Source organism: Arthrobacter sp. KBS0702 (assembly GCF_005937985.2).
Classification (GTDB): Bacteria; Actinomycetota; Actinomycetes; order Actinomycetales; family Micrococcaceae; genus Arthrobacter.
In genome coordinates this window covers 56,137-509,137 of record NZ_CP042172.1, presented here as the reverse complement: position 1 = coordinate 509,137, position 453,001 = coordinate 56,137, and the positions used below count along the sequence as shown (strand labels likewise).

At 68.3% G+C, this 453,001-nt stretch carries 419 protein-coding genes, 5 tRNA genes, 1 other RNA gene and 2 pseudogenes (2 of these 427 running past the window's edge); 190 read left to right on the top strand and 237 right to left on the bottom strand.

Translation table 11 applies throughout. From position 1 onward, the window contains the following. Both FFF93_RS02410 and FFF93_RS02405 read left to right on the top strand, forming a co-directional pair. Positions 1–3,842: the 3' portion of a DEAD/DEAH box helicase gene (locus FFF93_RS02410; protein WP_138767485.1), read on the top strand. 1,216 nt of this gene lie to the left of the window's left edge; 3,842 of the gene's 5,058 nt are visible here — the last part of the coding sequence; its start codon lies off the left edge, out of view; the stop codon is at positions 3,840–3,842. Then, a complete protein-coding gene (locus FFF93_RS02405; protein WP_138767486.1) occupies positions 3,835–4,680 on the top strand; it encodes a DNA-formamidopyrimidine glycosylase family protein in 846 nt (281 codons plus the stop codon). Before FFF93_RS02410 ends, FFF93_RS02405 begins: the two co-directional genes overlap by 8 nt. Positions 4,681–4,726: 46 nt before the next feature. Here FFF93_RS02405 and FFF93_RS02400 read toward each other — a convergent pair whose 3' ends face one another. Next, positions 4,727–5,380 carry a YitT family protein gene (locus tag FFF93_RS02400; RefSeq protein WP_138767487.1) on the bottom strand — a complete coding sequence of 218 codons (654 nt, stop codon included), beginning with the start codon at positions 5,378–5,380 and terminating at the stop codon, positions 4,727–4,729. Between the two features lie 61 nt (positions 5,381–5,441). Between FFF93_RS02400 and FFF93_RS02395 the strand changes: the two genes are divergently transcribed. After that, positions 5,442–6,971 (top strand): PLP-dependent aminotransferase family protein, encoded by a 1,530-nt coding sequence (locus FFF93_RS02395; protein ID WP_138767488.1) that lies wholly within the window; start codon positions 5,442–5,444, stop codon positions 6,969–6,971. 154 nt (positions 6,972–7,125) lie between these two features. Here FFF93_RS02395 and FFF93_RS02390 read toward each other — a convergent pair whose 3' ends face one another. After that, complete coding sequence (locus FFF93_RS02390) at positions 7,126–7,818, bottom strand: SRPBCC domain-containing protein (RefSeq protein WP_138767489.1); 693 nt, start codon at positions 7,816–7,818, stop codon at positions 7,126–7,128. Next, positions 7,811–8,470 (bottom strand): helix-turn-helix domain-containing protein, encoded by a 660-nt coding sequence (locus tag FFF93_RS02385; RefSeq protein ID WP_138767490.1) that lies wholly within the window; start codon positions 8,468–8,470, stop codon positions 7,811–7,813. The genes FFF93_RS02390 and FFF93_RS02385 overlap by 8 nt, the downstream gene beginning before the upstream one ends. Positions 8,471–8,628: 158 nt before the next feature. Between FFF93_RS02385 and FFF93_RS02380 the strand changes: the two genes are divergently transcribed. Both FFF93_RS02380 and FFF93_RS02375 read left to right on the top strand, forming a co-directional pair. Next, a complete protein-coding gene (locus FFF93_RS02380; RefSeq protein ID WP_138770250.1) occupies positions 8,629–9,603 on the top strand; it encodes an RluA family pseudouridine synthase in 975 nt (324 codons plus the stop codon). A gap of 72 nt (positions 9,604–9,675) precedes the next feature. Further along, positions 9,676–10,320: a DedA family protein gene (locus FFF93_RS02375; RefSeq protein ID WP_138767491.1), complete on the top strand. Its 645-nt coding sequence runs from the start codon at positions 9,676–9,678 to the stop codon at positions 10,318–10,320. Here the strand turns inward: FFF93_RS02375 and FFF93_RS02370 are convergent. From FFF93_RS02370 to FFF93_RS02360, 3 genes are all read right to left on the bottom strand, one after another. Next, positions 10,317–10,622, bottom strand: coding sequence for a hypothetical protein (locus FFF93_RS02370; protein ID WP_138767492.1), 306 nt, complete (start codon positions 10,620–10,622; stop codon positions 10,317–10,319). The two genes, FFF93_RS02375 and FFF93_RS02370, sit on opposite strands and share 4 nt — an antisense overlap. A gap of 50 nt (positions 10,623–10,672) precedes the next feature. Beyond that, a complete protein-coding gene (gene ppc / locus FFF93_RS02365) occupies positions 10,673–13,492 on the bottom strand; it encodes a phosphoenolpyruvate carboxylase (RefSeq protein ID WP_138767493.1) in 2,820 nt (939 codons plus the stop codon). A gap of 242 nt (positions 13,493–13,734) precedes the next feature. Next, positions 13,735–14,415 carry an NADPH-dependent F420 reductase gene (locus FFF93_RS02360; RefSeq protein WP_138767494.1) on the bottom strand — a complete coding sequence of 227 codons (681 nt, stop codon included), beginning with the start codon at positions 14,413–14,415 and terminating at the stop codon, positions 13,735–13,737. A 191-nt stretch (positions 14,416–14,606) separates the two neighbouring features. On the opposite strand from FFF93_RS02360, the gene FFF93_RS02355 reads away from it, so the two are divergent. Beyond that, complete coding sequence (locus FFF93_RS02355) at positions 14,607–15,239, top strand: TetR/AcrR family transcriptional regulator (RefSeq protein WP_138767495.1); 633 nt, start codon at positions 14,607–14,609, stop codon at positions 15,237–15,239. 16 nt (positions 15,240–15,255) lie between these two features. Next, positions 15,256–16,095, top strand: a complete 840-nt coding sequence (locus tag FFF93_RS02350; protein ID WP_138767496.1) for a DUF1684 domain-containing protein — start codon at positions 15,256–15,258, stop codon at positions 16,093–16,095. Between the two features lie 136 nt (positions 16,096–16,231). On the opposite strand, the gene FFF93_RS02345 is transcribed toward FFF93_RS02350, so the two are convergent. Both FFF93_RS02345 and FFF93_RS02340 read right to left on the bottom strand, forming a co-directional pair. Then, positions 16,232–17,449 carry an acyl-CoA dehydrogenase family protein gene (locus tag FFF93_RS02345; protein WP_138767497.1) on the bottom strand — a complete coding sequence of 406 codons (1,218 nt, stop codon included), beginning with the start codon at positions 17,447–17,449 and terminating at the stop codon, positions 16,232–16,234. After that, entirely contained in the window at positions 17,446–18,255 is an 810-nt protein-coding gene (locus tag FFF93_RS02340; RefSeq protein WP_138767498.1) for an SDR family NAD(P)-dependent oxidoreductase, read from the bottom strand. Before FFF93_RS02340 ends, FFF93_RS02345 begins: the two co-directional genes overlap by 4 nt. Before the next feature lie 160 nt (positions 18,256–18,415). Between FFF93_RS02340 and FFF93_RS02335 the strand changes: the two genes are divergently transcribed. The 5 genes from FFF93_RS02335 to FFF93_RS02315 all read left to right on the top strand — a co-directional run bounded on the left by FFF93_RS02335 (position 18,416) and on the right by FFF93_RS02315 (position 25,712). Further along, positions 18,416–19,732 (top strand): glycoside hydrolase family 76 protein, encoded by a 1,317-nt coding sequence (locus tag FFF93_RS02335; protein ID WP_138767499.1) that lies wholly within the window; start codon positions 18,416–18,418, stop codon positions 19,730–19,732. 164 nt (positions 19,733–19,896) lie between these two features. Further along, positions 19,897–20,949, top strand: coding sequence for an iron ABC transporter substrate-binding protein (locus FFF93_RS02330; protein WP_138767500.1), 1,053 nt, complete (start codon positions 19,897–19,899; stop codon positions 20,947–20,949). Between the two features lie 3 nt (positions 20,950–20,952). Then, a complete protein-coding gene (locus tag FFF93_RS02325; protein ID WP_186372212.1) occupies positions 20,953–22,545 on the top strand; it encodes an iron ABC transporter permease in 1,593 nt (530 codons plus the stop codon). After that, a complete protein-coding gene (locus FFF93_RS02320; RefSeq protein WP_186372211.1) occupies positions 22,542–23,717 on the top strand; it encodes an ABC transporter ATP-binding protein in 1,176 nt (391 codons plus the stop codon). The genes FFF93_RS02325 and FFF93_RS02320 overlap by 4 nt, the downstream gene beginning before the upstream one ends. 54 nt (positions 23,718–23,771) lie before the next feature. Then, complete coding sequence (locus FFF93_RS02315) at positions 23,772–25,712, top strand: glycogen debranching N-terminal domain-containing protein (RefSeq protein WP_138767501.1); 1,941 nt, start codon at positions 23,772–23,774, stop codon at positions 25,710–25,712. On the opposite strand, the gene FFF93_RS02310 is transcribed toward FFF93_RS02315, so the two are convergent. Then, positions 25,709–26,428, bottom strand: a complete 720-nt coding sequence (locus FFF93_RS02310; RefSeq protein WP_138767502.1) for a phosphatase PAP2 family protein — start codon at positions 26,426–26,428, stop codon at positions 25,709–25,711. The genes FFF93_RS02315 and FFF93_RS02310 overlap by 4 nt on opposite strands. Before the next feature lie 41 nt (positions 26,429–26,469). Beyond that, positions 26,470–27,087: a YdeI family protein gene (locus tag FFF93_RS02305; RefSeq protein WP_138767503.1), complete on the bottom strand. Its 618-nt coding sequence runs from the start codon at positions 27,085–27,087 to the stop codon at positions 26,470–26,472. Between the two features lie 43 nt (positions 27,088–27,130). Here FFF93_RS02305 and FFF93_RS02300 point away from each other — a divergent pair, with 43 nt between their 5' ends. Next, positions 27,131–27,895, top strand: a complete 765-nt coding sequence (locus FFF93_RS02300; protein WP_138767504.1) for a VOC family protein — start codon at positions 27,131–27,133, stop codon at positions 27,893–27,895. Here FFF93_RS02300 and FFF93_RS02295 read toward each other — a convergent pair. From FFF93_RS02295 to FFF93_RS02275, 5 genes are all read right to left on the bottom strand, one after another. Next, positions 27,892–29,148, bottom strand: a complete 1,257-nt coding sequence (locus tag FFF93_RS02295; RefSeq protein WP_222424664.1) for a M20 family metallo-hydrolase — start codon at positions 29,146–29,148, stop codon at positions 27,892–27,894. The genes FFF93_RS02300 and FFF93_RS02295 overlap by 4 nt on opposite strands. 109 nt (positions 29,149–29,257) lie before the next feature. Then, positions 29,258–30,991: an amidohydrolase gene (locus FFF93_RS02290; RefSeq protein WP_138767506.1), complete on the bottom strand. Its 1,734-nt coding sequence runs from the start codon at positions 30,989–30,991 to the stop codon at positions 29,258–29,260. Between the two features lie 15 nt (positions 30,992–31,006). Beyond that, positions 31,007–32,419 carry a gamma-aminobutyraldehyde dehydrogenase gene (locus tag FFF93_RS02285; RefSeq protein WP_138767507.1) on the bottom strand — a complete coding sequence of 471 codons (1,413 nt, stop codon included), beginning with the start codon at positions 32,417–32,419 and terminating at the stop codon, positions 31,007–31,009. Then, entirely contained in the window at positions 32,304–34,064 is a 1,761-nt protein-coding gene (locus FFF93_RS02280) for a thiamine pyrophosphate-dependent enzyme (protein ID WP_138767508.1), read from the bottom strand. Before FFF93_RS02280 ends, FFF93_RS02285 begins: the two co-directional genes overlap by 116 nt. Continuing rightward, entirely contained in the window at positions 34,061–35,389 is a 1,329-nt protein-coding gene (locus FFF93_RS02275) for an MFS transporter (protein ID WP_138767509.1), read from the bottom strand. The genes FFF93_RS02280 and FFF93_RS02275 overlap by 4 nt, the downstream gene beginning before the upstream one ends. 161 nt (positions 35,390–35,550) lie before the next feature. Here FFF93_RS02275 and FFF93_RS02270 point away from each other — a divergent pair, with 161 nt between their 5' ends. From FFF93_RS02270 to FFF93_RS02240, 7 genes are all read left to right on the top strand, one after another. Beyond that, complete coding sequence (locus FFF93_RS02270) at positions 35,551–36,753, top strand: CdaR family transcriptional regulator (RefSeq protein WP_138767510.1); 1,203 nt, start codon at positions 35,551–35,553, stop codon at positions 36,751–36,753. 63 nt (positions 36,754–36,816) lie between these two features. Continuing rightward, positions 36,817–37,356 (top strand): NUDIX hydrolase family protein, encoded by a 540-nt coding sequence (locus FFF93_RS02265; protein WP_138767511.1) that lies wholly within the window; start codon positions 36,817–36,819, stop codon positions 37,354–37,356. Positions 37,357–37,465: 109 nt separating this feature from the next. Continuing rightward, the gene (locus FFF93_RS02260) at positions 37,466–38,512 is read left to right on the top strand and encodes a DUF6707 family protein (protein ID WP_138767512.1); all 1,047 of its coding nucleotides are present in this window, start codon (positions 37,466–37,468) and stop codon (positions 38,510–38,512) included. Between the two features lie 100 nt (positions 38,513–38,612). After that, on the top strand, positions 38,613–39,338 hold the full coding sequence (locus FFF93_RS02255) for an SRPBCC domain-containing protein (protein ID WP_138767513.1): 726 nt from the start codon (positions 38,613–38,615) through the stop codon (positions 39,336–39,338). Positions 39,339–39,371: 33 nt separating this feature from the next. Then, positions 39,372–40,670, top strand: coding sequence for a tRNA guanosine(34) transglycosylase Tgt (gene tgt / locus FFF93_RS02250; protein WP_138767514.1), 1,299 nt, complete (start codon positions 39,372–39,374; stop codon positions 40,668–40,670). 154 nt (positions 40,671–40,824) lie between these two features. After that, positions 40,825–41,574, top strand: a complete 750-nt coding sequence (locus FFF93_RS02245) for a dienelactone hydrolase family protein (RefSeq protein ID WP_138767515.1) — start codon at positions 40,825–40,827, stop codon at positions 41,572–41,574. A gap of 147 nt (positions 41,575–41,721) precedes the next feature. Continuing rightward, positions 41,722–42,684, top strand: a complete 963-nt coding sequence (locus tag FFF93_RS02240) for a type IV toxin-antitoxin system AbiEi family antitoxin domain-containing protein (RefSeq protein ID WP_138767516.1) — start codon at positions 41,722–41,724, stop codon at positions 42,682–42,684. Between the two features lie 85 nt (positions 42,685–42,769). Here the strand turns inward: FFF93_RS02240 and FFF93_RS02235 are convergent, their stop codons facing one another. Together FFF93_RS02235 and FFF93_RS02230 are read right to left on the bottom strand one after the other, a co-directional pair. Further along, on the bottom strand, positions 42,770–43,465 hold the full coding sequence (locus tag FFF93_RS02235; protein ID WP_138767517.1) for a queuosine precursor transporter: 696 nt from the start codon (positions 43,463–43,465) through the stop codon (positions 42,770–42,772). A gap of 171 nt (positions 43,466–43,636) precedes the next feature. After that, entirely contained in the window at positions 43,637–45,052 is a 1,416-nt protein-coding gene (locus FFF93_RS02230) for an MFS transporter (RefSeq protein ID WP_138767518.1), read from the bottom strand. Between the two features lie 143 nt (positions 45,053–45,195). On the opposite strand from FFF93_RS02230, the gene FFF93_RS02225 reads away from it, so the two are divergent. Further along, the gene (locus tag FFF93_RS02225) at positions 45,196–46,059 is read left to right on the top strand and encodes a hydroxymethylpyrimidine/phosphomethylpyrimidine kinase (protein WP_138767519.1); all 864 of its coding nucleotides are present in this window, start codon (positions 45,196–45,198) and stop codon (positions 46,057–46,059) included. Positions 46,060–46,186: 127 nt separating this feature from the next. Here FFF93_RS02225 and FFF93_RS02220 read toward each other — a convergent pair whose 3' ends face one another. From FFF93_RS02220 to FFF93_RS02210, 3 genes are all read right to left on the bottom strand, one after another. Beyond that, positions 46,187–47,464 (bottom strand): serpin family protein, encoded by a 1,278-nt coding sequence (locus FFF93_RS02220; protein WP_261375261.1) that lies wholly within the window; start codon positions 47,462–47,464, stop codon positions 46,187–46,189. Between the two features lie 193 nt (positions 47,465–47,657). Next, the gene (locus FFF93_RS02215; RefSeq protein WP_138767521.1) at positions 47,658–49,406 is read right to left on the bottom strand and encodes a pyruvate dehydrogenase; all 1,749 of its coding nucleotides are present in this window, start codon (positions 49,404–49,406) and stop codon (positions 47,658–47,660) included. A gap of 89 nt (positions 49,407–49,495) precedes the next feature. After that, positions 49,496–51,007, bottom strand: a complete 1,512-nt coding sequence (locus FFF93_RS02210) for a helix-turn-helix transcriptional regulator (RefSeq protein WP_138767522.1) — start codon at positions 51,005–51,007, stop codon at positions 49,496–49,498. Positions 51,008–51,148: 141 nt separating this feature from the next. Between FFF93_RS02210 and aceA the strand changes: the two genes are divergently transcribed. Together aceA and aceB are read left to right on the top strand one after the other, a co-directional pair. After that, positions 51,149–52,465 carry an isocitrate lyase gene (aceA, locus tag FFF93_RS02205; protein ID WP_138767523.1) on the top strand — a complete coding sequence of 439 codons (1,317 nt, stop codon included), beginning with the start codon at positions 51,149–51,151 and terminating at the stop codon, positions 52,463–52,465. A 105-nt stretch (positions 52,466–52,570) separates the two neighbouring features. Further along, a complete protein-coding gene (gene aceB, locus FFF93_RS02200; RefSeq protein ID WP_138767524.1) occupies positions 52,571–54,235 on the top strand; it encodes a malate synthase A in 1,665 nt (554 codons plus the stop codon). 241 nt (positions 54,236–54,476) lie between these two features. On the opposite strand, the gene FFF93_RS02195 is transcribed toward aceB, so the two are convergent. Next, positions 54,477–54,779 carry a helix-turn-helix domain-containing protein gene (locus FFF93_RS02195; protein WP_138767525.1) on the bottom strand — a complete coding sequence of 101 codons (303 nt, stop codon included), beginning with the start codon at positions 54,777–54,779 and terminating at the stop codon, positions 54,477–54,479. A gap of 65 nt (positions 54,780–54,844) precedes the next feature. On the opposite strand from FFF93_RS02195, the gene map reads away from it, so the two are divergent. After that, positions 54,845–55,627, top strand: a complete 783-nt coding sequence (map, locus tag FFF93_RS02190) for a type I methionyl aminopeptidase (RefSeq protein WP_138767526.1) — start codon at positions 54,845–54,847, stop codon at positions 55,625–55,627. A gap of 42 nt (positions 55,628–55,669) precedes the next feature. On the opposite strand, the gene FFF93_RS02185 is transcribed toward map, so the two are convergent. Then, the gene (locus tag FFF93_RS02185) at positions 55,670–56,857 is read right to left on the bottom strand and encodes a CynX/NimT family MFS transporter (RefSeq protein ID WP_138767527.1); all 1,188 of its coding nucleotides are present in this window, start codon (positions 56,855–56,857) and stop codon (positions 55,670–55,672) included. A 153-nt stretch (positions 56,858–57,010) separates the two neighbouring features. On the opposite strand from FFF93_RS02185, the gene FFF93_RS02180 reads away from it, so the two are divergent. Both FFF93_RS02180 and FFF93_RS02175 read left to right on the top strand, forming a co-directional pair. Next, on the top strand, positions 57,011–57,547 hold the full coding sequence (locus FFF93_RS02180) for a GNAT family N-acetyltransferase (RefSeq protein WP_138767528.1): 537 nt from the start codon (positions 57,011–57,013) through the stop codon (positions 57,545–57,547). A gap of 144 nt (positions 57,548–57,691) precedes the next feature. Further along, positions 57,692–58,393: a DsbA family oxidoreductase gene (locus tag FFF93_RS02175; RefSeq protein WP_138767529.1), complete on the top strand. Its 702-nt coding sequence runs from the start codon at positions 57,692–57,694 to the stop codon at positions 58,391–58,393. Positions 58,394–58,485: 92 nt separating this feature from the next. Here FFF93_RS02175 and FFF93_RS02170 read toward each other — a convergent pair whose 3' ends face one another. After that, positions 58,486–58,743 (bottom strand): hypothetical protein, encoded by a 258-nt coding sequence (locus tag FFF93_RS02170; RefSeq protein WP_261375260.1) that lies wholly within the window; start codon positions 58,741–58,743, stop codon positions 58,486–58,488. A gap of 306 nt (positions 58,744–59,049) precedes the next feature. Between FFF93_RS02170 and FFF93_RS02165 the strand changes: the two genes are divergently transcribed. Further along, a complete protein-coding gene (locus FFF93_RS02165) occupies positions 59,050–59,688 on the top strand; it encodes a TetR/AcrR family transcriptional regulator (protein ID WP_138767530.1) in 639 nt (212 codons plus the stop codon). A gap of 39 nt (positions 59,689–59,727) precedes the next feature. On the opposite strand, the gene FFF93_RS02160 is transcribed toward FFF93_RS02165, so the two are convergent. Together FFF93_RS02160 and FFF93_RS02155 are read right to left on the bottom strand one after the other, a co-directional pair. Beyond that, complete coding sequence (locus tag FFF93_RS02160; protein ID WP_138767531.1) at positions 59,728–60,408, bottom strand: LytR C-terminal domain-containing protein; 681 nt, start codon at positions 60,406–60,408, stop codon at positions 59,728–59,730. Further along, positions 60,401–60,700: a type II toxin-antitoxin system VapB family antitoxin gene (locus FFF93_RS02155; RefSeq protein ID WP_175322235.1), complete on the bottom strand. Its 300-nt coding sequence runs from the start codon at positions 60,698–60,700 to the stop codon at positions 60,401–60,403. The genes FFF93_RS02160 and FFF93_RS02155 overlap by 8 nt, the downstream gene beginning before the upstream one ends. Before the next feature lie 191 nt (positions 60,701–60,891). On the opposite strand from FFF93_RS02155, the gene FFF93_RS02150 reads away from it, so the two are divergent. Beyond that, a complete protein-coding gene (locus tag FFF93_RS02150) occupies positions 60,892–61,803 on the top strand; it encodes a hypothetical protein (protein WP_138767533.1) in 912 nt (303 codons plus the stop codon). Between the two features lie 52 nt (positions 61,804–61,855). Beyond that, positions 61,856–63,496: a stealth family protein gene (locus FFF93_RS02145; protein WP_138767534.1), complete on the top strand. Its 1,641-nt coding sequence runs from the start codon at positions 61,856–61,858 to the stop codon at positions 63,494–63,496. Positions 63,497–63,532: 36 nt separating this feature from the next. Here FFF93_RS02145 and FFF93_RS02140 read toward each other — a convergent pair whose 3' ends face one another. The 4 genes from FFF93_RS02140 to FFF93_RS02125 all read right to left on the bottom strand — a co-directional run bounded on the left by FFF93_RS02140 (position 63,533) and on the right by FFF93_RS02125 (position 68,142). Further along, a complete protein-coding gene (locus tag FFF93_RS02140; RefSeq protein WP_138767535.1) occupies positions 63,533–64,477 on the bottom strand; it encodes a phosphodiesterase in 945 nt (314 codons plus the stop codon). Positions 64,478–64,684: 207 nt separating this feature from the next. Next, on the bottom strand, positions 64,685–65,896 hold the full coding sequence (gene fdhA / locus FFF93_RS02135; protein WP_138767536.1) for a formaldehyde dehydrogenase, glutathione-independent: 1,212 nt from the start codon (positions 65,894–65,896) through the stop codon (positions 64,685–64,687). A 263-nt stretch (positions 65,897–66,159) separates the two neighbouring features. Further along, a complete protein-coding gene (locus FFF93_RS02130) occupies positions 66,160–66,645 on the bottom strand; it encodes a glutathione peroxidase (protein WP_138767537.1) in 486 nt (161 codons plus the stop codon). A 114-nt stretch (positions 66,646–66,759) separates the two neighbouring features. Beyond that, positions 66,760–68,142, bottom strand: a complete 1,383-nt coding sequence (locus FFF93_RS02125; RefSeq protein WP_261375259.1) for a M23 family metallopeptidase — start codon at positions 68,140–68,142, stop codon at positions 66,760–66,762. 217 nt (positions 68,143–68,359) lie between these two features. On the opposite strand from FFF93_RS02125, the gene FFF93_RS02120 reads away from it, so the two are divergent. Continuing rightward, the gene (locus tag FFF93_RS02120) at positions 68,360–69,271 is read left to right on the top strand and encodes an oxygenase MpaB family protein (protein WP_138767538.1); all 912 of its coding nucleotides are present in this window, start codon (positions 68,360–68,362) and stop codon (positions 69,269–69,271) included. Positions 69,272–69,382: 111 nt separating this feature from the next. On the opposite strand, the gene FFF93_RS02115 is transcribed toward FFF93_RS02120, so the two are convergent. Then, positions 69,383–69,467: transfer RNA gene (locus FFF93_RS02115), tRNA-Ser, on the bottom strand. Between the two features lie 147 nt (positions 69,468–69,614). Between FFF93_RS02115 and ffs the strand changes: the two genes are divergently transcribed. From ffs to FFF93_RS02090, 5 genes are all read left to right on the top strand, one after another. Beyond that, positions 69,615–69,711: signal recognition particle sRNA small type (ffs, locus tag FFF93_RS02110), an RNA gene on the top strand. 27 nt (positions 69,712–69,738) lie between these two features. Then, entirely contained in the window at positions 69,739–72,780 is a 3,042-nt protein-coding gene (locus tag FFF93_RS02105) for a DNA polymerase III subunit gamma and tau (protein ID WP_138767539.1), read from the top strand. 51 nt (positions 72,781–72,831) lie between these two features. Next, a complete protein-coding gene (gene recR / locus FFF93_RS02100; protein WP_138767540.1) occupies positions 72,832–73,431 on the top strand; it encodes a recombination mediator RecR in 600 nt (199 codons plus the stop codon). An 8-nt stretch (positions 73,432–73,439) separates the two neighbouring features. Next, positions 73,440–74,021, top strand: coding sequence for a GNAT family N-acetyltransferase (locus FFF93_RS02095; protein WP_186372209.1), 582 nt, complete (start codon positions 73,440–73,442; stop codon positions 74,019–74,021). A 398-nt stretch (positions 74,022–74,419) separates the two neighbouring features. Next, positions 74,420–75,778, top strand: a complete 1,359-nt coding sequence (locus FFF93_RS02090) for an aspartate kinase (RefSeq protein WP_138767542.1) — start codon at positions 74,420–74,422, stop codon at positions 75,776–75,778. Between the two features lie 75 nt (positions 75,779–75,853). Here FFF93_RS02090 and FFF93_RS02085 read toward each other — a convergent pair whose 3' ends face one another. Continuing rightward, positions 75,854–76,087: a hypothetical protein gene (locus tag FFF93_RS02085; RefSeq protein WP_138767543.1), complete on the bottom strand. Its 234-nt coding sequence runs from the start codon at positions 76,085–76,087 to the stop codon at positions 75,854–75,856. A 196-nt stretch (positions 76,088–76,283) separates the two neighbouring features. Continuing rightward, the gene (locus FFF93_RS02080) at positions 76,284–76,508 is read right to left on the bottom strand and encodes a hypothetical protein (protein ID WP_138767544.1); all 225 of its coding nucleotides are present in this window, start codon (positions 76,506–76,508) and stop codon (positions 76,284–76,286) included. Positions 76,509–76,583: 75 nt separating this feature from the next. On the opposite strand from FFF93_RS02080, the gene FFF93_RS02075 reads away from it, so the two are divergent. The 4 genes from FFF93_RS02075 to FFF93_RS02060 all read left to right on the top strand — a co-directional run bounded on the left by FFF93_RS02075 (position 76,584) and on the right by FFF93_RS02060 (position 79,081). Then, positions 76,584–77,084: a MarR family winged helix-turn-helix transcriptional regulator gene (locus FFF93_RS02075; RefSeq protein WP_138767545.1), complete on the top strand. Its 501-nt coding sequence runs from the start codon at positions 76,584–76,586 to the stop codon at positions 77,082–77,084. A gap of 92 nt (positions 77,085–77,176) precedes the next feature. Beyond that, complete coding sequence (locus tag FFF93_RS02070; RefSeq protein WP_138767546.1) at positions 77,177–77,749, top strand: SSI family serine proteinase inhibitor; 573 nt, start codon at positions 77,177–77,179, stop codon at positions 77,747–77,749. Continuing rightward, positions 77,736–78,704 (top strand): 3-methyladenine DNA glycosylase, encoded by a 969-nt coding sequence (locus FFF93_RS02065; RefSeq protein ID WP_138767547.1) that lies wholly within the window; start codon positions 77,736–77,738, stop codon positions 78,702–78,704. Before FFF93_RS02070 ends, FFF93_RS02065 begins: the two co-directional genes overlap by 14 nt. Next, complete coding sequence (locus FFF93_RS02060) at positions 78,701–79,081, top strand: serine protease inhibitor (RefSeq protein WP_138767548.1); 381 nt, start codon at positions 78,701–78,703, stop codon at positions 79,079–79,081. The genes FFF93_RS02065 and FFF93_RS02060 overlap by 4 nt, the downstream gene beginning before the upstream one ends. A gap of 66 nt (positions 79,082–79,147) precedes the next feature. On the opposite strand, the gene FFF93_RS02055 is transcribed toward FFF93_RS02060, so the two are convergent. After that, a complete protein-coding gene (locus tag FFF93_RS02055; protein ID WP_138770254.1) occupies positions 79,148–82,321 on the bottom strand; it encodes a S8 family serine peptidase in 3,174 nt (1,057 codons plus the stop codon). Positions 82,322–82,679: 358 nt separating this feature from the next. Continuing rightward, positions 82,680–82,865 (bottom strand): hypothetical protein, encoded by a 186-nt coding sequence (locus FFF93_RS02050; RefSeq protein WP_138767549.1) that lies wholly within the window; start codon positions 82,863–82,865, stop codon positions 82,680–82,682. A gap of 225 nt (positions 82,866–83,090) precedes the next feature. On the opposite strand from FFF93_RS02050, the gene purS reads away from it, so the two are divergent. The 3 genes from purS to purL are packed head-to-tail and all read left to right on the top strand — an operon-like array spanning position 83,091 to position 86,432. Next, positions 83,091–83,342 (top strand): phosphoribosylformylglycinamidine synthase subunit PurS, encoded by a 252-nt coding sequence (gene purS, locus FFF93_RS02045; protein WP_011690410.1) that lies wholly within the window; start codon positions 83,091–83,093, stop codon positions 83,340–83,342. Between the two features lies 1 nt (position 83,343). Then, a complete protein-coding gene (purQ, locus tag FFF93_RS02040; protein WP_138767550.1) occupies positions 83,344–84,102 on the top strand; it encodes a phosphoribosylformylglycinamidine synthase subunit PurQ in 759 nt (252 codons plus the stop codon). After that, positions 84,099–86,432, top strand: a complete 2,334-nt coding sequence (gene purL, locus FFF93_RS02035) for a phosphoribosylformylglycinamidine synthase subunit PurL (RefSeq protein ID WP_138767551.1) — start codon at positions 84,099–84,101, stop codon at positions 86,430–86,432. Before purQ ends, purL begins: the two co-directional genes overlap by 4 nt. A gap of 197 nt (positions 86,433–86,629) precedes the next feature. Here purL and FFF93_RS02030 read toward each other — a convergent pair whose 3' ends face one another. From FFF93_RS02030 to FFF93_RS02000, 7 genes are all read right to left on the bottom strand, one after another. Further along, the gene (locus FFF93_RS02030) at positions 86,630–86,923 is read right to left on the bottom strand and encodes a DUF503 domain-containing protein (RefSeq protein WP_138767552.1); all 294 of its coding nucleotides are present in this window, start codon (positions 86,921–86,923) and stop codon (positions 86,630–86,632) included. Between the two features lie 23 nt (positions 86,924–86,946). Next, the gene (locus FFF93_RS02025; protein WP_138767553.1) at positions 86,947–87,267 is read right to left on the bottom strand and encodes a putative quinol monooxygenase; all 321 of its coding nucleotides are present in this window, start codon (positions 87,265–87,267) and stop codon (positions 86,947–86,949) included. A gap of 50 nt (positions 87,268–87,317) precedes the next feature. Further along, on the bottom strand, positions 87,318–87,920 hold the full coding sequence (locus FFF93_RS02020; RefSeq protein WP_138767554.1) for a hypothetical protein: 603 nt from the start codon (positions 87,918–87,920) through the stop codon (positions 87,318–87,320). Positions 87,921–87,934: 14 nt separating this feature from the next. Further along, positions 87,935–88,483 (bottom strand): DUF1990 family protein, encoded by a 549-nt coding sequence (locus FFF93_RS02015; protein ID WP_138767555.1) that lies wholly within the window; start codon positions 88,481–88,483, stop codon positions 87,935–87,937. Next, positions 88,480–88,893, bottom strand: a complete 414-nt coding sequence (locus tag FFF93_RS02010; RefSeq protein ID WP_138767556.1) for an MmcQ/YjbR family DNA-binding protein — start codon at positions 88,891–88,893, stop codon at positions 88,480–88,482. The genes FFF93_RS02015 and FFF93_RS02010 overlap by 4 nt, the downstream gene beginning before the upstream one ends. A 50-nt stretch (positions 88,894–88,943) precedes the next feature. Next, the gene (locus FFF93_RS02005) at positions 88,944–89,819 is read right to left on the bottom strand and encodes a polysaccharide deacetylase family protein (RefSeq protein WP_261375257.1); all 876 of its coding nucleotides are present in this window, start codon (positions 89,817–89,819) and stop codon (positions 88,944–88,946) included. A gap of 87 nt (positions 89,820–89,906) precedes the next feature. Further along, complete coding sequence (locus FFF93_RS02000; RefSeq protein WP_138767557.1) at positions 89,907–90,332, bottom strand: CoA-binding protein; 426 nt, start codon at positions 90,330–90,332, stop codon at positions 89,907–89,909. A gap of 339 nt (positions 90,333–90,671) precedes the next feature. Here FFF93_RS02000 and FFF93_RS01995 point away from each other — a divergent pair, with 339 nt between their 5' ends. The 8 genes from FFF93_RS01995 to FFF93_RS01960 all read left to right on the top strand — a co-directional run bounded on the left by FFF93_RS01995 (position 90,672) and on the right by FFF93_RS01960 (position 99,104). Next, the gene (locus tag FFF93_RS01995) at positions 90,672–91,523 is read left to right on the top strand and encodes an ABC transporter ATP-binding protein (RefSeq protein WP_138767558.1); all 852 of its coding nucleotides are present in this window, start codon (positions 90,672–90,674) and stop codon (positions 91,521–91,523) included. A gap of 107 nt (positions 91,524–91,630) precedes the next feature. Further along, entirely contained in the window at positions 91,631–92,683 is a 1,053-nt protein-coding gene (locus FFF93_RS01990; RefSeq protein WP_138767559.1) for an aliphatic sulfonate ABC transporter substrate-binding protein, read from the top strand. Beyond that, a complete protein-coding gene (locus tag FFF93_RS01985; protein WP_138767560.1) occupies positions 92,683–93,528 on the top strand; it encodes an ABC transporter permease in 846 nt (281 codons plus the stop codon). Before FFF93_RS01990 ends, FFF93_RS01985 begins: the two co-directional genes overlap by 1 nt. After that, complete coding sequence (locus FFF93_RS01980) at positions 93,519–95,627, top strand: acetate--CoA ligase (RefSeq protein ID WP_138770256.1); 2,109 nt, start codon at positions 93,519–93,521, stop codon at positions 95,625–95,627. The genes FFF93_RS01985 and FFF93_RS01980 overlap by 10 nt, the downstream gene beginning before the upstream one ends. Then, the gene (gene sfnG / locus FFF93_RS01975) at positions 95,620–96,819 is read left to right on the top strand and encodes a dimethylsulfone monooxygenase SfnG (RefSeq protein WP_138767561.1); all 1,200 of its coding nucleotides are present in this window, start codon (positions 95,620–95,622) and stop codon (positions 96,817–96,819) included. The genes FFF93_RS01980 and sfnG overlap by 8 nt, the downstream gene beginning before the upstream one ends. Beyond that, positions 96,819–98,159 (top strand): O-acetylhomoserine aminocarboxypropyltransferase/cysteine synthase family protein, encoded by a 1,341-nt coding sequence (locus FFF93_RS01970; protein WP_138767562.1) that lies wholly within the window; start codon positions 96,819–96,821, stop codon positions 98,157–98,159. The genes sfnG and FFF93_RS01970 overlap by 1 nt, the downstream gene beginning before the upstream one ends. Then, the gene (locus tag FFF93_RS01965) at positions 98,156–98,653 is read left to right on the top strand and encodes a CoA-binding protein (RefSeq protein ID WP_138767563.1); all 498 of its coding nucleotides are present in this window, start codon (positions 98,156–98,158) and stop codon (positions 98,651–98,653) included. The genes FFF93_RS01970 and FFF93_RS01965 overlap by 4 nt, the downstream gene beginning before the upstream one ends. Positions 98,654–98,696: 43 nt before the next feature. Further along, positions 98,697–99,104, top strand: a complete 408-nt coding sequence (locus FFF93_RS01960) for an NUDIX domain-containing protein (protein ID WP_138767564.1) — start codon at positions 98,697–98,699, stop codon at positions 99,102–99,104. Between the two features lie 8 nt (positions 99,105–99,112). Here the strand turns inward: FFF93_RS01960 and FFF93_RS01955 are convergent, their stop codons facing one another. From FFF93_RS01955 to FFF93_RS01935, 4 genes are all read right to left on the bottom strand, one after another. Then, positions 99,113–99,835, bottom strand: coding sequence for a hypothetical protein (locus FFF93_RS01955; RefSeq protein ID WP_138767565.1), 723 nt, complete (start codon positions 99,833–99,835; stop codon positions 99,113–99,115). Then, positions 99,832–100,380 carry an RNA polymerase sigma factor gene (locus FFF93_RS01950; protein ID WP_138767566.1) on the bottom strand — a complete coding sequence of 183 codons (549 nt, stop codon included), beginning with the start codon at positions 100,378–100,380 and terminating at the stop codon, positions 99,832–99,834. Before FFF93_RS01950 ends, FFF93_RS01955 begins: the two co-directional genes overlap by 4 nt. Before the next feature lie 89 nt (positions 100,381–100,469). Next, complete coding sequence (locus FFF93_RS16875; RefSeq protein ID WP_186372208.1) at positions 100,470–100,937, bottom strand: hypothetical protein; 468 nt, start codon at positions 100,935–100,937, stop codon at positions 100,470–100,472. A gap of 368 nt (positions 100,938–101,305) precedes the next feature. Then, entirely contained in the window at positions 101,306–102,595 is a 1,290-nt protein-coding gene (locus FFF93_RS01935; RefSeq protein ID WP_138767569.1) for an adenylosuccinate synthase, read from the bottom strand. A gap of 414 nt (positions 102,596–103,009) precedes the next feature. Here FFF93_RS01935 and FFF93_RS01930 point away from each other — a divergent pair, with 414 nt between their 5' ends. Together FFF93_RS01930 and FFF93_RS01925 are read left to right on the top strand one after the other, a co-directional pair. Next, positions 103,010–104,233, top strand: coding sequence for a cobalamin-independent methionine synthase II family protein (locus FFF93_RS01930; protein WP_138767570.1), 1,224 nt, complete (start codon positions 103,010–103,012; stop codon positions 104,231–104,233). A gap of 196 nt (positions 104,234–104,429) precedes the next feature. After that, positions 104,430–105,062 carry a uracil-DNA glycosylase gene (locus FFF93_RS01925; RefSeq protein ID WP_138767571.1) on the top strand — a complete coding sequence of 211 codons (633 nt, stop codon included), beginning with the start codon at positions 104,430–104,432 and terminating at the stop codon, positions 105,060–105,062. A gap of 81 nt (positions 105,063–105,143) precedes the next feature. On the opposite strand, the gene FFF93_RS01920 is transcribed toward FFF93_RS01925, so the two are convergent. The 4 genes from FFF93_RS01920 to FFF93_RS01905 form a co-directional block, all read right to left on the bottom strand. Then, complete coding sequence (locus FFF93_RS01920) at positions 105,144–105,569, bottom strand: DUF3151 domain-containing protein (protein WP_138767572.1); 426 nt, start codon at positions 105,567–105,569, stop codon at positions 105,144–105,146. 2 nt (positions 105,570–105,571) lie between these two features. Beyond that, a complete protein-coding gene (gene fbaA / locus FFF93_RS01915) occupies positions 105,572–106,591 on the bottom strand; it encodes a class II fructose-bisphosphate aldolase (RefSeq protein ID WP_138767573.1) in 1,020 nt (339 codons plus the stop codon). A gap of 168 nt (positions 106,592–106,759) precedes the next feature. Beyond that, complete coding sequence (locus tag FFF93_RS01910) at positions 106,760–108,736, bottom strand: protease pro-enzyme activation domain-containing protein (protein ID WP_138767574.1); 1,977 nt, start codon at positions 108,734–108,736, stop codon at positions 106,760–106,762. An 84-nt stretch (positions 108,737–108,820) separates the two neighbouring features. Then, positions 108,821–109,507, bottom strand: coding sequence for a TrmH family RNA methyltransferase (locus FFF93_RS01905; protein WP_138767575.1), 687 nt, complete (start codon positions 109,505–109,507; stop codon positions 108,821–108,823). Between the two features lie 52 nt (positions 109,508–109,559). On the opposite strand from FFF93_RS01905, the gene FFF93_RS01900 reads away from it, so the two are divergent. Then, the gene (locus tag FFF93_RS01900) at positions 109,560–110,426 is read left to right on the top strand and encodes an HAD-IIA family hydrolase (RefSeq protein WP_138767576.1); all 867 of its coding nucleotides are present in this window, start codon (positions 109,560–109,562) and stop codon (positions 110,424–110,426) included. 18 nt (positions 110,427–110,444) lie between these two features. Here the strand turns inward: FFF93_RS01900 and FFF93_RS01895 are convergent, their stop codons facing one another. The 4 genes from FFF93_RS01895 to pyrE all read right to left on the bottom strand — a co-directional run bounded on the left by FFF93_RS01895 (position 110,445) and on the right by pyrE (position 113,648). Next, the gene (locus FFF93_RS01895) at positions 110,445–111,485 is read right to left on the bottom strand and encodes a thioesterase domain-containing protein (RefSeq protein WP_186372207.1); all 1,041 of its coding nucleotides are present in this window, start codon (positions 111,483–111,485) and stop codon (positions 110,445–110,447) included. A 69-nt stretch (positions 111,486–111,554) separates the two neighbouring features. Continuing rightward, on the bottom strand, positions 111,555–112,106 hold the full coding sequence (locus FFF93_RS01890) for a hypothetical protein (RefSeq protein WP_138767578.1): 552 nt from the start codon (positions 112,104–112,106) through the stop codon (positions 111,555–111,557). An 83-nt stretch (positions 112,107–112,189) separates the two neighbouring features. Then, positions 112,190–112,957, bottom strand: a complete 768-nt coding sequence (locus FFF93_RS01885) for a GAF and ANTAR domain-containing protein (protein WP_138767579.1) — start codon at positions 112,955–112,957, stop codon at positions 112,190–112,192. A 106-nt stretch (positions 112,958–113,063) separates the two neighbouring features. Further along, complete coding sequence (gene pyrE / locus FFF93_RS01880) at positions 113,064–113,648, bottom strand: orotate phosphoribosyltransferase (RefSeq protein WP_138767580.1); 585 nt, start codon at positions 113,646–113,648, stop codon at positions 113,064–113,066. A 137-nt stretch (positions 113,649–113,785) separates the two neighbouring features. Between pyrE and acsA the strand changes: the two genes are divergently transcribed. From acsA to FFF93_RS01855, 5 genes are read left to right on the top strand one after another with little or no spacing between them, the layout of a single operon-like run. After that, positions 113,786–115,618, top strand: a complete 1,833-nt coding sequence (gene acsA, locus FFF93_RS01875; RefSeq protein WP_138767581.1) for an acetate--CoA ligase — start codon at positions 113,786–113,788, stop codon at positions 115,616–115,618. Next, positions 115,615–116,634 carry a pyruvate dehydrogenase (acetyl-transferring) E1 component subunit alpha gene (gene pdhA, locus FFF93_RS01870; RefSeq protein WP_138767582.1) on the top strand — a complete coding sequence of 340 codons (1,020 nt, stop codon included), beginning with the start codon at positions 115,615–115,617 and terminating at the stop codon, positions 116,632–116,634. The genes acsA and pdhA overlap by 4 nt, the downstream gene beginning before the upstream one ends. Continuing rightward, positions 116,631–117,611, top strand: coding sequence for an alpha-ketoacid dehydrogenase subunit beta (locus FFF93_RS01865; protein ID WP_138767583.1), 981 nt, complete (start codon positions 116,631–116,633; stop codon positions 117,609–117,611). The genes pdhA and FFF93_RS01865 overlap by 4 nt, the downstream gene beginning before the upstream one ends. Beyond that, on the top strand, positions 117,604–119,025 hold the full coding sequence (locus FFF93_RS01860; protein ID WP_138767584.1) for a 2-oxo acid dehydrogenase subunit E2: 1,422 nt from the start codon (positions 117,604–117,606) through the stop codon (positions 119,023–119,025). The genes FFF93_RS01865 and FFF93_RS01860 overlap by 8 nt, the downstream gene beginning before the upstream one ends. Before the next feature lie 27 nt (positions 119,026–119,052). Further along, on the top strand, positions 119,053–119,295 hold the full coding sequence (locus FFF93_RS01855) for a phosphopantetheine-binding protein (RefSeq protein WP_138767585.1): 243 nt from the start codon (positions 119,053–119,055) through the stop codon (positions 119,293–119,295). Between the two features lie 76 nt (positions 119,296–119,371). Here FFF93_RS01855 and FFF93_RS01850 read toward each other — a convergent pair whose 3' ends face one another. Beyond that, positions 119,372–120,625 (bottom strand): FAD-dependent oxidoreductase, encoded by a 1,254-nt coding sequence (locus FFF93_RS01850; protein ID WP_138767586.1) that lies wholly within the window; start codon positions 120,623–120,625, stop codon positions 119,372–119,374. A 127-nt stretch (positions 120,626–120,752) separates the two neighbouring features. Here FFF93_RS01850 and nadE point away from each other — a divergent pair, with 127 nt between their 5' ends. After that, positions 120,753–121,577 carry an ammonia-dependent NAD(+) synthetase gene (gene nadE / locus FFF93_RS01845; protein WP_138767587.1) on the top strand — a complete coding sequence of 275 codons (825 nt, stop codon included), beginning with the start codon at positions 120,753–120,755 and terminating at the stop codon, positions 121,575–121,577. A gap of 55 nt (positions 121,578–121,632) precedes the next feature. Here the strand turns inward: nadE and FFF93_RS01840 are convergent, their stop codons facing one another. Together FFF93_RS01840 and FFF93_RS01835 are read right to left on the bottom strand one after the other, a co-directional pair. Continuing rightward, positions 121,633–122,562: a plastocyanin/azurin family copper-binding protein gene (locus FFF93_RS01840; RefSeq protein WP_261375254.1), complete on the bottom strand. Its 930-nt coding sequence runs from the start codon at positions 122,560–122,562 to the stop codon at positions 121,633–121,635. Between the two features lie 318 nt (positions 122,563–122,880). After that, positions 122,881–123,654, bottom strand: a complete 774-nt coding sequence (locus FFF93_RS01835) for an IclR family transcriptional regulator (RefSeq protein ID WP_138767589.1) — start codon at positions 123,652–123,654, stop codon at positions 122,881–122,883. A gap of 240 nt (positions 123,655–123,894) precedes the next feature. Between FFF93_RS01835 and FFF93_RS01830 the strand changes: the two genes are divergently transcribed. The 8 genes from FFF93_RS01830 to FFF93_RS01795 all read left to right on the top strand — a co-directional run bounded on the left by FFF93_RS01830 (position 123,895) and on the right by FFF93_RS01795 (position 132,932). Further along, complete coding sequence (locus tag FFF93_RS01830) at positions 123,895–124,626, top strand: CoA transferase subunit A (RefSeq protein WP_138767590.1); 732 nt, start codon at positions 123,895–123,897, stop codon at positions 124,624–124,626. A 43-nt stretch (positions 124,627–124,669) separates the two neighbouring features. Next, positions 124,670–125,368, top strand: coding sequence for a CoA transferase subunit B (locus FFF93_RS01825; protein ID WP_138767591.1), 699 nt, complete (start codon positions 124,670–124,672; stop codon positions 125,366–125,368). Continuing rightward, a complete protein-coding gene (locus FFF93_RS01820; RefSeq protein ID WP_138767592.1) occupies positions 125,365–126,561 on the top strand; it encodes an acetyl-CoA acetyltransferase in 1,197 nt (398 codons plus the stop codon). Before FFF93_RS01825 ends, FFF93_RS01820 begins: the two co-directional genes overlap by 4 nt. Before the next feature lie 84 nt (positions 126,562–126,645). Next, entirely contained in the window at positions 126,646–127,701 is a 1,056-nt protein-coding gene (locus tag FFF93_RS01815) for a zinc-dependent alcohol dehydrogenase family protein (RefSeq protein ID WP_138767593.1), read from the top strand. A 75-nt stretch (positions 127,702–127,776) separates the two neighbouring features. Further along, complete coding sequence (locus FFF93_RS01810; protein WP_138767594.1) at positions 127,777–128,091, top strand: hypothetical protein; 315 nt, start codon at positions 127,777–127,779, stop codon at positions 128,089–128,091. A gap of 10 nt (positions 128,092–128,101) precedes the next feature. Further along, positions 128,102–130,804: a PEP/pyruvate-binding domain-containing protein gene (locus tag FFF93_RS01805; RefSeq protein ID WP_138767595.1), complete on the top strand. Its 2,703-nt coding sequence runs from the start codon at positions 128,102–128,104 to the stop codon at positions 130,802–130,804. Positions 130,805–130,895: 91 nt separating this feature from the next. Further along, positions 130,896–131,921 (top strand): alpha/beta hydrolase, encoded by a 1,026-nt coding sequence (locus FFF93_RS01800; protein WP_261375253.1) that lies wholly within the window; start codon positions 130,896–130,898, stop codon positions 131,919–131,921. A gap of 63 nt (positions 131,922–131,984) precedes the next feature. Continuing rightward, on the top strand, positions 131,985–132,932 hold the full coding sequence (locus FFF93_RS01795; protein WP_138767596.1) for an alpha/beta fold hydrolase: 948 nt from the start codon (positions 131,985–131,987) through the stop codon (positions 132,930–132,932). A gap of 18 nt (positions 132,933–132,950) precedes the next feature. Here the strand turns inward: FFF93_RS01795 and FFF93_RS01790 are convergent, their stop codons facing one another. Beyond that, positions 132,951–133,694, bottom strand: a complete 744-nt coding sequence (locus FFF93_RS01790; protein ID WP_138767597.1) for a glycosyltransferase family A protein — start codon at positions 133,692–133,694, stop codon at positions 132,951–132,953. 160 nt (positions 133,695–133,854) lie between these two features. Here FFF93_RS01790 and FFF93_RS01785 point away from each other — a divergent pair, with 160 nt between their 5' ends. Together FFF93_RS01785 and FFF93_RS01780 are read left to right on the top strand one after the other, a co-directional pair. Then, positions 133,855–134,058 (top strand): cold-shock protein, encoded by a 204-nt coding sequence (locus FFF93_RS01785; protein ID WP_013599688.1) that lies wholly within the window; start codon positions 133,855–133,857, stop codon positions 134,056–134,058. Between the two features lie 203 nt (positions 134,059–134,261). Beyond that, on the top strand, positions 134,262–134,897 hold the full coding sequence (locus FFF93_RS01780) for a LysE family translocator (RefSeq protein WP_138767598.1): 636 nt from the start codon (positions 134,262–134,264) through the stop codon (positions 134,895–134,897). 27 nt (positions 134,898–134,924) lie between these two features. On the opposite strand, the gene FFF93_RS01775 is transcribed toward FFF93_RS01780, so the two are convergent. Continuing rightward, complete coding sequence (locus FFF93_RS01775; RefSeq protein ID WP_138767599.1) at positions 134,925–136,901, bottom strand: amino acid transporter; 1,977 nt, start codon at positions 136,899–136,901, stop codon at positions 134,925–134,927. Positions 136,902–137,070: 169 nt separating this feature from the next. Here FFF93_RS01775 and FFF93_RS01770 point away from each other — a divergent pair, with 169 nt between their 5' ends. Both FFF93_RS01770 and FFF93_RS01765 read left to right on the top strand, forming a co-directional pair. Continuing rightward, positions 137,071–139,791 (top strand): DUF4118 domain-containing protein, encoded by a 2,721-nt coding sequence (locus FFF93_RS01770; protein ID WP_138767600.1) that lies wholly within the window; start codon positions 137,071–137,073, stop codon positions 139,789–139,791. Further along, on the top strand, positions 139,788–140,462 hold the full coding sequence (locus FFF93_RS01765) for a response regulator (protein ID WP_138767601.1): 675 nt from the start codon (positions 139,788–139,790) through the stop codon (positions 140,460–140,462). The genes FFF93_RS01770 and FFF93_RS01765 overlap by 4 nt, the downstream gene beginning before the upstream one ends. 30 nt (positions 140,463–140,492) lie before the next feature. Here the strand turns inward: FFF93_RS01765 and FFF93_RS01760 are convergent, their stop codons facing one another. The 7 genes from FFF93_RS01760 to FFF93_RS01730 all read right to left on the bottom strand — a co-directional run bounded on the left by FFF93_RS01760 (position 140,493) and on the right by FFF93_RS01730 (position 147,336). After that, positions 140,493–141,869: an MFS transporter gene (locus FFF93_RS01760; RefSeq protein WP_138767602.1), complete on the bottom strand. Its 1,377-nt coding sequence runs from the start codon at positions 141,867–141,869 to the stop codon at positions 140,493–140,495. A gap of 110 nt (positions 141,870–141,979) precedes the next feature. Then, a complete protein-coding gene (locus FFF93_RS01755; RefSeq protein ID WP_315851469.1) occupies positions 141,980–142,375 on the bottom strand; it encodes a MaoC family dehydratase in 396 nt (131 codons plus the stop codon). Positions 142,376–142,434: 59 nt separating this feature from the next. Beyond that, positions 142,435–143,628, bottom strand: coding sequence for an acetyl-CoA C-acyltransferase (locus FFF93_RS01750; protein WP_138767603.1), 1,194 nt, complete (start codon positions 143,626–143,628; stop codon positions 142,435–142,437). Next, on the bottom strand, positions 143,628–144,404 hold the full coding sequence (gene fabG / locus FFF93_RS01745; RefSeq protein WP_138767604.1) for a 3-oxoacyl-ACP reductase FabG: 777 nt from the start codon (positions 144,402–144,404) through the stop codon (positions 143,628–143,630). Before fabG ends, FFF93_RS01750 begins: the two co-directional genes overlap by 1 nt. Positions 144,405–144,436: 32 nt before the next feature. After that, entirely contained in the window at positions 144,437–145,633 is a 1,197-nt protein-coding gene (locus FFF93_RS01740; RefSeq protein ID WP_138767605.1) for an acyl-CoA dehydrogenase family protein, read from the bottom strand. A gap of 46 nt (positions 145,634–145,679) precedes the next feature. Then, positions 145,680–146,093, bottom strand: coding sequence for a thioesterase family protein (locus FFF93_RS01735; protein WP_138767606.1), 414 nt, complete (start codon positions 146,091–146,093; stop codon positions 145,680–145,682). Further along, positions 146,086–147,336: a CoA transferase gene (locus tag FFF93_RS01730; RefSeq protein ID WP_315851468.1), complete on the bottom strand. Its 1,251-nt coding sequence runs from the start codon at positions 147,334–147,336 to the stop codon at positions 146,086–146,088. The genes FFF93_RS01735 and FFF93_RS01730 overlap by 8 nt, the downstream gene beginning before the upstream one ends. Positions 147,337–147,508: 172 nt before the next feature. On the opposite strand from FFF93_RS01730, the gene FFF93_RS01725 reads away from it, so the two are divergent. The 4 genes from FFF93_RS01725 (at position 147,509) to FFF93_RS01710 (ending at position 152,154) form a co-directional block, all read left to right on the top strand. Next, positions 147,509–148,417: a LysR substrate-binding domain-containing protein gene (locus FFF93_RS01725; protein ID WP_138767607.1), complete on the top strand. Its 909-nt coding sequence runs from the start codon at positions 147,509–147,511 to the stop codon at positions 148,415–148,417. Between the two features lie 135 nt (positions 148,418–148,552). Beyond that, positions 148,553–149,734: an acyl-CoA dehydrogenase family protein gene (locus FFF93_RS01720; RefSeq protein ID WP_261375249.1), complete on the top strand. Its 1,182-nt coding sequence runs from the start codon at positions 148,553–148,555 to the stop codon at positions 149,732–149,734. A gap of 48 nt (positions 149,735–149,782) precedes the next feature. After that, positions 149,783–150,385 carry a DinB family protein gene (locus FFF93_RS01715; RefSeq protein WP_138767608.1) on the top strand — a complete coding sequence of 201 codons (603 nt, stop codon included), beginning with the start codon at positions 149,783–149,785 and terminating at the stop codon, positions 150,383–150,385. A gap of 11 nt (positions 150,386–150,396) precedes the next feature. Continuing rightward, a complete protein-coding gene (locus FFF93_RS01710) occupies positions 150,397–152,154 on the top strand; it encodes a diguanylate cyclase (RefSeq protein WP_186372206.1) in 1,758 nt (585 codons plus the stop codon). Between the two features lie 3 nt (positions 152,155–152,157). Here the strand turns inward: FFF93_RS01710 and FFF93_RS01705 are convergent, their stop codons facing one another. Beyond that, positions 152,158–153,381 carry an acyl-CoA dehydrogenase family protein gene (locus tag FFF93_RS01705; RefSeq protein WP_395858441.1) on the bottom strand — a complete coding sequence of 408 codons (1,224 nt, stop codon included), beginning with the start codon at positions 153,379–153,381 and terminating at the stop codon, positions 152,158–152,160. Positions 153,382–153,598: 217 nt separating this feature from the next. Here FFF93_RS01705 and FFF93_RS01700 point away from each other — a divergent pair, with 217 nt between their 5' ends. From FFF93_RS01700 to FFF93_RS01685, 4 genes are read left to right on the top strand one after another with little or no spacing between them, the layout of a single operon-like run. Then, positions 153,599–155,335 (top strand): AMP-binding protein, encoded by a 1,737-nt coding sequence (locus FFF93_RS01700; protein ID WP_138767610.1) that lies wholly within the window; start codon positions 153,599–153,601, stop codon positions 155,333–155,335. Positions 155,336–155,337: 2 nt separating this feature from the next. Next, positions 155,338–155,844 (top strand): MarR family winged helix-turn-helix transcriptional regulator, encoded by a 507-nt coding sequence (locus FFF93_RS01695; protein WP_138767611.1) that lies wholly within the window; start codon positions 155,338–155,340, stop codon positions 155,842–155,844. 58 nt (positions 155,845–155,902) lie between these two features. Continuing rightward, positions 155,903–156,331, top strand: coding sequence for a DUF1761 domain-containing protein (locus FFF93_RS01690; protein ID WP_138767612.1), 429 nt, complete (start codon positions 155,903–155,905; stop codon positions 156,329–156,331). 22 nt (positions 156,332–156,353) lie between these two features. Further along, complete coding sequence (locus FFF93_RS01685; protein WP_138767613.1) at positions 156,354–156,986, top strand: bifunctional 2-polyprenyl-6-hydroxyphenol methylase/3-demethylubiquinol 3-O-methyltransferase UbiG; 633 nt, start codon at positions 156,354–156,356, stop codon at positions 156,984–156,986. Positions 156,987–157,022: 36 nt separating this feature from the next. Here FFF93_RS01685 and FFF93_RS01680 read toward each other — a convergent pair whose 3' ends face one another. The 5 genes from FFF93_RS01680 to FFF93_RS01660 are packed head-to-tail and all read right to left on the bottom strand — an operon-like array spanning position 157,023 to position 161,954. Then, positions 157,023–157,598 carry a hypothetical protein gene (locus FFF93_RS01680; protein ID WP_138767614.1) on the bottom strand — a complete coding sequence of 192 codons (576 nt, stop codon included), beginning with the start codon at positions 157,596–157,598 and terminating at the stop codon, positions 157,023–157,025. Between the two features lie 22 nt (positions 157,599–157,620). Then, positions 157,621–158,397 (bottom strand): enoyl-CoA hydratase, encoded by a 777-nt coding sequence (locus FFF93_RS01675; protein ID WP_138767615.1) that lies wholly within the window; start codon positions 158,395–158,397, stop codon positions 157,621–157,623. Further along, positions 158,394–159,395 (bottom strand): 3-hydroxyisobutyrate dehydrogenase, encoded by a 1,002-nt coding sequence (gene mmsB / locus FFF93_RS01670; protein ID WP_138767616.1) that lies wholly within the window; start codon positions 159,393–159,395, stop codon positions 158,394–158,396. The genes FFF93_RS01675 and mmsB overlap by 4 nt, the downstream gene beginning before the upstream one ends. Further along, on the bottom strand, positions 159,388–160,455 hold the full coding sequence (locus tag FFF93_RS01665; protein WP_138767617.1) for an enoyl-CoA hydratase/isomerase family protein: 1,068 nt from the start codon (positions 160,453–160,455) through the stop codon (positions 159,388–159,390). Before FFF93_RS01665 ends, mmsB begins: the two co-directional genes overlap by 8 nt. Next, positions 160,455–161,954 carry a CoA-acylating methylmalonate-semialdehyde dehydrogenase gene (locus tag FFF93_RS01660; protein ID WP_138767618.1) on the bottom strand — a complete coding sequence of 500 codons (1,500 nt, stop codon included), beginning with the start codon at positions 161,952–161,954 and terminating at the stop codon, positions 160,455–160,457. Before FFF93_RS01660 ends, FFF93_RS01665 begins: the two co-directional genes overlap by 1 nt. Before the next feature lie 155 nt (positions 161,955–162,109). On the opposite strand from FFF93_RS01660, the gene FFF93_RS01655 reads away from it, so the two are divergent. Then, entirely contained in the window at positions 162,110–162,916 is an 807-nt protein-coding gene (locus FFF93_RS01655; RefSeq protein WP_138767619.1) for an exodeoxyribonuclease III, read from the top strand. Between the two features lie 31 nt (positions 162,917–162,947). Further along, positions 162,948–163,874, top strand: a complete 927-nt coding sequence (locus FFF93_RS01650) for a hypothetical protein (RefSeq protein ID WP_138767620.1) — start codon at positions 162,948–162,950, stop codon at positions 163,872–163,874. A 29-nt stretch (positions 163,875–163,903) separates the two neighbouring features. Here the strand turns inward: FFF93_RS01650 and FFF93_RS01645 are convergent, their stop codons facing one another. The 11 genes from FFF93_RS01645 to FFF93_RS01595 all read right to left on the bottom strand — a co-directional run bounded on the left by FFF93_RS01645 (position 163,904) and on the right by FFF93_RS01595 (position 171,787). Beyond that, positions 163,904–165,001 (bottom strand): LacI family DNA-binding transcriptional regulator, encoded by a 1,098-nt coding sequence (locus FFF93_RS01645; RefSeq protein WP_138767621.1) that lies wholly within the window; start codon positions 164,999–165,001, stop codon positions 163,904–163,906. Between the two features lie 107 nt (positions 165,002–165,108). After that, positions 165,109–165,363 carry a hypothetical protein gene (locus FFF93_RS01640; protein WP_138767622.1) on the bottom strand — a complete coding sequence of 85 codons (255 nt, stop codon included), beginning with the start codon at positions 165,361–165,363 and terminating at the stop codon, positions 165,109–165,111. A gap of 24 nt (positions 165,364–165,387) precedes the next feature. Then, positions 165,388–166,278, bottom strand: a complete 891-nt coding sequence (locus FFF93_RS01635; protein WP_138767623.1) for a carbohydrate ABC transporter permease — start codon at positions 166,276–166,278, stop codon at positions 165,388–165,390. After that, positions 166,275–167,312: a carbohydrate ABC transporter permease gene (locus tag FFF93_RS01630; RefSeq protein ID WP_138767624.1), complete on the bottom strand. Its 1,038-nt coding sequence runs from the start codon at positions 167,310–167,312 to the stop codon at positions 166,275–166,277. The genes FFF93_RS01635 and FFF93_RS01630 overlap by 4 nt, the downstream gene beginning before the upstream one ends. Before the next feature lie 6 nt (positions 167,313–167,318). After that, entirely contained in the window at positions 167,319–168,611 is a 1,293-nt protein-coding gene (locus FFF93_RS01625; protein ID WP_138767625.1) for an ABC transporter substrate-binding protein, read from the bottom strand. Between the two features lie 253 nt (positions 168,612–168,864). Beyond that, entirely contained in the window at positions 168,865–169,476 is a 612-nt protein-coding gene (locus FFF93_RS01620) for a hypothetical protein (protein WP_138767626.1), read from the bottom strand. After that, positions 169,473–170,084, bottom strand: a complete 612-nt coding sequence (locus tag FFF93_RS01615) for a DUF6286 domain-containing protein (RefSeq protein ID WP_138770262.1) — start codon at positions 170,082–170,084, stop codon at positions 169,473–169,475. Before FFF93_RS01615 ends, FFF93_RS01620 begins: the two co-directional genes overlap by 4 nt. Before the next feature lie 134 nt (positions 170,085–170,218). After that, the gene (locus tag FFF93_RS01610; RefSeq protein ID WP_138767627.1) at positions 170,219–170,587 is read right to left on the bottom strand and encodes a hypothetical protein; all 369 of its coding nucleotides are present in this window, start codon (positions 170,585–170,587) and stop codon (positions 170,219–170,221) included. Next, positions 170,584–170,775, bottom strand: coding sequence for a hypothetical protein (locus tag FFF93_RS01605; protein WP_138767628.1), 192 nt, complete (start codon positions 170,773–170,775; stop codon positions 170,584–170,586). Before FFF93_RS01605 ends, FFF93_RS01610 begins: the two co-directional genes overlap by 4 nt. After that, positions 170,772–171,233, bottom strand: a complete 462-nt coding sequence (locus tag FFF93_RS01600; RefSeq protein WP_138767629.1) for an Asp23/Gls24 family envelope stress response protein — start codon at positions 171,231–171,233, stop codon at positions 170,772–170,774. Before FFF93_RS01600 ends, FFF93_RS01605 begins: the two co-directional genes overlap by 4 nt. Positions 171,234–171,331: 98 nt before the next feature. Further along, on the bottom strand, positions 171,332–171,787 hold the full coding sequence (locus tag FFF93_RS01595; protein ID WP_261375246.1) for a hypothetical protein: 456 nt from the start codon (positions 171,785–171,787) through the stop codon (positions 171,332–171,334). 350 nt (positions 171,788–172,137) lie between these two features. On the opposite strand from FFF93_RS01595, the gene mraY reads away from it, so the two are divergent. The 5 genes from mraY (at position 172,138) to FFF93_RS01570 (ending at position 177,465) form a co-directional block, all read left to right on the top strand. Continuing rightward, on the top strand, positions 172,138–173,241 hold the full coding sequence (mraY, locus tag FFF93_RS01590) for a phospho-N-acetylmuramoyl-pentapeptide-transferase (protein WP_138767631.1): 1,104 nt from the start codon (positions 172,138–172,140) through the stop codon (positions 173,239–173,241). Positions 173,242–174,666: 1,425 nt separating this feature from the next. After that, entirely contained in the window at positions 174,667–175,077 is a 411-nt protein-coding gene (locus FFF93_RS01585; protein ID WP_138767632.1) for a DUF6804 family protein, read from the top strand. Between the two features lie 279 nt (positions 175,078–175,356). Beyond that, positions 175,357–175,731, top strand: coding sequence for a DUF732 domain-containing protein (locus tag FFF93_RS01580; RefSeq protein ID WP_138767633.1), 375 nt, complete (start codon positions 175,357–175,359; stop codon positions 175,729–175,731). A gap of 168 nt (positions 175,732–175,899) precedes the next feature. Continuing rightward, positions 175,900–176,796 carry a DNA/RNA non-specific endonuclease gene (locus tag FFF93_RS01575; RefSeq protein WP_138767634.1) on the top strand — a complete coding sequence of 299 codons (897 nt, stop codon included), beginning with the start codon at positions 175,900–175,902 and terminating at the stop codon, positions 176,794–176,796. Between the two features lie 333 nt (positions 176,797–177,129). Then, entirely contained in the window at positions 177,130–177,465 is a 336-nt protein-coding gene (locus tag FFF93_RS01570; protein WP_138767635.1) for a hypothetical protein, read from the top strand. Between the two features lie 571 nt (positions 177,466–178,036). Here FFF93_RS01570 and FFF93_RS01565 read toward each other — a convergent pair. Both FFF93_RS01565 and FFF93_RS01560 read right to left on the bottom strand, forming a co-directional pair. Further along, a complete protein-coding gene (locus FFF93_RS01565; RefSeq protein WP_138767636.1) occupies positions 178,037–178,654 on the bottom strand; it encodes a hypothetical protein in 618 nt (205 codons plus the stop codon). A 345-nt stretch (positions 178,655–178,999) separates the two neighbouring features. Next, complete coding sequence (locus FFF93_RS01560; protein WP_138767637.1) at positions 179,000–179,929, bottom strand: hypothetical protein; 930 nt, start codon at positions 179,927–179,929, stop codon at positions 179,000–179,002. 955 nt (positions 179,930–180,884) lie between these two features. Here FFF93_RS01560 and FFF93_RS01555 point away from each other — a divergent pair. Both FFF93_RS01555 and FFF93_RS01550 read left to right on the top strand, forming a co-directional pair. Continuing rightward, a complete protein-coding gene (locus FFF93_RS01555; RefSeq protein ID WP_138767638.1) occupies positions 180,885–181,619 on the top strand; it encodes a hypothetical protein in 735 nt (244 codons plus the stop codon). 149 nt (positions 181,620–181,768) lie between these two features. Then, positions 181,769–182,737, top strand: coding sequence for a hypothetical protein (locus tag FFF93_RS01550; protein ID WP_138767639.1), 969 nt, complete (start codon positions 181,769–181,771; stop codon positions 182,735–182,737). A gap of 1,043 nt (positions 182,738–183,780) precedes the next feature. On the opposite strand, the gene FFF93_RS01545 is transcribed toward FFF93_RS01550, so the two are convergent. The 8 genes from FFF93_RS01545 to FFF93_RS01510 all read right to left on the bottom strand — a co-directional run bounded on the left by FFF93_RS01545 (position 183,781) and on the right by FFF93_RS01510 (position 196,070). Beyond that, positions 183,781–184,143 (bottom strand): hypothetical protein, encoded by a 363-nt coding sequence (locus tag FFF93_RS01545; protein WP_138767640.1) that lies wholly within the window; start codon positions 184,141–184,143, stop codon positions 183,781–183,783. Positions 184,144–184,565: 422 nt separating this feature from the next. Next, positions 184,566–187,655 carry a type III restriction-modification system endonuclease gene (locus FFF93_RS01540; protein WP_138767641.1) on the bottom strand — a complete coding sequence of 1,030 codons (3,090 nt, stop codon included), beginning with the start codon at positions 187,653–187,655 and terminating at the stop codon, positions 184,566–184,568. A gap of 5 nt (positions 187,656–187,660) precedes the next feature. After that, positions 187,661–189,634, bottom strand: a complete 1,974-nt coding sequence (locus FFF93_RS01535) for a site-specific DNA-methyltransferase (RefSeq protein ID WP_138767642.1) — start codon at positions 189,632–189,634, stop codon at positions 187,661–187,663. After that, positions 189,619–190,320: a DUF4391 domain-containing protein gene (locus FFF93_RS01530; protein ID WP_138767643.1), complete on the bottom strand. Its 702-nt coding sequence runs from the start codon at positions 190,318–190,320 to the stop codon at positions 189,619–189,621. The genes FFF93_RS01535 and FFF93_RS01530 overlap by 16 nt, the downstream gene beginning before the upstream one ends. Then, positions 190,317–193,580 (bottom strand): helicase-related protein, encoded by a 3,264-nt coding sequence (locus tag FFF93_RS01525; RefSeq protein ID WP_138767644.1) that lies wholly within the window; start codon positions 193,578–193,580, stop codon positions 190,317–190,319. The genes FFF93_RS01530 and FFF93_RS01525 overlap by 4 nt, the downstream gene beginning before the upstream one ends. A 6-nt stretch (positions 193,581–193,586) precedes the next feature. Beyond that, on the bottom strand, positions 193,587–193,796 hold the full coding sequence (locus FFF93_RS01520) for a helix-turn-helix domain-containing protein (RefSeq protein ID WP_395858406.1): 210 nt from the start codon (positions 193,794–193,796) through the stop codon (positions 193,587–193,589). 929 nt (positions 193,797–194,725) lie between these two features. After that, positions 194,726–195,502: a DUF5677 domain-containing protein gene (locus tag FFF93_RS01515; RefSeq protein ID WP_138767645.1), complete on the bottom strand. Its 777-nt coding sequence runs from the start codon at positions 195,500–195,502 to the stop codon at positions 194,726–194,728. A gap of 124 nt (positions 195,503–195,626) precedes the next feature. Further along, positions 195,627–196,070, bottom strand: coding sequence for a DUF5655 domain-containing protein (locus tag FFF93_RS01510; protein WP_138767646.1), 444 nt, complete (start codon positions 196,068–196,070; stop codon positions 195,627–195,629). Positions 196,071–196,322: 252 nt separating this feature from the next. On the opposite strand from FFF93_RS01510, the gene FFF93_RS01505 reads away from it, so the two are divergent. Beyond that, positions 196,323–196,538 (top strand): hypothetical protein, encoded by a 216-nt coding sequence (locus tag FFF93_RS01505; protein ID WP_138767647.1) that lies wholly within the window; start codon positions 196,323–196,325, stop codon positions 196,536–196,538. 77 nt (positions 196,539–196,615) lie between these two features. Here the strand turns inward: FFF93_RS01505 and FFF93_RS01500 are convergent, their stop codons facing one another. Further along, positions 196,616–197,581: a DUF559 domain-containing protein gene (locus FFF93_RS01500; protein WP_186372205.1), complete on the bottom strand. Its 966-nt coding sequence runs from the start codon at positions 197,579–197,581 to the stop codon at positions 196,616–196,618. 686 nt (positions 197,582–198,267) lie between these two features. On the opposite strand from FFF93_RS01500, the gene FFF93_RS01495 reads away from it, so the two are divergent. Then, a complete protein-coding gene (locus FFF93_RS01495) occupies positions 198,268–198,876 on the top strand; it encodes a hypothetical protein (RefSeq protein WP_261375244.1) in 609 nt (202 codons plus the stop codon). A gap of 401 nt (positions 198,877–199,277) precedes the next feature. Here the strand turns inward: FFF93_RS01495 and FFF93_RS01490 are convergent, their stop codons facing one another. The 4 genes from FFF93_RS01490 to FFF93_RS01475 form a co-directional block, all read right to left on the bottom strand. Continuing rightward, complete coding sequence (locus FFF93_RS01490; RefSeq protein ID WP_138767649.1) at positions 199,278–200,174, bottom strand: hypothetical protein; 897 nt, start codon at positions 200,172–200,174, stop codon at positions 199,278–199,280. Beyond that, positions 200,171–200,926: a hypothetical protein gene (locus FFF93_RS01485; protein ID WP_138767650.1), complete on the bottom strand. Its 756-nt coding sequence runs from the start codon at positions 200,924–200,926 to the stop codon at positions 200,171–200,173. Before FFF93_RS01485 ends, FFF93_RS01490 begins: the two co-directional genes overlap by 4 nt. Continuing rightward, positions 200,926–201,624, bottom strand: coding sequence for a TIGR04255 family protein (locus tag FFF93_RS01480; protein WP_261375243.1), 699 nt, complete (start codon positions 201,622–201,624; stop codon positions 200,926–200,928). Before FFF93_RS01480 ends, FFF93_RS01485 begins: the two co-directional genes overlap by 1 nt. Positions 201,625–201,892: 268 nt before the next feature. Continuing rightward, a complete protein-coding gene (locus FFF93_RS01475; RefSeq protein WP_138767652.1) occupies positions 201,893–202,081 on the bottom strand; it encodes a hypothetical protein in 189 nt (62 codons plus the stop codon). 177 nt (positions 202,082–202,258) lie between these two features. Between FFF93_RS01475 and FFF93_RS01470 the strand changes: the two genes are divergently transcribed. After that, complete coding sequence (locus FFF93_RS01470) at positions 202,259–202,981, top strand: DUF4238 domain-containing protein (protein ID WP_186372204.1); 723 nt, start codon at positions 202,259–202,261, stop codon at positions 202,979–202,981. 179 nt (positions 202,982–203,160) lie between these two features. Continuing rightward, positions 203,161–203,400 carry a type II toxin-antitoxin system Phd/YefM family antitoxin gene (locus tag FFF93_RS01465; RefSeq protein ID WP_138767654.1) on the top strand — a complete coding sequence of 80 codons (240 nt, stop codon included), beginning with the start codon at positions 203,161–203,163 and terminating at the stop codon, positions 203,398–203,400. 1,492 nt (positions 203,401–204,892) lie between these two features. Here the strand turns inward: FFF93_RS01465 and FFF93_RS01455 are convergent. The 5 genes from FFF93_RS01455 to FFF93_RS01435 form a co-directional block, all read right to left on the bottom strand. After that, complete coding sequence (locus FFF93_RS01455) at positions 204,893–205,396, bottom strand: hypothetical protein (RefSeq protein WP_144766390.1); 504 nt, start codon at positions 205,394–205,396, stop codon at positions 204,893–204,895. 4 nt (positions 205,397–205,400) lie between these two features. Beyond that, complete coding sequence (locus FFF93_RS01450) at positions 205,401–206,702, bottom strand: relaxase/mobilization nuclease domain-containing protein (RefSeq protein ID WP_138767655.1); 1,302 nt, start codon at positions 206,700–206,702, stop codon at positions 205,401–205,403. Next, positions 206,699–207,106, bottom strand: coding sequence for a hypothetical protein (locus FFF93_RS01445; RefSeq protein ID WP_138767656.1), 408 nt, complete (start codon positions 207,104–207,106; stop codon positions 206,699–206,701). The genes FFF93_RS01450 and FFF93_RS01445 overlap by 4 nt, the downstream gene beginning before the upstream one ends. 217 nt (positions 207,107–207,323) lie before the next feature. Continuing rightward, the gene (locus FFF93_RS01440) at positions 207,324–207,629 is read right to left on the bottom strand and encodes a hypothetical protein (protein WP_138767657.1); all 306 of its coding nucleotides are present in this window, start codon (positions 207,627–207,629) and stop codon (positions 207,324–207,326) included. Positions 207,630–207,791: 162 nt separating this feature from the next. Then, positions 207,792–207,992 (bottom strand): AlpA family transcriptional regulator, encoded by a 201-nt coding sequence (locus FFF93_RS01435; protein ID WP_261375466.1) that lies wholly within the window; start codon positions 207,990–207,992, stop codon positions 207,792–207,794. An 84-nt stretch (positions 207,993–208,076) separates the two neighbouring features. Between FFF93_RS01435 and FFF93_RS01430 the strand changes: the two genes are divergently transcribed. After that, positions 208,077–208,805 carry a helix-turn-helix domain-containing protein gene (locus tag FFF93_RS01430; RefSeq protein ID WP_138767659.1) on the top strand — a complete coding sequence of 243 codons (729 nt, stop codon included), beginning with the start codon at positions 208,077–208,079 and terminating at the stop codon, positions 208,803–208,805. A 23-nt stretch (positions 208,806–208,828) separates the two neighbouring features. Further along, positions 208,829–209,962 (top strand): site-specific integrase, encoded by a 1,134-nt coding sequence (locus FFF93_RS01425; RefSeq protein WP_186372202.1) that lies wholly within the window; start codon positions 208,829–208,831, stop codon positions 209,960–209,962. A 68-nt stretch (positions 209,963–210,030) separates the two neighbouring features. Here FFF93_RS01425 and FFF93_RS01420 read toward each other — a convergent pair. From FFF93_RS01420 to FFF93_RS01410, 3 genes are all read right to left on the bottom strand, one after another. Then, a tRNA-Phe gene (locus tag FFF93_RS01420) sits at positions 210,031–210,103 on the bottom strand. A gap of 48 nt (positions 210,104–210,151) precedes the next feature. Beyond that, a tRNA-Asp gene (locus tag FFF93_RS01415) sits at positions 210,152–210,225 on the bottom strand. Between the two features lie 103 nt (positions 210,226–210,328). Further along, a tRNA-Glu gene (locus FFF93_RS01410) sits at positions 210,329–210,401 on the bottom strand. Between the two features lie 219 nt (positions 210,402–210,620). Here FFF93_RS01410 and FFF93_RS01405 point away from each other — a divergent pair. Next, positions 210,621–211,640, top strand: a complete 1,020-nt coding sequence (locus tag FFF93_RS01405) for a PHP domain-containing protein (protein WP_138767661.1) — start codon at positions 210,621–210,623, stop codon at positions 211,638–211,640. A gap of 24 nt (positions 211,641–211,664) precedes the next feature. On the opposite strand, the gene FFF93_RS01400 is transcribed toward FFF93_RS01405, so the two are convergent. Continuing rightward, positions 211,665–212,270, bottom strand: coding sequence for a LysE/ArgO family amino acid transporter (locus FFF93_RS01400; protein WP_138767662.1), 606 nt, complete (start codon positions 212,268–212,270; stop codon positions 211,665–211,667). A gap of 65 nt (positions 212,271–212,335) precedes the next feature. Here FFF93_RS01400 and FFF93_RS01395 point away from each other — a divergent pair, with 65 nt between their 5' ends. The 5 genes from FFF93_RS01395 to FFF93_RS01375 all read left to right on the top strand — a co-directional run bounded on the left by FFF93_RS01395 (position 212,336) and on the right by FFF93_RS01375 (position 217,373). Then, complete coding sequence (locus tag FFF93_RS01395; RefSeq protein ID WP_138767663.1) at positions 212,336–213,217, top strand: ArgP/LysG family DNA-binding transcriptional regulator; 882 nt, start codon at positions 212,336–212,338, stop codon at positions 213,215–213,217. A gap of 98 nt (positions 213,218–213,315) precedes the next feature. After that, complete coding sequence (locus tag FFF93_RS01390; protein ID WP_138767664.1) at positions 213,316–214,371, top strand: DMT family transporter; 1,056 nt, start codon at positions 213,316–213,318, stop codon at positions 214,369–214,371. Positions 214,372–214,381: 10 nt separating this feature from the next. Further along, complete coding sequence (locus FFF93_RS01385; protein ID WP_138767665.1) at positions 214,382–214,828, top strand: metallopeptidase family protein; 447 nt, start codon at positions 214,382–214,384, stop codon at positions 214,826–214,828. A gap of 29 nt (positions 214,829–214,857) precedes the next feature. Continuing rightward, positions 214,858–215,778 carry a cation diffusion facilitator family transporter gene (locus tag FFF93_RS01380; protein ID WP_138767666.1) on the top strand — a complete coding sequence of 307 codons (921 nt, stop codon included), beginning with the start codon at positions 214,858–214,860 and terminating at the stop codon, positions 215,776–215,778. Positions 215,779–215,984: 206 nt separating this feature from the next. Further along, entirely contained in the window at positions 215,985–217,373 is a 1,389-nt protein-coding gene (locus FFF93_RS01375; protein ID WP_138767667.1) for a C40 family peptidase, read from the top strand. 26 nt (positions 217,374–217,399) lie between these two features. Here FFF93_RS01375 and FFF93_RS01370 read toward each other — a convergent pair whose 3' ends face one another. The 5 genes from FFF93_RS01370 to FFF93_RS01350 are packed head-to-tail and all read right to left on the bottom strand — an operon-like array spanning position 217,400 to position 224,241. Then, positions 217,400–218,260, bottom strand: a complete 861-nt coding sequence (locus FFF93_RS01370) for an ABC transporter permease (protein ID WP_261375465.1) — start codon at positions 218,258–218,260, stop codon at positions 217,400–217,402. Further along, positions 218,250–219,230, bottom strand: a complete 981-nt coding sequence (locus FFF93_RS01365; protein ID WP_138767668.1) for an ABC transporter ATP-binding protein — start codon at positions 219,228–219,230, stop codon at positions 218,250–218,252. Before FFF93_RS01365 ends, FFF93_RS01370 begins: the two co-directional genes overlap by 11 nt. Further along, positions 219,227–220,342 (bottom strand): outer membrane lipoprotein carrier protein LolA, encoded by a 1,116-nt coding sequence (locus FFF93_RS01360; RefSeq protein WP_138767669.1) that lies wholly within the window; start codon positions 220,340–220,342, stop codon positions 219,227–219,229. Before FFF93_RS01360 ends, FFF93_RS01365 begins: the two co-directional genes overlap by 4 nt. A 38-nt stretch (positions 220,343–220,380) precedes the next feature. Beyond that, positions 220,381–223,182, bottom strand: a complete 2,802-nt coding sequence (locus FFF93_RS01355) for a PEP/pyruvate-binding domain-containing protein (protein ID WP_261375242.1) — start codon at positions 223,180–223,182, stop codon at positions 220,381–220,383. A gap of 27 nt (positions 223,183–223,209) precedes the next feature. After that, positions 223,210–224,241, bottom strand: coding sequence for a universal stress protein (locus tag FFF93_RS01350; protein ID WP_138767670.1), 1,032 nt, complete (start codon positions 224,239–224,241; stop codon positions 223,210–223,212). Positions 224,242–224,621: 380 nt separating this feature from the next. Between FFF93_RS01350 and FFF93_RS01345 the strand changes: the two genes are divergently transcribed. Then, positions 224,622–225,287, top strand: coding sequence for an FAD-binding protein (locus FFF93_RS01345; protein WP_138770268.1), 666 nt, complete (start codon positions 224,622–224,624; stop codon positions 225,285–225,287). Here the strand turns inward: FFF93_RS01345 and FFF93_RS01340 are convergent. Then, on the bottom strand, positions 225,284–225,973 hold the full coding sequence (locus tag FFF93_RS01340; RefSeq protein ID WP_138767671.1) for a copper resistance CopC family protein: 690 nt from the start codon (positions 225,971–225,973) through the stop codon (positions 225,284–225,286). The two genes, FFF93_RS01345 and FFF93_RS01340, sit on opposite strands and share 4 nt — an antisense overlap. 113 nt (positions 225,974–226,086) lie before the next feature. On the opposite strand from FFF93_RS01340, the gene FFF93_RS01335 reads away from it, so the two are divergent. Together FFF93_RS01335 and hutG are read left to right on the top strand one after the other, a co-directional pair. Then, the gene (locus FFF93_RS01335; protein ID WP_138767672.1) at positions 226,087–227,529 is read left to right on the top strand and encodes an NCS2 family permease; all 1,443 of its coding nucleotides are present in this window, start codon (positions 226,087–226,089) and stop codon (positions 227,527–227,529) included. 186 nt (positions 227,530–227,715) lie between these two features. Next, positions 227,716–228,687: a formimidoylglutamase gene (gene hutG, locus FFF93_RS01330; protein WP_138767673.1), complete on the top strand. Its 972-nt coding sequence runs from the start codon at positions 227,716–227,718 to the stop codon at positions 228,685–228,687. Positions 228,688–228,717: 30 nt separating this feature from the next. On the opposite strand, the gene FFF93_RS01325 is transcribed toward hutG, so the two are convergent. After that, entirely contained in the window at positions 228,718–230,022 is a 1,305-nt protein-coding gene (locus tag FFF93_RS01325; protein ID WP_138767674.1) for a sodium:proton antiporter, read from the bottom strand. Positions 230,023–230,213: 191 nt separating this feature from the next. On the opposite strand from FFF93_RS01325, the gene FFF93_RS01320 reads away from it, so the two are divergent. Next, positions 230,214–230,450 carry a hypothetical protein gene (locus FFF93_RS01320; protein WP_186372201.1) on the top strand — a complete coding sequence of 79 codons (237 nt, stop codon included), beginning with the start codon at positions 230,214–230,216 and terminating at the stop codon, positions 230,448–230,450. Between the two features lie 86 nt (positions 230,451–230,536). On the opposite strand, the gene FFF93_RS01315 is transcribed toward FFF93_RS01320, so the two are convergent. The 4 genes from FFF93_RS01315 to FFF93_RS01300 all read right to left on the bottom strand — a co-directional run bounded on the left by FFF93_RS01315 (position 230,537) and on the right by FFF93_RS01300 (position 235,370). Continuing rightward, the gene (locus tag FFF93_RS01315; protein ID WP_138767675.1) at positions 230,537–230,773 is read right to left on the bottom strand and encodes a hypothetical protein; all 237 of its coding nucleotides are present in this window, start codon (positions 230,771–230,773) and stop codon (positions 230,537–230,539) included. A 165-nt stretch (positions 230,774–230,938) separates the two neighbouring features. Then, positions 230,939–232,528 carry a histidine ammonia-lyase gene (hutH, locus tag FFF93_RS01310; protein ID WP_138767676.1) on the bottom strand — a complete coding sequence of 530 codons (1,590 nt, stop codon included), beginning with the start codon at positions 232,526–232,528 and terminating at the stop codon, positions 230,939–230,941. 126 nt (positions 232,529–232,654) lie between these two features. Further along, on the bottom strand, positions 232,655–234,352 hold the full coding sequence (locus FFF93_RS01305) for a urocanate hydratase (protein WP_138767677.1): 1,698 nt from the start codon (positions 234,350–234,352) through the stop codon (positions 232,655–232,657). 160 nt (positions 234,353–234,512) lie between these two features. Continuing rightward, positions 234,513–235,370 carry an IclR family transcriptional regulator gene (locus tag FFF93_RS01300; protein ID WP_261375240.1) on the bottom strand — a complete coding sequence of 286 codons (858 nt, stop codon included), beginning with the start codon at positions 235,368–235,370 and terminating at the stop codon, positions 234,513–234,515. 203 nt (positions 235,371–235,573) lie between these two features. Here FFF93_RS01300 and FFF93_RS01295 point away from each other — a divergent pair, with 203 nt between their 5' ends. Continuing rightward, a complete protein-coding gene (locus FFF93_RS01295) occupies positions 235,574–235,912 on the top strand; it encodes a hypothetical protein (protein WP_138767678.1) in 339 nt (112 codons plus the stop codon). A 5-nt stretch (positions 235,913–235,917) separates the two neighbouring features. Next, on the top strand, positions 235,918–236,340 hold the full coding sequence (locus tag FFF93_RS01290) for a hypothetical protein (protein ID WP_261375239.1): 423 nt from the start codon (positions 235,918–235,920) through the stop codon (positions 236,338–236,340). A gap of 13 nt (positions 236,341–236,353) precedes the next feature. On the opposite strand, the gene FFF93_RS01285 is transcribed toward FFF93_RS01290, so the two are convergent. From FFF93_RS01285 to FFF93_RS01270, 4 genes are all read right to left on the bottom strand, one after another. Further along, a complete protein-coding gene (locus FFF93_RS01285; RefSeq protein WP_186372200.1) occupies positions 236,354–236,749 on the bottom strand; it encodes an iron-sulfur cluster assembly accessory protein in 396 nt (131 codons plus the stop codon). Between the two features lie 103 nt (positions 236,750–236,852). Beyond that, on the bottom strand, positions 236,853–237,770 hold the full coding sequence (locus FFF93_RS01280) for a hydroxymethylglutaryl-CoA lyase (protein ID WP_138767679.1): 918 nt from the start codon (positions 237,768–237,770) through the stop codon (positions 236,853–236,855). Beyond that, on the bottom strand, positions 237,770–239,041 hold the full coding sequence (locus FFF93_RS01275) for a CaiB/BaiF CoA-transferase family protein (protein WP_138767680.1): 1,272 nt from the start codon (positions 239,039–239,041) through the stop codon (positions 237,770–237,772). Before FFF93_RS01275 ends, FFF93_RS01280 begins: the two co-directional genes overlap by 1 nt. A gap of 115 nt (positions 239,042–239,156) precedes the next feature. After that, positions 239,157–239,954, bottom strand: a complete 798-nt coding sequence (locus FFF93_RS01270) for an IclR family transcriptional regulator (RefSeq protein ID WP_138767681.1) — start codon at positions 239,952–239,954, stop codon at positions 239,157–239,159. 258 nt (positions 239,955–240,212) lie between these two features. On the opposite strand from FFF93_RS01270, the gene FFF93_RS01265 reads away from it, so the two are divergent. The 3 genes from FFF93_RS01265 to FFF93_RS01255 all read left to right on the top strand — a co-directional run bounded on the left by FFF93_RS01265 (position 240,213) and on the right by FFF93_RS01255 (position 243,086). Beyond that, positions 240,213–241,052 (top strand): ABC transporter ATP-binding protein, encoded by an 840-nt coding sequence (locus FFF93_RS01265; RefSeq protein WP_222424639.1) that lies wholly within the window; start codon positions 240,213–240,215, stop codon positions 241,050–241,052. Then, on the top strand, positions 241,049–241,894 hold the full coding sequence (locus FFF93_RS01260; RefSeq protein WP_222424638.1) for an ABC transporter permease: 846 nt from the start codon (positions 241,049–241,051) through the stop codon (positions 241,892–241,894). The genes FFF93_RS01265 and FFF93_RS01260 overlap by 4 nt, the downstream gene beginning before the upstream one ends. A gap of 112 nt (positions 241,895–242,006) precedes the next feature. After that, positions 242,007–243,086, top strand: coding sequence for an ABC transporter substrate-binding protein (locus FFF93_RS01255; protein WP_138767682.1), 1,080 nt, complete (start codon positions 242,007–242,009; stop codon positions 243,084–243,086). 414 nt (positions 243,087–243,500) lie between these two features. On the opposite strand, the gene FFF93_RS01250 is transcribed toward FFF93_RS01255, so the two are convergent. Both FFF93_RS01250 and FFF93_RS01245 read right to left on the bottom strand, forming a co-directional pair. Beyond that, complete coding sequence (locus FFF93_RS01250) at positions 243,501–244,250, bottom strand: 3-hydroxybutyrate dehydrogenase (protein WP_138767683.1); 750 nt, start codon at positions 244,248–244,250, stop codon at positions 243,501–243,503. Positions 244,251–244,306: 56 nt separating this feature from the next. Then, entirely contained in the window at positions 244,307–245,683 is a 1,377-nt protein-coding gene (locus tag FFF93_RS01245; RefSeq protein WP_138767684.1) for an MFS transporter, read from the bottom strand. 163 nt (positions 245,684–245,846) lie between these two features. Here FFF93_RS01245 and FFF93_RS01240 point away from each other — a divergent pair, with 163 nt between their 5' ends. Beyond that, on the top strand, positions 245,847–246,764 hold the full coding sequence (locus FFF93_RS01240; RefSeq protein ID WP_138767685.1) for a LysR family transcriptional regulator: 918 nt from the start codon (positions 245,847–245,849) through the stop codon (positions 246,762–246,764). A 26-nt stretch (positions 246,765–246,790) separates the two neighbouring features. On the opposite strand, the gene FFF93_RS01235 is transcribed toward FFF93_RS01240, so the two are convergent. Then, positions 246,791–247,744 carry a spermidine synthase gene (locus tag FFF93_RS01235; protein ID WP_138770274.1) on the bottom strand — a complete coding sequence of 318 codons (954 nt, stop codon included), beginning with the start codon at positions 247,742–247,744 and terminating at the stop codon, positions 246,791–246,793. 182 nt (positions 247,745–247,926) lie between these two features. Between FFF93_RS01235 and FFF93_RS01230 the strand changes: the two genes are divergently transcribed. The 6 genes from FFF93_RS01230 (at position 247,927) to FFF93_RS01205 (ending at position 253,061) form a co-directional block, all read left to right on the top strand. After that, positions 247,927–248,820, top strand: coding sequence for a hypothetical protein (locus FFF93_RS01230; RefSeq protein ID WP_138767686.1), 894 nt, complete (start codon positions 247,927–247,929; stop codon positions 248,818–248,820). Between the two features lie 26 nt (positions 248,821–248,846). Continuing rightward, positions 248,847–249,248: a phage holin family protein gene (locus FFF93_RS01225; RefSeq protein ID WP_138770275.1), complete on the top strand. Its 402-nt coding sequence runs from the start codon at positions 248,847–248,849 to the stop codon at positions 249,246–249,248. 15 nt (positions 249,249–249,263) lie between these two features. After that, positions 249,264–249,860, top strand: a complete 597-nt coding sequence (locus FFF93_RS01220; RefSeq protein WP_138767687.1) for a DUF3618 domain-containing protein — start codon at positions 249,264–249,266, stop codon at positions 249,858–249,860. An 80-nt stretch (positions 249,861–249,940) separates the two neighbouring features. Next, positions 249,941–251,065 (top strand): YihY/virulence factor BrkB family protein, encoded by a 1,125-nt coding sequence (locus FFF93_RS01215; protein WP_138767688.1) that lies wholly within the window; start codon positions 249,941–249,943, stop codon positions 251,063–251,065. Between the two features lie 76 nt (positions 251,066–251,141). Further along, entirely contained in the window at positions 251,142–251,987 is an 846-nt protein-coding gene (locus FFF93_RS01210) for a universal stress protein (protein ID WP_138767689.1), read from the top strand. Positions 251,988–252,107: 120 nt separating this feature from the next. Beyond that, positions 252,108–253,061, top strand: a complete 954-nt coding sequence (locus tag FFF93_RS01205) for a zinc-dependent alcohol dehydrogenase family protein (protein WP_395858405.1) — start codon at positions 252,108–252,110, stop codon at positions 253,059–253,061. On the opposite strand, the gene FFF93_RS01200 is transcribed toward FFF93_RS01205, so the two are convergent. Together FFF93_RS01200 and FFF93_RS01195 are read right to left on the bottom strand one after the other, a co-directional pair. Continuing rightward, on the bottom strand, positions 253,058–256,252 hold the full coding sequence (locus FFF93_RS01200) for an HAD family hydrolase (protein ID WP_138767691.1): 3,195 nt from the start codon (positions 256,250–256,252) through the stop codon (positions 253,058–253,060). The genes FFF93_RS01205 and FFF93_RS01200 overlap by 4 nt on opposite strands. Positions 256,253–256,336: 84 nt before the next feature. After that, positions 256,337–257,308: a polysaccharide deacetylase family protein gene (locus FFF93_RS01195; protein WP_261375237.1), complete on the bottom strand. Its 972-nt coding sequence runs from the start codon at positions 257,306–257,308 to the stop codon at positions 256,337–256,339. Between the two features lie 285 nt (positions 257,309–257,593). On the opposite strand from FFF93_RS01195, the gene FFF93_RS01190 reads away from it, so the two are divergent. Then, positions 257,594–259,621, top strand: coding sequence for a heavy metal translocating P-type ATPase (locus FFF93_RS01190; RefSeq protein WP_138767693.1), 2,028 nt, complete (start codon positions 257,594–257,596; stop codon positions 259,619–259,621). Here the strand turns inward: FFF93_RS01190 and ppsA are convergent. From ppsA to FFF93_RS01155, 7 genes are all read right to left on the bottom strand, one after another. After that, positions 259,569–261,992, bottom strand: coding sequence for a phosphoenolpyruvate synthase (gene ppsA, locus FFF93_RS01185; RefSeq protein ID WP_138767694.1), 2,424 nt, complete (start codon positions 261,990–261,992; stop codon positions 259,569–259,571). The genes FFF93_RS01190 and ppsA overlap by 53 nt on opposite strands. A 126-nt stretch (positions 261,993–262,118) precedes the next feature. Next, positions 262,119–264,734: a cation-transporting P-type ATPase gene (locus tag FFF93_RS01180; protein ID WP_138767695.1), complete on the bottom strand. Its 2,616-nt coding sequence runs from the start codon at positions 264,732–264,734 to the stop codon at positions 262,119–262,121. 155 nt (positions 264,735–264,889) lie between these two features. Then, positions 264,890–265,693, bottom strand: coding sequence for a glycosyltransferase (locus FFF93_RS01175; protein ID WP_315851467.1), 804 nt, complete (start codon positions 265,691–265,693; stop codon positions 264,890–264,892). Next, on the bottom strand, positions 265,690–267,069 hold the full coding sequence (locus tag FFF93_RS01170) for a bifunctional PIG-L family deacetylase/class I SAM-dependent methyltransferase (RefSeq protein WP_138767696.1): 1,380 nt from the start codon (positions 267,067–267,069) through the stop codon (positions 265,690–265,692). Before FFF93_RS01170 ends, FFF93_RS01175 begins: the two co-directional genes overlap by 4 nt. Then, positions 267,063–268,139, bottom strand: coding sequence for an acyl-CoA dehydrogenase family protein (locus tag FFF93_RS01165; RefSeq protein ID WP_138767697.1), 1,077 nt, complete (start codon positions 268,137–268,139; stop codon positions 267,063–267,065). Before FFF93_RS01165 ends, FFF93_RS01170 begins: the two co-directional genes overlap by 7 nt. 169 nt (positions 268,140–268,308) lie before the next feature. Then, positions 268,309–269,001 (bottom strand): O-methyltransferase, encoded by a 693-nt coding sequence (locus FFF93_RS01160; protein ID WP_138767698.1) that lies wholly within the window; start codon positions 268,999–269,001, stop codon positions 268,309–268,311. Positions 269,002–269,098: 97 nt separating this feature from the next. Beyond that, a complete protein-coding gene (locus tag FFF93_RS01155) occupies positions 269,099–269,425 on the bottom strand; it encodes a thiamine-binding protein (protein ID WP_138767699.1) in 327 nt (108 codons plus the stop codon). A 121-nt stretch (positions 269,426–269,546) separates the two neighbouring features. On the opposite strand from FFF93_RS01155, the gene FFF93_RS01150 reads away from it, so the two are divergent. From FFF93_RS01150 to FFF93_RS01140, 3 genes and pseudogenes are all read left to right on the top strand, one after another. Further along, positions 269,547–270,197: a TetR/AcrR family transcriptional regulator gene (locus FFF93_RS01150; RefSeq protein WP_138767700.1), complete on the top strand. Its 651-nt coding sequence runs from the start codon at positions 269,547–269,549 to the stop codon at positions 270,195–270,197. Between the two features lie 251 nt (positions 270,198–270,448). Beyond that, a pseudogene (locus FFF93_RS17215) lies at positions 270,449–270,530 on the top strand (YkvA family protein); the annotation flags it as partial. Positions 270,531–270,706: 176 nt separating this feature from the next. Continuing rightward, positions 270,707–271,633, top strand: a complete 927-nt coding sequence (locus FFF93_RS01140; RefSeq protein WP_138767702.1) for an NADP-dependent oxidoreductase — start codon at positions 270,707–270,709, stop codon at positions 271,631–271,633. A 155-nt stretch (positions 271,634–271,788) separates the two neighbouring features. Here the strand turns inward: FFF93_RS01140 and FFF93_RS01135 are convergent, their stop codons facing one another. From FFF93_RS01135 to FFF93_RS01120, 4 genes are all read right to left on the bottom strand, one after another. Then, positions 271,789–272,121 (bottom strand): hypothetical protein, encoded by a 333-nt coding sequence (locus FFF93_RS01135; RefSeq protein ID WP_138767703.1) that lies wholly within the window; start codon positions 272,119–272,121, stop codon positions 271,789–271,791. 63 nt (positions 272,122–272,184) lie between these two features. Further along, positions 272,185–272,496, bottom strand: a complete 312-nt coding sequence (locus tag FFF93_RS01130) for an AzlD domain-containing protein (RefSeq protein WP_138767704.1) — start codon at positions 272,494–272,496, stop codon at positions 272,185–272,187. Continuing rightward, entirely contained in the window at positions 272,493–273,245 is a 753-nt protein-coding gene (locus FFF93_RS01125; protein WP_138770277.1) for an AzlC family ABC transporter permease, read from the bottom strand. Before FFF93_RS01125 ends, FFF93_RS01130 begins: the two co-directional genes overlap by 4 nt. Then, the gene (locus FFF93_RS01120; RefSeq protein ID WP_138767705.1) at positions 273,242–273,694 is read right to left on the bottom strand and encodes a hypothetical protein; all 453 of its coding nucleotides are present in this window, start codon (positions 273,692–273,694) and stop codon (positions 273,242–273,244) included. Before FFF93_RS01120 ends, FFF93_RS01125 begins: the two co-directional genes overlap by 4 nt. A 136-nt stretch (positions 273,695–273,830) precedes the next feature. Between FFF93_RS01120 and FFF93_RS01115 the strand changes: the two genes are divergently transcribed. Both FFF93_RS01115 and FFF93_RS01110 read left to right on the top strand, forming a co-directional pair. Continuing rightward, positions 273,831–274,829: an ABC transporter ATP-binding protein gene (locus FFF93_RS01115; protein WP_261375236.1), complete on the top strand. Its 999-nt coding sequence runs from the start codon at positions 273,831–273,833 to the stop codon at positions 274,827–274,829. Continuing rightward, positions 274,822–276,414: an ABC transporter permease gene (locus FFF93_RS01110; protein ID WP_138767706.1), complete on the top strand. Its 1,593-nt coding sequence runs from the start codon at positions 274,822–274,824 to the stop codon at positions 276,412–276,414. Before FFF93_RS01115 ends, FFF93_RS01110 begins: the two co-directional genes overlap by 8 nt. 88 nt (positions 276,415–276,502) lie before the next feature. Here FFF93_RS01110 and FFF93_RS01105 read toward each other — a convergent pair. The 3 genes and pseudogenes from FFF93_RS01105 to FFF93_RS01095 form a co-directional block, all read right to left on the bottom strand. Next, a pseudogene (locus FFF93_RS01105) lies at positions 276,503–276,905 on the bottom strand (cupin domain-containing protein). An 8-nt stretch (positions 276,906–276,913) separates the two neighbouring features. Continuing rightward, the gene (locus FFF93_RS01100) at positions 276,914–277,246 is read right to left on the bottom strand and encodes a carboxymuconolactone decarboxylase family protein (RefSeq protein WP_138767707.1); all 333 of its coding nucleotides are present in this window, start codon (positions 277,244–277,246) and stop codon (positions 276,914–276,916) included. A gap of 55 nt (positions 277,247–277,301) precedes the next feature. Next, a complete protein-coding gene (locus tag FFF93_RS01095) occupies positions 277,302–278,504 on the bottom strand; it encodes an MFS transporter (protein ID WP_138767708.1) in 1,203 nt (400 codons plus the stop codon). Between the two features lie 147 nt (positions 278,505–278,651). Here FFF93_RS01095 and FFF93_RS01090 point away from each other — a divergent pair, with 147 nt between their 5' ends. Next, complete coding sequence (locus tag FFF93_RS01090) at positions 278,652–279,527, top strand: helix-turn-helix transcriptional regulator (protein ID WP_138767709.1); 876 nt, start codon at positions 278,652–278,654, stop codon at positions 279,525–279,527. A gap of 17 nt (positions 279,528–279,544) precedes the next feature. On the opposite strand, the gene FFF93_RS01085 is transcribed toward FFF93_RS01090, so the two are convergent. Beyond that, positions 279,545–280,432: a glycerophosphodiester phosphodiesterase family protein gene (locus FFF93_RS01085; protein WP_138767710.1), complete on the bottom strand. Its 888-nt coding sequence runs from the start codon at positions 280,430–280,432 to the stop codon at positions 279,545–279,547. Between the two features lie 50 nt (positions 280,433–280,482). On the opposite strand from FFF93_RS01085, the gene FFF93_RS01080 reads away from it, so the two are divergent. After that, a complete protein-coding gene (locus FFF93_RS01080; protein ID WP_138767711.1) occupies positions 280,483–281,793 on the top strand; it encodes a DUF445 domain-containing protein in 1,311 nt (436 codons plus the stop codon). A 93-nt stretch (positions 281,794–281,886) separates the two neighbouring features. On the opposite strand, the gene FFF93_RS01075 is transcribed toward FFF93_RS01080, so the two are convergent. The 14 genes from FFF93_RS01075 to FFF93_RS01010 all read right to left on the bottom strand — a co-directional run bounded on the left by FFF93_RS01075 (position 281,887) and on the right by FFF93_RS01010 (position 300,434). Next, positions 281,887–283,107: an MFS transporter gene (locus tag FFF93_RS01075; protein WP_138767712.1), complete on the bottom strand. Its 1,221-nt coding sequence runs from the start codon at positions 283,105–283,107 to the stop codon at positions 281,887–281,889. A 51-nt stretch (positions 283,108–283,158) separates the two neighbouring features. Continuing rightward, the gene (narI, locus tag FFF93_RS01070) at positions 283,159–283,989 is read right to left on the bottom strand and encodes a respiratory nitrate reductase subunit gamma (RefSeq protein ID WP_138767713.1); all 831 of its coding nucleotides are present in this window, start codon (positions 283,987–283,989) and stop codon (positions 283,159–283,161) included. Between the two features lie 2 nt (positions 283,990–283,991). Continuing rightward, on the bottom strand, positions 283,992–284,612 hold the full coding sequence (gene narJ / locus FFF93_RS01065; protein ID WP_138767714.1) for a nitrate reductase molybdenum cofactor assembly chaperone: 621 nt from the start codon (positions 284,610–284,612) through the stop codon (positions 283,992–283,994). Continuing rightward, positions 284,609–286,318 (bottom strand): nitrate reductase subunit beta, encoded by a 1,710-nt coding sequence (narH, locus tag FFF93_RS01060; RefSeq protein ID WP_138767715.1) that lies wholly within the window; start codon positions 286,316–286,318, stop codon positions 284,609–284,611. Before narH ends, narJ begins: the two co-directional genes overlap by 4 nt. Beyond that, positions 286,318–290,028 carry a nitrate reductase subunit alpha gene (locus tag FFF93_RS01055; RefSeq protein WP_138767716.1) on the bottom strand — a complete coding sequence of 1,237 codons (3,711 nt, stop codon included), beginning with the start codon at positions 290,026–290,028 and terminating at the stop codon, positions 286,318–286,320. The genes narH and FFF93_RS01055 overlap by 1 nt, the downstream gene beginning before the upstream one ends. A gap of 98 nt (positions 290,029–290,126) precedes the next feature. After that, positions 290,127–291,197, bottom strand: a complete 1,071-nt coding sequence (locus FFF93_RS01050) for a hypothetical protein (RefSeq protein WP_261375235.1) — start codon at positions 291,195–291,197, stop codon at positions 290,127–290,129. A gap of 230 nt (positions 291,198–291,427) precedes the next feature. Beyond that, complete coding sequence (locus FFF93_RS01045; protein WP_138767717.1) at positions 291,428–292,177, bottom strand: LamB/YcsF family protein; 750 nt, start codon at positions 292,175–292,177, stop codon at positions 291,428–291,430. Positions 292,178–292,180: 3 nt separating this feature from the next. Next, positions 292,181–292,957 carry a hypothetical protein gene (locus tag FFF93_RS01040; protein WP_138770279.1) on the bottom strand — a complete coding sequence of 259 codons (777 nt, stop codon included), beginning with the start codon at positions 292,955–292,957 and terminating at the stop codon, positions 292,181–292,183. A 103-nt stretch (positions 292,958–293,060) separates the two neighbouring features. Continuing rightward, positions 293,061–293,651 (bottom strand): hypothetical protein, encoded by a 591-nt coding sequence (locus FFF93_RS01035; protein WP_138767718.1) that lies wholly within the window; start codon positions 293,649–293,651, stop codon positions 293,061–293,063. 116 nt (positions 293,652–293,767) lie between these two features. After that, positions 293,768–295,141 carry an NAD-dependent succinate-semialdehyde dehydrogenase gene (locus tag FFF93_RS01030; RefSeq protein WP_138767719.1) on the bottom strand — a complete coding sequence of 458 codons (1,374 nt, stop codon included), beginning with the start codon at positions 295,139–295,141 and terminating at the stop codon, positions 293,768–293,770. A gap of 213 nt (positions 295,142–295,354) precedes the next feature. Beyond that, on the bottom strand, positions 295,355–297,685 hold the full coding sequence (locus FFF93_RS01025) for a glycoside hydrolase family 65 protein (RefSeq protein ID WP_138767720.1): 2,331 nt from the start codon (positions 297,683–297,685) through the stop codon (positions 295,355–295,357). Between the two features lie 50 nt (positions 297,686–297,735). Then, a complete protein-coding gene (locus FFF93_RS01020; RefSeq protein WP_138767721.1) occupies positions 297,736–298,515 on the bottom strand; it encodes an HAD family phosphatase in 780 nt (259 codons plus the stop codon). Between the two features lie 101 nt (positions 298,516–298,616). Next, positions 298,617–299,627 carry a LacI family DNA-binding transcriptional regulator gene (locus tag FFF93_RS01015; RefSeq protein ID WP_261375234.1) on the bottom strand — a complete coding sequence of 337 codons (1,011 nt, stop codon included), beginning with the start codon at positions 299,625–299,627 and terminating at the stop codon, positions 298,617–298,619. A 189-nt stretch (positions 299,628–299,816) separates the two neighbouring features. Then, a complete protein-coding gene (locus tag FFF93_RS01010; protein WP_138767723.1) occupies positions 299,817–300,434 on the bottom strand; it encodes an alpha/beta hydrolase in 618 nt (205 codons plus the stop codon). 286 nt (positions 300,435–300,720) lie between these two features. Here FFF93_RS01010 and FFF93_RS01005 point away from each other — a divergent pair, with 286 nt between their 5' ends. From FFF93_RS01005 to FFF93_RS00975, 7 genes are all read left to right on the top strand, one after another. Continuing rightward, the gene (locus FFF93_RS01005) at positions 300,721–300,984 is read left to right on the top strand and encodes a DUF6458 family protein (RefSeq protein WP_138767724.1); all 264 of its coding nucleotides are present in this window, start codon (positions 300,721–300,723) and stop codon (positions 300,982–300,984) included. Between the two features lie 574 nt (positions 300,985–301,558). Next, on the top strand, positions 301,559–302,413 hold the full coding sequence (locus tag FFF93_RS01000) for a DeoR/GlpR family DNA-binding transcription regulator (protein WP_138767725.1): 855 nt from the start codon (positions 301,559–301,561) through the stop codon (positions 302,411–302,413). Next, positions 302,410–303,396 carry a 1-phosphofructokinase family hexose kinase gene (locus FFF93_RS00995; RefSeq protein WP_138767726.1) on the top strand — a complete coding sequence of 329 codons (987 nt, stop codon included), beginning with the start codon at positions 302,410–302,412 and terminating at the stop codon, positions 303,394–303,396. The genes FFF93_RS01000 and FFF93_RS00995 overlap by 4 nt, the downstream gene beginning before the upstream one ends. Positions 303,397–303,398: 2 nt before the next feature. Continuing rightward, positions 303,399–305,462, top strand: a complete 2,064-nt coding sequence (locus FFF93_RS00990) for a fructose-specific PTS transporter subunit EIIC (protein ID WP_138767727.1) — start codon at positions 303,399–303,401, stop codon at positions 305,460–305,462. Between the two features lie 72 nt (positions 305,463–305,534). Continuing rightward, on the top strand, positions 305,535–305,813 hold the full coding sequence (locus tag FFF93_RS00985; protein ID WP_138767728.1) for an HPr family phosphocarrier protein: 279 nt from the start codon (positions 305,535–305,537) through the stop codon (positions 305,811–305,813). A gap of 383 nt (positions 305,814–306,196) precedes the next feature. Continuing rightward, positions 306,197–306,700 (top strand): SRPBCC family protein, encoded by a 504-nt coding sequence (locus tag FFF93_RS00980; RefSeq protein ID WP_138767729.1) that lies wholly within the window; start codon positions 306,197–306,199, stop codon positions 306,698–306,700. Positions 306,701–306,702: 2 nt separating this feature from the next. After that, positions 306,703–306,987 carry a Rho termination factor N-terminal domain-containing protein gene (locus tag FFF93_RS00975; RefSeq protein WP_138767730.1) on the top strand — a complete coding sequence of 95 codons (285 nt, stop codon included), beginning with the start codon at positions 306,703–306,705 and terminating at the stop codon, positions 306,985–306,987. Between the two features lie 40 nt (positions 306,988–307,027). On the opposite strand, the gene FFF93_RS00970 is transcribed toward FFF93_RS00975, so the two are convergent. Further along, positions 307,028–308,110, bottom strand: a complete 1,083-nt coding sequence (locus tag FFF93_RS00970) for a Ku protein (protein ID WP_138767731.1) — start codon at positions 308,108–308,110, stop codon at positions 307,028–307,030. 40 nt (positions 308,111–308,150) lie between these two features. Here FFF93_RS00970 and FFF93_RS00965 point away from each other — a divergent pair, with 40 nt between their 5' ends. Further along, positions 308,151–310,667 (top strand): ATP-dependent DNA ligase, encoded by a 2,517-nt coding sequence (locus FFF93_RS00965; protein WP_138767732.1) that lies wholly within the window; start codon positions 308,151–308,153, stop codon positions 310,665–310,667. Positions 310,668–310,696: 29 nt separating this feature from the next. On the opposite strand, the gene FFF93_RS00960 is transcribed toward FFF93_RS00965, so the two are convergent. Together FFF93_RS00960 and FFF93_RS00955 are read right to left on the bottom strand one after the other, a co-directional pair. Continuing rightward, on the bottom strand, positions 310,697–310,954 hold the full coding sequence (locus tag FFF93_RS00960) for a hypothetical protein (protein ID WP_138767733.1): 258 nt from the start codon (positions 310,952–310,954) through the stop codon (positions 310,697–310,699). Positions 310,955–311,026: 72 nt separating this feature from the next. Continuing rightward, positions 311,027–311,254 (bottom strand): hypothetical protein, encoded by a 228-nt coding sequence (locus FFF93_RS00955; RefSeq protein WP_138767734.1) that lies wholly within the window; start codon positions 311,252–311,254, stop codon positions 311,027–311,029. A gap of 131 nt (positions 311,255–311,385) precedes the next feature. On the opposite strand from FFF93_RS00955, the gene FFF93_RS00950 reads away from it, so the two are divergent. From FFF93_RS00950 to FFF93_RS00940, 3 genes are all read left to right on the top strand, one after another. Continuing rightward, positions 311,386–311,904, top strand: coding sequence for a GNAT family N-acetyltransferase (locus FFF93_RS00950; protein WP_138767735.1), 519 nt, complete (start codon positions 311,386–311,388; stop codon positions 311,902–311,904). 254 nt (positions 311,905–312,158) lie between these two features. Beyond that, entirely contained in the window at positions 312,159–313,748 is a 1,590-nt protein-coding gene (locus FFF93_RS00945; protein ID WP_138767736.1) for an MFS transporter, read from the top strand. Between the two features lie 208 nt (positions 313,749–313,956). Next, complete coding sequence (locus FFF93_RS00940; RefSeq protein ID WP_138767737.1) at positions 313,957–315,024, top strand: FUSC family protein; 1,068 nt, start codon at positions 313,957–313,959, stop codon at positions 315,022–315,024. Positions 315,025–315,037: 13 nt separating this feature from the next. On the opposite strand, the gene FFF93_RS00935 is transcribed toward FFF93_RS00940, so the two are convergent. The 8 genes from FFF93_RS00935 to FFF93_RS00900 form a co-directional block, all read right to left on the bottom strand. After that, complete coding sequence (locus FFF93_RS00935; protein ID WP_138767738.1) at positions 315,038–315,826, bottom strand: SDR family oxidoreductase; 789 nt, start codon at positions 315,824–315,826, stop codon at positions 315,038–315,040. Between the two features lie 32 nt (positions 315,827–315,858). Further along, positions 315,859–316,650, bottom strand: a complete 792-nt coding sequence (locus FFF93_RS00930) for a hypothetical protein (RefSeq protein ID WP_138767739.1) — start codon at positions 316,648–316,650, stop codon at positions 315,859–315,861. A gap of 82 nt (positions 316,651–316,732) precedes the next feature. Beyond that, the gene (locus tag FFF93_RS00925; protein WP_138767740.1) at positions 316,733–317,077 is read right to left on the bottom strand and encodes a GNAT family N-acetyltransferase; all 345 of its coding nucleotides are present in this window, start codon (positions 317,075–317,077) and stop codon (positions 316,733–316,735) included. Further along, positions 317,074–318,438: an acyltransferase gene (locus FFF93_RS00920; RefSeq protein WP_138767741.1), complete on the bottom strand. Its 1,365-nt coding sequence runs from the start codon at positions 318,436–318,438 to the stop codon at positions 317,074–317,076. The genes FFF93_RS00925 and FFF93_RS00920 overlap by 4 nt, the downstream gene beginning before the upstream one ends. A 90-nt stretch (positions 318,439–318,528) precedes the next feature. Beyond that, positions 318,529–319,407, bottom strand: a complete 879-nt coding sequence (locus FFF93_RS00915; protein ID WP_138767742.1) for a class II fructose-bisphosphate aldolase — start codon at positions 319,405–319,407, stop codon at positions 318,529–318,531. Further along, on the bottom strand, positions 319,407–320,873 hold the full coding sequence (locus FFF93_RS00910) for a GntP family transporter (protein ID WP_138767743.1): 1,467 nt from the start codon (positions 320,871–320,873) through the stop codon (positions 319,407–319,409). The genes FFF93_RS00915 and FFF93_RS00910 overlap by 1 nt, the downstream gene beginning before the upstream one ends. 117 nt (positions 320,874–320,990) lie before the next feature. Next, positions 320,991–321,884 (bottom strand): NAD(P)-dependent oxidoreductase, encoded by an 894-nt coding sequence (locus tag FFF93_RS00905; protein ID WP_138767744.1) that lies wholly within the window; start codon positions 321,882–321,884, stop codon positions 320,991–320,993. A 29-nt stretch (positions 321,885–321,913) separates the two neighbouring features. Then, a complete protein-coding gene (locus FFF93_RS00900) occupies positions 321,914–323,497 on the bottom strand; it encodes a four-carbon acid sugar kinase family protein (RefSeq protein ID WP_261375230.1) in 1,584 nt (527 codons plus the stop codon). A gap of 147 nt (positions 323,498–323,644) precedes the next feature. Here FFF93_RS00900 and FFF93_RS00895 point away from each other — a divergent pair, with 147 nt between their 5' ends. Beyond that, entirely contained in the window at positions 323,645–324,355 is a 711-nt protein-coding gene (locus FFF93_RS00895; RefSeq protein WP_138767746.1) for a FadR/GntR family transcriptional regulator, read from the top strand. A 25-nt stretch (positions 324,356–324,380) separates the two neighbouring features. On the opposite strand, the gene FFF93_RS00890 is transcribed toward FFF93_RS00895, so the two are convergent. Beyond that, entirely contained in the window at positions 324,381–324,638 is a 258-nt protein-coding gene (locus tag FFF93_RS00890) for a metal-sensitive transcriptional regulator (RefSeq protein WP_138767747.1), read from the bottom strand. Positions 324,639–324,801: 163 nt separating this feature from the next. Between FFF93_RS00890 and FFF93_RS00885 the strand changes: the two genes are divergently transcribed. The 5 genes from FFF93_RS00885 (at position 324,802) to FFF93_RS00865 (ending at position 327,935) form a co-directional block, all read left to right on the top strand. Further along, entirely contained in the window at positions 324,802–325,653 is an 852-nt protein-coding gene (locus tag FFF93_RS00885; RefSeq protein ID WP_395858403.1) for an SGNH/GDSL hydrolase family protein, read from the top strand. A gap of 81 nt (positions 325,654–325,734) precedes the next feature. Beyond that, positions 325,735–325,944, top strand: a complete 210-nt coding sequence (locus FFF93_RS00880) for a dodecin (RefSeq protein WP_138767748.1) — start codon at positions 325,735–325,737, stop codon at positions 325,942–325,944. 18 nt (positions 325,945–325,962) lie between these two features. Next, entirely contained in the window at positions 325,963–326,934 is a 972-nt protein-coding gene (locus FFF93_RS00875; protein ID WP_138767749.1) for an aldo/keto reductase, read from the top strand. A 206-nt stretch (positions 326,935–327,140) separates the two neighbouring features. Beyond that, the gene (locus FFF93_RS00870) at positions 327,141–327,404 is read left to right on the top strand and encodes a GlsB/YeaQ/YmgE family stress response membrane protein (RefSeq protein ID WP_138767750.1); all 264 of its coding nucleotides are present in this window, start codon (positions 327,141–327,143) and stop codon (positions 327,402–327,404) included. A gap of 108 nt (positions 327,405–327,512) precedes the next feature. Next, positions 327,513–327,935 carry a hypothetical protein gene (locus tag FFF93_RS00865; protein WP_138767751.1) on the top strand — a complete coding sequence of 141 codons (423 nt, stop codon included), beginning with the start codon at positions 327,513–327,515 and terminating at the stop codon, positions 327,933–327,935. Between the two features lie 21 nt (positions 327,936–327,956). On the opposite strand, the gene FFF93_RS00860 is transcribed toward FFF93_RS00865, so the two are convergent. The 4 genes from FFF93_RS00860 to FFF93_RS00845 form a co-directional block, all read right to left on the bottom strand. Beyond that, positions 327,957–328,781: a putative protein N(5)-glutamine methyltransferase gene (locus FFF93_RS00860; RefSeq protein WP_138767752.1), complete on the bottom strand. Its 825-nt coding sequence runs from the start codon at positions 328,779–328,781 to the stop codon at positions 327,957–327,959. Positions 328,782–328,993: 212 nt separating this feature from the next. Then, a complete protein-coding gene (locus FFF93_RS00855) occupies positions 328,994–329,893 on the bottom strand; it encodes a serine/threonine-protein kinase (protein ID WP_261375229.1) in 900 nt (299 codons plus the stop codon). A 20-nt stretch (positions 329,894–329,913) separates the two neighbouring features. After that, positions 329,914–330,216 (bottom strand): hypothetical protein, encoded by a 303-nt coding sequence (locus tag FFF93_RS00850; protein ID WP_138767753.1) that lies wholly within the window; start codon positions 330,214–330,216, stop codon positions 329,914–329,916. A 110-nt stretch (positions 330,217–330,326) separates the two neighbouring features. Next, positions 330,327–330,830 carry a MarR family winged helix-turn-helix transcriptional regulator gene (locus FFF93_RS00845; protein ID WP_138767754.1) on the bottom strand — a complete coding sequence of 168 codons (504 nt, stop codon included), beginning with the start codon at positions 330,828–330,830 and terminating at the stop codon, positions 330,327–330,329. A 259-nt stretch (positions 330,831–331,089) separates the two neighbouring features. Here FFF93_RS00845 and FFF93_RS00840 point away from each other — a divergent pair, with 259 nt between their 5' ends. The 4 genes from FFF93_RS00840 (at position 331,090) to FFF93_RS00825 (ending at position 338,735) form a co-directional block, all read left to right on the top strand. After that, on the top strand, positions 331,090–334,251 hold the full coding sequence (locus tag FFF93_RS00840) for an efflux RND transporter permease subunit (RefSeq protein WP_261375227.1): 3,162 nt from the start codon (positions 331,090–331,092) through the stop codon (positions 334,249–334,251). Next, a complete protein-coding gene (locus FFF93_RS00835) occupies positions 334,248–334,703 on the top strand; it encodes a hypothetical protein (RefSeq protein WP_138767755.1) in 456 nt (151 codons plus the stop codon). Before FFF93_RS00840 ends, FFF93_RS00835 begins: the two co-directional genes overlap by 4 nt. Position 334,704: 1 nt before the next feature. Further along, complete coding sequence (locus FFF93_RS00830) at positions 334,705–337,836, top strand: efflux RND transporter permease subunit (RefSeq protein ID WP_138767756.1); 3,132 nt, start codon at positions 334,705–334,707, stop codon at positions 337,834–337,836. Between the two features lie 92 nt (positions 337,837–337,928). After that, on the top strand, positions 337,929–338,735 hold the full coding sequence (locus tag FFF93_RS00825) for a hypothetical protein (protein ID WP_261375225.1): 807 nt from the start codon (positions 337,929–337,931) through the stop codon (positions 338,733–338,735). An 88-nt stretch (positions 338,736–338,823) separates the two neighbouring features. On the opposite strand, the gene FFF93_RS00820 is transcribed toward FFF93_RS00825, so the two are convergent. After that, positions 338,824–338,896, bottom strand: a tRNA-Lys gene (locus tag FFF93_RS00820). A 203-nt stretch (positions 338,897–339,099) separates the two neighbouring features. On the opposite strand from FFF93_RS00820, the gene FFF93_RS00815 reads away from it, so the two are divergent. The 3 genes from FFF93_RS00815 to FFF93_RS00805 all read left to right on the top strand — a co-directional run bounded on the left by FFF93_RS00815 (position 339,100) and on the right by FFF93_RS00805 (position 341,758). Next, positions 339,100–339,756: a hypothetical protein gene (locus FFF93_RS00815; RefSeq protein ID WP_138767757.1), complete on the top strand. Its 657-nt coding sequence runs from the start codon at positions 339,100–339,102 to the stop codon at positions 339,754–339,756. Positions 339,757–340,122: 366 nt separating this feature from the next. Then, entirely contained in the window at positions 340,123–340,740 is a 618-nt protein-coding gene (locus FFF93_RS00810) for a DUF47 domain-containing protein (protein WP_138767758.1), read from the top strand. Position 340,741: 1 nt separating this feature from the next. Continuing rightward, positions 340,742–341,758 (top strand): inorganic phosphate transporter, encoded by a 1,017-nt coding sequence (locus FFF93_RS00805; protein WP_138767759.1) that lies wholly within the window; start codon positions 340,742–340,744, stop codon positions 341,756–341,758. 17 nt (positions 341,759–341,775) lie between these two features. On the opposite strand, the gene pstB is transcribed toward FFF93_RS00805, so the two are convergent. The 4 genes from pstB to pstS all read right to left on the bottom strand — a co-directional run bounded on the left by pstB (position 341,776) and on the right by pstS (position 345,953). Then, a complete protein-coding gene (gene pstB / locus FFF93_RS00800) occupies positions 341,776–342,555 on the bottom strand; it encodes a phosphate ABC transporter ATP-binding protein PstB (protein WP_138767760.1) in 780 nt (259 codons plus the stop codon). 46 nt (positions 342,556–342,601) lie between these two features. Next, on the bottom strand, positions 342,602–343,711 hold the full coding sequence (gene pstA / locus FFF93_RS00795) for a phosphate ABC transporter permease PstA (RefSeq protein ID WP_138767761.1): 1,110 nt from the start codon (positions 343,709–343,711) through the stop codon (positions 342,602–342,604). Then, positions 343,712–344,644: a phosphate ABC transporter permease subunit PstC gene (pstC, locus tag FFF93_RS00790; protein WP_138767762.1), complete on the bottom strand. Its 933-nt coding sequence runs from the start codon at positions 344,642–344,644 to the stop codon at positions 343,712–343,714. A gap of 190 nt (positions 344,645–344,834) precedes the next feature. Beyond that, complete coding sequence (pstS, locus tag FFF93_RS00785; protein WP_138767763.1) at positions 344,835–345,953, bottom strand: phosphate ABC transporter substrate-binding protein PstS; 1,119 nt, start codon at positions 345,951–345,953, stop codon at positions 344,835–344,837. Between the two features lie 259 nt (positions 345,954–346,212). Here pstS and FFF93_RS00780 point away from each other — a divergent pair, with 259 nt between their 5' ends. Beyond that, positions 346,213–347,340 carry an aromatic acid exporter family protein gene (locus FFF93_RS00780; RefSeq protein WP_138767764.1) on the top strand — a complete coding sequence of 376 codons (1,128 nt, stop codon included), beginning with the start codon at positions 346,213–346,215 and terminating at the stop codon, positions 347,338–347,340. Between the two features lie 58 nt (positions 347,341–347,398). Here FFF93_RS00780 and FFF93_RS00775 read toward each other — a convergent pair whose 3' ends face one another. Further along, positions 347,399–348,208 (bottom strand): hypothetical protein, encoded by an 810-nt coding sequence (locus tag FFF93_RS00775; RefSeq protein ID WP_138767765.1) that lies wholly within the window; start codon positions 348,206–348,208, stop codon positions 347,399–347,401. A gap of 148 nt (positions 348,209–348,356) precedes the next feature. Here FFF93_RS00775 and radA point away from each other — a divergent pair, with 148 nt between their 5' ends. From radA to FFF93_RS00750, 6 genes are all read left to right on the top strand, one after another. Next, positions 348,357–349,730, top strand: coding sequence for a DNA repair protein RadA (radA, locus tag FFF93_RS00770; protein WP_138767766.1), 1,374 nt, complete (start codon positions 348,357–348,359; stop codon positions 349,728–349,730). A gap of 102 nt (positions 349,731–349,832) precedes the next feature. Beyond that, entirely contained in the window at positions 349,833–350,126 is a 294-nt protein-coding gene (locus tag FFF93_RS00765; protein ID WP_138767767.1) for an SHOCT domain-containing protein, read from the top strand. After that, entirely contained in the window at positions 350,126–350,428 is a 303-nt protein-coding gene (locus FFF93_RS17185) for a hypothetical protein (RefSeq protein ID WP_315851466.1), read from the top strand. Before FFF93_RS00765 ends, FFF93_RS17185 begins: the two co-directional genes overlap by 1 nt. Further along, the gene (locus tag FFF93_RS00760) at positions 350,386–351,600 is read left to right on the top strand and encodes a multicopper oxidase family protein (RefSeq protein ID WP_315851479.1); all 1,215 of its coding nucleotides are present in this window, start codon (positions 350,386–350,388) and stop codon (positions 351,598–351,600) included. Before FFF93_RS17185 ends, FFF93_RS00760 begins: the two co-directional genes overlap by 43 nt. Before the next feature lie 125 nt (positions 351,601–351,725). After that, complete coding sequence (locus FFF93_RS00755) at positions 351,726–353,840, top strand: heavy metal translocating P-type ATPase (RefSeq protein WP_138767768.1); 2,115 nt, start codon at positions 351,726–351,728, stop codon at positions 353,838–353,840. An 11-nt stretch (positions 353,841–353,851) separates the two neighbouring features. After that, a complete protein-coding gene (locus tag FFF93_RS00750; protein ID WP_138767769.1) occupies positions 353,852–354,484 on the top strand; it encodes a class I SAM-dependent methyltransferase in 633 nt (210 codons plus the stop codon). Positions 354,485–354,615: 131 nt separating this feature from the next. On the opposite strand, the gene FFF93_RS00745 is transcribed toward FFF93_RS00750, so the two are convergent. Further along, complete coding sequence (locus FFF93_RS00745; protein ID WP_138767770.1) at positions 354,616–355,827, bottom strand: acyl-CoA desaturase; 1,212 nt, start codon at positions 355,825–355,827, stop codon at positions 354,616–354,618. A gap of 13 nt (positions 355,828–355,840) precedes the next feature. Then, the gene (locus FFF93_RS00740; RefSeq protein ID WP_138767771.1) at positions 355,841–356,911 is read right to left on the bottom strand and encodes a ferredoxin reductase; all 1,071 of its coding nucleotides are present in this window, start codon (positions 356,909–356,911) and stop codon (positions 355,841–355,843) included. A gap of 99 nt (positions 356,912–357,010) precedes the next feature. Between FFF93_RS00740 and FFF93_RS00735 the strand changes: the two genes are divergently transcribed. Continuing rightward, positions 357,011–358,213, top strand: a complete 1,203-nt coding sequence (locus FFF93_RS00735) for a CdaR family transcriptional regulator (protein ID WP_138767772.1) — start codon at positions 357,011–357,013, stop codon at positions 358,211–358,213. A 12-nt stretch (positions 358,214–358,225) separates the two neighbouring features. Here the strand turns inward: FFF93_RS00735 and FFF93_RS00730 are convergent, their stop codons facing one another. Next, a complete protein-coding gene (locus tag FFF93_RS00730) occupies positions 358,226–359,581 on the bottom strand; it encodes a GAF domain-containing serine/threonine-protein kinase (RefSeq protein WP_138767773.1) in 1,356 nt (451 codons plus the stop codon). A 212-nt stretch (positions 359,582–359,793) separates the two neighbouring features. Then, complete coding sequence (locus tag FFF93_RS00725; RefSeq protein ID WP_138767774.1) at positions 359,794–361,407, bottom strand: peptide chain release factor 3; 1,614 nt, start codon at positions 361,405–361,407, stop codon at positions 359,794–359,796. 330 nt (positions 361,408–361,737) lie between these two features. Here FFF93_RS00725 and disA point away from each other — a divergent pair, with 330 nt between their 5' ends. Continuing rightward, positions 361,738–362,814 carry a DNA integrity scanning diadenylate cyclase DisA gene (disA, locus tag FFF93_RS00720; protein ID WP_138767775.1) on the top strand — a complete coding sequence of 359 codons (1,077 nt, stop codon included), beginning with the start codon at positions 361,738–361,740 and terminating at the stop codon, positions 362,812–362,814. A 77-nt stretch (positions 362,815–362,891) separates the two neighbouring features. On the opposite strand, the gene FFF93_RS00715 is transcribed toward disA, so the two are convergent. Continuing rightward, the gene (locus FFF93_RS00715; RefSeq protein ID WP_138767776.1) at positions 362,892–363,581 is read right to left on the bottom strand and encodes a hypothetical protein; all 690 of its coding nucleotides are present in this window, start codon (positions 363,579–363,581) and stop codon (positions 362,892–362,894) included. A gap of 228 nt (positions 363,582–363,809) precedes the next feature. Here FFF93_RS00715 and FFF93_RS00710 point away from each other — a divergent pair, with 228 nt between their 5' ends. Beyond that, complete coding sequence (locus FFF93_RS00710) at positions 363,810–364,646, top strand: A/G-specific adenine glycosylase (RefSeq protein WP_261375463.1); 837 nt, start codon at positions 363,810–363,812, stop codon at positions 364,644–364,646. Between the two features lie 15 nt (positions 364,647–364,661). On the opposite strand, the gene dhaM is transcribed toward FFF93_RS00710, so the two are convergent. The 6 genes from dhaM to FFF93_RS00685 all read right to left on the bottom strand — a co-directional run bounded on the left by dhaM (position 364,662) and on the right by FFF93_RS00685 (position 370,052). Further along, positions 364,662–365,336, bottom strand: coding sequence for a dihydroxyacetone kinase phosphoryl donor subunit DhaM (gene dhaM, locus FFF93_RS00705; protein WP_138767778.1), 675 nt, complete (start codon positions 365,334–365,336; stop codon positions 364,662–364,664). Beyond that, entirely contained in the window at positions 365,333–365,959 is a 627-nt protein-coding gene (dhaL, locus tag FFF93_RS00700; protein ID WP_138767779.1) for a dihydroxyacetone kinase subunit DhaL, read from the bottom strand. Before dhaL ends, dhaM begins: the two co-directional genes overlap by 4 nt. 2 nt (positions 365,960–365,961) lie before the next feature. Beyond that, complete coding sequence (dhaK, locus tag FFF93_RS00695; protein WP_138767780.1) at positions 365,962–366,963, bottom strand: dihydroxyacetone kinase subunit DhaK; 1,002 nt, start codon at positions 366,961–366,963, stop codon at positions 365,962–365,964. Positions 366,964–367,059: 96 nt separating this feature from the next. Then, positions 367,060–367,236 (bottom strand): hypothetical protein, encoded by a 177-nt coding sequence (locus FFF93_RS16870; RefSeq protein ID WP_186372199.1) that lies wholly within the window; start codon positions 367,234–367,236, stop codon positions 367,060–367,062. Between the two features lie 144 nt (positions 367,237–367,380). Continuing rightward, entirely contained in the window at positions 367,381–367,890 is a 510-nt protein-coding gene (locus FFF93_RS00690) for an amino-acid N-acetyltransferase (protein ID WP_138767781.1), read from the bottom strand. A gap of 32 nt (positions 367,891–367,922) precedes the next feature. After that, entirely contained in the window at positions 367,923–370,052 is a 2,130-nt protein-coding gene (locus tag FFF93_RS00685; protein WP_138767782.1) for a prolyl oligopeptidase family serine peptidase, read from the bottom strand. A 125-nt stretch (positions 370,053–370,177) separates the two neighbouring features. Between FFF93_RS00685 and FFF93_RS00680 the strand changes: the two genes are divergently transcribed. Beyond that, positions 370,178–370,624, top strand: a complete 447-nt coding sequence (locus tag FFF93_RS00680) for a ubiquinol-cytochrome c reductase iron-sulfur subunit (protein WP_138767783.1) — start codon at positions 370,178–370,180, stop codon at positions 370,622–370,624. Positions 370,625–370,718: 94 nt separating this feature from the next. Here the strand turns inward: FFF93_RS00680 and FFF93_RS00675 are convergent, their stop codons facing one another. From FFF93_RS00675 to lysS, 4 genes are all read right to left on the bottom strand, one after another. Next, positions 370,719–373,211 (bottom strand): ATP-dependent Clp protease ATP-binding subunit, encoded by a 2,493-nt coding sequence (locus FFF93_RS00675; RefSeq protein ID WP_138767784.1) that lies wholly within the window; start codon positions 373,209–373,211, stop codon positions 370,719–370,721. A gap of 377 nt (positions 373,212–373,588) precedes the next feature. Then, complete coding sequence (locus tag FFF93_RS00670) at positions 373,589–373,915, bottom strand: Lsr2 family protein (protein WP_138767785.1); 327 nt, start codon at positions 373,913–373,915, stop codon at positions 373,589–373,591. Between the two features lie 134 nt (positions 373,916–374,049). Further along, positions 374,050–374,238, bottom strand: a complete 189-nt coding sequence (locus FFF93_RS00665; RefSeq protein WP_138767786.1) for a hypothetical protein — start codon at positions 374,236–374,238, stop codon at positions 374,050–374,052. Positions 374,239–374,240: 2 nt separating this feature from the next. Further along, positions 374,241–375,764 carry a lysine--tRNA ligase gene (gene lysS, locus FFF93_RS00660; RefSeq protein ID WP_138767787.1) on the bottom strand — a complete coding sequence of 508 codons (1,524 nt, stop codon included), beginning with the start codon at positions 375,762–375,764 and terminating at the stop codon, positions 374,241–374,243. A 77-nt stretch (positions 375,765–375,841) separates the two neighbouring features. On the opposite strand from lysS, the gene FFF93_RS00655 reads away from it, so the two are divergent. From FFF93_RS00655 to FFF93_RS00645, 3 genes are read left to right on the top strand one after another with little or no spacing between them, the layout of a single operon-like run. After that, positions 375,842–376,804, top strand: coding sequence for an alpha/beta fold hydrolase (locus FFF93_RS00655; RefSeq protein ID WP_138767788.1), 963 nt, complete (start codon positions 375,842–375,844; stop codon positions 376,802–376,804). Positions 376,805–376,849: 45 nt separating this feature from the next. Beyond that, a complete protein-coding gene (locus FFF93_RS00650; protein WP_138767789.1) occupies positions 376,850–377,473 on the top strand; it encodes a thymidine kinase in 624 nt (207 codons plus the stop codon). Between the two features lie 51 nt (positions 377,474–377,524). Further along, positions 377,525–378,358, top strand: coding sequence for an alpha/beta fold hydrolase (locus tag FFF93_RS00645; RefSeq protein ID WP_138767790.1), 834 nt, complete (start codon positions 377,525–377,527; stop codon positions 378,356–378,358). A gap of 116 nt (positions 378,359–378,474) precedes the next feature. Here the strand turns inward: FFF93_RS00645 and FFF93_RS00640 are convergent, their stop codons facing one another. The 15 genes from FFF93_RS00640 to dacB form a co-directional block, all read right to left on the bottom strand. Then, on the bottom strand, positions 378,475–379,974 hold the full coding sequence (locus FFF93_RS00640) for an MDR family MFS transporter (RefSeq protein ID WP_138767791.1): 1,500 nt from the start codon (positions 379,972–379,974) through the stop codon (positions 378,475–378,477). A gap of 166 nt (positions 379,975–380,140) precedes the next feature. Further along, on the bottom strand, positions 380,141–381,028 hold the full coding sequence (panC, locus tag FFF93_RS00635; protein ID WP_138767792.1) for a pantoate--beta-alanine ligase: 888 nt from the start codon (positions 381,026–381,028) through the stop codon (positions 380,141–380,143). Position 381,029: 1 nt separating this feature from the next. Beyond that, on the bottom strand, positions 381,030–381,947 hold the full coding sequence (locus FFF93_RS00630; RefSeq protein ID WP_138767793.1) for a Rossmann-like and DUF2520 domain-containing protein: 918 nt from the start codon (positions 381,945–381,947) through the stop codon (positions 381,030–381,032). Then, a complete protein-coding gene (locus FFF93_RS00625) occupies positions 381,940–383,481 on the bottom strand; it encodes a PH domain-containing protein (protein ID WP_138767794.1) in 1,542 nt (513 codons plus the stop codon). Before FFF93_RS00625 ends, FFF93_RS00630 begins: the two co-directional genes overlap by 8 nt. Then, a complete protein-coding gene (locus tag FFF93_RS00620) occupies positions 383,478–383,990 on the bottom strand; it encodes a PH domain-containing protein (RefSeq protein ID WP_138767795.1) in 513 nt (170 codons plus the stop codon). The genes FFF93_RS00625 and FFF93_RS00620 overlap by 4 nt, the downstream gene beginning before the upstream one ends. Next, positions 383,971–384,495, bottom strand: coding sequence for a DUF3180 domain-containing protein (locus FFF93_RS00615; protein ID WP_138767796.1), 525 nt, complete (start codon positions 384,493–384,495; stop codon positions 383,971–383,973). The genes FFF93_RS00620 and FFF93_RS00615 overlap by 20 nt, the downstream gene beginning before the upstream one ends. Then, positions 384,492–385,046 (bottom strand): 2-amino-4-hydroxy-6-hydroxymethyldihydropteridine diphosphokinase, encoded by a 555-nt coding sequence (gene folK, locus FFF93_RS00610; protein ID WP_138767797.1) that lies wholly within the window; start codon positions 385,044–385,046, stop codon positions 384,492–384,494. Before folK ends, FFF93_RS00615 begins: the two co-directional genes overlap by 4 nt. Beyond that, positions 385,043–385,402: a dihydroneopterin aldolase gene (gene folB, locus FFF93_RS00605; protein ID WP_138767798.1), complete on the bottom strand. Its 360-nt coding sequence runs from the start codon at positions 385,400–385,402 to the stop codon at positions 385,043–385,045. The genes folK and folB overlap by 4 nt, the downstream gene beginning before the upstream one ends. 9 nt (positions 385,403–385,411) lie before the next feature. Then, complete coding sequence (gene folP / locus FFF93_RS00600) at positions 385,412–386,359, bottom strand: dihydropteroate synthase (protein ID WP_138767799.1); 948 nt, start codon at positions 386,357–386,359, stop codon at positions 385,412–385,414. A 10-nt stretch (positions 386,360–386,369) separates the two neighbouring features. Continuing rightward, complete coding sequence (gene folE, locus FFF93_RS00595) at positions 386,370–387,023, bottom strand: GTP cyclohydrolase I FolE (protein WP_138767800.1); 654 nt, start codon at positions 387,021–387,023, stop codon at positions 386,370–386,372. Positions 387,024–387,032: 9 nt separating this feature from the next. Beyond that, positions 387,033–389,099, bottom strand: coding sequence for an ATP-dependent zinc metalloprotease FtsH (ftsH, locus tag FFF93_RS00590; protein ID WP_138767801.1), 2,067 nt, complete (start codon positions 389,097–389,099; stop codon positions 387,033–387,035). A gap of 210 nt (positions 389,100–389,309) precedes the next feature. Further along, a complete protein-coding gene (gene hpt / locus FFF93_RS00585; RefSeq protein WP_138767802.1) occupies positions 389,310–389,861 on the bottom strand; it encodes a hypoxanthine phosphoribosyltransferase in 552 nt (183 codons plus the stop codon). 29 nt (positions 389,862–389,890) lie between these two features. After that, complete coding sequence (tilS, locus tag FFF93_RS00580) at positions 389,891–390,928, bottom strand: tRNA lysidine(34) synthetase TilS (protein WP_186372198.1); 1,038 nt, start codon at positions 390,926–390,928, stop codon at positions 389,891–389,893. 98 nt (positions 390,929–391,026) lie between these two features. Further along, positions 391,027–392,160: a zinc-dependent metalloprotease gene (locus FFF93_RS00575; protein WP_138767803.1), complete on the bottom strand. Its 1,134-nt coding sequence runs from the start codon at positions 392,158–392,160 to the stop codon at positions 391,027–391,029. 150 nt (positions 392,161–392,310) lie between these two features. Next, complete coding sequence (dacB, locus tag FFF93_RS00570; RefSeq protein ID WP_138767804.1) at positions 392,311–393,822, bottom strand: D-alanyl-D-alanine carboxypeptidase/D-alanyl-D-alanine-endopeptidase; 1,512 nt, start codon at positions 393,820–393,822, stop codon at positions 392,311–392,313. Between the two features lie 152 nt (positions 393,823–393,974). On the opposite strand from dacB, the gene FFF93_RS00565 reads away from it, so the two are divergent. From FFF93_RS00565 to FFF93_RS00555, 3 genes are all read left to right on the top strand, one after another. Further along, complete coding sequence (locus FFF93_RS00565; protein WP_138767805.1) at positions 393,975–394,466, top strand: inorganic diphosphatase; 492 nt, start codon at positions 393,975–393,977, stop codon at positions 394,464–394,466. Positions 394,467–394,585: 119 nt separating this feature from the next. Continuing rightward, complete coding sequence (locus FFF93_RS00560; RefSeq protein ID WP_138767806.1) at positions 394,586–395,911, top strand: carboxylesterase family protein; 1,326 nt, start codon at positions 394,586–394,588, stop codon at positions 395,909–395,911. A 38-nt stretch (positions 395,912–395,949) separates the two neighbouring features. Then, positions 395,950–396,711 (top strand): DUF429 domain-containing protein, encoded by a 762-nt coding sequence (locus FFF93_RS00555; RefSeq protein ID WP_138767807.1) that lies wholly within the window; start codon positions 395,950–395,952, stop codon positions 396,709–396,711. A gap of 55 nt (positions 396,712–396,766) precedes the next feature. Here the strand turns inward: FFF93_RS00555 and FFF93_RS00550 are convergent, their stop codons facing one another. Then, entirely contained in the window at positions 396,767–399,184 is a 2,418-nt protein-coding gene (locus tag FFF93_RS00550; protein ID WP_261375221.1) for a phosphoketolase, read from the bottom strand. Positions 399,185–399,370: 186 nt separating this feature from the next. Between FFF93_RS00550 and FFF93_RS00545 the strand changes: the two genes are divergently transcribed. Then, complete coding sequence (locus FFF93_RS00545) at positions 399,371–399,970, top strand: MarR family transcriptional regulator (RefSeq protein ID WP_138767809.1); 600 nt, start codon at positions 399,371–399,373, stop codon at positions 399,968–399,970. A gap of 9 nt (positions 399,971–399,979) precedes the next feature. On the opposite strand, the gene FFF93_RS00540 is transcribed toward FFF93_RS00545, so the two are convergent. Further along, positions 399,980–400,828, bottom strand: coding sequence for an HAD family hydrolase (locus FFF93_RS00540; protein ID WP_138767810.1), 849 nt, complete (start codon positions 400,826–400,828; stop codon positions 399,980–399,982). A gap of 134 nt (positions 400,829–400,962) precedes the next feature. Continuing rightward, positions 400,963–402,243 (bottom strand): serine--tRNA ligase, encoded by a 1,281-nt coding sequence (serS, locus tag FFF93_RS00535; RefSeq protein ID WP_138767811.1) that lies wholly within the window; start codon positions 402,241–402,243, stop codon positions 400,963–400,965. Positions 402,244–402,321: 78 nt separating this feature from the next. On the opposite strand from serS, the gene FFF93_RS00530 reads away from it, so the two are divergent. After that, positions 402,322–403,395 (top strand): diacylglycerol kinase family protein, encoded by a 1,074-nt coding sequence (locus FFF93_RS00530; protein WP_138767812.1) that lies wholly within the window; start codon positions 402,322–402,324, stop codon positions 403,393–403,395. Positions 403,396–403,397: 2 nt separating this feature from the next. On the opposite strand, the gene FFF93_RS00525 is transcribed toward FFF93_RS00530, so the two are convergent. The 3 genes from FFF93_RS00525 to FFF93_RS00515 form a co-directional block, all read right to left on the bottom strand. Further along, entirely contained in the window at positions 403,398–403,640 is a 243-nt protein-coding gene (locus tag FFF93_RS00525; protein WP_138767813.1) for a hypothetical protein, read from the bottom strand. Between the two features lie 91 nt (positions 403,641–403,731). Continuing rightward, positions 403,732–404,712 (bottom strand): prephenate dehydratase, encoded by a 981-nt coding sequence (pheA, locus tag FFF93_RS00520; RefSeq protein ID WP_138767814.1) that lies wholly within the window; start codon positions 404,710–404,712, stop codon positions 403,732–403,734. 16 nt (positions 404,713–404,728) lie between these two features. Next, on the bottom strand, positions 404,729–405,055 hold the full coding sequence (locus tag FFF93_RS00515) for a rhodanese-like domain-containing protein (RefSeq protein ID WP_138767815.1): 327 nt from the start codon (positions 405,053–405,055) through the stop codon (positions 404,729–404,731). Positions 405,056–405,163: 108 nt separating this feature from the next. Between FFF93_RS00515 and FFF93_RS00510 the strand changes: the two genes are divergently transcribed. The 4 genes from FFF93_RS00510 to FFF93_RS00495 all read left to right on the top strand — a co-directional run bounded on the left by FFF93_RS00510 (position 405,164) and on the right by FFF93_RS00495 (position 410,254). Beyond that, positions 405,164–406,633 carry an amidase gene (locus tag FFF93_RS00510; protein WP_138767816.1) on the top strand — a complete coding sequence of 490 codons (1,470 nt, stop codon included), beginning with the start codon at positions 405,164–405,166 and terminating at the stop codon, positions 406,631–406,633. An 83-nt stretch (positions 406,634–406,716) separates the two neighbouring features. Continuing rightward, positions 406,717–407,829 (top strand): alcohol dehydrogenase catalytic domain-containing protein, encoded by a 1,113-nt coding sequence (locus tag FFF93_RS00505; RefSeq protein WP_138767817.1) that lies wholly within the window; start codon positions 406,717–406,719, stop codon positions 407,827–407,829. 92 nt (positions 407,830–407,921) lie between these two features. Beyond that, positions 407,922–409,391: a peptide MFS transporter gene (locus FFF93_RS00500; protein WP_138767818.1), complete on the top strand. Its 1,470-nt coding sequence runs from the start codon at positions 407,922–407,924 to the stop codon at positions 409,389–409,391. Positions 409,392–409,396: 5 nt separating this feature from the next. Further along, a complete protein-coding gene (locus FFF93_RS00495; RefSeq protein ID WP_186372197.1) occupies positions 409,397–410,254 on the top strand; it encodes a phosphotransferase in 858 nt (285 codons plus the stop codon). 22 nt (positions 410,255–410,276) lie between these two features. Here the strand turns inward: FFF93_RS00495 and FFF93_RS00490 are convergent, their stop codons facing one another. From FFF93_RS00490 to uxaC, 5 genes are read right to left on the bottom strand one after another with little or no spacing between them, the layout of a single operon-like run. Beyond that, complete coding sequence (locus tag FFF93_RS00490) at positions 410,277–411,233, bottom strand: sugar kinase (RefSeq protein WP_138767819.1); 957 nt, start codon at positions 411,231–411,233, stop codon at positions 410,277–410,279. After that, on the bottom strand, positions 411,230–411,928 hold the full coding sequence (locus FFF93_RS00485; protein WP_138767820.1) for a bifunctional 4-hydroxy-2-oxoglutarate aldolase/2-dehydro-3-deoxy-phosphogluconate aldolase: 699 nt from the start codon (positions 411,926–411,928) through the stop codon (positions 411,230–411,232). Before FFF93_RS00485 ends, FFF93_RS00490 begins: the two co-directional genes overlap by 4 nt. Further along, entirely contained in the window at positions 411,904–413,487 is a 1,584-nt protein-coding gene (locus tag FFF93_RS00480) for a UxaA family hydrolase (protein WP_138767821.1), read from the bottom strand. Before FFF93_RS00480 ends, FFF93_RS00485 begins: the two co-directional genes overlap by 25 nt. Next, positions 413,484–414,710 carry a D-mannonate dehydratase ManD gene (gene manD, locus FFF93_RS00475; RefSeq protein ID WP_138767822.1) on the bottom strand — a complete coding sequence of 409 codons (1,227 nt, stop codon included), beginning with the start codon at positions 414,708–414,710 and terminating at the stop codon, positions 413,484–413,486. The genes FFF93_RS00480 and manD overlap by 4 nt, the downstream gene beginning before the upstream one ends. Positions 414,711–414,726: 16 nt before the next feature. Beyond that, positions 414,727–416,157 carry a glucuronate isomerase gene (gene uxaC / locus FFF93_RS00470; RefSeq protein ID WP_138767823.1) on the bottom strand — a complete coding sequence of 477 codons (1,431 nt, stop codon included), beginning with the start codon at positions 416,155–416,157 and terminating at the stop codon, positions 414,727–414,729. Positions 416,158–416,395: 238 nt separating this feature from the next. Here uxaC and FFF93_RS00465 point away from each other — a divergent pair, with 238 nt between their 5' ends. Genes FFF93_RS00465 through FFF93_RS00440 form a run of 6 tightly spaced genes read left to right on the top strand, consistent with a single transcriptional unit; the run spans position 416,396 to position 423,147 of the window. Beyond that, complete coding sequence (locus tag FFF93_RS00465) at positions 416,396–417,454, top strand: LacI family DNA-binding transcriptional regulator (RefSeq protein ID WP_138767824.1); 1,059 nt, start codon at positions 416,396–416,398, stop codon at positions 417,452–417,454. After that, positions 417,441–418,667, top strand: coding sequence for an extracellular solute-binding protein (locus tag FFF93_RS00460; RefSeq protein WP_138767825.1), 1,227 nt, complete (start codon positions 417,441–417,443; stop codon positions 418,665–418,667). Before FFF93_RS00465 ends, FFF93_RS00460 begins: the two co-directional genes overlap by 14 nt. Then, on the top strand, positions 418,664–419,797 hold the full coding sequence (locus FFF93_RS00455) for an ABC transporter ATP-binding protein (protein WP_138767826.1): 1,134 nt from the start codon (positions 418,664–418,666) through the stop codon (positions 419,795–419,797). The genes FFF93_RS00460 and FFF93_RS00455 overlap by 4 nt, the downstream gene beginning before the upstream one ends. Then, a complete protein-coding gene (locus FFF93_RS00450; RefSeq protein WP_138767827.1) occupies positions 419,794–420,720 on the top strand; it encodes an ABC transporter permease in 927 nt (308 codons plus the stop codon). Before FFF93_RS00455 ends, FFF93_RS00450 begins: the two co-directional genes overlap by 4 nt. Continuing rightward, positions 420,720–421,598 (top strand): ABC transporter permease, encoded by an 879-nt coding sequence (locus FFF93_RS00445; RefSeq protein ID WP_138767828.1) that lies wholly within the window; start codon positions 420,720–420,722, stop codon positions 421,596–421,598. Before FFF93_RS00450 ends, FFF93_RS00445 begins: the two co-directional genes overlap by 1 nt. 49 nt (positions 421,599–421,647) lie before the next feature. Then, on the top strand, positions 421,648–423,147 hold the full coding sequence (locus tag FFF93_RS00440) for a mannitol dehydrogenase family protein (RefSeq protein WP_138767829.1): 1,500 nt from the start codon (positions 421,648–421,650) through the stop codon (positions 423,145–423,147). A 38-nt stretch (positions 423,148–423,185) separates the two neighbouring features. On the opposite strand, the gene FFF93_RS00435 is transcribed toward FFF93_RS00440, so the two are convergent. Next, positions 423,186–423,638 carry a DUF4190 domain-containing protein gene (locus tag FFF93_RS00435; RefSeq protein ID WP_138767830.1) on the bottom strand — a complete coding sequence of 151 codons (453 nt, stop codon included), beginning with the start codon at positions 423,636–423,638 and terminating at the stop codon, positions 423,186–423,188. A 132-nt stretch (positions 423,639–423,770) separates the two neighbouring features. On the opposite strand from FFF93_RS00435, the gene pgm reads away from it, so the two are divergent. After that, complete coding sequence (gene pgm / locus FFF93_RS00430) at positions 423,771–425,432, top strand: phosphoglucomutase (alpha-D-glucose-1,6-bisphosphate-dependent) (protein WP_138767831.1); 1,662 nt, start codon at positions 423,771–423,773, stop codon at positions 425,430–425,432. Between the two features lie 43 nt (positions 425,433–425,475). Here pgm and FFF93_RS00425 read toward each other — a convergent pair whose 3' ends face one another. The 4 genes from FFF93_RS00425 to FFF93_RS00410 form a co-directional block, all read right to left on the bottom strand. Continuing rightward, on the bottom strand, positions 425,476–426,642 hold the full coding sequence (locus tag FFF93_RS00425) for a GGDEF domain-containing protein (RefSeq protein WP_138767832.1): 1,167 nt from the start codon (positions 426,640–426,642) through the stop codon (positions 425,476–425,478). Between the two features lie 106 nt (positions 426,643–426,748). Beyond that, complete coding sequence (locus FFF93_RS00420; protein ID WP_138767833.1) at positions 426,749–427,294, bottom strand: 2'-5' RNA ligase family protein; 546 nt, start codon at positions 427,292–427,294, stop codon at positions 426,749–426,751. Between the two features lie 46 nt (positions 427,295–427,340). Beyond that, positions 427,341–427,946, bottom strand: a complete 606-nt coding sequence (locus FFF93_RS00415) for a malonic semialdehyde reductase (RefSeq protein ID WP_138767834.1) — start codon at positions 427,944–427,946, stop codon at positions 427,341–427,343. Between the two features lie 171 nt (positions 427,947–428,117). Further along, complete coding sequence (locus FFF93_RS00410; RefSeq protein ID WP_186372196.1) at positions 428,118–429,374, bottom strand: MFS transporter; 1,257 nt, start codon at positions 429,372–429,374, stop codon at positions 428,118–428,120. Between the two features lie 147 nt (positions 429,375–429,521). On the opposite strand from FFF93_RS00410, the gene FFF93_RS00405 reads away from it, so the two are divergent. Further along, positions 429,522–429,890: a ClpX C4-type zinc finger protein gene (locus FFF93_RS00405; RefSeq protein ID WP_138767836.1), complete on the top strand. Its 369-nt coding sequence runs from the start codon at positions 429,522–429,524 to the stop codon at positions 429,888–429,890. Between the two features lie 132 nt (positions 429,891–430,022). On the opposite strand, the gene FFF93_RS00400 is transcribed toward FFF93_RS00405, so the two are convergent. Continuing rightward, a complete protein-coding gene (locus tag FFF93_RS00400; RefSeq protein ID WP_138767837.1) occupies positions 430,023–430,601 on the bottom strand; it encodes a flavodoxin domain-containing protein in 579 nt (192 codons plus the stop codon). Positions 430,602–430,980: 379 nt separating this feature from the next. Here FFF93_RS00400 and FFF93_RS00395 point away from each other — a divergent pair, with 379 nt between their 5' ends. Together FFF93_RS00395 and FFF93_RS00390 are read left to right on the top strand one after the other, a co-directional pair. Further along, on the top strand, positions 430,981–432,558 hold the full coding sequence (locus tag FFF93_RS00395; RefSeq protein ID WP_138767838.1) for an HNH endonuclease signature motif containing protein: 1,578 nt from the start codon (positions 430,981–430,983) through the stop codon (positions 432,556–432,558). Between the two features lie 237 nt (positions 432,559–432,795). Next, complete coding sequence (locus FFF93_RS00390; protein WP_261375220.1) at positions 432,796–433,002, top strand: hypothetical protein; 207 nt, start codon at positions 432,796–432,798, stop codon at positions 433,000–433,002. Here the strand turns inward: FFF93_RS00390 and FFF93_RS00385 are convergent. Then, on the bottom strand, positions 432,999–433,784 hold the full coding sequence (locus tag FFF93_RS00385; RefSeq protein WP_138767839.1) for a GNAT family N-acetyltransferase: 786 nt from the start codon (positions 433,782–433,784) through the stop codon (positions 432,999–433,001). The genes FFF93_RS00390 and FFF93_RS00385 overlap by 4 nt on opposite strands. A gap of 116 nt (positions 433,785–433,900) precedes the next feature. Here FFF93_RS00385 and FFF93_RS00380 point away from each other — a divergent pair, with 116 nt between their 5' ends. Continuing rightward, positions 433,901–434,515 carry a hypothetical protein gene (locus FFF93_RS00380; RefSeq protein ID WP_138767840.1) on the top strand — a complete coding sequence of 205 codons (615 nt, stop codon included), beginning with the start codon at positions 433,901–433,903 and terminating at the stop codon, positions 434,513–434,515. Further along, positions 434,508–435,185 carry a class I SAM-dependent methyltransferase gene (locus tag FFF93_RS00375; protein WP_222424637.1) on the top strand — a complete coding sequence of 226 codons (678 nt, stop codon included), beginning with the start codon at positions 434,508–434,510 and terminating at the stop codon, positions 435,183–435,185. Before FFF93_RS00380 ends, FFF93_RS00375 begins: the two co-directional genes overlap by 8 nt. Here the strand turns inward: FFF93_RS00375 and FFF93_RS00370 are convergent. After that, positions 435,182–435,694: a GNAT family N-acetyltransferase gene (locus tag FFF93_RS00370; RefSeq protein ID WP_138767841.1), complete on the bottom strand. Its 513-nt coding sequence runs from the start codon at positions 435,692–435,694 to the stop codon at positions 435,182–435,184. The two genes, FFF93_RS00375 and FFF93_RS00370, sit on opposite strands and share 4 nt — an antisense overlap. Before the next feature lie 114 nt (positions 435,695–435,808). Here FFF93_RS00370 and FFF93_RS00365 point away from each other — a divergent pair, with 114 nt between their 5' ends. Further along, positions 435,809–437,164: a uracil-xanthine permease family protein gene (locus tag FFF93_RS00365; RefSeq protein WP_138767842.1), complete on the top strand. Its 1,356-nt coding sequence runs from the start codon at positions 435,809–435,811 to the stop codon at positions 437,162–437,164. 85 nt (positions 437,165–437,249) lie between these two features. Here FFF93_RS00365 and FFF93_RS00360 read toward each other — a convergent pair whose 3' ends face one another. Next, on the bottom strand, positions 437,250–437,783 hold the full coding sequence (locus FFF93_RS00360) for a hypothetical protein (protein WP_138767843.1): 534 nt from the start codon (positions 437,781–437,783) through the stop codon (positions 437,250–437,252). A 67-nt stretch (positions 437,784–437,850) separates the two neighbouring features. Further along, a complete protein-coding gene (locus FFF93_RS00355) occupies positions 437,851–438,747 on the bottom strand; it encodes an SDR family oxidoreductase (protein WP_138767844.1) in 897 nt (298 codons plus the stop codon). Between the two features lie 101 nt (positions 438,748–438,848). On the opposite strand from FFF93_RS00355, the gene FFF93_RS00350 reads away from it, so the two are divergent. Continuing rightward, positions 438,849–439,340, top strand: coding sequence for a DUF6328 family protein (locus FFF93_RS00350; RefSeq protein WP_138767845.1), 492 nt, complete (start codon positions 438,849–438,851; stop codon positions 439,338–439,340). 55 nt (positions 439,341–439,395) lie between these two features. Next, complete coding sequence (locus FFF93_RS00345; RefSeq protein WP_138767846.1) at positions 439,396–440,058, top strand: DUF6766 family protein; 663 nt, start codon at positions 439,396–439,398, stop codon at positions 440,056–440,058. 11 nt (positions 440,059–440,069) lie between these two features. Here FFF93_RS00345 and FFF93_RS00340 read toward each other — a convergent pair whose 3' ends face one another. Together FFF93_RS00340 and FFF93_RS00335 are read right to left on the bottom strand one after the other, a co-directional pair. Continuing rightward, the gene (locus tag FFF93_RS00340; protein WP_138767847.1) at positions 440,070–441,608 is read right to left on the bottom strand and encodes an MFS transporter; all 1,539 of its coding nucleotides are present in this window, start codon (positions 441,606–441,608) and stop codon (positions 440,070–440,072) included. A gap of 130 nt (positions 441,609–441,738) precedes the next feature. Further along, positions 441,739–442,863: a glycerate kinase gene (locus FFF93_RS00335; protein WP_138767848.1), complete on the bottom strand. Its 1,125-nt coding sequence runs from the start codon at positions 442,861–442,863 to the stop codon at positions 441,739–441,741. A 154-nt stretch (positions 442,864–443,017) separates the two neighbouring features. Between FFF93_RS00335 and FFF93_RS00330 the strand changes: the two genes are divergently transcribed. Together FFF93_RS00330 and FFF93_RS00325 are read left to right on the top strand one after the other, a co-directional pair. Beyond that, on the top strand, positions 443,018–443,788 hold the full coding sequence (locus FFF93_RS00330) for a histidine phosphatase family protein (RefSeq protein WP_138767849.1): 771 nt from the start codon (positions 443,018–443,020) through the stop codon (positions 443,786–443,788). Then, positions 443,772–444,659, top strand: a complete 888-nt coding sequence (locus tag FFF93_RS00325; RefSeq protein ID WP_186372195.1) for an NAD(P)H-hydrate dehydratase — start codon at positions 443,772–443,774, stop codon at positions 444,657–444,659. Before FFF93_RS00330 ends, FFF93_RS00325 begins: the two co-directional genes overlap by 17 nt. A 29-nt stretch (positions 444,660–444,688) precedes the next feature. Here FFF93_RS00325 and FFF93_RS00320 read toward each other — a convergent pair whose 3' ends face one another. From FFF93_RS00320 to FFF93_RS00300, 5 genes are all read right to left on the bottom strand, one after another. Continuing rightward, positions 444,689–445,489, bottom strand: a complete 801-nt coding sequence (locus FFF93_RS00320; protein ID WP_315851465.1) for a glycerophosphodiester phosphodiesterase — start codon at positions 445,487–445,489, stop codon at positions 444,689–444,691. A gap of 26 nt (positions 445,490–445,515) precedes the next feature. After that, positions 445,516–445,761: a hypothetical protein gene (locus FFF93_RS00315; protein WP_138767850.1), complete on the bottom strand. Its 246-nt coding sequence runs from the start codon at positions 445,759–445,761 to the stop codon at positions 445,516–445,518. Positions 445,762–445,900: 139 nt separating this feature from the next. After that, complete coding sequence (locus FFF93_RS00310) at positions 445,901–446,719, bottom strand: HAD family hydrolase (RefSeq protein WP_138767851.1); 819 nt, start codon at positions 446,717–446,719, stop codon at positions 445,901–445,903. Positions 446,720–446,832: 113 nt separating this feature from the next. Continuing rightward, positions 446,833–447,330: a YbhB/YbcL family Raf kinase inhibitor-like protein gene (locus FFF93_RS00305; protein WP_138767852.1), complete on the bottom strand. Its 498-nt coding sequence runs from the start codon at positions 447,328–447,330 to the stop codon at positions 446,833–446,835. A 9-nt stretch (positions 447,331–447,339) separates the two neighbouring features. After that, the gene (locus FFF93_RS00300) at positions 447,340–448,305 is read right to left on the bottom strand and encodes a carbohydrate kinase (RefSeq protein ID WP_138767853.1); all 966 of its coding nucleotides are present in this window, start codon (positions 448,303–448,305) and stop codon (positions 447,340–447,342) included. 92 nt (positions 448,306–448,397) lie between these two features. Between FFF93_RS00300 and FFF93_RS00295 the strand changes: the two genes are divergently transcribed. After that, positions 448,398–449,663: an MFS transporter gene (locus FFF93_RS00295; RefSeq protein ID WP_261375219.1), complete on the top strand. Its 1,266-nt coding sequence runs from the start codon at positions 448,398–448,400 to the stop codon at positions 449,661–449,663. Between the two features lie 28 nt (positions 449,664–449,691). On the opposite strand, the gene nhaA is transcribed toward FFF93_RS00295, so the two are convergent. Both nhaA and FFF93_RS00285 read right to left on the bottom strand, forming a co-directional pair. Beyond that, positions 449,692–451,053 carry a Na+/H+ antiporter NhaA gene (gene nhaA, locus FFF93_RS00290; RefSeq protein ID WP_138767854.1) on the bottom strand — a complete coding sequence of 454 codons (1,362 nt, stop codon included), beginning with the start codon at positions 451,051–451,053 and terminating at the stop codon, positions 449,692–449,694. Positions 451,054–451,152: 99 nt separating this feature from the next. Next, a complete protein-coding gene (locus tag FFF93_RS00285) occupies positions 451,153–451,947 on the bottom strand; it encodes an alpha/beta hydrolase (protein WP_138767855.1) in 795 nt (264 codons plus the stop codon). 207 nt (positions 451,948–452,154) lie between these two features. Here FFF93_RS00285 and FFF93_RS00280 point away from each other — a divergent pair, with 207 nt between their 5' ends. Continuing rightward, positions 452,155–453,001, top strand: the 5' portion of a protein-coding gene (locus tag FFF93_RS00280; protein WP_138767856.1) for a GTP pyrophosphokinase family protein. The gene runs 260 nt beyond the window's last position; 847 of the gene's 1,107 nt are visible here — the first part of the coding sequence; its start codon is at positions 452,155–452,157; its stop codon lies beyond the right edge, outside the window.

The window sequence follows — 453,001 nt, the reverse complement described above, 5'->3', positions numbered from 1 at the left end:
TGAAATCCGGCCGGCTGCGCTGCGTCGTGGCCACCTCCTCCCTGGAACTCGGCATCGACATGGGCGCCGTGGACCTCGTGGTGCAGGTCGAGTCGCCGCCCTCGGTGGCGAGCGGCCTGCAGCGGGTGGGCCGCGCCGGCCACCAGGTCGGCGAGGTCTCCCAGGGCGTGCTCTTCCCCAAGCACCGGGCGGATCTTGTCCATACGGCCATCACCGTCGAACGCATGCTGGACGGCAAGATCGAGCGGCTCTACGTCCCGGCCAACCCACTGGACATCCTCGCCCAGCAGACCGTCGCCGCGACCGCACTCGGCGCGATCGACGTCGAGGAATGGTTTTCCACCGTCCGCCGCTCCGCGCCTTTCGCCTCGCTCCCGCGGTCCGCGTTCGAGGCCACCCTGGACCTGCTGGCGGGACGCTACCCCTCGGACGAGTTCGCCGAACTGCGGCCCAGGATCGTCTGGGACCGCAATGCCGGCACCATCGAGGGACGCCCCGGCTCGCAGCGGCTGGCCGTGACCTCCGGCGGCACCATCCCGGACCGCGGCATGTTCGGGGTGTACATCATCGGCACCGAGGTGGAGGGCACCGGCAGCGACGGCTCCGGCGACGGCAAGGCCGCAGGCCAGGCGTCCACGGCCAAGGGCGGCCGCCGGGTGGGCGAGCTCGACGAGGAGATGGTCTACGAATCCCGGGTCGGGGACATCTTCGCCCTCGGCGCCACCAGCTGGAAGATCGAGGACATCACGCACGACCGCGTCCTCGTCTCCCCCGCCTTCGGCCAGCCGGGCAAGCTGCCGTTCTGGCGGGGCGACTCGCTCGGGCGGCCAGTGGACCTGGGCCGGGCCCTAGGCGCGTTCATGCGCGAACTCTCCGCGTCCGACGTCGGCCCGGCCACCGAACGCTGCAAGGCCACCGGCCTGGACGACTTCGCCGCCAACAACCTGATCCAGTACCTCGCCGAGCAGAAGCTCGCCACCGAGGTCGTCCCCAGCGACACGACCCTTGTGGTGGAGCGGTTCCACGATGAGCTCGGCGACTGGCGGGTGGTGCTGCACAGCCCCTTCGGCATGCCGGTGCATGCGCCCTGGGCCCTCGCCGTCGGCCAGCGGCTGCAGCAGCGCTACGGCATGGACGGCTCCGCGATGGCCGCCGACGACGGCATCGTGCTGCGCGTGCCGATGATGGAGGACGAACCGCCCGGCGCGGAACTGTTCCTCTTCGAGCCCGAGGAACTCGAACAGATTGTCACCGCGGAGGTCGGCGGCAGCGCACTGTTTGCCTCCCGTTTCCGGGAGTGCGCCGCCCGGGCCCTGCTGCTGCCCCGGCAGACCCCCGGAAAGCGCCAGCCGCTGTGGCAGCAGCGCCAGCGCTCGGCCCAGCTGCTGGACGTCGCCCGGAAATACCCGACCTTCCCGATCGTGCTCGAGACCGTGCGCGAGTGCCTGCAGGACGTCTACGACCTTCCGGCCCTGAAGGACATCGCCGCCTCGATCGAACGGCGTGAACTGCGGATCCTGCAGACCACCACACAACAGCCCTCGCCGTTCGCCAAGTCCCTGCTCTTTGGGTACGTGGCGCAGTTCCTCTACGAAGGCGATTCGCCGCTGGCCGAGCGCCGCGCCGCCGCGCTGGCGCTGGACTCGACGCTGCTCAACGAACTGCTGGGCCGGGTGGAGCTGCGCGAACTGCTCGACGCGAAGGTCATCGAGGCCACCGAACTGGAACTGCAGCGACTCGCTCCGGACCGGAGGATGCGCGGGCTGGAGGGCGTGGCCGATCTGCTCCGGCTGCTGGGCCCGCTCACCCCCGACGAAGTCGCCGCCCGGCTCGAGTCGCAGGCGCCAGCGGAGGCGGAGGCGGAAGTAGAGGCAGGGGCGGAAGTAGAGGCAGGGGCCGTGCCCGGCGAAGCCGGGGCCAAACCGGAGCCCGGGGCGGTTGAAACCGCCGCGGCCGAGGCCCCGGGCGCCGCCGCGGCCGACGCGGCCGCCCATTTGGCGGCTTTGCAGCGGGCCAACCGTGCGATCAAGGTCAACATCGGCGGCGTGGAACGGTTCGCCGCGGTAGAGGATGCCGCCAGGCTGCGCGATGCCCTCGGTGTCCCCTTGCCGATGGGCGTGCCGCTAGCGTTCATCGAACCCGTTGCGGACCCGTTGGGCGACCTCGTCTCACGCTACGCCCGCACGCACGGGCCCTTCACCGCCGCCGAAGCCGCCGCCCGGCTGGGCCTCGGCGTCGCCGTCGTCGGCACGGCACTCAAGAGGCTGGCCGCGGACGGGCGCGTCGTCGAAGGCGAATTCCGGCCGCACCCCGCAGCGCCGGACGAGGCGCAGGCCGGGGATTCGGCAGCACCGGCTGCCGCCCCGGCGGCGGCGTTGCCGACTGTCCTGCCGGCAACCGTCAGTGAGTGGTGCGACGCCGAGGTGCTCCGCAAGTTGCGGCGTCGGTCGCTCGCGGCGCTGCGGGCCGAGGTCGAGCCCGTGGACAACGCCGCGTACGGGCGGTTCCTGCCCGCGTGGCAGCACGTGCGGACACCCGGCGGCCGGGGCCAGTCGGCTTTGCGCGGGCTGGACGGCATCATCACCGCCGTCGACCAGCTCTCCGGCGTGCCGATTCCGGCCTCCGCCTGGGAACCGCTGGTCCTGGCCAGCCGCGTCTCCAACTACCAGCCGGCCATGCTCGACGAACTCATGGCCGCCGGCGAGGTCCTCTGGTCCGGGGCCGGCTCGCTGCCCGGCAACGACGGCTGGGTGAGCCTGCACCTCGCCGATTCCGCCGAACTGACGCTGAACCCGGCACCGGACTTCGTACCCGGCGACGCACAGCAGCGGTTGCTGGACCACCTGCGGAACAACGGCGGCGGCTACTTCTTCCGGCAGCTGACCGACATCGCCGGCGGGATGGACACGGTCCTCAGCGACCAGGACGTCGTGTCCGCGCTCTGGGACCTGGCCTGGGCCGGCCGGATCACCGGCGACACCTTCGCCCCGGTCCGGGCCCTCATCGCCGGCGGCCACACCGCGCACCGGCAGGTCGGGCGCGCGCCCCGTGCCCGGGCGCCCAGGCTCAGCCGGCTGGGCCGCGCCCACGGGACCGGGCTGCTCGGATCGCCCGGCCTCACCGGCGGCCGCTACGGCTCCGTCACCGGCGCCCCCGCCACGCCCCCGCTCGCCGCCGGACGCTGGTCCGCGCTCCCGGCCCCCGAGCTCGACGCCACCATCCATGCCCGGGCCACCGCGGAACTCCTGCTGGACCGGTACGGCGTAGTCACCCGGGGATCGGTGATGGCGGAGAACATCCTGGGCGGCTTCGGCCTGATGTACAAGGTGCTGGCCCGGCTCGAGGAAGCCGGGCGGTGCCGCCGCGGCTACTTCATCGAACACCTCGGCGCCGCCCAGTTCGCGGTGCCGGCCACGGTGGACCGGCTGCGCTCCTACGTCGAGGACGCCCAGGTGCACAAGGCCGAGCCCGTCGCCCTGGCCCTCGCGGCAACCGACCCGGCCAACCCCTACGGCGCCGCGCTGCCGTGGCCGGCCCTGGACGTGGAGGCGGGCACCGGCCACCGCCCCGGCCGGAAGGCGGGCGCCCTGGTGGTGTTGGTGGACGGCGCGCTGGTCCTGTACGTGGAACGCGGCGGCAAGACTTTGCTCGCGTTCAGCTCCGACCCCGACGTCCTGGCCGCCGCCGGGTCCGCCCTCGTCGGCGTCGTGACGCGCGGCGCCATCGACAAGCTGATCATGGAAAAAGTCAACGGCCACGGCATCTTGGACACGCCGGTCGCCGCCGCGCTGGCCCAGGCCGGCGCCTACTCCACCCCGAAGGGACTGAGGATCCGTGCCTGAGGGCGACTCCGTCTTCCGTGCCGCCGCGCAGCTGCACGCCGCGCTGGCGGGCAAGGAGTTGCTCGCCTCCGACTTCCGGGTGCCGCGCTTCGCCACCCTGAAGCTGGGCGGCTGGACCGTGCAGGAGGTCGTTCCGCGCGGCAAGCACTTGCTGATGCGCGTGGCCGGCCCGACGCCGAAGGACCGGCTCACCATCCACTCGCACCTGAAGATGGAAGGAACCTGGCAGATCTATCCTTCCGGGGGCCGCTGGCGCAAGCCCGGCTTCACCGCCCGCTGCGTCCTGCGCACGGCGACGGCGGACGCGGTCGGGTTCTCGCTCGGGCTGCTGGAAGTCATTCCGACGGCGGAGGAAGCCGGCGTCGTGGGCCACCTCGGTCCGGACCTGCTGGGCCCGGACTGGGACATGGCGGAGGCCGAGCGGCGCCTGCTCGCGGCTCCCGAGGTCCCGATCGGCGTCGCCCTCCTGGACCAGCGCAACCTGGCCGGCATCGGCAACATCTACCGCTGCGAGGCCTGCTTCCTGTCCGGCGTGCACCCGGCGACGCCGGTCTCCGCGGTGCCGGATCTGGCCGCCATGATCACCGACGCGAAGGTCCTGCTGACGGCCAACCTGGGCCCGGGCCGCCGCGTCACGGTACTGAACGCGCGCGGCGTGCCGGTGGGTCGAACGGCCGGCCGGCCCGGGTACTGGGTGTACCGGCGCGAACACCAGCCCTGCCTCAAATGCGGCACGCCCATCCGGCGCGGGGTCCTCGCCAAGGACACCGGGGCCGAGGAGCGGGACATCTACTACTGCCCCCGTTGCCAGCCGCTGCCGGGGGCTTCGCAGGCCTGATGTCGGGGCGGTCAGGTTCGCTGTGACGGAACTCGGGGCGCGGAAGCTACGACGCCGGAGTGGAGGCCCCGGCCACGGCTGCTTCCGCCTCTGCCCGGGCTTCGCCTTCGCCTGCGGACCTGGGTTCCGGCACGGTGAACCGCGGCAGCAGCAGTTGCACCAGCGGGCCGATCGCCAGGGCGTAGAGCACGGTCCCCACGCCCACGGATCCACCCAGCAGCCAGCCGGCGCCCAGCACCACTACCTCGATGCCGGTCCGCGCGCCGCGTACCGGCCACCCGGTGCGCCGTGCCAGCCCGGTCATCAGGCCATCCCGTGCGCCGGGTCCGAGGCGCGCACCAATGTACATGGCCGAGGCCACCCCGTTGAGCAGCACTGCCCCGACCAGGAGCGCGGCCTGGCCGCCCAGGTGCGAAAACCTCGGGATCAGTGCCAGCCCGACGTCGGCAAAGACGCCCACCAGCACGGCATTGCAGACGGTACCGACCCCGGGCCACTGCCGGAGCGGAATCCACAGCAGCAGCACCAGGAAGCTGACGATGATCACCACCGTGCCAAGGCTCAGCCCGGTCCTGCCCGCCAGCCCCTGGTGGAAGACATCCCACGGCGCCGTCCCCAGGCTGGCGCGGATGACCATGGCCAGCGAAACGCCGTACAGGGCAAGGCCGATCAGGAGCTGGAGGAGTCTGCGGGTCATCATGACCACCATCCTCCCCGAAAACTGGCCTTGTAATCCATAGCCAGTTTGAAATACTGGCTTTATGTCCGGTTCCTTGAATCCGAGTTCGCTGATCCGTCTGCTGGGCGGGTGGAACGTCGGCGCCTCCCCCGCGTACCGCGAACTGGCCGACGTCGTGCGCCTGCTCATCCTGGACGGCCGCATCGCGCTCGACGTCGCCCTGCCGAGCGAGCGGTCGCTGGCCGCGGCCCTCGGCATCAGCCGCACCACCGTGACCGCCGCCTACGCGCTGCTGCGCGACGAAGGTTTCCTCAGCGGCGGCCCGGGCAGCAGGAGCCGCAGCCGCATTCCCAGCCACAGGCCCGGCCATGCCGCGAACGACGGCGGCCCGCGGCTCAGCGGCGCGCCCGGACTGGCGGTTCCGGACGGAGTCCTCGACCTGGCCTACGCCTCGCTGCCGGCAAGCGGCGAGGTGGTGCACCGGGCGTTTGCCGCCGCGCTGACGGAGCTGCCGGCGCTGCTGCCCGGCTTCGGCTACGACGCCCTTGGGGTGGGTCCGCTCCGCGAGGCGATCGCGGCCCGCTATACGGCGGCCGGAGTGCCCACCACCGCCGGGCAGATCCTGGTCACCTCCGGCGCGCAGCATGCCCTGAACATCGTCCTCCGCACCCTTGGGGGCCGGTCCGGGAAGGTGCTCGTGGAGCATCCCAGCTACCCCAATGCCCTCGATGCGATCCGCGCCGCCGGCTGCCGGACGGTGACCGTGGCCATGCCCGCGCCGAGCCGCACCGAAGCCCCCTCGGGTTCCGCCGTGCCCGCGGGCCCGGGGGCCCGGGACGCCGGCTGGGATGTGGAGGCGATGGAAGCGGCGCTGCTGCAGCAGCGGCCGGCGATGGCGTACCTGGTGCCGGACTTCCACAACCCCACAGGCCGGCTGATGCCCGACTCCCAGCGCCGCCGCCTCGTCGCGGCGGCCGCGGCGTCGGGCACCGTGCTGGTGGCCGACGAGACGCTGCGGGAGCTGAACCTCGACGGCCTCAGTTCCACGCCCATGGCCGCGTTCAGCCCGGCGGTGGTCTCGCTTGGTTCCCTGAGCAAGTCGCACTGGGCGGGGCTGCGCACCGGCTGGATCCGGGCCGGCGAGCCCCTGATCCAACGCTTCGCCGCCGCCCGCACCACCATGGATCTGGGCGGCCCGGTGGTCGAGCAGCTTGCCGCGGCGCACCTGGTCAACGACCTGGCCGAGCCGCTCCCGGCCCGGCTCGCCGCGCTGCGGGAGAACCGGGAGACCCTGCTGGACCTCATCCGCGGACACCTGCCGGACTGGGAGCCGGAACGGCCCGACGGCGGCCTGTCGGTCTGGTGCCGGCTGCCGGCACCGGTCAGCACCGCCCTTGCGGTGCTCGCCCCGGACTTCGGGATCCGGCTCGCCGCGGGACCCAGGTTCGGCGTCGGCGGCGCCTTCGAGCACTACCTGCGCCTACCCTTCACCCTGCCGCCGGAGAAGCTGGAGTCCGCGGTGCTGGCACTGCGCGCGGCCCAGGACCGGCTGGAGCGTTCCCCCCAACTGCGGCGCAACCTCCCCGCCCCGCCCGCCGCAGCCATCGCCTGACGCCCGCGCGGGCTCCCGCCTCCCCCCCGGGCCTCCCCCGGGCCCGTTTCGACGGTTCCGTGCCCACTCGACGCGCGGACACATCGAACGGGCACGGAACCGTCGAAACGGCGGAGCGTCGAAAAGGCGGAGCGTCGAAAAGGCGGAGCGGGGCCTAGGCGTAGACCTTCTCGAGGAACCCGGCCCAGGCTTTCGCCGTCGCCCCCGTATCCCCGCGGCCGCTGAAGTCGTGGACGGTCATGCCGACCGGCGCGCCGAAGGCGTTGCGCCCGAAGAAGCGGTACAGCGTGTCCGCGGTCCGCAGCCCGAGGAAGTTCTCGTTGGAGAAATCCACCTCGGCGGACAGCTGCCCGACGCCGTCGACGTCCAGTTCCACCGTGTCCCCCTGCGCCGAGCCGGCGACTCCGAGGGCCTGCTTGAGCCGCTCGAATCCCTCCGCGACCTGCGACGCGGCCGGTGCCTGTATGTCGGTGAAGACCACGGGCTTGCCGTCGAAGTGCTTGAGGTACTGGCCCAGGGTGTGCAGGTAGAACGCCGTGTGCTTCCTGGCGCCGTCGTACTGCCCGTCCCAGTCGTCCGTGAAGATGCCGCTGTGGACGTAGTGCAGCCGCGCCCGGCCGCCGTCGAGCGGTTCGAGGACATGCTCGAGCTGGTTGAACCAGCCGTCCGGGCCTTCCATCCGGGAGACCAGGTGGGAAGGGCGCTCCTCCACAGTCTTCACAGCCGGCCACTGGTCCGTGGGAAACATCCAGGCCGGGGTGCCGCGGGTCACCGCCTCCCAGACGCGCTCGGGGGTGCCGGGCAGTTCCGTGTCGTAAACAATCTCGAATTCGCGCTTGTCAGTCATGGTTCTGCTCCTTGGAATGTGGGGTCTTGGGTTGGGTCTTCAGCGTCGGGTGGAGTGCGACGACGAGCCGGTGCTTGCGCCCCGGAGCCCGGGTGTGCCCGCCGGCCGAGCCGCCCGGCGGGACCGTACCGCCGTCGTCGTGGTACTTGTCCGCGAGCCGGGCCACGGTGGCCCCGAGTTCCTCGGCGAAGGCGGCCCGGTCGGCCGCCGAACGGAAGGTGATCTCCCCGTCGATCGCGAAGGTGGCGAGTTTCTGCCGGGCCGCGCCGGCTCCGGCAATCAGCTGGCCAAGTTCCTGGACCATGCGGGCCGCCAGCGCCAGCAGCCAGAAGGCGGAGAAGCGGTCCGAAAACCGGTGCGGGTCCGGGGCCACGGAGGCCAGCGCCGACGGGGAAATCAGGTACGACGCCGCCGTCGCGCGCAGGATGCGCTCGGTGACGTTGCCGCGACGCCGCTCCTCGACGAGCTCGACCAGGCCGTGCCGCTCCAGGGCCTTCAGGTGGTAGTTCACCTTCTGCCGCGGCAGGCCCACTTTCGCGGCGAGCTGCGTGGCGGAGCCGGGCTCGGCCAGCTCCCGCAGGATGCGGGTCCGGATCGGGTCCAGCGAGGCCTCCGCCGCGGCCGGGTCCTCAATGACTTCGATATCCAACATGCTTCCAGTGTGGCCACCGACAGTTTTTATTGTCAAGAACTTTTTTCTCGTCGGTGCCCGTTTCGACGGTTCCCTGCCGGTTCGACGCTTCGAAGCGTCGAGTGGGCAGGGAACCGTCGAAACGGCGGGTGGGGGCGGCGACGTAGAATGGGTCGGTGATGCAATCCCCCCTGCCCGTGCGCGACGGCGTGAACGCGACCCGCCTGCGGCTGCCGGACGAGGGGCCTTGGGACACCGCGATGGACTACATGATGCACCGCTGGGGGCACATCGACCCGCAGGGCATCGAGGACCGGTTCGACGCCGGCGAGATCGTGGGCGAGGCCGGCGTCCCGCTGGACCGGACCACCCCGCTGCGGCACCACACCTTCATTTGGTACTACCGCTCGCTGCCGCCGGAGCCCCGCATCCCGGTGGAGCTGAACATCCTGCACCAGAACGAGCACCTCCTGGTGGTGGATAAACCGCACTTCCTGCCCACCACCCCGGGCGGCACCTACATCCAGGAGTCGGCCCTGGTGCGCCTGCGGAACCAGCTGGGACTGCCGGACCTGGTCCCGATGCACCGGCTGGACCGCATGACGGCCGGCATCCTGCTGCTCTCCACGAACCCCGAGACCCGCGGGAAGTACCAGGTGCTCTTCGAGAAGCGCCAGGTCCAGAAGGAATATGAGTGCGTGGCCGCGGCGGAGCCCGCGCCGGGGCACCCCGCCGTCGACTTCCCCGTCGTGGTGCGGAACCGGATGACGAAGTCCCGCAGCTATCTACTGGCCGAGGTCATTGAGGGCGAGCCCAACGCCGAGACCCGGATTGAACGGCTCCACACTTTCGCCGGGCCGGCCGAAAACGGTCCCGAAAGCGGTCCCGACGGCATGCCCGACGCCGCCGCACCGCGCCGTGCGTTGTACCGGCTGGAGCCGCACTCAGGAAAGACCCACCAGCTCCGGGTCCACATGGCCTCGCTCGGACTCGGGATTGTGAACGACGCGTTTTATCCCGAGCTGCTGGACAAGGCGCCGGACGACTACACCAGGCCGCTCCAGCTCCTGGCCCGCGGCATCCGGTTCGTGGACCCCATCACCGGCAGCCCGGTGGAGTACCGCAGCCGGCTTGAACTCTCCGAAGCCCGCTAGGCCGCGGGGCACCACCCGGAACCCAACCCCAAGCACCCGGGCGTCCGGCCGGATATGGGGTAACTTGTGCCCATGGACCTGGCCAATGCGGACACCTGGGGATCCGCGATCTACTTCTGGATCATCCCCGTTGTCCTCGGCGACGCCATCTTCCCGCCGGTACCCTCCGAGATGGTGGTGATCACAGCCGGAGCACTGTCGGCCGACGGCCGCGCCAACGCGTTCCTCGTGGGGGTCCTCGCGGCGCTGGCCTCCTGGCTCGGCGACCTGATGGTCTTCCAGCTGTTTAAGCGCCGCCTCAGCCATGTGCTGGACCGTTGGAGCTGGGGCCGGAAGTTCCACGGCGCGGTGCACCTGGCCATCGCCAAGGCCGGCCGCTCGTCCACCTACGGGGCCATCATCGGGATCCGCTTCATCCCCGGCGGCCGGCTCGCCACCACCGCCGCGGCGGGGATCGCGAACGTGTCCACGCGCGGCTTCAGCTTCTGCGCGGCCGTGGGCGGCGTGCTGTGGGCTGCCTGGTCGGTGGGGCTGGGCTACGTCACGGGCTCGGCAACGCGGCTGCCGTTCTGGGCGAGCTCGCTGATCGGGGTGGGCCTCGGCCTCGCGATCGGCGCCGCCGTCGGGCTGGTCGTCACGCGCCGCCGAGGGAACCGGTCCCCCGTCGTCGAGTCGGGGTCGGCCGCCGCGGACCCCGACGAGGAACTGGACTTCTAGACCGGCGCCCAGCGGCCGCGGTTGCGCCGCAGCACGGTCAGGTTTCCGGTCACCGCCACGCGTTCGACGGCGTCGCGCATCATGGCGGCCGACTCCAGCGCCTGGCTGTTCTCGGCGGCGTAGGCCGTGGCGTCCACCAGGAAGCGCAGGTTCAGCTGCGGGACCCCGCCGGCGAGCTCCAGCTGGTTGGACTCCACATGGTGCCGTGTCCCGAGCGCCTCGACGGCAGCCTGCATGACGGCCTCCGGCGGGTTGCCCGGTTTTAGTCCGGTGATCTTGAGTCTGGTCTGGAACGACGGCATGGAACAACCCTATCCGGCCCCTCCGACGGGCCGCCCGGCCGCTTCGCGGACTACCCGGTGTTGCGCAGTCCGGCCGCGACGCCGTTGACCGTGATCAGCATGGCGCGCTGGAGGCGTTCGTCGATCTCGGCGTTGGGCATGCCCTCCCCGGCGGCGGCCTCGGCGCGGACCCGGCGCAGCAGCTCCACCTGCAGGTAGCTGATCGGGTCCAGGTACTGGTCGCGGATCTCGAGCGAGCGCTTGAGCGTCGGCTGCGCGTCGAGCAGCAGGTCCTCCCCCGTGAGGTTCTGGATCTCGGCGACGGTCAGCTCGTACTCGGCGCGGATGGCACGGAAGAGGTGGTGCAGTTCTTCCGGGACCAGGGTGGAGACGTAGTAGCCGGCAATGTCCATATCCGTCTTGGCCAGCGTCATTTCCACGTTCGAGAGCACCGAGCGGAAGAAGTGCCAACCGTCCATCATCTCCACCAGCTGGGCGGAGTGGCCGGCCTCGCGCGCCGCCTTGAGGCCCGAGCCCACGCCGAACCAGCCCGGCACGATCTGCCGCGACTGGGTCCAGCCGAACACCCACGGGATGGCACGCAGGCCCTCGAGGCCTGCGCCCGAGTCGGGGCGCTTGGACGGCCGCGACCCGATGTTCAGCGAGCCCAGCTGTTCCACCGGCGTGGACGCCATGAAGTAGGCCGGCAGGTCCGGGTCGTCAATGAGGCTCCGGTAGCGGGCGAACGCGGCGTCGGAGATGGTCTCCATGACGTGGCCGTAGCGCTCGCGCTGGTCCTCCGAGGTGCGCGGGGCGCGGTGCAGCGCCGAGCCCTGCAGCACCGCGGCCAGGGAAAGCTCCAGGTTCTCTCGGGCGAGCTCGGGCAGCGAGTACTTGTCGGAGATGACCTCGCCTTGTTCGGTGAACTTGATTTCGCCTTCGAGCACGCCGTTGGGCTGGGCCATGATCGCGTCGTAGGTCGGACCGCCGCCGCGGCCCACGGATCCGCCGCGGCCGTGGAAGAGCCGCACCCGCACACCGTGCTTGGCCGCGACGTCGCGCAGCTTCCGCTGCGTCTTGTGGATTTCCCACTGGCTCGTCATCACGCCGGATTCCTTGTTGGAGTCCGAGTAGCCGAGCATGATCTCCTGCACGTCGCCGCGCAGCCGGACCAGCTCGCGGTAGGACGAATCTGAGAGCAGCGCGTCCACAATCTCGGCCGAGGCGCGCAGCTCCTCGACGGTCTCCAGCAACGGGGCGAAGCCGATTTTGGCGTAGGGAGCCTCGCCGAAGAGGCTCACCAGCCCGGCCTCCCGGGCCAGCACCGCCGCCGCCAACACGTCGTCCGCGCCGCGGGTCATCGAGACGATGTAAGTCTCGATCACGTCGGGGCCGTAGGTGCGCAGGGCCCGGCGGATCTCGCGGAACACGTCGTACGTGCCGTCGGCGACGCCGTCGAGCTTGATCGGGTGGCCGGACAGCGGCCGGCGGGAGGCCAGCTCGGAGCCCAGCACCTCGAGCCGCTCGGCGCGGCTCAGTTCGGCGTACCGCACACCGGGTCCGCCGAGCCGGTCCATCAGCTGCCCGACGGCGTCGTGGTGGTGGTCGGCGTGTTCGCGGATGTCAAGGGTGGCCAGGTGCAGGCCGAAGGAGGCGATGGCGCGGCGGACCCGCGCCAGGGCGCCGTCGGCGGCGAGACCGGCCTGGTGGTTCCGCAGCGATGGCTCCAGCAGGCCCAGTTCGGCGAGCAGCTCCGCGGTGGCGGCGTAGTCCCGGCCGGGCTCGTGGGGTCCGCCGGCGGCAACCCGGCGGCCGGTGTTGAGCAGTTTGGCCTTGATGCAGGTGAGTTTGAGCCGGTAGGGCTCCTGCGCGTTGAGCTCCAGGACGCGGCGGTCCAGCCCGGGCAGGTGCCCCAGGTCGACGTCGATCGAGTCCAGCAGCGCCTGGTCCGCCCCGGCCAGCGCGGTCGAGTTGGACAGGATGGAGATCAGCCCGTCGATCAGGCCAATGCTGATCCGGATGGCGTGCTGGTTCTGGATCTGCAGGATTTCGCGCGTAACGCCGGCCGTGACGTTGGGGTTGCCGTCCCGGTCGCCGCCGATCCACGAACCGAAGCGGATGGGCGCCTTGGTGACCGGCAGGGTCACGCCGTGGTCGGCGAGCAGCTCGGAGAGGTCCGAGAGCATCTCCGGCATGGCGTCGCCGAGGATTCCGGTGAGGTAGTAGATGGCGTTGCGGGCTTCATCCACCGGGGTGGGCCGGACCTGGCGGAGTTCATCCGTCTGCCACATCTGGTCGATCACCTCGGACAGCTGGCGGTCCTGGCGGCGGCGGGCCGAGGTGCCCTCGAGGGTGGGTTCGGCCAGCACGTCGGAGAGCCGGCGGACCTTGTCCAGCACCGAGCGGCGGGAAGCCTCGGTGGGATGGGCTGTGAAGATGGGCCGGACGTCGAGTCCGTCGACGACGTCCTGCAGCACGGCGGATCCGGCCTGTTCCGCGATCTCTTCGACGGCCTTGGCCAGCCAGCCGTCCTTCTCCGGCCGGCTCCGGAGTCCGCGGACCCGGTGGACCTGCTCGGCGGCATTGGCCAGGTGGAAATAGAACGCGAAGGCCCGGACGAGGTCGGTGGCCTGCTCGAGCGGCAGGGAGCCGAGCAGTTCGCGGACCTGGGCGACGACGTCGTACGAGCTCCACGGCCCGGTGGCATCGGCGCCGCCCCGGGCGGCCTCCTTGGACTCCTTGGTCAGCAGGCGCACCTGCTCCACAAGGTCCAGGAGCTCGGGACCGTGCTGGCGGACCAGGGATTCGCCGAGGAGGGTGGACACCCGGCGGACGTCGGCGCGCAGTTCTGAGGCCAGATCCGTGCCGGAAGTGAATGCAGTGTCAGCCATGGAAACTATCTTTCGAGGGTTCGACGTGGCTCGTACACTGCGCTGGATACTGTGAGCCGGGTTACTTGTACCCATGGGATGTTACCCGGCTCACGGGCTGCCCCGGGAATCCGTCTCAGATACTGTCCGGGGCCTTGACGGGGGCGCGTCGGCCCAAGTAGTCCGCAGTTGTTGTCGTTTTGAGCGCTCCAAACGACAACAACTGCGAGCCAGTTGGGCGGGTCTTCGCGGGCCTGGCGGGCCTAGCGGGCGATCTTGAAGTTGAAGTCCGCGTTCCCGAAGGCGCCCCACAGCCGTAGCCAGATCGGAAGGAGCATCTCCGTGCCGCGGGCGGTGGTGATGTCGCCCAGGTCGATGATGTCGCGGTGGCCGAGGTCCGCCAGCAACCCGGCCACCACCGATTTGGCGTCCGCGTCGTTGCCAGAGACAAACACGGAGTGGTCTCCGCCGGCCACGCTGGCCGGGTCCACCATGACAGTGGCGTTCATCGTGTTGAGCGTTTTGACCACGCGCGCCTCCGGGAAAGCCCGCTGGAGCTGCTCGCCGAGGCTGTCCGTGTTGACCGGGTTCAGCGACGGCGGGAAACCCTGGGAGAAGTCGAGCGGGTTCGCAATGTCCATGACGACCTTGCCGGCCATGTTGGCCGTTCCGGCTGCGGTGAGCGCGTCCAGGGAGCCGGTGCCGTTGGTGGCATTGACAACGAGGTCGCTGCCGGCCGCCGCCTCGGCGAAGGTGGCCACCGGGATGTCGCCGTGCTCCGCGTGCCACTGGGCGAACGGCACGCCGCCCATCGGCCCGGCCTCGGTCCGCGCCAGCGTTGCCTGCGGATCGCGGGTTCCGATGACGACGTCGTGGCCAAGCTTTGCCAGGGCGTCCGCCACCGTGGGGCCGACCATACCGGTGCCAAAGACTGCAATTTTCATGGGGACCTCATTCAGGAAGGGTTCTCGAGTTTCGGAGAGTAGACAAGTTCGTCTACCGCTGGGCGAGACGCTACCAGACAGAACTGTCTACAGCAAGGAGTGTGGGCCGCAGGGCATTCGCGGACGTCGGAGCTGACAGATGGCCGCGACATCCGCAAGACCGGACAGACTGGTCTGTGTACCATGAAGCTATGACGCCGACAGCAGCAGCCGCCGCACCAACCGCCGGGCCGCGGGCGGTCCGGACGCCGGCAGGTCAGGCCAAGGACAAGATCCTGGCGACGGCCTTCCGGTTGTTTTACGCCCACGGCCTCCGGGCCGCCGGCATCGACACGATCATCGCCGAATCCGGGGTCGCCAAGGCCACCTTCTACAAGTATTTCCCGGCCAAGGATGACCTGATCCTGGCCTACCTGGAACAGGTGGACGGGGTCTGGACCGGGCAGTTGCATGCCGCCGCCGAGGCCGCCGGGCCGGACCCGGCAGCCCAGCTGGTTGGCCTCTTCGACGCCCTGTCAACCGCCTGCCGCCGCGACGGCTACCGCGGCTGCGCCTTCATCAACGCCGCCGCCGAATCGGCGTCGGGCACCCGCGTGCACGAACGGACGGTTGCCCACAAGCAGGACATCCTGGCCTGGATCCGGGACCTTTCCGACAGCGCAGGCGCGCCAGATCCGGACGGGCTGGCCCGCAGCCTGACCCTCGTCCTCGACGGCGGCCTGGCCAGCGGGGTGCTCGACGCCGACCCTGCCGCTGCCGCGGCCGCCCGGGCCACCGCTGCGCAACTGGTCGCCGCCGCCCTGGCACCTTCGCCCGTCTCCTGATCCCTGGAGGGTTCCCATGACCACCGACGCGCCCCCTGCCGACCCGCAGCTTGCCCGCTGGCAGCGCTTCCGGAAGAACCGCAACGAGGCCCTGGCCAGCGACTACGGCTGGCTGACCCTGACGTCCTTCCAATGGCTGGGAGACTCGCCGTCCGCCGTTGAGCTCGCCCCCGGGCTGTGGTCCACGGATGGCACGACGGCGTTCCTGACCGCCGCCGCTGCCGACGGGCTGACGCTGGTCGGGACGGGTGAGCCCGTCGACGGGTCGGTCAGCGCGAAGCTGGCCGATGAGGAATCGCTAATGTGGGTCCAGTTCGGCGGCGACGACGGCAGGCGGGTCAGAGTGGAGCTCGCGATGCGGGCCAACAAGTATGCGATCCGCACCCGGGATTCGGCGTCGCCGGTGTTCACCGGGTTCGACGGCGTGCCGACCTTCGATTACCGGCCTGATCTGGTCATCGAGGCGCGCTTCCTGCCCTACCCTGAACCGGTGGATGTGCCCATCGGGACCGCCAACCCGCTGGTGGACGGTGTGCACCGCTCCGTCGGCGAGCTCGTCTTCCGGCTTCCGGGCCAGGAGCACGAGTGCCGCCTTCAGGCCGAGGAGGAGAAGCTTGGCGCCCTCACGGTGACGTTCCACGACGAGACCAACGGGCTGAGCACCGATGAGTGGCGCAAAGTCTCGACCGCCCGGCCCCGCGTCGATTCCATGGGAAACAGGACGGTGATCCTGGACTTCAACCGGGCCATCAACTACCCCAGTGCGTTCACCCCGTACGGCACCTGCCCCATGCCGGTGAAGAACAACAGCCTGGACTACCGGATCGAAGCCGGCGAAAAGCAGCCCTTCGCCTAGCCCCGCCCTTGCGCGAACGGACACTTCGGGCCCCACCCCACGGCGCGAACGGACACTTGAGGCCCCAAAACCCGCAGATTCAGGGCCTCAAGTGTACGTTCGCGCTGGATGGCGGCGGGGGTGTCGGGGGCGGGGGCTAGACGATCGCGGAGACCCCGGTCACGGCGCGGCCCACGATCAGGGTGTTGATCTCGTACGAGCCCTCGTAGGTGTAGATCGCCTCGGCGTCAGCGAAGATCTTGGCCATCGCGTAGTCGGTCACAATCCCGTTGCCGCCCAGCAGGGACCGGCCCATCGCAACGGTTTCGCGCATCCGGGCGCTCACGTAGGACTTCGCCAGCGCCACCTGGGGCATGTCTGCGGCGCCCGCATCCTGCAGCTGGGCAATCCGGACCATCATCCCCATGCTCGCCACGGCGTTGCCGAGCATCGTTACCAGCTGCTGCTGCACCAGCTGGAACTTCGCCAGCGGCCGCCCGAACTGCCGGCGCTCGACGGTGTACCGCCGGGCGACATCGAACGCCGCCAGTTGCTGGCCCACACCCTGCCAGGCGACCATGATGCGCGAGCCGCGGAGCAGCTCGTTGGTGTCCTCGAAGCTGTTGATCCCGGCGAAGCGGTCCGACTCGGCCACCCGGACGTCGTCGAACACGATGTCGGCATTCTGCACCGTGCGCAGCGCGATCTTGTTTTCGATCCGGCTCCGGCTCACGCCGGGCAGCGTCGCGTCGACGATAAAGCCGCGGATGCCGCCGTCGGCCTCGTCCCGGGCCCAGACCAGCATGTAGTCGCAGAACGTCCCGTTGCCGATCCAGCGCTTGGCGCCGTTGAGCACCCAGTAGTCGCCCGCTTCCCCGCCGGCCACGCGGCGAGCGGTGGTTTCCATGCCACCGGCGACGTCGGAGCCATGGTCCGGCTCGGTCAGCGCGAAGGCCCCGGTGGTCCGCAGGTTTGCTGCGTCCTGCAGCAGACGGGCCTTCTGCTCTTCGGAGCCGAAGCCGTAAAGCGACTCCACGAACAGGTCGTGGTGGACCAGGAAAAACGTCGCGAGCGAGGTGTCCACCCGGGTCATTTCGGCGATGACAAGGCCGGCAAACAGGTTGCTGTAGCCGCGCTGGGCCGGGGCGCTGAGCTCCAGCGCGGCCAGCTTGGGCAGGATGTGCGCGGGGAACTCGGCGTCGTTCCACCACTGGGTGGCGAACGGTGCCACCTCGCGGGCCAGAAACTCCCGGAGTTCGGCCAGTTTCGCCTGCTCTGCGGCGCTGAGCAGGGATTCGAAAGCAAAGAAATCGGCCGCCGGCAGCCCGGCGAGTGCCGGGTCGACCGGGGCAGGGCTGTCTACGTCGTGCGTCACTTCGGTCCCATCCGGATGGCGCCGTCCAGCCGGATGGTCTCGCCGTTGAGCATGGCATTGTCCACGATGTGCGCGGCCAGGTTCGCGTACTCGGCAGGGCGGCCCAGCCGGGACGGGTGCGGCACCTGCGCACCCAGCGACTCCTGTGCCTCCTGCGGCAGTCCGGCCATCATGGGGGTCTCGAAGATGCCGGGCGCGATCGTGACCACGCGGATCAGCGAACGAGCCAGTTCGCGGGCGATCGGCAGCGTCATGGCGGCCACGGCACCCTTGGAGGCGGAGTAGGCAGGCTGCCCGATCTGGCCGTCGAAGGCTGCGACGGAGGCGGTGTTGATGATGACCCCGCGCTCCGGGCCGCCCAGTTCCGTGACGGCCGGCTCGGTGGCGGCCATCGCGGCGGCGGCCAGGCGGATCACGTTGAAGGTGCCCACGAGGTTAATCTGGATGACCCGGCTGAACGTCTCCAGCGGGAGCACGCCGTCGCGGCCCAGCACCTTGCCCGGGGTGGCGATGCCGGCGCAGTTCACCACGATCCGCAGCGGGCCGAGGGCGACGGCGGCGTCAACCGCGGCCTGCACCTGCTCTTCGCTGGTGACGTCCGCGGCGACAAAGACGGCGCGGTTGGCCTGCTCAGGCGCACCGCCGCCAGCAGGCGCGTTGAGTTCGGCGGCGAAGGCCTCCCCGGCCGAGCCCGGCAGGTCCACCAGCACCACGGACGCGCCGGCGGCGAACAGCCGGCGGGCCGTCGCGGCCCCCAACCCGGAAGCGCCGCCGGTAATCAGCGCGACAGTACCCAAGACGTCCATGCATCCTCCTTGATGTGGAACCGCAACCCGGCCGTGAAGCTGTAAGCAGCCCACCGGCACCAGGGAACATTAGTTAGTTCAGGTTAACTGGAATACAAACATTGCGCACCTCGGCCCCGCCATTCCGTGCCGGAGTGGCCCGCGCCACTACGCTGGGACCATGACCGCAGCCGCCGCCCACTCCCCTGCCCCGAACTGGTCCTTCCGCGCCGATGAAGCCGCGCGTTCGGTGACCCGGCTGTTCGGGCAGCGCCTCTTTTTCCTGCCCGGCACCCACATCGCCGCCACCAGCCGCCCGTCCGGCCGGCTGAAGAACCTGGCCCGGCCGTGGCACTACTGGTGGCAGGCGCACTACGTGGACTGCCTCATAGACACCGGCCGCCGGGAGCTCGGCGGCGAGGGCCACACTCCGGCCAAGTTCGACGGCGACAACCTGCCCAGCGCCGGCAAGTTGGCCTCCCGGCTGGTCACCGGCATCCGGCTGCGGAACTTCCTGACCGTGGTCAACAGCTATTACGACGACATGGCCTGGCTGGCCCTGGCCACCCTGCGGCTGGAGAAGCTCGCCGAGGACACCCGCAAGACCACCGGCCGGCGCCGCAACGCCAAGGTGCTCAAGAGCCTCACCCTCCAGTTCGACTCGGCCTCGACCGACGACCTGGGCGGCGGCACGTTCTGGAGCAAAAAGCGGGACTTCAAAAACACCCCGGCCACGGCCCCGGTGGCGCTGTACTACGCCCGGACCGGGCAGGCGGCGAAGGCCCAGGCCCTGCTGGACTGGCTGGATGCCAAGCTCTACGACCCGGAACAGGGAATGTACCGGGACGGTCTGCGGATCGCCCCCGGCGGCGAACTGGTGCTGGAGAGCGCCATCTACACGTACAACCAGGGCCCGGTCCTCGGCGCCCTGCTGGAAATGGGCGGCGACGCGAACCTTGAGCGGGCGGCGGCGCTGGTGGCGGCGGTGGAGCGCAATCTCACCGTGCAGGCCCCGCTGATGGGGCGCAAAGCCGCGGTGCTCCGTTCCGAGGGAACCGGCGACGGCGGCCTCTTCACCGGGGTCCTCGTCCGCTACCTGGCCCTCGCCGCCGTCGACGAACGGCTCCCCGCCGAGACCCGGGCCACGGCTGCCCTGCTCGTGACGGACACGGCGGAGTCCTTCTGGGAGGGACGCCGCCTGGTGGGGGCGCAGGAGCCGCTGGCACGCCGGGGCGCCCGGCTGGTCTTCTCGGCCCGCCCGGAACTGCCGGCCCGCCGGAGCTACCCGGCCGGGTCCGCCGTCGAACTGTCCACGCAGCTGCAGGCGTGGATGGTGCTGGAGGCCGCGGCCTCGATCGCCGGGAAGCTGCCCGCCGTCGGGAAGCCCACCACCGAAACCGCCGCGGAATCGGCCCCGGAAACCCCGGCGCCCAGCGCCTCCGAAGACGTCTCCGAAGCCGCCCCCGATACCGCGGCGGAAACCTCTTCCGGGAATTAAGTCACGCAATAGTTTCGTAATTCGTGTGATCCTCATCACTTATGGCACTCTCGGCTTGGTTGCTTAGGTTTGGCTAACCTACAGTTTTTCGTAGTGAGCATGCCCTAACTTCCCGCTCACGGAGGTTAGGCACCTACGACCTTTTCCTTGCAGAAAGTAGCCTCATGAAGATCCGCAACAATGCGCTGGCAGGCATCGCCCTCGCCGCCACCGCCGCGCTCAGCCTCGCAGCCTGCGGCTCCGGCGCCTCGACCTCCGGCAGCACCACCGGAGCCGACGGCAAGCCGGCCGGGGAGATTACGGTCTACAACGCCCAGCACGAATCCCTGACGAAGGAATGGGTTGACGCCTTCACCGCGGAAACCGGCATCAAGGTCACCCTGCGCCAGGGCGACGACACCGAAATGTCCAACCAGATCGTCCAGGAAGGCGCGGCCTCCCGCGCCGATGTGTTCCTCACCGAGAACTCCCCCGCCATGGCCCAGGTGGAAAACGCCGGGCTGTTCGCGGACGTGGACAAGGCCACCGTCGACCAGGTTCCGGCCGAATTCCGGCCCTCCACGAACAAGTGGACCGGCATCGCCGCCCGCTCCACCGTCCTGGTCTACGACAAGGCCAAGCTGAGCCAGGACAAGCTGCCCAAGTCCATGCTGGACCTGGCCAAGCCCGAGTGGAAGGGCAAGTGGGCGGCATCGCCGTCCGGCGCCGACTTCCAGGCGATCGTCTCCGCCCTGCTGGAACTCAAAGGCGAGGCCGCCACGGAGGAATGGCTCAAGGGCATGAAGGAGAACTACAAGGCGTACAAGGGCAACAGCACGGCCATGAAGGCCGTCAACGCCGGCGAGGTGGACGCCGCCCTGATCTACCACTACTACTACTACGGCGACCAGGCCAAGACCGGCGAGAACTCCAAGAACGTCACGCCGTTCTACTTCAAGAACCAGGACCCCGGCGCGTTCGTGTCCGTCTCCGGCGGCGGCGTGCTCAAGTCCTCGAAGAACGCCGCGGCCGCCCAGGCCTTCCTGAAGTTCATCACCGGCAAGAAGGGCCAGGAAGTGCTGCAGAAGGGCACGTCCTTCGAGTACGCGGTCGGCTCCGGCGTACCGGCCAACGACAAGCTGGTGCCGCTCCCGGAACTCCAGGCCCCCAAGGTCGATCCGGCCAAGCTCAACTCCGCCAAGGTCACCGATTTGATGACCAGGGCAGGACTGCTCTAACCAGTGACCAGAACACTGGCGGCTCCCGGAACCACCGGAGGCACGACGACGGCGGGCAGGGGCAAGCGCCCCCGCCCGCCTTTCGGCGTCTCCGTGGTGGCCATCCTGGCGGTCCTGATCGCCCTTTTCTCGTTGATCCCGCTCGGCTACGTGGCAGTCATGACGGTGGCCACCGGTTGGGACACCGCCGTCGGCCTGATCTTCCGCGCCCGGGTGGGCGAGCTCCTGCTCAACACCGTGCTGCTCACGGTGATCACCGTGCCGCTCTGCCTGGTCCTGGGCGTGGGCGGCGCCTGGCTGGTGGAACGCACCAACCTCAAGGGCCACAAGGGCTGGGCCGTCCTGCTCGCCGCGCCGCTGGCCGTTCCGGCGTTCGTCAACAGCTATGCCTGGGTCTCCGCCGTTCCCTCGATGGGCGGGCTGTGGTCCGGGGTGCTGATCGCGACGCTGTCCTACTTCCCGTTGGTCTACATCCCCGCTGCCGCGACGCTCAGCCGGCTCGACCCGGCGATCGAGCAGTCCGCCGCGTCCCTGGGACTCGGGGCCTGGCGCGCCTTCTTCCGTGTGGTGCTGCCCCAGCTCCGGATCGCAATGACCGGCGGCGCGCTGCTGGTCTCGCTCCACCTGCTGGCCGAGTACGGCGCCTTCGCGATGATCCGCTTCGACACCTTCACCACCGCGATCATGGTCCAGTACCAGTCCACCTTCAACGGGACGGCCGGGAACATGCTGGCCAGCGTGCTGGTGTTCTTCTGCCTGATCCTGCTGCTGGTCGAGGTGCGCAGCCGCGGCACCGCCCGGTACGCGCGGGTGGGTTCCGGCGCCCAGGCCCGTGCCCTGCGCCTGCCGCTGCACGCCTACCAGCTGCCCGCGCAGCTGTCCCTGCTGGCCCTGACCGGGCTGGCGTTCGGGCTTCCGCTGACCTTTGTGCTGCGCTGGATCTACGCCGGCGGGTCCGACGTCTGGGCGGCCGAGGCGTTCCTGCCCGCGCTGCTGCAGACCCTCGGCTACGGCCTGGCCGGCGCCCTTGCCACCACGGTGGTCGCGTTCCCGATGGCGTACCTCGCCGTGCGGCATCCGGGCTGGTTCAGCAAGGCCCTGGAGCTCTCCAACTACATCACCAGCTCGATGCCCGGGATCGTCGTCGGCCTGGCTTTCGTGACCGTGAGCATCCGGATGGCGCCCGCCCTCTACCAGACCACCGCGCTGCTGGTCGCCGCCTACGTGCTGCTGTTCCTGCCGCGGGCACTGGTGAACATCCGCTCCGGGCTCGCGCAGGCGCCCAAGGAGCTCGATGAGGCCGCGCAGGCCCTCGGCAAGCCGCCGTTGCTTGCGTTCCTCCGGGTCACCCTGCGCCTCACCGCCCCGGCTGCGGCAGGCGGCGCCGCCCTGGTGTTCCTCGGGATCGTCAACGAGCTGACGGCCACGCTGCTGCTCTCCCCCAACGGGACCCGCACCCTGGCTACCGAGTTCTGGAGCAAGAGCAGCGAAATCGACTACGCCGGCGCCGCACCGTACGCCCTGCTGATGATCCTGATCTCGGCGCCGATGACCTACCTCCTCTTCCAGCAGTCCAAGAAAGCAGCGGGACAGTGACCGAACAAAACCCCTCCCGGCTTCCGGAACCCCGGATCGCCCCCTCCGTGGCGCCCAGCACCAACAGCCACCTCGAGGTCGAGGCCGTGACCAAGAACTTCGGCTCCCAGGCTGTCCTCAAGGGTGTCAACCTCCCCGTCGCTAAGGGCGGGACGACGGCGATCGTGGGCCCCTCCGGCTCGGGCAAGACCACCTTGCTGAGGTTGATCGCCGGCTTCGAACACCCCGACACGGGCAGCATCTCGCTCAACGGCACCAAGGTGGCCGGCGACGGCGCCTGGGTTCCCGCGCACAAACGGCATGTCGGCTATGTGGCCCAGGACGGCGCCCTCTTCCCGCACCTGACCGTGGGCCAGAACATCTCCTTCGGTCTGGACGCCGGCAAGCTCCCCGGCGGCCACCGCGGCATCAAGTCCCGGGTTGCCGAGCTGCTCGAGATGGTCGCGCTGGACCCGGCCATGGCCAAGCGGCGGCCCCACCAGCTCTCCGGCGGCCAGCAGCAGCGCATCGCGCTGGCCCGCGCCCTTGCCCGCGAACCGGAACTCATGCTGCTGGACGAACCCTTCTCCGCGCTCGACGCCGGGCTGCGCGTCGCCACCCGGCGCACCGTCGGCAAGGTACTCCACGACGCCGGGGTGACCACCATCCTGGTCACCCACGACCAGGCCGAGGCGCTCTCCTTCGCCGACCAGGTGGCGGTGATGCGGGGCGGAAAGCTCGCCCAGATCGGCAACCCGTTCGTGGTCTACACCCGCCCCGCGGACCGGGCCACCGCGGAGTTCCTGGGCGACGCGGTGATCCTGGACGCCTGGATGGAAGGCTCGCTCGCGACCTGCTCGCTGGGCGGCATTCCGGTCCGCCGGCCGCCGGCGCAGGGCCGCGTGCAGCTGATGCTCCGGCCCGAGCAGATCCGGATCGCGGAGGACGGGCCCATCCGCGGCACCGTCGTGGACACGGACTACTTCGGCCCGGAGACCACGGTCCGGCTCAAGCTCGCCGTCCCGCCGGTCCTCGCCGAGGGCGCCGTGGCGGACCACCGCTACCCCGGCGGCGGCGAGATCATCACCATCCGGCACTGGAACGCCTCGATCGCCCGCCCCGGCACCGAACTTTGCCTGCGGGTGGTGGGTGAGGCCGTGGCCTTCCCGATGGAGGACGACGCGCAGGACTGAGCGCCCGCGGCCGGGCCTAGGTCGGGCCCGGGCCTCCGGCATAGGCTGGGGCGCATGACTGTTCAACCAGCCCTTCACCGCCAGCACTGCTCCGTGGCCGCCCCCACCCAGGTATGGCTCGACGCCGACGGCCGGCTGGCCGGCGGCGCACCCGGCACCGACACCGGTACAGGTACCGGCACCGGCGGGTGGTTCACCGGGCTGCTGCACGGGGACACCCGGATGCTGTGCCGGGCCGAGGTGACGGTCAACGGGTTCGCGCCCGAACCGGCCACGGTGGAGGCCTCCCCGGGCGGCGTGCTCCGCGTCCGCGGCCTGGTACGCGGCATCGAGGGGCCCACCGAGGACCCCGCCGTCGAACTCCTCCAGACCTGGACCGTAACGCCCGGCGCCGTCCGCGTCTCGCTGCGGGTGAGCACCTCGCAGGAGGCGGTAGACGCAGAGATAGAGGTGCGGCTGGCCGCGGATTTCACCGACATGGCCGCCATCCGGCTCGGCCGCTTCCGCGACCCGTTGCAGCCCGCCGCGGCGGACGCGTCCTCGCTGCGCTGGAGCGAGGGCGGCAAGACCCTGACGGTCTCCGCGCCGGGAGGGGTTGGCCCCGGGGAGCGGCTCAGCTGGCGCGGCACCGCGGGCCGCGGCAGGCCGCTGGAAGCGGAATGGCAGGCCGTGTTGAGCGACAGTGAGGACGCCGTGGTGGCCGCACCGCTGCCGGCTCCCCGCCGCATCCGGGCTGTGCCGGAGGGGCCGCTGGGCCTGCTCCTGGACAACTCCCTCGACGAACTCGACGGACTCCGGCTGGCCAGCCGCCAGGCCCCGGACGCACCCTTCCTGGCCGCCGGGGCACCCTGGTACTTCACCCTCTTCGGCCGCGATTCGCTCTGGGCGGCGCGGCTGCTGCTCCCACTCGACGCCCCCTTGGCCGCCGGAACCCTGCGCGCCCTCGCCGCCTACCAGGGCACCAAAACCGACCCTGCGGCGGCCGAGGAGCCCGGCAAGATCCTGCATGAACTGCGGGCCAAGGAACTGGTCCTGGAAAGCCAGGCGTTGCGGTTGCCGCCGGTGTACTTCGGCGCGGTGGACTCCACCCCGCTCTGGCTGTGCCTGCTGGGCGAGTTGGGCCGTGCCGGCACCGACGACGGCGCAGTCCGTTCCCTGCTGCCCAGCGCCGCCCGCGCCGCTCAGTGGCTGCTGGCTGCGGGCTCGGCCAGCAGCGGAGCTGCGGGGACTGCCGCCGCCGGCACTACCGCCAACGCCGGTTTCCTCAGCTACCAGGACACTTCCGGGCACGGCCTGAGCAACCAAGGCTGGAAAGACTCCCGGGACGCCATGCAGTTCAGCGACGGCCGGCACGCGGACGGCCCGATCGCCCTTTCCGAGGTCCAGGGCTACGCCTACCAGGCGGCCGTGCAGACGGCGGACCTGTTTGACGCCTATGGCGAGCCGGGAGCCCAGGAGTTGCGCGACTTCGCGGCGGCGCTGAAGCACAACTTCCGCGAGCGGTTCTGGGTGCAGGACGGCGCCGGTAGCTTCCCGGCCATGGCGCTCGACGGCCACGGCGAGCCGCTGGACATCCCGGGGTCCAACATGGGGCATCTGCTGGGCACCGGGATCCTGGAGGCCGGTGAGGCGCGGCTTGTGGCGGACCGACTGCTCGGCCCGGAGCTGTTCTCCGGCTACGGCCTGCACACCCTGTCCCGGCGGGCGGCGGGCTTCTGGCCTTTCAGCTACCACTGCGGCTCGGTCTGGAGCCACGACACCGCCATCGCGATCCGGGGCCTGCTCGCCGAAGGATTCACTGCCGAGGCCCGCGTGCTCGCCGAGGGCCTGCTGGCGGCCTCCGGCGCGTTCGGCCACCGGCTCCCGGAGCTCTTCTCCGGTGTCACCGCTGCCGAGTCCGGGCGGGCGGTGCCGTATCCGGCCTCCTGCCACCCGCAAGCCTGGTCCTCGGCCTCGGCGGTGGTCCTCGCCCAGGCCCTCGGCGTCGCCTTCTAGGCTGCCGGGACTGCCTTCCGCGCGTCCCGCAGGCCGTCCACCAGGACCACGATTCCCGTCACCGCGACCGCCAGCCCCATCGAGGCCACCACGTCCGTCAGCCAGTGGTAGCCGAGGTAGAGCCGGCTGAACGCGACCAGCAACGTTCCGGCTGCCGCCGCCGAGAACGCCAGCACCGCCGTCGAACGCCGCACCGTCCGGGCCCCGCCGTGCCCCAGCAGCAGGTACACCAGCACCAGCAGGAAGACGCCGGTCCCGAACGTGTGCCCAGAGGGGAAGGACAAGGCATCGTCCGGGCCCATCAGGAAATCGGCGGCCGAGGGCCGGGCGCGTGCGATCTGGTGCTTGATGAGGGTGGAAGCCCCGAAGGTGGCCGCCATGGCTCCGAGGAGCAGGGCCGGCCGCCAGACTTCGCGTTTCCAGAGGGCCCAGCCAAGCGCCAGCAACCCCCCGATGACCGTCATCCAGGTCGGGGAGGTGACGGTGCTGACTGCGGCCAGGATCGCGGTGGCGACGGGCGAACGGCCGGCGACCAGGGCGTCGTGGACACCGCCGTCGAGCAGCGCGAGGCCGGATTTCGTCTGGACCGCGGCCAGCATAAGCCAGAAAACAGTCTCGCCAGCCACCAGCAGTCCGGCGGCAGCAAAGAACGCCGCGCGCTGCGAGCGCACGGCGGGCTCGGCACCCCTGGGCTGCACGAGTTGGGTATTAGGCATTGGGCTACTATGCCAGTTCTGGCTGTCGGTATCCCGAACCGTTACTGGGAAGGCGCTGAAAGCCCCGGGTCCGGCCGCCGTTTTTGCGGGTAGGGCGTCTCGTGGCGGGCGAGCATTTCCACGAACCCCGCGATCTTGCGTTCCCGCGTGGCAGGCTGCTTGACCGCGTTGGTCCGGTAGATCAGCGCGTACCGGTTCACCGAGGTCAGGACGTCGAACATGGCCTGGGCCCGCGGTTCCGCCGCAATGGCCGCGGCGAGATCCTCCGGCACCTCCGCCGAGGCCTGGCCCGAGTAGGCCGCCTCCCAGCGGCCATCCGCCTTGGCGCTTTCGACGGCGGCCCGCCCCGCCGGGGCCATCCGTCCCGCCGCTTCGAGGCGCCCGATGCGTTCCACGTTCCGGGCCGACCAGACGCTTTTCGGTCCGCGGTGGGTCATCCGCTGGAAGGACGTCTCCGCGTCCCGGCGCCGTCCCTGGCCGTCGATCCAGCCAAAGCAAAGCGCCTCCTGCAGGGCGGCCTCGTAATCCAGCTCCGTCACCGAACCACCCTTCTTGTGCAGCACCAGCCACACTCCGGGGCTGTCCGCGTGGTGCCTCTCCAACCAGGCGCGCCAGGCGGCGGCATCTTTCACCAGCAGTTCCTCTAGCTCATCGGCCATGGCACCATTGTGCTCCCGGCCCCAACCCATCAGGGAGACTCCCATGCTGCGTGTCCGCCCCATCCATTTCACCTCCCGGCTGGATCAGTGGGAGCGCCTGCTGGCCGACCTGGGCATGGTCAAGACCGTCGACGAGGCCACCTGGCGGGAGTTCGACGCCGGCGCCGGGCGCCTCGCGCTGCATTTCGCCGAGGCGGGCTCCGCGGAGGACGGCACCACCGCTTTCGGCGTCAAGGTCGGCGACTTGGCGGAGTTTGCCCGCCGGACCAACGAAGCCGGTGCGGGCAGTGCCGGCACCACCGCCGAGCTCATCGAGGCGGACCACGGACCCTCGTGCCGGGTCACGGCCGATGGCGGCTTCAGCTTCCTGGCCGACCCCGCCACGCGGGCGTCCGACGGCACCTGGTCCACGTCCGCGGAGGCGGATCCGGGCCTCGCCGTCGTCGGCGTCTGGTTTGCGGAGGATCCGACGGCGGCGGCCCGGACACTGCGCGACATCGGGGCCCGCCCCCGCCCGGCGCCCGACGCGGACGCCACCGAAACCGAGGCGTTCACGGCGAAAAACGGCGGGGTGCTGATGGTCGACGCGGCCGCCGGGACTGCTCGGGGAGCCGGGGGCGCCGGGCTGGGCTTCGAATACGGGGGCGACCTTGAGCTGCTGCGGGAGCGCCTCGCCGGGGCGGGGCACGACGTTGCGATGCGGGAGGAAGCCGCCGTGCCGCTCCTGCACGTCGGCAACCCGGACGCCGACGGCGGCTCCGCCCACCCGCACGCCCTCTGGATCTCCTCGGCGCCGGAAGGGGCCTAGACCCGGTCCGTGCCGGTGGTGTCTGCCTCGGCGGTGTCTGCGTCGGCGAGCGCCCCGTGACACAGCCGGCTGAGTACCTCCGTGAGCATGGCGACGCCCGCCACGGTGTCCTCGTCCGTGGTGAATTCGTGCTCGTTGTGCGAGATGCCGTCCACGCTGGGGACGAACAGCATGACGGTCGGGACCAGGTCCTTCATGTTGGTGGAGTCATGCCCCGCCAGGGTCATCACCTGCCGGCTGGACAGGCCCAGGTCCGCGGCGACCTTGGCCGCGAGTTCCACACCCTCGGGCTGGTAGGGGGTCACGGGCCACGAGTGCCCCTGGTGGCGCTGGACGGTGACGTTGGCCAGCCGCTCGATGCCGGTGATCCGCTGGTGCAACAGCGCGTCGGCCTCGGCGAGGACTTCCTCATCGGCACTGCGCAGGTCCAGCAGCAGGTTGACCCGTGACGGCACCACGACCGGTGAGTTGGGGTAGACCGTCAACTGGCCCACCGACGTGTGCAGCACGCCGGAGAATTGGTCGGCGAGCTCGCGGGCTGCCACCACCATCATGGACGCTCCCAGCAGGGCATCCTTGCGGTCGGCGATCACGGTGGACCCGGTGTGCGCCTGTTCGCCGTGGACCACGAACTCGTACTTGTTGGCTGCCCAGTTCGAATGCACCAGCCCGATCGTGATGCCGCCCCGCTCCATGCTGCGGCCCTGCTCGATGTGGATTTCGGCGCAGTATGCCGCCTCCGGACCGTCGTAGTCCCCGCGGCCCCCGATGGCGTCCAGGGCTTCTCGCACCGAGGTCCCGGCGGCGTCCGTGGTCTCCAGCGCCGTCTCCAGGGCGAGCTTGCCGGTGTAGACCGAGGAACCCATCATGGACGGCTTGAACCGTGAGCCTTCCTCGTTGAACCAGTTGACGACGGCGATGTTGAACTTGGGCGCACCGGTCCCGGGGTTGCCCGGGGACCCTGCGGCCCACGCCTCCGTAAGCCGGAACGCGGCATGGGCCGCGGCCAGGACGCCGTAGGCGCCGTCGTAACGGCCCGCCGTCGGCTGTGAGTCCATGTGCGAGCCGACCACCACGAAAGGCGCCCCGGGGACTGCCTCGTAGAGGCCCCACTGGTTGCCGGCGCGGTCGAACCTGACGCTAAAACCGCGTGCCTCGAGCAGACCCGTGAGCCAGCGCCGTTGCTCGCCGTCGGCCGCGGTGGCCGCCTGGCGGTCCACCCCTCCGTTGGGTGTGGCGCCGAAGCGGCTCATGGTGGCGAAGTCGCGGAGGAACGCGTCGTCGGCGGGACTGAATTTGCTGGTGGTCACTGATTCCCCTGGGGCTGGTGGCGGGCTGGTGGGTTGGGTGTTGGCGCTGCGCTTATTGGTGCCGCACGGCCGCGGCGCCGCCGGACAGGGGTCCGGATAGCGGTCCCGACAACGGTCCGGGGAGCGCCTTGTGGGTGAAACGGCCGCCGACGGCGGTGGCGAGGACTTCCAGGCCGTCGATCCGCTCCGCGGTCAGGGGCGAGCCGGACAGCACGGTGAAGTCGGCCAGCTTGCCGGGTTCCAGGGAGCCCTTGAGCTGCGCCGCCCCGGTGGCCGCCGCAGCCCCCGTGGTGTAGGCCGCCAGTGCCTGCCGGGGGGTCAGGCATTCCGACGGGTTGCCGAAGAGCGCTCCGGAGGAGGTGCGCCGGTCGACGAAGGCCTGCATGCCGCGCAGGACGTTGCCGTCTGCCACGGGCCGGTCCGAGCTTCCGGCCAGGGTGACCCCGGCCTCGAGGAACGACGACGCCCGGTACGCCCAGCCGATGCGTTCAGGGCCGAGGGACGCGGTCATGCCGTCCCCGCCCTCGTGGAAGAAGCTTGCTTGCGGCGTCACCGCGATCCCGGCGGCGGCCAGCTGCTCCAGCTGGTCCGGGCGGGTCATCGACGCGTGTTCGATGCGGTTGGGAACGGCCCGCCGCCCGAACCGGCGTTCGCAGCCGGCGATGATGTCGATGGCCAAATCCACCGCCCGGTCTCCGATGGCGTGCGCGGCAATGGACCAGCCGGCGGCGTAGGCGGCTTCGATCTCGGCGCGGAGCTGCAGCGGATCGGCCTGGAAGTAACCGACGTTCCCGGCGTTGTCCTTGTGGCTGTGGCTGCAGAACTCCTGGCTTACCGCCGCCGTCTCGCCGAGCAAGGACCCGTCCAGGAAGACCTTCGCCGGGCCCAGCGAGAGGAACTCGCCGCCGAATCCCGTGGCGATGCCCAGGTCCAGCCCGGCCGGCGCAACCCCCGGGGAATCCTGGTCATGGCCGGCGAGCGGACGCAATACCTCGAGCACCGGCATCAGCTGAGCGCGCGCATGCAGCCGGCCGTTTTCCGCCGCCCGCTGGTAGGCGGCGAGTTCCACCGGGCTGTGGCCGATCCAGCCGCCGCCGATCCCGGCCTCAGTGAAGCTCGTGATGCCCTCGGAGGCGTAGCGCCGGGTGGCCCGTTCGAGCGCCGTCTCCAGGTCCGCGATCGGGTAGGGCAGGATGAGTTGCTGGACCAGCTGCTGCGCGGTTTCCTCCACCAGCCCGGTCGGCCGCCCGGCGCCGTCACGGACAATCACGCCGCCGTCGGGGTCGGGGAAGGAGGCGTCGTCGGCGCCGGCAAGGCGGAGGGCCGCGGTGTTCACCACCGCCATGTGGCCGGAGTTGTGGCGCATCAGCAGGGGGCGTTCGCCGGTAATCCGGTCCAGCACGGCGATGTCCGGGAACTCCCCGCCGTGGTGTTGCTGGTTGAATCCGGTGGCCAGCAGCCAGGAGGTCGAGGCGGTCCCGGCAGGCCCGGGCTGGGCGGCGATTTCGGCTTCCAGCAGCGCGTAGAGCTGGGCCAGGCCGCGCGCCCCGGCCACGTCCAGCTCGCCGAGGCCGAGTCCGAACCAGGCGCTGTGGCAGTGGGCGTCGATGAAGCCGGGCGTCACCGTCGCGCCGTCAAGATCCAGCACCTCGGCGGCGTCCAGCCCCGCCACGTCTTCATCCAGGCCGACGATGCGGCCCTGCCAGATGCCCAGGCTGGTGGCCGAGGGCCGCAGCGGGTCCATCGTGATGATGTCTGCGTTTCTCAGCAGCAAATCGAGTTTCATATTCTGGTGCGGCTTTCAGCGGTGGGAGGTGGTGACCGATTTGATCCGGGTGTAGTTCTCCAGCCCGAACACGGAGAGGTCCTTGCCCGTGCCCGAGTGTTTGAAGCCTCCGTGCGGAGCCTCGGCGGGGATCACCTGGTGGCAGTTGATCCAGACCGAGCCGAAGTCGAGGTCATTCGACACCCGGGTGACCACGCCGTGGTTGTTGGACCAGACGCTAGAGGCCAGCGCGTATTTGGTGCCGTTCGCGAGTTCCAGTGCCTCCGCCTCGGTGGCGAACGGCTGCACGGTGACCACGGGCCCGAAGATCTCCTCCGCGACCACTTCGTCGGACTGGACCACACCGTCGATCACGGTGGGGGCAAAGTAGAAACCGGTGCCGCCCCGCTTGCCGCCGGTCAGGACCCGGGCGTTGGCCGGCAGCCGGTCCATGAACCCCTCCACCCGGTCCAGCTGGGCGGCACTGTTGAGCGGACCGAGGTCGGCGTCGTCGCCTCCCACCTTCAGCTCCGACGCCGCCGCGGCGAGCGCCTGGGCAAATTCGGCGTGAATCGCCTCTGCCACGAGGACCCGGGTCACGGCCGTGCAGTCCTGCCCGGCGTTAAAGAACGCGCCCAGCGCGATCTCCCGGGCGGTCTGCGGGATGTCGACGTCGGCGAACACAATGGCGGGAGCCTTTCCGCCGAGCTCCAGGTGAACATCCTTGAGCGTGGCGGACGCGGCGGACATCACCTGGGCGCCGGCGCGGGTGGAGCCGGTGATGGAGACGAGTTCGGGAACGTCGTGTTCCACCATCGCGGCGCCCGTTTCCCGTCCGCCGCAAATCACATTCACGACGCCGGCCGGATAGATCCGTTGGGCAAGCTCAGCCAGGATGACCGTGGACCACGGCGTGGTGTCGGCGGGCTTGAGCACGAGGGTGTTGCCGGCCGCCAGGGCGGGCCCGATCTTCCAGATGGCCATCATCAGGGGGTAGTTCCAGGGTGTGATCTGGGCGATCACGCCCAGCGGCTCGCGGCGCACGGTCGAGGAGAACCCGGCGACATACTCCGTCTGCGCCGTGCCCGACACCACGCGGCAGGCCCCGGCAAAGAAGCGCAGTTGGTCCGCGCCGCGCAGGATCTCGATGCTGCGGGTCACGGCCGCCGGCTTGCCGGTGCAGGCCACCTCGGCCTCCAGCAGCCGGTCCGCGTTGGCTTCGATCAGGTCCGCGAGCGCCAGCATCATGGCCTGGCGCTCGGCGGGGGTGGTCCGCTTGTAGCTCTCGAACGCGGCCCGCGCCGCGGCGAAGGCGCGGTCGACCGTGGCGGCGTCACTGTCCGGGGCGGTTCCGAGCTGCTCGCCGGTGCGGGGATCGAAGAACGGCAGGGTCGCAGCGGCGCCGCCGTCGTCGTCCGCCCCGTTGATGATGTTCTTGAGCGTAATCACGTGGGCTCCAGTTAGTTGCTTGCAGTCTGGGTGATCGGACCGCCGGGTCCTGTGGGAGATGCAGGACGGCGGGCAGGCCGGACGCTACGGCACGCCGGAAGGCCGGGGCGAAGTCCTCGGGCGAGTCCACGCGTTCGCCGTAGCCGCCGTAGGACCGTGCCAGCGCGGCGAAGTCCGGGTTGGTCATCTGGGTGCCGGAGGGACGCCCGGGGTAGTGGTTCTCCTGGTGCTCACGGATCGTGGCGAAGATGCCGTTGTCCACCACCAACGCGATGAAGCGTGCACCATGGCCCATGGCGGTCGCGATTTCCTGGACGTTCATGAGAAAGCAGCCGTCGCCGGCCACGGAAATGACCTGCCGCCCGGGGTACGCCAACGATGCGGCCACCGCGGCAGGGATTCCCATGCCCATGGCCCCGTTGCGGGGCGCTGCGAGCGAGTTCGCCGCGTTGTGCTTCAGGTAGCGCGCCGCCCACAACGAGTGGTTGCCCGCGCCGTAGGTGATGACCGCGTCCTCGTCCATCTCCTGGTTCAGGATTTCCATCACGACGTCCAGGTCGACGTACTCCGATTCTTCGGCACTGCCCGCGTCCGGCTGTGCGGTGGAGAACTTTTCGTAGTCGGCGCGGGCCTCCGCCAGCCAGCCCGCGGCCGGCCGCACAGCAGACGAGGTGCCGGCGAGCGCCTCGGCGAAGGCGGCGACGTGGACCGGCAGGTGCTGGTCCACCCGGCCGAAGTGTCCCTTGAGGTCGGCATCGGGGTTGACCACAACGGTGACCGCGTCGAGGCCGCGCGTGTAGCCGTCGGAGAGCACGTCGGAACGGACACACCCCACGAAGACCAGCAGGTCGGCGTCGTCCAGGCGCCGGGCGTTGGCGTCGCTGCGCGCATAACCGAGGTAGCCGGCGTAGCTGCCGCTGCCGTGCGGAACGGCGTCGTAGGCGCGGAAGTCGGCGAGCACCGGGATGCCGTGGCGTTCCGCCCAGCCGGCAAGGGCGTCCGAGGAGTGCTGGTCCCAGCCCTCGCCGCCCACCACCACAAGGGGCTTCGCGGAGGCCGCAAGGCGCTCCTCCAGCTCCGCCAGCCCGGCAGCCGCGGGCTCCGTCCTGGCCACCCGGCGAGGTTCAACGGTGGCGGCGTCCACGGCCTGTACCAGCACGTCCTCCGGCAATCCGATCACCACCGGCCCGGGCCGGCCGCTGAGAGCCGTGAAGACCGCGTCGTCCACCACGCGGGCCGCGGAGGCGGCGTCGTCGAGCGTCACGACCTTCTTGGCCGTGCTGCCGAACCAGGCGTTGATGTCGAATTCCTGGAAGGACTCCCGGCCACGGTCGGCCACCGGGATGAGGCCCACAAAGAGCAGCATCGCGGTGGCGTCCTGATGGGCGGTGTGGACGGCGATGAAGGCGTTCGCCGCCCCGGGCCCCCGGGTGACCATGGCGACTCCCGGGAGGTCGGTCAGCCGCCCCTCGGCCACCGCCATGAATCCGGCGCCGCCCTCGTGGCGGGTGACGACGGCTTCGATGGCGGAGTCGTGCAGCCCGTCCAGGACATCCAGGAAACTCTCACCCGGAACTCCGTAGACCCGCCGGATCCCGGCCCGTTCCAGCTGCGCGACGATCAGGTGGCCGGCGGTGGTGCTCAATGCTTCATTCCCTCTTCCTCGATGCTCAGGGCGGGCAGCAGGAGGCCGGAAATCGCGGTCAGCGCGGAGACCACCAGCAGGATGATGGCGCCGGGCCAGAACGAGTTGCCGGCCGCGGCGACGAGGGCCGTCGCAAACAGCGGGATGAAGCCGGAGATGACGCCGGCGCTGTTGGAGGTGATGGCGACGCCGGTGTAGCGGACCTTGGTCGCGAACAGGGCGGTCAGGGCGGTCCCGGAGACGGCGTAGGGGATGGACAGGGTGGCGACGCCGACGATCATGGCGAGGATCACCAGGACCGGATTGGCGGTGTTGATCGCGAGGAAGACCGGGATCGCGACGACGGCCGATGCCACGCCGCCCCACAGGATGACCTTGCTGGCGCCGTACTTTTCACCCATGCGGCCGGCCCAGATCAGGAAGAAGATTTCGACCACGGCGGCGAGCAGGGACCCGGCCAGCAGGACCTCGGAGGGCATCTTCAGGACCTTGGTGCCGTAGAAGACGACGAAGCTGGTGATCAGGTAGAAACCGCCAATGCCAAGCAGCGCCGACCACATGCCCACGAGGATCTGGCGCCAGCTCTTGGTCAGGACGCCGCGGATGGGGGCGTGCTCGGTTTCGCCGGCCTCCATCAGGGCTTCGAACTCCGGGGATTCGCTGAGCTTGCTGCGGATCCAGAGTGAAATGGCCAGCAGCGGGAGGGCCGCCACGAACGGGATGCGCCAGCCCCAGGCGTCGAAGTTGCTCTGGCCGACCAGGGCCAGCATGCCGAAGAAGCCGCCGGAGGACAGGATGGTGCCGATCGGGGAGCCGATCTGCGGAAGCGCCGCGTACCGTGCGCGCTTGGTCACCGGGGCGTTCTCGACGGCGATAATCACCGCGCCGCTCCATTCGCCGCCGACCGCGAGCCCCTGCAGGATCCGCAGCGCCACCAGGATCGCCGGGGCGGCCGCACCGATGGTCATGTAGTTCGGCAGCACGCCGATCAGGCCGGTGACCACGCCGATCCCGACGATGGTGACCATCAGGATCTTTTTCCGCCCGATCTTGTCGCCCAGGGCGCCGAAGATGAAGCCGCCGATCGGCCGGGCGACGAAACCGACCGCCAGGGTCGCGAAGGAGCTCATGGCGGCGACGAACGGGTCCTGCGACACGAAGTACTGGGTGTTGAAGACCAGGGCGGCCGCGGTGGTGAACAGGAAGAAGTCGTACCACTCCAGTGCGGTGCCCACCAGGGCCGCGAGCGCGACCTTCTTGGTCACGCTCTCGTCGACAATGCGGGGCGGCTGCGGATTCAGCTGCGCGGTGGCGTTGCTTGCCATGGTTTCTCCCATAGTGCGGAAGGGATGGAATCGGCCGTCCGGCCGGAGTGGTGGCGGCTGAGTGTGACTGCGCTCACCCGGCTGCTCTCCCTCATTCTGCCAGCACAATTCACCCAAATAACTAGCAGTGCATCACGCAAATCCGTGTCTAGAATGTGAAAATGCACAATTTTCGTTCGCCGGGCGACGCCCTGCGCTGGGCCGAACTGGTGGAACTGCTCCATGGGCGGATTGAGGCCCTGGCCGAAGTCTTCGCCGCGAGGGTCCTGGAAATACCCGAATACGCGGAGAAGCAGGTCGGTTCCGGTGACCTTGAAGTCACCGCCCGGGAAACCTTCCGGCGGCTGGTCGACGGCCTGCGCGGCCACAAACAGCGCGAAGGGTCCGGGCAGGAGGCCGGTGCGGAACCCGAGACGGAGTCCCTCCTTGGCTTCGCCGGGGACCTCGGGGCCAAGCGGGCCCGCGCCGGCATCCCGCCCGAGGCGCTGATCTCGGCCGTGCGGCTGGATTTCAGCATCATCTGGGAATGCCTCCTGGAGATTGCCGACGTCGAGGACGCGGCCCTGCTGGCTTCCCGGGTCGACAGGGTGTGGCGGGTGGTGGACGAGTTCGCCACCCGCACGCACACCAGCTACCTGACTGAGCGGGTACGGATGGCGCAGGAAGAGTCCAGCATCCGCCGCGAGTTCATTGCCCGGCTCTTCAACCAGTCCAGCCCCTCCGCGGAAACGGTCAACCAGGTCGCCGCCGCTCTCGGCGTGGACCCCGCGGCGCACTTCGGGCTGGTTGCCGCCAGCGGCGGCGCGGCCGTGAACCTCCGCAAGACCGCGACGGGTCTCGGTTCCGGGCAGTACCGAACCCGGTTTTTTGTCCACGAGTTCGGCGGGAACACCTACGCCTTCTGGCCCCTCCCGCCGCACCGGGAAGCTACCCGTCCGGCCGTTCCCCCCGCACTCGGCGGAATCCTTTGCGGTTACATCCCGGATGTCGCCGGGCTGCGCGCCCTGCCGGCGGCGGCCCGCACCGCCGAAATCCTGGCCTCGCTGCTGCAGCCCTCGGACGCGGGGCCGCTCTCCGCCGAGGCCGCCTGGGCGCGGCTGGCCAAACAACAACTCGACGATGCCGGGTTGGACCTGCTCACGGACCTCGACGCGGCCCTCTCGGTGTGCCGGGGCGGCGAACGGGACCGCCTGGAAGAGACGGTACGGAGCTTCCTCGCCACCGGGAGCATCACCGTCACGGCGCAGCGATTGTTCTGCCACCGCAACACCATCCTCAACCGGATCAGCAGGTTCCAGGAACTGACCGGAGTGGACCTGGCCGTCCCCGCGCAGGCGGCCCGCGTGGTCGTTGCCTGGGCCTGAATCCGGCCGCAGGCTGAACCGTGTGACCACGCCCGGGGACCCCGGATGCGGTAGAACTTAACCATGAACGTTCGCACCCCCGACCCCAATCCCGGCTGGCTCTCCGACGACGATCTCTTCGAGGCCCGCGGCCGGCTTCCCATGGTCTACGTCGAGGCCGTACCGGTCCGGCTGGACCCGCTCGGGTTTGTGAACGAGGTCGGCACGCTGCTGCAGGCCGACGAGGACGGCACCATGATCCGCTCCCTGGTGTCCGGCCGGGTGCTGTACCGCGAGACCATCCGGGCTGCCCTGCTCCGCCACATGGAAAAGGACCTCGGCCCGCTGGCCTTCCCGCAGCTGCCGATCAGCCCGGTCCCCTTCACGGTGGCCGAATACTTCCCTTCCCCGTCCCACACCGGGTTCACCGACGACCGGCAGCACGCCGTCGCGCTGGCCTACATCATCCCCGTCACCGGCGAATGCTCGCCCCGCCAGGACGCCCTCGAACTGACCTGGATGACTCCGGAGGAAGTGCTGAGCTCGGACGTGCAGCTGGAGTTCAGCGGGGGCCGCGGGGCGCTGATCCGCCAGGCACTCGCCTTCGCGGGCGTCGGTCACTAGGGGTCTCCGCACCGAGCCGCTGGACCGCCGGGGTCCCCGGCGTCCCCGACTTCTGGCGCCGGCCTTTGTAGACTGGTGAGCGGACCGAAAGAGAATTTAAGGACTCCAGATGACCCACCCCACAGCCTCACTGAACTACAGCGAACGGCAGGCGGGATCTCTGCGGACCGGGGATCTGCTGCTCCTGCCCGATGCCACGCGCACCGCCGAAATCCAGTCAGTGGACGTCGACAACGACGATTTCGGTTCGCCGGCCATCGTGCGGGCCACCCTCACCGGCGGCGGCGTGCTGCGGATCGCCGCCGGCTCCGTGGTCCTGGTCCGGGACAGCGAGCCGGACTCTCCGGAGGCCACCCCCGCGGACTCCATCCCTGAGGCCTCCGCGGACCGGGCCGCCGCTGTGTCCGCGGACGACGGCGGCCCGGAACTGCAGCTGGTCCAGCACCTCCCCGCCGAAGACGCCAGCCCTGCGGCGGCCCCCGCCGTCGTCGTCCCTCCCCCGCCCGTGGCCCCGCCGGCTGCCAGCGGTCCCAGCGAAGCGGACCTGGCCCTGATCCCGGCCCCGGAGGGAACCCCCGAGTCGGTGGTCGAGGCCGCGGCCGAAGCGCATCCCGACGCGCTGGGTGTGCTGCTGCTCAGCGACCGCCTCACCAAGGGCATCAACACCAAGTCCGGCAGCTGCCTCAAGGACCTCAGCGACCTGGCCCATGAACTGTTTGTGGTGCTCAAAGACGCCGAGAATGCCCTCGCCGTCGCGGACCTGCTCAACGTTCTCCCCTTCGACGGGAACCCCGGCCGCTGGGCCTCGGTCGAGGCGTCCCTCGCGCTGGCCAGCTACATCTGCCGCCAGCGCGGGGAAGAAGAACGCGCCGAAGTGTACGAGAAGTTCCTCCGGGCGCCGGACTCGATGGAGACGGACCCCTTCAAGGCCCGGATCAACGCCAAGGTGCGCCAGCGCTCCCTCAACGAACCCAACCTGTACGACAAGGAAATCTTCCGGGCCATCGATAATTCCAACCCTGACGCCGAACGCGAATGGCGCCTGCTGCGGCTCGAGGCACTGCTCTTCCTGCGCGCGCACGGCGGCTCGCAGACCATCGGCGGCCCTGAACTGGAGCGGCGGATCGGCAACGAACTCGAGTCCGTCCGCGGCTGAGCGCACCGGGACGAAGTCGGGTTCCGCGGCCCGGCCGGGGCGCCTGCCTGGTGGACGTTTGGCCCTACCCGGCGGCCGCCGTGCGTTGTAGATTCACCCCATGACGAACAATCTCAGCGTGGTGATCAACTCCGACGCGCCGCAGGTCTGGACGATGCTGCGCGAACCCGCGAAGGTGGCCCAGTGGCACGGCTGGGAGGCCGACGACCAGGCCGCCGAGATCAATGCGATCTACTTCGGCCCCAACGTGGTCGAGAGCGCGGACCACACCTCCATCGTCGTCGACGGCGGCGATATCTTCACCCTCAAACCGGTCCCCACCGGCACGGAAGTCAGCGTCACGCGTGCGGCGATCGACCACAACTCGGAGTGGGCGGCCTGGGATGAGGACATCACCCAGGGCTGGCTGACCTTCCTGCACCAGCTGCGCTTCGCCCTGGAGCACCACCCGCACGGCAAGCGGCGGACGTTCTTCTTCTCCGTGCCCGGGACCGGGGGCTCCGCGATCGACAAACTGGGCCTGTCCGAGGTGCCCAAACCCGGCGAACCGTATTCGCTCACCCTGGCCACCGGTGAGGAGATTTCCGGGAAAGTCTGGTTCCGGAGCAACCACCAGGTGGGCCTGACGGTCCACAGCTACGCCGAGCACGGCGACGGGCTGCTGATTGTCGCCGACCAGCCCGCCATCCCCGACGTCCGGCCCGACGGCGGCTCGCTGGGGATCATCTCCACCTACGATCTCGGCGCGCACCGGCTCGAAGCCATCCGCAACCACTGGGACACCTGGCGGGCTGAGAACTACCCCACATCGGACCCGCTGCACTAAGGGATCCGCGGTGTTAGCTGGCACACTTGAACGGTGCCAGCGAATCCTGACTTTGCGCCCCTGCCCGCCGCCCCTGCCCGGCAAGGGGAGTTTTCCTTCCGAGTGGGCAAGCGCCTGAGCGAAACGTGCGCGCCGTCGGGCTCTCAGGTTGCTGAAAACGGCGGCGAGTTCCTGGGCCGCACCGGCACCATCACTACCCCGCACGGCGAGATCCAGACCCCGGCGTTCATCGCCGTCGGCACCAAGGCCACGGTCAAATCCGTGCTGCCGGAAGCCGTTGCCGAACTCGGCGCGCAGGCCGTCCTGGCCAACGCCTACCACCTGTACCTGCAGCCCGGCGCGGACGTCCTGGATGAGGCCGGCGGCCTCGGCGCCTTCATGAACTGGCGCGGCCCGACGTTCACGGACTCCGGCGGCTTCCAGGTGATGAGCCTCGGTTCGGGGTTCAAGAAGGTCATCGACATGAAGTCGGTGGACACGTCCGGGCCCGACGACGCCGTCGCCCCCGGCAAGGAGCGCCTCGCCCACGTGGACGAGGAGGGCGTGTGGTTCAAGAGCCACCTCAACGGCGACCGGCACCGGTTCAGCCCCGAGATCTCGATGAACGTCCAGCACCAGATCGGCGCGGACATCATGTTCGCCTTCGACGAGCTGACCACGCTGCAGAACTCCCGCGGCTACCAGGAGGAGTCCCTGGAACGCACCCGCCGGTGGGCCGAACGATGCATCACCGAACACTTCCGGCTCACGGAGGAGCGGGTCGGGAAGCCGTACCAGGCGCTGTTCGGCGTGATCCAGGGGGCCCAGTACGAGGACCTGCGCCGCAAGGCCTGCCGGGATCTCGGTGCCATGAACTTCGACGGCTTCGGCATCGGCGGGGCGCTGGAGAAGGAGAACCTGGGCACGATCGTGCGCTGGTGCAACGAGGAGCTGCCGGAGAACAAGCCCCGGCACCTGTTGGGCATCTCCGAACCGGACGACATTTTCACCGCGATCGAGAACGGCGCGGACACCTTCGACTGCGTCTCCCCCACCCGGGTGGCCCGCAACTCGGCGTTCTACCACCCCACGGGCCGGTACAACCTCTCCGGGGCGATGTACAAGCGCGACTTTGGCCCGCTGCAGGAAGGCTGCGACTGCTACGCCTGCCTGAACTACTCCCGGGCGTACATCCACCACCTGTTCAAGGCCAAGGAGATGGTCTCGGCCACCCTGATCTCGATCCACAACGAGCGTTTCGTGGTGAAGATGGTCGACGATGCCCGCCGCGCCATCGAGGACGGCACCTTCTTCGAGTTCAAGGCCGAGACCCTGGGCCGGTACTACTCCTAGGCGCGACCCGCCCCTCGCCCCGTCCCTCGCCCCGCCGCGCCGTCCCTCCCTCGCCCGCCCCGCCGCGCCGTTTCGACGGTTCCGTGCGCACTCGACGCCGCTAAACGTCGAACGGGCACGGAACCGTCTGAGTGGCGTCGGATAGGCTGGCCGGATGTTTATCGAGATTCCCGCCGCAGACGGTACAGCCGAGGCCCTGGTGGCCCGCCCCTCCACCGGTGAGGGCCCGTTCCCGGGCGTCATCCTCTACATGGACGCCTTCGGCCTGCGCCCCCGCATCCAGGAAATGGGCCAGCGCATCGCGGACTGGGGCTACGTCGTCCTGGCCCCGAACGTCTTCTACCGCGAAGGGACGGCCGCCCAGCTGGCCCCGGACACAGACATGACCACCCAGGAGGGGCGCGAAGCCGCCGGCGCAGCCGCGTTCCCGCGCGTCGGCCGCCTCACCACGGACAAAGCACTGCCCGACATCGACAGCTGGGTGGATGCTCTTGGCAAGCTCGACGGCGTCGCCCCGGGCAGCATCGGCGTCGTCGGCTACTGCATGGGTGCCCGGCTCGCGGTGCGCACCGCCACCGCCCACCCGGAAACTGTCGCCGCGTGCGGCGGCTTCCACGGCGGCGGCCTCGCGACCGAGGAACCCGACAGCCCGCATCTGGCGCTCGGCAACGCCCGTGCCCGGTTTGTCTTCGGCCACGCCGACCACGACCGCAGCATGGACTCCGACGCCGTCGCGCGGCTGGGCGGCGCCCTGGACGCAGCCGGCCTGAAGTCGAGCAACGAAGTCTACGCGGGGGCACCCCACGGCTATTCCATGGCCGATACCTCCGCGTTCCATCCGGAGGCCACCGAACGGCACTTCCGCGAGCTCCGCAGCCTCCTCGACGGGACACTCAAAGCCTGACGGGGCCGCCCCTTCGCCGTTTCGACGGTTCCCCGCGTACTCGATGCCAGCCGGCGTCGGTCCCGCACGGAACCGTCGAAACGGCGTTGTCCACATATCCGGGTCCCTGTCTGGGCAGTCGCTGGGCGGGCGGCTGAAGCTGGTCCCATGCACCTTGAGCTCCCAGCAGCCCCCAATCTCTGGCGCACGGACGAGCTGCTGGCGTCCGGACACAATTCCCGGGCCATCGCCCGCCTGGTCCAGCGGGCTGACCTCGTCCGGCTGCGCCGCGGTTGCTACGCCCGCGGCGACTGGTGGCGTGGTTTGGACGCCGCCTCCCGACGCCGGCAGCTGATCGCGGCGCATGCCCTCGGAACGCTGACGACGTCGGTGGGAGCGTTCGTTTACAGCCATGTCTCGGGTGCCAGCCTTCAGGGACTGCAGCTCTGGAAGGTCGATGACCGCGTGCACCTCACCCAGAGTGGTTGCCCCTCCCCGATTTCACACGGGCGCGATGTCGTGGCGCACACGCGGTCCCTGGCCAGTCGCGAGATCTGCTTTGTCGACGGGCTGCCCTGCACGTCGCTGGAGCGCACGGTTGTGGATTGCTGCCTGATGTTCACCGTGCGGCAGGCCGTGATCTTGGTCGATCATGCGGCGCGGATGGGTGCGGACCTCGGCACGATCCGCGCCCAGTGTGCCGCTCTGGCCGGACGAAACGGAGTCGTGGCACTGCGCCGCGCCCTCGAGTTGGCCGATCCTCGCTCCGAATCAGCCGGGGAGAGCCTTACGAGGGAGCTGCTGGACCGGATCGGGATCACTCCACCCCAGCTGCAGTATGTCGTCCGCACCCCGCTCGGGGAGCACCGGCTGGATCTGGCGTGGCCGGAGCGCAAGGTGGCCCTGGAGTTCGACGGCAGGACCAAGTACTTCGACTACCGGCCCACGAGCGACGTCGTTTTCGCCGAGCGGCGCCGCGAGAAGGCGCTGATGGAACAGGGCTGGACGTTCATCCGCGTCGAGTGGAAGGACCTGTTTAATGAGGTCGCGTTCAAGTACCGGGTCCTCCGGGCGTTGAACCGCGGCGCCGGGGCCAGTTCCGTGCCGTTTCGACGGTCCGCTGCCGGCTAGACGCTTCCTAGCGTCGAGTGGGCACGGAAGCGTCGAAACGGTGTGCGGTGCAGCCCCACGGGCGGACGCGAACCGCGCGTCGGGCTTACGCCCCGTAGCTGGGCTCGCGCTTCTTGACCCACCCGATGGCGAGCGTGGTCAGCGGCATGAAGGCGAACTCCACGAGGGTCTTGTAGAGAAAGCCGACGAGGACATAGTTGACGAACATCGCGGCGTCGGTAATGCCGATGACGGAGGCGGCGATGCTGCAGAAGATCAGGGTGTCCACAAATTCACCCACGCCGGAGGACCCCATCAGCCGGGCCCACAGTGAATTTTCACCGGTCCGGGCCTTCATCTTGACGAGGATCCAGGAGTTGATCGTCTGGCCCGCCAGGAAGGCCAGCATCGAGGCGAGCACGATCTGCGGGACCGGGCCCAGGGCGCCTTCCAGCGCGGACTGCTTGGCGGCGCCGTACTCGTCGTCGAAGCCGGGAAGAACGATGATGATCCAGTAGCAGAGGGACGCGAAGACGGACAGCGCGAAGCTGGTCACAATGGCCTTGCGCGCGACCTTGAAGCCGTAGACCTCGCTGATGACGTCGCCCAGGATGTAGGCCAGCGGGAAGAGGAAGAACCCGCCGTCGGTGACGATCGGGCCGATTTCCACGCCCTTGGACGCGCCGATGTTGGACAGGATCAGCACCACGGCCATGACAGCCAGCATGATGCCGAAGTACGGCGACCCGATGGAGGCGAACTTCGGCGGGGCGGCAGCCTCGAAGGTCTTGGCGGTAGTCATGGGTGTTCCATTCGTAGTGGTTCGCGCGGCAGCCGGGTTCGCGCGAAAGACCGGGGACGGCCGGTACCCGCGTTAGGTGCGCCACTTCGACGGTTCCCTGCGTGCAAGACGCTGCGTAGCGTCGAATGGGCAGGGAACCGTCGAAACGGCGCCAGGAGGGCCCCCGGAACCCTACCGGCGCGAGGCGTCGATGAGATTCTTGTCGTCTTCCTCGCGGCCAGGGGCGCCCGCGGCGAGGCCGGCGTCGGCGGGCTCCCAGGCGTGGCCCTGTTCGTGATCCAGGTGCGTGGCCTTCTTGTTCTTCAGCGCGAAGATGTAGATCACCAGGGAGATCGCAATGGCCACCGTGACGTACGTGAAGAACAGCTCCTCCTGGCCGGCCTTCTGCAGCGCCGCGCCGATCAGGGGGACGGTGCCGCCGAAGAGCGAGTTGGCGATCGCGTAGCCCAGGCCGACGCCGAGGGCGCGGATGGACGCGGGGAACAGCTCGGCCTTCACGAGGGCGTTGATCGAGGTGTAGCCGCCGACAATCAGCAGCCCGCCCATCATCAGCAGGAACGCCGTGAGCGGATCCTTGGTGCCGGCCAGGGCGGAGAGCAGCGGCCAGGTGAACAGGACGCCGGTGATGCCGAACCAGAGCAGCAGCGGCTTGCGGCCCACCTTGTCGGAGATGATGCCGTAGACCGGCTGCAGCAGCATGAAGATGAACAGAGCCCAGAAGTTGATCACCGAGGTGTCGGTCTTGGCGATGCCCGAGGTGTCATTCATGAACTTCAGGATGAAGTTGGTGTACGTGTAGAACGCCACCGTGCCGCCGAGCGTGATGCCGATGCAAATCAGCAGCGGCTTCCAGTAGCTGGTGAACAGCAGCTTCATGGTTCCCGGCTGAGCTTCGCCGGCCACTGCCGGGGCCTTGGCTGCCTCGATCTGTTCGGCCGAAACGGTCTCCTCCATGGAGCGCCGCAGCCACAGGACCACGAGGGCCGCGACGCCGCCGATCGCGAACGGGATCCGCCATCCCCATTCGCCCAGGTCGCCCTTGGGCATCACGTTCTGCAGGACCACCAGGACCAGCAGGGCCAGCATCTGGCCGCCGATCAGCGTGACGTACTGGAAGCTGGAGAAGAAGCCGCGGCGCTTGGTGGTGGCGGCCTCGGACATGTAGGTGGCGCTGGTGCCGTATTCGCCGCCCACCGAGAAGCCCTGGATCACGCGGATGATCACCAGCAGGATCATCGCCCACAGGCCGATTTGCTGCTGCGTGGGCAGGATGGCGATCGCAAAGGAACCAGCGGACATCATGGTCACGCTCAGGGTCAGGGCGGCCTTGCGACCCTTGCGATCGGCGTAGCGGCCGAAGAACCAGGCGCCGATGGGGCGCATCAGGAACGACGTCGAGAAGACCGCCATCGCTTCGAGCCCGGCCTGCAGATCGTCCTTGGAGTTGAAGAAGTGCGACTGGAAATACGCCGCAAAGACTGTGTAGACGTAGAGGTCGTACCACTCGACGAGGTTGCCGGCCGAGCCTTTGAGGATGTTGCCGACGGCTTTCCGGGTCTGGGCCGCTTCGGACAGTTGGGTGCTCATCAATGAACCTTCCTGGATCCGGCATCGCAAGGGAGCAACACCGTCCGCCACCTTAGTCCCCGTGATCCGGAACACTTGGGTTTTGGTCATATTGGTCATAAGCACAATGCGGCCGGTTTTCCTCGAATGGCAGGATGGGGTCCATGACTTCTTACGCCGTGGAAAACGTGACCTCCGACGCCAGCGCTTACCCCGCCGTCGCCCTGACCATCGCCGGATCCGAGGCCACCGGCGGGGCCGGCGCGCAGGCTGACCTGAAGACCTTCCAGGAACTGGGAGTCTTCGGCATCGCGAACCTGACGTGCATCGTGTCCTTCGATCCGAAGGACAGCTGGAACCACCGCTTCGTCCCCGTGGACCAACAGGTCATCGCCGACCAGTTGGAGGCGACGACGGCGGCGTACGGCGCCGCGTCCGGCGCGCCGTCCGTGCTGGACACCGTGAAGATCGGCATGCTGGGCAGCCCGGCGACGATCTCCACGGTGGCGTCGGCGCTGGCCGACTCCGCGTTCAGGAACGTGGTGCTGGACCCGGTGCTGATCTGCAAGGGCCAGGAGCCGGGCCATGCCCTGGACACCGACCAGGCGCTCAAGGCGCTGATCCTGCCGCTGGCCACGTTCGTCACGCCGAACCATTTCGAGGCCGAATCGCTTTCCGGGCTGGAAATCACCGACGTCGAATCGCTCAAGGCCGCGGCCGTCCGTATCCACGAGCTCAGCGGTGCCGCCGTGCTGGCCAAGGGCGGTGTGCGCCTGGCCGGGCCGGACGCCGTCGATGTCTACTACGACGGCGAGACGCTGGAAGTCCTGTCGGCCCCGAAGGTGGGCGACGTGGCCGTCTCCGGCGCGGGCTGCTCGCTGGCCGCCGCGGTGACGGCGGAGCTGGCCAAGGGCGCGACGCCGCTGGAGGCCGCCCGCACGGCGAAGGACTTTGTCACCGCGGGGATCCGGAACCGGGTGGCTTCGGGCGCCCCGTTCGACGCGCTCTGGCAGGGCGGCCCGCGCTAGCAGTTCCGGGGCCAGGCCCTCCGTTTCGACGGTTCCCTGCGCACTCGATGGCGCGTGGCATCGAACCGGCACGGAACCATCGAAACGGCCGGGCGCGCCGCGGCCAGGACTGCGGATTCGGGGGCTACTACCTCGACGGCGGGGGGCCTGCCTGGCTGGGGTCCGAGACCCTGCCCATGAACACCGGCAGGCCGGTCTCGACGTGCACGATCTCGTATTGGAACGGCCGGTCGAACCGGATCGACTTCGTCCGCACCGCGCCGCTCACGGCCTGGCCATTGATCTGGGTCGCGGCGGCCGCAATCGTGCCCTTTTCTGCCACGGTGATGTTGACGAACTGGCTGGCCTGCGTGATCTGGAGGCCGGGCTGGATCCAGTCGAAGTCCGTCTCGGTTTGCAGCATTTCCTGCAGCCCCAGGCGTGCGAAGACCTTCCGCAGCTCGAAGCCCGTCTTGTGGTCCCACCTCGGCAGGAAGACCTGGGTCGGGGCCGGAGCCGCCGCCGCCAGAGCGCTTGCGGCGTCTGCCATGGTCTGCGGGCCGGGCATGGCGGCACCCTCGTCGGGCAGCACCAGCCGCATCACGAAACCCTCGGCGTAGGGTAGGTCCACAGCCTGCCAGCTGCTCCCGCGGACTGATGCGAGGTCCTGGGTGCTGGACATGGTGGGGACGGAGACCTGCCCGCCGGCCGCCGTCGTGAAGGGGCGATCGGCTGTGTCCTTCGGGTCGAAGGGGACCTTCCACGCCGAGGCGAAGTACACCGAGTTGAGCAGGCTGAAGGTGTTGTCTCTGCTGTACTCCGCCGGCGCTTTCTTGACCCTGCCACCGGTGTTCTTGTTCACCCATGCGTCGATCGCCGGTTTGGTGGCGCCCTCATCCTGGAAGTCCACCGGGTACACGCCCGTCCCGTAGTACAGTGCCAGCGACCGCAGGTATGCCTCCCCGGTGGGCACGCCCTTGTCCACGAACAGGCCGTTCGCGGTGTGCAGGAGCGGGCGGGCCGGAAGGTTCTTTTCGTCCACCGAGCCAGGGTCGCCGTCGAATGCCTCCAAGGACGCGAGCGCTGCGTTCATGGCATCATCCCGGTGTTGCGCGGGGAGGCCCAGGGCGCCGTCGATCTCTGCAGCCGTGTCCCCCGACGCGCCGGCCCGCAGCATGGCCAAGGCGACCAGCAGGCTGCCCGGGGACGAAACCACGTTCCCGTTGCCCGCATCCCCGCCGTCTGCGAGGAGAGCGGCGCCCAGTTTCCGCGCTGATGCCCGGAGCTGGTCCAGCTCGGCCGGGTAGGCGGCCCGGTCGGCCGCCACTCGATCGAACCCGTCGGCCTTCCGCAGCGCCGGAGGCGAAGCCGAGCACGCGGTCAATGACAGCGCCACGGCGGCGACGGCCGCTACGATCCTTGCCAACCCATTGTGCTTCATCGCGCCCCCAAGGTCCGGACGACAGCGTCAGATGGCGGAGATCCCGCCCAGGGCCAGTCAACCAGCGGGTGCTCGTCCGCGCCACCCCCTTTGGCCGTTTCGACGGTTCCCTGCCCGATCGATGCGTCCCGACGTCGAACCCGCACGGAACCGTCGAAACGGCGGCACGGCGGCAGGGTCAGCGCCGCGGGATGTTGCGCAGGTTGCTGCGGGCCATGCTCACGGCCTCACCGGCGCCCCGGTTGAGCACCACCTTGGACATTGCCGTGGCGAAGCCCAGGATCTGCGCACCCTTGATCTTCGGCGGGATCGAGAGCGCCTTGGGGTCCGTGATGAGCTCCACCAGGGAGGGCCCCGGGTGCGCGAACGCCTCCCGGTAGGCGGCCTCGATCTTCGCCGGGTCGGTCACGCGGACGGCATGGAAACCGAGGGCCCGGGCAACCTCCGCGTAGTTGGCATCCGGCACGTCCACACCGAAATCCGGGAGCCCGTCCACCAGCATCTCCAGCTTGACCATGCCCAGCGTGGAGTTATTGAAAACCACCACGTTGACCGGAAGCCGGTGCGCGGCGACCGTGATCAGCTCCCCCAGCAGCATCGACAGGCCGCCGTCGCCGGAAACCGAGACCACCTGGCGTCCCGGGTAGGCCAGCTGGGCGCCGATCGCGTGCGGCAGCGCGTTGGCCATGGAGCCGTGCAGGTAGGAGCCGATCAGCCGGCGGGTGCCCAGCGGGTTGATGTACCGGGCCGTCCACACGTTGCACATACCCGTGTCCGCCGTGAAGACCGCATCCTCAGCGGCAATCTGGTCGAGTAGCGAGGCCGCGTACTCGGGGTGGATCGGCTGGGTCTTTTCGACCTTGCGGGTGTACGCACCGACGGCCTTGTTCATCAGCCGGTCGTGCTTCTTGAGCATCGCGTCGAGGAAACGGCGGCTCTTCTTCGGCTTCAGCAACGGCATCAGCGCGGCCAGCGTCGGCAGCACGTCGCCATGGACGGCGACGTCGACGTCGGTCCGCCGGCCCAGGTTCTGCGCCGCCCGGTCCACCTGGGCCGTCCGCGTCCCAGGGAGGAACTGCTCATAGGGGAAGTCGGTGCCGAGCAGGATCAGCAGGTCCGCATCCTCGATCCCCTCGGCGGCGGCACCGTAACCGAGCAGCCCGGTCATGCCGATGTCGTAGGGGTTGTCGTACTGCATGAAGTCCTTGCCGCGCAGCGAGTGTCCGATCGGCGCGGCGAGGAGTTCGGCGAGCGCGATCACCTCGTCATGCGCGCCGTCGACGCCGGCCCCGGCGAAGATGGCGACCTTGCCGGCGTCGTTGATGGCATCCGCAAGTTCCCGCACGCTGGCCGGGTCAGGCACCAGCGCGGCCGGCCGGAAGGCTGCCGGCGCCGGGGTTTCGGCGGTCGCCTCCAGCCCCGCGATGTCGCCGGGCAGCGTCACGACGGCCACGCCGCGAAGTGCGACGGCGTGCTGGATGGCGCTGTGCATCACCCGCGGCGCCTGCTCGGCCGTGCTGATGAGTTCGGAGTAGACCGAGCACTCGTTGAAGAGCCGGTCCGGGTGGGTTTCCTGGAAGAAGCTGCTGCCGATCTGCTTGCTGGGGATATGCGAGGCGATGGCGAGCACCGGGGCGCCGGAGCGGTTGGCGTCGTACAGGCCGTTGATCAGGTGCAGGTTCCCGGGCCCGCAGGACCCGGCGCAGACCGCGAGCCTGCCGGTCAGCTGGGCTTCGGCCGCGGCGGCGAACGCGGCCGCCTCCTCATGCCGGACGTGGATCCAGTCGAGCCCGCCCTTCGCAGCGCCGCCGGTCTTGCGGACGGCGTCGACGATCGGATTCAGGCTGTCGCCGACGATCCCGTAAATCCGCTGCACGCCGGCAGCCTGGAGTTGTTCGACAAGCTGGGTGGCAAGTTCCTTGGCCATGGGTGCACGCTCCCGCGAGGTGGATCGATGTGCTGACACTGGCCAATATAGTCCGCTGAGCTCCGGGCCCGTCCAGGAAACCGGACCGGTCAGCTCCCCGAGTGGGCCTGCAGGAAGGAGTAGACCTCGGTCTCGTCCACGCCGGGGAAGGCTCCGGGTGGCATGGCGGCCAGCAGGTGCGAGTGGGCGCGGGCCGAGGGCCACGCGTTGCCGGCCCACTCCGAGGCCAGGGCGGCCGGCGGGCGCTTGCAGCAGCTCTCGTCCGGGCAGGTCGACTTGGACCGCTCCGTGGTGTCGCGGCCTCGGAACCACTTGACCTGCGCGTACGGCACGCCCACGGAGAGCGAGAACTCGCCGTTCGCGGAGCGTTCGGTCCGGGCCGTGCACCAGTAGGTCCCGGCGGGCGTGTCCGTGTACTGGTTGTAGGCGCTGAATTTGTCCGGCACGTCGAACACCACGCGGGACGTCCAGTTTTTGCACGAGGGCTGGCCCTCGATGGCGCCGGTGTGGTCCTGCGGGAACGTCACGCCGTCGTTCTCATAGGCCTTGTAGATGATGCCGCTCTTGTGCGTCTTCTGGAAGTGCGTGCGCAGGTCCAGGTGCTGGGTGGCGAGGTTCGTGAAGCGGTGCGCCGCGGTCTCGTAGGACACGGCGAACGCGTCCCGGATGTCCTCCACCGCGATCTCCTTGGCCGCCTTGGCCTTTTGGAGGAACTCCACGGTGGCCTGCTCCGGCAGGAGCAGCGCGGCGGCAAAGTAGTTCGTGGCGACGCGCTGCATCAGGAAGTCGCCGTAGTTGGTGGGTGTCTGGTGGCCCAGGACGTAGTGGCCGAGGGCCTGCAGCAGCACCGAACGGGGGTCGTGGTCGCTCCGGGCGTTCTGCGTGAGATAAATTCGGCGGTTCTTCAGGTCCGTCACCGAGCGGGTGGAGTGCGGCAGGTCGCCGACGTGGTGCAGGCTGAACCCGAGGTGCCCGGCGATATCCGCGATCACGTGGTGGGACAGCGGACCGGAGGTGTGGCCCACCGACGCCAGGACCTTCTGGGCCTCCGCCTCGTACTCCGGGAAGTAGTTGTTGCGCTCGCGCATCATGGCCCGCAGTTCACCGTTCGCGCGGCGCGCCTCCTCCGGCGTGGCGACCTGCTCATTGAGCCGGCGCTCCAGCTCATGCTGCAGCCCCACCATGGACTCCAGCACGTCCATGGGAAGCCGCGAACTGATACGGATCTTGGGCAGATTCAGCGACTCGTAGAGGGGACTGCGCTGGTAGCGTTCCAGCTCGATTTCCAGGGCCGCGCGGCGGTTCGGCGGTTCCGCGCCCAGCAGTTCGTCGATGCTGACACCGAGCGCGCCGGCCAGTTGCTGCAGCAGGCCGAGTTTCGGCTCGCGCTTGCCGTTCTCGATCAGGCTCAGCTGGCTCGGGGCGGTTCCGACGGCGGCGCTGAGGTCATCGAGCGTGAGCCCTGCCGCCTTGCGCAGGTGCCGGACCCTCCGGCCCATGCTGATGACGTCCACCTCAGGTTCGGCGGGGACGGCGGGGGATATTGCCTGGCGGTTCCAGCTGCTCGGATGCATTTCTTGAGAATACGGGAAGAAGTGCATTTCTTTCCAGACATTCCCCCTAGAAAGCCCCTTGAAACTGAAGAAAAGTAGATCTCACAGAAAGATTCACAACCCCGGACCAGCCGGCGCAACCCGCAGGGAAGCGGAGCCGCCGGCCCCGGACCCACCAAGGAGACAAAGATGACTGCAGCATTTGAGCCCACCCAGCAGACGCCCGAAGAGCAGGCCGCCGCCCTGGAGCTCGAGTGGGCCGCCAACCCCCGCTGGGAAGGTGTCACTCGGGACTACTCGGCGTCCGACGTCGTCCGTCTCCGCGGCCGGGTCTCCGAGGAACACACCCTGGCCCGCCGCGGCTCGGAGAAGCTGTGGAAGCAGCTCACCGAGGAGCACAAGGAGGGCAAGTACACCAATGCCCTCGGCGCCCTGACCGGCAACCAGGCCGTGCAGCAGGTCAAGGCCGGGCTGCGCGCCATCTACCTCTCCGGCTGGCAGGTTGCCGCCGACGCCAACAACTCCGGCCACACCTACCCGGACCAGTCGCTGTACCCGGCCAACTCGGTCCCCACGGTGGTCCGCCGCATCAACAACGCGCTGCTCCGCGCGGACCAGATCGAGTTCTCCGAGGGCATCCAGACCGTCGAGGACTGGATGGTCCCGATCGTCGCCGACGCCGAGGCCGGCTTCGGCGGTCCGCTGAACGCCTACGAGCTGATGAAGTCCATGATCCAGGCCGGCGCCTCGGGCGTGCACTGGGAAGACCAGCTCGCCTCGGAGAAGAAGTGCGGCCACCTCGGCGGCAAGGTCCTGATCCCCACCCAGCAGCACGTCCGCACGCTGAACGCCGCCCGCCTCGCGGCCGACGTCGCCGGCACGCCGTCGGTGATCATCGCCCGCACCGATGCCGAGGCGGCCACCCTGATCACCTCCGACGTCGACGAGCGCGACCAGGAATTCATCACGGGCGAGCGGACCCCCGAGGGCTTCTACAAGGTCCGCAACGGGATCGAACCCTGCATCGCCCGCGCCAAGGCCTACGCACCGTACTCCGACCTGATCTGGATGGAGACCGGCACCCCGGACCTGGAACTGGCCCGCAAGTTCGCCGAATCGGTCAAGGCCGAGTTCCCGGACCAGATGCTCTCCTACAACTGCTCGCCGTCGTTCAACTGGCGCAAGCACCTCGACGACGCCACGATCGCGAAGTTCCAGCGCGAACTCGGCGCCATGGGCTTCACCTTCCAGTTCATCACCCTGGCCGGCTTCCACGCCCTGAACTACTCGATGTTCGACCTCGCCCACGGCTACGCCCGGGAGGGCATGAGCGCCTACGTCGAGCTGCAGGAGAAGGAATTCGCCTCCGAAGCACGCGGCTACACCGCCACCAAGCACCAGCGCGAAGTCGGCACCGGCTACTTCGACGACATCGCCACCGCGCTCAACCCGAACGCATCCACTTTGGCTCTTGTGGGATCCACAGAAGAGGGCCAGTTCCACTAATCCCCCGGCTTTACCCGCCCGTTGCCCTATCACTTAACGCCGCTAAGGACCCCTCAGAGGGACCGGAAGTGATAGGGCAACGGCGGACTTTCCAAGGAGCACCCCATGAACAGCTTCACTGACAACTTCACGATCAACGGGATTACGTTGACGGCCCAGCCGATTTGCCGACAGAGCGAGGTTCTGACGCCGGACGCACTGGCGTTTGTGGCCAAGTTGCACACGGCGACGGCGGGACGACGGCTGGAGCTGCTGCAGGCGCGCCGCGAACGCCGGCAGCAGATCACCAGGGGCCAGGACCCGCACTTCCTCCCCGAGACCGAATCCATCCGCAACGACCCCGAGTGGCGCGTCGCTCCCCCGGCGCCGGGCCTGACTGACCGCCGCGTCGAGATCACCGGCCCGGTGGACAAGAAGATGGCCGTCAACGCGCTGAACTCCGGCGCCAAGGTCTGGCTCGCGGACATGGAAGACGCCTCCACCCCGTCGTGGCGCAACGTCATCCAGGGCCAGCTGAACCTCACCGACGTCCTGGAGCGCCGGATCGACTTCACTTCTCCCGAGGGCAAGGAGTACAAGCTGCGTCCCGCCGAGGAGCTGCCCACCATCGTGGTCCGCCCCCGCGGCTGGCACCTGCCGGAGAAGCACATGCTGATCGACGGCGTGCCGGTGGCCGGCGGCATTGTGGACTTCGGGCTGTACTTCTACCATAACGCCCGCCGCCTGATCGCCCAGGGCAAGGGCCCCTACTTCTACCTGCCGAAGATCGAGAACCACCTCGAGGCCCGCCTCTGGAACGACATCTTCATCCTGGCCCAGGACCTGCTGGGCATCCCGCAGGGCACCATCCGCGCCACGGTGCTGATCGAGACCATCACCGCCGCGTTCGAGATGGAGGAGATCCTCTACGAACTGCGCGAGCACGCCGCAGGGCTGAACGCCGGCCGCTGGGACTACATCTTCTCCCTGATCAAGAACTTCCGGACCCGCGGCCCGCGGTTCGTCCTGCCGGACCGTGACCAAGTCACCATGACCCAGCCGTTCATGCGGGCCTACACCGAACAGCTGGTGCGCGCCTGCCACAAGCGCGGCGCCATGGCGATCGGCGGGATGGCCGCGGCCGTTCCCAACCGCAAGGACGAGGCGGCCAACGCCATCGCGCTGGAGAAGGTCCGTGCCGACAAGACCCGCGATGCCGCCGACGGCTTCGACGGCTCCTGGGTGGCGCACCCGGACCTGGTGCCGGTCTGCCGCGAGGTGTTCGACGGCGTCCTGGGCGACCGCCCGCACCAGTTGGACCGGCTCCGCGAGGACGTCACCCCCGATGACCGCGCCCTGATCGACATCGCCTCCACCACCGGCACCATCACCGAGCGGGGCGTGCGGATCAACATCGAGGTGGGCATCCGCTACATCGAGTCCTGGCTCCGCGGCAACGGCGCGGTCGCCATCCACAACCTGATGGAGGACGCCGCCACCGCGGAGATCTCCCGCTCGCAGCTGTGGCAGTGGATCTTCGCCCGGGCCATCACCGACGCGGGCGATGTGATCACGCACGAATGGGTCGAAGACATGCTGGACGAGGAGTTCGCGAAGCTGGAACGCTTCGAGGGCGACCGCTTCGCCGACGCCCGGGACATCTTCGAGGAAGTCACGCTCAGCAACGAGTTCCCTGCCTTCCTGACCCTGCCGGCCTACGACCGCTACCTGCACGAAGCCCGCGGCGGCGCCGACAACGCCATCAACGCCGCCGACCTCGTGGCGGCCTAGCCGCCCCGCCCGGGACCGGGCGCCGCTCCGGCACCCGGTCCCGGCCCTCCAGAATTCCGTCCGCCGGGCTTCCATGCCCTTCGCAACAGGCTCCCCGAGATCCGGGGCGGGAGCCCGGCAACGGAACACTCGTCACCCGACACCGGTCACACGTCACCCGTCACCGGCGCGCGAACGGACACTTGAGGCCCATGTTTTCTCCCAAACATGGGCCTCAAGTGTCCGTTCGCGCTTTTGGGGTCTACGAGGCCAACCGTTGTGGTCCGGCGTGGTCAGGGCCGGGCCGTTCAACGCCACGATCGGGCCGGCTGATCTCGCCCCACACCTCGTCGAGGGACAGGCCCAGGACGTCGGCGATGGCAGCAATGGTGGGGAATGCCGGCGTCGCGACCCGGCCCGTCTCGATTTTCCGAAGGGTCTCGGGTGAAACTCGCGCCGCCAGGGCGGTCTCGAGCATGGAGCGCTCTCCCCGCGCGCGGCGCAACAGGGCGCCGAGCCGCTGTCCGCGCTCGACCTCTTCGAATGTAAGGGGCAACCTGACCATGGCTCCGATTATAGTACCGGGATAATATGGCCGGTATAGTTATTGGAAACCAGTGGAAGGCCCGCATGATTGAGATCCTGACCCCGGCCGAACTGGCCCGGGCAAAAGAAACCGGCGCCCTCGTCGCCGACATCCTGCAGTCCCTCAAGTCACGGAGTACCGTCGGCACGAATCTCCTTGACGTCGACCGGTGGGCGGCGACCATGATTGCCGAGGCCGGCGCGCAGTCCTGCTACGTCGATTACGAGCCTGCCTTCGGACGCGGGCCGTTCGGACACTACATCTGCACGGCCGTCAACGACGCCGTGCTCCACGGACTGCCGCGCGACTACACCCTGGCCGACGGCGACCTGCTGACCCTCGACCTCGCCGTCGGCAAGAACGGCGTCGCGGCAGACTCTGCCATCAGCTTCATCGTGGGCGCATCAAAGCCCCGCGAAAGCGTCGCCATGATCGACGCGACCGAGCGCGCCTTGAGCGCAGGGATAGCGGCTGCCGTGCCCGGGGCCCGAATCGGCGATATCTCCCATGCCATTGGGTCGGTCCTCAGTGCGGCGGGGTACCCGATCAATACCGAGTTCGGGGGACACGGCATCGGATCAACGATGCACCAGGACCCACACGTTCCCAACACCGGACGGCCCGGCCGCGGCTACACGCTACGTCCCGGACTGCTGCTCGCCCTGGAGCCATGGGTCATGGCCAACACCGCGGAACTCATCACCGACGACGACGGGTGGACACTCCGCAGTGCCACCGGCTGCCGGACCGCACACAGCGAGCACACGATCGCCATCACCGACGACGGAGCCGAAATCCTCACCCTGCCTACGCGGCCGCACCCGTGACACGGGAGCCCTGGACCGGCGCGGAACCGCTCCTTGGTGCGGCTAGTGCGGCTTCGGGATGTGGCGCAGGGACAGCGCACAGCCGAGGATAAACAGCGCCACGGAGCCGAGGATCATCAGCAGCGGCCCGGTCCACGAGTCCGAGATACCGTGCACGTAGCCCAGCAGCGTGGGGGCCACGGCGCCGAAACTGTAGCCCGCGCCCTGGACGACGGCGGACATCCGGCCCGCCGAGGCCTGGTCGCGGGCCAGCCGGATGATCGCAATGAAAATCAAGGTGATGCCGCCGCCCTGCGCCACCCCGCCGAAAGATGACCACAGCCACCACAGCTGGGGGGCCAGCAGCAGACCCACGGGCACCGTCAGCCACAGCGCCCCCAGGGTGAGGCCGACCGCCGTCGTGCTGGCGAAGCGCGCCGCGAGCGGCACGCCCAGGCCGCCAGCGATCGCCAGGATCTGGAACAGCGAGGATCCGGCCCCGGCCGCCGACGGCGCCAGGCCCAGTTCGTCGCCGAGCAGGCTGGGAAGCCACGCGGTCACGCCGTAGTAGGAGAAGGCCTGGCCGGCGAAACCCGCGGTCAGCGCCACGGTAATCCAGCGCGACGCCGGCCGTGCCGCCGCCCGGGTGGGATCGGTCCCCGGGATCGCCTCGGGCCGAAAGGAGCGGGCCCCGACAGCCAGCACCCACACAGCGGCGGCCGCGACGGCGAAGAGCGCGCACGCCGCGATCGCCGGACGCCAGCCAAGCAGCTCTGCCAACGGCGCCGTCATCATCGACGTGGCAAAGGACCCGATGTTCAGCGCCGCGGTGTAGGTGCCCATGGCGGCTCCCTGCTGTGACGGGCTGAAGTCACGCCGGATGATCAGCGGGACCACGATGTTGCCGATCGTGATCGCGACACCCAGAATCACGGTGCCGAGCATCACGAGCGCCCCGCCGCCCGCGGAACGGACCACAACGCCGAGGAGTACGCCCAGCAGGGTGAGGGTGATGGCGAACTCCGGGCCCAGCTTGCGGCCGGTCAGCGACGCCAGCGGCGCGGCGAGCGCAAAGCAGAGCACCGGGATGCCGGTCAGGAAGCCGATTTCCACCGGCGAGAAGCCCAGGTCGCGCCGCATGTCGCCCACCACGGGCGCGACCGCGACGAACGGGCCGCGCATGTTGAGGGCGATCAGTCCGATCGCAATCATCAGCAGCCAGCCGCGCGGACTTTTCGCCAGGGCGCTCATCCGGCGTTCCGCGGCCCGGTGGCCGGGCAGAAATATGTTTTCATCAGTCCCATTGCTATCACGCGACGCCGCGGCCCGGGCGGCACCTTTGGAACATGACGGACCGCGCTTCACGAAGGCCTGCCCCCGCGGGCGGCGGACTAGGGTTTTGGCATGACGCACCTCATCCGGAAGGCCACCGCCGACGACGCCGGCCAACTGGCCGAACTCGCCGCTGTCACCTTCCCGCTCGCCTGCCCGCCGGAGTCCCGGCCCGAGGACATCGCCGCCCATCTGGCGAACACGCTCAGCGAAGCCAACTTCCGCGACTACCTCGCGGATCCGGACGTCACAGTGCTGGTGATCGACGCGGGCGGGAAGCTCCGCGGCTACAGCCTGCTCGTGGACCGCCGCACGCAGGATCCCGAGGTGGCCGCGGCCCTCGGTCCCGGACCGAGCACGGAACTGAGCAAGTGCTACGTGCATCCCGACCACCACGGTCTCGGCGCGGCGGTCGAACTGATGCACGCCAGCATCGCAGCGGCGGCGGACACGGGCGCCCCGGGGCTCTGGCTCGGGGTGAACAGCCAAAACGCCCGCGCCATCAGGTTCTATGAGAAGTCCGGCTTCCGGAAAGTCGGCACGAAATCATTCAAGCTGGGCGCAACCGTGGAACACGACTTCGTCATGGAGCGCCCGGTCGCGCCCTGACCTCGCCCAGGGCACGCACCACCCACGCGCGAACGGACACTTGGGGCCCCCTATTCGCGCGGTTGAAGGGCCCCAAGTGTCCGTTCGCGCCTATGAAGCCGGGGCTGCGGGAATGGCCCGGACCCGGGCGGGGTTGTCGCCAGCATGAAGATTGAGATCTGGTCCGATGTGGCCTGCCCCTGGTGCTACATCGGCAAGCGCCGCTTTGAAACCGCCCTCGCGGCCTTCCCGCACCGCGACGCCGTCGAGGTGCAGTGGCGCAGCTTCCAGCTCGACCCCGGCCTGCCGGAGCATTACGACGGCACCGAGCTGGACTACCTGAGCACCCGCAAGGGCATGGCCCCGGACCAGGTCGCCGGCATGTTCGAGCACGTGGCGTCCCTCGCCAGCGCCGAGGGCCTGAACTACCGCTTCGACGCCGTCGTGGTTGCCAACAGCTTCACCGCCCACCGCCTGATCCACCTCGCCGCGGCGCACGGAAAGCAGGATGCGGCGAAGGAACGGCTGCTCAGCGACCACTTCGAGCACGGACGCGACATCGGCAGCCGCGAATACCTCACCGCGCTTGGCCTCGACCTCGGGATCGGCGCCGCCGAACTGGAGGAACTGTTCAGCTCGGACAAATACGCCGACGACGTCCGGCAGGACTTCGCGGAGGCCCGCGCCCTGGGCATCAGCGGCGTGCCGTTCTTCGTGATCGACCGCAAATTCGGACTCTCGGGCGCCCAGCCCGCTGAAACCTTCAGCGCGGCGCTAGACCAGGCCTGGCAGGAAAGCCACCCGCTCGTGATGGCCGACGCCGGGGCGGATGCCGGGGCATGCGGCCCGGACGGCTGCCCCATCTAGCTCCCCGGGCTGAGCCCACCCGCACCTGCGCGAACGTACACTTGCGGCCCCGATAGGCGGCCGGCGCGGGGCCTCAAGTGTACGTTCGCGCTTCAGGCGGGCTGAGCCAGACCGGCGGCGACACCGGCCCCGAACCCCGACGTCGGCCCACACCGGACAATGTCCAGCGCTTCGACGTCGAGCAGCTTCCGGGCGCCCGTCCGGGCATCCAGGATCCAGAACAGTTCCATCAGCGGGATGGTCTGCGTGACCCGCCCGCGGTGGAACAGCTTGCCGTTGTGCCACGCCTCGATGTGATCCCCGGTGGCCAGTTCCCCGCACGTCCGGATCGTCGTGCCATTCGCATCCATTGCCAACTCCTCCCCCTTCGGCGCCCCGCCGTCGGGGAGCCTTTGCCACCAGCATGCACGGGCGATGTTTCACCGGAGTTTCCGGGGTGTGAGTTTCTCGCGTCGCGGACCCGGCGGCAGGGGGTTTGCCAGCGCCCGTGGCCCGGGCCAACGGGACCATCCAGATGGAGATCGGTGTCAGCGCGTCGTTGTAGGAGGAGCGCATCGGTGCACGTGAACGGTGTCCGACGGCGGGATGCGGAGGCTGCGGCGAGGCGCCCGCCGGAGTTTCGCCTCTTTACTGACAGATGGGGCTAAAGTGTCCGTATGCCCAGGATTTCGGCCGCCAGCAACGCCGCCCAACGTGCCGAGACGCAGCGCCGCATCCTGACCGCCTTCGGCGAACTGCTCTTCACGCACGGGCTGCCGGGCCTCACCATGACCGACGTCGCCCGGCATGCCCGGATCGGCCGTACCGCCGTCTACAACTACTACGCGGACATTGAAGAGCTCCTGATCGCCTACGCCCTGGACGAGACCGAGCGCTTCCTGGTCGAGCTGCGCGATTCCCTGGCGTCGCTGGAGAACCCCGTCGAGCGCCTGGCCCTCTATGTCCGCGCCCAGGTGGCCGACCTGAGCCGGCGCCACCTGCCGCCCGGTCCGGCCATGGGCGCCGTCCTCTCCCCCGCTTCCTTCGCTAAGCTGGCGGACCACGTGGGCGAACTCAGCCTCCTGCTCCAGGACATCCTGCGCGACGGCATGGCCCAGGGCTACCTCCCGAAGACGGACATCACCCACCTCGCCCAGCTCATCCACGGCACCCTCTCCTCAAGCGCCGCCCGGGGCGACGGCGCCGGCGCGGAGCCGGAGGCGGAAGCCCGGATCGCACGGACCGTGCGGTTCATCCAGCTCGGCGCCGGGGCCAGATTCGACGACGCCGGCCGCGCCCTCCGCGGCGCCGCGTAAGCACGCAGCCACGCAGCCACGTCCCCGCGGCGCGGCGTCTCAGGGGTTCGGGCTGGGCGGCACGAGCGTCGGCACGACCGGCCACTTGGGATCGTCCGCTGCGCGGCGGGTTTCCCGCGGGCAGCTGAGCTTGCCGGGCGTCTGGTCCACGAGTTCCGGCTTGGCCAGTTCCTTGAAGTCCCCGGTCAGGATGACGTCCACGCTCGCGTCGCTGCGGCCGTCCTGGACGTAGTCCGAGCCGGGAAGGTTGCGCTGGACGCTGAACGCTGAGGACTGGCCGGCGGCCCCGGACACCACCAGCGCCACCCCCCGGTAGCCGGACTGGGTGTTGCCCACCGCACCCACCACGAACTTGCGGGCCAGGAATTGGTCGGCCACCTGCCGGGCCAGACCGGGGCGGCTGGTGGAGTTGTACACGTTCAGGTTGATCGCGTTGTGCGGCGCGTAGTCGTAGGTAGCATCCGGGCACAGCGACGCGGCAGCCTGGCTGCGCTCCGCCGTCGGGATCTTGATTTGGCCGTTCATGATGGCCAGGGCCACCACAATGGCGGCAGTGACCAGCCCCACCAGGAGCACCAGGACCACCCCGTGCAGGATCCGGCGTCGCATCCGCACGGGGTTTTCCAGCTCATCCTGCTCCACGAACGTGGCCCGCAGATCGGAGCCGGTGATGACATGGTGCCCGTGCAGGACGGTGGGGTCCTGCGGCGTCCTAGCCATTTATCACCAGCACGCGGGCGTGGATCGCGGTGCGCTGGTGCAGGGCGGTGCGGACGGCGCGGTGCAGACCGTCCTCGAGGTACAGCACGCCGCGGAACTCCACCACGTGCGGGAACAGGTCGCCGAAGAAGGTCGAGTCTTCGGCCAGCAAGGCCTCGAGGTCAAGGGTGCGCTTGGTGGTGACGAGTTCGTCCAGCCGGACCGGGCGCGGCGGCAGCGCCGCCCAGTCCTTGGGCGTGTTGAAACCATGGTCGGGGTACGGGCGTCCCTCGCCCACAGCTTTAAAGATCACCATGCAAGCCTAAGGAAGAACCCCGGCCAGGGGAATCATAGAGGCCACGGCGCCGGAGGTTGTGGCCAAACAGTGACCATTTATCGCTCCAGGCCCGCCACGGCCGCGCCTGAAGCCGTCACCAGCGTTGCCCCGGCGGACGAAGCGTAACGGCAGGGCCGAACCGGCGGCCCGGCTGAGAGAATAGAGGCATGACTGCACCCGAGACCTCCGCCCTGCCGCCATCGGCGCCGCCGCTGGCACTACTGCTCGACGTCGACGGTCCCGTGGCGAGCCCGCTCACCCGCACCGTCCAGCCCGGCATCATCGCGGATCTCCTTGCCCTGGCGTCCGCCGGGATTCCGGTCATCTTCAACACCGGCCGTTCGGACGCCTTCATCCGCGAGCAGGTCATGGAGCCGATGATCGCCGCCGGCATGCCGCCGGGGCTCCTCATCCACGCCATCTGCGAAAAAGGAGCCGTGTGGTTCAGCTACACCGCTGCGGGGCCGGGCCCGGTCCACGTGGACCGGGAACTCGCCATCCCGCAGGCATTTGGGGATGACGTGCGCCGGCTCGTGGCGGAGGACTATGCCACCCACATGTTCTATGACGAGACGAAGCTGGCCATGGTCTCCGTGGAGCAGCACGTCGCCGTCGCCAATTCCGAATACCGCGAGGAACAGGCACTGTTCGACGCCGACGCGATGGATTTGATGCGCCGCCACGGCCTGGGGGTGGTGCGGCTGGACCACCACGCCCCGGACAGCGACGACCAGATCGACTACCGTGTGGACCCCACCATCATTTCCACCGATATCGAATCCGTCCGGCTGGGCAAGGATCTGGGCGCCAGCCGGGCCGTCGAGCTCCTGGCCGCCCGGGGCATCACCCCGCAGGCGTGGCGGACGGTGGGCGACTCGCGCACCGACTACGCCATGGCCGACTGGCTGCACCACAACGACCACCCGGTAAAACACGTGGACGTCCGGCCCGCCGACGGCATTCCGGTCAAGCCTTACGTGGTCCTGACCGCGGCCGACCTGGGGCTGGGTGCGGACATCATTCACGACGACGCCGGCGCCGCGTTCCTGCGCCACTGGCGTACCGCTTTGGCGGGTTGATGTCTCGGGCTGAGAGCCCGGTTTGACGGGTGTTTTTGCGTCCCGCGATATTATGCAGTTAGAGATCCACGCACCTTCTACAGCTCGGAGAAACGACATTACAGACGCATTGATCCAGGACGAGATTTACTACGGCAGCCAGGCCAGCGAGGACGACCACGCCCACGCGGAGGTCACCTCGGCCGCCGCCGTCGCCAGGCTCCGCACGCGCCCCGACATCGTACGAAGGCACGGCCGGTATGCGCTGATCAATGACAACCGCACGCCATACCAGGCGATGGTGGAGGATCTGCTGTTCGTCCGTTCCGTGCTGGCCGGCGCCAACCTGGACTATCTGCTGGTCCGCGGCAACAACGACCGTCCGGTCATTGCGGTGGACTGGAAGAACCGCCGGGAACTGCGTACCGCCCTGGTTGAGGCCTGCCGGGACGAGCCGTTCTACTCGATGACCGTGGACGCCAAGAAGAAGTCCTCGGTACTGGTGGCCGACGGGGAGCTGTCGCCGAACCGCCAGGGCCGGATCTTCCGGCTGTACCGGCCCCGGGTGGAACCGGAAGGCGGCCTCGAATTCGGCGCCTCGGCCGGTGTCCAGCTGGAGCTGTGGAGCTTCGAGGGTGACCAGCTGATCCTGCCGATCGAAAACTCGCTGACCCGGCGGACCCTGCTCGCCCAGGATGCGGTTCGCGGCACAGTGGAACGCTATGGCCACACCTGGCCCACCATCGAGAACATGTTCGCCGACCATGCCAGCGACATCAGCTTCGACATCGATCTGGTGTTCTCCTGGGTGGACGGTAGCTCGCCCGAGTACATCGCCGCCCGCCGGGCCCGGATGGCCGGCGTCGTGGTGGGTGAGGGCGATGACCACGAGGCCCGCTTCCGCCAGATCAACGAGCTGAAGTACGCGCTGCGCTCGGTCTACATGTTCGCGCCGTGGATCCGGCGGATCTTCATCGCCACGGACTCCCCTGCCCCGTCCTGGCTCGCGGACCACCCGAGCGTGACGATTGTGCGCAGCGAGGAGTTCTTCGCCGACCCATCGGTACTGCCGACGCACAATTCCCAGGCGGTCGAGAGCCAGCTGCACCACATCGAAGGGCTCTCGGAACACTTCCTGTATTCAAATGACGACATGTTCTTCGGCCGGGCTGTGCGGCCGGACATGTTCTTCACACCGGGCGGGATCACCAAGTTCATCGAAGCGGAGACGCGCATCGGTCTCGGGGACAACGACGCAGAGCGCAGCGGCTTCGAAAACGCTGCTCGGGTGAACCGCAAGCTGCTCTGGGACCGTTTCGGGCGGATTACTACCCGGCATCTGGAACACACGGCCGCGCCGCTCCGGCGCAGCGTGGTGGCACAGATGGAGCAGGAGTTCCCGGCCGAGTTCGCCAAGACGGCGGCCAGCAGGTTCCGGGGCGCGGACAACATCTCGGTGACGAATTCGTTCTACCACTACTACGCGTTACTCACCGGCCGGGCCGTGACCCAGACCGCGGCGAAGGTCAGGTATGTGGACACGACGGCCCGCGCCGGCCTGAACTACCTGCCCAAGCTCCTTTCCAAACGGAACATGGATTTCTTCTGCCTCAATGACGGAAGTTTCCCGGAGGTGCCGGCCGAGGAGCGTGCGGAACTGGTGACGGATTTCCTGGAGAAGTATTTCCCGATCAAGGCGCCCTGGGAAAAGTAGGGCAGAAAGCGGTGCGCCGGCGGGAGCAGACGGCGGCTAGTTGAGAGTGGTCATCCGGCGGTCTTGGGATGTCTTCGCCGGAACCTCCAGCTTGGCCTGGTGCGGAATGCGGATGCCGGCGGCGGCGATCCGCCGCTGGGTTTCCTCCGCCGTGACGAACTCGCCCACCGCCGGCAGGGTGTCCCCCACCTGCACCACGGAGTGCACGATGGTGTGCTCGTAGACGTGAACCAGGTTGAAGGACTGCCCGGCGTCCCGGCCGCGGCTTCCTCCCACGGGCACGTTCAGGTCCTGGGTGTAGCAGGTCGCCGAAGCTACCGAGACCGGGATGCCGGCAAACGTAGCCGACGTCGAATAGTGCAGATGGCCGCCCAGGATGGTGCGCACGTCGGAGTTGCGAAGCACCCCGGCGAGCGCTGACTGGCCGCGGAGTTCAACCAGCACCGCAAGGTCCAGCACGGACGGAACCGGCGGGTGGTGCAGGGCCAGGATGGTGCCGTCCGGCGCGGGGGTGGCGAGTTCCGCGGCGAGCCACTCCAGCTGCGCCGGGCTGAGTTCACCATGGTGGAAGCCGGGCACCGAGGTGTCCAGGGTGATGATGCGCAGGCCGTTGATGAAGTAGCTGTGGTCCACGGGGGCGTCGTTGCCCGGCTGGTTCAGGAGCACGCTGCGGAAGTTGGCCCGGTCGTCGTGGTTGCCCATCGCCCAGATGACCCTGGCGCCCATTGCCTTGCAGGCCGGGTCCACGATGGTGCGGAGCTTCGCGTATGCCTCCGCTTCGCCGCGGTCGGCCAGGTCGCCGGTGAAAATCACGGCTTCGGGGCGCGCGCCGGAGGCGCGGACCTGATCGAAAAGTTGTCTGAGCCGGGAGTCACTGTCCACCATGCCGTGCAGAGGATCCGTGCCTCCCAGCAAATGCGGATCGCTCAAGTGGAGTAGGAAATGCCGTGGCCGGGGGTGCTCGGCCTCGATGAGCTCCATTGCAACCTTCCTGGTTGGGTGGAGGCAATTGTCTCCAGCGTCCCTCTCAGTAACATCTATCCAACCAGACATTCGGCCAGCAATGTGCAAACTCGAGTAGGCATGTTTGAAAAAAGGCAATAACCGAGTAATCCGGCGGACACATACCTGCGCAGGAATATGCGTGTATGTGTCCGCCGGGAAGTGGATCACTCAGTTAATTGGCGGCTAGCTTAGGTAGCCGTTCGGGTTAAGCACGTACTTCGTGGCGGCGCCGGCGTCGAACTCGGCATAGCCCTTGGGTGCGTCCTCGAGGGTGATCGACTTGGCGTTGACGTTCTTGGCGATGTGGACCCTGTCGTGCAGGATCGCCATCATCAACCCGCGGTTGTACTTCATCACCGGGCACTGGCCGGTGGTGAAGCTCAGCGACTTGGCCCAGCCCGTGCCCAGGCTCAGGGAGAGCGCGCCCTTCTTGGCCGCCTCGTCCACCCCGCCCGGGTCACCGGTGACGTAGAGCCCCGGAATGCCGAGCGCGCCGCCTGCCGCGGTGAGTTCCATCAGGGAGTTCAGCACCGTCGCCGGCGCTTCCTTAGCGTCGTGGCCGTGCCCCTTTGCCTCGAAGCCGACGGCATCCACCCCGCAGTCGACCTCGGGCACGCCGAGAATTTGCTCGATCTGTTCCGCCGGTCCGCCCTTGGACAGGTCGACGGTCTCACAGCCGAAGCTGCGCGCCTGCTTCAACCGGTCCTCGTTCATGTCACCGACGATCACGACGGCGGCACCCAGCAGTTGGGCGCTGGTGGCGGCTGCAAGGCCGACCGGTCCGGCACCCGCGACATACACCGTCGACCCGACGCCCACGCCGGCCGAGACGGCGCCGTGGAAACCGGTGGGGAAGATGTCCGAGAGCATGGCCAGATCCAGGATCTTCTCCATCGCCTGGTCCTTGTCCGGGAACTTCAGCAGATTCCAGTCCGCGTACGGGACCAGCACGTAGTTGGCCTGGCCACCGACCCAGCCGCCCATGTCCACGTAGCCGTAGGCGCTGCCCGGACGGTCAGGGTTGACGTTCAGGCAGATGCCGGTCTTGCGTTCCTTGCAGTTCCGGCAGCGGCCGCAGGCGATGTTGAAGGGGACGGAACACAGGTCCCCGACCTTGATGAACTCAACGTCGGGACCGACTTCCACCACCTCACCGGTGATTTCGTGACCCAGCACCAAGTCGGACGGGGCGGTGGTGCGGCCGCGGACCATGTGCTGGTCCGATCCGCAGATGTTCGTCGCGACGGTCTTGAGAATAACGCCGTGGCGCACCTGCCGGCCCACGTTGGCCGGGTTGACGCCTGGTCCGTCCTTTAGTTCGAAGGTGGGGTAGTCGATGTCAATCAGTTCGACTTTTCCTGGCCCCTTGTAGGCAACGGCTTTGTTTCCTGTCATCACTTTCCTCCTGGTTTCACGGACCCCAATGCTGAGTGCCCAGTTGTGATTCACGAAGCTTGCTGATGCGCCCTCTCCGGGCCTGCGTCGGCTGCGATGCCAACGGGGGACGCGTTTGCGCCGCGGGTGAGGCCGGAATGTTGGAGGGTCTCGTCAGTCTAGGCCGGAAGCATGCTTACAAATAGGGTCCGTAGCCCCCTTGCGCTTCCTGTTCTCGTGCCGATGCCTGCCCGACGGCTTGCCCGCGATGGGCAGGCGGAGGCTCAGGCGAGCGCCTGGCGGACAGCCTCAATGACCTCCGGTGAGTCGGGCTCGACGGTGGGGGCGAAGCGGGCGACGATCTCGCCGTCGCGGTTGACCAGGAACTTCTCAAAATTCCACTTCACGAGCCCCGGCAACAGACCCTTCTTGAACCGGGTCAGCCGGGCGTACAACGGATGTTGGTGCCGGCCACGGACATCGGCCTTGGTGGTGAGCGGAAACGTCACGCCGAAGTTGCGCTGGCAGAACTCGGCAATTTCGGCGTCGGCTCCGGGCTCCTGTCCGGCGAACTGGTTGCAGGGAACGCCGAGTACCGTGAAGCCTTCCTCGCGGAACTTGTTGTGGAGTGCCTCCAGCCCGGCGTACTGCGGCGTAAAGCCGCACTGGGAAGCCACGTTTACAACCAGCACTACCTGGCCCCTGAATCGGCCAAAGTCCGTTTCGGTGCCGTCGTTGAGGGTCAGCGGGATGGAATACAGGGATGTCATTGGGGGTTTCCTCGCGGGTTTGGGTGCAAAGGCGGTTCACCTTGTGGTTCGGCACCGCGGCGCGAGGGTATGGGTCCGCGGGCTGCCGCGGACTTTGGTACGGCTATGACGTTCCTAGGGTTTGGGCGACGCCGTGGGTTCCAAGGAGGCTGTCGGCTTCGTGGCGGCCGTCTCCTGCGGGGCTGCCGTCACCGTGGGCGCAGTCACGGCGGGCGGGGTCGCGGTCACGGCAGGCGCGGTAGCTGCCGGCGTCACATCGTCGGCAGGGGCCGACGGCGTTTCGGTCGCCGCAGGGCTGGGAGGCGGCGTCGGCGTAACACTCGGCGTCGGCGTTGGGGTGACGGTGGGGGTCAGCGTAACCGTCGGGGGCGGGGTGACCTCCGCAACCGTCGGCGTAGGGGTTGGGGTGACGGTCGGGGTCGGCGTAACCGTCGGGGTCGGCGTTACCTCCGCAACCGTCGGGGTGGGCGTAGGGGTTGGCGTAACCGTCGGCGTTGGCGTAACCGTCGGCGTTGGGGTGACGGTGGGGCTGGGAGTGGTTTCCGCGAGCGCACTCGTCGGCGGCGGCGACGCGGCGGGCGAGGCCGCGACGGCGGCACGTGTTGCCTCCTGAACCCCGCCGGTGACCGCACCGGCCTGGTTTTCGGTCACGGGGACGGCCCAGTCCGTGCTGGCGCTGGACGGGCTGTAGCTGACCATCTGGATGTCGTCGAGCTGGTCCACCTGGCGGGTCGGAAGGAATTTCCAGTCAAGGGGGTTGGTGTGCGAGCCGTTGAGGATCGTCTCAAAGTGGAGGTGGCAGCCGGTGGAGGAGCCCGTCGTTCCCACCTTGGCAATGACCTCATCCACGCCCACCGATTCCCCTTTCTTCACGGCGATGCCTTCGAGGTGGTTGTACGTGGTGATCAGGCCGTTCCCGTGGTCGATTTCGACCCGGTTGCCGCCGCCCCAGGGATGCCATCCGACGGCACGCACCACACCGGCGTCGGCCGAATATACCCGGGTGCCGCACGGGGCGGCAAAGTCCTGGCCCCAGTGGAATTCCCCGGCGGTTCCGGTCAAGGGGCTGGTGCGCAGGCCAAACGGGGACGATGCCACCAGCACCTCGAGCGGGGCCATCAGGAAGCCTTTCGGCGGACGCGACAGGCCGGCCGAGGCCAGACGGAGTTCGACTTTGCCCTCCTTGGACGCCGTCCGGACCGTGGTCCGGGCGAACGAAACGAGGGCGCGGCCGTCAGCGGTCAGCGCATCAGGAACGGTCGGGGCGGACTTTCCGCCCCCATCCGGCGCGTTGCCCTCCGGCTCCAGGAATCCCGGTCCCACGGAACCCGTGGCCAGCGGCGGTTGAGGCGCCTCGCGGGCCGATGTTCCGACGGGCACGGTGGGCCCGAAGACCAGCACCGCAAGGGCGAGGCCCGTTGCTGCCGCCAGAGCGCGCGCAACTACTCCTGAAGTTTTGGACAGCTCACTCGTTGAGTTTCCCCAGTGTTTTCCCACGACGTGACTCCTGCATTCTGTCCGCCAGACCCCAATCTCAACGGACTCACCCTCCTATGGGACCACAATCGACTGGGTCTGTGAACCTCCGAAATCCGCGGTTTCCGGCGCTTCCGCGGCATCTTCACGCCACCGTTCGGCGACTTGGGTGGCGTCCCAGTAGCGCTGCCCGCGCAAGCGCGTAGGACCTCCGGCCGGGCCGGGTAAGAATAGGAGTATGCGCAATGTCCTCAGGGAGTGGCAGGCCGAGCTCAAGCAGACGTTCACCGGGACCCGGGATGCGGTTCCGGAGTGGGTGGGCCGCCTCGCGGAAGGCTCCGACGCCGGCTATCACCTTCCCGGGTCCGCCGTCTGGGCCGTCCATGGGGATATGCCGACGATTGTCGCCGGCATCCGCGCCCTGCTGATGCAGGCGCTGCACCCTGGCGCCCTGGCCGGGGTCCACGACCATTCCCGCTTCCGCGAAGACCCCCTGGGCCGGCTCGCCGGCACCATCCGCTGGATCTTCACGGTCACCTACGGGTCCACGGACGCCGCGCGTGCCGCCTCGAACTGGGTGCTCCGCCTGCACGAGTCGGTGCGCGGCGACTATGTCGACGGCCACGGCGTGGTCCGGCCCTATGCGGCCAACGATCCTGAGCTGCTGAGCTGGGTTCACATCGCCTTCACCGATGCCTTCCTGTCCGCGCACAAGCTCTGGGGCCGGCCGATTCCGGGCGGCCCGGACGCGTACGTGCGCGAATGGGCGCAGGCGGGGACCCTCATGGGGGTCGAGTCGCCGCCGCTGAGCGAAGCTGACATGCGCCGGCAGCTCGATCGCTGGTACGACGACGGCGTGCTCAGTTCCGGCGACAGAGTCGCCGAGACCGTGGCCTTCATCCGGGATCCCCCGCTCCACCCGGCTCTCCGGCCCGGCTACCGGGTGCTGTTCGCGGCGGCGGTGGCCAGCCTTGAGCCCAAATACCGGGAGATGCTGGGGCTGCGGACCGCACGGCTGGGACCACTTCCTCTGCCGGTGAAGCTTGCCACGAAGGCCACGCTGGGAGTCGTCCATCTTGCCCTGGGCCGGGTTGGACCGAGCGAGCAGGCTGCACGCCAGCGGCTGCGCCGCCTGGGGTATCCGGGTTAGCTGCGGGCCGGGCAGCTGCGGGCCGGAACGCAGCAGACTGCGGGCCGGGGAGCGCTAGCCGCGAGTTCCGGGACGCAAAAAGGCCCCGGTCCGAGGGACCGGGGCCAAACGCGGAGAATGGGGGATTTGAACCCCCGAGGGCGTTAACCCAACACGCGTTCCAGGCGTGCGCCATAGGCCGCTAGGCGAATTCTCCAGTAGCTTCTGAATCAAAAGCAGATACTAGACTACCTGACATTCCCGGCTTCGACCAATTGAGCCCTCCGGTCCGACCGAAAATTGGGCATGTCCCCCGGCGACAAGGGCGGATTCGAGGCAGGCCCGATCGTCGGGTAAAGTAGTCGACGGCCCCTCATGTGGCGTCATCCTGTTGAACTCCCCCAGGACCGGAAGGTAGCAAGGGTAAATGGGCTCTGGCGGGTGCATGGGGGGTCTTTTATGTCTGTGCCGATTGGTAGGGTTTAGCTGTGACTGTTACTACCGCTCTTTACCGCAGGTACCGCCCCGATTCGTTCGCGGACGTTATCGGGCAGGAGCACGTCACCGACCCGCTGATGACGGCCCTGCGGAAGAACCGCGTCAACCATGCCTACCTCTTTTCCGGCCCCCGCGGCTGCGGCAAAACGACGTCCGCCCGCATCTTGGCGCGCTGCCTGAACTGCGCCGAAGGCCCCACGGACACCCCTTGCGGCGCCTGCCCCAGCTGCGTTGAACTGGCACGCGGCGGTGCGGGCTCGCTCGACGTGATCGAGATCGACGCCGCCAGCCACGGTGGCGTGGACGACGCCCGCGACCTGCGCGAACGCGCCACCTACGCCCCGGTCCGCGACCGCTACAAAATCTTCATCATCGACGAAGCCCACATGGTCACGTCGGCCGGCTTCAACGCGCTGCTCAAAATCGTCGAAGAGCCGCCGGAACACATCAAGTTCATCTTTGCCACAACGGAGCCGGACAAGGTGATCGGCACCATCCGGTCCCGCACCCACCACTACCCGTTCCGGCTGGTACCGCCGGAGCCCTTAATGGCGTACCTTGAACTGCTCTGCAAGCAGGAGAACGTCCCGGTGGCTCCCGGCGTGCTCTCGCTTGTCATCCGAGCCGGCGGCGGCTCCGTGCGCGACTCGCTCTCCGTGCTGGACCAGCTCATGGCCGGCGCCGGCCCGAACGGGCTGGACTACGAACTGGCCGTGGCCCTGCTGGGTTACACACACGCCTCCCTCTTGGACGACGTCGTCGAGGCCGTTGCCGCCTCCGACGCCGCCACCGTGTTCCGCGCCGTGGATCGCGTCATCCAGACCGGCCACGACCCGCGCCGCTTCGTCGAGGACCTGCTCGAGCGTTTCCGCGACCTGATCATCGTGCAGGCCATGCCGGAGAGCGCGCAGTCGATCCTCCGCGGCATGCCGGCGGACCAGATCGCCCGGATGCAGAACCAGGCCCACAACCTCGGCGCCTCCGAGCTTTCCCGGGCTGCCGATGTCACCAACACCGCGCTCACCGAGATGACCGGCGCGACGTCGCCGCGCCTGCACCTGGAACTGCTTTGTGCCCGCATCCTATTGCCGAGCTCGGAACAGACCGAACGCGGGATCGCCGCCCGGATTGACCGCGTGGAGCGGCGCCTGAATTACGCCGGGAACGACGTCGGAACTCCCGCCGCCGGGACGGCCTCCGCGGCGCCGGCCCGATCCGCCCCGATGGCGGCACCCGCGCCGGCAGCGGCCCCACCGGTTTCTGCACCCGCTGCCCCCGCGGCGCAGGCACCGGCGCCGGCACCGGGCGCGCAGGAAATGCAGCAGCAAAGGCCGCCGCTTACGGCGCCTCGGGTCAGCACCAACGACTGGCCGGTGGAGGAACCCACGGCCGCGAAAGGCGCCACGCGCCCCGTTCCCGCACCGGCGCCGGAGCGCGCCCGGGCAGAACAGCCTGCCCCGGCGTTGCAGCCCGCACAGGCAAGCCGTCCGGAGCAGGCACCGCTGGCCTCCGTGCCCGAAGAAACCGCCAACGCGGCGCCGGCCCACTCGGCACCGGCCGAACGCCCGGCTGCCGACGTCCCGGCAGCGGCCGCGTCCACGGTGCCGTCCGCCCCGGCCGCACCTGCTGCGGGCTCCGGACCCGACGTCGAGGTCCTTCGCCGGGCCTGGCCTGAGATCCTGCAGACTCTGACGAAGATCAAGCGCAGCACGTGGGCGCTCGTCGAACCCAACGCCCAGGTCGGCCACTTCGAGGGCCAGCAACTGACGCTGTCCTTCACCACCTCCGGGCTCGCCGGCGCCTTTGGACGCGCGGACCACGCGGAGAACCTGCGCCAGGCAATCCACAAAACGATCGGCATCGACTGCCAGATCACGGCCGTAGCCGGCGGCTCCAGCAGCGCAGCGAGCTCTGAGCCAAACCCAAAAGTTCCCGCTAGCCGGGAGCAGGCCCCGGCAACCTCTGCGGACGTTGCCTGGGGTCTGGCCCCCGCAGCGGCCGGGGGTGTACCCGCATCGGATGGGGCACCCGAAGCCGCGGCGGCGGCCGGAAACGGGGAGAGCCTGGCACCTGCAACCGCTGCAACGACGGCTGCCCAGGCGCCGCAGCATGCCCAGCAGCCAGAGCCTCAGCCCGCCAGACCCGCCGCGGAGGACACTCAGCAGGCCGGGCCGCCCGCCGGGTCGTCCGGTGGGGCGAATCCTGATGCGGTCGGTTCGTACTCCTACCCGGATGACGATTGGGGGCCGCCGCGGGATGAAGACGCTCCGCCTCTGGACGAAGAGCCGCCGATGGACTGGGATCCTTCGGCCCCGCCCGCCGTCCGGGCCGCTCCCCCAGCGGCATCCGCACCAGCGCGGACCGCACCACGCCCACGGGCCGCCGCAGGCGCACCCGCCGCAGGGTCCGCCGCAGCGCCGGCGGCCGGCCCGGCCGGCACCCCTGCCGCGGCTGCCCCGGACACCGCCGCCGACCCGTGGGCACGCGCCGTCGAGCAATCCCCCGGGGTCTGGAGCGTTGGCACCGAGTTGAACGTCGGGCGGCACCCTTCCCCGGAGACCACCCAGGAGGCGGCGCGGCAGAGCCCGGAACCAGAGCCGCCGCACTATGAGCCTGCGGCTGCGCAGATTCCGGAGCCGGTCGGCGCTTTCCCGGGCGGCTCCGGACACGCCGGCTCGGCGGAACGCACGCCTGCGCCGCAGCTCGTCTCCGCTGCCGCCGGACCCGCGGTCATTACGGTGGCGGCGTCCTCGGTTGTGGCCACGGCCCCGGTGGGCGCGCCTCCGGCCTCCGGACGGCAGAGCCTCTACCAGCGGCTGTCCAACAGCCCCGAAGCAGAGGCCGGCCGTGCCAAGGCGCCGGCGCGCGCGGCAGTTGCCGCCACGAACTACGAACAGGACATCCCCAGCGCCGACGACGAAACGATCGAGGAATCGGGCGTGTTCGGCCGCGCCGCCGTCGAGCGTATTCTGGGCGGGAAGCTGATCGAAGAGCGCTCCTTGGACGGAAGCCCGCTGGCGCCGCGCTTCTAGCCCTCCCGGCGGCCGACCAGGCCTCCCCTCCCCCAAACGAACGAGGAAATTGTGTACGAAGGTGCAGTTCAGGAGCTGATCGATGAGCTCGGCCGCCTCCCCGGCGTCGGGCCCAAGTCGGCCCAGCGGCTCGCCTTCCACATCCTCGAAGCTGATCCGCAGGACATGAAGCGCCTGGTCGAGGCCATTACGACGGTCAAGGAGCGGGTGAAGTTCTGCACCGTCTGCGGCAACGTCACCGAGCAGGAACTCTGCAACATCTGCCGGGATCCGCGCCGCGACCCCTCCATCATCTGCGTCGTGGAGGAGTCCAAGGACGTCCTGGCGGTGGAACGCACCCGGTCCTTCCGCGGCCGGTACCACGTGCTGGGCGGCGCCATCAATCCGATCGCCGGCATCGGTCCGGAACAACTGCGGATCCGCGAGCTGCTGACCCGGCTCAACGACGGCGCCATCCAGGAAATCATCATCGCGACCGACCCCAACCTCGAGGGAGAAGCCACGGCCACCTACCTCGCCCGGATGCTCAAGTCGATCGGCATCGCCGTCACCCGGCTCGCGTCGGGCCTTCCCGTTGGCGGAGACCTCGAGTACGCCGACGAAGTCACCCTGGGCCGCGCCTTCGAAGGCCGCCGCAACGCCCTGAGCTGACAGGGGCCGTGACAGCCCTCCCCGGCGCGCCCGGCCCGCTGCGCACCGAACGCCTGACCCTGCGTCCGCTGACGGCCGACGACGGCCCCGCCCTCCTGCGGTTCCGCGGCGACCCGGACGCCACGCGCTATCTGTCACATGCGGCACTCAGCCCCGCGGAGAACACGGCCCGGCTGAGGACGGCGCTGGCCGCGGCCGAGGCCTCCACCGCCGAGTGGTTCAACATCGGCTGGGCCATCGAACTGCGGGCCAGCGGGGAGGTCATCGGGGACGGCCGGACCTGGAACACGGCAGACCCCCGGCTCCCGGCCCCCGGCCGGATCCCAGCAGATGCGGCCAGCCTGGGCTACATCCTGCACCCGGAACACCATGGACTCGGACTCGGCCGGGAAGCCGCCGCCGCCCTCGTTGGGTGGCTGTTCGCCGGCGGAAGCCGGACGGTCTTTGCCGGCGTCTACGAACCCAATCTGCCTTCGCGGCGTCTGCTGGAAGGACTGGGCTTCGAGCCCGACCGCTATTTCACGGCAGCAGAGGACACCGCTGGCAAGGAGCTTCCGTCCTGGCGATATCGGCTCGACCGTTCCTGGTAGCCCGCCCGGCCCACCCCGCCTCGCGACCCTGGTGACCCGTGTGGCCTCTGAGGCCCCTGCTCCGCGTCCCTCGCCGGGCATGCCCATCCGGTCGGCCCACGGATGGACATGCGCAACGTCCCTCTCCGGGCATGCCCATCCGGTCCGCCCAGGAATGGACATAGTGGCATTATGTCCATTCCTGGGCGCGAACACTGAGCATGTCCATCCGTGGTCCGGCCGCGGGGCCCGATCCGTGGTCCGGCAGCCCCTCCCCGCCCCGCGCCGGAGGCAGCCCAGTCCGGCATTTCGGTCACAATTCATTTCCGGGCCCCGGCGGCGATAAACTCAAGGGAGAGTCCGCCGTCGCCGTTTGGCTGGCTGGCCCAGAACCCCGATGATCCAGTGAGGGTGCGCGCATGAGTTTGTCCACTACCGAAGTCCATCCCGGAACGCAGCCGCTGCAGCTGCCCGTGAAGCCTGGCGCCACCAAACACCTGGTGGTGAAGAAGTTCGGCGGCTCCTCCGTCGCGGACGCGGAAGGGATCAAGCGGGTCGCCCGGCGCGTCGTGGACGCCCACAACTCCGGCGACGAAGTCGTCGTCGTCGTGTCCGCCATGGGCGACACCACCGATGAACTCCTCGACCTGGCTGCCCAGGTGACCGATTCCGCCCCGGCCAGGGAAATGGACATGCTCCTTTCCGCCGGCGAGCGCATCTCCATGGCCCTGCTCGCGATGGCCATCAACAAGTACGGCGCCTCGGCCCAGTCTTTCACCGGTTCCCAGGCCGGCATGATCACCGACGGCATCCACGGCAAGGCCCGGATCATCGACGTCGACCCGCACCGGATCCGCACGGCCCTGGACAAGGGACACATCGCCATCGTCGCGGGCTTCCAAGGGATGAGCCGCACCACGAACGAGATCACCACGCTGGGCCGCGGCGGCTCGGACACCACCGCCGTGGCGCTGGCCGCCGCCCTCGACGCCGACGTCTGCGAGATTTTCACCGACGTTGACGGGATCTATACCGCGGATCCGCGGGTTGTTCCGGCCGCCCGGAAGATCGACCGCATCTCCAGTGAGGAAATGCTCGAGCTCGCGGCCTCGGGGGCCAAGATCCTGCACCTGCGCTGCGTGGAATACGCCCGCCGCTTCGGAGTGCCGTTGCACGTCCGTTCCTCATTCAGCCAGAACGAAGGTACCTGGGTGCTGCCCAGCGCCGATGACAAGATCACGATTCAAGAGGGAGTTGCCTTGGAGCAGCCAATCATCTCCGGCGTTGCCCACGACCGTTCCGAAGCCAAAGTCACGGTGGTCCGCGTTCCGGACATCCCCGGCAAGGCGGCGGCGATCTTCCAGGTCATCGCGGACGCGCACTCGAACATTGACATGATCGTCCAGAACGTCTCCACGCACGGCACCGGCCGGACCGACATTTCCTTCACGCTGCCGATCGTCGAAGGCGCCGACGCGCTGGCGGCCCTGCGCGCCGCCCAGGCCGAGATCGGCTTCGAAAACATCGAGTACAACGAGAAAATTGGCAAGCTGTCCCTGATCGGTGCCGGCATGCGCTCGCACCCGGGCGTCTCCGCACGGTTCTTCGCCGCACTCTCCGAGGCCGGCATCAACATCAACATGATCTCCACCTCGGAAATCCGCATCTCGGTGGTGACCCACGCCGACCAGCTTGACGACGCCGTCCGCGCCATCCACAAAGCGTTCGACCTGGACAGCGAAGACGAGGCAACGGTCTACGGCGGCACCGGCCGCTAGGACGTCGCCAGAGCACCGCACACGAAAGGGAGCAGCCACTCAGCTGCTCCCTTTGCCGTCCAGCCACCGGGCGGGTTAGACCTGCTCCTTCGGGAGGTCCTCCCGACGGACCGCATAGTGGTGTCCCTGCGAATCGGTCTCGACTTCGAAGCCGGCGAGATCACTCTCCGAGGCCTGCTCGAAGTCATCGTGCCGGTGCACGACCGGCGCGGCATAATCCCCGCGCGAAGCAGGGCCAAAAAGGAACCGGACCCAAGACGACGGGTGCAGGTGCCGACGCAACGCAGCCGCCCTCAGTGCACGTGCCATAATTCCCACCCCCTTTCCTGCTGACAGGCCAAGCGAAAGGTGGCGCGGGCGGCGCCAGTGCCATCATTTTACGCCCGGCGGCGGCGAAAAGGGCAGGGCGGACGACGGCGGGGAAGGTCCCGCGCAGCGGGCCCACGGGGTGGATCCGGCCCACGGGGTCGACCAGGCCCCGGCGTTGATCCGGGCCGCGGGTGGGCTAGCGCAGGGACTTGTCCTGGGGGTTGCGGGGCACCACATAGGTGCTGCCGTCCGGCCGGTGGAGGGTTTCCCACTGCTGGGTTTCGGCCTGCCGCTGGGCCAGCAGCTGGCGGTTCTGCTCCGTCATCTCATGGCCAATCGAGGTCCGGCTGGCGGGGCCGAAAATTGCCCTCAGCTTTCCGGTCGCACGCATGAACCGCTGGGCGGTGTTTTCCTTGGCCATTACCCACTCCTTCGAAACGGACGTAGCACCAGTGTACGCTAATCATTAGCGCACTAACTATTTGAAGGAGGCCTGATGGCCATCGCCGACACCGGCTCCGCAACCACCCCGGGCGCGTCCACCCCCGTGGACGAGGACCTGCTCCTGGAACACCAGCTCTGTTTCGCCCTGACCGTTGCCTCGCGCAGCGTCGTGGGCGCCTACAAGCCGGTGCTCGACAAGCTGGGCCTCACCCACCCGCAGTATCTGGTGATGCTGTGCCTGTGGGAATCGAGCCCCCGCACCGTCCGCGACATCAGTGATGCCCTCGCCCAGGAACCCGCCACGATTTCGCCGCTGCTGCGGAGGCTGGAAGCGGCAGGCTACATCACCCGGCAACGGGCCGAAGGCAACGAACGTAGCCTCGCGGTGCGGCTGACCCCCCGCGGGGCGGCGCTCCGGCAACAGGCGACAGCGGTGCCCGGCACCATGATGGCCCGGCTGGGCCTGGACCGCGAGCAGGTCGGCGAACTGCATGCCTCGATGATGCGCCTCATCGCGGCCACCCGGGCCGCGGACGCGGGCCACGGCGGCTAGCCCGCCGCGGACACGCCCCCACCCCCCTCTCCCCCGGCGGCGGCGCGGCGTCGGGGCGGCGCTAGAATGAGTGAAACCGAGGAGAGCCGACCATGCGTAAGACCCTGATCCCCACCCTGCTCGCCGTGATCACGGCCGCCGGACTGGCCGCCTGCGCATCCGGCGGCGGGCCTGCGCCGAGCGCCTCGCCCACCGGCACCACCTCCGCCTCGGCTTCGCCTTCCGCCAGCAGCCCGGGCTCGGGCACCCCGTCCGCCGACACGGAAACCACCGCCACGGCGCCGTCGCCGTCGGCCGCTGCCCCCACAGCCGGACCGGGGCAGGGCAACGCCGAACTCGCCATCATGGTCACGTCCGCCGAAGGTGGGAAGGCCACGAATTACACGCTGGTGTGCCAGAACGGTGTCCCGGCAGCGGAAAGCCAGCACCCGACCGCCGCCGCGGGATGCGCCGCCTTGAAGGCGAACGCGGCCCTGCTCAGCCCCGCCCCGCGGCCCACGGACAAGGTCTGCACCCAGCAGTACGGCGGGCCGGAGGAGGCGACCGTCACGGGTTCCGTGGACGGCAAGGCTGTCGAAGCCAAGTTCAGCCTGCGGGACGGCTGCGAGATCGCCCAGTGGAAGGCCGCCAAGGACATCCTGGGATCCACCGGTGGGGCTGTCTAAACTGCACCATCTCCCGCGGGACGAGTGGCTCCAGCGCGAAGCCGCCCACGTCCAGCGCGTCCGAACCTACGCGGATCCCTACCTCGCCCGGAGGTCGGCGGGCCAAAAACACCCGGTGGAGGACTTCCTCTTCACCTATTACACCCAGAAGCCCGGCCAACTGCTGCGCTGGCATCCCGGCGCCGGCGTCGTCCTCTCCGGAGCGGCGGCAGCGGCGCGCTCCGGCTGGAAGTACTACCGCATTCCCGACGCCGGGGAACTCGATGCTGCGGGCCTGGCGCCGGGCACGGATGCGGTGACGGTCGACGTCGAACGGTTCCTCAGCGAACGGCGCGAGGCCGTGCAGTTTGCCGGCATCATCCTGGCGGGTACGGCCGCACGGCCTGCGCAGTTCGGCTGCTTCGGGCTGCACGAGTGGGCCATGGTCTACCGGCAGGACAAGTTCGAACTGCGGCACGAGTACCTGAAACTGCGGCTGGGTTCCGAGCGGACGGACCGCGTGGTCGAGGACAACCGGATCCGTTGCTCGCATTTCGATGCCTTCCGGTTCTACACCCCCGACGCCGTGCCGCTGAACACCCTGGAGCCGAGCCGCGAGAACCAGCGGAGCATGGAACAGCCCGGCTGCCTGCACGCGAACATGGACCTCTACAAGTGGGCGTACAAGCTGGCGCCCGCGCTGCCCAGCGAGCTGGTCATGGACTGCTTCGAGCTCTCTTGGCGGATCCGCGCCATGGACATGCGCGCCTCCCCCTACGAGCTGAGCGAGTGGGGCTACCCGCCCATCCGGATCGAAACGCCTGAGGGCAAGGCCGAATACGTGGAGCAGCAGCGGGCGTTCGCCGCCGCCTCGCAGGACCTGCGCCGCCGGCTGCTGCTCGAACTCGCGCCGCTGCTGACGGCTGCCGGCGCCGCGGCTCCCCCGCTCCCCGCAGCCCAGGAAGGACTCCTATGACCGACCCTGCCGGAGTGGCCGCCCCGCACGACGTCGACCTCACGATCCGTCTGACGGAGGCACCGGGCACCCCGGAGCACACCTTCCGGCTGGTCGCCGACGGCGGCGCCCCCACCGCCGTCTCCTCCCTGCCCGACTCCGTTGCCGCGCTTGAGGCGCTCCGGCAGCATGGCGAGGACATCTTTTTCCCCGTGCCCGGACCGCCGAAGCTGTGCACCCAGCAGTACGGCGGCCCGCAGGTGGCTGTGGTCACCGGGCGCTATCTGGGCCGGGAAGTCCACTGCGAATTCAGCCGCACGGATGGCTGCGAAATCGCCCGCTGGCGTGCCCTCGCGCCGCTTTTGGGCGGCACCGCGGGATCCACCGGCGCCAGCTGAGGCCCGTGGTTTAAACGGCAATGGCCGGCGGTACCGACCGCCGGCCATTGCTGTTTCCAGGTGTTGCTAGATGGCGTTGTTCGGGGCTTCCGTCAGGTCCTGGTGCACAACCTTGGACTGCTCCTTCTTCACCTTGGCGCCCTTCTCCAGCTGGGCTGCGTTGCCGGTGCCGGCCTCGTCACCCGGGCCCACGTTGCTGGCCTGGTCCTCGGAGGTGGGGGCCACCATCGTGGTGCCGGCCGGCGACACGATGACATTGACGAAGGTCGGCTCGCTGGCGCCGGCGAAGGTCACCCGGCCGATGTAGGAGCCAACCGCGAGTCCGGTCCAGTTCAGCGAGAGCTTGCCGGCCTTGCCGTTGGCCAGCTTCAGCGGGTTCGGCGAGAGCGTGGCGTTGCCCACGTTGGCGCCGAGCACCGCAGCGTCAACGGACGCCTTACGCGCCTTGCCGTCCGGGCTGGAGTACAGGTTCGCGTAGATCGTGTACTTGCCGCCCGCCGGGTTGGCGATGGAGAGGGTCTCGCTGGAGGAGGAGGTGGCCACCTGCTCGACACCCCTCGGGGTCACGACCCACATGTCGAAGTCCGCGTTCGGGTCCGAGGAGATGACCGAGAACTTCGCCAGCGGCACTCCGGCCGGAACCTGGACGGTCTTGACGAACGTGGAGGCATCCGCACGGCCCGTGAAGGCACCCGGAACCAGTTCCACGGCCGAGGAATCCGCCTTGGAGAGACCGTCCAGGGTCATGCTGGTCTCGCCGTTCGTGCCGGAAACCACGGTGATGTCACCGGAGCCGGTAGCCGACTCGGTGGTGAAAGTGACATCCTTCGGAGCCACAACCGACTGCGGGCGGACCGAGATCGGCGAGGTGACGGTCCTGCCGGCACCTTCCCAGCTCAGCGAGCCCATGGCGAACTTGCCCAGCGCCGCACCCTGGTTTTCGAAAGTGACCTTGAACGTGCGCTGCTCGCCTGCTGCGGTGAAGTTCAGTGCGGCCGGAGCCACGCTGACCTTGATGCCCGGGACGTTGGCCGTGGCCTTGTAGACGCCCGGGGTCAGGGCGGTCACCGTGCGGGTTACCTCGATCTTGCCGGTGAGATTGCCCAGCGCGAACGACGGAACGTTCATGTCCCGCGGCTTGGTGCTGGACGGCAGGCCGAGGTCAACGCCGGTGCCCTGGATGAACTTCAGGTAGTCCTCGAAGTTGGCGTCATACACCAGGCCAGGATCCACCATGCGTGCCGGATCGACCTCGCCCGCGCCGGTGGCGTGGACGTCAGTGTTCTTGGATCCGTCGGCGTTAACCACGTTGCCCGCGGTCGTCATCATGGCGGACTTCACCATGGCGGGCGACCAGGACGGGTTCTTGCCCAGGAGCAGCGCGCCGAAACCGGCAACGTGCGGGGCGGCCATCGAGGTGCCCGACATGAAACCGAAGTTCGCCCCGCCTGAACCGATCGGCGAGACGCCGGCCAGGACAGCAACGCCGGGAGCGGAAACATCCGGCTTCAGCAGATCCGAGTTGGTCGCCAGCAGCGGCCCGCGGGAGGAGAAGCCGGCAATCTGCGGCTGGGCCTCGAGCGGGAGCCCGGTTGTGTCCTTGTTCACCAGGGAAACCTTGATGCCCGGGTTGGCCGTGACCTTGTCCTTGATGGCCTGGGTGGCCGGCGGGTTCACGTGGACGGTCGGGACCGAGTGCTGGTCCGTGTCCAGGGAGGAGTTGCTGAGGTTCACCAGGATCATGCCGACGCCGCCGCCGCGGGCGACCTCGGCGCTCTTGGCGACGCGGTCAACGACGCCGCGGTCGCAGACGACAACCTTGCCGGCGACCTTCGCCGGATCCAGCGTGCCAGGGCCGCAGAGCGCGGGGGACGACGGCGGGTTTGCGGCTGCCGCATTGGCAGCCAGCACGACGCCGGCGTCCTTCACTTCCCGGTTCATGATGCTGGCGCCGCGGAACTTGGTGCCATCGGCGAATTCCACCGTGCCCTGAAGCTCCTGGGAGAAGCTGCTGGCGGCGACCGTGGTGACCCAGGGGGCGCCGTGGTTGACGGTGCTGGCCGTGGGGCCGGAGTTGCCGGCGGAGGCGGCCACGAAGATGCCGGTGGACGCGGCGTTCAGGAAGGCAACGGAGACCGGGTCGATGACCGAGGTCGCGGAGCCGGAGATCGAGTAGTTCAGGACGTCCACGCCGTCAGCCATGGCCTGTTCCACCGCAGCGACCGAGGAGGAGCTGTAGCAGCCGCCGGTGTTGGGGTCGGTGTCTTCCCAGCAGACCTTGTAAACGGAGAGCTTCGCGGCGGGTGCGATGCCGCTGGTCAGGCCGAAGCTGCGGCCGTCAACGAACGTCTCGACGTCCTTGTTGCCGGCGGAGGTGCTTGCCGTGTGGGTGCCGTGGCTGGCCACGTCGACCGGGGAGAGCTGCTCCTCCGGGGCGCGGTTGCCGGCGGGAACGTAGCGCAGGAAGTCCTCGGCGAAGTAGTGCGCGCTCAGGACCTTGGAGTTGCAGGCAGAGCCGTCGAAGGCTGCTCCGGTTCCGGTGCCCTTCTGGCACTCGCCAACAAACGTCTCACCGTCGGCCTTGAGCATGGCGATCTTGCCGTCCGCCGTGCGGTAGGGAACGCCGACGACGGGGTCGCCGACGAGCGGCTTGACCTCTTCACCGGCGAAGAATGCGCTGCCCGGGGTGTACCCGGTGTCGATGACGCCGACGACGACGCCCTTGCCCGCTGCGTCCTGGCCGCCGAACTTGGTGTTCCAGGTTCCGTTCGCGCCGCTGAGCTTGAGGAAATCGGTGCTGGAGTAATCCGGGGCGTTTTCCGTATCAGGGGCGACCACCAGGACGCTCGGGTCCTTGGCGAGTTTGATGGCCTGGTCCGTGGTGAGCGTGGCGCTGAAGCCGTTGACCGCAGCCGAGAACTGGCGCTGGATCTTGACGTCCTGCTTGCCGGCGACCTCCGCCTGCTTCTTCTCCAGGTGGGCCCGGTAGTTCTTCACCTCGGCCTTGTTGGTGTCGAGTTTCTTGCCCTTGGCAGGCTTCGTGGCCGGCAGCCCGTCCGTGGTGCCGTCGTAGGTGGCCGCCGGCTTTTCAGCGAGCAGGACGATGTAGCGGCCGTCCGGGTAGCTGGCGGGGTCCAGATTCTTCTGCGCGATCCCTGCGACGGTGGAGCCCTGGCCCGGCGCAGCAGTGGCGGGCGAGATGGCAACTGTGGAGAGGAGAACGGGCAAGCCCAGGGTCAGCGCCACTGCCCTCCGGAGTCCCCCGCTTCGAAGGAAGCTCTTTCCTGGTGATTTCACGAGTGATTTGAACCTTTCAGAAGGAACGGTCCCGGCGCCATTGCCGGGGACGACGGACTGGTTACGGGGAGGAGAACAGGAGTTGACTCTCGCCCACCGGCGGATACCAGCCGATTCATACAGTACAGACTGAGAGGCAGATATGACATAGAACACAAGGACAATTCTGGATTGGTCATATTGGTCAACAAAGCGCGTCGTTCCGGAGGCATGGCAAAGCCGGGACAGCTGCGCCATCCCGGCGGGTGCCGCCTGGCGGCGGGGCAATATGGGGGTTGTTAAACGCTAATGACTGGCGGGGCTACTGGCGCGGCGTCCGGACAACCTCGCTGATCCACGCTTTGGTTTTCTCATCCAGCGGGCCGGCCACGTTGCTAGCCCGGTACGCACGGTCGGCCTTGATCTTCTGCAGCACCATCCGGCCGAGGCCCGCAAAGACGGCGGCAGCGAGCACGGGAAGCAGGACGGATCTCGGTTTCTCAGCCATGCCCACATCCTACTGAGCGCCATCGTCGCAGACCATAGCCGCGGCCCCCGCCTTGTCACGAATACGGCGGGGCCCGCGGGGCCCGGTAGAATGAGGGTGCAAGCTCGCGGAGCGCCCGTTCCATGTTGTCCTTAAACACTGCTGTCCTCACCACACAGCGGATCGGCGTGAGACGGCACTACTCCGCTGCGCCCTTACCCAATGCTCACGCACAGGAGTTACCGGATGCCCCGGATCGTTGTCGACGTCATGCCCAAGCCCGAGATTCTCGACCCGCAGGGGAAGGCCATCGTGGGTGCACTGCCCCGCCTGGGCTTCACTGCGTTCAGCTCTGTCCGCCAGGGCAAGCGCTTCGAACTGACCGTCGACGGCGAGGTGACCGAGGAGATCCTGGCCCAGGCCAGGAACGCGGCGGAAACCTTGCTCTCCAACCCGGTCATCGAAGACGTCGTCAACGTCGAGGTCGTCGAGGCCTGAGATGACTGAACTCCCCCTGATCGGCGAGGCTGTTGCCGTCGCCGCGCACCCCCGGCTCGCCGGTGCGCGGATCGGCGTCGTCACCTTCCCCGGCACCCTCGATGACCGCGACGCCGCGCGTGCAGTGCGTCTGGCCGGCGCAACCCCGGTGCCGCTCTGGCACGCTGACACCACCCTGGGCGACGTCGACGCCGTCGTGATCCCCGGCGGTTTCTCCTACGGCGACTACCTACGCGCCGGCGCCATCGCCCGGTTCGCGCCGCTGATGGCCAAGATTATCGACGCCGCCAACTCGGACGCCCGGCTGCCCGTCCTCGGCATCTGCAACGGCTTCCAGATCCTGACGGAGTCGCACCTGCTGCCCGGTTCGATGATCAAAAACGACCACCTGAAGTTCCTCTGCCGCGACCAGATCCTGCGGGTGGAAAACAACGCCACCGACTGGACGCGCGACTACGCCGTCGGCCAGGAGATCACGGTGCCGCTGAAGAACCAGGACGGCCAGTACATCGCCGACGAGAAGACCCTCGACGCCCTGGAGGCGGAGGGTCGCGTGGTGTTCCGCTACGTCGGCTGGAACCCGAACGGCTCACGGCGCGACATCGCCGGCATCTCCAACGCTGCCGGCAACGTCGTGGGCCTCATGCCGCACCCCGAGCACGCCGTCGAGACCGGCTTCGGCCCGGAGACGGGCGCCGGGACCGAGGGCCTCGGCTTCTTCACCTCTGTCCTGAACACGATCGTGGGAGACAACAAATGACGGAGACCCCCGCAGTGGCGGCGCCCGAGCAGACCGCCAGGAAGTTCAACATCGACACCGTGGAGAACGCGGCGAAGACCCCTGACGTCGAGCTTCCCTGGGCCGAGCTGGGCCTGAAGGAAAACGAATTCGACGAGGTCGTCAAGGTTCTGGGCCGCCGCCCGACCGGCGCCGAGCTCGCCATGTACTCGGTGATGTGGAGCGAGCACTGCTCCTACAAGTCCTCCAAGAACCACCTGCGCCAGTTCGGCGAAAAGGTGACCGAGGAGATGAAGAAGGACATGCTCGTGGGCATCGGCGAGAACGCCGGTGTCACGAACCTGGGCGACGGCTGGGCCGTGACGTTTAAGATCGAGTCGCACAACTCGCCGTCGTTCGTGGAGCCCTATCAGGGCGCCGCGACCGGCATCGGCGGCATTGTCCGCGACATCATCTCGATGGGTGCCCGCCCGGTGGCCGTGATGGATCCGCTGCGCTTCGGCGCCATCGACCACCCGGACACCGCCCGCGTCATGCACGGCGCGGTGGCCGGCATCGGCGGCTACGGCAACTCCCTGGGCCTGCCGAACATCGGCGGCGAGATGGTCTTCGACTCCGTCTACCAGGGCAACCCGCTGGTCAACGCCCTCGCGGTCGGGGTCATGCGGCACGAGGACATCCGCCTCGCCAACGCCTCCGGCAAGGGCAACAAGGTGGTGCTCTTCGGTGCCCGGACCGGCGGCGACGGGATCGGCGGAGCCTCCGTGCTGGCCTCCGAATCCTTCGACGACACCAAGCCGTCCAAGCGCCCCGCCGTCCAGGTGGGCGACCCCTTCGCCGAGAAGGTCCTGATCGAGTGCTGCCTGGAGCTGTTCAAGGGCTCCCTCGTTGAAGGCATCCAGGACCTCGGCGCCGCGGGCATTTCCTGCGCCACGTCCGAGCTCGCCTCCAACGGCGACGGCGGCATGGAAGTCGAGCTGACCTCCGTCCTGCTCCGCGACCCCACCCTGACGCCGGGCGAGATCCTGATGTCAGAGTCGCAGGAACGCATGATGGCCGTGGTCACGCCGGAGAACATCGCCGCGTTTGAAGCGGTGATGGACAAGTGGGCCGTGGAGTACTCCTGGCTGGGCGAGGTGACGGACACCGGCCGCCTGATCATCACTTGGGAGGGCGAGGTGATTGTCGACGTCGACCCGCGCACCGTCGCCCACGACGGCCCGGTCTACGACCGCCCGTACGCCCGCCCGGAATGGCAGGACGCCGTCCAGACCGACTCTTTCACCGGCTCCGTGCAGGACACCGGCCGCCCGGCCGCCCCCGCTGAGCTGGCCGCCGCGGTCACCGAACTCGTCGCGTCGCCCAACATGTGCAGCAAGTCCTGGATCACCAACCAGTACGACCGCTACGTCGGCGGCAACACCGCCATGGCGTTCCCGGACGACGCCGGCGTGGTCCGCGTGGACGAGGAAACCGGCCTGGGCGTGGCCCTGGCCACCGACGCCAACGGCCGCTACACCTACCTCGACCCGTACCACGGCGCGCAGCTGGCGCTGGCCGAGGCATACCGCAACGTCGCCACCTCCGGCGCCGTGCCGATGGCCGTCAGCGACTGCCTGAACTTCGGCTCCCCGGAAGATCCCGACGTCATGTGGCAGCTGGCCGAAGCCATCCGTGGCCTGTCCGACGCCTGCATGGTCCTCGGCATCCCGGTCACCGGCGGCAACGTCTCGCTGTACAACCAGACCGGGACCACCCCCATCCACCCGTCCCCCGTGGTCGCCGTGCTGGGAAAGCTGGACGACGTCGCCCGCCGCACCTCTTCGGGTTGGAAGGAAGACGGCCAGGCCATCTACCTGCTGGGCACGACGGCGGCGGAACTGGACGGATCGGAATGGTCCAACCTGCGCGGACACCTCGGTGGCCTGCCGCCGGCGGTCGATCTGGCCGCCGAACGCGAACTCGGTGAAATCCTGATCAACGCCTCGCGCGACGGCATGGTGGACGCCGCGCACGACCTCTCCGAAGGCGGCCTCGCGGCGGCCCTCGTGGAGTCCTCGCTGCGCTACGGCGTCGGAGCCCGCATTTCGCTCCAGGACATGCTGGACCGCGACGGCGTGGACCTGTTCACCGCGCTGTTCTCCGAGTCCCAGGCCCGGGCCATCGTGGCGGTGCCCCGGTCCGAGGAGATCCGCTTCAAGGACATGTGCACGGCCCGCGGCTTCGCACACGTCCGGATCGGCGTCGTGGACGCCGAGAGCGGCAAGCTGGAGATCAACGGCGTCGACACCCTGGACCTCGACGCGCTCCGCGAAGCCCACGAGGGGACGCTGCCGAAGTACTTCGGCTAGTCCCCGCCACCTCCCTCGCCTCGCAAGCTCGGCCAGGGAACCCTGGCGGCGTGGGCCCACCCACCACCGGTTCCCTCGCCTCGCAAGCTCGGCCAGGGAACCCTGGCGGCGTGGGCCCACCCACCACCGGCTTAAGCGCGAACGGACACTTGGAGCCCTTTCCGAAGGGCCCCAAGTGTCCGTTCGCGCTTATGAGGTCAGTCGTCGCTGCGGAGTTCCCGCTGCCGGGCGCTGAGCAGCTCGAGTTCCGGCCGCGCGGCCACGAAGCGTTCGACGGCGGCCAGCACGTCCACGAGGTGGGCCCGGTCCGCCGCCACGAGCCCTGCGCCGATCACGGTGCGCCGGTACTGGTCGTGGTACTCGGCCTCGGTCACCGAAACGTCGAAGCGGCGCTTGAGCTCTGCCAGCACAGGCCGCACCACGGAGCGTTTCTCCTTCAGGCTGTGCACGTCGCCCAAGAGGACATCAAGTTCAATCCAGCCGATCCACATGGCACGTTCCTTCCCCGGCGGTCCTAGGCGATGGTGAGCTCGCCCATCCGGTCCCAGCCGTCGCCGTCGAGCTGGCGGCTGATGATCCGGGGGGTTTCGGCCAGCGCCTGCGGCATGTCGGCCATGGCCTGCTTGAAGTGGCTGCTGTTGACGTGGTCGCCGGCGGCGTCGTCCTTGAAGGCCTCGACCAGGACGAACTCATTGGGGTCGTCCACGCTGCGGGACCAGTCGAACCACAGGTTGCCGGGCTCCTGGCGGGTGGCCTGGGTGAAATCGTCCACGAGGCCGAGCCAGCGCTCGGCCCAGTCGGGCTTGACCTTGAATTTAACGACGATGAAGATCACGAGCTGTTGCCTTTCATTCGGAATTCCGGAGGTTCAATTCTGGCAGAGCCTCAGCAGGCGTCGATGGCCGCCCGGGCCCGTTCCTGCTGCTGCGGGGTGCCCACCCGTTCCGCCCACTGCTCGGCAAGCTGAAACTCCACCATCGCCTCGGTGCAGCGTCCGGCGTCGTGCAGGGTCCAGCCGAGGTTGTTGTGCAGCGCCACCATCCACCGCTTGGTCCTGGCGTCATGCACCGTGGACGCGTACTCCAGGGCGCTGCGGGTCCAGGCCTCGGCGTGGGCGGTGTCCGCGATCGCCAGCATGTGCAGGGCGTCGACGGCCAGGAATTCTTCGCCCAGGTGATCGGCGAGTTCGGCGGCCTGTTCGAACAGCGGAACCGCCATTTCGGCGTGGCCCCCGGAATTCAGCACCCGGCCGCGTTCCAGCAACACCCGCACGGCCACCGTGGGCTCGTCGCCGTCGATCGAGTCCAGCAAAGCGTCGGCTTCCTCGTACCGCCCCTGCAGCCCGATGGCCCGGCCCAGCTGGGTGGCGAACTCGGCCCGTTCGTCGTCGTCGTACGCCGGATCCGCGATCGCCGCGCGGAAGCGGGACTCCGAAAGGCCCGGGTCGTCAAAGTTCCACAATCGGTCAAGGGTCTGTTGGTTCAGCATCCACCTGCTCCTGCTCAGTTCACACCTGCGGCCAGTTCCTGTGCACTCCTAAGGTAGCGGGAAGTGACCAGCCGGCGCGCCCGGGCGGTGACGGCGCCGCCGGCCGCGTAGAACCAGTTCGAGGGCCCACCGAAGGCGGTGATCTTGATCAGGACCAGGCCCTTGTCGTCGAGTGAGATTTCGAACGACTCCTCGCCCCGGACCGGATGCCCGGGCAGCGTCCCGTAGCCGAACCCGGCGGACTGCGGGCCGCCGCCGGGGACCGGCCGGCGCACCCAGACCACCTCGCAGGGCGCGTCAATCCGGAACGGGCCGACGCCGAAGCCGCTCACCACGCGCGTCCCGGGAAGCACGACGTCGGACTCGGCCCGGACGCGCAGCCCGGCCCGCTTCTGCAGTTGCCAGGTCAGCATTCCCTGCACGGCGCGGCGGTAGGCGGCTTCGCCGTCGCCCACATAGGCCTGGATGACGACGCCGGCGCTGCCTTCGGGCAGCACACCGCTCTCGGTGGCCCCGATCCCGTCATAGTTCAGTTCCCCGCCGGCGATCCGCCGGCCGCTCACGTCCGGTCCTCCCCGCCGGCGAGGCGGGCCCAGCCAAGCTGCTCCTGCTGGCGGCGGCTCAGGGTGGCGACCACAAGGTCATAGGAGTCTTCCACCATGTCCCGGACCATCGAGTCGGGCAGGGCGCCGTCCAGCCGCACCCCGTTCCAGTGACGCTTGTTCAGGTGCCAGGCACCCGTGATCTCCGGGTGGGCGGACCGCAGCTGCTCGGCGAGGGCCGGTTCGCATTTCAGGCTCACAGCGAAGTCGTCCGGGTCCATCGCGGACAGGGCGAACATCTTGGCCTCGTGGCGGCTCCCGCCGGCCACCGCTGCACGGACCTTGAAGACCGACGTTTCAGGGCCGAAGGGGAAGTCTTCAAAAGCGCCGGGGAAGCCCAGGCAGATCCGGCGGAGCGCGGCGACATTCATGGATTAAGCCTACTTTCGTCCACCGACATTCTCCGGCCAGCGCGGGCGGTTCAGTCGACGCCGAGGAAGTCTTCGAGCAACACGACCTCAAGCCCGGCGGCCTGCTGCGCGGCCCGGAACGCGGCCAGGTCGGCGGCGAACTCCGGCCGGAAGTGCATCAACACGATGTCCCCCGGGCGCAGGGCATTGCCGTACTGGTAGTCCATCCGACCGGCGTTCGCCTTGGCCTCCCAGGTGACGATCGCCTTAATGCCCGCAGCCGCGGCTGCCTGCCGCATGACCGTGGAGTAGGCGCCCCCGGGCGGACGGAACAGTGTGGGGCGGCGCCCGAACTGCTGCTGGACGTAGTCCTGCATCCCGTTGATTTCCGCCAGCTGTTGCGGGTAGCCCAGCTGAGTGACCATGTTGATGTTGTGACTCACCGTGTGGTTCTCCACCAGGCTCCCCTGGGCGGCGAACTGTTTGAAGAACCCAGGATCCGCCTGCACAAAGTTTCGGGTGAGGAAGATGGTGGCGGGATAGTCGTAGTCGGTCATGAGGTCCACCATTTCCGGGGTCCGCGTGACGCCGTCGTCGATGGTCAGGAACACGACGGGATGCTTCGTGTCAATCTTGGTGAGGACGGGCGCGAGGCCGTGCTCCACCGGGGGCAGCTTGAAATCGGGAATGAAGCTGCGCCGGATGCGCTTGTTGCCCGGGCGCCGCAGGGTCTGCGGGGCCGCCAACGCCGCGGTTTTTGAACGTTCAGGAGTCAGCGCCGGCGGCAGCGCAGGACCCGGGGCGGACGGGGCCGCTTCGGCACCCACCGTGGTGGGTTCGGGAGTAGAGCATGCCGCCAAAGCCGCCGCCAGGGAGACCCCGAGGAACCCCAACGCGGCCCGGCGCCCGGGACGGGCTTGCAACGCGGGCTGGTGCACTTCGCACATGGGGAGATCCTGGGCTCGACGGAGGGGTGTCGGCAGAAGAGTAGCAGAGCAAAGTGTCCGGCCCGGGCAGCGAACCGCAGGCTTCGTCTAGAGGCCGAAACGCGGGGCTTCCTGGGCCGGGCAGGCATTCATAACAACGTCCAGGCCCGCTGCCGTGGCCCGGGCCGCGGCAGCCTCATCGATCACTCCCAGCTGCAGCCAGACGGCCTTGGCTCCGGCGGCGATCGCCTGGTCCACCACGTCGCCCACCTTCCGAGAATTCACGAAGCAGTCCACGACGTCGAGGGGATGCTTGGCCGCCGGAATGTCGGCCAGCCTGGCGTAGCCGGTCTCGCCGTGCACAGGGTCGGCCGGAAGGTTGACCGGGATGATCTCCATGCCAAGCCGGTCCCGGATGTACAGGGAGGTGTCATAGGCGGCACGCCATTCGTTGGTGGTCAGGCCCACGATCGCCCACCTTCCCTTGGTGCGCAAAAGCCGTTCGATGACTGCGGGGTCGTTTACGTGGGTCATCCGCACAGCCTACGTCTCCCTCCGGCGGCCGGGCCGCAGCGGACCGCCCGCCCGGCAGGGTGTCCCGAACAATCGGCAGATGAACCGTCCGGGACGGCGGAGTGTCCGAATATTACGCGGCGGATTTGGGGTAAACCAGCGTTTCCGTTTTAGTGGGTAGTGACCATCCCGAGCGGCCGAGAGACCTGGATCGATGAAGCCGCAGCAACCCTGGTCGTCGGAGTTCCTCCCCGGAATCCGCCGACAGCAAGGCAACGAGCCACGGGAGCGGCCGGACCGACGATCCGGCCGGAGGCTCGTTCCGTAGGGTGCTACTGCCAGGACCGATGGAGTAACCCTATGACTGCTGTCCTGTCCCCCTCCCCGACCGAGGCGTCAGCCGACGCCCCCGGGGCGCCCCACCCTACCCCTGCCCTGCCGGTGTCCTTCCGCGGGTTGCGCCGGGCCTTCGGCCCAGGCGCCGAGGCGCGCACCGTGCTGCGGGACGTGGACTTCGACGTCCGCGCCGGAGAAGTCCTCGCCATCCTCGGCACGTCCGGCTGCGGGAAATCCACCCTGCTGCGCGCCACCGCGGGCCTCGACGCCCCCAGTTCCGGGAGCGTGGAGATCGACGGCGCCCCGGTCCGGGGTGTGGATTCCCGCTGCGCCTTCGCCTTCCAGGAGCCGCGCCTGCTGCCGTGGCACACCCTGCAGGCCAACATCGCTATCGGCCTGCCCACCGGCGTCAGCGCCCGCGACGGCAAGGCCAAGGTTGCCCGGCTCCTCGGACTGGTGGGCCTGCAGGACTTCGCCAAGCACCGGCCGCGCGAGGTCTCCGGCGGCATGGCCCAGCGCGCCTCGCTGGCCCGGGCCCTGGCCCGCAACCCCGGCGTGCTGCTGCTTGACGAACCCTTCGGCGCCCTCGACGCCCTGACCCGGATCAAGATGCAGGACCTGCTGCTGGAGGTCCACCGGGCCGAGCCGACCACCGTGCTGCTCGTGACCCACGACGTCGACGAGGCCCTCCAGCTCGCCGACCGCATCATCGTCCTCGGCCGGGAAAGCAGCGCAGGACCGGCCGCCGCGGCGCCGGGCGCCACGATCATCCGGACCGTCGACGTGCCCGGGGACCGCCCGCGCGACCGGGCCTCGGCTGAGCTGGCCAGGCTGCGGGCCTCGCTTCTGGCGAGCCTCGGCGTCGACGGCCACTAACCGCACCGCTTCCCGCACCGGCCGGACGCGCCGCGGGAAGCGCCTGCCGCTCCCGCCTCCACTCTTTCCCCATCCGCACCGTTCGCACCGTTCTCAAAGGAACCTCCATGTCTGTCGCCCGCAATACCACCCGCCGCGCCTCCCGCCGCACGCTCCTCACCGCCGCGGCCGTCTCCGCAGCCCTGGCCCTCACGGGCTGCGTGGCCGGCGAAGGCTCCGGCCAGCCGACCGCCGGTTCCAACGCCGCGGGTGGCACCCTCAACATTGACTTCGCCACGTACAACCCGCTGAGCCTCGTGATCAAGAAGAAGGGCTGGCTTGAGACGGCCCTCAAGGACCAGGGTGTGACCGTCAAGTGGGTCCAGTCGGCGGGCTCCAACAAGGCCAACGAGGCCCTTCGGTCCGGAGCGATCGACGTCGGTTCCACCGCCGGCTCCGCCGCGCTCCTGGCCAAGGCCAACGGTTCGCCGATCAAGGCCATCGACATCTTCTCCCAGCCCGAGTGGGCGGCCCTGGTGACCAAGCAGGGATCCGGCATCAGGAAGGTGGCGGATCTGAAGGGCAAGTCGGTAGCCGCCACGAAGGGCACGGATCCGTACTTCTTCCTGCTCCAGTCGCTGTCCGAGGCCGGGCTCTCAGCCAAGGACGTCACGGTGCAGAACCTGCAGCACGCGGACGGCCGCGCCGCCCTGGACAACGGCTCTGTCGACGCCTGGTCCGGTTTGGACCCGATCATGGCGGGCGCGGAGCAGAAGGGCGCCACGCTGTTCTACCGGAACCTCTCCTTCAACACCTACGGCTTCCTGAACGCCACGGAATCCTTCCTGAAGGACAAGCCGAAGCAGGCTCAGGCCGTCGTCAACGCCTACGAGAAGGCCCGGGCCTGGGCCGCGGCCAACCCGGACGAAACCGCACAGATCCTCGCCGACGCGGCCGGCCTGGACCTCGCCGTCGCGAAGACCGTGGTGCTGCAGCGCAGCAACCTCAACGTCAACCCGGCCCCGGGCGAGGCGCAGCGCAAGGTTCTCGCCAAGATCGGGCCGACGTTCGTCGAGACCGGGGACGTCGCGAGCCAGAAGCAGATCGACGACGCCGTCGCCTCCCTGCTCGATGACTCGCTGGTGAAGAAGGCGGATGCGTCCGCCATCAAGGATTCGTAATGAGCCGCCTCGAAGCCCCCGCCCTCACCGGCGACAGCAGCCGGCGAGCTGCAGCCCTCCCCGCACCTTCCGCGTCCCGGGCGGGGATCCTCGCCAACGGCTGGGCGCGGCTGCTCCTTGGACTGCTCATCCCCGTTGCGGTGCTGGCCGCCTGGCAGCTGTCGACGGCTGCCGGGGTGTTCAGCGTGGTCCAGCTCCCGCCGCCGGCCATGGTGCTGGAGGCCGGCCTGGATCTGCTGCAGCGCGGGCAGCTCGGCCAGCACATCGCGATCTCGACCCAGCGGGTGCTGATCGGCTTCGCGGCCGGGGCGGCGCTGGGGCTGGTTTTCGGATCGCTCGTGGGCCTGTCCCGGTTCGCCGACGCCCTCCTCGCGCCGACCATCGGGGCTCTCCGGGCCGTCCCCTCGCTGGCCTGGGTGCCGCTGCTCATCCTCTGGATGAAGATCGGCGAGGACTCCAAGATCACCCTGATCCTGATCGGCGCGTTCTTCCCGGTCTTCACCACGGTCTCGCTGGCGCTGCGCCACGTGGACCGGAACCTGGTGGAAGCGGCGCGGGCGTTCGGGCTCAACGGCGTGAAGCTGCTGACCACCGTCCAACTGCCGGCCGTGGTTCCTGCCGTGTTCTCCGGCCTCCGGCTGGCCCTGGCCCAGGCCTGGCTGTTTCTGGTGGCGGCCGAACTCATCGCTTCCTCGATGGGACTCGGTTTCCTGCTCACGGACTCCCAGAACAACGGCCGCACGGACCGGCTCCTGCTGGCGATCGTGCTGCTGGCCGTGATCGGCAAGATCACCGACGCGCTGCTGGGCCTGGCCGAAAAATGGGCGGTGAAACGATGGGCGTGACCCTGACGGCCCCGGCCCTGCACGCACCGCAAACGGAGGCCGAGCGCATCGCCTTCTGGGAAGCCGCCGCGCTGCGCCTCGACTGGGCGGACGCCCCGGCCGGATCCCCGGACCGCTCCGGCAAGCCCTGGCACACCGCCCACCGCCGGGTCCCGGCCGACGTCGACGCCGGCACCGGTCCGGAGATCAGCTGGTTCGACGGCGGCCGGCTCAACGTCGCCACCAACTGCGTCGACCGCCATGTAGCGGCGGGACGCGGGGACAAGGTGGCACTGCACTTCGAGGGCGAGCCCGGCGACCGCCGCACCGTCACTTATGCCCAACTGCAGCGCGAGGTCTCCAAGGCGGCCAACGCCCTGCTGGAGCTCGGCATCGGCAAGGGCGACCGGGTGGTCATCTACCTCCCGGTGATCCCGGAAACGGTGATCATCACCCTGGCGGTGGCCCGGATCGGCGCCATCCATTCGCTCGTCTTCGGCGGTTTTTCCGCCGAGGCGCTCAAGTTCCGGGTGGAGGACACCGGGGCCAGGTTGCTGGTCACCACGGACGGGCAGTTCCGCCGCGGCGCAGCCGTGCCGGTCAAGGGAAACGCAGACGCTGCGGTTGCCGGGGAGAATGCGGTCGAGCACGTCCTGGTGGTCAACCGCACCACTGCACCGGAGTTCCTGCACACGGTCCCGATGACCGCGGGACGCGACGTGTGGTGGCACGACGTCGTCGGGCGCGCTTCCGAGGTCCACGAAGCGGAGGCGTTCGACGCCGAAACACCTCTGTTCATCATGTACACCTCCGGGACCACCGGCAAACCCAAGGGCCTGGTCCACACCTCGGGCGGTTACCTCACGCAGGCGTCGTGGAGTTTCGAGCACCTCTTCAGCAACCCGGACCCCGCCCTGCGGGACCGGGACGTCCACTGGTGCACCGCGGACCTCGCCTGGGTCACCGCCCACACTTACGAGCTCTACGGCCCGCTCTCCAACGGCGCCACCCAGGTTATCTTCGAAGGCACTCCGAACACCCCGCACCCGGGCCGGCACTTTGAGATCATCGAGCGCTACGGCGTCACGCAGTACTACACCGCCCCCACCCTGGTCCGTTCGCTGATGGGCTGGTTCCCGGACGGTGTCCCGGCCAGGTACGACCTGTCCTCCATCCGGCTGCTCGGCACCGTCGGCGAAGCCGTCAACCCCGAGGCGTGGCGCTGGTTCCGGGAGAACGTCGGAGCCGGCACGGCCCCCGTGGTCGACACGTGGTGGCAGTCCGAAACCGGCGCCACCATCCTCTCCCCCGCCCCCACGGACACCGACTTCAAACCCGGCTGCGCCGCCCGGCCGCTGCCCGGCGTCGCTACCCGGATCGTGGACGACGCCGGCAACACCGTCCCGCCGGGCGTCCAGGGCTTCATCGTGGTGGACGCCCCCGGCCCCGCCATCGCCCGGACCGTGTGGGGCAACCCGCGGCGCTACTTCGATTCCTACTGGCGCCAGTACGCCGAACAGGGCTGGTTCCTCGCCGGCGACGGCGCCAGGTACGACGACGACGGCGACATCTGGATACTCGGGCGGGTGGACGACACCCTGAACGTCTCCGGACACCTGCTCTCCACCATCGAGATCGAATCGGCTCTCGTCTCGCACCCGGACGTGGTGGAGGCCGGCGTGTGCCCCGTCGCGGACCCGAAGACCGGACACGCGATCGTCGCGTTCGTGGTGCTGAAGGATTCGGACGCGGTGTCCTCGCGCCGCTTAGCGTTCACGGACTCCCCCGAGCTCGCAAGCTCGCCCTGGGACCCCGGTCCGATCACTACACTCGCTCGTTCCTCGCTCGCGCGATGCGCGGCTACCGAGGACATCGCGTCCGAATTGAAAGCTCACGTCGCGAAGGCGATCGGGCCGATCGCGAAGCCGCGCGACGTCGTCGTCGTTCCGGATGTGCCGAAGACCCGCAGCGGCAAGATCATGCGCCGGCTGCTCACCCAGCTGTTCGAGGGCAGCGCGCTCGGTGACACGACCTCGCTCCAGAACGAACCATCCATCGCGGACATCCAGGATGTCCTGCGGACTCGAAATACCCCAGAAGTAAGGAACACCCATGACTGACATCAGCAGCGTTGCCCGTCTTTCCGAACCGCTCAAGTTCGCCTACTGGGTCCCAAACGTCTCCGGCGGCCTGGTGGTCTCCACCATCGAGCAGCGCACCGGCTGGGACTTCGAGTACAACAAAAAGCTTGCCCGGATCGCGGAAAACTCCGGCTTCGAATATGCCCTGACCCAGACCCGGTACGCCGCCTCCTACGGCGCGGACAAGCAGCACGAGGCCACCTCCTTCAGCCTCGCCCTGCTGGCCGCGACCGAGCGGCTCAGGGTGATCTCCGCCGTCCACCCGGGCATGTGGCACCCCGGCGTGCTGGCGAAATACATCATCACCGCGGACCACATCTCCAACGGCCGCGCCGCCGTGAACATCGTCTCCGGCTGGCTCAAGGACGAGTTCACCAACTTCGGCCTCGAATGGCTGGAGCACGACGAACGCTACGTCCGCACCGAGGAGTTCATCCGGGTGCTCCGTGGGCTCTGGACCGAGCGGGAGTACAGCCAGTCCGGCAAGTACTACAACATCACCGACTTCACCCTCCAGCCGGCCCCCGTGGCCGTGCCCGGACGCGCGCACCCGGAGATCTTCTTCGGCGGCAACTCCACCGCGGCACAGGCCACGGCCGGCCGGGTCGCCGATTGGTACTTCTCCAACGGCAAGGACCTCGAAGGGTTCAAGGAGAACATTGCCGGCGTCGTGGCCTCCGCAGTTGAGGCCCAGCGGGGCACCGGGGGCGCGCTGGGTTCCCCGCGGTTCGGCCTCAACGGCTTCGTCATCGCCCGGGATTCCGAGAAGGAAGCCCGGGACACCCTGCGCGAGATCGTCGAGAAGGCGCACAGGCCCGCCGTCGAGGGGTTCCGGGCCGCGGTCCAGGAGGCCGGCGCGTCCACCAAGGACGGCAAAGGCATGTGGGCCGATTCCAGCTTCGAGGACCTGGTCCAGTACAACGACGGCTTCAAGACGCAGCTGATCGGCACCCCGGAGCAGATCGCCGAGCGGATCGTGGAGTACAAGAAAATCGGTGTGAACCTGTTCCTCACCGGGTACCTGCACTTCCAGGAGGAGGTGGCAGCGTTCGGTACGGACATCCTGCCGATCGTCCGTGAACTTGAGGCCGATCTCGCCCGCAAGAACGGCACGGAACTTGTCCCAACCCCGGCCGCGACCGGCGCTACCGGCAAGCTGGTGAACGCATAATGGCTGACCGCAAGTTCGGGTTCCGCACCCGTGCCCTGCACGCCGGGGGCACCCCCGACGCCGAGCACGGCGCCCGTGCGGTGCCGATCTACCAGACCACGTCCTTCGTGTTCAAGGACACCCAGGACGCCGCAAACCTCTTCGCGCTACAGAAGTACGGCAACATCTACTCCCGAATCGGCAACCCCACGGTTGCAGCCTTCGAGGAGCGGATCGCCTCCCTCGAGGGCGGCATCGGCGCCGTGGCCACGTCCTCGGGCATGGCCGCCGAGTTCATCACCTTTGCCGCGCTGACCCAGTCCGGGGACCACATCGTCGCGGCCTCCCAGCTCTACGGCGGCACGGTCACCCAGCTGGACGTCACGCTGCGCCGTTTCGGCGTGGACACCACGTTCGTCGCAGGCACCGACCCGGCGGACTACGCCGCGGCCGTCCGCGACAACACCAAGGCGATCTTCGTGGAGGTGGTAGCCAACCCCTCCTCCGAGGTCCAGGACCTGGCGGGGCTGGCGAAGGTGGCGCACGACGCCGGCATCCCGCTCGTCGTCGACGCCACCCTGAGCACCCCGTACCTGGTCCGGCCGATCGAGCACGGGGCGGACATCGTCATCCACTCCGCCACCAAGTTCCTCGGCGGCCACGGCACCACCCTCGGCGGCGTGGTCGTTGAGAGCGGCCGCTTCGACTGGGGCAACGGGAAGTTCCCGACCATGACCGAACCGGTGGCGTCCTACGGCAACGTCTCGTGGTGGGGCAATTTCGGCGAGTACGGTTTCCTCACCAAGCTGCGCTGCGAGCAGCTGCGTGACATCGGCCCCGCCCTGTCCCCGCAGTCGGCCTTCCAGCTGCTGCAGGGCGTCGAAACCCTCCCGCAGCGCCTGGATGAACACCTGAAAAACGCCCAGGCCGTGGCCGAATGGCTGGAGGCGGACGAGCGCGTGGCCTACGTGAACTACTCCGGCCTGCCCTCGCACCCGCACTTCGAGCGGGCGCAAAAGTACCTGCCGCTGGGACCCGGATCGGTGTTCTCGTTCGGCGTGAAGGGCGGACGTGCGGCGGGCCAGAAATTCATTGAGTCCCTGCAGCTGGCCTCGCACCTGGCCAACGTCGGAGACTCGCGGACCCTCGTGATCCATCCCGGTTCCACCACGCACCAGCAACTCAGCCCGGAACAGCTCGAATCCGCCGGCATCCCCGAGGACCTGGTCCGCATCTCGATCGGACTCGAGGACATCGAGGACATCCTCTGGGACCTCGACCAGGCCCTGGACGCCGCGTCGGAGACAGCAGCTCCGGATGCATCGTCGGCCGACACCTGCACGATCGGAGCAAGCGCATGAGCACGGAACAAACCAGGACCTGGACGGGGCCCTCGGCCCCGGAACGGCTTGCCCTGCTGCGGCAGGCGAAGTCCATCGCCATTGTGGGCGCCTCGGACAAGCCCTCCCGCGCGAGCTACTTCGTGGCAACCTACCTGCAGTCCTCCACCCGCTACAAGGTGTACTTTGTGAACCCGGTCGTAAAGGAAATCCTGGGCCAACCGACGTACGCCTCGCTCGCGGACCTGCCGGAAAGCCCGGACATTGTGGACGTCTTCCGCAAACACGACGACCTGCCCGGTGTGCTGGATGAGGCCATCGCAGCCGGCGCCAAGACGCTGTGGCTGCAGCTCGGCTCGTGGCACGAGGACGTCGCGAAGGAAGCCGAAGCTGCCGGACTCGACGTCGTGATGGACCGCTGCGTGAAGATCGAACATGCCCGGTTCCACGGTGGCCTGCACCTGGCCGGCTTCGACACCGGGGTCATCTCGGCCAGGCGGCAAGTCCTCGCCTAGCGGCACCCACTCGAACCGCCCTCGGATGTGATCGAATGGGCGGATGACACATCGCGTGGTGGTGGCCGCCCTGCTCGGCCCTGCGGGAATCCTGCTGTGCCGCAGGAGCCCGGCGTCCCTGGCCTATCCGGGCAGCTGGGACTTTCCCGGAGGTCACATCGAGGACGGCGAGTCCGCCGGGGACGCGTTGGTCCGGGAACTCCGCGAGGAGCTCGGCATCACCATCGAGCGGCCCCGGGGCGCGCCGTCGTTCCGCCTCAGCCGGGGCGACGGCGGGACCGCTTCACTGCAGCTGCAGGGCTGGGCCATCACGGGCTGGGACGGCGTGCCGTCGAACTGCGCGCCAGGGGAGCACACGGAGATCGGTTGGTTCGGGATTCCGCAGGCGCTCGGCCTGGACCTCGCCCACCACGAGTACCGCGAAGCGATCCCGCAGCTGCGCGGCGCTTAGTAGTTCCGCTAGGGCAGGTCGGACGACGTCGGCGGCAGTTCGGGAACCGACGGGACGGTCGGCAGCGGGCTGCTGGGAATGTTGCGGCCGTTCTGGCCGGGGAAGCCGGGCGCCACGGGACGCTGTCCCGGCGTCGGCAGCACACCCCCGCGTCCCACCGCGGGAGGCGTGGGAACGGGGCCGGGGTGCTTCGCCGCCGGCACGGTTGCCCCCGGGGAGGGCTCCGCCGGAGTCGTACCGGCCGGGGAGGTGGTTGCCGGAACCGGCACCGGAGCCGCCGGGAGATCCGTGGGCGCGGGCGCGGCGGGCGAAGGGACGTGGGCAGGGGCCGTGGGCTGGAAGATGACGGTGAAGGCGTGGCCGACGTTCTCGCGGAAGTCCTGGCTCGAGGCGGCCACGGCGCCGGCGCCGAGGCTCATGGCACCCACCACGGCCCCGCCGACGAGTGCCATCCGGCGCTTGCGGCCGCGGCGGCGGTCGGCGAGGCTGCTCACGCCCGCCGGCAGCGAGTCGGCCGGAAGGGCGTCCGCGGTGGCGGGCGCGTCGGCTTGGGCGGTCGAGCCGGCGGCGAGGAGCGCCGCGAGGTCGGCGCGGGGTGGCGGTGCCTGCTCGGGAACCAGGGCCTGCATCCGCTCGAGGGTGCTGCGGAGTTCGGTGGCAGCTTCGAGGCCGGAGTCACGGAGCATCGCCTGGATGCTGCCATCCTGTTGGGGGTTGCGCGTGCCGGTCATGATGCTGCGTGGTCCTTTTCGGTTACAAGTTCGCGCAGGGCACTGAGCCCGCGCCGCTGAAGCTGTTTGATGGCACCCGGGGTCTTGCCCATGATGCCGGCCACCTGATCGATGGAGAGGTCCGCGACGATCCGCAGGACCAAGACCTCCCGTTGCTCCTCGTTGAGCTGGGAAAGTGTGTGGGACAGGCCGCCCAGCGACCCGAGTGCCTCGTCCTCGGCCGAGGCGGAATGCCTGGCGTCGTTCAGAGGGTCGTATTCGGCCAGGTGTGGCGTTCGCTCGGAACGCCGGTGGTGGTCAACCAGCCTGGCGTGGGCGACGGAGAAAACGAAGGTCCGCAAGCCTTTGTGGCCGCCGGTGACATTTTCCAGTTTCGGCAGGACGTCGACGAACACGTCCTGGGTCAGGGCCTCGGCGTCGTCAACGCCCTTGGCCCGGAAGTAGCCCATCACCGCGGGTGACATCACGGTGTAGACGGCGCTGAATCCTGACGGGTCGCCAGCTAAGGCTGCTGACAGTTCGTCATCGCTCAGCTGGTCTGCCAAGAGGCTTTCCTTCCGTTACTGCTGGGGGTGCGGCCCCCGATAGTCTAGCGGCCGCACCCCGTCACCTCCGAAGGGGAGGCGTTTGGTGCTTACTTGTCGAGCTTCGGCTGCTCAACCGACGGGGCGGCCGGTACGGCCGGGACAGCCGGGGCGTCCTTGGCAGCGGGGACGGCCGGGGTCGCGACGGTTACGCCGGCGTGGGCCTTGGCCTCGGCAGCGCCCTTGACGTTGGCGGCACCGTCAACGGAGGCGCCGTCCTTGTCAGCGGAAACCGAACCTTCGGCGGAACCCTTGGAGTCCTCAACCGCGGCGTCGCCCTTGGCGGAGCCGTCAACGTTCGGGGTTGCGGGCACAGCCGGAACGGCCGGCGTGGCGGGCAGCTTCGGGGTTGCCGGAACGGCCGGAACGGCAGGAGTGGCGGGCGTAGCGTGGTTCACTTCAGCCTGCTGGGTGCTGGACATCTGGGCCGCGTTGGCCAGGCCGATTCCGGAGAAGCCTCCGACCGCGAGAATAGCGGCGCCGACAGCAATCTTGGTGGTCTTGCTAACACTCTTCATGAAAAACGTACATCCTTTGGTTGGTTGAAGGCTGGCCGGCGCCTGATGGGGGCAGGCGCCAGCCGGCACTTACAGTCGAAGTCCTGTCGGCACCTGATGGGGGCAGGTGCCCGTCGGAACTTTCTCTCGAAGTCCGTGGCGCCTGATGGGGGCAGGCACCGCTCGGAGCTTTCTCTGACAAGGCCGGCCGTTCCTGGTGGGGGGACCAGGTTCCGGGCGACGCTTACAAAGGAGTAATCGCTGCGGCAGGCGAAAAGGTTACGCAGGGATCGAAATTTCTTTTTTCTTTCTTTAACGGCGACGGCGGCGGGCCACCTTTCCAGGTGACCCGCCGCCGTCGCCGTATGCAGCCGAACCGTTAGCCGGTGCTAATCAAGGATCAGGTCGTTGACCACGATCGTCTGGTCGCGGTCCGGGCCGACGCCGATCGCGGAGAATCGGGTGCCGGAGAGCTTCTCGAGGGCCAGCACGTAGTTCCGGGCGTTCTCCGGCAGGTCCTCCAGCGTGCGGGCGCCGGTGATGTCCTCGGTCCAGCCTTCGAAGTACTCGAAGATGGGCTTAGCGTGGTGGAACTCGGTCTGGGTCATCGGCATCTCGTCGTGCCGGACGCCGTCGACGTCGTAGGCCACGCAGACCGGGATCTGCTCGATGCCGGTGAGCACGTCCAGCTTGGTGACGAAGTAGTCGGTGAAGCCGTTCACGCGGGAGGCGTGGCGGGCCAGGACGGCGTCGTACCAGCCGCAGCGGCGCGGCCGGCCGGTGTTGACGCCGAACTCGCCGCCGGTCTTCTGCAGGTACAGCCCCATTTCATCGAACAGTTCGGTGGGGAACGGTCCCGCGCCGACGCGCGTGGTGTAGGCCTTGATGATGCCGATGGAGCGCGAGATCCGGGTGGGGCCGATGCCCGAGCCCACGGAGGCGCCGCCGGCGGTCGGGTTGGAGGAGGTCACGAACGGGTAGGTGCCGTGGTCGACGTCCAGGAAGGTGGCCTGGCCGCCCTCCATCAGGACCACCTTGCCCTCGTCCAGCGCCTTGTTCAGCACGAAGGTGCTGTCGATGACCAGCGGACGCAGGCGTTCGGCGAAGGACAGGAAGTAGTCCACGATCTCGTCCACCTCGATGTCGCGGCGGTTGTAGACCTTGACCAGCAGTTCGTTCTTCTGCCGCAGCGAGCCCTCGACCTTCTGGCGGAGGATGGACGCGTCGAAGACGTCCTGCACACGGATGCCCAGGCGTGCCACCTTGTCCATGTAGGCCGGACCGATGCCGCGGCCGGTGGTGCCGATCGCCCGGCTGCCCAGGAACCGTTCGGTGACCTTGTCCAGGACCTGGTGGTAGGGCGCCACGAGGTGGGCGTTGGCGGAGACGCGCAGCTTGGAGGTGTCCGCGCCGCGCGCTTCGAGGCCGTCGATCTCCTGGAACAGGGCCTCGAGGTTCACCACGCAGCCGTTGCCGATCACCGGGACCGCGTTGGGGCTCAGGATGCCGGCCGGAAGGAGCTTCAGCTCATACTTCTCACCGCCCACGACGACGGTGTGGCCGGCGTTGTTGCCGCCGTTGGGCTTGACGACATAGTCGACTCGGCCGCCGAGCAGGTCAGTGGCCTTACCTTTGCCTTCGTCGCCCCACTGGGCTCCGACGATCACGATTGCTGGCATGGGATCCTCCCCCATTCGTTCGGGCCGAAATCCGCGTGATTCACCAAGGTGGTCACCGGAATTCAGCGCCGTTCATGAGAATGCCCCGAATCTACCGCTGTGCTCAGTACCACTACGATCTGTACCTCTACGATCTGTACCGTCAACGCCAGAGTCCGGGGCTCTTACCACCCAAGTTTAGCCGAAAACGGTCGCCGGCACCGTTTAGGCACCGGTTGCGGGACGCGGCGCCACATAGCGGGCATGACTTGCGGGACGGTGCCCGGGTGGAATTTAGTGGGAGGGACCATCCCGAGCGGCCGAGGGACCTGGCCCGTTGACGCCGCAGCAACCCCGCCGGACACGGCCCGCCTGCCGCGGCCGCCGTGACCGGCCACGGTGCTACTGCCAGGACCGATGGAAGGAAGCCCCGCCATGTCCCTGAGCACGCCGTCCCAGAACACCGACCACATCCGGGTCACGCATGCCGGCTCGTTGCCCCGCACCCCGGAACTGATCGCCGCGAACGAGGCCAGGGAAGCCGACGGGATCACCCCCGAGTTCCTGGACCTGCTGGAGACTTCCGTGGTCGACGTCGTGCAGCGCCAGAAGGATCTGGGTATCGACATCCCCAACGACGGCGAATACGGGCACACCATGTCCAGCTCGGTCGACTACGGCGCCTGGTGGAACTACTCCTTCTCGCGGCTCGGCGGGCTCGAACCGACGGAGGTGGACCGCTGGGCCGACGCCCAGGTGCACCGCTCCACGCCGGGACATATTGTCTTGACCTCCTTCCCGGACCGCCGCGACCGGCAGCAGTTCAACGACGCGTACAACGACCCCTCTTCCGGGATCCTGGCCCACCGCAAATCCGTCACGCAGCCCAAGATCGCGGGGCCGCTGACGTACACCGGGCAGGCACTCGTGGCCTCGGACATCGCCAACCTCAAGACCGGGCTCGCCGCGGCAGGCCTCACCGAGGGGTTCGTTGCCTCCCTCTCCCCCGGGTCCTGCGCCCGGGTGGCCAACGAGTACTACCGGAGCGACGAGGAGCTCCTCTACGCCTGCGCCGACGCGATGCGCGAGGAATACAAGGCCATCATCGACGCCGGCCTGACCGTCCAACTCGACGACCCGTCGCTGGCCGAGAGCTGGGACCAGATCAACCCGGAGCCGAGCCTCGAGGACTACCTGAAGTTCATCCAACTCCGGGTCGAAGCGACGAACTGGGCCCTCCGAGACCTGCCGCAGGAGCAGATCCGGCTGCACGTCTGCTGGGGCTCCTGGCACGGCCCGCACACCACGGACATCCCCTTCGCGGACATCATCGGCTCCGTCCTGCAGGTCAATGCCGGCGCATACTCCTTCGAGGCGGCCAACGTGCGGCACGAACACGAGTGGCGGGTCTGGCAGGACACCAAGCTGCCGGAGGGCAAGTCGATCATCCCCGGCGTCGTCTCGCACGCCACCAACGTGGTGGAGCACCCGGACCTGGTCGCGGACCGGATCGTGCGCTTCGCCGAACTCGTGGGCCGGGAAAATGTGATTGCGTCCACCGACTGCGGCCTCGGCGGCCGGGTCCATCCGCAGATCGCCTTCGCCAAGCTTGAGGCCCTCGGGGAGGGCGCCCGGCGCGCCAGCAAGCGGCTCTGGTAGCCGGCCCGGCCGGGCCGGGCGGGGCGCCCGGCCCGACTCGCCGGGCATTTCGCGGGGCTTGATAGACTGGTAATGACCGAACAGGAATCGGTCCACACCACATTTTCACACCACACCGGCCGCTGCGCGCCCTCACTTTGGCGTGCCCGCAACCGGTCTGGTTGCTTTACCAATCCCGCAGGAGACCCAGCAAGACATGACAGCCCTGGCCACTGAAAATTTCCGCGAACAGCTCCTGAGCCGCCGTTACGAAGCTAACGTCGCGCCCGTCAACGAATTGTGCGACGCACTGCAGACCGCCAAAGCTGGCACCACCGTCCCCTATGTGGATCCCGCGCACGACATCGACGAGTGCCGCATCGTCAGCCTGTACTCCAACATTGGCACCGCGGATCCGTCCGGCTTCATCACCGCCGGCGACGAGGAAGCCGCCACCCGTATGCTCGGCATCCAGTGGAAGCTGGGCCTGCGCCCCGAATTCGTTATGCCCTGGAACGTCCACCCGTGGCACGTCGACGGCGAACCCAACGGCAAGTTCACCCCGGACCAGATCTCGGCCGGTCTCAAGCCGCTGCTGAAGTTCCTTGCCCTCGTCCCCCGCGCCTCCGTGATCGTGGCCCACGGCACCGAGGCCAACCGCCTCGCCAACCTGCTGCTCAAGACGGAGGTGCCGATGATCTGGCGCCGCGGCCTGAAGACCTACAAGGTCCGTTCGCTCAGCGGCCGCGCTTTCGCCGGCACCCCTGCCCGCCAGGAGCAGTACCTCGACGAAATGCGCGTCGCCTACGCCGACGCCATGGCACGCACCGGCCTGGCCAAGGCCAGCTAGTTCCAACACAACGACGGCGGGCTCCCACCTTGAGGTGGGAGCCCGCCGTAGTTGTTTAACCCGTTTTTTGGCTGGGCCCCGTCAGGCCTGCGCCTCGATGGCCGCCTTGGCCGTGGGATCGGACTCCGTGAGGAACTTCTCGATCCGCTCCGGTTCCTCGGCCTCGCCGATCGCCGCGGAGGCCCGGCCCAGCGAGTACAGGGCGCGGAGGAAGCCGCGGTTCGGTTCGTGTTCCCACGGGATCGGACCGGCACCGCGCCAGCCGTTGCGGCGCAGCGAGTCCAGGCCGCGATGGTAGCCGACCCGGGCGTAGGCGTACGAATCGATGGTCCGGCCTTCCTTCCACGCTTCCTCTGCCAGTACGGCCCAGAGCAGCGAGGACGTAGGGTGCTTCTCCACCAGGTCCAGCGCTTCGTGGCCCGCGTCCAGCCCGGCGTTGACCTCGGTCTCGGCCGGCAGGAGCGTGGGCTCGGGGCCCATCAGGTTCTTGCGGAACTCGTCGGACACGGTTAGAAGGTCTTTCCGGTGGAGCCGAGCTGCTGGGCTGCCTCGACCACGCGGGCGGCCAGGCCGGCTTCGGCGGCGGCGCCCCAGACGCGGGGGTCGTACTGCTTCTTGTTGCCGACCTCGCCGTCGACCTTCAGGACGCCGTCGTAATTGCGGAACATGTGGTCCGCGACCGGGCGGGTGTAGGCGTACTGGGTGTCCGTGTCGATGTTCATCTTGATCACGCCGTAGGAGACGGCGTCCGCGATTTCCTGCTCGGAGGAGCCGGAACCGCCGTGGAAGACGAGGTCGAACGGGCTGGTCTTGCCGATCTTGGCGCCGACCTGCTCCTGGATGTCCTTGAGGATCTCCGGGCGCAGTTTCACGCCGCCCGGCTTGTACACGCCGTGCACGTTGCCGAAGGTCAGGGCCGTGATGTAGCGGCCGTTCTCGCCGGAACCGAGGGCGTCGATGGTGGCGAGGGCGTCCTCGACCGTGGTGTAGAGCTTGTCGTTGATGGCGTTCTCGACGCCGTCCTCCTCGCCGCCGACGGTGCCGATCTCGACCTCGAGGATCATCTTGGCGGCGGCGGTGCGCTCGAGCAGTTCACGTGCGATCCGCAGGTTTTCCTGCAGGGTCTCGGCGGATCCGTCCCACATGTGCGAGTTGAAGAGCGGGTTGCGGCCGGCCTTGACCTCGGCTTCGGAGGCGGCGAGCAGCGGCAGGACGAAGCCGTCCAGCTTGTCCTTGGGGCAGTGGTCGGTGTGCAGGGCGATGTTGACGCCGTAGTTCTTGGCGACCTCGCGGGCGAAGGCGGCGAAGCCCAGCGAGCCGGCCACCATGTCCTTGGTGGAGGCGCCGGACCAGTAGGCGGCGCCTCCCGTGGAGACCTGGACGATGCCGTCGGACTCGGCCTCGGCGAAGCCGCGCAGGGCCGCGTTCAGGGTCTGGGAGGAGGTGACGTTGACGGCCGGGAATGCGAAGCCGCCCGTCTTTGCGCGGTCGATCATCTCGGAGTAGATCTCTGGGGTTGCGATGGGCATGCTGACTCCTCGTCGAAAGCAGTGGTTGCTACATGGCTATCTACATCCTAGCCACGAGTGCCCCGGAGCCGAATACGTGAAGCCGGGCCCGGGAAATGTTCCCGGACCCGGCACCAAAGGCATCCGTACCGTGCACTGGCGCCCCCGCCGGGGTGCGCCGCGGCGCGGCTACCCTCCGGCGATGCTCATCGCGAAGCGGACGTTCATGCTGCCCACGCCGGTCACGTCGTCATAGCCCTGCGCGGTCTCCAGCGACGTGTCGTGGTCCGTGCCGATCAGGTAGCTGTTGCCACTGATCGGGCTGGAAAAGACCATGGCCCGGGGCGTTGACTGGGGCACCACGTCCCGAACTCCGGAGCTGCCGGTCTTCGCCGCCGCGTAGATGGCCGGGTTGGCGAAGCCGACGGTCCTGCCGGTGGCGGCCTGCGCGATCGCCATCTGCGCCGCCGTCAGCGGGCAGGCCAGCGACGTTCCGCCGTATCCCGTCGTTTCGTAGGCGCCGGTCTTGAGGACGTGGTCGTTGGTGATGGGGCTGATGCCCACTTGGTAGCCGGTATAGGGATCGGCCAGCGAGGCGACGTCCGGTGAGACCCGGTAGCCGTTGGCCAGGCCGGCCGGGACGGTGCCCTGCTGGTAGCCGGGCTGGGCGAACTGCGCACTGGTTCCCCCGCCGGCGCCGAAACGGAAGACCCCCGGCAAGCCGCCGGCGTAGCTGAGGCTGCCGTCGGCGTTCGGGACGATCCTGTTGCGGGTGGTTCCCCAGCCCGTTTCGAACAGGTAGCCGTTGTCCTTGTCGACCGCCAGGGACGCTCCGCCGACCGCCGTGACGAACGGGGAGCTGGCCGGGAAGTCAGGTGACGCGTAGCCCAGGCTCGCCTTCTCGTCGCCGTTGTCACCGCTGGAGAAGTAGAGCCCGATTCCCTCTCCTGCTGCCTGGAGGTGGATGTTCTGCATGCCGAGCAGCGCGTTTTGCGAGACCGCCTCTCCGACGTAGCCGTAGCTGTTGCTGACGATGGTGCTGAGCTTCTGGTCCAGGATGGTGGACATCGCCACGTCGATTCCGGCGCCGCAGTTGTTCCCGCCGACGTAGAGGATGTTGGCGGCCGGGGCGAGCCCGTGGACGGCCTCGACGTCGAGGGTCTGCTCGCCCTGCCAGCCGCTGGGCTGTCCGCACAGGGCCTGGTCCATGAACAAGCGGGAGTCAGGCACGATTTGCTGGTACTGCCCGGCCTTGAACGTCGGAAGGCCGTTCTTCTGCGAGTAGGTGTTCGCGTCCGATTCGATGCTTGGCGAAGCGTAGGCGTCGATGATCGCCACCGTCTGGCCCGCGCCGGCCTCCGACGGGGACGTCACCCCGTAGGCGCCCTGCAGCTGGGCCGGGGTGTAGCCGCAGATGGCGGTGCCGAAGCTCGTGGAGCCGTACGCGGACGGAACCGTGGCCTTGTTCTGCTCCCAGTAGTTCGAGCACGGCGCGTCAACCGGCGGGGCGCCGACCGGCTTGCCGGACGCCTGGGCCTGGTCCGACGCCCCTGGCGTTGCCAGCGAGGGGCGGGTCAGCAGCCGCCCCTGGTCGATGGAGATCCCCAGGACCTTGGCGGAGAGCGCCGCGGGCAGGGCGGGCGCGGTGGACGGGCCGATCAGGCTCTGGCCCTGGAAGGTGTAGGTCTGTTCGGTGGTGCTGAAGGCGGCGTTGATCTGGGCAACGGTGCCACGGAAGACCACGTAGAGACCACTCGCGGGGACTGAAGTGACCACCATGCCCTGGCCCTTCAGGTAGTCAACGAGAGCGGCGACGTCGGCCTTGGCGGGCGCGTATTTGGCGATCCAGTCCGGGGCCGAAAGGTACTGCTGGTACTGCGGGTCCCCCGGCGTGGACACGGCCGTCGCGAACGCCTTGGCCGCTCCGGCGTCGGGCAGGTTTAAGTAGATCTCGCCCTCGACCGTGGTATTGCTCAGCGGGGTGCCGGTCTTGGTGCGGGAGCCGGCCCAGGGCGGCACTGACCCCGGGTAGTTGTTCGACGGCGGGGGCGTCGGCGGGGCGGCGACCGCCGCGGTGGCGGTCAGGCCGATGGCAAAGGCAAGCGATGTACCAAGCGCCAGGAACCGGGTGGCGCGCCGGGATTGCGAAGTTGAGACCTTCTTCATGAGATGTCTTCCCCTAGGCGGGCGCCCTTTGCGCCCACACACGCCAGAGCCTAAACGGCAAAAACCGATCTGACTATAGGTGCCTCAGGAAACTATCTGGCCGAACACGTGCCGGCGGATCCAGGCGTGCATCGCGATGGCGGCGGCGGAGGCCGCGTTGATCGAGCGCGTGGACCCGAACTGTTCGATCGAGAGCGTCGCGACGGCGGCGGCATGGACTTCCGGCGTGAGGCCCGGGCCCTCCTGGCCGAAGACCAGCACGCAGTCCCGGGGCAGCTCGTAGGTTTCCAGCGGGACGGAATCGGGGAAGATATCGATGCCGATCACGGCCAGCCCCTCGTCCTGGGCCCAGGCGACGAAGTCTTCGACGGTGGGGTGGTGGCGGATGTGCTGGTAGCGGTCGGTGACCATGGCGCCACGGCGGTTCCACCGGCGTCGTCCGATGATGTGGACTTCCTTGGCCAGGAACGCGTTCGCGGTGCGGACGACCGTGCCGATGTTCAGGTCGTGCTGCCAGTTTTCGATCGCTACGTGAAAGTTGTGGCGCCGCGAATCCAGTTCGGCCACGATCGCCTCGTGCTTCCAGTAGCGGTACTTGTCCAGCACGTTGCGGCGGTCGCCGTCGGCCAGCAGGTCCGGGTCCCAGTGCTCGCCCTGCGGCCACGGTCCCTGCCAGGGGCCGACGCCGACCTCCGCCTTGGGCTCCGCCTCGCCGTCCGGAGCGGCCGGGGTACCGGCAGGAGGTTCGCTGGGAGTCTCGGGTTCAGTCACGCCTCAACACTAGACTGGGAGCTGTTGCGGCACACTATCGACGGAGGGCACCATGGCGGATCAGTACGAAGACCACGGGACAGACCAGCGTTCAGACTCCGACGACGTGCGGTCCACCTCCTCGGTGTACCGCAGCGGCCAGGAGATCGAGTGCTGGCTGACAGACATGGACGGCGTGCTGGTCCACGAAAACCAGCCGATCCCCGGCGCCTCGGAACTCATCCAGCGCTGGGTGGATACGTCCAAGCGGTTCCTGGTCCTCACCAACAACTCCATCTTCACGCCCCGGGACCTCGCCGCGAGGCTGAAGAGTTCCGGCCTGGAAATCCCGGAAGAGAATATCTGGACCTCGGCCTTGGCCACGGCGCAGTTCCTGAAGGACCAGGTGCGCGGCTCGGAATCGGGCAACCGCGCCTACACCATCGGCGAGGCCGGGCTGACGACGGCGCTGCACGAGGCCGGCTTTATCCTCACCGACCAGGACCCCGACTTCGTGGTGCTCGGCGAAACCCGGACCTACTCCTTCGAGGCCATCACCATGGCCATCCGCCTGATCCTCGGCGGCGCGCGCTTCATCGCCACCAACCCGGACGCCACGGGCCCCTCCAAGGACGGGCCGATGCCCGCCACCGGCGCGATCGCCGCGCTCATCACCAAGGCGACCGGCCGGGAACCCTACATTGTGGGCAAACCGAACCCGATGATGTTCCGCTCGGCGATGAACCAGATCGACGCGCATTCGGAGACCACCGCCATGATCGGGGACCGGATGGACACCGACATCATTGCCGGCATGGAAGCCGGGCTGCACACGGTGCTGGTGCTCAGCGGCATCACGCACAAGGACGACATCGCGGCCTACCCGTTCCGGCCCAACCAGGTCCTGAACTCGGTCGCGGACCTGAAGAACCAGATCTAGGGCTAGCTCCGCGGGCAGCTAGAAGGCGGTCTTCTTGCCCCCGCCGGTGGGCAGCGGGAAAAACTCGTCCAGGAGCTGCTCGATGAGCGGCCGGTAGACCCCGGGGTTCCACTGCGGGCTGGCGTGCTCCGGCCGCGCCCCGTCCGTCCGCAGCGAATCCGAGACCATGTTCGGCTTGAACCTCAACATCCAGGTGTCCCGAGCCGTTTCGTAGCTCACGGTCTGATCCCTGGGGTTGCCGATAAAGGCCATCTTCGCGTCGCCCAGCTTGCCGACGAAGCGGTTCAGGTCGAAGTGGTAGATGTAGGCCGATTCTGTCTGGATCAGCACGCTGGACGGCGCGATCGGCGAGAGCTGTTCCAGGGTCTGGTCCAGAATCTGGCCCCAGCTCCGCTCGTGCTTGTTGAGTACCCGCTCACCGAGTTCGTAGCCGCCGCGAAGCACCGTGGGGAACCGGAAGCCGCTCTCGTAGAGGAACACCACACCCTCGAACCAGCTCTGGTCCAGGACGTCGTACCTGCTCGACGGACTTGAGTCGAGCAGGATGAAGGCCACTTTGACCCCGTGCAGTTCCAGCAGCCGGGCAGCGACCTGCACCGCGACCATGCCGCCGAAACTGTGGCCGTAGAAGTAGAGCGTGTCGATCCGGTGGGCGCGGACGTGCTCAATGACGGCGATCACGATCTTGTCGATTTCCAGCCCGACGTTGGAATATCCGACGGCGGCCAGTTGGCCGCGCTTGTTCAGGGAGCCGCGCAGCGAGTTGAGGATCCACTGCGCCTCCTCCCAGCTGGTCTTATAACCGGGGAAAAGGAACCAGCTGGCGCGGGGGAAGTAGCGTTCGGCGACGTCGTCGGGAACCGTGAGGATCTTGTTGACCCGGCGTTCGGCCTGCACGCGCCGTGTGAAGAGCATGTCCGCGGCCAGGATGGAGGCGGCACCGGCGCCTACGAGGAAGTTCCGCCGCGAGAACCGTTCCAGTTCCGCGGCGTGCCGGAGCACGCGGGCCTCGGCGCTGCCGGGTCCGCGTCCGTCGTTCGCTTCCGTCTCACGCGGCACACCTCTACCGTAGCCACAGAGGCAGGTGCAGCAGAAACGCGGTGGCGAAGCACCCGGCAGGTGGGACGTTTAGGCCGGTTCAGACTCGCGGCCGACTTCGCGCCGGGACAGCTCCAGGGTGATGTCGTCGTACCGGGCCAGGAGTTCGGAGGGCGCTCCGCTGGCCGGGTCATCGAGCTTGCCGAAGACGCAGTCGCTGGCGGCCAGCAGTTCGTCGTCGGAGTAGCGCGCCAGCGGCCGGGTTCCGGAAGGGTCGATGGAGGCCACGAAATCTCCGGAGACGTCCAGCGGCTGGAACACCTTTCCGAAGTCGCTGCCGAACATCTGCAGTTCCAGCGAAATCCCGGCGGCGACGGTCATGGCGCCGGCCACTTCGTGCTGGCCGGACCCGCTGTCAATGGCGTTGAGGTCATTGCGCAGGCCGGCAAGGGCGGCTGATTCGACGAACTCGGCGTTGGCGAGGTCAACGCGAATGTGTGAACTGATGCCCATGCGGCGGATGCGCTGGATGAGCTGCATCAGGGCCGGGCGGGAGGTTTGGCTGAGCCGGCCCCGGACATCAATCCGGATGACATCCAGGGCGACATCGAGTTTGACCTGGGCGTTGAGCGAGGGGTCCATAGGTACTCCAAAGAAAGTGTCTATGGCCGACGGCTCAACCTCATTCAGCGTAGCGGCAGGATGAATAGGGCACAAGTCCCCTATTAGCCGGCTGCCTGCCGTCCGGGTTCCTGGAAATGCGTCCGGGTCGCCGAGCCGCCGACGGACTCCACGAGCGAGGTGGCGATGTCGCGCAGCTTCGTGTTGCCGTGGCTCGACGCGTCCGTGAGGATCTGGACGGCCGTTTCCTGGCTGCAGCGGTTTTGCGCCATCACGATGCCGATGGCCATGTCGATGACCGTGCGGGACTCCAGCGTGGCCCGGAGGTTGGTGGCGCTGTCCGTGTGCAGGGAAAAGCGCACCGCCATGCGCAGCGCCTGGGAGATCTGCCGGGTGTAGTCGCGCGCCCGGTCCGCAACGTCGCCGTCGAACTTGTGGGGCGCATCGGAATACAGGTTCAGCGCCGCCTGGGCCTCACCCTGCAGGTGAAAAGGCACGGAGAGGACCGAGCGCAGTCCGTGTGAGGCCACGGCGGTGGCGTAGTCAGGGCCCCAGCGGTCTTCCTCGAACAGGTCCGGGACGTAGACTTCGCGCTCTTCCTGCGCCGCCGTCAGGCACGGCCCTTGGGCCAGCCGGTACTGGATTTCGTCCACTTCCCTGGCCGAGTCGCTGCTCCAGCCGATGGTCGCGGCCTTCCGGTCCCGGAGCAGCGTGATCCCGCAAAGGGCGTCATCGCCCTCGCCGGCGACTTGGTGCGCGGAAAAACGCGCGAGTTCGTTAAGGAACTCTTCGAAGTCGGTGCTGTCGAGGATGAGGTTCTGGACCTGGTCAACGGTGCTGACGGGGGCAGGGTATTCCTGGGGCGGGAGCATAGCGCGTTCTCCAACTATGGGTACCGGAAGTACCGATGGGGGTATCTAAGAAATGATAAGTCACCCCCATAGCCCGGTCCATACGTGTCCGCCCCGGGTGAAATGCCTAGCCCAGGCCCAGTTCATCCTTGCCGAAGGCGAACAGGTAGGGGACGCCGGCTTCGGTTTCGATTTTTTCCTTGGCGCCGGTGTCGCGGTCCACAATCACGGCCACGGCCACGACGTTGCCGCCCGCCTTGCGGACTCCCTCGACGGCGGTCAGCGCGGAGCCGCCCGTGGTGGAGGTGTCCTCCAGGACCAGGACCTTGCGGCCCTCTACCGAGGGGCCTTCGACCTGGCGGCCCATGCCGTAGGACTTCTGGGCCTTGCGGACGACGAAGGCGTCGACCGGGCGGCCGGCGTCGACGGCGGCGTGCATCACGGCGGTGCCCACCGGGTCGGCGCCCATCGTGAGTCCGCCGGCACACTCGAAGTCGATGCCGGCGTCGTCCATCAGGGACAGCATGACCTGGCCGACGAGCTTGGAGGCCTCGTGGTGCAGCGTGATGCGCCGCAGGTCGATGTAGTAGTCGGCCTCGGCGCCGCTGGAGAGAATGACCTTGCCGCGGACGACGGCCAACTCCTTGATCAGTTCCAGGAGGCGGGCACGGGCGGCAGCGGCGTCGGCTGCAAAGTCACGGGTGGCAGTCATGGCACTTAGTTTAGTGGCAGGCGGAGGACCGGATCCCAGTCCGGACGCCGGATGTCGGAGCCTTTGTCCTGGCCGGGACGCACGGCACGGGACTTCCGGCACTGGCAGCCGGCCCGGGGCGGGCGTCCGATGTAAGCATGACGGCAGGAACCGAACCTTCCACCCGCTGGCCGGCGATCCCCAAGGACCCCGGAAGCTTCCGGGTCCGGCCCAACCTGATGGATTATGAGGCGAGCCGTGCCGCGTTCTCGTGGCCGGAGGCCCGCCGGGAGCTCTCCGGGCTGCCCGACGGCCGGGGACTGAACATCGCCTACGAGGCTGCGGACCGGCATGCCGCCGCCGGCCACGGCGGACGGGAGGCGCTGCGCTTCATCCGGGCCGACGGGAGCAGCCACTCGCTGAGTTACGCGCAGCTGGCGGAGCAAAGCAGCCGGTTTGCCGCGGTGCTGCACAGCCTCGGCGTCGAGCGCGGCGACCGCGTCTTCTCCCTCGCGGGCCGCAGCCCCTCGCTCTACATCGCGATGCTCGGCACCTTCAAAAACGCGAGCGTGTTCTGTCCCCTGTTCTCGGCCTTCGGGCCGGAACCCGTGCGTCAGCGGTTGCGGCTCGGCTCCGGCCGGGCGCTCGTCACCACCCGCGCCCTGTACCGGCGGAAGGTGGCGCAGCTGCGCGACTCGCTCCCGGAGCTGCTTCACGTGCTGCTCACCGACGCCGACGGCGACCCGGAGCCCGGCACCCTGGACCTGGCCGCGCTCCTCCAGGCGGCCCCGGCGGACCGGGAGATTGCGGCGACCCAGCCGGAGGACATGGCCCTGCTGCACTTCACGTCCGGCACCACCGGGACGCCGAAGGGCGCCATCCACGTGCACGACGCCGTCACCGCCCACCACGCGACCGGCACCTTCGCCCTGGACCTGCATCCGGACGACATCTACTGGTGCACCGCGGACCCAGGCTGGGTGACCGGGACGTCCTACGGCGTGATCGCCCCCCTCAGCCACGGCGTGACGAGCATTGTGGACGAGGAGGAAATGGACGCGGACCGCTGGTACCGGATCCTCTCCGAACAGCACGTCAGCGTCTGGTACACCGCCCCCACGGCCCTGCGGATGCTGATGAAGGCCGGCGCGGAACACGCAAGCGGGCACGACCTGTCCGCCCTGCGCTTCGTGGCCAGCGTCGGGGAACCGCTCAACCCGGAGGTGGTGGTGTGGGGCCGGGAAGCTTTCGGCCAGCCGGTCCACGACAACTGGTGGCAGACCGAAACCGGCGGCATCATGATTTCCAATTTTGCGGCCACCGAGATCCGTCCGGGGTCCATGGGGCGCCCGCTGCCGGGCATCGACGCCGCCCTGGTGGCGCGCGACGACCAGGACAAGCCCGTGGTCCGGGACGGCCAGGCGGTGCTGGTCACCGAGCCGGACACGATGGGCGAGCTGGCACTGCGGCCCGGCTGGCCCTCGATGTTCCGCGGCTACCTGCACGAGGATGAGCGCTACCGGCGGTGTTTCGTGGGCGGCTGGTACCTCACCGGCGACCTCGCCAAACGCGATGCCGACGGTTATTACTGGTTCGTGGGCCGGGGCGACGACGTCATCAAGTCCTCCGGCCACCTGATCGGCCCGTTCGAGGTGGAAAGTTCGCTGATGGAGCACGACGCCGTCGCCGAGGCGGGGGTGATCGGAGTCCCCGATCCGGTGGCCGGCGAGGTGGTCAAGGCCTTCGTGGAGCTGCGTCCCGGCCGGGAACCGTCCGAGGAACTGCGGCTGGACATCATCGGTTTCGCCCGCAAGCGGCTGGGCCCCGCCGTGGCGCCCCGGCTGCTGGATTTCACCACGGCACTGCCCAAGACCCGCAGCGGGAAGATCCTCCGCAGGCTGCTGAAGGCCCGCGAACTGGGGCTGCCGGAGGGCGACACGTCCACCATCGAGGGCCCGGCGCCGGAGCGTCAGCCGGGGGGCCCGGAATGAGCTGGCCGCTGGCGGCGCGCGCCGTTCCCCTGGACCCTGTGCACGGCCGTCACCTGCTGCTGCAGATGCTGCGGGTCCGCAGGCTCGAGGAGAAATGCGTCGAGTTGTACAGCGCCGCCAAGATCCGGGGCTTCCTGCACGTCTACATCGGCGAAGAGGCGGTGGCGGCCGGGGTGGTGGAAACACTGGCCGCGGAGGACGCCGTCGTCGCCACCTACCGGGAGCACGGGCACGCCCTGTTGCGGGGTGTGTCCGCCGGCGCGATCCTCGCCGAAATGTACGGCCACGTCGAGGGCTGCTGCCGCGGACGCGGCGGCTCCATGCACCTGTTCGACGCCGCGACCCGGTTTTACGGCGGCAATGCGATCGTCGCCGGCGGCCTGCCGCTCGCCGTCGGCCTGGCGCTGGCCGACAAACTCTCCGGGCGTTCCCGCGTGACCGTGTGCTTCTTCGGCGAGGGGGCCGTCGCGGAGGGCGAGTTCCACGAAAGCCTCAACCTGGCGGCCCTCTGGCAGCTTCCGGTGCTGTTCTGCTGCGAAAACAACCTCTACGCGATGGGCACGGCGCTGGGCCGGTCCGAATCGCAGACCGACATCGCCCTGAAGGCCGCCGGGTACGAGATCGCGGCCTGGGCGGTGGACGGGATGGACGTCCTCGCCGTCGAGGAGACCGCCCGTCGCGCCGTGGACGCGGTGCGGGCCGGCGGCGGACCGCACTTCCTCGAACTGCGCACCTACCGCTTCCGCGCGCACTCGATGTTCGACCCGGAACGGTACCGGGACAAGGCCGAGGTCGCGCGCTGGGTCGAACGCGACCCGATCACGCTGCTGCGCACATCGCTGACGGACGCCGGCCAGCTCACGGACGCGGACTGGCAGCAGCTGCAGGCCGATGCCGAGGCCGAGGTCGCCGCCGGCGTCGAGTTCGCGGAGGCCGGCACGCCCGAACCGCTCGAGGACCTCACCCGCTTCGTGTACAGCGAACCCGGCGCGCGGGAGGAGGTGCGGGGGTCATGAAGTCCAGCTACCGGGAGGCGCTCCGGGCCGGAATCCGCGACGCACTGCAACGCGACGACCGGGTCTTCCTGATGGGCGAGGACGTGGGCGCCTACGGCGGTTCCTTCGCCGTGAGCCTGGGCCTGCTGGAGGAGTTCGGGCCGGAGCGGATCCGCGACACCCCGCTATCCGAATCCGGGTTCGTCGGTGCCGGCATCGGCGCCGCGCTCGGCGGAATGCGCCCGATCGTGGAGGTGATGACCGTGAACTTCAGCCTCCTGGCCCTGGACCAGATCGTGAACAACGCCGCGTCCCTGCTGCACATGTCCGGCGGCCAGTTCAACGTGCCGCTGGTGATCCGGATGACCACCGGAGCCGGCCGCCAGCTCGGGGCCCAGCACTCACACAGCCTGGAGGGCTGGTACGCGCACATCCCCGGGCTGCGGATCCTCACCCCCGCAACCCTCGAGGACGCGCGCGGGATGCTGTGGACCGCGCTGCAGGACCCGGACCCGGTGTTGATCTTCGAACACGGCTCGCTCTACAACGTCCCGGGTGAACTCGCCGACGACGCCGGCGCGGTGGACATCACCAGCGCCGCCATCCGGCGCACCGGGGCCGACGTCACCCTGATCACCTACGGCGGGACCCTCCCCCTCACCCTTGCGGCGGCCGAGCAGCTCGCCGCTGAGGGCATCGACGCCGAGGTGCTGGATCTGCGCACGCTCCGGCCGCTCGACGACGACGCCATCCTCGCCTCGGTGGCCCGGACGCACCGCGCGGTGGTGGTGGATGAGGGCTGGCGCAGTGGCAGCATCTCCGCCGAAATCAGTGCCCGGATCAGCGAACACGCCTTCTTCGAGATGGACGCGCCCGTCGGCCGGGTCTGCAGCGCCGAGGTGCCGATCCCCTACTCCAAGCACCTCGAACTGGCCGCCCTGCCTTCCGCGGAGCGGGTCGTCGCGGCGGCACGGGAGGCGGTCGGGGCGCGTGGCTGATTTCCTGATGCCCTCGCTCGGGGCCGACATGGAGCACGGCAAAATCGTCGAGTGGCTGGTCAAACCGGGCGACTTCGTCCGCCGCGGGGACCTTGTGGCCGTGGTGGACACCGACAAAACCGTGATGGACGTCGAATCCTTCCAGGAAGGAGTGGTCGCCGACCTGCTCGTGGAGATTGGCGAGACCGTGCCGGTGGGGACTCCGCTGGCCCGGATCACGCAGACCCCGGCCGAGGTCGGGCCTCCCAGCCCCGAGCCGCCGCCCCGCCCGCCGGCCGCCCAGGCTCCCCCGGCCGCGCAGGCCATCACGGACCAGCAGGCTCCCCCGGCCGCGCAGGCTCCCCCGATCGCGCCGCCGGTCCGGCACCTGGCGCACCGGCTCGGCGTCGACACCGGACGGATCCACGGCACCGGCAAGGGTGGCGCCATCACCCGCGCCGACGTGGAACACGCAGTGGCCGCCCGGCCCCCGGGAGCCGGGCGGGTGCGCTCCTCGCCGCGCGCCCGGCGGCTAGCCGCCGAACTCGGCGTCGAGCTCTCTTCCGTTTCCGGCACCGGCCCGGAGGGTGCCGTGACCGTGGAGGATGTGCAGCGCGCCGCTGCGGGCCGGGCGGGGGAAAGCGTCCCTGCGGGCGCTCAGGCCGAGCCGGCGCCGGAAGCCGCAGTCCCCGCGGAAACCGCCGCATCCCGTGCCGAGCCGCCGGCCGAGCCCGCACCGGCGGAGGCGCAGCCGTCAGCGGCCCGCGAGCGCGTGGCGACGCTGCGCCGGGCCATCGGGGCGCTGATGTCCCGTTCCAAACAGACCATCCCGCACTATTACCTCAGCACCACCCTGGACCTGCGCGCCGCCGTCGGCTGGATGCAGTCCGTCAACGCCCAGCGCCCGGTGGCCGCCAGGCTCGTCCCGTCCGCCCTGCTGCTCAAGGCGGCGGCGCTCGCGGCCAAGGACGTCCCTGAGGTCAACGGCTTTTACCTGGACGGCGCGTACCGGCCCAGCGCCGCGGTGCATCTGGGCGTCGCGGTGGCCCTGCGTCAGGGCGGGCTGGTGGCACCGGCAATCCACGACGCCGACACCCTGCCCCTCGATGTGCTGATGGAACAACTGCGGGACCTGGTCAGCCGCGCGCGGGCCGGGCGGCTGCAGCGCGCGGAGATGGCGGACCCGACCATCACGGTAACCAACCTCGGGGACCTCGGTGTGGACAGCGTTTACGGCGTGATCTATCCGCCGCAGGTGGCCATGGTGGGCTTCGGCCGGGTCCTGGAACAGCCCTGGGCGGAGCACGGAATGCTGGGCGTCCGGGCCGCCGCAATCGCCACCCTGTCCGCCGACCACCGGGTCAGCGACGGGTTGCGCGGCGGCCGCTTCCTGGCCCGCATCGACGAGCTGCTGCAAAAACCCGACGAACTGTGAAAGACGAACTGTGAAAACGGAGACACCATGAACGAACAGGATGCCCGGGCCGCGGTGCGTGCCGCGCTCGGGAAGGTCGCGCCCGACGTGGAGCTGGACGACGTCGGCGGCGATTCCCGGCTCCGCCAGGACCTTGACCTCGACTCGCTGGACTTCCTGCGGCTGGTGGAAACCATCGACACGGCCACCGGCGTCGACATCCCGGAGCGGGACTACCCCGCCGTCGCCACCGTCGACGGCCTGATCAGCTACCTCGCCGCGCACGGCTGAGGCGCATCCGCTGCTCCAAGACTGCCGTTTCGGGGGTCGAAAAGGGCCGTTTCGGAGCAAACGAGGGGCCGGGGAGCTACGGCTGGGGCTGCGGCGCGGACCCGACGCGCCGCGCGAACGCCGGAGCGTGTTCGGGCCGCGGCCCGAAGCCGATGAGCCGCGGAATGATTCTGCGGACCGCGGGAACGCGCCGGGCCACAAAGAGGGCCGCGGCCGGAAACTTTGTCCGTTTACCGGCCATGATGGGGCCGAAGACGGCCCGGTGCATGAGCCGCTGCGCGGTCTGCACAACGACGGTGGGTGGCCGCCGCCGTCGTTCGACGCGTCGTAGGTCTGCGGCGCTGACCCGGCCCCGGAGCAGGGCGGGCGCCAGCAGCTCGGCCGCCGCAACGGCATCCTGGACGGCGAGGTTGATCCCGACGCCGCCGGCCGGGGACATCGCGTGCGCGGCGTCTCCGATGCAGAGCAGGCCGTTGATGTGCCAGGACTGCAACCGGTCCAGGCGCACGTCGAGCCAGTGCAGGTCATCCAGGGAACGGATGGCGTCAACGCGGTCGGCGAGGTCGGGGCGGAGCGCCGCGATCCGGCGTCGGAAGCCCTCGACGCCCTCCGCGCGGATCCGGGCGTCGGTGCCCTTCGGCGCAAGGTAGCCCATCTGGTAGTAGTCGGTGCGGGTCAGGCCCACGAGTGCCTCCCCGGGGCCGAACGCGGGAACCAGCCCGGCCACCTCGCCGGCTTCGTTGGGATGCCGGGGCAGCCGGAACCACCAGGTGTCGAAGGGCACCGGGAACTCCTTCGGCGCCAGCCCGGCGGCGGCACGCAGCACGGAATGGCGTCCGTCCGTGGCGACCACCAGGTCCGCCTGCAGATCGGCCTGCGCCCCGTCCGGCGTGCGCAGGCGGACGCCGCGGACCCGGCCTCCGTCCCGCATCAGGGCGGTGGCCGAGTGGCTCATGAGCAAGGTAAATCCCGGTTCCTCGGCAGCGGCGCGGGCCAGGAAGTTCAGAAAGTCCCATTGCGGCATCATGGCGATGTAGTTGTACGGCGAGGGCAGCGCGTCAAAGTCGCCCATGGTCACCGGGGGTCCGTCCGGAACCGGGAACACGACACTTTTCAGCCGGCTCTGCGGCAGCTGGCGGAACTCCTGGCCGAGGCCGAGTTCGTCGATCAGACGGACCGTGGAGGGGTGCACGGTGTCGCCGCGGAAATCGCGCAGGAAGTCTGCATGTTTCTCCAGGACCGTCACCTGCACGCCGGCCCGGGCCAGCAGCAGGCCGAGCATCATGCCGGCCGGGCCGCCGCCCACCACCGCGCATCCCGTCTTCTCCATGGCCATACGCTACGCCTCGAATGGGCTGGAACGGGAGGGTATTTTGCACCGCACCGACCGCAATCCGCGACGCCGGAACGGCGGATGCGGTTGAGCCTGATTGACACTGCTGGCTAGGCTGAGAGGCATGCGTGAACTCCAGGCGAAGATCATTGAAGAAATGGGCGTGCAGCCCCGGATCGACCCGGCCGGGGAGGTGCGCAAACGCGTCACGTTCCTCAAGGAATACCTCAAGGCCAGCCACACCAGGGGTTTCGTCCTCGGCATCTCCGGTGGCCTGGATTCCTCCCTCGCCGGCCGGCTGGCCCAGCTGGCGGTCGAGGAGCTCGACGCCGAGGGGGTGGAGGCCAACTTCGTGGCCGTGCGCCTTCCCTACGGCGTGCAGCACGACGAGGACGACGCCCAGGCGGCCCTGGACTTCGTGCGGGCCAAGACGGAATGGACCTTCAATATCTCCGCGGCGGTGGACGGCTTCGAGGATGAGTTCGAGAAGACCGTGGGAAACGGGATTTCCGACTTCCACAAGGGCAACACGAAGGCCCGCACCCGCATGATCGCCCAGTACGCGCTGGCCGGCGAGCACAACTATCTTGTGATCGGCACCGACCACGGCGCCGAGTCCGTGACCGGCTTCTTCACCAAGTACGGCGACGGCGGGGCGGACATCCTCCCACTGTTCGGCCTGAACAAGCGCCAGAACCGGGCCCTGCTCGCGGAACTCGGCGCCCCGGCCCGGGTCTGGGAAAAGGTGCCGACGGCGGACCTGCTGGACCACAAGCCCGGCCGCACCGACGAGGACGAACTCGGTCTGAGCTACGACACGATCGACGATTACCTCGAAGGGCGCGACGTCCCCGACGCCGCGGCCGAGCTGATCGAGCAGAAATACCTGCGGACCCGGCACAAGCGCACCGTCCCGGTCACCATCTTCGACACCTGGTGGAAGCAGTAACCGGGCGGTAACGGCACCGTCACGGGGCGGTGCGCCCAGCCGGTGCGCCGGCTGGTCACTTCCGGACTTCCACCGTTCCCTTCATGCCCATGAAGTCGTGCAGGGCGCAGATGTAGTCGAACTCGCCAGCCTTGGTGAAGGTCACGGTGAACTTCGTCCCCGGCGGCATGATCCCCGAGTTCAGGTCCCCTCCGCTGAATTGGGTCGGATCGCCGAGCGGGGCGAAGAAATTTGCCGGTTCCTTGCCAAAAGTGACGGTGTGCGGGGCACCCATGCCGTTGTTGACGAACGTCACCGTCTCGCCCACGCGGACTTCGATCTTCTGGTGGATAAAGCGCATCACCATCGAGGTGCCGTTATCGGTTCCGGCGATCACGGTGTGCTTGTCCGTCTGGTCGCGGGCGGCGTCCCACTGCCGGTGTCCGTCGCGCAGGATGGCCCGTTCCTGCTTCTCTGCCTGGTGGTCGTACTGCGACTGGCGGTACGGGTAGTCCGTTCCCGCCGCCCGCACATGGACCGTGCCTTTCATGGCCATGCCGTGGACCAGGCAGTAGTAGGTGAAGTCGCCCTCGTTCGGGAACGCCAGGGTGTACTTCTTGACCTGGTTGAACCCGCTGTTGGACACGTTGGTCATCACGCCGGAGTTGTAATACGAGTGTCCGTCATAGTCCTTGCCGCCCATCTGGTTGACGTCCTCCGGAACCGCGGGGTCGAAGGGCTGCGTGGATTCCAGGGACTGGCCCTCGGCGAGGAACGTCACGGTGTGGATTTCAGCGGAGTTGGCCCGCCAGGTGACCTTGTCGCCCGCGTTCACGTAGATGTTTTCGGGCAGGAACGCCATGCCTTGGATGGCTTGGTCCGAGGATTCGGACCCGACCTGGACCGTCCATGTTCGGGTTGATTTTCCGCCGTCGGCGGTGGCGGCGCCGCTGACGGCGGCCGGCAGCACCAGGGCGGCGGCGAAGGCAATGAGGAGGCGCAGCAAACGCGGCGCATGGTGTATTTGAGTTTGGCGAGTCATGAGACTCATTCCTTCTTGGCTGGAGGCAAGCAGCCGGGGAACCGGCTAGTTAGGTGCGCCGTCGTCGCCGCTGGCGACGCCGGTTGGCTCCGGCCTGGACTGCGTCCGCCGCGCTCTTCTCCTGCTCCCAGTCCCCCAGCATCAAGGCGGGGAAGTAGTTTTTGGGCCAGACGCGCCACCCGGACTAAGGAGTAGGCGCTGTGTCTGCGCATGCAGCCGCGGCTGCATTTCCCATCGTGGCCCGCGGGAGCCGGTTTGTCGAGACGTCCCGGCAGGTCCGGCTTAGCTGCCCTGCAGCTGCAGGGAGATCCGGTGCGCTTCGTCCATCAGCAGCCGCCCCAGGTAGTCGCGGCGGTCCTCGCGGAAGCGGGGTTCGATTCCGGTGAGGGACAGCGCCCAGGCGGGCCGGCCGCGTTGGTCGAAGACGGCGGCGCCCATCCCCCAGCTGCCTTCCAGGACCAGGCCGGGGTTGACCGAGTAGCCGGCCTGCCGCGTGGCCTCCAGGTTCGCCCGGACCAGGTCCTCCGTGTGCGCGGCGGCGAAACTGCCCGCGTGGGCGGCCCAGCCGGCCAGCAGCTCCTCCTGCTCCGCCGCGGGCAGGAAGGCCATGATGGCGGTCCCCGCGGACGCGACGCCCAGCGGGAATCGGACGCCTTCGTGCAGCACGAACGAGCGCACCGGGAAGCTGCCTTCCTCCCGGAGCAGGCATACGGTCTCGGCGCCGCGGCGGATGGAAAAGAAGGCGCTCTCGCCGGTCTCCTCGGCCAGCCGGCGCAGGCTGGGGCGGGCGATGTCCTCCAAGGGGAAGCGCGCCGACGCCACCGAACCCATCAGCAGGATCTCCGGGCCGAGCACCCAGTTGCCGCTGTGTGGGTCCTGGTCCAGCAGGCCTTCGGCGGCCAGGGAGGTCAGCAGCCGGTGCGCGGTGGGGCGCGTGAGCCCTGATTCGCGGACCAGCTCCACGAGCGGGGAGCCTTCCGGTTTCCGGCCCACGATCCTCAACAGGGCCGCGACGCGGCTCACAACCTGGGCGCCCTGCACGGGGACAGTCATCATTTTCCTCGCAATTACGGATCAACCTACCCGGACATCCACTTCATCATCCACAATGTGGACAGTGTCCAGCCTAGCGTCCACACTGTAAAAATGCACTGGATTTCGGAGAATTTTGGCGTTGACAGTGCTCCACACCACACCATAGGCTCCTTCATCAGGCAAACAGTCCACAACGTGGATCGTGGAAGCAGGCCCCGGACACCGGCCTCCGGGGACCATCAGCTCAATGAGGAGATGCAAATGTCAAAGGTGAAATCCAGCGCGGCCGCCGCGCTGCAGGACGTGCTTCGGGACGGCATGACGCTCGCCGTCGGAGGCTTCGGCCTCAGCGGCATTCCGGCCGACCTGATCGAGGCGGTACGCGATTCCGGCGTCAAGGATCTCACCGTGGTCTCCAACAACATGGGCGTCGACGGCAAGGGCCTCGGCGTGCTGATCGAGGCCGGCCAGGTCCGCAAGGTCATCGCCTCCTACGTCGGCGAAAACAAGCTCTTCGCCGAGCAGTACCTAGCCGGCAAGCTGGAAGTCGAGTTCACCCCGCAGGGAACCCTCGCCGAGCGCCTCCGCGCCGGCGGTGCCGGCATCCCGGCCTTCTACACCAAGACCGGCGTCGGCACCCTCGTCGCCGAAGGCAAGCCGCTCGCGGAGTTCGACGGCGAAACCTACCTCCAGGAGCGCGCCATCAAAGCCGACGTCGCCCTGGTGCACGCGCACACCGCCGACACCGACGGAAACCTCATCTACCGCTACACCGCGCAGAACTTCAACCCGGTGGTCGCCACCGCCGGCGCCGTCACTGTGGCCGAAGCCGAGGTGATCGTCGAACCCGGCCAGCTGGACCCGAACCACATCGTCACGCCGGGCGTGTTCGTCCAGCGCCTGGTCCGGGCCAGCAACCGCATCAAGGACATCGAACAGCGGACGGTCCGCCCCCGCACCGAGGCGTCCGAAGCGGCCGCCGTCACCGTCTAATCCGGCCTGAGCGCCGCCACCCACACTTTTCAGGAGAAACATCATGGCTTGGACCCGGAATGAAATGGCCGCCATCGCGGCCGAAGAACTCAACGACGGCGATTACGTCAACCTCGGCATTGGCATCCCCACGCTCGTCGCCAACAACCTGCGCGAGGGTGTCCGCGTCGTGCTGCAGAGCGAGAACGGCCTGCTCGGCATGGGCCCGTTCCCCTACGAGGGCGAAGAGGACGCGGATCTGATCAACGCCGGCAAGCAGACCGTCACGGTCCTGCCCGGCGGCAGCATCTTCGACTCCGCCACCTCCTTCGGCATGATCCGCGGCGGCCACGTCAAGGTCGCCATCCTGGGTGCCATGCAGGTCTCCGGCGCCGGCGACCTCGCGAACTGGACCATCCCCGGCAAGATGGTCAAGGGCATGGGCGGCGCGATGGACCTCGTCGCCGGCACCCCGCGCGTTGTGGTCCTCACCGAGCACAACGCCAAGGATGGCACCGCCAAGATCGTCAAGGAATGCACCCTGCCGCTCACCGGGCTCAGCTGCGTGGACCGGATCATCAGCGACCTCGCGGTCTTTGACCTCGCGAAGAACGTCGAAGACGCAGGCGGCGCCCGCCGGCTCACGCTGACCCGCCTCGCCCCCGGCGTCACGGTGGAGGAGATCCGCGAGAAGACCGAGGCGGAGTTCGACGTCGAACTGGAAAACGACGCAGCCGCCGCCCTCGAAGAAGCCACGGCATGAGCCTCACGGACCAGTTTGGCAAAGATGTCCTGCTCACCGGCTGGGGCCACAGCCGCTTCGGCAAGCTCACCGACGAGACGCTCGAATCCCTGATCGTCCAGGTCGCCACCGAGGCGATCGGCAACGCAGGGATCGAACCGGGCCAGATCGACGAAATCTATCTCGGCCAGTTCAACTCCGGCATGATGCCGCTGGCGTTCCCGTCCTCCCTCGCGCTGCAGGTCTCGGAGCAGCTGTCCAACGTCCCGTCCACCCGGGTCGAGAACGCCTGCGCCTCCGGCTCGGCCGCCTTCCAGCAGGGCACCAAGTCGCTGCTGGCCGGCACCGCGAAGACCGTCCTGGTGATCGGCGCGGAGAAGATGACCCACGCCGGCGCCGACGTCGTGGGCGCCGCCCTGCTCGGCGCGGACTACGACATGGCCGGCAAGCCCTCCACCACCGGATTCACGGGGCTCTTCGCCGAAGTAGCCAAGCACTACGAGAAGCGCTACGGCGCTGGCGCAGGGAACCTGTCCGACGTCTTGGGCTCGATCGCGGCGAAGAACCACCGCAACGGCGTGGACAACCCGTACGCCCAGCTCCGCAAGGACCTCGGCGAGGAGTTCTGCCAGACGGTCTCGGACAAGAACCCGATGGTCGCCGATCCGCTGCGCCGCACCGACTGCTCGCCCGTCTCCGACGGCGCCGCCGCCGTCGTCCTCAGCGTGGCCCCCACCGGCGGCGCGACCGCCCCGGTCCGGCTGGCCGGATTCGGCCAGGCGAACGATTTCTTTCCCGCCGACCGCCGCGACCCCACCGCCTTTGCCGCCACCCGCGCCTCCTGGCAGCGGGCCCTGGGCATGGCCGGCGTCGGGCTGGAGGACCTGGACTTCGCCGAGGTGCACGACTGCTTCACCATCGCCGAACTGCTGATGTACGAGGTCATGGGCCTGACCGAACCGGGCCAGGGCGCCCGCGCGGTCAAGGAAGGCTGGGTCTTCAAGGACGGCAAGCTGCCGGTCAACGTCTCGGGTGGGCTCAAGGCCAAGGGCCACCCGGTCGGGGCCACCGGCGTCTCGCAGCATGTCATCGCGGCGATGCAGCTCACCGGCACCGCCGGGGACATGCAGCTGGCCGCCCCGCGCCGTGCCGCGGTGCAGAACATGGGCGGCGTGGGCATTGCGAACTACGTCAGCGTGCTTGAAGCCGTCTGAGGCAAGCAACGCGGGGGGACATGGCGAGCGGCGTTCAGGACTAGAATCGGCCTAACCCCATTCACCCCCAGGCGAGGAGACCCCATGCGCGCCACCATCATCCACGGACCCGGCGACATCCGCGTCGAAGACCGCGAGTACCCCACCGTCCAGCAGCCCACCGACGCCGTCGTCAAGGTCACCGCTGCCTGCGTCTGCGGCTCAGACCTGTGGCCGTACCGCGGGGTCAAACCCACCCACAAGCCTTCCGCGATCGGGCACGAATTCATCGGCCTGGTGGAAAGCGTGGGCGACGCGGTGACTGAGCTGGCCGTGGGCGACCTGGTCATCGCGCCGTTTGTGGTCAGCTGCGGCAAGTGCCCGCAGTGCGTCAACGGCGTTACCGTGGCCTGCGACCACCTGGCCGGCTGGGGCGGCAAGGACGACGCCGGGCACGCGATCGACGGCGGCCAGGGCCAGGCCGTCCGGGTCCCGCTCGCCGACGCCACCCTCGTCAAGGTCCCGGGCGTCACCGATCCCGACGACGCCCTCCGCGCCAGCCTGCTGACCCTCTCCGACGTCATGGCCACCGGCCACCACGCCGCCCTCGCGGCCAAGGCCGGTCCCGGCCGGACCGTGGTCGTGGTGGGCGACGGCGCCGTCGGCCTCTGCGGCGTGCTGGCTGCCAAACGGCTCGGCGCGGAACGGATCATCGCCATGTCCCGGCACGCCGACCGGCAGGCCATCGCCCGCGAGTTCGGCGCCACGGACATCGTGGCCGAGCGCGGGGAGGACGGCGTCGCCAAGGTCCGCGAACTCCTCGGCGGGGTCCTGGCCGATTCCGTCCTGGAATGCGTCGGCACCAAGGAATCCATGGACCAAGCACTGCACAGTGTCCGCCCGGGCGGTGCCCTGGGCTTTGTGGGCGTGCCCACGGGCGGCGCCGAGATTCCGCTGCGCTACCTCTTCGACACCAACATCTCGATCGGCGGCGGCATGGCCCCGGCCCGGACCTACATCCCGGAACTGCTGGCCGACGTGCTCGACGGCAGCATCAACCCGGGCCGGGTGTTCGACGTCGTGATGCCCCTGGAGGAGGCTCCCGAGGCCTACCGGGCGATGGACGAACGGCGCGCCATCAAGGTCCTGCTCACCCCGTAGCCGAGGGTCTTGCACTGCCGGGACGGCAGGTCTAGCGTGATGCGCATCAGCACCCGCAGCCGTCAAGGAGCCGTCATGGCCAGGTTTGTGCAGATCATCGAATTCCAGTCTTCCCGCATCGACGAGATTGAGGCGCTCGGCCGGCCCTCGCGGACCGACGGGGACACCGCCCCGACCTTCCGCCGGATCCTGAACACCGCGGACCGCGACCGCCCCGGCACCTACCTCACCATCGTCGAATTCGACTCGTACGAATCGGCCATGGAGAACTCCGCGCGGCCGGAGACCTCGGACTTCGCGGCGCGGATGGCTGCCCTGTGCGATTCCCCGCCGGTTTTCCGCAACCTGGATGTCCAGTGGGAGGACGCCGGCGACGCGGCGACCGCTTAGGCGGTGTGCCATGAGCTCCGAACGGGTTGACCAGGTGCCGAGTGGCCGGGTGCTGGACGGCTTTGTCCTGGATCTGGGCCGGGCGGGTTCCGCTCCCCTGCGGCTGGTCGGCGGCAAGGCACTGAATCTCGGAAAGCTTGCCGCCGCCGGCTTTCCCGTCCCGCGCGGTTTCTGCCTGACCACGGATGCGTACCGGCTGGCGGCCCCCGCCGGCCTGGACGCTCTGGCGGCCCGCCTCGACTCCGCCGCTGACGGCGGCGCCGGTGCTCTCGGCGAGCCGGAAATGGACCAGATGGCTGCCAGCGCCCGCGGGCTGATCGGCGGCGCGGCGGTTCCTGCCGACGTCGAAGCGGCGGTGCGGACGGCGTACGCCGCCCTGGGCGCGGATCCCGCCGTCGCGGTGCGGTCCTCCGCCACCGCCGAGGACCTGCCTTTCGCCAGCTTTGCCGGCCAACAGGACTCGTACACCGGCGTCGTCGGCCCGGACGCGGTGATCGAGGCGGTCCACCGCTGCTGGGCGTCGCTGTGGAGCGACCGGGCGGTGGCATACCGGTCTGCCACCGGGATCAGCCACCGCGAGGTAGGCCTCGCCGTCGTCGTCCAGGTCATGGTCGACGCCGCCACCGCGGGCGTGATGTTCACCGCCAACCCGGTGACCGGTACGCGGACCGAGACGGTGATCAATGCCAGCCCCGGGGCGGGCCAGGCCGTGGTGTCCGGGGCGGTGAACCCGGACCAGTTCACTGTGGACACCGCGACGGCGTCAGTCCTGGCCCGTGTGCCGGGCGACGACGATCCCGCCCGCGGGTGGAGCCTGGCGGACGCCGAACTCACCGAACTCACCCGGCTCGGCGATGCCGTCCAGCGTCTGTTCGGCACGCCGCAGGATGTGGAGTGGGTCTTCGATGCCGTGGGCAAGGCCTGGCTGACACAGTCCCGGCCGATCACCACGCTGTATCCGCTGGAGGATCCGTTCTCCAACACCCCGACCCCGATCGACCCCGACCCCGCTGCCGGGACGCGGGTCTACCTCTGCGGCACCCTGTTCCAGGGGCTCACCCGCCCGATTACGCCGATCGGACTCGCGGCCCTTGGCCTGGTGCGCAACCGCAAGGGGCCCTGGCGTTACGTCAACCCCGGGCTGAGAATGTACGTGGACCTGACCGCGGTCGTGCACAACAAGTGGGGCCGCCGCTACCTGACGCGGGTGCTCCCGCTGGCGGACGGCAGATCGGCGGCGATCTTCCCCGAACTGTTGGCCGATCCGCGCTTCGCAGTCAGGCCACGGAGCCGGAAGCGCGCTCCCCGGCCCGGCCGACCGGCCGGTGGACCTCAGGCCCAAGGCAGCGAGGCGAGCACCACCCTGGGCATGCTCCTCGGCCTGATCCCGGCGATGGTTGGTGCCGCGCTCCGGCCCGAGACTGAACTTCGCCGGGCCGAGGCCTACGGGAAGCGCCTCGAAGCGGAGCTGGTGCTGGCCGAGCCGGCGAGCGCCGTGCAGCGGCTGGACTACACCGAGCAGATCACGAACCGGACCATTGACGGGCTGATCCGCGCCACCCTGCCCGGACCTTCCGTGGGCTACATCATGCTGGCCGTGGCGCGGCGGCTGCTGCGCGGCATTGCCCCGCCGCGTGAGCTGGAGGCGGTGCTGCGCGGGCTGCCGCACAATGTGACCACCGAGATGGACCTGGAACTCTGGCGGCTGGCGGAGGGCATCGGCGCCGACCCCCTCTCGCGGGACATCTTCCTGGCGCAGGACCCGGGCCGGCTTGCGGCCGCGTACCGGGCCGGGTCCCTTCCCGGGCCTGCGCAGTCCGGGATCCGGGACTTCCTGGCCCGGTATGGCCACCGCGCGGTGGCCGAGATCGATCTCGGCATGCCGCGCTGGTCCGAGGAGCCGGACCACATCCTCGGCATGATCTCCAATTACCTGCGCGTCGAGGACCCGGAACAAGCCCCGGACCGGCAATTCAACCGCGCCGCCGAGCATGCGGAGGAGAGGATCCGCAGCCTCGTGGAGCGCGCCGGCGCCCATGGCAGGTGGCGCGCCCGGCTGCTCGAGCTGTCCCTGCGCCGGGTCCGGGAACTGTCCGGCCTGCGCGAACTGCCGAAGTTCCACATCATCAAGATCCTCGGCGAGATGCACCGCCAATTGTTGCTGATCGGCGCCGAGCTGGTGCGCGCAGGGGTTATCGCGGCGCCCGATGATGTGTTCTTCCTGGACTTCGCCGAACTCCGGGTGGGCCTGCGGGGCGCCGGGATGCACGCCCTTGTCGCGGGCCGCCGCCGCCTGTACGACGTCGAACTGCGCCGCCGCCACATCCCGCGGCTGCTGCTCTCGGACGGGACCGATGTGGAGGCCGCGGTGATGGCAAAGGCACCGCCCTCCGGCGCCCTCGCCGGAACCCCCGCTTCGGCCGGCACCGCCACCGGGACGGTCAGGGTGATTTTGGATCCGGTGGGCGCCCGCCTTGAGCCCGGCGAAATTCTGGTGGCTCCTTCGACCGACCCCGGCTGGACCCCGTTGTTCATGACGGCCGGCGCACTGGTCATGGAGATGGGCGGAGTCATCTCGCACGGGGCCGTGGTCGCCCGCGAGTACGGCATCCCCGCGGTGGTGGGCGTGCCGGATGCGACCGCCCGGCTGCATACCGGCCAGCGCGTCACCGTCGACGGGGCGGCGGGCACGGTCCGGGAGCTGCCCGACTAGGCGAAGCTGCACGGCTGCCGGGGCAAGCTGGAACGGTCAGGGCAGGCTGCCGTGACCGTCGTAGCACAACCGTGCCAGCTAGAATGGGACCATGACCCCGGCGCCCCGGCCTTCCCGCCAGCCCTCCGGCGGCGCCTTCGGTATGGCACGCCGCGCGCGCGGCGGGCTGCGCCGGGTCCCGGTCTGGGCCTGGCGGGCCTTGATGCATTCGCTGGGCCCCGCCGAACGGACCCGCTTCAACGCCGAGCCGGTCACCGGCGTCGACTACTTCCACGACATTGACTTCGTCGGGGACGGCATCCGGGCACACCGCCTGGACGTGATCACCCCGCGCGGTGCTCGCACCGCAACGGTCAAAGACGCCGGGCCGCTGCCGGTGTACGTCTATTTCCACGGCGGGGGCTGGACTTCGGGAGACAAGGCCGCGCTGACCAAGTACTGCGCGAGCCAGGCCGCGGCCGGCATGGTGGCGGTCAACGTGAACTACCGCCGGGCCCCGCGCTTCCACATGGCCCACGTCCTCCAGGACGCCAATGCGGCGCTGGGCTGGGTCCGCGAGCACATCGCGGACTACGGCGGCGACCCTGCCAGGATCGTCCTCGGCGGCGACTCCGCCGGCGGCCAGATCGCCGCCCTCCTGACCGCCGCCAGCTTCCGACCGGAATTGGCCGGCCACTACGCCCTGACGCCGGCAACCCCGGGCTCCAGCCTGCGGGGGCTGGTGCAGCACTGCAGCGTGGTGGACTTCTCCGTGTTCTTCGAAAAGGGCTTCGTCCTCAGCCTGAACTTCGTCCGGATGCTCCTGCCCCGGGCAGCAGGGGGCCGCAGCCGCTTTGCGGAACTGCGCGCCGCGGCCGGGGTCCTGTCCCCGATCGAATGGCTCGACGCCCGGTTCCCGCCGGTCTTCGTGACCACCTCGGAACGCGACTTCTTCTACACCGCCAACCTCAACTTCATCGCCCGGCTGCGGGAGCACGAGGTGCCCGTGGACACGCTGATTTACGGCTGGGACGCCCCGAACACCGAGCACACCTGGCAGCAGAACTTCCGCTACCCCGAGTCGCAGGAGGTTTACCGCCGCCTTCACGCCTTCGTGCACCGGGTGGCCGGCACCTGAGAGCCCACCAGCCGGGAACCCCGGCGGGGCACCGCCGCCGGGGCCGGGGGCTATGTTTAGTCCATGGCGTCAACAGGCCGCAATCTTCCGGGCACACCGGAACCGGACCCCGGGGTCTTCGGCTCGGGGCTCATCGACGAGGCTGCCCGGCTGGACGCCGCCCTGCCCGACGTCGACTGGTTCGCCCCGCCGGCCGGAGCCGTCCGCGGCCACTTCCGGGCCCCCAGCGGCGCATTGGCCACCCTGTCGATGGGCGACCCGGCCAATCCGCGGGTCCTGATGATCCCTGGTGCCACCGGGTCGAAGGAGGATTTCTCGCTGATGCTGCCCCGGCTCTCCGCCGCGGGCTACTTTGTGCTCAGCTGCGACATCGCCGGCCAGTACGAGTCCGCCGGCGCCGGGCCGGAAAACCTCAAGCCGCCGCGGAAGCACTACGATTACCGGCTTTTCGCCGACGACTTGATCGCCCTGCTCGAGTCCGGCGAAGGTGCCGCGCACGTCGTCGGGTACTCCTTCGCGGCGCTCGTCGCCCAGGTGGCGTTCGCGCAGCGTCCCGAGCTGTTCCGCAGCCTGACCCTGCTCAGCTGTCCGCCCGAACCCGGCAACAGCTTCCGGGGGGTCCAGCGGATCGGGCGGTTCAGCGGCTGGGCCAGCGGCAGGGTCGGCGCCGCTCTCATGATCTGGGGCATCCGCAGCAACATCGTCCGGGTGGCGCCGAACCGGATACGTTTTGTGCGCTACCGGTTCGGCTTCACCCGCCGGAAATCCGTGAGCGACATCTTCGTGTTGATGCAGCATGCCCCGGACCTGCGGCCCGTGCTGGCCGCCGCGACGCTGCCGAAGTTTGTCGCCGTCGGCGAACACGACCTCTGGCCGTTGGCGCTGCATCGCCGCTTCGCGCAGGCGATCGGCGCGAAGATCGCCGTCTACCGGGGCGGCCACAGCCCCAGCGAGACCTCCCCGCACCAGATGAGCCGGGACCTGATCGCGCTCTACGCCGGCACCGAGTGACCCCGGTCCCGGCCGCTCCTACCGGGGGTGGGCGCGTTCCCACGCCTTGCGGCGACGGCGCCGCCGCAGCGGCGGCTCGGACCTGAACTCGACGCCGAACGTCGTCCACGCCATCGACAGCCGGCGGCCGACGGCGTGCCGGCTCTCGAACGGCCGCGCCGAGACACCCACCCGCAGCGTCGGATCGCAGATCACCGCCACCTCGGGCGGAATCTGGTACGAGATGTCGAGATCGTCGTGGACCGGCGGCAGGCCCCGGTGGACGGCGCCGCGGATCCGCTCCCAGACCTCGGCCCGAACGGCGAAGTTGGAGCCAAACAGCGGCGGGTGCCCCAGCAGGTGGCCGACAGCCCAGAAATAGCCCGCGATGTAGATACTGCGGCCCACCCAGCGCGCGAAGCGGCTCCCGCCGTAAAAATCTCCGGGACCGGTGACAGCGGACAGCGGGCCGGCGCGCTCAAGGATGGCCGCCACGCGTTCCAGCCAGTCCGGCGGCGGCACGGAATCCGTGTCCAGCCGGGCGATCACGGCGGAGCGGGCCTCGTCGAAGCCGCGGGCGGTTGCCGCCGCGATCCCGGGCACGTCAACGGCGATCCGCCGCACGCCGGCGGCCGCGCAAACCTCCGCCGTAGTGTCCGTGCTGCCGTTGTCCACCACGATGACCTCGTCGGCGCGGCGGCTCTGCCGGGCGAGGGCCTCAAGGCACACAGCCAGGAGCTGTGCGTCGTTCCGGGTGGGGATGACCACCGAGATTGTTGACATGGTGAGCCGACTATAGCTCCCGCCCGGGATTAACTCCCGCACTCAGACTCTTGCACCGCGGCCCTGCGCCCCGTACGTTGGGGACAGCGGACGAATGTCTCCGCAGCCGTTGGCCTTGCGTGGCCGCCGGAGATCAGCAGCGTTTCAGAAGGATAAAGGCATGGCTACAGGCACAGTTAAATGGTTCAACGCCGAAAAGGGTTTTGGCTTCATTGCCCCGGATGACGGGTCGGCCGACGTTTTCGCCCACTACTCGGCAATCGCTTCCAGCGGCTACCGCTCGCTGGACGAGAACCAGAAGGTCGAGTTCGACGTCACCCAGGGTCCGAAGGGCCCCCAGGCTGAGAACATCCGCCCGCTCTAAGCTTTCAGGAAGGCCCGGCCTGCCGGAACACTTCTCCTAGAAGACCGCACAGCCCCTCCGGAGTATCACTCCGGAGGGGCTGCTGTGTTTCCGGGCCGCGCAGCTTCCGGGCCGTGCCGCCCCGGCAGCCGCGGATACACTTTAAGGGCGCCGCGTGAAGGTTGGCCCGAGCCGATGATCCACTCCTCCGGAAGCAGTACTTGATGGTCGAACAACTCCTGGCCTTTGCGCTGACCTGCCTCGTTGTGGTGGTCGTCCCCGGCCCCGATTTCGCCCTCGTGCTGAAGAACGCGCATCGCGCCCCCGGCTCTGCGGCATCGACTGCGGGCGGGATCATGGTCGGCAACACGATCCTTGCCCTTCTTGCCGTGCTTGGTGTTACGGCCCTCCTGGGGGCGTCGGAAATCCTTGGCACGGCGGTCAGGATCGCCGGTGCTGCCTACCTGATCTTCCTGGGGGTCAGCGCCCTGCGGGAGGCTTTCGGGCGCGCCCGCAGCCAGCCGAAGGTGTCCGAGCCGGGGCCGCGGTTCAGCGGCGGCTCGCCCTTCCTGCAGGGCGTGGTGAGCAATTTACTCAACCCCAAGGTCGCCGTGTTCTACCTGTCCCTCTTCCCTCAATTCGACCTCGGCCCGCTTCCCCCGCTGGAACAGCATGCGCTGATGGCCGGCATCTTCCTGCTCACCGCGCTTGCGTGGTACGTCCTTCTGGTGCAGGCGCTCAAGAGGGTCTCCGCGGTATTGGCCCGTCCCCGCGTGCACCGGATCGTCACCGGTGGCTCGGGCGCCGTCCTGGCCGGTGTCGGCGGGACCATCCTGTCGAAATCCCTGGTGTCCGCGTAGCCTTCCCCGGACCGCCCTGGGGCCCTACTAGCCGACGTGCACCCACGGCCGCCGGGTCACGTCGGGTTCGGCTTCGCGGAGCACCTCGCGGGTGACCGGCGCGATTTCCCCCTCGCCGAAGGCAAGGAAGCGCAGCAGGTTGGTGACCGGGTTTCCTTCGGTCCAGCGGAAATAGATGTGCGGCATCAGCCCGGTCACGTCGCGGATGTGCAGCAGTACCGAGGCGATCGTGTTGGGGACGACGGGGCCGTGTACCTCCAGGATCCGGTAGCCGTGCCGGGTGATGCCGCGGACCTCCAGTTCGGTTTCAAAATCCGAGGAATCGTCCACGATGACCTCGAGGAAGAGTGCCTGGTAATCCAGCGGCAAGTGGCTGACCTCGATCGCGGACTCCAGCTTCTGCCGGTAGGCCTCCGCGCTCAGCCGCAGCGGCTCGTGGGCCACGATGCGCAGCGGACCGTCGAGTTCATCGGACATGAACTCCAGCGCCTGCCGGTCCATGTGTACGTGGGTGGCGTGCAGTTCGAAGGAGCGCCGCGCCCGCGACAGCAGGGAAATGACGATGATGCCCAGGATGAAGATCGAGGCGATGCGGATGCCTTCGGGGCGTTCGACGACGTTCGCCACGGTGGTGTAAACGAAGACGACGGCGATCACGCCGAAGCCGACGGTGCGTTTGCGTTGCCGCTTCCGACGGGCCGAAAGGGTCACCGCAATGGCCGCGGAGGTCATCAGCACCAGGACGCCGGTGGCGTACGCGCCGCCCTGGGCGTCGACGTCGGCGTCGAAAATCCACGTGATCAGGAAGCCGACCAGGGTGAAGACCAGCACCAGCGGCCGGACCGCCCGGGCCCAGCCGGGCGCCATGCCGTAGCGCGGCAGGTAGCGCGGGACAAGGTTAAGCAGCCCGGCCATGGCGGACGCTCCGGCGAACCAGAGGATGGCGATGGTGGAAACGTCATAGACGGTGCCGAAGCCCACCCCGAGCTGTTCGTGGGCCAGGAACGCCAAGGCGCGGCCGTTGGCCTGGCCGCCCGGCTGGAACTCGTTCTCCGGGATCAGCACCACGGTGGTGAAGCTGCTGATGATCAGGAATGTGCTCATGATCAGCGCGGCCGTCGTCAGCAGCTTGCGGGCGCCGTCGATCCTGCCCTCCGGGTTCTCCTCGGTGTCCTCCGGGTGGCCCTTGATCTGCGGCATCACCGCGACGCCGGTCTCGAACCCGGACAGGCCCAGGGCCAGTTTGGGGAAGACCAGCAGCGCGAACCCCACGGCCAGCAATGGATTCCCGTGGGAGGAGGAGATCGCTTCCCACCAGTTGCCGACCGCCAGCGGATGGGTCAGTACCTCCCACAGCGATACCGCAACCACCACGACGTTCAGAGCCAGGTACACGCCCACAATCCCGACCGCGACGCCGATCGCCTCCTTGAAGCCGCGAAGGAACACCGCGGCGAGCAGGGCCAGCAGGACCAGCGTGATGGCCACGTTCTGGCCGTGCAGCCAGTCCGGGCTGATCGGGTTCTCGACCAAGTGGGCTGTCGCGTCCGCTGCGGAGAGCGTCATGGTGATCATGAAGTCCGTCGCGGCGAAGCCCAGCAGCACCAGCACGAAGAGCTTCCCGCCCCAGCGCGGCATCAGCCGCTCCAGCATGGCGATTGAGCCTTCGCCGCGGTGGCTCTCGCCGGCGACCCTCCGGTAGACCGGCAGCGCACCCAGCAGGGTGATCGCCACCAGGACCAGCGTGGCCAGCGGCGAGATCACGCCGGCGGCGAGCGCGGCGATGGCGGGCTGGTAGCCCAGGGTGGAGAAGTAGTCGACGCCGGTCAGGCACATCACCTGCCACCAGGAGTGCTTCTTCTCCTGGGCCGTGGGCACGCCGCCGGGGCCCTGGTGCGCGCCCTTGCTGTCCTGCAGCCCCACCAGCAGCCACTTCCGGAGCGCGGTCTTGCGGCCGGGCCTCGGCGCCGATGGGTCGGCCGGGGGCCTGCTCAGGGTGGTCATGGTGTGCCTTTCTCCCGGCGCCTCTCTGACGGGCGGGCGCCGCGTTCTGCCCCTCAGTTGCGAAACTAGCAGCGGCCGGGTGGCCGGACCCCACCGCGGCGCGGATCTTGATGAATCCTTGACGCCGCCCTCCCCCGCCGGACGCTGGCCGGAATGGAAGAATGACTGCATGGCACGTGGAACGCTGCGCATCTTCCTGGGGTCCGCGCCGGGGGTCGGTAAGACCTACGCCATGCTCCGGGAAGGGCACCGGCTCCGGAGTTCCGGCGAGGACGTGGTGGTCGCCTTCGCCCGCGACCGCGGCCGGAGGGACACCCGGGAACTGCTAGCCGGCCTTGAAACGATCAAGCCCAGGCGCGTGCCCCTTGGCCAGGTCGACGTCGAGGAACTGGACCTGGAAGCGGCCCTGCGCCGGGCTCCCTCCACCGCGATTGTGGACGAGTATGCACACACCAACGTTCCCGGCAGCCGGAACCGACACCGCTGGCAGGACATCGACGACCTGCTGGCAGCGGGGATCAACGTGCTGTCCACCCTGGACATCCAGCAGCTGGACTCCCTGGCGGACGTCGTCAGCGCCATCACGCACGTACGCCCCACGGAGACCGTTCCCGACGGCATCGTCCGGCGGGCCGAAGAGCTGCAGCTGGTGGACCTCTCTCCCGAGCTGCTCCGGGAGCGCCTCGCCGCCGGGAAGATCGTGCCGGCCGACCGCATTGACGCGGCGCTGTCCAACTATTTCCGCCCCGGAAACCTGGCGGCACTGCGTGAACTCGCACTTTTGTGGCTGGCAGACAGGGTCGACGAGGGCCTGGCCAGCTACCGGGAGGGGAGCCGGATCGACGCCAACTGGCCGGCCCGCGAGCGCGTCGTGGTCGGGCTGGCGGGCGGGGCCGAGGGCGAGACGCTGATCCGCCGCGGCGCCCGGCTGCTCAACCGCGTCAGCGGCAACGACCTGCTGGCAGTCCATGTCCGGGCTTCGGACGGCGCGGGAGCTGAGTCGCTGCAGGCCCTTGAGGCGCAGCGGCAGCTGGTCCAGAGCCTCGGCGGCAGTTACCACGTGGTCACCGGCGACGAAACGTCCGAGGCGCTCCTGGACTTCGCCCGCAGCGTCAACGCCTCCCAGCTGGTGCTCGGCGTCTCCCGCCGGGGCACGGCGGCGCGGCTGATGACCGGGCTGCGGGGCGGAGGCACCGCGGCCAAGGTACTCCGCGACTCGTCCGGCCTCGATGTCCACCTGGTGCCCCAGCAGAGCGGGCCAAGCGGCGTCCGGCGGAGCAGGCGGGGGGACCTGGGCCGGACCCGGGTCACCGTCGGCTTTGGCCTGGCAGTAGTTGTTCCTGCGGCGCTCCAGCTGCTGCTGGAAATGAATCCGGACAAGAACCTGGCCACCTCGATGCTGGTCCAGCTCACGGGCTCCGTCGCGGTGGCCCTGGTAGGCGGGCTCTGGCCGGCAGTCCTCGCGGCCCTGTGGAGCAGCCTGCTGGTGAACTATTTCTCCACCCCGCCGGTGGGCAACCTGACCATCAGCGACGCCCAGAATGTCCTGGCCCTGCTGGTGTTCGTCGGCGTGTCCGCCGCCGTCGCCGCCGTCGTCGACCGCTCCGCCCGGCGCTCCAAGGAGGCCGCGCGGGCCCGGGCCGAAGCGACGACCCTGGCCGAGCTCTCGCGCGGGGCCGCCGGGTCCGAGGACACCGTGACGGGCCTGCTGGAACAGGCACTGGATGTCTTCCAGGTCCGCGGCGCGGCGCTGTTCGGCCTCGCCGGCGGGGACGCCGACGCCGGTCCGGCAACCGCGGTGCCCGACGGAAGGCCGTCGGACGGAGGCCCGTCGGACGGAAACAGGCAGTGGCGGCTGCTGGCCGGCGTCGGCGACTTCGCCTCGGCGACGGCCCAGGACGTCGGGGAGGCCGGCCCCACCGGCGACAACGTCGAAGAGATCAACGCCGGCACCCGGCTGGTCCTCTCCGGTCGGGTGCTGCCGGCCAGCGACCGACGCCTGCTCGGCGCCTTCGGCGTGCACCTGCTGGCCCAGCTGGAGAACCAGCAGCTGCTGGCGAGCCGGAGCCAGCTACGGCGTCTCGCCGAGAGCAACACCATGCGCACCTCGCTGCTGCGCGCCGTCTCGCATGACCTCCGCACGCCCCTGGCAGGCATCAAGCTCGCGGTCGGCGGACTGCGCCAAGAAGGTGTCCGCTACACCCGGGAAGAGGAGCAGGAGCTGCTGGAGACCATCGAAGAGTGCTCCGACCGGCTCGAGGCCCTGGTGGCGAACCTGTTGGACATGTCCCGGATCACGTCCGATTCCGTCCACCCCCGGCTCCGGCCCGTGCGCTGGTACGAGGTGGTCAGCGGCGGCCTGCACGGAATTCCGGCGGAACGGGTCCGGGTGGAGCTGCCGGCGAACATGCCGGAGGTCGATGCCGATCCCGGCATGCTCGAGCGCGTGATTGCGAACATTGTCGAAAACGCGGTCAAATACGCCCCGGATTCGGACATTGTGCTGACCGGCAGCGCGGGCGGCCTCGGCGCGGCCACCGCGGGCGGCCGGCCCGCAGGGGAACTGCGGATCATCGACCACGGCACAGGCGTCCCGGCGGAGGAGGTGGTGGAGATGTTCCGCCCCTTCCAGCGTCTGGACGACGCGAGCCGGGCCGCCGGCGTCGGCCTCGGCCTGGCCGTAGCCAAGGGATTCACCGAGGCGATGGGTGGCCGGTTGAGCGCGGAAGCCACCCCGGGCGGCGGACTGACCATGGTAGTCAGCCTGCCGCTGTCCGAGGGGACGCCCGTCCAGAAGCGGCCGGGTCAGGCGCCGCTGGAGCCCCAGTCGGCCATGGTCGGCCGACACCACGCACCGCCGATCCTTTCGTCCCCGACGGACGTGCCATGACCGCGGTGCTGGTGGTGGACGACGACCCCTACCTGCTGCGCGCCTTGCGCATCACGCTGCGGGCCCACGGCTACCAAGTCATCGCGGCCGAGGACGGACAGTCCGCACTCCTCGCCGCGGCCCGCACCCCTCCGGCGCTGGTCATCCTGGATCTTGGCCTGCCGGACATGGACGGCACCGCCGTCCTGGCGAAACTCCGCAGCTGGAGCCAGGTTCCCGTGCTGGTGCTCTCGGCCCGCCACGGCTCCGAGGACAAGGTCCAGGCCCTGGACGCGGGCGCGGACGACTACATCACGAAGCCGTTCGGGCTGGACGAACTGCTGGCCCGGCTGCGGGCGCTCCTGCGCCGCAGCGCCGACGGCGCCGAGCCGCCGATCGTCGCGACCGATGCCTTCACTGTGGACCTCGGCAAGCGCCGGGTCACCCGTGACGGCGAGGACGTCCGGCTCACCCCGACGGAATGGAAAATGCTTGAGGTGCTGGTGCGGAACCCCGAGAAACTCGTCACGCAGCAGCAGCTGCTGTCCGAGGTCTGGGGCCCGGCCTACGCCAAGGAGACCAACTACCTCCGCGTTTACATGGCTCAGCTCCGCCGCAAGCTGGAACCGGATGCCGCCGCGCCGCGGCACCTGCTCACCGAGGCGGGGATCGGCTACCGGTTCCTGCCCTAGTTACGTCCGGGCGTCAGTTACGTCCGGGGGTCAGCAGGCGTCCGCCTCGGCGTTCAGGTCCCTGCCCCGGGTTTCGGGGGCGAAGAAACCAGAGACCCAGCCGATTGCTGCGTAACTCATCAGGATCCCTGCCACGGGGAGCCATCCCGGCCCTGTTGCGGCGACTACGGCGGCGGCCAGGATGGGGCCAAGGCCTCCGGAGAGGACGGCGCCCACCTCCTTGACCGTGGTCATGAAGGAGAACCTGCGCTTGGAACCGAACATTTCAACCAGCCACGTTGATTCCACTCCGTACATGTTGGGAATCGGGCCGCCAATGTAGATGACGAACACCAGGGCCACCAGGACCGGGTTCCGGGTTTCGATCAGGAGCATCGCGGGGATGGTGAAGGCGAACTGGAAGGCCGAGAGCCACAGCCACACGATTCTGCGGCCATACTTATCGGTGAGCTTGCCGGTCAGCAGCACGGTGAGGATCCCCAGGATAGAGCCCAGCGTCACGCCGGTCGTGACCAGGTTGGCATCCATCTTCACGACGGACACGGTCCAGCCGATGAGGAAGCCCTTGACGAGGTACACCGAGCCGTTCTCGCCCAGCTTGATTCCCAGGGACACCAGGAACGGCTTCCGGGCATCTGCAGCATCGCGCCACACGCTTTGCTGTTTCGCTCCGGCGCGGGCCGCCTCCCGGCGCTGCTTGACGATCTCAAAGACGGGCGATTCGTTCACGGTGCGCCGCAGGTACAACGCTACAAGAGTGGTGGCAACGCTGAGCAGGAACGGGATACGCCAGCCCCAGCTCAGGAACTGGTCCTTCGGCAGTTGCGACATCAGCAGCCAGAGGGCGCTGGCCAGGAGCACCCCCGTTGCGGTCCCCAGGGCCACGACCGCGCCGTAGAAGCCGCGGCGGGCGCTGGGCGCCGACTCGACCAGCAGGAGCGAGGCGCCTGAAAGTTCGGCGCCGGCGCCGAAACCCTGGATGAGGCGTAGCAGGACCAGCAGGACGGGGGCGGCGACTCCGATCTGGGCATACGTGGGCAGCAGGCCCATCCCAAGGGTGGCGAGCCCCATCATCCCTACCGTTATGACGAGGACGGATTTGCGGCCGTACTTGTCTCCCAGGTATCCGAAGTAGATGCCGCCGAGGGGCCGGACGAGAAAACCGGAACCGTAGGCGGCGAAGCTGGCCAGCAGGGCCATCGCCGGGTCTGTGTTCGGGAAGAACAGCGGCCCGAAGACCAGCGCGGCTGCCAGCGTGTAGAGCGTGAAGTCCATGTATTCCAGCGCCGAGCCGAGCCAGGAGGAGATTGAGGTCCGGCGCAGTTCCGCCGGGGACACCTCCGGGTCGGCAGCAGTATTGGCTGTCTGTGGCTCAGCGTATTTCACGTTCATGTTTTCAGTAACCACGGAATATCTTCCTTGTGAGGAGCCGGCAAGCCGGCTCGGCCGCAAACTTCATTGTTCGGATGGTGTTGGTGCAGTTGGTGCAGTGGTGCGGAGCGGACCGGGGTGCCGCCTCAAATCCTCAGGAGGGACACGGTTTCGGCGATGCAGGCGGGCTTGTCGGAGCCCTCCAGCTCGATCCGGTGCAGGACCTTCAGCTGCCGGCCGTTCGCCGTCCCGGTCACCGAGGTCAGCGTCACCCGGTCCCGGATGCGGGAACCGACCCTGGCCGGGGCCGGGAACCTGACCTTGTCCAGTCCGTAATTGATGACCGATTCAGCGCCCTGGACCCGGTAGACCTGTCCGGCCAGGTACGGCAGCATCGAGAGGCTCAGGTAGCCGTGGGCCACGGTGGCGCCGAAGGGACCGTGGGCGGCCCGCTCCGGGTCGGTGTGGATCCACTGCTGGTCCAGGGTGGCGTCGGCGAAGGCCTGGATCTGGGATTGCTCCAGACGGTGCCAGCCGCTCACTCCTAGTTCCTGTCCGGCCGCCCCCTCCAGCTCGGCGACATTTTCAAACAGCCTCATCATCAGACCCTCTCCAGTAGCATCGCGACGCCCTGGCCCAGGCCGACGCACATCGTGGCCAAGCCTCGAGCGGCGTTTTCACGTTCCATCCGGCCCAGCAACGTCACGACGATCCGTGAACCGGAGGATCCCAGCGGATGACCCAGAGCGATAGCGCCGCCGTCGTTGTTGACGGTGCCCTGATCAAGCCCCAGCAGCCGCATGCAGGCGAGTGACTGTGCGGCGAAAGCTTCGTTGAGTTCGACGGCGCCCACGCCGTCCAGGCTCCAGCCGGCCTTCGCCAAAGCCTTCCGCGTGGCCGGCACCGGGCCAATGCCCATGACCTCCGGGGAAACCCCGGCCGCCTGGCTGGTGACGATCCGCGCCCGTGGCGTCAGACCCCAGCGGGCAACGGCCTCGCCGCTGGCCACCACCACGGCAGAGGCGCCGTCGTTGAGGGAACTGGAGTTGCCCGCGGTGATGATGCCATCCTTGCGAACGATCGGCTTCAGGGCCGCGAGCGCCTCCGGGGTGGAACCGCGCCGCGGCCCCTCGTCGGTGTCGACAAACGAGACGTCGCCGCGCCGGCCGGTCACCGGCACGGGAACAATCTCGTCCCGGAACCGGCCGGCATCGATCGCCGCTAGCGCCAGCTCGTGCGAGCGCAAGGAAAAGCTGTCCGCATCGGCACGGGAGATCCCTTCGCGTCCGGCCACTTCCTCTGCCGTTTCCGGCATCGAGAGCCGGGCGCCGGCCCGCATCCGCGGATTGACGAACCGCGCCCCGATCGAGGTGTCAGCCAGCTCCCCCGGTCCGGCAAACGGCCTTTCCGGCTTGGCCATCACCCAGGGTGCCCGCGTCATGGATTCGACGCCGCCGGCCACCACAAGATCGGCGTCGCCGTTGCGGACCGACTGCGCCGCCATGCTGATGGCGGTCATTCCCGAGGCACAAAGCCGGTTGACCGTGACCGCGGGGACGGCGTCGGGCAATCCCGCCAGCAGCACCGCCATCCGCGCAACGTTGCGGTTGTCCTCCCCGGCCTGGTTCACACAGCCGAGGATGACTTCCTCGATGCTGTCAGGAGCGAGGCCCGCCCGTGCCACCGCGGCCTGCAGGACGAGGGCGGCCAGGTCGTCGGGCCGGACCGTGGCGAGTGCACCGCCGTGGCGGCCCACCGGAGTGCGGACACCACCGACGAGGAACGCTTCCGCCATCAGCGCGCCCCGCCGTTGATGTACAGCGTCTGGCCCGAGATGTAGGAGGCGTCGTCGCTGGCGAAGAACGCCACGGCGGCGGCCACTTCTTCGGGCTGCCCCACCCGGCCCAGCGGTGTCCGGGCGGCGACCGCCGCCTGGTGCTCTTCCGGGCTGCTGCCGACGCGCTCGGCCGTCGCGGCGGTCATGGACGTGGCGATGTAGCCGGGGGCCACGGCGTTGACGGTGATGTTGAACGCGCCGAGCTCGATGGCGAGAGTGGCCGTCAGGCCCTGGATGCCGGCCTTCGCAGCCGCGTAATTCGCCTGGCCGCGGTTGCCCAGGGCGCTGCGGCTGCTGAGCGAGACAATCCTTCCGGACCGGGCCGGGACCATGTACCGCTGCGCGGCCCGGGAACAGAGGTAGGCGCTGGTCAGGTTGGTGGCGAGTACCGAATCCCAGTCCGGGCGCTCCATTTTGAAGAACAGGTTGTCCCGGGTGATGCCGGCATTGTTGACGAGGATGTCGAGCCGGCCGAACTCCCGGTGGAGTTCGGCGAAGACCCGGGCCACGGTGGCCTCGTCCGTGACATCGCAAACGGCTGCGACGGCCCGGCCGCCGGCCGCGAGAACCTCCGGCTCGGTGGAGATCCGTTGCGCCGTGTCCTTGGCGCCGCCCTCGTTGAGGTCCAGGACGACGACGGTTGCACCGCCGGCCGCCAGCTTCAGGGCGGTGGCGGCGCCGATCCCCTGGGCCCCGCCGGTGACGGCTGCCACCTTGTTCGTGAAATTGCTCATGGTGATTCCTTTGATTAGGTGGGGGTGGAGATCTAGCTGAAGGCTGAGATGCCGGTGATTTCCCGGCCGACGAGCAGGGACTGGATGGAGTCGGTGCCCTCGTAGGTGGACACCACCTCCATATCCGTCATGTGCCTGGCGACGTGGTTCTCCAGCAAGACGCCGTTGCCGCCGAGCATGTCCCGGGCTTCGGAGCAGATCCACCGGGCCTTCTGCGCCGTGTGCATCTTGGCGAGGGACGCCATTGGCCCGGTCATCCGCCCGTCCTCGGCCAGGACGGCCAGCCGGAAGCAGATCAGCTGCATGGCTGTCAGCTCGGCCAGCATGTTGGCGAGTTTGTTCTGCACCAGCTGGAAGCTGCCAATTGCTTTGCCGAACTGCTGGCGGGTCTTCGCGTAGTCCACGGCAGTCTCATACGCGGCCATGGCGTGGCCCAGGGACTCCCAGGATGCCCCGCTGCGGGTGGCGGTCAGGACGCGGGTGACGTCCTTGAAGGAGTGGCAGCCGGTGAGCCGGTTGCCGGCAGGCACCCGGACGTTTTCCAAGGTAATGTCCGGCTGGAGGATGGCACGTTTGCCGATTTTTCCGGTGATGACTTCGGGGTGGTAGCCGGCTGGGTAGTTGCCGTCGTCGTTGCGCTCCATAACAAAGGCCTTGACCTTGCCGTCCTCCTCGTCGCGGGCGAAGATGATGACGACGTCGGCCATGCTGGCGTTGCCGATCCACCGTTTGCGGCCGTTAATGATGTAGCTGTCGCCGTCGCGCCGGGCGCTGGTTTCCAGTGCCACCGAGTCGGAGCCGTGATCCGGCTCGGTCAGGGCGAAGGCACCGATTTTGTCCAGAGTGGCCATCGACGGAAGCCAGCGTCCCTTTTGCTCATCGCTGCCCAGCATGTTGATAGTGCCCATGGCCAGGCCTGACTGGACACCGAGGAAGGTGTTGACCGAGCCGTCGCCGCGGGAGACCTCGGCCGCGACGATCCCGGCAGCGAGCCGGCTCAGCCCCGGGCACCCGTAGCCCTTGATGGTGGTGCCCACAATGCCAAGGGCTGCGAGCTTGGGGATCAGTTCAAACGGGAACTCCGCCCGTTCCCAATAGCCGTTGATGACCGGAAGCAGGTCCTTGTCCACGAAGCTTCGGACCTTCAGCCGCAAGGCGCGGTCCTCCGCGGTCAGGAAATCGTCCATCAGGTAGAAGTCAGTGCCGTTTTCGGCGGGATCGGTAGTCATTGGGTTCAACTCCAGGGGTGGGATGGGAATTCTGGGGGCCGGGTGCTTAGGTGCGGCAAGAGCTGAGCTGGAACTGAGCGAGCCAATGCCGTTCCTCGTCCGCCAGTGGCCTGGCCGCGCCGGTCTCCGGCGAAACCGCGACGAGGACGGTCCGGCCGTCCACGGCGACTTCGCCGCTCTGGGTGCCTGCGCACTCGAGGGTGTAGGAACTGGTGCCGATCCTGCTGACCGTCAGCTCGACCGTCAGGTCCTGGCCGTGGATCACGGGGCGGCGGTAGTTCAGCTCGAGGGCCGCCACCACGGTCGGCGTCGCGGCGGCAGTCCGGGCCCCCGGCGTCGTCGCACGCCACCGGATCCGGGCCTCCTCGAGCAACGTCACGACGGCGGCGTGGTTCACGTGGCCGTTGAGGTCCTGGTCCGACCAGCGCGGGGAGATCCGCGTCCGGTACGGCTCAGGCATGGGCCAGGGTCTTCTGCCGGAGCAGCCAGTCGCGGACCAGCTCGGAGCTTTCGTTAAGCTCTGGAGGCGCGAGCGGGTAGTCGACGGGGGTGCGGGAGTACTCCACGGGGTGCCGGACCGTGGGGATCCTCCGCATCCCGCTGCCGGCCAGGACCACCGGCTGCAGTCCCAGGCGTTCGGCGAAATCGACACCGCCGCGCACGTCCTGGATCGGGGCGCATGGCAGGCCGGCGTCGGAGAGCTGCGAGAACCACTGCGCGGCGGATTGCGTTGCCAGGACGGTGTGAAGGATCTCCCGGAGTTCATCCCGGTGCGCATTGCGCTGCAGTGTGGTGGCGAACTTCGGGTCCGTGGCGACGTCGGGAATGGCCAAGGCAGCGCAGAGCCGGACGAACTGGGCATCGTTGCCCGTCGCGATGATGATCATGCCGTCCCCGGTCTGCATCGGTGCATAGGGGTACATACTGGGATGTTCGTTGCCCATCCGGGTCGGCACCACACCGCCGGTCACGTAGGCCGCGGACTGGTTGACCATGCCGGACAGAGCCGAGGTCAGGAGGTTCAGCTCCACCAACTGGCCCTCACCGGTCTGGTCCTTGTGGTGCAGGGCCCCCAGAATGCCGATGGCCGCGTGCAGGCCGGTGATGACGTCAAACAGGGCGATGCCGGCCCGGTACGGCTGCGTGCCCTGGTCACCGGTCAGGCTCATCATCCCGGAGGCTGCCTGCACGAGCAGGTCATACCCCGGGATGTGCGCGCCGGCGCCGGTGCCGAACCCGGTGATGGATGCGTAGATGATGTCCGGCTTCAGCTCGGCGGCGGCGGTGTAGTCCAGCCCAAGGCGTTCCATGTTGCCCGGCTTGAAATTTTCGATCATGACGTCCGCGGAACGGATCAGCGCACGCGCCACCTCAAGGTCCTCCGGGTCCTTCAAATCCAGGGCGATCGAGTGCTTGTTCCGGTTTACCGCCAGGAAGAACGTGGCCTCGCCGTCGCGGACCGGCGGCATGTAGCTGCGGGTGTCGTCCCCTTCGGGCCCCTCAACCTTGATAACCGTCGCGCCCATATCGGCCAGCAGCATGGTGGCATAGGGCCCAGCGAGCACCCGGCTGAAGTCTGCGATCACGACGCCGGCCAGCGGGCCTGACCCTCGGCGGCCGAGCATGCCGGGGGCCGGGCTGGCAGCGTCCGGGATCGGGCCGACGCCCGAGCCGGCGGCCGATTCAGCGTTCGGTTTTTTCATGTGGTTCCTCCGATATGTGGTCTGCATCACCTACCTTGGCAAGCCGATTGATCCGCGTCCAATACGCATTTGTGCCGAATTGATACCTCAGCCTCATCACTGCCGGCGCCGGTTTGTTCGGTATCTTGAGCAGATGAACAACGACGTTTACCTGGACCGGGCGTGAAGCGGGATGGAAATTCAACAGATACGGGCCTTCCTCGCGGTCGCTGACGAACTGCATTTCGGCCGGGCGGCAGAAAAGCTTCATATGGCGCAGCCGCCGCTGAGCCGGGCCATTCAACGTCTGGAGCACGAGCTCAAGGCACCGCTCTTTGTCCGGAATACCCGGTCGGTCCGGCTGACCGCCGAGGGCGAAGCGCTGGTGGCCCCGGCGCGGGACATCCTGGCGGCCTGCCGTCGATCAGCCCTGGCGGTGGCCTCGGTGGGCAAGGGCGAGACGGGAAGGGTACGGGTGGCGTTCGCCGGGGTTTCCTCACACGTTATGGTCGGAAAACTGGCCAAAAAGGTCCGGGAGACCCACCCGGGGATTGAGTTCCAGCTGTCCAGTTCGAACTTTGCCTTGCCAGCCATGGACCGGGTCATGAGGGGCGCCATGGAAATTGGCCTTGGCCGGTGGAATTTCATTCCGGAGGCTCTGGAGTCCCGGACTGTCGCGAATGAGCGGCTCGTGGTGGCGCTGCACGAGGGCCATCGCCTGAGCCGGCGGACCTCGCTGGTGATGGCCGACCTCGCCGGGGAGCCTTTTGTCACCCTCCCCGAGCATCCCGGCGCCATCCTGCACGACTATCTTCGCCGACTGTCCAACAGCGCCGGCTATGCTCCGGAAATCGTGCAGGTGGCACCGGATTCCCAGACTCTGATGGCACTCGTCGCCGCAGAGATCGGGGTCGCGTTGACGGTGTCGTCGGTGCCCGAGAATTTCAGCCACCCGGGAGTTGTATTCCTGCCGCTGGATGATCCGGCCGACGTCATCCAGCTGCGCCTGGTTTGGCGCAAGGACAACATGAGCCCTGCGCTCCGCCAGGTCTTGCAGCTCTCCGAATCCGTCCTCCCGTCGCCGGGCCCGCCGGCGGATTGATGCGCCGCGGGTATCAGCGCGGGCACCATTCGGTATTGGAACCGTCGCAATCCGGCTGGCACAGTGGTCAGTACCTGCCGGCCGCTGCCGGAATCAATGGAGATTGCCGCCACCTATTTGCCTGGAGTTAAACCCGTGACCATAGCCGAAGCCACCCTTGTGAACGACGACGTCCTTAACCTGGACAGCCTGCTGACGGCGGAGGAGCTTGAACTGCGCGCCAGGGTCCGCGCCTTCGTGACGGAGCGCATCCGGCCCAACATCAGCGCCTGGTACGAGCAGGCGCATTTCCCGCTTGAGCTGGTGCCCGAACTGGGCGGGCTCGGTGTGCTCGGGATGCACCTGGAGGGCTACGGCTGCCCCGGCCGCAGCGCCGTCGAATACGGCCTCGCCGCCATGGAACTGGAAGCCGGCGACTCCGGGCTCCGGACCTTCGTCAGCGTCCAGGGATCGCTGGCCATGAGCGCCATCCACAAGTGGGGGTCCGAGGAGCAGAAGAACGAGCACCTCCCGGCGATGGCACGGGGCGAAAAGATCGGCTGCTTCGGGCTGACAGAGCCTACTGCCGGCTCCGACCCGTCCAGTATGGCGACTTTCGCGGAGCCCGACGGCCGCGGCGGCTGGATCATTAACGGCGCAAAGCGCTGGATCGGGTTGGCTTCCGTGGCGCAGATTGCCGTTATCTGGGCCAACACCAGCCAAGGTGTCCGCGGGTTCATCGTGCCAACGGACACGCCCGGGTTCACCGCGACGCCGATCGGGTCCAAGCTGTCCATGCGGGCTTCGATCCAGTGCGACATCGCCCTTGAGGACGTCCGTCTTCCCGGCGCGGCACTGCTCCCCGGCGCCCAGGGGCTCCGCGGCCCGTTCTCCTGCCTTAACGAGGCCCGCTACGGGATCATCTGGGGCGCGATGGGCGCGGCCCGGGACTCCTACGAGGCGGCGCTCACGTACTCGCAGGACCGGCTGCAGTTCGGCAAACCACTCGCCGGCTACCAGCTCACCCAGGAGAAGCTGGTCAACATGCTGCTGGAGATCCAGAAGGGGACGCTGCTGGCCCTGCATACCGGGCGCCTCAAAGATGCGGGGACGCTGGAACCGGTCCAGATCTCCGTAGGAAAATTGAACAACGTCCGCGAGGCCATCGCCATCTGCCGGGAAGCCCGGACCATCCTGGGCGGCAACGGCATTACCCTGGACTACTCCCCGCTGCGGCATGCCAACAACCTCGAATCGGTGCGTACCTATGAGGGCACCGATGAGGTCCATACCCTCATCCTGGGGCAGCGCATCACGGGAAGCTCGGCGTTCCGGTAGGAGGACCCCACCGCCAGCTCTGGCCGGCGGCCCGGTAGGATGCCGGTCATGGACGACAAGGAGATCCTGCACCGCTACCTGCGCCTGCGCCGCGCCGAACTGCTGGCCAAGCTGGACGGGCTGGACGACTACGACGTCCGCCGGCCGCTGACCCCGACCGGGACCAACCTCCTGGGCCTCGTCAAACACGTGGCCAGCGTCGAGGCCGGCTATTTCGGTGAAGTCTTCGGCCGCCCGCACGGCCAGCCGCTGCCCTGGCTGGCGGACGACGCCGAACCGGATGCCGACCTGTGGGCGTCCCCGGACGAAACCCGGGACCAGATCGTCGCACTGCACCACGCGGCGGCCACCCACAGCGACGCCACCATTGAAGCCCTGCCCCTGGACGCCGCGGGCCAGGTTCCGTGGTGGCCGGAGGAACGCCGGGTCGTCACCCTTCAGCAGATCCTCGTCCACATGTGCGTCGAAACGGCGCAGCACCTGGGCCACGCCGACATCCTGCGCGAACTTATCGACGGGACGGCCGGGAAGGGCCCCGGCGACCCGAACCTGACGCCGCGCAGCGCCGAGGAATGGGCCGCGCACCGGGCACGCCTCGAGGCGGCTGCGCGGGCGGCAGACCCGGTTTCCCGTCGGACGCCGCCGCAATAGATACTGGGGCAATGAATATTCACAGCGCTCTCGCCCAGGAGAACGCACAACGGCCGCCGTTGCCGGAGGTCCCCGCCCAGATGCGGGCCGTGCTCAACGGCATCCCGGCCATGGTGGCCTATTGGGACGCAGGGTTGCGCAACCGGCTGGCCAACGACGCCTACCTTGACTGGTTCGGCGTCACATCCGACGAGCTGCACGGGATGCACATCCAGGACCTGCTCAGCGACGCCGTGCTGGCAGCCAACCAGTCCTACATCGCCAAAGTGCTCAGCGGCGAACCGCAATTCTTTAAGCGAACGCTCACGGACGCCGCCGGGGCGACCCGCTTCACCGAGGTCTCCTACCTGCCGGACCTGCGCGAGGGCGGGACATCCGGTTTCTTCGTGATGGTCACCGACATCACCGGGCGGGTGCTCGCCGAACGCCGCCAGCAGCGCGACACCGACCGGTACCGGGCACTCGCGCGCAGCGTCCCCGGGGTCTTTGTCCTGCTCTTCGATGCGGACCTGCGCTACCTGATCGCGGAAGGCCAGGAGCTGGAGTCCTTCGGCTACCGGTCCACCGAGCTGGAAGGCAAAACCATCCACGAGGTGCTCGACGGCGCCCTGGCCAACGAGCTGGAACCCCGCTACCGTGCGGCCCTGTCCGGCCAAGAGGTCGCCTGGAGCCGGCGGATCGGACACCGGACCTACCGGCTGAAGGCAGGACCCGTCTACTCCGACGACGACGCCACCGCCGGCATGGTGGTGGCCGTGGATGTCACCGAGCGCCTCCAGCAGGAACAGACGTGGGCCGCGCTGCACGAGATCGCCACCGCCGTCGCCCGCAACGCCGCCCCGGCGGACATCTCGGAGCGGGTCGCGTTCATCCTGCGGGACCTCTTCACGGTGGATTCGGCCGCCGTCGTCCGCTTCACCGGGCCGTTGTCAGCGGAAATCGTGGCAATGGCACCGGCCCTGCCGCCCACCCTGAACCGAACCCACGTTTTCTCGCTCACGGACACCTCGGCGACCGTCCGCGTCGCCGCCACCGGCAAGCCCGCCCTCGTGGTCTACGGCCCGGAGGGCGGCCCCGCCGCCGAGCAGATGCGTGCCGGCGGCTTCCAGTCCGCGGCGGGCGCCCCCATCAGGGTCCACGGCAGCCTGTGGGGCGTGGTCACCCTGACCTCGAAGTCCAGCACGGGCGTCACCGAGGCAATGCTGGATCGCCTGGCCCAGTTCGCCGAGCTGGTGGAGATCGCCATCGGCAACACCGAGGCACGCACCAGCCTGGAACTGCAGGCCACTACCGACCAGCTCAGCGGGCTGCCCAACCGGCGCGCGCTCGAGCAGCACCTCGCCCACGAGATCGAACTCGCGGCATCCCGCGGCACCAGCCTCAGCGCCGTCGTCCTGGACATCGACCACTTCAAGAAGGTCAACGACACCTTCGGCCACCTCATGGGCGACGTGGTGCTGGCGGACGTCGCGGCCCGGCTCCGCGGCGTCGCCCGCCAGGACGAGATCGTTGCCCGCTTCGGCGGGGAGGAATTCGTCTGGCTGCTGCCCGGCACGGACGGCGGGGAGGCACTGCTCGCGGCGGAACGGGCACGCGCCGCCATCGAAGCGGAGCCTTTCGGGGAGGTGGGCCCGATTACGGTCTCCGCCGGGGTCTGCGAACTGAGCGACGCCGGCAGCCACAGCCTGCTGGCCTGCGCGGACCGGGCGCTGTACGCCGCCAAGCACGCCGGACGAAACCGCAGCGAGCGCTACGGCGCAGCCGGCTGACGCCTAGACGAAGGCGGACTTTCCGGTCACGGCCCGGGCGACGATCAGGGAGTTGATCTCGTAGCTGCCCTCATAGGTGTAGAGGATCTCGGCGTCGCCGAAGAGCTTGCCCATCTCGAAGTCGCTGCTGATCCCGTTGCCGCCCATCAGCGAACGCCCCATCGCGACGGAGGCCCGCGCCAGCCGGGTGGTGGTGGACTTGGCCATGGCGGCCTGCACCATCTCCAGCTTGCCCTCCTGCTGGATCCGCGCCAGCTGGGCCATCAGCGCCAGGGAGACGCTGGCGTTGCCCAGGATCTCGGCCAGCTGCTGCTGGACCAGCTGGAAGCGGGCCAGTTCCTTGCCGAACTGCTTGCGTTCCAGCGAATAGGCTCGGGCGACGTCGAACGCGGCCAGCTGGATGCCGGCGCCCTGCCAGCCCACCCACGCCCGCGAGTCCCGCAGCAGTTCATTGGCCCGGGAGAAGTCAGTGGCGCCCGGCAGCAGGTTGGATTCCGGAATGCGGACCTCGTCGAGCACGATGTCCGCGTTCTGCATGATCCGCAGCCCGATCTTGTTCGCGATCTTGGTGGCGGTGTAGCCGGGCCTGTCCGTCTCCACGATGAAGCCCTTGATCTGCTGGTCCGCGACGTCGCGCGCCCAGACCAGGGCGAAGTCGGCGATCGTTCCGGCCCCGATCCAGCGTTTAGCACCGTTGATGACCCACTCGCCGTCTTCCAGCCGCGCCGTAGTGGACAGACCCCCGGCGATGTCCGAGCCGTGGTCCGGTTCGGTCAGGGCGAAAGCCCCGAGCTGGGTGAAGGCCGTGAGCCCGGGAAGCCACCGCGCCTTCTGCTCCTCTGAGCCAAGCTCGTCGATCATGCCGACGATCAGTTCGTTGTGGATGCCCACGAGGGCCGAGAGCGAGACGTCTGCGCGGGCCACCTCGACGTACATCAGGCCCTTGAACAGCTTGGAGGTACCGTCCGTCTGCAGTCCGCCCAGGCCGTGTTTGCCCAGCTCGGCGAGCAGGCCGAAAGGGAACTCCTCGCGGTTCCAGTAGTCGATCGACGCGGCGCGGATCCGGGCCTGGAGGAACTCCCGGATCTCCTGGTACCGCGCCCGTTCGTCCGCCGGCAGCAGGTCCACGATGTACATCAGGTCCGCGTCCGGGAACGGCGGCGCCACCGGCGCCGGGGCCGGACTTTCCGTGGCGCCGCCGCGGGCGGGCGCGGCCTGGACGGCCATTGCCTCGCCTGCCCTTGCCTTGACGGCGGGCTGTCGGCTGGCACTTCCTTGTGACTGCACGGGCACGTATCCCTTCGTAATGTGCCGCGCATCGGCAGCAACATCTGCTCTTCCAAACCCTTGGATGTCCTAGTATATTGCACAGTGATGTGGATCACTAGGCCAGCGGCGGCCGCCACCGGGCCGCCTGGCTGCGACCGGCTGCGAAAGGTGCACCATGACCGTCACCGAGGATTTCCGTGCCGCGAGGGACAGGCTGCTGGCCCTCCGCGGGGACTACACGGCCGCGCGCCAGGAATTCGAATGGCCGCGCTTCGCGGAGTTCAATTTCGCCCTCGACTGGTTCGACCAGATCGCGGCCGATCCCGCCACGGCGGACCGGCCGGCCCTGGTGATCGTGGAGCAGGACGGCACGGTCACGCGGCGCAGCTTCGCTGACCTGTCCCGGCGCTCCGCGCAGGTGGCCAACTGGCTCAGGGCCCAGGGCGTGCGACGCGGGGACCGGATGATCATCATGCTCGGCAACCAGGTGGAGCTCTGGGAACTGATGCTCGCCGGCATCAAACTCGGCATCGTGATGATCCCCACGACCACCCTGATGGGACCGGCGGACCTGCAGGACCGGGTGGAGCGCGGGGGCGCCGGCTGGGCCGCCGTCGGGAGCGCCAACATCGCTAAATTCGCCGGCGTCCCGGGCGACTACAGGCTGATCGAAATCGGCGGCGGCGCCGGCAACGCCGAAACCAACACGGCGCCCCTGCAGTACGCGGACGCGGCGGCCGCGGCGGAGAACTTCACCCCGGACGCGCCCACCCTGGCCGACGAGACCCTGCTGCTCTACTTCACCTCCGGCACCACGTCCAAGGCCAAGCTGGTGGAACACACGCACACCTCCTATCCGGTGGGGCACCTGTCCACCATGTTCTGGATCGGGATGGAACCGGGCGACGTGCACCTGAACGTGGCGTCCCCCGGCTGGGCCAAGCACGCCTGGTCCAACGTCTTTACGCCCTGGATCGCGGAAGCCTGCGTCTTCATCTACAACTACGAACGCTTCGACGCGAAGGCGCTGATGGAGCAGATGGACCGCGAGCGGGTCACGAGTTTCTGCGCCCCGCCGACAGTCTGGCGGATGCTGATCCAGGCCGACCTGACGTTGCTCAAGCACCCGCCCACCAAGGTGGTGTCCGCCGGGGAGCCGCTCAACGCCGAGGTCATCGACCAGGTCCAGCGGGCCTGGGGCCAGACCATCCGGGACGGCTTCGGCCAGACCGAGTCCACCGTGCAGATCGCCAACACCCCCGGGCAGCCGATCAAGATCGGCGCCATGGGCAGGCCGCTGCCCGGCTACGACGTCGTCCTCGTGGATCCGGCCACCGGCGAAGAGTCCGACGACGGAGAGCTGTGCCTGCGCCTGGACCCGCGCCCCGTCGGGCTGATGAAGGCCTACTATGGGGACCCGGAGAAGACCGCTGAGGCCTTCCGCGGCGGCTACTACCACACCGGGGACATGGCGAGCCGGGACGAACGCGGCATCATTACCTACGTGGGCCGCGGCGACGACGTCTTCAAGTCCTCCGACTACCGGCTCTCCCCGTTCGAGCTGGAGAGCGTGCTGATCGAGCACCCGGCGGTGGCGGAGGCCGCCGTCGTCCCCTCCCCCGACGCGCTCAAACTGTCCGTGCCCAAGGCCTTTGTGGTCCTGGCCGCCGGCCACGAGCCCGGACCCGAACTGGCCGAAGACATCTTGCGCTACTGCCGCGAGCACCTGGCCCCCTTCAAACGCATCCGCCGGCTGGAGTTTGCCGAGCTGCCCAAGACCATCTCCGGCAAGATCCGTCGGGTGGAACTGCGGCACAACGAGGAACTGCGGCACGGGGCCGGCCGGGTGCCGGAGGGGCTGGGCACGGAGTACTCCGAGGCCGACTTCCCCGGGCTGAAGGGCGAGGGCTAGGCATGGGCACCCCGCTGCCGCGTGACCCGATCGCCGACGCCCAGCGCAACTGGGAGCGGCACGGCTGGGCCGACGTCGCCGCCCCGATGGCCGCCATCACCGCCATCATGCGGACCCAGCAGATCCTGCTGGGCAGGATCGAAACGGCACTCAAGCCGTTTGGACTGACGTTCGCGCGCTACGAACTGCTGGCCCTGCTCAGCTTCGCCCGCAGCGGCGCGCTGCCCATGAACAAGGCGAGCGCGTTGCTCCAGGTCCACCCCACGTCGGTGACCAACGCCGTCGACCGGCTGCAGGAGGCCGGGCTGGTGCTCCGGTCCCCGCACCCCACCGACGGCAGGACCACGCTGATCGAGCTCACCTCGGAGGGGCGGACCCTCGCCAAGCGCGCGACGGCGGTGCTCAACGCCGAGGTCTTCGGCCAGTCCGGCTTCGAGGCTCCGGACGTGGAGCAGCTGATCCGGATCCTGGGCAACTTCCGGCGCAATGCCGGGGACTTCAGCGGCTAAGCCGTACACTTCCCTTGCGGGTCCGTCGAGGGATGGGCCCGGAGCCGAGGAGAGCGCAATGATTTCGGAAATTAACATCTGGGCCGTACTGCTGGCGACCCTGTCCAGCATGGTGGTCGGATCCGTCTGGTACACGCCCAAGGTGTTTGGCAACTACTGGATGCGCGTCGCCAAGGTCACTCCCAGCGGGGACGCCAGGGACGCCGTCAAGCCCATCCTCATCACGCTGCTGGTCAGCCTCATCAGCGCGTGGGTGCTGGCCGGCTCCGCCGCCATCTCGCAGCACTTCTACGGCGGCAACTTCCTGGCCAACACGCTGGTAACCGCCCTGATCCTGTGGGCCGGATTCACCGCGGCCCGCTTCGTCACGCACGACGCCTTCGAGGGCCGCCCCGCGGGCTTGACGGTACTGAACTGCGCCCACGAACTCGTGACCTTGATGGTGATGGCCCTGATCATCGGCCTGTTCGGGATCAGCGCCGGGTAAGAAGGTTCCGGAGGAGAGCAGCATGGAATTCGATGAATCGTTCTGGGACGAGCGGTACCGCCAGCACGGCGAGCACGCGTCCGTGTGGAGCGGGGAGCCCAACGCCCAACTGGTGGCCGAGGTCGCGGACCTCACGCCGGGTTCCGCGCTCGACGTCGGAGCGGGAGAAGGCGCGGACGCCGCCTGGCTGGCCCGGCGCGGCTGGCGGGTGACGGCGGTGGACATCTCGTCCGTGGCCCTGGCCAGGGCTGCCGCCGCGGTTCAGGACGAGCCCGAAACGGCCGCCCGGATCACCTGGCAGCACCAGGACCTCACCGCGTCACCACCGCCGGCCGGCACCTTCGACCTTGTGTCGGCGCAGTTCCTGCACCTGCCGGCCCCGCAGCGCGACGGGGTGTACAGCCGGCTGGCCGCCTCCGTGGCGCCGGGCGGGACGCTGCTGATCGTGGGCCACCACCCCTCGGACCTGGACACCAGCGTGCGCCGGCCCTCCACCCCCGGCCTGCTGTTCACCGCCGAGGAGATCGCCGCGGGCCTCGACCCCCATGAGTGGGAGATCGTGACCTGCACCGCGCGGCCGCGGGCCACCAGTGATTCCGAGGGCGCCCCGGTCACGGTCCAGGATGCCGTGCTCCGCGCCCGCCGCACGGCCTGACGCCATTGCCGCAGGCCACGTCACGGCCGGCGGGGCTCACCGCCGGGGGCCGGCCAGCCGTTCCCTCAGCCCGGCCGCGAGTCCCGCGATGGTCAGGAGATCGAACAGGCCGCCGCCGATTTCGACGAGGCGGCGGCGTTTGACGCCGGCGAGCCGGAGCCGCAGGTGCACCCGCGTGCCGGAGGCTGTGCCCTGAGGGTCAGCCTGGTCCGGCGCGGGCCGCAGGACGATGGCCCAGCTGATGGCGAGCGCGCCGCGCTGCGAGCGGTGCACGAGGGCCCTGGGCGGGTCGACGGTCACGATCTCGAACGTGGCCCCTGGACCACCCCAGTCGGCGATGACGTCTCCGGCATGGAGGTCCTGCAAGGCCGGGTCAAGGGTCCGGAGGGCGCGCCGCCTCGCCGGAATGAGGGCTTCCGCCCGCCGGGGCAGGTACCAGCCGGAGCGTTCCTTGCCCAGCTGGACAAACCAGGGCCAGACGGCGGCGGGCGGGGCCGGCAGGTCGAACCCCCGGTCCATCACCACGTCCGCGGCGGGGACCAGTCCGTCGCCGGGGAGCAGGGCGCGGACTTCCTCCGGCCAAGCCCCAACCCCCAGAAAACCGGTGCCCATGGCGGTTCCTCCCGCGGGCCGGCTACCGGTGGGTGAAGTCGGGTTGCCGCTTCTCGCTGAAGGCGGCCATGCCCTCCTTCTGGTCCTCGGTGGCGAAGAGCGAGTGGAACACGCGGCGTTCGAACAGCACGCCCTGGGCCAGCCCGGTTTCGAAGGCGGCGTTGACGGCTTCCTTCGCCACCATGGCCACGGGCTTGGACTTGGAGGCAATCACCTCGGCCGCCTTCACGGCCTCCTCGACGACGTCGGCGGCCGGGACCACCCGGGACACCAGGCCCGCACGCTCGGCCTCCCCGGCATCCATGAAGCGTCCCGTGAGGATCATGTCCATCGCCTTGGCCTTGCCCACCGCGCGGGTGAGGCGCTGCGAGCCGCCCATGCCGGGGAGGACCCCAAGGTTGATCTCGGGCTGGCCGAACTTGGCGTTGTCCCCGGCGATGATGAAGTCGCACATCATCGCCAGTTCGCAGCCGCCGCCGAGGGCAAACCCGGACACCGCCGCGACCACCGGGATGCGCAGCCGGGTGAAGTCCTCCCAGCCGCGGAACCAGTCGGCGGCGTACATCTCCATGTAGCCCTTGGACTGCATCTCCTTGATGTCCGCGCCGGCGGCGAACGCCTTGGCCGAGCCGGTCACGACGACGGCGCCGACCTCCGGGTCGGAATCCATCGCGGACACGGCGGCCACGAGTTCGTCCATGGTCGCCTTGTTCAGGGCATTCAGGGCCTCGGGCCGGTTGAGCGTCACGAGGCCCACGCGGCCTCGGCGCTCCACCAGGATGTTTGTGTAGTCGGTCATGCCTGTCCCCTCGGCTGCTGTTCGGACTTGTCCCGGATGTCGGTGATGATGCCGGAGAAGTCCCGGCCGGCACCGCCTTCCGCGGCAAACGTATCGTAAATTTCGGAGGCCAGCGGTCCCAGCCGGGCGGCGACGCCAGTGCTTTCGAGTGCGTTGAGGGCCAGTTTCAGGTCCTTGGCCATTAGCGCGCCGGCGAAGCCCGGCTGGTAGTCGCGGTTGGCCGGGCTGGTCGGCACCGGACCGGGAACGGGGCAGTTGGTGGTCAGTGCCCAGCACTGACCGGAGGCGGCCGAGGCGACGTCGAAGAGTGCCTGGTGCGTCAGCCCGAGCTTCTCGCCGAGCACAAAAGCCTCGCTGACGGCGATCATCGAGACGCCCAGGATCATGTTGTTGCAGATCTTCGCCGCCTGTCCGGCGCCGTGCCCGCCGCAGTGCACCACCCGCTTGCCCATCACCTCCAGCATCGGTTTGACGGCGGCGAAGTCTTCGTCGGTCGCGCCGACCATAAAGGTCAGCGTTCCTGCTTCGGCCCCGACCACGCCGCCGGAGACCGGGGCGTCCACAGCCCGGTGGCCCGCCTCGACCGCCAGCGCCGAGGCTTCGCGGGCCTCGTCCACATTGATAGTGGAGCAATCGAGGAACATCGTCCCCGGCGCCGCGGCCGCCAGCAGGCCCGGCCCGCCGGGCTTGCCTGGTTCATCAAGGGTGCCGCGGTAGGCGTCCAGCAGGTGTTTGCCGCTGGGCAGCATGGTCAGCACGACGGCGGCGCCCGCGACGGCCTCCGCGGCGGTATCCGCGGTGGCGATCCCGTGTGCCCGGGCGGCGTCCAGCGCCGCCGGCACCACGTCGTAGCCGGTCACGGTGTAGCCGGCCTTGACCAGGTTGACCGCCATCGGCCCACCCATGTGGCCCAGGCCGAGGAACGCGATGGGACCGGTCTGCGCTGCGGGCTGCGATGCGTCAGAACGTGATGGCTCAGTCGGCGATGCTTCAGACATTGTCGTGCTCCTTCGAAAGCTTTAGCTCACGCTCGCCCAGCGGCGCGAAGTACGCCTCGACGTCGTCGCGGCTGACGTCCGCCAGGCTGGCCGGCTGCCACTGCGGGTTGCGGTCCTTGTCCACCACCTGGGCGCGGATGCCCTCGCGGAAATCCGGGCCGTCCAGGAACCGCAGGCCCACCCGGTACTCCTGTTCCAGGGCCTCGGCGAGGCTCATGCCGCGGACGCGGCGCAGCGAGGCCAGCGCCACTTTGACCGCGGTCGGGGACTTGGCCGCGATGGTGTCGGCGGCATCCGCTGCTTCGCCGCCAACGGTGCGCAGCCGGCGCAGGATCTCCTCGGCGTCGTCTGAGGAGTAGCAGGCATCGATCCATTCCTGCTGCGCCGCGAGGACCGACGGCGGGGCTTCCCCGGCGAAACGTGCCACGGCGGCGTCCGTGGGCTCGGTCTCGAGCGCTGCCGCCAGGTCCGCGAGCTGCGCGGAGGGGACGAAGGTGTCCGCGAGCCCCAGGAACAGGGCGTCGGCGCCGCTCAGGTGCGCTCCGGTGAGCGCCGCGTGGGTGCCGGTTTCACCGGGCGAACGGGACAGCAGGAGCGTCCCGCCGACGTCGGGCACAAAGCCGATCGTGGTTTCCGGCATCCCCATCTTGGTGCGCTCGGTGACGATCCGGACCGAACCGTGCGCGGAGATGCCTACCCCGCCGCCCAGGACCAGCCCGTCCATCAGCGCCACGTAGGGCTTGGGGTACTCCGAGATCAGCAGGTTCAGCCGGTACTCGACGGCCCAGAAGTCTGCGGTCGCGTCGCCGCCGCCCTGCATGTCCCGGTAGATGGCCACAATGTCGCCGCCGGCGCAGAGCCCCCGTTCGCCGGCGCCGCGCACCAGGACGGCGGCGACGCCGTCGTCCTCGGCCCACACCGTGAGCTGCTCCAGCATTGCGGCCGCCATGCCCGCGGTCAGCGCGTTGACGGCCTTGGGCCGGTCCAGCGTGACGACGCCGAGCCGGCCGCGCCGCTCGAACCGGACCTCCGCGGGCTCTCCCGCCGTCTGCTCCGCCATCAGCTGCCTTCCGGCATCACGAAGCTGGCGCCCTGGCGGATGCCGGAGGGCCAGCGGGTGGTGACGGTCTTGGTCTTGGTATAGAACCGGAACGCGTCGGCGCCGTGCTGGTTAAGATCGCCGAAGCCGGAGGCCTTCCAGCCGCCGAAGGTGTAGTAGGCGATCGGCACGGGAATCGGGACGTTGATGCCCACCATGCCCACCTGGACGCGGCTCGCGAAGTCGCGGGCGGCGTCGCCGTCGCGGGTGAAGATGGCCACGCCGTTGCCGAACTCGTGCTCGCTGCACAGGCGCAGGGCCTCGTCGTAGTCTTCCGCGCGGAGCACGCTGAGCACCGGCCCGAAGATTTCCTCCCGGTAGATCTTCATGTCCTTGGTGACGTTGTCGAAGAGGGTCGGACCCACCCAGAAGCCGCCGTCGTAGCCTTCGACTTTGAGGCCGCGGCCGTCCGCGAGCAACGTGGCGCCTTCCTCGACGCCGGAGGCGATGTAGCCCTCGATCCGTTCCTTGGCGGAGGCGGCGACGACCGGGCCGAAGTCCGAGTCCTTGGCCAGGCTGTGGCCCACCTTGAGGTCCGCGACCCGTTCCTGCAGCTTTGCCACGAGCGCGTCGCCGGTGGCCTTGCCCACCGGGACAGCCACGGAAATCGCCATGCAGCGTTCGCCGGCGGAGCCGAAGCCGGCGCCGATCAGGGCATCAGCGGCCATGTCCAGGTCCGCGTCGGGCATGATCACCATGTGGTTCTTGGCGCCGCCGAAGCACTGGGCGCGCTTGCCGTGCGCCGCGGCGGTGGCGTAGATGTACTGCGCGATCGGGGTGGAGCCGACGAAGCCGATGGCCTGGACGCGTGGGTCCTCCAGCAGCGCGTCCACGGCTTCCTTGTCCCCATTGACCACGTTGAAGACACCGTCCGGCAGGCCGGCCTCGGTGAACAGCTCGGCCAGCCGCAGCGGCACGGAGGGGTCACGCTCGGAGGGCTTGAGGATGAAGGAGTTGCCGGCCGCCAGGGCGGGACCGGACTTCCAGAGCGGGATCATGGCCGGGAAATTGAACGGGGTGATACCGGCGACGACGCCGAGCGGCTGCCGCAGCGAGTGGACGTCGACGCCGGTCCCGGCGCTGTCGGAGAACTCGCCCTTGAGCAGGTGCGGGGCGCCGGCGGCAAACTCCACCACCTCGATGCCGCGCTGGATGTCGCCCTTGGCGTCCAGGAAGGTCTTGCCGTGCTCGGAGGAAAGCAGGGTGGCGAGCTCGTCCATGTTCTGGTTGACCAGGTCCACGAACTTCAGCAGGATCCGGCCGCGGCGCTGCGGGTTCATGGCGGCCCACTCCAGCTGGCCCTTCTCCGCGTTGGCTACCACGTTGCGGACTTCCTCGGCGCTGGCCAGCGGGAGGCGTGCCTGGACCTCCCCGGTGCAGGGGTCGTAGACGTCGCCGAAGCGCCCCGAGGTGCCCTCCACGTGCTGCCCGCCGATGTAATGGGAAAGCTCACGAACCATGATGGAATGCTCCTTTGCATGTGACCTAGATCATCTCTGCTCCCGAATATACTCGGACTTCCTACTAATTTCCAGAGTGGCCGGCAACGGTGATGGCCCGGGCCGGCGGCCGCGGCCGCTCCGCCCCGTGGCCAAGGAAAGGTAAGTTAGGAACTGTGAAGATTGCTACCTGGAATGTGAACTCGCTCCGCGCCCGTGCCGACCGCGTTGAGGCCTGGCTACAGCGCACCGACTGCGATGTCCTGGCCATCCAGGAAACCAAATGCAAGGACGACAACTTCCCGTGGGAGCTGTTCGAACGGATGGGCTACGAGGTCGCCCACTTCGGCCTGAGCCAGTGGAACGGGGTCGCCATCGCCTCCCGCGTGGGCCTCGACGACGTCGAACGCACCTTTATGGACCAGCCCGTCTTCGGCAAGGGCGGCAAGGACGAAGTCCAGGAGGCCCGCGCGATCGGCGCCACCTGTGGCGGAATCCGGGTCTGGAGCCTCTACGTCCCCAACGGCCGGGCGCTCGACGATGAGCACATGCCCTACAAACTCAGCTGGCTGGACACCCTCCGGGCCCACTCCGAGGCGTGGGTCAAGGCCGACCCGCAGGCGCAGATCGCGCTGATGGGCGACTGGAACATCGCCCCGCGCGACGAGGACGTCTGGGACATCGACTATTTCCGCACCGAGGGCCTGACCCACGTCAGCGAACCGGAACGCGCGGCCTTCCGCGCCTTCGAGGACGCCGGCTTCGCCGACGTCGTCCGCCCGCACGCGCCGGGACCCGGGGTCTACACCTACTGGGACTATACCCAGCTGCGGTTCCCGAAGAAGGAAGGCATGCGGATCGACTTCATCCTTGCCTCCCCGGCGCTGGCTGCCCGCGTGACGGGCGCCTCGATCGACCGCGAAGAGCGCAAGGGCAAAGGCGCCTCGGACCATGCCCCGGTCATCGCGGAGCTGGCCGACTGATGGACGCCCGCCAGGGAAGCGCAGGCCCGCGATGACAGGGAACCTCTACCACGGCCAGGCCGGGTTGCCGTTTTCCTCGACGCTGCGGGTCTACGAGCCCCTGGAGGCCTTCCCTGCCGAGCAGCAGGGGGCGCTGCGGGCCGCGGGCGCCCGCTCCGAGTCCCGCGCCGCCGTGGAGAACGCCGAACTGCTGGCTTCGCTGGGCCGCATCACCCGCCCCGGCGGGGATCCCTTCCCTACCGGCCAGACGGATCTGGTGCGCGTGCTGGCCGTGAGCGACGGCGGATCCGCCGGCTCTGATAAGGCCGGTCCCCGGAACGCCGCACCCGACAAGGCCAACGACGACGGCGAGGTGCTGCCCGCCCGGCTGCTGTACTGCCCAAGCCAGCTGGTGCTCCGGGCCGGCCTGGCCGCCAACGCCCTGATGGAAGGAATCCACGGCCCGCTGGCACAGCTCCTGATCCCGGAGGAACTGCGGGACCGGCACCAGGAACGCATCGACCAGGTCAAGGCACGCGAGGGCGTCGGCCGGGTCCATACCCGCGCGTCGACCTGGGGGATCCCGTTCAGCTGGTTCTGCCTGTTCCAGGAATCCGACCCCACCGACGTCGTGGAGTCCGGCGGCCGGATCATCACCGTGCGGATCCGGGCCACGATCGGGACCGCACTGGAACGGGTGCGGCACGCCGTCGCCCATCTGGCCCTCGCCGCCCCGGACCTCGACATGCTGGAGGATCTGACCCAGCTCACCGAATGGCTCGAGCTCTTCCACCCGGATTCGGTCGTGGAACTCGACTACGGCGCGGTCGCGGACAAGGTTTACCCGGACGAGTCGCCGCTGGACGTGCGGCTGGGAATCGAGTGCCTGGCCGAGGGCGACATGACCGGCGCCGCGGCCGCATACCGGCGGCTAGCCTCCCGCTGGATCCCCATACGGCAGCTGGCACGCGCCTCCTGAGATACCGAAGGTAACGGACGCGCCGGTGCCTAGCGCCGCCTGGCCTGCTGGCCCGACGCCGGCGCAAGCGGCTCCGCACGGCGCGGGGCCGCCGTCGTGCTCCGCACGACCAGCCGGTGCGGGGCCACGGTGGAACGCACCGCCCCTGCGATGCCGTCGAGTTCGTCGAGCAGCATCTTGGTGCCGAGTTCGGCCTGCTCGTCGGGGCGCTGCCGCACGGTGGTGAGGCCGACGGCGGCGGAAAATTCGTGGTCATCGATTCCCACCACCGAGAGATCCTCCGGGATCCGGACATCCGCCCGGCGGGCCTCGAAGATGACCCCCATGGCCATCTCGTCCGAGGCGCAAAAGATCGCGGTGGGCTTGGGCCCGGGCCGGTCCCACAGCCGGCGGAACGCTTCCTGGCCGCTGTGGACGGTGAAGTCCCCCCACTCGTCCCACTCGGGCCGGACGTCCAGCTCCGCCTGGGCCATCACGTCCTGGAAGGCCTTGATCCGCACCCTTGGAACGTCGAAATTCAGGTCGGTTTCGTCGTCGCCGTGGAGCAGCGCAATGTCCTTGTGGCCCAGGCCGATCAGGTGCCGCACCGCGGTGGATGCGGCTTCGTAGTCATCAATCCCGATGTAGGCGCAGCCCGCGACGTGGCCGCCAACGACGACGAGCGGGATGTCGATCTTCTGCAGGTGCTCCAGTTCCTCCCGGGTCAGGGCCATGCAGAGGACCAGGAGGGCGTCGATCTGCTTGTAGACCATGGTCTTGCTGAACAGACGCTCGCGGTGGCTGCCGTGGCCGCCCAGGTTGAACAGCGACAGGTTGTACTGGCGGCCGTGCAGTTCCCGGTCCGCCCCTTCGATCGCCTTGGAAAAGAACCAGCGGCTGACGAAGGGGGCCAACACCCCGATGGTCCGGGTGCGGCCGGTGGCCAGGCCGGACGCCGAGGAGGAGGCCACGTAGCCCAGGGCCTGTGCGATGTCGAGGATCTTCTCCCGGGTGGCGGGCGAGACCCGGGGCAGCCCCCGAACGGCGCGGGAGACGGTGGCGGTGGAGACACCGGCTGCCGCCGCCACATCCTCGATGCTGACGCCGGAGTGGCCTCCGCGTTGCGCCCTGTCAGTTGTCCGTGCCACCGTGTCCCCTTATCGGCCGGCCGCAGAAGCGCGGCCGGCGCGGCGCCCCGCGGCGCCGTTTCATCCTAGTGTCGCTAGGGCACCGGCGCCGCATGTGACGCCGGCGCTCAGCGTCGCCGGGCTGCCGTCCGCCCCGGAAGCCGCCGCCGGAGCCGGATCATTCCGTACAGGGCAAGCAGCGTCGCCAGCAGCCCCAGGGCCCAGCCGAGGGCCGGCTGGGCGGTCACCTCCATCCAGATTGTGACCGCCAGCAGGACCAGGGCCCAGAAGCCCAGGAACCCGATGATGATGTCGAAGTCGTCGCCCGAACGCACCCTGCGGTGCGTGGGATGGACCTCGCCGCGGTTCTGTCCGGCCGTCATGACAAACCCGCCGTCACGAGGCCGTCACTTGACGGCGCCTGCCGTCAGGCCCGCCACGATCTTGCGCTGGAACACCAGCACCAGGATCACCAGCGGAATCGTCACGATCGTGCCGGCCGCCATGATCGCCGTGTAGGGGATCTGGTTGGGCTGCGCGCCCGCGAAGCTCGCGATGGCGACGGTGACCGGCTGGGTCTTGTCGGACGAGAGCTGGCTGGCGATCAGGAACTCGTTCCACGAGGAGATGAATGCCAGGATGGCCGTCGTGAAGATGGCCGGCGCGGCGAGCGGCATGATCACCTTGCGGAACGCCTGGCCCTGGGTGCAGCCGTCCACCCGGGCCGACTCCTCGAGCTCCCACGGCATTTCGCGGAAGAACGACGTCATCGTGTACACCGTCAGCGGCAGCACGAACGAGATGTTCGGGATGATCAGGGCCTGGTAGGTCCCCATCCAGCCGATGTTGGTGAACAACTGGAACAGCGGGGTGATCAGGGCGACGCCCGGGAACATCGAGGCCCCCAGGATGAACCCGAGCACGAGGTACTTGAACCGGAAGTTCAACCGGGCGAGGGCATAGGCGGCGAAAACACCGATCAGCAGCGACACCACGGTCACCACGACGCCGATGAAAACGCTGTTGAGCAGCGCCTGGCCGAAGTGGTTCCCGAAGGAGGTGTCGAACGCGGTGTTGAAGTTGTCCAGCGTGACATGCGTCGGCAGGATCGAGGTGTCGTAGGTGAACCCCACCTCGCGGAAGGCCGTCACCACCATCCAGTACGCCGGGGCCAGGCACCAGATGAGGATCACTACGGCACTGATGTAGGTCCGTCCCTGGGCCCACTTCTCGCGGTTCTGGGCGGTCTTGCGTCCCTGGTCCTGCTGCGCGCGCAGTTCGGTCGCGGCGGTGGTCATTTCTTCCCCTTACTTGCGCCGGTCTGCTGCTCCACGACATTGGCGCCGAGGAAGCGCACGAAGATGAAGGCGACAAGGAAAATGATGATGAACGTGATGGTGGACAGCGCCGCCGCCACGTTGAAGCCCTGCCTGATCTGGTTGATCACCAGGATGGACAGCGTTGTGGTGTTGTTCGCGCCGCCGGTCAGGATGTACGGGAGGTCGAACATCCGGAGCGCGTCGAGGGTGCGGAACAGGATGGCCACCATCAGTGCCGGCTTCACCAGCGGCAGGGTGATCAGCCGGAACCGCTGCCACGCCGAGGCGCCGTCAACCTTGGCCGCCTCATACACCTCGGCGGGAATCATCTGCAGGCCGGCCAGGATCAGCAGCGCCATGAACGGCGTCGTTTTCCAGACGTCGGCAATGATGACCGCCCACTTGGCCGGCCATTCGCTGCCCGTCCACAGGATGGTCGTGTTGAAGAGCTTGTTGGCGATGCCCTCGAAGGCGAAGATGAACAGCCAGAGCTTGGCCGTGACGGCGGTGGGGATGGCCCACGGCACCAGCACGGCGGCGCGGACCAGGCTGCGGCCCTTGAAGGTGCGGGCCATGATCATGGCCATCCAGAAACCGAGCACGGTCTCCAGCGCCACGGTGACCACGGTGAAGAAGAACGTGGTGGCCGTCGCGGACCAGAACTGGGAGCCCAGCGTGCCGGGCGGGCAGGACACGGTCCCGCCGTCGGGCGCCGCGCACTGCTGTGCGAGCCAGTTGATGTAGTTCGAGAAGCCGGCCGGGCCGCCCTCGGTGAAGAGGCCGGTGGCCGGGTCCAGGCCGGCGTCGGCCTGGAAGGACATCACGATGGCGCTGATGATCGGGTACACAATGACGATGGACAGCGCGACGATGGTGGGGGCCAGGAGCCACGACGCCCACTTGCCCTGGCTCGCGATCACGTTGTCCTCCCCCACCCCCTTTGGTGCGTGGTGGAGCTCGGTCCCGCCCGACGCCGGCTTCTTGACCGGCGTCGGGCCCAATTCAGTTGCCATGTTGGACTACTTTGACTGGGTTTCGATGGACTTCTGCATGTCGGACAGCGCTGCGTCCACTGCCTTCTCGCCCTTGATGGCCGAGTATGCGTTGTCCTGGATGGCCTTGGTAACGGCCGGGTAGAACGGGGTCACCGGACGCGGGACGGCGTTCTCGATCGAGGTCTTCAGCACGGGCAGGTACGGCAGCTTGGCGACCAGGTCCTTGTCCTCATAGAGCTTGGACAGCACCGGCGCGAGCGAGCCCTGCGTTGCGAAGAACTTCTGCGTCTCCTCGGTGGTGAGGAACTTCAGGAAGTCCAGGGCGGTGGCCTTGTTCTTGGAGTAGACGCTCATGCCGGCGCTGTGGCCGCCGAGCGAGGAAGCACCGGGGCCGGACTTGCCGGGGAGGGCGGTCATGCCAAGCACGTTTTTGACCTTGGAGGAGCCTTCGCTGACGGCCAGGTTGTAGACGTACGGCCAGTTGCGCAGGAACAGCAGCTTGCCGTCCTGGAACGCCTGCCGGGACTCCTCTTCCTTGTAGGTGATGGCTTCCTTGGGGATATTGCCATCCGCGTAGGCCTTGGCCAGGTTTTCAAGTCCGGCCTTGGCTTCCGGGGTGTTCAGGCTGGGCTTGCCGTCCTTGTCGAGCACCGATCCGCCTGCGGAGTTGATGGCCTCGGAGGCGTTGACCGTGAGTCCCTCATATTTCGAGAACTGTCCTGAGTAGCAGGCGATGTTGTTCGTCTTGGCGATCGAGCACATGCTCATCATCTCGTCCCACGTCTTGGGCGGCGTGGGCACGAGGTCCTTGCGGTAGTAGAGGATGCCGCCGTCGGAAGATTCCGGCGCAGCGTACAGGGTGCCCTTGTAGGACGCGGCGTCGAGGGTCGGCTTCAGCATTCCGGCCGTGTCCAGAGCCATCTTGTCCTTGAGCGGCTGGAGCCAGCCCTTGGCGGCGAACTCGGCGGTCCAGACGACGTCGACGCTGACCACGTCGTAGTTGGCGTTCTTGGCCTGGAAGTTCTGGACGAGGTCGTCGTGCTGCTGGTCGGCCTGGTCGGTTTGCTCCTTGAACGTGACCTTTTCGTTCGGGTGCGAGGCGTTCCACTTTTCAATCAGCGGTCGGACGACGTTGCTGTTGTCCTTGCCCTGGACGTAGGTGATGGGGCCGCGGCCGTCGAGGTTGGCTGCCGCGTCGCCCCCGCCCGCGGTCCCGCCGCCGCCGCCTCCTCCTCCGCTGCCGCCTGCACAGGCCGAGAGGGAGAGGGCCAGGACACCGGCCGCGGCTACGGGAAGTAGATACTTACGGGTTTTCATACAGGTGCTCCTCGCTGAGTACCGGTTGGACCGGTGGTGCAGTTGGTGTGGTGACCATCACACTAGCGACCCGGCGGTGAGGAATGCAAGCGTTTACATTAAAGCTTTACGCAATGGGAACCTCTTCCGGGGCAGGCACCCCGCGCCTGAGCCCCCGGCCCGCCGCGGCGCGTGAGGGCTGGGGCCTGCGTTTCGGGTGGGGCAAATGTTTCCAAAAAACACGGCCGGCCTCACCTCCGGAACGCGGCTCCGGTCAGCGCACCCGCTCGGCGCGGCCGAACCTGGAGCGCGCCCCGGACCCGATATGGATCAGTACGGGCGTGCGCTTGCCGACGACGGCGTCCAGCGCCTGAACGAGGGCCGAGACCTCCGCGGCCAGGACGTGCGGCGCCACGCCCTGGCGCGGCTGCACCCGGATCCGGAGGGCCGGCTCGCCCTCGAATTCATAGGTGGCCACCGTGGCGCCAGCCAGGTCCGGCCGGTCGGCCAGCGCGGCCCTGAGCGCCTGTTCCGCAACGCCGCCGCCGATCCGGACGCTGCCGGGCACCTCGCCGGCGTCGTCCGCGTCAACGAGCAGGTTCGCCCTGCCTTTGCCCTGTTGTGCCAGCCACGCCACCATGACACCGATCACCGCCAGCAGCAGGACCACCATGACAAACCACAGCCAGCTTTCGGACCGGCCGGGGACCCTGGTGCGGTCGAACAGACCGCGGACGCCGGCCCACATTTCGGCGGACCAGCCCTGCCACCAGGTTCCGACCGCGGGCACGGTGGCCAGCAGGACCAGCAACGCCCCGATGACAAGGAGTTTGGCGCCGAGGATGCCGATCAGGATCCGGTTCAGGATTCGTGGGGTGCCGTTCACGCGCCGATCACCCCCGAGGCAGCAAGGTTGACGCGGACCTCGGGCATGGGCGACGGCGCCATGGCCCGCAGTTCGGCCTCCACGGCCGCCCGTACGTCGGCCTCGCGGAGCGGCACGCCGGAGGTCGGCCGGACATTGACCAGCACCTGGCGCCGTGAGACGACCACCATTACCTGCTCCTGCGTCACATTGGCGGCCAGCCGGGCACGCCGTGCCACCGCCGAGGCGATCACCTCGTCATCGACCACGACGGCGGCACGCGGGTCCGCCAGCACGTGCCGGGCCCGCCGTCCGGGCAGCACCGCGTTGAGGAAGAAGAAGAGTCCAGCCGCAAAGACCACGGCACCGGTGACGCCGAGTAGCAGCGGGGCGACCCCGGCGGGGAGGGCAGTGATCCGGTCGGCAGCGGTTTGCGGGTCAATCAGCCACGGCGGCTGCCCGACGGCGCGCACCGCGGTCTCGAGCAGGGCGTAGCCGCACAGCCCGATAACAAGGATGGCCGCGATGACAGCGGCGGATGCCCGCGACGAGCTGGTCTCCCGCGCCAGGACGCGTTCCATCCTGGCCCCACCGGGACGGAGGTCGGGTCCGGCGGCCGGGGCGGCGATGGGGCCGACGCCCGTTCCGTGGGGCGTTCCTTCGTGGGGGGTTCCTTCGTGGGGCGCGGCATCGTGGGGCGCGGCATCGTGGGGCGCTCCCTCGTGGGGCGCCGCTCCGCGGTGGTGGCGTTCGGCTGCGTGGCTCACCGCACCCTCCCTCCGTCGCTGACGCTGGCGCCGCTGATGCGGATGTCCACCCGGCTCAGCTGTGCGCCGCTGAGTTCCGTCACGCGGCGCAGGATTTGCGCCTTAGCGGCAACCGCCCGGTCCCAGATGGGGCCGCCGAAGCCGGCCACGCGGGCGGGGTCCCGCAGCACAGCGGTCAGCGACGGGACGGCGATCGGCGTGACGAGCGACAGTGCCAGCAGGCCACCGTCGTCGGTCCAGTCAGCCCGGACGTCCTGCGGCGGCACGCCGAGCGCCTCGGCGGCTGCGGCGCGGGCGAGGCTCGTGAGCGCCTGCGTGCTGATCCGGTTGTGCCCGGCCAGCGGGCGTCCAGCGGAGACGCTCATGAGGAGGAACGCCGGCCCGTGATGGCGTCGAAGACGCTGCGCAGGTCCAGTTTCCCTTCCGCCGCACGGCCCAGCAGGGCTCCGAGGGCCATGAAAAGCAGGGAGCCCAGGAAGCCCCAGACGCCGAACGCGAAAGACATAAACGCCAGGAAGGCGCCGGCGGACATGCCGACTACGGTCAGGTTCACTGGAGGGCCTCCCTCATGGGCCGGGTTTCGCCGGGGGCCGGCGGCTTGGGCGGGCCGGGGACGAAGACATCATGGATCTCGATGTTGACTTCGATGACCTGGAGTCCGACGAGTTCCTCCACGGCGGCGTAGACCGCCGCCCGGATCTGGTCCGCGAGGGGGTGCAACGGGGTGCCGTAGAGCGCGACGAGGTCAATGTCCACGGCCACCTGGGTCTCGCCAACCTCGGCGCGCACCCCGGCGGCATGGTCGGTGCTGCCGACGGCGTCGCGGAAGGCGCCCAGGGCCCGGGACGGGCCGCTGCCGAGGGAATACACCCCGGGGACGGCCCGGGCTGCGATGCCGGCAACCTTGGCGACGGCAGCTTCGGAAATGACGGTGCGGCCGGTCGCGGCACGGGCCGGCCCCGCCGGCACCACCTCCAGGCCCGGTGCTGACTGAGGATCCTGGTACTCCATGTGGCACTCCCCCTTCTCTTTGACACCACCCTAGCCCTTGGGGACGACCGTCGGGCCAGATTGGCGGGATTTCGGCAGGGCCACCCGGGTGGAGCCGCCTACTTGCAGTTGGCGGCGATCCAGCCCGTCACCGGTGCCATGGCGGCTTGGAACTTGCCGCTGGAGTAGACGGTCTGGTCGCTCAGGCCGGCCACGGCCACTTGGTTGAGTTTGGCGAAGTCGGCCTTCAGGCTGTCCGGGACGCGCTCGGCCGTGCGGCTCAGTTCGGCTTTGAGCTGCTCGAGTTCGGCGGTCTTGCCTTGGGCTGCCGAGAGCGGGAACAACGACGCGCCCGTGGCCTGCTCCGAGATTGTCTTGCAGGCCTCGGCCGCCGTCGGGAAGTCGCCATAGGGGCCCGACGTCTTGGTGGGGCTGGGCGTTGCGGAGGCCGACGCTGCCGGAGCAGCGGACGACGACGGCGGGGCCGCGGCTTCCGGTGCCGAGCAGGCGGTCAGGGCCAGTGCGGCGAGGAGGGCGGCGGCGGTCAACGGACGTGCAGTCTTTTTCAAAGTCACTCTTCTGGTCGAGATTGCGCCGCGGACCTCTCCCAGGGACCGGCCGCGGCAATGGCGTTCTACCCCAGCGTGCGAGTCTAGCCGGGCCCGTCGGCGTGTCCCCAAACCCGCGTGCCGCCATCGAACCGCCCCGAAACCGCTTCGATTGCTCCGTAACGGCCGTTTTCACGTCCCAAAAGGGCCGCGACGGAGCAGTCGATGGCGGATCGAGCGTCGGTGGGTGAAGAAACGATCCGGTAGGATCTGCGTCGAACGAGTCGGCGGCGGTGCCCCGGCGATCCTCCTCAGTCACGGACTCGATGGAACGGACCGGATGCCACGGGTCCGGGAAACGGAAGGGGCACCGTTTTATGATTGCGCTGCTGATTGCTGCGGCCTTGGCCCTGGTTTTGACGTTGAGCGGCACACCGGTGCTCGCTCGCTACCTGGTCAAGAAGAACTACGGCCAGTTCATCCGCGACGATGGCCCCACCTCCCACCACACCAAGCGTGGCACTCCCACCATGGGCGGGGCGTGGATCATTGGGTCGGTGGTGATTGCCTACTTCGCAACGCACGGCGTCATGACGATGGTTGGTCAATCGACCGGCCCAACAGCCTCGGGACTCCTGTTGCTCATGGTCGCGGTCGGCATGGGCATCGTGGGCTTTTTCGATGACTACATCAAGGTCTCCAAGCAGCGCAGCCTTGGACTCACTGCGCCGGCGAAGGTCATCGGCCAGACGGCTGTCGGGGTGGCATTCGCCCTCCTCGCACTCAACTTCCCCGATAAGAACGGACGCACTCCAGCCTCCACGGCAATCTCATTCGTTCGGGACACGTCCTTCGATCTAGCCTTCGCCGGGCCGCTAATCGGCGCCATCCTCTTCGTCTTGTGGTCCATCCTGATCCTCACCGCAACATCCAACGGCGTGAACATCACCGACGGGCTGGATGGCCTGGCCGCGGGGGCGTCCATCTTTGTCTTCGGCGCTTACATGCTGATGGGCATCTGGCAGTTCAACCAACGATGCGCTGATCCCAGTGTCCCCGCCAATATTTGCTACGAAGTTCGCGATCCGCTCGATCTGGCCCTGATCGCGGCTGCGCTGTGCGGCTCCCTCGTGGGATTCCTCTGGTGGAACACCACGCCGGCGAAGATCATCATGGGCGACACCGGGTCGCTCGCCCTCGGTGGCGCAATCGCGGGGTTCGCCATTCTGTCCCGCACCCAGCTGCTCCTGGTCATCATGGCCGGGCTGTTCGTGATGATCACCCTGTCCGTCATCATCCAGGTGAGCTTTTTCAAACTCTCCGGCGGCAAGCGCGTCTTTCTCATGACGCCGCTGCATCACCACTTTGAACTGAAGGGCTGGGAACAGGTCACCGTGGTGTCCCGCTTCTGGATCATCGCGGGTCTCTTCGTCGCCGTCGCCCTTGGAATTTTTTACGCCGAATGGGTTGTCCTGCTGTAAACGAAAAACCCCGCCCCGAAACCGCATCGGTTCCTCCGTAACGGCCGTTTTCACGTCCCAAAAGGGCGGCAGCCGATGGCGGGGTTAAAGAAGAAAAGCACCAGTTCGTATGAACTGATGCTTCCCAGTGGTGGCTCCGACCGGCGTCGATCCGGTGACCTTTCGAGTAAGAGTACTGCTCTTTCGGGGGTTTCTGCGGGTTATCAGCATCTTCGATCGTCGCAGGTCAGGGCAGTTTCCGCTGTCACCCGCTTTCGTTGGTTGCCATTGAATCTGCGGGATAGATGCGGGGTTCGGCGACAGTCTCAGCTGCGCACAGGGTCAAACTTGGCCATCCGGACTGCATCCATCGGGAGGTAGTCATACTGGCAGGGGCCCAGACCCTGAACCTTTACGGTCGTGCGTCAGCAAACCAAGTGGCGGTCGCTCTGTCTGCTTCCGGGAACGGGCCCTCTGGAGCCGCGGCCCCCGAACCGTGGGCGTTTCCTGTCCATCGATACTCGCCCCCATCGTGAACTTCTGGGAACACCGGCTCCTCGATGCGGGTCGTTACTTTGTCTTTCGGTCCGCCGAGGTATGTGAAGATCTTAGTCATGCTCTCCACTGTAAGTCCCGCCGTCGACGGCCATAGAGGCGAAGTCAACCCACGTGCCCCGCGGATTAGTTCCGGCTCCCAAATCCCATTGGATCTGCCGCCAAGGCCCCGATATCTCAAGAGCTCTAAGTTGTGACTTTCCGGTCCATGCTAGGTCGCATAACGCGAATGAGTCGGGCCATCCGTCCCCTCATATCCCGCGGCCCCGGGGATTAGGCGGTAGGGCTGTCCGCTTACCCGCGATCAGGAGTCTCGCCAAGTGGATCAGGAGTCTCGCCAACTGGATCAGACTGGTTGGCGTTTTCGCCATGCCTCAGGTGGCTCGGCGGTTTCCGAGAGGTCCTCAAGCCATTCCACACGTCAGAACGTGTCCTGAAGTCCGTCCGGCCCGTTTTCCCTGGTGGCCCTCGAACAATCCCGGAGTCAGCTGTCCAGCAGTCTCCCCGGCGCGCGGAGGCGCCATCGTCGTCCGCGCACGTGGGTTCAAATCCCACCGTCACCGCGAATGAGAAAGGCCCTGCTTCCCCTGTAAACAAAGGGAAGCAGGGCCTTTTGCTTTGCGTGAACTTTGCTCCGCAGTAACGCAGCAGTAACAAAGTTCTTGCCGTGCCCAACACCGACGGCCCGAGAAAGCCGACCAGCGTCGCCCCACCCGCCGCCGGAATACCGCGTGGACTGGTACTCGGATGTCAGGAATGAATTCTCAGTACACCCTCCCGGACCAGTGGAGCATGACGGTCCCAGTCGCTTTTTGCAGGTCAAAACCGTCCGGCCGGGTTAGCATGATGCGGGGGCTCCGCGGAAGGCGCCTGCAGGCCGGGAGGAGCCTCATGGGACAGGACAACTTCAGCACAGAACGTTGGCCGCCCGCGCCCGGTTTCACGGAGACGCAACTGAACGACGTTCCGCTGATCACCGTCCGACCGGCAATGATCCCAGCCGTCGTCGGGGCCGGCCTCATGTTCCTTGCGCTGCAGCGCATGTCCTATGACTACTACGAGCTGCTCCGGTGGGCTGCGCCCGCGGCAGCGATCTGGATCATCGTCATCGCCAAGAGCCAGCACAGGACTTTCTGGGTCGTGGTCATGGCGGCTGTGGCCGTGGTGTTCAACCCGCTCGTTCCGTTCACGATGCCGCGTGAAAACTGGGGCGCCGTGAACGGCTATAGCCTCCTGCTCTTTCTCGGCGCCGGTTACAAGCTGCGGGCCTCGCGGCCGGGCGCCCCCACGACCACGTCATAGCCATGGTGCCGTCCCGCGCGGGCCCGGTGTCGGTTTCCAGCGCGACTCATATGAGCATCAGAGCGGCATCAACGCCCTCGCCCCCAACACATCCGCTGTAACGCAGCCTTAGTCCTGGATTAGTGGATGAAATTCGGCTGGCTGTCGCGGTGTCATCGGATGCTTGGGAGGTGCTGAGTACGGGTCACAACGGGGAATGATCGTGGTGCACTCCGGGCGTAATAGCTCGGTGTTATGCTCACTGCCGTCAAAGCACGACCAAAGTAAACGAAGGTTTCCATGTTCAATCGCTCGACCCTTTGCGGCCTGCTGGCCGTCGTCGCTCTTACCCTTTCCGTCTCCGCGTGTGGCGGGAGTGAAGCTGGTACCCCAGCGACTGGCAGCCAGGTGGCCACTCCGGCCGCAGAGGATGGCACACAAGCCTTCGTGGAGGCGGTGCGGGATCGCGTGCCAACGATTAACAGCAGCACTGATAAAGAGATAGCCCGGATAGGGGAAGACATATGTGTAGATCCAGAGAAGCTTGGCATGACCGCTGCGAATGCCGACGAACTTCACAAGAGCACGCTTGTGCTGGCTAACCATGCCAGCAATAACGCCGAGGCGGCGATGATCGTGGGACTGGCTAAGCAGCACATGTGCCGCCCGGCCTAAGGGTCCCCGAAGCGAGAGGGGGCGCCGCCGGCGCCCCCTCTCGCTTTGGAAAAGAGCAGGGGTGAGGGGGCCAAAATGTGTAACTGTCGTGCGGCGGCGGAAGCCCTGCTGAATTCTGGCTCGGACTCTGTGTCATGCTCTGTCGCGGGGCACTGATACGGTCTGCCCATGGATGAACTAGTGCAAGCCCAGCTCGCATTGAATGTGGAGGAACTTTCCGACCGTCCCGGGTTCGATGAGCAGTTCCTGGGTGCCCGGGTTGGCATGCCGGCCCTCAATGGCGTCGAGTCGGTTCTGCTCCCCTACACCCACTTTTCCGTGCTCATGCGGCTGGACAAGCGCCTGGCAGCCGTTACTGCGCTCGGAATGGACGGCACCAAGCTGATCGATCTGGACCGGTCCGGAATCCAGTGGAGATTGGATCCGCGGCTGCGCGCGGACCAGCAGACCGGCGAGGCGGTTTACGCCGGCAACGACATCGACCGCGGACACCTCGTCCGCAGGGCATCAGCAGTATGGGGCGACACCCCGGCGGAAGCGGCCCGGGCCAACGCGGACACCTTTCACTACACGAACGCAGCCCCGCAGGCCGCAAGGTTCAACCAGGGAATGGACTTCTGGCTCGGTCTGGAGTCCTACCTGCAGGAAAACGCAGCCGACAATGGCCGGCGGCTCGTCGTTTTCACGGGCCCGATCTTCGGTGACACGGATCCCGTCTACCGCGGCGTGCAGATCCCGCTGAAGTTCTTCAAAGTTGCCGCATTCATGCACAACGGTTCCCTTGCCGCCACCGGCTACGTCGTGGACCAGACACCCCAACTGGCGGACCTCCCGGAGGTACCCCGCCCGGGCGCAATCGACGAGGCTCCCCCGTTGGGTCCGTTCCGAACATTCCAGGTACCGATCAGAGATATCGCGATACTGACCGGACTCGACCTGGCACAACTGACCGCAGTGGACCGGATGCCCATTGCTTCAACCCTGCCCGCCGCGCGGGTCGCCTCAACCTGGCGGCGCCTCAAAACACCGCAGGACCTTGACCTCGACTTCGAACTCAACGACTAGGGGAACACCGACCCGCCGGGCGCGCCTGACCCGTGCTGTCCTGTCGCGGCACCTTTTCTTGCAGTACCTGTGAATCCTGTTCGCCAGCGTCAACCACATCAGCGCGGAGATGCCCCGCAGAACATCCCGAGCAGAAGGCGAATATGATCCAGTTGTATACCGCGTTAGCACTGCGCTCGTCGCGAGTCCGTTCGTCGGGAGTTCTTTGGTGGTAGGCCTCAGTGCTCAATGTAGCCGATCCTTTGACATCCTCCCGGCCCTGAAGGACCGGGCTTCCCGCGCCATTAGGTGAATATCCCGAGAAATAAGTCCTTCTACAGCTAGCCTCGAGTCATGGGAGTACTCATTCAGCGCACGCCTATGCGGACATCCACCTATCGCGGGGTGCGCACGGCTATCTGGGTCACTAGTTGTGGGGCGGGACTGATCACAGCCATTGCAATGGCGAGCTTTGGAGGCCTCATCCTCGCCCCAATGCTCTTGATTGTCCTTCTATACGCATACCAGGTCTATTACCCGGAACCCGCCCTCGACGCATGGGACAAGATTCCGAGTAGAGACCGCATAGCCATGATCAAGGCCTGGCATCCTGCCGCAATGGAGTTGGGTCGCTATGACCGCGACTGGGAGATAAAGAAAGTCTGGTCGCGCACGATGCGCGGCAAGTGACGCCAGCCAAACGCGGCTTGTACCAACGGGCAGTTAGACAACTTGCCAGGTTCTCCGAACCATCAGGCCCGCCGAAGATGAAGGATAGAGGTGCGGGCGCAAATGCAGTGAAGGTCGGCCAGCCGCCACTCACTCCCTTGGAGGACTCACTCCAGGGAGAAGGATCCGGGGTTCCTAGTTCCGTGACGCAGCGTTGGAGACGCGGTGAAGACACAGCCGGAGCACGTTCCGGTCCCCGGATTTGGAATGCTCACCCGGGGTGACAGAGCAAGTTCTCGTTTAGTGAAGGCCAGTGCAACAACCTCGACATGTACTAGCGCATGTCAGAGTTGCTGCATTGGTTTTCACTGGACAGGTGTAGCGGTCCGCCTACGTGTTCTGAAGTTTGGACTACCGCCTGATCGTGCGCCGAAGCGCCATGCGCATGACTAGAAACCCAGCGAACTCCGAAAACGCTCCCTGACGGCCTACGACCACTGAACCCAATAGGACTGAATCATCCAGAGGAGATGCGGCTTGTTGCACCGTGTGGATGGATTTGTAACATCCCTTCGATGAAGCGTCTAGGTTGCTACTTGTGTGAAAAAGTGACGCTATTTCCACCGAGTCCATCAATGCGGACTTTGAAAATAGGTTTGGAAGCGTCGTTGAAATTCCAGCCACTTCTCATAGTTGAGCTTTGTCCTGGTTCAAGTATTGCGTCCCAGTAGGCTTCCACTTTGTCATCCTGGACGGTACGGACATCAGAGTCGCCATCCTTAGCACTGTTGGCGACTAACTCTACGTCACTACGTCCCAAGACGACCTTTTCGGACAAATTCTTGATGGAGATATCGAAGTAAAGGTTGTCAGCACCTTTCTCCTTTGTACCCCCGAGGGTCTTGATAGCGAAGTCTGCGTCTTTCCCAGGCATGAATTCTTGAGGTTCTTGCACCGTGATCTCGAGCAAAACCTGATCCCCGCTACGTCGGGAATCTTCATATACCGCCGTTTGCCCATAAAAGCACTTGCCGAAGTTCTCATCGATGTTGCAAGTCGTGTCTTCAACTTTGGCTTCTGGTTCAGCCACTTTTTGTTCAACTCCGACCGGAGTTTGATCAGGTGAAGATGCTGAAGATGGTGAGGATGCTGAAGATGCGCATCCGGAAACGACTAGAATTAGAGCCAGAACTAGTGGGAGCTTCTTCATACAGTGCAATTCTCCTAGACGAGATGTCAGTCAGTGCAAGTTGTGTCTTCGGATTCTGGTTAGGAAATCCTGCCAATCGTAGCCTGTGATGTCTCAAGGCATCACAGGCTCAACACGCTCCTGTCACCGATGTCTTGAGAGATAACAGGCTCGACACTCTCCCGCCGCAAACAACGGCCCCTTGCCCAAGTGGGCTGCGCCTGTCTGAGGACTGCATAGGCGCTGTGCCCACTTGCCTTCGGGGCAGTCGTCACGCAGTCGGGGTTGTCGCACTGGGAAGTCGCGGCGGATTCGCATGCGCGGTCCGCTATCAACTAGCTCGACGGGGAGGCTCAGCTTCGCATCTTATTCCTGACCTTCGCGCTCTGTGCCCACCGTCGGGTGCATACCGGACACGTTGAGATCGACGTGGTGTGCGGGCCAGAGGCCGGCGTGGCCGTGTGGAGCTCTGAAGATAACGTCGTGGTCGGAGGCAATGTTGGGCCTGTCCGCCTGGATGTCGTAGAGGGTCGAGTAGCTGTAGCCGTCCTTGTAGATCGTTTCGACCGGGACGTCCCAGAGCGAAGCCATCACTAGTGCAAAGTCCTGGACGATGAAGCTCCCGGCGAACTCGCCCGGTGGACCCGCTAGAACGGTGACAACATCTTTGCCTCCGATGACGGAATGCATTTTGTCTTTCCACGACGCCTTGGTTATGTAGCTGAGACGTCCGTACGCCTCCCTGAACTGGGTCGGGTGGAGCTTCATCCCTCGCGCGGCGACAAGGTGTGGCTGCTGTACCCCTTCGGAGCGCCCCCAGTCTTGGAGAACGCAAACCACTCCGATCGTTCCCATACGGAGACCGAGCATCGGAAGGAGGAGGTCGTCCATGTAATCGAATCGACGAAGCGGATCTTCGTGATCCAGACACTCGAAGAAGTGGAAGCTGGCGGGGCCTGGGAACTCAGGCTCCCATCTGACGAGACCGGCGGCAGCCTGGAGGAGGAAGTGATGGAAGGCGATGCTCCGGAGGTGCTCTTCAGGCACGAGGCGTTCCCCATCTTGCTCGCGCACGTGTCTCGGTTTAAAACTCTCACGGTAGACGAGTCCGTAATAGATCTTCCCCAACCATATGAAGAGATCACGACGGTCAAGCTGCTTGAAGGCATCGAATCCCTCGCTAAACGCAGCCTTAACCCGTTCCTCAACAGGGCTGAGATCTATGCAATTGCAGGTCAAGCAACACGGTACAGTCAGTCTCCGGTACATCAGTCGGCGTCCGTCGATCTGGGTCACGGAGCCACCCCAGAGATCGAGCTCCCTCAGAAGCCACTTCGGAAAGACGTGCTCGACGGTTCGTTGATCGGACCCCTCCGGGATGTGAGCTCCGCACATAAAGCACAAATCCGGACCGAGCCCCTGACCACGAGAGTCCAAGAACCGACTGTGAATATCCGCGCTCATCACCCTCCGAAAATTACCCGCAGAGATTCCCAGTGGCCATCCCCAATGCCTGCCAATAGAATACCTGAGGCTCAAGATCAAGCGAGGCATGTCCCATTGTCGGTCCCCATGACCACTAACTAGACCGTGAGCCTGCAATGCGCAGGCTAGGCGTATATGTGCTAGCGCATATCGGGGTTGCTGTACTAGCAGGCAGGTACCGGGATCCACGTAACGTGGATCTCCGCGTAGCAGACGGTCTGGGGAGTATCGCGCCCCTGTCTGAGCGGCGCCACCAGCCAGGATAGGCGATCGCTGAAACGCCTCGCTGAGGAACAAACGTCTTTTGGTGAAGACATCATGGTATTCGCTTCAGTCGGTGGACTAAGCACGCCCGCACGCGGAATGTTCGGTACTGCCGGCCTTCACTATTAGGGCGTGGGCTGGAATGCGCGAACGCGGGCCCCGTTTCCTTCGCAGGCACCCGCTGCGCGGCCCTCCGCAGGACGGTAGAGCCAGTGGACCGGGCGCGTAGGATCCGCAGGGCAGCAGCAAAAAACAAAAGGCCCTTTCACGGCCCAAGTGCAGCGAATACCGACAACTCCGGCCCAGGACCATGGAGACGTGCGTTTTCCACTAGACTCGGCCACATGGGTGAATGTATATTGCGGGCGGCGCAGGGATAGTGACGGCATCAAAAAGAGGCGCACCTAGTGTCCCGTTCCATTTCCGTGTAGGTCTTGGTTACATCGACAATTGGGTCCACGAATTTACACATTGGGACTCTACAGATGGCCAGAAGCACACCATGGCAGATCTCGAAGAGTCTCTGAAAAGTCTTCTCCAGAAGAGGGATTTGATCCAGACAGCACGGGGTGCCTTCGGGCCTGTAAGCGTCTACTACCCCAACGCCCATCCCACCCCTCGCCAGCAAGAGGCACTCTTCAACGCTACGCACGACTTTTTTCACACGTACTACTCCGCGGTGTCCGCATTGCTGTCCGTGATCCGGCGACACGCCGATACCTTTGGGGAAGCACCAACGCATTCCATCGCCAGATTCCTGACTTGGTGGAAGCCAAAAGGACTCTTCATGGAAGACGCTTATCCGTTGCTTGAGAAGGCCCGTGCCTTTAGGGCTTTTCTTGATCACAAGGAGTCGCATCCGCCGTACACGTGGCAAACCGTCGACAACAACGGGCTGACTAAGATCATGCTTGTCGGTTCACCGAACGCTAAGGGGGGCATCCCTGAGGGAACGGCGAAGCATCCGACCGGTTGGGCGATCATGGCACCGGACGAAGACTTGGTCGTTTCTGCCCTCGCTGTCCAACTAAATGCTTTGATCCCAGAGATCGGGGCGAACGCCGATATTGCCAGAGCCCTGAACTGCACCTGGGAGGCGAAGGCCACCGCCGACGACGTCGGGCATGGATACCCCGTTTTCGCGCATCGGGAAGTAACGGTTAGCGACATTTACAAACGAACCGTGACCACTCAAGTCACAGTCGAACGGCAGAGCGCACCATCCGACGAGCCGTAATCGTCGTCGGCAGCTAGGGTCTCAGGACGGATCACATCAGTGCTCCTCAGCCGCCCGCCTGAAAAAGCTCCCCGGCGGCCCGACGTGCAGCGAACAGAACGCTTGCCCGGAGCCTGGGCTGAACCAGACACACCTGAAAGGACACCCGGATGGCGATATCTACTCTGTCCCGGAAATTGCTTTGGGGTCGCGCGGCCAGCCATTGTGCGATGCCCTCGTGCCGTAGAACGCTGGCCCACCAGTCCGATTTCAGTGGCGACGCCGTTCTGGTAGGCGAAGAGGCGCACATTGTAGCTAAGAGCCCCGACGGGCCCCGTGGCGACTCCCCGTTATCGCCGGAGCAGCGCGATGAGTACAGCAATCTCATACTTCTCTGTCCAACTGACCATGCACTGATAGACAAGGCCCCGGAGGACTTCTCCGTTGGTTTCCTGTTGGATATGAAGGCACAGCACGAGGCATGGGTGCGAACAACCCTCGGGGCCGCGTCCAATCCGGCAGAGGAAAAGTGGGCAGCCCTAGTCGATAATCTGACGGCCAGGTTGAGCTTGGATACATGGCACAAGGATGTCAGCTCTGTACTCAACGGCGGAGAAGCAAGTATGGCTGCCTCAACCGAAGAACGACTACGCGCCTGCCTGCACTGGATCGCCACAAGGCCGTGGCCGAAAGGTCATGATGAGCTGCGCAAAGTAATCGAGACGATCGGGCACTTCATAAACGAGCTGCTCAGCACGTTTTCTCAGCATGCCGATCTGGACCGCAGCGGCGAGCGTCTCCGCTTCCAAGCCTTCTATAAGATCCCCGTCTGGGATGAAGCGCTTTATGGATCACTCCTCAACGAATATAAAGAATCCCGCCAGTATCTCGCCGATATCATCCTAGAGCTGACCCGATACGTAAACCTGTTCAGCGACGTCGTCAGGGAAGAGATTGATCCGGATTTCCGGGATGAACAGGGATACGCGACGCTCATCATCGAAGGCGACATCCTTCGGTTCGATACCTACGTCCCGCGGTTCTTACAGGAAGAGATATCTGAAATAAAGGGCTTCGAGCATCCGTTTCATGCCTTTGACGAAGTCCGCTCGGCACGAACTCCTCGCTTCTCGTGGTGAGGGAGAAGCTTCCAAGTTCGCGCTGGCCTCTGGGGCACCTTACCCAGCCTCGCCGAAGAAGCTCTCGGGGTCCTCGGTGCCCGAGAGACCTTGGTGGACTGCAGGGGTCTCCCCGCGCCGGGTATCAGCGAAGAGCACCGAGGTCGTCCTGTCAGCGATCTCCAATCTGAGTTCTCACGCAAAACCCACAACATAACGGTCATTATGTTGCTGGTAGCTTCGCTTTCAGGGCCCCTACAGCCGGGCAGTCCGATCAATCTCCAGGTTATGACACAGTCGAGCCGGTGTTGTACGCCCGTGTGCTCCCCGGAGTACTGGATACCGGCCATGCCAAGAGCAAGCAGGAAATCTGTAATGAATGCCCGGTCCGTGGAGATTGCAGAGGAACATCGGCTTGTAGGCCACAGACTGTCCCCAAGGGAGCTACGACCCACGTCGAAGCCCTTCGCCTCAGAGATGCCCCCTGAACACGGCGGCACACCGGAACCAGGCAACAGGGCTTCGCGGCCTCAATCCATCGGTTATACCAAGTTCTACGGGGTTCTAGGATTTTTCGTAGAACCCCGTAGAACTTCCTATAACTGGCAATAGTTAGAAGCGGGTGCTCTGGAGGCGCCATGAGCTGGCCTCGCAGTCGTCGCGCCGGGGTCAGGGCACTGAATCGGCACCCCACGTTCTTCCGAGGCCCGATATTCTGCCAGCCGGGATATCTCAGGCAGGGAAACCCACCGGGCACTGGCGACCGCCAACAAAACTACACTTTAAGCCACGAGCACACTCTCAGTGTGGATCCACGGCCAGCGGCAGAAACTCCGGCGCTGCACAACTCCGGCCCTGTTCCCGGCCTGTCCACATAACAATTACGCTAATCGAGGCTGGGTCGCTAAGGCCGCTATCTGGGCTGCCAACAATCTGCGCGCCCTGCCACCTCTTTAGCAATCACCGGTGGCTGACACCAAGTAGCACGGTGTCCAGGTGAACAGAGAAACTCTGCGCCTGATCTTGTGCAACTTTGAACGCCGACCAGGTTGGCCCTGATGTCCTCAGCCAACCTGGAGCCGGCAATTGGGCAAGGCCGGCCCGGCCGTCATGAAAACCCGCCGCCGCTCAATCCACCACCCGCTTGAAGAGCTCGGTGTTCGGGGTGAAGGCTTCTTTGCTGAATTCAACCTGTAGGCCCTTGCGGGCCAGCGCTGCCCGCTACCCATGATGAGATCGCGGTGTTCGGGCTTCAGGTCGATGACGTCGTCGACCAGGAGATACCCGCCCCAGGCATCGTCAGTGCCAAAGGTCGCCGGCTCGTCGTGGCTCAGCTCGTCCGCCGGGCGAATGACTCGCTGGAGCGGGAAATCAGGGATCTGGTCCAGCGTCGCGTCCATCAGGAACTCCAGTTCCGGGAACAGCACGACGACGTGTCCTCCGTCGACGAAGAAGTCCGGGGGCGTCCGGGGGCGGGACGTAGTCGGGCATGATGTGACCTCCCGCGGCCGCCTTCTTGCGGAAGTACTCGTAGCCGGCCCTAGGTGCTGAAACTAGGGACTAACGGCGGTCCAGAGAGTCAGTGGGTAGCGCCCCGGGGCAGGCTCGCTCGTTGTCGCTTCCTGGTCCATCCGGAGAGGGCGGCATATCGCGCGCACCATCCCACCAGCGAGGCTTCGTCTGAGCAGAGGAACATGTCCACTGCCATGCATTGGGCGCACGAGATGCTCGTGGCCATTGTTCAGACGAAGCTGCTCCACAAAGGCATGAGCCGATAGTTCCTCGTCCTGCTCATCCTGAGAGCCATATTGATCGCATCGTCATCGCGTGAACTCATAGCGCTGGTCCCCTAGCTCACTGAGTGCCCCTCAACCCCAACCCCAACCAGCTGCATTAGCTGACCATAGTCAGTCACAACGTCGTAGTTCACGTTCTGATCATGCTTGCGATTCAGTTCAGCGAAGAACTTGCGGGCGCATTCGATCTTCGCTTCTTCGACTCCGCGAAGCTGCATCGAGGACAGTGAGCCCTTGGTCTCCGCGATGAAATAGACGTGCTTGACTGCGCCGTCCTGGAACGCGATGGCCCAGTCGGGGTTATAGTCGCCGACCGGAGTTGGGATGAAGAAGCCGCGTGGAAGCTTAGCGTAGACGACGACCTCGTTGCTTGTGTCCAGTTCGGCCACGAAGGCACGTTCGCCCTTGGAGTCGGTGACGACATAATCATAGATGTGTTTATTCAGCTTCTCCCCCGCCTTGGCGAAGTCCTGCTTTGTTTGGTTGGCGGTGAAGATCGCGGTGTCGTGCCGCTCGGCAAGCGTGTCGTACGTCAGGTACTGAACGATCACGGTGGCCTTCTGCTCGTTGATCAGCCGCGCGGCCTCGGTGATGAAGTGCTCCGGGTTCTGCCGGTACTTCGCAAACGTCGCCGCATTGACCCTTCCCAGGACGGCGCCGGCCGTCCGGCGGGTGAGCCGGGTCTTCTCGGTAATCTCACCGAGTAGGTCGTACTTGACCTGGGACGCCGTCGATACCGTCTCTGCATGAGTGCTGGTCGAGTTAACAGAGAAACCGTCCCCGGTTGCAAGAGCGTCAGCGTCGAGCACGGCACGTTGCTCGCCGGACTGCACAACATACTGCATTGCCGTGACGTTCAGATGGGCGTCCAGCGCCCCGACGCACTTGTCTATCAGTTCGTTCGAATCGAACTCAACCTGATAGACGGCCTTCTGGTTGATGCGGCTCCAGAGTTCTTTAAACTCCTTCTTGGCGAAGTTCTCTTCATTCAGAGGAATACGCTTGGGCTTTCGCCCGTCATCCGGCAGCGGAACTCCGATATAGAGCGCGTCGACGAGCGGCCAGAGGTGGTCGACCACCGGCTTGAGCAGGTCCGAGTTTGGCTCAGCGAGAGTGCCCGCGTCGCGGGCGGCTTTGTAAGCGTCGGAGACGGTGTCGTCGTCGTTGATGTAGTCGTTCTTGACGAGGTACTTGTACAGCGCGTTCGCCAACGGTTCCCCGACGATGCTGTCCCCGTCTTCCGTGGCGATCGTCTTGCCGATGAAGTACCTGACGCTGGCCTTCCGGGGACGAGAGGCGAGCGACTCGCTGACCTCCTTCTGCAGGCCGGACACAAAGTCGGTGTAGGACTCGTCGGTGACGACGGTAAGCTCGTTGATGTCGTGCACGGTAACAGGGTTGTCCATCCGTTCGCCGTGTTGGTCGACGGCGAGCCGCAGGCCGCGACCGATCTCCTGGCGGCGGGAGAGGGTGTTGTCGCTCCTCTTGAGCATCCCCATTACAAAGACGTTGGGGTTGTCCCAGCCTTCGCGCAGCGCCGAGTGGCTGAAGATAAACCGCACCGGCTCGGCGAACGATAGCAGGCGCTCCTTATCCCTAAGAATCAGGTCGTAGGCACCGACATCCGTAGACTGCCCCGCATCCTCACCACGTTTAGCCACGCTTGGGTCCACTAGCCGCCTGGTCTTTTTGTCGACCGAAAAGTAGCCCTGGTGCGTTTTCTCTACACGGATCGACTCTAGGTGGTGCCTGTATGCCTCCGCCTCGCTGTCGAAGTCCAATTGGCTGAGCTCGTCGGCCGCCAGCGCCCGGTACTCCTCCTCGAAGACGCGCGCGTAATCACCGAGCGTGTCTTCACGCTCGTAGTCGCGGTACTTGGCCACCTCGTCGATAAAGAACAGCGATAGCACCTTGATGCCTTGGGCGAAAAGCTCGCGCTCCTTGTCCAGATGCGCGCGGATGACCTCCCGGATCTGGATGCGGCGCTTGGCCTCTTCGGTCACGTCGGCGGTGATCTGCCCTGCAGCTACGATGCTGCCGTCGCTGAGTTCGATGACGTCACGGTTAGCGTCGATGTCAGTGATGATGAGGTCTTTGTATGCCTCGATCCCATTGGAGATGTCATGGAATCGGGCACCCAGGTCGAGCCGCTTGACCTGACGCTTGATGCCGCTCTTGGTCTGCACTTCCAGCTCGATCCGTGCCCGGGGCTTCGCACCCTTTGCGATTTCGATCGCGTCTAGATACAGGTAGGCCGTGCTCCCCGCCAGACCCTTCACGGTGATGCCGCGCACGGCGATCTTCTTCACGAGCTTCTGGTTATAGGCATCCAGTGCGTCCAGTCGGTGTACCTTGTTGTGCCCGACCTTATGGGTCGCCGAGTACCGCAGCACCATCAGAGCATTGAATCGGCTCAGCGCCTCTAACGACTTGGCAGCGCCGATCTTCTGCGGCTCGTCGATGATGACGATCGGCCGGTTCGCACTGATGACGTCGATCGGCCGTCGGGACTGGAAGTCATCCAGTACGTCGTAGATACGCCGGTTGTCTTTGCCAGTAGCGTTGAACGCCTGGATGTTAATAATCATTACTTGCACGCCGGCGTCAGAGGAAAATCGCTCCAACTCGTGCAACTGTGAAGAGTTGTAGATGAACGACCGCGGCTTGGTGCCGTAAATCTGCTGGAAATGCTCAGCCGTGATGTCTAACGACTTCTTTACTCCCTCGCGGATTGCTACGCTCGGCACCACGATTATGAACTTGCTCCACCCATGGCGCTTGTTCAGCTCCATGATCGTTTTGATGTAGACGTAGGTCTTGCCCGTCCCCGTCTCCATCTCGACATCGAGGTTCACCGGCCCTGCTTTGCTCGGCACGAGTGTGGGCGACAGCGGCAGGTTCCGGCTGCGCTGAACCGCCTGTATGTTCTCCAGCAACTGCGCAGAGGTTAACGCGATTTCCGCGTTCCGAAGACCTGAATCGTGCTGGCCGGGAATCTCCAGTGTTGCCTGCGCAGGCTTCTCCCGTCGACCTGGATCGATCCGATAGGACACCCCGCTATCGCGGAGCTGTCCGACAAAGCAGCCAACGACCGCATCGACTGCTTCGGTCTGATACTGCTGAACCTTGAATTGAAGCTTCATCAGGCTCAGATCGCCTTCACATCGGTCGTCGGCGACACCTCGGCGAAGACCTGCTCGGCATTGATGCGGTCGGCGTCCCGTGCGAAGCCCGAGTCACGGAACACCGCTCGCAGCGGCTCCCGGGAAGCGATCTCGCGCACTACGCCGGGGCTTACGCTATCGGCGAAGCATGCGACCAGGGCGCCATCTTCGATGAAGAACACCTCGCGCCCGTCGATCATCTCTACCGCGATCGGCATGGTGAGCTCCAAGCCCCAGTCAAGCAGAACCTGGAACAGCAAGTCCTCGCCGGTGCGATCTGGCTTCACACTATCCGTGTAGAGAGGGAGGTTGTCCTGCTTGAGCGCATCTGGCGTGCGCAGGAGATCCGCGAAGTTGCTCGTGGCAACTTTGAGGACGCGAAAGCCGACATCCGGTCCCTCGGCAGACAGCACTGCATCCGTCGCTATTCTTGTCCCAGCGCGGCGAATACGTTCCCGGGCGAGGTCGGCGATTGTGGCATACCCAGCTTTTGCAGCTTCGGATCTAGAGTCCAATGCTTCATCCAACTGCACGACGATGAACTTCCGTCGGCCTCCGTCCGCCGCATTCTGAGCAAGCACGGCATGCGCTGTTGAGCCTGAGCCTGCAAAGAAGTCGAGTACCAGCGCGTCGTCCTTCCCCTGCGTTACAGAATTGATCCATTTTGAGAGCACGCCAGTGTCTTTCGGATGGTCGAACACATCCGCTCCCAGCAGATCAATGACCGCCGCAGTTGCTGTAGCACGCTCCTGAACAACAACTGGACGAATAGCCTGATCCTCCTGTTCGTCGAGGTACATCTTCCGGCGCGGCGTGTTGGTGTGGTCCTCGCCAAAGAGAATCCGGCCCTCCTCCATCATTTGGTCCATGGTTTCGCGTGAGTAACGCCAACCGTTAGGGTGCATAGGCACCGGTAGCCCCGTCACGGGGTGTACGAGGTCGTACTGCAGATTCGCGCGGGGGTTCGGGCTAGCGAGCGGGCCGCGGAGGAACACTCGACCGTTATCATCGATCTCGGAGTAGGACTGAAGTCCCTTCTCGATCTCCGGCTTGGTACGAAACCATTCACGAAACATGGTGGTCGCCTTGGCAGAGTTGCGGCCAGACCTCTGCCATGCGTCACGTGCCGCAGAGACAACTAGGCTATAACCGCTCTTTGGTTCTTTCCACCGTGCGTCTTCAGCGATGAGACGATTGCGGTCACGCCCGTAAATGAGCATGTAGTCGAGACCACCAGCTGTGAAACGCGCATCGTTCTTTCCTCGCCCCTGCCAAACGACGTTTGCCAGGAAGTTCTGACTTCCAAAAACTTGATCGAGGAGTTGCTTGAGAGCCGAATGCTCGTTGTCATCGATCGCAGCGATTAGAACGCCAGTATCACTCAGCAGGTTGCGGGCGAGCTTGAGCCGCGGGTACATCATGCTTAGCCAATCTGAATGAAAGCGTCCGTTGGACTCAGTGTTCGCGACAAGCCGCGTGCCATGATCATCGACCTGACCAGACTTGGCGAGGTAGTCTGCCGTAGTCTCCGCAAAGTGGTCGTCGTAGACGAAGTCCTTGCCCGTGTTGTAGGGCGGGTCGATGTAGACGAGATCGACTTTCCCCAGGTAGGACTCTTGGAGCAGTTTGAGGGCGTCGAGGTTGTCACCTTCGATGAAGAGGTTTTGCGTGGTGTCGAAGTCGACAGACTCCTCGCGCGCGGGGCGGAGCGTCTTGGCGATCGGTGCGTTCGCAACGAAGAGCGCTTCGCGCTTTCCGGGCCAATCGAGTTGGTAACGCTCCTGCGACCCCTCGACAACGTGGTCGGACAGCTCCTGACGCAGCAGGTCGAAGTCGATGGCGTGCGTGAGGTTACCGTCGTCGTCTCGCCCCTCGGTGATGACTGCGGGGAATAGCTCGGCAATCTTGTCGATATTCCGCTTAGTCAGGTCCGGTGAGTGCATCAGTAGTTTGTCCACGGGGTGTCCTCAGTCATTGGAGTTGCAGTGTCGATAAGAAGGGCAAGCTCCGCGGTCCGGGCACGGAACTGGCGCCGCAGTTGCACCTTGCGATTGAACTGCGGTTCGTTTCGGAGCTTCTTTTCCAGGACAGCTACGTCACGTTCGAGCTTTGCCACCCGGTGCATCCTGCCGGTTGCCGCCGATATATCCTCGCCGGGGCGTGTGGCGATGGGCAGAATTGGGGTCAGAAGTCCGGCGTAGAGCCCTGGTAGATCGAGTGCGGGAGGTAATGAAGCACGGGGCGCGTCTGCTGCGTGCCATTCCGTGGTGAAGTAGGCGCTGAGCCGCGGGGCCAGGCCGTCGAGCTGCTTGTGAGACGCAACCATGCGGGTGCCGCCCGTGGCGCGACTGATCTCGAAGATGATCGGGAACGGCACGGCCCTGTCGATCGCGTTGATCACATCCCCACTGACGTCATCGTCCTTGGCCTCGACGACGAAGACTTGAATCTCGGGAACGCTGTCGTCGCCGCGAAGGTGGATGGTCTCGTCGGCGAGCTTGTATGCCCAGGTGATGCGCTGGACCTCCGAGACAAATTTCTCGCGCAGGGCGGCCGAGATAGTGGCTTGCTCGTAGAACTTGGCTTTGGGCACGACGCGGCCGAACTTGGCAGCCGCCGGCCAGCGGTACAGCAGCGCGCTCATCCCTCGGCGCCCGGACATGGGTCCACGATGGCGAGGAACGCGATCAGTTCGAAGTCGTCTAGCCCGGCGATGGTCTGGGTCAACGCGGTCGTGTGCCCGGCGGTGAACAGGCTGTCGAGGTCACGCTCCTCGGTCAGGTCAATCATGGAGCGGATCGCTGCGGTGAGCAGGTTGGAGTAGCGGCTCATGTCGGAGCCCTCGAGGGTGGCGGCGTTAAAGATCCGGCAAGCATCAGCTACGGGTTTGTCATGCACGCGAGATCCCGCACGGATGAGGTCGAGCATGTGCTTGACCTCGGTGTGGTCGGCGATCACGTTGCCGTCGTTGTCGAGGTAGACGAGGTAGTACGGGTGCAGGCGGTTCCCGCGGTTGATTGTCTCGTCCGCGTTGACGTTGCGCAGTGCGAAGAGGACTCCCGGGTCCAAGCCAATTTCAGGCCGTGCGGGCACGACGGCGTGCAGGCCCTTGGGCGCCGCGGTGAGGTCGCCGTACTCCTTGACGTAGCCGAGCAGGTCCATGCGGAATTCATTAAGACCGAGGTCGGTGATGGAAACGCCGGTGCGCACGTCCTCCAGTTCGATTACCTCGTCCTGGAGCTTGCGAAGTTGTTCCTTGCGGAACGCGGTGTCGCTTGACTCCTGGGTGAGGACGTTGTCGTCGGCGGTCGCGGCGAGGTCGGCGATGACCATGCGGTTCTCCACGCGCTCCTTGAGGTTGATGTACTCGTCCAGGGAGATATCTGGCCAGAAATTCACAAGTTGGATCTGCGCGTTGATGGAGCCGATGCGGTCGATGCGACCGAACCGCTGGATGATCCGCACCGGGTTCCAGTGGATGTCGTAGTTAACCAAGTAGTCGCAGTCCTGGAGGTTCTGTCCCTCGCTGATGCAGTCGGTGCCGATGAGTACGTCGATGTCGCGCTGCTCGCTCGGCATGGCAAGATGGCGGGACTTCGACCTTGGAGAGAACAGGGTGAGCACTTGCTGGAAGGCGAAACCCTTGCCGAGCGTGGTGCGGGGGTTGCCCTGCCCGGTCACCACAGCCGTGTGCAAGCCCTGCTGTGCGAGTTGCGGGGCGAGTTCGCGGTAGAGGTAAGCGGCGGTGTCTGCGAAGGCTGAGAAGATGAGCACCTTGCGGTTGCCCGCGTTGATTGGTGTGGCGATCTTGCTTTGGATGCGCTGCTTCAGTGCCTGGAGCTTCAGGTCATGCTGCGGAGTGACGACGCTGACCCCTGCCAACAGTTCGGCGATCACGCCTGCGTCGTGGGCGAGGTCGTGTCGCCATGATTCAATGTCCATGTCGGCGAGGTCGATCTGTACCTTTGTCCCGACGGTGCCGCTGGAGGGGAACTCAAAGTCGTCGTCATCGGCTTCGAGGTCGCCGATGGCGGCCGCGAGATCGGTTACCGAACCGACGTGATTGTCTATTGCAGAAATTCCTTGGTCGACTGTGCCGCCGAGCTTTGTGAGAGTGATGCGGAACGCCTCAACGGAACTCTCGAGCCGTTTGAGCAAGTTCACCGTCATGAGCTTCTGGAGACCGCGCTCACGGTTCGCGTGCCCGAGGTTTGCCATGCTTCCGCTTGTTGCCGGGTCGTAGAGCAGCTCGTACTTCGCCATCCTGCTCGGGAACACGTACGTCAGCGGTGCATACACGGCGAGGGTTAGTGACGACAGCCTCTCGAACATTTCGTTGAACGATGGTACCCCGCCTAGGTCCGTCAGCGGTGACCGCACGGACTCCGGCGGGAGTCTTTCGGGGAACGCCCCGATGTCGGATGTGTCGTAGAACGCTTGAATTTGTTTGCGGGAGCGGGCGATCGTCACCGCGTCGAGCATCTCGAAGAAGTCGAAGTCCAGCCGGGAGAGGATCGCATCTGTTGTGCGCTGCTCTGCAGGGAGCTTTGACCACTCGTTGAACACCCGCTGAGTCTGCCGGAATACTTCCTCAATGCTCGTGGAGATGTTGAGTTTGGCCGACAGGTTCTGCGAGTCGCCTTCGTAGGCCAGCGCGAGCTGGTTACGAAGGTCGGTGAAGTGGTTGTTAACCGGCGTCGCCGACAACATGAGCACCTTGGTCTTCACGCCCTGCTGGATGACCTGCCGCATGAGTCGCCCGTAGCGGGTCTCTTTTTCGGTGGTGAAGTCAGCATTGCGGAAGTTGTGCGACTCGTCGATCACGACGAGGTCGTAGTTGCCCCAGTTCACGCGGTCCAGCGGGATGCCCAGGGATTCACCCCGAGTGCGCGATAGGTCAGTGTGGGCGAGCACATCGTAGTTGAAGCGGTCGGACGCGAAGATATTCGTGGTCAGGTTCGCGTTGTAGTTCGTCCAGTTCTCGGCCAGCTTCTTCGGCGCGAGCACGAGCACGGATTTGTTGCGCAGCTCGTAGTACTTGATGACCGCCAGGGCCGTGAACGTCTTGCCCAGGCCCACGCTGTCAGCGAGGATGCAGCCGTTGTAGGTCTCCAACTTGTTGATCAGGCCCGTCGCCGCGTCGCGCTGGAAGTTGTACAGGCTCTTCCAGATCGCGCTGTCCTGGTATCCGGTCAGGTCGTTGGGCAGCACGTCGTCGTTAATGTCGTCGAGGAACTCGGAGAACAAATTGAACAGGATGAGGAAGTAGACGCGCGCCGGTGAATTTTCTGCGTACACCGACGCAATGTGGTCATGTACTGACTCGGTCACGTCTTCTAGCTGCGCAGAGTTGTGCCAGATCTGGTCGAAGAGTTGCACGTACTGCGACGTCATTGGCGCGTCGTCGAGCTTGGTGACCATGTTGGACACCGCGTTGCCGCGCTCGTAGCCAAGATCCGCGGATGTGAAACCTTGGAGCGGCAGGTACGCGGCCTTTTCGTCAACGATGGCGAACTGCTGCATCGGCGCGACAGTCTTGTTCGACCGGAACCGCACCTTGCGCCGCACCCACTCAGCGCACTCGCGCGCGATCGCGCGCTGAGTCATCTTGTTGCGCAGCCGAATCTCAAACTCCGAGCCGTACAACATCGACTCGCCGTTCTGGCCGTGTGGAATGAAGAACTCGCGCTGTTCCTTTGGGAGGCGGTCAGTTGTTCTGGCGGTCACAAAAGAGGGCGAGGTGAAGATGAACTGTAACTCCTCCAGATGCTCCAGCTCTTTGCGCAGAGCCTCGAACGCGAAGATCGAGAAGGAAGACGCTGCGATGCGCAACCTCGAACCCGTGACAATCTCTGCCCTGAGATCATCACCCAGCAACTCGTTAACGTTGTCGATGATCCGCATGGGCCGTCATTCCCCCTCGTCCGATGAACTCGGCATCTCTTCGGCCGCACCACCCCGGCGCACCCACTCGTCAACTTCACTGATTTGAAACTTCCAGAGACGATCGACCTTGTGCGCGGGCATGCCCTTGGTAGCAATCCATGAGTAGACAGTGTCCTTGATGATGCCCAGATGCTCGGCGACCTCTTCAGCGGAGAGCCAGGATTCAGGCATCATTTACCTTTCTGACCGAGTTTTACCGAGTTTCGCAAAGCAAGTGCCAGTGTATCCGGTCGGTAATGCCCGCTTCGGCAGCGGAGGAAGCTGCTCACAGCTGAATGCTGTTGAAGTCCGGTGAGCTGCGCAGAATCCAGATAGGCGGGCGAGGGCTGTGGCACATTGCCCCCGTTGACCTTCGATACGTCCCAGCTTCAGAGACGGCTGCAGCGCCTCATTCGCCGGTACGGGGTGATCTGGAAATCCTTAGCTACCAAACTTTCATCAGGAGCAGAAATGCTGGTTCGCCGCGGTCGGAGCAGGCCTAAGATGACACCTTGATCCTGCTGCTGTAGGTCAGTAAAGACTCGTCCAACGGACGAAGGTGGCTCTGCAGCTCGCGCTTTAAAAGGATGACGTCTGAATCATCGATAGGGATGGGGGGCCTACGGAGCAGCATGCCCCAGTTCTTTTGTCCGCGCAGCGCGTGAAGCTGAGGAGCCAGTGGTCCTATTTCCGGGCCGGTCGAGTAGGGAGCCAAGGTCTCAAGCTTGATCTGGCAGCCGCTCGCGAACGTTCGACCCGAAATTTCCACTTGCGGGTTGAGCTGAGTGACCTTACTCTGCACAGTTGCGGTCCCGATTACCCTCGTCCGGCCCTTATTGGGACTGTGATATGCGTTTCGCGTCGTCAGCAAGAAGAGCTCGTCCCCTGGCTGCAATGCAGAGACCTCTCGTCGGGGCCTGGCCGCAAACGCCATCCGCTCATTCAGGAGCACCCAAAGGATTGCTTCGCGCTCGCCTAGGACGAGCAAGTACGCCGAGGTCTTTCCCATGCCTCAATATTTCATAGTACAAGCGCGGATGCACGAGTTTGAGTAGGCGTCCCAGTTCCTTGGAATTGGGACGTCGGCGGGGACACGGTGGACTCCATGGATCAGCGGGCCGGCCTCAGCTCTGTGTGTCCCGGCTCTCCCGGGTGGCCGTCCAGAGGTTCTCCATTTTTTGGTCAAGCTCGTGCAGTGGAGTTATGAAATACGGATTCAGTCCAGCGATGTGTGCATAAGCCCTCAGTGCAACGAGCACATTGATGCATACCTGAGCATCCACCCTGTTGTCTGCTTCCGCTTTTGCCCGTGTCCTAAGACGGATGAGATGGGAGTCATCGTCGCGTTCGAAGTAGCTCTGGGCGCTAATCAAGGTTGGGTGGCTGAACTGTGTTTCCAGAAGCCAAGCCATGTATAGCTGGCCGAGAGAGGGCAAGCGTTTCACGACGTGTGCAAGATGGGCGAAGGAGTCTAGGTGTCTGTATTCCTCGCTGGCTTCAGCCTGCATCCAGTCAATTTCGCTCAGCCGTTCAGGAGGTAAAGCCCAACCATTCGATTGTGCTTTCTTCAACTTTTCCAAGCTGTGCGATCGTTCTCGAAGGCCGACCTCGATCGCTTCAACGCCTGCGTCGGCTGTGTAAGCAAGCCTGATGGAGTGTTCGATGATCGAGCGCATGAGAGGAGCAGCTTCCGGGCCAAGGCCGTTCTTGGCCAAAAGGATTGCGGACTCCCCCGTTCGGATTACACGGACCAGCCAACCCCAAGCTACGGCTGTTGTTGCAGCAGTCGTCCATGTTAGACGACTACCGTCGCGGTGGGGAACATTTTGGGGAGCCGGCGCCGCCTCCCACAGTGACGCGATTTCATTAAAAAGATCTACGAACGGTTCGTCTTTAACCATTTACCTCCTCCTTCCTCATGTGCGCCTCACAGCGAGCCCCTGGGCCCTCAGACCCTGCCGCCAGCCCCTCCACCTTCGCCGGCCGATGGGAGCTGACCACTGGCTCGGGCCACTCCCCGGGTGGTCAGTTGGCCGCATAGGCCTGTCGCGTGAGTTCCTCCACCAGCGGCCAGTTGGCCGTATTGACGACTCTCAGTTCGACGTCTCCTGTCCCGAAGTGCCCGATTTTACTGACGTCCCGGCTGAAGCCTTCAACTAGATCTACGGTCTGGGGGTCGAGCTTCAAGTAAACGAGTAGGTTCCTGGAGGAGGGGTGCACTTCTACGCAGGCGAAGTTCTTTAGGCGGCGGAAGGCAAAGTAGAGGGATCGCTCGTTCCTCACTACGTCATCGCCGAGTGACAGCGCGAAAGCCTCAAATTTTTCATACAGGCCGGGTAACTCAGGGTCAGCCTGCGCGAGTAGTTCGGTGACGGTTTTGGGTCGAGATGTCTTTTTATCCAGTCGCACTGCTTGCCAAGGGATCGGCGGAAGGCGAACCTGCTCCAATACCGGCTCAACCGCGAACACAAGGTACGCGAGCTCGGGGCACGAATCCCAGAACTAAAGACCGCAGCAACGGAATCCAAGGACAGAACTGAACGCTCGAAGCTCCGCAGCGAACAGCAAACGGGCGACGCAAGCCTCAAGACGCTCCTGGCAGTGCCTCCTCTGACCGAGGACGACGTGTGTTCCGAATGCGCACGGCCGGCATCACGCCACGGCTGGGTCTCACCACCCTACGACGGTCCCTGCCCGGCATGGCCCGGCTAGGCCGAACGGTTGAGGCAAGCTCGTGAAATTCTTTTCGCTGCAACCGAACGCACAAAGGCGAAGGAGGAACCGGATCCGAAGCCACATCCAATCGCTGTCCTGCCCTCGGGGCTTCCGATCGCCGAAGTAATCACCAAGCTCAGCGAGCTGCAGAACGACCACCCGGACGCGATCGTCAAACGGGGCCGCGCGAACAAATGGGAGATTTGGCCCGCCGACGCCTGACCTCCTCGGCGCCCGACGGCAACTGTCGATCGACCGCACGCCGCGGGTCCACGACGGTTCCGGGGCTTTCTGTCTGGTTAGCCTTCGAACGCAGTCATCGCTGTCTCTACCGGAGGCCGGCGCAAGAGCTGTAGCTGTTGGTAGGCGGCGCCGTGCCGTCCAATGCTCTGCTGGACATTGCCTATCCGCCAGCCCCGTTCAACCGCTTCAGGGTGCAGCTGGGTCAGAACTTCGCTTCCGACACACAAGGCCACCTCCGTAAATACATCTGCACCATCGACGTTGGCGGTCAGACCCCATGAGCTGGCGCCCAGGTGGAACTTTGGCGAGACGCGGACCGCTTGAGCTTGCAGTCCGATGAACAGTTCGTCTCCCCAAGGGAACGTCGAGACCGGGACAAAATCCGAATCTGACATGTCTTGCAAGATATCTTGCACAGCGCCGCGCCACTGTTGACGGGGAACCTTGTCCAAGCCGAGTACACAGATGAATCGTGGGGCTTCCGACCGCTCGGCGATGGCCAGGTAGCGGCCGGAGTCCATCGCCACCATCCGCTGCACGGCGCCGGAATTCAACGTCCAAGAGATGTAGAAGGCGTTTTCGTAGTACTTATGCTCGGCAATCGGTCCCAACCGTGGTTTCTTCCTGGCTATCGATGTTTCCTTCTTCTTAATCGTTCGGATGGTTCCGGGACGGCCCGCTACTGCGTCGGACACGGCCAAGACCAGTGCGTCCATCACTTCCTTAGTGACGCTCTCAGATTCTGCCAGGACGTCGTATTCACCGATGGGTCCCAGCCCGCCGAGCCGCAACCGCACGACCTGCCATCCGACTCCGGCGAGGAGGTCGTTGCGCGTTTTGTCTTTTTCTTCGTCGCCCGTGTGGGTATAAGCCGGATCGACTTCAATGCACACCTTTGTCTTGGAGATCAGGATGTCCGGGGTCAGAACCGGAAAGTTGTTGCGATGTGGTTCATGACCACACTGAATTGCGCTGCGGCCCTTGTGGACAGCAAACCCTCCAGCCACAAGCTTGTCTCTCACCTCCTGCTCCGTCTGAGAGGTCGAGAGATTACGAGATTGGATGACCGTGCCTGGGGGATACTTCGGACCCGAAGTTTTCGTTGTTCGCACAGCAATGCCCGCTGGCCGGCATGCGCGGCACATCGCCAGGTTCTCAACGCCCGGGCGGCCGATTACATCGTGGCCACAGTTGAGGGTCACCCGGCCATACAATCGTTCGCCCTCACAGCTGAGGCACGCCCGGGACCCACCAGCTGTCTTACGCCACCCCGATGCAGCACCGCACTGAACCACAGCGGACTCAACGAACCTGTGCCCCGCGGAACAAATCCACCGGACCTTTACCGGGGACGTGGCCGGAATGTCTTGGGGCCCGATCGGATTGTCGTCATCCCACATGTCCAGCACCTCTTTGTGCCTCGCCGCCACAGTAACTTCGTGTTTGGGCGCACGCCGGGCAAGGCCCAGCCGGGAGCGGCCTTCCGGCGTAAGTATCGGCCAGTCTTCAAGTGCTTTCACAGTCCCCCAAGTCAGGATTCAAACGCGCAAACCTCCTATTCAGGCCGATGCTAGACGAGGGCACCGACAAAAATGACTCCGGGGCCGAAGACCTCACTGCGGGTGCTGAGCGAGAACGAGGTCCGGCATCACACGACACCGTTCGGGAACCGGCCGGCTAACGGGCGAAGCTGTGGCACCCTCAAGACATGAACGCACCGGACACCACACCCAAAGTCCTCGACCTGCAGGCCTGGGAGACACTTCGAGGCTCCCACGCCGCCTACATGTCGGGCACATCGCCGGCATACGACGAGGTCCTCACCGAGGTCGCAGACCGAATTCGCGCGACGGCCAGCATCGGCAAGGCCGACATCGGGGCCTTGCTGTTCTGGAAGCGCCTCCGCGCGGATACACCCTGGGTCCGCGAACTGATGGTCAAGCCCGAAGCGGAAGTCAGGGAGATAACGGAGAAGGCCGTGTCTGCCGTCACCGATGTGTCACTACCCGTACCTAAGGCCGCCTCCGCTGGCCGGGCGGCGCTCTCACCTCTTCCTGGCTTCAAAACGGGAGATGCACTCGCTTCAGCCCTTCTGCTGGCCGCAGCTCCCAAACGAATGGCGGTATACGACGAGCGTGCCCAAACCGGACTGGAGACCCTAGGTCTCTCACTCTCCCCTGCGCGCGGGAGGTACGGACGCTACATGGAGCTGGTCGAAAATCTGCGCTCGACGGCAGGCCGATACGGGCACACCTGGTCTGCGAGGGATGTCGATATCGCACTCTTCTGGCTCGGCGGTCCGAAGTCACAGTCCTGAAGCACCCGGATCCCTCATGACGACCCACAAGCCCCTGCCGGGATCCCGTGGAATGTGACACCTCTAGTCCCCCGTTGTGTTCACCGCCGTCTGCCAACTCAGGAATGATCGTCGACTCCGACCTCCACCCGCAGCATGCACACACGTTTGATTCCTAGGAACCGGGACACCTTAATGGGCACACGCGGTTAAGGTCGATCGCAGCCGGCACCCTCTAGCCCACTCAACTGCAGGTCAAGAAAAACGCCGCCCGTAAAAAGCGAGTTGCCCCCCCCCCCGCGGCTCATCAGGCCGGGAAGGGAACGAGCTGGCAGCCGAGGACAAGATCGCTATGGACTGGCATCTGCTTGCGGCTTAGAGGCCTGGATTTGCCTTCGGTGTCGAACCGTCAATGTGCATGGTCAGTCAAAGCTGCCTCGGCCAAGCGCCGGAATATTGAGCGGGATGGCGTTTCGGTAGTCCTTGGCCTTCAAATCTTCAATGTGTCGAAAGGCGACAAGTGACTGTTCGATGCCGACGCCCTTCAGTGGCTTCTTCAGAGTCTTCCAGAGATCGCGTAACGCGTTCTTCTTCCTAAAATTTAGCGGGGCGTTGAAGTTCACGTCGGTAACGACGACGAGGCGAACGCGCTTAGGTACCAGGCGATTTCCTTCGATCTCAAGTCGGAATTGTTCGACATCTTCACACCAGTCCTCAGATCCCTTTCGTGCCTTAGTGACAAGGGCGTTGAGGGCATCGATAAGGTCTTTCGACAAATAGTCGTGAAGCGCGGGGCGCTTAAACTTTGCAGCGATCCTGGCAGCCAGGTCGAGTTCGTCATCCTCGCTGGAGAAGCCCACAATGGGGCTGCTACCTATGAGTGCTCCCTTGCTGAGTGGCACAGAGATGCGCAGGTCGATCGCCCACTCCTTGCCTGGTGCAGGCGGCTTTGTTAAGTGGACGTACTCGACAAGCTCGCCGGCTCGGGCCTGTTGAACCTTCTGTGGGATAAACGCCGCCCCTAAATCCCGCACGGGGCAGACCTGGACAAACGGATGACGCTTGCCAGGCCCAGTCGCCGCGATGTCGCAGGTTTGGGAGACCACCGCGAAGTAGCCTGTGTCCCCAATCTCAGCGACGGCGCCGAGCAGCCCCTCTCCACGATCGGAGAAATCATCTCCGGTTACCGGGTCCACGCAGCCAGCAGTCGCCAACCATGTCGCGAGGTCACCGCGGATCAGATGACCTTGTCTCCATGTATCGAGTGCGGCGACAGCCTCCTCAGGCCACGGAACGGGAAGCAGGTCATCGACCGTCAACGGCGCACACCTCGCTCGACCACGGTAACCGTCGGCCTACCGGTCTTTACTATCGGCACGTCAATGTCTGCGCCGACGCCCGCATGGCGCGAGGTGCCCATCGCACGCTGGCTGGGTGCCGGCATCGCGACCGCGAGGTCCACGAGATCTTCGAAACGGCCATCCCTGAACGCGGCCTCGCGCTCCGGCAACGCATGCAGCCAAGCAGAGACCGGTCGACCAAGTTCCTCGCGCAGATCCACAAGGGCGTCGGCGAGATGCCATAGGCCTCCAAGACTTGCCGGACGCGGCCGAGGCGTCGACGGCTTCTTCCACGAGTAATAGGTCCGACGCCTAATGCCAGTCGCGGCAAGCAAGTCCTTCTGAGTCACCGCAAGCTCACTCTGAATGCGATCGAACACCGCCAAGGGGTCAGCCGTTTCCGGATCAATCTGCGACGCCTCCTCCTCTACCAATGGGGTCTCACCGATCATGAACACGCAAAGCGCGCCGGAGACGTACGCGTTGGAGGTGAAGGTCCGGTACCAGGCGTCACCGCCGCGCACGATCCGAAGTGTCTCGTGATCGTGGATCGGGTTGAATGTCTCGGAGAACCGCAGGACGGCCTCTCGCAGCGCGGGAACAGCAGGGTCGAGGGCAACCGGAGTCAGGTCTATCTCATCCTCGAATCTGTGCCCAAGGAAGTCCATGTTCAGCGTCGGAAGCCGAGGCGTGGCCGTCCCGGAGTGCGGCGCCACTGACATCGTGGACATCAGCTATCCCCCTCTCCCTGAAGCGACTTCAAATAATCGACCGAGACACACGCTTGGAACAGGCTCAACGCCGTTCGGTTCAGCCTACCGGCCGCATCCAGCACCTCAGCCACCTTGAACGGGCTTGCAGCGTTGGCAAAAACATCAAGGTCCAATAGGTAGTTAACGCTCTTCGACGCTTGGTCCGGGATCGGCCCATGTCGCAGTATGGCCCCGTGGCGGCCGTCGAGAGCGATCTCGACCTGCTGTTGCGCACCCGTGACCATCCGCCCGAATACCGGATTGCCGAGGGGTCCGAGCAGGGTCGCGTCGATCTTCCCTGCCCAGTCCCCCAGCGTCTTGCATGCAGGATCGACAAAGCGATCTACGTAACGGAGCCCGATCCGCTGGACCAGTGACGGTGATAAGTCTGTTGCGATGACGTTTAGGAGCATTTCGAGCGGACCTCGCATGCTGATGCTCCATCTGTTGTAATCGCCAACCTGCCAGATCACGCTACTCGGCAGTATGGTCGCGCTGTGCTGGCCATCCGCCGACGCGATCTGCCAGCCCTTCGTCTCGTCGCCCGACCAGGAAGCACCCCCGGCGTTCAAGTTGATCTGCATAGTGCCTTGGGTGGCAGGCTGAATACTGGGAAAATCGATCTCCAGCGCATCGGAGAGAGCGTCCCGGATGCGCTCCGCCGTCTCAACAGGCACACCCAACCCCTCAGACGTGAACCGGACCTCGCAGATCGCGACTTCTAGGGGGGCGTTCCCGAGCAGGGTCGTGTCAGCCGACGGGAGCCCCCCCAGTGGGGTGTCGCTGATAGCGAGGGGTTGCGAAGTGTCAGACATCATGCCTCATCATGACATGCACTTTAGATGCACTCACCGACATTCGCCAGCCTTGTTTGTGAGTTGCAACACAATTCAACTGAGAAGATGGCTTCGTCGGAGGGCTTCGGCAGCTCGACGCGATCACCCTTCATCGTGCGGCCTTCGGCGGAACGTTGGCTAGAACATCAGCTGCCTGGCCCTCATCAAGTACCCAACGCTGACCGCGTGGGTGGTCCGGGTACTTTTCGCGGAGATAGGCCCGCACGACGCGACCCGGTCGAGTTTCCCCGGTGTAGCCCAGCTTGTAGGCGAGTTCAATGGGTGAATAGGTGCTCATGGCATGAGTCTAAGGACTGCGGCAGAGGAACCCTCAGCGCGCCCGTCTAAGCCGTTGTGAGGTGGCGAATGTCCTCAGGAACCAGGGGCTGACGAGCAAGGCGATTAGTCCCACTCCGAACATGAACCACAGGGAAGGGTTCAGATCGGATACCTTGAGATGCGAGGAGGTGCCGTCATGACTGTGAAAGGCGCACACATGGTATCAAAGGGCTATATCCGCGCGTGGGCAGACGCGAGGAACGTTGTCGACGTGCTCGATCTCCAGGACGGTCGAGGCTATCCCTCCTCCTACCTGAGCGCCACAGTCGTAAGCTACGTCTACGACCCCAAGGTCCTCACCCGTGACCTCGAGGACGACTACTCGCAAATTGAAAACAGCGGCACCCCGGCTATCGTCAAACTGCGCAAGGGACACACGTTGACGGCAGCAGAACGAAGCGCAGTGATCGCCTTCCTTGACATGCACCTTGATCGGGGGCGGTACGCGGATCAAACCAAGATCCGCATACCCGCCGTTGTGTTGAAAACCGGGGGACGGATCGAAAATGCAGAGCTGACCCTCGGGGATAGGTTGCTCCTGTCACAGTCCATTCAGGATGTCCTCAGGCTGACCACGCTCGGGCTCGAACAATGGCCGTGGCAGGTGAGAAAGGCGAAGCACCTCGCAACCGGAGACGGCGCGGTCCTCCTTTGGCGGCCAACCGACGGCGCCGACATCTCCACAATCTCCTTCCCACTTTCCCCCACCCAGCTGCTCGTGATCGGTCAAAATCTCCCTGACGACGCTCCCCTTAATCCGCTGCTCGCAAAGAACAGTAAGCGGTGGATCGTCGGAGTTAAGGGAACGCTCAATTTCAACAAGGCTGCAGTCATTGCGGCTCGACGATCTCAGGGATGATGTTGCCGGAGGAGGCCCGTTGCCTGATTTTGTTTTCGCCGCCTTAGACGTACGTGGCGAGTACCGTTACACGCTGCCTGCCGGTGCGCCGCTGATCGGGTAGATGCCGTAACTGTGTGAAGCAGTCCTCACCCCTTTGCGCCTGGTACTAGCATGTCTCTTGCAACCAGGAGGCAGTGATGGCCATATCAACCAGCGCAGCTCGCCGCGACCTTGTCCGTCTCATCGAACGAGTCAATCTCGACCGGACCGAGATTCAGATCATGTCCAAGCATGGATCCGCAGTTTTGATGTCAAAGGATGAGTACGACGCTTTTGTGGAAACAAGCTACCTTCTTAGGTCACCCCGGAACGCGCAGCGCTTACTTTCGGCCCTCGAATCAGTCCGTGACGCTGAGGCTGCTGATCACAGGCCGTAGAACCTCACGTGGGCGCTCTGTCGCGCGCTCTGCCGGCCGTAGAAGCTCAGGCAAGACTGGCACCGGAACACCAAGCTGAACAGGCACCCGCAATCACCGTCGGGCTTTATGGACGGTCGTCCACAACTCCTCAGGGGAAGTGGCCGGTGCGGCACCGTCAGTCTGGGAATTGTCGGCATGATGTCGGGCGCGGATGATTGGAGGCAGTTTCATACGAACCAGCCCCCACACCACTAGCGACGTTTCGCAGCCCAACTGCTCGTCGAGAGTCAATTGCAACCGGGCAGCGCGTATCGTTCAGCGAAGCGTCAAGAAGAGTTCGGCCTGACTCGCCGTGTCATACCCCTTCTTTACTCCATCAGCTACCTCCGACTGGCGATAATCACTACATCCGTGCGCCACCCTCAGCCCCCATCATTCTCGTTCAGGAGCTTAGCGATCGCCCGGAGTGCCTCCGGGTCGACCGCCCTCAACTTGTCGACGGCCACGCTGAGCACCTCGGCACGCCGCCGACTGCGCAGCCCCTTCAGCTCGGCTCTTATCCGCCCAGGGAGCGGCCCGTCCTCCTGGAGCAGGTACGCGGGGTTGACATCGAATACCGCCGCCAGTGCCCGCAGACACTCGTCCGGGACAAACCTGCACCCTGCCGGCCTTCAGCAGAGACCACCGCGTACGTGAAATGAAGTAGCCGGTTTCCCGGGCCCCATCACAGATCGCTTTGTAGCTAAAGGGCTTGCCCGAGTCCGACTTGATGGTTTCCAGCAGAAGGTTAATCTTCCTGGACAGCACAGCCGCCCGTCGCAACGCCTCAGCGCGCTCAGGGGATAGATCAAATTCGTCCACGTCTTCATCTCCACACATTTACTAGGGTCAGCGATAACCCACCCTTTTATGTCACACGCTTGGGGCTTCTTCGGCACCGCCCGTCGGTCTAAGCGATAACCGCCTTCGGGCCCGGCCCCAGATTTTGTGAACCAGGGAATCAACGGCCGAACCCGGGGAACTGGCGGCGCCGAAAAAATGTATTCGTTTATGAGCAGATCCCAACTGCCAGACGACAGCCGGACCGGACTGATCGAAACGAGTCTCTTTAGCGGCTCAGCGAACGAATCGAGGTCAGGTGTGAGAAATCCCATGGTTTGCCCGCCCTGTGTGTCGCTTGCGTGTCATCTGGCGACGGCGAATCCGGTCGTTCCTCCCGTCTAGTCGCCGTTCGGCAGCAGGTAGCACAGAACGGCAGCCAGCTTCGGTCTACCCGTGCTCACTCCGGCCGTAAGCGAACTCCTATCAGCCGACCCAGGTTTCACACGCTCCCCGCTCACTCACGGTTCTGCGGGTCGGCTCACGTCAGGCCAGCGAAGAGACGATGCTGCTGAGTGAGCTTGGGGCCCGGAGAATTATGCCGCCAGCCCCACAGCCGGGTTACGGTCGGTTGCGCCCATCCGTTGCCCACAGTTGAGGAACGGCTTTGAGCACTCTCTTCGAATTGCCTTCAGTAGCCCCGGTACCACTCGTGCAGCCGCTTCCCGAGCTTCCAGGTGAGCCAGCCGAAGCCCATCAGCACAATGAAGGCAGTGCCGGCGATGGAGAGCTTCCAGTACCATTCTTGGGCGCTCAGGAACCATCCCCAGAGGGTCTGAAGGATGGGCTGGAGCCCGAATGCCGCCCAGACGGTCTGGGCCGTTCCGAACACCACCCAGACGGCTATTGCGAGCGGCAGGAGGGCGGCGCTGATCTGGCCGACGATGCGCCATGTCACCGCCCCGCCGAGCTGTGCAACATGTTCGCCGGCCCGGCGCACTTGGTCACTGACCTGTGTCCCGGCCTCGTTGAGCGCGATACGGCTTCTTTCCAGCTCGGCCAGCATCGGGACGTTTGCCTCGGCAATAGCGGTCTGCACGGCCTGCTCGTGAGCCAGGAGCTGCTCACCGAGTCCGGGAATGAGGTACCTGGCCAGTTTGTCGTGGTCGATGTTGACGGTGCCCTGGCGGTGCACGGCGTCAGTTAACTTCAGGTTCGTCGTTCCGAATGCCTTGATCTGCGCCGATACTTCTTGCAGCAGAGCGTGGGCGGACAGGTCCGCGGCCCTCACTGTGGACCCGTCGGGCAGCTTGATGACTTTTGAGCTGGCCAGCAGTTCCAGCATCTCGCTCATGGTCGTCGCGACTGTTGTCAGCGTCTTCCCGTGCGAGTCGTTCGCGGAGACGTTGGAGTTGTTCAGCTGCAGCATCAACCGCTGCATCTGCTCCATTCCTTCCCATGTGCTGAGGAAGTTCTGAGCCACCGAGTTGAATGAGGTCACGATCTCCCGCTGGTTCTTCTCGATCCCGTCGAGTCGGTCGAGCAATGCGACCAACGTCTCCGAAGTCAGTTGCTGCTCGTTGTATTGCTGGTGCTGCTGCTCTTCGAGCTTGTCCTTGATGGCCATGGTTTTGCTCCTTGCTCTTCTGCTTCATCGTGAATATTTCAGCGAGTCCCTCCGCGGTGAACTCCGGCGACAGCGCCGAAGCCTTTCGCCTCCGCACCCGGGGTTTCTTTCCGGGCGTGGAATTTTCGCGCATCTTGTAGGTGATGCCGATGGCTGTCTCCCCGGCCGTCTTGCTGCGGTACCTGTCGCTCGTGACCTTGTGTTCAGCCGTGAGGACCTCGACGCCGCGCGCGTCGCACGCCGCTACGAACGTCGGCATATCCACCGCGGAGGGATCGAGACCCGCCTGCTCGATCGCATCGCCGAGCTGCCGGTCGAATGCCGCCATGTCACCACGCTTATTGGCCCAATAGGAACCTCGTGTGGACGCCGGTACCGGCGCGGTCACCTGCATCCCTTCCTCCTGCATGAGGGCGTCGTTGGCGCGCTTCACCTGCCAGTGCACGCGGAAGTCCCGTGGTGCCTTACCCGTGACGGTGTCGTGGTTCAGAATCGTGATGTGGGCGTGAACACAGCCGCCCTTGCCATCGGCGTGAACGACGACCATCGCGGGACTGTTGGGACGCATCGTCTTCGCCAGCAGGAACGCCAGGTCACCCGCCCGTTTCAAGTCGCGGGGATCGTTGACATCCAGCTCGTCGGGATGAAAGGACAGCACATAGGAATGGGCTTTCACCCGGCGACCGTTCTGGTCGGCCAGCCAGTTGCCCATCTTGATGAACTGGGCGATACTCGGTGCGTCACAGTAGAAACCCGGAGCCAGTCGGTCAGTCCCTGCCGCTTTGTGGCCTTTCTTCTTCGCTCCGGCGCCGAACTCCAAATAGTCCGCCCGGGTGCCCAGGTCGTAGACCGGAGACACCGTCGTGATGCTCACGGGCACTCCTTCCCGCTGAGCGCGTCGACCATGCGTTCATAGAGCTCAGCCAACGCGTCGACCACCGGGGCAAGGGATTCAAGGTCCAGCACGCCCCGATGCCCCAGGCGACTCAACTGGTTGAGATTCACGCCGACCCGTTTCACGTCGACCCGGGCAGCATCCAGAGCCCTGAGCTGACCCTCGGTGAGCGCAGCCGGAGACGGCTCGGCCGCCCCGGCGCCGCCGCCGTAGCCTTCGGCCTTCTTCGCCGCGGCAAGAGCCGCGCCTCGAACGAATGCCGACGGCGGCAACTTCCGCCACGTCGCCACCTTCTCGACCAACGCGAGTTCAGCTGCGCTGAACCGCGTGTCGATTCGGCGGCTCCTGGGTTCGGGAGCAAGCTGTTGCGAAGTGCCGCTCATATACCCGCCTCCGTCCAGTCCTGACGCACGAAATCTGCGGTGGAAAACGAACGCAAGCAGGCACTCTGTCCGACACCGCTTCGCTCCTCGTCCAGTGCGCCGCTTGCGAGGGGCAGGGCTCCGCCCTTCCCCCTCGACCCCCAAACCCGAACGACGGCGCCGCGCCTGGGTGCTCCCGCACCCAGGTACTGGCCGCCGGCGACTTGCTGCACATCGGTCACGGCGCATACTCCAAGCCACGCCCGTCGAGCGGAGTAAAGTCACGGCCGCCATCGCTCCGCCCGGCTGGCGGCACCGCCCTCGACGTCTTGGCACGCGTGGACCGCTGAGCCGATTCTGCTGCGGTCTGGGCCCGCGCTTCGGCCTCGAGCTGAGCTGCCAGGCCAGCGTGCTTCTGCCGCAGCAACGTGAGCACCCGGGCGTCGACAACCTGTTGCTGCTTGCGCTCCCGGTCGCGGAGGCGACGAAGCTTCTTCTCTGCTGCTGCCTTCACGGCGGCAATCTCGTCTTCGATGGTCATCATGTTTTTCCTTTCGTAGGCTTCCCTCTGCATGTGGGGATTTGGTAGGCCTGTAATCGGGCCGGATCAATGGCAGTCTCTCCGCCCAGCGACGGCTGACCAGCGCTTGGAGCCGAACTGTCTTAGGCCCCCGGCACGCGTCGCGCTGACCGCATCGGGATCGGATCACCCCGCAGCGGGCTCCAGTTGCGACTCGATCCAGGCGTCGATATCGGCCTGACGCCACCGCACGGCGTGCCCGCCGATCTTGACGGCGCGGGGCAGCGACTCACCGGTCGAACGCTTGCGGTAGATCGTCGATACGGACATCCCTGTCTGAGCAGACAGGTCCTTCACGTCGCGGAGTCTGTTTCCTGCTTCGATCATTCGTTTCACCCCCCTCCTCACCAGAAATTCATAACTTGTGAAGGACGGTATCACAGGTAACCAGCTTCTGATAGCCTGTGGCATATGGAAGCAGTAGCGTATGCCGAAGCGGTGGGGACATTCCTCCGCCGCTACCGGCGGCAACACGGAATCACTCTTGAATCGGTCGCCCAGCTCGGGCGGGAGTTCGGGGCCACCTGGAGTCTGTCCAGCGTCCAGGCCATCGAAGCAGGGCGGGCGGCTCCGACGCTTCCAACCCTCCTGACCCTCGCCCTAGTTCTGGGACGGCTGTCTGGCGAACCGCTCAGGCTCGCAGATCTCCTCGGTGCCGCCGAGGTGCTTGAACGGCCCTATGTCGGCAGGCCTGACCAGCCCGTGTTGCGGGCTTGGGTGGACCGAGCGCTCTCCGGAGCCAGCGTCGAACTGACGGACGCCGATCATAAGCACGTCCACGACCGCCCTGCCGATGCTTGGGACGCGCATCAGGACAACGCTGTCGCTCAGCGCGGTAGCGGCCCCTTGACCGCCGAGGAGCGCCACGCGCATGTCAACGCCCGATGGGAGGCGATGATCGAGCCGCCCGAAGCTGCCGGCTACCGCAGCGCGCGACGTCCGCGAGTCAGCCTCGCGGAATCGCGCGCCGCGAAGAAGTTGGGCATTAGACCTCTTGAAGTCCAGCAGCGAGCCGTCCAGCTCTGGGGGCGTTCACTCGAAGCGGAGGCCCTCACCAGAGCAGGGGCCGACAGCACGCCACAGGCCCGCGGCCGCGTCACCCGCGTGCTGGTTGAAGAAATCCTGGAATCCACGAAGTAAGGGCGATGATGGCTAGACCGAGAATGGGAATTGGAACCTACGGCACCATAAACACAACCGAAGTGCAGCCCGCCAAGTGGAGGGCTCGAACGCGTTACAGATACGCCGATGGCAAGGCCCGGCAGGTCGAGCGCTTCGGCACCACTCGGACGAAAGCGGAGGCCGCCTTGAGGCAGGCGCTTCTAACGATCGAGGCCAGCCGCGGCGGCGAACTGAAGCCGACAACGACACTCCGCGTGCTGGGGCAGATGTTCCTCGCCCACAAGCGCGACCTGCAGCGCTCCGAGGGAACTCTCGAGACGTATGGATACGCCGTCACCGCACACATCACTCCGCGGATCGGCGATCTCAGCGTCGCCGAGGCAAAGCCCGACCGACTACAGAAGTTTCTCAACACGGTGCACAAGGAGTCGGGGCACGGGGCAGCGAAGAACTGTCGCTCAACCCTGAGCGGCATGATGGCTCTCGCTGTGGGCAACGGCGCGACCCTCCGGAATCCCGTGCGGGACATCGAGCGCATCTCGAAGCCGAAGGGTAGAAAGGGTGCGTCAGCCATCAGTCCTGGTGACCTTCCCGAACTCATGGCCAAGCTCAGGTCATCGCCGACTCTCATTGAGCAGGACACCGTCGAGCTACTCGACTTTATGGTTGCGTCGGGCTGGCGGATCGGAGAGGCCTGCGCCCTTGACGTCTCCTCGGTCGACTTCTTGGGCCGCACGGCCGAGGTGGAGGCAACTAGCGTCAGAGTGAACGGTGTGGGCCTCGTCCGGCAGCCGGTGGCGAAGACAGCTGCCTCTCATCGCGTCACCCCGCTGCCCGGTCCGACGGTGGATCTGCTGCGCCGCCGGCATGAGCGGCTGAAGGAGCACACTACGCTGCTGTTCCCGACGGTGCTGATGCATCTCCGCGACCCATCCAACACCCAGCGGGAACTCCGAGACATCCGCGAGTCACTCGGGTATCCCAAGCTGATGACCCACACCTTCCGCAAATCCGCGGCGACGATACTCGACCGGGCCGGCATGTCAGCGGCCGAGATCGCTGCTTACCTGGGGCACGCGAACCCTTCGATGACCCAGGACGTCTACATGAACACGCTCAAGGGGGACACAAGGGCCGGCGCCATCATGCAGGAGCAGCTCAAGGGCGTCATTTGAATCTGCGGGGTTTATGCGGGGTGGCCGACTGTTAGACACAAAAAACCCCCGAATTACCGGGGGTTAAGTGGCTCCGACCGGCGTCGATCCGGTGACCTTTCGATTTTCAGTCGAACGCTCTACCAACTGAGCTACAGAGCCTAGGTGACGTGTCACCTTGACGGCCGGAATTTCTTCTGGCAATCAGAGCGACCCTGACGGGACTTGAACCCGCGACCTCCGCCGTGACAGGGCGGCGCGCTAACCAACTGCGCTACAGGGCCTTACTTTTACTACTGTTTCTTGCTGCTTGCAGTATCGCTACTGCAATTTTTCAAGGCCTTTAGCCTACCAGACTTTTTCATCCGGCCTGACCAGTTCCTTGCGTACCCCCAACGGGATTCGAACCCGTGCCGCCGCCGTGAAAGGGCGGTGTCCTAGGCCGCTAGACGATGGGGGCCAGGACGCCATCCGGTAAAACCCACTGAATCGAGGGCAAAAAACAAGGGCCGAAGCCTTCCGTTTTGCGCCCTTCGGGTTCCTCCGAACTGGACCTATAAAACTATAGGGCCAACTTCCGGAAACTCCAAAATCAGCTCCAAGACCCGGGAATACGCTCCGGACCGGGCCTGGACAAGGGGCTGGACAAGGCCGGTGCCGCTGTGCGGATGATGGGCAGATGGACGCCGCCGCTGCCCTCAATGAGATCGCTTTTTGGCTCGAACGTGAGCGTGCCACCACCTTCAAGGTGCAGGCCTTCCGGAAGGCGGCCGAGCTCATCGCCGGCCTCTCCCCCGAGGAACTTGCCGCGCGCCGGCGGGACGGCCGGCTCAAGCGCATGAAGGGTATCGGCGACCGGACGTTCGAGGTGATCGCGCAGGCCGTCGACGGCGGGGTCCCCGACTACCTCGCGGGCCTGCGGGAACGCGGCGCCGAGCCGCTGGCCGAGGGCGGCCGCGAGCTGCTGGCGGAGCTCCGCGGGGACCTGCACACGCACAGCAACTGGTCCGACGGCGGGTCGCCGATCGAGGCCATGGTGGATGCCGCCGGGATGCTGGGCCGCGAGTACCTGGCCCTGACCGACCACTCCCCCACGCTGAGGATCGCAAACGGCCTGAGCGCCGAACGACTCGGCGAGCAGCTGGACCTCATCGCAGCGATCGACGCCGGCCGCGCCGGGATCCGCCTGCTCTCCGGCATCGAGGTCGACATCCTGGAGGACGGGACGCTGGACCAGGCTCCGGAACTGCTGGACCGCCTGGACATCGTGGTGGCAAGCGTGCACTCGAAGCTCCGCTCGGACCGCCGGACCATGACCCGACGGATGCTGTCCGGGATCGAGGCCCCGCACACCCGGGTACTGGGGCACTGCACCGGCCGGCTCCTGAACGGCTCGCGCGGGACGCGGCCGCCGTCGGAGTTCGATGCGAAACGGGTGTTCGCGGCCTGCGCCGAGCATGACGTCGCCGTCGAGATCAACGCGCGTCCGGAGCGCCAGGACCCGCCGGATGAACTGATCCAGCTGGCGCTCGACGCCGGCTGCCTCTTCAGCATCGACAGCGACGCGCATGCCCCGGGGCAGCTGGATTTCCTGCAATACGGGGCCGAGCGGGCGGCCCGGAACGGCGTTCCCGCGGAGCGGATCATCACCACCTGGCCGGTGGACCGGCTGCTGGGGTGGGCCGGTCGGGGCAGGTAGGGCCGGGTCAAGAACATGCGGTGCTCAGGCCAGCAGCAGCACGGCCAGGCTAACCATCACGACGGCGATCATGGCGTCGAGCACCCGCCACGCCGCCCGGCGCCGGAACAGGGACGTCAGGAACCGCGCCCCCGCGCCGAGGGCGGTGAACCACGCAATGCTGCCCAGGCCGGCCCCGGCAGCGAACCACCACCGTCCGGACTCGCCCTGGGCTGCCGCAAGCGACCCGAGCAGCAGCACGGTATCCAGATAGACGTGCGGGTTCAGCCAGGTGAAGGCCAGACAGGTGGCGAGCACGGCCGCCCTGCTGCCCGCCGGCTTGTCCTCGGGGTGGTCCATCTGTTCCCCGCGGACCGCCCGCCAGGCGGCGAACGCCCCGTAGGCGAGCAGGAATGCCGCACCGGCCCAGCGGATCACCACGAGGGCGGCAGGCGCCCGGTCCAGGAGGACGCCGATGCCCGCGACGCCCAGCAGGATCAGCAGCAGGTCCGACACGGCGCAGACCGCCACCACCATGGCGACGTGCGAGCGCTGGATGCCTTGGCGGAGGACGAAGGCGTTCTGTGCGCCGATGGCAACGATGAGGGACAACCCGGCGGAGAGGCCGGAAACCAAGGGGAAGATCACCATTCCACGGTAGGTGCCGTATCCAGATGAAACCAGTTAAACGTTCTTGGCATACATAAGATGGGCTAATGATCGAAATCTCGCCCGAGCAGGCCCGGACGCTGGCGGCAATCATCACGCATGGAAGCTTCGACGCCGCCGCAGCCCACCTCTCCGTCACGCCGTCGGCCGTCAGCCAGCGGATCCGCGCGGTCGAGGCAGCCGTCGGCCGTCCGGTGCTGACCCGGGCACGGCCGCCGGGGCTCACCGAGTCCGGCCAGGCCGTGGTGCGGCATGCCCGGCAGCTGGAGTTGCTCTCGGCGGACCTCACCCAGGAGTTGGAGCCGGCGGAACCCCACGGACGGACGCGCCTGACCCTGGTCATCAACAGCGATTCACTGCACACCTGGGCCTTGGCCGGCCTGGCAGCCGCCGGGAACACCGTCCAGCTCGAGATCCTCCGGGAAGACCAGGAACATTCGCTCGACCTCCTGCGCGCCGGCGCCGCGGCGGCGGCGATCACGGCTACGGCGGCGCCGGTGCCGGGCTGTTCGTCGCGCAAGCTCGGCGTCATGCGCTACCTGCCCGTCTGCACGGCGGACTTTTCCCGCCGCTGGTTTGCCTCCGGCGTCAGCGCGGCGGCGCTGGCCAAGACCCCCGTGCTGGTCTATGACCGGAAGGACGACCTGCAGGACCGCTGGCTGCGGCGGTTCGGCCGCTCCCCGGTCCAAGCACCGCGGCACTACATCCCGGCCGCCCAGGAGTTTGGCGATGCCATCCGCTGGGGCATGGGCTGGGGCATGATGCCCGAGATCGAGATCGGCGAGGACCTCCGGACCGGAACGCTGGAGGTCCTCGCTCCCCGCACCCATGTGGACGTCGCCCTTTACTGGCAGCAGTGGCGGCGTGGCTCGGCGGCGCTCGGCCACGTCGCGGACGCCGTCCAGGCCGCCGCACGCGTCCTCCGCTGAGGGCGCCGGGAACACGCGCGGGAACATTGGCAGGAAACCGACTAGACCTGGCCGATTTCCGCCAGTCGCCACGCCGCCGCACGGGCTAGATTGGCACCATGGCAACAACCGCCGAGACAGGCTCCCCCCACCCGGACAGCACCCACCCGGGCACCGCAGACCCCGGCACCACCAACCCCGACAGCACGCACGAAGCAGCCTCGCACGCCGCCCCGCCCGCCGCGGCCAAGATTCCCCTTCGGCCGGGACAGATCAGCAGGCTGGGGATCGCCGCCGTCGTCGTGACCGTGGTCCTCTGGGCGTCGGCCTTCGTGGGCATCCGCGCCGTCGGGCCCAGCTTCTCCCCGGGACCGCTGACCCTGGGGCGGCTTTCCGTGGCCGCCGTCGTGCTGGGCCTCGTGGTGCTGCCGCAGTTCCGCAAGGCGCCCGCGTTCCCCAAGGGCCGCGAGTGGTGGCCCATCCTGGCTTACGGCGTTATGTGGTTCGGCGGCTACAACGTTGCCCTGAACGCCGCCGAACATATGCTCGACGCCGGCACCGCCGCCCTGCTGATCAACGTCAACCCCATCCTCGTGGCCGTGATGGCCGGGATCATCCTGAAGGAGGGCTTCCCGCGCTGGCTGATCATCGGCAGCCTGGTCGCGTTCGGCGGCGTCGCGGTGATTGCCCTCGGGTCCGGCCAGCGCTCGACGGCGGACGTGGCCGGGGTTCTGCTCTGCCTGCTCGCGGCCGCCCTCGCCGCGGTGAGCGTGATCGTGCAGAAGCCGGTGCTTCGGAAAATCCCGGCAGCCCAGGCCACCTGGTTCGGCATCATGGTGGGTGCGGTGTGCTGCCTGCCCTTCAGCGGCCAGCTCGTCGCGGAGCTGCAGGCGGCGCCGCTGCCCGCGACGCTGGGCCTGGTCTACCTCGGCGTGTTCCCCACCGCGATCGCGTTCACCACCTGGGCGTACGCGCTCTCCCTGATCGACGCCGGACGGCTCGCGGCCACCACCTATCTGGTCCCCGGCACCACGATCCTGATCTCCTGGCTGGTACTGGGCGAGATTCCCACCATCTGGGGCCTGGTGGGCGGCGTGATCTGCCTCGCCGGCGTCTCCCTCACCCGGCGCCGCTCCCGCCAAGGACCGAGGCGCGCCCCGAAGCAGGGGGCCTAGAGTTCTAGGTATGCCCGCTTCACTGCCTCCCGGCCTGCCGATCGTGCCGGACGGAAACGACGACGGCCGCGCCGGCGACGGCGGCGGGCCGTTCCCGATGTCCGAGGACGAGTTCGAAGCGGCGGTGGGCGACGCCCTGGACCGGATTCCGCCGGAGCTGGCGAAGACCATGAACAACGTGGCCGTCTTCATCGAGGACGACTACACCCCGCAGCCGGGCGAGGACCCGGACACCGTGCTTCTGGGCCTTTACGAGGGCGTGCCGCTGACCGAGCGGGATTCCTGGTGGGACGCCGGCTCGCTGCCGGACCGGATCACCATCTACCGCCAGCCGATCCTGGAGCTCTGCACTTCGCGCGAGGACGTCGTTGAGGAAGTGACGGTCACCGTGGTTCATGAAATCGCGCACCACTTCGGCATCAGCGACGCGCGGTTGCACGAACTCGGCTGGGGCTAGCCGCCCCGGGGGCGACTAGCCTTGGAATCATGGGACACGACCACAGCCACTCGCACGGCATCACGGCCACCGGCAAGCACCGCAAGCGCCTGATCGCCGTCCTCGGGATCACGCTGGCCGTGGTCCTGATCCAGGTCGCCGGCGCCCTGGTCTCCGGCTCCCTGGCGCTGCTGGCCGACGCCGGGCACATGCTCTCCGACGCCGCCGGCGTCTTCATCGCCCTGCTGGCCGCCTGGATCGCAGCGCGGCCGGCGAGCGATGCGAGGACGTACGGCTACCAGCGGGCCGAGGTTTTGGCCGCACTGGCCAACGCGCTGGTCCTGATCGTCATTTCCGTGGTCATCTTCTTGGAGGCCATCCGGCGGCTCGGGTCGGCCCCCGAGGTACACACCGACGTGATGCTCTTCGCCGCCATCCTGGGTGCGGTCGCCAACCTCGTCTCCCTGCTGATTCTGCGCGGCGCCCAGAAGGAAAGCCTCAACGTCCGTGGCGCCTACCTTGAAGTCCTGGGCGACCTGTTGGGGTCCTTCGCCGTCATTGTCGCCGCCATCGTCATCATGGCCACCGGCTACCAGGCCGCGGACACCATCGCCTCGATCCTCATCGCCTTGATGATCCTGCCCCGGGCCTGGCACCTGCTCCGGGACGTCGTGGATGTGCTCCTCGAAGCCACCCCCAAGGGTGTGGACGTGCAGATGATCCGCGAACACATCCTGGCCGTGGACGGTGTGGTGTCCGTCCACGACATCCACATCTGGACCATCACGTCCGGGGTGCCCGTGTTCTCCGCCCACGTGGTGGTGGAGGATGCGGCGCTGGGCGCCCGCGGCGCGGACCGGGTGCTGGACAAGCTGGTCGGCTGCCTGGGCTCACATTTCGACACCGAGCACTGCACTTTCCAGCTCGAACCCGCCTCCCATGCGGAGCACGAAACGCACCAGCACGCCTGACACTTCCCGCCTCCCTCCCGCTGCGACACGCCCGGAGGAATGCAACCGAATGCCACCGGTGTTGTTTATGTTACTGGTGTGACCTCTGTTGCCAAAGTGGCATTTGGCACGTAGCCTCGTCCCTGCTGGGCGATCCGCAGAGGGGCATGTCACCGTGCCAAAATTCATACCTCGCTCGCACCAGCCAGAATGCAGCGAGGTTTTCCATGGTTTGGACCGGACCCGGCGGCAGGGCCGCAGCCCTGTGCACCGCCGTCGTGTTGCTGGCCACACTGGCCCTTCCGGCCCAGGCCGCACCGGCCCCGACGGCCTCCGTACCCGGCCTGCGGGTCCCGGCAGCCCCCGAGATCCCGTCGCCCGAGGACATCGCCGCGGCGAAGTCCAGTGAAAGCGCGACGGCGGACCAGGTCGCGCGCATTGACCGCCTCCTAGCGGAAGCAGCCACGGCCCTGGACACCGGGCTGGCCGCCTCGCTCGCGGCCAACAACGCCTACGCGGACGCTTTGGTGGAGCTTGGGATTCGGCGGCAGGCCGCCACGGTCGCGGCGGCCAAGGCCGCCGCCGCCGAAGCCGAGCAGGCCAAGGCGCGCAAACTGATCGGCCAGCTCGCCGGGGATCTGTACCGCAACGGCGGCATGACGCCGGCCCTCGGCAGCCTGGTCAGCGGGAACGGCCAGGCGCTGCAGCAGGCCGCCACGCTTGAAGCTGTGGCCGCCGCCCGCACCCGCGCCTTCCAGACCGCGGAAAACGCGGCCGCCGCCGCCCAGTCGGCCAAGGCCTCCGCGGCCGAGGCTGACCACGCCGCGGACGATGCAGCCCGCACGGCGGAATCCCGGAAAGCCGACGCCGAGCAGGCCAACCAGGCCCGGCACCGGGCGGTGTCCGACGCGGCGGCGCAGCGCACGGTTTTGGTGGACCAGCTGGCTACGCTGCGGAACACCACCGTGGCGCTCGAGACGGCGCGGGTGGACGCCTTGGACCGCGAGCGCCAGCAGGCGCAACTGGCAGCTGTGACTGCTGCCTCCGCGCAGCTTCCGGCCCCGCAGCCCGCCCGGTCCGCGCCGCCGGCGGCGGCGCCCGCGCCGGCCGCGCCTGTTCCGCCGGCGGCCGGGGTGGCTCCCGTGCCGGACCAGGGCCTTCCAGCACCGGCGCCCGCACCGGCGCCCCTCCCGGCTCCGGCGCCGGCTCCTGCCCCGCCGCCCCCTCCCGTGCCCGCGCCCGGTGGTTCCAACGAGACGGCCATGTCGGTAGCCCTGGGCAAGACCGGCGCGCCGTATTTCTACCAGTACGGCGGGACGGGCGCCTACGGCTTCGACTGCTCGGGCCTGGTGCAGAACGCGTTCGCGGCGGCCGGCAAGTCGCTGCCCCGCACGGCGGCGGAACAATTCGCCCAGGCGCCCGTCCACATCCCGCTTTCCGAGGCGCGGCCGGGCGACCTGCTGGTCTGGGGCTCCGCGCCCGGGTTCTACCACGTGGCCATCTACCTGGGCGGCGGACGGGTGGTTCAGGCACTGAATGTGGATGCGGGCATCACCGTGACAGATCTCGCCTCCATGTCCGGGATGCAGCTCTACCCGGTCGCTGCCCGGTACTGACCCCCCTGCCGGAGGCCTGCGAGGCCCTAGGAGAGGACGTCCTTGGTGGCGAACCTGGCGTAGGCGAGCGCCCCGAACACGGCCAGGTACCCGCCCTGCAGCAGGGCGTTGGCGGCGAACGAGTCCCAGGCAATGGGCTGGCGCAACAAGTCGGCGAAATCGAGCCAGCGGTGGCTGAAAAGCCATGGGTGCAGCCATTCCAGTTGCGGCAGCGCATCCGCGACCTGTGCGACGACGGCGAGCACCACCGTGGCTGCCATGGCGCCAACGGGGACGTCCGTGAGGCTGGACATGAACAAGCCGATGGCGGACAGCCCCACCAGGGACACGGCCAGGTAGGCAGCGATCAGGAGCAGGCGTCCCAGCGCTTCGGCGGCGCCGATCGTCTCCCCGGAGAGCAGGGTCACGGGCCCCACCGGGAAGAGTGCCGCCCCGATGCCGGCCCCGACGAGCGCCACCGTGAGGGGTGCGGCTACGGCGAACACCACCGCGCCGGCGTACTTCACCAGCAGCAGCCGGACCCGGCCGGCCGGGGCCGCCAGCAAATACCGCAAGGTCCCGAGGCCCGCCTCGCCGGCCAGGGTGTCGCCGGCCACCACGCCGATCGTCAGGGGCAGGAACAGCGGAACGGCCACCAGCATCGCGGTGACGCCGGCGAACAGCCCGTTCTGGCTGATCCGGTCCAAGAACGCGGGTCCGCGGCCGGGCGGGACGGCCGAGGAGAGCCGCACCGCCACGGCGATCAGCACCGGGATCGCGGCGAGGGCAAGCAACATGGCCCAGGTCCGGCGGCGGCGGAAGAGCACACCGAGTTCGGACGCGAGGAGCCGCAGGCCAGGGGCCCGGGCCGCGCCCTGATGAAGGGGTCTCCTCGGATCACTGGGCAACGTCAAACCCCTCCCCTGTCAGCTCGACGAAGCGGTCTTCGAGGCTGCCCTGCTCCAGGTTGAAGCCGCGCACCCGGACGCCGGCCGCGACGAGCGCCTCCACCACTCCTTCCGGCGTGGGCGCGCCGGCGTCGGGCCCGGCAGGCAGCGGCGCATACAGCACCTCGCCCCCTGCCGCAGCGGTACCGCCGTCGGCCGTCAGCCCCAGGCCGGCCAGCACCCTGGCGGCAGTTCCGGCGTCGGGAGTTAGCAGCCGGATCCTGGCTTGGCCTGCCCGCCGCAGCTCCGTCAGGGGGCCCTGCGCCACGAGGCGTCCGGCGCTCATGATGGCCGCGTGCGTGCAGATCTGCTCCACCTCGGTGAGCAGGTGGCTGGAGACGAACACCGTGGCGCCGTCGGCGGCGAGGGAACGGACCAGGTGCCGCACCTCCCGGGTGCCCTGCGGGTCCAGGCCGTTGGTCGGCTCGTCCAGCACCAGCAGCTCCCGGGGCACCAGCAAGGCATTCGCGATGCCAAGGCGCTGTTTCATGCCCAGCGAGTACGCGCGGACCTTTTTGTCCGCGGCATGCCCCAGGCCCACCCGTTCGAGCGCCGTGCGCACCCGCGTGTGCCGCGTCCCGGCAGGCGCCGCCGGATCCGCGGCGTCAAAGCGCAGGAGGTTGGCCGCCCCCGAGAGGAATGGGTAGAAGGCCGGACCTTCGACCAGGGCGCCGACCCGCGGCAGCACGGTGCGCAGCCGCTCCGGCATCTCCTCGCCGAGCACGCGCACCGAGCCGCTTGTGGCCGCGGCCAGGCCCAACATGATCCGGATGGTGGTGGTCTTGCCTGAGCCGTTGGGGCCCAGGAAGCCGAAAACGGAGCCGCGCGGCACGGCAAGGTCGACGCCGTTGACCGCCAGTTGCCGGCCGAAGCGTTTGCTCAAACCCCGGGTCTCGATGCTCAGTTCGGCGGACGGTGCGACGGCGGTCACCGCTCGGCGGCCGCGGCCTGGAGCCGCTCCAACGGGACGGACCCGGCGAAGACGCGGCCGTCGTCGAGGATCAGCACGTTCACCAGGGCGCTGGAGAGCAGCCTGCCGCCGGTCACCGGGACGCTCGCCCGGGCCAGCAGCGACGCCGCGCCCCCGGGCTCCCCCGACTGCTGGGCCGGCGCCTTGCCCGGTGAGCCGGTGCCGGTCAATGCGCCGGCGGGGAACTCGACGACGGATTCCCAGCCGGTTCCGCTGACGTGGACCTTGTCCTTGTCCTTGTCCTTGGTCGCCGTGCGTTCCTTCGGGCCGGTGGTTTTGTGGTCCTTGACCGGGAGTTCCTTGACGGTGGCCCCGGGCGGCGGGCTGAACGTGAAGATCGCGGCGTCCGGGGTCTCGAGCGAGAGCTTCGTGAAGACCATGCGGAACGCCGGTTCCGCCTGGCCGCGGGCCTTCACTTCGACGCCGAGCGGCATTCCGTTTTGGCCGTCCACCGAAATCGCCACGGAGGCCAGCAGGGTGGCCGAGGACTTGGGCGTGAGCACCAGCTGGTAGGCGGCCCGTCCGGCAACCTCAACGTCCGTCCCGACGGATACGTCGCTGCTCTTCTCGAGCTTGGCCAGGAGTTTGTCGGCCAGCTGGTCCGGCGCGGGCATCGCTTCTTTCCCGGCGCCGTGCCGGTCTTTCGATCCGGCCGGGAGGACGGCATGCGCGGCGGTGTTGTCCTTGGAGTTGTAGAACCAGACTTCCTCGCCGTGCCGGACGATATCCCGCTCCGCCAGCCGGTCCAGCACCTGGATGCGGGCGTTGTCCGGGCCGTCACGGTAGACCCTGGCGGTGTGCGGCCCGGTCAGCAGTTCCAGCCAGGCGGTGTCTCCGGTCGATGCTCCCGGACCGGTCTGCGGGAGTTCCGGCAGCCCAAGGCTGGACGTTTGGTCCAGCGTCCCGGAGAACGACGTTTCGCGGTGCTGGGCAATCAACTCCAGCACCTGCTCGGGTGATTTCGCCGGCAACGGATCCCCCGCGCTGGCAGGCACGGATCCCGCCAGCACCCCGGCGGCGATCACGGCAGGAACGGTAACGGCCGGCAACCAGCGCAGCCAGAGGCGGGTCATTGCGACCGCGCACCAACATTGCAGCTCATGATTCAACATTACGCCCGGGAAGCGCCTGCATCACCGCTACCCGGAGGATTGCTTCGACGGACTTCCCCGCCGGGTGCCGCGCCCGCGGGCCCGGCATCCGGCACCACGGTGCCTTCGCCGCCGTCGACCGTAATGCGCTGCCCGGTGGCGATCAGCGAGGTGGCGTCCAGGACTCCGACGACGGCGGGGATGCCGTATTCCCGGGCGACGACGGCGCCGTGCGAATTGGGTCCGCCCATCTCCATCACGAGCCCGCCGGCGGTCAGGAAAAGCGGCGTCCAGCCCGGGTCCGTGGACGGCGCCACCAGGATTTCGCCGGGCTCCAGCCGCGCACCCTGGGGATCGAGGATGATCCGCGCCGCGGCAGTGACCGTGCCGGCCGACGCCGGGGTGCCGCCCAGCACTGCCGCCGCCGCACCCGTCCCGGCGGCGCGGGATTGGAGCGCCTCCGGTTCGGTCCCGTCCGAGAGCAGCACCCGCGGGATGTGCCGCCGGCCCAGTTCACGGGCGTAGTCGGCACGGCGGAGCGCCACGACCGCGTGCAGCGCCCTCCCGGCGAGGCCCTCGCGGACCTCAACCAGGTCCAGGAAGAAGACGTCGTCAGCGTCCGTGATGCGGCCGGTTCGGGCGAGTTCCGTCCCGATGGCTTGGAGTTGCCCGCGCACCGCGGCGAGGGCCTCGACGATGAGGTACTTCGGCAGTTCCCGTAGGCCGGCGAACATCCGGGTGCGTTTCAGTGCCGCCCGCACCAGCGCCGCGCGCAGCCTGCCCCGCCGGCCCGCGGCGGCGGCCAGCCGCTGCGCCTGGGCCTCCGCATCCCGCGCCGCCCTGCGGAACTGCCGGTCCGGGGCCTGCTCCGGATCCTCCAGCCGCAGGTAGTTGGCCAGGACGCCGAGGATGTGGACCGGATCCTCGGACCAGCGGGGCACTCCGAGGTCAATTTCGGCCACCGCCCGGTGCCCGTAGCGGCCCAGGAAACCGGCAAGCCCGGACTGCACGACGGCGGGCAGCTCGCGGGCCCGGTAGCGGCGGGCCAGCTCCTGCACCGTTTCGGCGTCGAACACCGTCGCGGCACCGGCGTCGGCCCGGATGGCGTCGGCGAGCTGCCACAGCGCCAGGTCCATCTCGGTGGTCACATTGTGGGGCAGCCCCCGCAGCACCGGCTGCAGCGACCCCGGCCCGGCGCTGTTTCCCAACAGTCGGCCGGCGGCCGCCAGCAGGGCAAAGCCCAGGGCGGGCAGCGGCAGGATGTTGGGCACCACCGGGAACAGTTCCCGGCCCAGGATGCGCTCCACGTGGTCCAGACGCTGCTGCGCGGTGGAGCCTGCCGGGACCACCAGGGTGGCCCGGAAACGTTCGCCGAAGCGCTCCGCCCGGCGCAGCGCTGCCTCCGGTCGGAACAGGGCGCGCAGCAGCGACTCAGGGACCCTCGCCCGCGCCGCCACGGGGAGGATGTGGCGCAGCAGCCGCCAGGGCGAGCGGCTCGTGACGGAGAAGCGGGGGTCATCGAACAGCACCCGCAGCACCGCCGCGGAGCGGGCTTCCATCACGTCGAACACCCGCGGCACCAGGGCCCGTCCGACGGCGCTGCGCAGCACCGGGGTCAAGTCGAAGAACAGCCGCTGCCCGGCCGGCGCGTACGGGGCGGGCCCGTCGTGCGGAGCCGGCACCTCGAAACCTGCCGCCCGGGCCACGGACGAAGCGATCAGCCGGAAACCTGCCAGCCCCATCGGCGTCAGGGGGCGGGTCAGGCCCTGGGCCAGGCTGAAGCACAGGTAGACGCGGGTCCCGTCCGGGACGTGCCGACGCTCCGGCAGGGGGTAGAGCGTGGTGATAGGCCGCGACTGCGTCAGCCACGCCACGCCGCCGTCGTCGATGGCCCATTCCAGGTCCTGCGGCGCGCCGAAGTGGACCTCCGCGCGGCGGCCCAGAAGTTCCAGCACCAGGAGCCTGGCATCGTCGACACAGGGTTGCGTGCCGTCGCCGGACTGGCCGACCCGAGCGGTCCCGCCGCCCGGCAGCGGCCGGATGGCCACCTCTTTGCTCCCGATCCGGCGTTCGAGGATCCGCCGGGTGGCGCTGTCGATGACGAAATGGTCCGGGTTGACCGCTCCTGACACCACGGCCTCGCCCAGGCCCGGGCTGGCATCGATGACCGCCTCGTGCCGCCTGCCGGTGACCGGGTTCGCGGTGAACAGGACCCCGGCGACCGCCGCATCCACCATCCGCTGGACCACGACGGCGAGCGACACGGCCGCCGGGCTGATCCCGTGGGCGGCGCGGTAGCTTACCGCGCGGTCTGTCCAGAGCGAGGCCCAGCACTGCCGGACCGCGGCCAGGACCGCGTCGATGCCGACGACGTTGAGGAAGGTGTCCTGTTGGCCGGCGAAACTGGCGAAGGGCAGGTCCTCGGCGGTCGCGGAGGACCGGACCGCCACCGGGGCATCCGTTCCCAGCGCCGCGTAGGCGTCGCGCACGGCCAGGACAACATCGGCCGGGACGTCCGCGGCCAGTACCAGGCGGCGCGCGGCGGCCGCCAGACCGGCGAGCCCGGGAAGGTCCTCCGCGGAAGTTGCGGCGAGGGACGCGTGGACGGCGTCGAGCCCGGCGCCCGCGGTCGCGTGCCGGTAGGCCTGGGTGGTCAGGCAGAAACCCGGCGGAACGGGCAGTCCCGCCCGCAGCAGTTCACCGAGGTTGGCGGCCTTCCCGCCGACGGCGGGCAGCAGCTCCGCGCCGATCAGCTCAAGGGCCAGGACCAGTCCGGGCGGCGGGTCCTGCCGCTGCGTCCCTGGAACGGATATGTGCTCCACCTGACGGCCCTCCCTTGGGCGCTCGGACTACGAGCCGAGCATCGGTCCGAAGCTGGGCCTGTCGGCCAGCCGCGGATCCTCCCGGTCCGGGACCACCATGACGGGGCCCTTGGCGTGGTGCAGGATGCCGTCGGAGGTCGATCCCAGCAGCATCCCGGCGAAGCCGCCCCGGCCGCGGGTGCCTACCACCACGAGTTCCACATGCCGGCTCGCCTCGACGAGGATGTCCACCGGGGAACCGTCCACGAGCTGGGTTTCGACCTCCAGCCGGGGGAAGTGGCTTTTGAGCCAGGCCACGCCGGCGTCGAGCTGGACCCGGATGTCGGCGAAGAGCGCCTCCCGGTCCATCGGGGCGGGAACCCAGGCGAGTGAGCCGCTGTATTGCGGGACGGCGCAGACCACGCGCAGCGGCGCGGAGAGGCGTTCGGCCTGGGCCGCGGCCTCGAGCACCGCCACGCGGGCCTGTTCGGAGCCGTCCACCCCCACCACCACGACGTTTTCGACCGGCTGGTGTCCGGACTTTTCCCGTTCGGCCCGGACATGTTTGTCATCGGTCGTCTCGCCCAGCCGGTCGCCGCAAATGAGCGGGACCGTGACCGTGGGGCATTTGGCGTGCGCAGGCAGCGCGCTGCTGACCGATCCGAGGAGCCTGCCCACGAAGCCGCCCCGGCCGCGGGTGCCAAAGACCAGCAGCTCGGCGGTTTCCGTCATCTCCAGCAGGACACCGGAGGCGTCGCCGTTCTCCACCGAGGCGTCGACGTCGATGTTGTAGCGGGCCACCTTGTCCAGCGCCTGCTTCAGGATCGCCTCGGCGCCTTCGCGGATCACCGAATCGTCCACCGTCGCGTACCCGCCGTCCAGGCCGGAGGCGGCGAAAACGGGCACCGAATAGGCGGTCACGATGTGCAGCGGGCGACGCCTGCGCTCGGCTTCCCGGGCCGCCCAGACCAAGGCGCAGTGGCTGTGGTCCGAGCCGTCCACGCCGACCACGATCCCGCGAGGAGCGTGCTCCTCGGCAGCGTCTCCCGCCGGGTCCGGATGCACCTGTTCTCGGGCCATGGGGTCCGCCTCCTCGCGATACGTGGCTGTGTTGCGGCTATTCTGCCAGACCTGCCGGGGTGCGGCCTCCATCGGCCCGGCGGGCAGGTTTTACCAAGTGTTTACACAGCGTTCGGCCGGCCCCGGAACCCGCGGAGCGACAGGCTTCCCGGCAGGTTCGGCCAGCGCAAAACGGCATAATCCCGGGAAAAATCAAAGTGAAGCCGCCCCTGTTCACAGCCGGCAATCTTGGGTATCCTCTGAGGCATTGCTGAACCGAGACTCGTCTTTCAGATCGCAGGCTCCCCTGGGGAGTGCGCGTAGGACGTGTCAGCGGAAAAGTGTTCCGGACATGCGTCCGGAAAACGCATCATTCGAGGAAGGACCCCGCAGTGTCGAGCATGCCCGCGTACGGCGGAATCGAACGGACCAGCACTGTGGTCATCGGCACGGGGCTTTCCGGACTGGCGGTGGCCAGCGAGCTGCAGCGCCGCGGGGTCGGCGCCATCGTGGTGGACGGGCTGGACCTCCTCGGAGCCGGGAACCCGGCCAATACCTCCTCGCTGCAGCGGTGCGACGCGGCGGATGCGGCCACGCTCCGGGAACGCAACGAGATCCTGCGGCACCTGCGGAACTACGCCGCCAGCCACAAGCTCGACATCCGCAATGACGTCCGCGCCCTGCAGCTGGACCACCTCGACGCCGACGGTCTGGGCGTTGGCGGCCTCGACGCCGGCGAGCACCTTCACGATGCTGCGCACCGGATGCAACCTTGGGCTGTCAGCACCCCCAACGGGATCCTCTACGCCGACCACCTGGTCCTCACCCGCTGCGCGCACAGCCAGTTGCGCCGCATGCTGGCCGAGCTGGGGGTGGCCGCGGGCCAGAACCTGATGGGCGCCATGCACGCGCTCGGCATGTACCTTGTCGGCGTCGGCGAACTCATCACCCCCACGCCGAAGGAAGTCCTCCGCCAGGCCAAGCTGGTGGGACAGGCGATTTCCGCCAAGGTGAACCCGGACGGCATGCCCTCCCTGCTGCCCGGCGGATTGGCCCTGCCGGCCTAGGAGCCGCCGCCCTCGCCGCTTCCTGCGCCGTTTGTTCCTGCGCCGTTTCCCGCGCTGTCTCCTGCGCCGGGGACGCTGTCGTCGCCGGCGTTGAGGCGCCGCTTCGCCGACAGCGCCAGGGCCACGAGGATGCCCACGGCCACCGCGACGAAGAGCACGATGCTCCACGGGAACGGCTGGGAGGCGTCCGGCACCGGCGTCGGCGCGACCGTTGTGCCCGGCTGGGCGGTGCCCAGCGTCGGCACCGTTCCCGCCGCGCCGCCCGCCGCCGCGCCCGCACCCGCCGACGGCGCGGCGCCTGCAGCGGTAAAGCCGAAGGTGCCCTCGATCGGGTGGCCGTCGGAGCTGGCGACCCGCCATAGCACCGTGTAGGGGCCGGCCGGGGCGCCCGCCTTGAGCTTCTGCGACGCAACGTTGTCCACGATCTGCACCGCGCCGTCGGCCCAGTTGGTGCCGGCCGCGTCGTTGACCTTGATCTGGGTGCCGAGCGCCAGCGGGCGTTCGCTGAGGGTGAGCGACACCGCTTCCGGCGCTGTGGGTACCGTCGCGCCGGCGGCGGGGCTGGTCGATTCCACCGAGTCGTGGGCGGAGGCCGGTCCGGCAACCAGCAGCGCGGCGCCCAGCAGGAACGCAAGCAGCGTGATCAGGCCCAGCAGGGCTCCCGGAAGTTGTCTGGTCAAACGCATGGCCGGCCCGCTCCTAGTGTTGGCTTCCTTACAGACTAGGCGAGTTTGGCGCGTGGGCGCCGTCACGCCTAATAGGATTTAGCTAACACCCCTTTTCCCTCCCGGAGGACCAATTGCTTAAGCAGGGCTCTGCACTCGACCGGTATTTCAAGATTTCCGAGCGGGGGTCGAACTTCTCACGCGAGATCCGTGGCGGGTTCGCCACGTTCTTTGCCATGAGCTACATCGTGGTCCTGAACCCGCTGATCCTCTCCGGGCCGGATTCCTCCGGCGGAACGCTCGGCTTCCCGGCCGTCGCCGCCGTCACGGCCCTCGTGGCGGGCATCCTGACCATCCTGATGGGCGCCTGGGCCAAGCACCCCTTCGCGCTGGCAACCGGCCTCGGCGTCAACGCGTTCGTGGCCGTCACCGTCGCCACCAACCCGGGCCTGACCTGGCCGGACATGATGGGCCTGGTGGTCCTCTCCGGTGTCACCATGCTGATCCTGGTCCTCACGGGCTTCCGGACCGCCGTGTTCCGGGCCGTCCCCGAAGGGCTGAAGACGGCGATCGTGGTGGGCATCGGCCTCTTCATCGCCCTGATCGGCCTGGTCAACGCCGGCTTCGTCCGCCGCATCCCGGACGTCGCGGGCACCACCGTCCCCGTGGGCCTCGGCTTCGACGGCAAGCTCCTTGGCTGGCCCACTCTGGTGTTCGTGATCGGCCTGGTCCTGACCATCGCCCTCGTGGTGCGCAAGGTCAAGGGCGCCATCCTGATCGGTATCATCAGCTCCACCATCCTGTCCGTGATCCTGGAATTCACCCTGCACATCGGGCCCAGCTTCGACGGCAAGACCTTCAACCCGCAGGGCTGGTCCCTCGTGGCGCCCAAGTTCACCGAGTGGGCCGCCCCGGACCTGTCCCTGATCGGCAAGGCCAACCCGTTCGGCGCGTTCGAGCACCTCGGCTTCGTGGCCGCCACCCTGCTGGCCTTCGTGATCCTGCTGAGCATCTTCTTCGACGCCATGGGCACCATGGTGGGCCTGGCCACCGAGGCCGGCACCATCGACAAGGACGGCAACATCCCCAACGTGGACCGGGTGCTGCAGATCGACGCCCTGGGCGCCATCGTGGGCGGCGGCGCGTCCGTCTCCTCCAACCAGATCTACGTCGAGTCCGGCGCCGGCATTGGCGAGGGCGCCCGGACCGGCCTGGCCTCGATCGTCACTGGACTGTTGTTCCTCGTCGCCATGTTCTTCACCCCGCTGATCAACCTGGTGCCGTTCGAAGCCGTGGCTCCGGCGCTCGTCGTCGTCGGCTTCATGATGGTGTCCCAGGTCGGCAAGATCGACTGGCAGGACTGGGGCATCGCGATCCCGGCGTTCCTGACGTTCACGCTGATGCCGTTCACGTACTCGATCGCCAATGGCCTCGGCGCCGGGTTCATCTCCTTCGTGCTGATCCGCCTGGTTCAGGGCCGCGCCCGCGAGGTGCACCCGCTGATGTGGGCCGTGGCCGCCGCGTTCCTGCTGTTCTTCGGCATCGGCCCGATCGAGGCCGCGCTCGGCATCCACTAGGGCCTCCCCTTCCCGCCGAGTCCGCAGTCCGCAGCAGTGTCTTTCGTCTTTCGTCTTTCGGAAAACACTGCCGCCAATTGCGGACTCGGCGGCGTTTAACCGGCTTTGGGAAAAGGTTCCGGGATTTCGGACACTCCGGCGGCGGCGCTGCTGGTTTTCCGGCCCGGGCTGGGGTGAGCTAGGAGCATGCCTTCTCCCGCCACCGCCGTTGATGTCCCGCCGCAGCCCTGGACCGGGCGGTTCGACGGCGATGGCGCCGAGCACCGCCGCTGGTGGCAGGCCGTGACGCCCTACGCTGCCCACCCGCTCGGGCACCGGCAGCCGGCCGGCTCCTCCGCCCCCCGGCCCGCCGTCATCCTCGGCTTCGGCAGCGATGCCGGCGTGCGGCGCAACAAGGGCCGGGTCGGGGCGGCGGCCGCACCGGCAGCCATCCGTGCCGCCCTCGGCCCGCTCGCCTTCCACCTGGACCGGGAGGTGCGCGACGCCGGCGACGTCACCGTCACCGGCGACGCACTGGAGGCCGGGCAGGCGCGGGCCGGGCTCGCCATCACCGCACTGCTCGACGCCGGCGCCATGCCCGTGGTGCTCGGCGGCGGCCACGAAACCGCCTTCGCCAGTTACCTCGGCGTCGCCGGCTCCGCCGCGGTCCGCGAAGGCCTCCGGGTGGGCGTGCTGAACCTGGACGCCCATTTCGACCTCCGCGACGAGCCCGTGCCCAGTTCCGGTACCCCGTTCCTGCAGATGGCCCGGGCCGAAGCCGCCGCGGGCCGCGAACTGCAGTATGCCGTCGTCGGGATCTCCGAACCCAACAACACCCCCGCACTGTTCCGCACCGCCGCCGAGCTCGGAGTGGACTACCTGCTGGACGAGGACTGTTCCCCGGAGGCGGCGCACGCCTTTGTGGCCGCGTTCCTGGCGCAGGTGGACGCGCTGTACCTGACCATCGACCTGGACGTGCTGCCGGCGTCGGTGGCGCCAGGGGTGAGCGCCCCGGCCGCCTACGGCGTCCAGCTGCCGGTGATCAGCGCGGTCTGCCGGCAGGTGGCCGCGAGCGGGAAGCTGCTGCATCTGGACGTTGCGGAGCTCAACCCGGAGTTCGACGTCGACGGCCGCACCGCCAGGGTCGCCGCGCGGCTGATCAACACGCTGCTGCGGTAGCCGGGGCGCGGCGTCCGCCCCCGCGGGACCTCAGATAGCCGTGTGCGGTGCCTGGCCCTCGTCGCCGTGCTGTTCCACCGCGCGGCGCTCACGCAGCCGGTCCAGCCGGTTCATCACCGGCGCCGTCGTCGCGCCGTGCAGCACGATCGACATCGCCACCACCAGCCCCACAAAGGCCCAGAGCTGCTCCGCCTGGGCACCGAAGTTCCCGTGGCCGAGGGCGTAGGCGAGGTAGTACAGGGAGCCGATGCCGCGGATGCCGAAGAAGGAGATGGCGATGCGTTCGCGGGGGCCGGTCTTGCCCCGGGCCAGCCCGAGCCAGCCGGCCAGCGGGCGCACCAGCAGCAGGAACGCCAGCGCCACGAGCACCTCGGCCCAGCCGATCCCGGCCAGCAGGCCGCGCGCGATGGCCCCGCCCAGCAGGACCAGGATGACCACCGTCAGCAGCCGCTCCAGCTGCTCCACGTAGGAGTGCATGACGCGGTGGAAGCCGTGCGTGCGCTCGGCGGCCCGGATGGTGACGGCGCAGACGAACACCGCGACGAAGCCGTAGCCCTCCACCATCTGCGTGACGCCGTAGGCCAGGAACGTTGCCGCCAGCGCCACGAAACCCTCGGAGTGGTTGGACAGCCGGACGCTCTCATGCCGGGCCGTAAAGAAGAGCCGCCCCAGCAGCTTCCCCGTGGCCAGTCCGAGCAGCACGCCGACGCCGATCCGCCAGAGCACATCCACCGCCAGAAAGTGTCCCAGCCAGCCGGACGGCGACGCCCCCACGAAGCTGATGGCGATGGCGAGGTAGACGAACGGGAACGCAAGGCCGTCGTTCAGGCCAGCCTCGGAGGTCAGTCCGAAACGGATCTCGTCCTCCCGCTCGGTACCTGCCTCCTCGTCGGCGGGCTCCCCCACCTGCACCTCGGAGGCCAGGACCGGATCGGTGGGGGCCAGGGCTGCCGCGACGAGGAGGGCGGCGCCCAGGCCGAGGCCGAGGAACCAGAGTCCCAGCACGGTCAGGCCAATGATGCACAGCGGCATGGCCAGTCCGAGCATCCGCCAGGTTGTTGACCACTGCCGCCGTCCGAGCGGCCGGTCCAGCGCCAGCCCGGCGCCCATCAGCGAGACGATGACGCAGACTTCAGTCAGGGAGGTGACGAACTCACCGTGCTGCAGCGGGTCGGGGTCCGGCAGGGCGGCCATCAGGGTAAAGGCCAGCATGCCCGCGCCGAGGAACACCATGGGCATCGAGAGGGGCGCCCGGCGCAGCAGCTTGGGCAGCACGGCCGCGATGAAAACGGCGATGCCGGCCGCGGTATAGACAACACTGGGAGCCTCAAACACGTGCACGTCCTCCTGCCGCGAGCGGGATGCGGGCCTGGAATGGGTCGGGGCGCCGTTCCAACCAGAACGGCGCCCCTCGCCTCAAAAGATATACCGCCACCTGCACACTATCGGCTCCGGGCGGGTAAGCCACGCCGGACAGACTAGAATGGAGGGCGGCCAACCGGCCGGATTCTAGGAAAGACCAGTCAATGAACACACCCACTATGCAGACCCAGGCCGCTGACACGACGTCCATCAGGCTCTCGTTCGCCAGCGCCCACGAGGTCCACCACGGCCTCGAAAATGCCGTCAACACCCTCATCGCCTCGGCCGTCCGGGACCGCCGGTGCGGGATCCGGGTCACCCGGCATGAACCCGGCGCCTACACGGTCGCGCTCGACGACACCGTGCCCTTCGGCGAAACCCACGAGGACGTCGCCGCCTAGCCTGCGCTGGCTGCGAGACGGCAAAGGGCCGGTGCGGGGAACTCCCCGCGCCGGCCCTTCTGCTTGCCGCTGGCGGCGCGAGGCGACTAGCTCCGCCGCACCTGCACGCCGTCGGACTTCAGGAAGAGCTGCGCCTCGGACGGCGCTCCCGGCACCAGCCAGAGCACGTTGCCGCTGGCCGAGACCTCTTCGACTTCTCCTGCCGCCAGCAACTGTGCGTGCTTCACAATTTCGACCCGGTCCCCTGTCTTGAGGCTCCTCCAGTCGGAGACCGTGCCGGCGAACGCCGTGCGCCTGGACATGACCGTCCCGCGTGCTTTCATGAACTGCTACCCCTTTGTAGGTTCGTTTTTCAATTTCTGGGCCACAACATCTTTGGTGTGGGCTTGGTCATATTTTTACTACATTTCCCTTGGCCCCGTGGGCCGTGTTGCCCACTATTTCGGGGCTGCCGGAAATTCCCTTCCCGCCTCGTATTTTCTTTGCCGTCAGGCCAGATTTCCGACGGCGGATTCGGCGGCGGCCCGGACCTTCCCGGAGGCGACCAGCAGGTCGGCGGCCTCCAGTTCGGGTGAGAGGAAACGGTCAGTGCCCGGGCCCTCGACGACGTCGCGCAGCACCGCGATTACCGCGGCCCCGGCCGGTCCCGGGGTCAGTTCCCCGCCGGAGAGCTGGGTGCGGATGTCCAGGGCCCGGGCCGAGGTCACGAGTTCGATTGCCAGGACGCGGCGCAGGTTCTCCACCGCGCGGCGAAGCTTGCGGGCCGCGTGCCAGCCCATCGAGACGTGGTCCTCCTGCATTGCGGAGCTCGGGATCGAGTCCACCGACGCGGGCACGGCGAGGCGCTTATTGTCCGAGACCAGCCCGGCCTGGGTGTACTGGGCGATCATCAGGCCCGAGTCGACGCCCGGGTCGGCGGCCAGGAAGGCCGGCAGCCCGTGCGAGCGGGCCGGGTCCAGCATCCGGTCGGTCCGGCGTTCGGCGATGGAGCTGAGATCCGCGACGGCGATCGCCAGGAAGTCCAGCACGTAGGCCACCGGGGCGCCGTGGAAGTTGCCGTTGGAGCTGACCCGGCCGTCCGGCAGGACCACCGGGTTGTCGATCGCGGCGGCGAGTTCGCGGGAGGCGACCAGGGCGGCGTGGTCCACGGTATCGCGGACGGCGCCGGCGACCTGGGGTGCGCAGCGCAGCGAGTAGGCGTCCTGGACCTTGGTGTCGTTGATCCGGTGCGAGGCGACGATCGGCGAGTCGGACAGCACCCGGAGCATGTTGTCCGCCGCGGCGGCCTGGCCCGGGTGCGGGCGGAGCGCGGCGTGCAGCTCGGGCAGGAATACCTGGTCGGTGCCGAGTAGCGCCTCGACGCTCAGCGCGGCGGTGATGTCCGCCGTCGTGAGCAGCTCGCGGAGGTCCGCGATGGCCATCAGCAGCATGCCGAGCATGCCCTCGGTCCCGTTGACCAGGGCCAGGCCCTCCTTCTCGGCGAGGGTGACGGGTTCGATTCCGTGCGCGGCGAGGAGTTCCGCGACCGGGCGGGCACCCTTGGGGCCGTACAGCGTGCCGTCCGGGCCGGCCGCTTCGCCTTCGCCCATCAGGACCAGGGCGCAGTGGGACAGCGGGGCGAGGTCGCCCGAGCAGCCGAGCGAGCCGAATTCCCGGACCACCGGGGTGATGCCGGCGTTGAGGACGTCCACCATGGTCTGCAGCACCACGGGCCGGACGCCGGTGCGGCCGGAGGCCAGGGTCTTGGCGCGCAGGAACATGATGCCGCGGACCACCTCGCGTTCCACGGCCGGGCCCATGCCGGCGGCGTGGCTGCGGATCAGGGATTTCTGCAGCTGGGTGCGCAGCCCGCCCGGGATGTGCCGGTTGGCCAGGGCGCCGAAACCGGTGGAGATGCCGTAGGCGGGCGTCTCGCTGTGTGCGAGGTCGTCGATGTGGGCGCGGACCTTGGCGACGGCGTCGAGGGCGTCCTGGGAGATGGTCACGTGGGCGTCGTGGCGGGCGACGGCGACGACGTCCTCGGGGGTGACACCGCTGGAGCCGAGGGTTACGGTGAGCGGTTCGTGCGTTGGGGCCACGCGGACAGGGTTCCCTGGCCGAGGGGCCCCACCGGCGAGGGACCCGGCCTGAGCTTGCGAAGGCTGGGAGCCGGTGGGGACTTGCGAGGTTAGGGAGTTCGTGGGGAGGAGAGTCATGGCGAAGTCCTATTTGCTTTCATTCATGGGGATGCGTACGCCGCGTTCCTTGGCGACCTCGACGGCACGGTCGTAGCCGGCGTCGGCGTGGCGGATGACGCCCATGCCGGGGTCGTTGGTGAGCAGGCGCTCGAGCTTCTGCGCCGCGAGGTCGGTGCCGTCGGCGACCGAGACCTGGCCGGCGTGGATGGAGCGGCCGATGCCGACGCCGCCGCCGTGGTGGATGGAGACCCAGGTGGCGCCGGAGGCGGTGTTGAGCAGGGCGTTGAGCAGCGGCCAGTCCGCGATCGCGTCGGAGCCGTCGGCCATGGCCTCGGTCTCGCGGTACGGAGAGGCGACGGAGCCGGAGTCTAGGTGGTCACGTCCGATCACGATGGGGGCCTTGACCTTGCCCTCCCTGACGAGCTGGTTGAACAGCAGGCCGGCCTTGGCGCGGTCGCCGTAGCCCAGCCAGCAGATGCGGGCCGGCAGGCCTTCGAACTCCACCCGTTCCTGCGCGGCGTCGATCCAGCGGTGCAGGTGCTTGTTCTCCGGGAAGAGCGCCTTGATCGCCTTGTCCGTCACCGCAATGTCCTCCGGGTCGCCGGACAGGGCGACCCAGCGAAACGGGCCGAGGCCCTCGCAGAACAGCGGCCGGATGTAGGCCGGCACGAAGCCGGGGAATTCGAAGGCCCGGTCGTAGCCGCCCTTGCGGGCCTCGTCGCGGATCGAGTTGCCGTAGTCGAACACCTCGGCGCCGGCGTCCTGGAATTCGACCATGGCCTGGACGTGCTTGGCCATCGAGGCCTGGGCCTTCTTGGTGAAGCCTTCCGGGTCGGCGGCGGCCTCGCGGTGCCATTCCTCGACCGTGATGCCTTCGGGCAGGTAGCTCAGGGGGTCGTGCGCGGAGGTCTGGTCCGTGACGATGTCCACGGTGAGCTCGCCGGCGTTGTGGCGGCGCAGGATTTCCGGGAAGACTGTGGCGGCGTTGCCGACGTAGCCCACCGACCAGCCGCGGCGCTCTTCCTTGGCTTTCAGGACCTTGGCGATGGCGGCGTCGAGGTCGGTCTCCACCTCGTCGAGGTAGCGCTTGCCGGCGCGGCGGCGCAGGTGGCTCTCGTCGACGTCGACGATTAGGCAGGCGCCCTCGTTCAGGGTGACGGCGAGCGGCTGGGCGCCGCCCATGCCGCCGCAGCCGCCGGTGAGGGTCAGGGTGCCGGCAAGCGTGCCGTTCTCATCCCCGGTGAGCTTGCGGGCGATCGCGGCGAAGGTTTCGAAGGTGCCCTGCAGGATCCCCTGGGTGCCGATGTAGATCCAGGACCCGGCGGTCATCTGGCCGTACATCATCAGGCCCTCGGCCTCGAGCCGGCGGAACTCGGGCCAGGTGGCCCAGTCACCGACGAGGTTGGAGTTCGCCAGCAGCACGCGCGGCGCCCACTCGTTGGTGCGGAAGACACCGACGGGCTTGCCGGACTGGACCAGCAGGGTCTCGTCCTTTTCCATGGTCTCCAGGGTGCGGGTGATGGCGTCGAACGCCGCCCAGGACCGGACGGCGCGGCCGGTGCCGCCGTAGACCACCAGGTCCTCCGGGCGCTCGGCGACCTCGGGGTCCAGGTTGTTCATCAGCATGCGCAGCGGGGCCTCGGTCTGCCAGCTCTTGGCAGTGAGCTCGGTGCCGCGGGCTGCTTTGACCGGGCGGGCACCGGTGGTGAAATCGGCGGGTGCCATGAGTGGCTCCTTTGTTCTCTGGGTGGATCCGGGGAAGCGGTTCTGTATCAACTAAAGCCTGTCCGGAGCCCCGGAAACAGGGGCTTCCGGCGGGTACTGTCCGGGATTCCAGACGCAGCCAGCGCCCATCCCTTGGCACTGTGAGACGTCGGAACGACGACTACTGCGGGTTGGCTGGGCTGGGGCGGCCGTGGATGCGGGCCGAGAGATCGTCCGCGACTTTCTTCACCCGCCCGGCCAGGACCGGCCACTGCTCGGCGGGCAGTTTGTCCTCCAGGAAGGTCACGGCGACGGCCGCCGTGGGCCAGCCGGTGTGGTCCGTCACGGCAGCGGCGATCGACCCGAAGCCCGGCGTCACCTCGCCGTGTTCGGTGGCGTAGCCGCGCTGCCGGACCTGGTCAAGGTGCGAGGACAGCGCGGAGTACTTGGTGATCGGGGATTCCGTCTCATGCCGCGCGGTGAAGGCGGCGGCGTTCGGGTACAGCGCCCGGACCTGGGACTTCGGCAACGCAGCCAGGATCGCGCGCCCGCTGGCAGTGAGGTGGCTGGGCAGCCGGACGCCGACGTCGGTCACCAGCGAGGGCCGGTTCTTGGCCCGCTCCTCGACGATGTAGAGCACGTCCCGGCCATGCAGCACGGCCAGGTGCGCGCTCTCCCCGATCACGTCCACGAGCGTCGCGAGCATCGGCCGGCCGAGCCGGGAGAGCGGCTCCTGGCGGGAATAGGCGCTGCTCAGCTCGAAAGCGCTGATGCCGAGGCCGTAGCGCTGTTCCTCGTGCAGGTGCAGGACGAAGCCATTCGCCTCCATCACGCCGAGCAGGTGGTAGACACTGGAGCGCGGCAGGCCCAGGGAGGTGGCAATGTTCGACGCCGCCATCGGCCCGCGCTTGGAGGCCAGCAGTTTCAGGATGCGCAGGGTGTTCTCGGCCGCGGGCACCTTGGAGGCCACCCTGGCCGCGGGCTTTGGCGCGGCGCTGGCGGCCACGATTGGCTCGGTGTTGGCACTGGCTGCTTGCATGTGTTCCTCCTCAACGGGCCGGTGTCCGGTATCCCGTACTTAAGCATGCACCCGGCACCCGGGTGCCAGCGGGCACGCTCCAATTGTTGTGTCTGGTATCCCGGACGTTGGCCGGACGCCGGTCGAGGGACTTCCGCCCCTAGCCCTGCCGGTGGCGGCGGTGCTTCGCTGGACGCAGCCCCGGACCGCGAGGGAGGACTGCCGTGCGCTGGTTAGCAGGACTGTTTCTGGTCGCCCACGGCCTGGTCCACCTGGCCATCTGGCTGCCGCGGCCGGACGCGAAGGCGCCGTTCGACGTCGGCCGGTCCCCCTTCGCCGGCGAGGTGCGCCGAACGGCCGCTGCCCTGGCCATCGCCGCCGCCGCGGTACTGGGACTCGGCGGACTGGGAGTCCTGGTGGAGGCGCCGTGGTGGATTCCGGTCACGGTTGCCGGCGCAGGAATCTCCACGGCCCTGCTGCTGCTCACGTTCAACCCGTGGTGGCTGATCGGGCTGGGCATCAATACCGCCATCATCGTGCTGGCCCTGCAGCAGGCGAGGTAGCGCGCGTGGATGCCCCGCCGTCCGTGTTTCGCAGCGCCGGGCTGAAGGCCGTCAAGGCCGTGCACACCCTCGCCTGGTTCAGCATCGAGGCGGCGATGGTCTACGTCCTCTACGCCGGGATCCGGGGACGCTCCGACCGGAAGGCCGGCGTCGCCGGCGCCGTGGTCTTCGCCGAAACGGCGATCTTCGCGGGCAACGGCTTCCACTGCCCGCTGACAGCGGTCGCGCAGCGGCTCGGCGACGCGAACGGCTCCGTCACGGACATCTACCTGCCGGGGTGGTTTGCCCGGAACCTCCCGGCAATCCATGTGCCGCTGATCGTGCTGGCCGTCGCGCTCCACTGGAGGAACCTCCGGCCACGCGTCAGTAGGTCCAGGCGATGGTCCCGGCGCCACCGCGTTGGGCAGGCAGCCCCATTGCCAGGCTGACACCCCGGGCCCATCAATCGAGCGGCTCGGCGTCCCACGGCATGGAGCACCGGGAACGGCACGCGGGCTGCCCCTTGCCGGGCCAGGGCCGCCCGAAGGAGCGGTTGCAGGGACATCGCTCAGGGGTGTTCGGGTTGCGGATCACCCTGAAGCGGGGCGGCTTGATGCGGTCGCTGTAGTCGAGGGTCGCGCCGGTCAGGACGGTGCCGGCCGCGGCGCTGACAAAAAGCTCGGCACCCGGGCAGCCGTACCGGGCATCCCCCTCGCCCCGGGGATCCTGGGTGAAGACGTACGTCCGCCCGCAGCAGCCGCCGTCCTCGATGTCGATGCGCGCGCTCCCGCCAAGGCCCTCCAATTGACGAATGGCCGCGGCTGTCACGGCAAACGGCGGCAGGATCGTCTCGCGCATGCCGGCCACTCTAACCACCCGACGCCGGTATCGGGGGCCATGACCGGGATTCACCCCCGCGGGTTGCGAACCCCGCCCGGTCCACCTGCAGCGCGGTGATGGCTCAGACGGGATTCGGGAAAACCCCCGCGCCGGCGAGCCCGGAGCGTGGCGCCGTTCCCACCTTGGCACAGATCCAGCGGCCCAGTTCCGTAGCGCGCACCGGATCAATGGACGTAGGGAACCCTGCACGCCCAAGCATCCAGGCCAGGTCCTCGGTGGAGACGTTGCCGGCCGCTCCGGGAGCGAAGGGGCATCCCCCTAGGCCTCCTACCGCGCTGTCGAAGACGCCGACGCCGGCGGCCATCGCCGCATAGGTGTTGGCCAGGGCGGTGTGGCGGGTCTCGTGCAGGTGGGCCCGCAACGGCACATCGGTCTCAGAGCGCAACGCGGTGAACATTCCGCCGACCTGCCACGGCACGGCACAACCAATAGTGTCCGCGAGCGCCAGCTCGGCCAGCACACCGGACTGCAGCGCGCTCCGCACCACGGAGAGCGCCTGTTCCTGCGGAACATCGCCCTGGTAGGGACACCCGAAAGCGACGGCGGCCGTCACGGTGAGCGGAATCGACGCCGCCGCAGCGATCGCTGAGACCTCCGCTAAGGCATCGAGGGCCGCAGCCACGGTCGTGTTCTGATTGGCTGCGGCAAAGGCATCGGTCACGGGCAGCACGTAATTCATTTCGTCGACGCCTGCCTCGACGGCCCGGACAGCACCCTTGGTGTTCAGAACCAGCCCGATGTAGCTGGCGCCGTTGTCGCGCGGCACCCCTGCCATGACGGCATCCGCATCCGCCATCTGCGGGACCTTTTTGGGATTCACGAAGCTGACCGCCTCGATCCGCCGGGCCCCCAATGACACGAGTTCGTTGATGAGCCGCAGCTTGTCCTCGGTGCTGACCGGCACCTTTTCGTTCTGGAGCCCGTCCCGGGGGCTGACATCCACAATTGAAACGGCCCGAGCCTCCTGCACATCATTCATCAGATTGCACCTTCATCCTTCGCAGCCTGCAGCTCGTCCTCTGAGAGCCCGAGCAATCCTTCGTAGATGGCCCGGTTATGGGACCCCGGAGTCAGGGGACCGCTCCAGCCGATTTCCCCGGCGCTGCGCGTCAGCCGCGGAACGATCCCGGGCTGGACCAGGACCCCAAGTTCCTCGTCCGGCACTTCCACCAGCATTCCCCGGGCGCGGAGCTGGGGATCGGCGAAGATGTCTTCGATGCTGCTAACCGGGCTGTTCGGGACCGCGTGTCGGTCCAGTACGGCCGTCAGCTCGTCATGGCCGTACCCGGCCGCCCACTCGGCAATCAGGGATTCCAGTTCCTCCTGGTGCACGCCCCGCGACGCGTGGTTGCTGTAGCGCGGGTCCGACGCCAGTTCCGATCGCCCCATGGCGGCGGCCAGCCGCACAAAGACCGAGTCCTGGTTTGCGGCGATCACCACCCACTTGCCGTCACCGGAACGAAAGATGTTCGACGGCGCGATCCCCTTAAGTCCCGATCCGCTGGGGCCCGGAACGACTTTTTCGGCCGCGAAGTCGGGCACGGCGCTCTCCAGGAGTGAGAAGCATGCCTCTACGAGGGACACGTCCACGACCTGGCCTGTTCCGCCCCTCGCATCCCGCCAGTACAGGGCCAGCAGGATGCCTTGCAGTGCGTAGAGCGACGCCAGACTGTCCCCGAGCGAGATGCCCGTGCGGGGAGGCGCCTGGTCCGGGTAGCCGTTAAGGTACCTCAGCCCTCCCCGCGCCTCGGCAACGGAGGCATAGCCTGGCTTTTGCGCGTCGGGACCTGTCTGGCCATAGCCGGACACCCGGGCAATGATGAGCCCCGGATTGACCTGCCAAAGTTCCTCGGGGGCAAGGCCCAGATTCTCAAGGGTTCCGGGACGGAAGTTTTCCAGGAGCACGTCCGCCTCCTGGCAGAGTTCCAGGAAGAGCTCGCGTCCGCGCGGCGACTTCAGGTCAAGCGTCACGCACTTCTTCCCGCGGGACTGCACGGACCACCACAACGTGTGCCCCTGCACCCGGGCCCGGCCCCATTCCCGCATCGGGTCCGGTCGGCTGGGCGCCTCGATTTTGATCACTTCCGCGCCGAAGTCGGCCAGCTGGCGGCCGGCAAAGGGTCCGGCGATCAGGGATCCCAGTTCCAGAACGCGGACGCCGGCCAAGGGCCCGACGCCGTGCGGCGACTCGGTACCACTCGCAGCGCCGGGCTCGCCGCCGCGTGTGGCGGTCTCGGAAACCTTCACCATTTTCGGACTCCTGTTCTGCTGGCGCCGGCCACGCCGCGCAAACGCCGTCGATTTGCCTAGCGGGGAGCCTATTGAGACGTCCTCTCGGGGCGCCACCCCATTTCATATTGTGGACCTAAATCCACGATGTGGGTACCCCTGTCGACGGAATGGTTCCCCCAATGACACGCGTGGCTTCTTCAGCAGCCGCAAGAACGGGCTCGATCCAGGCGGCACAGACGTCGTAGGGCATCCTGAGCGCCGGCCCCATGACGGTGAGCGCGCCGTACAGTTCGGCCTGCGGCCCAAAGATGGGGGCTGAGATTCCACTGGCCCCCGAAACGCGCTCCCCGGTGGTGATGGCGAAGCCGTCCGCCCTGGTTCTGGCGACGGCGGCCTCCAGGTTGGCGGCGTCGGTGATCGTCTGCTCAGTCAGGGAGCGCAGCCCGGAGCGATAGATCTGCTCGGCCACGTCGGGGTTCCACGCCAGAAGTACCCGCCCCGCGGCACCCACATGAAGCGGCATGATCTCACCCACCTGCACCACCCTCCGGAGCATCCGCCGGGTCTCTGCCAGCGCTATGCAGACCCGCTTACCCTGGGATTCCCGGAATATGCAGGCCGTCTCACCCAGCTCATCACGCAAACGCCGCAGCACGGGCGCGAGCAACTCAAGGTGGTCGAGACCCTGGACAGCCGGGGCGGCCCAGTGCGCCATCCGGACCCCCACGCGGAACTTGTCCCCGTGCCGGTCCAGGATGCCTTCCTGGACCATGTTGGCCACGAGGCGTTGCACGGTCGAGTGGGGCATGCCGGTCGCTGCCCGGAGTTCGGCCAGCGACTGCTCCGGCGCGGCGAGGGAAAAAGCGTCCAGGATGGACGTGATCTTTCGGAGAACCAGCAATGGCGTGGCCGAGGATTCATTGGGGCTCATGCTCAAAGTGTAAGAGTCCGCATCCCGGCCTCCGGCACCCCTCGTCCGAAAGGGGCAAAAGTTCTGCGGGTCGTTGAGTGTGATCCGGCTTACTGTTAGCATCGGCTCCACATCATGATGGTGAACCCACGATGTGGCAGTCAGGGCCCAGCTCGTCAGAGCCGACAACCGGGGCCTCGAGACGGCGCACAAGAGCCAGAACCGGTAAGGATAAGCAGCGAGAACAATCGGCCAACGACGGCCGGAAAGAGTGCAACGATGCCAGCTGCAAAGGCAGACACGTCAAGGTACGCAGTGGAACTCACCGCGTGCACCAAGGAATTCCCGATGCCAGGGGGTGAGACATACTTCGCCGTGCGCGACATCAACCTCAAAGTCGAACCCGGCCGATTTGTTTCCATTGTCGGCCCCACGGGGTCCGGCAAGTCCACCATCCTCAACATGGCGGCGGGGCTGCTGAACCCCAGCAGCGGCGAAGTGACGAGCTTTGGAGAACCGGTGAACGGGGTCAACCGGCGGGCGTCCTACATGTTCCAGCAGGACCCCCTGCTGCCGTGGAAGACCGTCATCGACAACGTCAGCCTCGGCCTGACAATGGCTGGCGCATCAAAGGCCGAGGCCCACGCCGAGGCGAGGCGCTGGCTTGAGAAGGTCGGCCTCAAGAATTTCGCGGACCGGTACCCCCACCAGCTCAGCGGTGGCATGCGCAAGCGCACGGCCATCGCCCAGGCCTGGATCGTCAATCCGGATGTGCTGCTCATGGACGAACCTTTTTCCGCACTTGACGTTCAGACCCGCCAGATCATGGAGAACGAGCTGCTTCAGCTGTGGCAGGAGTCAGGCAAGGCCGTCGTTTTCATCACCCACGATCTGGACGAAGCGATCGCGCTGTCCGACGAAGTGGTGATCCTGGGGGCCGGCCCCGGAAGCACGGTCGTGGGAAGCTACGAAATCGACATCCCGCGGCCCCGCGACCTGCTCGACATCCGCGATGACCCGCAGTTTGTGGCTCTGCACCGCGAGATCTGGGGCAGGTTGAAGGTCGAGGTTTCCAAGACCTACGAGACCGCCATGGCGGAAGAAGGTGAAGTCGCGTGACGCTCCTGGACTCAAAGAAAAACGGGCTCTCGGCCGCCCTCGACAGCGGCACCCGCCGGCGGAACCGCCGGACCGAGATGTCGCCGCTGGCAATGCGAGGCACCCAATTCCTACTCACCGTTGCAGTCCTTGGCGCCTGGGAGCTTTCCGTACGCGCCGGCGTGGTGGACGAATTCTTCTTCCCGCTTCCGTCGGACATTTTCCAGACCGTCTGGTTGTGGGTATCGTCCGGCTTTGTCTTCCCCCACTTGTGGGTCACCATGCAGGAGGCCATTCTCGCCTTCCTCGTGGGAGCCGCCGCAGGGCTCCTCCTTGGCTTCGTCCTGGCCCGGGTACGTTTCCTCGAACGCCTGCTGGACCCGTTCCTGCAGATGTTCAACGCCCTCCCCCGCGTGGTGCTGGCCCCGATCTTCCTTCTCTGGTTCGGCCTGGGCATCTGGTCCAAGGTCGCTTTCGGCTTCACCCTCGTGTTCTTCATCGTCTTCTTCAACACCCTCGAGGGCGTCAAAAGCGTTGACCGTGTGTTGGTGGACAATGCGCGGATGCTGGGCGCTTCCGAAAAGCAACTCCTCCGCCACGTCTTCATCCCCAGCGCCCTGACGTGGATCTTCTCCAGCCTTCACATCAGCGTCGGTTTCGCCATCACAGGCGCCGTGGTGGGCGAGTACCTCGGAGCATCCGCCGGGGTGGGCTACGCCATTGCCCAGGCCCAAGGCGTCTTCGATACGCGGGGCGTGTTCGCGGGGATGTTCATCCTGATGATCGTGGTCCTGATCATCGATCTCCTCGTCAACCGCCTGGAACGGCACCTGCTCCGCTGGCGCCCGACCCAATCGGCCTAGCCCTCCCCCTTGCCAGCCCGGCCCATGGAACGCCGGGCGCCCTGAGTGACCAGCATCAGACCGGTGTCCCGGCCTGAACCAATCCACTATCACCGCTTAGAAGGGACCATCGATGACACAGATCAAAACCGGGCAAAGGCGCCGGGGCATCTTCCGCCCGCTCACCCTTGCCGCCTCGCTTGCCCTCGCTCTTTCTGCTTGCGGCACTCCGTCCGCGGCGCCTCCCGGCCAGCCTGGCAGCGCCGCGGCAAGCGGCGGCAGCAGTGCCAAAGTAACCATCGGCATCGGTGGCCAGACCCTGCTGACGTACCTCCCGACTACGCTCGCGCAGGAACTTGGTTACTACAAAGACGAAGGCTTGAACGTCGAACTCCAGGACCTGCAGGGCGGCTCCAAGGCTCTGACGGCCATGATTGGCGGCAGTACCAACGTGACCAGCGGATACTACGAGCACACCATCCAGATGCAGGCCAAGAATCAGCCGATCAAAGCGTTCGTGGACATGGGCAGGTCCTCGGGCCTGGTGCTGCTGGTCGCACCCAAGAACGAGGGCAAGATCAAGACCATTGCCGACCTCAAAGGGAAGAACGTCGGCGTGACCGCCCCCGGATCCTCCACGGACATGTTCATCAAGTATCTCCTCGCAAAGAACGGTATGCAGAAGACGGACGCGGCGGTTTCGGCCATCGGCGCCGGCTCGTCGGCTGTCGCGGCCATGGAGCAGGGGCAGGTCGACGCCGCCGTCATGCTCGAGCCTGATGTGTCAGTGCTGACCAAACGGATGGGGCACGATCCTTTGATCCTCGAGGACGTCCGCTCCGCCGACGGGCTCAAGGAAGTCTTCGATGCCGACGCGTGGCCCTCTTCCAGCCTCTACGCCAAGGCGGAGTGGCTGGACGCCAACAAGGAGACGGCCGGCAAGCTCGCCAAGGCCATAAAGCGAACCCTGGAATTCATCGCCGGGCATTCCGGGGAGGAGATCGCCGCCAAGATGCCGGAGAAGTTCGCCGGCGGGGACAAGGCTCTCTACGCCGCGGTGATCGAGGACCTGAAGAAGACGCTCAGCAAGGACGGCGCCTTCACCGAGAATGGTGTCCGGGCGGTGCTGAAGACCCAGCAGGTGGCCAACCCTGACGTCGGCAATAAGGACATCAAGCTGGCAGATACCTACACGAATGACTTCCTGAAGTAGGGCGCACGGCTCCAACAAGGGCCCGCCAGCCGGCAACGGCTGGCGGGCCCTTGCGTTGACCTCCGACGGCGGTCCCCGAACGTCGCCTGCGACTCCCTGGCCGGAGAGCTACCCGCGGGTAAGTAGTTTCTAGGTGCAACCCAAGTGTTATGGGTGCTCCCAAGGGGTAGTTGTTACTCGTGTTACTCGCGATGGCGGCCCGTACAGTTGGCGTACGACGTTACCGGACCGGCCGGGTGCCTCCGCTGGGGAGACCTCGGGCCGGTGCGGACCGCCGGGGCCGCGCCGCTGACCAGAGCAGCGGCGGGAGCCCACCGCGCTGAGGTGAGACTTAGCGCCCCGGTCTCAGAAACTGGGCGCCAAGTCCCACCTCGGCAGCAGCGGCTCCAGCCGCCCGTGAAGTGCGCGGACAGCTCAGCGGGCGGACCAGCCGCCGTCCATGGTGTAGCTCGCGCCGGTGACCATCCCGGCGTCGTTCGAGGCCAGCCAGGCCACCAGCGAGGCAACCTCCTCCGGCTCGACCAGGCGCTTCACCGCAGCCTCGGTGAGCATGATCTTGGCCAGCACCTCGGATTCCGGGATGCCGTGCACCTTGGCCTGGTCCGCGACCTGCGACTCGACCAGCGGCGTGCGGACGTACCCCGGGTTGACGCAGTTGGAGGTTACGCCGTGCGCGCCGCCTTCCAGCGCCGTGACCTTGCTCAGCCCTTCCAGACCGTGCTTGGCGGAGACGTAGGCGCTCTTGAACGGCGATGCCCGCAGGCCGTGGACCGAGGAGAGGTTGATGATCCGGCCGAAGTTGTTCGCGTACATGTGCGGCAGCGCGGCACGGATCAGCAGGAAGGGTGCCTCCAGCATCAGCGTGACAATCCGGCGGAAGTCCGCAGGATCGAAGTCCTCGATGGGGCTGATGCGCTGGATCCCGGCGTTGTTGACCAGGATGTCGCAGTCCAGGCTGAGCGTCTGAAGTGAGTCGACGTCGAGCAGGTTGACCGCCCAGGCGGTTCCTCCCACTTCGTCGGCGAGGGCGGTGGCGGCGGCCTCATTGACGTCGGCCACCACCACCTTCGCGCCGCGGGCGGCCAGGGCGCGGACGGTTGCCGCCCCGATGCCGCTGGCGCCGCCGGTGACCAGGGCCTTGCGGCCGTTGAGCGAATTTTCCATGTTACCCAGCCTTCCAGTTCAGAAATTGACGAGTTCTGCAGTTGACATCATGCGGTTCAGCGGACGGCCGCTACGGCCAGGCCTTCACGCTCGGCGTCGAGCCGGTCCACTTCCTCCAGCGCGATGCCCTTGGTTTCCTTCAGGCTAAGCACTGCCACCGTGGTGATGGCGCATGCCACGACGAGGTACAGAGCGGTGGGCAGCCAGGAGCCGGTGTCCTTGAGCCAGGCGGTGGCCAGCAGCGGCGCCAGCGAACCGGCGAAGATCGAGGTGACCTGCGAGCCCAGCGAGACGCCGGCGTAGCGCATCCGGGTGGGGAACAGCTCGGCCATCAGCGCCGGCTGGCCGGCATACATGAAGCCGTGCAGGCAGAGGCCGATGGTCACGGCCAGAACGATGATGACGGCGTTCTTGGTGTCGAACATCGGGAAGGCGAAGAACGGCCAGGTTGCTCCGGAGATGGCGCCGACCAGGTACACGGGCTTGCGGCCCCAGCTGTCCACCAGGCGGCCGATCTGCGGGATGATCAGGAAGTGCACCAGGTGCGCGATCAGGAGCGCCAGGAGCAGCGACGAGGTGTCGTACTTGTCCACGGTCTTCAGGTAGACGATCGAGAAGCTGACCACCAGGTAGTACATGATGTTCTCCGCGAACCGGAGGCCCATGGACTGCAGGATGCCCTTGGGGTACTTGCGGATAACCTCGCGGACGCCGTAGCTGGCGGCCTGTTCGGCTTCCAGTTGCGCCTTGGCCTCGAGGAAGATCGGCGCCTCGGAGACGTTGGTGCGGATGTAGTAGCCAACGAACACGATGACGGCGGAGAGCCAGAACGCCACGCGCCAGCCCCAACCGAGGAAGTCCGCGGCGCTGAGCGTGTTGGACATGATGAACAGCACCAGGGTGGCCAGCAGGTTGCCCACCGGAACGGCGGCCTGGGGCCAGCTGGCCCAGAAGCCGCGGGACTCGTTGGGGCTGTGCTCGGCCACCAACAGCACGGCGCCGCCCCATTCGCCGCCGAGGGCGAAGCCCTGGATGAAACGCAGGATCACCAGCAGCGCCGGGGCAAGGTACCCGATGTCGACGAAGCCGGGGAGGCAGCCCATCAGGAAGGTGGACACACCGATGATTACGATGGTCAGCTGAAGCGTGGGCTTGCGGCCCAGCTTGTCACCGATCTGGCCGAAGACGATCCCGCCGAGCGGCCGGGCGACGAACCCGACGGCGTAGGTCAGGAAGGCCTGGATGATGCCGTCCAGCTCATTGCCGGTAGCCGGGAAGAAGTACTTGCCGAACACCAGGGTGGCGGCGGTGGCGTAGAGGAAGAATTCATACCATTCGACGACGGTGCCGACCATCGAGGCGGCCACGATTTTCTTGAGGCCCTCACCCTTGCGGGCTGCGGGGGGTGTAGCGGAGCGCTGTTCTACGCTCATAGATAACTCCTAGGTGTCCACGGCGACACATTTTGTGGTGCTTGCCGTTGCCGCGCAACCAGCTGTGATGCACGGCACTGAAAATGGGCTTCATCGAGTATTGCCGCAGATTCGCCGCGGCTCAATGGCCAAACGGGCACGAAGTGTGTGCAGAATTGCAGATATGAAGGCAAATCCCGACGACCTCCTGGTCCTGCTGGCCGTCTCGCGCTCGGCCAAGTTCACGACGGCGGCCCAGGCCCTGGGCCTGAACCACACCACCGTCTCGCGCCGGATCGCCGCGCTGGAGAAGGCCCTCGGCGGCCGGGTCCTGTCCCGGGCCGCGGGAGGCTGGGAACTGACCGACCTCGGCGCCGCGGCGGTTGCCGTCGCGGAGCAGGTGGAAGGCGCAGTGGGCTCGCTCGAACAGCCCGGAAAGACGCCGGACCCGGTCACCGGCGTCGTGCGGATGACGGCGACGGACGGCTTCAGCGCCTACATCGCCGCCCCCGCGGTGGCCCGGCTCCGCCGCCTCCACCCGGGGCTCAGCGTCGAGATCATCACGGTGACTAGGCGGGCGCTGCAGCAGCGCTCCGGGCTGGACATCGAGGTGGTGGTCGGCGAGCCGCAGGTGCACCGCGCCGAGGCCGCCAGGCTGGGTGAGTACATGCTGGGCATGTACGCCTCGCGCAGCTACCTGGCCGAGTACGGCACGCCGGCGTCGGTGGACGAACTGAAGGAGCATCCGCTGGTCTACTTCGTCGACTCAATGCTCCAGGTGGACGACCTCGACGCCCCGCGCCGGCTGGTGCCGACCATGCGGGACGGCCTGAGCTCCACCAACGTCTTCGTCCACGTGGAGGCGACGCGGGCCGGGGCGGGAGTCGGGTTCCTGCCCTGCTTCGCCGCCGACCTGCACCCGGACCTGGTCAGGCTGCTGCCGGAGCAGTTCGCTGAGTTGCTGCCCTATTGGATGGTCCTGCGGCCCGATTCGATGCGCCGGCCCGCCGTGGCCGCCGTCGTCCAGGCACTGCGCGAGCAGACCGACGCGCACCGCGAGGCCCTCCTCGGCCGGGGCGGTCACGCATCGGCTGCTCCTTAGGCGCCCTTTGGGCCGGAAAAAGACCGTTACGGAGCAGTCGACGACGCCGGACGGGCGGCATCGTCGTCCGCCGACTCCGCCTGGTCGGGCGCCTTCGGGTCGTGGCGGACGGCCGCGCCGGCGGCGAAGGCGCGCACCCGGGCGTCGTCCCAGATGTGGGCCGGCACCGCCCCGCCGAGCAGGCGCCGGGCAAGGCCGGGGTCGTCGTCGAACGGCGCGTCGCTGCCGGCGATGATCATGTTGCCGTAGCGCCGGCCCTTGAGCATGGCCGGGTCGGCAATGATGACCGTGTGCTCGAAGGCCGCGGCGATGGTGGCGGCGTCCTCGCGCGCATTGGCCAGGGCCGGGGCGTCGCCGGAATTCACCAGGTAGATCCCGCCGGGCGCCAGGACCCGCTTGGCGTGCCCGGTGAACTCCGCCGTCGTGAGCGGCCGCGGGGTCACTGCGCCTGCGAAGACGTCGCGGATGATCAGGTCCCGCGTCTGCGGCGTCAGGGTCTCGGTCACTTCCCGGGCCTCCCCCACGCGGAGGCGCAGCAGCGGGGCCTTGGGCAGATCGAACCAGCCGCGGACGTACTCGGCGAGTTTTCCGTCCAGTTCCACCACCACCTGGCGGGCGTCCGGGTAGGCGGCGTGGAAGTAACGCGCCAGTGAGCATGCCCCGCCGCCGAGGTGCAGGGCCCGCAGCTTTGGACGGGTCGACGGCGGCCAGCGTGATTCCACCAGCGCGGCAATCCAGCGCATGTACTCGAAGTCGAGGAACAGCGGGTCCGCGAGATCGATGTGCGAGCTCATGACGCCGTTGATCCGCAGCAGCCAGCCAGTCGAATTGTCCTGGTCAGGAATGAGCTCGCAGTCGCCGGTGTCGATGTAATAGACGCCGGCCACGGGGCCGTTCGGGCGCGAACCCTTCGGCACGTCCACCACTCCCGGCGTCGAGGTTCCGGTGTCCCGGCCGGCCGCCCTGCCCCGCTTGGCCATCAGCCGTCCGCCGTTTTGCTCATGCTTCAACCCTAGCGGGCAGCCACTCCCCCAATTTGCCGTCCGACCTTGTAATCGAATGCGAAGCGTGCTTACTATCGGATAGTAATCATGCTTACTATTCGAGTTCGGCGCTGCCGGTGTTCTACCCGGCAACAGATCTACAAGGAAAGAGAGCGACGATGACAGAGAACCAATGGCCCCAGGACGGCAGCTACGGCACCCCGACAGTGACGCAGGGTACCGAGCCGGAGTTGCGGCGCAGCTCGACGTTCCCGCCGGCTTCGACCGGAACGTCGTCGAAGTCCGATGCCGCCAAGGACGAGGCCGGCGAAGTGACCCGCCAGGCCGCCGACGCCGCCCAGAACGTGACCGAAACCGCCAAGTCCGAGGCCGCGCACGTGGCCAGCGAGGTGAAGAGCAACGCCAAGGACCTCCTGGCCCAGGCGCGCACTGATCTCACCGCGCAGGCCGGTACGCAGCAGCAGAAAGCCGCCGAGGGCCTTCGCTCCATCTCCAGCGAACTCCATACGATGGCAGCAGCCTCGGACCAGCCCGGCGTCGCCACGGACCTGGTCCGCCAGGCCGCCGAGCGCTCCTCGTCCGTAGCCGCCTGGCTCGACAACCGCGACCCGGGTTCGCTGCTCAACGAGGTGAAGTCGTTTGCCCGCCAGCGCCCGGGCACGTTCCTGCTGGCCGCCGCCGGCGCCGGCATTCTCGCCGGGCGGCTCAGCCGCAGCCTTAGCGCCGGAGCTCCGGAAACCTCCGCCGGCACGGCCGCTCCGCAGGCCGGCGCCACGGCCACCCGGGTGCCCGATGCCGGCGTCGCGGTCCCCCCGCCGCCGGTGGGCTACCCGGAGACGACGACGGCCGGCATGGCCGGCACGTATCCGGAGCCGACGACGGCGCCCGCCGTCGAGACCTACCCGCCCAACCCGCTTGAGGGCTCCGGCACCCAGGCCGACCCGTGGGCCAACGACCCGCTGGCCGCCGACCCGCTGGCTGCCGATCCGTACCGCATCGATCCGGCAGTCGACCCCGACCGTAAGGATCCGTTCGACGGAGGCCGTCGATGAGCGGCGAGATGCCCACGGGCACCCCGATGCCTCCCACGGAGGCCCATCTGAAGGCGGAGACCACTTCCCTGGGCGACCTGCTCGGTGACGTCACGCGGGACATGTCCACCCTGATGCGTCAGGAAGTGGAGCTCGCCAAGGCCGAACTGAAGCAGACCGCCGGCCGGGCAGGCAAGGGCAGCGGCATGTTTGCCGGCGCCGGCGTCGCGGGCCACTTTGTCCTGCTGTTCCTCTCCCTCGCCCTCTGGTGGGGGCTGGGAACCCTGATGGGACTGGGATGGTCCGGCGTCGTCGTCGCAATCATCTGGGGCATCATCGGCGCCGTTCTGGCCTCGATGGGCCGCAAGGAACTCAAGGCGATCAAGGGCATGCCCCAGACCGCGGAGACCCTCCAGGAAATCCCCCCGACCCTCAAGCCCAGCCACTAGAGCGAGGAAAACACAATGAGTGAAAACCCGGATGCCATCCGCGCAGACATTGAAGCAACCCGCGCCCGGCTCGGCACCAACGTCGATGCCGTGGCCGACAAGGTCACCCCGTCCCACATCGTCCAGCGCCAGACCGACAGAGTCAAAGACGCAGTGTTCGGAGCGAAGGAGAGAGTCATGGGAGCAGCCGACCACACCTCCGGCAGCATGCATTCCGCGGGCGGTAGCGCCGCCTCGCACCTTAACGACGCCGGTTCCGCCGTTGCCGACGCACCGCACCAGGCCAAGGTGAAGACCCAGGGCAACCCGCTCGCTGCGGGCCTCATCGCCTTCGGCGCCGGCCTGCTGGTGTCCTCGCTGATTCCGGCGAGCACCAAGGAGCGGGAGGCCGCTGACGCGTTGAAGACGGCTGCCGAGCCGCTCACCACCGAGCTGACCGAGGCCGCGAAGCACGTGGCCGAGGGCCTGAAGGAACCTGCCCAGGACGCCATGGACAACGTCAAGGCCACGGCTACCGACGCCGCCCAGAACGTCAAGGGTGAGGGCCAGATGGCGGTCGCCGATGTGAAGGACCGCGCCGCCGACGCCAGGGACAACGTCCAGCAGGCCTAGCCCGACCCGGCAGACGGCCGGCTGCCCCGCTGACGCGCTGGGCAGCCGGCCGCTGCGCTTAACCACGAAAGAAGATTCCGATGGCCAAGAACCTCACCACGGCGGAAACTGGCTCCATGGACGACGCCGAAACCCCGGAGAGCAGCACCGCAAAGGCGCGCACCGCTCCCGCGCCGGACGACGCGCGCAAGCCGGACCGCCCCACCGATGTCACCAAGCCCTCCTGGAAGTACATCGCCAAGAAGACACTGCGGGAATTCACCAAAGACCAGTGCCCCGACCTGGCCGCCGCGCTGACCTACTACTCGGTGCTCTCGATCTTCCCGGCGCTGTTGGCGCTGGTGTCGCTGCTGGGCCTCTTCGGGGACGCGCAGAAAACCACCTCGGCGCTGCTCGACATCGTCCAGGGGATCGCGCCCGGCCAGACCGTGGACACGATCCGCCCGGTGGTGGAGGAACTGGCCAGCTCTTCGGCCGCCGGCCTGACGTTCATCGTGGGCCTCCTCACCGCGCTCTGGTCCGCCTCCGGGTATGTCGGGGCGTTCGGCCGGGCCATGAACCGGGTGTACGAAGTCGATGAGGGCAGGCCTTTCCTCAAGCTGCGCGGCACCATGCTCGGCGTGACCGTCGTCAACCTGCTGATCGTCGTTGTGCTGGCCGCGATGCTCGTGCTCAGCGGTCCGGTGGCCGAGTCCGTCGGAAACGTCATCGGCCTCGGCGATGCTTTCCTGGCCGTCTGGAACGTCGCCAAGTGGCCGGTGATGCTGGTCCTGGTCATCGTGGCCATCGCCGTTCTGTACTACGCCACCCCCAACGTCAAGCAGCCGAAATTCCGCTGGATGAGCATGGGGTCGGCGATCGCCCTGGTCGTGTTCCTGCTGGCGTCCCTGGCCTTCGGCTTCTACGTGGCCTACTCCAACAGCTACAACAAGACCTACGGGGCGATCGGCGGCGTCATCATCGCCCTGCTCTGGCTGTGGATCCTGAACATGTCGCTGCTGTTCGGTGCCGAGTTCGACGCCGAAACCGAGCGCGGCCGCCAGCTCCAGGCCGGCATCGAGGCCGAGGAAACCATCCAGCTGCCGCCGCGCGATACCAAGAAGAGCGACAAGCTCCAGGCCAAGGAGGAAGAGGACATCCGCCGCGGACGCGAGCTGCGGGAAGAACACGGCGGCCGGGAGCGGGCTGGGGACCAAAGCCCCTAGGCGCCCCGCGCCCGCGCGGGCTGTACTGGGGGGACGCACCGCTGGGGGTGCCACCGTCCGCCTACCGGGAGGATATATGCCGGCGCCTGCAGCAGCCCCCGGGCCCATCGCCGTCGGCTATGACGGTTCCGAAACCTCGCAGCTCGCCGTCCGCTGGGCCGCCGGCCATGCCGCGTCCCGGGGCCTCCCCCTAAAAGTTGTGCACGCCTGGGTCTGGCCGGTGTTCACCAAGGATCTGGGGCCGGTCAAGGGCGTGGCAGGCAGCGGGCTCCGGCATTCCGCCGAGGCCATTCTCGCCGAGGGCCTCAAGCTGGCCCGCGAGACCGCCCCGGGAGTCGACGTCGGCGGCGTCATGGAGGCGGGCCTGCCCGCGCAGGTCCTGCGCCACGCGGCCGCCGGCGCCGCCCTCCTCGTTGTCGGAAGCCGCGGCATGGGCGGCGTGCTTGGACATTTGGCCGGTTCGGTCTGCCTCGACCTCGCAAGCTCCGCACCGTGCCCGCTGATGGTGGTCCGCCGCCCGCATCTGCCCGGCCGGCCCGTCGTCGTGGGCATCGACGCAGCCGCCCGGAGTTCGGCCGTCCTCGCCGACGCCGCCCGGCTGGCAGCCGCGGTCGGGGCCGGCTTGCAGCTCGTCCACGTCGATCCGGGCCGGGGCGGGGCCGGCGGGGAGCACGGCCGCCACGCCCCGCTGCACCGTTCCGAGCTGCTGGAGCACGCCGTCGCCGAAGCCAGCCGGCTGGTCCCCGGGCTCGCCGTCTTCGGCACCCTCAAGGACGGCCACGCGGCCGCCAAGGAACTGGTGGAGGCTGCAGCGGATGCGGATGTGCTGGTGCTCGGCACCCACAGCCGCGAGGGGGGACTGGGGAACACCGTTTCCGCGGTGCTGCACAAGGCCCCGTGCAATGTCATGATTACGCGCTGATTCCCGGGCTCCGGGGGCGCGCCTCCGGAGCCCCCGGTCAGGACGAGGAATGCGGGAAAGGGAGGCTCTGTGCGAGCCTGGTGGGTTGCGCAGCCCGGGCCGATGGCCGATGGGCCGTTGGTGTCCGGCGAGCGCCCGGACCCGGTGCCCGGCCGCGGGGAAGTCCTGGTCCGGGTGCATGTCTGCGGGGTGTGCCGCACAGACCTGCATCTGGCCGAGGGCGAGCTGGCGCCGCGGCGGCCCGGCGTCATCCCGGGGCACGAAGCGGTGGGCGAGGTAGTCGGCGCGGGACCGGGGGCGGCCAGGTTCCGGCCCGGCGAGCGGGTGGGGGTGGCGTGGCTCGGGGGCACCTGCCGCTCCTGCCGGTTCTGCCTGCGCGGTCAGGAAAACCTGTGCCTGTCCCCCACCTTCACCGGCTGGGACCGCGACGGCGGCTACGCCGAACTCATCACCGTCGCCGAGGACTTCGCCTACCGGATCCCGGACATCTTCCCGGATGAGGAAGCGGCGCCGCTGCTGTGCGCCGGCATCATCGGCTACCGCGCCCTGATCCGCGCGGACCTGCCCATCGGCGGCCGGCTGGGCATCTACGGCTTCGGCGCCTCAGCCCACCTCGCCGCCCAGCTGGCGCTGCACCAGGGGGCCAGGGTCTACGTGATGACGCGGTCCCCGGACGCCCGCCGCCTCGCCCTGGACCTCGGGGCCACCTTCGCCGGCGGAGCCGACGAACAGCCTCCGGACCCGCTCGACGCCGCCATCCTCTTCGCCCCGGCCGGCGGCCTGGTGCCGCCGGCGCTGCGGGCCCTGGACCGGGGCGGAACCCTCGCCGTCGCCGGCATCCATCTCAGCGACATCCCGCCCCTGCACTACGCCGCCGAGCTTTTCCAGGAGCGCCAGCTGCGCAGCGTCACGGCCAACACGCGGGCCGACGGCGAGGAGTTCTTCCGCCTCGCCGCGGAAATCCCGCTCCGCCCGACCACCGTGGCCTACCCCTTCGAAGCCGCGGACCGGGCGCTGCAAGACCTGGCCGCGGACCGGGTCACCGGCGCCGCCGTCATCCGCGTGGCCCACTAGCCATCCGTGCCGGAACGGAGGAACTCGTGCTCCTGGCCGGCCCGGAGCAGCACTTGCCGGGCGCCCACCCGGACCAGGACCGGGGCGGCGTCGCCCGGGGCAGCGGAGACAAGCAGCCGGTCGGTTTCCAAGTGCACGGCCAGCAACTGGTCGCGGTAGCGGACCTGGAAGTCCACCCGGCGGAGTTCGGTCGGCAGCCGGGGGCTGAAGTCGAGGGCATCGCGGGTGATCCGAAGCCCGGCAAAGCTGCGCTGGACGACGTCGATCGAGCCCGCCATGGCGCCGAGGTGGATGCCCGAGCTGGTGGTTCCGCCCTGGGTGTCGTCGAGGTCAGCGTCCAGGGCTTCGCGGAACGTGGCCCAGGCCTGCTCCGGGTCGCGCTGGGCGAGGACCGAGGCGTGCGCCACGCGGCTGAGCGTGGAGCCGTGCGCTGTCCGGGCCAGGTAGAAGTCCACGGTTGCGGCCATCTGCGCGGGGGTGACGGTGTAGCCCATCCGGCCGAGGAAGCCCAGGAGCTGGTCCTCGCCGAGGACGTAGAGCAGCATCAGGACGTCGGCCTGTTTGGCGAGCCGGTAGTGGTTGGTGCTGTCGCCCTCGGCTTCCAGGATGAGGTCCAGCCGCTCGATATTGCGGTAGCTGCGGCGGTAGTGGTTCCAGTCCAGCTCACGGAGCGCACCGTAGCCGGCGAACTGGCTGATGATGCCGTCCCCGTGGAAGGGCACGAACATGCGCCGGCTCAGCCGCGCCCAGGCCGCGATTTCCGCCGCCGTAACGCCGAGCCGTGCCCGGAGGTCCTCCATGTCGAAGCCCCGGACGGAGTGCATGATCCATTCGGCCTGGTCGAACACCCAGGCGGCCATGATGTTGGTGTATGCGTTGTCATCCAGGCCGCCGCCCGGGTCGCCCGGATTTCCGGTGTGATACTCGTCCGGACCCATGACGCCCCGGAGGTGGAACCGGTCGTCGATGGGGTCGTAGTCGGCCATCGATGCGAACAGGCGGGCAACCTCGACAATGAGTTCCGCGCCGTGCTGCGTCAGCCAGCCGCGGTCCTGGGTGGCTTCGAAGTACTGCCAGGCGTTGTAGGCCACGGCCAGGCCCACGTGGCGCTGGAGATGGGAATAGTCCGGCACCCAGTGCCCGGAGAGTTTGTTGTAGAGCAGCTTGGGGGTCTGCTCCGTGCCGTCGCTGCCGCTCTGCCACGGGAAGAGCGCGCCGCGCAGCCCGGCCGCCCTCGCGGCGTCGCGGGCGGTGCCGAGCCGCCGCCACCGGTAGTCGATAAGTTCACGGGCCAGCGAGGGCAGGCGGGAGTTCAGCACCGGAAGGACGAACAGCTCGTCCCAGAAGACGTGCCCACGGTAGCCCTCCCCGTGCAGTCCCCGGGCCGGCACGCCCGCGTCCAGCTCGGCGGTATGCGTCGTCAGCGTCTGTAGCAGGTGGAAAACGTGCAGGTTCAGGATCAGCTGCGCCTGGGAGGGGGCATCGGACTCGATGATGAACGGTGCCAGCAGCAGGGTCCAGGCCCGCTCATGCTCCGCCAGCAGCGCCTCGAAACCGCCCGATCGTGCCAGCACCGCCTCAGCGCCCGTCAGCGGAGAAGAGACCGCGTGGTCCCGGGAACTGGCGACCCCCACCGTCTTGGTCACCTTCACCGCACTCCCGTCCGCGACCGGCACCTCGAAGCGGTGCGCGTACAGCCCGCCCAGCTGCTCGAGCTCGGAATTGGCCGGTCCGGACAGCTCCGTCCGCAACGCCAGGGCGATGCCGATCCGGCTCTGGCTGGTCTGCACCTGAACGCTCAGTCCCACGGCGCCGGGGGCGCCTGTGTTCTGCCTGCCGGCACCCGGGCCGCCGGCGGACTCCGAGACCTGTACCCCCGTCAGGTGCCGCGTCGACAGCTGCGCATCCTCCGGAACATTGGAGTTGGTCACCGCCGTGTCGCAGCCGCTGCGGATGCTGACGCGCCCGCTCCAGCCGTCCGCGGTGAGCACGGTCTCCAGCGCGGCGAGATGCGGCTCCGCCATCGAGACGAGCCGGCGCTGCACCAGCTGGAGCCGCCGTCCGGCGTCGTCCTCGAGCAGCGCTTCCCGGGTGAGCAGCGCCCGTTTGAGGTCCAGGGTGCGGCGTTCCCGGCGGAGCGTCAGGCCTCCCTCGGACCACCAGGCGCCGCCTTCGATCCGTACGTCCAGGTGCAGCCAGTCCGGGATGTTGACCATGTGTTCGTCCACGGTCCGTTGGCCCTGCACGACGCTGGCCAGCCGGTTGTAGACGCCCGCCAGATAAGTGCCCGGGTAGTGGACCTCGCCGCCGCGGTGTTCGGGGGCGGCGCCGCGGGTCGCCAGATAGCCGTTGCCCAGCGTGGTGAGGGCCTCCCGGTGCCCCTCATGCGCCGGGTCGAAACCCTCATAAACCAACAGCCAAGGGTGGGTGATGACCAGGCCGATGTCCAGTTCGCTGACGTCTTCCACCACGATGTCCGCACCGGCGGCTTCCAGCACGGCCCGCCGGCCGGTCCGGTCGATGCCGACGACGAGCCCGAAGCCGCCCCGGCGGCCCGCTTCCACCCCTGCGACGGCCGCTTCGATGACCATTGCCCGGCCGGGCGGGATGTCCAGCCGGCGCACCGCCTCCAGGGCCAGCGCCGGCGATGGCTTGCCCGGGATGGCGCGCCGGAGCGCCGCCTGCCCGTCGGCCACGTGGTCGAAGAACCCGTCCAGGCCGACGACGGCCAGGAGCGCGCCGGCGTTGGACGCGGAGGTGGCGAGCAGCACCGGGATCCGGCCCGCCCTGAGCCGTTCCAGCAGGGCTACGGTGCTGGGGAAAGCCCGCGGCGGGTTGTCGCGCAGCGCCTGCCCGAACAGCTCGTCCTGGCGTTTACCGAGTCCGAAAGCGGTCCAGTCTCCCGGGCCGTCCGCGGGCGAGCCGGGCGGGAGCTGAGCCCCGCGCGCGGCCAGGAACGCCGCGATCCCGTCGGCGGATGTCCTGCCCTCGATAAAGGCCGTGTAGTCGGCATCGGTGAGCGGGTCGCGGCGGGTGCGCGACGGGAGCCGGGGGTCGTTGAAGACGTCCCCGACGAGCCGGCGCCAGGCCGCGGCCCGGAGCTCCGCGGTGTCGAGGACCACGCCGTCCAGTTCGAAGACCACCGCGTCGACGGGCGCCAGTGCAGCTGCAACAGTGGGCGACTCCGTCATGCGCTATTCGTACCAGTCTTCGGTGTGCGGCAACAGGGGCGGCGTCGGTGGCGGCCGGCGCGGCAGCCGCTGCGGCAGCCGGCCTCAGCCAAGGAGTGCATCGAGCGTCGTGAAGCCGTAGCCGGCCTGGCGGATGCGGTTGATGAGCTGCGGCAGGGCGTCGGCGTCGAGGGTGCTTCCGTCGTCGGGGTTGGAGCCGATGTGCATCAGGACGATTTCCCCCGGCTGCAGCCCGGCGAGCACCCGGTCGGCGACGATTTGGGCGGTGATGCCTCCGCTGGTGCCCTTCCAGCCCAGGGTGTCGACCGTCCAGCGGACCGGGAGGTAGCCCAGCGCATTTACCGCGGCGATGGTCCGCGTGTCCCGCTCGCCGAAGGGAAACCGGAACAGCGGGCGGGGGTCTGCGCCCGCGGCCGTGATCGCCGCCTCCGCTCCGGCGAGTTGCTGGGCGATCTGGGCGTCGCTGAGGGAGGTGAACCCCGGGTGCGTCATCGAGTGGTTGCCCACCCGGTGGCCGGCGGCCACGATCGAGGCGACGCCGCCCTGGTTGGCGCTGGCCCAGGTGCCGGTGAGGAAGAAGGTTGCCCGGGTTCCGGTCGCGGCGAGGGTCTGCAGTATGCCGGGCAGGCCTGCCGAGTTGGCGCCGGCGTCGAAGGTCAGGGCGACAACAGGCCCCGCGTTGGGGATGACCCCGACGTCGGCGCCCCGGAGCGCCGCCGGGAACGGGTCCGCCGGTGGCTGCGGCGGAGCCGGGGGAGGTGGCGGCGGGGCGGGCGGCGGTTCGGCGGGCGGGAGCGGCGCCTCCGTGACCGGTGCCTCGGTGAGCGGCGGGCTCGACGGCGGAGCCGGCGCCGGGCTGGTCGCGGGGCTCGACGGCGGGGCCGGCGTCGCGCTCTGTGTCGGCGCCGCCGCAGCCGTCGTAGTGACGGTGACGGAGGCGGACGGCGGCGCAGCACCGTCAGGCCGCCCGGAAAGGATCACCGCCGTCACCACCGCGGCGGCAAGCAACAGCACCGCGGCCGCCAGCGCAATCAGCCGGCGGGTGTTCCCGGTCAAGATCGACCACATGCTTCACCATGGCACCACCGGCCCCAGCACGGGTAGGGCTGAAAGGCCCGCAGCCAGCCCGGCGCACCCGTCTCAACTCTCGACGCGCGAACGGACACTTGAGGCCCCGAATGCGCGGCACTTCGGGGCCTCAAGTGTACGTTCGCGCCTAGGGGACAGCGGCTCGGCGGGGCCTCAAGTGTACGTTCGCGCCGCGGGGAGGGGGAGGCTGCGCAGTAGGATGCTTGTAGGCGCAGACGCCGGGTTCTGCGCGAACATCGAGGCGGGAACACCGTGAAAATTGCGCTCCGGTATCCGCTGGTTGCGGGCACGGTCGCCGTTCTTCTGGCGGTCGTGCTGCTGTTGGTCTCCGGCCACGAGGACATCGCGCAGATCGGCGCGAGCATTTACGCGCTCGCCGTGGCGGCCTACCTCGCCGTCGGCATGGTCCGTCGGCTGATGGGCGGGCAGTGGGGCATCGACATCCTCGCCGTCACGGCGATCGTCAGCACCGTGCTGGTGGGCGAATTCGTCGCCTCGATGATCATTGTGCTCATGATGGCCGGCGGCACAGCCCTGGAAGACTACGCCGCGGGACGGGCCAAGAAGGAACTGACGTCCCTGCTCGAGCGCGTCCCGCAGACGGCCCACCGGGAACGCACCGGCAGCTCCGCCGCCGGAACGAACCCCGCCGGAACGAACCCCGCCGGCACCAGCACGTCCGGAACCGAGCCCCTTGACGCTCAGGCCGGCGGCCAGCACGAGGACGTTGCCGCCACCGATGTCCGGGTCGGGGACGTTCTCCTGGTCCGGCCGGGCGAAGTGGTGCCCCTGGACGGCATCCTGCTTTCTGAATCGGGCAGCTTCGATGAGTCCTCGCTCACCGGGGAGAGCCTCCCGGTGGAGCGGGTGGCCGGCGAAGGGCTGATGAGCGGCTCGCTCAACGGCGAAGCGGCGGTCCGGATGCAGGTGACCGCCCTGATGGAGGACTCGCAGTACAGCCGGATCGTCGCCCTGGTGAAGGAAGCCGCGGACAGCAAAGCGCCCATGGTGCGCCTGGCCGACCGCTACGCCGTCCCGTTCACGGCGTTCGCGTACCTGCTGGGCGCCATCGGCTGGATCATCAGCGGCAGCCCGGCCCGGTTCGCCGAAGTCCTGGTGGTGGCCACGCCATGTCCGCTGCTGATCGCCGCCCCCGTGGCTTTCCTGGGCGGCATGAGCCGGGCCGCGCGCGGCGGCATCATCGTCAAATACGCCGGCGTCCTGGAACAACTGAGCCGGATCAAAACCGCAGCCTTCGACAAGACCGGCACCCTGACCTACGGCCGGCCGTCCCTGGTGGGTATCAGGACCTCGGGCTCCTTCACCGAGGACGCGGTCCTCGGGCTCGCGGCCTCCGCCGAACAATATTCCTCCCACGTGCTCGCCGCCTCTGTGATGGACGCGGCGAGGGCCCGCGGGCTGGTCTTCGGGACCGCCACCGAGGCCAACGAATTCGCCACGCACGGCGTCCGGGCCCGCTTCGACGGCCGGGACGTGGTGGTCGGCAAACCCAATTTCGTGGCGGAGTCGGCCCCGGGCCTGGTGGAAACGGAGCTGGCCAGCGGCGAACTCGCCATCTACGTTGGCGTGGCCGGAGAATTTGCCGGCGCCCTCGTGATGAGCGACCCCATCCGCGGGGAAACCGGCCGCACCCTGGCCCAGCTCAAGGAACTCGGCGTGACCCGGACTGTCATGCTGACCGGCGACGCCCTCGCCACCGCCAAGCACATCGCCGGCGAGGCCGGGCTCACCGACGTCCGTGCCGAATGCCTGCCGGCGGACAAGGTAGAAGCCGTCCGGTCCCTCCCCGTCCGGCCAGTGATGATGGTGGGCGACGGCGTCAACGACGCACCTGTCCTCGCCGTCGCCGACGTCGGCATCGCCATGGGTGCGCGCGGCTCGACGGCGGCCGGCGAATCGGCCGACGTCGTGATCATCCTCGATGACCTGTCCAAGGTGGCCTCGGCGGTGCGGATCGGCCAGCGGACGATCAAGGTGGCGCTGCAGAGCATCTGGATCGGCATTGCGCTGAGCGTGGCCCTGATGATCGCCGCGGCGGCCGGCTTCGTCCCGGCCATCGCCGGCGCCCTGTCCCAGGAGCTCGTGGACCTGGCCACCATCCTCAATGCTCTGCGCGCGCTGAGTGCCGGCAAACAGGGGGGGACCAAGGCCGCGGGGACCAACGCGCCCGGTACGAGGACCCGGGGGCAGAAGGACGCCGGCGGCGCTACCGGGAAGCCGCCAGCTTCTCGGCTTCCGCGATCCGCGGGACGGTCCTGAGGTAGCTGTCCGGGTTCAGCGAGATGGAATCGATGCCCTCGCCGACCAGGAACGCCGCGAACTCCGGGTGGTTGCTGGGCCCCTGGCCGCAGATGCCGATCTTTATCCCGGCCGCGTGCGCTTGGCGGATCGCCTCGCTGATCATCGCCATGACGGCCTCGTCGCGCTCGTCGAACAGCGCCGCCAGTTGCGCAGAGTCGCGGTCCACGCCCAGGACCAGCTGGGTGAGGTCGTTCGAGCCGATCGAGAAACCGTCGAAGCGGGTGGCGAACTTTTCGGCCAGGACCACATTGGAGGGGATTTCGCACATCATGTAGACCTGCAGGCCGTGCTCGCCGCGGACCAGGCCGTTCTCCGCCATCACGGCCAGCACCTTGTCCGCTTCCTGCGGGGTGCGGCAGAACGGGACCATCACGATGATGTTGCCGAAGCCGATCCGTTCCCGGACCCGCTTCAGGGCCCGGCATTCGAGCGCGAAGCCGTCCCGGTACCGTTCGTCGTAGTAGCGCGAGGCGCCGCGGAAACCGAGCATGGGGTTTTCCTCGGCCTCCTCGAAGGCTGAACCACCCACCAGGTGCGCGTACTCGTTGGTCTTGAAGTCGCTGAGCCGCACAATCACCGGGTTCGGGTGGTAGGGCGCGGCGATCTTCGCGATGCCCAGCGCCAGCTCGTCCACAAAGTAGTCCCGGGGGTCGGCGTAGCCGCGGGTCAGTTCCCTGATCTGCGCGGCCTCCTGCGGATCCGTGACCCGTTCCGGATGGACCAGCGCCATCGGATGGACCCGGATCAGGGCGCTGATGATGAACTCCATCCGGGCCAGCCCGACGCCGTCCGCGGGCAGCCGCCACCACTGGAAGGCTGCCGCGGGGCTGGCGATGTTGACCATGACCTTGGTGTGCGTCGCCGGCAGTTCGCCCAGGTCCACTTCCTCGGTTTCGAACGCGAGCGTGCCGGCGTACACGCGGCCCTGGTCGCCTTCGGCACAGGACAACGTCACGGCCAGTCCCTCGGCCAGCACCCCGGTGGCGTTGCCGGTCCCGACGACGGCGGGGACCCCTAGTTCCCGGCTCACGATCGCCGCGTGGCTAGTGGGACCGCCATGGTCCGTGACGATCCCGGCCGCGCGCTTCATGATGGGAACCCAGTCCGGGTCGGTCATTTCCGTGACGAGGATGGCGCCGTCGCGGAACCTCTCGATGTCCGCGGCGCTCCGGATCACGCAGGCCGTCCCCTGCGCGATCGAGTCACCGATCGCCGCCCCGGTCGCCAGGACAGCCCCTGTTTCGAGCAGGTGGTGCAGGGTGAAGCGGGAGCCGGTCTTGAGTGACTGCACGGTCTCGGGCCGGGCCTGGACCATAAAGAGCTCGCCGGTCTCGCCGTCCCGGGCCCATTCCATGTCCATCGGCCGGCCGTAGTGCTCCTCGACGGTCACGGCCCAGCGCGCCAGGGTCAGGATCTCGGCGTCGGCCAGCACGAAGGCGCGGCGTTCGGCGTCGGAGGTGTCCACCGTCCGGGTGCGGGCGTGGCCGCCGCGGCTGTAGACCATCTTCTGTGCCTTGGAGCCGAGGGTCTTTTCGATGATCGGGCTGATGCCCTCCGTGGGCCCCTCCGCCGGTTCCTCGGCCGCTGCGGCGTCGCCCAGGAGCGGTTTGAACACCAGGTATTTGTCCGGGTTGATGCTGCCCTGGACCACGGTCTCGCCGAGGCCCCAGGCGGCGCTGATCACGGCCGCCCGCGGGAAACCGGAATCCGTGTCGATGGAGAACATCACCCCGGAGGCGCCGACGTCGGAGCGGACCATCCGCTGCACGCCGATCGAGAGCGCGACGTCGAGGTGGTCGAAGCCCTTGACCTCCCGGTAGCTGATGGCCCGGTCGGTGAACAGCGAGGCGTAGCAGCGACGGCAGGCGTCCATGAGTTCCCGGTCGCCGGCGACGTTGAGGAAGGTTTCCTGCTGGCCGGCGAAGCTGGCGTCGGGCAGGTCCTCGGCCGTGGCGCTGCTGCGGACGGCGACGGAGAGCCGCTCCCGCCCGGCGCGCATGCCCAGGTCCCGGTAATGCGAGCGGATGGACTCGGCGATGTCCTCCGGGAAATCGCTGGCCAGGAAGAGTTCCCGGATGGCCTCCCCGGTTTCGCGCAGCGTGGCGTCGCCGGAACGGTAGGCCAGGATCCGCGAGCGCATCGCCGGTTCCATCCCGTTCGCCGCGATGAACGTCCGGTAAGCCGCGGCGGTGGTGGCGAAGCCGTCGGGGACCCGCACGCCCCGGGCCTTGAGGGACTGGATGAGTTCGCCCAGGGAGGCGTTCTTGCCGCCGACCTGGGGAACGTCGCCCATGCCGATCTCTTCAAACCACAGCACATGTTCGGGCATGCCGGCGCTCCTCGGTGTTCGTCCGCCAATGGTCCGATCCTGCTGCCCGGCGCCGCGCGGGGTCAGAGGCTTTGGACCTCTTAGGCGGTGCCGGTGCGAGGCGGCGCCTGGCCAGGGCGCGCACGGCTAGGCGGCGCGGGCCAGCCCGCGGTGCCTGGCCGCCTTGTAGAGCGAATCGGCGAGCAGGACGGCGGGAATCGCGGCGAGGGCCACGGCCAGCCCCCCGGGAGTCGGCGGGGCATGGCCCAGCAGCGCCGCGAGTGGGCCGAGGAACAGGAAGACCGCCAGCAGGCCCAGCTCAGCCAGCACGGCCCAGAGCAGCAGGCGGTTGGTGAGCCAGCCCAGCCGCCAGGGCGGGGCGGTGGCGCTGCGGCAGGCGAAGGCGTTGGCGAGCTGGCCCAGGACCACGGTGGTGAATGCGGCGCCCGAGGCGGCCATCAGCACATCCGACGGCGGCAGTTCCGCCCCGGGGCTCCACCCGGCGCCGAAGAGCACGGCGGTGTAGGCGATCATTTCCATCAGGGCCTCCACCGGGCCCAGCAGCCCGAACACCCGGAACATCAGGGCGCGGTCCATCAGGTGCCGGCGTTCCGGCGGCCGCTTCAGTGCCCCCTTGCTGGGTGCCTCGCTGCCGAGGGCCAGGGCCGGCAGCAGGTCGGTGCCGATGTCCAGAGCCAGGATCTGAAGCACGCTCAGCGCCAGCGGGAACCGCCCGCCGGACAGGGCCCAGAACACGAACGGCGTCAGCTCTGCGACGTTGTCCGTGAGGTGGTAGGTCAGGAAGCGGCGGATGTTCGCGTAGGTGGCGCGGCCTTGCTCCACGGCCGCGATGATCGTCGCGAAGTCGTCGTCGAGCAGCACCAGGTCCGCCGCCTCGCGGGCCACGTCCGTGCCGCTGCGGCCCATGGCGACGCCGATGTCCGCCTGCTGCAGGGCAGGGCCGTCGTTGACGCCGTCGCCGGTCATGGCCAGCACGTGGCCGCGGTGCTGCAGCAGCCGGGCCACCCGGAGCTTTTGCTCCGGCGTCACCCGGCTGACCACGACGCCGTCGCGGTCCAGCAGCGCGGCCAGGACCTCATCGTCTTCCGGCAGCGTATGGCCCTCCAGCACCAGCTCCGGGGAGCCGATCAGGCCGGTTTCGCGGGCAATGGCGGCGGCCGTGAAGGCATGGTCGCCGGTGACCATGCCGACCTTGATGCCGGCCTCGCGGGCCGCCTGCAGCGAGAGCCGCACCTCCGCGCGGGGCGGATCGTGCAGGCCGATCAGCCCCAGCAGCGTCAACCCGGTCTCCACGTCCTCGGGCTTGACGCGGGCGCCCGGCAGGCCCGGCAGGCTCCGCTGCGCGACCGCAAGGACCCTGAGCCCGCGCGAAGCCATCTGGTCCACCATCTGCAGGGCGCGGTCGGCGCCGTCCTCGCATAAGGGGATCACGGACTCCGGGGCACCCTTGACGAAGAGCGTGGGGCCGACGATGGCGGACTCCCGCAGCCGGCGGGGATCGAAGGCAAAGCGGTGCGACGGCGTCGGATTCTCCGCCCTGCCGCCGGGGCCGGCAAGCCGGGTGGCGAGCGCGTCGATGGCGGCTTCCATCGGGTCGCCCTCGGCGATCCACTGCCCGTCGCGGGGCACCGCCCGGCCCACCGAGGCGGCACGGGCGGCGGCGCTGAGCCGCTGCCCCGCCTGGAAAGCCGCCGCCCCGGCGTCCGCGCCGCCTTCCCCGGAGACCTGGGCTTCCGGCCCGTAGCCCGTACCGGTGATGCCCAGCAGCCCCGACGGCGTCCAGACCTCGACGGCGTTCATCCGGTTCTGCGTGAGGGTTCCCGTCTTGTCGGTGCAGATGAACGTGGTGGAGCCGAGCGTCTCGACCGCCTGCAGGTTGGGCACCAGGGCGTTGCGCGCAGCCATCCGCTGCGCGCCGATGGCGAGCGAGAGCGTGACGGTGGGGAGCAGGCCCTCGGGCACAAGCGCCACTGCCACGCCGATCGCGAAGAGGAACGCATCGCGCCAGGAGATGCCTACGAGCAGCGAGAGGATGAAGAACAGGGCGCCGATGCCCAGTGCCACGCCGGCGACAATCCGGACAATCCGCTGCAGTTCCAGTGCCAGCGGGCTCGGCGGCGCCTCGACCTTGCCGGTCAGCGACGCGATCTCGGCGAGCCTGGTCTGTCCCCCGGTGCTGGCCACCACGCCTTCGGCCGTGCCGATGACCAGGAAGGTTCCACCGAACACGGTGTCGCCGGCGGCCTTCGTCACCGCTTCGCTCTCCCCGGTGAGCATCGATTCGTCCACCGTGCAGCCAGCGGCCAGCGCCAGCCGGAGGTCCGCCGGCACCCGGTCTCCGGCAACCAGCACGACGGCGTCGCCGGGCACCAGCTCGGTGGCGTGCACCGTGACGATGCGGTTGTCCCGCCGGACCGAGACCATGGCGGGCAGCAGCTCGCGCAGTTTGGCGGCGGCGTGCTGGGCGCGCTCCTGCTGGATGTAGGCGAAGACCCCGTTAACGACGATAACCACGACGATGGCGACGCCCAACTGCGGCATCCCGGCGACGAAGGCGAGGACGGCCGCCACCCAGAGCATGATGGCAAAAAAGTGGCTCAGCTCTGCCAGCAGCCGCCGCCATCCCGGCACGGCCCGGACCTCGGGCAGCCGGTTCGGCCCGGCGCGCTCCAGACGCAGGGCAGCCTCCGCCGAGCTCAGTCCGGAAATTCCTGGCAGCGGCCCGGCCGCGGCGGGGTTCACCCTCCGCCGCCCGTCATGCGCAGCACCTAACCCCGGCACTGCCCAGGTGCGTCATGCCTCCGAGGATGCTCCGGCGCAGCGCCGCTGGTTAGGGCCAAAGGTCACCGGGGGCCGCCGGCGGTTACGCCCCACCGGTTCGATTGCCGGGCCCTGCCTCAGTTGCCGGTGGCGGCAGGCGGCCGCTGCCGGCCGAGCGAACGCAGGTACGCACCGAAGCCCTGGGGCGCCCGCGACTGGGTCCGCCCGGAGGTCAGCACCCGCATGCTGTCCGTGGCGAGGACGGTGAAGGCGAGGCTGCGCAGGCCCTGGACGAGCGTGCGGTCCTCATGCGATTCCTGTTTGGAGAAGCCGCCGGCGGCCAGGTAGGCGGAGGCCCGGACGCCGAAGTTGGCGCCGTAGATGTGCGGGTGGTTCTCCTCGAACGGGTGGCGCTCCAGCCAGCGGCGCAGCAGTTCCGGATCCATGCCCACGGGGTCCGGTTCCACCGAGCCCAGCACCGCGTCGGCGCCCGCCTCGGCGAACTCGAGCTGCCGGACCAGCCAGTTCTCCGGAACCTGGGAATCGGCATCGGTGTTGGCCAGCCAGGTCCGGCCCGGCCACGGCGCCGGCCCGGAACGCTGACCCGGGGCCCGACGGCCGCCAAGCACGGCGCTGCGGACACCCGCCGCCCGGCTCGCGCCGGCGCTGCGCAGCCGGACCTCGAGTGCACTGAAGCGCGGGTCGGCGTCGACGTATCCGGCGGTGATCGCGGCGGTGCTGTCGGTGCAGCTGTCCAGAACCACCGTGACGCAAACGGCGATCTCGGGCCGCTGGCGCTGCAGCTCGTCGGCAGCGCGCTGCACCGCCCGCAGCGCCCGCCCGATGTGCTGGTCCTCGTTGTGGGCAGGCATGACCACGGCGACGGCGTCGATGCCGGGCCGCCGCGACGGGGTCCTGGCCGCCGCGGACGGACCGCTCACGGGAGCGGCTCCGGGGCGCGGAGGATTTCCAGCACGAAGTCGCGCTCCCGGTAGAGGCCGGCGTCGGCCCAGCGAAGCTGCCGGCGGGCCGCGGCGTGGACGGTGTCGCCGTCGAGTTCCCAGCCGTCGATCGGGTGCCGCCAGTGACAAAGCGCCAGGACGCCGCCGGGCAGCAGGGCATCTTCGACCCGGTCGAACAGCGCGGCCAGTTCCTCGGGCGAGAGGTAGTAGCCCACCTCGGACACCACGATCAGGTCAAAGGCCCCCTCCGGCCAGTCCTGCGGAACAGTGAGGTGGCTGGTCCGCGCGTCGGGCAGGTGCGCGAGCCGCCGGGCGGCGTGCGCCAGGGCGGCGCTGCTCGCGTCGACGGCCAGGAAGCTCCGGCACCGTTCAGCGAGTTCGACGCTGAGGGTGCCGATCGAGCAGCCGATCTCAAGCCCGGCGGTGAAACTCCGGGCGGGCAGCGCCGCGAGCGTGAGCGCGCGCTTGCGGTGCTCATACCAGCTGGTGGTGTAGTCCCAGGGGTCCTCGTCCCGGGCGTGGACGGCGTCGAAGAGCCCCTCGGCGTCGGCCGCGGCATAGCCCGGGCGGTTGCCCGCGGCCGGAGCGGGCGCCCGCCAGGCGAAGGTTTCCCAGTGCCGGGAGAAGTGTTCCAGGAACGCGGGCGGGAGCAGCACTTCGTCCCCCGGTTGGTCCGACAGTGCCCGGACCTGCGAGGTGTGCGCCGCCATTGCCTGCGCCTTGGCCTGCTCCTCGGCCGGGGTCAGCGGGAGCCGCAGCCACGGCTGCCAGGCCGGGTCCCCGGGGCCGGCCCAGAGCCAGTACCAGACCGGGTACTCCAGCAGCCCGTACCCGGCTGAGGCGGCTGCCTCGGCCGCCGCTGCGCCCAGCGCGTCGTGGTCGGTGTGGCCGTCGTGCCGGTATGGCGCCACGAGGACGATCCGGTCCGCCGGCCGGCCGGTCGCGGCCGCAGCCTCGCGGATGGCGGCCAGGACCTGCTCCCGTCGCCCGGAAAGCTTTCCGTCCGGCAGCCCGAGGTACCGCCACTCGGCGTCCGGGACGAGCCGGCCCAGCGCACTGTCGAACTCCCGCAGCCGCAGGGCGGACAGCCGTTCGGGCGTGGTGCTGGGCGACTCGGGGTGCGAGGCCTCCCCGGCCGTGCACAGCAGTACCCGCACCTCGGCGCCAAACCCGTGCAGCCGGGCCATCAGTCCGCCGGCGCCCAGGGATTCGTCGTCGGGGTGGGCGGCCAGGACGATGAACGCCGTGGCGGCGAGTTCCGCGGCGTCCAGCGGCAGTTCCGGCAGGGTTGCCACGCCGCTGCGTGCCCAGTCGGCCTCGGGCGTCCCGGCGTCGTTGTGCGTGAAGCTCACCATGGGTGGTCCCCCTTGAAGGTCAGGGCGCCGAGTTGGGCGTCGTCGCGCATGGCGTGGTGCTGGCGGACGTAGAGCGAGAGGTCGGCTATGCGTTTGGCGTAGGGTTCGTCGAAAGCCAGCGGGCCGGGCCCGAGGTTTTGGCCCACCAGCGCCTGGATGCGGTCGACGGCGGCGGCCACGCTGCCGCGGACGCGCAGCGCCTCGCTCCATGCGCCGGGTCCGGAGAGTTCCCCGGCGTCGATCCGGGCTGCGGTCATGGCGAGGTAGTGCAGGAGGCCGGAGAGCGTGCGGTCGATTTCGCCGAGGTGCGCGAGGGCCAGCTGGTCCGGTTCGCGGCCGCCGTCGGCCGCCGTCCTGAGCGCGTCCGCGTAGCTGCGGGCCACGGCGACGGCGCCGCCGAGCCAGCAGGCAGCGACCCCCATGCCGCCCCAGGCGAAGCCGGGACGCTGGTAGTACCAGCCGGTGCCGCCGAGCGGCACGGCCGGGACGGCGTCGAAGTGCACGGTGCCGCTGGGGATTTCGCGCAGGCCCCGGCTGGTCCAGTGCGGGTCCGCGAAGCTGACCCCGGCGGCGTGCAGGTCGACGGCGAAGGCGGCGCGGCCGCCGCCGTCAAGGTGCGCTGTCAGCACGGCATGGTCGAGCTGCGGGGCGATCGAACACCATGGCTTGGATCCCTGGAGGACGACGGCGCCGCCTGCCTCCTTGGCGTCCAGCTTCAGCCCCGGCGCCTCGGCGGCGAAGACTCCCCACGTCCCGTCGAACGGGACCGTGCCCCCGGCCCCCGCTGCCTGGGCGAGGATGGCGGCGGCGTCGAGGTGCGGTTCCAGGATCCGGCCGGCGGCGACGTCGACGGCGGTGACCGAGGCGAGGATCTCCCAGAGGAGAGCGGTCCGGCCGGAACCGGGCTTGGGGGCCGTCTCCCCCAGATCTTTGGCAAGGGCCAGCAGGGCCGGGACGTCCCCTACGCCGGCAGCGGCGGTTTCCAGCAGCGGCCCGAGCCCGGCAAGTTCATCCGGGGTGGAGCTGATCCGCACGGCGCGGGGAGGGCGGGTCTCCTGGGTCGCGTTCATTCGGTGGCCTGTGTCCTTTGCGAAGTGCGCCTGGTGCTGGTCGTTTCAATGGCTGTCGGTCGAAGCCGTCGCCGGGTAAATCTAAGCATACTTAGCATTTGAGCGGTCCGGGCCGCCGCGGTGCCAGTCTGCACCGTCACTGCGCGATCTCACAGGCCACCTCACAGCGCTATCTCGCAGCGCTATCTCTCACGAGGGCGAGCGCGAAGCCGTCCCAGCCCTTCGACCCGACCGTCTGGATCACGGTGGCGTCCAGCCGCGGGTCCCCCCCCATCATCTGCAGGGCCGCGACGATCCCCGGGGCGTTGACGGGGTCCAGTGCCGGTTCCAGCACCGCGCCCTCCCAGACCACGTTGTCCATCACCACCGTGGTGCCGGGCCGGCCCAGCCGGATGGCCCAGTCCAGGTATTGCGGGTTGTTTTCCTTGTCCGCGTCGATGAACACGAAGTCGAAGGGCCCGGCATCCTCGGTTTCCAGTTCGCGCAGCGTGTCCAGGGCAGCGCCCACCCGCACGTCCACGAGGTGACCCAGGCCGGCCCGGTCGAGGTTCGCGCGGGCCACCTCGGCGTGCCGGGGGAGGTATTCGCAGGTGACGATCCGGCCACCGTCGGGCAGGCCCTGGGCCATCCAGATGGTGCTGAACCCGGCCAGGGTGCCGATCTCCAGGACCCGGCGGGCGCCGGAGAGCCGGACCAGCAGCTTAAGCAGTTTGCCGGCGTTCGGGGCGACCTCGATGGGCGGCATCCCCGCCTCAAGGGCGGCTTCCACCGCGTGCCGCAGCGATTGATCGGGCCGGACCACGACGCCGGAGAGGTACTCCTCGACGGCGATCCAGCGGGACGTGGGCTGGTGCTCGATCATGCGGCCAGTCTTCCAGTTGGGCCCGCCGTGCGGTAGGGCCAGGGCGGTAGGGCCGGCGCGACCGCCGATGCCCAGGCCGAGCTCCCCGCCGCCCGGGCTACTCGCCCAGGGCCTTCTCCAGCCGGTCGAGCTTTCCGGTCAGTTCGCCCGTGTAGCCGGGGCGGATGTCGGCCTTGATCACCAGGGAGACGCGGCTTCCGTAGCGGCCCACGGCGTGGGTGGCCCGTTTCACGACGTCGAACACCTCGTCCCACTCCCCCTCGATCGTGGTGAACATGGAGTCTGTCCGGTTCGGCAGGCCGGATTCGCGGACGATCCGGACGGCCTCGGCAACGGCGTGGTGGACCGAGGCGTCGTCGGCGTCGGATCCGGCGGGAGCGTCGGCGGGGCGGCCTGAAGGTGCGACAGAAAATGCAAGCAACATGGCTCCAGTCTGCCATGCCCCGCGGGGTCGTACGGGGCCGGATCCGCGGCCTGACACGTCACAAAGCGGCGTACCCGCCGGTAACAGGTTTCCTCCACCTCCGCGTTGCTACCCTGAGCAAATGAACCGGGGAGTAGACCGCAGGCCGTTGCGCGCGGACGCCGCGCGCAACGTGAATAAGATCATTGCCGCGGCCCGCCAATGCTTCCGCGAGCACGGCCCCGAAGTCCCGCTGCAGACCATCGCGGTCACCGCCGGGGTTGGCCCCGCAACCCTGTTCCGGAACTTCGCCGACAAAGAGGAGCTGGTCCTCGCAGCCCTGCACCAGCAGCTGAAACTGCGGGTCAACCCGGTCATCGAAGAGGCCCTGGCCGGCCAAGACGCAACGGAAGGCCTGTTCCGCGTGGTCGACGCACTGATGGGGGTGGCCAGCGACGAAGCCAACCTCCTCGGCGCGGTGGCCGGCCGCCGCGGTGTGCTTACCGGGATCACCGGGGACCTGATCGAGTCGGTGGCCGTGCTGTTGGGCCGCGGCCAGGGCCAGGGCACGCTGCGCAGCGACATCTCGATGACCGACATGATCCGGCTGCTGGCCATGCTGATCGGTGTGGTGGACACCATGGAGGCCGGCTCGGACGCCTGGCGCCGCCCGGTCGCGCTGCTCGAAGACGCCATCCGCGCCGAGCGGCCCGAGCGCCCGCTGCCGCCCCAGTCGCTGCTGCCGGGAACCGTGTACGGCACCGCTTTCGGCGTCGGCTTCGGCAGCGGCTAGGCAGCGGCTAGGCACCACGTAACGTTGGTCCTATGACCTGGGAAACCGCTGCCGGCGTGCTCGGCGGCCTGTTGTTGCTGTATGCCGTGCTGCTGGTGCTGCTCTGGGGCTACGCACGGCGGCACCCCGAGACCGTCACCATGAAGGATGCCCTGCGGCTGCTGCCGGACCTGCTGCGGCTGATCCGCCGGCTGCTGGCCGACCGCACGGTGGCGGTGGGGGTCCGCGTCCGGCTCGCCCTGCTGCTGGCCTACCTGCTCTCGCCGATCGACCTGGTGCCCGATTTCCTGCCCGTCATCGGCTACGCGGACGACGTCGTCATCGTCGCGCTGGTGCTGCGCTCCGTGGTTGCCCGGGCGGGCGAGGAGGCCGTGGCGCGGCACTGGCCCGGCACCCCCGAGGGGCTGGGGCTCATCCTGAAGCTGGCCGGGCTCGGCGCCGCCCGGTGAGGTGCCCCACGCCCGGGCGCTCCGCGGAATAGCGCCCGCGAAGCAGCCGTTGTGGATTGCATGAAGGCAATCACTTACAGCGAATACGGCAGCCCGGACGTCCTCGAGTTGACGGAGCAACCCCTGCCGAAGGTCGGGCCGGGCATGGTCCTGGTCAAGGTCAAGGCGGCGTCGGTAAACCCGGTGGACTGGAAGATCATGGCCGGCTACCTCGATGCGGCCATGGATCTGCAGTTCCCTGCGATTCCCGGCTGGGATGTGGCCGGGGTGGTCGAGTCCGTGGGCATCGACGCGCCGCACTTCGAGGCCGGGGACGAGGTCATTTCCTACGGCCGCAAGGACTACGTCCACGGCGGAAGCTTCGCCGAATACATCGCCCTGCCGGAACGGCTCCTGGCCCGCAAGCCCGCGTCGCTGGGCTGGAACGAATCCGCCGGCCTTCCCCTGGCGGGATTGACCGCCTACCAGGTCCTCACCCGCTTGGGCGTCAAAGCGGGCGAGACGGTGCTGATCCATGGCGGCGCCGGCGGCGTCGGGTCGCTGGGAATCCAGATCGCCGCGGCCCTCGGCGCCAGCGTGATCGCGACCGCCTCCGAAAAGAACCACGACTTCCTCAGGTCGCTCGGGGCCGAACCCGTCAGCTACGGCGACGGGCTCGCCGAGCGGGTGCGGGCCCTACGTCCGGACGGCGTCGACGTCGTGGCGGACTTCGTGGGCGGCGACCTCGAAGCCACCCTGACCGTGCTGGCCGACGGCGGCCGGCACGCCTCCATCGCGGACAGCGAGGTGGAGCAGCACGGCGGCACCTGGATGTGGGTGAACCCGGTTGGCTCCGAGCTGCAGGAGCTCGCCACCCTGGTCGACGAGCGCAAGCTGAGGGTTGAGGTGGCGCGCGCCTACCCGCTGGCCCAGGCTGCCGATGCCTTCCGGCTCAACATGGAGGGGCACACCCGCGGCAAGATCATTGTCACGGTCGACGGCGACTAGGGCTGCCGACCCGGCCCCAGCGTAGCCGCCCCCGCGGACGCCCCCTCGCTCGATGCCTACGACCCGGAGGCGGCAGCACTTCTGCTCGAACGCGTGCAGGCGTTCCTCGCCGCCGTCTGACCGGGACGACTGGGAACGACCAGCCGCCGGTCACGTCAGTCCGAGGCCGGACCTTGCTGATCGGCGCCCGGCGGCGAATCCTGCGTGGCGGGCTTTTCCTGGGCCGGCTTTTCCTTTGTGCCGTGCCCGTGCTGTGCCGCCTCCTGCAGGTGTTGCTGCAGTTTCTCTTCGGCCTCGCGGCGGCGCCGGGCCATCTCACGCAGCTCCCGGGTGGATTCGGCACCCGGGGATACGAAGTGCTCGTGCGGCTTGGCATGGTGCACCCTGCCGGCGGCCTCCGGATTCGCGTCCGGGCTCGTGTCCGGGCCCGCGGCGGCCCTGTCCGCCGGTTCGGGGGCAGCGCGGTTCGGAACATCACTGTCGGTCATCTTCCAATGCTCCCACCGACCGCCCGGGCGCGCTAAGGGCTAAAGACCGTTGAGCGCTGCGGGTCAGTTCCAGCCGAGCAGCCGCAGCCCGGCCGCGGCACCGGCGCCGGCCAGGACCACCACCAGGAACGGCGCGCGGAACACGAGTGCGACGGCGGCCGCGGCGAGGGCACCGAGCCGGGCGTCCAGTGCCAGCGATTGTCCGGACGCCACCGTGTTCACGACGGTAAGGGACGCCAGCAGGCCGATCGTCATGGTGCCGGCGATCCGGGACATCCGGGGATTGCGCAGCACGCTGGCCGGCACGAGATACCCCACCAGTTTCCAGGCGTAGGCCAGCACGCAGGACAGCAGGAGCCAGAGCCAGAGCGTCATGAGGCCTCCCCCGGAGCGCGGCCGCTTCCATGGCCGTGATGCTGCTCCGCGTACGGGTCCACGTCGGGCTCAAGACCCTCGTCGCTACGGCCATGGCTGAACCAGCCCACCACCGCGGCTACGGCCGCGGCGACCAGGATCGGCACCCCGGCCGGCACCAGCGGCACGGCCAGGACGGTGGCCAAGGCGCAGACGACGGCGATCGCGACCGGTTCACGGCCCTTGAGCCTCGGCCACAGCAGTCCAAGAAACGCCGCCACCGCGGCGCCGTCGAGCCCCCACTGCTTCGGGTCGCCGAGCGCGACCCCGGCCAGCGCGCCCACGGCGGTGAACAGATTCCACAGCACGAAGATGCCGATCCCTGCCGTCCAAAAGCCGCGGCGCTGCTCCGCCGGGTCGGTCTGGCCGGTGCTGGTGGCGGTCGATTCGTCGATGGTCACGTGCGCCGCGGCGAACCGGCGCCAGCCCCGGGGCCGGAGCAGGGCGTTGAGCTGCATGCCGTAGATGCCGTTACGCATACCCAGCAGGGTGGCCGCACTCATCGCCGCGACGCCCGAGCCGCCGCCGGCCACCACGCCGATGAAGGCGAACTGCGAGCCGCCGCTGAAGAGCAGCAGGCTCAGCGCCATGGTCTGCCAGAAATCGAGCCCGGACGTCACGGACAGGGCCCCGAAGGACACGCCGTAGAGCCCGGTGGCGATGCTGATGGAGAGTCCGACGCGGACGGCCGGGGATTGCGCGAGCTTCACCTGCGGCGCTTCGGGGCCGGCCTGGACAGGCTCCACGCCCACGCGATGAGCGGGGCCTGCAGCGGCAGCCGCAGGGTGTGGACGCGCCGCTGCACGGGCGTGCCGGCGGGTCCGTACGCCGTGCGGAGCGCAGCGAGGTGTCCGGCGAGGAAGGCGGTGAACAGGCCCGCCACGCACCCTGCGGCCACGCGCCGGGTCGGCGGGATCAGGAGCCCGACGGCGGCGCCGGCCTCCAGCAGCCCGCTCGCGGCCACCCATTCCTCCCGCGACAGCACGGCGAGGGGCCCGTTGCGCCGGCTGCCGGAGTCGTCCCGGCAGAGGTAGTCCGGGACCACCGGGGCGAAAAACCCTGGGTCACGGAAGTGTTTTGCCGCACTGGCCAGCAACAGCCCGCTCAGGGCTGCCGCGGAGAGGGTGTGGGTTGCCCGGGGGGACCAGCGGAAAGGCATGGAACCATGCAACCACAGCCGCGGAGCGCCCGGTAACCGAAGGCCGTAACCTGCGCAGGCTTTGCGCCCGCGGGCGCCGAAAACGGGACTTTCCGCAGGGGGTTCGGGAGAGGCGCCCGGGAGTACCTTGGTGACTATGAGCAGTGTCGTGCAGATGACGGGCGTCGTGAAGCGTTTCGGGGCTGTGACCGCCCTCAATGGCCTGGACTTCGAGGTGGCCGCCGGCGAAGTGCACGGCTTCCTGGGCCCCAACGGGTCCGGCAAGTCCACCACCCTGCGGCTGCTGCTGGGCATGCTGCGGGCCAATGCGGGATCCATCCGGGTGCTGGGGCTGGATCCCTGGCGCGATGTCGGCACGCTGCACCGCCGGCTCGCGTACGTTCCCGGCGACGTGTCCTTGTGGCCCAACCTGACCGGCGGTGAGGTGATCGAGCTCCTCGGCCGGCTGCAGGGCGGCCAGGACCGGGCGCGGCGGGACCAGCTGCTGGAGCTTTTCGAGCTGGATCCCACCAAAAAGGCCCGGACCTACTCCAAAGGAAACCGGCAGAAGGTGGCGCTGGTCGCCGCCTTGGCCACCGACGCCGAGCTGTTTCTGCTGGACGAGCCCACGAGCGGACTGGATCCGCTGATGGAGGAGGCGTTCCGCGGCTGCGTCCGTGAACTCCGGGCGCAGGGCCGCACGGTGCTGCTCAGCAGCCACATCCTCAGCGAAGCGGAGGCGCTCTCCGACCGGGTCAGCATCATCAGGGCCGGCCGGGTGGTGGAGTCCGGGCCCCTTGAGCAGTTGCGGCACCTGACCCGCACGTCCGTTACGGCCGACGTCGGTGCCGTGCCGCACGGGCTGGAGCTGCTGCCCGGCGTGCACGATGTGGTGGTGGCCAACCACCGGATCAGCGCCCAGGTGGATCCCACAGCGCTTGGACCTTTCCTGCAGGCCCTGACGGCCGCGGGGCTGCGTTCGCTGACCAGCCAGCCGCCGACGCTGGAAGACCTGTTCCTGCGGCACTATGGATCGGGGAACGGCGGCTCCGGGAACGGTACGGGAGCCAGGGAGGCCGGCTCCGACGCCGTCGGCTCGGCCGCAGCAGGCTCCGGCGGTCCGGGTGCCGCCGCCCCGGGGGCCGGCAATGCCTGAGACGCTGGCCGGCACCGGAATACTGATTCGGCTCGGGCTGCGGCGGGACCGCTGGCTGTTGCCGGTCTGGATCCTCGGCTTCGCCGTCGTGGCCTATTCGACGGCACTGGCCGGCGCGGACCTCTACCCGGACGTCGGCAGCCGCATCGAGGCCGCCAACGCGCTGAATGCCACCGCCTCGATGGTGGCGATGTTCGGGCGCATCTACGATCCCGCGTCGCTGGGGGCGCTCTCGCTGATCAAGTACACCGCTTTTATGACCGCCATCCTCGCTGTCCTGATGGTCATCCTCATCATCCGCCACACCCGGGCCGATGAGGAGAGCGGACGCCTGGAACTCCTCGGCGGCGGCCGGCTGGGGCGCGACGCGGCGCTGGCGGCCGCCCTCGGCATCGGCTTCGGGGCGAGCCTGGGCGTGGGGCTGCTGTCCGCCGCCGCTCTGGCTGCCGGCGGTCTGCCGGCCGCCGGTTCGCTGGCCTTCGGCCTGGGCTGGGCCGCCACCGGGATGGCGTTCAGCGCCGTGGCCGGCGTCGCGGCGCAGCTGACGGCGAGCGCCCGCGCCGCCACCGGACTGAGCGTCGGCGTCATCGCCGTCACCTACGGCCTGCGGGCGGTGGGAGACCTTGCCGAGCCGGGCCCGTCGGTGCTCTCCTGGCTCTCGCCGATCGGCTGGAACCAGCAGATCCGGGCGTTTGCCGGTGACCGCTGGTGGGTGCTGGCGCTGCCGGTGGCGCTCTGTGTCCTGCTGATCCCGGCGGCCTTTGCCCTCCGCGCGCGCCGGGACCTGGGTGCCGGGCTGCGGGACGAGCGGCCGGGTCCGGCGGTGGGTTCGCTCACCGGGGTTTGGGCCCTGGCGGTGCGCCTGCAGTACCGGGTGTGGCTGGCCTGGGCGGTGGCCTTCATCGTCTTCGGCGTGGTGGTCGGGTCCCTGGTCAGCAACGTCGAGCAAATGCTCAGCTCCCCCAACGCCCAGGACCTCATCAAGCTGATCGGCGGCGCCGCCGCGCTGCGGGACGCCTTCCTGGCCGCGGAGATCAGCATCATGGGACTCCTGGCCGCGGCCTACGGTGTGGCGGCGGTGAACCATCTGCGGAGCGAGGAGTCCGCGGGGCATACCGAGGCACTGCTGGGTACCGCCGCAACGCGCCCCCGCTGGGCCAGCAGCCACTACGCCTTCGCGCTGGCCGGGGTTGCCGTGCTGATGGTGCTGGCCGGGGTGTCGATCGGCGTCGGCGCCGCCGCCGCCTTGCAGGACCCGGAGCTGGTTGGCCGGTCCACCGTCGCTTCGCTCGCGCAGGTTCCGGCGGCGTGGGTGCTCGCCAGCGTCGCCCTGGCCGTCTTCGGCTGGTTGCCCCGGCTGGCCGGGGCGGTCTGGGGCGTACTTCTGGCCTTTGTGGCGCTCGGCGAGTTCGGCGTGCTCTGGAATGCCCCCGGATGGCTGATGGACCTCTCTCCGTTCCGGCACTCACCGCTGCTGCCGGTGGACGGCGACGCGGTTCCCGCCCTGGTCGCACTCACGGCCGTCGCCGCAGGGCTGGCCGCGCTCGGGTACCTCGGCTGGCGGCGCCGGGATCTGGCCGCGTAGCCGCAGACAAGGCCAACGGCGCTACGCGAGGTTTGCGGCGAGCTCCTGGCCGTCGGGAGCGAAAATGTCGGGCAGCGCTCTGGCCCTGTTATTTGCCGTTGTATTCGTCATCGGTGATGTGCTCGCCCCATGTCGTCGTGGTGGCGGGGTCCTCTCCGTTCTGGAGCATGGCAATGTGTTCCATAAAGCAGCCGGGGGGCAGCGGCGTGAAAGTGCTCCTCGCCGGGCGGGGTGTAGAGCGTCTGGCCGGCGTGAACTTCGATGATCGTGCCGTCGCGGCCGCCGAAGCGGGCGACCCCCTGGGTCACCCGAAGGTACTGGCCGTGCTCGTGGGAGTGCCAGGCGGTCCGGGCTCCGGGGGCGAACCGGACGGTCGCGACGACCATCGTCTGGCCTGGCTCGTGGGGCAGGGCGATCGGGTCCAGCCAGACGTCGCCGGCAAACTGAGCTGCCGGGTTCTTCGAGGTGGGCGCGGTGGGTTCGATGTTCATGATTTTCCTTAGTTGTTGTCGGTGAAGAGTTGCTTGGCCACGCTCATGGCGGACGTGCCCTTGGGCCAGCCGGCGTAGAGCGTGACGTGGGTGATGGCTTCGACGAGCTCCTCCCGGGTCACGCCGTTCTCGACGGCGCGGCCCAGGTGAAAGCCCAACTGCTCCGTGTTTCCCCCGGCGGTGAGCACGGCGACGGTTATGAGGCTGCGGTCCCTCGCGGAGAGTTCGGACCGGTTCCAGACGTCCTCGAAGAGCACGTCGTCGGTGAGCTCTGCAAGCTTCGGGGCTAAGTCGCCGAACATCTTGCGGCCGCCTCCGAGCTGCTTAGGCTGATCAGTCATGATTCTCCTTCTTTGGGTGGGTGTCCCAGACGAGCCGGCGGGCCCGCCGGTACTGCTAGAGGCGGGCCGGGAAGGCGGCGCGGCGCCCGTAGATGGTCAGCATGAGCGCGGCCAGGCCGGCGACGATCATCACGACCGCCAGCGCCAGGGCTCCGAAGTTCGTCAGCAGTGCGGCGCCGAGGATGCCGGCGCCGAAGATGGCAAGGTTGAACGCCACCGGCAGGAATGAGTTGGCAACGTCGGAGTCCGCGCCTCCAGTGGTCGTGAGGGCGGCCTGCAGCTGGGCGGCGGCCCCGCCGAACGTGGCCCCCCACAGCACGGTCCCCGCGATCACCGCCGGGAGTAGCGTGTGCCCCACCAGCAGCACCACGGCCGCGGCAATGAACAGGGCGACGCTCCCGTGCAGCAACGGGCGGGGATGGCGGTCCAGGAGCGCGCCGGTGATGATGATTCCGGCGATCGAGGAAATTCCGAAGGTAAAAAGTTCGACGTCGGCGGTGAGGGTGCTACCGGTGGTCCGCAGGTACGGGGCGATGTAGGTGTAGATGGTGTTGTGGGCCAGCATCCAGGTGAAGATGACGGCCAGGACCACGGCGATGCCGGGGATCCGGAACACCCGCAGCAGCGGAAGTCTCGAAGGGCCGGGCTGCCCCTCGGCGTCGGGCGCGATCACAGAGATGAAGACCCCAGCGATCACGGCCACAGCAGTGAGCCCGGCGAACGCCCACCGCCAGTCGAATGTCGTGCCGAGCCAGGAGCCCAGGGGTGTGCCGAGAGCGAATCCGACGGGTGCCCCCACCGAAACGATCGCCAGCGACAGCCCTGCCCGGGAGGGCTGGCTGATTTTCCGGCCGTAGGCGGCCAGCATCCCCCAGATGACTCCCGAGAACGCACCGGCGACGAATCGCGATACCAGTGACAGTGTCACGTCATTGGAGAGGGCGGTGGTGGTGTTGGCCAGGACAAGGCCGAGGATCCCGCCCAGGAGCAGCGGCTTGCGGCGCATGCCCCGGGTCAGAGTGATGGCGGGAATGGTGATGAGCACGGTGCCGAGGGCGTAGGCGCTGACGAACAGCCCGACGGTGCCTTCGCTGGTCCCCATTTCGGCGGCGATAGCGGGCAAGAGGCCTGCGGGCATGGTCTCCATCGCCACGAGAACGAAACCGATGACTGCCAGGGCGCCCAGCGCGGCGAGCGGCAGCCGCTTCGTTTCTTCAACAACTGCCCGGGCCGGCGCCGGAAGGGTGGTGGTGTTCATTGACTCTCCTTGCCGCCGGGGGCGGACGGGTTCTGTGCTGGGAATCTTCATCCAGTCAACAGGGGATGCTGTCCGGGCGGGAGTCACTGTCAAGGGGTGTACCGGCAGGGCACCCCACCTACGGCGTTTCGGACGTAACCTCATCGCATGGACAACAAAGCCGAGGTACGCGAGTTCTTGATGTCGCGCCGCGCAAAGATCACCCCGGAGCAGGCAGGCATACCGGCCGGTCCGAACAGGCGCGTTGCCGGGCTCCGCCGCACCGAGGTGGCCCTCCTCGCGGACGTCAGCGTCGAGTACTACGCCAAGCTCGAACGGGGCGCCATCGGCGGGGCCTCCTCGTCCGTGCTTGACGCCATTGCCCGTGCCCTCAAGCTGAATGACACCGAGCGGACGCACCTCTTCAACCTGGCCCGCGCTGCCGACGGAATTCCGTTGTCCGGACGTCCCCGGCGGCGGCCCTCGAAGAACGCCTTGAGCAGGCCCAGCCTGCACTGGGTGCTCAGCACGATTACTGACGGGGTGGCCTTCGTGCGCGACCAGCACCAAAACCTCCTGGCGACTAACGAGCTGGGGCGGGCCTTCTACTCGCCTCTCATCGGCACCGGTGGCCGCACTCCGAACCTTGCCCGGTTCCAGTTCCTGGACCCCGCGTCCCGCGACTTCTACCCTGACTGGGAGCTCTTCGCAGAGATGTGCGTAGCGATCATGCGCACCGAAGCCGGCCGGGACCCCAACGACAAAGGCCTCCACGACCTGGTCGGCGAGCTGTCCACGCGCAGCGACGTCTTCCGGCAGCTGTGGGGCTCGCATGACGTCCGGACCCACGGCTCCGGCACGAAGCGGTTCAACCACCCGGTCGTCGGCGGGCTCACGCTTGCTTACGAAGAGCTCCTCATCACCGCGGACCCGGGGCTGGTCCTGATGATCTACACCGCCGAACCCGGCTCACCAAGCGCCGAACGGCTGAGGTTGCTCGCCAGCTGGGCAGTTTCAGGGTCCACAGCTGTGTCGCCTGCCTAAGGGTTGCCGAACGCCGCTCAGAATGGGGCGAGCAGCTGGGCGCGGACGTCGGCGGGGCGGTTGGTGGTGATCTCCTGGATGCCCAGTTCCCGGCAGAGGTCGACGTCGTCCGCCGAGTCGACCGTCCAGACCCGGAAGCGGCGGCCCGAATCCAGCCAGCGCCGGACCGTGCGGGTGTGCCCGCGGACGTAGCTGATGCCGGGCCCGGCCAGGCCCACCTCGCCGTCGTCCAGGATCCGCTCCCCCTCGGTTTGGGCGGCCCTCAGGACGTTGGCGAGGGCGCCGCCGGTGAGGGCTCCGAGTCCCAGTTCCTCCCGGATTTCCTCCACATGCACGTCGTCCACGAGCTGGCAGATGGCCGAAGCCGGCACGGACTGCAGCAGGTGCTTCACCGAGTCGGGGCTGAAGCTCATGAAGGAGACCCGGATGTTGTCCAGCAGCGAGGTGGTCCGGTCCCAGCCCTCGGCCTCAAGCACCGCCAGGACCCGGTCCTCGAGCTTGAGCTGGTACGGGCTGGGGTGCTTGAGCTCGATCGCCAGTCCGATCTCGCGTCCGGCCAGGCGCAGGATGTCCAGCAGTTCGGGGAGGGTCAGGAACTGTTCGGACAGGGCGCCGTATTCCTCGGGGATCCGTGCCCCCTTCCAGGAGCAAAAGTCCAGTAGCCGCAGCTCCGCCAGGGTGCGGTCCGCGACCGGGCCGGTGCCGTCCGAGGTGCGGTCAAGATTGGCGTCGTGCAGCAGCACCGCGTGCTGGTCGCGGGTGAGGTGGACGTCGCATTCGACGCCGTCGGCGCCGTCGGCGATGGCCTGCAGGTAGGCTGCGCGGGTGTGCTCGGCGAAGGCTGCGCTGGCGCCCCGGTGGGCATAGACGAGCGGGCGGGCGGCGGCGGGCTCCTCGGTAGTCATGCTGACACGTTAGCGGACGTCGGTGACGGATGCGCGGCTAGGCTGGGCACATGCAGGTGAACACTGAACGAACCGCCCGCCCCGCCGTCCCAGCGGCCGGCGCCGGACACCGGCTCTCGGCCGCCGACGTCGAAAAGGCCGCCGCGCTGCGGAAGATGAAGCTGCTGGCCGTGTCGCTGCTGATCGGTATGGCGGTCATTTTCGTGCTGGCCTTCGCCCTGCAGAAGCAGTACCCGTGGCTCGAGTACGTCCGGGCCGCGGCCGAGGGCGGCATGGTCGGCGCCCTCGCGGACTGGTTCGCGGTCACGGCGCTGTTCAAGTACCCGCTGGGCCTGAAGATCCCGCACACCGCAATCATCCCGCGGCGGAAGGACCAAATCGGGGCCTCGCTGGGCGAATTCGTGGAGACCAACTTCCTCTCCGAACAGGTGGTCAAGGAGAAGCTGGCCAGCGTGGACGTCGCACGGAAGGTCGGCGCCTGGCTCTCCGGCCCGGGTGGCGCCGAACGGGTGGCCAAGGAGGGCGCGGCCGTGATCCGCGGCGCGTTCACCGTGTTGAACGACGACGACGTCCAGGCCGTCATCGAGGGCATGGTCCGCCGGCACCTGCTGGCCCCGCCGTGGGGCCCGCCGGTCGGCCGGCTCGCCGAGCGCGTGTTCGAGGACGGCCACCACCACGCGCTCGTGGACCTGCTGGTGGACCGCACCGTGGACTGGGTCCGGGACAACCACGAGACGGTCAACCGGCTGGTCACGGACCGCTCCCCGGCCTGGGTGCCCAACTTCGTGGACGGCCTGGTGGGCGACAAGGTGTACGTGGAGATCCTGAAGTTCACCCACGCGGTGCAGGCCGACCCAAAGCACCAGGTCCGGCTCTCAATCGACAAGTACCTCAAGGAGTTGGCCCAGGACTTGCAGCACGATCCGGTCATGATCGCCCGTGCCGAAGGCGTGAAGGCGCAGGTGCTGGGCGATCCGGAGGTCCGCGAACTCGCCTCGCGCACGTGGGGCACGGTCAAGGCCGCGCTGCTCGCCGCCGTCGACGACCCGCACAGCGAGCTGACCGTCAGGTTCAAGGCCGCCGTGCACGACTTCGGCACCCGCCTGGTGGTCGATCCGGAGCTCGCGGGCAAGGTGAACACGTGGATCGGCGACGCCGCGGGGTACCTCGTGAACAACTACCGCGCGGACATCGCCGGCGTGATCACCGATACCGTGGCCCGCTGGGACGCCGAGGAGACCTCGCAGAAGATCGAACTCCAGGTGGGCAAGGACCTGCAGTTCATCCGGATCAACGGCACCGTGGTGGGCGCCCTCGCCGGACTCGCCATCTTCACCGTGGCTCACCTGGTCTTCGGCTGACCCGGCGCGAACGGACACTTCAGGCCCGCCAGACCCGGCGCCAACGGACACTTGAGGCCCGCAGACCCAGCGCGAACGGACACTTGAGGCCCGCTAGGCGGGCGCGACCTTCGCCGTGGACCGGCCGTGCAGGACGAAGAGCGTGAACGCCAGCGCCGCGAGCGCGGTGACCACGAGCAGCAGCAGCCCGATCGAATAGCTGTGGGTCGCGGCGTCGTAGGTGGCACCCATGACCAGCGGCGGGAAGTAGCCGCCCAGGCCGCCGGCGGCGCTGACCACCCCGCTGATGCTGCCGACTTTGCCCGCCGGGGCGAGCACCCCGACCCACGCGAAGACTCCGCCGGTGCCGAGGCCCAGGGCCGCCGCCATGGCGACGAACGTCAGCCCGGCGGGCACGTCGCCGTCGGGCTGCAAGTTCACCACCCATGCCAGCACGGCGACGCCGGCGAGCGAGACCACCACCACGGGCTTGGGGCCGAACCGGTCCGCGAGGACGCCGCCCACCGGCCGTGCCAGCACCGCGGCCAGGGCGAATCCGGCCGTCCGGGCACCGGCCGCACTGGGATCAAAACTGTAGACATCGCGCAGATAGGTGGGCAGGTAGGTGGCGAAGGATACGAATCCGCCGAAGACGACGGCGTAGAGCAAGCACATCTTCCAGGTGACCGGAGCCTTGGCGGCGTCGAGCAGCTTGGGCAGCACCGGGGCGGTGGTGCGGCTCCAGCCGGGGGATTCCTTCATCAAGAACCAGACCAGCGCGGCCATAACGGCCAGGACCCCGGCAATCAGCAGGTGCGTGGGGAAGTACCCGATCCAGGCGACCAGCCGCGGGTTCAGAAACGCGGCCAAGGCGGTGCCTCCCATCCCGGCGCCGAAGACTCCGGTGGCGAAGCCGCGCCGGGACGGTTCGTACCAGGCGCTAACGAAGGGGATGCCGACGGCGAAGACCGTTCCCGCGACGCCCAGGACCAGCCCGGCGGCGAGCACCAGCGCGAAGGATCGGATGGTGCCGCCGAGTGCCACCAGCAGGATCGGAACGATGGCCGCAAGCAGGACGAAGCTGAACATTGCGCGGCCGCCGTACTTGTCGGTGAGGGCACCGACGACGATCCGGCCCAGCGAGCCGACGAACACCGGCATGGCAACGAGGATGCCCGTGGTGGCGGGGTTGAGCTGGAGGTTCTGGGTGTAGAAGGCCCCCAGCGTGGCCACCGAATTCCATGCCCAGAACCCCGCCACGGAGGCGGCGGTCGCGAGCACCAGGTTGAGCGTCCGGCCGCCCGGGGCGGCTGCGGACGGGACAGCTCCGGCCATCGTGGTTTCCTTTCGATTCAGCGGGGCGGGGTCACCAGGAACGCAGGCACCTCAGCGGTTCCGGGTGTCCCGGTCGCGGGTTCCGACGGCGGACCAGCCGCGGCGTGCGGCGGTAGTGGAATTTCGTGCGGCGGCGCCGGCCTTGGCGCCGTCCCGGCCGCGGTCCCGCGAGCGGTAGACGATGTAGGGACGGAAGAGGTAGTGGAACGGGGCCGTGAAGGCGTGGACCAGCCGGGTGAAGGGCCAGATCACGAACAGCGCCATGCCCACCAGGGTGTGCAGATGGAAGGAAAAGGGCGCCGCCGCCATCGCCGCGATGTCCGGCTGGAAAATGAATAGTGAGCGGAACCACGGGGCCACCGTCTCGCGGTAGTTGTGCCCGTGTTCGCCCTCGAAAACGCTCGCGAGGGTGGTCCAGAGGCCAAACACGATGGCCGCGGTGAGTACCACGTACATGGACTTGTCATTCCGGGTGGTGGCCATGAACACCGGCCCGGTGGTGCGGCGCCGGTAGATCAGCAGGATGATCCCGCCCAGGGTCCCCACCCCGGCGATCCCGCCGACGGCCAGGGCATTGAAGTGGTAGAACTCTTGGCTCATCCCCACGGCCTGGGTCCACGCCATCGGGATGACCAGGCCGAAAAAGTGCCCGGCGATGACGGCAAGCAGGCCGAAGTGGAACAGCGGCGAGGCGATCCGCAGCAGCCGGGATTCGTAGAGCTGGGAGGACCGCGTGGTCCACCCGAACTGGTCATATTTGTACCGCCAGACCAGGCCGCCCACCAGCACAACGACCATCACGTAGGGCGTGACGCCCCAGAGCACGATGTCCAGCGCCGAGATTACGGCGGTGGCTCCGGGCTCGGCTTCGGACGCAGGCATGGTCAGGCCCCCTTCACGGGCAGCAGCCGCGGATCGTAGGGGTCCAGGCCCACCGCTTCGGTGGGCGGCCCGTAGCCGGCCATCCGCATGACCGCCTGTTCATCCGACGGCGACTTGCCGGGCAGCGTGGCGCAGATGGCCTGCAGGATGCGGGCGTGCGGCAGCTCGTCCCGGAGCAGCCCAAAGCGGAGCATCTCCAGGCTGGCGCGGAAGCGGCTCAGCAGGTCCCGCCCGGCTGCCAAGTCCACCAGCGCGGCGTATTCCAGGACCATCGGCAGGTAGTCCGGCAGTTCGCCGTGGGTGTCGACCAGGATGTCGCTTTGCCGGTAGGTTTTCTTGAAGTTGCCCAGCACTTCGCCACGGCGCCGGGTGTCCCCGTCGGTCCAGTAGGACAGGTGCAGGGCGTGGCGCTTGCCCAAATCGAACTCGCGCACGTAGTGGGCCTGGAGCTCCAGCGGCGGGGTGGATTCCAGCCGTTGCAGGACCTCGGCGAAATCCGCGACGGCGCCGGGAAACTCGGCCAGCGCGGCCCGCATCAGCGGCACCCTCCCGGCCAGCTCCTCGTCCGGGTAGGACAGGCACCAGGCGGCGGCGAGGTAGACCACCTGCTCGCGGCGGCTCACGGCTGCTCCCCCGCGCGGGTGCTTGGACCAGCGTCGGAATCCGGCGTCGCCGTCGGCCTTTCGGGGAAGAGCCCGGAGGGCGCCCCGGTTCCGTCCCAGTTCAGCAGGTTTACCCGGCCCCGCAACGTTGTTTCGCCGGGCGCCGCGTCGGAGGTCTGCCGGTCGCGCAGGGCGTTGAAGGTTTCCACGGCCACCGGGACGGGCCTGCCGCTGGCCTCGCCAAACGGGGCGGAATCCTGCATGCCCGGTCCGCCCTCAAAGTCCAGCGAGCAGCCCATTTCCTCGAGGTCGTGCGCCTGCTCCACGTGCGCCTTCGGGATCACGTAGCGCTCCTCGTACTTCGCGATCGCCATCAGCCGGTACATCTCGTACATCGTCTGGCTGTCCATGCCCACGGCTTCCGGGATGGAGTCGTCCGGGTCGTTGCCGAGGCTGATGCCCCGCATGAAGGAGCGCATCGCGGCGAGCTTCTTCAGCACCGCGGTGACCCGGTCCGCGTCCCCGGCGGTGAAGAGTTCCGCGAGGTATTCCACCGGGATGCGCAGCGCGTCGATGGCACCGAAGAGGTTGCCGGCGTCCTCGCCGTCGTGCCCCTGGTCGCGCAGCAGGTCCACCACGGGTGAGAGCGGCGGGACGTACCAGACCATGGGCATGGTCCGGTATTCGGGGTGCAGCGGCAGTGCCACCTTGTAGACCTTGGCCAGGGCGTAGACCGGCGAGCGCCGGGCCGCGTCGATCCAGTCCTCCGGGATGCCCTGGGCGCGGGCGTCGGCCTGCACTGCGGGGTCGTTCGGGTCCAGCAGCACGTCCATCTGGGCGTCGTAGAGTTCCTGCGGGTCGGTGACCGCGGCCGCCGCGGTGACGGCGTCGGCGTCGTACAAAAACAGCCCCAGGTAGCGCAGCCGGCCCACGCAGGTCTCCGAGCACACCGTCGGCAGCCCCACTTCCACCCGCGGGTAGCAGAAGGTGCATTTCTCGGCCTTGCCGGTCTTGTGGTTGAAGTAGATCTTCTTGTACGGGCAGCCCGTGACGCACTGCCGCCAGCCGCGGCACTTGTCCTGGTCCACCAGCACGATCCCGTCCTCCACGCGCTTGTAGATGGCGCCGGAGGGGCAAGAGGCCATGCAGGACGGGTTCAGGCAGTGCTCGCAGATCCGCGGCAGGTAGAACATGAAGGTCTGCTCGTAGGCGAACTTGATCTTGTCCTCGGATTCGCGCCGGACCTTTTCCACGATCGGGTCCAGATGCCCGTTCTCCGCGGAACCGCCCAGGTCGTCGTCCCAGTTCGCGGACCAGGTGATCTTGGTGTCCTCGCCGGTGATCAGGGACTTGGGCCGGGCCACCGGGAAATCGTCGCCCAGCGGCGCGTCCACGAGGGTTTTGTAGTCGTAGGTCCAGGGCTCGTAGTAGTCCTTGAGTTCGGGCTGGACCGGGCTGGCGAAGATCCCGAAGAGTTTCTTGACCCGTCCGCCGGCCTTGAGCACCAGCTTGCCGCGTTTGTTCAATTCCCAGCCGCCGCGCCAGCGTTCCTGGTCCTCGTAGCGGCGCGGGTACCCCTGTCCGGGGCGGGTTTCGACGTTGTTGAACCAGACGTATTCGGTGCCCGCACGGTTGGTCCAGGCCTGTTTGCAAGTCACCGAACAGGTGTGGCAGCCAATGCATTTGTCCAGGTTCATGACCATGCCCATTTGAGCCATAACACGCATCAGTACTGCACCTCCTGGGAACGCCGGCGGACGGTGGCCACCATGTCCCGCTGGTTTCCGGTGGGGCCAAGGTAGTTGAACGCGTAGGCCAGCTGGGCGTAGCCGCCGATCAGGTGCGAGGGTTTGACCAGGAGCCGGGTCACGGAGTTGTGGATGCCGCCGCGCCGGCCGGTTGCCTCGGACTTGGGCACGTCGATGGTGCGTTCCTGCGCGTGGTGGACGTAGACGACGCCGGCCGGCATCCGGTGGCTGACGATCGCCCGGGCCACCAGGACGCCGTTGATGTTGAGGCATTCCACCCAGTCGTTGTCCTTGACCTCGATGGCGGCAGCGTCGGCCGGGCTCATCCAGACCGTGGGTCCGCCGCGCGAGAGCGAGAGCATCAGCAGGTTGTCCTGGTATTCGGAGTGGATGGACCATTTCGAGTGCGGGGTCAGGTAGCGGACCACCACCTCCATGGACCCGTCCCGGCCCAGCTTGGGTTCGCCGAACAGCCGGTGCATGTCCAGCGGCGGCCGGTAGATCGGCATGGCCTCGCCGATGTCCCGGATCCAGTCGTGGTCGAGGAAGAAGTGCATCCGCCCGGTGAGCGTGTGGAACGGTTTGAGCCGCTCGATGTTGATGGTGAAGGGCGCGTAGCGCCGGCCCCCGGTTTCGGAACCGGACCATTCCGGCGAGGTGATCACCGGGACCGGGCCGGCCTGGGTCTGCGCGAAGGTGATGAACTTTTCCTCGGAGCCCTCGGACAGGTCCGCCAGTTTCCGGCCGGTGCGGACCTCCAGGTCCTTGAAGCCCTGCACGGACAGGGCGCCGTTGGTGGTGCCGGAGAAGGCCAGGATCGCCTCGGCCATTTTCGCGTCGGTGTCGATCGCGGGCCTGCCGTCCGCGGCGCCGCCGAGCATCACCCCGTTGGAGCGGCTCAGCCGGTCCAGCGCGCCGGCAAGTTTGTAGGTGACGTTCTTGACCGTGAAGCCGAGCTTGTCGGCCAGCGGCCCGACGGCGGCCAGTTTGTCCGCGATGGCCGTGTAGTCCCGCTCCACGACGGAAAAGACGGGCATGTTCTGGCCCGGGACCGCGGGGATGGACGTGTCCCGCCAGTCCCGCACGATCCCGCCGGGCTGGGCGAGCTGGCCGGGGGTGTCGTGCTGCAGCGGCACGCTGACCAGGTCTTTGCGGACACCCAGGTGGGTCTTCGCGAGCCGGGAGAACTCCTGGGCCAGCAGGTGGAACATGTCGAAGTCCGTTTTGGTCTCCCACGGCGGGTCGATCGCGGGGGTGAAGGCGTGCACGAACGGGTGCATGTCGGTGGAGGACAGGTCGTGTTTCTCGTACCAGGTGGCCGCGGGGAACACGACGTCGGACAGCAGCGTAGTGGAGGTCATCCGGAAGTCCGCCGAGACCAGCAAGTCCAGTTTCCCTTCCGGCGCGCGCTCGTGCCACTTCACGTCCCGGGGTTTGAGCCCTTCGGCGTGGTCTTTGCCCAGGACGTTGTTGTGCGTGCCCAGCAGGTTCCGAAGGAAGTACTCGTTGCCCTTGGCCGAGGAGCCGAACAGGTTGGAGCGCCACAGCACCAGGGTCCGCGGCCAGTTCTCCGGGGCATCCACGTCCTCGATCGCCGGGTTCAGGGTGCGGTTCTTGAGCGCCTCCGCGATGTAGCCGGGGGTGTCCGTCGCGGTGCCGGCGGCGACGGCGGCCTCCGCCTCATCCGCGACATCCAGCGGGTTGCGGTCGAACTGCGGGTAGAACGGCATCCAGCCCAGCCGGGCGGACTGGGCCATGGCGTCGGCGGTGTGCATGCCGTCCAGGGCCCCGGTGGACAGCGGGGACTTCAGGGCATCGGCTGAGTACCCGTCCTGCCGCCACTGGTCCGTGTGCATGTACCAGTAGCCGGTGCCGATCATGGTCCGCGGCGGCCGTGACCAGTCCAGTGCGTTCGCCAGGGACACCCAGCCGGTGGCGGGCCGGGTCTTTTCCTGGCCCACGTAGTGCGCCCAGCCGCCGCCGTTGCGGCCCATGCAGCCGGTCAGCATGACCAGGGCCAGCACGGCCCGGTAGGTGGTGTCGCCGTGGAACCACTGGCAGATGCCGGCGCCCATGATGATCATGGACCGGCCCTTGGACTGCTCGGCGTTGCGGGCGAACTCCCGGGCCACCCGGATGCAGGCCTGCGCCGGGACGGAGGTGATCTCCTCCTGCCAGGCCGGGGTGTAGGGCGTCGCGGCGTCGTCGTAGCCGGCCGCCCAGTCCCCCGGCAGACCCTCGCGGCCCACGCCGTACTGGGCCAGCATCAGGTCGAACACGGTGGTGACCAACTGGCCCTCCACCTCGATGACGGGAACGCCGCGCCGGAGCACACTCCCTTCGCCGCCGGCGTCCTCGAAGCACGGCAACAGGATCTCCGCGCTGTCACCGGAGACCTCCCGCAGCGACAGCGCCGGCTCGATGCCCTCGAGGTCCAGGTTCCATTTGCCCTCGCCGCTGCCGGAATAGCGGAACCCCATCGAGCCGTTAGGGACTGCCGGCCGTCCGGTCTTCTTGTCGAACAGCACGGTCCGGAACGCCGCGTCCTCAGCCAGGGATTCGGCCGAGATGTCCTTGGCGGTGAGGAACTTGGACGGGGTGAGGGTGCCGTCGTCGCGCCGTTCCAGCCGGACGAGGAACGGCAGGTCGGTGTACTGCCGGACATAATCGGAGAAGAACGGCACCTCGCGCTCAACGAAGAACTCCCTGAGCATGACGTGCCCCATCGCCATCGCCAGGGCGGCGTCGGTGCCGGCCTGGGCGGGCAGCCATTCGTCGGCAAACTTCGTGTTGTCCGCGTAGTCCGGGCTGACCGTGACCACCTTGGTTCCGCGGTACCGCACCTCGGCCATCCAGTGCGCATCCGGGGTCCGGGTCACGGGGACGTTGGAGCCCCACATCATCAGGTAGCGCGCGTCCCACCAGTCGCCGGATTCCGGGACGTCGGTCTGGTCGCCGAAAACCTGCGGGCTGGCCACCGGCAGGTCGGCGTACCAGTCGTAAAAGGACGTCATCACCCCGCCGATGAGCTGGATGAACCGGGTCCCGACGGCATGCGAGACCATCGACATGGCGGGGATCGGGGAGAACCCGGCGCAGCGGTCCGGCCCGTAGTTCTTGATCGTGTTGACGTGCGCGGCGGCCGCGATCTCGATCGCTTCCTGCCAGGAGACACGGACCAGGCCGCCCTTGCCGCGGGCCTGCTGGTAGCGGCGGCGCCGCTCCGGGTCCCCCACGACGTCGGCGAAGGCGAGCACCGGGTCGCCCAGCCGGGCCTTGGCCTCGCGGTACATCTCCACCAGCACCCCCCGGGCGTAGGGAAAGCGGACCCGGGTGGGCGAGTAGGTGTACCAGGAGAAGGCGGCTCCGCGCGGGCAGCCGCGCGGCTCGTATTCGGGACTGTCAGGGCCCACCGAGGGGTAGTCGGTCTGCTGCGACTCCCAGGTGATGATGCCGTCCTTGACGTACACCTTCCAGGAGCAGGATCCGGTGCAGTTCACCCCGTGCGTGGACCGGACCACCTTGTCGTGGCTCCAGCGGTCCCGGTAGAAGATGTCGCCCTTGCGGCCGCCTTCCCGGAACACCGCCCTGCCGTCGTCGGTCTGGTCCCATTTCGTGAAAAATCGGCCCAGCTTCAACATTGCGTCCGAGGCGGGTCCGTCCAACCCCGCGGAGCCTCCGGCAGTCATGCCCTCAAGCTAGGTGCCGGGTTCCGGCTCCGATAGGGCCCTACGGCACTGGGCAGTCGCACGGCTCGTGCGCGTTGACGGCGGCGCGGCCCCTGGCGTCAGAAGTCGATCCCCTTGACGAGGGCGATGAGCTTGTCCTTGGTCTGCTCGGTTGTAGCACCGGTCGGCGAGACAAGGACTTCTGCCACGAAGATGGCCATGTTTTGGCCGCGGGCCACCATAAGGGACATGACCGTGACCGGGACATCGCTGGGCGGCCGGAGGGCCTTCGGTCCGCCGGGCTCCGTCCGGACAATAAGGATCGCCCGGTCCCCGACACCTTCGATGTTCTGGCCGTCCGGCACCGGCCGGGACAGCCAGGAAGCCCCGCCCTGGTGGAATTCGATGGAGAAGACCAGCGAGTCCGGTCCGGGGGTTCCCAACGCGCCGAACGTGTACCGGCAGTTACCCTCGCCCGGGAGGACCTGCGCCTGGGTTGTCGCGTCGAACGCCCGCTTGACCTCCTCCGCGCTGACCAGGGCGCACACGGGGTTGTCGGTGGTGGCCTGCGGGCCGACGGGCGGCGCGGACGGGACACTGAGCGCGCTCCCGCTGCCCCAGCCTGCCTCGACGGCGGCCTGGGCGAGCGCGCGGGCCGTGGCGTTGCCATCCGGGACGGGGATCCCGGAGGCTATGGGCGGGGTGGCCACGACGCGCAGGTCCAGTGACTCGTTGCCGCGGACCGCCTTGAGGACGGTATTGGCCGACGCCCCGCCGGCCTCGCCGCGGAACCAGCCCGTCCATTGGAAGCACCCGAAGTCGCCAATGCCCGCCACGGGCGAGCAGTCCGGGGTCTGCTTCGCCTCGGCCAGCTGCGCTGCCGACGCGGGCGAGGTCAGCGCTACGGACAGCGCGTTCATGCCCTGGGCGGATTTGCTCGTGTAGCTGCACAGGTAGGCGGGACTTCCGGGAGGTTTGGCCGCCTGGTTGTGGCCTGTGCCTGCGAAGCCCGGGTCGACCTTGGCGGCAATCTGCGGTGTGATCAGGTCGCAGGCCGGGTTGCCCGAACCGGACGACGGCGGCCCGGCGGACGGCGTCGTGCTCCCCGGTGCACAGGCTCCGAGGAGGAGCACCAGTGCCGCGCAAAGCGCCAGGCGCTGTCGAGAAGCCCGGATCCGGTGAACGCGCATGGTCTCCCCCAGTCGGCGGAACCCGCCCCCGCTTGTTCGAGGGCTGCCCCGATGGCACCAACGCTAGGGACCAGCGGGTTGCAGCAACAGGGCCGACCGGCCCCCGGGGCCTCAAGTGCCCGTTCGCGCCCCGGCCCGGGGCCTCAAGTGCCCGTCCGCGCCCCGGCCCGGGGCCTCAAGTGCCCGTCCGCGCCCCGGCCCGGGGCCTCAAGTGCCCGTTCGCGCTCCGGCTAGGCGAAGGACTCCAGTTCGACGCCGGCCTGTTCCAGCGCGGCGCGGACGGCGGTGGCTACCGACACCGAGCCGGGGGTGTCGCCGTGCAGGCGGAGGGAATGCGGTGTGAGCGTGACGACGGTGCCGTCAACCGCCAGGACCTCGCCCTTGAGCGCCAGTCGGAGCGCCCGTTCGACGATCTCCTCCGGGTCCTCGATCACCGATTCCTCCTCCAGCCGCGGCACGAGTGTGCCGTCCGGGAGGTAGGCGCGGTCCGCGAAGGCTTCATGGAACACGGGGTTGCCGGCGTCCCGGGCAATCCCGAGCAGGGCGGAATGCTCAAGGCCCAGGATCGGCAGCCCGGGATCGTAGGCCTGGATGGCGGCGACCACGGCGGAAGCCTGTTCGGCGTCGTGGATGGTGCGGTCATAGAGGCCGCCGTGCACCTTGACGTAGTCCACCGAGGCACCCACCGCATGGGCCACGCCGTCGAGCGCGCCGAGCTGGTAGAGGACGGCCCCGAACAGGTCGTCGAAAGTCATGTCCATGGCGCGGAGGCCGAAGCCGGCCAGGTCCGGGTAGCCCAGGTGGGCGCCCACCCTGACGTCGAGCTCGTAGGCGGCGCGGCAGGTGTCGAGCATGGTGACCGGGTCGCCGGCGTGCAGTCCGCAGGCCACGCTGGCGCTCGTGACCAGCCGGAACATGGCCGCGTCGTCGCCCATGGTCCAAGATCCGAAGGACTCCCCGAGATCAGCGTTCAGGTCCATGGGTCAGCCTTCCGTTTCGGGGACAGCGGCCATCAGCTCGCCGGGAATGGTCTGCGGCATGGGGCCGAAGGCCTCCTTGGCATTCCCGATCACGGCACGCCCCATCATCCGGTTGCCGACGCCGCCCACCACGGCGCCGACGCCGAACGGCAGCGCCCGGCCCAGCAGCGCGGTGCCCTGGCGCTTGAGCAGGTTCCGAAGGAAGGCCCGCTGGATCCGCTGCCGCACGGAACCGAAGCCGATCAGCGGCGCGCGGCGCGCGAACAGCGTCCCCCAGGCCTGGGTGGGGCCCCTGCCCTGGCCGGCCGCCTGGCCGCTCAGGGAGCTCAGCAGCGCGGTGCCTTCCTCGCCGAGCATGATCGCCATAACGAGGGTGCTCGCCTTCTCCGGGTCCACCATGCGTACGCCGTGGAGCTCCGCCAGAGAGGTTGCGTACAGGGCGGTGGCTTCCAGGAATCCGACGGTCGCGGCGGCGGAGAGTCCCAGGGCGGCCACGGTGCCGACGCCGGGGATGACGGCCGATCCGCCGACGAGGGCGCCGCCGCCGGTCACGGCGGCCAGGTAGTTGCGTTCCAGGATGGCGGCCAGCTGCGCCGCGGAGGCGTGCGGGTGTTTGCGCTGCAGCCGCCGCAGGTTGGCCAGCACCAGCGGGCGCTGGATTTCCACTGCGCGCAGGAGCATGTTGTGGACGCCTGCCTTGGGCTTGCCGTCGGCGTCGAACATTGCGCTGTGGGCGGTTTTCTGGGCAATCTTCATTGCCGGGTTGCTGCGCTGGGCCATCGTCGCCTCTCCGTAAACCATAAGGGTGCTGAACTTCTTCCAGCCTTAACACTAGGCCACGGGCCGTCCGGCCGCTCCGGCACCCCCGGCACATCAGCGGCTGCTAGAGCACCCAGGACTCGGCGAGGGCGACGAAGGCGGAGGAGGACGGCCCCAGCGGGCCCGGGTAGACCGCGGGCGTGCCCGGCCATTCCACCCCGAATTCACTGAGCCGGCCGGAGCTGCAGGGCAGGTAGACGTTGCTCAGGGCGGCGCTGCCTTCGCCGAGCTGGAAGTTAGGGGCGGTGAACTGCCGCCGGTCCAGGACTCCGTTGACGGCCAGTTCCGCCTTATGGCCGGTGGCGCGGAACCCAGTCGCCGGGTCCACTTCCACGGTGAACTCGTCGTGGGTATGCCCGACGCCGGTCAGCGGGAACCGGGCCGCCTCGGGGAAATGGCGGGTGAGCTCAGTGGCCAGGGTTTCGGCGAGGACTTCGTTGCCGCCGTAGCTCCGCCAGCCCTGCAGGGTGGCAACCAGCAGGGCGCTGCCCGCACCCCAGCGGGACCAGTCGGCCTGCCAGAAGGTGGCGAAGCAGCTAGCCGGCTCACCGGGCACCTGGGTTCCGCCGGCGTCCGCGGGGTGCAGCGCCAGGCCCACGTTCATTCCCACAAATGCCAGGCTGCGCCGCACCGCTGCGGTGGCCGTTTTCTCCATGAAAGGAGCCTAACGGGATGGCAGCGGCCGCGGCCGGAAGGTCGTTGCTTCCGGCCGCGGCCGTGTCCTCGCTGGGTTTTCCGACTAAAAGCCGGTCCGCGCCTGGGGCCCGCCGCTTAGCGCGGGGTGCGGATCAGCTTCTTGTTCACAAACTCGTCCATCCCGAACCGGCCCAGCTCACGCCCGACGCCGGAGCGCTTGACGCCGCCGAAGGGCATGTCAGCCTGGGTCTGGGCGACCGAGTTGATGAACACCATGCCGGTGTCCAACTGGTCGGCAACTTCCTGGGCCTTCGCGGGGTCGGCGCTAAACACCGAGCCGCCCAGGCCGTAGGGCGAGCCGTTGGCCAGGTCGATCGCTTCCTCCACGCTGGCTACCTTGTAGATGACGGCGGCGGGCCCGAACAGCTCCTCGGAGAAGGCGCGCATCTCCGGGGTGACGTCGGTGAGGACGGTGGGCTCCACGTAGGCGCCGGGTCCGTCCACCTTGTGGCCGCCCGTGCGCAGAGTGGCGCCCTTGTCCACGGCGTCCTGGATCTGCTCGACAAGGCCGTCCGCGGCGCTCTGGGAGGACAGCGGACCGAACCGGGTGTCCTCCTGCTGCGGATCGCCGGGCTTGATCCTGGCCATCCGCTCGGTGAACTTCTCCACGAACGGCTCGTAGAGGTCTTCCAGGACGATGAACCGCTTGGACGCGGTGCACGCCTGGCCGGCGTTGCCCATCCGGCCCCCGACGGCGGCCTTGACGGTGGCGTCCAGGTCATCGGAGTCGAGCACGATGAAGGGGTCGCTGCCGCCGAGTTCCAGGACGTACTTCTTGAGGTTGCGCCCGGCGACCTCGGCCACGGCCGCACCAGCCCGCTCGCTGCCGGTCAGGGAGACGCCCTGGACGCGGGAGTCCGCGATGATCTCCGCCACCTGGTCGTTGTCCAGGAAGAGGTTGGTGTAGGCGCCCCTCGGCAGGCCGGCGTCGTGGAAGATCGCCTCGATGGCCAGCGCCGACTGCGGGCAGCTGCCGGCGTGCTTGAGCAGGATGGTGTTGCCCAGTACCAGGTTGGGCGCGGCGAAGCGGGCCACTTGGTAGTAGGGGTAGTTCCACGGCATGATGCCCAGCAGGGGGCCGATCGGGGTGGAGCGCACGAGAGCGTCGCCGCCGCCCTTGACCTCCAGCGGCTCGTCCTTGAGGAATTCCGGGCCCTCGGTGGCGTAGTAGTCGTAAATCGAGGCGACCAGCTTGACCTCGCCGCGGGCCTCGACCACGGGCTTGCCCATCTCCTTGGCAATCAGGCGCGCCAGTTCATCCTGGCGCTCCCGGTACAGCTCGGCGACCCGGGCGATGACCTTGGTGCGCTCCCCCACGGGCGCCTTGCGCCACTCGAGGAATGCTTGCTGCGCGGCGGCGAGCGCCGTCTCGACCTCTTCCTTGGTAGCAAGCGGAAATTCCTTTTCCGTCTCTCCGGTCGCGGGGTTCACTGTCTTGTAGGCAGTCATTGGTCCACCATCTCCGTTTCTGGCTGGGTTGAGCCGGTTCGGGCGCGAGACCGCGGGGTGGCGCCGGGTAGGGCGCCGGCGGCGGTTCCCGCCCATTGCGTGGGCCGGCCTGATCGCAAGAGCAGGACCGGTCCCTTAGGCGCCAACCGGGGCACACCCGGTAGTATTCCAAGCGCCCCGCCGGACGGCCGGCGACCCGGCTGACCGATAGCCCTAGCTGTCGGCGCGCACCACCGGGATCGACGCCGTCGCCGGCCCTGGGAAAACCGTTGGCTCCGGGCTCACCACGGCGTGCAACGGCACGGTCACCGGTTCGCTGCCGACCATGAACCGCTCCCCGCGAACGTCGACTTCCAGCGGCGCCCCGTCCGGGACGGTCAGCCGGAGCTGGGTGTCCTCCAGTTCGACGTGCAGCAGCCTGCCCTGCAGTTTCAGGTGGAAGTCCAGGGCGTCCCAGTCGGCAGGCAGCCGCGGATCGAAGTGCGGCACGTCGCCCTGATCCCTCAGGCCGGCGAAGCCGCTGACCAGCGAGCTCCAGACCCCGCCGGTGGAGGCGATGTGCACACCGTCGATCGTGTTGCCGTGGGTGTCGTCAAGGTCGATGTAGAGGGCGTGGATGAAGTGCTCCAGCGCAGCCTCCCCGTGGCCTACCTCGGCCGCCATAATGCCCTGCACACACGCGGAGAGGGTGGAGTCCCCGGTGGTGATGGGGTCGTAGAAATCGAAGGCGCGGCGCTTCTCCTCCGCCGTGAAGTCCTGCCACTGCAGGAACATCGCCAGCACGGTGTCGGCCTGCTTAAGGACCTGGTGCCGGTAAATCACGAGCGGGTGGAAGTTCAGCAGCAGCGGGTACTTGGACCGCGGAGTGTCCCAGTCCCAAGGCTCCAGGGTCATGAAGTCGTTGTCCTGCGAGTAGACCTTGAAGTCCTCGTCGTACGGCAGCTGCATCCGGTTCGCGGCCTGCTCCCAGAACTCCCGCTCGGCGTCGTCGATCCCCGGGTGGTCCAGCGCTGCGGCGGCACGCAGATTAAACCGGGCCATGACGTTGGTGTAGAGGTTGTCGTTGACGACGGCGGTGTACTCGTCCGGGCCGGTGACCCCGTGAATGTGGAACAGCCCGTCCTTGCCGAAGAAGCCCAGCGAGGCCCACATCCGTGCCGTCTCGATCAGCAGATCGGCGCCGAGGGTCTCCTTGAACTCCGTGTCGCCGCTGGCCCAGATGTACCGGTTCGTGGCGAAGGCGATCGCGGCGGCGATGTGGAACTGCGCAGTGCCTGCGGCGTAGTAGGCGCTGGCCTCCAGGCCGTTGATGGTGCGCCAGGGGAACAGGGCGCCGTCGACGCTGAGCTCCTTGGCGCGGATCCGGGCCTCGGGCAGCAGGTCGTGGCGGAACTCCAGAACCTGGCGGGCGTTACCCGGGTTGGTGTAGGTCAGGTAGGGCAGCAGGTACACCTCCTGGTCCCAGAAGTAGTGCCCGTCGTAGCCGGAGCCGGACACGCCCTTGGCGGGGATGCCCGCCACGTCGGCGCACGCCGTGGCCTGCGCCAGCTGGAAAAGGTTCCAGCGGATGGCCTGCTGCAGTTCCTCCTGGCCGCCGACGACGATGTCGCTGGTGGTCCAGTAGTCGCGGTAGTGCGCCGCGCTCTGGGCAAAGATCTCGGCCACAGACAACAGGGCGGACTCAGCGGTGTCGGCGAGGTCCTCGTCCGCGGCCCGCCCCACCGCGTAGCTGACGCTCTTTTCCAGCACGAACGGGGCGTCGGGGCTGACCGCGAGGACGTAGCGGACGCTGCTGTCGTCCTGGTCCACCTGGGTGTCGAACGGCTGCACGCCGGCGTTCGTCCAGTGGTCCACGGCCATGCCGAGCCGCTGCTTGGATTCGGCGGCCTCCCAGGAGAGCCGCAGCGAGCCGTCGCCGCCGTCGAGCCGTACCGGGAGCAGCACCCGCCCGGCGTGGCGGCCGGCGCGCCGCGGGTCGTGGGCCGAGTGGTCCTCCACCGGCTGGTCCTGGCGGTTGACGACCGCGGACGTGACGTCCGCGGAGATCTCGCGGTCCGCCGAGACCTCCAGTGAGATGCCGAGGGAGCCGCGGGACTGGTAGCCCACCGCTCGGCGTTCCGTGGTGGTCACGGTGGCGCCGGAGCGGCACTGCCAGACGATGCGGCATTCGTAGACGCCGGTGGCGAAGTCCACGCTGCGCCGGTAGTCCAGGACCGTGGATTCCTCCAGGCTGAGCATCTCGCCGTCGATGATGACAACGAAGTTGTTGGCATCCGGCACGTAGAGGATGCGCTGGCCGGTGCGGGCGAAGCCGTACGCGTTTTCCGCGTGCTTGATGTCCCAGATCTCGTGGAAGCCGTTGATGAAGCTGCCCGGGAGTTCCGCGTCGGCGGCTGCCCAGTGGGCGCCCCGGATCCCGAGGTGGCCGTTGCCGAGGCTGAAGAGTGTCTCCAGCGTTCCGGCGTTGCCCGGCAGGTGGACGGTCTCCACAAGTTGCCAGGGGTCATTGGGGAACCTGGCGCGGTCCGAGGTGATGAGAGCCATGGTGGGGTCCTTCAGCGGTGGCGGTTGTGCGGGTGAGGGGTGGCGGCCGGTTAGAGCAGTTCGGCCAGATCGCCGACCACGATCGTGGCGCCCGCGTCGAGCAGGGTCTTCCGGCCCGCTCCGCGGTCGACTCCGATGACCGAGTGGAAGCTCCCCGCGCTTCCAGCCTGGACACCGGAGACGGCATCTTCGACGACGACGCATGCTTCGCTGGGCAGACCCAGCAGCCGTGCGGCGTATTCGTACGTGGCAGGGCTCGGCTTGCCCGGCAGGCCTTCGGAAGCCGCGACGACGCCGTCCACCACCACCGGGAAATAATCCGAGAGCCCGGCGGCCTTGAGCACCGGGACGGCGTTGCGTGAGGAAGAGACGACGGCGACCTTGAGTCCGCGCCCCAGCGCGGCTTCGATGAAACGGACCGAACCCTCGTACGGCGTCACGCCGCCGGCCGCCACGATGTCGTTGAAAACCTTGTTCTTGCGGTTGCCGAGGCCGTGCACGGTGTCATTGGCCGGATCGTCGTCGGCCGGCCCCTCGGGCAGCACAATGTTGCGGGAAGCCAGGAAGTCACGGACGCCGTCGAACCGGGGCTTGCCGTCGATGTGGTCGAAGTAGTCGCTCTCGCGGTAGCCCGGCGCCTCCGGTTTGGTCTTCAGGAACCCGTCGAAGAGTTCCTGCCAGGCCCGTTCGTGGACCACCGCGGTGGGGGTCAGGACGCCGTCGAGGTCAAAGAGGATCGCGGAGGCGCCGTCGAGGACGTCGGCCCGGCCGTGGCTGCTGGAAATCTCGGTGCTGCTCGAAGTCTCAGTGCCGTTGGAAATCTCAGTCATGATGCGATTGTCCTTTCAGACGGTGGCATGGAAAGTCTCGGAAAAGTGAGGGGCCGGGCTACGTCGCACCGGGGGGCGGTTGCCGCGGGCGTTGGCCGGCATCAGCGTCGGCGGCGGGTGCTCCGGCGCTCCACCAGCTTGGTCTCCAGCAGATGGGCGGCGGGGGGATTTGGAAGCCCCGGGTGGTGGAGCCTCTCGATCAGCAGGTTGGCGGCGAATGCGCCCTGGTCCGCCACGGGCTGGGCGATGGTGGTCAGCCCGAGGAACCAGCTCATCTGATGATCGTCGATTCCTATGATGGAGACGTTCTTGGGCGCTGCCAAACCGAGATCCCGCAATGCCATCAGTGCGCCGAAGGCGGTTTCGTCGCAGCCGGCGAACACGGCGGACGGCATCCGGCGGTTCTCGACAAGCTCCGTCATGGCCCGGCGACCGCCCTCGATGCTGGATCCGGCGTCGAGCACCAGGTCCGGGTCAACGGTCAGCTCCTGCTCTGCCAGGGCCAGTTCGAAGCCGCGCCTCCGCGCCTCCGCGGTGACCACGGAACGCCCCTCCGGCTCCCGTCCGGCCAGCATCGCCACGTCCCAGTGGCCGAGGCCGAGCAGGTGGCCGGTGGCCTGGCGCGCGGCCTCCACATTGTCGATGCCCACGTTGTCCCACGGGACGCCGTGCATCCCCACGCTAGCGACGGCCATGCCGGAGGCCTCGACGGCGGCCACTTCCGCGCCGTCGAGGGCGACGTTCAGCAGCAGCATCCCGTCCACCCGCTGGGTCAGCCCGGCGAGGTCGCCGAAGAGTTTGCGTTGCACGCTGGGCCGGTTCCGCAGGCTGATCAGCACGGTGTCGTAGCCGCTGTCGGCGAGTACTTCCTCGGCGGCCTCGACGGCCCGGGCGAAGTACCAGGCGGTCGCGGTGGGGACAATGATGGCCACGGAGCCGGTGGTTCCGCCGGCCAGCCGGGCAGCAGCGGAGGACGCCTTGTAGCCGAGCTTGGCAGCCGCATCGGTGACTTTGGCTTGCGCCTTTTCGGATACGTTGGGGAGGTCCCGGAGCGCCCGGGAGACGGTGCAGATGGAGAGCCCGGAAAGGGCGGCGACGTCTTGGATTGTCACACGCGGAGCCTTAGTCATGCGACACGGGCCTGGACCTTTCTTCCCCCTGCAGTAGTGGGCCGATCAAAATGGCCAAAGTAAACTGTAAACGCTTATAAATTGAGCGCGCAAGTGGTGGCGGATTTCCATCGAGTAGAAATATCCGACGGCGCCGGGTCCCGCCCCAAGGCCCCGGCTCAGGGCCCCGGCTCAGCGCAGCACGTAGTGGCGCAGGAACGCGCCGACGTCCACGAGTTCCGCGGCTGAAACCGAGTGGCCCATCCCCGGGTAGCTGCGCGCCGTGAGCTGGGTATGGCGGTTCAGCCACTCCTCGGTGTGCGCGGTGGCGTCGTCGTTGATCACGGGGTCCGCCTTGTCCCGCCCCCAGAAGAACGGCGGCCGGGCGGTGAAGGACTCGCTCATGGCCAGCAGCTCGTTGTCCAACACGAAGCCGGACAGACCGACGACGGCGCGGAACGCCTCCGGCCGGAGCCGCAGGAGGGTGCTTGCCATGGCCATGCCCTGGGAGTAACCGAGCAGGCTGATGCTGCTGTGCTTGGCCTTGACCGAGTCGATCCAGGCGAAGACCGAGTTGGTGGCGGTGATGACGTCCGCGAAGTCGTGGGTGAGGAAGTAGTCCAGCAGGAACCAGCCATAGTCGTCGCCGATCACCTTCGGCCCGCGGAGGGCGGCGCAGGTGAACTCCGGCGGCAGGCTGGGGAAGAGTTTCGCCATCCGGGTCTCGTCCGTGCCATAGCCGTGCAGCATCACCAGCAGCGGCGTCCCGGCCCGCTCCCGCTCCGGCCTCGACCAGACGACAGTTTCCATGGGGACAGCCTAGCCAGCCGGACTCCTCCCCCCGGTCCGCGCCGGTTTTCGCGGCGGCCCCGGATTTGCGCTGCGGAATCAGACAGCCGCACCCCGGACCCGCGCCGCGCCTGTCCGAAAACCGCGCCGCCGTCCGAAACCGCCGCGGAATTAAGCCCGGACACACCGAATTTCCCGGCGGGGCGTGGCCACAATCGTTGAAACGACAGGTAACGGGCTGTAGCGTGACGCTGGACAGCATGCTTAGCATTACCTATCGGTCCCACCGGACAACAAGGAGCAAGTCATGAGAATCGGTTCCTCCATTTTCCTTATCGCCATCGGCGCCATCCTGGCCTGGGCCATCGCACCCGGCCTGATCCCCAACGTCGACCAGACCATGATCGGCTACATCCTCATGGTGGTCGGAGTCATCGGGCTGGTCGCGTCCCTGATCCTGGCCTCCCCCGGCCGCAGCCGCACGCGCCGCGTCAGCGAAACCCGCTCCGTCGTCGACCCCAACACGGGCGAGACCATCACCCGCAACGAAAGCCGCGACGCCGGCATCTAATCCGCGCGCATTCCCCGGCGCAGCCATGCGCCGCAGCAACGCCACCCGGACGCCGGGCCGGACCGTAATGGTCGGGCCCGGCGTCCGCTGTTTAACTCGCACCCCCGACGCCGGGCACCGCAACGTCCGGGCATGCCCGTCCCCGGGCGGCACGAATGGACATAGTCCCGAAGTGCCCACTCCCCGGCGCCAGGAATGGGCATGCCCCCCACTCCGAGGACCCACCACCGGGCATGTCCCCTGGTAGGCCCCAAGATTGAGCATGCCCATCCCCGGGCGGCACGAATGGGCCTAATCCCGAAGTGCCCAATCCCCGGCACCGGGAATGGGCATGTCCCCCGCCCCGAGGCCCGACCAATGGGCATGCCCGCCGGCGGACTCCGAAACCGGGCATGTCCCCAACCGTGCCCCGCCCAACCCCTTCTGCGTTCGTGTTGTTTTTCCGTTGACAAAGCCACATGAACAAAGATAAAGTCAATCAATTCCACTTCATGTGATGGGGGTCACCGAAACAACCGGGCTCCGCAACACCCGAAGTGGCAGCACCCGCAGTTATCGTCGCAATGGAGGGCACGTGTTCGCCGAGGAACGCCAACAACTGATCGTGGAGCTCGTCGCCGCCAGCGGCCGGGCCAGCGTCACCGACCTCGCCGAACGCTTCAGCATCACCACCGAAACCGTCCGCCGCGACCTGGCCGCCCTTGAGATTGCCGGCACTGTCCGCCGGGTCCATGGCGGAGCAGTCTCGCCGGAGCGCTTCAGCACCACGGAAGAAAGCATCCTCGAGCGCACGGTGCAGCGGCAGACCGAGAAGACCCGGATCGCCAAGGCAGCCCTCGACCTCATCCCCCTGGGCCGTGCGGGCAGCATCTTGATCGATGCCGGCTCCACTACCGAAGCCCTCGCGGAGATGCTCGCCGCCCGGACGGCCGGAGCGGGCTCCGGCACGACGGGAGCCGGCCCCGCGGCAGCGGGCGGAGCGCCGGGGCCAGCCGGCGCCGCGGGCGAAACCGAGCTCGTCGTTATCACCCACGCGCTGCCCATCGCCGCGAAGCTCTCCGGCGAACCCGGCATTGCCCTGCACCTGCTCGGCGGGAAGGTCCGCGGCCTGACCCAGGCCGCCGTCGGGCAGTCCACCGTGGAAGCCGCGCGGCGGATCCGGCCCGACATCGCGTTTATCGGCACCAACGGCATTTCCGCGGCCTTCGGCCTGAGCACTCCCGATCCTGAAGAAGCAGCCGTCAAGGCCGCCTTCGTCCATTCAGCGCGCCGCATTGTGGTGCTGGCTGATTCCTCCAAACTGGACGCGGAAACGCTGGTCCAGTTCGCCTCCTTGAAAGATCTGGACACCGTGATCACCGATACGAACCCCAGCCCGGCCCTCGCCGCGGCCCTCGCGGACGCCGGAGTGGAGGTGGTGGTCGCATGATCGTCACCCTCACGGCCAACCCCAGCCTGGACCGCACCGTGGCACTGCCCGGCCCGCTGCTCCGCGGCGAGGTCCAGCGCGCCATTTCCGTCCGGCAGGAATCCGGCGGCAAGGGCGTCAACGTCTCCCGCGCCCTCGTGGCCTCAGGGCTGAAGACCATCGCGGTGCTCCCCGGCGCCGCGGCCGACCCGGTGCTCGCCGGGCTGCGCGACAGTGACGTGCCGTTCGCAGCCCTCCCCATCGGCGAGCCGCTGCGCAGCAACGTGGCCCTCACCGAACCCGGCGGCGTCACCACCAAGATCAACGAACCCGGCCCGGTCCTGAACGCGGAACAGCAGGAGGCCCTGATCGGGCTGCTGCTGGATTCGGCCCGCGGCGCCAGTTGGGTCGTTCTGGCCGGCTCGCTCCCGCCCGGAGTCCCGGCCGACTTCTACGCCACCGTCACCCGTCGGCTGCGTTCCCTGCACGACGGCACCGAGGCACCCCTCATCGCCGTCGACTCTTCCGGCGAACCGCTCGCCGCCGCGATCTCCGGGGATGCCCTCGGCCGACCGGACCTGCTCAAACCCAATGCCGAGGAACTGGCCGAACTGGCTGCCGCAGCCGGATTCGCCACGGACAAGTCCGCCGAGGAACTCGAGTCGGATCCGGCGGCTGCCGCGGCAGCCGCGGCCGCCGTCGTGCGTTCCGGAGTGGGTGCGGTACTCGCCACCCTTGGTTCCAAGGGTGCGGTGCTTGTGACGGCCAACGGCGCGTGGCTGGCCACGCACCCGCCGGTCAAGGCGGTCAGCACGGTTGGCGCAGGCGATTCCTCGCTGGCCGGCTACCTGCTCGCTTCAAGCCAGGGCGCCGCCCCGGCCGATTGTCTGCGTCAGGCGGTGGCCCACGGGGCTGCCGCTGCCTCCCTGCCGGGCTCCACCGTCCCGGCAGTTCACCAAACCACCCCCGATGCCGTAACCCTCACGGCCCTGAAGAAGGATTGACAGTGACCCAGCTCATTACTACCGAACTGGTCGAGCTCGACCAGAATCTAGGCACTTCGCCCGAGGACGTGATCCGGCACCTGGCAGGCAGAGTTGCGGCCAACGGACGCGCCACCGAAGTCGAAGGCCTCTTCGCGGACGCCTTCGCCCGGGAGTCCAAGACCGCCACCGGCGTTCCCGGCGGCATCGCGATCCCGCACTGCCGTTCGACGGCGGTCACCGAGGCGACGCTGGCGATGGCGCGGCTGTCCCAGCCGGTCGATTTCGGCGCCAAGGACGGCCCGGCGGACCTGATCTTCTTTATCGCGGCCCCGGAAGGCGCGGACCAGGACCACCTCAAGCTGCTCTCCAAACTAGCCCGCTCGCTGATTAAGAAGGACTTCACCGCCGCACTGCGGGCCGCCGCCACGCCGGCCGAGATCGTGGAGCTGGTCGAGGGCGCCCTCGCGGACAAGCCCGCAGCCCACGCAGACACCGTACCGGCAGCCGCCGCAGCCGGTGCAGCCGCAGCCGGCTCCACGGCGGAAGCGCAGCCCGGCGCTCCTCGCGCCAAGCGCCTCGTCGCCGTGACCGCCTGCCCCACCGGCATCGCCCACACCTACATGGCGGCCGACTCCCTCGTGGCCGCTGCCAAGGAAGTCGGCGTGGACCTGCAGGTGGAAACCCAGGGTTCCTCCGGCGCGAAGGCCCTGGACCCGGCGGTGATCGCCGCCGCCGATGCCGTCATCTTCGCCGTCGACGTCGACGTCCGCGGCAAGGAGCGCTTCGCCGGCAAGCCGGTCATCAACGCCCCGGTCAAGCGCGGCATCGATGAGCCGGAGAAGATGGTCCAGGAGGCCCTCGCCGCGGCCGACAACCCCAACGCCCGGCGTGTGCCGCACTTCGGCGCCGAGGAACAGGCCCAGCACGAGGCCGAGGAAAAGGGTGAGCACATCGGGCAGAAGCTGAAGAAGGCCCTGCTCACCGGTGTCAGCTACATGATCCCGTTCGTGGCGGGCGGCGGTCTGCTGATTGCCCTCGGCTTCCTGATGGGCGGCTACCTGATCACCAAGTACGCGGACACGATTGTGGTGCAGAACAGCCTCTTCAACCTGCCCACCGAGTTCCCGGACAACGCCTGGGGCCCGCTCGGCGCCTACCTCGGGGCCGTACTGTTCAAGATCGGCGCACTTTCCCTCGGGTTCCTGGTCCCGGCCCTGGCCGGTTACATCGCGTACGCCATCGCCGACCGCCCGGGCATCGCGCCGGGCTTCGTCGCCGGCGCCGTGGCAGGCTTCATGGGCGCAGGCTTCCTCGGCGGCATCGTCGGCGGTCTGCTCGCCGGCTATGTCGCCCACTCGATCGGCAGGCTCCAGGTGGCGCGCTGGCTGCGCGGCCTGATGCCGGTGGTCATCATCCCGCTGCTGGCCTCCCTGGTTGCCTCGGGGCTGATGTTCCTGATCCTGGGCGGCCCGATCGTCGCCATCACCAAGGGCCTGAACGGCTGGCTGTCCGGCCTCACCGGGGCCAGCGCCATCGCCCTCGGCGTGATCCTGGGCCTGATGATGTGCTTCGACCTCGGCGGACCGGTCAACAAGGTCGCCTACGCCTTCGCCGTCGCCGGCCTCGGCGCCGCGAGCATGGACAACCAGGCGCCGTGGCAGATCATGGCCGCAGTGATGGCGTCCGGCATGGTTCCCCCGCTGGCAATGGCCCTCGCCTCGACGGTGCTGGACAAGCAGCGGTTCAGCCTGGCCGAGCGTGAAAACGGCAAGGCGGCCTGGCTGCTGGGTGCTTCCTTCATCTCCGAAGGCGCCATCCCCTTCGCCGCAGCCGACCCGCTGCGCGTCATCCCGGCCAGCATGCTGGGCGGAGCCGTCACCGGCGCCATCTCGATGGCTGCCGGCGTCGGATCCAAGGCTCCCCACGGCGGCCTCTTCGTCTTCTTCGCGATCGACAACTTCCTGATGTTCGTGGTGTCCATCGCGGTTGGCACGGTAGTCACCGCCCTCGCCGTGATCGCGCTCAAGCGCTGGGCAGTCAAGAAGACCGTTGATACGGTTGAGCCGGTTCCCGTAACCGTCTGAGCCGGTCCACCACAGACCGTCCCAAACGATTATCCGAAGCTGAATCCCCAAAGCTGAATCCAAGGAGCAGAAATGACCGAACGTAACGCCACCATTGCCAGCCGCGTCGGGCTGCATGCCCGCCCGGCCGCCATCTTTGCCGAGGCCGCAGGCGAGTTCGATCTCGAAATCACCATCGCCCGGCTCGGCGAACCGGAGGACGAGGCCATGGACGCCGCCAGCATCCTGTCCCTGATGAGCCTGGGCGCCTCGCACGGCGAGGTAGTGGTGTTGCGTGCCGAGGGCGACGGCGCCGACGCCGCCCTCGACCGCCTGGTCCAGATCCTCGAAACGGACCACGACGCCGAATAGCACCGACAGCACCACGGCCGCCGGCCCGCCTGCCCTGCCAAGGGACGGCGGACTGGCGGCCGCACGTCGTTAAGGCCCCGCCCTCGCGGCTCACGCCCCGATGGGACATGCCCAGTCCTAGCCGCAGCGCATGGACATAGAGGCACTATGTCCAATGGCGGGCCGACCCGAGGGGCATGTCCCGCGGTTCTGCCGCTGACGGGACATGCCCGGCCGCCGTCGACGACCGCCGTCGACCCGCCGGCGGCAACCGCACGGCCGATGTCATAAGGGGGCTTAGTAAGTGCTTGTCTTCGCCGTGCGGCGTGGATAGTTTGGGAACCGCGGCACCTCCACCGAGGATCGCCGCAGGAACGAGTTCCCGGACCGAAGGAGATCACCGCATGGCAAGCGTGCAGGAAAGCATCGAAGTCGACGTTCCCGTGTCCACCGCGTACAACCAGTGGACCCAGTTCGAGACGTTCCCGAAGTTCATGAGGGGTGTCGAGGCCGTGGAGCAGATCGACGAGACCTCGCTCCAGTTCCGCACCGACATCGCAGGCGTGCGGCGCGAATATTTGGCCCAGATCACCGAGCAGGAACCGGACCGCAAGATCGCCTGGGTCAGCACGGACAAGCCCCGCAATGCCGGCACCGTCACGTTTGAACCGCTCGGCGCCGAGCGCGCCCGCGTGAACGTCGAACTCGAGTGGGAGCCCGAGGGCGTGGTGGAGAAGGCCGGTTCCGCCGTCGGGGCTGACAGCCGCCAGGTCAGTGCGGACCTGGGCCGCTTCAAGGAGTTCATCGAGTCCCGCGGCATCGAAACCGGTGAGTGGCGCTCCTCCGTTGCCCGCGGCGAGGTCGACGACGTCGGCGACGCCGACCCTGCTGCCGGGGAGCTGCGGTAGCCATGCCCGCGAAGAAGGGTGCGCAAGGCTCCGAAAGCCCCAGCATCAAGGACCCCGAACTCTACGAAGCGTTGCTGGACGACGGCGCCTCAAAGCAGAAGGCAGCCCGGATTTCCAACGCCGCGGCCCAGCGGGGCCGGTCCGCCGTGGGCCGCAAAGGCGGCAAGTCCGGCGACTACGAGGACTGGACGGTTGCCCAGCTCAAGGACAAGGCCAGGGAGATCGGCCTCAAGGGCTATTCGGCCAAGAAGAAGAGCGAACTGATCTCCGCTCTGCGGAACTCCTGAGCCGATGGCGGTACCGCCGGCGGAGATCCCGGATGCGGGCTCAGGCGCCCTTGCGCGCCGTCTTGGCGGCCGAGTCCTTGGCGGGGGTCTTCGCCGGGGCGGCCTTTGCGGTGGACTTGGCGCCGGCCGCCTTGGCTGCCGGCGCGGACCCCGTCCCGGCACCGCCGGCGGCGGCCTTTGCGGTGGTCTTGGCCGCGGTTTTGGCGGTGGTCTTGGCCGTGCTTCTGGCAGTGCGCTTCTGGGCTGCAGGGGCCGCCGCGGACCGGGGCGTCTTGGCCGAGGCAGCCTTGGCCTTGCTCCCGGCGCCGGCCCCGGCGCCGCCGGTGGCGGCGGCCGCGCCCCGTTTGCGCTCGATGCTGCGTTTCAGCGCGTCCATCAGGTCGATCACCTCACCGGTTCCGGCTTCCGCTGCCGGGACGCCGAACGTCTCCTCCGTGTCCAGCGACTCGCCCTGTTCGAGCTTGGCGTCGATCAGCTGCCGCAGTTGGATTTGGTAGTCGTCCGTGAACTGCTCCGGGTCGAAGTCGGCCGCCATCGAATCGACCAGGGCCGCGGACATTTCCCGCTCCTGCGCCGAGATCCGCACGCTCGTCTCCAGCGCCGGGAAGCTCGCCTCGCGCACCTCGTCGGCCCACAGCAGTCCCTGCAACACCAGCACATCGCCGCGGATCCGCAGTGCCCCGAGCCGGGTCTTCTCCCGCAGCGCGAACTGGACGATGGCGACCCGGTCGGTGTCCTCCAGGGCCCGGCGCAGCAGCACGTAGGCCTTGGGCGACTTGGCGTCCGGCTCAAGGTAGTAGCTCTTCTCGAACGTCATCGGGTCGAGTTGCTCGGCGGGGACGAACTGCACCACCTCGATCTCGTGGCTGTTCTCCGCCGGGATCGACTTGAGCTCCTCGCGGCTGAGGATCACCGTGCGGCCGTCCTCCTCGTAGGCCTTGTCGATGTCCTCGTAGTCGATGATTTCGCTGCAGACCTCACACCGGCGCTGGTAGCGGATCCGGCCGCCGTCGGCGTTGTGGACCTGGTGCAGGCTGATGTCGTGGTCCTCGGTCGCGCTGTAGACCTTGACCGGGACGTTGACCAGCCCGAATGCGATCGCGCCTTTCCAGATGGCTCTCATGGCTCAAGTGAACACCAGAGCCGCACGGAGGTGAAGTGTTTTGGCTGAGAGCAAGGAACGCGTCCGGGTCGGCGGCCGGGAACTGGTGCTGACCAACCTGGACAAGGTCATGTACCCCGAGACCGGAACCACCAAGGCCGATGTCCTGGCCTACTACGCCGCGGTGGCACCGGTACTGATCCCGGCGGCGGCCAACCGGCCGGCCACCCGGAAGCGCTGGGTCCACGGTGTGGGAACGGCCGAGGCGCCCGGCGAAATGTTCTTCCAGAAAAACCTGGACCACTCCACGCCGGGCTGGGTGCCGCGCGCCTCCATCACCCACAAGGAGCGCACCATCCAGTACCCGCTGGTCAACGATCCGGCCACGCTCACCTGGCTGGCCCAAATAGCGGCCCTGGAGATCCACGTGCCGCAGTGGCGGGTGGATTCCCACGGCAACGCCCTGCCGCCGGACCGGCTCGTGCTGGACCTGGATCCCGGCGACGGCGCCGGCCTGGCCGAATGCGCGGAGGTCGCCGCACTGGCCCGCAGCATCCTCAACGATGTGGGCCTGGAGCCGGTCCCCGTGACCAGCGGCAGCAAGGGCATCCACCTGTACGCCGCTCTGGACGGAACGCAGAGCTCGGACCAGGTCTCGGAATTTGCCCACGAACTGGCCCGTGCGCTGGAAGCGGACCATCCGGAGCTGGCCGTGAGCGACATGAAGAAAACCCTGCGCACCGGCAAGGTCCTGGTGGACTGGAGCCAGAACAACGCGGCCAAGACCACGATCGTGCCCTACTCGCTGCGCGGCAGGCTGCGGCCCACCGTGGCAGCACCACGCACCTGGCGCGAACTTGCCTCCCCCTCGCTGCGCCAGCTCGGCTACGAGGAAGTGATGAAGCGCGTGAAGTCCGGCAAGGACCCCTTCGCGGTCATCTCCGGCGGCGCGCACGGCGGCGTCCCGGGCGGAGCCGAGGCCGAAGTCCCCGCTGAACTCGACGGCGGCGGCGCCGACCCCCGGCTGGAGGAATACCGGACCAAGCGGGACGCGGCGGCTACGCCGGAGCCGTTCACGGCGGAACAGCACCGCGGCCGCAATGACGGCGGGCCGCTCCGGGAGAGCTTCGTCATCCAGGAGCACCACGCCAGTCGGCTGCACTACGACTTCCGCCTCGAGCGCGACGGCGTGCTGGTGTCCTGGGCGCTGCCTAAAGGGGTCCCCACCACCAAGGCCAACAACCATCTGGCGGTCCAGACCGAAGACCACCCGATGGACTACGCGGACTTCGAGGGCACCATCCCCAAGGGGCAGTACGGGGCCGGCACCGTCAGCATCTGGGACCGCGGGCACTACGAGTGCGAGAAGTGGATTGCCGGGAAGGAAGTCATCGCCACCCTCACCGGGCAGCCGGACGGAGGACTGGGCGGGACCCGGCGGTTCGCGCTGATCCATACCGGCCAGGCCAACGACCAATGGCTCATCCACCTCATGGACGCCCCGGGGCAGGCCCGCACGCCCTCCCCCAAGGACGCTCCGCCGGCAGGGGCAAAAACAGCGGCCGGCGGCACCGCCGGCAGCGCTCCCGCCCCGGATCCGGCGCAGCTGGCACCGATGCTGGCCAGCGCCGGAACGCCCGCGGACCTCGCGGACAAGGACTGGCAGTTCGAACTCAAATGGGACGGCGTCCGCGCCCTGGTCCTGGGCGACGCGCAACGGATCAGGCTGATCAGCCGCAACGGCAACGACATGTCCGCCAGCTACCCGGAACTGACGGACCGCGGCTGCTGGCCGCCGCAGGACTTCGCCGCCGACGGCGAGATCATCGCCGTCGGTCCGTCCGGCCGGCCCGACTTCGGGCTGTTGCAGGGACGGATGAAGCTCAGCAAGGCCGCCGACGTTGCGAAAGCGCGGGCCGCCACCCCGGTGCGGCTGATGCTCTTCGACCTGCTCACCGAGGGCGGCGAGGACCTCCGGCGCCGCCCGCTCCGGGAGCGGCGGAACCGCCTGGAGGCGTTCGCCGCGGCAGGCTTCCGGGCCGAGAACCGGGAAGAATCCTGCCCGGTCCAGCTGTCCGAGGTGATCGACGCCGACGTCGGGCACCTCCTGGAAAGCGCCGAGGAGCTGGGCCTCGAAGGCGTGATGGCCAAGCGCACCGGCGGACGCTACGTCGGGCAGCGGAGCCGGTCCTGGCTCAAGCTGAAGTTCGAGAAGACCCAGGAGGTGGTGGTCGGGGGCTGGCGGCCCGGCAACGGCGGCCGCAGCGAATCGGTCGGTTCGCTGCTCCTGGGCATCCCGGACGGGCCGAAGTTGCGCTATGTGGGCCGGGTGGGCAGCGGTTTCAGCACCCGCGAGCTCCAGGAACTGCGCCAGCAACTGGACGCCATCCCGCGCAAGACGTCGCCCTTCGCGGAGGTTCCGGCGGAAGACGCCGCCGACGCCCGCTGGGTGTCGGCCAGGCTGGTCGGCGAGGTGACCTTCGGCGAATGGACGGCGAGCGGGAAGCTCCGCCACCCGGTCTGGCGGGGCTGGCGACTGGACAAGGCCCCGGCCGACGTCGTCGTCGAACATAGCTGAGGGCCCGCCGTGGCGGGCCCTCAGTGTGCTTAGTCGTGGTGCGGGATGGCGGGGCGGCTTTGACGGTGGATGGCGGCTTCGGCCACCTGCTGCGCCTGCTGTCCGCGGACCACGTCCCGGTCCTTGGGATGGCGGTGCTTCCCGCTGCCGTCCGGCCACTCATGGCCGTCTTCCGGCGAGGGCGGCTCCGGGCGTTTCGCTTCCGGGCCCGGAACCTCGTCCATGGACTCCGCGAGGTGACTGGCAACCTCAGGCTCGATCTCTTCTCTCGAGTGATGATCCGCCATGGCTCTTCCTTTCTGCGATGAAATGAAGCGTCCCACAATCGTAGGTCGGCGCCGGTGAGATGTCTCTAGGTGCTACCACCGGACTTTCTTCTGCGCGGGACCCTGCTTGCCGCTGGCGTGGGTGGGCTTATGGCTGCGGCCGACACTTGGCAATCCGGCGCCGCCGCGGGATTTGCTCGCGAGCATTTCCTTCTGGGCATCGGTCAGGCGGGACTTCAGGCCCTTTTCCGGTGTCGGTGCCGCCGGGGGTTCTTCCGCGCCGGGCGTCCCGGGCTGCTCCGGCTCGTTCTTGTCTGTCATGGAGGCTCTCCTCGGCTCGGCTCGAAATGACGCTCGCGATGGCACTGGCGACGGGTCCACCATAGGCAGTTGCCGCGCCGCTTGAACAGGGGTTCGACGGCGGCGAAGGCACGAAAGTTAGGCTGTGGCGCATGGATTACACGATTCGCCACGCGACTGCCGACGATGCGGATGCCCTAGTCCGGATGCACACCCTCGCCCATGAGCAGTGCTACGCGTCCCAGCTGCCCGCGGCGTTCTTTGAAGCCCGGCGCGCCAGCATCCTTGAGCGGGCGGAACGGCGCCGGCCCCACCTGGCCGGTGCCGAGCCTCGGATGATCGCCGTGGATGCAAACGGGGACATCGTTGGGTTCGCGGACGCCGGCCCGGGGCGGGACGCGGACCGGCCCGGGGAATTGGAGCTGTATTCGCTCTACACGCTGAACCACGCCTACGGCAGCGGGCTCGGAGCCGCCCTGCTGGCGTCGGCCCTCGGCGACTCCCCCGCCTACCTGTGGGTGCTCGAAGACAACCCCCGGGCCCGTGCCTTCTACGCCAAGCACGGGTTCCAGCCCGATGGGGAACGCAGGCTGCTGCCGCCCGAGTGGTACGAGCTGCCCGAACTACGCCTGGCGCGGCCGGGCGCGGCCAGCCCGAAAGCGGCCAAATAGGCGCCCCAAAGCACCCGAATCCTGCCCGGCGCGAAAAAATTTGGCAGCCAATCCGCGAAACCGCCTCCTTCCTAGGAACGGCGCGGATAAACCGCGCCCGGAGTCAGCGCGCAAAGGCCCGTAGCGGCGGTCGAAACGGCGGATCATACGGCACCGAAATCGGAAACGCCATGGAAATCGCGTAAAATTGAGATCCTGCCCGGAGCGGGGCAGCTATAAGTCGCAAGCAAATGACCTCCACAGGAGTTGCCCAAATGCCCAAAGACCGAAGCACCACCGACTCTTCAGCTGGCGTTTTGAACGCCAGCGGAACTAACCAAGGCGCACCCAGGGGCGCCAAGAAACCGCGGCTGCGCCGCCGTCGACTCCGCGAGTCCGACGTCAACGTGGTCGATCAGCCCATGCTTAAGAAAGCACTCGGCGGCACCATCGTGGGTAACACCATGGAATGGTACGACGTCGGCGTGTTCGGCTACCTCATCACCACCATGGGACCGGTGTTCCTGCCTGAGGCGGACAAGTCCGTCCAGACCCTCTTCCTGCTCGGCACCTTCGCCGCCACCTTCATCGCCCGCCCCCTCGGCGGCGTTGTGTTCGGCTGGCTTGGCGACAAGGTCGGCCGGCAGAAGGTTCTCGCCGCGACCCTCATGATCATGGCGGCCAGCACCTTCGCCGTCGGCCTCCTGCCCGGCTACGCCCAGATCGGCATCTGGGCTGCGGTCCTGCTGGTCCTGTTCAAGGTGATCCAGGGCTTCTCCACCGGCGGCGAGTACGCCGGTGCCACCACCTTCGTGAGCGAGTACGCCCCGGACAAACGGCGCGGCTTCTTCGCCAGCTTCCTGGATATGGGCAGCTACCTCGGCTTCGCCGCCGGTGCCGCCCTGGTGTCCGTGCTGCAGCTGACCCTCGGCCAGGACACCATGGAGCAGTGGGGCTGGCGTATTCCGTTCCTGCTGGCCGGTCCGCTGGGCCTGATCGCTGTTTACTTCCGGAGCAAGATTGAGGAATCCCCCCAGTTCCAGGCCACCCTGGATGCCCAGGAGAACCTCGCCAAGGACGCCTCCGCCGCTGACACGGCCGCGTCCAAGGGACCGGTGGGCATTGTGAAGGCCTACTGGCGCTCCATCATCGTCGCCATGATCCTGGTTGCCGCGGCCAACACCGCCGGCTACGCCCTGACGTCGTACATGCCGACCTACCTGACCGAGTCCAAGGGCTACGACGAGGTGCACGGCACGCTGTTGACCATCCCTGTGCTGGTCATCATGAGCCTCTGCATCCCGCTGACCGGCAAGCTCTCCGACCGGATCGGCCGCCGCCCCGTGCTCTGGATCGGTGCCATCAGCACCGTCGTCCTGGCCACCCCGGCATTCCTGCTGATCGGCGTCGGTGAGATCTGGTCCACGTTGGCCGGCCTCGCCCTGATCGCCTTCCCGGTGACGTTCTACGTGGCCAACTTGGCGTCGGCGCTGCCGGCGCAGTTCCCGACGGCCAGCCGCTACGGCGCCATGGGCATTGCGTACAACTTCTCGGTTGCCATCTTCGGCGGCACCACGCCGTTCATCGTCGCGGCCCTGATCAACGCCACCGGCAACGACATGATGCCGGCCTACTACCTGATGGCCACCTCGGCGATCGGCGCCGTGGCGATCTACTTCCTCAAGGAATCCGCCCAGATGCCGCTCCCGGGCTCCATGCCCAGCGTGGACACCCAGGCCGAGGCCCGCGAGCTGGTTGAGACGCAGGACGAGAACCCGTTGATCGACCTCGAGCACATGGACATGCCGCTCACCGCGGCAGAGGCCACCGAAGGCGACGCCGGCAAGGTTCCGGCCCCGGCTTAACCCGGACCGGCCCGGAGCGTCCACCGGACGGCCCCGTAGCCAAGCGCCCCGCCCGTAGAGGCCCGTCGCGCGCGTTTCCCGTTCCGGAAGCGTGCGGGGCGGGCCTTTGGCGGGTACGCAGCTCCCCGTGTCCCGACTGTCCGCGCCCGATGCCCGCACGCATCCCTTCCACATCTGCAACCCGCAACCGCACCGTCTGGAGGCCCGAATGCAGTCCCTGCTGCGGCACGTCCGCGTGCTGCACCGCCTTGGACCGGCAAACCGCGACCATGTCTCGGCGCTGCGCGTTGCCGTCAGTGTGGCCGGGCCTTCGCTGACGCTGCTCGCGGCCGGACGGCCCGACCTGATTATCTACGCCGTGTTCGGCGCCCTCACCGGAATGTACGGCCGTTCCGAACCCCACCAGCTCCGGCTCAAGCACCAGCTGCAGGCGGCCCTGGTCCTGCTCGGCGGGCTGGGCGTCGGCGTCCTCCTCTCGGTCAACCAGCTCCACTCCTGGACGCTCGTCGCCGTGGAGTCGTTCCTGGCCGCCGCGGGGTCCTTGTTCGCGGACAAGGTGGGGTTGAAACCCAACGGTCCGTTCTTCGGGATCCTCGCCCTCGGCGCGTGCGCCTCCATCCCCACCCCGGGCCCATGGCCGCTGGCGCTGCTGGTCGGTGCGGGATCGGCTGCCTTCTCCATCGCGGTCGGCTTTGGCGGCTGGGTCCGGGGCCGGGTGTGGGAACGCGGCGCGGAGCGTGCAGTGCCGCCGTTGCGCGGGATCCGCCGTCGTGCCGCCTGGATCCACGCGGCACGGTATTTCGCAGCGGTCGCTGCGGCCGGCAGCATCGGGGTGGTGAGCGGCAGCGGACACCCGCACTGGGCGATGGCCGCGGCTGCCGTTCCGCTGGCAGGGGCGGACCTGCCAAGCAGCGTCTACCGCGGGGTGCACCGGATTGTCGGCACCCTGCTGGGCCTGGTGGTGGTGGCCGTGGTGCTGTTCCCCTGGGCGTGGTCGCCGCTGCGGCTATTCCCCGGCCACGAGACGGCCGTCCTGGCCGTCCTGGTGATCGTCCTGCAGTTCACCACCGAGCTCTTTATGGCCCGGCACTACGGGCTTGCGATGGTGTCGTTCACGCCCGTCATTCTGCTGATGACGCAGCTGGCTTTCCCGGCCGACCCGGGTCTCCTGGTGGCGGAGCGGGCGGTCGAGACCCTGCTCGGCGCCTGCATCGGGATCGCCGTCGTGGGCCTGATCCGGCGCCGCCGCCCGTCCGCTGCGACAGCTGGCGCGTAGCCGGCCGTTGCCCCTACTTGGCGCGCCGCGGCGGGCCAGCCACGAGCCGCGCCGGCAGCACCCGCGTCGCCGCGGTGAGAATCTTGTAGCGCTTGCTCGGGATGGAGACGGCCTTGCCCTTTTCGTTGTCGGCCAGGCCTTCGCGGACCACCTGTTCAGCCTGCAGCCACATCCACCGCGGGGCCACCGTTTTGTCCATGCCCATCCGGTCGTGGAATTCGGTGTGCGTGAAGCCGGGGCAGACGGCCGTCACCTTCACTCCGCGCCCGGCGTAGGCGAGGTTCGCCCAGCGGCTGAAGCTCAGCAGCCAGGCCTTCGCGGCGGAGTAGGTTTCGCGCGGCAGGAACGCCGCCACGGACGCCACGTTGATGACCCGGCCCGAGCGCCTTTGCAGCATCCCCTGCAGCGCGGCGTGGGTCAGTTCCATCGCCGTCTGGACGTGCAGCCTGAGGTGCTGCTTTTCCTCGGCGATGTCATTGTCCGCGAAGGAACGCAGCAACCCCATTCCCGCGTTGTTGACCAGGATCTCCACCGGCCGCGCCGGATCACTCAGGCGCTCGACGACGGCGGCCACGCCGCCGTCGTCCGCCAGGTCGGCAGCCAGCACCTCAGCCCGGACGCCATAGCGGTTTTCCAGGTCCTGGGCGCGGGCCTGCAGGCGTTCCACGTCGCGCGCCACCAAGACCACATTGTGCCCCTGCTCCGCGAGCTGGCGGGCGAATTCGGCGCCGAGCCCTGCGGTGGCGCCGGTGATCAGGGCAGTGGAGGCCGTGGCGGACGGTCCGTGAGCGGGTGTGTTCATAGCCACAGCCTAGCGGCGCCGCGTGGGAGGGGTCAGGCCAAGGCCGGCCCTGCGGCCAGTTCGCCGCCGGCCGGGCTGTCCGGGGCGGGGTCCGGGGCGGGGTCCCGACCGTACCCGGACAGGCCGGGGGCGTTCTGCTGAGCGGGGTCATCCGAGGCCTGGTAGCGCTGCTGCAGCTCGTCGGCGGCGAGCTCGTACCAGGTGTGCGCCCCGAAGGAGGGGCTGGGGGTGTCCAGGTGGCGGTACAGGGCGTCGGCCAGCTGTCCCAGCGCTGCGTCGGAGAGGGCCTGCACGGTGGCGGCAGGATCCATCGTGCCCTCGAAGTAGTCGGACAGTTCGAGACCCTCGATCAGGTCCGGTCCGGCGGCGGCAGGTTCGGCTTCCGCGCAGTCCAGAGCATCGACGTCGGCGGCGGCCCGGCCGTTGACGCTGCCGGTGATCTCGACGTCCAGGTCGGCAAGGACCTCGCCGTCCGAGCCGACGTGGAGGAGGCAGATCGGCAGTTCGGCCGGCTCCTGCAGGGTGACGCGAAAGCCCTCGGTGGCGGCGGCCGCGACCCCGGCACCGGGCGCGGCCGGGTCCTGGCCGGTCGCCGGGTCCTGGGCCGCCGCGAGCTGCCGGAGGTAAAGCAGGATCTCCGGGTCGAGGTGGGAGGCGCCGTGCAGGTCGATGCTGACGTCCGAGCCGGCCGCAAGGCGGCTGGCACGCCGCATCATGTGCAGCAGGTCGGGATAGTTTGCCTGGGTCAGGCAGCCGGTGACTTCCAGGGTCACCTGTCCGGGATCGGCATCAACACGGACAAGCACACGCAGTTTGTGGTTCACGGGATCTCCAAATGACAAGTCCTTGAGCCAACTGCATAACTCAAGCTAAACCATACGAGGTTGTTGCGCGGGCCACAAGCGGTCAGGCCCCGGCAGGTTCCTGTTCCGGCCAGTCGATGCACTGATTGTAGGCGTCGTGTTTGCGCAGATAGCGGTAGATGTACGGGCAGTGCGGAATGATCCGCTTCCCCGACGCAACAACGTCGTCCAGGGCGAAGTGTGCGAGCACCCCGGCGAGCCCCTGGCCCGCGAACTCTTCGGCCGTTTCGGTGTGGATGAAGTCCACATGCCCGGGCCGGTCGATGTAGCGCGCCTGGACCGCGAGCTTGCCGCCGACATGCAGTTCATAGCGGTGCAGGGCATCATTGCGGGTGGTGGAGACGTCCGGAGCGAACGTGTCTTCAGTGCCTACCGAGTTCTCCGTCATGGTTCGACATTGGCACTTAATGGCGGGCGTGGCAATGGCAGTCCGGCTCCGCCGGATCCGCCTCCGTCGGTGTTGTGGGCCGGAACGCGGCCCAGCAACAGCACGGCGAGCGCGAAGCACGCCGCCCCGCCGCCAAGGAGCCCCACCGTGAGCCCGTTGAGGGCCGCGTCGGCGACCGGGATGAAAACGACGCCGGCGGCCGTCACCACGGCGGCGGCCGGCCGGGCACGCGGGTGGCCCGGCGCCGTCGGCCGTTCCTCCAGCCGACCGAACAGGGCCAGCACCGGCAGCAGCAGGACGATGACGCCCAGCAGCACCAGCGGCCGGGTCCACCACCAGGCTGCGGTCCCCCCGGCCGGCTGGGGCAGGTCGGTGAGCAGCAGCAGTCCGGACATGGCGGCGAGCAGGGGCAGGTGCCACAGGTAGACGGTCATGGAACGCCTGCCCGCACGAGCCAGGAGACTGCGGACTCCGCCGAGTGCCGCCAGCCGGGCCAGCAGGGGCCGGAACAGCTGGAGCGCCGAGGCCTGGGAGACCGCCAGGAGGAACAGGGTGAGATTGGGCGGGTTGAGGTTGACGAGCATGTTTCCCGAGTACAGGCGCAGCACCACCAGCAGGCCGAGCACCAGGTTGCTTGCCGCCATCATGCCGAGCAACCCGGAGGGGCCGAGGCCCCGGAGCTTCCCGTCGGCGACGAGAAAGCCCAGCTGCTGCACGGCGCACCACAGGAACACCATGTTGGCGTAGGCCAGCTGGGGCAGCGCCCCGCGGAGGCAGTCCACGGCCACGACGAGCGAGACGAGGACGGTGAGGGTCAGCCAGGGGGCGCGGACGTGGAGCGCGGCCAGCCATGGCAGGTTCAGCTGCGCAGCCAGATACGCTGCCAGGAACCACAGCGGCATGCCCGCGCCGCTGGCCAGCAGCTGGATCACCTGGGGGTCCACGCCGCTGAGCCGCGCGGCCCAAAGGCCGGTGAACATCACGGCCAGCAGGACCGCGGCCGGCCGGATCAGCCGCAGCAGCCGGCCCTGGACGAACTCGAAGGCGTTCCCGCCCTGTCCCCGCAGCCGGCGCCAGGAATGCAGGCCGGTGATGCCGCCTGCCACGAAGAACAGCGGCATCACCTGCAGGACCCAGACCACGGGCTCGAACCAGCGTTGGTCGCCGAGGGTGTTTTCGGAACTCACGGTGCCGTCCGGGTGCAGGACCGGGCTCACCATCATCGTGTGCCCGATGACCACCAGCGCGAGGCAGAAGAACCGGGTCAGGTCGATGACCAGGTCACGCTCCGGCACAGCAAATGCCGCGCCGTCCGCCGGCTGCTGCCGTGGAGCCCGTGGGCCGCGTGCGGAATCTGCCAACGCGCCCCCTTCGAGCTTGTGAGCGTCAAACCCTCCGTCTTGCCTCCATTGTCGGCCCTGGCGCCGCCGGCGGCCAGAGCCGCCGGCGGGTCAGCGTGAGAGGGTGGCCAGTGCCGTTGCTGCGAAGGTCCCGGCCGCGGCGCCCCATTCGGAGAGCAGTCCTTGAAGGTTCTCGCCGTCCCGCCGGTGGGCTGCGGTGTGGGTTTCGAGGGTCTCCAGGACGCCGGTCCGCAGCTCCGTGTTGAAGTTGACCTTCCCCACGTTCATGCTGGCCGCCTTGACGAGTTCCGCCGCGGGGATGCCTGAGGCGCCGTGCAGCACGAGGGGAATGCGGGTCCGCACCGCGATGTCCTGCAGCACGTCCCAGCGCAGTTCAGGATCGCCCTGGTATTTGCCGTGGACGTTGCCCACCGCGACGGCCAGCAACTGGGCGCCGGTGCGGGCCACAAAGTCCTCCACCTGCGCGGAGTCGGTGAGCCCCGCCGTGCCGGGCGCCGGGGCATTGCCCGCGGCGTCGGCTCCGAAGGCGCGGTCCTCGTCGCCGGCGAGTCCGCCGAGCTCGGCCTCGATCACGATCTCCCCGGCGAAGCCGGCGCCGTCCAGGGCTGCGCGCGCCGCCCGGACCAGGGCGATGTTGTCCTCGTAATCCAGCGACGACCCATCCACCAGGACGGAGTCCGCCCCTGCGGCCGCGGCGTCGGCAATCACCCGGAGATCGGAGGCGTGGTCCAGCTGGACGGCCACCGGAACGCCGGCGACGTCGGCGAGGCCGCGCAACGCGGCGATCAGCCGCAGCCCGGCCGGCGTGGCAGCAGTGCTCGGCGAGACCAGCAGGATGGCGCCGAGGCCGGCGTCCTCCGCCGCAGCCACGACGGCGAGCGCCGTCGTGAAGTCGTAGCAGGTGAAGGCCGGTACGGCTGATCCCCGCTTCAGGGCTGCGCTGACCAAGGAGTCGAGACGGACACGCATCAGGCGCTCAGGCCTCCCACCAGGATCCAGGCCACGAACGTCAGGGCGAAACCTGCCAGACCCAGCACTGTGGTGAGCACGGTCCAGGTCTTGAGGCCGTCAGCCACGCTCAGCCCGTAGTACCGGACGACCACCCAGAAGCCGGCGTCGGTCACGTGGGAGAGGCCGAGGGAGCCAAAGCCGATGGCGATGACGATCACGGCAATCTGGGCCGGAGTGTAGCCGCCGCCCGCCAGGGCGGAGGAAAGCAGGCCGGCCGTGGTGACGATCGCGACCGTGGCCGAGCCCTGGGCGGCGCGGAGGGCCAGGGAGATGATGAAGCCCAGCAGCAGCAGCGGCACACCGAGGGTGTCGAGGGATTCGGAAAGTGCCTTGCCGATTCCGCTCACCTGCAGGACGCTGCCAAAGACGCCGCCGGCTGCGACCACCATCAGGATGGAAGCGATCGGGGGCAAGGCTCCTTCAAAGATTTCGCCGGTTTCCGTCAGCGACCACTGGCGGCGGACAGCCAGGAGGAAGAAGCAAAGCGCAACGGCCACGAGGAGGGCGAACACGGGTGTGCCAACGAAGGAGGCGACGCCGTACCAGAAGCTGTTCTTGTCGATCACGAGGGTGCCCACGGTGCCGAGCAGGATCAGCGCGATCGGGGTGGCGATGAGGAAGATGATGAGCCCGGGCCGGGGCGCGGCCAGGGCTTTGCTGCCCGGGCCATCGTGGCCGACCCGCACCAGGGAAGCGGAGCCGAACTCATCCACCTGGGCCTTGACGGAGGGCAGGAGCTCGTAGTCCTTGCGGTTCATGATGGATGCCACAAAGTAGGACAGGAAGCCGAGCGGCACACAGATCACCAGCGAGATCAGCGCGATCAGTCCGATGTCGGCCCCGAGCACGCCGGCGCCGGCAACGATCCCGGGGTGCGGGGGAACGGCCACGTGGATGGCCAGCATGATGCCGGCCATGGGCAGGCCGAACTTCACCGGATGGACGTTGGCGATCTTGGCGAAGGCGTAGACGATCGGCACCAGGACGATGATGCCGACTTCGAAGAACACCGGGATCGCGACGAGGAAGCCGACGGCGGTGAGGGCCACGGCCACCCGCCGGGCACCGAGCCTGGCAGTGAAGTGGTCGGCCAGCGACTGCACGCCGCCGGAGACCTCGATCATCCGGCCAAGGATCGCGCCGAGGGCGATCAGCAACGCCACCTTGCCCATGGTGCTTCCCACGCCGTTGGCCACCACGGTGAAGACGTCTTTGAGCGGGATCTGCGCGGCCACGGCCACCAGGACACTGACGGTCAGCAGGGCCACGAAGGCCTGGATCTTGAACCGGATAATCATCAGCAGCAGCAGGGCGACGCCGGCGACCGCGATGGTGAGCAGCAGCGGAGTTCCCAGCTCCACGGCCGGCTTGATGACGGGCGCGTCGGCCGCGCGCACCATCAGGGAATTGAGCAGGGGATTCATGCGGAGTGTCTCCTTTGACGTCACTCTAGCCAGTGAGCGGGTGTTGTGGCCGACGACGGCGGACGCCGCCGGCGTCGTCGGGTTGGGGGAACCCGGGGGTCCGGGCGGATCGGTGGATTAGGCGGTGCGCCTGGTGGGGGCGACAACCTTGATGACCGCGGAGTCATCGGCGGCAGCGAGCCCCTGGGCCTGGCCCAGCAGGTACAGCTGTTCGGCGGCGGCGGCCACCGGCGCGGCGAGTCCGGCCGCCCGCGTCGCCTTGCCGACGATTCCCATGTCCTTGACGAAGATGTCAAGGCGGCTGAGGACTTCAGCGCCGCTTTCCGCGTAGGCCTGAAGGATGCGGGGACCGCGGTTCGAAAGCATAAAGGACCCGGCGGCGCCGGCTTCCAGGGCCGCCAGCGTCTTGGCCTGGTCCAGGCCGAGGGCGTCCGCGAGCGCCATCGCCTCGGCCGCGGCGGCGATGTGGATCCCGCAGAGCAGCTGGTTGACGGTCTTGAGCGCCTGGCCGTCACCGGGTTTGTCCCCCACGATGGTCAGGGTGGAGGCGAGCAGTTCCAGAACGGGCCGGGCCGCTTCCAGCGCCTGCGGCTCGGCACCGACGACGATCAGCAGATCGCCTTCGCCGGCACGCTGGGGTCCGCCCGAGAGGGGCGCGTCAACGAGGGAGACGCCGTATTCGGCGAGCCGGGCAACGGTGGCGGGGATGGCGTCGGTGCCGACGGTGCTGCCGAGGATGACGACGGCGCCAGGCTTGAGCACCGGGGCGACCCCGTTGTCGCCGAAGAGGACGTCGTCGAGCTGCTCGCCGTTGCGCACCGCCAGGAGCAGCGCGTCGGCCCCCTCCGCTGCCGCACGGGCGGAGGCGAAGGTCCGGACCCCGGCGTCTTCGGCGAGGCGCAGGCGCGGCTCGGCGATGTCGAAGCCGTGGACGGTCAGCTGGGAGGCCAGGCGGGTGGCCATGGGCAGTCCCATGGCGCCCAGACCGAGGACGGTGACTTGGTAGTTCATGGTTTCTCCGTTGAAAGGGTGTTGTTGGGTTAAGGGGCAGCTGGGGAGAAGGTGTTGCTGAGCTTGCGGGTGACCTGGGCGAGGGATTCGTCGTCGCCCACGTTTCCGGCGAAGACGACGTAGGGGATGCCCTTGGCCGGACCGTCCACCGGCTCCCACAGGCTGACGATGCCCGGCAGCATGGGGCCGCGGACGATCGCGTGGCGGATTTCCAGGCCCAGGGCGGCCACGTCCGAGGAGGTGATGCCGCCCTTGGCGATGACAAAGCGCGGCGGGTAGGTCTTGAGGGTTCGGTTCACCACGGCGACGACGGCGGCGGACACCGTGCGGGCAATCCGCAGGCTCTCCGCGGCGTCGTCCGTTTTGATGAGCAGCCGGCTGGTGTGCAGGATGACGTCGGCGCTGTGCAGGGACTCCACGACGGTGCGGACGATGCCGTCCAGGTAGTCCTCGGACGAGCCGCCCAGGAGCTTCTCCACGTCGATTTCGACGATGCGGGCGGCGCCATGCTGCTCGACGAGTGCCTTGAGCTGGCGGGTGGTCACGCCCACGTGCGAACCGACGACGATCAGGCCGCCGGCGTCTGAGGGGGTGTTGCCCGCGTAGGCCTCCTCGCCGCTGAGCTCGGGACGGATGTCCTGGCCGATGCGGCCGCGCACGAAGGGCGGCCCCACACGGTAGAGCAGCTTCTTGCCGCGGCGCTCGGCTTCCTCGAGGCCCAGGGCGAGGGCACGGAAATCGTTTTCGGTGACAATGTCGGCGACGATCGGGGTGGAGTGCGTGGCCGCGTCGATGGCGTCGGCGATCGCCTTGGCCGAAACCTCGGGGTCACCGTCCGGACCGGCGGCGCGGATGACGTCGAGGGTCAGTACGATCACCGACTTCGCAGGGAAGCGGCCCCCGGACTTCTCTTCGACATACTTGGCCAGTTCGGAGTTCGCGAAGCCGAAGCTCGCGTCCCTGGCGAACTCCGTGTCCGCCACGGGGGTAAGCCGGCCTTCGTTCGTGCCGGTGCCGCGCATGAAGTGCACGCCGCCGATCGTCACGCGCCCCGCGTCGGGGAACGCGGGCACGATCACCACGCCGTCCGTCGCCTCGCCGCTGGCTGCTGCGATGGTGGCCGCAATCGTGTCCGGCTCGAGCGGGTAGTGGCCGCGGAGCGTGGAGTCGCTGCGGCTGACGAACCCAAGGCGCAGCTTGGAACTGACACCGGGTGAACCGGCACCACTGGAACTGACACCGTCGGCCAGGAGCTCGGCCGCCGCCAGGGCGTTACGGACCACTTCCTCATTGCGGACGGCCGCCTCGGCGGGGTCCAGGCTGCGGGTGTTGGTCAACACGTAGACGGCGTCCGGGCGGCGGCCATCGATCCGGTGCGTGAACGCCCAGCTGAAGTCTTCGATATCCCAGCGGGTAAGGACCGGCAGGTTCGCGACGGACTGGGTGCCGGTCGGGTCGTCGTCGAGGACCACCAGGATGCGGGGTGACGCCCCGGACGCGGCGGCGAGGGCGCCAGCGACGGTCCGCGCGGGAATCCGGACCTCCGCCGGGAAGGCGGCCAGCACGTCGGCTTCAAAAGGCTCTGCTTCAAAAGGCTCTGCTTCAAAGGGCACTTGCACTCCATTGTGGGAACTCTGCGGCGATGTGATGATTTGTAAGATGTCTGACATCTAACATTTGACTGCTAGTGTGGCACACGGCACAGAGGCGCGCAAGTAGACTGGTCAGTCAGGTAACTCGGTGACGGCGGATGGGGAAAATTGGCTAGGAAATCGTTGGTCGGCGTCGTGGCAGATGAACTGCTGGACCGCATCATTGCCGGCGAATTTCCGCCCGGGGCGTCCGTCCCCGGCGAGCTGGAGCTGAGCGCCCGCCACGACGTGAGCCGGATGACGGTCCGCGAGGCGATGAAGACCCTGGAAGCCCAGCAGATCCTGAGCGTGGAGCGTGGCCGGGGAACGTTTGTGAACCCGCTGAGCCGCTGGGCCTCACTGGAAGCCGTGCTCCGGGCGGCCTCCGAGGGCGAGAATGACGCCGCGGCAGCCGTCCAGCTGATCGAACTGCGCCGGATGCTGGAAACGGGCGCCTGCGAGCTGGCAGCCGGCCGGATCGGCGAGGCCGACCTCACAACCCTGCGCGGGCAGGTGGAATCGATGCGCGAGGCACATGAGAAGCACGACGTCGCGGCGTTCGTTGCGGCGGACCTGGCCTTCCACGACCTGATCCTGCGCGCGTCGGAGAACGTTTTTGTGGCTGTCTTGTTCGCGCCGCTGCATCGGGTGCTGGAAAAGCGGCGGACCCAGACCTCCGAGGTGCGCGAAATCCAGGCGCACGCGATCGGGCATCACCGCAAGATCGTAGAGGCACTGTCGACGCGAGATCCGCACCGGGCACGGGACGCGATGGACGCCCACATGCGGCAGACCCTGGACGACCTCAAGGCCTACGTCCTGGCAGAACCCCGGGCCTGACCGGCCGGGTCACAGCCTGCAGGAATCAGGCGAGCGAGAGGAAAAGCTTCTCGAGCTCGGCCCGGTCCAGGCTGGGATCCTCCTGCTGCATGCACTGCTGCAGGCCGGTGGCGATAATGGAGAAGCCGGCCTTGTCCAGGGCGCTGGAGACCGCGGCAAGCTGCGTGACGACGCTCTTGCAGTCCCTTCCTTCTTCAATCATGCGCGTGACCGCGGCGAGCTGGCCCTGGGCGCGGCGAAGGCGGTTGATAACGGACTTCATGTCAGTGGGATCGAGTTCCATGGGTGGCCTCCCGGAGTAAATGGATTCCTTTCCATGGTATACCCCCCTTGGTATTTCGCATACCCCCGGTGGTATGCCGGAGGGTGCCCTGACGCGAAAATCCCGCCCGCTAGGGGACGTAAGTACCTAGCGGGGGCGTGGATTCCGGCGTAATGCTGGGGATGTGAACGCGGCCAGCTTCATCAATCCGGCAGACGCTCGAAAAGGTGCCACCACCACCGGCTCCGGGCCCTGGAAACGCTACGTCGCCCTGGGAGACTCCTTCACCGCCGGCCTCGGCGATCCCGAGCCCCTGAACCCCGGCGGGATGAGGGGCTGGGCCGACCGGATCGCCGAGGAATTCAGTGCAGCGCGAAACGATTTTGCCTATGCCAACCTGGCCATCAGCGGCCTCGTGCTGCAGCAGATCGTGGACCAGCAACTCGGCCCGGCGATCACCCTGAAACCGGACCTCGTCACACTCTCCGCCGGCGGCAACGACCTGGTCTTCCACCGCCGCGATCCGGACCGGCTGGCTGCCAGCCTCGATGACGCCGTGGCGGCGCTCTCCGCCACGGGGGCGACCGTCGTGCTGTTCACCGGGCCGGACTGGGGGGATACCCCGGTCTTCGGCCACATCCGCGGCAAGGTGGCGGTCTTCAACGAGAACATCCGGACCATCGCCGCCCGGCACCACGGCGTCATCGCCGACTTGTGGACCCTGCGGCAGCTGAGCGACCCCAGGATGTGGGACCCGGACCGCCTGCATTTCTCCCCGCTCGGCCACCATACGATCGCCGGAATGGTGCTGGACACGCTGCACGTTCCGCACACCCTGGAGCCGCTGCAACCCAAGCCACTGCCGGCCGGCAACTGGCGCGCGACCCGGGCGGACGACCTCGCCTGGGCCACGCACTACCTGCTGCCCTGGATGATGCAGCGTGTCCGGCCGCGCGCCGGCAACGGTCCGCCCGCCCCGAAACGGCCCGAGCCGGGCCCGGTCTTCGGCTGGCCGGGCAATGCGGGCCGCCCCTAGTCCGCCCGCGATCTGTCGGCTACTCTGCAGGGACGGCCCCGGCCGGAGACTGCAGACCGATGACGATCACGAGGAGCGAAGTTGTCTAATCACACCTACAGCATTTCTGAAATTGTCGGAACCTCGAATGAAGGCGTCGACGCCGCCGTCCGCAACGGCATCGCGGAGGCCTCAAAAACCCTGCGGAACCTGGACTGGTTCGAGGTCAAGGAGATCCGCGGGCACCTCGAGAACGGCCAGGTAGCCGACTGGCAGGTGACGATCAAACTCGGGTTCCGGCTGGAGCGTTAACGTCCGGAAGGACCGCCCATGCAGTACAGCCAATTGGGCCGCTCGGGCCTGAAGGTTTCCCGCCTCTGCCTGGGCACCATGAATTTTGGGCCGCAAACAGAGGAGTCGGCCGCCCACGCGATCATGGATGCCGCGCTGGACGCGGGCATCAATTTCTTTGACACGGCCAACGTCTACGGCGGCTCCAAGCACCGGGGCTGGACCGAGGAAATTCTGGGCCGCTGGTTCGCCAAGGGCGGCGAGCGCCGGGAGCGGACGGTGCTCGCCACCAAGGTTTACGGCACCATGGAGGACCGGCCCAACGAATCCAGGCTTTCCGCCCTGCACATCCGCCGCGCCCTCGATGCGAGCCTGAAGCGCCTCGCGACCGACCACATCGACCTCTACCAGTTCCACCACGTGGACCGGAACACCCCGTGGGAAGAGATCTGGCAGGCCGTGGATGTCGCGGTGCAGCAGGGCAAAATCGTGTATGCGGGCAGCAGCAACTTCGCCGGCTGGCACCTGGCCCAGGCGCAGGAGGCCGCGGCCCGCCGGAACTCCTACGGCCTGGTCAGCGAGCAATCCATCTACAACCTGCTGACCCGTGACGCGGAACGCGAGGTGGTTCCGGCCGCGCAACACTACGGCCTGGGCATCCTGCCGTGGTCCCCACTGCACGGCGGCCTGCTGGGCGGGGTGCTCAAAAAGGAGGACGACGGCGTCCGTCGCACCCAGGGCCGCGCATTGGAGGCCCTCAAGAAGCACCGGAACCAGATCCGCCGCTATGAGGACTTCGCGGACGAGCTCGGCCAGGAGCCCGGGGTGCTGGCACTGGCCTGGCTGTTGCACCAGCCCGCCGTGACGGCGCCCATCGTCGGCCCGCGCACGCCGGAGCAGCTGGGCGCCGCTCTCGCGGCCCTTGCGCTGAAGCTCGACGCGGCGGCCCTGACGCGACTGGATTCAATCTTCCCCGGCCACCGGACCGCCCCCGAGGACTACGCCTGGTAGGCCCTGACTCGGCCTGCCCCGGGCCATGTTGGTACGTTCTCCGGACGCGGAATGGGCTAAATTCCCCCGCCAATTCAAGGATTTGCGAAAATTATCGGCGCGCCGAGTGGCGTTTTGATAGTAAGCATGATTAGTATTTAGGCAGAAGGATGAAGCGCACCCGGCAACCCGGGTGTCTCCTCAACGAAAGAGAAGGGCCGATAAAAATGGGTTTTTTCGCATTTCTGATTCTGGGTCTTATTGCCGGCGCAATCGCTAAGGCTATCCTGCCGGGCCGTCAGGGCGGTGGCTGGGTCATCACGCTGATCCTCGGCGTCGTGGGCGCCCTGCTGGGCGGCCTCATCGGTAGCGCACTTTTCGGCACCGGACTGCAGGAATTCTTCTCGCTGACGACGTGGCTGCTGGCGATCGGCGGTGCGATCATCGTACTGCTGGTCTACGGCATGATCACCAAGCGCTCGCACCGCTAAAACGGAGCGACCGGAAAACCGGCCCCGGGATTATTTCCCGGGGCCGGTTTTTTGGCACCGGACAGTATTCGAATACGACTTCCAGAGCACCAAGAGCAGGAGTACAGCATGAAAGCCAAACTTCTTTTCGGCACCGGACTCGCAGCAGGTTACGTCCTTGGGTCCCGCTCGGGGCGGGCCGCCTACGAAAAACTCAAGGCCAGGGCAGCAGGCCTCTGGGAAAGCCAGCCGGTCCAAGACAAGGTGGCCGCCGCGGCTGAGGCGGTCAAGGAAAAGGCCCCCGAGGTTTCCAGCCAGCTGACCGAGGCCGCACGCCGCGCAGGCACTGTGATCAGCTCCGCTGTCCGCCGGGACGACGCGGCATCCGGAACGTCCGGCGGCGCCCACGCGGCTGCGACAGCGGCGGCGGACGCCCCCGCGGATGTCGCCTCGGATCCGGCCCTGAACGACACGACCGGTCAGGACTGGTCCGATGAAGGCGGCGCTACGCCCGCCGGGCCGGCCACCAACGTGGACCCGGAGAAGCACTGACGGATCCGGGCATCGGAACCCTCAGCGCGGAGTTCCGGCCGCGGGGCCGGCCAGGACGCTGCCAAGCACCACGGTGGCATCCAGTTTCCGTGAGCTGAAAACACGTCCGGAGAGCCCGTTCCCGGCAAGGATCCCGACAGTCTGCGGCGCTTGCCGCCGGCTCGTCTCGATCAGCAGGTGGCCGCCCGGCGCCAGCCATTCCGGCGCCGCGGCGGCCACTCGCCGTTGCAACTCCAGCCCGTCCGGGCCTCCATCCAGGGCAACACGCGGTTCGTGCAACCGCGCCTCTGGCGGCATGGTTCCGATCATTCCCGACGGGACATAGGGCGCATTCACGGCCAGGATATCCACGCGCCCGCGGAGCCGTTCCGGCAGCGGGCCGTACAGATCGCCTTCGTGGACTGCGGCGCCCAGCGGCTGCAGGTTGCGCCGCGCACAAGCCGCCGCAGCGGGGTCGACGTCGGCGGCGTGCAACTCCAGCGGCCCGGCCGTTGCGGACAGCGCGGCCCCCACGGCCCCCGAACCGCAACACAGGTCCACCACAACAGGCGTCCCGGCCGCCCCACGCGCCTGCAGGAGCCGGGCTGCCAGCCGGACAAGGTACTCGGTGCGACGGCGTGGGACAAACACCGCGGGGTCGACCTCGATGCGGAGGCCACAAAACTCCGCCCACCCCAGCACGTGCTCCAGCGGCAGCCCCGACACCCGCCGCCGGACCAGCGACTCCAGCTCCTCGGCGGTGGCCGCGGCGGCGACCAGCAGGGCAGCCTCATCCTCGGCGAACACGCAGCCGGCGGCGCGGAGCCGGCCGACGACGTCGGGGCGCTGCGTGGGGATTGTCTGCATGAAATGACTCCCTTTCCGCCGCGCGTGCCGGCAGCAGGTCCTGGAAGCCCCATGCTATCCAAGCCGCGCCCAGACACCCCTGCGATTGTGCTGGAAAATCGATGTGCAAGCGCTGGCTCGGGCGGGGTGCCGGCGGCAGCCGGAGGAAACGCGGAGGGCAGGCAGGCACGAATCCGTGCCTGCCTGCCCTCCGCGTTCGCGGTTTCGGATTCCTAGCCGACCAGCCGGAGCGGCGGGACGGGCCGGGAAAGCTTGGTGGCCAGCTTCTCGGCCGCGGCAGCCGAGGGCCGGGCCGCGGGATCCATCGCGGTCATGGCCGTCAGCAGGGACACCCAGCCCGTGCCGAGTTCGCTTGGGATAGCAGGGCCCCGCAGCGTGCGGGCCACCAGCGACTCGACCGGCGTCCCGGGATAGGCCTTCACGCCGGTGAGGCACTCCAGCAGCACCAGCCCCAGCGCGTAGATGTCGCTGGCAGCCAGGACGGGCTGCCCGGCCGCCTGCTCCGGGCTCATGTAGTGCACGGTTCCCGAAGAATCGCCGGGTTCCGGCTGCGCGCCGGCCGCCGTGGCAATGCCGAAGTCGGCGAGCCGCACGGAGCACCGCCGCAGCTCACTGAGCAGGATGTTCGCCGGCTTGATGTCTCGGTGGACCAGCCCGCGGCCGTGCACGTGCCCGAGCCCGGACAGCGCGGCGGCAGCCCAGCCGGCGACATCCTCCGGGGCGCAGGCGCCGCCGCGGATCCGCTCGGCCAGGCTTCCGCCGTAGGCAAATTCTTCAACCAGGAACGGACGTCCCGCCCACTGGTCTCCGCCGGGGACAGTGCCCGCGGCGATGAAACGGACGACGGCGGGGTGGTCCAGCGAGGCGAGCATGCGTGCCTCGGCACGGATCCGGCTGGCGTCCTTCTCGGCCGGCCCCTCGGCCACCTTGATGGCTACCGGGCGGTCATTGGAAAGGTCAGTGCCCCGGAAGACGGTGGCGGTTGCGCCGCGGCCCAGGAGTTCGTGGACCAGGAAACGCCCCTCCGGGGCGTCCGGCAGCGGCAGGATCTTGGCGTCGAGGCCGGCCGCGGCGGGGACAGCGGCGGCCGGGACGGCGGAGGGAAGTGCCACCGCCGCGGCTGGAGCCGCACTCACGAAAGTGCGAGCAGCGCGTTGGAGGTATGGACGATGCCATCGAGCTGGAATCCGCAGGAGCAGCGCCACACGGGCGGAAGGTCGGCGGAGCCGTTGCCGGCGTCGAACGAATAAACGGACATGGCGTCCCGCACCGGCGCCGTCCACTCCATCGGCGTACCGCAATGGCTGGGCGCAGGGCTCGCCGTATTCAGGGGCAGCGCGGGCGCGACGGCGCCCGGCTCTGCGGGTGACCGGGGCGCAGCCAAGGGGGCCGCACCGGCTCCCGGGGTTCCGGTGATCGTCAACAACTCAGTCACGACTCCTCCACGCACACGATTATCTGACACAAGTAGTAAGCATACATATCACTAGCCGGACTAGCTAGTTGTCGAGGCTAGATACTTGTGCACCGTCCTGCGCGGCGGGCTCAGGGGTGTTCCGACTGCCCGTCGAGGGCTTCGGTCATGCGGCGGAGGAAGCCCACGATGATGCGGCTTTCCTCGGCGCTCAACAACTCGGCAACGGCCAGCATCCGGCGGTGCATTTCACCAAGGGTGGCGCGGACCTCGGAGTCGGTGACGGCGGTCGGGACGATCACTAGGGAGCGCCGGTCCGTGGGGTGCGGCTCGCGGCGGACGTGGCCGCTCCCGACGAGCCGGTCAATCAGGGAGGTGGTGGAGGCCGTGGTGATGCCCAGGGTGCGGCTGAGGTCTTTCGGCCCGACCCGCTCCCCCGTGGCCTGGGCACGCAGCAGGTACCGCAATGCCAGCAGGTCCGTCTCGCCCATGCCCATGGAGTCCCGGGTGGAACGGCGGGTGGCCACCTCGGCGGCCCGGTAGCTCCTCAAGGCGTGCAGCACGGCCGCCGGGGCATCTAGGCGCTCGTCGGGACCGTACCAGTACCCTGAGCTGGAGGCGCTGTCGGAGTTCATCCGTCAATCCTAGCCTGACTTATTACTAGACGAACTTGCAATGGATGGCATTGACTCCATCAATTGGAAAGTTGTCTAAGGCCATTGACGGTGGTCTCCCCTAGGGCCATCATTTTGCCTAGACGACGCTGGGGCGCTGTGGCACTAGGAGCCGCGCCGTGGACAGGCAACCGTTCGAAAGTTCATTTGAGGGGCCCTTTCCGGGAGTCGATCCCGACGCAGGTCCCCGCAGCGACAACACCGCAGTGAGGTCCCGGCCATGATGGCCGCGATGCTGCGCCTGGTTCTGCAGTTCCGGTTGCTGGTGCTGGCCGTGGCCGCCGGGATCCTCGCTTTTGGACTCACGACCCTGCCGGGCATGGCAGTGGACGCATTCCCCGAATTCGCCCCGCCCCAGGTGGAGATCCAGACCGAGGCCCTCGGCCTGTCGGCGGCGGAAGTCGAACAGCTGATCACCTCGCCGATGGAGGCCGACCTGCTCAACGGCGTGGCGTGGGTGGAGGCAATCCGCTCCAAGTCCGTCCCGGGCCTGTCCTCGATCCAGATGGTCTTCAAGCCCGGCACGGACCTGTTCCGCGCGCGCCAGCTGGTCTCGGAGCGGCTGACCCAGGCCCGCGCGCTTCCAAACGTGTCGGCAGCACCCGTGCTCATGCAGCCGCTCTCATCGACCAGCCGGGTCATGATGATCCGGCTGACCTCCACCGACATGTCGGCCATCGACATGTCGGTGCTGGCCCGCTGGACCATGAAGCCCGGGCTGCTTTCCGTGCCCGGCGTCGCCAACGTGGCCATCTGGGGCCAGCGCGACCAGCAGCTGCAGGTCCTGGTTGACCCGGCACAGCTGGCAGCCAAGGGTGTGACGCTGGACGAAGTCATCAAGACCACCGGCAATTCCGTCTGGGTATCGCCCCTGAGCTACCTCGAGGCCTCCACCCCCGGCACGGGCGGCTTCTTCGAAACCGGGCACCAGCGGATCGGCGTCCAGCACGTCCTGCCGATCGCCTCCCCCCAGGACCTGGGCCAGATTCCCATCGAGGGGCCCAACGGCAAGCTCCTCCTGAAGGACGTCGCCACGGTCGAAACCGACCACCAGCCGCTGATCGGCGATGCCCTCCTGAGCAAGGAAGCCGAGCTGCTGCTGGTCATCGAGAAGTTCCCCGAGACCAACACGATGGCCGTGACGAAGGGCGTCGATGAGGCCCTCAAAGCCCTCCAGCCCGGCTTGCCGGGCGTCAAGATCGATAGCACCGTCTACCGGCAGGCGTCCTTCATCCAGGAGGAAGTCGGTACCCTCGGCATCGCCCTGCTGATCACCCTCGTGCTGATCGTGGCCATCTTCGGTGCGTTCTTCCGCTCGTGGCGCACCGCCGTCATCAGCCTGATCACCATTCCGGTGTCGCTGTCCGCGGCTGCCCTGCTGCTCTACGTGCGCGGCGCCGGAATGAACACGATGGTCCTCGCCGGGATGGTCCTGGCCCTGGCCGTCATCGTGGGCGACGTCGCCGAGGACCTCAACGGCCTCGCCAGGGCCAACAGGATTCCCGCCGGCCCCGGCCCCCGGGGCAGAGAGTGGAGGGAAGCCCTGATCCCTGAGGCCATGCGGTCGGTACGCACGCCGATGCTCTACTCGCTGATGATCATGGCGCTGGCCGTCATTCCGGCGTTCTTTGTGGCCGGCGAAAACGGGGCGCTGTTCGGCCCGCTTGTCCTGAACTATCTCTTGGCCCTGGTCATCGCCATGGTCGTGGCGCTCACGGTCACGACAGCGCTGGCCTACTACCTGCCCGCAGGGTCCGCGCCCCGCCCGGAACGCCGCGCCCTGGCCCGGTTTGAGGGCGGTTACGACGGTCTCGTGTCCCGCGTGACCGCAAAGAGCCGGTGGGTCTTCGCCGCCGCCGCTGTGGTGGCGCTGGCCGGCCTTGCCCTGGCACCCCAGCTGGCCGGGTCACGTCCCGTGGTGCCCGTCCTGGCCGACAAGACCCTCGTCGTGCACTGGAGCGCGATGGCCGGAACCTCGGACCAGGAAATGAGCCGGATCACGGAAGCCGCCGCCGGCGAACTGCGCGCCCTCCCGGGGGTCGCCAACGTGGGCGGACACGTCGGCCGCGCGGTCACCTCGGACCAGGTCGGCGACGTCAGTTCCGGTGAGCTGTGGGTCACCGTTGCCCCGGACGCGTCCTACGCCGACACTGCGGCCGCCATCGGGCAGGTCGTTGCCGGGTACCCCGGCCTGACCAGCAAGGTATCGACCTACCCGCAGGAGCGCATCGACCAGATCCGCGAGGCCGGCGACAGCGGCTTCGGGGTTCGGGTCTACGGCCTCGACACTGCGGTCCTGCGGCAGAAGGCGGCAGAGGTGCAACGGATCCTGGAGCACACCGCGGGCGTCGTGAACCCCCACGTGGATGCCCCGGTGGAACAGCCGATCGCAGAGGTCAAGGTGGACCTCGCCGCAGCGCAGAAAGCCAGCATCGTTCCCGGCGATGTCCGACGCGCGGCAGCGGCGCTGCTGCAGGGCATCGAAGTCGGAAACCTCTACGAGCAGCAGAAGGTCTTCTCGGTGATCGTGAAGGGGGCGGCGTCCACGCGGAACAGCCTCGACAGCGTCCGTGACCTGATCATCGACACCCCCAACGGCGGCCACGTCCGCCTCGGCGACGTTGCCCAAGTCACGATGGTGGGCAATGAAGCCGCCATCCTGCATGACGACACCTCACGGCGCATCGACGTGAAGGCGGACATCCAGGGCCGTTCCGTCAGCGATGTGCAGCAGGACGTCAACAAGAGCCTGCAGCAGATGCAGTTCCCGCTCGCCTACCACGCCGAGGTCCTGGCCCAGTACGCGCAGCTGCAGGGCAACTATCAGTGGCTGTGGCTCCTGGCCGCCATTGCGGCGGCCGGCGTGCTGGTGCTGCTGCAGACGGCAGCCGGAGGCTGGAAGCTCGCCGCCATGATCTTCCTGGGCCTGATCCTGTCCCTGTCCGGCGGAGTGCTGGCCGCCCAGGCCACAGGCTCCGTCAATTCGCTGATTTCGCTTGTCGCCTTCGCGGCCGTCCTGGGCATCGCCGCCCGCGGCGCCTTGCTGCTGCTGGGCCTGGTCCGGAGCCTGCGGGCCGAGGACAGCACGGCGTCGTGGCCGGATCTGGTGCTTCGGGGCGCACGGGAACGGCTGGGACCCACCCTCATGACGTCCGTGATGACCGCCGTGGTCCTGCTGCCGCTGGTCTTCTTCGGCGGTGTGACCGGCACGGAGATCATCCTGCCGCTCGCCGTGATCATCTGGGGCGGGTTGCTGACGACGACCCTCTTCATGCTGTTCGTTATGCCCGCCGTCCTGCTCCGGTTCCAGCCGAAAGAAGCACTGAGCCCCCTCGCCGGCAGCGGTTCCCTTGGCCGGACCGAAAGTCAGGATGCGTCATGAACCCGATCCCTTCGCCACGGCGCCGCACGCTGGCCGGCCTGGTCATTGCCGCCGTCCTGGCCCTTGGTGCCGCAGGCTGCGCCCAGATCGAGGAGGCCGCCCCGGCCAACGGCGACCCCGCCGTCCTCGCGGAGGTTCCGGGAACGGATCTGCACCGCATCACCCTGACCGAGCGCGCCGTCGAGCGGGTCGGCCTCAAAACGGATGCCACAGCCACGGATCCGCAGACCGGGAAACTGAGCGTCTCCTACTGGGCCATCCTGTACGACAGCACCGGCAAGACCTGGGTCTACACGAACCCCGAGGCCCGGGTCTACGTCCGCCAGGCCGTCACCGTCGAGCGGATCAACGGCGCCGTCGCGCTGCTGAGTGACGGTCCTGCCGCCGGCACCGTGGTGGTCACCACGGGAGCCGAGGAACTGTACGGCGCAGAATTCGATACGGCGCACTGACATGCGCTGGCTCATCGGCATCAGCCTGAGGTTCAGAACCATCGTCGTGGCCTTGGCCTGCGCGGTCATGTTGCTCGGCTCGCTGCAGCTGGGCTCCGCATCAGTGGATGTCTTCCCCGAATTCGCCCCTCCCCGGGTGGAAATCCAGACCGCCTGCCTGGGATTGACCGCGGAGGAAGTCGAGCAGCTGGTCAGCGTCCCGATCGAGGCGGCGGTGGGCGGCATGCCGGGCCTGGATGAGCTGCGGTCCAAGTCGGTGCCGCAGCTGTCCTCGATCGTGCTGATCTTCCACCAGGGAACGGAACTGCTCAACGCCCGCCAGCTGGTGTCGGAGCGGATGGCTGCCGTGACGGCGGCGCTGCCCACCTGGGCGGCCCCGCCGGTGATGCTGCAGCCGCTGTCTGCCACGAGCCGGGTGATGAAGATCGGCATGACCTCCGCGGACCGGTCCCTGATCGAGATGTCGATGCTGTCCTACTGGACCATCCGGGCACGGCTGCTCCGGGTTCCGGGGGTGGCCAATGTAGCCATCTGGGGCGAACGCCTCCAGATGCTGCAGGTGCAGGTGGAACCGGACAAGCTCAAGGCTCAAAACGTCTCACTCAACCAGGTCATGGAGGTCACGGCAGGAGCCCTCGACGCCGGGCTGCTGAAGTATTCCCCGGGACGGTTCATCGGTACGGGCGGCTTCATCGACAGCCCGACCCAGAGAATGGGGGTCCGCCACGTCCAGCCGATCCAGACGCCTGCCGACCTGGCCCAGGTCACCATCCGGGAGAAGGACGGTGTGGCACTGCATCTGGGCGACGTCGCCCAGGTGGTCGAGGACCACCAGCCGCTGATTGGGGATGCCGTCATCAATAACGGCCACGGGCTCATGCTGATCGTCGAGAAGCTGCCGTGGGGCAACACCCTGGACGTGACCAAGGGCGTGGAGGAAGCCCTGAAGGAGCTCCAGCCCGGGATGAGCGGGATCAGCTTTGACACCACCATCTTCCGTCCGGCGAGCTTTGTCGAGGAGTCCATCTCCAACCTCAGCACCGCCCTGCTGTTGGGCTGCCTGCTCGTCGTCCTGATTCTCGGCGCCTTCCTCTTCCAATGGCGTACCGCCCTGATCAGCCTGATTGCCATACCGCTCTCGCTGCTCACGGCGGCCCTGGTCCTCTATTTCACCGCCAGTTCGATCAACACCATGGTCCTGGCCGGGCTGGTCATTGCCGTCGGCGTGGTGGTGGACGACGCGATCATCGACGTCGAAAACATCATGCGCAGGCTGCGGCAGCACCGCGCCCGGGGCAGCGACGCGTCGGCCGCTTCCGTGGTCCTGAAGGCTTCCCTCGAGATGCGAAGTCCGATCGTGTACGCGACGCTGATCATTGTGGTCGCCGCCGTGCCGATCTTCTTCCTGGACGGGCTGACCGGCGTCTTCTTCCGGCCGCTGGCCATCACCTACACCCTGGCCGTCCTCGCCTCCATGCTGGTGGCCCTGACCGTGACGCCGGCTTTGGCCCTCATCCTGCTGGGGAACGCAAAGTTGGAAGAGCGGGACCCCCCGCTGGTCCGGGTGTTGAAGCGCGGCTACCACGCCGTGCTGTCCCGGGTCATGAACCGTCCCCGCTATGGCTATGCCGGCTTCGCCGCCCTCGCCGCCGTGGGCTTGGCGATTACCCCGCTGATGGGCTCGTCGCTGTTCCCGACGTTTAAGGAGCGGGACTTCCTGATGCACTGGATCTCGCAGCCGGGAACGTCGGCGGAGGAGGAATACCGGATCTCGCAGCGCGGGTGTGCGGAGTTCCTCAAAGTGCCCGGCGTCCTGAACTGCGGCACGCATATCGGGCAGGCGTTCGCGGCCGACGAGATCGTGGGCGTCAACGCCGGCGAGCATTGGATCAGCATCGACCGCCATGCCAACTACGACGAGACGCTGGCTGCCGTCCAGGAAGTCGTGGACGGCTACCCGGGGCTTCACCGCGACGTCCAGACCTACCTGAAGGAGCGGATCGAGGAGGTCCTGACCGGGGCCAGCGAGCCGATCCTGGTCCGCGTGTTCGGTGACGACCTCACTGTGCTGCGGGAACAGGCGCAGCGGGTCAAGAAGGTCCTGGATGACATTCCGGGCACCGATGAAGCCCACGTGTCCCTCGAGGTGGAGGTCCCGCAGATTACCGTCACGGTGGATCTGGCCGCCGCGCAGAAGTACGGGCTCAAGCCCGGGGATGTGCGGCGGGCAGCGGCGACACTGGTGGCCGGCGAAGAGGTCGGGGACGTCTTCCGGGACGGTCGGGCCTACGACGTCCAGGTCTGGAGCACCCCGGCGACCCGCTCCAGCGTGACCAGCATCGAGGACCTGCCGATCGATACCCCCGGCGGACAGCGGGTCCGGCTGGCCGACGTCGCAGCCGTCAAACTCCAGGCGACGCCGAACCAGATCGACCGCACCAACGGATCCCGCCGGGTGGAAGTGGGATCGTTCCTCGACAAGGGCGCAGACATGGGGGTGGTGGTTGGCCAATTGCAGGACCGGCTGGCCGCCCTGGAGCTGCCGCCCGGCTACAGCGTCCAGTTGCTGGGTGAGTTCACCGAGCGCGAGGCCGCGACGAACCGCCTCATGATCTTTGCGCTGGCGGCCCTTGCCCTGATCCTGCTGCTGCTGCAGACCTCCTTCCGCAGTTGGCGGCTGGCATTCCTCTCGCTGTTGACGCTGCCGATCGCCCTGGTCGGCGGGGTGATGGCCGCCTACATCTCGGGCGGGGTCCTGTCGCTGGGATCGGTGGTCGGGTTCCTGACGGTGATGGGGATCGCGGCGCGGAACGGCATCCTGCTCATCAACCACTGCCAACACCTGGAAAAGAACGAGGGCCAGGCTTTCGGCCGTGCCCTTGTGCTCCGCGGAGCCGGGGAACGGCTCTCGCCCATCCTCATGACCACACTGGCCACCGGGCTGGCCCTGGTGCCGCTCGTGGTGATGGGAGCCGTTCCGGGCCACGAAATCGAACACCCCATGGCCGTCGTCATCCTCGGCGGCCTGGTCACTTCAACCCTGCTCAACCTGTTTATTGTGCCGTCGCTCTATCTCCGTTTCGCCAAATCGAAGAAGGAACGTCTGGCCGCCATGCCAGAGGCCGCCGCTTAGTACCCGACCCCCCGGCGATTCCCCACAAAGAAGAGGACAGATCGATGTTTAGTAAGCAACGCGCCGCATTAGCGTGCCTCATCGCCCTCCCGATGTCGTTTCTGACCGGGAGCCCCGCCGTGGCCGGAACGGCCGACTGCGGGCCGGGCTCGATGCCCGATGTCAAGGCCGCGGACTTTCCCTCGCACCCCGAGATCGACAACAAATGGCTACCCATGGAACCGGGTACGAGGTCCGAATTCTCCGGCACCGTCACAGACCTCAGCTCCGGAACGCCGGAGACCCACGAACACCGCGTGGTGTCCATCGTGACCGGGCTGACCAAGAAGATCGACGGCGTGCGGACCGTGGTCCTGTGGGACAGGGATTACTCCGACGGGGTCCTCGCGGAGTCGGAGCTGGCATTCTTCGCCCAGAACCGGCACGGCGACGTCTGGCTGCTCGGTGAGTATCCGGAGGAGTTCGACGCCGGCAAGTTCACCGGCGCCCCCAACACCTTCATCTCGGGCCTGGACGACGCGCACGGCGGCATCGCGATGCAGGCCCATCCCCGGGAAGGAACGGACGCCTACACGCAGGCGTCGGCACCCTCGATTGACTTCCTCGATTGCGCGCAGGTGGTGGAGCGCAAAGGTTCAACGGTGAAGATCGACGAGTTCAACCCGCTCGACGGCGCGGCTGCCGGCCACCAGCAGAAGTACTACCGTTCCGGCGTCGGAAGCTACAAAGTAACCGCCTCCGGCGGGGACAGCCAGGAAGTCCTGAACCTTGACAAGACGGTCAAGCTGGACGCGGGGGACCTGGCCCGCGTCAACGACCGGGCGAAGGCGCAGGACCGCCACGGCTACGAGGTCAGTCCCGACATCTACGGGCAGACCCCCAAGGCCGTCGAACATTAGCGTCCCCCGCTCCGGTCCGGGACGCACAAAAACCCCCGGCTTCCTGTCGCCAGGAGGCCGGGGGTTTTTCCACTCTTCGCTAAAAGAGTGGGCCCTGTGGGGATCGAACCCACGACCCACGGATTAAAAGTCCGATGCTCTACCAACTGAGCTAAAGGCCCCAGCCGACAGCTACCAACAGCGAAAAATCCGCCCTTGACAGACACGTCGGCCCATTCCATTTCTGGACGTTAACACTGTACCCCAGACGCAGGCGCCCTTTGTCACACGGGCCGACACGCCGCCGTCACATGGCTGCTGCGCCGACGTCGCGCAGCGGAGATCCATGCTCGATTCCCGGAATGCACAGGAGTAGCGTGGGGGCATGAGCGAGCAAGCAGGAGCCAGCAGCCCCGGACCGCACCGTCACCACAAGCCGAAGCCCTTCGCACCGATCGACTTCGAACCGTTCGCCGGTGGTGCGGATCCCGCCCGCGTCTCCGAGGCAGCCCACCTCGCAGCACAGGCGCTCGTGCGCCGCGGACGGGACAGCGACGACCCCAAGATCACCAAGCGGCTGGTCAAACTCGCCGACGAACAGGGCCTGGATGCGATCGCCGAAATGTGGGCGGAGAGCCCGGCACGCTCCCTCCCGGGCGCCCTCTGGCGGCTCTACGCCCTGCGTGCCGCCACGATCCGCGATCCCGAACGGATTTCGGTCTACTTCAAGGCCGGCAAGGACACCGCGCAGGTATCGCACGTGGTGGCAGGGGCGGCCGAGCCTCCGGGCGCCGAGGAAATGAAGTCGATGGCGGACGCCATCCTCTCGGGCGCGTTCGACGGCGAGTTCGACGTCGCGCTGGAACGCTCGGCCGCGTTCTGCCGGGTGGTGGCGCTGGGCCAAGCCACGCTCGCCGACGGCGTCGACCACAGCAACGCGAACCATGCGAGCAAGCTCACCCGGAACTCGCATCTCCTGGTCAAGACCGCAGAGGACCTCGAACACGCGGCCAACGCCTGGCGGCTGGGCGAGCTGGACTGACTCACCCGGCGCCGTCCGCGGGCGCCGCGCGACGCCGGAATAGGACCATTTAGACCCCTTTCGCGGCACTGTCAATACGCACGCCGGGCCCCCGCTGTCAATGTTGACTTGGGCCTGACGACGTAGAAAACTAAAGGCGGTGTCGAACCGCGAAACCCCCGGGCTTCAACAATTAGCCGCCTAGAGCGGCCTACCGCCGAGAGGCGTATCCGGTTCGGCACCATTTTCATGCCCGCTGCCGGGACCGGCGGATTCCCGCCTTCAAATTCCGGGCGGTAAAGTAGTCCCCATGCGCGGGTCATCGTCACGTTCCAGGGCCGGCAGACAACGCCCGTGTACGCCTCGTCCGGAGACCGGTAACCCCACGTGAAGCTGCGCCTTTTTCCCCAGGAGCCCGCAGGGCTGAACCTGCTCTCCCAGATGGCCCACCAGATAGCCCTCGCCACGGGAACCCTTTCGGAGATCCTGGGCGCCCCCGCCAGCGAGCATTCGCGGCTCGTGGAGGACATGCACGACCACGAAGCCAAGTCCGCGGAACTGCATTTTGCCCTCCTGACACACATGCGCACCAGTTTCCTGAACCCGCTCCCCCGCGAGGACATGTACGCGCTTTCCCGCTACCTCAACGAGGCGATGGAAAAGCTGGACGCCGCCGCGGACCTCGTTTTCCTCTACAAGCTGGAGCGGCTGCCCAAACGCGCGGCCGACCAGCTGGAAATCATCAGCCGGCAGGCCGAACTCACGGTCGACGCCATGCGACAGCTGAACAATCTGGATGACCTTGAGGATTACTGGATCGAGGTCCTCCGGCTCACCAAGCGGGCGGAACGCACCCACCGGGTCTGGGTGGCTGACATGCTCAAGGACATGAAGTCGGCCCAGTACGCCCGCAACCGCGACATCGCGGACCAGCTCGTGGAAGTCACCAAGGACATGCGGCGGATCGCCACGCAGGTGGGCAGCATCATCGTCAAGGAATCCTGAGGTGTCCCTCGCCCTCTTTGCCCTGGTGGTTCTCTTCGCCGGGGCGTTCGCCTTCCTCAACGGTTTCCGGGACGTTTCCTCCTCGGTTGCCCTCGCGGTCCGGACCCGGGCCCTGACCCCCACGGTCGCGGTGCTGCTGGCCGGGTTGTTCAACTTCGTCGGCGCCGCCCTCAGCGCGGCGCTGGCGCTGGCGGTCAGCCGGACCTGGGTCATCCTCCCGCCGGGGGCGAACGGGCTCACCATCCTTGTTGCCGGGCTGCTCAGCGCGGTCCTGTGGGGCATCTACAACTGGTGGCGCGGCATTCCCTCCTCCTCGACCCACGCGCTTGTGGGTGGCCTGGCCGGGGCCGGCGTCGCCAGCGTGGCGGTGGGCGGAAACTCGGTGGTGGGCGCGGACCAGTCGCTGCTCTTCCAAGTGGTGCTGCCCCTGCTGATCTCCCCGGTCATCGCCTTTGTGGGCGCCTACCTGCTGGTCTGGCCCGCTTCCTGGGCGGCCCGCTACACCCCGCCGAGCGTGGTGAACAGCAGGTCCCGGCGGGCACAGGCCGTCGCCGCTGGCGCGGTGGCCTTCGGCCACGGCCTGCAGGACGGCCAGCGCACGAGCGCCGTGCTGATCCTGGCGATGCTGGCCGCGGGACTGCCCGACGGCGGCTCCACGCCCGCGTGGGTGGCACTCCTGACCGCCGCGATGCTGACCGCAGGCACCCTCGCGGGCGGCTGGCGGATCTCCTACACGATCGGCTATCGGCTGGTCAGGGTTGACCCGCTGCGCGGGTTCGTCGCCCAGCTCTACAGCAGCGTCATCCTGCTGGTGGGCGCGATCGGACTGCACTGGCCGGTTTCCACCACCCACACGGTGACTTCGGCCGTGCTGGGGGCGGGCGCGAACCAGCGTTATACGGGGACCGACCGGCGGCTGGTGCTACAGGTCCTGGCCTTCTGGGCCCTGACCCCGCTGGTGACCGCGGCGGCCGCCTTTGTGCTGGAACTCGCCCTGTCGCCCCTCACCAGGCTCTAGCACCCGGCGGCTGCCGGTTATCCGAAGCGGCCGGAGACGTAATCCTCGGTGGCCTTGACGGTGGGGTTGCTGAAGATGGTGTGCGTGTCGCCGTATTCGATCAGCTTGCCGGGCTTGCCGGTGCCCGCGATGTTGAAGAACGCCGTCTTGTCCGAGACGCGGGCGGCCTGCTGCATGTTGTGGGTCACGATCACCACGGTGTATTCGTCCTTGAGCTCGTTGATGAGGTCCTCAATGGCGAGCGTGGAGATGGGGTCCAGCGCGGAGCAGGGCTCATCCATCAGGATCACCTGGGGCTCCACGGCGATGGCGCGAGCGATGCAGAGGCGCTGCTGCTGGCCGCCGGAAAGTCCCGAGCCGGGCTTGGCCAGGCGGTCCTTGACCTCGTTCCAGAGGTTGGCGCCGCGCAGCGAGCGCTCCACGAGGGAGTCCGCCTCGCCCTTGGAGATCTTCTGGTTGTTCAGCTTCACGCCGGCCAGCACGTTGTCCCGGATGGACATGGTCGGGAACGGGTTGGGCCGCTGGAAGACCATGCCGATCTGCGAACGCACCGTCACCGGGTCCACGCCGGGGCCGTAGAGGTTGTCGCCGTCGAGCAGCACCTCACCCTCCACCCGGGCGCCGGGGATGACTTCGTGCATCCGGTTCAGGGTGCGCAGGAACGTGGACTTGCCGCAGCCGGAGGGGCCGATGAAGGCGGTCACGGACTTGGCGTCGATGCTGATGTTGACGTCCTCGACGGCCAGGAATTTGCTGTAGTAGACGTTGAGGTCTTTGACGTCGATGCGCTTAGACATGCTGTTCCTTCACTTGTGGAGGTAGGGACCGGGTGCCGGCGATGGCCTAGCGGCCGGTCTTCGGGGCGAAGATGCGTGCCACCAGGCGGGCGCCCAGGTTGAGCAGCATCACCAGGATGATGAGGACCAGGGCCGCGCCCCAGGCGCGCTGGTCGGAGGGACCCGGGTTGGACGGGGAGGTCGGGTTGAGGATCTGCGTGTAGATGAAGGTGGGCAGCGACGCCATCCAGCCGCCAAACACGTTGTTGTTGATGGACGTGGCGAAGCCGGCCGTGACCAGGATCGGGGCGGTCTCACCGATCACGCGGGCGATCGCGAGGGTGACGCCGGAGGCGATGCCGGAAATCGCCGTCGGGATGACTACCTTGAGGATGGTCCGCCACTTGCGGACGCCGAGGGCGTACGCGGCTTCGCGGAGTTCGTTCGGAACGATCTTGAGCATTTCCTCGCTTGAGCGGACCACCACCGGGATCATCAGGACGGACAGCGCGACGGCGGCGACCGCGCCGGTCTTGGTGCCGGGGCCGACGACGGCGAAGAAGAATGCCGCGGCGAACAGGCCAGCCACGATCGAGGGGATGCCGGTCATCACGTCGACGAAGAACGTGATGGCACGGGCCAGCGCCCGGTCCTCGCCGTACTCGACCAGGTAGATCGCGGTGAGCAGGCCCACCGGGACGGAGATCACGGTGGCGAGCAGAGTGATCTGCACGGTGCCTACCAGCGCGTGGTAGATGCCGCCCATCACGGGGGCGCCTTCGTCGACGCTCTTGTTGTCGAACGCGCCGGTGACGCCGTTCATCGAGGTGCCCAGGAAGCCGGGGTCCAGCAGGCCGGGGAGGCCCTTGACCAGCACCGTCCAGATCACCGAGATCAGCGGCAGCAGGGCAACCAGGAAGGCGCCGACCACGAGGCAGGTGGCGAGTTTGTCCTTGGCCTTGCGGGAGCCTTCCACGACGGCGCTCCAGCCGACGAGCCCGGCAGTGAACAGGATGGCCGAGACGACGCCCCAGCCGAAGGCGTTGAAGCCGATCAGGGCCAGAACGGCCGCACCGATGACGAGGGCCAGGACCAGCACGATGTACGGCGCCGCCTTGGGCAGCTGCCCTTTAGTCAGGGCCGAGCGTTTGCGGACCGGGGTCAGGGTGGAGGTCATTTAGTTGGCTCCCGAGAATTCTTTGTGCCGGGTGATGATCCACCGGGCAATCATGTTCACGCCCAGTGTGATGACGAACAGCACCAGACCGGCGGCGATCAGCGTGCTGACCTTCAGGCCGCTGGCCTCGGGGAAGTTCAGGGCGATTTCGGCGGCAATGGTCTGGTTGCCGGACTGGATCAGGCTCGCCGTGAGGGCGCCCGAGGACAGGACGAGGGCGACGGCCATGGTCTCGCCGAGGGCGCGGCCCAGGCCCAGCATCACGGCGCTGACGATTCCGGGGCGGCCGAACGGCAGCACGGCCATCCGGATCATTTCCCAGCGGGTGGCGCCGAGGGCGAGCGCGGCCTCCTCGTGCAGCTTGGGGGTCTGCAGGAAGATTTCGCGGGAGAGCGAGGTGATGATCGGCAGGACCATCACCGCCAGCACGATGCCCGCGGTGAGGATGGTCTTGCCCGTGGCCGAGGCCGGGCCCTGGAAGATCGGCAGCCAGCCCAGGTTGCCAGCCAGCCAGGTGTAGGCCGGGGAGATTTCCCTGGCCAGGAACGCGGCACCCCAGGCGCCGTAGACCACGGACGGGATGGCGGCGAGCAGGTCGATCACGTAGCCGAGGCCGGATGCCAGTCCGCGAGGGGCGAAGTGCGAGATGAAGAGCGCGACGCCGATCGCGACCGGGGTCGCGATCACGAGGGCGATCACGGCGGCGATGAGGGTGCCGATGACGATCGGCCAGATGTAGGCGAAGAAGCCTTCGCCGCCCTGGATCTTGTCCGGGGACGCCACGAGGGCCGGGATTGCCTGGATGACGAGGAAGAGTGCCACGCCGAAGAGCACGGCAAGGATCAGGCACCCTGCGGCCAAGGTGGCTGCGGAAAAGACTTTGTCTCCGGCGCGGCCTGCGCCCCGGGACGTGGTCAGGGAGGTGGTGGTCACTTCACGATCCTTCAGCTTCGATCCGAACCGGCGGCCGCACGGATCTCTCCGGGCCGGCGGCGGATCTTTGGGTACTTCGGACAAACGCCTAGGTTCCCTGTCCCGGGCGGGCGGTCAATAACCGCCTTTTCGGAACAGGGAACCTTGGTCAGGCTGGTGTTTCCACTATGCCTTGCGGCGCAAGAGAACCCTAGGACTTGGCCTTGATGGATTCGATGGACTTGAGCGCCTTGTCCTGCAGCGCCTTGGACAGCGGCGCGGACTTGGCGGCGTCGGCGGCGGCCTTCTGGCCGGCGTCGGAGACTACGTAGCTTTCGAAGGCCTTGACCAGGTCCGCGGTTGCCTTGGTGTCGTAGGTGCCGCAGACGACGTGGAAGGAAACCAGCACGATCGGGTAGGCGCCTTCGATGGTGGTCTTGCGGTCCAGCTTGATGGAGAGGTCGTTGGCGCTGCGGCCCTCGACCGGCTTGCCGGCGTCGACGGCCTTAGCGGCTGCCTCGGCGGAGATCTTGGTGAAGGAACCGCCGACCTTGATCTGGGCGACGCCGAGCTTGCCGCTGACGGCGGAGTCATCGGCGTAGGTGACGGCGCCGGGGGTGTCGGTGACGGTTTTGACGACGCCGGAGGTGCCCTTGGCGTTCTCGCCCTTCAGGGACGCAGGCCAGATGCCGGATGCCTTGTCGGTCCAGACGTCGGACGCGGCGGCTGCCAGGTAGTCCGTGAAGTTCTGCGTGGTGCCGGAGTCATCCGAGCGGTTGACCGGGGTGACCTTGAGGTCCGGCAGCTTGGCGTCGGGGTTCAGCGCGGCGATGGCCGGGTCGTTCCACTTGGCGATCTGGCCGCGGAAGATCTTGGCGACGGTGGGCGCGTCGAGCTTGAGCTCCTTGAGGTCGGGCAGGTTGAAGGCCACCGCGATCGGGGAGATGTAGACCGGGATGTTCAGCGCGCCGTCGGGGCCGCACTTGGCCTTGGAGGCGGCGACTTCCTCGTCCTTGAGGTAGGCGTCGGAGCCGGCGAACTGGGCCGAGCCGTCGATGATCGCCTTGCGGCCGGCGCCGGAACCGTCCGGGGAGTACTGGACGTTGGCACCCTGGTTGGCGGAGGCGAAGTTGGTCTTCCACACGTCCATGGCTGCACCCTGCGCGGAGGAACCGATGCCGGTCAGCGTACCGGTGACCTTCGGGCCGGAGGCGGCCTGGGTGCCCGCAGCGGTGTTGGTTGCGTTGTCGGAACCGCAAGCGGTGAGCGCGAGAGCGCCGGCTGCGATGACAGCGATGGCCGCGTTGCGGCCGAAGCGTGATGCCTTCACTAGATGTACCCCTTCCAGGGTTATTCAGATGCGTGCCGGACCGGAGACGTCCGAACAAAAAGACGGTGGATACGGTTTGTACCTCTACCGAAGTTAGGTGCCCCAAGTGAAGAGAATTGCGGTCCAAAGTGAACGGCGGGTGAACGACTCCCGGCCATTCGTTGACATCTGACGGGTTGCGGTTGCGTTGTGTGCGTCACAGTCGTAGGGGCCGCGGCCTGCGGTCCGGGCGCCGCGGACTGCAAATAGACTGGTAGGCATGGCCCCCGCTACTGGACTTACCGCAAGCGCACGATTCCTGCGCGGGCGGGTCCGCACCGGATTTGTCCGGAGCCGCAAGTCGCTCCTGCCGGCGATCCAAATGACAGCCTGCGCCGTCGGGGCCTATGCCTTCGCCGATAAGGTTCTGGGCCATACCGGGCCGCTGTTCGCCGCCACCTCCTCCCTGATCGCCCTGGGCTTCTCCCGCGACCCGCGACTGCGACGGGTGGTGGAGGTGGGCCTGGGCTGCACCATCGGCATTGTGGTGGGCGACCTGCTGCTGCACTGGCTGGGCGCGGGGCTCTGGCAGGCCGCCGTCGTGCTCCTTTTCTCGATTCTACTGGCGCGGTTCCTGGACAGCGGAACTATTTTCACCACGCAACTGGGCTTGCAGTCCCTGCTGGTGGTGCTGCTGCCGGCACCTGCGGGAGGGCCGTTCACCCGGAGCATCGACGCGGTGGTCGGTGGTGTGTTCGCCCTGCTGGTGACCTTCCTGATTCCCAAGGATCCGCGGCGCGAACCCCGCAACGACGTCAAGAAACTGCTGCATGAACTGGCCGAGGTGCTGCGCGAATGCGCCTCGGCCCTGACCCACAGCGACTCCACCCAGGCCTGGCACGCGCTGATCCGCGGCCGCAACTGCCAGCCCTTGGTCGACGCGATGCGCCAGACGCTGCGCGCCTCCGGTGAGGTCGCCGCCCTGGCGCCCGCCTACCGGCGGCACCGGGAGGAGCTGGACCGGCTGGCGCAGTCGGTGGACTTCATTGACCTCGCTCTGCGCAACAGCCGCGTGTTCGCGCGCCGGCTCACCAGCGCGATCAACCATGCCGCCCTCTCGGACGAGGCGACCGAGAACATCGCGGAGGTCCTGCAGGAGACCGCGGCCGCGATCGACGAACTGGGGCTGGGTCTGGCGGAGGTGCAGGACGGCGCGCGGCGCGCCCACCTGCGCACCGCCCGGGTGGAGCTGAGCGAGACGGCCGGCCGGCTGCACCCGCGGCTGCTGGACGTGCAACGGCTTGAAGGCGAAACCGTCGTGATGCTCTTCCGCCCGCTGATGGTGGACCTTCTCGAGGCCGCCGGCATGGATCCGGACGAGGCCCGCGACATCCTGCCCGCCCTTTAAGGCCGGCGCGCGCTTCCCCGCGGGGCGGACTCCCCGGTTGCGGCGGTGCCCGGAAGTGCTAGATGCAGGAGTGGTCGTAGTCGAACCCGCCGGAAACATACTGGACGAGGCTGACCTTGCCGCCGCCGGTCAGCGCGGGGTCGGCGCAGCCGCGTTTTGCCAGGGCGAGTGACCTGGCCCCGGCGAGCCAGCTCGGCAGTGTGTAGAGGTTGCTGGCGGAGGGCACAGTGCCGACAATCTGGTCCCACTGGCTTCGGCTGGAGTAAAGCCCCGTGCGCGCTCCGATGCTGGCGAAGTACGCCGCCATGCCCTCCAGGTCCGCCCGGTTCGCCAGGGTTTCCTGGGACCAGCTGTTGCCGGTCTCGACGTCAAGCCACCACATGTACGACGCCGGGTTGCTGACGCCCCGGATGGTGGCGTCGTCATAGGCCTTCGCGTAACCGTACATGTACGAGCAGGCGGCTCCATAGGATTGCCCGGTGCACTCCCCGTAAGGGTTGGCCACGGTGGTCCCGCCATAGGTGTTGCTGCTGGGCCACCACGACCCGGACGCCCCGGGATTCGCGGTGTTGACGTACAAGGCCACCAGCGGCTGGCCGGTTCCGCCCTTCGAGGTGCCGGCCCAGGTCAGCTGCGTGCCGAGGCACGGGTTTGTGGTGTTGGCCAGGCCGTTGTTGACGCCGACGATGCCGAAGGTCTGGCCTTTCGGCAATGCCTTGCCGCACTGCGGCCACGAGACGTCGTTGCCGGGACCGGGTGCCGTGGCCGCCTCGGCGGGCAGCGCGGCAAACGCCAGCACCGCTGCTGCGGCTGCGGCCAGGACCACCCGGAAATGCCACCGGGAAACAGCTGGGTTAGGAGTAGACATGGTCGGCCTTCCGTTAGTGCCTTGGCACGGCAGGAACCCAGCATGGGCGGTCGAGGCGTGCACCGTCAAGGCTCCCCCGCAACGGACGCCGGCCGCCCCCAGGCGGGGCTCCGGGACGGATGTCGGCGCCCCCGGTTAGGGTTGAGCAATGGCAACAAAGACAACCCGAGCCGCCAAGGCGCCGGGCTATAAGTGCGCGGAATGCGGCTGGACCACGGCCAAGTGGGTGGGCCGCTGCGGCGAATGCCAGGCGTGGGGCACCGTGGAGGAGACCGGCACCGCTGTGGCGCGGACGACGGCGGCGGCCACCGTTCTGGAACCCGCCCGCCGGATCGCCGACGTCGATGCCACAACGGCCGCGTTCCTCCCCACCGGGGTGGACGAGCTGGACCGGGTGCTGGGCGGCGGCTTGGTCCCCGGCGCGGTGATCCTGCTGGCGGGCGAGCCGGGCGTGGGCAAATCCACGCTGCTGCTGGACGTCGCGGCCAAGTTTGCCCGCACCGCCCAGGACGTCCTCTACGTCACCGGCGAGGAGTCGGCCGCCCAGGTGAAGCTGCGCGCGGACCGGATCGACGCCGTCGCCGAATCGCTGTACCTGTCCGCCGAAACGGACCTCGGCCAGGCACTGGGCCAGGTGGAAAAACTTGAGCCGAGGCTGCTGGTGGTGGATTCGGTCCAAACCCTGAGCAGCGCCGACGTCGAAGGCAGCGCCGGCGGCGTTTCCCAGGTCCGCGAAGTCGCGGCGTCCCTGATCGCCGCGGCCAAGCGCCGCAACATGACCACCCTGCTGGTGGGGCACGTGACCAAGGACGGCTCCATTGCCGGACCCCGGCTGCTCGAGCATCTGGTGGACGTGGTCTGCCAGTTCGAGGGCGAGCGGCACTCCCGGCTGCGGCTGCTGCGCGCGGTGAAGAACCGCTACGGCCCTACCGACGACGTCGGCTGCTTCGACCTGAACGAGGACGGCATTGTGGGCCTGGCCGACCCGAGCGGCCTGTTTGTTTCCCGGACCAAGGATCCGGTCTCCGGCACCTGCATCACGGTGACCCTGGAGGGCCGCCGCCCGCTGCTGGCCGAGGTCCAGTCCCTGCTGGCCGAGAGCGCCAATGCGCAGCCGCGGCGGGCCACCAGCGGGCTGGACAGCTCGCGGGTGGCGATGCTGCTGGCCGTCCTGCAGCAGCGTGCCGGTTGCCTGCTGCACAAGGACGACTCCTACGTGGCGACCGTGGGCGGGGTGAAACTCAGCGAGCCGGCCACGGATCTCGCCGTGGCCCTGGCCGTCGCCTCCGCAAAGGCCAGGAAACCGCTCCCGCAGCGGCTCATCGCCTTCGGCGAAGTGGGCCTTGCCGGCGAGGTCCGGCCGGTGCCCGGGATCAACCAGCGGATCCAGGAGGCCCACCGGCTGGGGTTCACCCATGCGGTGGTCCCCGCCAGCCCCAACGGCCCCGGCCCGGTCCCGGCAGGCTTCTCGGTCCGGGAGGTCAGCCACCTGGCCGAGGCCCTGGGCCTGCTGATCAGCTGACGGCCGGCGCCGGGCGCCCCGGAGGCGACTTAGGACCCTAGCACTCAGGTTCCTTCGGGCGCACGATTGGAACAGGAGCTTCCAGCGGCGAAGGGACCGGTCATGATGTGGGGGTACGGGCAGAACCTGGGGTGGATGTGGCTCTGGGGCATGCTGCTCCTGGTCGGAATCGCAGTGCTTGTGCTGCTCGCGATCCGGGTCTTCGGCGGCCCCGGCCGCGGCGGCCTGCCCGGGCACGGGCAGCCCGGGCCCTATGGCGCGCCGCCCGGCCGGAGCCCCGGAACCCCGGGGGGCCGAAGCCAGGCCCGGCTGATCCTCGACGAGCGCTTCGCAAGGGGCGAGCTGACGGCGGAGCAGTACCGCGAGCATGTGAAGGAACTCGGCGAGGGCACGTAGTGCCGCCGATCAGCCGCCGGAACGCCCTGCTGCTGGGCGGCCTCGGAGCCGCCGGGACCATTGCCGGCGGTACCGGACTGTGGCTTTCCCTCAACTCCGGGCCTGCGCCGGTCACCGGGCAGGACCTGGCCCAGCCCGGTGCGCTCCGCAGCTCGGGCGGCGTCCTCGCCGCGACCCTTGAGGCGGCCCCGGGACGGCTGCAGCTGGCCGGGCGGCTGGCCGGTGCGTTGGGCTACAACGGCGGCACCCCGGGCCCACCCTGCGGCTCCGGGCCGGCGAGGTGCTCAGGCTCCGGCTCTTGAACAAACTCGCCGAACCCAGCAACCTGCACCTGCACGGGCTCCACGTATCTCCCGAGGGCAACGGAGACAACCCTTTCGTGACCGTGGAACCGGGCAGCAGCTTCGACTACGAATACCAGCTCCCGGCCGGGCATCCGCCGGGCCTGTACTGGTACCACCCGCACCATCACGGAATGGTGGCGGACCAGATCTTCGCCGGGCTTTTCGGCGCCATCGTCGTCGAGGATCCGGAGCCCGTGCCGGCGAGCGCTGAACGCATCCTGATGGTCTCCGATACCAGCCTCGACGCCGGGGGCAACGTGGCCGAGGCCACCGAGCCGGAGCGGATGGCCGGGCGGGAGGGCGCCCTCCTGCTGGTCAACGGACAGGCCAATCCCCGCCTGGCGGCGCGTCCCGGGGAACGGGAGCGCTGGCGGATCGTCAACTGCTGCGTGGCGCGGTACCTGCGGTTGCGGCTGGACGGGCAAGAGTTGCAGCTGCTGGGAATGGACTCCGGGCGGTTCAAGTCGCCGTCGGACGTGCACGAGGTGCTGCTGGCGCCGGGGAGCCGGGCGGAACTGCTCGTCACGGCCGCCGCCGGGGAATCCGTGCTGCGGGCACTGCCCTACAACCGGGGAAACATGCCCGGGATGGCCGGCCGCGGCATGGGTCTCGGACAGCCGGAGGGCGCACCAGCGGATCCTGCCGGCACCGCCTTGGCGACTCTGCTGGTCGCCGGCGACCCCGCGTCCCCAGCCGCCGCCGTTCCCGCCGGGCCGGCACCGCCCGAACTCGGCTCCGCCGTCGTGGCCGCCCGCCGGCAACTGGTCCTCGCCACCCCCATGGGGATGGGTGGGGGCATGGGCCCGATGGGCTTCAGCATCAACGGGCGGACATTCGACGAGAACAGGACGGACACCGCCGTGGCCGCCGGGACCGTCGAGGAGTGGACCCTGGTCAACCGAAGCCCGATGGACCACCCGTTCCACCTGCACGTGTGGCCGATGCAGCTGATCGCGGAAAACGGCCGGCCCGTGGAACCCGCCGGCCTGCGGGACGTGGTCAACGTGCCGGCCAACGGCCGGGCCACGGTGCGGATCGCGTTCCGGGATTTTTCCGGCCGCTCGGTCTACCACTGCCACATCCTGGACCATGAGGACCTCGGCATGATGGGCGTGATCGAGGTGCGTTGACGCCGCTCTGCTGAGTGGCGCGGCAGCCTTCCCCGGCCGCCCCGAAACGCTTGCCAAGCATACCCCCCGGGGGTATGTTGTAGGTGAAACCGGACGCCAATGAGACTTCGCAGAAAGCAGGAATCATGGAACACCAGCACAGTGGCAGCACGGAGCAATTGCGGGCCGGTGATGCCACCGGACACACGCACCACCCCGGTGAGCATCCCGGCCGCCAACCCGCCCGTGACGATGAGCATCTGGTGCACAGTCACGGCCAGCACGCCGGGCACAGCGTCGCGATGTTCAAGAACAGGTTCTGGCTGACGCTCGCGCTGGCGCTCCCGGTAGTGCTGTTCAGCCCGATGTTCGGGGCCCTGCTCGGCTACCAGCCGCCTGAGTTCCCCGGCTCCGCGTGGATTCCGCCGGTCCTGGGCACGGTGGTGTTCCTCTACGGCGGCCAGCCTTTCCTCAAGGGCGGCCTCTCCGAGCTGAAGGCGCGCACGCCGGGAATGATGCTCCTGATCGCCATGGCCATCACGGTCGCTTTTCTCGCATCCTGGGCGACCAGCCTGGGAATCGGCGGCTTTGACCTGGATTTCTGGTGGGAACTGGCGCTCCTGGTGGCGATCATGCTGCTGGGGCACTGGATCGAGATGCGGGCCCTCGGTTCGGCCCAGGGCGCGCTGGACGCTTTGGCGGCGCTGCTGCCCGATGAAGCGGAGCGCATCACGGACGGCGGGACTGAAACGGTAAGCGTCGCAGACCTCGCCATCGGCGACGCGATCCTGGTCCGCCCGGGTGGCCGGATGCCGGCGGACGGCACCGTCACCGAGGGCCAGGCGGAGTTCGACGAGTCAATGATCACCGGTGAATCCAAGACGGTCCTTCGCTCCCCCGGCGATCCGGTGGTCGCCGGGACCATCGCGACGGACAACAGCGTCCGCGTGCGGGTCTCAGCGATCGGGGAGGACACCGCCCTGGCCGGAATCCAGCGCCTCGTGGCCGAGGCCCAGGCGTCCTCCTCGCGGGCCCAGGCCCTCGCGGACAGGGCGGCGGCCTTCCTGTTCTACTTTGCCGCCGGGGCCGGCATCCTGACCTTCATCGCCTGGACCCTGCTGGGAAGCGTGGCCGACGCCGTCGAGCGCACCGTTACGGTGCTGGTCATCGCCTGCCCGCACGCCCTGGGCCTCGCCATCCCGCTGGTGATTGCCATTTCCACCGAGCGGGCCGCGCGGGCGGGGGTACTGATTAAGAACCGGATGGCACTGGAACGGATGCGCACCGTCGACGTCGTGCTCTTCGACAAGACCGGTACCCTCACCAAGGGAACCCCGGAGGTCCGCGCCGTGGCCGCCGCGGAGGGCGCCGGCCAGGACGAGGTCCTGGCCCTGGCCGCCGCGGTGGAGTCGGACAGCGAGCACCCCGTGGCCCGCGCGATCGTCAGCGCCGCCCGCGAGCGCGGTCTGGACGTTCCGATGGCAACGGACTTCACCTCGCTGACCGGCCGCGGAGTCCGCGCCAGCATCGGCAGCAGGCAGCTGCACGTGGGCGGGCCGGCCCTGCTGCGGGAACTGGGCGCCGCGGAACCCCCGGAGCTCGCCGCCGCCACCGCCGCCTGGATCGAGCGCGGCGCCGCGGTGCTGCACCTGATCGAGGGAGACCGCGTGCTCGGCGCCGTCAGCCTGGAGGATGCGGTGCGCCCGGAATCCCGCCAGGCCGTCGCGGCGCTGCAGCACCGCGGCATCAAGGTCGCCATGATCACCGGCGACGCCCGGCAGGTGGCCCGCGCCGTCGCGGCGGAACTCGACATTGACGAGGTCTTCGCCGAGGTCCTGCCGGCGGACAAGGACAAGAAGGTGGCCGCGCTGCAGGCCCGCGGCCTGAAGGTGGCCATGGTGGGCGACGGCGTCAACGACTCCCCCGCGCTGGCCCGGGCCGAGGTGGGAATCGCCATCGGCGGCGGGACGGATGTGGCCGTCGAGTCCGCCGGCGTGGTCCTGGCCGGCAACGACCCCCGGGCGGTGCTCTCCATGGTGGACCTTTCCCGGGCCAGCTACCGGAAGATGTGGCAGAACCTGGTCTGGGCCACCGGCTACAACATCGTCGCCGTGCCGCTGGCCGCCGGGGTTCTGGCCTTCGCCGGGATCATCCTCTCCCCCGCTGCCGGTGCCGTGCTGATGTCCGCTTCGACAATTGTGGTCGCGCTGAATGCCCAGCTGCTGCGGCGCCTGAAGCTCAACCCGGCCCAGGTCCGCTGAGCGTGACGCCCATGGACGCCGGTTCAAACGCCCCTTCCTTCGGCCGCTCCTACGCCCGCGTCGGTCCGCGGATGGACGCCCGCGGGGCGGCGGCCCACCGCCGCCGTTTGGTGGAGGCCGCGCACGGTGCCGTCGTCGAAATCGGGGCAGGCTATGGTGCGACCTTCCCGTTCTACCCGCCCGCGGTTTCACAGGTGCTGGCGATCGAACCGGACCCCACGCTGCGTGCCCTGGCGCGGGACGCCGCGGCCACGGCGCCCGTCCCGGTCACGGTGCTCAACGGGGTCGCGGAGTCGCTGCCGGCCGCGGATGCCTCGGTGGACGTCGTCGTCTCCAGCCTGGTGCTGTGCAGCGTGGCCGAGCCGGCAGACGTCCTGGCCGAGGCCCGCCGGGTCCTCAAGCCGGGCGGCCAGTTGCTGTTCTATGAGCATGTCCGCTCCGCGCACCGGTTGCTGGCGGCGGCGGAGGACCTGCTCACCCCGCTCTGGAGCCGGCTGGCAGGCGGCTGCCACCCGAACCGGGACACCGCCGCGCTGATTGTCCGCGCGGGCCTGGCGGTTCAATCCCTGGACCGCTTCGGCTTCGCGGCCCTGCCTGGCAACCCGCCGCTAGCCCACGTCCTCGGGGTGGCCGTCAAGGTCTAGAGCCGCCAAGGCGGCCTCCCGGCCCGGGGAACCGCGCTGGGCGAAGGACCAAGAGCACAGGACCAAGAGCACAGGACAAAGAAAGGACGCCAGCCGCGATGGCAGGCGTCCTTTCCGGCAGGCTCGGGTGCTTATGCCTTTTTGGGCGGCAGGGCGAGCTTGAAGATCTTGGCCCAGGTGGAGCCGACCTGCTTCCAGATCGGGCCGGTGGTGTACGGCAGTCCGTAGCGCCTGCAGATCTCCTGCACCTTGGGCGCCACCTCCGCGTAGCGGTTGGACGGCAGGTCCGGGAAGAGGTGGTGCTCGATCTGGTGCGACAGGTTGCCGGTCATGAGGTGCATGAACTTGGAGCCGGAGATGTTGGCCGAGCCGATCATCTGGCGCACGTACCAGTCGCCGCGGGTCTCGCCGTCGACCATTTCCTCGGTGAAGGTGTCCGTCCCGTCGGGGAAGTGCCCGCAGAAGATCACCGCGTGCGCCCAGACGTTGCGGACCGCGTTCGCGGTCAGTGTGCCGTAGAGGGCCCGCTTGCCGGAGCCGGTGAGCATGGCGACGGCGGGCGTGGCGGCGTAATCCTTGGTGAACTGCTTCAGCGCCTTGCGTCCGAGCGCCTTGAGGTCCTTGGTGAGGGCTTCCTTGGACTTGTTGCCCTCCTTGTAATCCACGAGCTCGAGGTCGTAGATCGCGATGCCCCACTCGAAGACCGGGGCCAGCAACGCGTTGTAGAGCGGGTTGCCCAGGTTGAAGGGCTTCCACTCCTGCTGCGGGTCCATCCGCAGCAGGTTGTACCCGATGTCGTTGTCCTTGCCGACGACGTTGGTCCAGCGGTGGTGCAAGTCGTTGTGGGTGTGCTGCCAGGAACGCGCCGGGGTGACGAAGTCCCACTCCCAGGTGGTGGAGTGGATGTCCGGGTCGCGCATCCAGTCCCACTGGCCGTGCAGGATGTTGTGTCCCAGCTCCATGTTTTCCAGGATCTTGGCGAAGCTCAGCAGCGTGGTGCCGGTGACCCAGGCGGCCTTGTTCTTGCTGACCAGCAGCGCGGCGCGGCCGGAGATCTCCAGGGCGCGCTGGATCTTGATCATGCGGCGGATGTAGGCGGCGTCGGAGGAACCGCGCTTGGCGAGGATGTCGTCCTTGATGGCGTCCAGCTCGCGGCCGAGCTCTGCGACCTGCTCGTCGGAGAGGTGCGCGGCGGCGGGCGGCCGCAGCAGCGGGCTGCCGGTCTCGGCGAGCGCCCCGGGCCGCTTCTTTACGGCGGCGGGAGCCTTGGCGGCGTCAGCGCCGGCGGCGGCGCCCTGGGGAGCGCCCTCGGAAACATCGGGCTTGTCGGAAACAATCGTCATGCGGTGGTTCTCCTCAGAGGTCGAGGTTAACGGGTCCGGCGGCTGCCGAAACACACGTCTGGATTAGTTGGCCGGGCTCGCCATGGACTTCGTCCGTGCGCAGGTCACGGACCTGTCCGGCCCGGAGGGGGATAAGGCAGCTGTGGCAGATGCCCATCCGGCAGCCGCTGGGCATCAGCACGCCGGCGTCCTCGCCGACGTCGAGCAGCGGGGTGTCACCGTCGGCCTCGACTTCACGGTCGGATGCCTCGAAGGTGACCAGTCCGCCGTCGCGCCCTTCCCCGCCGGCGAGTTTGGTACTGAAGCGTTCGATGGTGAGGCTGGCTTCAGAGGGTTCGGTGCCGACGGCTTCTGCCTCCCAAAGGGCCTCGGTGTCGTCGAGGAAACCTTCGGGGCCGCAGGCGTAGGCGGCGCGTCCGCGCCAGTCGGGGCACAGCCGGTCGAGCGCTGCCGCCGTGCCAAAGTCCAGCCGTCCCTGCTCGCCGCTGAACCAGTGGATGACCTTGAAATTGGGGAATTGGTCGGCCAGTTCGGCCAGTTCCTCGCGGAAAATGGCGTCGGCCGCCGTGCGGGCCGTGTGGATCAGGACGACGTCGGCGTCGGGGCGGCGCGGGACCAGCGTCCGGATCATCGACATCACCGGAGTGATGCCGCTGCCGGCAGTGAGCATCAGCAGCGGACGCGGATGCTCCGGCAGGACGAAGTCGCCCTGCGGCGGCGCCAGGAAAAGGACGTCGCCGGGCTTCGTGGTGCGGACCAGGGCTCCGGAAACGGCACCCATGTCCGTGACGGTGATGGCGGGGTCCTCGCCGGCGGGTGCGCTGAGCGAATAGGAGCGCCAGTGGCGCACGCCGTTGAGTTCGACGCCGATGCGGGCCCACTGGCCTGCTCGGTGCGCTTGCCAGCCTCGGCCGGGACGGAAGAAAATGGTGGCGGAATCGGCCGTTTCTGGAACCACCCGGGTGACCACGCCGCGCAACTGGCGGGCGGAAAACACGGGATTGAACAGCGACAGAATATCTTCTGGAGCTAGGGGGGTGGTCAGTAGAGATGCGGCGCGCGCCAGCTTACGGAGCCGGATCATCTACTAAGCCTATGTCAGCCTGCGTCATAATTCTTCACCCAAGGCATACGATCTACCTGAAGAAACTATCTCCACACAACAACTTTATTGGAACGCGCTATGGATGCTTCGCCCGCCGGGCACCCCGGCTATCCCGCCTACGACCCGCCCTGGCTTGCCTTGCCGAAGGAGGTCTCGGACATGCTCCGGCCCAGGATGCCCGGCATCGTGGAGGCCATCATCGAGGCCGTTCCGCAACTGGTTCCCGCCTACGCCCGGCCGATCGAGGGCCGCTTCGGGCGTGGCCTGCGGCGCGGCGTGGCCACGGCGCTGGACCGCTTCCTGCAGCTGCCCGGCACCACGCTGCCAGCCCTTTCCGAGGAAAGCCGGCAGCTGGTGGCGGGACTGGGCAGCGGCGAATTCCGGCAGGGCAGGAGCATGGACGCGCTGCTGAGCGCCTACCGGATGGGTGCCCGCGTAACGTTCCGCGAGATGTCGAAGGTCTCGGTGGAACACCATCTGGGCCAGAACGTGGTGGTGGACCTGGGCGAGTCGATCCTGGCCTACATCGACGAACTTTCCGCGGTCAGCGCCGAGGCCTACGCCTTTGAGCAGTCCGAACGCGCGGGAGCGGTGGACCGGCGGCGCACCGAACTGCTGGACCTGCTGCTGCTGGGCCAGGCGGACGAGGCGGCGCTGCGCCAGACGGCGGCCATGGCGGACTGGTCGCTGCCCGTGCGCATGGTGGTGGTGACGCTGCCGGTGGACCGGGCCGCCGGGCTGCGGCTGCGGCTGGGGCCGGGAACGCTGGTGATCGAACGCGAGACCGACGCCGTGGCGCTGGTTCCAGCGCGCAAGTCCAAGTCCGCGCGGAGCGACCTTGAGGCGGTGCTCCGGGGCCGCGGCGCCTCCGTGGGCCCGGCCGGCGGCTGGGAGAAGGTTCCCGAATCCCTGCGGCTGGCCGTGCTGGCGGCGTCCGTCCTGCCGCACCGGGACGGCCCCGATGACCCGCCCATCTGGGCGGACGAACATCTTGCGGCGGTAATCCTGGGCGCCGAGCCTTCCGCGATCACCGAGCTGGCTAACCGGAGCCTGGCGCCGCTGGAGGGGCTCCGGCCGGCGCAGCGCGAGCGCCTCGCCGAAACGCTGCTCTCCTGGCTGCGCCACTGGGGCCAGCGCGGGCCGGTGGCCGCCGAGCTGGGCATCCACCCGCAGACCGTGGGCTACCGGGCGGCCCAGCTGCGCGAGCTGTTCGGCGACGCGCTGGAGGACCCGGCGGCACGGTTTGAGCTGGAACTCGCGCTCCACGCCGGTAAGCGTTAGACAGCGCCGGCGCTAGCCGGCGATGGCCCCGCGGCTCTGCAGCCGCATCTCCAGGTCGTTCATGACAATCGCCGCGAGGTCCTCGAGCGTGCGGGTGTCCTCCGCGGAGAACTCCCGCGGTTCCCGGTCCAGGATGCAGAACGTGCCGAGGTTGAAGCCGTCCGGAGTGCGCAGCGGGACCCCTGCATAGAACTGCAGCCCGAATTCCCCGGCCACGAGCGGGTTGGAAAGCGTCCGCGGGTCCTTTACGGCGTCCTCGACAACCCAGGGGCCGTCCTGCAGGATCGCCGAGGCGCACAGCCCGGGATCCCTGCCGATCTGCGTGACATCGGTGCCGTGGTGGGCCTTGAACCAGATCCGGTCGTGGTCCACGACGCTCACGATCGCCACAGGTACCGAAAACACCCGGGCTGCGAGCGCTGCGATCCGGTCGAAGGAACCGTCCTCGGGGGTATCAAGGATCTGGTACCGCTCGACGGCGCGCATCCGGCCGTCCTCGTCGTTCGTGGTGGCCTCGAGCTGCCGGTGCCGGCCGGCGCCGTTGATGACTTCCTGGCGCAGGGCGAGGGAGACCTCCCGGGCGGGCGGCCGGGCGGCCGGGTCCCGGGACAGCATGGAGGACAGCAGCGCCACCCACATGGGGGCGAGCTCCTCCGGAATCTGGGGATCCTGCAGCAGCCGGGCGACGGCGGACTGGATCGGCGCGCCGGGGTAGGCCATCTTCCCGGTGAGTCCTTCGAGCAGCACGAGTCCCAGCGAATAGATGTCGCTGGCCGGCCCGGACGGGTCGCCGGCGGCCTGCTCGGGGCTCAGGTAGGCGGGGGTCCCGGAGGTGCCGCCGTCGTCGTCCACGCGGTTTTGCCCGAGGATGGCCGCAACGCCGAAGTCGGTCAGTTTGGCCCGGGGCCGGCGGTCGTCGCTGCTGTAGTTGACCAGCAGGATGTTCGCCGGCTTGATGTCCCGGTGGACGATCCCGTGGTGGTGGATGTACGACAGCCCGTCCGCCAGGTCATAGCCGATGTGGGCCATGTGCGCGGCGGAAAGCGGGCCCTGCAGGGACCGCTGGCGCAGGTCGTGACCGGGCACGAGTTCCATCACCAGGTAGGTCAGCCGGGAGTCCGGATCGCTCAGGTCGGCGCCGGCGTCGAACAGGGTGACCAGGGCGTGGTGGCTCATCCCCGCGAGAATCCGGACTTCCTGCCCCTGCCGGCGCGTGTGCTCGAGGTCGTCCCCGTCGTTGCGGAAGAGCTTGACCGCCACCTCGCGCCGCAGCAGCTCATCGTTCGCGCGGTAGACGGTCGATTGGCTTCCCCTGCCAATGAGGGCTTCAATCCGGTACCGTCCGCTCAGCAGAAAGCCGGATTCCATAGTTATTGTCAACGGGGTTCTTGTTCCCTCGATACGGGTCCGCACGGGGAATCGGGCGGATCAGTCCTAAAGCCGGCCAGTCGGCCAGCGCCCGCGCTATTAGCAAGGTTACTTATGATACCGCGAAAAGCGGATTCAGGAAGACCCTGCGGCGGGTTATTCCGGGCGGGCCGGCGGCCCGCCCGGCGGTGCTCCGGACCGCGGCCCGGAGGCTACTTTGCGGGGTTGTGCGTGCCGATCGGCAGGAGCGTCAGGTCCGGGTGGTTCTTCTCGATCCGGCGCAGGGCCCAGACGTCGTTGAACAGAGCCAGGTATTCTCCGTCGGAGCGCAGCAGCACCTCTGCGCCCGGCACGTTGGCCAGCGCCGGCATGGCGTCCGCCGTCGTGATCCGGGCCAGCGAGTAAGGAAGCCGCTCCAGCCGCATCGGGGCACTGAAGTCGTGCGCCATCCGGTCCTCGACCACCTCGAACTGCATCGGGCCAACAGCCGCCAGCACCGGGGCCTGGTCGCCGCGGATGTCGGAGCGGAGCACCTGGATGACACCCTCGTGTTCGAGCTGCTCGATGCCGCGGCGGAACTGCTTGAAGCGGCTGGGGTCCTTCGAGCGCGCCACCTGGAAGTGCTCCGGGGCGAACAGCGGGATGGCGGGGAACTCCACCGGCTGCTCCAGGAACAGGCTGTCCCCCACGCGCAGGGAGGAGGCGTTCACGAGGCCAACGACGTCGCCCGGGAAGGCTTCGTCGATCACTTCGCGTTCGCGGCCGAAGACCTGCTGGGCGTACTTGGTGGCGAAGGACTTCCCGGTCCGGCCCTGCGTGACCACCATGCCGCGTTCGAAGATGCCCGAGCAGACCCGGATGAACGCGACGTGGTCGCGGTGGGCCTTGTTCATGCCGGCCTGGACCTTGAAGACGAACCCGGCGAACGGCGCGTCGACCGGCCGCGGGTCGCCGTCGACGTCGGGCCTGGGGGCAGCGGGCGGCGCGAAGTCCACCAGGGCGTCGAGGATTTCCTTGACGCCGAAGTTCAGCGCGGCGGAACTGAACAGGATCGGCGTCGCCTTGCCGGCGTGGAAGGCATCGACGTCGAACGCGAGGTTGGATTCGATCACGAGGCCGGCCTCGTCGACGGCGTTGGACCAGTCCCCGCCCTGGCTGGCGGCGGCCTGCTCCGGGGTGAAGTACTCGGTCAGGGCAATGTTGGCGCCGGCGTTGTTGCGCTGGAACCGGGCGAAACGGTCGTTGCGCAGGTCCCAGACGCCGCGGAAGTCACCGGAAATCCCCACCGCCCAGGTCAGCGGCATCGGCTGCAGGCCGGTGCGTTCGGTGATCTCATCCATCAGGGCCAGGGCATCCAGGCCCGGCCGGTCCCACTTGTTGATCACGGTGATGATCGGCAGGTTGCGCTGCTTGCAGACCTCGAAAAGCTTCATGGTCTGCGTTTCCAGGCCCTTGGCGGCGTCCACGAGCATCACCGCGCAGTCGACGGCGGCGAGCACCCGGTAGGTGTCCTCGGAGAAGTCCGCGTGGCCGGGGGTGTCCAGCAGGTTGATGACGGTGTCGCGGTAGGCGAACTGCAGCGCCGCGGAACTGATGGAGATGCCGCGGTCCTTCTCCATCTGCATCCAGTCGGAGACGGTTTCCTTGCGGTTGGCCTTGCCGCTGGACGCACCGGCGGTACCGATCACCTTCGCGTGCAGGGCGAGCGCCTCGGTCAGCGTGGACTTACCGGCGTCGGGGTGCGAAATGACTGCGAAGGTCCGGCGCCGGGCTGCCTGCTTGTGAATCTCCTGGACTCGGGCGGGGCTGTGGACTTCTTGAGACACGGTGCTACTTTCGCTGCGGCTGTGGACGGGTCACGGCGCGGAGAGCCCGCGGTACACCCAAGGATCCAAGTTTATCGCAGGCAGCGTCAGACCCCGGGCCGAGGGGGAAAAATGCGCTTGCCACGGAGGAGTCAGCGGCCATCCGCGGGGCACCTGGGTCCGGGCCGAAATGGGCCACTTTGAGGCTTGACCGTGCGGAAACAGCCCTCCGGTACCCCTATGATGGTGCATACGGGAAACCGGGCATTTTGTTCTAGCCGGCAAACGGTTGAAAACCGGTAATAACGGCGTACTTGCGGGCAGCTGACCGCACCTTTGAAGGGAAAACCTATGGCTCGGAGCCCCGAAGATGCACTCAAGGCGACTCTGGCCAGGGTGGCACCGGGGACGGCCCTGCGGGACGGGCTGGAACGCATCCTCCGCGGGCGCACCGGCGCCCTGATCGTGCTGGGCATCGACCGGACCATCGAATCCATCTGTTCCGGCGGTTTCGAAATCGGGATCGACTTCTCCCCCACCCGGCTGCGTGAACTGGCCAAAATGGACGGCGCGATCGTCTGCGACAAGGACGCGAGCAACATCCTGCGCGCGGCGGTCCAGCTGGTCCCGGACTCCAGCATCGAAACCCAGGAATCCGGCACCCGGCACCGGACCGCGGAGCGTGTTGCCATCCAGACCGGCGTCCCGGTCATCTCGGTGAGCCAGTCGATGCAGATCATCGCGCTTTACGTCAACGGCCTGCGCCACGTCCTGGAAGGCTCCGAGAAGGTCCTGGCCCGCGCCAACCAGGCCCTGGCAACCCTGGAGCGCTACCGTTCACGCCTGGACCAGGTGACCAGCTCGCTGTCCGCCCTGGAAATCGAGGCCATGGTGACGGTCCGCGACGTCGCCGTGACCCTGCAGCGCCAGGAAATGGTGCGGCGCATCTCCGAGGAGATTTCCCAGTACGTGCTGGAACTCGGCGAGGACGGCCGGCTGCTCTCGCTCCAGCTGGACGAACTGACGGTGGGCCGCGGACCCGGCAGCGACGTGATCATCCGGGACTACTCGGGCCCGCACGCCTCGGCCGAGGACATCGAGAAAGCCGTCAAGGCGCTCGTGAACCTGGGGCCCACCGAGCTCATCGACCTCGGCAAGATCGCCGGGATCGTCGGATTCGCCGGCGGCGAGGCGAACCTCGACGCCGTCGTGCAGCCGCGCGGCTACCGCCTGCTGTCCGGACTGAAGGCCGTGCCCAAGGCCGTCGCCGACCGCCTGGTGGACCACTTTGGCGGGCTGCAGTTCCTGATGGCCGCCACCATCGACGACCTCATGACCGTGGACGGCATCGGCGACCAGCGTGCCCGGACCGTCCGCGAGGGCCTGAGCCGGATGGCCGAGGCGAGCCTGCTGGACCGGTTCCTCTAGGCCCCTGATTCCCGTCGACTGTTCCTTAACGGCCCTTTTTGGCCTGCGAGGGGGCCGCTACGGGGCAATCGATGAGCTCAGCCGAGCTGGAAGATGGCTTTCGGGCTGGTCTTGTTGCCGAGCCGGGCGGTGAACACGTAGGTTCCTCCGGCAGGCTGGGCCGCGACGGCGGCGCAGCCCTCCACCGAACGGTTGCGGGCCCACGGGAAGTTTGCCGTCTCGCTCTTGCCCGGGGCAATCGTCTTGACCAGGTCGCTGCTTTCCGCCTGGCAGTCCCTGGAGGAGAAGATCCGGTCCGAGCCGCTGGTGACCAGATACTCCATCTGCGACGTGCCGATGTTGACCTCGCACGGGACGCTGTTGCCGTTGGTGACCTTCAGGGTCAGCAGCGGATTCTCCCCCGCCGGATAGGCTGCCTTGTCCGTGGCCGCGGTGACGGTGACGAGCTTCTGGTCGCAGCCCGAGCTCGGGCTGGGCGTGGCCGCGGCGGATTCCTGCGTGCTGGGAGGCGGGGTGCTCCCGGGCTTTTCCTGCTGGGGGGATTCGCTGGCCGTTGCCGCCGGGTCCGCACCGTTGATGGCGGTGGAGATCGCCACGAAACCGCCGACGGCGAGGGACAGCACCAGCAGCAGAATGGCCCCGACGAAGAGCCGGCGGCGGCGGTACACGGGACTGACCGGCTTCCGGGCCGGGTTTCCGCTGGTCTTTGCCCTGGCGGACGCCTTCGGTCCCGAACCGCGCGTACCTGAGTTGCCTTGCCTGACCATCCTTCTAGGCTAGAGAACGCGGCGGGTTATGCCGGCAAACCACGCCGCTGGCCGGACTATGGTCCGCATCTCTATTAAGCTGGATCGATCAAAGCCCTAGCCGATTCCCCCGCCCTCCCGGCCGCCCCGGCGGTTCCGCTCACCCAACTGCATGCTGCCCTCGACGGCTGGTTCGACGTGACGGCCCGGGACCTTCCGTGGCGGGCGCAGGACTGCTCCGCCTGGGGTGTGCTGGTCAGCGAAATCATGCTTCAGCAGACCCCCGTGGTCCGGGTGCTGCCGGTCTGGGAAGAATGGCTCCGGCGCTGGCCCGCCCCGGCCGATCTGGCCCGCGAGGCCGCCGGCGAGGCGGTCCGGTCCTGGGGCCGGCTGGGGTATCCGCGGCGGGCCCTGCGGCTGCACGCGGCCGCCGTCGCGATCGTGGACAACCACGGCGGCCAGGTGCCGGGCGGCTACCCGGAGCTGCTCGAGCTCCCCGGCGTCGGCAGCTACACGGCGGCTGCCGTCGCAGCGTTTGCCTTCGGCAAGAGGGAGACGGTGGTGGACACCAACATCCGCCGGGTCCACGCCCGGCTCGTCACCGGTGCCGCGCTGCCGGCGCCGGCCCTGACGGCCGGAGAAATGCGGCTCGCCGCACAACTGCTGCCCGACGACGGCGCCGCCTCCGTGCGCTGGAACGCCGCCGTGATGGAACTGGGGGCGCTGGTCTGCACCGCGCGGGCCCCCAAGTGCGGTGAGTGCCCCGTGCGCGGCGCCTGCGCGTGGCTCGCCGCCGGTGAACCTCCGCCCACCTACACACCCAAGGGGCAGGCCTGGCACGGGACGGACCGGCAGGTGCGCGGCGCCGTGCTCGCCGTCCTGCGTGTGGCCGAGCTGCCGGTGCCCCGCGAACTGCTGGAGCGCGCGCCGGTGGACCTGGGCTTCGAAGCCGGCGGGATCGGCGTTCCGCTCGCGGCGCTGCACCGGCTGAACTCGGCGCCGGAGCAGCTGGAACGCGCGGTCTCCGGACTGCTCAGCGACGGCCTGGCCGAGCTGCACGCCGGCGGCCTGCGGCTTCCGGGCTGAGCCGTCCGGGCTGGGTCAGGGCTCCCCGAAGCCGGCCCGGATCAGGCCGCCCAGGTAGTCCACCGCCTTGCCGGCGTCAGGGCCGCTGGCTTCGACGTGCAGCAGCGTCCCCTTGGGGGCGCCGAGCATCATCAGTTCGGTCATGGACGCGCCGTCAACCCCGTTGACCGTGACATCGGCGTCCATCCCGGCCAGGCCACCGGCGATTTTCGCAGCCGGCCGGGCGTGCATCCCGGCCTGGTTGACCAGTTCGAAGTCGCCCTGGGCGTCCGGCGGCTGCTGGTGTTCGTGCTCGGGACCGTGCGGGTGCGCCGGCGGGCGGTAGACGGCTTCGGCCGCCTCTTTCACGGTCTCGGCGTCGGCCCCCGCCTGGGCCGAAACCGCGGCGGCGACGAGCCCTTCGATGAGCGGGGCGTCGGCGAGGTGGATGGACTCCGGTTCGGCGGCGAATTCCGCCGCCGATTCGGCCGTCATAACGGCGGATCCAAGGTCGGTCAACACCACGACGCCGTCTCCCCCCGCCGCCTGTTCCAGCGCGGCCATGACCTTGTCCAGGCTGGTTCCGATCCGGCCGTCGTCGGTGCCGCCCGCGGCGATGATCAGGACGTCCGGCGCCATTTGCGCGGCGAGTTCGACGGCGCCGTCGGCGATCTTTCCGCTGTGCGAGACGACGACGAGCCGGACGGTCATCCGGCGGCTCCCGACGCGGCGCGCAGGATCAGGGCACTGGATACCGCCCCGGGGTCGCGGTGGCCGATGCTGCGCTCCCCCAGGTAGCTGGCGCGGCCCTTGCGGGCCAGCATCGGGTCGGTGGATACGGCCCCGGCTTCGGCCGCCTCGGCCGCGGCGGCCAGCACCTTGTGCACGTCGCCCTCACCGGCGGCGGCGGCGGACGCGTCGACGGCCGGGGTCCAGGCATCCACCATGGTTTTGTCCCCGGACTCGGCCTTGCCGCGGGCCACGATGCCGTCACGGGCCGCCTGCAGGGCGGCGGCCAGCATGCCGGCGTCGATGTCGGCGGCGTCCCCGAGCGCGGTGGCGGCGCGCAGGAAGGCCGTACCGTACAGCGGCCCTGCCGCGCCGCCGACCTTCGACATCAGCGTCATGGCGGTCAGTTTCAGGGCCGCGCCCGCCGTTTCCGGCGGTGTTTCGGCGAGCTTGTCCATCACGGCCTTAAAGCCGCGGTCCATGTTCTCGCCGTGGTCGGAGTCCCCGATGGGCCGGTCCAGCTCGATGAGTTCCACCCGGTGCTCGGCCATGGCCTCCGCGGACAGCGTCAGCCACCGCACGGCCCAGTTGACGTCCAGCCCCACGTTCAAACGCCCCAGCGAAGGGCGGGGGTGTGGACGGGAGCGTCCCAGAGCCCGGTCATCTCATCGTCGAGGCGCAGGACGGTGATGGAACAGCCCTGCATCTCAAGCGAGGTGATGTAGTTGCCCACCAGGGAGCGCGCCACGGTGACGCCCTGGTCCGCGAGTCGCTGCGCGGCCCGGCGGTAGACGATGTACAGCTCGCTTGCCGGGGTGCCGCCCATGCCGTTGACGAAGAGCAGCACCTTGTCCCCGGAGGTGAGTCCGAGGTCGCTGACCACCGGGTCCAGCAGGCGGTCGGTGATGCCGTCCGCGGCCTCCATTGGAATCTTTTGCCGGCCGGGCTCGCCGTGGATGCCGATGCCGATCTCGATCTCGTTTTCCTCGAGCTCGAAGCTGGGCACCCCGGCGTGCGGGACAGTGCACGCGCTCAGGGCCACACCCATGCTGCGCACGTTCTGGTTGACGCGGTCGCCGATGGCTGCGACGGCGTCCAGGCTGTCGCCGCGTTCGGCCGCCGCACCGGCGATCTTCTCGACCAGGACGGTGCCGCCCACGCCGCGGCGCCCCGCCGTGTAGAGCGAGTCCTGCACGGCGACGTCGTCGTTGACCAGCACCGTGCGCACCTCCACCCCCTCGGCCTGCGCCAGTTCCGCGGCGGTCTCGAAGTTCAGCACGTCGCCGGTGTAGTTCTTCACGATGTGCACGACGCCGGCACCGGAGTTCACCGCGAGCGTGGCCGGCAGGATCTGGTCCGGGGTGGGCGAGGTGAACACCGCGCCGGGCACCGCGGCGTCGAGCATGCCCATCCCGACGTAGCCGCCGTGCAGGGGCTCGTGGCCGCTGCCGCCGCCGGAGACAAGGCCGACCTTGCCCGCCACCGGCGCGTCCTTGCGGACAATGAATTTCGGATCCGGGTGGACGGTCACCAGGTCGGCATGGGCCAGCCCGAACCCTTCCACTGACTCGTCGACCACGGCTTTGGGATCATTAATGAGTTTCTTCATGGCTGCACTCCCTGGATGGTGTCCTGGCTGCTTGCTTAGACCCTACTACCGGGGCCCGGCCAGCGGTAGGCTCCGGATTCAACCGCAACCGGAGGCTCAGGGCCGGGGTGCCGCCTCGGGCGTGAAGCCGGGCCAGGCGTCGGCGCCGAGCGCGTCGTGGCGTCGCGGCCTGGGCGCGGAGCCGCCGCTGGCTCCGCCGGACGCGCTTTCCCCGCCGGATGCGCTTTCCCCGCCGGACGGGTCCGGCGGCAGCGGCACTGCGTCGACTGTCATTTGGAATGCGGAGAAATCTGGAAAAATCACGCGATTCTGCAATTTCTGCCTCCGGAAGCTGGCGGCCCGCCCCATCGGGCCGGGATCAGTTTATCCACCAAGTTGATTTAGCGGAAGACCCCAGATCCGGGCAGGAGAGGCAGCCTACAGGGTCCGGATCATCCGGGTGTTGCCCAGGGTATTCGGCTTGACCCGCGCGAGGTCCAGGAATTCGGCGACGCCCTCGTCGTGCGAGCGCAGGAGCTCCGAATACACCACCGGGTCCACCGCCGTTTGGTCCGCCATTACGTCGAAACCATGCTTCTTGAAGAACTCCACCTCGAAGGTCAGGCAGAACACGCGGGAGATGCCCAGCGCCCTCGCATCGTCCAGCAGGCGCTCCACCAGCAGGTGGCCCACACCCTTGCCACGCCAGGCGTCCGAGGTGGCCAGCGTGCGCACCTCGGCCAGGTCCTCCCACATCACATGCAGCGCACCGCAGCCGATCACCTCGCCGTCGGCCGTTTCGGCGATCCGGAACTCCTGGAGGCTTTCGTAGTACGCCACGGTTTCCTTGGCCATGAGGATCCGCTGATCGGCCAGGGGTGCCACGAGGGTCTTGATGGCGGCGACATCGCCGGTGCGGGCAGGGCGGATGCGGATCGTCTCAGTCACAGCCCAATCCTACGGGGCGGGCCGGACCAGGATCAGAGGCCGAGTTCGTCCGGCACGGGAAGGTCCTTGTCCAGCAGGTGCTTGGCGAGGAAGTGCTCGACCACGCCGTACCAGACCTTGGCGTGCTGCGGCTGCAGGATCCAGTGGTTCTCGTCCGGGAAGTAGAGGAAGCGGTGGTCGGTCTCACCGTCTTCATCGGCCGCGAGCTGGGACTTGGAGAGCAGCTCGTACCAGAGCCGCAGCCCCTCGCCGATCGGCACGCGGTAGTCCTTGTCACCGTGGATGACCAGCATGGGCGTGCGGATTTTCTCCACGTGCAAGTGCGGCGAGTTCTCGGCGGCCATCTCGGCCGTCATCTCCTTGAGCCAGTACTGCGCGGCGTCCGTGGTCGGGCCGAACTGGTCCAGGGCCCACAGGCTGGCGTGCGTGACGATTGCCTTGAACCGGTCGGTGTGGCCGGCCACCCAGTTGGCCATGTAGCCCCCGAAGGAGCCGCCCATGGCCGCGGTGCGGGTCTCGTCGATGTCCGCGCGGCGCACGACGGCGTCCGTGATCGCCATCAGGTCCAGGAAGGGCGCGTTGCCCCATTCGCCCCAGCCGCGCTGGATGTGCTCCTGGCCGTAACCGGTCGACAGGGCCGGGTCCGGGAGCAGTACCGCATAGCCCCTGGCGACGAGCAGCCACGGGTTCCAGCGCCAGGTCCAGGCGTTCCAGGAGCCCAGCGGCCCGCCGTGGATCCAGAGCAGCAGCGGAGCCGGGTTGCCGGCCGAGGCGCCTTCCGGCAGGGCCAGGTATCCGGGCACCCGGTCGCCGCCCGGCGAGGCAGCCTCCACCCGCTCGAGCACGCCGCGGTAGGCGGGACGCTCCGCGGGGGCGGGAAGACGGGTGACCTCGCCGCTGGCCAGGTCGATCCGCACGGCTTCCGCCGGGAATTCGTAGGAACTGCGCAGCGCGAAGGCGCTGCGGCCGTCCGGGGCGACGGCGACGTCGGTGTAGGCGGCACTGTCGGCCGTCAGCCGGACCGGCTGCGCGTCCCCGGCGGGCATCCCGGGCACGCCGACCCGGAATACCGGGGAGGCCCCGTCCTCGTCCGCGGTTACCAGCAGGGCCGATCCGTCCGGCAGCCAGGCCGCCGGGCGCGGCCAGCGGTCCCAGCCCGCCGCGAGCGGCGTCAGGCCGTCGCCGTCGGAGTCGGCGCCGCCGTCCGAGACGTCCAGGAGGTGCAGTCCGACCCGGGGTGCCTGCTCCGGGGTGGTGTCGGTTTCGCTGACCACCACCAGGGTCCGGCCGTCGGGGCTGACCGGGCCGGGGAAGTAGCTCATGCCCTCGGTGTCCAGCAGGACCCGCCGGGTGCCGGTGGCGACGTCGACCGCCACCAGGACGGTGCGGGAGTCCGCGTTGGCCAGCGGTTTGGTAAAGCTGCTGAAAAGGGTCTTGCCGTCCGGGCTGACGACGGTGTCGGCTTCGCGGAGCCCGTTGCCGGCGTCGGGGGTCAGGTTGCGGAGGCGGACCGGCGGGACGGCGTCGACCGTCGCCGGCTTGCCCGGCTCCGGCTCCGGACCGGGCTCGACGGCGAACAGCCGGGGCTGCGCGGGACCCAGGTCCGCATCCCAGTAGCGCACGGGGTAGCCGCTGTGCAGGATCGCGGCCACCTTGTTGTCCTGACGGGCCTTGCGGCGCTCTTCGTCGTTGTCCTCGTCCGTGGAACCGGCGAGCACGGATCCCGTCACGAACAGGGCATCGGCCGCCTTCGCTGCCAGGAGGCCGCTGACCCCGCCGGCGCGTGACAGCGCGACGCGGGCCTCGCCGCCGTCGGCCGGAAGGACCCATAGTGCGTTGACCGGGTCGGCATCCGGGCTTTCCGGGTCCGGGCGGGCGGAGGTGAAGTACAGCTTCCCGTCGGCGGCGAACACGGCCCCCGCCTCGCCCTTGGCGCTGCGGGTAATGCGCCGGGCCTGCTTTTTCCCCGCGGGGTCCAGCTCCCAGAGCGCGGTCCGGTACTCGGTGCCCTTGTCGTTGAGCGTGGCCACGGTGGTGACGAGCCGGCCGCCGTCGGGGCTCAGCGCCAGGCCGCTGACCTTCGGGATGGCGAGGTAGTGGTCCAGGTCGTGGAACGGGGTCTCGGGATATTCGCCCAGGGCCTGGGTCTCGGTGGAAGCCATGCCCCCGATTCAACACCCCTTGTGCCCCGGATCACACCCCGTTCACTAAGAGTGAAACACTGCTTTCAGAGTGGAGTGGCTCGGGATCACGGCGGATTTTCAGGGTCACTTGGCATGATGGGTGCATGAATCCTGAAAAAGCCCTCCCCCGACGCTCCCTTCTGCTCGGTGCCGGCGCCCTGGGCGGCGGCGCGCTTGCCCTGTCCGCCTGCGCGGGTCCCGGCACGGGCACCCCCGCCTCCACCGCGGCGGCTGAGCCCTCCGTGCCGGCCGGCACCGCCGTCAGGATCGGCAAGCTCAGCGATGTCAAGGTGGGCGGCACCGCTACCGGGAAAGTGAACGGTAAGACGGTGGTGATTTTCCGGCCGGATGAAAAGACCGTCCTTGCTTATGACGCGGCCTGCACGCATGCCGGCTGCCCGGTGGCTCCCGACGGAGCGGACTTCGCCTGCCCCTGCCACGGCTCCTCGTTCAAGGGCTCCGACGGCAGCGTGGTCAACGGCCCGGCCAGGTCACCGCTCGCCAAACTGACGGCGGCGCTCGACGGCGAATGGATCACCGTCAGCGCCTGACGCTCCGCCACCGCGTGATGGCAGCAAAAGGCCCCGGCCGCCTCCTTGAAGGAAGCGGCCGGGGCCTTTGTCGTAGAGCCTGCGCGGCGGGCGCCTAGACGCTCGGAGCGATCTCCGGGATGCGCGGCTTGGCGTTGCCGGCGAAGGTGAACTTCGCGTCGTCGCCTTCGCCTTCCACGTCCACCACCACGATGTCGCCGGAGTGCAGCTCGCCGAAGAGGATCTTCTCGGAGAGCTGGTCCTCGATCTCGCGCTGGATGGTGCGGCGCAGCGGCCGGGCACCCATCGCCGGGTCGTAGCCGCGGGTCGCGAGGAGCACCTTGGCCGCGGGCGTGAGCTCGATGCCCATGTCCTTGTCCTTGAGGCGCTTCTCCAGGCGGGTGACGAACAGGTCGACGATCTCGATGATCTCGTCCTGGGTCAGCTGCGGGAACACCACCACGTCGTCGACACGGTTCAGGAACTCCGGGCGGAAGTGCTGCTTGAGCTCCTCCGTGACCCGGGCGCGCATCCGGTTGTAGCCGGTCTGCGTGTCAGTACCCGACTGGAAGCCGGTGGCAACGCTCTTGGAGATGTCCCTGGTGCCGAGGTTCGTGGTCATGATGATCACGGTGTTCTTGAAGTCCACCACGCGGCCCTGGGAGTCGGTCAGGCGGCCGTCTTCCAGGATCTGCAGCAGCGAGTTGAAGAGGTCGGCGTGCGCCTTCTCCACTTCGTCGAACAGGACCACGGAGAACGGACGACGCCGGACCTTCTCGGTCAGCTGGCCGCCCTCCTCGTAGCCCACGTAGCCCGGAGGGGCGCCGAAGAGCCGCGAGACGGTGTGCTTCTCCGAGTACTCGGACATGTCCAGGGTGATCAGCGCGTCTTCCTCGCCGAACAGGAACTCCGCGAGTGCCTTGGCCAGCTCGGTCTTGCCGACGCCGGTGGGCCCGGCAAAGATGAACGAGCCGCCCGGACGCTTCGGGTCCTTCAGGCCTGCACGGGTGCGGCGGATCGCCTGGGACAGGGCCTTGATGGCCTCGTTCTGGCCGACAACACGCTTGTGCAGTTCGTCTTCCATCTTCAGCAGGCGCGAGGATTCTTCCTCGGTCAGCTTGAAGACCGGGATGCCGGTGGAGTTCGCCAGCACCTCGGCGATGAGATCCTCATCCACCTCGGAGATGTCGTCCATGCCGCCGGTCTTCCACTGGCGTTCCTTCTCGGCGCGTTCGGCAATGAGCTTCTGCTCCTTGTCGCGCAACGCAGCGGCGCCTTCGAAGTCCTGCGCGTCGATCGCGGACTCCTTCTCCAGCTTCATGGCCGAAATCTTCTCGTCCATGACCTTGAGTTCCGGCGGAGCTGTCATCCGGCGGATCCGGAGCCGGGCACCGGCCTCGTCGATCAGGTCGATCGCCTTGTCCGGCAGGAAGCGGTCCGAGATGTAGCGTTCGGAGAGGCTGGCCGCCGAGGCGAGGGCGCCGTCGGTGATGGTGACGCGGTGGTGCGCCTCGTAGCGGTCACGCAGGCCCTTGAGGATCTCGATCGCGTCGGCGACGGAGGGCTCCTTGACCTGGATCGGCTGGAAGCGGCGCTCCAGGGCGGCGTCCTTCTCGATGTGCTTGCGGTACTCGTCCAGCGTGGTGGCACCGATGGTCTGCAGCTCGCCGCGGGCCAGCATGGGCTTCAGGATCGAGGCCGCATCGATGGCACCTTCGGCGGCACCGGCACCCACGAGGGTGTGGATCTCGTCGATGAAGAGGATGATGTCGCCGCGGGTGCGGATCTCCTTGAGGACCTTCTTCAGGCGCTCTTCGAAGTCACCGCGGTAGCGGGAGCCGGCCACGAGGGACCCGAGGTCCAAGGTGTACAGCTGCTTGTCCTTGATGGTCTCCGGCACGTCGCCGCGGACGATCGCCTGGGCCAGGCCCTCGACGACGGCGGTCTTGCCGACGCCGGGCTCGCCGATCAGCACCGGGTTGTTCTTGGTGCGGCGGGAGAGGACCTGCATTACGCGTTCCATTTCCTGCTCGCGCCCGATCACCGGGTCCAGCTTGTTTTCCCGCGCGGCCTGGGTCAGGTTCCGGCCGAACTGGTCGAGGACGACCGAGCCGGCGGGGGTGCCTTCGGCCTGGCCCGGGCCAACGCCTGCACCGGTGGTTTCCTTGCCCTGGTAGCCGGAGAGCAGCTGGATGACCTGCTGGCGGACGCGGTTCAGATCCGCTCCGAGCTTGACCAGCACCTGGGCAGCCACACCTTCACCCTCACGGATGAGGCCAAGCAGGATGTGCTCGGTGCCGATGTAGTTATGGCCCAGCTGCAGGGCTTCGCGCAGCGAGAGCTCCAGCACCTTCTTGGCGCGCGGGGTGAAGGGGATGTGGCCGGACGGGGCCTGCTGGCCCTGGCCGATGATCTCCTGCACCTGCTCGCGCACTCCGTCGAGCGAGATGCTCAAGGACTCGAGGGCTTTGGCGGCAACACCTTCACCCTCATGGATCAGGCCCAAGAGGATGTGTTCGGTGCCGATGTAATTGTGGTTCAGCATGCGTGCCTCTTCTTGGGCAAGCACAACTACGCGACGGGCACGGTCCGTAAATCGCTCAAACATTTTCGCCACACTCCTAGCTACGACGTACTTTGATGCTACGTGGCCGGGTTCGAGATTTGTGGCTTGTTCGCCACAGGGGAAAAACCGGGACGGGTCAGGGGCGCCACCGGAGCGCCACCGGAGCGCCCCGGCGCGGCCCGGACCGGCCCGGCCCGGGTGCGTGGACGCTGCTGCGCTCCCGCCCGGTTGCTGCTGCCGGTACCCTGGAGACACGGCGCGCCGCCGGCTTATCGCGGCATTTTCAGCCGGCAACCGGGCGGCAACGCACCGGCGCCGCCAGCACCGGCCGGCGCACACGAGAAAGCCCCCGCCCGAAGGCGGGGGCTTTCTCACTGTCAATTGCACCGCGGGGCCGCGTCCGGGACGCGGCTTCGAGGCTAGGAATTCGCCTTTTGGTACGCTTCCTGAATTTCAGCCTGGATGCGGCCGCGGCTGTTTACCGCATAGCCGTTGTCCCGGGCCCACTGCCGGATCTGCGCAGAGTCCTGATTGCGGCCACTGGAAACTTTAGTCCGGGTTGCCCGGCCGCTTGACGTCTTGCGTGCGTGGCCCACGTACCGCTCGAGTGCCGAGCGGAGTTCGGACGCGTTGCCGGACGACAGGTCAATTTCATAACTGACGCCGTCCAGGCCAAACCGGACAGTTTCGTCCGCGGATCCCCCATCCAGATCATCAACGAGGATGATTTTTACTTTCTGTGCCATAAAGACTCTCTTTTCAAAAGGATGAGTATTTAGAAAAGCAGGATGTATCTGTAAAAAGTATCCATCCTTTTATGGCCGCGAGTCAAAGTGAAAAAACCCTTCCAAAGAAAAACCACAGGAAGGAATAGTTGCTTTTAGCGCTGTTCGGGGGAATGCCCGTTTTCCGTGGCGGGATTCTGCTCCGGCCCGCGGGCGGCCGCCTCCGCCTGGGCGCGGGCCTCGGCCTGGCGCTCGGATTTGTCGGCGTTGAAGATGGCCTTCATGGCGAACCAGAAGAGGAGCCCGACCACCACGGACGGGAGCAGGACGGCGATGTACTCCATGATTAGTGACCCTCGGGCTTGAGCAGCGGGAAGAGAATGGTCTCCCTGATGCCGGCGCCGGTGAAGAGCATGACCAGCCGGTCGATGCCGAGGCCAATGCCGCCCATCGGCGGGGCGCCGTACTCGAGGGCGCGGAGGAAGTCCTCGTCCAGCTGCATGGCTTCGACGTCGCCCGCGGCCGAGCGGCGGGACTGCTCGGTGAGCCGTTCGCGCTGGATCACCGGGTCGATCAGTTCGGAGAACGCGGTGCCGCGCTCCATCCCGCCGATGATCAGGTCCCATGCCTCGATCAGCCGGTTGTCCTCGCGGTGGTGGCGGGCCAAGGGCTGGGCGGAGGGCGGGTAGTCGTAGACAAAGGTGGGGTTGAGCAGCGTCGGTTCGACCAGCTCGCCGAAGAGCTCGACCACGAGCTTCTCCGCGTCCCAGCCGGCGTCGACCTTGACCTCGTGCTTGGCGGCGATGGCCAGCAGCTCCGAGACGGGGGTCTCCGGGGTGATGTCCTGGCCCACGAAGTCGGAGAGGCCGGGGTACACGGCCATCCAGGCCCAGTCGCCGTCGAGGTTGATTTCGCCGGCCTCGGTCTGGAGCACGCGGCCCACACCGGCGGCGTCGGCGGCGTCGAGGATGATTTCCTTGATCCGGTCCGCCATGACGAACTGGTCCGCCCAGGCCTCGTAGCTCTCCAGGGTGGTGAATTCGGGGCTGTGCGTCGAGTCGACGCCCTCGTTGCGGAAGACGCGGCCCATGTCGTAGACGCGGTCGATCCCGCCGACGACGGTGCGCTTGAGGTACAGCTCGGTGGCGATGCGCAGCGTCATCTTCTGGTCGAAGGCGTTCATGTGCGTCTCGAAGGGGCGGGCAGTGGCGCCGCCGTGTACCAGCTGCAGCATGGGGGTTTCCACCTCGACGTAGCCCTGGCGGTGCAGGGTTTCGCGGATCGAGCGGGTGATCGCGGCGCGGGTGTAAACCATTTCGCGGGCCTCGTCGCGGACGATCAGGTCCACGTAGCGCTGGCGGACGCGGGTTTCCTCGTTCAGCTCGGCGTGCAGCACCGGGAGCGGCCGGAGCGCCTTGGACGCCATCGACCAGGACTCGGCCATCACGGAGAGCTCGCCGCGGCGGGAGGAGATCACCTCGCCCTTGATGAAGACGTGGTCGCCTAGGTCTACGAGGGCCTTCCAGTCCGCGAGCGCTTCCTCGCCGATGTTGGCCAGGCTGAGCATGACCTGCAGCCGGACGGCCTTCCCGTCCGTCCCGCCCTCCTGGAGGGTGGCGAAGCACAGCTTGCCGGTGTTGCGGATGAAGACGATGCGGCCGGTCACGCCGACGACGTCGCCGGTGGTCTCGTCGGCCACGAGGTGGGCGTACTTTTCGCGGATCTCCGTCAGCGAATGGGTGCGCTCGACTCCCACCGGGTACGCCTCGATGCCGCGTTCGATCAGCTTGGCGCGCTTCTCCATGCGGACCAGGGTCTGTTCGCTGGCGTCGGAGTGCTCGTGCGGGGCAGGGGTGTTTTGGGAAGTCACAATCCCCAAGTTTACCGGGCTTTCGGGAGCGGCCGGTGCGGGCGGGGCAGGAAGGGACCGGGAATAGACTCAAGCCTGTGGAGACGTGGAGGATTCGGACCGACGACGGCGAGGGGCACCTCGAGCTGAACACGTTCCGCCCCGCACCCGAAGCAGCTCCGGCGGCGGCGCGCCCCGCGGCCACGGGGCCATTGTCCGCGCCGGCTGAAGGCACGCCGGACCCGGCGGCGGGGACCGGCGTCGTCGTCGTGCATGGGACCTTGGTCACGGCTGCCCTGTACCGTCCGTTCGCCCGGAGCCTGACCCGGCTGCTGGGCCGCCCGGTGCACTGCTACAACCGCCGGGGCCGGGCCGGGTCCTCGCCGCAGCCTGCGGACTACTCGGCGGCGACCGAGGTGGCTGACCTGGCCACTGTGCTGCGGCAGACCGGGTCCACGGATGTGGTGGCGCACAGCTACGGCGGGTTTGTGGCGCTGCAGGCGGCACGGAGCGTGCCGCTCCGGCGCCTCGTCACTTACGACGCCGCGGTGTCCCTCGCCGGGAACCTCACCAGCCGCTGGCGGCCCGAGCTGGAGCGTTCGGTCGCGGCCGGGGAACTGGACAGGGCGTGGGCCCACCTGGTCCAGGGGCTGGAGACCGCGGGTCCGGTGTCAAAGCTGCCGCTCGGGGCCTTGCGCATGCTCAGCATCCTCTCGGCCCGGACCACGCTAGGCGCCGAGATGCGTGAGCTGCTGCCCACCGCCGTCGCGGAGATGCGGGCGGTGCTGGCCGCCGACGCCGAGCTCGCCGACTTCGCCTCGATCACGACGCCGACGCTGATGCTGACCGGGGGCTGGAGTCCGGACTACTTCGCCGACACCGGCCGCCAGCTCGCGGCGGCGGTGCCCGCGATCGAGTTCGCCGTGGTGCCCGGCCAGCTGCACGAGGGTCCGCTCCGGCCCGGAAACCGCCGGCTGGCGCTGATGGTGGCCAGGTTCCTGCTCGGCGCGGGCACTCAGGCGCGGCCCGGAATCAGGCGGCGGCTGCGGCTGGGACGCTGACTTCTGGCACTAGAATCGGGGGCGACGTATGTCGAAAGGAACCCTTTGGCCAAGCTCTACTTCCGTTACGGCGCGATGAACTCCGGCAAGTCGACGGGCCTGCTGCAGGCCGCGTTCAACTACGAGGAGCGCGGCCAGAGGGTTGTGCTCGCCAAGCCGGACATCGACACCAAGGGCGACGCCGACGTCGTGTCCCGGCTGGGCATGACGCGCTCGGTGGACTTCCTGATCCCCGCCGGCGCTTCCGCCCGGAAACTGTTCTCTGCGCACGCACACGGCGACGACCCGGACGCCCTGCTCCAGCACGTGGACACACCTCCCGTGGCCTGCCTGCTGGTGGACGAGGCCCAGTTCCTCGAGCCCGAGCAGGTGGACGACCTCTTCCGCATCGCCGTGCTCGACAACGTCCCCGTGCTCGCCTACGGCATCCGCACCGATTTCCGGACGCGTGCCTTCCCCGGATCGCTCCGGCTTCTTGAGATCGCGCACACCTTGGAGGAGCTCAAGACCATCTGCCGCTGCGGCCGCAAGGCCATCTTCAACACCCGCCGGATCGGCGACGAGGTGGTGTTCGACGGCGACCAGGTGGCGATCGACGGGCAGGACGCCTGGTACGAGTCGCTGTGCGGCTCCTGCTATCTCGAAATCTCCGGCGGCCGGCTGGGCTAACCCAAGGCGGCCCTGCTGTGCGGACCCCGGCGCCTCGGCTAGGCTCGGAGCATGACCCGCGAGAACATCAGAACCCCCGACGGCGGAACCCTCGAGCTTTTCAGCACGGGCGCGGATCTTGCCGCGGCGGGTTCCGGCGTCGTCGTCGTGCCCGCCTCGATGGTGACGGCCGCCGACTACACCCGTTTCGCGCAGAAGCTCAGCGCAGCCCTGGGCCGTCCGGTCCACACCTTCAATCGCCGCGGCCGCGGCTCGTCCTCCCCGCAGCCGGAGGACTACACGCTGGATGTGGACATCCGGGACCTGGATGCCGTGATGAAGCACACCGCGAGCACCGACGTCTTTGGCCACAGCTTCGGCGGCGCGGTGGCGCTGCATGCCGCACGCACCCTGCCGGTGGAGCGGCTGGCGGTGTACGACCCGGCCGTCTCGGTGAACCACAGCGTCACGGCGGACTGGACCCCCGAGTACGAGCGGCTGACGGCGGCGGGCGACGACGACCGCGCCCTCGCAGTGCTGGTCCGCGGCCTGGAGACCGGGAGCGCCCTGTCCCGGATGCCGCTGTCCATGCTCACGCTGGCGAACAAGCTCACCGCCGGCACGCCGGTCGGCAAGCAGTTGCGCGAGCTCATGCAGACCGGGGTGCGTGAAATCAAGGCGATCATCGCCGCCGACATGCCGGCGGAACCGTTCCTGGAGCTGCCGCTCGAGACGTTGATCATCGTGGGCGAGAAGAGCCCGGCGTACTTCGGCGTGGCCTGCGGGCAAATCCACGACGTGCTGTCCGGCTCCAGCTACACGATCCTCCCGGGCATGGGCCACGACGGTGTCAACAAGGCGCCGGACAAGCTCATCGACGAACTCAGCGAGTTCTTCGCCGGCTAGGTCCAGCGTCCCCTCCGGCCCGAACGTACACTTCGGGCCCGCGGCAGGGCCCGAACGGACACTTGGGGCCCGCAAGGAGGGCCCCAAGTGTCCGTTCGCGCTAAGAAGCGGGCGGGTCAGTGGGCTGCCGGACCCCCGGCACCTTCCGTTTTGCGCATCAGCATGGACAGCACGACGGCGGCGAGCGCTATGACCGCCGCGGTCAGGAACGCCGCGTGCATGCCGGCGACGATTCCGGCGCCGGCCGACACGACGGCGAAGATCGAAACCAGCAACGCGGTACCGGCCGCACCCGCGACCTGCTGCAGCGTGCTCAGGATGGCGGAACCGTGGGAATACAGGTGCGGCGGCAGCGGGTTCAGCCCCGTGGTGAAGGCCGGCGTGAACAGTAGCGCCAGGCCAAGGCTCAGGGCCACGTGCAGCGCGATGATCCAGCCCACCGGCGTCTGGGCATCCAGCGCGGAGAACTGCCAGAGAGCCAGCACCATCAGCACCGATCCGGTGACTGTCAGGGGCAGGGGTCCCACCCGGTCGAAGAGCCGGCCGATGACCGGGCCCAGCAGTCCCATCGCCAGACCACCCGGCAGCAGCGCGAGCCCGGTTTCCAGAGACTTGAGGCCGCGGACTTCCTGCAGGTACAGGGGCAGCAGGATCACGGCGCCGAACAGCGCAATCATCGCGACCACCAGCAGCAGCACGGACACGGTGAACATCCGGAAGTTGAAGGCGCGCAGGTCCAGCAGCGGCTCGTCGGACTTCTGCAGCCGGAGCTGGCGCAGGACAAAAGCCAGCAGCGCCACGACGCCGACGACGAGCGCCGCTACCGCCGGGGTGGCCGCCCCGCCGCTGCCGCCGATCTGGCTCAGCCCGTAGACGACACCGCCGAAGGCCGGGACGGTCAGCATAACGGAGAGCGCGTCGAGCCGGGTCTTCTCGTTTTCGCCGATGTTCCGCAGGAACCTGGCCCCGATGCCGAACGCGAGCAGGGCGATCGGCAGGACGAAGACGAACATGAAGCGCCAGGAAAAATTCTGCAGGATCAGCCCGGACACTGTAGGTCCCATCGCCGGCGCCACGGAGATCGCGATGCTGACGTTGCCCATCACGGCGCCGCGGCGGGAAATCGGGACGAGGGTGAGGATGGTGGTCATCAGGAGCGGCAGCATGATGGCGGTGCCGCCGGCCTGGATGATCCTGGCCAGCAGCAGGACCGCGAACCCCGGCGCGACGGCAGCCAGGAGGGTGCCCCCGGAGAAAAGCCCCATCGCCAGCATAAAGACGGCCCGGGTGGAGAGCCGCTGCAGGATGAAACCGGTGGTCGGAATGACCACGGCCATGGTCAGCATGAAGCCGGTCGAGAGCCACTGCACGGTGGGCGCGTCGACCCGCAGGTCCACCATCAGCCGCTGCAGGGCGACGTTCATGATGGTTTCGTTCAGGATCACCACGAAGGTGGCCGCCAGCAGCGTCGCGATGACGGTGACGGACTCCCGGGACAGCTTCTCCGGCCCCGCTGCCGGGGTTCCCCCGCGCTGCGCCGTCGCCAGGGCGGCGTCGTCGGTCCGGGGCTGCGGGGCCAGGCTGGCTTGGACGTTGGAAGGGGCATCTGCTGGCATCGGGATTCCCTCAGGGAGTCGAAGTGGATTCGGCGGGCATCGTCGCCACTACGGTTTCCAACCAGCCGTTTGCACCGGTAATTCCCGACTTGGGAAAACAACGCGGGGTCCGATCGGGCCCATATTGGGGCGCCGGACGGGCGCCAGGTGACCCCGCGTTGCCCGTTTAGGAGTTCAGCGGGACGTTATCGATCAGCCGCACCGGCCCGACCTTGGCCGCGATCAGCACCAGGCCCTCGCCCCGGAACGGTGTCTCGCGGCAGTTCTCGGCAAGCGGCTCCAAGGTGCGCGGATCCACGACGTCGAAGTAGTCCAGTTCCACGAGCGGCTGTGACTCCACAAGCGCCCGGGCCGACTCCAGGTCGAGCGGTTCGTGGGCGTTGGCCCGCTTCTCGACCAGCCGCAGGGCCCGGGACAGCACCAGGGCGGCCTCACGTTCCGCGGCGGACAGGAACCGGTTCCGGCTGGAGAGGGCCAGTCCGTCCGCGGACCGCACGATCGGCACCGGCACGATCTCCACCGGGAAGTTCAGGTCCGCCACCATCCGCTGGACCAGGGTCAGCTGCTGGGCGTCCTTTTGGCCGAAGTAGGCCCGGTAGGCGGCCTGTCCGGCACCGGGAAGCCCGTAGTGCAGCAGCTTCGCGACCACTGTCAGGGCGCCGTCGAAATGGCCCGGCCGGGACGCACCCTCCCATTTTTCCGCGAGCACGCCTGAGGTGATCCGGACCATGGGCTCCCCGCCGGGGTACACCTCCTCGACCGCGGGCGCGAAGGCCAGGTCCACCCCTTGGGCGTCGAGCAGTGCCAGGTCCGCCTCCAGGGTCCGCGGGTAGCGCTCAAGGTCCACGGCCTCGCCGAACTGCAGCGGGTTGACGAAGATGCTGGCCACCACGACGTCGTTCTGCTCGACGGCGGTGCGCGCCAGCCGTGCATGTCCCTCGTGCAGGGCGCCCATCGTGGGCACCAGCCCCTGCGAGGTGCCGCGTTTTTCGGTGAGCAGGCGCGCGCTTTCGGCGCGGAGCTGGGCAGCCGTGGTTACGAGCTGGATGGCCATCTCAGGGTCCTTCCTCAGGGTGCGGGCCGTCGGTACCGGGGCCCTTGAGCGCCTGCCGAATGCCGTCGATTTGCTCCGGCCTTAGCAGCCCGCGGCTGCCGGCACGGCGGGCCGTCGCCCGGGCCATCGCCAGGTAGGCGTCCAGAATATCGCCCGAGCCGCCGCCGAGTTCCCGCAGGGCCTCGGTGTGCGCGGCGACGGTCCCCACGTCCCCGCGCGCCACAGGCCCGGTCAACGCCGACTCCCCCGACGCGAGGGCATTCTCCAGGGTGGCGCGCAGCAGGGGACCCAGCATCCGTTCCGGGGCGTCGACGCCGACGTCGCGCAGCAGCTCGGAGGCCTGCGCCACGAGGGTGACGAGGTGGTTTGAGCCGTGGGCCAGGGCGGCGTGGTACAGCGTGCGGTCCCCCTCGGCGATCGCGACCGGCTCGGCGCCCATCTCCACCACGAGCGCCTGCGCGATCGGCAGCATGGCCGGGTCGGCCGTCACGCCGAAACTGCAGTCCAGCAGCCGGGTCAGGTCCAGGCTCATGCCGGTGAAGGTCATGGCGGGGTGCAGCGCCAGCGGGATGGCCCCCGCCGCACGGACCGGGTGCAGGATTCCGACGCCGAAACGCCCCGAGGTGTGGGCCACGAGCTGGCCGGGCTGCCAGGCCCCGAGCTTCGCGAGTCCCTCCACGAGGGGGCCGAGGGCGTCGTCCGGGACCGCCAGCAGCACCAGTTCGGCGCGCTCCACGATGTCCTGCACCTCGAGGATGGGGACGCCGGGCAGCAGTGTTTCGGCACGGTCGCGGCTGGCGTCCGACACGGCGGAGACCCCGACGACGGCATGTTCCGCGGCGCGCAGTGCGGCCCCGAGGACGGCGCCCACCTTGCCGGCTCCAATGATTCCGACGCCGAGGCGTCCTGGCTTAGCCATGCTGCGGCCCTTCCTGTGGTGCGGGTTCGAGGGGTGAGGTCCGGGCGAGCCAGTGTTCGCTGGTCTGCCGTTTCCGTGCCGTCCGGGCGCGGGCCGCCTGCGCGTCGAGCAGGGCGCGGCCCTCGTCCAGGCCGGCCTGGACCAGCCGCGGCGCCACCGGACCGGCGGTAGTGTGCAGGACCAGGTCCGCGACCCTGAAGCGCCGGGCCACCGGGCCCTGCTGCAGCGCCATCGACTGGGTGCGCTGGTGCGGGACCAGCACGAGCTGGCGCCACCAGCGGCCGGAGCGGATCAGCAGGGCGGTGTCAGTGGCGGCAAAGCCGTTGCGCCGCCAGCCCAGTGGGGCGAGCAGGCGCGCCCGCCGCGGGGTGGTGACGAAGCCGCCGTCGTCCGAGGCTGCCGCACCGCCGGCGGCCGGCGCGAGTCCGTGCAGTCCGGCGGTGAAGATACGCACGGGGTCCGGGGTGCCGGGATCGGGCAGGACCAGCGAGAGCATGGTGAGCACCTCCGCGAGCGTCCCCACCGGCAGCAGGGTGGTCCGGGAGGAACCCTCGCCGTTGCTGCCCGCCGTCCCGTAGCCGGCCACGTTGACCTGCATCCGGTACCAGCCGAAGATGCGCCACAACGGCGGTTGGCTGACGCGCAGGGCCTGGATCCGTCCCGGCGGCAGGGTCTGGGCCTGGGTGTCGAGCAGGCCGTAGTGGAGCCGGATGCCGTCCGCGGAGATGGCGGCGGTGAAGTTGTAGCCCTTGTTGAAGGAGTTCCAGTAGGCGGCGACCAGGCCCAGGCCGGCGGGGATCAGGTAGAAGTAGAAACTGCGGCTCTCGGTCACGGCGGAGAGCACCACGGAGGCGACCGCGCCGAGGACGATGACGACGCTCTGTTCGCTCAGTACCAGGGATCCGGCGAGGCGGCCCGGCGGAACGGTCAGCACCGTATGTTCCGGGGCCTCCACGGCGGCCGGCCGCACGTGCCCGGATTGGGCGGGCCGGCCCGGCTCACCGGGCTGACCCTGTTGCCCGGTTCCGGGTGGCGCGGTCACGTCGGCAGCACCGGAGGCACTGGCAAGGATGGTCGCGCGGAGACGGCGGGCCTCGTCGGCGCGCAGGTAGGCCAGGTGCACCGCCGACTGCCCGGCGTCGGCCACCTCGAACCTGAGCTCCGCGAGTCCGAAGATCCGGGCGAGCAGGGGCTGCACGACGTCGATCGCCTGGACCCGGTCCAGCCTCGCTTGCCGCTGCTGCTTGAACAGGAACCCGGTGTTGACGCGCACATAGCCGTCCGCCACCTGGTAGCGGGTGAAATACCAGCTCAGCACAAAGCCGAGCACGGTCAGCAGCAGCACCGTGCCGCCACCCAGCAGCAGCCAGGGCGCCCGCCCAGCGAGCCGCTCGTCAAAGACCGGGGCGCCCTGGAGCAGTCGTTCGACGGAGTCGCGGCCAAAGAAGAAGAACAGTGCGGCCAACGCCACCCAGCCCCGGACAAAGGGCGACGCCGGGTGGACGCGCTGCCAGCCGTCCCCGCTGCCGGTCACAGTCCGGCCAGCCGGGCCTCGCCGCGGGCGGAGAGCTGTTCGCGCAGCCGCGCTCCTTCCCCGGCGGGCAGGCCGGGGATCTCCGCGCTGGTCCCCGCCGAAGCGGTGTGGAGCTTGACGGTGCACAGGCCCAGGCCGCGTTCCACCGGCCCGGCGCCGATGTCGACGTACTGCATCCGCCCGTAAGGCACCACGAGGGTGCGCTGGAAGAAGATTCCGCGGCGGATCAGCAGGTCATCCTCGCGTTCGGCGTAGCCGATGGACCGGACCTGGCGCGGTATCAGCACCAGGCGCCAGAGGGCCAGCAGGAAGGCTGCGGCGGGGACGGCTACGGCGAGCCACAGCGGCGGCCACGCCCACGCACCGGTCAGGACCAGCACAAGCGGCAGGCACAGCACCGCGACGGCGACGAGGTTCGCCAGCGCCCAGCCGACGACCCGCACCGTGACGTACTTCGGTGAGACCCGCAACCATGCCACGCCCGGCGGGTCAATCGCCTCGGTACGCATACTCGCCTTCCGCCTTCGGTTTGCCGCGCTTCCCCTGCAACCCCGGGGTCCCCTCGGCGTCGCCGTCCTCGGGCGGAATACGGCAGAACCGCTCCACCACCAGGCCCACCACAATCATGGCGAGGCCGCCGCCGGCCATGACGAGCGTCTGCCAGGTAATGGCCTGCCCGCTGCGCACATTCCACAGCCGCAACTGGTCCAGGAAGATCCCGGCGTGCCAGCCCAGCAGCATGGCGCCGGTGTAGGCGCAGGCCTGGGCGAGGACCAGGGTCCAGGCGGCGAGGATCGGGTTGAGCATTTTCTTCTTCTTGCCGTTGCGCCAGCGCAGCACACGGATCCCGAGGACCAGGGTGAGGACCACGATCACGCCCATGGTGACCAGGCCGGTCAGCGGCAGCACCGGGGTCGCCAGGCTGTAGCGGCTGGCCAGCAGGGTGGCGAACCAGCCCGCGGCGGCGAGTCCGACGCCGATCACGAGCAGCACGAGGGGGTTGGTCAGCTTCACGGAGCCTCCACCGCTCCCGCCCCGGTCGCGCCGCTGAGGTCTTCGAAGCCGTCGAAGGGCACGAGGTCCGGGAAATCGGCAGCCCTGGCGGCCAGCTCGCCCACGCGTTCGCCGTTGAGCTCGGCGGCGGGGTCGATCAGGGACCACGGGTACAGCACGAAGGCGCGTTCCGCGGCCCGCGGGTGCGGGAGGGTGAGCTCAGGGTCGGAGCTCACCAGGTCACCGTAGGTGATGATGTCAACGTCGAGGGTGCGCGGGCCCCAGCGGACCTCGCGGACCCGCAGGTGCTTCTGCTCCACCGCGTGGCAGTGCCGCAGCAGCTCCTCCGGGGACAGTGAGGTCTCCACGGCGATCACCATGTTCAGGAAATCCGGCTGGTTGGCGGGGCCGCCCACGGCCTTCGTTTGCACGATCGGCGAAATGGCCAACAGCCGCACTTCCGGCGGGTCGACAAGGTCGGCTACCGCCGCGGAAAGGGTGTCGTTGCGGGCCCCCAGGTTGCTGCCAAGGGCAATCACGGCCCGCGTGTAGGCGGCGGCCTGGGCGCTCATTGCCGGTCCCGGTGCACGCTGACGGACACATCGCCGAAGTCGACCTCGATCGGGGCCTGGGGTTTGTGCACCGTGATGTCCACGGCCGCCACCGGGAAGCGCCGCAACACATCCTCCGCGATCCGGACGGCGAGGGCCTCGATCAGGTTCAGCGGCGTGCCGGTGATCCAGCCGCGGATGCAGCCGGCCACCTCGCCGTAATGCGCTGTGTCCAGGACGTCGTCGGACGCCGCGGCCTTGCTGAAGTCCAGGTGCAGCACCGCGTCGACGACGAACGGCTGCCCGTCCCGGCGTTCGAAGTCGAACACCCCGTGGTGCCCGATGGCGGTGACACCGCTGAGCGTGATCCGGTCCATGGCTGCCGGTCAGCCGTTGCCGGGCGCGGCGGGGACCGGCGACGGGCCGGCCGCCGGGGCGATGCGGGCGGCGACCTTGACGGCGTCAAGGCTGGGGCCGACGTCGTGCACGCGGACGGCCCAGGCGCCGCGGAAGGCGCTGATGGCGGTCACGGCGGCGGTGGCCGCGTCCCGCTCCTGCGGCGGGGCGGACTTGCCGGCGACGGTCAGCAGGCTGCCCAGGAAGCGTTTCCGGGACGCCGCGACGAGGACCTTGTGCCCCATGGCCTGCAGCACGTCCAGGTCCTGCAGCAGTTCCCAGTTCTGCGCCTCGTTCTTGGCGAAGCCCAGGCCGGGATCAACGATGATCTGCTCCGGGGTGGCGCCGGCAGCGTAGAGCTTGTCACGGACGCCGGCGAGTTCGGCGGCGACGTCGCGGGCCACGTCACGGTAGTCGGTCAGCGAGTCCATGGTGCTGGCGTCGCCGCGGCGGTGCGTGAGGATGTAGGGCGCCTTGCTGCGCGCCACGAGCTCGATCATCTCAGGCTCGATCGTGAGGCCGGAGACGTCGTTGATGATCGTGGCCCCCGCTGCCAGCGCCGCCTCGGCGGTGGCGGCATGCGTGGTGTCGATGCTGACCAGCGCGCCGGCCTTGACCAGGGCCTCGATCACCGGCAGCACCCGGCGCTGCTCCTCCGCGACGCTGACTTCGGCGGCGCCGGGGCGGGTGGATTCGCCGCCGACGTCGATGATGTCCGCGCCTGCGTAAAACATCCGCAGGCCGGCGGCGACGGCGGTGTCCGACGTCGCGTGCTTGCCGCCGTCGCTGAACGAATCCGGGGTGACGTTCAGGATCCCCATCACGAGCGTCCGGTCCGTGGGCAGGTCCTTGAAGCTCGCGGCCGGGCGCGGCTTGCGCAGCACGGGCAGCGGCGAGGTGGCAGGTCCGGTTCCGGGGGCTGCGGCGAGGGTGTCCATAGTGCTTTTCTTACCTTCCGAGGATGAGGCTCATGGCTTCGGCGCGGGTGGCCGGGTCATGCAGTTGCCCGCGAACCGCACTGGTGACGGTCCTCGCGCCGGGCTTGCGGATGCCGCGCATGGACATGCACAGGTGTTCGCATTCGATCACGACGATCGCGCCGCGCGGCTTCAGGTGTGTGGTCAGAGCCTCGACGATCTGGGTGGTGAGGCGTTCCTGGACCTGCGGGCGGCGGGCGAACATGTCCACCAGCCGGGCCAGCTTGCTCAGCCCGGTGACCTTGCCGTCGTGCGAGGGGATGTAGCCGACGTGGGCCACCCCGTGGAACGGCACCAGGTGGTGCTCGCAGGTCGAGTAGAACGGGATGTCCTTGACCAGGACCAGTTCCTCGTGGTCCAGGTCAAAGGTGGTCGCGAGGATCTCCGCCGGGTCGTGGTGCAGGCCGGCGAACATCTCCGCGTAGGCCTTGGCCACCCGCTTCGGGGTGTCCAGCAGGCCGCTGCGGTCCGGGTCTTCGCCGATGGCGAGCAGGATCTCGCGGACCGCCGCCTGGATCCGCGGGCGGTCGACCTTGGTGCCGTCCCGGCCGTCGGCCGCCGCCCCGTCCGAGGGGAGGGGGGCGGCGGTGGCGGGAACGTCGTCGTCGTCGAAGTAGGAAGTCACAGAAGAAGCCTAGCCGGGATGGCCGTCAGGCCCCAGATCCGTCACCCCGCCCTGGAAGGGCTCCTGTCCGGGGACGCCCTGGGCGTGCGGGGGCAGGGCGTCCAGCGGTTCTTCGAGCCGGGCCTCCTTGGCTTCCTCCTGGGCCTCCCGCTCGGCCTTCTCGCGGCGGGACTCCACCGGGCCGACGGCCTGGATCGGCCGGCTTTCCTTGGAGAGCCAGATCTCGCGGAAGTCGCGCTTGCGGATGTTCGTGAAGACGTGGGCGATCTCCTGCTGGTTCAGGGTTTCGCGTTCCAGCAACTCGAGCGCCAGCTGGTCCAGGACGTCGCGGTTCTCGGTCAGGATGGCGTAGGCCTCGTCGTGCGCACCCTCGATCAGGCGGCGCACCTCCTCATCCACGACGTAGGCGATCTGGTCCGAGTAGTTGCGCTCGTGGCCGGCGTCGCGGCCCAGGAACGGCTCCCCGCCGCCCTGGCCGAGGCGCACGGCGCCGACGCGCTCACTCATGCCGAACTCGGTGACCATCTTGCGGGCGATCCCGGTGGCCTTCTCGATGTCGTTGGACGCACCGGTGGAGGGGTCGTGGAAGACGAGTTCCTCGGCCACCCGGCCGCCCATGGCGTAGGCCATCTGGTCAAGCAGTTCGTTGCGGGTCACGGAGTACTTGTCGTTCTCCGGAACCACCATGGTGTAGCCGAGGGCGCGGCCGCGCGGCAGGATGGTGATCTTGGTGACGGGGGCCGAGTTGCGCAGCGCCGCCGCGACCAGGGCGTGGCCGCCCTCGTGGTAGGCGGTGACTTTGCGCTCGTGTTCCTTCATCACTCGGCTGCGCTTCTGCGGGCCGGCCATCACGCGGTCGATGGCCTCGTCGAGCGCGCGGTCATCGATCAGGTTGGCGTTCGAGCGGGCGGTCAGCAGGGCGGCCTCGTTGAGGACGTTGGCCAGGTCCGCACCGGTGTAACCCGGGGTCTTCTTGGCAACGGCCCGCAGGTCGACGCCGGGAGCCATCGGCTTGCCCTTGGCGTGGACCTTCAGGATCTGGTCGCGGCCGATCAAGTCCGGGGCCTCGACGGAGATCTGGCGGTCGAAGCGGCCCGGGCGGAGCAGCGCGGGATCGAGCACGTCGGGGCGGTTGGTGGCAGCGATCAGGATGACGTTGGTCTTGACGTCGAAGCCGTCCATTTCAACCAGGAGCTGGTTGAGGGTCTGCTCGCGTTCATCGTTGCCGCCGCCGATGCCGGCACCGCGGTGCCGTCCGACGGCGTCGATCTCGTCCACGAAGATGATGGCCGGCGCGTTGGCCTTTGCCTGCTCGAACAGGTCGCGGACACGGGACGCGCCCACGCCGACGAACATTTCAACGAAGTCGGAGCCGGAGATCGAGAAGAAGGGAACGCCTGCCTCGCCTGCGACGGCACGGGCCAGCAAGGTCTTGCCGGTACCGGGAGGGCCGTACAGCAGCACGCCCTTGGGGATTTTGGCGCCCACGGCCTGGAACTTCGCCGGTTCCTGGAGGAATTCCTTGATTTCTTCGAGTTCCTCGACGGCCTCGTCGGCGCCGGCGACGTCGCTGAAGGTCACCTGCGGCATATCCTTGTTGACCATTTTGGCCTTGGACTTGCCGAACTGCATGACCTTGGAGCCGCCGCCCTGCATCCGGGAGAGCAGGAACCAGAACAGCACGCCCAGCAGCAGTACCGGGACCAGCAGGGAGAACAGGCCGGAGAACCAGTTGGTCTCGACCGGCTGGTCGGTGAAGCCGCTCGGCGGCTTGGCGTCGGTCACGGCCTTGACGACATCCTGCGCACGGGCGTTGACGAAGTAGAACTGGACGTTCTTGCCCTTGTCCTGCCCGTCGACCTGCAGGTTGTCCTTCAGGACCAGGTCCACGCGGTTCTCGGCGTCGAAGATCTTGGCCTGCTCGACCTTGCCGCCGTCGGTCAACAGCGCCAGGCCCTTGTCCGTGTCGATGCGGGCCGAGCCGCCCGGGGCCAGGGTGGCAAAGGCCAGCAGGAGCATGCCGATAACAACGACAATCCAGATGCCCGGGCCCTTGAAGAAACTCTTAGCTTTCATCTGATCGGGGGCTGGCCCCGTCCCTCCTGGTAGTGCTGCACGGCGACCGATCTGCGCGCGTGGGTGCTGCGTCAGGTTCTAGCTATACACCGTCGCAGTGACTCACGCACGGTCAAGGCTAAAAGTTCCCTGTCGGCGTAGCGGAGGGCTGTGCGGGTGCAGAACTGACCCGCCGCCGGGCCGGAGGGAAGCCGCCGGGCAGTCGCGGGTTTACTCGTAGACGTGCGGCGCGAGGGTGCCGACGAAGTCGAGGTTGCGGTACTTTTCGGCGTAGTCCAGGCCGTAGCCGACGACGAATTCGTTGGGGATGTCGTAACCGACGTACTTGACGTCGATCTGGACCTTCGCGGCGGTGGGCTTGCGGAACGCGGTGCAGATCTCCACCGAGGCCGGGCCGCGGGACTCCAGGTTGGTCTTGAGCCACGAGAGCGTGAGCCCGGAGTCGATGATGTCCTCGACGATCAGGACGTCCTTGCCCATCAGGTCGGTGTCGAGGTCCTTGAGGATGCGGACCACGCCGGAGGACTGGGTGCCGGAGCCGTAGGAGGAGACGGCCATCCAGTCCATCGAGACGTGGCTGTGCAGTGCACGGGCCAGGTCGGCCATGACCATGACCGCACCCTTGAGCACACCGACGATCAGCAGATCGCGGCCTTCGTAGTCCTTGTCGATCTGGGCAGCGAGTTCAGTGATCCGGGACTGGATCTGCTCCTTGGAGTAGAGAACGTGCTTGAGGTCTGCCTGGACGTCGTTTGAATCCACCAATGGCTCCTGTGTAGATGCGGGTGCGACTAATTTTGGGGCGGTTTTTGAGGCCGGAATACAAGCTTCCCACAGCGGGCGCCCTCGCGGGGAACGCCGCCCGCGCCGGACTGCCCCGCCTCGGTCAGCTGGGCGAGGGAGAGGCGGTAGACGCTTACGCCGCCGGGCAGCTCCACCGGCCCGGCGGATCCCTGCCGGCGCAGCAGGGCTTCGGCGGCCAGCAGCCGCTGGTAGCTGGGTTGTTGGCCTCCGACGGCGGCGGCCGCCTTGGCGATCACCCGGAACCTGATCGCCGGCGCCAGGTCGCGCAACGCGGCCTCGGGCAGGCTGAGCTCCGTGCCGGTGCGCTCCTGCAGCCGGTCAAAGGTGTCGCTGGCCACATCCTCGAGGTAGTCGGCGTCGAGCTGCAGGATCGACGCCGTCCTGGCCAGCGACTCGGCAACCCCCGGGCCGAGCTTCTCCTCCAGCATCGGCAACACCTGGACCCGGGTCCGGGACCGCGCAAACGAGGGGTCCTCATTGCTGGGGTCATGCCACGGATCCAGTCCCTCGACGGAGCAGATTTCCAGCGTCTCGGCCCGGCGCAGGCCCAGGAACGGCCGCAGCAGGCGTCCGCGGACCGGCCGCATCCCGGCCAGCGAGCGGGTTCCAGAGCCGCGGGCCAGGCCCAGCAGGACCTGTTCGGCCTGGTCGTCCAGGGTGTGGCCCAGCAGGATGGCCGAGGCGCCGGTGTCGTCGGCGCACGCCTCGAGGGCCGCGTGCCGGGCGTCCCGGGCGGCGGCTTCCGGGCCCATCCCGGTGGGGGCGACGTCAACGACCCTGACCTGGACCGGCGCGAGTCCCAGCTCCCGCAATGCCGTGGCCGCCGCGGCGGCGACGCCGGCGGAGCCGGGCTGCAACTGGTGGTCCACCACGACGGCGCCGACAGCGACGGGATGCCCGTCGACGTGGCCGCGGCGGGCGAAGTAGGCGGCGACGGCGGCAAGCGCGAGCGAGTCGGGCCCGCCGCTGCAGGCCACGAGGACCCGCGCGGGGTAGCCGGCGTCGGCGAGGGCGTCCTGCAGCATTTTCCGCGCCTTGCCGACGACGGGCGCGAGCCGGCCGGGCCGGCGTCGTCCGCCGGGAACCGCCGGCTGGCCCGGTTGGGTGGGGGCAGGCACGCGGACTAAAGCCCCATCCGCTCGAGCCACAGCTTCGAGTCGTGGATTTCGGGTTCGGTGGGGAGGTGGTCGGCGGACTCCCAGACCCGGTTGAAGCCTTCCATCCCGGCGGCGTCGACCACTTCGCGGACGAACTTCGAGCCGTCGCTGTACTGCCGCATCTTCGCGTCCAGACCAAGCAGGCTGCGGATGAACTTCTCGATGGCGCCGCGGTCCTTGCCGCGGGCGTTGAAGCGCTGCCGGATGGTCTTGACCGAGGGGACGATGCTGGCGTCGACGGCATCCATGACCACGTTTGCGTGGCCCTCCAGCAGGCTCATGACGGCCGTGAGGTGGGAGATCGCCGCCCGCTCCTCGGGGTCCTGGAGCAGGTCCAGGATGGCTCCGCGGCCGGGGGCTGAACCCGGGGCGGAGCGGTCCCGGAGCGATTTCGCGGCGGCGGCAGCGCGTTCCATGATGGAGTCGACATTACCCAGCAGGTGGGCGCTGAGATCCTCGATCTGGTCCAGCATGTGGTGGCGCAGCCAAGGGGCGGCAGCGAACTGCACCCGGTGGGTCTGTTCGTGCAGGCACACCCAGAGCCGGAAGTCCTCGGGCGCCACGTTGAGCTCGCGTTCCACCGAGATGATGTTGGGCGCCACCAGCAGCAGCCGGCCCGCGGCGGGGGCCGTGGAGTTCGTGGCCAGGGCGGAGAACGGGTCGTACTGGCCCAGGACCTTGCTGGAGAGGAAGGCCAGGATGGCGCCCAGCTGGCTGCCGGTGATCGCGCCGCCGACGCTGGCCGCGCCCGGGCCCACGGTCCCGCGGCGGCTTTCGAGCATTTTCTCGATTGCCGGCTGCAGCATCACGGCGAAGCTCTGGGTGTTGGCCTTGGCCCAGGAGGCCCGGTCCACCACCAGGACGGAGGAGTCGCGGAGGTCCCGGGCCGCTTCCAGTCCGGTGATGTCATGGACGTGCGGCACGGAAATGTCCGCCATGAGGCGCAGGTTTTCGACGGCGGCGCCGATCTCCCCGGATCCCAGGGACGGGCCGGCCGGGGTCAGCCGCGCCGCCGTGGAGGCCGCCAGCTCCCAGTTGATGAGGGCCTGGGCTGCCTGGCTTGGTGTCTGGGCTGATGTCTCGCGCGAAGAGGACTCCATAGCCCCCATCAGATCACAGTGGCCCGGGGATGCGCCTTAAATGCGTCGGCCGGCGAACGTCGCGGCCGGTCCCCGCCGTTTCGACGGTTCCCCGCAGGTTAGATGTGCCTGGGCAGCGAGTGCGCAGGGAACCGTCGAAACGGCGCAGCCTCAGCGGCACCCGCAGGCAGCCAGGGCCGAGGCGGTGCGGTCCAGGGCCGCCTTGTTGCCGGCCGCGCCCGGCGTCAGGTTGTTCCCGATGAAGGAGAAGACCAGCAGCCGGCCGTCGGCGTCGACCACGTAGCCGCTGAGGGCGATCACGGTGTTCAGCGTTCCGGTCTTGGCCCGGACCAGTCCGGCGCCCCGGGAGGTACTGGTGTCCGTGTACCGGCTGCCGAGCGTCCCGGTCAGCCCGGCCACCGGGAAGCCGGCCAAGGCGGAGCGAAGCCTGCTGTCCGTGCCCGTGGTCATCGCCCGGACCACGGCGGAGAGCTGCCGGGCCGAGACCTGGTTCGCCAGGGTCAGCCCGGCGAGATCGGCTGCCCGGAGCGTTGCCGAGGGGATCTTCAGCTCCTCGAGCTGCTGCAGCACGGCGGCGACAGCGCCCTCGTTGCTGGCGGGTTTGCCGCTGGCCGCTGCCACCATCCGGCCCATGACTTCGGTGAGGTAATTGTCAGAGGTGCGCAGCAACAGGTCCACCTGCTGGCCGACGGTGGCCGACTCGACTTCGGCCAGCACCTTGTTGGCGTGGCCGGCGTCGTCCGGTGTTTTTTCGGTGGCCGGCACCCTGGCGACACCGGGAGCCACGGTGAGTCCCGCGGCGGCGCCGGCCGACGCGAGCCGGGCCGCGAACGTCTCGGCGGCTGCCATGGCGGCGTCCACCGGCCGGGGCCCGGTGGTGCTGCCCGGTTCGAAGCGTGCCGAGTTCAGGGCAAGCGGGAACAGCGGGGCCACCTCGCCGGCGGCGACATCCTCCGGGCTCCAGGCCGGGCTCAGCGGCGGTCCGGTGAACAGGGAATCGTCCAGCAGCACGGTCACCGGGCCGGAGACGCCCGCCTGCTGGAGGGCACTGACGGTGGACTGCGCGAGGGTCGCGAGCCCGGCATGGCCCAGCACGGCATCCGGCGCCGACTCCCCCGCGCCCAGCAACACATCCCCGCCGCCGGTCAGGACAACGGTGCCGGGTGTGGCGCCGGCGACGACCTTGGTGCTGAAGCGCCGGTCCGGGCCAAGCGTGCGCAGCGCGGCGGCGGCGGTCAGCAGCTTGATATTCGAGGCCGGGGCCCGGACCTCGTCGCCGGCCCGGTCGAAGAGGACCTCACCGGTGACGGCGTCCTGCACCACCCCGCTGAAGGACCCGGCGCCGTCGGTCTTCAGGGTGGCATTGAGCTGGGCGGCGAGCGCCGCCGCATCCGGCACCGGCGCCGCGTCGCTAAGCGGCCGTGCACCGCCGCCGCTCGGGCCGCCGGCGCCCGGAGCGCTCAGGGTGGCGGGAAGCTGCTGCCAGGGCCCGGCTGCCGCAGGTTCCTGCGGCCGGGCGGGCCCGAGGAAGCCGGGACTGATCGCCGCGCCTGCGGGGAGAATGAGCGCCACCACCAGGAGGGTCAGGAGCAGCATCGGGAGGATGCGGCCAACCCTTCCGAACGCCGGAGCGGTGGCGGCGCGGCGCTTACTGCGTGTCATGCTGCTGCTGGTCCTTAGTCCCGAAATGTCCCCACTAGTTCCTGAAACCTGGGCCTGTCGCTATATCCTCAATAGTAGTCGGCGGCACCGGCACTGCTTTTTCTGGGCCTCACGTGTGCCGCGCACCCCCTGAATCCGTCGAGGAGCATTCCATGAAGCATGACGTGACCATCGAGATCCCCAAGGGATCGCGCGTCAAGTACGAAGTCGACCACGAGACCGGCCGCGTCCGCCTGGACCGCGTCCTGTTCACCTCCATGCAGTACCCCACGCACTACGGTTTCTTCGAGAACACCCTGGGCGAGGACGGCGACCCGCTGGACGCCCTGGTGCTGCTGCAGGACTTCGATCTGCACCCCGGCGTGATCGTCGAGGCCCGCCCGATCGGCGTTTTCAACATGACCGACGACGGCGGCGGGGACGCCAAGGTCCTCTGCGTGCCGGCCGACGCCCGCTTCGACCACATCAACGAGATCAGCGATGTCAGCGAATACCTGATCAAGGAAATCGAGCACTTCTTCACCCGGTACAAGGACCTGGAGCCCGGCAAGTGGGTCAAGGCCGAGGGCTGGGGCGACCGCGCCGCGGCCGAAGCCGAGCTCGAAGCCTCGATCAAGCGCTACGTCCCGGGCGCCGGACACTAGTCCCTCCCCGCCACGCGCGAACGTACACTTGAGGCCCCCGAATCCAAGGATTTTGGGGCCTCAAGTGTACGTTCGCGCTTTGCCAGCCGCGGGTCAGAATTGTGTGAAATTGTTGGTTCATGAACGCCGAGCCTGCCTTTAGTCCGCCCTGCGGCCCGGTCACCGGACGGCGCGACGGCGACGTGCTCCGGGCCATGGGCATTCCGTACGCGACCGCTGCGCGCTTCCAGCCGCCGGTCAGCGCACCCGACTGGACCGAGGTCCTCCCGGCCACCTCGCCCTCCCCCGCCTGCCCGCAGGCCCCGGTCCCGTTCCTCGATGACATCCTCGGCACCCGGTACGGCGAGCTGCCCGGCAGCGAGGACTGCCAGCGTCTCTCGATCACCCGGCCGGCGAACCTGCGCGACGGCGAACGGGTGCCGGTAATGGTCTGGCTGCACGGCGGCTCCTACACCTCCGGTTCCGGGGACCTCGCGATTTTCGACCCCAAGGCCCTCGTCGCCGAAAACCGCGTGATCGTGGTCTCCGTGACGTACCGCCTCGGCCTGTTCGGCTACCTGGCCACGGGCACCGGCCGGCCGGCCAACCTCGGACTCCTGGACCAGCTCGAGGCGTTCCGCTGGGTGCAGCGCAACATCGGCGCGTTCGGCGGCGATCCGGACAACGTCACGGCTTTCGGCCAATCCGCCGGCGGCGACGCCGTAGCGCACCTGATGTCGACGCCGGAGGCGCCCGCCCTGTTCCGGCGCGCGATCATCCAGAGCGCCCCGCTGGGCATCACCCGGGGCCGGGCAAAGATGAGCGCCGCGATGGGCGTGGCCGCCGAGGCCGTCACCGAAGACACCCCGGCAATGGACGTCGTCGAGATTGAAGGGCACGTCTCCCAGGTGGCCCGGAAGTACGGACTGATCGCGGCCATGCCGTTCGGCACCCAGTACGGGCATGCCCCACTGCCGCCGGAGAGTGGCATTGAGGCCGCCTGGAACTCGACGGCCCCCGGAATCGAGGTCCTCATCGGGCACACCTCCGAGGAGGCCCGGATGTTCCTGCCGCGCAACCGCGCCGTCAGCCGCCTCGGCCGGGTCCCGGTGGTCGGGAACGCCGCTGTGAAGGCCATCAACTGGGCTGTGACCGAGGCGGTGTACGGCCGGGGGGCCCGGAAGTTTGCCCGGCGGCATGCCCGGGCCGGAGGGAGGGCCTACCGCTACGTGCTGTCTTGGGCCGCGCCGGGAAACCCCTACGGCGCCGCGCACACCGTGGACCTGCCGCTGCTGTTCGGCGACGAAAAGACGTGGGCCGGAGCCGGACTGCTCGCCGGCGCCACGTGGGAGGACATCAACGCCCAGGGTCGTGAACTCCGCGCCATGTGGGCCCGCTTCGCTGCCGGCCGGGGCCTGGAGCGCCGCGGCGGGATTCCCGGCGCCCTCCGGTACCGGGCGGTCTGAACGGTGCCCGCGCCGAAGCCCGGCCAGGGCGGCACGCGGTGAGGACCCTCGGCGTCGACCTCGCCGCGGCCACGAAGAAGACCGCGGCCGCCGTCGTCGAATGGGGCGATGGCGCCGCCCGCCTGACGCACCTGTCGCTCGGCGTCGACGACGGCGAGATCGTCCGGCTCTTCGCCGCGAGCGACCTGACCGGAATCGACTGCCCGGTGGGCTGGCCGGACGCCTTCCTGCCCTTCATCGCCGGCCACCTTGCCGGCGACGCGCAGCCCGTGCTGGACCACGACGGAATCGAGGGCCGCCGCTTGCTGGCCTACCGCGACACCGACCGCTTTGTCACCGCCCGGACCGGGCTGATCCCGCTCAGTGTCTCCGCCGACCGGCTGGCCCACCCGGCGATGCGCTGCGCCGTCATCCAGGCCAAGATCGCCCGGGACCACGGACCGCAGGCACGGGACGGCAGCGGCCGGCTGGCAGAGGTCTACCCGGCGGCGTCCCTGAAGTCCTGGGGCCTGCTGGCCCGCGGCTACAAAGGACGCGGCGGCGCGGAAACGCAGCGCCTCCGCGAGCTGCTGGGCGTGCTCACGCGCGCGGCACCCTGGCTGGACCTGGCCGGCCACGACGAGCAACTGGCCGGCTCCGACGACCTGTTCGACGCGCTCATCGCCTCCCTGACCGCCCGGGCCGTGGCGCTCGGCAGCACGCTCCGCCCCGACGCCGGCCACGCCCGGGCCGCACGGACAGAGGGCTGGATTCATCTGCCCGTCGGCGGCCTGGACGCCCTCCCCGGCCCCCGGCCGTAGCGGCCCGCTTCCGGGCGCGCGCAGCCCGGGCCGGCTGCCGGCGGCTAGCCGGCGGCTAGTCCGCGCCGAGGGTCCAGCCGCTGATCTCCTTCGCGTCCTCGCCGTGGGCCCGGGTGTGGTTGTGCGCCCGGATGCGGCGGTCCTGCAGCGACTGGCGCAGCAGGGAATGCCGCTCCGCCAGTCCCGGCACCCGGTCGATCGCGTCGATGGCGAGCTGGAAGCGGTCGATCCCGTTCAGCATGGCCATATCGAACGGCGTCGTTGTGGTGCCTTCCTCCTTGTAACCGCGCACGTGCAGGCCCTCCTGGTTGGTGCGGCGGTACGCCAGCCGGTGGATCAGCGAGGGGTAGCCGTGGTAGGCGAAAATGATCGGCTTGTCCGCGGTGAAGATGCCGTCGAAGTCCCGCGACGTCAGCCCGTGCGGGTGTTCCGCGGCGTCCTGGAGCCGCATCAGGTCCACCACGTTCACCACCCGGATCTTCAGCCCCGGCACCCCCTCCTTGAGCAGCTCGGCCGCGGCCACAGTTTCCACCGTGGGGACGTCCCCCGCGCAGGCCAGCACGACGTCGGGCTCCTCGCCGGGGACCTCGGAGCCGGCGAATTCCCAGATGCCCAGCCCGCGCTGGCAGTGGTGCGCCGCGTCGGCCGGCCCCAGCCAGGTGGGCGAGGGCTGCTTGCCGCTGACGACGATGTTGACGTAGTCCCGCGATCCGAGGCAGTGCTCCATCACCGAGAGCAGGGTGTTGGCGTCCGGCGGCAGGTAGACGCGGATGACCTCGGCTTTCTTGTTCACCGCGTGGTCGATGAACCCCGGGTCCTGGTGCGAAAAGCCGTTGTGGTCCTGCTGCCAGACATGCGAGGAGAGCAGGTAGTTCAGTGAGGCGACGGGCTGGCGCCACGGCAGCTCGCGGTGGACCTTGAGCCACTTCGCGTGCTGGTTGAACATCGAGTCGACGATGTGGATGAAGGCCTCATAGCAGCTGAACACGCCGTGCCGGCCGGTCAGCAGGTAGCCCTCCAGCCACCCCTGGCACAGGTGTTCGCTGAGGACCTCCATCACCCGGCCGGCGCGTGCCAGGTGCTCGTCGAGTTCCTCGATCCGGTATTGCCAAACCTTGTCCGTGACCTCAAAGACGTCTTGCAAGCGGTTCGACGCCGTCTCGTCCGGGCCGAAAAGCCGGAAGGTTTCCGGGTTGAGCGAGATCACGTCCCGCAGCCATGCACCGAGGGTGACCATGGCGCTGATCCGTTCCCGGCCCGGCTGGGCGACGTCCACCGCGTGGTCCGCGTAACCGGGGAGCTTGAGGTCGCGCAGCAGGATGCCGCCGTTGGCGTGCGGGGTGGCGCTCATCCGCAACTGCCCGGCGGGGGCGTTCGCGGCGACATCGGGCCGGAGCCGGCCCTCACCGTCGAACAGTTCATCCGGGCGATAGGACTGCAGCCAGCGGCCGAGTTGCGCAAGGTGCTCCGGGTTGGTTCGCACCTCGGGGAGGGGCACCTGGTGGCTGCGCCAGGTGCCTTCCACCTGCAGCCCGTCGACCATTCTCGGCCCGGTCCAGCCCTTGGGCGAGCGCAGCACGATCATCGGCCACGCGGCGGCGGGAGCGTCGTTGCCGGCAGCGCCGCCGGACGGTGCTGCGACTCTGCGGGCCGCCTGGATGGACCGGATGTCGGCGAGGCAGCGGTCCAGTGCGGCGGCGAAATCCCGGTGCGCCGCCGCGGTGTCCTCCGGATCCGCGACCGTCACGAAGTGCGGCTCGTGCCCGTAGCCGCGCAGCAGCTGCTCCAGCTGGGCCTCGGGCATGCGCGCCAGGATCGTGGGGTTGGCGATCTTGTACCCGTTCAGGTGCAGGATCGGCAGCACAGCCCCGTCCGACGCCGGGTTGAGGAAGTTGTGGGAGTGCCAGCTGGCGGCCAGCGGTCCGGTCTCCGCCTCGCCGTCGCCGATCACGACGGCGGTGACCAGCCCGGGGTTGTCGAACACGGTGCCATAGGCGTGGGCCAGCGAGTACCCGAGTTCGCCGCCTTCGTTGATGGAACCCGGGGTTTCCGGAGCGGCGTGGCTCGGGATGCCGCCGGGGTAGGAGAACTGCCGGAACAGCTCGGCGAGCCCGTCCGCGTCGGGTCCGACGTTGCTGTAGATCTCCGAGTAGGTCCCCTCCAGCCAGGCGTTCGCGACGACGGCCGGGCCGCCGTGGCCGGGACCGGCGACAAACAGCATCTCCTGCTCGTCCCGGCGGATGACGCGGTTCAGGTGGGCATAGATGAAATTCAGCCCCGGCGTCGTGCCCCAGTGGCCGAGCAACCGGGATTTGGTGTCCCCGGCGCTGAGCGGCTCGCGCAGCAGCGGGTTGGTGCGCAAATAGATCTGGCCCACGGAAAGGTAGTTCGCGGCCCGCCACCACCGGTCCACGAGCCCGAGCTCTGCGTCGTCGGCCGTGTCCGCGGCCCCTTGCCCGGTCTGCTCATCCAACCCATCAGCCACGCGAGTGCTCGCTTCCGTCCGTGCCGCCGGCGGCGGCGTCCTCCCCCATCGCAACATCTCCGTGGGCTGGAAACAAGCCCGCCGGGGCCCCGGGCGGGGGCTGTGGCGGGTCTGTTACGGGGGCTGCACCGGGTACTTGCCTCCACTTGGGCAAACGGTAGTCTGTCATCCAGTATGTTCACGCTGACCATCAACCAAACCGACAGCCGGCGCGACGGCGACAAGGTGCCGCAGCTCCTCAAGGACCTGCGGCACATTCCGGCGCGCCTGGATTTCGACCGCTCGGTGGAGGACGAAGTGCAGGGCATCCTGGACTGCCCGCGCCAGACGGTGGAGGCTGCGCTGGTCGCCCTGCGGACCGGCGCCTGGTATGTCAGGATCGGCGTGGGCCCGGTCAACGAACCGCTGCCGAACCAGATCAAGGACGCCTCCGGGCACGGCCTGGTCTACGCCCGCCGGGCCGTGGACCGGCTGCGGAACGGCAAGGAGCGCGTGCCGGTGGCGGTGGAGGGCCCGTTCGCCGACCTGGCCGCCGAGGCCGAGGCCGTCCTGCGGCTGCTGGGCCACATCGTGCACGACCGCAGCGCCGCCGAGTGGCGGGTGCTGGATCTGCTGACCCCCGGCGTGCGGGGACAGCAGAAGGCCGTGGCCGAGGAACTGGGGATCACCACCCAGGCCGTCAGCAAGGCCGTGGCCCGGGCCCAGTGGAACGAGGAACACGCGGCCCGCCCGGCCGCGGCCCGGCTGCTGGCCCTGATCCTCGACGTCCGCTAGGGCCGGAATCTAGCGGAGGATGCTGCGCAGCACGTGGGCGGCGCCGTCGTCGTAGACCGAGTGGGTGACCTCGTCGGCGGCGGCGATGACCTCGGCGGGTGCCTGGCCCATCGCGACGCCGCGGCGTGCCCAGGTGAGCATCTCGATGTCGTTCCGGCCGTCGCCGACCGCCACCGTGCGGTGCGCCTCGATGCTCAACCGTCCGCGCAGCTGTTCCAGGGCGCTGGCCTTGGTCACGCCGGCGGCGGCAATGTCCAGCCACGCCGTCCAGCCCACGGAGTAGGTGACGCCGGCGAGGCCGACGTGCCGGATCGCCGCGTTGAATTCCTCGGGGGTGTTCTCCGAACTGAACACCACCACACGGACGGCGGTGGCCTCCAGCATGGTCTGGAAATCGACGCCGATCGCCTCGACGCCGAAGCTGGCGTCCTGGAAGCGTTCGGTGGAGAGGAAGTTGCCGTTCTCGTCCTCGAGCGCGTATTTGGCGGAGGGCAGCCGCTTGCGCAGCGCCCGGAGCGCGGGGCCGGGGTCGAACGTGGCCTTGTGCAGCACCTCGTAGCCGTCCGCGAGCCCGGAATCCACGCGCAGGGTCACGCCCCCGTTGGAACAGACCGCGTAGCCGTATTCGATGCCGATGTGCTCGATGATGGGCAGCGTGGCGTTGAGCGAGCGGCCGGTCGCGATCATCACCTCGTGCCCGGCGGCCACGACGGCCTGGGCGGCTTCCCGGACGGGAACGGACATGTGCCCGTCGTGGTCGACGAGGGTTCCGTCGACGTCGAGGGCGATCATCATTTTTTCGTTTGCATCTCGCTGGTCATCGTTGCCAGCGACTGAGGCTTCAGTCATTGTTGTCATTCCACAAGTAGAGCAGACACCGCCGACGCTCGCTAGGACGCGCGCCACAGCGCCGCGTGAAGCCTTGGTGAACAGCGTCCGACGGCGTCCGACGGCGTTTGGCCCGGGGACGGGTTGGCCTGGGGACCGGTTGGCTAGAGGACGGGGAGCACCGTCATGCCGCCGAGGTACTTCTGCAGCGCCGCCGGGACGTTGACCGAGCCGTCCGGGTTCTGGTGGTGCTCCAGGATGGCGACGATCCAGCGGGTCGTGGCGAGGGTGCCGTTCAGGGTGGCAACCGCGCGGGTGCCCTTGGGCGCACCGTCCTCGTTCAGCACGCGTTCGCGGATGTTGAGGCGGCGGGCCTGGAACGTGGTGCAGTTGGACGTCGAGGTCAGCTCGCGGTAGGCGCCCTGGGTGGGGACCCAGGCCTCGCAGTCAAACTTGCGGGCAGCGGAATTGCCGAGGTCCCCCGCGGCCGTGTCGATCACGCGAAAGGGCAGCTCGCACTTGGCCAGCATCTCCTCTTCCCAGGCCAGCAGGCGCGCGTGTTCGGCGGCGGCCTCCTCGACCGTGGTGTAGATGAACATCTCCACCTTGTTGAACTGGTGCACGCGGATGATGCCGCGTGTGTCCTTGCCGTGTGAACCGGCCTCGCGGCGGTAGCAGGAACTCTGCCCGGCGTAGCGGATCGGGCCGCCGGTGAGGTCCAGGATTTCGTCCGCGTGGTAGCCGGCCAGGGCCACCTCGGAGGTCCCCACCAGGTACAGGTCGTCCTCCGCGAGGCGGTAGATCTCGGCGTCGTGCTTGACGTCGAACCCGGTGCCCTGCATGGTTTCCGGGCGGACCAGCGTCGGGGTGATCATGGGGACGAAGCCGGCGTCGATGGCCTGCTCCATGGCCATCTGGAGCAGCGCCATCTCCAGCCGGGCGCCCACGCCGCGCAGGAAGTAGAAGCGTGAACCGGAGACCTTCGCCCCGCGCTCCATGTCGATGGCGCCGATCAGCTCGCCGATTTCCAGGTGGTCCTTCGGCTCGAAGTCGGGGAATTCGCGCGGCGTCCCGACCGTCTTGACCACCACGTAGTCGTCCTCGCCGCCGGCGGGTACGCCGTCCTCGACGAGGTTGGGAATACCGCGCAGGAGCTCCTCCTGGGCGGCCTGGGCGACGTCGGCCTCCGCCGAAGCTTCCTTGACCGAGGCGGCGAGGACCTTGACCTCTGCGAGCAGCGCCTGCTTTTCCTCGCCCTTTGCCTGCGCCACCTTCTTGCCGAAGGCGTTCTGCTCGGCGCGCAGGTTTTCGAAGCGGATCAGCGCCGCGCGCCGGGCCGAATCCGCGGCGATGATCGCGTCCACCACGGATTCGTCGGCGCCGCGGGCGCGCTGGCTGGCACGGAACTTGTCCGGATTTTCGCTGAGGTCTTTTACGTCGATCACCAGATAAGAGTATCGAATCCGGGGGGTGCCTTTCGGCCGTCCTGCCGCGCCGCACGGCCGGGATAGTGTTGGAGCAACATGCGCGACTGGCTGCTCTACCTCGTCATCGCTGGGGCCCTGGTATTTGCCGTCTCCAGTTGGTGGGGTGTGCGCCGGCTGAAGGCCAAGCACACCCGCAGTGCGGTCTGGGAAGAAACGCACAACCCCGGTCTGGGCCGGCAAAAGGTCGCGGTGGTGCTGAACCCGATCAAGTCGAGGTCTGCGGAGGCCCGGGTGCTGGTCGAAAGTGCCTGCCTCGCGGCCGGCTGGGAGGCGCCGCGGTTCTTCGAGACGACCGCCGAGGACCCCGGATTCTCGCAGGCCCGGGCCGCGGTCGAGTACGGGGCCGATGTGGTCCTCGTGGGCGGCGGCGACGGCACCGTCCGCGTCGTGGCCGACGTCCTGGCGCACACCGACATCGCCATGGGGCTCCTGCCGCTGGGCACCGGCAACCTGCTGGCCCGCAACATCCACCTGGACATCGGCGACCTGCACGGCTGCGTCCAGATCGCATTGTTTGGCCACCAGCGCTTCATCGACACCGCCCGGATGACGGTGGAGAACGCCCTGACCGGGCAGTCCGCGGACCACGCCTTCCTGGTGATCGCCGGCATCGGCATGGACGCCGAGGTTGTGGGCGACACCAATGACGGGCTCAAAAAGGCGGTGGGCTGGCTCGCCTACACGGAGGCCGGGGTGCGGCACCTTCCGGGCCGCCGCAAAAAGGTCGCCATCTCGCTCGATGACCAGCCCGAACAGTCACGGAAGATCCGGAGCGTCCTGTTCGCCAACTGCGGGCTGATCCCCGGCGGCATCGACTTCATTCCGCAGGCCATGATCGACGACGGCATGCTGGACGTGGTGGTGATGAGCCCGCGCAGCGCGATCGGCTGGCTGGCCATGTACTGGAAGATTGTGCTCAAGCACAAGCGGAATCTGCCGGTGATGACGTACTACCGCTCGGGCAAGATCGTGATCAAGTGCGCCGAACCGATGCCGACCCAGGTCGACGGCGATCCGTCCGGCGAGGCCACAACGGTCACCGTCCAGGTGGCACCCGGCTCACTGCTGGTCCGGGTCAAGGAAGGCGTCGGCCGGGAAGACACGCCGTAAGGCTAGCTGGCTTCCTTCTTGGCGTCGGCTGCCTTCTCCTTCTCCGCTTCGGCAGACTTTTTCGCCTCCGCGGCAGCCTTGGCGGCGCGGGCCTCGGACTGCTCGCGGATCATCGCCTGCTCCTCCTCGAAGCGCAGCCGGTCCGCCCGGTCGGCGTCGTCGCCGTCCCAGTCCTGGTTCTCAGCCGTCGGCTTGGGGTTCACGATCATTCCCTGGCCGTCATTCTCTGTGCTGGTGCCTGACATGGCCCGCTCCCTCCGGTGGACTACCCCAATATGGATCAGGCAAGCATACGCACAGTTTCCAAGGGGTGGAAGTGCCGGATGAGGCATTTGTCTACGCTGTGGGCGAAGCCTCTGGGTTATATTCCTGCACCACAGATGCCCCGCTGAGAATGTCTTCGACCCAGGCGTGGGCCGCCCGGAATGCCTCGTCGGAGGTATGCGGCGCGACGTCGGCGCGCTGGCCGTCGGCCCGTCCGTAGGAGCCCAGGAATCGTGTGGCCGGGCTGATCCGGTGCAGCCCGGCAAGGGCGTCGGCCACCCGGGCGTCGCCCACGTGGCCGTCCGCGTCGATGCTGAAGAAGTAGTGGCCCAGGTACTGCCCGGTGGGGCGGGACTCGATCCTGCTCAGGTTCACGCCGCGGGTGGCGAACTGGTCGAGGATTTCCATCAGGGCGCCGGGCCGGTCCTCCGGCAGCGGGACCACCACGGTGGTCTTGTCCGCCCCGGTCCGTTCCGGCAGGACGCCGGGGCGCCCTACCAGCACGAAGCGGGTCACGGCGCCCGGGTTGTCGCCGATGTTCTCGGCCAGCACCGCCAGGCCCGGCTGCTCGGCAGCGACGATCGGCGCACAAATCGCGGCGTCGTAGTGCGGATCTTCCTCCAACAGGCCCATGGCGGCGGCCGCGGTCGAGGATCCCGGGATATATTCAGCATCCGGAATATTCTGGTCGACCCAGAGCCGGCACTGTGCCCAGGCGTGTCCGTGGGTGGAGATCCGGCGGACGTCCTCGATCCGGACGCCGGGCCGGGCGACGAGCACAAAACTGATGGGCACGAGCGCCTCGCGGAGGATCCGCAGCTCCTGTCCGGTGGCGATCGCGTCCAGGGTGGCGGTGACCCCGCCCTCCACGGAATTCTCGATCGGCACCATCGCCGCGTCGGCGGATCCGTTGCGGACCTTGTCCAGCGCCGTGTTGACGTTCGAGGAGGGGATCCGGACGGCATCCGCCGCCCCGGGCACCTGCATCAACGCGGCCTCGGTGAACGTGCCTGCGGGGCCGAGGAAGGTGTAGGTGACGGGGGAAGCGGGCATCGGGCTTGTCCTTCGGTTACAGGATGACGGGCTTGAGCCCGTTGTCGGAGACGAGCGGCAGGCCGTTCTCAAGCCACTGGTCCATGCCGCCGGCGACGTTCAGCGCGGAGTAGCCGTGGCCTACCAGCCACTGCGCGGCGCGGAAGGAACGGCCGCCGGTGCGGCAAATGATGTAGAGGTCCTCGTCGGGGTCCAGTTCGTCGAGCCGGGCCGGGAGCTGGTCGAGAGGGATGTGCAGGGCACGCTCGGCGTGGCCGGCCGCCCACTCGTAGTCCTCGCGCACGTCCAGAAGCCGCGCTGCTTCCGGAATGTCAGAAACGGTCACGGTGTCGATGTCGCTCATGGTCGTCCTTTCCGCTGGAACCACGTTTACTTCCAGCGTATCGCCAGCGGTTGGAGGCATGCCCAATCACGCGGCACGTTACGCTTCTGGAGAGCGCAAAGGAGCCCCTTGGCTGAGATTCACGAACTGTCCGCCGTCGCGCTCCGGGATGCCCTGCGCTCCGGCGAGCTCTCGGCCCGCCAGGCCGCTGCGCACTTCCTGGACCGCATCGGCACCGAAAACCCGCACCTTGGCGCGTTCATCACGGTCACCGCGGAGCAGGCCCTCAAGGATGCCGCCGCCGCGGACAGCCGCCACTGCGTCGCGGCCGACGACGGCGACGCGGCCCTGCCGCCGCTGCACGGCATGCCGACGGCCTTCAAGGACCTGACCGACGTCGCCGGCGTCGTCACCACGCACGGAAGCGCCGCCCTGGAACACAAGCCGGCCCCGGCTGACGGCGCCCTGGCCGCAGCGCTGAAGGGCGCCGGCGTCATCTCGCTGGGCAAGACGCAGGTTCCGGAGTTCGGACTGACGGCCTACAGCGAGAACCGGATTGCGCCGCCGTCGCGCAACCCGCACGCGTTGAGCCGCAGCTCCGGCGGATCCTCGGGCGGCAGTGCCGCCGCCGTCGCCGCCCGGCTGTTGCCCTTCGCCCCGGGATCCGACGGCGGGGGGTCCATCCGCATTCCCGCCGCGGCGTGCGGGCTGGTGGGCCTCAAACCGGGCCGCGGGCTGGTCCCGGCCGGGGAAAGCACCGGAGACCCGGCCAGGCTGGTCGTGGCCGGCCCGCTGGCCCGCTCCGCGGCGGATGCTGCCCTGCTGCTCGACGCACTCGTCCCGCCGGAGAACGCACCTCAGGCCGCGGGGCGTGCGCCGGGGCAATCCGCCGCTCCCCGGGCCAGCTACCTGGAGCTGGCCCGGCAGGATCCGCCGCGGCTGCGGATCGGCGTCAGCCTGGACAGCCCGTGGCAGGCGGTCTTCCCCGTCACGCCCGAACGCGAGGCCCTCGACGCCCTCGCTGCGGGGATCCGGCTCTTGGAGGCGGCCGGCCACGAGACCGGCGACGCCGCCATCCGGTACGACAACCGCTACCCGGCCGCGTTCACGACAGCCTGGACCGCCGGCGTCGGCAGCGCCCGCATCGCGCCGCAGCGCGAAGCGCTCCTGACCCCGCTGACCCGGACGTTCCGGCGGCGCGCCCAGCAGCGCAGCGCAGCGAAACTGGACGAGGCCCTCGGGTTCCTGCGGCAGTTCGAGCGGGACACGCTAGCGCAGTACTCCGCCTGGGACCTGGTCTTGAGCCCGGCGCTGGCGCAGACGCCGCGTCCGGTGGGCTGGTTCACCGGCGCCGCGCACGGGGACGGCTACTGGCCGGCGGCCGAGTGGGCCACCGACGCGGACGACGACTACCGCAAGCAGTGCGAGTTCGCGCCGTGGTCCTCCCTGGTCAACGTCTGCGGGCTGCCAGCGATCAGCATCCCGGTGCACTGGACCGGCGGTACGCCGGGGTCGGGCGTGCCGATGGGCATCCAGCTGGTGGGCCCCCGCGGGTCCGAGGGGCTGCTGCTGCAGGTGGCAGCGCAGCTGGGTTTCTAGGCAGCCGGCGGCAGGGATTTCCCGGGCCGCCGCCGCTTGGGGTTTACTGGTCCCGACGCGGGTCAACGACAGGAGAGCGATCTATGAAGATCACCGGAGCAGTGCTTGAGGAAATCGGCCGCCCCCGGCCCTTTGCCGAGTCCAAACCCATCAGCATCGCGGAGCTGGAACTCTCTGCCCCCGGGCCCACGGAAATCCTCGTCCGCCTCGAGGCTGCCGGCATCTGCCACTCGGACCTCAGCGTTGTCGACGGGAACCGGGTCCGGCCGGTGCCCATGCTGCTGGGACACGAAGCCGCCGGCCGGGTGGTCGAAGTCGGCGCGGACGTCACCGACCTGAAGCCCGGCCAGCGGGTGGTCATGTCCTTCCTGCCGCGCTGCGAGCAGTGCGCCAACTGCACCGCGGACGGCCGGCTCCCCTGCACCGCCGGCTCAAAGAGCAACGGCGAGGGCAGCCTGCTACACGGTTCCATGCACCTGAGCCGCGGCAGCGAGACCGTCTACCACCACCTCGGCGTCTCAGGTTTCGCCACCCACGCCGTGGTGGACCGGGCCTCGGCGGTACCGGTCGGCGACGACATCCCGGCGGACATCGCCGCCGTCCTCGGCTGCGCGGTCCTCACCGGAGGCGGCGCCGTGCTGAACGCCGCGAAACCCCGGCCCGAGGACAGCATCATGATCGTCGGGCTGGGCGGCGTCGGCATGGCCGCGCTGATCACCGCCGTCTCCCAGGGCGTCTCCCGGATCGTGGCCGTGGACACCTTGGCGGAGAAGCTGGAGCACGCCCGCCGCCTCGGCGCGCACGAGACGTACACCCCGCAGCAACTGGCCGAACAAGGCGTCAAGGCCAAGTTCGTCGTGGAATGCGCCGGCAGCGCCCGGGCGTTCGAGACCGCGTTCGCCGCGACCGAAGCCGGCGGCACCACGATCACGGCCGGGCTGCCCTCCCCCGACTCCCGCGCCCAGCTGTCCCCGCTGACCATCACGGCCGAGGCCCGCACCATCGTCGGCAGCTACCTCGGCTCGGCCGTGCCGGCGCGCGACATCCCCAAGTACGCCCAGCTCTGGCGGGACGGGAAACTGCCGGTCGAGGAGCTCATTTCGTCCCGGATCGCCCTGGCGGACATCAACCAGGCCATGGACCAGCTCGCAGACGGCAAGGCGGTCCGCCAGGTCATCATGTTCGACGCCGGATAGGCGGCCGCTGGGCGGCGAAACACCTTTGGATTGACTTGCCCCGGGCCGCCGCGGATGTGACAATCGCGCACCGCAATGTCAGCATTAAGTAAATGAGCACAACTCATTTAGCCAATCCCCCCGCTACAACGCCGGGCGATACCTCGTTTTTTGGCCACCCGAAAATGCTGGCCAGCCTCTTCTCCGTAGAAATGTGGGAGCGCTTCTCCTTCTACGGAATGCAGGGGATCCTTCTCTACTACATGTACTTCTCGGCCGCCGAGGGCGGCCTTGAGATCAACAAGGCCCTCGCCGCGAGCCTGGTGGGCGCCTATGGTGGCGGCGTCTACCTCTCGACCATCCTGGGCGCCTGGCTCGCCGACCGGCTCTTCGGTTCCGAGCGTGTGCTGTTCGGTTCCGCCGTCATGATCATGGCCGGCCACATCGCCCTCGCCCTCATCCCGGGCGTGCCGGGCCTGGTTGCCGGCCTCGTGCTGGTGGGCGTCGGTTCCGGCGGGCTGAAGGCCAACGCCACCGCCCTGGTGGGAAGCCTGTACCGCGAGAAGGACGAACGCCGCGACGCCGGGTTCTCCATCTTCTACATGGGCATCAACGCCGGCGCCCTGATCGGCCCGCTGGTCACCGGCTGGCTGCAGGAGAGCCAGGGCTTCCATTGGGGCTTCGGCGCCGCCGCCGTCGGCATGGCCGTGGGCCTGGGCATCTATGCCCTCGGCCGCAACAAGCTCCCCGAGGAGGCGCACCGGGTTCCCAACGCGCTGCCCGTGGCAGAACGCACCAAATACGGACTGATCTTCGCCGTCATCGCCGCGGTCATCGCCGTGCTGCTGGCCACCGGCATGGTCAACGCAGACAACCTCGCCATGTCCATGGCGTACGCCGCCATCGGCGCGTCGGCCCTGTACTTCGTCCTGATCTTCAGCAGTAAGAAGGTCAACGCCACCGAACGCGGCCGCGTGGCAGCGTTCATCCCGCTGTACATCGCCTCCGCCGCGTTCTGGGCCCTCTTCCAGCAGCAGTTCACCTTCATTGCCGTGTACTCGGAGGAGAAGCTGGACCGGAACCTGTTCGGCTGGGAAATGCCGGCCGCCTGGGTCCAGTCCATCAACCCGGTCTTCATCATCATCTTCGCCGGTGTCATGGCAGCCCTGTGGACCCGGCTGGGACGCAGGCAGCCCGGCTCGGCGCTGAAGTTCTCGATCGGCCTGTTTGTGATGGGACTCGCCTTCCTGGCGTTCATCCCGCTGGCCGGCGGCGGCAAGACACCGCTGCTGGCACTGGTGGGGATCCTGCTGCTGTTCACGCTCGCGGAGCTGTTCCTCTCCCCCATCGGTTTGTCGGTAACCACCAAGCTGGCCCCCAAGGCCTTCCACACGCAGATGGTGGCCCTGTTCTTCCTCTCGGTCTCGCTGGGCACGACCCTGGCCGGGATGCTCTCGGGCCTCTACAACCCCGACGACGAACTGCCGTACTTCATCGGCGTCGGCGGCACGGCCATGCTCCTGGCCGTCGGCCTGGCCGCGGCTTCGCCTGCCATCAAGAAGCTCATGGGCGGCGTACGCTGAGCTAAATGAGCTCCCTTCATCGCCCGCCGGTTGAGGCCCGCGTCTACGTCCCCGCCCCCGGCGAGGCGTCCGACGTCGAACCCATGCCGGCGGGCGATGTCACTGAGGGCGTGGTCCGGGTGGGCGGCACCATCCGCCGCCCGCACCAGCCGCAGTCCCTGGCCGTCGCCGCATACTTGGACTGGCTCGAGGACGCCGGATTCGAGGGCTCACCGAGGTTCCTGGGCCGCGACGCGGAGGGCAGGGACGTGCTCACCTTCCTGGCCGGACAATGCGCCGGGCCAGTCCCGGAGGCCTGGGTCCAGTCCGAGGAACTGCTGGCCTCCGTGGCCCGCCTGGTCCGGCGGCTGCACACGGCCTCGTCCGGCTTCGTGCCGTCCGCCCATCCGTTCCCGCCCCGGTTCCCGGCGGGCGCCGTGAGCCAGGACCCGGCAGAACTCGTTTGCCACCTTGACGTCACCCCGCAAAACGTCGTCGTCCGGGACGGACTGGCCGTCGGGTTGGTGGACTTCGATCTCGCCGGCCCCACCACGGCCTTCAAGGATTCCTTCAACGCCGCATCGCACTGGGCACCGCTCCGGGACCCGGCCGACGCGTGGGCGGGCTGGGAAGCCACCAACCCGTTCCGGCGGCTCCGGATTTTCGCCGATGCCTACGGCTGGAATGATGCGGAACGGCGGGCGTTGCCGGCGTTCGGAATCGAGGCCGCCGCACTGAGCTACGAACGGATGGAGCACAACGCGAGGGTCCTCGGCGGTGGCTGGGCCCGGATGTGGGACGAGGGCGTCGGCGACATGATCCGCCGCCGCGGCGCCTGGCTGGAGGCCAACACGGGCCGACTGCTGGACGCGCTCAGCCGCTAGGTGCCCCGGGTTCGGCGGCCGCTCAGCGGCTAACGGGTTCGACGGCGCCCAGCAGGGCAAGCTCGGATCGCCGCGGCATCCCTTCCCAGTCCCCCGACACCAGGCACGCGTAAGCCCCCGTGCGCACCGCCGTCAGCAGCCGCTCACGCACCGGCTGCCCCTCGAGCAGTTCGGCGAGGTAGCCGCCGACAAAGGCGTCACCCGCCCCCACGGTGTCCACGGCCCGGACCGCAATGGCGTCCTGTTGGTGCTCCTCGCCGTCCACGAGGGCCACGCATCCTTGCGCGCCGAGTTTGATGACCACCTGCGCCGGGCCAAGGGCCGCGAGCCGCCGTGCCAGGTCGAGCGGTTCCGCCGCCTCGCCCACCACGATCGCCGCCTCGTCGTCGCCGGCGAACACCACGTCCGCCTGCCGCACCAGCGCCTCGAAGGCGGTTGCCGCGGCGTCCTTCGGCCACAGGGCGGAGCGGTAGTTAAGGTCGAAGGACACCAGGGTGCCGGCGGATTTGGCGCAGTCGATGGCGGCCTGGACCGCCGCCGCGGCAGACCGGGACAGCGCCGGGGTGATGCCGGTGACGTGGAGCAGGCGGGCGGCAGCGATTTTCCGTTCCGGAACGTGCTCCGGCGCAAGCGTCGATCCCGCACTTCCTGAGCGGTAGTACCAGACCCTGGCCGTCTCATTGGTGCGGCGTTCCTTGATCATGAGCCCGGTGGGGGCGTGGGGGTCACGGCCGCACTCGACGTCCAGCCCCTCCGCCATCAGCTCCCGCAGGACCAGGTCGCCGAGGCTGTCCGCGCCCACCCGCCCCACCCAGGTCACCGAGGTGCCCAGCCGGCGCAGGGCGATCGCGACGTTGCTTTCCGCGCCGCCAATGCCCAGCCGGAGTGACTCCGTGAAGGCGAGGGGTCCTGGGGTGGAAGCCTTCATCAACGCCATCGTCTCGCCGAGGGTGACGACGGCGCTCGGTCCGGCGCTCACCCCGCGCTCCCGGCGCCGCGCGCTTCGGCGACCAGGCGGCTGACCCTGGCCGCCCGCCGGGTGAGCTCTGAGAGGTCGCCGCCTTTGAAGGCGTCTCCGATGAGCGGGCCGCCCAGGCTGACGGCCAGGGCCCCTGCCCGGATCCAGCCGGGCGCATCCTCGATTGCGACTCCGCCGGAAGGGATGACCGCAAGCTCCGGAAACGGGCCCCGGAGCTGGGCAATATAGCCGGGGCCGACCGTCGAGGCGGGGAAGATCTTGACGGCCGTGGCGCCCGCCCGCCATCCGCTGAACAGTTCCGTCGGCGTCAGGCCCCCCGGGAAAACGGGGATGTCCCGCTCCGCGGCGGCGCGGACAATGGCGCTGTCGGTCACCGGGGTGACGAGGAAACGCGCCCCGGCGTCGAGGGCTTCTCCGGCCTCCGTCTCCGCCGTGACGGTGCCGACGCCGATTTCGGCCTGGTCTCCGAAGTCCCGGATAAGTCCCGGCAGGAGCTCGAAGACCCCTGCCGTGCTCAATGTCAGTTCGATCGAGCGCACTCCCCCGTCCGCGAGTGCGGCGATGACGGGCGCGTATTCGCGGGCATGGCCGGCGCGCAGCACCGCCACCACGGGGTTCGCCTGCAGGATGGCGCTCGGCGCGGGCCGCCGGAGGGTATCCGTCCCGCTGCTCACGTCACGGTTCCCAGTTGCCATGGCACAAATTCTTCCTGTCCGAGGTCGAGTTCTTCGCTGACGGTCTTCGCTCCTGATGCCACGGCGAGGATGCGGGCAAAGATCAGCTCCCCCACCTCCTGGACTGTCGCTTCGCCGTCGACGATGACGCCGCAATTGAGGTCCAGGTCCTCCGGCATGCGTTCGTAGAGCTCGGTGTTGGTGCCCAGCTTGATGCTGGGCACGGGCTTGCAGCCGAAGACGGAGCCGCGGCCGGTGGTAAAGCACACGACGTTGGCGCCGCCGGCCACGAGCCCGGTGACGGACACCGGATCGTAGCCCGGCGTGTCCATGAAGACGAGCCCCGGGCTGGTCATCGGCTCGGCGTAGGCGTAGACGGCAGACAGCTCAGCCTGGCCGGCCTTGGCCACGGCGCCCAGCGATTTCTCCAGGATCGTGGTCAAGCCCCCGGCCTTGTTGCCGGGCGAAGGGTTGTTGTCCAGGCTTCCGCCGCCGGAGCTGGCGTAGTCCCGCCACCATTCCAGTTGCCCCAGCAGTCGCTGCCCCACCTCGGGAGCGATCGCCCGGCGGGTGAGCAGGTGCTCGGCCCCGAAGACCTCGGGCGTTTCGGCGAGCGCCGACGTTCCGCCGTAGGCGACCAGCAGGTCCGAGGCGACCCCCAGCGCGGGGTTGGCCGTGATGCCCGAGTAACCGTCCGAGCCGCCGCAGTTCAGGCCCAGCACAAGCTCGGCAACGTCCACGGGCTCCCGCTGCAGTTCGTTGATGGCCGGGAGCATCCCTTCGATCAGGGCCACCCCCGCCTTGACCGTGGCCCTGATCCCGCCCGAGTCCTGGATGGTGAGCCGTTCGATCAGCGCGGGCGCGGTTTCCGGGTCGAGGAAGCGTTCCGTCTGGAGCATCTCACAGCCGAGTCCGAGGACCAGCAGGCCGGCGAAGTTGGGGTGCGCCGCGTAGCCGCGCAGGGTACGGACCAGGACTTCGGCGCCCGAACTGCCCAGCACCATGCCGCAGCCGCTGCCGTGGGTCAGGGCAAAAACGCCGTCGACATTGGGGAAGGCGTCAAGGGCGCCGCCGCGGAACTGGTCTGCGATCATCCGTGCGGTGCTGGCCGAGCAGTTAACGGAGGTCAGGATGCCGATGTAGTTGCGGGTACCGACCTTGCCGCCGGCCCGGCGGTAGCCCTGGAATGTGGGGCGGGGTCCGGCCGGAACGGCAGGGCTGACGCGTGCCGTGCCAAACTCGTAGTCCTGCTTCACCTCGTCCATGCCGAGGTTGTGCGTGTGCACGTGGTCCCCCGGCCGAATTCCCGTCAGGGCGCGGCCGATCGACTGTCCGTACTTGTGCACCGGCGCGCCGGCGGCGACCGGCTTCAGCGCGATCTTGTGCCCGCGCGGGACGTTGGCGCCGACTTCCAGCACCGGGCCGGCGGGGTCCGATGCGGCGGGGTCCAATGCTGCGTCCTGCAGCCTGGTTCCGGCGGGGAGGTCGCGGGTGGCGACCCCCACGTCGTCGCCGGCAGCCAGCTGCAGGATGCAGGACGCGAGCGGGAGGGTTGCGGCGGTGGTCTCGGGGGCGTTCACCAGTCGTGCACCGTCCCGTCAAGCAGGCGGGCCGTGGGAAGGTATGCCGGGGTGTACTCGAAGCCGGCGGCGAGCTCGTCGTCGTAGTCCACGCCCAGGCCGGGGTTGTCCCCCGGGTGCAGCAGCCCGTTCTCGAAGGTGTAGCTGGTGCGGAACACCTGCAGGGTCTCCTCGGAGTGCTTCATGTACTCCTGGATGCCGAAGTTGTGGATCGCCAGCCCCAGGTGCAGCTGGGCCGCCTGGCCCACCGGGGAGATATCTGTCGGGCCGTGGAAGCCCGACTTGATCTGGTAGATGGCGGCGAAGTCCATGAGTTTGCGCAGCGCCGTGATGCCGCCCGTGTGGGTCACTGCGGAGCGGACGTAGTCGATCAGCTGCTCGGTGATCAGCGTCTGGTAGTCGTAGACGGTGTTGAAGACCTCGCCGATCGCCAGCGGGGTGGTGGTCTGGGACCGGACCCGGCGCATGCCCTCCTGGTTTTCCCCGGGGGTGCAGTCCTCCAGCCAAAACAGGTCGTACGGCTCGAGGCTCTTCCCCAGCGAGGCCGCCTGGTTCGGCGTCATCCGGTGGTGGCCGTCATGCAGCAGGACCAGTTCCGGTCCGAACTTCTCCCGGACCGCGGCGAAAACGCCCGGAACGTGGCGGAGGTAGGCGCGGGTGTCCCAGAGTTCCTCCGCCGGTTTCGGGAGGCGTTTGGCGGGTTCGTAGTCGTAGCGCTGTCCGGGGCGCTGGTCCCCGGCGACGCCGTAGATCTGCCCCAGCCCGGGGACGCCGGTCTGGACGCGGATGGCTTTGAAGCCCTGGTCGAGATGGTTCTGGATCGAGACGCACAGGGCGTCCAGGTCGGTGCCCGACGCGTGGCCGTAGGCGAGGCAGCCGGTGCGGGAGGCGCCGCCCAGCAATTGGTACAGCGGCAGGCCGGCCACTTTCGCCTTGATGTCCCAGAGTGCGACGTCGACGGCGGCAATCGCGGCCATCGTGATGGGGCCGCGCCGCCAGTAGGCGCTGCGGTAGAGGAACTGCCACGCGTCCTCAATCATCGCCTCGTCGCGCCCGATGAGCAGCGGGACCACGTGCTCGGTGAGATAGGCGGCCACGGCCAGCTCGCGGCCGTTGACGGTGGCGTCGCCAAGCCCCACCACACCGTCGTCGGTGGTGATGCGCAGGGTAACGAAGTTCCTTCCCGGACTGCTGACCAGGACCTCGGCTGAGCGTATCGTCATTGATGTTCCTTCCGGGTCAGCCGCGGGCGGCGTAGGACTGCAGGGGCAGGTTGTAGGTGAGGTCGACGGCGGTTTCCACGGCTTCCGCCATGCCCAGCCGCCCCTCGGCGACGAGGCGCGCCAGGTACCCGGCGTCGATCCGCCGGGACAGGTCGTGGCGGGCCGGGATGGAGGCGAGCGCCCGGGTGTCGTCGACGAAGCCGCTGGTGTTGTAGAACCCGGCCGTTTCGACGGCGGATTCACGGAAGCGCCGCATCTGTTCCGGGCTGTCCAGGAACCACCAGGGGGCTCCGAGTTTCATGGCGGGATAGCAGCCGGCGAGGGGCGCGAGTTCCCGCGAGTAGACCGTTTCGTCGGTGGTGAAGGCGATGAAGCGGAAGTCCTTGCTCATGCCGAAGCTCTCCAGCAGCGGCCGCAGGGAACGGGTGAACTCCACGCCGACGGGGATGTCGAAGCCCTTGTCCGGGCCGTAGGAGTCATACACGCTGTGGCAGTGGTTGCGCAGCACTCCGGGATGGAGCTGCATCACCAGGCCGTCCTCGACGGACATCCGGGCCATCTCATACAGCATGCTGCCGGAGAAGGCCTGGGCCTCCTCGGCGGTCACTTCCCCGCGGACCGCCGCGGCAAAGATCCGCTGCGCCTCCTCCGGCGGCAACGGGGTGGTGTCCGCCAGCAGATGGCCGTGGTCGGTGGCGCGGGCGCCGGCGTCGACAAACGCGTGGCGCCGCTGCCGGAGGGCTGCCAGGAAGCTGGCGTAGTCCGCTACCTCCAGCCCGGAAACCTCCGAGAGCATCCGGATTTCGTCCTGCCACCTGGGGTGGTCGATGTGCAACAGCGAATCGGGCCGGAAGGTCGGGACGATCCGGCCCGGCCCCAGGGCGTCACTCAGTTTGCGGTGGGCGGAAAGGTCGGACAGCGCCGAATCCGTGGTGGCCAGAATTTCCACGTTGAACCGGTCAAGAATGGACCGCGGGCGAAACGCTTCGGTGTGGAGCAGGGCCGAGAGCTTGTCGAAGAGGACATCGGCATTCTCCGCGGACGGCTGCAGCGGCGTCTCGAAAACGACCGCCAGCTCGTGTTCGAGCCAATAGCGGGTGGGTGTTCCGCGGAACAGTTTCCAGTTCTCGCAGAAACGCCGCCAGATCAGGCGCGCGTCCCGCTCCGCCAGGGCCCCGTCCTGCCGGTTCGCCACACCGAGTTCGGCCGGCGAGTAGCCCTGCGAGACCAGCATGCGCACCAGGTAGTGGTCCGGAATCACCAGCAATTCCGCGGGGTTCCCAAAGAATTCGTTGTCCACGAACACCTCAGCCTCGACGTGGCCGTGCATCGACACGATGGGCAGTGCTGACACGGCGTTGTACAGCTCCCGGGCGATGCTCCGTGTTGCCGGATCCGCAGGAAGGGCCCGGTCCGGGTCGATAGCCCAGGCAGTGGAATCACTCATGTAATTTGCCTCTCCAATGAAACAAAATGCAACAAAATTAGCGTTTGAACTAAATCTAAATATGCACGCCGATGCCTCGTAAAGCAATGAAAGTGGCGTAATTGCCGGGATTTCGCCGCGGTGGGCCCTAGCCTTCAAATGATTCTTTCCGAAACTATTGACAGATCATTGCAAACGGTTGCAGGATGTGACGGACCGCACATGACCGCGGCTGACGACGATGTTAGGTGAAGTACGCATGAAGGGATCCATCACGGTCCGGGACGTGGCGAAGGCGCTGGGCGTCTCGCCGTCAACGGTGTCCAGGGCCCTGTCCTCCTCGGATCTGGTCGCCCCCCGCACCCGCCAGCAGATCGTCGACAAGGCGCGGGAACTGGGCTACACCCCCAACAACGCCGCCCGGGGACTCGCCACCGGCCGCAAGGGCACGCTCGGCCTGGTGGTGCCGGATCTCGAGAACCCCTACTTCGCCTCGGTCACCAAGGGTGTGCAGGCAAGGGCCCTCGCCGCGGGCTATTCAGTCTTCGTGGCCGACTCGGATGAGGACAGCCGCGTGGAGCGGGAGCTGGTGAGCAAGCTCAAGCCGCAGGTGGACGGGCTGATTCTGTGCTCCTCCCGGATGTCCGACGCGGACCTGGCGTCCCTGCTCGGCGGTATCCCCGTGCTGCTGATCAACCGGCGCATGCAGGGCCTGCCGGACATCACGGTGAACGACCAGGAAATCGTCCGCCAGGCCCTCGAACACCTCCACGCGCTGGGACACCGGAAGGTCGGCTATGCCGGCGGCCCCACCGGCTCCTGGTCGGACCAGCAACGCCGCCTCGGCATCGAACAGGCCGTCCCGGGCCTGCCCGGCCTCGAGGTGATGTCGCTGGGCTCGTTCGCGCCGGTCTTCGGCGGCGGCCAGTCCGCGGCGGATCTCGCCGTGGCCGCCGGCCTGACGGCCGTCCTGGCCTACAACGACCTCATGGCCCTGGGCATCATCGCCCGGCTGCATGCCCGGGGCATTACCGTCCCGGACGAGATGAGCGTGGTCGGCATTGACGACATCAACGCCGCAACGCTCGTCTCCCCCGCTTTGACCACTGTCCGGGCGCCCCTGCGGAAGGTTGGCAGCGCCGCCGTCGACCGGCTGGTCGACAGCCTGGATCCCCATTCGGCCCCCCGCGCCGCCGAGTACCTTCCGATCGAAATCGTTGTCCGGCAGTCCACATCCGTAGTGCCCTCCGCCATCCGTGAGCGTCCGTCCGGCAACGCTGCCGGACGCAATGAAAGGAAATCCCATGCGAGCATCTAGAAGAGTCCAGTGGGCAGCAACCCTCGGCGTGGCCGGGCTGCTGGCCACCGGCTGTAGCGCCCCGGGGAGCGACAACGCCTCCGCAGCGACGCTGTCCGCCGGCAGTGTTCCGGAGAAGCCCTCCAAGGCCGTGACCCTGAACATCCTCGACGTTGCCGGCAACAAGCAACTGACCGGCGCCATCTTCGACCAGTTCGCCAAGGACCACCCGGACATCATCTCTTCGGTCACCTGGGAGACCGCCGGCGCCCCCGACATGGCCGGCAAGGTCAAGGCCCAGCAGCAGGCCGGAAACCTCAAGATCGACCTCGTCCTGACCGGCACCGACGGCCTCGCCGCAGGCATCAGCGAGAGCCTCTTCGCCCCGGTCGCCAAGGACTACAAGGACCGGCTGGGCAACATGGCCAACTACCAGGAGCCTGCCGCCGCGATGCAGAAGCTCGCGCAGGACCAGGCCGTCGCGCTGACCTACTACCCCTCCGGGCCGCTGCTGGAATACAACCCGGACAAGGTGCCCAACCCGCCGAGCACGGCAGAAGAACTCCTGAGCTGGGCCAAGGAGCACCCGGGCCGCTTCGGCTACGCCCGCCCGGCCAACTCCGGCCCCGGCCGCACCTTCCTCATGGGGCTGCCGTACATCCTCGGCGACTCCGACCCCAAGGACCCGGTGAACGGCTGGAGCAAGACCTGGGACTACCTAAAGCAGCTCAACCAGAGCGTCACGTCGTACCCGACCGGCACGGGCGTGACCATGAACAACTTGAAGAACGGCACGTGGGACATGGCGATCACCACCACGGGCTGGGACATCAACCCCCGCGCGCTGGGCCAGGTGCCGGAGAACTTCAAGACGAAGGCGCTCAAGGGATTCACCTGGGTAACTGACGCGCAGTACGCCGCGGTGCCCAAGGGCGTCTCCGCGGACAAGATGGCGGCAATCCTGCAGGTGCTGCAGTACGCTCTGACCCCGGAACAGCAGGCCAAGACGTTTGATACCGGCTACTTCTACCCGGGCCCGGCCATCAAGGACGTCACGGTTGACCTCGCCCCGCAAGCCAGCAAGGACGTCATCGCGAAGTTCGGCCGCCCCGAATACGATGCGCTGATCAAGGACAACCCCAAGGCCACGCCGATCGACGCCGCCGCCCTGGTGAAGGCCTTTGACACCTGGGACACGCAGGTGGCCACCGGAAAGGTTGAGCAGAAGAAATGAGCATTCACGCCACGAGTTTTGAGACGCTCGAGCTTGAAAATGTGGCCCGTTCGTTCGGCGGCCAGAACGCGCTCCGGAACCTCAACCTCTCGATCCGCAGCGGGGAGTTCATCGCCCTGCTGGGACCGTCCGGTTGCGGGAAGTCGACGGCGTTGAACTGCCTGGCCGGCCTGCTGCCGCTGACCGGCGGGCGCATCCTCATGGACGGCAAGCAGATCGACCAGCTCCCGCCCGAGAAGCGCGGCTTCGGCATGGTTTTCCAGAACTACGCCCTGTTCCCGCACCTGAGCGTGGAGAAGAACATCGCGTTCGGCCTGGAGATGCGCAACGTTCCCAAGGCGGAAATCAAGAAGCGTGTGGCCGAGGCGATCGACCTGGTCCAGCTCGGGCCGCACGCGAGCAAGCTGCCGGGCCAAATGTCCGGCGGCCAGCAGCAGCGCGTGGCAATCGCCCGCGCCGTCGTGCTCCGTCCGCCGCTGGTCCTGATGGACGAGCCGCTCTCGAACCTGGACGCGAAGCTGCGGCTGGAGATGCGGACCGAGATCCGCCGGCTGCACCAGTCGCTTGGCCTCACCACGCTCTACGTGACGCATGACCAGGAGGAGGCGCTGTCGCTGGCCGACCGGCTTGTGGTGCTCCGCCTCGGCGAGGTGCAGCAGGTCGGCACGCCGCAGGAGCTGCACGAGCACCCGGTCAACTGGCATGTGGCGGACTTCATGGGCTACCGCAACCTGTTGGAGGGCGTCGTGGAACGGGTCCACGGCGGCGCCGTGACCGTTTCGGTCCTCGGCACCACTATTACCGGTTCCACCAGGGAACCGCTCCGCGCCGGCGACGCGGTGAAGGTGGGGCTGCGCCCCGAGGACTTCGACATCGCCCCGGCGGGGACGGCTCCGGCCGGCCTTGCCAGCATCGACGCGACGGTCGAAGTCGTCGAATACCAGGGCCGTGAGTTCGCGGTCGAGGCCCGGTCCGACGCCGGAAAGCCGCTGCACGTCCGGACGCCCCGCCATGTGGAACCCGGCCAACGGGTCACCCTCACCGCGGCACAGGAGCGGGTGCTGGTCTTCCCGGCCGAGCTTTCGCCGACGGCGAGCCCGGCCCCCGAGCTTGAGGCGGCGGTACTGTGACCCTCACCGGGCAGCGCCCGGCCCGGGTGGGGCAGGAGGAACCGGGAACCCGGCCCGCACTGTCCCACCGGCTCGCCGAACGCGGCATCGACAAGCTCCTGCTCCTGCTGCTGCCCGCGCTGGTGTTCGCCCTGGTGCTGTTCGTCTACCCGTTCGTCTACGGCCTGGGCCTGTCCTTCCAGCCGAAAACCGGCGGACTTTTCGGCGCCTACGTGAAGTTCTTCACGGACCCCTCGGTCAGGGGGCTGGATTCGATCTGGGTGACCCTGCAGCTGGCACTCCCGGCGGCCCTGCTGAACGTCCTGGTCTCGGTTCCGATCGCCTACAAGATGCGCGGGAAGTTCCGCGGCAAGCGCGCCCTGACGACGGTGCTGGTCATCCCGATCACGCTCGGCACCGTCCTCACCGCCGAGGGCCTGCTGAACTTCTTCGGGCAGCGCGGCTGGCTGAACCGCTTCCTTGGACTCCTCGGATTCGAGCCGCTCCAGCTGGTCCAGAACTACTGGGGCGTGCTCTGGTCCCTGATCATCTCGGGGTTCCCGTTCGCGTTCCTGCTGATCCTGTCCTACCTCTCCGGCATCGATCCCTCGCTCGAGGCGGCTGCCCGGACCCTGGGCGCGGACTGGAAGCAGCGTTTCCGCCGGATCACCCTGCCGCTCCTGGCACCCGGGCTGGCCATCACCTTCTGCCTGACCTTCGTCCTGGCCTTCAGCGTTTTCCCCTCGGCCATCCTCGTCGGCGACCCGTCCGGGTCCACCCGGGTCATCGCCTACGTGGCCTACAACGCCTGGGGCCAGCAGTTCGACTACCCGCTCGCGTCCGCGGCGGCCATCGTCATGGGTGCCGTGGAACTGGTCGTCATCGTTCTGGTGCTGATCTGGCGCTCCCGCATGTACAAAGGATCCACCGGAGGTAAGGGCTGATGAGCCTCACACTGAAACCAAAGTCCGGCGCCACGCCCGCCGCCGCCAAACGGCCGCTGGCGGCCTCCCCGGGAACGTTCCTGATCTGGGGAAGCATGGCCGTGTTCCTGCTGCTGCTGCTCGGTGTGGTGTCCTCCGTGGTCGTCAACTCCTTCGCCAAGGAATGGTTCGACACCTGGCTGCCGTCGGGCTACACCCCCACCTGGTACGCCGACGCCTGGAAGGAATACGACCTCGGCCAGGTCATCGGCACCACGCTGACCGTCTCCATCGCCGTCGTCGGAATCTCCGTGCTGATCGGCGCGCCTGCCTCCTACGTGCTGGCCCGCCGCAGTTTCCCGGGCAAGAACATCCTGATGCTCGTCTTCCTGCTGCCGATCATGATGCCCCCGATCACGTATGGGATCCCGCTGGCGACGCTGCTGACGTACTACCACCTGGCACCGGGCCTGACGGGCGTGATCCTGGCCAACCTGGTTCCGTCCATCCCGTTCGTCATTCTGACCATGACGCCGTTCATCGAGCAGATCAACCCGTCGATCGAGTCGGCGGCCCGGATGTGCGGCGCCAACATGCTGCGGCTTTTCACGAGGATCCTCGCGCCGCTCCTGGTGCCGGGCATCCTTGCGGCCGCGGTCCTGGTGCTGGTCCGGACGGTGGGCATGTTCGAGCTGACCTTCCTGACCTCGGATTCCACCTCCGACACCCTTGTCGTGGCGCTGTTCACGGCCATGACCGGGGCCGGTATCCGCGCCCAGCAGTCCGTCGACGCGATGGCTGTTGTCTACATGCTCATGATGATGGTGCTGCTGGTAGTGGCCCTCCGGTTCGTCAATCCCACCCAGCTTGTCTCGCAGGTCCGGGAAGAGACGGACTGACCGCCGGGCGGCCGCCCGCTGCCCTCCCCCGCCGGCTGAAAGGCCAACGATGTCTGCAATTACCCTCACCGACCGCCTGTCGCTGGCCACTGTGGCGGCGGCAGCGGAGCGCCCCCGCGTCTCCGGTCCCGCCGTGGATCCTCGGGCCCTCAGCACCGGCCTGGTCCACTTCGGCGTCGGCGCCTTTCACCGCGCGCACCAGGCCGTGTACACCGAGGACGCCGCCGCGGCTACGGGCGATACCCGGTGGGGAATCCTCGGCGTCACCGGACGGTCGGCGCGGGTAGCGGAACAGCTCGGACCCCAGGACGGCCTGTATTCGGTGCTGACCAAGGCCCGGGACTCCTCGTCGCTGCGCGTGATGGGCTCGATGCGCGGGGTGGTGTTCCCGGGAACCGGATCCGAGGAGGTACTCCGGACGCTGGCGGCGGAGAGCGTTCATCTGGCATCGCTGACCATCACCGAAAAGGGTTACCCGCGGAGGCTCGGCGGCGGCCTGGATCTCGGCAATCCCGCGGTGGCGGCGGACGTGGACGCGCTGAAGGCCGAAGTCGCCGGCCGGAGCTTCGCCGGGCCGGGCCGCACCCCGCTCGGCCTGCTGGTCCGGGGGCTGGCCCGGCGCCACGCGACCTCCGGCGCCCCGTTCGCCGTGATGTGCTGCGACAACCTGATGTCGAACGGAAGCGTCACCCGCGGCCTCGTGCTGGAACTGGCTGAGGCGGCAGGGGCGCACGGACTGCTGGAATGGCTCGACGCAGCCGTCACGTTCCCCTCCACCATGGTGGACCGGATCGTTCCCGCGACAACCGAGGCGAACCGCCGGGAAGCCGAACGGCTGCTGGACCTGAGGGACGAGGGTCTGGTGGTGGCGGAGCCGTTTGGCCAGTGGATCATCGAAGACAACTTCCCGGGACCGCGCCCGGCGTGGGAGCGCGCCGGAGCTATCGTCACCGCCGACGTCGGCACCTTCGAACTCGCGAAACTGCGGATGCTCAATGCCACCCACTCCCTTCTGGCGTACCTCGGGGCACTTCGGGGGCACCCGACGATCGCCGACGCCGTCGCTGCGGACGGGCTTGTGGAAGAGGCACGCCGCCTGCAGCGCAACGACATCATTCCCACCCTGACGGCCCCGCCCGGCACGGACCTGGCGGCCTACGGCGAATCGATCCTGGAGCGGTTCGCCAACCCGAACCTGGGGCACACCACCATCCAGGTCGCCATGGACGGGTCGCAGAAGCTGCCTGTCAGGATCCTCGGGACGGTAGCGGACCGGTTGTCCGCGGGCGAAATCCCCTACTCCGGGGCCCTGCTGGTCGCGGCGTGGATGGTGTTCATCTACCGCGGTCGGGACGTCAACGGCCGGCCGCTGGGCCTGGACGATCCGCTGGCGGAAGCGCTGCGGGCAGCCGCGGCCGGCTCTGAGGCCGGGCTCGCCGGCCGGCTCCTGGCGGTCAAGGAAATCTTCCCCGAGGAACTCGCGGGACACCCGGGATTCCGCGCTGCGGTCGCCGAGGCGGTCCGGAAGGTGCTCTCAGAGGTTCCGTAACCGAGGATGCCACCCGCCGGCAGCCCGTTGCCGGACGCTTACGCGGCGATGAAGTCCGCGTTCGAGAAGGCGACGCCAAGGGTGACGACCACCAGGACCGTGATGGCAATCGCGGCGTAGCCCAGGACCAGCCCCGCGATCGCCAGGCCCCTGCCGGCCGGCTCGCGGTTCAGCGCGAGGTGCCCGAGGACGACCGCGGCCAGCTGCGGGAGCAGGAAAAAGCCGAAGCCCAGGAAGGATGCGATGCCGCAGCACAGGCTCGCGATGCTCAGGGCTTTCGGGGCGGCCGGCACGCCGTAGTAGTTCGGCTGGCCGTAGGCATCGGCGTACGGTCCTGCCGGCGGCCCGTAGCCGCCGTAGTGCCCGGCCGGCTGCCCGGGGTGCGGTGCCATCGCCGGCATCGGGGGCACCTGGCCGTCGGCACCGTACGGCGGGTTCCACGGCGGCTGGTCCCCGCGCTGGGCCCCATCGTGCCTGGTCTGATCGGTCATCGTGTTCCCCTCTGACATGTGTCCCTCCAGATTACCGCCGCAGGGTTTTCCCGGCCGGGGGCGCGGCGTCACAGCGGCCCGATTCCGGCGAAACCATGTTGCCCTTGGCCCCGCGTCTGGCATGCTGGAGCCATGGCTAGCCGCGCGGGCACAGTTGCCCAACCCCAAGACCTTGTTGACCTCACTGCGCTCCTCGACGCGTACTACGACGTCTCGCCGGATCTGGGCGACCCCGGCCAGCGGGTGGCGTTCGGAACCTCCGGGCACCGGGGCTCCAGCCTCAAGGCCTCGTTCAACGAGCCCCACATCCTCGCCATCACCCAGGCCATCGTGGAATACCGCGCCGGCCAGGGCATCGCCGGTCCGCTGTACCTCGCCAAGGACACCCATGCCCTGAGCGAACCGGCCCAGAACTCGGCTCTGGAGGTCCTCGCGGCCAACGGCGTGCACGTCCTGATCGACGCCCGCCACGGCTACACGCCAACGCCTGCCCTGAGCCACGCCATCCTGACCCACAACAACAACTCGCCCGCCGGCGCGCCGCAGGCCGACGGGATCGTGGTGACTCCCAGCCACAACCCGCCCGGCGACGGCGGTTTCAAGTACAACCCGCCGCACGGTGGCCCGGCCGACACCGATGCCACCGGCTGGATCGCCAACCGCGCGAACGAGCTGCTGGAGAACGGCCTGCGCGGGGTCAAGCGGGTCCCGATCGCCGAGGCCACGGCCGCCGGCACCACCGGCAAGTTCGATTTCCTGTCCAGCTACGTCGATGACCTACCGTCCGTGCTGGACCTGAACGCGATCCGCGACGCCGGAGTCCGCCTCGGCGCCGACCCCATGGGCGGCGCGTCCGTGGACTACTGGGGCGAAATCGGCGAACGCCACCACCTCAACCTCACCGTGGTAAACCCGACCGTCGACCCGCAGTGGGCCTTTATGACGCTGGACTGGGATGAGAAGATCCGGATGGACTGCTCCTCGCCGTCGGCGATGGCGTCCCTGATCAACCGGATGGCTGTTGGTGCGGACGGGTCCGCACCCTTCGACGTCGCCACCGGCAACGACGCCGACGCCGACCGGCACGGCATCGTCACGCCGGACGGCGGCCTGATGAACCCCAACCATTACCTCGCCGTCGCGATCGACTACCTGTACCGGCACCGCACCGGCTGGAACCCTCAGTCGGTGATCGGCAAGACCCTGGTGTCCTCCTCCATCATCGACCGGGTGGCCGAAAGCCTGGGCCGGAAGCTCGTCGAGGTGCCGGTGGGCTTCAAGTGGTTCGTGCCGGGACTGCTGTCCGGCGAGGGAGCCTTCGGCGGGGAGGAATCCGCCGGCGCCTCGTTCAACAAAATGGACGGCAGCGTCTGGACCACGGACAAGGACGGCATCCTGCTGGCGCTGCTGGCTTCCGAGATCACGGCCGTGACCGGCAAGTCGCCGTCGCAGCTGTACAAGGGGCTCACGGACCGGTTCGGTGACCCGGTGTACGCGCGCATCGACGCCGCCGCCACGCGGGAGCAGAAGGCCGCACTGGGCAAGCTGTCGCCGTCGGACGTCACCGCGACGGAACTGGCCGGCGAAACCATCACCGCAAAGCTGACCGAAGCGCCCGGGAACGGCGCGGCCATCGGCGGCCTCAAGGTGGTCACCGAGAACGCCTGGTTCGCTGCCCGGCCGTCCGGTACCGAGGACGTGTACAAGATCTACGCCGAGTCCTTCAAGGGCGCGGACCACCTCAAGCAGGTGCAGGCCGAAGCCAAGGCCCTGGTTGACGGGGTGATTTCCTAGCCGGTTCCCGGGCCCGGAGGCGCCGCGGGCTCCACCCGGACGCTCAGGCGGTCTGTTCCTCGCGGAGGCTCGTTGCCAGGACCGACCGGTCCCGGCCGAGCGTTTTGGCGTGGTAGAGCGCGGCGTCGGCCGAGGCGATCAGGGCCTTCAGGTCGACGCGGCCCGGCCCGGTCGAGGCAATCCCGTAGCTGACGGTGGGGAGGCGGGCTGCGACGTTCGGTTGTGCTTCCTGCAGCCGGCGGCTGATGACGGCCGCCATCTCGCCGGCACGCTCGGGGCTGAGGCCCGGCAGGAGCAGGATGAACTCCTCCCCGCCGAAGCGCCCCACGAGGTCGGTGGAGCGGACCGCGGACGTGCACGCGGCAGCGAACGCCTGCAGCGCCTCGTCCCCGGCCGCGTGCCCGTACTGGTCGTTGACGGCCTTGAAGTGGTCCAGGTCGGCCAGGACAAGGGCGGCGGTGGTCCGCGCGCCGCTGAGGCGGCGGAGTTCATTCTCCGCCAAGTCCACGAAGGCGGTGCGGTTGAGGAGCCCCGTAAGCCCGTCGACCGTGGCGCGCGCCCGCAGGTCACGGGTCAGCTGTTCGTTGCTCAGCTCCGCCATGGTGAACGACGCCAGCACCAGGATCATCGAGGTGAGGAGTGTCGTCACCACCGAACCGAAAAAGGCGACGAACACCGGCCCTTCCGGGCCGTCGATAACAAAGGCGATCAGCCGGCCGGCGTAGAAAACTGCCAGGAATGCCGAGCCATAGGCGAGGGGGCGGTGCACTCGGGAGTAGTCGACGTCGAGCACGAAAAGCTCCCGGGACGAGAGGCCTAGCATCAGCCCCATCATGCCGAGCAGGACCGCGCCGCCGGACCAGTTGTTGGTTGCCGGATGGTCCAGGATCGACAGCACACCCGTCACGGCCGGGCCCGCCAGCATGACCCACAGGTGGGAGCTTCGGTTGCGCAGCGACCGGGCGCCCGCCCACATGGCTACAGCTCCGCCAACCAGCAGGGTGTTGCCCAGCGGGTTGGCCCACGCCTGGTAGACGGTACCGTCCAGCAGATACGACGCCGATCCGGTGAGGAACATCAGCAGGGCGGAGCACCACCATCCGCTGAAAGGGGAACGGGTCCGCCGGTAGGTGATGAAGTAGAACAGGCAGAGCAACGTCAGGGTCACTACGGCCAAGGCAACCCGCAAGGTGGAGGTGTCAAGCATCATCCTGTGGTTCCCCCAGCACGCACCTCGTGACCCAGGTCTCCCAGGGTGTCTGACTCCGAATTTTGACCCAAGTATTGCACCTCTGTGAACAAATGAAGAGGTTCATTCACAATGTGGCCTCCCAGAGCCGCAGAAGCCGCCTCGTGGCGTGCCCGCCGTCGGGAGCCATGTCCACCAGCGCGACCCGGTCCAGCTCCACGTGATCGCCCGCCCTGGGCGCCTTCTCGCCCCGGTGGGATACATGCGGACGGAATCCCGCCATGGTGTAGCCGGGTGTGGCGATCCGGCCCGGCAACGCCTCGACCGCCCGCACGAGGGCCTCATGAAGGGCCTGAAGCGGGGCACTGGCCTCGATCAAGCTGACCGGGACCGAGCCGCCGCGACCAAAGCCTGCCTCGCCGCCGACGGTCAGGGTGGTCCCCAGGGCGGCCCGGACCGGCGCGTCCATCAGCGCCGCCACGCGGGCGGCCAGGGCATCACCCGCGACGGCGGCAGCGGCGCCGCCGTTATCCCCGCCGCCGGGCTGCCCTTCACCGGGCTGCCCGACGACGTCGAACTTCACCAGGGTGATGTGCAGCGGCCAAGCGTCGCGGGGGAATTCCATGCCCTCGGTCACCGGCTCCAGGAAAGCGACCACAATCAGGTTCCGCATGGGCATAGTCTGCCACTGCCCACCGACGCGATCGCCTGCCGCCGGGTTAGACGGTGCGGACCACTTCTTCGTAGGCGAACTTGGGCTTCGGGGCACCCCAGGCGTTCTCGGCGGCGTGGCCGATGTTGACCACCATGAAGCTCTTCTGGCTGCCGTCCGGGAAGAACGCGGCATCGATCTTGCCGAAGTCGGCGCCCGTCATGGGTCCGGCCGAAAGCCCGAGAGAACGGACGGCGAGGATGAAGTAGCCCGCCTGGAGGTGGGCGTTGTTGTTGCCGGTGGCCGCGGCGAGGTCCGGGGCGGCGTCGTACATGGCCTTGGGGGCGTTGTAGCCGGGGAGAAAGGTGTCCCACTGCTCGTGCCACGCCGTGTCGGTGCTGAGGACCGCAACCAGTGGCGCGGTCGCGGTCTTTGCGCGGTTCCCGGCGGACAGGGTGTCCACCAGAGCGGCGCGGGCCTCGTCCGAGCGGACATAGGTGACACGCAGGGGCTGCGAGTTGAACGCGGTGGGACCGAACTTGGTCAGCTCGTAGATGGCGCGGGCCTGCTCGTCCGTGACCTCGCCGGTAAAGGCGTTGGCCGTGCGTGCCTGGGCAAAGATGGCGTCCACCGCTGCGGCGTCGATTACTGCTTCTTCATGGGCGATGGTCATTCGCGTCCCTTTCGCTGGGCTCGCCCCGTCCGGAGCGCTTCTGCTGTCCCTTGGTTCAACAGGATTCCCGGACGCCAGCTTCCCGGCCCGCGGCGTGACCTCGCCCACAGCGGGCAGGGTGCGGTGCCCGCAATTCGGCGATTAAACGCGGCCGGGGCGCCGGTTTCAGGGTTATTTGCCCGCCGTCACCGTAGTCTGGACGGTTCGGCCGACGTCGAGTTCCTCCGGAAAGGCCTCCCAGTGCCGGAGCGGCGACAAGAGGACCGGCACCGCCGAGATGGCCGCGATGATGGCCGACGCCCAGAGGACGGTGGCCTCGCCAGCAAGGAGCGCGAGGAAGCCGCCGGCGAGGCTGGCCACGGGCATCACGCCCAGGGTGACCAGCCGGTAGCTGGACATCGCCCTGCCCATGAGGTCGGCGGGGACGAGCCGGGCCACGATGCCGGCACCCGCCAGGCCGTTCAGCACCACGAAGTAGGACCAGCCGAAGCCGGAGAGTCCCACCCAGAACACTGCCGGCAACGCCAGGGCGGGGGCTGCGGGAACCAGCAGCATAGAGCAGGCGCCGGCCAGGCTGGCGATGACCTTGGTCCTGCCGATTCCGAGGCGGCGGGTGATTCCGGTGGCCATCAGGGAGGCCGCCAGTCCGCCGGCCGCGGATACGGCGCCCAGCGCGACAACCTGGTCCACCGGTATCCAGAGGGCGTTGAGGACAAAGACGACCTTTGCGCCGGCTCCCCACATACCGGCCGCGTTGACCAGCGCAATCGAGCCCATCAGGGCCCGGACGATCGGGTGCCCCAGCGTGAAGACAAGCCCGTGGCGCGCTTCCGCCCAAAATCCCGTTGGCCCCGAGGAGCGGACGGACCGCACCTCGGGCAGCCCGCACGTCACCGCGGCGGAGAACAGATAGGCAAGGCCCGAAATCGCCAGGAGGGCCGGCGCAGCGGCGATCCTGATCAGGACACCGGTGACACCCGGGGCCGCGACGGCAAGACCGCTCTGGACCGTCTGCACCCGGGCGTAGCCCCGCGCGAGCTGGTCTCCCGCCAATAGCGTAGGCATCACCGCCGACTGCGCCGAGGTAAAGAAGACGTCGGCGGCACTGATGACGGCGGCGACGAGGAAAAGGTGCCAGAGCTGCAGTGCGCCCGCCGCAAAAGCCAGGGGAACGGTCAGCACGACGGCTGCCCGGACCAGGTTGGCGCCGATCAGGACCGGCTTCCGGGGCCAGCGGTCCACGAGGACGCCGGCCGGGACGCCGAGGACCAGGAACGCCACCATACCGAGGGCATTGAGAATCCCTGCTTCGAAGGCCCCGGCGCCGAGCATGGCCACGGCAACAACCGGCAGCAGCGCACGGGCGACGTCGTCGCCGATCCCATCGCCGATGCCTGCAATGAAGAGCCATCGGAATGGTCCGCGCAAGAGCGGCCCAGCGGGAGTAGCGTCCGGGCCCTGTCTTTTGCCGGCGGGACGGCTACGCTGGGAGCCAGGCGATGTGCGAAAGGTCACACGCGAGGGTGTCAGGTAGCACCTGACGTTGTCAACGCCGCCGCGCACCAAGGGGCAAAGATGGTCGACGTCGATTCGGGACAGGGCTATTGCTCTTTCTGTGGCCGCGCCGGGACCCGGGACCGGCGGCTAGTGGTTGGTCCGGGCATTTCGATCTGTGAGCACTGCGTGGGCGCCGCCCGGGACCTGCTGGGCGCCCCGGCGCAGGCTGACGGGGCCCGCTTCCTTGGGCCCGAGTGGGAGCAGTTGAGCGATGAGGAACTCTTGGCGCAGCTGCCCGAGATTGCCCGCCTAGGTTCCCACGTCGAGGAGCAGCTACGGCACTGGGTCGGCGTCGCCAGGGAAAGAGACATCAGCTGGTCCCGGATCGGCGCCGCCCTGGGTATTACCCGACAAACCGCTTGGGGACGGTTCAAGATTGTCTCCTGAGCCGGACGTTGCCGGCGATCAGGCGCCGTCGTACCGCAGGGAGGACGAGAGCTTACGGTGCGCCTTGGCCTGGTCGAGGAGCCCGGCGGTCTTCCGGGGCGCGGTCTCGACGTCGTCGGCTCCGGCGAGGAATCAGCCTCCGGCCGGGCGATCCGGGGGAAAGCCGTGGGCGTCGGCGCCCTCTGCCGTGCTGGGCGGAGCGGGTTGAGCGAGTTCAACGGCGATGTCGTCAGTCCAGCCGTCGATGGCCGCCCAGTCCCGCAAGTCTCCGAAACGGCCGCCGGTGAGGCGGAACAGGAGCCTGAGCGGCGTCGGCATCTGGCCGGCCTCGTAGACACCCGAGAAGACTCTGTGGCCGCGAAGTGGAATGTGCTGGAACTGGCTTCCCTCCAAGCGCTGCTGTTGGAGTAGCGCGCCGCGCTTGCGAAACGGCTTTGGCAGGGCGTCGGACATCCCCACGCTAAACGCCCAGACGCGTCGTTTGGCCAGCTCCTGCGCCTGGCGTTCGAGGAACAGCAAAGCCGGGGCCAGCCACGCCTGGTTGTGAATAGCACTGCCGACCACGACAGCCTCGTAGTCCGAGACAGACCCGACCTCTTCCACGGACCGGCACTCGACCTCGCCCAGCCCAACAGCCAAGCGTTCGGCCACGTGTTGGGCTATCTCCCGGGTCGACCCCAGCGCACTTGCATAGGCGACGAGAACCCTCATGGTTAACCTCCTACCTTCCTCGCTCCAGTCTGTTGGAAGCCGGGCCGGTCGGGACCTGCCATAGGTCCCGCCGTGGGCCAGCGCGGGTTCGGGCGGTGAGGAGCACGACGGCGGCGCGGGTTCGGGCGGCGGGGGCACGACGGCGGCGGATGTGGGTGCGCCGACACGACGGCGGCGCGGGTGTAGGCGCGCCGGCACGACGGCGGCGGATGTGGGTGCGCCGACACGACGGCGGCGCGGGTGTAGGCGCGCCGGCACGACGTCGGCGGATGTGGGTGCGCCGACAAGACGGCAGCGCGGGTGTACGCGCGCCGACGAGCACGACTGTCCCGGACTGGGGGCTCCTCATAATGTCTGACCCCCGCGGTTGAATTGGTTCATGGGAATCGGTGCAGCTCTCATCGCTCGTCCGGCCGGAAGGCCGGGCGGTGATGTGCGCGGCGTAGCCCATAATCTTGCCGGGGTCCTTGGCCGACTTCAGGACCTGTGCGCGACTGCGGTCGCGGACTCGTCACTGATGGACTTTGGCGAGGCGTCCGGGTTCGCGGGCCAAGTCGAGGAAATCTCCCGGGCCGTGGAGTACCTGCAACTGGTTGCCGCCGGGGCCGTGGACCGCACCCGCAAGGAAGCCGCCGCTGCCGGCAGTGCCCGGGTGCTCGATGACGGCTACCGCAAGACCGGGGAGTTCCTCCGGGACCGGTTGCAGATCAGTGCCGCGGAGGCGCACCGGCGCCTGTCCCTGGCCGGGGACGTGCTGCCCCGCACCGGGATGACGGGCCAGCCCCTCCCGCCCGTGCGCGAGGAACTCGCCGCGGCCGTGGCCGCCGGGGCCGTGCCATCCCGGTCCGCGACGATCATCGCCCAGGCGCTGGGCCGGGTCCGGGGCGTCTGCGACCCGGAGACGGCCGCCCGGATGGAGCACGCCGTGACCCGCACCGCGGCCGAGCACGACCCGGACTTCCTGGCCCGGATCGCGAGGCGCTGGCTGGACGCGATCGACCAGGACGGCGCCGAACCCTCCGAGGAGCTCCTCCGCCAGCTCCAGGGAGCCTTCATCCGCAAACCCCGCCACGGCCTGCAGCACCTGGAAATCTTCGCCACCACCGAACAGTTCGAACACCTCCTCACCGTGATGAACACCGCCACCAACCCCCGCACCGCGGCGGCCGGAGCCGGCGGGGCCGAGGGCGAATCGGGCGGCAGCGACACCGCCGCGGCCGAAAGTGCGGGCACGGAGGCGGACGGCGCGGCCGGCACGGACGCCGGCGGGTTCGTACCGAACCAGCTGGACCGGCGGTCCCGGCCGCAGAAACTCCTCGACGGCCTCGTCGGCGGCTGCAAAGCCGCCCTCGCCTCCGGAGGATTGCCCGCCGCGGGAGGACTCCGGCCCCAGGTCATGGTCACCATCGACTACCGCGACCTCCTCGACCGGCTCGGCAGCGACGGGGACATGGAGGCCGGCGGCCCCGGCCGGACCGCCAACAACTGCCCCGACGCGTCCGGACAAATCCCGGGCACCGGCCCGTTCGGGCTCACTGGCACGGGGACAATGGCGTTCACCGGACCCGTCACAGCCGCGACCATCCGCAAAATCGCCTGCGACGCCGACATCATCCCCCTCCTCCTCGGATCCCAAGGCCGAATCCTGGACATCGGCCGCACCAGCCGCATCTTCCCGCCGCATATCCGCAAAGCCCTCACCGCCCGCGACCAGGGCTGCGCCTTCCCCGCCTGCACCATCCCCGCGCCCTGGTGCGAAGCCCACCACATCACCTACTGGGCCTACGGCGGCACCACCAGCACAGACAACGGAACACTCCTTTGTTCCCACCATCACCACCTGATCCACAAAGAACAATGGACCATCCAGCCCCGCAACGGCATCCCCTGGTTCATCCCGCCACCCCATCTCGACCCACACCAGACACCGAGACGAAACCACTATTTCAGAACCTGAACGGCGCTGCCGGTCGGGCGGGTGTAACGGGCAGTTGCGGCGGCGCGTCAGGCGCCGTCTGAGCCAACGTCCGTAATCCCCCGCGGTCGCGGCTCAAGGGGGCCGGCGCGCGGCGCGACCGTTCCGCCGGCCGGTCTGTCACGGTTCATGCTCGGCCTGGAGCCATCTGCCGCAGCCGACTGTAGAGTTAGCCCTTCAAGGCCGGAACGCAGAGCCCGGCATGGCGGCACGGAGGGCATGATGACCGAGAAATTGCATCTCACGCCGGACGATGGCTTTCCCGAGGACCTGGGCGAAGTCGCAGATCAGCAGTTGCAGGTACTGGACAGCCAGATCCAACGCCAACTCGATTACGAGGTCGTTGCGGAGGGCGAGCCGAACCCGGAGACGGAATTCCGGCACTACGAGCTCGACGAAGAGTTCCAATCCCGCGAGGATCGCTAGCGCCGCCAGCGGTACGGGGTGGTTGTGGACACCCGGACCAGACCGTGGCGCTCCAGAATCGGCCGTGAATATTCGGTGGAGTCGCTGTGGATGAGCTTCTTGCCCAGCGACATCGCCGCGCGCGCCCGGGCCGCGGTCAGCGCGCGGTAAATCCCCCGGCCCCGCCACTCTTCGCGCGTTGCTCCGCCCCAGATACCCGCGAAGTCCGTGTCCGGCACCGGCTCAAGGCGCCCTGCACTGACCACCACCCCTTGATGTTCCGCCACCCACAATTCCATCCCGTCGGCGTTGGCCATCCGGCGGAGAATCGCTTCGACGTTTCCGTCCGAGACGGGACTGCCGAAGACTTCGTCCTGCATGGCGCTCATGGCCCGGATGTCGGATTCCTCCGTCACGCGCCGCAGGCTCACTCCGGGCGGCAGGGCCACGTCGACGTCGAGCGCGCTGGCGGCCCCGATCATGACCGACTCGGTCTCGTCCGGCTCAAAACCGTTCTCCAGCAGTGCCTCGTGGAGCCCGGGCGCACGATCGTGGCCACGGGTCTTCCATTCAACCCGCACGATGTCCGGGTCCGCGCGGTAGAACGCCGCGGTCTGCGCCACCCACCCCGCGATCGTTCCTGCGCTGGCTCCGGCCAGGTCCTGATAGGTCACGAATCCGCGGCCGCCGGCGAAGGTCACTAGCCGCAGGGGGCCCAGCCGTTCGACGGCGACCGCACTGGGGGTCTCGGCATCGGTCCGGAGCTGCTGGTCGTAGGCCGCAAGGAGCGTCGAAGGATTCATCGGACCTACGGTACAGCGGCAACCCGTCCGGTCGGCGTCGAAAATGTTCTTGCCCGGGACGGGTAGTACCGTAAGCGGTAGCACGGCCAGCCCGGCCGGTCCTTGGGGGAGGTCAGATGAGCACAAAGCGGCGCACGGGCGCTGCAATTGGGGCCACCGGTGTTGCCGTCCTTCTCGTCAGGCTCTTGGTCAAGGTCAACGATGCCGCGCGCTATCCGGATGCTCTCAAGGTGCTGGCCGTGGTCCTGCTCATGTTGGCGGTTGTCGTCCCAGCTTGGCTAGCGTGGCTGTTCCACAGGGCGAGGACCTTCAGGAGACAACTCCGGCTAGCCCATCCCGGAGCGCTCGTCGTCGACACCTTCTGGACAGGGCGCGAACTTGGGAGATTCCTCAAAAAAGGCCCACTAACGTCGAAGGCAAAGGGCACGGGATACATCCTGGACCTGGTCGCGGACGCCCGCGGGCTTCAGCTGGTCAGACAACGACGAGGACCCGTCCATTTCGGACTCGTGCCGTGGGAAAAGGTTGTGTCAGTGAGAATGGAAACCCTACGGAGGCCGCTGGAGCGCCGCCCCATGCTGGTCATTGAGATTGAATCATGGGGCACCCCGTATGTCGCAGCCATTCGCCTGGTGCCTTCCGGGAGGCAGAACCGGGAAACAGGAATGGATCTCGCCGAGATGATCCTCGCAAAGAGGCCCCGTGTTCCTTTCCTGGAGAACCGTGCATAACCAAGGACAACGGCTGGCCGACGTCAGATCCGCCTATGACACGGTCGCCGAGGACTATGCGGCGGCGCTTCCGGACAGCAGCTTCGAGGCCCCTCTTGATATGGCCATGATCGACGACTTCTGCGCCCGGCTTCTTGCCTCCCCCGGACGCAAGGTGATCGACGCCGGCTGCGGTGCCGGGCGTCTGAGCGCCTACGTCAGCGACGCCGGGCTGGAGGTCACGGGAGTAGATCTCTCACCGGGGATGGTCCGGACGGCGCAGCGGAGCCACCCCGGGCTCGCCTTCGACGTCGGCGAGCTGAGGGATCTCCCGGCAGCAGGCGCAACCGCGGACGGCATCCTTGCCTGGTACTCGATCATCCACTCTTCCCCGTCCGAGCTACAGCCCGTCGCTCGCGAGTTCTGGCGGGTGCTCAGGCCCGGCGGCGTGGCCCTCATTTCCTTCCAGGCCGGCAGCGGACACCGCACCCTCGAGCGCGCCTACGGGCACGACGTCGAACTGCGGGCGGAACTGCATTCCCCCGACGGCGTCGCGCTCCAATTCACGGAGCAAGGCTTCGTGCTCGAGGCTCAACTTGTCCGGGCCGCACGGGCGACTGAAAAACACCCCCAGGCAATGCTTCTGGTGCTCAAACCGGCCGCGGCCACGGGAGCGCCGTCGGCCCGTTAGTCCCCTTCGGCGGGCTGTCCGAGGCTGATCCAGTACCGCCAAACCTTGTCGGCCCCGGAGTTGCGGCACCTCTCGCGCACTCCGCCCTGGCGCTCGATGGTTGCCGCCGAGGCGAAGTTGCCAACCGCGCAGACCAGCAGCACGCGGTCCATCCCGTCGCGACGCGCCTCCTCGACCATCTGTCCAAGCGCCCAGGTTCCCAGGCCGCGGCCCCGCGCGGAGGGCCGGATTCCGTAGCCGATGTGCCCGGCCCGGTCCACGGAGTTGTTGCCTTCGTGCCGCAGCGCAATCCCGCCGAGCACTAATTCGCCCTCGGTGATCCAGCGGTAAGTGCAACGGGCCGAGTCCGCGGCCAGCCGTTCCAGCCACGCCTCGAAACCGGCCGGAGACTCGACGTCGTCTTCCGGCAGCAGCCCGAAGCCATCCTCGTGGAGGCCTGGCCCCCACTCGGCATGAGACGCCAGCCAGGCCGCATGCAGGCGTTTCGCGGGAGCAGTCAGGGCAGGCATTCGGCAACTATATCGGCGCTGCTCCCGCGCCGGATGCGCCCGCCCGGCGCGGTAAAGTGGCACCCGGAAGATTCCTTCCCGGTCCCGCCACACATTCTTGAAAGGCTCGCTGCAATGAGCATGCTCGGCACCAAATGGAAGATCCACGGAAACGGCAAGTCCATCCGCCCCGGCGAGGTCGTCAGGCCGGATGAGCGCCTCGCGTGGCCACTGACCATCGGCGTGGGCATGCAGCACGTCGTCGCCATGTTCGGCGCCACCTTCCTGGTCCCGATCATCACGGGTATGCCGCCCGCCACCACCCTCTTCTTCTCCGGCATCGGCACCCTGCTGTTCCTCGTCATCACCAAGGGCCGGGTGCCCAGCTACCTCGGCTCATCGTTCGCGTTCATCGCTCCGATCATGGCCTCGCAGCAGCAGTACGGGATCCCCGGCGCCCTCGGCGGCGTGGTGCTGGCCGGCGTCGGGCTGGCCATCATCGGCGCCGTCGTGCAGAAGTTCGGTGCGGGCTGGATCAACCGCCTGATGCCGCCCATCGTGACCGGCGCGATCGTGGGCCTGATCGGCCTCAACCTCGCCCCGGCGGCGAAGAACAACTTCGACGCCGCCCCGATCACCGCCCTGGTCACCCTCGCCGTGATCATCGTCGTCAGCGTTTTCTTCCGCGGCATCCTGGGCCGGCTGAGCATCCTGGTCGGCGTTGTGGTGGGCTACGTCGTCGCCGTGATCCGCGGCGAGGTCAACTTCGCCAAGGTCGACGCCGCGGCGTGGGTCGGGCTCCCGCACTTCCAGACCCCCGAGTTCCACCTCGGCGTCGTCGGCCTGTTCGTGCCGGTGGTCTTGGTACTGGTGGCGGAAAACATCGGCCACGTGAAGTCGGTGTCCGCCATGACCGGGCAGAACCTCGACGGCGTCTCCGGCCGCGCGCTGATGGCCGACGGCGCCGCGACCGTCCTCGCCGGCCTGGGCGGCGGCTCGGGCACCACCACCTACGCAGAAAACATCGGCGTTATGGCCGCTACCAAGGTGTATTCGACGGCGGCCTACTGGGTGGCCGGCATCTTCGCCGTGGTGCTGAGCTTCTCGCCGAAGTTCGGCGAACTGATCGCCACCGTCCCGGCCGGTGTGCTCGGCGGCGCCGCCACCATGCTCTACGGCATGATCGGCGTCCTGGGCGTAAAGATCTGGGTCCAGAACAAGGTGAACTTCTCTAACCCGATCAATCTCACCACCGCCGCAGTGGCCCTGATCGTCGGCATCGCGGACTACACCTGGACGATCGGCGACCTGAAGTTCACCGGTATCGCGCTGGGCTCCGCGGCCGCCCTGGTGATCTACCACGGCATGAAGGCCATCGCGAGGGCCCGCGGCACCGTGGCCGAGCCGGAAACCGAAGACGCCGCCCCGGTCGCTGCCGCCAAGGCAGCCGTCAACGCTGCCGCGAAGCGGGCCCCCAAGAAGCGCCGCTAACCAGCCTTAGCAACGGCGCAAGAAAGGCCGGCGTCCTCCCACCTTCCGGTGGCAGGATGCCGGCCTTCTGCGTGTCCGCGGCGTTTTAGCCGGCGTCGAATGACTCCGGGTCGTCGCTGTCACGGTCCTTGGGCGCCTTTTCGTCGGGCAGGTCCGTGCCGCTGCCGTCCGGAATGCCGGCGGCGTCCTGGCCGGATTCCGAGGAGAAGGGCCGGCCCGCCTCGGGTTCCTCCGTGTTGGCCGCATCCATCTCAGCCTCCGACGAAGGCACCGCGCCGCCATTTTCGGCCGCGGCCCCGTTGCCCTGCTCGAAGCCGGCTTCGCTGCTTTCGTTTTCCGCGCTCATCTGTTCCTCCGTTCCTCCGAAGCGTCCAGCTCCGGGTTCTCCTGCACTGTCGTGGTCTTCTGCGCCGAACCGGCTGAGGTCCGGCGCACCCGCCGGGTACGTCTCGCCGTCCGGGCTGTCCTGGTTGAGGCCCGCGGCGTCGAAGGCCTCTTCTTCGCGCGGCTGGGCGAACGTCTTCCCGTCTCCGCCCGGCATTTCCTGCTCCGCGGTGGGCGTTCCGTAGCCGCCTGCTTCTTCCTCAACGGTGCGTCCGTGCTGATTTTCCTGAGTCATGTCGTTCCTCCTGCTGTCTCGCACTCGGTCGTTCGAATCTGGATGGTCGGATCGTGAATGGTGGGCCTCAGAGGCCCTTGCCGCCGGTCACGGGCAGAACGGCGCCGGAAATGTAGGAGCCGTGATCGGACGCCAGCAGCACGTAGGCCGCGGCGAGTTCCGCCGGCTGTCCGGCCCTGCCCAGAGGCGTGTCCTGGCCGAAGCTGGGGAGCTTGTCCAGCCATTCGGTCGCCGGGATCAACGGCGTCCAGATGGGCCCCGGTGCGACGGCGTTGACCCGGACGCCCTTGGGCCCAAGCTCCTGCGCCAGGGCTTTGGTGAACGCCACCTGGGCCGCCTTGGTCATGGCGTAGTCGATGAGTTCCGGCGAGGGGTTGAAGGCCTGGATTGACGCCGTCGTGATGATGGACGCGCCGGCTGTCAAGTGCGGCGCGGCGGCGCGGGCGGTCCAGATCAGGGAATACAGATTGGTCTTGAAGACACGGTCAAATTCATCGGTGGGCAACGACTCGAAGCTGTCCCGGTTCTTTTGGTATGCCGCATTCAGGACCAGGACGTCGAGCCGTCCAAACTCGGCCAGCGTGTCCTCGACAATCCTGGACGCGAACTCCTCGCTGCGCCCGTCACCCGGGAGCAGGACCGCTTTCCGGCCTGCTTTCCGGATCCACGCGGCGGTGTCCTGCGCGTCGTCCTCTTCTTCGGGGAGATAGGAGATGGCGACGTCGGCCCCTTCTCGGGCGAACGCGATGGCCACCGCTTTACCGATTCCGGAGTCCCCTCCGGTGATGAGCGCTGCCTTGCCTTCGAGGGCGTTGCTGCCCTCGTAGCTGTGCTCACCGTGATCCGGCGCGGGGTCCATGGGCGCTGTCAGCCCGGGCTGTTCCTGGACCTGTTCGCGAAAAGGCCCGGCGTGGTAGCCGGCCCTGGGGTCCTTCGGCTGGTCCTGCTGCTTAGAGTCGCTCAATAGTCCACCTACCCAAATGTGTCGGTTTTCCTGTTTCTCCACCGTACCCGAAAATCGTCAGTAAGCTTAGTACCAAGTTTTGATCCACGTTAGGAGCGCTGATGCCGGACACCGGGGAAAGCCGCCAGGGCGGCCGGGACGAGACCTTCGACGAAAAGATGGACCGCAACTGGGCGGAGCTGCTACAGGAACTCCGGGTGCTCCAGACGGGCGTCCAGATCCTTGCGGGTTTCCTGCTGACGCTGCCCTTCCAGGCCCGTTTCGAGACACTGGACGGCTTTGAGCTGGTGCTCTACCTCACGAACGTCGTCCTGGCGGCACTGACAACGGCCTTGATCCTGCTGCCGGTCAGCGCGCACCGCAGGCTCTTCCGCAGGGGGCTCAAGGAAACCCTCGTGGCGAGCGCGGACCGCATCGCGAAGGTGGCGCTGGCCGGCGTCGCCCTCCTGAGCGTGGGAACCTCGGCGCTGGTCTTCGACGTGGTGGCGGGACGGGCCGCCGGGCTTACGGCCGGCGGCGCACTGCTCGCCATATTGTTGGCGTTGCTGGTCCTGATTCCCAACCGGCTCCGCCGTCGGGCCGTTCGGGGCTAAGTCATGGCCGCTACAGACGTTCAGACCATTCATTCATCCAGATTCAGGAGCAAAGATGCGCAAGTGGGCCAAGGAACACGGACTGCTGCTGGCCAACATCGGACTTTTCCTCGTCTTCTTCGGCGGCATGGTGGTCAGCGGGGCGGCCGATTACAGCGAGGACCAGGTTTCCCACGGCCAGTCCGCCGTCGGGATCTTCGAGTACCTGGGTACCGGCGCCTTCCTGGAGGCGACCTTCGAGAACTGGGAGTCGGAGTTCCTGCAGATGGGCATGTACGTCATCCTGACGGTGTTCCTCTTCCAAAAAGGCTCCTCCGAGTCCAAACCGATGGGACAGAACGCGCCGCAGGACGAGGATCCGCGGAACGCCGCGATCAAGGCGACGACGCCGTGGCCGGTGCGCCGTGGCGGCTGGGTACTCAAGCTTTACGAGCACTCGCTCTCGATCATGTTCCTGTTGCTGTTCCTGCTGTCCGTCGTGCTGCACGCAGTCGGCGGCAGCGAGGAGTACAGCCAGGAGCAGCTAGCGCACGGCCAGCCCCCCGTCAGCGTGCTGGGCTATTTCGCCACGAGCCGGTTCTGGTTCGAGTCGTTCCAGAACTGGCAGAGCGAGTTCCTCGCCGTAGCGGTGCTGGTCGGTGCCTCCGTGTACCTGCGGGAGAAAGGCTCACCTGAGTCCAAGCCCGTGGCCGAGCCGCACTACGAGACCGGCGCCTAGCACCGGCTCGCCTAGTCCGCGGGGCGTTCCTTGCGCTCGGCGGCGCCAGCCGGCGGCTCCTGGCCCTCGGCGGGCTCATAGGTGTGGTCGAACGGCATCTGGTTGAGGTCAAGGTTCTCGTTGGAGTCCTGTCCGGCCACGAGCTCGTGGGCTTCCTCGATCGTGTCGACGCTCGGCATCGACCCCCTCAACGGCTTACCCGCTGTCTCCGTGATGAAGTACACCGCCACCGCCCCGATCGCCGAGGTAGCCATCAGGTAGTACGCCGGCATCATTTCGTTGCCGGACGCGGCAATCAGCGAAGCGATGATGAACGGGGCCGTGCCGCCGAAGATGGCCACGGCGAAGTTGTAGGCGATGCCCATCGCGCCATAACGGCTCTCCGTCGGGAAGAGGGCAGGAAGCGCCGAGGCCAGGTTGGCCACGTAGAACGTCAGCGGAAACGCGATCAGCGCCAGGCCCAGGAGTGTCGACCAGATGGCGCCGATGCCGATCAGGAGGAAGGCCGGGGCGGCCAGCACCACCGTACCCAGCGAGCCGATCCAGAGCACCGGCCGCCGCCCGATCCGGTCCGAGAGCCGGCCCGTCAGCGGAATCGCTGCGGACATCAGGACCAGGATCGGAATGGTCAGCAGGGTGCCGTGGAGCTCGTCGTAGCCTTTGTTGGACGTCAGGTACGTCGGCATGTAGGACGTCAGCGCGTAGCCGACCGTGTTCGCCGCGGCCACCAGGATCATGGCCAGCAGGATTCCGCGCCAGTGCGACGCGAAGATGGCCACCGGGCCCTTGGTTTCCGCGGCCTCCCCCGCCGGACTGCCGGCGGCCTGCGCGTCGAGGCTGGCCTGGAACGCCGGTGATTCCTCGATCTTCATCCGGAAATAGATGGCAATCAGGCCCAGCGGACCGGCGATCAGGAACGGGAGCCGCCAGCCCCACGCCTCCATCGCGTCGCCGCCGAGGGTGACCTGCAACAGCGTTACCAGCGCCGCGCCGATGGCGAAGCCCATGTAGCTGCCCAGGTCCAGGAAGCTCGCGAAGTAGCCGCGTCGGGCGTCCGGGGCGTGTTCGCTGACGAAAGTGGTGGCACCGGCGTACTCGCCGCCGGTGGAGAAGCCCTGGATCAGCTTGGTGGCGACGAGCAGGACGGCGGCCCAGATTCCGAGCACGGCGTAGCCGGGCAGCAGCCCCACCACGAAGGTAGAGGCGGCCATGATGATGAGGGTCATCGCGAGGACCCGCTGGCGGCCGATCTTGTCGCCCAGCCAGCCAAAGAACACCCCGCCCAGCGGCCGCGCCACGAAGGTGGCGCCGAAGGTGCCGAGCAGGAACAGGTTCTGCACCGTCTTGTCAGCCTCGGGCAGGAAGACCGGGCCCATGGTGGTGATCAGGTACCCGAACACCCCGACGTCGTACCACTCCATCGTGTTTCCGACGATGGTGCCGCCGAGGGCCTTGCGCATGACGCGGCGGTCAACGACGTTGATGTGTTCGACCTCGAGCCGGCGCTCCTGGAGCCTGGGGCGGCGGGGGCTGTTGCGCTTCATGGACATCTTGCTCTCCTGGGCGGGGCCACGGTTTTGCTCGTGGCCCTGGCAGGGAGTCACGGCCCCCAATTGAAGCCAGTTTAACGTCGAAGGCACGCCGGGAACAGGGTCGGACCGCCGGGAGCACCTTTCCGGGTTAGGCCCCTTCGAGTACCTGGCTGGTGGTCCACGCCAGGTACTTCGCGGCTTTCGCGATCGCCTCGGCCGGGCTTGGCGCCGCGTCCAGCAACTGGGCGGCCGCGACCACCCCGTGGCGGGCCAGGTCCTCCGGCGTCACGAGGATCCGGCCGGCGACCATAATCACCGGGATGCCCCGCGCGTGGGCGGCGTCGGCCAAGGCAATCGGCGCCTTTCCGGTCAGCGACTGGGAGTCCAGGGAGCCCTCCCCCGTGATCACCAGGTCCGCCTCGACGAGTTTTTCGGCCAGGCCGGTGAGCCCGGCCACGAGTTCGAAGCCGCCTTCCAGCGACGCGTTTGTGAAGGCCAGGAACGACGCCGGGAAGCCGCCGGCCGCGCCGGCGCCCGGGACGTTGACGTCCCTGCCGCTGGCCTGACGCAACACCGACGCCCAGTTGCGCAGCCCGGCGTCGAGCACTTCCACGGCCTCCTCGTCGGCGCCCTTCTGGGGGCCGAAAACATGGGCCGCACCGTCGGGTCCGTACAGCGGATTCTGCACATCCACGGCGATCCGGAACTTCACGGCGGCCAGCCGGGGATCCAGTCCGCCGAGGTCAACGGCGGCCACTTCGGCGAGCGAGCCGCCGCCGAGGGGCACCACGCTCCCGGCAGCGTCCACGGGCTTGAGGCCCAGGGCGCGCAGGGCACCGCTGCCGCCGTCGCTCATAGCCGAGCCGCCCACGCCGAGCACGATTTCGGTCGCACCGGCGTCGAGCGCGGCCGCGATCAGCTGCCCGCACCCGTAGCTGTGTGCGCGCAGGGCGTTGGCGGGGGTGGGTTCCATGTGCGCGAGCCCGGATGCCTGCGCCGTCTCGATGACGGCGGTTGCGCCGCCGAACGCGTCCTGGCGGATGGCCCAAGCCGCGCCGATCGGGGCCAGGATGGGCCCGACGACGGCGTTCAGGCGCTCCTCGTACCCGGCGGCGAGAGCGGCCTCCAGGGTGCCTTCGCCGCCGTCGGCCACCGGGAACTGGACGGTCTCGGCCTCAGGGTAGACCCGCAGGGCTCCCTCGGCCATTGCGGCGGCAGCTTCGGCGGCGGTCAGGGAACCCTTGAACTTGTCCGGGGCGATCAGGATACGCATGGCTCCATCCTGCCAGCCGGCACCGACTTTCCCACCCCGCGACAAGGCCGGGGCGCGGTAGTAACGTGGGCACTTCCGGAAACCCGGCAACCTCCCGCGGCAGGCCGTGGCAGTATCGGTCCGCTCCCGCGGGACCAGAGCACAGGAGGCAACGGTGGGCAGCAGCGGACAGGCCAACGGCGGCCGGCCCGGCATCAGGGGACTCGTCCTGGTCCGGCACGGGGAAAGCGAAGGAAACGTGGCTGCCACGCTCGCCCACGAGGCGGGGGCGCACGTCATCAAGGTTCCGGCGCGCGACGCCGACGTCGGACTCTCCGACACCGGCCGGGATCAGGCGCTGGCGCTGGGCCGGCTGCTCGCCGCAGTCCCCGAACCGGACCGTGCCGCCGTGTGGTCCTCCCCCTACGCCCGGGCACGCCAGACCGCGGAACTCGCCGTCCAGACCGGCGGGTGGCAGGAGCGGATTCGGCTGGATGAACGGCTCCGGGACCGCGAACTCGGGATCCTGGACATGCTGACCTCCGCTGGCGTGGAGGCCCGGCTGCCGGAGGAAGCCCAGCGCCGGCGGTGGCTGGGGAAGTTCTACTACCGGCCGCCGGGCGGCGAATCGTGGGCCGACGTCGTGCTACGGCTCCGGTCGCTGCTGGCCGACCTCGACCGCGACCACCCCGGCGAAGAGGTCCTGCTGGTCTGCCACGACGCCTTGATCGTGCTGTTTCGCTACATTCTCGAGGACCTCACGGAGGCGGAACTGCTGGACATCGCCGCCACCACCAGCGTCCTGAACGCCTCGGTCAGCCGCTTCGTGCGGACGGACGCCACGGGAGCGTGGAAGCTGGAAAGCTTCAACATGGCGGACCATCTGACGGAGCACGGCGTCCCCGTCACCGAGCACGCCGGAGACGCAAATGTCCACCCCCGCTGAGGCCACAGTGCAGCTGACACCAACCCTGCTGCGCGGCTGGCCGCTGCCCGGCGGCGGTGACGGCAAGGACGACCGCGGTTCGGTACTGGTGGTCGGCGGTGCCCGTAAGACGCCCGGGGCAGCCCTGCTGGCCGGCGTCGCGGCTCTCCGCTCCGGCGCCGGCCGGCTGACCCTGGCGGTGGCGGAGTCGACGGCGGTTCAGCTGGCGGTCGCGTTTCCCGAGTCCGGCGTGGTGGGCCTGCCGGAGACGGCGCGCGGATCGGTGAAAGGCTCCTCGGCGTCGCTGCTGGCCGACGAGGTGGGGGCAGCTGACGCCGTCCTCGTCGGGCCCGGACTGGACGATAAGGATGAGACGCTGGCCCTGCTGCGGGGGCTGCTGCTGCCGGGGCGGGGCCGCCCGAAGCGGGGCCCCGCCGTTGTCCTCGACGCTTATGCCCTGGGCTGCCTGCCCGAGCTGGCGGACGAGCTGAAGCCTTGGGCGGGCCGGCTGATCCTGACCCCGAACATCACCGAAGGCAGCATCCTGCTGGGGCGGGACATTGGGGACCTCACGCGGGACGTGCCAAAGATTGCCGACGCCTACCAGGCTGTGGTGAGCTGCCAAGGGGTGATAGCGGAACCCGGCGGGGGCCTCTGGGAAATCACCACCGGGCACAGCGGGCTCGGCACCTCCGGGAGCGGCGACGTCCTGGCCGGCGCCATCGCGGGCCTCCGGGCGCGCGGAACCAGCGACGCGCAGGCCGCCTGCTGGGGATCCCATCTGCATGCCGCCGCCGGCGACCGGCTCGCGAGCAAACTCGGCGGACTGGGCTACCTGGCCCGGGAGCTCGGCGACGAATTACCGGCGCTGATGGTGGAACTCAGCAGCTGAGCGACAAGGCCCGGGCGCGGTACCGGACGTCAGTCCGGCCACTGCCCACGCTCCTGCAGGACCGCCTTGAGCAGGTCGGCCCGGTCGGTGACGATCCCGTCAACCCCGAGGTCCAGCAGTCGGTGCATCTCGGCCGCCTCGTTGATGGTCCAGACATGGACGTGCAGGCCGTGGCGGTGGGCGCGGCGGACGAACCCCGCCGTCACCACGGGCACCGCGCCGTAGCGGACCGGGACCTGCAGGGCGTGGATGTCGCGCAGGGCCCGGGCCCCCACCCGGCGCAGCAGCGGCGCGGGAAGCAGGGGGCCCAGCAGCACGAAGAGGGCGTTCGAGGCCATGCCGGCGGAGCTTGCGGCGGGTCGGCTGAGGCGGCGCAGCACCGCACGCCGCCGCCGGTCCGAGAAGCTGGCAATCAGGACGCGGTCGTGCAGGCCGTACTGCTCGATCGCCGCGGCCAGGGTTTCCACCGAGTTCCAGTCTTTGACGTCGAGGTTGAGCCGGATGTCCGGGAACTCCATGACGAGTTCGGCCAGCAGCGGGACCGGCTCCGCTCCGGCGATCCGGGCCTTGGCCACCGCCTCGGCGGGCAGCTCGGAGATCCGGCCGCTGCCGTCCGTGACGCGGTCCAGGGTTTCATCGTGGAAGAGCAGCAGGACGCCGTCCGCTGTGGTGTGGACGTCCGTTTCCAGGTAGCGGTAGCCGAGGGCGACGGCGGCGCGGAACGCGGCCATGGAATTCTCGGCGCCCTCCGGCGAGAAGCCGCGGTGGGCCATTGCCACGGGCTCGCCCGCAGCGCTGCCGTGTTCAAGGAAAGGGTGCGGCGCGGTCACCTCTGAAGCGTACCGGAGGAGCGCGCTCAGGAACCCTGCGGCAGGATCTCCACCCCGTCGCTGCAGTGCAGCAGCGTGCGGCCGCCGCCGTCGAGGTCAACCCAGACCGTGGTGTGGTCCACCGTCAGCGCGTCCACGAACCCGCCGGTCTCGTAGCCCGGCGCGAGCCGCACCCGCACGCGGTCACCCTGGCGCAGGCTCTGCCAGTGCGCGTCGGGGGCCACCCGCCGCAGCGGCTGCTCATCAAGATGTCGGTTACCGTTCCTGGCCATGATCGCCCCACCCTCAGTCATACGATGCGTTCGGTGCTGCCAGCCTAGGAGGCCAAGGTGAACGGCAGTTGTCCGTCGGCTGGGAATCCCGTGACCGCCGGGGGCGGATCGATGTACGGGTGACTCGGTGTGCGGGACCTTACGCGAGGCGGACGCCGAGTTCGGCGAGCTTCGCCTCGAGGATCTGCGCCACGCCGTCGTCGTCGAAATGCGGCGCCTGCTGGCCGGCGGCGCGGATGGCTTCCGGGTGGCCGCTGGCCATGGCGTAGCCGTGCCCGGCCCAGCGCAGCATCTCGATGTCGTTGGGCATGTCGCCGAAAGCCACCACGTCCTGCGCCTGCACGCCCAGGGTCGCCGCGTATTCGGCGAGGGTCACGGCCTTGTTGACGCCGGGCAGCGAAAGCTCCAACAGGGCGACGTTCGGGGCCGAGTGCGTGGCCGCGGCCAGGTGGGCGACGGCCGGGGACACCTCGGCCAGGAACTCGTCCGCGGTCCCTTCCCGCACGATCGCGAGGAACTTCACGACGGCGTCGTCGGCGCTGAGCGTCTGGTGCAGCGGGGCCGGCGTGAACTCGGCGAGCAGGCCGGTGGAACCGGTTCCGAGGAAGCCCGGTTCCAGGTGGAATCCGGTGAGGGTTTCCGCGGCGAACAGCGCGGAGGGGCGCAGCCGCTGGATGATCCGGCGGGCCTCGAAGACGGCGTCGAGCTCAAGCGCGCGGGCGGACACCACCCGGTCCGCCTCCAGGTCCCAGACCACCGCGCCGTTGGAGCAGATGACGGTGCCGGTGTGGCCCAGCTGGTTCTGCAGCGGGTGCAGCCAGCGCGGCGGACGGCCCGTGACGAAGACCAGTTCCACCCCGGCGTCGCGGCAGGCATGGAAAGCACGCACGGTCCGGTCGCTGATCTTGCCGTCGTGGCCGAGGATCGTTCCGTCGATATCACTTGCTACCAGCCGCATGCTGCCAGTCTACGTGGGCTGCGCCGGCGCCGTTTCGACGGTTCCGTGCCCAGTCGACGCGCGTGGGCGTCGAGGGCGCAGGGAACCGTCGAAACGGAGACGGGGGGCGGCGGTCAGTGCCGTTCGTAGATGCCGGTCAGCGATGCCCGGGCCAGCACGTGCGGGCCGAGCTTGGCTTCCAGCTTGGCCGGGGATGCACCGGCGTCGAGCCCGGACTTTTCCATGTTGAGGGCGTACACCGTGATGACGTAGCGGTGCGGTCCATGCCCCTTGGGCGGGGCTGCCCCGAGGTAGCCTGCCGAACCGCCGTCGTTCCGGAGCTGGAAGGCACCCAACGGCAGGCCGCCGCCGTGCCGCGATCCCGCGCCGGCCGGCAGCGAGGTGACGTTCCCTGGGATGTCGAGCACGGCCCAGTGCCAGAAGCCGCCGTGGCCCGGGGCGTCCGGGTCGAAAACCGTGATGGCGTAGCTCCGGGTCCCGGCCGGAGCGCCGCTCCATTCCAGCGGCGGCGATTCGTCCCTGCCGCCTGGCCCGGTCGCAGCGCCGCGCTGGGCCGCCGGCAGGATCTGGCCGTCCTCGAAGGTATCGCTGCGAAGCGTAAAGGTTGCCACGGCTTCCTCTCAGTTGCTGGCCAGACCCGCGCGCTCCGGGTCGAGCTCCATCCGGTTCAGTTCGGCACGCGTGGGCGGGTTGGCGCCGGCGCGGGAGACCGTGACGGCGGCCGCCGCCGCGGCGTGGGCGAGGAGTTCGCGCAGGCTTCCCGCCGAGAGTTCGCGCAGCCCCTTGCGGTTCTGCGCCCCGTTGAGGCCCAGGTCCACGATGCCGGAGAGCAGCGCGGCCATAAAGGAATCGCCCGCACCGACCGTGTCCGCGACCTTCACGGGCGGTGCCGGGGCGTGCGCCTCGCCGGCGGCGTTGACCCCCCACGGGCCGGCCGCGCCCCGGGTGACCACCACCATGGCTGGTCCCACCGAGCCCCCGAGCGACAGCCAGCGGCGCGCCGAATCCAGCGGATCCACGCCGGGGTACAGCCATTCGAGGTCCTCGTCCGAGGCCTTGACCACGTCCGCGAGGGTGACGAACTTTTCCGCTTGGTGGCGCGCGTAGTCGGCATTGGTGATGATGCTGGGCCGGCAATTGGGATCAAAGCTGACGGTGGTCGACGGATGGGCGAATTCGACGGCGGCCAGCACCTCGGCGGCGCCCGGCGCCAGCATGGTCGCGATCGAGCCGGTGTGCAGCAGAGTGCTGCCCTGCAGCATAAACGGGAGCCGGTCCGCCAGGCCCGGGAGCTCCCAGGCGAGGTCGAAGGTGTAGCTCGCGGCGCCGTCGTCGTCGATCTGGGCGGTGGCCACCGACGTCGGCAGCTCGTCCGGCCCCAGCGGGAGCAGCACAGAACTGGACCTCAGGTGCGCCGCGACGGACTCCCCGTACGCGTCCCGGCCGTAGCGCCCGATGAACTGCACCGGGTGGTCCAGCCGGGCCAGACCCACCGCAACGTTCAGCGGGCTGCCGCCCACATGGGCCTGGATACCTGAGGAGCGCTGGACAACATCAACCAGGGCCTCACCGATGACTGTGAGCATGGTCATACTCTGCCAGAGAACGCGGCCGGGCGCTCCTGTGAACCGTCGCGGAATGATTTGGCGGCATACCCCAGGGGGTATATTCTTTTGAAATGGCAGACCTCAAGATCCCGGCCGGGCGGGGCGCAATCGTGCTGGGCCTGCACCAAAATCTTGCCCAGTTCATGCTGCTCGTGGCGGTCAACGCCCTCGTCGGCGGCACCTTGGGCCAGGAGCGCACCGTCCTTCCCCTGCTGGCCAGCGACGTGTTCCATCTCGACAAGTACACGAGTGCGCTGACCTACATCCTGGCCTTCGGCCTTGCCAAGGCGGCCACCAACTACTTTGCCGGAACCCTCTCGGACCGCTTCGGCCGCAAGCCGGTGCTGGTAGCGGGATGGCTGATCGCCCTTCCCGTCCCGCTGCTGCTGATCTTCGGCACCAGCTGGTCCTGGATCGTTGCCGCGAACGTGATCCTGGGCATGAGCCAGGGGCTGACCTGGTCCACCACGGTGGTCATGAAGATGGACCTGGTGGGGCCAAACCGGCGCGGGCTCGCGATGGGCTTCAACGAGGCCGCGGGCTATCTGGGCGTGGCTGGCACCGCCCTGTTCACCGGCTACCTCGCCGGTTCCTATGGCCTGCGTCCGGCGCCGTTCCTACTCGGGGCCGCGTACATCGCCCTGGGCCTGGGCCTGTCCCTACTGGCGGTGAAGGAAACGCACCACCACGCGAAGAGCGAGGCCGCGAACCACGTGGATGCGCACAGCAGCGCCGGGGCGGCGCTCAGCACCCGCGAAATCTTTACCCTGACCAGCTTCCGGGACCGCTCGCTCTCTTCCGTGAGCCAGGCCGGGCTGGTGAACAACCTCAACGACGGACTGGCCTGGGGGCTGTTTCCGGTGCTCTTCGCCGGCGCGGGTCTCTCGATTGAGCGGATCGGCATCCTCGCGGCCGTGTACCCGGCGGTCTGGGGTGCGGTACAGCTGCTCACCGGCGCGGCTTCGGACCGGCTGGGCCGCAAGTGGCTGATCGCCGGGGGGATGTTTGTCCAGGCCGTAGGGCTCGCGGTCGTGGCCGCCGGACGCGGCTTCGAAATCTGGCTGCTGGCGGCCGTCCTGCTCGGCGTCGGTACGGCGATGGTCTACCCCACCCTGCTGGCGGCCATCGGCGACGTTGCCCACCCGCAGTGGCGGGCCCGGTCGGTCGGCATCTACCGGCTGTGGCGCGACGGCGGATTCGCCGTGGGCGCGCTGCTCTCGGGGCTGCTCGCGGACGCCTACGGCATTCCCGTGGCGATCTTCGTCGTCGCCGGTCTGACCGCGGCGTCCGGGCTCGTCGTCGCGGTCCGGATGCGCGGCACCGACCACCCCGCATAGCCCGGCGCGCGCCGGCCGGAGCGCCGGCTCAGCGCTCCGCGCCGCCCTCCTGGTAGACGTCCGGGATCCCGTCATTGTCCGAGTCTCGCCGTTCCTCTTCCTCCGCCAGCCGGTACTGCCGGTTGCGGGTGCGGAGCACCACGCTCGCCAGCAGCGCGGCCAGCACCGAGGCCGCCAGGATGCCGACCTTGGCGTGGTCGTCATGGAGGCTACCGTGACCGAAGCTGAGCTCCGCCACCAGCAGCGACACGGTGAAGCCGATCCCGGCCAGGATCGAGACGCCGAACACGTCGATCCACTTGAACGAGCTGTCCAGCCGCGCCTTGGTTACCTTGGTGAGCAGCCAGGTGGTGCCCAGGATGCCGGCCGGCTTCCCCAGCACGAGGGCCAGGATGATGCCCAGGGCGACCGGGTCTGCCAGCGCCGAGCCGAGCCCCTCCCAGCCGCCGACGGCTACGCCGGCGGAGAAGAAGGCGAAGACCGGCACCGCGACGCCGGCCGAGATCGGCCGGAAGCGGTGCTCGAAGATCTCCGAAAGCCCCGGTCCGGCGTCGGGTCCCCCGCTGGCCTGGGAGCGGAGCACCGGGATCGCGAAGCCCAGCAGGACGCCGGCCACCGTCGCGTGGATGCCCGAGGCGTGCACGAGGGCCCACGTGGCCAGGCCCAGCGGGAGCAGGATGAGCCACGCCGCGGGCGCCTTCAGCCCGAAGAAGCGGCGGTACCGGTGCGCGAGGTAGGTGTAGAGGCCCAGCGGCAGCAGGGCCAGCAGGAGCGGGACCACGCGGAGATCGCTGGAGTAAAACACGGCAATGATGGTGATGGCGATCAGGTCATCCACCACGGCGAGGGTCAGCAGGAAGATCCGCAGGGCGCTGGGCAGGTGCGAACCGATGATCGCGAGGACCGCGACGGCGAAGGCGATGTCCGTGGCGGTGGGGATGGCCCAGCCCCGCAGCGTTTCCGGACTGCCGAGGTTGACGACGGCGTAGATCACCGCCGGGATGATTACCCCGCCGGCGGCCGCGGCGACCGGCACGATCGACTTGTCCAGCTGGCGAAGGTCGCCGGCGACGAACTCGCGCTTGAGCTCCAGGCCGACCAGGAAAAAGAAGATGGCGAGCAGTCCGTCGGCCGCCCACGCCCCCAGGCTGAGGTCCAGGTGCCAGGGTTCATAGCCAATGGTGAAGTCGCGGAGGGCAAAGTAGCTCTCCGACGCCGGTGAGTTGGCCCAGACCAGCGCGGCGACGGCCGCGAACACGAGCAGGGCTCCGCCGACGGTTTCCTTACGGAGGATTTCGCCGATGCGCAGGGATTCGGCGTAACTGCCGCGGCCGAAGATGGTCAGGCGCGGCGTGCCGGACGGACGCGCGGGAGGAGGTGTGTGGCTCATGCGGAAGTCCTCACAATTGGGGTCGACTGAACTATGCCGACCAGACTTCCCGGCGCACCTGCCCTCAGTCTAGGCGATGACGCGGCTGCTCGCGGGCCCTCAGCCCAGCAGTTGCTGGACCAGTTCGCGGCATTTCCGGTACGCGGCCGCCTTGGGCTCGATCAGGGCGAAGTGGTCGCCGGGGAGCTTCAGCAGTTGGACCGGGGCGCCGCCGGCCTTGGCTGCCGCGGCGTACGCCTCGGACTGGCTCATCGGGACGGTGTCGTCCTCGGTGGTGTGCACGGCGTAGACGGGAATCCGCAACGGTACCGCGCTCATCGGGTCGGCGAACTTATGCCGTTTCGGGTATTTTTCCGAGGAGCCGCCCAGGAAGTTGCTCACGGCTCCGTTGCTGAGGTTCAGCCGCTCCGCCTCGGCCAGGTTCAGCAGCCCGGACTGGCTGACCACCCCGGTGAGGTGTACCGCGGCGTCGCCGTCCTTGCGCTGGAGCTGGCGGTCCGCATCCGGGGCGCCGAGCTGGCCAAGCCGGCTGCGTCCGGCCGCCCAGACCGCCAGGTGCCCGCCGGCCGAGTGGCCCAGCGCCACCACACGGTCCAGGCCGAGGTTGTGTTCGGCCCCGATGTCACGGAGTTTGTCGATCCCGGCGAGGACGTCGGCGAAGGTGTTTGGCCAGCCGCCGCCGTTGCCGGCCCGGCGGTATTCCAGGTTCCAGGCCGCCACGCCGTGGGCGGCGAGGTCCTTGGCCAGCGGTTCGCCGAGCTCGGCGCCGTACTGCGAACGCCAGTAGCCGCCGTGGATGACCACCGCCACGCCCCTCGGCTCGGCCGCATCCGGGAGGAAAAGCTCCCCCCACTGGCTCGGGTCGTCGCCGTAGTGGTACTTCTGCCGCTTCACTGTGTCCTCCTTGGGGCCCGGTGAACAGGCGGTGGCTGCCCCCAGTGTCACCGCCGCTGCGGCCGCGAAGAAAGCCCGACGCCGCACATCAGCCATGTGCTGAGCCTACCTTGGGCGCCGCGCGGCACCGCGGAAGGCGGCGCTGCAGTGCCGCAGCCATGGCGGCGCACCGGGCCCGCTGTCATAGCCGGGCCGTAAGCTAGGCCCATGGCAAGCAACTGGGAGCGCCTGGACCCCGCGCTGCGCGAATCCGTGCAGGAAAATGTCGAACTGTACGAGCGGGTCCGTCCTGCCCTGAAACTGGTCACCCGGGAGGTGTTGCTGACGCTGCGCACCATGCTCAAGGGCACCGAGGTAACGCCGTTGTTCGTGACCGGCCGGACCAAGACCGTGGAGTCCTTCCGCGAGAAGATTTCCCGGATTGAAGAGCCGCTGGAACCGGGAGGCCCGCCGGTGCTGAAGTTTCCGGACCCGTTCCGCACGCTCAATGACATGGTCGGCATCCGCGTCATCACCAAGCTCCCGGCCGAGAACGCCGTCGTCGCCAACCTGATCAAACGCCAGCGCCAGCTCTTCGACTGCCGCGGCGACCGCGAGAAGGACATCGGCTCCATCGAGTCGGGGACCTACGGCTACTCCAGCCGGCACCTGATCCTGCGGACCATCCAGAACGAGACCGTCAAGGAGTACCAGCAGGCTTTCAACCCGGACGCACAGCCTAACGGCAGCTACTTCTTCGAGTGCCAGATCCGCACGGTCTTTGCCCATGCCTGGAGCGAAATTGAGCACGACATCCGCTTTAAGGCCGAGGATCCGCGCGCCTGGACACCGCACTTCGACCGTCAGTTCACGGCCACGGCAGCCATGTTGGAGACCGTGGAGAGCGCATTCGCCGACCTGCACGAACGCTACGAAGAAGTCCGCAGCTACTGGGACATGGACGGCGAGGGGGCCGCGCAGCTCACGCCGAACCGGATCCGCGATGTCTGGCGGACGCTGCTGCCGCACGTTGACCGCAAGGTGGACGACGACTGGGGCTGGGCGGCGGAGCTGA

Bases quoted from the DNA above. Each gene is read 5' to 3' on its own strand.
- FFF93_RS02400 (WP_138767487.1), bottom strand. From the start codon at position 5,380: ATGATGACCCGCAGACTCCTCCAGCTCCTGATCGGCCTTGCCCTGTAC.
- FFF93_RS02395 (WP_138767488.1), top strand. From the start codon at position 5,442: ATGTCCGGTTCCTTGAATCCGAGTTCGCTGATCCGTCTGCTGGGCGGG.
- FFF93_RS02390 (WP_138767489.1), bottom strand. From the start codon at position 7,818: ATGACTGACAAGCGCGAATTCGAGATTGTTTACGACACGGAACTGCCC.
- FFF93_RS02385 (WP_138767490.1), bottom strand. From the start codon at position 8,470: ATGTTGGATATCGAAGTCATTGAGGACCCGGCCGCGGCGGAGGCCTCG.
- FFF93_RS02380 (WP_138770250.1), top strand. From the start codon at position 8,629: ATGCAATCCCCCCTGCCCGTGCGCGACGGCGTGAACGCGACCCGCCTG.
- FFF93_RS02375 (WP_138767491.1), top strand. From the start codon at position 9,676: ATGGACCTGGCCAATGCGGACACCTGGGGATCCGCGATCTACTTCTGG.
- FFF93_RS02370 (WP_138767492.1), bottom strand. From the start codon at position 10,622: ATGCCGTCGTTCCAGACCAGACTCAAGATCACCGGACTAAAACCGGGC.
- ppc (WP_138767493.1), bottom strand. From the start codon at position 13,492: ATGGCTGACACTGCATTCACTTCCGGCACGGATCTGGCCTCAGAACTG.
- FFF93_RS02360 (WP_138767494.1), bottom strand. From the start codon at position 14,415: ATGAAAATTGCAGTCTTTGGCACCGGTATGGTCGGCCCCACGGTGGCG.
- FFF93_RS02355 (WP_138767495.1), top strand. From the start codon at position 14,607: ATGACGCCGACAGCAGCAGCCGCCGCACCAACCGCCGGGCCGCGGGCG.
- FFF93_RS02350 (WP_138767496.1), top strand. From the start codon at position 15,256: ATGACCACCGACGCGCCCCCTGCCGACCCGCAGCTTGCCCGCTGGCAG.
- FFF93_RS02340 (WP_138767498.1), bottom strand. From the start codon at position 18,255: ATGGACGTCTTGGGTACTGTCGCGCTGATTACCGGCGGCGCTTCCGGG.
- FFF93_RS02335 (WP_138767499.1), top strand. From the start codon at position 18,416: ATGACCGCAGCCGCCGCCCACTCCCCTGCCCCGAACTGGTCCTTCCGC.
- FFF93_RS02330 (WP_138767500.1), top strand. From the start codon at position 19,897: ATGAAGATCCGCAACAATGCGCTGGCAGGCATCGCCCTCGCCGCCACC.
- FFF93_RS02315 (WP_138767501.1), top strand. From the start codon at position 23,772: ATGACTGTTCAACCAGCCCTTCACCGCCAGCACTGCTCCGTGGCCGCC.
- FFF93_RS02310 (WP_138767502.1), bottom strand. From the start codon at position 26,428: ATGCCTAATACCCAACTCGTGCAGCCCAGGGGTGCCGAGCCCGCCGTG.
- FFF93_RS02305 (WP_138767503.1), bottom strand. From the start codon at position 27,087: ATGGCCGATGAGCTAGAGGAACTGCTGGTGAAAGATGCCGCCGCCTGG.
- FFF93_RS02300 (WP_138767504.1), top strand. From the start codon at position 27,131: ATGCTGCGTGTCCGCCCCATCCATTTCACCTCCCGGCTGGATCAGTGG.
- FFF93_RS02295 (WP_222424664.1), bottom strand. From the start codon at position 29,148: ATGAGCCGCTTCGGCGCCACACCCAACGGAGGGGTGGACCGCCAGGCG.
- FFF93_RS02290 (WP_138767506.1), bottom strand. From the start codon at position 30,991: ATGAAACTCGATTTGCTGCTGAGAAACGCAGACATCATCACGATGGAC.
- FFF93_RS02275 (WP_138767509.1), bottom strand. From the start codon at position 35,389: ATGGCAAGCAACGCCACCGCGCAGCTGAATCCGCAGCCGCCCCGCATT.
- FFF93_RS02270 (WP_138767510.1), top strand. From the start codon at position 35,551: ATGCACAATTTTCGTTCGCCGGGCGACGCCCTGCGCTGGGCCGAACTG.
- FFF93_RS02265 (WP_138767511.1), top strand. From the start codon at position 36,817: ATGAACGTTCGCACCCCCGACCCCAATCCCGGCTGGCTCTCCGACGAC.
- FFF93_RS02260 (WP_138767512.1), top strand. From the start codon at position 37,466: ATGACCCACCCCACAGCCTCACTGAACTACAGCGAACGGCAGGCGGGA.
- FFF93_RS02255 (WP_138767513.1), top strand. From the start codon at position 38,613: ATGACGAACAATCTCAGCGTGGTGATCAACTCCGACGCGCCGCAGGTC.
- FFF93_RS02245 (WP_138767515.1), top strand. From the start codon at position 40,825: ATGTTTATCGAGATTCCCGCCGCAGACGGTACAGCCGAGGCCCTGGTG.
- FFF93_RS02240 (WP_138767516.1), top strand. From the start codon at position 41,722: ATGCACCTTGAGCTCCCAGCAGCCCCCAATCTCTGGCGCACGGACGAG.
- FFF93_RS02235 (WP_138767517.1), bottom strand. From the start codon at position 43,465: ATGACTACCGCCAAGACCTTCGAGGCTGCCGCCCCGCCGAAGTTCGCC.
- FFF93_RS02230 (WP_138767518.1), bottom strand. From the start codon at position 45,052: ATGAGCACCCAACTGTCCGAAGCGGCCCAGACCCGGAAAGCCGTCGGC.
- FFF93_RS02225 (WP_138767519.1), top strand. From the start codon at position 45,196: ATGACTTCTTACGCCGTGGAAAACGTGACCTCCGACGCCAGCGCTTAC.
- FFF93_RS02215 (WP_138767521.1), bottom strand. From the start codon at position 49,406: ATGGCCAAGGAACTTGCCACCCAGCTTGTCGAACAACTCCAGGCTGCC.
- FFF93_RS02210 (WP_138767522.1), bottom strand. From the start codon at position 51,007: ATGCACTTCTTCCCGTATTCTCAAGAAATGCATCCGAGCAGCTGGAAC.
- aceA (WP_138767523.1), top strand. From the start codon at position 51,149: ATGACTGCAGCATTTGAGCCCACCCAGCAGACGCCCGAAGAGCAGGCC.
- aceB (WP_138767524.1), top strand. From the start codon at position 52,571: ATGAACAGCTTCACTGACAACTTCACGATCAACGGGATTACGTTGACG.
- FFF93_RS02195 (WP_138767525.1), bottom strand. From the start codon at position 54,779: ATGGTCAGGTTGCCCCTTACATTCGAAGAGGTCGAGCGCGGACAGCGG.
- map (WP_138767526.1), top strand. From the start codon at position 54,845: ATGATTGAGATCCTGACCCCGGCCGAACTGGCCCGGGCAAAAGAAACC.
- FFF93_RS02185 (WP_138767527.1), bottom strand. From the start codon at position 56,857: ATGAGCGCCCTGGCGAAAAGTCCGCGCGGCTGGCTGCTGATGATTGCG.
- FFF93_RS02180 (WP_138767528.1), top strand. From the start codon at position 57,011: ATGACGCACCTCATCCGGAAGGCCACCGCCGACGACGCCGGCCAACTG.
- FFF93_RS02175 (WP_138767529.1), top strand. From the start codon at position 57,692: ATGAAGATTGAGATCTGGTCCGATGTGGCCTGCCCCTGGTGCTACATC.
- FFF93_RS02170 (WP_261375260.1), bottom strand. From the start codon at position 58,743: ATGGATGCGAATGGCACGACGATCCGGACGTGCGGGGAACTGGCCACC.
- FFF93_RS02165 (WP_138767530.1), top strand. From the start codon at position 59,050: ATGCCCAGGATTTCGGCCGCCAGCAACGCCGCCCAACGTGCCGAGACG.
- FFF93_RS02160 (WP_138767531.1), bottom strand. From the start codon at position 60,408: ATGGCTAGGACGCCGCAGGACCCCACCGTCCTGCACGGGCACCATGTC.
- FFF93_RS02150 (WP_138767533.1), top strand. From the start codon at position 60,892: ATGACTGCACCCGAGACCTCCGCCCTGCCGCCATCGGCGCCGCCGCTG.
- FFF93_RS02145 (WP_138767534.1), top strand. From the start codon at position 61,856: ATGCAGTTAGAGATCCACGCACCTTCTACAGCTCGGAGAAACGACATT.
- FFF93_RS02140 (WP_138767535.1), bottom strand. From the start codon at position 64,477: ATGGAGCTCATCGAGGCCGAGCACCCCCGGCCACGGCATTTCCTACTC.
- fdhA (WP_138767536.1), bottom strand. From the start codon at position 65,896: ATGACAGGAAACAAAGCCGTTGCCTACAAGGGGCCAGGAAAAGTCGAA.
- FFF93_RS02130 (WP_138767537.1), bottom strand. From the start codon at position 66,645: ATGACATCCCTGTATTCCATCCCGCTGACCCTCAACGACGGCACCGAA.
- FFF93_RS02120 (WP_138767538.1), top strand. From the start codon at position 68,360: ATGCGCAATGTCCTCAGGGAGTGGCAGGCCGAGCTCAAGCAGACGTTC.
- FFF93_RS02090 (WP_138767542.1), top strand. From the start codon at position 74,420: ATGAGTTTGTCCACTACCGAAGTCCATCCCGGAACGCAGCCGCTGCAG.
- FFF93_RS02085 (WP_138767543.1), bottom strand. From the start codon at position 76,087: ATGGCACGTGCACTGAGGGCGGCTGCGTTGCGTCGGCACCTGCACCCG.
- FFF93_RS02080 (WP_138767544.1), bottom strand. From the start codon at position 76,508: ATGGCCAAGGAAAACACCGCCCAGCGGTTCATGCGTGCGACCGGAAAG.
- FFF93_RS02075 (WP_138767545.1), top strand. From the start codon at position 76,584: ATGGCCATCGCCGACACCGGCTCCGCAACCACCCCGGGCGCGTCCACC.
- FFF93_RS02070 (WP_138767546.1), top strand. From the start codon at position 77,177: ATGCGTAAGACCCTGATCCCCACCCTGCTCGCCGTGATCACGGCCGCC.
- FFF93_RS02060 (WP_138767548.1), top strand. From the start codon at position 78,701: ATGACCGACCCTGCCGGAGTGGCCGCCCCGCACGACGTCGACCTCACG.
- FFF93_RS02050 (WP_138767549.1), bottom strand. From the start codon at position 82,865: ATGGCTGAGAAACCGAGATCCGTCCTGCTTCCCGTGCTCGCTGCCGCC.
- purS (WP_011690410.1), top strand. From the start codon at position 83,091: ATGCCCCGGATCGTTGTCGACGTCATGCCCAAGCCCGAGATTCTCGAC.
- purQ (WP_138767550.1), top strand. From the start codon at position 83,344: ATGACTGAACTCCCCCTGATCGGCGAGGCTGTTGCCGTCGCCGCGCAC.
- purL (WP_138767551.1), top strand. From the start codon at position 84,099: ATGACGGAGACCCCCGCAGTGGCGGCGCCCGAGCAGACCGCCAGGAAG.
- FFF93_RS02030 (WP_138767552.1), bottom strand. From the start codon at position 86,923: ATGTGGATCGGCTGGATTGAACTTGATGTCCTCTTGGGCGACGTGCAC.
- FFF93_RS02020 (WP_138767554.1), bottom strand. From the start codon at position 87,920: ATGCTGAACCAACAGACCCTTGACCGATTGTGGAACTTTGACGACCCG.
- FFF93_RS02010 (WP_138767556.1), bottom strand. From the start codon at position 88,893: ATGAATGTCGCCGCGCTCCGCCGGATCTGCCTGGGCTTCCCCGGCGCT.
- FFF93_RS02005 (WP_261375257.1), bottom strand. From the start codon at position 89,819: ATGTGCGAAGTGCACCAGCCCGCGTTGCAAGCCCGTCCCGGGCGCCGG.
- FFF93_RS02000 (WP_138767557.1), bottom strand. From the start codon at position 90,332: ATGACCCACGTAAACGACCCCGCAGTCATCGAACGGCTTTTGCGCACC.
- FFF93_RS01995 (WP_138767558.1), top strand. From the start codon at position 90,672: ATGACTGCTGTCCTGTCCCCCTCCCCGACCGAGGCGTCAGCCGACGCC.
- FFF93_RS01990 (WP_138767559.1), top strand. From the start codon at position 91,631: ATGTCTGTCGCCCGCAATACCACCCGCCGCGCCTCCCGCCGCACGCTC.
- FFF93_RS01985 (WP_138767560.1), top strand. From the start codon at position 92,683: ATGAGCCGCCTCGAAGCCCCCGCCCTCACCGGCGACAGCAGCCGGCGA.
- FFF93_RS01980 (WP_138770256.1), top strand. From the start codon at position 93,519: ATGGGCGTGACCCTGACGGCCCCGGCCCTGCACGCACCGCAAACGGAG.
- sfnG (WP_138767561.1), top strand. From the start codon at position 95,620: ATGACTGACATCAGCAGCGTTGCCCGTCTTTCCGAACCGCTCAAGTTC.
- FFF93_RS01970 (WP_138767562.1), top strand. From the start codon at position 96,819: ATGGCTGACCGCAAGTTCGGGTTCCGCACCCGTGCCCTGCACGCCGGG.
- FFF93_RS01965 (WP_138767563.1), top strand. From the start codon at position 98,156: ATGAGCACGGAACAAACCAGGACCTGGACGGGGCCCTCGGCCCCGGAA.
- FFF93_RS01960 (WP_138767564.1), top strand. From the start codon at position 98,697: ATGACACATCGCGTGGTGGTGGCCGCCCTGCTCGGCCCTGCGGGAATC.
- FFF93_RS01955 (WP_138767565.1), bottom strand. From the start codon at position 99,835: ATGACCGGCACGCGCAACCCCCAACAGGATGGCAGCATCCAGGCGATG.
- FFF93_RS16875 (WP_186372208.1), bottom strand. From the start codon at position 100,937: ATGAAGAGTGTTAGCAAGACCACCAAGATTGCTGTCGGCGCCGCTATT.
- FFF93_RS01935 (WP_138767569.1), bottom strand. From the start codon at position 102,595: ATGCCAGCAATCGTGATCGTCGGAGCCCAGTGGGGCGACGAAGGCAAA.
- FFF93_RS01930 (WP_138767570.1), top strand. From the start codon at position 103,010: ATGTCCCTGAGCACGCCGTCCCAGAACACCGACCACATCCGGGTCACG.
- FFF93_RS01925 (WP_138767571.1), top strand. From the start codon at position 104,430: ATGACAGCCCTGGCCACTGAAAATTTCCGCGAACAGCTCCTGAGCCGC.
- fbaA (WP_138767573.1), bottom strand. From the start codon at position 106,591: ATGCCCATCGCAACCCCAGAGATCTACTCCGAGATGATCGACCGCGCA.
- FFF93_RS01910 (WP_138767574.1), bottom strand. From the start codon at position 108,736: ATGAAGAAGGTCTCAACTTCGCAATCCCGGCGCGCCACCCGGTTCCTG.
- FFF93_RS01900 (WP_138767576.1), top strand. From the start codon at position 109,560: ATGGCGGATCAGTACGAAGACCACGGGACAGACCAGCGTTCAGACTCC.
- FFF93_RS01890 (WP_138767578.1), bottom strand. From the start codon at position 112,106: ATGGACCCCTCGCTCAACGCCCAGGTCAAACTCGATGTCGCCCTGGAT.
- FFF93_RS01885 (WP_138767579.1), bottom strand. From the start codon at position 112,957: ATGCTCCCGCCCCAGGAATACCCTGCCCCCGTCAGCACCGTTGACCAG.
- pyrE (WP_138767580.1), bottom strand. From the start codon at position 113,648: ATGACTGCCACCCGTGACTTTGCAGCCGACGCCGCTGCCGCCCGTGCC.
- acsA (WP_138767581.1), top strand. From the start codon at position 113,786: ATGACGGCAGGAACCGAACCTTCCACCCGCTGGCCGGCGATCCCCAAG.
- pdhA (WP_138767582.1), top strand. From the start codon at position 115,615: ATGAGCTGGCCGCTGGCGGCGCGCGCCGTTCCCCTGGACCCTGTGCAC.
- FFF93_RS01865 (WP_138767583.1), top strand. From the start codon at position 116,631: ATGAAGTCCAGCTACCGGGAGGCGCTCCGGGCCGGAATCCGCGACGCA.
- FFF93_RS01855 (WP_138767585.1), top strand. From the start codon at position 119,053: ATGAACGAACAGGATGCCCGGGCCGCGGTGCGTGCCGCGCTCGGGAAG.
- FFF93_RS01850 (WP_138767586.1), bottom strand. From the start codon at position 120,625: ATGGAGAAGACGGGATGCGCGGTGGTGGGCGGCGGCCCGGCCGGCATG.
- nadE (WP_138767587.1), top strand. From the start codon at position 120,753: ATGCGTGAACTCCAGGCGAAGATCATTGAAGAAATGGGCGTGCAGCCC.
- FFF93_RS01835 (WP_138767589.1), bottom strand. From the start codon at position 123,654: ATGATGACTGTCCCCGTGCAGGGCGCCCAGGTTGTGAGCCGCGTCGCG.
- FFF93_RS01830 (WP_138767590.1), top strand. From the start codon at position 123,895: ATGTCAAAGGTGAAATCCAGCGCGGCCGCCGCGCTGCAGGACGTGCTT.
- FFF93_RS01825 (WP_138767591.1), top strand. From the start codon at position 124,670: ATGGCTTGGACCCGGAATGAAATGGCCGCCATCGCGGCCGAAGAACTC.
- FFF93_RS01820 (WP_138767592.1), top strand. From the start codon at position 125,365: ATGAGCCTCACGGACCAGTTTGGCAAAGATGTCCTGCTCACCGGCTGG.
- FFF93_RS01815 (WP_138767593.1), top strand. From the start codon at position 126,646: ATGCGCGCCACCATCATCCACGGACCCGGCGACATCCGCGTCGAAGAC.
- FFF93_RS01810 (WP_138767594.1), top strand. From the start codon at position 127,777: ATGGCCAGGTTTGTGCAGATCATCGAATTCCAGTCTTCCCGCATCGAC.
- FFF93_RS01805 (WP_138767595.1), top strand. From the start codon at position 128,102: ATGAGCTCCGAACGGGTTGACCAGGTGCCGAGTGGCCGGGTGCTGGAC.
- FFF93_RS01800 (WP_261375253.1), top strand. From the start codon at position 130,896: ATGACCCCGGCGCCCCGGCCTTCCCGCCAGCCCTCCGGCGGCGCCTTC.
- FFF93_RS01795 (WP_138767596.1), top strand. From the start codon at position 131,985: ATGGCGTCAACAGGCCGCAATCTTCCGGGCACACCGGAACCGGACCCC.
- FFF93_RS01790 (WP_138767597.1), bottom strand. From the start codon at position 133,694: ATGTCAACAATCTCGGTGGTCATCCCCACCCGGAACGACGCACAGCTC.
- FFF93_RS01785 (WP_013599688.1), top strand. From the start codon at position 133,855: ATGGCTACAGGCACAGTTAAATGGTTCAACGCCGAAAAGGGTTTTGGC.
- FFF93_RS01780 (WP_138767598.1), top strand. From the start codon at position 134,262: ATGGTCGAACAACTCCTGGCCTTTGCGCTGACCTGCCTCGTTGTGGTG.
- FFF93_RS01775 (WP_138767599.1), bottom strand. From the start codon at position 136,901: ATGACCACCCTGAGCAGGCCCCCGGCCGACCCATCGGCGCCGAGGCCC.
- FFF93_RS01770 (WP_138767600.1), top strand. From the start codon at position 137,071: ATGGCACGTGGAACGCTGCGCATCTTCCTGGGGTCCGCGCCGGGGGTC.
- FFF93_RS01765 (WP_138767601.1), top strand. From the start codon at position 139,788: ATGACCGCGGTGCTGGTGGTGGACGACGACCCCTACCTGCTGCGCGCC.
- FFF93_RS01750 (WP_138767603.1), bottom strand. From the start codon at position 143,628: ATGGCGGAAGCGTTCCTCGTCGGTGGTGTCCGCACTCCGGTGGGCCGC.
- fabG (WP_138767604.1), bottom strand. From the start codon at position 144,404: ATGAGCAATTTCACGAACAAGGTGGCAGCCGTCACCGGCGGGGCCCAG.
- FFF93_RS01740 (WP_138767605.1), bottom strand. From the start codon at position 145,633: ATGACTACCGATCCCGCCGAAAACGGCACTGACTTCTACCTGATGGAC.
- FFF93_RS01735 (WP_138767606.1), bottom strand. From the start codon at position 146,093: ATGCCTGAGCCGTACCGGACGCGGATCTCCCCGCGCTGGTCGGACCAG.
- FFF93_RS01730 (WP_315851468.1), bottom strand. From the start codon at position 147,336: ATGAAAAAACCGAACGCTGAATCGGCCGCCGGCTCGGGCGTCGGCCCG.
- FFF93_RS01725 (WP_138767607.1), top strand. From the start codon at position 147,509: ATGGAAATTCAACAGATACGGGCCTTCCTCGCGGTCGCTGACGAACTG.
- FFF93_RS01715 (WP_138767608.1), top strand. From the start codon at position 149,783: ATGGACGACAAGGAGATCCTGCACCGCTACCTGCGCCTGCGCCGCGCC.
- FFF93_RS01710 (WP_186372206.1), top strand. From the start codon at position 150,397: ATGAATATTCACAGCGCTCTCGCCCAGGAGAACGCACAACGGCCGCCG.
- FFF93_RS01705 (WP_395858441.1), bottom strand. From the start codon at position 153,381: ATGGCCGTCCAGGCCGCGCCCGCCCGCGGCGGCGCCACGGAAAGTCCG.
- FFF93_RS01700 (WP_138767610.1), top strand. From the start codon at position 153,599: ATGACCGTCACCGAGGATTTCCGTGCCGCGAGGGACAGGCTGCTGGCC.
- FFF93_RS01695 (WP_138767611.1), top strand. From the start codon at position 155,338: ATGGGCACCCCGCTGCCGCGTGACCCGATCGCCGACGCCCAGCGCAAC.
- FFF93_RS01690 (WP_138767612.1), top strand. From the start codon at position 155,903: ATGATTTCGGAAATTAACATCTGGGCCGTACTGCTGGCGACCCTGTCC.
- FFF93_RS01685 (WP_138767613.1), top strand. From the start codon at position 156,354: ATGGAATTCGATGAATCGTTCTGGGACGAGCGGTACCGCCAGCACGGC.
- FFF93_RS01680 (WP_138767614.1), bottom strand. From the start codon at position 157,598: ATGGGCACCGGTTTTCTGGGGGTTGGGGCTTGGCCGGAGGAAGTCCGC.
- FFF93_RS01675 (WP_138767615.1), bottom strand. From the start codon at position 158,397: ATGACCGACTACACAAACATCCTGGTGGAGCGCCGAGGCCGCGTGGGC.
- mmsB (WP_138767616.1), bottom strand. From the start codon at position 159,395: ATGTCTGAAGCATCGCCGACTGAGCCATCACGTTCTGACGCATCGCAG.
- FFF93_RS01665 (WP_138767617.1), bottom strand. From the start codon at position 160,455: ATGGCGGAGCAGACGGCGGGAGAGCCCGCGGAGGTCCGGTTCGAGCGG.
- FFF93_RS01660 (WP_138767618.1), bottom strand. From the start codon at position 161,954: ATGGTTCGTGAGCTTTCCCATTACATCGGCGGGCAGCACGTGGAGGGC.
- FFF93_RS01650 (WP_138767620.1), top strand. From the start codon at position 162,948: ATGACAGGGAACCTCTACCACGGCCAGGCCGGGTTGCCGTTTTCCTCG.
- FFF93_RS01640 (WP_138767622.1), bottom strand. From the start codon at position 165,363: ATGACGGCCGGACAGAACCGCGGCGAGGTCCATCCCACGCACCGCAGG.
- FFF93_RS01635 (WP_138767623.1), bottom strand. From the start codon at position 166,278: ATGACCACCGCCGCGACCGAACTGCGCGCGCAGCAGGACCAGGGACGC.
- FFF93_RS01630 (WP_138767624.1), bottom strand. From the start codon at position 167,312: ATGGCAACTGAATTGGGCCCGACGCCGGTCAAGAAGCCGGCGTCGGGC.
- FFF93_RS01625 (WP_138767625.1), bottom strand. From the start codon at position 168,611: ATGAAAACCCGTAAGTATCTACTTCCCGTAGCCGCGGCCGGTGTCCTG.
- FFF93_RS01610 (WP_138767627.1), bottom strand. From the start codon at position 170,587: ATGAGCGTCTCCGCTGGACGCCCGCTGGCCGGGCACAACCGGATCAGC.
- FFF93_RS01600 (WP_138767629.1), bottom strand. From the start codon at position 171,233: ATGGAGTACCAGGATCCTCAGTCAGCACCGGGCCTGGAGGTGGTGCCG.
- mraY (WP_138767631.1), top strand. From the start codon at position 172,138: ATGATTGCGCTGCTGATTGCTGCGGCCTTGGCCCTGGTTTTGACGTTG.
- FFF93_RS01585 (WP_138767632.1), top strand. From the start codon at position 174,667: ATGGGACAGGACAACTTCAGCACAGAACGTTGGCCGCCCGCGCCCGGT.
- FFF93_RS01580 (WP_138767633.1), top strand. From the start codon at position 175,357: ATGTTCAATCGCTCGACCCTTTGCGGCCTGCTGGCCGTCGTCGCTCTT.
- FFF93_RS01575 (WP_138767634.1), top strand. From the start codon at position 175,900: ATGGATGAACTAGTGCAAGCCCAGCTCGCATTGAATGTGGAGGAACTT.
- FFF93_RS01570 (WP_138767635.1), top strand. From the start codon at position 177,130: ATGGGAGTACTCATTCAGCGCACGCCTATGCGGACATCCACCTATCGC.
- FFF93_RS01565 (WP_138767636.1), bottom strand. From the start codon at position 178,654: ATGAAGAAGCTCCCACTAGTTCTGGCTCTAATTCTAGTCGTTTCCGGA.
- FFF93_RS01555 (WP_138767638.1), top strand. From the start codon at position 180,885: ATGGCAGATCTCGAAGAGTCTCTGAAAAGTCTTCTCCAGAAGAGGGAT.
- FFF93_RS01550 (WP_138767639.1), top strand. From the start codon at position 181,769: ATGGCGATATCTACTCTGTCCCGGAAATTGCTTTGGGGTCGCGCGGCC.
- FFF93_RS01540 (WP_138767641.1), bottom strand. From the start codon at position 187,655: ATGAAGCTTCAATTCAAGGTTCAGCAGTATCAGACCGAAGCAGTCGAT.
- FFF93_RS01530 (WP_138767643.1), bottom strand. From the start codon at position 190,320: ATGAGCGCGCTGCTGTACCGCTGGCCGGCGGCTGCCAAGTTCGGCCGC.
- FFF93_RS01525 (WP_138767644.1), bottom strand. From the start codon at position 193,580: ATGCGGATCATCGACAACGTTAACGAGTTGCTGGGTGATGATCTCAGG.
- FFF93_RS01520 (WP_395858406.1), bottom strand. From the start codon at position 193,796: ATGATGCCTGAATCCTGGCTCTCCGCTGAAGAGGTCGCCGAGCATCTG.
- FFF93_RS01515 (WP_138767645.1), bottom strand. From the start codon at position 195,502: ATGGTTAAAGACGAACCGTTCGTAGATCTTTTTAATGAAATCGCGTCA.
- FFF93_RS01495 (WP_261375244.1), top strand. From the start codon at position 198,268: ATGAACGCACCGGACACCACACCCAAAGTCCTCGACCTGCAGGCCTGG.
- FFF93_RS01485 (WP_138767650.1), bottom strand. From the start codon at position 200,926: ATGTCCACGATGTCAGTGGCGCCGCACTCCGGGACGGCCACGCCTCGG.
- FFF93_RS01475 (WP_138767652.1), bottom strand. From the start codon at position 202,081: ATGAGCACCTATTCACCCATTGAACTCGCCTACAAGCTGGGCTACACC.
- FFF93_RS01470 (WP_186372204.1), top strand. From the start codon at position 202,259: ATGACTGTGAAAGGCGCACACATGGTATCAAAGGGCTATATCCGCGCG.
- FFF93_RS01465 (WP_138767654.1), top strand. From the start codon at position 203,161: ATGGCCATATCAACCAGCGCAGCTCGCCGCGACCTTGTCCGTCTCATC.
- FFF93_RS01445 (WP_138767656.1), bottom strand. From the start codon at position 207,106: ATGAGCGGCACTTCGCAACAGCTTGCTCCCGAACCCAGGAGCCGCCGA.
- FFF93_RS01440 (WP_138767657.1), bottom strand. From the start codon at position 207,629: ATGATGACCATCGAAGACGAGATTGCCGCCGTGAAGGCAGCAGCAGAG.
- FFF93_RS01435 (WP_261375466.1), bottom strand. From the start codon at position 207,992: ATGATCGAAGCAGGAAACAGACTCCGCGACGTGAAGGACCTGTCTGCT.
- FFF93_RS01430 (WP_138767659.1), top strand. From the start codon at position 208,077: ATGGAAGCAGTAGCGTATGCCGAAGCGGTGGGGACATTCCTCCGCCGC.
- FFF93_RS01425 (WP_186372202.1), top strand. From the start codon at position 208,829: ATGGGAATTGGAACCTACGGCACCATAAACACAACCGAAGTGCAGCCC.
- FFF93_RS01405 (WP_138767661.1), top strand. From the start codon at position 210,621: ATGGACGCCGCCGCTGCCCTCAATGAGATCGCTTTTTGGCTCGAACGT.
- FFF93_RS01400 (WP_138767662.1), bottom strand. From the start codon at position 212,270: ATGGTGATCTTCCCCTTGGTTTCCGGCCTCTCCGCCGGGTTGTCCCTC.
- FFF93_RS01395 (WP_138767663.1), top strand. From the start codon at position 212,336: ATGATCGAAATCTCGCCCGAGCAGGCCCGGACGCTGGCGGCAATCATC.
- FFF93_RS01390 (WP_138767664.1), top strand. From the start codon at position 213,316: ATGGCAACAACCGCCGAGACAGGCTCCCCCCACCCGGACAGCACCCAC.
- FFF93_RS01385 (WP_138767665.1), top strand. From the start codon at position 214,382: ATGCCCGCTTCACTGCCTCCCGGCCTGCCGATCGTGCCGGACGGAAAC.
- FFF93_RS01380 (WP_138767666.1), top strand. From the start codon at position 214,858: ATGGGACACGACCACAGCCACTCGCACGGCATCACGGCCACCGGCAAG.
- FFF93_RS01375 (WP_138767667.1), top strand. From the start codon at position 215,985: ATGGTTTGGACCGGACCCGGCGGCAGGGCCGCAGCCCTGTGCACCGCC.
- FFF93_RS01360 (WP_138767669.1), bottom strand. From the start codon at position 220,342: ATGACCCGCCTCTGGCTGCGCTGGTTGCCGGCCGTTACCGTTCCTGCC.
- FFF93_RS01350 (WP_138767670.1), bottom strand. From the start codon at position 224,241: ATGGCCCGAGAACAGGTGCATCCGGACCCGGCGGGAGACGCTGCCGAG.
- FFF93_RS01345 (WP_138770268.1), top strand. From the start codon at position 224,622: ATGCCCGCGTACGGCGGAATCGAACGGACCAGCACTGTGGTCATCGGC.
- FFF93_RS01340 (WP_138767671.1), bottom strand. From the start codon at position 225,973: ATGCGTTTGACCAGACAACTTCCGGGAGCCCTGCTGGGCCTGATCACG.
- hutG (WP_138767673.1), top strand. From the start codon at position 227,716: ATGCCTTCTCCCGCCACCGCCGTTGATGTCCCGCCGCAGCCCTGGACC.
- FFF93_RS01320 (WP_186372201.1), top strand. From the start codon at position 230,214: ATGAACACACCCACTATGCAGACCCAGGCCGCTGACACGACGTCCATC.
- FFF93_RS01315 (WP_138767675.1), bottom strand. From the start codon at position 230,773: ATGAAAGCACGCGGGACGGTCATGTCCAGGCGCACGGCGTTCGCCGGC.
- FFF93_RS01305 (WP_138767677.1), bottom strand. From the start codon at position 234,352: ATGGCACCCGCCGATTTCACCACCGGTGCCCGCCCGGTCAAAGCAGCC.
- FFF93_RS01300 (WP_261375240.1), bottom strand. From the start codon at position 235,370: ATGCAAGCAGCCAGTGCCAACACCGAGCCAATCGTGGCCGCCAGCGCC.
- FFF93_RS01285 (WP_186372200.1), bottom strand. From the start codon at position 236,749: ATGCGCGAGACGATCCTGCCGCCGTTTGCCGTGACAGCCGCGGCCATT.
- FFF93_RS01280 (WP_138767679.1), bottom strand. From the start codon at position 237,770: ATGAATGATGTGCAGGAGGCTCGGGCCGTTTCAATTGTGGATGTCAGC.
- FFF93_RS01275 (WP_138767680.1), bottom strand. From the start codon at position 239,041: ATGGTGAAGGTTTCCGAGACCGCCACACGCGGCGGCGAGCCCGGCGCT.
- FFF93_RS01270 (WP_138767681.1), bottom strand. From the start codon at position 239,954: ATGAGCCCCAATGAATCCTCGGCCACGCCATTGCTGGTTCTCCGAAAG.
- FFF93_RS01265 (WP_222424639.1), top strand. From the start codon at position 240,213: ATGCCAGCTGCAAAGGCAGACACGTCAAGGTACGCAGTGGAACTCACC.
- FFF93_RS01255 (WP_138767682.1), top strand. From the start codon at position 242,007: ATGACACAGATCAAAACCGGGCAAAGGCGCCGGGGCATCTTCCGCCCG.
- FFF93_RS01250 (WP_138767683.1), bottom strand. From the start codon at position 244,250: ATGGAAAATTCGCTCAACGGCCGCAAGGCCCTGGTCACCGGCGGCGCC.
- FFF93_RS01245 (WP_138767684.1), bottom strand. From the start codon at position 245,683: ATGAGCGTAGAACAGCGCTCCGCTACACCCCCCGCAGCCCGCAAGGGT.
- FFF93_RS01240 (WP_138767685.1), top strand. From the start codon at position 245,847: ATGAAGGCAAATCCCGACGACCTCCTGGTCCTGCTGGCCGTCTCGCGC.
- FFF93_RS01235 (WP_138770274.1), bottom strand. From the start codon at position 247,744: ATGGCCAAGCGGGGCAGGGCGGCCGGCCGGGACACCGGAACCTCGACG.
- FFF93_RS01230 (WP_138767686.1), top strand. From the start codon at position 247,927: ATGACAGAGAACCAATGGCCCCAGGACGGCAGCTACGGCACCCCGACA.
- FFF93_RS01225 (WP_138770275.1), top strand. From the start codon at position 248,847: ATGCCTCCCACGGAGGCCCATCTGAAGGCGGAGACCACTTCCCTGGGC.
- FFF93_RS01220 (WP_138767687.1), top strand. From the start codon at position 249,264: ATGAGTGAAAACCCGGATGCCATCCGCGCAGACATTGAAGCAACCCGC.
- FFF93_RS01215 (WP_138767688.1), top strand. From the start codon at position 249,941: ATGGCCAAGAACCTCACCACGGCGGAAACTGGCTCCATGGACGACGCC.
- FFF93_RS01210 (WP_138767689.1), top strand. From the start codon at position 251,142: ATGCCGGCGCCTGCAGCAGCCCCCGGGCCCATCGCCGTCGGCTATGAC.
- FFF93_RS01200 (WP_138767691.1), bottom strand. From the start codon at position 256,252: ATGACGGAGTCGCCCACTGTTGCAGCTGCACTGGCGCCCGTCGACGCG.
- ppsA (WP_138767694.1), bottom strand. From the start codon at position 261,992: ATGCCCGAACATGTGCTGTGGTTTGAAGAGATCGGCATGGGCGACGTT.
- FFF93_RS01170 (WP_138767696.1), bottom strand. From the start codon at position 267,069: ATGGTGAGCTTCACGCACAACGACGCCGGGACGCCCGAGGCCGACTGG.
- FFF93_RS01165 (WP_138767697.1), bottom strand. From the start codon at position 268,139: ATGAACGCGACCCAGGAGACCCGCCCTCCCCGCGCCGTGCGGATCAGC.
- FFF93_RS01160 (WP_138767698.1), bottom strand. From the start codon at position 269,001: ATGATCGAGCACCAGCCCACGTCCCGCTGGATCGCCGTCGAGGAGTAC.
- FFF93_RS01155 (WP_138767699.1), bottom strand. From the start codon at position 269,425: ATGTTGCTTGCATTTTCTGTCGCACCTTCAGGCCGCCCCGCCGACGCT.
- FFF93_RS01150 (WP_138767700.1), top strand. From the start codon at position 269,547: ATGAACCGGGGAGTAGACCGCAGGCCGTTGCGCGCGGACGCCGCGCGC.
- FFF93_RS01140 (WP_138767702.1), top strand. From the start codon at position 270,707: ATGAAGGCAATCACTTACAGCGAATACGGCAGCCCGGACGTCCTCGAG.
- FFF93_RS01135 (WP_138767703.1), bottom strand. From the start codon at position 272,121: ATGACCGACAGTGATGTTCCGAACCGCGCTGCCCCCGAACCGGCGGAC.
- FFF93_RS01130 (WP_138767704.1), bottom strand. From the start codon at position 272,496: ATGACGCTCTGGCTCTGGCTCCTGCTGTCCTGCGTGCTGGCCTACGCC.
- FFF93_RS01120 (WP_138767705.1), bottom strand. From the start codon at position 273,694: ATGCCTTTCCGCTGGTCCCCCCGGGCAACCCACACCCTCTCCGCGGCA.
- FFF93_RS01115 (WP_261375236.1), top strand. From the start codon at position 273,831: ATGAGCAGTGTCGTGCAGATGACGGGCGTCGTGAAGCGTTTCGGGGCT.
- FFF93_RS01110 (WP_138767706.1), top strand. From the start codon at position 274,822: ATGCCTGAGACGCTGGCCGGCACCGGAATACTGATTCGGCTCGGGCTG.
- FFF93_RS01100 (WP_138767707.1), bottom strand. From the start codon at position 277,246: ATGACTGATCAGCCTAAGCAGCTCGGAGGCGGCCGCAAGATGTTCGGC.
- FFF93_RS01095 (WP_138767708.1), bottom strand. From the start codon at position 278,504: ATGAACACCACCACCCTTCCGGCGCCGGCCCGGGCAGTTGTTGAAGAA.
- FFF93_RS01090 (WP_138767709.1), top strand. From the start codon at position 278,652: ATGGACAACAAAGCCGAGGTACGCGAGTTCTTGATGTCGCGCCGCGCA.
- FFF93_RS01085 (WP_138767710.1), bottom strand. From the start codon at position 280,432: ATGACTACCGAGGAGCCCGCCGCCGCCCGCCCGCTCGTCTATGCCCAC.
- FFF93_RS01080 (WP_138767711.1), top strand. From the start codon at position 280,483: ATGCAGGTGAACACTGAACGAACCGCCCGCCCCGCCGTCCCAGCGGCC.
- FFF93_RS01075 (WP_138767712.1), bottom strand. From the start codon at position 283,107: ATGGCCGGAGCTGTCCCGTCCGCAGCCGCCCCGGGCGGCCGGACGCTC.
- narI (WP_138767713.1), bottom strand. From the start codon at position 283,989: ATGCCTGCGTCCGAAGCCGAGCCCGGAGCCACCGCCGTAATCTCGGCG.
- narH (WP_138767715.1), bottom strand. From the start codon at position 286,318: ATGCGTGTTATGGCTCAAATGGGCATGGTCATGAACCTGGACAAATGC.
- FFF93_RS01055 (WP_138767716.1), bottom strand. From the start codon at position 290,028: ATGACTGCCGGAGGCTCCGCGGGGTTGGACGGACCCGCCTCGGACGCA.
- FFF93_RS01050 (WP_261375235.1), bottom strand. From the start codon at position 291,197: ATGCGCGTTCACCGGATCCGGGCTTCTCGACAGCGCCTGGCGCTTTGC.
- FFF93_RS01045 (WP_138767717.1), bottom strand. From the start codon at position 292,177: ATGGACCTGAACGCTGATCTCGGGGAGTCCTTCGGATCTTGGACCATG.
- FFF93_RS01040 (WP_138770279.1), bottom strand. From the start codon at position 292,957: ATGGCCCAGCGCAGCAACCCGGCAATGAAGATTGCCCAGAAAACCGCC.
- FFF93_RS01035 (WP_138767718.1), bottom strand. From the start codon at position 293,651: ATGGAGAAAACGGCCACCGCAGCGGTGCGGCGCAGCCTGGCATTTGTG.
- FFF93_RS01030 (WP_138767719.1), bottom strand. From the start codon at position 295,141: ATGACTGCCTACAAGACAGTGAACCCCGCGACCGGAGAGACGGAAAAG.
- FFF93_RS01025 (WP_138767720.1), bottom strand. From the start codon at position 297,685: ATGGCTCTCATCACCTCGGACCGCGCCAGGTTCCCCAATGACCCCTGG.
- FFF93_RS01020 (WP_138767721.1), bottom strand. From the start codon at position 298,515: ATGACTGAGATTTCCAACGGCACTGAGACTTCGAGCAGCACCGAGATT.
- FFF93_RS01010 (WP_138767723.1), bottom strand. From the start codon at position 300,434: ATGGAAACTGTCGTCTGGTCGAGGCCGGAGCGGGAGCGGGCCGGGACG.
- FFF93_RS01005 (WP_138767724.1), top strand. From the start codon at position 300,721: ATGAGAATCGGTTCCTCCATTTTCCTTATCGCCATCGGCGCCATCCTG.
- FFF93_RS00995 (WP_138767726.1), top strand. From the start codon at position 302,410: ATGATCGTCACCCTCACGGCCAACCCCAGCCTGGACCGCACCGTGGCA.
- FFF93_RS00985 (WP_138767728.1), top strand. From the start codon at position 305,535: ATGACCGAACGTAACGCCACCATTGCCAGCCGCGTCGGGCTGCATGCC.
- FFF93_RS00980 (WP_138767729.1), top strand. From the start codon at position 306,197: ATGGCAAGCGTGCAGGAAAGCATCGAAGTCGACGTTCCCGTGTCCACC.
- FFF93_RS00975 (WP_138767730.1), top strand. From the start codon at position 306,703: ATGCCCGCGAAGAAGGGTGCGCAAGGCTCCGAAAGCCCCAGCATCAAG.
- FFF93_RS00970 (WP_138767731.1), bottom strand. From the start codon at position 308,110: ATGAGAGCCATCTGGAAAGGCGCGATCGCATTCGGGCTGGTCAACGTC.
- FFF93_RS00960 (WP_138767733.1), bottom strand. From the start codon at position 310,954: ATGGCGGATCATCACTCGAGAGAAGAGATCGAGCCTGAGGTTGCCAGT.
- FFF93_RS00955 (WP_138767734.1), bottom strand. From the start codon at position 311,254: ATGACAGACAAGAACGAGCCGGAGCAGCCCGGGACGCCCGGCGCGGAA.
- FFF93_RS00950 (WP_138767735.1), top strand. From the start codon at position 311,386: ATGGATTACACGATTCGCCACGCGACTGCCGACGATGCGGATGCCCTA.
- FFF93_RS00945 (WP_138767736.1), top strand. From the start codon at position 312,159: ATGCCCAAAGACCGAAGCACCACCGACTCTTCAGCTGGCGTTTTGAAC.
- FFF93_RS00940 (WP_138767737.1), top strand. From the start codon at position 313,957: ATGCAGTCCCTGCTGCGGCACGTCCGCGTGCTGCACCGCCTTGGACCG.
- FFF93_RS00935 (WP_138767738.1), bottom strand. From the start codon at position 315,826: ATGAACACACCCGCTCACGGACCGTCCGCCACGGCCTCCACTGCCCTG.
- FFF93_RS00925 (WP_138767740.1), bottom strand. From the start codon at position 317,077: ATGACGGAGAACTCGGTAGGCACTGAAGACACGTTCGCTCCGGACGTC.
- FFF93_RS00915 (WP_138767742.1), bottom strand. From the start codon at position 319,407: ATGCGTGTCCGTCTCGACTCCTTGGTCAGCGCAGCCCTGAAGCGGGGA.
- FFF93_RS00910 (WP_138767743.1), bottom strand. From the start codon at position 320,873: ATGAATCCCCTGCTCAATTCCCTGATGGTGCGCGCGGCCGACGCGCCC.
- FFF93_RS00905 (WP_138767744.1), bottom strand. From the start codon at position 321,884: ATGAACTACCAAGTCACCGTCCTCGGTCTGGGCGCCATGGGACTGCCC.
- FFF93_RS00890 (WP_138767747.1), bottom strand. From the start codon at position 324,638: ATGGAACTCGATCCCACTGACATGAAGTCCGTTATCAACCGCCTTCGC.
- FFF93_RS00875 (WP_138767749.1), top strand. From the start codon at position 325,963: ATGCAGTACAGCCAATTGGGCCGCTCGGGCCTGAAGGTTTCCCGCCTC.
- FFF93_RS00870 (WP_138767750.1), top strand. From the start codon at position 327,141: ATGGGTTTTTTCGCATTTCTGATTCTGGGTCTTATTGCCGGCGCAATC.
- FFF93_RS00865 (WP_138767751.1), top strand. From the start codon at position 327,513: ATGAAAGCCAAACTTCTTTTCGGCACCGGACTCGCAGCAGGTTACGTC.
- FFF93_RS00860 (WP_138767752.1), bottom strand. From the start codon at position 328,781: ATGCAGACAATCCCCACGCAGCGCCCCGACGTCGTCGGCCGGCTCCGC.
- FFF93_RS00845 (WP_138767754.1), bottom strand. From the start codon at position 330,830: ATGAACTCCGACAGCGCCTCCAGCTCAGGGTACTGGTACGGTCCCGAC.
- FFF93_RS00840 (WP_261375227.1), top strand. From the start codon at position 331,090: ATGATGGCCGCGATGCTGCGCCTGGTTCTGCAGTTCCGGTTGCTGGTG.
- FFF93_RS00835 (WP_138767755.1), top strand. From the start codon at position 334,248: ATGAACCCGATCCCTTCGCCACGGCGCCGCACGCTGGCCGGCCTGGTC.
- FFF93_RS00830 (WP_138767756.1), top strand. From the start codon at position 334,705: ATGCGCTGGCTCATCGGCATCAGCCTGAGGTTCAGAACCATCGTCGTG.
- FFF93_RS00825 (WP_261375225.1), top strand. From the start codon at position 337,929: ATGTCGTTTCTGACCGGGAGCCCCGCCGTGGCCGGAACGGCCGACTGC.
- FFF93_RS00815 (WP_138767757.1), top strand. From the start codon at position 339,100: ATGAGCGAGCAAGCAGGAGCCAGCAGCCCCGGACCGCACCGTCACCAC.
- pstB (WP_138767760.1), bottom strand. From the start codon at position 342,555: ATGTCTAAGCGCATCGACGTCAAAGACCTCAACGTCTACTACAGCAAA.
- pstA (WP_138767761.1), bottom strand. From the start codon at position 343,711: ATGACCTCCACCCTGACCCCGGTCCGCAAACGCTCGGCCCTGACTAAA.
- FFF93_RS00780 (WP_138767764.1), top strand. From the start codon at position 346,213: ATGGCCCCCGCTACTGGACTTACCGCAAGCGCACGATTCCTGCGCGGG.
- FFF93_RS00775 (WP_138767765.1), bottom strand. From the start codon at position 348,208: ATGTCTACTCCTAACCCAGCTGTTTCCCGGTGGCATTTCCGGGTGGTC.
- radA (WP_138767766.1), top strand. From the start codon at position 348,357: ATGGCAACAAAGACAACCCGAGCCGCCAAGGCGCCGGGCTATAAGTGC.
- FFF93_RS00765 (WP_138767767.1), top strand. From the start codon at position 349,833: ATGATGTGGGGGTACGGGCAGAACCTGGGGTGGATGTGGCTCTGGGGC.
- FFF93_RS00755 (WP_138767768.1), top strand. From the start codon at position 351,726: ATGGAACACCAGCACAGTGGCAGCACGGAGCAATTGCGGGCCGGTGAT.
- FFF93_RS00750 (WP_138767769.1), top strand. From the start codon at position 353,852: ATGGACGCCGGTTCAAACGCCCCTTCCTTCGGCCGCTCCTACGCCCGC.
- FFF93_RS00745 (WP_138767770.1), bottom strand. From the start codon at position 355,827: ATGACGATTGTTTCCGACAAGCCCGATGTTTCCGAGGGCGCTCCCCAG.
- FFF93_RS00740 (WP_138767771.1), bottom strand. From the start codon at position 356,911: ATGATCCGGCTCCGTAAGCTGGCGCGCGCCGCATCTCTACTGACCACC.
- FFF93_RS00735 (WP_138767772.1), top strand. From the start codon at position 357,011: ATGGATGCTTCGCCCGCCGGGCACCCCGGCTATCCCGCCTACGACCCG.
- FFF93_RS00730 (WP_138767773.1), bottom strand. From the start codon at position 359,581: ATGGAATCCGGCTTTCTGCTGAGCGGACGGTACCGGATTGAAGCCCTC.
- disA (WP_138767775.1), top strand. From the start codon at position 361,738: ATGGCTCGGAGCCCCGAAGATGCACTCAAGGCGACTCTGGCCAGGGTG.
- FFF93_RS00715 (WP_138767776.1), bottom strand. From the start codon at position 363,581: ATGGTCAGGCAAGGCAACTCAGGTACGCGCGGTTCGGGACCGAAGGCG.
- dhaM (WP_138767778.1), bottom strand. From the start codon at position 365,336: ATGACCGTCCGGCTCGTCGTCGTCTCGCACAGCGGAAAGATCGCCGAC.
- dhaK (WP_138767780.1), bottom strand. From the start codon at position 366,963: ATGAAGAAACTCATTAATGATCCCAAAGCCGTGGTCGACGAGTCAGTG.
- FFF93_RS16870 (WP_186372199.1), bottom strand. From the start codon at position 367,236: ATGACAGTCGACGCAGTGCCGCTGCCGCCGGACCCGTCCGGCGGGGAA.
- FFF93_RS00685 (WP_138767782.1), bottom strand. From the start codon at position 370,052: ATGGCTTCCACCGAGACCCAGGCCCTGGGCGAATATCCCGAGACCCCG.
- FFF93_RS00680 (WP_138767783.1), top strand. From the start codon at position 370,178: ATGAATCCTGAAAAAGCCCTCCCCCGACGCTCCCTTCTGCTCGGTGCC.
- FFF93_RS00675 (WP_138767784.1), bottom strand. From the start codon at position 373,211: ATGTTTGAGCGATTTACGGACCGTGCCCGTCGCGTAGTTGTGCTTGCC.
- FFF93_RS00670 (WP_138767785.1), bottom strand. From the start codon at position 373,915: ATGGCACAGAAAGTAAAAATCATCCTCGTTGATGATCTGGATGGGGGA.
- FFF93_RS00665 (WP_138767786.1), bottom strand. From the start codon at position 374,238: ATGGAGTACATCGCCGTCCTGCTCCCGTCCGTGGTGGTCGGGCTCCTC.
- FFF93_RS00645 (WP_138767790.1), top strand. From the start codon at position 377,525: ATGACCCGCGAGAACATCAGAACCCCCGACGGCGGAACCCTCGAGCTT.
- FFF93_RS00640 (WP_138767791.1), bottom strand. From the start codon at position 379,974: ATGCCAGCAGATGCCCCTTCCAACGTCCAAGCCAGCCTGGCCCCGCAG.
- panC (WP_138767792.1), bottom strand. From the start codon at position 381,028: ATGGCCATCCAGCTCGTAACCACGGCTGCCCAGCTCCGCGCCGAAAGC.
- FFF93_RS00630 (WP_138767793.1), bottom strand. From the start codon at position 381,947: ATGGCTAAGCCAGGACGCCTCGGCGTCGGAATCATTGGAGCCGGCAAG.
- FFF93_RS00620 (WP_138767795.1), bottom strand. From the start codon at position 383,990: ATGCGTACCGAGGCGATTGACCCGCCGGGCGTGGCATGGTTGCGGGTC.
- folK (WP_138767797.1), bottom strand. From the start codon at position 385,046: ATGAGCGCCCAGGCCGCCGCCTACACGCGGGCCGTGATTGCCCTTGGC.
- folB (WP_138767798.1), bottom strand. From the start codon at position 385,402: ATGGACCGGATCACGCTCAGCGGTGTCACCGCCATCGGGCACCACGGG.
- folP (WP_138767799.1), bottom strand. From the start codon at position 386,359: ATGGACACCCTCGCCGCAGCCCCCGGAACCGGACCTGCCACCTCGCCG.
- ftsH (WP_138767801.1), bottom strand. From the start codon at position 389,099: ATGAAAGCTAAGAGTTTCTTCAAGGGCCCGGGCATCTGGATTGTCGTT.
- tilS (WP_186372198.1), bottom strand. From the start codon at position 390,928: ATGCTGCAGGACGCCCTCGCCGACGCCGGCTACCCCGCGCGGGTCCTC.
- FFF93_RS00575 (WP_138767803.1), bottom strand. From the start codon at position 392,160: ATGGAGTCCTCTTCGCGCGAGACATCAGCCCAGACACCAAGCCAGGCA.
- dacB (WP_138767804.1), bottom strand. From the start codon at position 393,822: ATGACACGCAGTAAGCGCCGCGCCGCCACCGCTCCGGCGTTCGGAAGG.
- FFF93_RS00565 (WP_138767805.1), top strand. From the start codon at position 393,975: ATGAAGCATGACGTGACCATCGAGATCCCCAAGGGATCGCGCGTCAAG.
- FFF93_RS00560 (WP_138767806.1), top strand. From the start codon at position 394,586: ATGAACGCCGAGCCTGCCTTTAGTCCGCCCTGCGGCCCGGTCACCGGA.
- FFF93_RS00545 (WP_138767809.1), top strand. From the start codon at position 399,371: ATGTTCACGCTGACCATCAACCAAACCGACAGCCGGCGCGACGGCGAC.
- FFF93_RS00540 (WP_138767810.1), bottom strand. From the start codon at position 400,828: ATGACAACAATGACTGAAGCCTCAGTCGCTGGCAACGATGACCAGCGA.
- FFF93_RS00530 (WP_138767812.1), top strand. From the start codon at position 402,322: ATGCGCGACTGGCTGCTCTACCTCGTCATCGCTGGGGCCCTGGTATTT.
- FFF93_RS00525 (WP_138767813.1), bottom strand. From the start codon at position 403,640: ATGTCAGGCACCAGCACAGAGAATGACGGCCAGGGAATGATCGTGAAC.
- pheA (WP_138767814.1), bottom strand. From the start codon at position 404,712: ATGCCCGCTTCCCCCGTCACCTACACCTTCCTCGGCCCCGCAGGCACG.
- FFF93_RS00515 (WP_138767815.1), bottom strand. From the start codon at position 405,055: ATGAGCGACATCGACACCGTGACCGTTTCTGACATTCCGGAAGCAGCG.
- FFF93_RS00505 (WP_138767817.1), top strand. From the start codon at position 406,717: ATGAAGATCACCGGAGCAGTGCTTGAGGAAATCGGCCGCCCCCGGCCC.
- FFF93_RS00500 (WP_138767818.1), top strand. From the start codon at position 407,922: ATGAGCACAACTCATTTAGCCAATCCCCCCGCTACAACGCCGGGCGAT.
- FFF93_RS00495 (WP_186372197.1), top strand. From the start codon at position 409,397: ATGAGCTCCCTTCATCGCCCGCCGGTTGAGGCCCGCGTCTACGTCCCC.
- FFF93_RS00485 (WP_138767820.1), bottom strand. From the start codon at position 411,928: ATGGCAACTGGGAACCGTGACGTGAGCAGCGGGACGGATACCCTCCGG.
- manD (WP_138767822.1), bottom strand. From the start codon at position 414,710: ATGACGATACGCTCAGCCGAGGTCCTGGTCAGCAGTCCGGGAAGGAAC.
- uxaC (WP_138767823.1), bottom strand. From the start codon at position 416,157: ATGAGTGATTCCACTGCCTGGGCTATCGACCCGGACCGGGCCCTTCCT.
- FFF93_RS00465 (WP_138767824.1), top strand. From the start codon at position 416,396: ATGAAGGGATCCATCACGGTCCGGGACGTGGCGAAGGCGCTGGGCGTC.
- FFF93_RS00460 (WP_138767825.1), top strand. From the start codon at position 417,441: ATGCGAGCATCTAGAAGAGTCCAGTGGGCAGCAACCCTCGGCGTGGCC.
- FFF93_RS00455 (WP_138767826.1), top strand. From the start codon at position 418,664: ATGAGCATTCACGCCACGAGTTTTGAGACGCTCGAGCTTGAAAATGTG.
- FFF93_RS00445 (WP_138767828.1), top strand. From the start codon at position 420,720: ATGAGCCTCACACTGAAACCAAAGTCCGGCGCCACGCCCGCCGCCGCC.
- FFF93_RS00440 (WP_138767829.1), top strand. From the start codon at position 421,648: ATGTCTGCAATTACCCTCACCGACCGCCTGTCGCTGGCCACTGTGGCG.
- FFF93_RS00435 (WP_138767830.1), bottom strand. From the start codon at position 423,638: ATGACCGATCAGACCAGGCACGATGGGGCCCAGCGCGGGGACCAGCCG.
- pgm (WP_138767831.1), top strand. From the start codon at position 423,771: ATGGCTAGCCGCGCGGGCACAGTTGCCCAACCCCAAGACCTTGTTGAC.
- FFF93_RS00425 (WP_138767832.1), bottom strand. From the start codon at position 426,642: ATGATGCTTGACACCTCCACCTTGCGGGTTGCCTTGGCCGTAGTGACC.
- FFF93_RS00420 (WP_138767833.1), bottom strand. From the start codon at position 427,294: ATGCGGAACCTGATTGTGGTCGCTTTCCTGGAGCCGGTGACCGAGGGC.
- FFF93_RS00415 (WP_138767834.1), bottom strand. From the start codon at position 427,946: ATGACCATCGCCCATGAAGAAGCAGTAATCGACGCCGCAGCGGTGGAC.
- FFF93_RS00405 (WP_138767836.1), top strand. From the start codon at position 429,522: ATGGTCGACGTCGATTCGGGACAGGGCTATTGCTCTTTCTGTGGCCGC.
- FFF93_RS00400 (WP_138767837.1), bottom strand. From the start codon at position 430,601: ATGAGGGTTCTCGTCGCCTATGCAAGTGCGCTGGGGTCGACCCGGGAG.
- FFF93_RS00395 (WP_138767838.1), top strand. From the start codon at position 430,981: ATGGGAATCGGTGCAGCTCTCATCGCTCGTCCGGCCGGAAGGCCGGGC.
- FFF93_RS00390 (WP_261375220.1), top strand. From the start codon at position 432,796: ATGATGACCGAGAAATTGCATCTCACGCCGGACGATGGCTTTCCCGAG.
- FFF93_RS00385 (WP_138767839.1), bottom strand. From the start codon at position 433,784: ATGAATCCTTCGACGCTCCTTGCGGCCTACGACCAGCAGCTCCGGACC.
- FFF93_RS00380 (WP_138767840.1), top strand. From the start codon at position 433,901: ATGAGCACAAAGCGGCGCACGGGCGCTGCAATTGGGGCCACCGGTGTT.
- FFF93_RS00370 (WP_138767841.1), bottom strand. From the start codon at position 435,694: ATGCCTGCCCTGACTGCTCCCGCGAAACGCCTGCATGCGGCCTGGCTG.
- FFF93_RS00365 (WP_138767842.1), top strand. From the start codon at position 435,809: ATGAGCATGCTCGGCACCAAATGGAAGATCCACGGAAACGGCAAGTCC.
- FFF93_RS00360 (WP_138767843.1), bottom strand. From the start codon at position 437,783: ATGACTCAGGAAAATCAGCACGGACGCACCGTTGAGGAAGAAGCAGGC.
- FFF93_RS00350 (WP_138767845.1), top strand. From the start codon at position 438,849: ATGCCGGACACCGGGGAAAGCCGCCAGGGCGGCCGGGACGAGACCTTC.
- FFF93_RS00345 (WP_138767846.1), top strand. From the start codon at position 439,396: ATGCGCAAGTGGGCCAAGGAACACGGACTGCTGCTGGCCAACATCGGA.
- FFF93_RS00340 (WP_138767847.1), bottom strand. From the start codon at position 441,608: ATGTCCATGAAGCGCAACAGCCCCCGCCGCCCCAGGCTCCAGGAGCGC.
- FFF93_RS00335 (WP_138767848.1), bottom strand. From the start codon at position 442,863: ATGCGTATCCTGATCGCCCCGGACAAGTTCAAGGGTTCCCTGACCGCC.
- FFF93_RS00325 (WP_186372195.1), top strand. From the start codon at position 443,772: ATGTCCACCCCCGCTGAGGCCACAGTGCAGCTGACACCAACCCTGCTG.
- FFF93_RS00315 (WP_138767850.1), bottom strand. From the start codon at position 445,761: ATGGCCAGGAACGGTAACCGACATCTTGATGAGCAGCCGCTGCGGCGG.
- FFF93_RS00310 (WP_138767851.1), bottom strand. From the start codon at position 446,719: ATGCGGCTGGTAGCAAGTGATATCGACGGAACGATCCTCGGCCACGAC.
- FFF93_RS00300 (WP_138767853.1), bottom strand. From the start codon at position 448,305: ATGCTCACAGTCATCGGTGAGGCCCTGGTTGATGTTGTCCAGCGCTCC.
- FFF93_RS00295 (WP_261375219.1), top strand. From the start codon at position 448,398: ATGGCAGACCTCAAGATCCCGGCCGGGCGGGGCGCAATCGTGCTGGGC.
- nhaA (WP_138767854.1), bottom strand. From the start codon at position 451,053: ATGAGCCACACACCTCCTCCCGCGCGTCCGTCCGGCACGCCGCGCCTG.